Raw genomic sequence first — 461,373 nt, forward strand, 5'->3', positions numbered from 1 at the left:
CAAGACGCCCTGCCCGCCTTTGCCGAGCTGACGCCGGGCAGCCGCTACACGATCTGCGGCGAGCCGTACACGGCGGCCGAGATCCGCAGCGCCGAATGCATCGCCGGCCAGGGAGAATTGCCGTTCAAGGTGGGCGCCGGCTGGCGCATCCAGGTGGCGGACTTCCGCAACTACGCCAGCTTTGTCACGCTCGACTACACGGATGGCCCGCAACCGGTCGTCTACCAGGGCGTCGCCGTCATCCTGGACAGTTTGAAGTGCCAGCTGCTGCGCGACGACGACGCCATCGCCAGGAGCGCCGGCAAGTACCGCGGCAAGCTCGATGCGCTCGACTGCCCGTCCTGCGGCAGCGGCATCCAGTATGTGCCCGGCGCTGCAGCGCAGCTGGTGTGTCCCGCCTGCCATGCGCAGCTCGACGCCAGCGGTCCGGAAGCGCAGGTGCTAGCCATCGGCAAGCAGGTGCACGAGAACGCCGACATCACGCTGGAGCTGGGCGCCAGTGCGAAGATCAGCAATGTGGATTTCACGGTGATCGGCATGATGCGCCGCGCCGACGATGAAGGCAGCGAGTGGAACGAATACCTGCTGTACAACGCGCGCGCCGGCTTCTTCTGGCTGGTCGAGACGGACGACGGCTGGTCGCGCTCGAACGTGCTGCCGAACTGGCCCAACTGGGCGTCATTGGACGCCGATACCTGCACGCTCGATGGTGCCACCTACCGCAAGCTGTATGACTACGGCTCGCAAGTCGTGTACGCGGCGGGCGCCTTCAACTGGAAGGTGGCCGTCGGAGACAGCACGCGCGTGTTTGAATTCAAGCAAGGGCAGACCAAACTGGCGGCAGAGCTCACCGGCGAGGAAATGACCTGGTCGCGCTCCGCGCCCGTCGCCCATGACCAGATGGCCGCCTGGTTCGGCGCCGCCTTCCATGGCGACGCCAACGTGCAGAATATCCAGCTCAGTCATCGCGGCATCGCCAAGGTCTTCATCGTCATCGTGCTGGTCTTGAATGCGATCCCCATGTTTGTCTCGTTCTCCAGCACCCTGATGTGGAGTTTGCTGGGCTGCCTGGCGCTGTTCCTGCCGGCCGCTTTTCTCGACAAGAATGCAAAGAATCCCCCATGAGTAAATACGTGATCTACGCCCTGATGGTGACCTTCAGTGTCACCGCCGCCAACTGGGTGCGCATGTTCAAGGTGGCCGGCAGTAGCAGCGGCAGCAGCTGGAGTTCGCGCACGGGCAGCGGCGGCGGCAGCTATGGCGGCGGCTCCAGCGGCGGCAGCCACAAGTAAGCATGGCAGCCACACCGCATCTGCCCTTGGGCACCCATTTGCTGGCCGATCTGTCCGGCGTCGGGCCGGAACGCCTGCGCGATTGCGCCGCGCTCGAGCGCCTGTTGCGCGACGCGGCCGTCGCGGCCGGCGCCCAGGTGCTGCACAGCCATTTCCACAGCTTTGGCGCGGGCCAGGGCGTCACGGGCGTGGTGCTGCTGGCCGAATCGCACATCTCCATCCACACCTGGCCGGAATGCGGCTTTGCCGCCGTCGACATCTTCATGTGCGGCGCGGCCCGGCCGCAACTGGCGCTGGACGCCATCAAGGATGCGTTGCAGGCGGCGCACTGCCAGCTGCAATCGGTGCGGCGCGCGCCACCCGGGCATTCCTAGCGCCGCTGGTGGATCGCGGGGGGATCGCTTACACTGTCGGCTCATATCCCAACCTTGACTCCCATGCGCCGTTCCGCCCTCCTTGCCCTGCCCCTGCTGCTGCTGGTTTCAGCCTGCAACGACTACACGGCGCCCAGCCTGTACCAGGCCACCACGCCCGAGTGCAAGACGTGGACGGAGGGTTCACGCTTCGAGCTGCCGCGCGGTATCAGCGTGTATGCCACACCGCCCGTCACTCTGAAGGATGGCGGCACGGAGCTGGCGCTGATTTTTACTCTTCCCATCGGCACACAAGCCAGCTTCACGCGCCTGTCCTTCCTGCTGGAAGAACCGAAACAGCAGCCCTTCGCCGAAGCCAAGGTGCTGACCATCTACCAGCGCGGCATGAACCGCAAGGCGGAAATCGTCGATGTCATCGAGCAGTTGCCCATCATGTTTTCCGCCGTCGGTTCGAGCGCCGAAACCCAGTGGCGATTGCGGCTGCAACTGCCGCGCCAGCTGCCGCAGCGTTTCGATCTGTCCATGCCTGACATGCTCGTCGGCGGCAAGCGCTACCCCGTGCGCACCTTTACCTACCGCTATTTCCCCGAGCGCAGCGCCTACGGCATGTGCAGCTGAACCACGCCATCCATTGACGGCGGCGCGTGCCGCTGGCACACTGGCGTTTTCCCTCACACAACAGGAGTAGACAACATGCGCCATTCGGATACTGCCGTGCTGTCGGCTGCCTGATCACGGTCTTTCCCCGCTAAGACCCTTAGCCCGCCATTGCCCATACGCGTGATCGCGTAGCCGACTTCCCTTTCTTTCGTGCCAGTCATCGCGACTGGCGGTGCCTGCACGCGCAGGCTTCACGTCCGTACGCGGACGACAGAATTTGGAATCACGCTACCATGATCGCATTCGATTTTGCGCAACTACGCCTTATCGGGCTGCAGCAGGCCATCGCCGGCGCAGCCACCCAACTCGACTTATCTTCCCCTGCCGCACAACTGCTGCGCGTGAGTGCCGTCCACCGCGACAGCCTTCTCGTGCACGACGGCACCCGGGAACACCCGGCACAGGTCCTGCCGCGCCTGTTGCACGAGCTGCTGGCGCAAGACACCGTCCTCACCGTCGGCGACTGGGTCACCGCCGAACACGATGCTCACGGCGCGCTGTGGATAACGGCGCACTTATCCCCAGTCACGCAAATCGCCCGGCGCGGCAACGACGGCCGGCGCCAGGTACTGGCCAGCAATGTCGATACGGCCCTGCTGGTGATGGGACTGGACGGGGATTTTAATCCGCGCCGCCTGGAACGCTATCTGGCCATCGTGCTGGCGGCCCAGGTCAGCCCCGTGGTGGTGCTGAGCAAGGCCGACGTGGCCGACGACGTGCCGGGCAAGCTGGCGCAGCTCAAACAGCGCCTGCCGCCCCACGTGCCCCTGTTTGCCATCGACACGCGCCATGCGTATGACGTGGCCATCCTGGAACCCTGGCTGGGTACTGGCCAGACCCTGGTGCTGCTCGGTTCATCGGGCGCCGGCAAGTCCAGCCTGACCAATACCCTGTCTGCGGCGCAACAGGCCACCAACGGCGTGCGCCATGGCGATGGGCGCGGACGGCATACGACGACGGCGCGCTCGCTGCACCTGTGCGCCAACGGCGCCTGCATCATCGATACGCCGGGCTTGCGCAGCTGGCAGGCCGACGCCGATGCGCAGACCCTGGCGGCCACCTTCGACGACATCGCGGCGCTCGCCTCGACGTGCCAGTTCCGCGACTGCCAGCACGCCAGCGAACCAGGCTGCCAGGTGCGCGGCGCCGTCGATGCAGATCGCCTGCGCAATTATCACAAGCTGCTGCGCGACGCCCGGCGCGGCGAGGAAACGCCGCTCGAGCGCATCGCCGCGCGCGCCAGGTGGAAGACGATATTGAAGGCGGGGCAGGAAAGGAGCAGGCAGAAGCGCCAGGAATAGCCGTCAAAGCATAAAAAAAGGCAGCCCGAAGGCTGCCTTTCTTGTTGCTGGCTCGCTGATTACAGCTTGCGCAGCTTCTGGATCGCTGCCAGCTGCGCAATCGCGCTGGCCAGCTCGGCTTGCGCTTGCGCGTAGTCGATGCCCGAATCCTTGTTGTGGATATTTTCTTCCGCCAACTTCTTCGCTTCCAGCGCTTTCGCTTCGTCGAGGTCGTGACCGCGGATGGCGGTATCGGCCAGGACGGTCACGGTATCCGGTTGCACTTCCAGCAGGCCGCCGGCAACGAAGACGAACTCTTCTTCAGCCTGGCCGACTACCTTGATGCGGACCGCGCCCGGACGGATGCGGGTAATCAAAGGCGTGTGGCGTGGGTAGATACCCAGCTCGCCCTGTTCACCCGGCAACGCGACGAATTCTGCTTCGCCTGAAAAAATCAGTTCTTCAGCGGAAACCACGTCAACGTGAATTGTGTGTGCCATGTGTGTCCTATCGGGTTGAAGAACCCCGCCGTGTAACGGGCGGGGTTAGGCCCAGACTTAACTTAGTTAAGTTTCTTGGCTTTTTCGATTGCTTCTTCGATCGTGCCGACCATGTAGAACGCTTGTTCCGGCAGGTGATCGAGTTCGCCCGAAGCGATCATTTTGAAGCCCTTGATCGTGTCTTTGAGCGAAACGTATTTACCAGGCGCGCCGGTAAAGACTTCAGCGACGTGGAAAGGCTGCGACAGGAAACGCTGCATCTTACGTGCGCGGGCGACCAGCAGTTTGTCTTCCGGTGCCAGCTCGTCCATACCCAGAATCGCGATAATGTCGCGCAATTCCTTGTAGCGTTGCAGGGTCGTTTGCACGGCACGCGCGGTGTCATAGTGCTCTTGACCAACGATCAACGGATCCAGCTGACGCGAGGTCGAATCCAGTGGGTCCACGGCTGGGTAGATACCCAGGGAAGCGATGTCACGCGACAGCGCAACGGTCGAATCCAAGTGAGCAAACGTGGTAGCAGGCGACGGATCGGTGTAATCATCGGCTGGAACGTAGACGGCCTGGATCGAGGTGATCGAACCGGTCTTGGTCGACGTGATACGCTCTTGCAGACGGCCCATTTCTTCCGCCAGGGTCGGTTGGTAACCCACAGCCGACGGCATACGGCCCAGCAGTGCCGATACTTCGGTACCGGCCAGCGTGAAGCGGTAGATGTTGTCGACGAAGAACAGAACGTCCTTGCCTTCATCACGGAACGATTCAGCGATCGTCAGGCCGGTCAGCGCGACGCGCAGACGGTTACCTGGCGGTTCATTCATCTGACCGTAGACCATCGCCACTTTGGAGTTCTCTGGGTTTTCCAGATCGACCACTTTCGCGTCAGCCATCTCGTGGTAGAAGTCGTTACCTTCACGGGTACGCTCACCAACGCCGGCAAACACGGACACGCCGCTGTGTGCCTTGGCGATGTTGTTAATCAGTTCCATCATGTTCACGGTCTTGCCTACGCCAGCGCCGCCGAACAGACCAACTTTACCGCCTTTTGCAAACGGGCAAACCAGATCGATCACCTTGATGCCGGTTTCCAGCAGTTCTTGCGATGGCGACAGTTCGTCGTATGCAGGAGCGGTGCGGTGGATCGACGCGATCTGCTCGTGCGACACAGGGCCGCATTCGTCGATCGGGTTGCCCAGCACGTCCATGATGCGACCCAGGGTTGCTTTACCGACTGGTACCATGATTGGTTTGCCGGTGTTCTGGATCATCATGCCGCGACGCAGGCCATCGGACGAGCCGAGTGCAATGGTACGGACAATGCCGTCGCCCAACTGCTGTTGTACTTCCAGGGTCAGTTCCGAGCCTGCCATCTTCAAGGCATCAAATACCTTAGGCATCGCGTTGCGGGGAAACTCAACGTCCACCACAGCGCCGATACACTGAACGATTTTGCCATCAGCCATGTTCGTTCCTTCAATATAGTTAAATTCGTTTAAACCGCAGCCGCACCGGCGACGATTTCGGAGAGTTCTTTGGTAATCGCAGCTTGACGGGTCTTGTTGTAGATCAGCTTCAATTCGCCGATCACACTACCCGCGTTGTCGCTTGCAGCTTTCATCGCGACCATCCGTGCCGATTGCTCGGACGCCAGATTCTCCGCGACTGCCTGGTACACCAGCGCTTCTACATAGCGCTCCAGCAATTCGTCGATCACGCTTTGCGCGTCCGGCTCGTAGATGTAATCCCACGAGTGGGCGCCCTTGTCGGCGACCATCTTGTCGGCCGTCAGGGGCAGCAATTGCTCCACGACTGGTTCCTGTTTCATCGTGTTGATGAATTTGGTGTAGCACAGGTACACTGCATCGATCTTGCCTGCCTGGAACTCTTCGAGCATGACCTTGACGGGTCCGATCAATTTGTCCAGGTGGGGCGTATCACCGGTTTGAATGGCGTGCGCAATGATCTTGACGCCGATGCGATTCAAAAAACCCAAACCCTTGTTACCGATGGCAACTGCTTCAACCCGGTTGCCAGCTGCTTCCAGCTCGCGCGACTTCGACGTCACCTGGCGCAGGATGTTGGTGTTCATGCCGCCGCACAGACCCTTGTCGGTCGTGACAACGATGAAACCCACTGCCTTCGCTTGCGTACCCTGGGCAGCTGCCAGGAACGGGTGCGTGTATTCCGGATTGGCGGTCGCCAGATTGGCGGCGATATTCCGAATCTTGTCACTGTAGGGACGGGCGGCCCGCATCCGGTCTTGCGCCTTGCGCATTTTGGACGCGGCGACCATTTCCATCGCCTTGGTGATCTTCTTCGTATTCTCTACGCTCTTGATCTTGCCTCGTATCTCTTTGCTTGATGCCATGAGTCCTTACTCCTTCTGCGCGTAGGGCGGCGCCTCACTCAAAGGTGGGCGCCGCCTGGCCGCTTAATATGCGCCGGATTTCTTGAAATCAGCAATGGCCGCCGACAGAGTTGCTTCGCTGTCTTTGTCGAGTTGCTTGGTTTCTTCGATCTTGGCCAGCAGAGCAGCTTGCTTGGTCTTCATGTAAGCGTGGACACCAGCTTCAAACGACAGCACTTGCTTGACTGGCACGTCGTCCATGAAGCCTTTGTTCACCGAGAACAGCGATACGGCCATCAGCGAGATCGACAGTGGCGAGTATTGGGCTTGCTTGAGCAATTCCGTTACGCGCGCGCCGCGGTCCAGCTGCTTGCGGGTCGATTCATCCAGGTCCGAAGCGAACTGCGCAAACGCGGCCAGTTCACGGTACTGCGCCAAGTCGGTACGGATACCGCCGGACAGGTTTTTGATGACCTTGGTCTGGGCGGCGCCACCGACGCGCGATACGGAAATACCGGCGTTAATTGCAGGACGGATACCAGCGTTGAACAGCGAGGTTTCCAGGAAGATCTGACCGTCGGTAATCGAAATCACGTTGGTTGGAACGAATGCGGACACGTCGCCAGCTTGCGTTTCAATGATCGGCAGTGCCGTCAGGGAACCGGTCTTGCCTTTGACGGCGCCGTCGGTGAACTTCTCGACGTAGTCGGCGTTCACGCGTGCTGCGCGTTCCAGCAGGCGGCTGTGCAGGTAGAACACGTCGCCTGGGTACGCTTCGCGACCTGGTGGACGGCGCAGCAGCAGCGAGATTTGACGGTATGCAACAGCTTGTTTGGACAGATCATCGTAGACGATCAGTGCATCTTCACCGCGGTCACGGAAGTATTCGCCCATGGCGCAACCGGAGTACGGCGAGATGTATTGCATGGCGGCCGATTCCGAAGCGGAAGCGGCGACAACGATGGTGTATTCCATCGCGCCGTGCTGTTCCAGCGAGCGCACGATGTTCTTGATCGACGAGGCTTTTTGGCCAATCGCGACGTAGATACACTTCATGCCCTGGCCTTTTTGATTGATGATCGCATCAATCGCCACAGCCGACTTGCCGGTTTGACGGTCGCCGATGATCAGTTCGCGCTGGCCGCGGCCAACTGGAACCATCGCATCGATCGACTTCAGGCCGGTTTGCATTGGTTGCGAAACGGATTCACGGGCGATCACGCCCGGGGCGATTTTTTCAATCGCGGCCGTCAGTTTGGTCTCGATGGCGCCTTTGCCGTCGATCGGCTGGCCCAGCGCGTTGACAACGCGGCCGAGCAGCTCAGGACCGACTGGCACTTCCAGAATGCGGCCGGTGCATTTCACCGTGTCGCCTTCGGAGATGTGCTCGTAGGCACCCAGAATCACGGAACCGACGGAGTCGCGTTCCAGATTCATGGCCAGGCCAAACGTGTTGCCTGGGAATTCCAGCATCTCGCCTTGCATCACGTCCGACAAACCGTGGATGCGGCAGATACCGTCGGCGACGGAAATAACCGTGCCTTGATTACGCACTTCAGCGCCGCCGTCAAGACCTTGGATCCGGCTCTTGATCAACTCGCTGATTTCAGATGGGTTGAGTTGCATACTAACTCCTAAAAGTGTTTCTCTCAGCTTGCGCGAGGGGTAAGGGTCTGTCTAAGCTGGCCTGCCGAAACGCGTGTCTTACGACACCAGTGCAGCGTGCAGTTGCTGCAGCTTGGCGCGCACCGAGGTGTCGAGCACTTGGTCGCCAACAACCACGCGCACGCCGCCGAGCAGCGATGGATCCACTGTGACGGCAGGGTTGAGCTTACGACTGAATTTCTTTTCCAGCGTTGCGACCAGCTCGGCCGTTTGGCCTTCGCTCAGATCGAAAGCGCTCGTGATCTCGGCGTCAGCCGCACCTTCCAGGCCATTTTTCAAGGCATGGAATTGCGCGCCGATTTCCGGCAGCAGGCTGATGCGGCCATTTTCGATCAACATCGTGACGAAGTTTTTCACTTCCTCATTGAGCGGCGATTTCAACAACGACAGGATGGTGGCGGCGACGTCGCTTTCCGAAACTTTCGGATTGCGCGCGTACGCCTGTACCTCGGGGTGGCTACCGATCTGTGCCAGTTCGGACACCAGTTCGGACCACGCCGCGAGGTTGCTTGACTCCTTACCAGCTTGGGCTACGCGGAACAAAGCTTCCGCGTAGGGACGGGCGACGGTTGCGAGTTCTGCCATGATTACAGCTCGACAGCAAGACGCTGCAACATTTCGGCGTGAGCCGTAGCGTTTACTTCACGCTTCAAGATCTGCTCGGCACCCTTGACAGCCAGGTCAGCCACCTGAGCGCGCAATTGTTCGCGTGCTTTCGACAGTTGCTGTTCGGCGTCCGACTGGGCTTGCGCAATGATACGCGCAGCTTCAGCTTGTGCATTTTGCTTGATCTCTTCAGCAACCAGCTGCGCGCGCTTTTCAGCGTCCGCAACGCGTTGCGACGCTTCTTCACGTGCACTGTTCAATGCCTCTTGCGCACGCTTTTCAGCGACTGCCATCGAAGCCTGACCTTGATCGGCCGCAGCCAATCCATCCGCGATTCGTTTGGCACGCTCATCCAGCGCGTTGTTCAGCGCTGGAAATACGAACTTCATCGAGAACCAGACCAACACCGCGAAGGTGATCATCTGGCCGATGAGCGACATATTGATGTCCATACCTTTGCTCCTAACTAAAAGTTTCTCCTAGGGTTGGAGCGAATTACTGAGCAACAGCCGTCAGAGCGGACAGGAACGGGTTAGCGAACGTGTACAGCAGAGCAACACCAACGCCGATCATCGAGATAGCATCCAGCAGACCAGCGATAACGAACAGTTTGGTTTGCAGTTGTGGCATCAGTTCTGGTTGACGTGCCGAAGCTTCCAGGAATTTGCCACCCAAGATAGCGAAGCCCAGAGCGGTGCCGATTGCGGCCAGGCCGATGATGATTGCTGCTGCCAGAACGGTCATGCTTTGTACTTGTGCGATCAGAGCTTGCATAAAATTCTCCTAAATTTAAAAACGAAAGATACTAAAAAAACAAAATATAAAGTTAATGATTAATGTTTCTCAACCGCAAGGCTCAGATACACAACCGTCAACGCCATAAACACAAAAGCTTGCAAAGTTACAATCAAGATATGGAAAATTGCCCATGGACCACCCAACGCCCACTGTGCCCACCAAGGCAACAACGCGATCAAGATGAAAATCAGTTCGCCGGCATACATATTGCCGAACAGTCGCAGCGACAGGGAGATCAGTTTTGCAACCAGCTCAACCATTTGCAGCAGGAAATTGACAGGTGCCAGGGCGATCGTGCCGATCAGGCCGCTCGCATGGAACGGCGCCGTGAACAGTTCCTTGATCCAGCCGCCCAGGCCCTTGGCCTTGATCGAGAAGGCGATCACGCACAGCACGACCGACAGCGACATGGCGAAGGTGTGGTTGACGTCGGCGGTCGGCACGGCGCGCAGTTTATGCACGCCAAACCAGCTCAGGATCTTCGGCAACAGGTCAACCGGCAGGAAGTCCATCGCGTTGAGCAACCAGACCCACACAAAAATAGTGATGGCCAGCGGCGCGATGACCTTGCTTTTCGCGTGGAAGGCCCCATTAATAGTGTCATTGACGATTTCCATGACCATTTCGACGAAGTTTTGCAACTTGCCAGGGACACCAGCCGTCGCGCGACGCGACGCCATATAGAAAACAGCCAGGAAAACAAAGCCCAGAATGGCCGAAATCCAGAACGTATCCAGATTGATCATGCCGTCGGCACTTCTCAGGTGGGCCAGATGGTGACTGATGTATTCTGTGGCGTTGGCCGGGGCAGCATGGCCCGCTTCAATAGCGTGTTCTGTGGTCATAATGAATTTAGATTTGTCGTTTCGGAGCTCAACAGGCCCCAAAACCAATGATTAAACAGCGAGCAATGAAAACCAGTATGCTAAGGTTGCCACCGCGAAACCCAAGATCAGCCATAACCAGGCGGCCGACTGAAACAACACCAGTGCCAATATAAACAGCACCGCTGTGATAAATATTTTCACCACTTCTGCGCGCAAATGCGCCCGGAATGCCTTGTTGGCGTCGCTAGAACCGCGAACCACCAACAGGGCATACACCAGGCTACCGATGACTGCGATAGCGCCGCCGTATGCGGCGGACCAGCCTCTGACATTGCCACCGAAAAACAGGGTGACCGTGGCAAAGCTGATAGCGATTGCTAGCTGCAATGCAACTACTTTGTAGACTGGCTTGGCAATACTTTGTTGTGAATCACTCAATTGCCAAGTTCCCAGAAAAATCTACACACGCAAAGACACGGGATTATAGTTGGCTTTGATCTATAGAGTCAAACGTTGCTGCACCGCAGCAGGGCAATTGCTGCGTGAAACTGACGCTTTACCGACTATTCGCCGCCTTTTGCACCACTATATGGCAAAGTCGCTTGTCTGGCCGCTTCCAGCCGTGTTATCAAGGAATCACGTGGTGCATCTGGAAAGCATGGCCGGATCGTCCACACCCGCATGGCCCCTGTCTTTGCAGCTTGCTATTTAACCACGCAAGCGGGTCAACAAACCATCGAGCACGTCAAGATCGGCAAAATCAATCACCAATTGGCCGCGGCCCTTGTTGCCCATCTTGAACACCACGGGCGTGGCCAGCGCATCGGACAACTCTTCTTCCAGGCGCGCGATGTCGCCGGACTTTTCCTTGTGGCGCGGCTCGACCGGGTTGGCCGCTTCCTCGACCGTGCGCGTGACGAGCTTTTCCGTTTCACGCACGGACAGGCGCTTGGCCACGACCTGGTTCGCCAGGGTGATCTGGCTGGCCGCATCGACGGCCAGCAGCGCGCGCGCATGGCCCATGTCGATATCGCCGGCCATCAGCATGGTTTGCACGGGAGCAGCCAGGTTCATCAAACGCAACAGGTTCGACACGGCGCTGCGCGAGCGTCCCAGCGCAGTGGCCGCTTGCTCATGCGTAAAACTGAAGTCGGCGATCAGGCGGTGGATGCCCTGCGCCTCTTCCAGCGGATTCAAGTCTTCGCGCTGGATGTTCTCGATCAGCGCCATGGCGGCGGCGGCCAGGTCGTCCACGTCGCGCACCAGCACCGGCACTTCCGTCAGGCCAGCCAGCTGCGAGGCGCGGAAACGGCGTTCGCCGGCGATGATTTCATATTTGATCACGCCGCTCAGGGTGTCTTGCCCGATCGGCCGCACCAGGATAGGCTGCATCAGCCCCTGCGCCTTGATCGAGGCGGCCAGTTCATTCAGGGCCCCCTCGTCCATGCGCGTGCGCGGCTGGTATTTGCCGGCTTGCATTTGCGACACGGGCAAGTTCGACGGTTGATTCGTGTCCGGACCGGCAAAATCGCCGCCGCCCAACAGGGCGTCGAGTCCGCGACCCAGTCCTTTTAATTTTTTCGTAGCCATGCTGTCCTAATCGTGTTTTCAGAGTAAGCGCTTACATCACAATGTGCAGGCGCTCGCCCCTTGTTTACATATGTTTGATGCGTTCGACCATCTCGGCGCCGAAGGCGATATACGCCTGGGCACCTTTCGAGCTGGGGTCGAAGGTCACGCCGGGCAAGCCGTACGATGGCGCTTCGGCCAGGCGGACGTTGCGCGGGATGATGGTATTGAATACCTTGTCGCCGAAGTGCTGTTCCAGCTGCGCCGACACTTGTTGCGATAATGTCATGCGCGGATCGAACATCACGCGCAGCAAGCCGATGATCTTCAGATCCGGGTTCAGGTTGGCGTGCACCTTCTTGATGGTGTTGACCAGGTCGGACAAACCTTCCAGCGCGTAGTACTCGCATTGCATCGGGATGATCACGCCATGCGCGGCGCACAGGCCGTTCAGGGTCAGCATCGATAATGCCGGTGGGCAATCTACTAATATGAAGTCGTATTCGCCGTCCACTTCGGCCAGCGCATCCTTCAGGCGGCGTTCGCGGTTGTCCAGTTCGACCATCTCCACTTCCGCGCCGGCCAGCTCGCGGTTCGACGGCAGGACATCGAAGCGCCCCGCTTCCGAACGCTGGCGTGCCGTCTTGACATCGGACTCGCCCAGCATCACTTCATAGGTCGACGCCTTCAAGCCGGCCTTGTTGATGCCGGCGCCCATGGTCGCGTTGCCCTGCGGGTCGAGGTCGACCAGCAGCACGCGCTGGTTCAACTTGGCCAGACCGGCGGAGAGGTTGACGCTTGTTGTGGTTTTACCAACACCACCCTTTTGATTTGCTACACAAAAAATTTTGGCCATGTATCTTCTAGTTGTAAAGAGATGCAAACTTCATCGTGCGCCCCGGCATCCGGCCGAAACGATTTATACTGTTTATTTCGTTTATACGATATAAATCATTTATATCGTTTATACCGTATAAACTGTTTATATGATTTATACCGTTTAATTTCCGGTTTTTAAATTCTTGCTATAAAGACCAGATGACGCTCTGCATTTAGCCCTGGCACCTGGATAGGCCGCAATTCCGTCACTTGCCAGTCTGCCGGCAGTCTCTCGCGCTCGTCTGGCGGTGCCACCCCTTTCAAGGCGATGAATTGCCCGCCCTCGGCCAGCACGTGATTCGACCAGTTGACGAAGTCGGACAGGTCGGCAAAGGCGCGCGAAGTGATCACGTCGAATTTCTGCTGCACTTCCAACTGTTCCACGCGTTTCGTGTACACGGTCACGTTGCTCAAACCCAGTTCGGCCTTCACTTGCGTCAGGAATGCCGTCTTTTTATGCACCGTGTCGATCATCGACACCTTCACATCGGGCCGCGCGATGGCCAGCACCATGCCCGGCAAGCCGCCGCCGGCGCCCACGTCGAGCACGTTTTTCGCCTGCGCGAACGCCGGCACGGCGGCCAGCGAATCGAGCACGTGCAGGGTCAGCATCTGCAGCGGATCGCGCACCGACGTCAGGTTGTACACGCTGTTCCATTTGGCCAGCAAGGCCAGGTAATCGAGCAGTTTTTCCGTCTGATCCGCGCTCAGGTCCAGCCCCAGCGCGGCGATGCCTTCATTCAAAATCTGGGCCAATGCGGCCCGGTCAAACTGCTTCATTCAACAACCTCGTCCTTTAAAGTGGTGGTCTGCGCGGCACCGAAGCCGCGCTTTTTCAGGTGAACCAGCAGCAGCGAAATCGCCGCCGGCGTCACGCCGGAAATGCGCGAAGCCTGGCCCAGGGTTTCCGGGCGCTGCTTGTCGAGTTTTTGCCGCACTTCGACGGACAGCGCGCCGATGTCCAGGTAGTTGAAACCCTCTGGCAAGACCAGGTTTTCATAGTGTTCGTGGCGCTCGATTTCCTTGCTCTGGCGCTCGATGTAGCCCGCGTATTTGAGCTGGATTTCCACCTGCTCGCGCACGGCCGCGTCTTCCACGCCGGGGCCGGCCAGGGCCTGGCCTTCGATGCCCGTCATGCTCATCAAGGTGTCGTAGGCGACGTTCGGACGGCGCAGCAAGTCCGCCAGCGAATACTCGCGCTCGATGGCCTGGCCGACGATGCGTTCCGATTCGGCGGCCGCCAGGATGCGCGGGTTGACCCACGTGGAACGCAGGCGCTCGAGCTCGCGCGCCACCGCTTCGCGCTTCGTTTCAAACGCTTGCCACTGGGCGTCGCCCACGCAGCCCAGAGCGCGGCCGATTTCCGTCAAGCGCATGTCGGCATTGTCTTCGCGCAGGCTCAAACGGTACTCGGCGCGGCTGGTGAACATGCGGTACGGTTCCTGCACGCCCTGCGTGATCAGATCGTCGACCAGCACGCCCAGATAGGCCTCGGAGCGGCCCGGTACCCAGGCTTCCTTATCCTGCGTCAGCAAGGCCGCATTCAGGCCCGCCAGCATGCCTTGCGCGGCCGCTTCCTCGTAGCCCGTGGTGCCGTTGATCTGGCCGGCGAAGAACAGGCCGGCGACGGCCTTCGTTTCCAACGAGGCCTTCAAGCCGCGCGGGTCGAAGTAATCGTATTCGATGGCATAGCCGGGACGCAGGATGTGCGCGTTTTCCATGCCCTTCATCGATTGCACCAGAGCGATCTGCACGTCGAACGGCAAGCTCGTGGAGATGCCGTTCGGATAGAACTCATGCGTCGTCAAGCCTTCCGGCTCGAGGAAAATCTGGTGCGATTCCTTGCCCGAGAAACGGTGGATCTTGTCTTCGATCGAGGGGCAATAGCGGGGCCCCACGCCTTCGATGACGCCCGTATACATGGGGCTGCGGTCCAGGCCGGCGCGGATGATGTCATGCGTCTGGCTATTCGTGTGCGTGACCCAGCACGGCACTTGGCGCGGGTGCATGGCCGTATTGCCCATCACGGAAAAGACGGGCACGGGATCGAGGTCGCCCGGCTGCTCTTGCATCACGGAAAAGTCGATCGTGCGGCCATCGATGCGCGGCGGCGTGCCCGTTTTCAGGCGCCCCTGCGGCAGTTTCAGCTCTTTCAGGCGGGCCGACAAGGAGATGGCCGGCGGGTCGCCGGCACGGCCGGCCGAGTAGTTATTCAAGCCCACGTGGATCTTGCCGTCGAGGAAGGTTCCAGCCGTCAGCACGACGGCGCGCGCGAGAAACTTCAGGCCGATCTGCGTCACGGCGCCGACGACACGGTCGCCTTCGACGATCAGATCATCGACGGCTTGCTGGAACAGCCACAGGTTAGTCTGGTTTTCCAGGCGCGTACGGATGGCGGCCTTGTACAAAATACGGTCGGCCTGGGCGCGCGTGGCGCGGACTGCCGGGCCTTTCGAGGAATTCAGGATGCGGAACTGGATGCCGGACTCGTCGGTGGCGATCGCCATCGCGCCGCCCATGGCGTCGACTTCCTTGACCAGGTGGCCCTTGCCGATGCCGCCGATGGAAGGGTTGCACGACATCTGGCCCAGTGTCTCAATATTATGCGTGAGCAATAGCGTCTTCTGCCCCATGCGGGCGGAAGCGAGGGCCGCCTCGGTACCGGCGTGACCACCACCGACAACGATGACGTCGAATTCTGTAGGAAATAACATGATAAATAGGTAACAGTGCAAGTAAAAATGCGGGATGAGAGCTCCGATTATAGAGTCTTTTTGCAAGCGCAACCTTGCGCAGCGCATTTTTTGCTTAATTTTTACTCAGCAGGGGCAAGCCAACGACGATTTCTGTTTCACGTGGAACACGCAGCGTGGTCAGGCAGAGGGCTGCGGTGGCGTGAAATGTTTGCTACAATTGCCGTATCGTCCGCCAACGTGACCACGCCAGTGGCCAGCGGGACGAGCATCCAGGAGGACGGCCTCCCCCATCATGGGAACACACCGGGACGGCCCGCTCTGTATAAGGAGCCGCCATGGCCTGGATACTATTACTCATTGCCGGCATGTTTGAAGTCGTGTGGGCATACTCGATGAAACTTTCCGAGGGTTTCACCAAACTCACCCCCTCCGTTGTCACCATCGTCATGATGATCGCCAGCTTCGGCTTGCTGTCGCTGGCCATGCGCACCCTGCCCCTGGGCACGGCCTACACCATCTGGACGGGCATCGGCGCCGTCGGCGCCTTCATCGTCGGCATCGTCTTTCTGGGCGAGCAAGTCAACACCATGCGCGTGTGCGCCGCCGTCCTCATCGTGTGCGGCATCGTGCTGATGAAGCTGTCGTCCAGCCACTGAGAGGAATCCCCATGCTCCTCGAAAACTATTTTCCCGTTCTCCTGTTCATTCTGATCGGTATCCTCGTCGGCATCGTGCCCATGCTGCTGGGCCGCACGCTGGGTCCGCACAAGCCGGACCCGCAAAAACTGTCGCCGTACGAATGCGGCTTCGAAGCATTCGGCGACGCGCGCATGAAGTTCGACATCCGCTTCTACCTGGTGGCCATCCTGTTCATCCTGTTCGATATCGAGGTGATCTTCCTGATGCCGTGGGCGGCCAACGTCAATGAACTGGGCTTGCATGGTTTCTGGGCCGTCATGGGTTTCCTGGGCGTACTGACCATCGGCCTGGCCTATGAATGGAAACGCGGTGCGCTGGAGTGGGAATGAGCAAGCTGCTGTTGCTCAACCTGCTGATGGGCGCCGGCCTGGCCTATGCGGCCGTGCGCGAGTATCGGCAAGATGCGCGCACGTTCCGCGTGCTGGCGGCCGTCTCCAGCCTGTCGCTGCTCGTGAGCCTGGGGCTGGCCAGCCAGCTGCAAGACTAAACGGTTCCACGTGAAACATACGCGGAGCGCGAAAGCGGAGTAAGCTTGGCTTCTGTCCTTGCCGCCAGGAGTCTGCATGCCCGCCTTCCAGTTCCGCACCGTGCCGCACCTGATCGTTGAACCGGGCGCCGCCGCCCAACTGGGCGCGCATATCGCCCATCACTTCCCCACCGTCCGCCGCGCCCTGCTCGTCACCGATGCAGGGTTTCTGCGCACGGGTCTGGCCGATGCCCCTCTGCACAGCTTGCGCACGGCGGGCATCGACACCCATATTTTTTCCGACGTGCAAGCCGATCCGCCCGAAGCCATCGTGTTGGCAGGCGTGGCCCAGGCCCGGATGTTTCACGTGGAACTGATTATCGGCCTCGGTGGCGGCAGCTCGCTGGACGTGGCCAAGCTGATCGCCGTGCTGGTCCCCGGCCACCAGGAGCTGGCCCAACTGTATGGCATCGGCAATGTCCACGGCCAGCGCCTGCCCCTGGTGCAATTGCCGACCACGGCGGGCACGGGCTCGGAAGTGACGCACATCGCCATCGTCACCACGGGCGCCACCAGCAAGATGGGCGTGGTGGCGCCGCAACTGTATGCGGACCTGGCCATCCTCGACGCCAGCCTGACCCTGGGCTTGCCGCCCGCCGTGACGGCCGCCACCGGCATCGACGCCATGGTGCATGCGATCGAAGCGTACACCAGCCGCCTGCTGAAAAATCCCTTGTCCGACATGCTGGCCAGCCAGGCGCTGTCGCTGCTGTCCGCCAATCTGCTCACGGCCTGCCGCGATGGCAGCCACTTGCCGGCGCGCCAAGCCATGCTGCTGGGCGCCATGCTGGCCGGCCAGGCGTTTGCCAACGCCCCCGTGGCCGCCGTGCATGCGCTCGCCTATCCCATCGGAGGACTGTTCCACGTGCCACATGGCTTGTCGAATGCGCTGGTGCTGCCGCACGTGCTGCGCTTTAATCTGTCCCACGCGGCGCCCCTGTACGCGCAACTGGCAGCCATCGTGCAGCCCGGCATTACGGGCAGCGACGAGGCGCGGGCGAACGCCCTGATCGACGCCATGCAGGAGATTGCCTCGGCCACGGGCATCGCGCGCACCCTGCGCGAGGTGGGCATCGCGGCCAGCGACCTGGACCGACTGGCCGATGAAGCCATGCTGCAGACGCGCTTGCTGGGCAATAATCCCCGTCCCGTCACGCGCGGCGATGCGCGCGCCATCTATGCGGCCGCGCTGTAAGGCCATACGCTGTCAAGACATAAAAAAAGCCACGCATGGCGCGTGGCTAGCCTTGCGACCACGAGCAGCCGCTAGTTGGGAATATCCACCACCGTGCCCGTCACGCTGATGACATTGCCGGCCGCCGGCGTTGCCGCAAGGGCCGGCACGTTGACATTCGTGATCAGGGTCGACGCATCGGCGCGCGTCACCGTGCGCACCACCTGCGATGGCGGCAAGGCTTGCTTGGCGTTCAAGTGCGCATACATGGCGTCCAGCGCCCGGTTCAGGTACACGTGCAGGGGCACGATCAGGGTCGGCAAGGCGCTGCTGAAGGAATCGAAGTGGTTCGCGTTGGTCACCTCGATATAGCGCAGGCGGCTATTCGTCCCTTCCACCGCTGCGTTCAGCCCCAGATAAGCGCGCGAGGCGTGATTGACGGGAATCAAGGTGTCGCTGCGGCCATGCACGATGAGGGCCGGCTTGCCATTGAGTTTGCCCGTCGCCTGCACCTCGGCCATGCCTGCCCGCACGCGCACGCTTTGCGCGGCCAGCGTACCCTGCAAGTTGGCGTTGCTGACGGCATCGCGTCCCGTCGCCAGGCTGCGCAGGCACAGGAAGCCGTCGAGCGACTGGTCCGCCAGGCTGCTCGATGGCGAGACGCCGGCCGTGTACACCCTGGCGCCGCCCACGCTGTTTTCGTACACGACATTGCCCACGATGCCGCTCTGCGCGGCAAAGCTGACAGCCTTTTGCGCCGTGGTAAACGCGACCGGATTGCCGCTGAGATCCGTCTGCGCAAACGTGAAACCGCACACCTTATCGGTCACGGAGAATTTGCCGTAGGCATACGCATACGTGACGGCCACGAGGATATTCGTGCCCGCGTGCGCCGCCTGCAGCGGATCGGAATCCACTAACCAGCCATACGCGCGCAAGCGCTGTTTCGCGTCCGCCTGCTGCGCCGCCAAGTCGGCGCCGTTCAGCAAGCCCTTGGTCACCAGCGCCGTACAGCGTCCCGCATTGCCTGCCACGGAAGCGATGCACGGCTGGTACAGGGCGGCATAGGTGGCGTAGTCGAACAGCGCGCGGCCGGGATTGGCCACCACCGCCCCGCCCTGGCGCACGCTATAGGCAGTCGATGGCGCCGGCTGGACTTGCGGCTCGCTGGCCGCCACGCCGCCGATCAAGCCCTTGCTATCCTGTTCCGCCGCCAGCAAGGCCGAGCCGGCGCCGTTGGAAATGCTGGAGGCAATCGTGATCGTGTTCTTCGGCGTCAGCCGCACGACGCGCGAACTGCCGTCGCGGGCCAGCACGCCATAGCGTTCGTTCAACACGTAATACGCCATCTCGACCGCCTGCAGGGTGACCTTGCCCCAGTCCTTCTCGGGATTCTGCTGCGAGTGCGCATGCTTGAAGGCGATGCGGTTCGGGTTGGCGGCGGTCCAGGCCAGCCGGTCGGCATCGCTCAAGTCCGGCGCGAAGAGCGCATTCTTGCCGGCGGCCACCCTGCCCGCGCGCACGCCGTTCTGCAGGTTGACGCTGTCGTCCTCGAATACATACAGGCCCGTGCCGGAGCCCTTGTCGGCATACGCCACGGCGCAGCCCTTTTTCAGCCCCCATTCGCCCGAGCTGCCGATGGCGCCGTAAATGCCGCGCGAGCCGCTGGACGTGCCCGTGACGATGCAGGCATGGTCCGGGTCGAAGCTGGCCGGCACCTGCACCATCAAGGTGACATTCTTCTTGCCCGTGCCATCATCGGCATACGCGATGTATTCGCTGCCGGCGATCAGGCCCTCGCCCGTGCCCACGTTCCCGGACGCATCCACGTTCGGTCCGTACAAGGTGCCGTAGCCGCTGTTGGCGGCAATGTCGAGCACGGCGCGGTAATTGGCGTAGATCGCATTGCGGCGCAATTCGACCGGCGTCGGCTGCTCCGTATTCGCATACGCGGGAGTCGCTCCCGCCAGCCCCGTCTTGCCCAGGCCGGCCGTCAGCAGATCGTTCGTCTTGCCGTCGTAGTCGGTCCGCGTGATGGTGCCCAGGTAGCCCGGTATCTGGTTCCGTTCTTCCGGTGCATGATTGCTGCCGCAGGCTGCCAACGCCAGCAGGGTGCACAGGCTGCTCCCCGCGCGCGTGATCGTCGTTTGCATGGTGGTTCTCTCCGTTAAGGTAACAGTGGACGCACAATGAAAAACGCCGGACGATCCGTCCGGCGTTGCTTGAAAATCAGACAGCGGCTTTGGCTGGCCTGCCGCCGAAGCGCGCGATGGCTTCGCCGACGATGCCGCGCCGGAACATCAGCACGCAGATGACGAAGATCACGCCGGTCACCATGCCCACCGATTCGCCCAGGGTGCCGAACCACTCGATGCCCGTGTGCGTGGCCAGGTAGGTGCCGACATCGCCCAGCTTGTTCTCCAGCGCGATGATCAGCACGGCGCCGAGGATGGGGCCGGACAAGGTGCCCATGCCGCCCACCAGTGTCATCAGCACGACCAGGCCCGACATGCCCCAGTACACGTCGGTGAGGGTTTCAAAGCCCAGCACCAAGGTCTTGGTGGCGCCGGCCAGCGCGGCCAGCGAAGCGGACAGCACGATGGCCATCAGCTTGTACTTGTTGACGTCATAGCCCAGCGAGATGGCGCGCGGTTCGTTTTCCTTGATCGCCTTGAGCACTTGTCCGAACGGCGAGTGGATGGTGCGCACGATCAGGGCGAAGCCGGCGACAAAAATCGCCAGCACGACGTAGTACAGGACGGTGTCATTGCCCAGGTCTATCGTGCCCAGCAAGGTTCCACGTGGAACACCCTGCAAGCCATCCTCGCCCCCCGTGAACGGCAGGCGCAAGGCCAGGAAGTACACCATCTGCGCCAGCGCCAGGGTGATCATCGTAAAGTAGATGCCCTGGCGGCGGATCGCCAGGCCGCCGATCACCAGGCCCAGCAAGGCGCCCGTGACGACGCCGGCCAGCAATCCCAGTTCCGTTGGCCAACCCCAGGTGCGCAGCGCATAGCCGGTGACATAGCCGGCGCCGCCGAAGAAGGCCGCGTGGCCGAACGACAGCAAGCCCGTGTAGCCGATCAGCAAGTTGAAAGCGCAGGCAAACAGGGCAAAGCACAGCAACTTCATCAGGAAGACGGGATAGCCGTAAAACGGGGCCGCCAACGCCAGCAGCAAGGCAATGGCGTAGCCTACATTCTTATTCATCGTGGTAGCTCCAATACATGACTGATGAGGATTACTTTTCTTTGCCGAACAGGCCGGCGGGACGCAGCAGCAGCACGATGACCATCACCACGAACACCACGGTAGCCGAGCCTTCCGGGTAGAACACGCGGGTCAGGCCCTCGATCACGCCCAGGCCCAGGCCCGTCAGGATGGAACCCATGATGGATCCCATGCCGCCAATCACCACCACGGCAAACACGACGATGATCAGGTTCGAGCCCATCAGCGGCGAGACCTGGATGATGGGCGCCGCCAGCACGCCGGCGAAACCGGCCAGGGCCACGCCGAAGCCGAACGTCAACGTCACCATCAGCGGCACGTTGATGCCGAACGCTTCCACCAGTTTCGGGTTTTCCGTGCCGGCCCGCAGGTAGGCGCCCAGCTTGGTTTTTTCGATGACGAACCAGGTCGCCAGGCAGACGGAAAGCGAGGCGATGACCACCCAGGCGCGGTAGTTCGGCAGGATCATGAAACCGAGGTCCGTCGCGCCGGCCAGCGCTTCGGGCACGGCATACGGCTGGCCCGAGACGCCATAGAAGGAACGGAACACGCCTTCCATGATCAGGGTGATGCCGAAGGTCAGCAGCAAGCCATACAGGTGGTCGAGTTTATACAGCCAGCGCAGCATGGTCTTTTCGATCAGGATGCCGACCAGGCCGACGAGGATAGGGGCGATGACCAGCATGGCCCAGTAATTGATGTCGAAATAGCTGAGGCCCATCCAGGCCAGGAAGGCGCCCATCATGTACATGGCGCCGTGCGAGAAATTAATCACATTCAGCAAGCCGAAGATGACGGCCAGACCGAGGGACAACATGGCATAGAACGAGCCGTTGACGAGACCCAGCAGCAGCTGGCTCATCATCGCTTGTATTGGAACGCCGAAAATTTCCATGGCATCACAGTATAAAAAGCACCGCCGGGTAGCGGTGTGGTATCAAGGGAAACGCGCCACCGCAAACGGGAGCGGCGGCGCAAGGCGAACCCTGCGGGCGAAGCGTGCAGGACAGAGCACCCGCGCAGCGGCGGGCACCCTGTAGAGAGTGCTACAGCATTACTTCCACAGCGAACACTTCGACTCGGCCTTGGTCACATACGCTTGCGCGCCGGGCACGGTGGCGACCACCTTGTAGTAATCCCATGGGTACTTCGACTCGGACGGTTTCTTGACTTCCATCAAATACATATCGTGCACCATGCGGCCATCGGGACGCACTTCGCCATTCTGGGTAAACATGTCGTTGATCTTGGTCTTTTTCAGATAGGCCATGACCTTCTCGGTGTCGTCCGTGCCCAGCGCCTTGACGGCTTTCAGGTAGTTCGCCGCGGCCGAATAGTCGGCCGCCTGCAGCATCGACGGTTCCTTCTTCATCTTGGCGAAATAGCGTTTCGACCAGGCGCGCGTCTCCGCATTCAAGTCCCAGTACCAGCCGTCCGTCAGGTACATGCCCTGCGTCAAGTTCAAGCCCAGCGAATGGATATCATTGATGAAGATCAGCAAGCCGGCCAGCTTCATCGATTTCGTCAGGCCAAACTCGTTGGCCGCCTTGATGCTGTTGATGGCGTCGCCACCGGCATTGGCCAGGCCGAGGATTTGCGGTTTTGCCGCTTGCGCCTGCAGCAGGAAGGACGAGAAATCGGAAGCGCCCAGCGGATGCTTGACGCTGCCCAGCACCTTGCCGCCGGCCGCCTTGACGACCTCGGCTGTGTCTTTTTCCAGCGAATGGCCAAACGCGTAGTCGGCCGTCATGAAATACCAGTTCTTGCCGCCCTGCTTGACGATGGTGCCGCCCGTGCCGCGCGCCAGCGCCACCGTGTCATACGCGTAATGCACGGTGTACGGCGTGCATTCCTCATTCGTCAGGCGCGACGAACCGGCGCCGATGGCGATGAAAATTTTCTTCTTTTCCGCCGCCACCTTGGCCATGGCCAGGCTGGCGCCGGAATTGGTGCCGCCGATCAGCATGTCGACACCCTGCTGGTCGAACCATTCGCGCGCCTTCGAGGCGGCGATGTCAGCCTTGTTTTGATGGTCGGCAGAAATGAATTCCACTTTTTTGCCGGCCAGCACGACGCCGGCATCGGCGATCGCCATCTTGATGGCTTCCGCGCCCCCTAAGCCGTCGACGTCGGAATACACGCCCGACATGTCGGAAATAAAACCGATCTTGATGGTGTCGCCCGATACCTGGGCGTGCGCGGCGCTGGACAAGCCCAGGGCGCAAAGAGTGGCGGTGGCAATGGCGATAGCGTTACGTTTCATAGTGTCTCCGTTGGGATTATTGTTTGCTATTCAGTCGATTGCTGGACGATGACGAGTACAACAGACTACATGGGGACTACACGCCAAGCAGCTCGGTCAATACCGGCATCTTGGCCTCCAGTTCGGATGCAGCAAAAGTCTCGACGATCTGACCGTGCTCCATCACATAAAACCGGTCCGCCAGCGGCGCGGCAAACCGGAAATTCTGTTCCACCATGACGATGGTGTAACCCTTTGCTTTCAGGGTGGTGATCATGCGCGCCAAGCCTTGCACGATGACGGGCGCCAGGCCTTCGGAAATTTCATCGAGCAGCAGCAAACGCGCGCCCGTGCGCAGGATGCGCGCCACGGCCAGCATCTGCTGTTCCCCGCCCGACAGGCGCGTGCCCTGGCTGTGGCGGCGTTCCTGCAAGTTCGGGAACATGGCGTAGATTTCCTCCACCGACATGCCCTTCTCGCCGCTGGCCAGGGTCGGCGGCAGCAACAGGTTTTCCTCCGTCGACAGCGAGGAAAAAATGCCGCGCTCTTCAGGACAATACCCGATGCCCAGGTGGGCGATTTTGTGCGTGGCCAAACCTATCGCTTCGACGCCGTTGACTTTGATGGAGCCCGTGCGCGCGCCCGTCAGCCCCATGATGGCGCGCAAGGTGGTGGTGCGGCCGGCGCCGTTGCGGCCCAGCAAAGTCACCACCTCGCCCTGCTCCACTTTCAGGTTCACGTCGTGCAGGATGTGCGATTCGCCATACCAGGTGTGCAGTTGTGCAATTTCCAGCGCGGGTGCGCTGCCATTCGCTCGTGTCGCCATCAATGCGCCCCTTCCAGTTCCGCGTGGGTGGTGCCCATGTACGCTTCCATCACTTGCGGATTGCGCGACACTTCCGCGTAACTGCCTTCGGCCAGCATGGCGCCGCGCTGCAGGACGGAAATCTTGTCGCAGATGCCGGAAACCACGCTCATATTGTGTTCCACCATCAAAATCGTGCGGCCAGCCGACACTTTTTTGATCAATTCCGTCACGCGGTGCACGTCTTCATGGCCCATGCCTTGCGTCGGTTCGTCGAGCAGCATCATTTCCGGCTCCATCGCCAGGGTGGTGGCAATTTCCAGCGCCCGCTTGCGGCCGTACGGCATGTCGACCGTGATGGTGTCCGCGAATTCCGTCAGGTCGACTTCGGCCAGCAAGGCCATGGCGCGGTCGTTGAGCTGGTTCAATGCCCGTTCGCTTTGCCAGAAGTGAAACGAGGTGCCGAGCTGGCGCTGCAAGCCGATGCGCACATTTTGCAGCACGGATAAATGCGGGAAGACGGCGGAAATCTGGAAGGAACGGATCACGCCCATGCGCGCGATCTGGGCCGGCTTGGCGGCCGTGATATCTTTCCCATTGAACAGGATCTGTCCGGAAGTGGGGACCAGGAATTTGGTGAGCAAGTTGAAACACGTGGTCTTGCCGGCGCCGTTCGGACCGATCAAGGCGTGGATATGGCCCCGCTCTACCTTCAGGTTCACGTCGCTCACAGCGGTGAATCCCTTGAATTCCTTGGTCAAATTTCTTGTTTCCAAGATTACGTTTGACATCGTGTCTCCTAGTTGTACTTTTTGTACTACTTAGTCATTTTTATAATACACAACTTAAATTTAACGCACAATACAGTATAACTACGGGGATTTTTCGCCGGCCCGAATGGCGCAAACTCGCACGCTTGCCCGGCTATTTCCAGGCCGCGTGTATCATTTGCGCCGCTTTTTCCGCGATCATCACGGTGGGCGAGTTCGTATTACCAGAAGTAATGTACGGCATGATGGAAGCGTCGACGACACGCAAACCAGCCACGCCGATCACGCGCAAAGTGCTGTCGACAACGCTGGATGGATCGCTGGCCAGGCCCATGCGGCAGGTACCGACCGGGTGAAAGATGGTGGTGCCGATCTGGCTGGCCGCCTGCGCCAGTTCTTCCTGGCTCTGGAATTGCACGCCGGGCTTGTATTCCTGTGGCGCAAACTTACTTAACGCCGGCGCGGCAGCGATGGCCCGCGTCAGGCGCAAGGCGTCCGCCGCCACGGCGCGGTCCTGCTCGGTACTCAGGTAATTGGGCACGATCTTCGGCGCCGCATAACTGTCGCCCGACGCGATATGCACGTGGCCGCGCGAGGTGGGGCGCAGATTGCACACGCTGGCCGTAAACGCGGGAAAAGAGTGCAGCGGTTCGCCGAATTTATCCAGCGACAGCGGCTGCACGTGATATTGCAGGTTCGGCGTGGCTTGCTGCGGATCGGACTTGGCAAACGCTCCCAGCTGCGACGGCGCCATCGACATGGGCCCGCTCTGGAACAGCGCATATTGCAAGCCGATCTGCATTTTTCCCACGATATTGCTGGCCATCACATTCAAGGTTTTCACGCCCTGCACCTTGTAAACCATGCGCAGCTGCAAATGATCCTGCAAATTGCCGCCCACGCCAGCCGCATCGAGCACCGGCACAATCCCATGCTGCTGCAGCAAGGCGGCCGGGCCGATGCCGGACAATTGCAGCAATTGCGGCGAACCGATGGCGCCCGCCGTCAGCAGGGTTTCCCGCCGGGCCGTCGCCTGCCACTGCGTGCCGCCGCCCGTAAACACGATGCCCGCGCAGCGCGGTCCCGCGTCCGTCGTTTCCAGCAACAGACGTTCCACGTGGCAGCCCGTCATGATGGTCAGGTTCGGGCGGCGCGATGCCGGTTTCAAGAACGCTTTCGAGGTATTCCAGCGGATGCCGCGGCGCTGATTGACGTCGAAATATGCGCTGCCGCTATTGTCGCCGCCATTGAAATCGCTGGTTTTCGGGATGCCGACCTGCTGCGCCGCATCGCGGAATGCATTCAGGATATCCCAGGACAGCCGCTGTTTTTCCACGCGCCACTCGCCGCCCACACCGTGGTTTTCCGAGGCGCCGCCGTAGTAATCCTCGCTTTGTTTAAAGAGCGGCAAGACCTTGTCCCAGCGCCAGGAAGCGTCGTCCGTCAGGTCGGCCCAGTGGTCGTAATCGCCGGCCTGGCCGCGCATGTAGATCATGCCGTTGATGGAAGAGCTGCCGCCCAGCACTTTTCCGCGTGGATAGATCAGGCTGCGCCCGCCCAGGCCCGCATCCGCCTGCGTGGAATACAGCCAGTCCGTGCGGGGATTGCCGATGCAATGCAGATAGCCGACGGGGATGTGGATCCACACGTAATCGTCCTTGCCGCCCGCTTCCACGAGCAAAACGTTGGCGTCCTTGTCGCGCGTGAGCCGGTTGGCCAGCACGCAACCTGCCGTGCCGCCGCCCACGATGATGTAGTCGTATTCGCCTGCCGATTCCAATGAAGCTCCTTTCGGTATGCCATCAAGCTGTCGCGCGGCGTGTCTCCCCGCCGCGTCCCTGTACCAGAGTCTGTCTTTCTTCATGCATGCATGGCTGCTGAGCCGCCTTGAGATTACCACCAGTGCCGGGCCAGGGCGACATTAATCGTGGCCCGCGATACGGCCGAGCGTCACGGCAAGCTCAAAAACAGGGTCGCCAAGCTGTGGATAACCGTATGGATATCCACAGGTACGATATGTGCGTAAACGAAAATTTTTTTGGACGCCTTTTTTTTATCCCAAAACCATCCCCGGCAGATACAACCCTTACTCAGCGTTTATCCGTACGCCAAGCGATTGTTTACAAGGATAAATCCGGACTTATCCACAGAAGATGCCGCCGTTAACTACTATTACTATTCTTGTATACGAACTTGTTAAGGTAAACCCGACAACGCACGCTTTGCCTGTCCTTCGCCTTCGAGAACGTTGACAAGCCTCTCTTCAAAAAAACAGACGCGCCTCTTTGACTGACAAAAAAAAATCCAGCCAACAACTGAGCAACGAAAACCGGCACGGCCGGCATCACGCGCACAGCATTGCCAAACCGTTTTGCAAAATGGAAACGTCAACAGGCTTGAGCAGGCAGCGTGCCAGCAAGCGGTTCGATGTAGAAAAGAGGGGGAATTTGAGACGATTGTGGATAAGTCACTTGATATCCACAGGATGACTTGTGAGTAAACACGAAGTTATGCGCAGGCCCGCATTTTATACAATTTTGCTCCTCGCGTGATACAGCGATTATGCACGCTTTATTTTGCGCGTAAACGATTGATCCTGTTGAAAAAAAGCGACTTATCCACAGAAAAAAACGCGTTTACTATTACTACTATTTTTATATATAGATCTATTGTAAACCGACAAAAAAAGCGGAAGTCCGGGGATATTTCCAAAAAGCATGCAAAAACCGCTAAAAAAAAAGCCAACGGCGACATCGCGAGCCACTGCCAAACCGTCTTCCAGGAATCACCTGGATGCCAAGGTTCATGAAAGAACAACGCTCGTGGTTGCTCAACCAGGATTGCCAGGCAAGGATCAAGGCAAACGAAACACGTCAAACATGCCACTACAGCAAGAAAATCCGTGATTTTTGCTTGCTGCTGTGGATAAGTGCCTGCATATCCACAGGATGAGATGTGGGAAAAGTCGATCTTTGTCCACAGCCCGATTTTTATCCCAAACAAGTCCTCCGTAGATACAATGCTTGTGCGCCTACTTTTTTGTGCGCCAAGTCGATGATTTTTATACGGTATACCGACTTATCCACAAAAAAATGGCCGTTTACTATCACTACTATTTTTATGTATACATCTTTATTTAAAACACAGAGACAAACGCGAACGATGGAAAAGTCACCGAAATAGCTGTTTTCACCCTGTAAACCGTTTGGCAATCCAAAAAACCTGTAAAAACAGCATGAATTCACACAAAAAAATGCGTTTAGGCATCATCAGTGCCTTGCACGAAGAACAGCAAGGGCTGGTAGAAGCCATGCAAGGCCCCCAGAGGCGTTCGCACGGCATGCGCGACTACACCCTGGGAACCCTGTGGAATATTGACGCTGTGTGCGTCCTGTCGCGTCTGGGCAAGGTTGCCGCCGCCATGACAGCTTCTATCCTTGTGGAAAAGTACGGAGTTACCCACATCGTCTTCACCGGCGTGGCCGGCAGTGGGGATAAACACGTGAAAGTCGGCGATATCGTCGTGGCCGAAGCACTGTTGCAGCACGATATGGACGCCCGTCCCCTGTTTCCCCGCTTCGAAGTGCCGCTGACGGGACTGCAGCGCTTTGCCACAGACCTTGAACTGAGCACGCAACTGGCTGCCGCGGCGGAAGATTTCCTGCGTGACGATGTGTCCAGCGTGCTCAAGGCGGCGGATATTGCGCAATTCCGTCTGCAACACGCGCAAGTGCACCGCGGCCTGATCGCCAGCGGCGACCAGTTCATCAGCAGCGCCGCGCATATGAACCAGCTCAAAGTTGATATCCCCGACCTGCTGGCCGTCGAAATGGAAGGCGCCGCCGTGGCGCAAGTGTGTTTTGAACTGGGCGTGCCGTTTACGGTCATGCGCACCATTTCCGACAACGCCAACGAAGAGGCGGCCGTCGACTTCATGCGTTTCGTGCAAACCGTCGCTTCGCCGTACGCGTTGACGGTGATCCAGCAGCTGTGCCAGCGCCTGGCTAACTGATTTTTCAGCTAGCGTGCATAAAAAAAGGGCAGAACCACTGGTTCCGCCCTTCTTATTTCAAAACAAAATAATCTGAAAAATGTTCAGGGCTAGGCGCCTTGCCGCAGGCAGTACGAATGTACGGCCAGGCAAGGCAACAACGCCCTGGACTTTTTCTCGGGTTCCTTTAGACGCTGAGCATCATCAGGCTGGCGTTACCGCCGGCCGCCGTCGTATTCACGCACAGCGCCCGCTCAGCGACCAGGCGCCACAGGGGGATGACACCCTCTTGCGTGGTGGCGATGGTGCCCACCAGGGCCCCTTCCCGTGCCGCCAGCAGCGGTTTGAGCTGGCCATCGAGGCAAGGCTCGATCATGGCGATCTGGAAATCATGCTTGACGGACTCCAGGCTGCTGACGACCTGGATGCGGTCCTTCAGCGCGGCCGGCAAGTCGCCGGGGATCAGATCCGGCGCTTGCGCCAGCACGAGGGCCTGGTTACCGGTGGCCAGCACGGCTGCCAGCTGGTTCATCAGCGTGCCGGACGTTGCTGCCGCGCACAGGATCGTGCCGCGCGCGGCAAAACTGAGGGTATTGCGCTCGCCCGTCGGGCCTGGCAAGACGGTGGTGCTGCCCAGCAAGGTGGTGCGCGCATAGTCCTGCGCCAGTTGCTGCACCTGGTCGTGGCCATGCATCTTCGCCCACACGGTGAGCGCATCGAGGGCCGGTGGCGCCTGGCGCTGGTGCTGCGCGCCGGCTGGCGCATTGCGCTGCAAGCGTTTCAGGTACAAAGGGCCGCCCGCCTTGGGGCCGGTGCCGGACTTGCCTTCGCCGCCGAACGGTTGCACGCCGACGACGGCGCCGACGATGTTGCGGTTCACATAAATATTGCCCACGTGCGCGCGCTTGGTGATGAAATCGATGGTTTCATCGATGCGCGTATGGATGCCCAGGGTCAAGCCGTAACCGCTGTCATTGATCGACTGCACCAGTTGCGGCAGCTCGGCCCGCTTGTAGCGGATCACGTGCAGCACGGGGCCGAAGACTTCCTGCGTCAATTGCGCCAGCGACTTGATTTCCAGCACGGTCGGGGCGACAAACGTGCCTTTGACGGTCGGCAAATCGAGCGAATAATGGTCGATGGCCATGGTTTTCATCTTGTTGATGTGCGCCAGCAAGTTACCTTGCGCTTCCGCATCGATGACGGGACCGATATCCGTGGCCAGGCGGTCAGGATTGCCAACGCGCAATTCCTGCATGGCGCCTTTCAGCATGTGGATGGTCTTGTCGGCGATTTCCGTTTGCAGGAACAGCACGCGCAAGGCCGAGCAGCGCTGGCCGGCGCTGTCGAAGGCGGACGACATCACGTCCTGCACCACTTGCTCCGGCAAGGCGGACGAATCGACGATCAGGGCATTCTGGCCACCCGTTTCGGCGATCAGGGGAATGTCGATGCCTTCGGCCACGGCACGCGCGGTCAAGTTGCGGTTGATCAATTGCGCCACTTCCGTCGAGCCCGTGAAAATCACGCCTTTGACGCGCGTGTCATTGCACAGGCCGGCGCCGACGATCTCGCCGCTGCCGGGCAAGAATTGCAGCGCGCCGCGCGGCACGCCCGCCGCATGCAGCAATTGCACGGCGCGGTGGGCAATCAGCGGCGTTTGCTCGGCCGGCTTGGCCAGCACCACGTTGCCCGCCGCCAGGGCGGCGGCCAGCTGGCCCGTAAAGATGGCCAATGGGAAATTCCACGGGCTGATGCAGGTGACGGGCCCCAGCGCCAGGGTATTCGGCGCGTGTTCCACCTGCGCCGCGTAGTAGCGCAGGAAGTCGACGGCTTCGCGGATTTCCGCGATCGCGTTCGGCAGGGACTTGCCCGCTTCGCGCACGGCCAGGGCCATCAGCTCGATATGGTGTTCCTCGAACAGGTCGGCCGCGCGCAACAACGCTTGCGCGCGGAGCGACGGTTCCGTCGTTTGCCAATCCATGGCGAAGGCGCTGGCGCTGGCCAGGGCCGTTTCCACGTCGGCTTGACCGGCTTCCATGACCTTGCCCACGACGTCGTCGTGCTGGGCCGGGTTGTGCAGCATGTGCGTGGGGCCGTTCAGGCTGACGGCGCCATCGATCAGCGGCGCCGCTTGCCACGTCTGTTGCTGCGCCAAGCCCGTGGCCAGGGTGCGCAAGGTATCTTCATTTGACAGGTCCAGGCCGGCCGAGTTCCTGCGTTCGCTGCCAAACATGTCCAGCGGCAACGGAATCGACGGGTGCGGCAAGCCGCCCTGCAGGCGCGCCTGTTCCAGCGGATCGCGGATCAGGCTATCGATGGCCACGCTTTCGTCGACGATCTGGTTGACGAAGGACGAGTTGGCGCCGTTTTCCAGCAGGCGGCGCACCAGGTAGGCCAGCAGGGTTTCATGCGAGCCGACGGGGGCGTAGATGCGGCACGGCTTGTCGAGGTTGTCGGGGCCGACGACCTGGTCGTACAAGGTTTCTCCCATGCCGTGCAGGCACTGGAATTCGTAGTCGGTGATGCCGTCGCGTTTCGCCCACGTGTAGATGGTCGACAGGGTTTGCGCGTTGTGCGTGGCAAACTGTGGATAGATCAGGCTGCTGGCTGCCAGCAGTTTTTGCGCACACACGAGGTAAGAGACGTCCGTGTAGACCTTGCGCGTGTAGACGGGATAGCCTTCCTGGCCGTCGACTTGCGCGCGTTTGACTTCCGCATCCCAATACGCGCCCTTCACCAGGCGCACCATGAACTTGCGGCCGCTGCGGCGCGCCAGGTCGATCAGGAAATCGATGGCGAACGGGCAACGCTTCTGGTACGCCTGCACCACGTAGCCGATGCCGTCGAAGCCGGCCAAATCGGCATCAAAGGCCAGTGCTTCCATCAGGTCGAGCGACAGTTCCAGGCGGTCCGTCTCTTCCGCATCGATGTTGAAGCCGATGTTGTACTGTTTGGCCAGCAACAGCAGCGCTTTGACTTTCGGCAACAATTCTTCCAGGACGCGGGCGCGCTGGGCGCGGCTGTAGCGCGCGTGCAGGGCCGACAGTTTCACGGAAATGCCGGGGCCGTTGCGGATGCCGCGGCCGTTCGAGGCCTTGCCGATGGCATGGATCGCCGTCTCGTACGAGGCGTAGTAGTTGGCCGCGTCCTGCTGCGTCAGGGCCGCCTCGCCCAGCATGTCGTACGAGTAGCGGTAGCCGCGCGTTTCGTTGTCGCGGCTGTTCTTCAACGCTTCTTCGATGGTCTGGCCCGTCACGAACTGGTTGCCCAGCATGCGCATGGCCAGGTCGACGCCCTTGCGGATCAGCGGTTCGCCGCCTTTGGCGATGAGCTTGGTCATGGCCGAACCGAGGCCCGATTCGCTGCTGGTACTGACCAGTTTGCCCGTGATCAGCAAGCCCCAGGTGGCCGCGTTGACGAACAGCGACGGCGATTCGCCCAGATGTTTCTTCCAGTCGCCCTTGCTGATTTTGTCGGCGATCAGACGGTCGGCCGTTTGACTGTCGGGTATACGCAACAGCGCTTCAGCCAGACACATCAATGCAACACCCTCTTCCGACGATAGCGAGAACTCGTGCATCAGTGCATCGACGCCGGAGGCGCGTGTGCGTTTTTGGCGCACGTTCGAGACCAGGCGGTGCGCCAGGGCTTGCCCTTCGGCTATCGTTTCGGTGCTGCTGGGGCGGACTTGTTGCAACAGCCACTGCACGGCGGAAACCTCATCGCGCCTATAGGCGGCGGTGACGGCGGCGCGTTGTGGTGTCGCTTCGGGCAGGATTTCTGCCTGGAACGCAGCAAAAGGAATCGGGGTAAAAGCCGAGGGGCCTGCAGGGTGCATAAGTGCTCTTTACAAGGAAAAGGGGACGAAAACTGACGTAATTCTTGCTCTTTTTTGGTGCAAAAAAATACAGAAAGTCGGACGTTAAGATGATTCGATTGTAAAGGGGATTCTTATGGATTAATTCTGGTAATACAGGGGACTAGCAATAGATAGTTTTTGATGCGACAATTTAACCAAATAATATTAATTTGGGGGTGATGGTAATGCTGGACAAGATCAGTAAGAAAATCTTGATGGAATTGCAGAGCGATGGACGCATCAGCAATGTGGAGCTGGCCGCGCGCGTGAACCTGTCGCCGGCCGCCTGCCTGGAGCGCGTGCGCAAGTTGCACGAATCCGGTTACATCATGGGCTATACGGCCCAGTTGAACCCGCAGCTGCTCGACGTGTCGCTGCTGGTCTTCATCGAAGTGGTGCTCGATCGCACGACACCGGAAGTGTTCGACGCCTTCAAGCATAGCGTACAAATCATTCCAGAGGTACTGGAATGTCACATGGTGGCCGGCGGTTTCGATTACCTGGTCAAGGCGCGCGTCAAGGACATGGCCGCCTACCGCGAATTCCTGGGCAAGACGCTGTTGCAGAAAGGTGTGCGGGAAACCCACACTTATGCCGTCATGGAAGAGGTCAAAAACACGACCAAATTGCCAATTAAGTGACCCTGGTGTAGCCGCCCCACTTTTCTGATTGAGCTATCGGAACAAATGTTGTAGGGTAGAACTACAATTCTGCTATCCGGTAGCCGCCTGAAACGCCGCGCAGACGGTCACTTCAGGGTGCAAAGTGGGCAATCGTGCCCACCCGCATACGGTTACGGCACGTCCCCGCGGGGGCGTGACGGGTTCGCGCAGCGGGGGACAAATGAAGCAGTTGCAGCATCAGCTGGTGCGTTTCTTTGTATTCACGATCCTGGCCATGGCCGTCGCCTGTTGCCTGGCCTATCTGTTGTTGCTCTCGGGCGGCGACCATCCCTATCTGATTGCCTGCGTGGCCGCCGCCATCGGCGCCGCGCTGCTGGCGTTTGCCGGCCGTCCGCGCGGCGAGCCGGGCTTGCACCAGTTCGCCGATACGGTGGGCAACGCCATCGATGCCATCATGATCGGCGCGGCGGAAACCTCGTATTTTGTCGATTCCGTCAAACAGAAGGTGGAACTCGATGTCCGCACGGCCAGCGACATCGCCGACAGCTCCGTACAAAATGCCGCGATGACGGAAAAGATCGCCGCCAATGCGGAACGGGCCGCCAAGGTGGCCGCCGGCGTGCGCGTGGAAAGCGTGGCGGCGCGCGCCGAAGTGGACCAGGGCTTGCAGCGCATCAATAACGCACGCGAGGAAGCGCAAGGCGCTTCCAGCAACATGCTGAGCTTGCAGGAAAAATCCAAACGCATCACGGGCTTTACGGAAGCCATTTCCGATATTTCCGCGCGCACCAACTTGCTGGCGCTGAACGCCGCCATCGAGGCGGCGCGCGCCGGCGAACATGGGCGCGGTTTTGCCGTGGTGGCCGGGGAAGTGCGGCAATTGGCGCAGCGCACCAAGGAAGCTTCCGATGAAATCAGCGTGATGGTGCGCGAAATCAATGAACAGTCGGAAAAAGCCGCACGCGGCATGAGTTCGCTGGCGGCCGGCGTCACGGAAGCGGCGCGCAATGTGCAAAGCGTGCACGCCTCGCTCAGCCATATAGAGCAGTCATCGGGCGAGTCCGAGGACGAGATCGGGAAAATCGCCCGCGCCTCGCGCGAACACGTCGAGACGACGCAAGTGATCGCCGACGCCATCGGGCAAATCCGCGACAGCATGCTGTCGACGAATGCCGAATTGCCGCGCGCCACGCAGTCGGCCATGGCCCTGGCCGAGCGGGCTGAAGTGATCGCCGGCGCCCTGGGCGAATCGAGCGTGGCCACGCCGCACGACGAGATCCGCGAGGCGGCCCAGCGCGCCGCGCGCGACGTGGGCAAACTCTTCGAGCAAGCGATCGCCTCGGGGCGCATCACGCGCGACGCCCTGTTCGACCGCCATTACCGCCCCATCCCGAATACCAATCCGCCCAAGCACAACACGAAATTCGACGCGTTCACGGACAAGGTGCTGCCCGACTTGCAGGAAGGCGTGCTGGCGGCATTGCCCCACCTGGCGTATGCGGGCGCCGTCGACAACAATGGATATTTTCCAACGCACAACAAGAAGTTTTCCCAGCCGCTGACGGGCGATTACGCCACCGATATCGTGAATAACCGCACCAAGCGCATTTTCAGCGACCGCACGGGCAAGCGTTGCGGCAGCAACACCAAGGCGTTCCTGTTGCAGACCTATAAACGCGACACGGGCGAGGTCATGCACGATTTGTCCGTGCCCATCCACGTCGAGGGCAAGCACTGGGGCGGTTTCCGGATCGGTTACCGCTCCAGCAGCCACGCATGATGAACATCTGATTAAATCTACTGCGCGTCGTAATTTGCGGCTTGCGATGCTCACTGTGCTTGAGCACAGTTCCGCTTCTCGGCCACAACTTACTTCCGCTCGCTACGATTTTCTCAGACGTTCGTGCCGCTAATGTTTTTCACTCGACATGCGGTTTCGGCGCCACGCCGCCGCCGGCCGCCGTGGCCGTGCGCAGGGTGGGCGTGTTCATGCTTTCCAGGTGATTGCGCAGCCATTTGTGGGCGGGGCTGCGGGCGTCGCGCTCGTGCCACAGCATGTCCAGGTGGACGGCTGGCAAGGTCAACGGCAAATCCTTGTACAGCAGCGATTCCGTCATGCCCGTCGAGGCGATCAAATGGCGCGGCAAGACCGTGATCAGGTCGGAATTGGCGACGACTCTTCCGGCCGTGAAGAACTGGTTGACCGTCAACAAGATGCGCCGTTCGCGGTGGATCTGCGACAGCGCCTCGTCGATCAAGCCATGCGCGCGGCCGGAAAAGCTCACCAATAAATGGTTGGCCGCGCAGTAGTTATCCAGGGTCAATTCCTTGTCGGCCAGCGGATGGCCGCGCCGCATCACGCACACATACTTGCCGGAATACAGGCGCTCGTGGCGGATGGGCGAACCCGTTTCGCTGGACAATTGCGCCGCCACGCCGGGAAAGAAGCCCACGGCCAGGTCGATGTCGCCGCGCAGCAGCATCGGGCGCGGTTCGCGCGTGGTCAGCGGCATCATGCGCACGTTGACGCCGGGCGCTTCCCGTTCGATCGAGCGCATCAGCGAAGGCAGCCAGAACGCGGCCGTCGCATCGGCCATGGCCATGCGGAAAGTGGCATGTGTTTTCGACACGTCGAAGGTTTCCGGCGTGACAGCCGCTTCCAGGCTGGCCAGGGCCGAGCGCACGGACGGCCACAGCGCTTCGGCGCGGGGCGTGGGTTTCACGCCATAGGCCGTGCGGATCAGCAATTCATCACCGAGGCTCTCGCGCAGGCGTTTGATGGCGTTCGATACCGCCGGCTGCGTCATCGCCAGGTGGCCGGCTGCGCGCGTCAGGTTTTGTTCCGTCATGACGGCGTCGAAAACACGCAGCAAGTTCAGATCCAGCGTCAGAAAACTCATGGAAAGCCCAAGATAAAAGTTGAATTGATTACTTAAGAGTGTAAACCGCGCCGGGCACGAATATTTTCACTCGTAAAAAAATATTACAGTTTTCCATTCACGATTCATATAATTGGTATCAAGAAATGGAATTAGATTTATATGTTGCACTGCACTATAGTACTGGCAAATTCTATAATGCACTGGAACACTATGTCTACCTTCGCCTCCGCCCTGTACGCAGTATCCGCACCCGTGCTGGAGATTTCCCTGCTGAACGCCCTGCAACTCGTGCTGGTGATCGTCGCCGTGGGCGCCTTCGCCCTGCTGTTCAAGCCTTTGCTGGTGGGCATCGCCCGCGCCATGATGCTGGTGGTGCGTCCCAAGCTGAGCCGCGAAGAGCGCCTGGCGCGCCAGCAGATGCGCGAAGCGCAAGCCTTGAAACGCACGCTCGGCAAGATGGATGGCGTGTCGCCAAGCAATGCCGCCGAATTGCGCGCCCTGTCGACGCGTGCCTGAGCGAGCAACTGTTGCAGAATGACAAGCCGGCCTGCGCCGGCTTTTTTTACGCTTGCCGCCAGCCGATTACGCCATGTCGCCCAGCAAATGCGCGCGCAACATGGTGTCGGCCGGATGGGCACCGATCCAGATTTTCAGCAGCGCATTATAGAAAGCCAGGTCCGGCACCGTGTCGCCCACCTGTTTGCCGTTCAGCTTGCACAACGTTCCCTCTTCCGGCAGCCAGTCCACGGTGAGAATGTCGCCCTTTTTCAGGCCGGGCACCATTTCGAACATGGCGCCGAACTGCATCGTTTGGCTCAGCAGGCGCGTGCGGTCGGCCTGGTCGGAACTGCGCTTCAAGCCTTGCATGAAGGCTTGCCCCAGCTCGTCGGAAGTGATGTCGCGCAGCATGACGATTTCCAGGCGGCGAGGCCCGGGCAGCGCCAGGATGTCGGCCAGCTGGGTTTTCTTTTCTGGCAGGTACAGCGCGATCGTGTACACCTTGAAGATGACCTTGTAGCGCACGCCGGCGCCGTTGAGTTTTAATTCGCGGCTGGCCAGCTGCACCGTCTCGTCCAGCTTGACGCCGCCCACCTCGACGGCGAGCGCCGGTCGTGCCACGGCGGCGCACAGGCTGGCGCATAGGCAGGCGGTGGCCAGGGAGCGGCCCAAACGGGATGTGCTTATTTGCATCTTCTACCTCCGTGGAAACCATGGGCTGTGGATAAGTCAGCACACAGTGTAGAACAGTTGGCAGAAGCTGGCGCCACGCAGACGTGGCCCGGAAGTGGCGCGGGAGAAAAGCTCAGGCTTTGGCGGCGGGCAGTTCCGCCTGCAGGCGTTCGTACTTGGCCATCAATTGCTCCGGGCTTTCGCGCCAGGCGGGATTGAAGGGGATGCAGCTGACGGGGCACACTTGCTGGCATTGCGGCTCGTCAAAGTGGCCCACGCATTCGGTGCACTTGTTGGGATCGATTTCGTAGATTTCCGCGCCCATGTAGATCGCGTCATTCGGGCACTCGGGCTCGCAAATGTCGCAATTGATGCATTCGTCGGTGATCAGTAATGCCATGATTTCACTCTTACTTATTGCGATGAGGCAGCGTTGGCGGCAATCTTGTTTTGCAGCCAGCGGTTCACCGAGGGGAAGACAAACTTGGAGACGTCGCCGCCCAGCGCCGCGATTTCGCGCACGATGGTGCCCGAAATAAACTGGTACTGGTCGGATGGCGTCAGGAACATGGTTTCGACATCGGGCAGCAGGTAGCGGTTCATGCCCGCCATCTGGAATTCGTACTCGAAATCGGAGACGGCGCGCAAGCCGCGCACGATGACCCGCGCTTCATGCTTGCGCACGAAATCCTTGAGCAGGCCGGAAAAGCTTTCCACTTGCACATTCGGATAGTGGCCCAGCACTTCGTTGGCGATTTCCAGGCGTTCGTCGAGCGAGAAAAACGGTTGCTTGTTCTTGCTGTCGGCCACACCGACGATCAGCTTGTCAAACAGACCCGATGCGCGGCGCACCAAATCTTCATGACCGCGCGTGAGCGGATCGAATGTTCCTGGATAAACGGCTACAACCATTGCGGCTCCCTGACGATGCACCAATATAGACGCGCATTATGCCTGAAATTGGTGACCACCTTGGTGTTGCGCCTCGGGCCAGGGAGCCTTTTTGCCTCATTTATAGGCAGATTCAGGCAGTAGCCGGCACTTTGTTGTAAGTTAGCAAATGATAATAAACGGTGCCCGCCTTGTCGGCGCGGATGACTTCCCACGGCGCCATCCACTCCGGTTTTTCCAGGGCGCTGGTGTCATCGAAGACGAGCGGCAAGCCCGATTCCGCATACACCATGCCGCCTTCCTTGAGCAGGTTGGCGCACAGCGGCAACACTTTCGCCAGGAAATCCTGCTGGTAGGGCGGGTCGAGGAAGATCAGGTCGAAACGCTGGCCGCGCGATGCCAGGCCTTGCGCCGTCAGCAAGGCGTCGCCGCGCAGCAGCTGGACATTGTCGGCGCGCAATTTCGTCTTGTTTTCTTCCAGCTGGCGGATCACGGGCGTATGGGTGTCGACCATGGTGACGGCGGCGGCGCCGCGGCTGGCCGCCTCGAAGCCGAGTGCGCCGCTGCCGGCGAACAGGTCCAGCACCTGGGCATTGGCCCAGTCGCCGTCGCGCAAGTGGTTGATCCAGTTAAACACGGTTTCGCGCACGCGGTCCGGTGTCGGGCGCAAGCCCAGTGCCTGCAAAACAGGCAGCACGGAGCGCTTCCACTGGCCGCCGATGATGCGCACCTGGTTCGGTGGCGGCGCGTGGTGGACGGGGACTTTGGCGGGTTTCTTAATTTTCTTTTGCATGGGTATTTCTTCAATTCGATGGCGGCCACTATAGCATATGGCCCCCTCCCCCTTGCTGGCGCTGCCTGGCTATCTGGCTTGCGTGGCGAGGGAATTGAAATCGTCGATCCAGCCCTGCATGCGCTTGACGGCATGGGCTTTTTGCGCCGGCGTGGCGATCTTGATCACCGTCATGACCATCTGCGCCGTGCTGCTTTCGTAGGCATCGAAGAAGGCCTTGCGCTCGGAATGCTCGAGGCGCTCGAAACTGTCCTTGATCAGGGTCGTGATCAAGCCCACGGTGGCTTCCTTGCCGAGTTTTTCCTGGTGAACTTTCTTGACCAGGCTCAACACGTTCTGCTGGCGCCGCATGCGTTCGTCGAGCCAGATCTCGTTGTTCAGCGGACGCGCGTCGGACGCCTTGCGGATGAGGGCTTCCTGCTCGCTGCTGAAGCTGCCGAACCACAGTTCGAATTGCTCCATGGCTTTCTTGTAGCGCAGTTTCTGGCGCTTCTCCTGGTCGCCGCTCAGGTATTTCTTGCGGTAATCCTCATTGTTCGACTTGAACTTCTTTTCCATCTGCGCGATCTGCTCGGGCTTGAGCGAGCGCGCCAGGTCGGCCAGCTCGGGCGCCGCCTTCAGCAACAGCGCCTGGGTGCGCTGCTTGATCTCGCTGTAATCCGCCAGCAGGTCGGCCTGCGTGGCATTGCCTTGCAACTGCTTCTGGCCCGTGCGCAGGATTTCCACGTAATCCTTCAATTGCGTCTTGCGGTGCCAGTCGAACAGCTTGTCGATATCGTCGCGCACCCAGCCCTTCTGGTCGCGGTCCAGGTCGACATACGCGTTCAGCCACCAGTACAGCACGGTATCGCCATTGTTGTAGGCCAGGCGCAAGCCGCTGCAGCCGGCCATGACGACGAGCAGCATGGCCAGTAAGGCATACGTCAAGCGGCTGGAAGACGTGGAAGACGGGGCCTGCGTGTTAAACTTTTTCATATTCTTAACTTATAAAAGACGGTCTATGAACGTTGTCATTCTCGCTGCCGGTATGGGCAAACGCATGCAGTCGGCACTGCCCAAGGTATTGCACCCGTTGGCGGGCAAGCCGCTGTTGTCGCACGTCATCGACACGGCGCGCGGCCTGGCGCCGTCCCGATTATGCGTGATTTACGGGCATGGGGGCGCAGCGGTGCTGAAGTTGCTCGACGGCTACAAGGTGAACCATGGCGTACAGATCGACGCCGCCGAGCAGGCGCAGCAGCTGGGCACCGGCCATGCCGTCCAGCAAGCGCTGCCTTTGCTGGATGACAGCGTGCCGACCCTGATCCTGTACGGCGACGTGCCGCTGACCAGCGCCGCTTCCCTGCAGCAACTGGTGCAGGCGGCCGGCAAGGACAAGCTGGCCATCCTGACCGTGGAACAGGACGACCCGTTTGGCCTGGGCCGCATCGTGCGCGACAACGGCGCCATCGTGCGCATCGTCGAGGAAAAGGATGCGACACCTGCCGAGCGCGCCATTCGCGAGATCAACAGCGGCATCATGGTCGCGCCCACCGTGCAGCTCAAGCAATGGTTGTCGGCCTTGTCGAATGACAATGCCCAAGGGGAATACTATCTGACCGATATCGTCGCCCAGGCCGTCGCCGATGGCGTGGCCGTCACCTCGGCCCACCCGGCTGCCGTATGGGAAGTGGCGGGCGTCAACAGCAAGGTGCAGCTGGCCCAGCTGGAACGCATCCACCAGAACAATATCGCGCAAGCGCTGTTGGAACGGGGCGTGACCCTGCTCGATCCGGCCCGCATCGACGTGCGCGGCGAACTCATTTGCGGCCGCGATGTCACCATCGACGTGGGCTGCGTGTTCGAAGGCCGGGTGGAACTGGGCGACGGCGTGCGCGTGGGTGCCAACAACGTCTTCATCAACGCCACGGTGGCCGCTGGCGCACACATCAAGCCCTTCTGCCATATCGAGGACGCCATCGTCGGCGCCGCTTCCATCATCGGCCCCTACGCGCGCCTGCGCCCGGGCACGGTCCTGGCGGAAGACGTGCATATCGGTAACTTCGTCGAAGTGAAAAACAGCCAGATCGCCGCGCACAGCAAGGCCAATCACCTGGCGTACATCGGCGACGCCACCATCGGCTCGAAGGTCAACATCGGCGCCGGCACGATCACCTGCAACTACGATGGCGTGAACAAGTTCCGCACGGTGATTGAAGACGACGCCTTCATCGGCAGCGACAGCCAGCTGATCGCGCCCGTCACCGTCGGCAAGGGCGCCACCCTGGGCGCGGGCACGACCTTGTCGAAAGATGCGCCGGCCGGCAAGCTGACCGTGTCGCGCGCGCGCCAGGTGACCATCGATGGCTGGACGCGTCCCGTGAAAATCAAGAAGTAAGCGGCGCAGTCAGCCCTTGCACACAGGCAGGCCGCATGGCCTGCCTTTTTTGTATGTGGATAACTCTGTGGGCAAGCCACTGCACAAGTGGGGCATAAGCCTGTGTGCAAGCCTGCGCATAAGCTGTTGGCAAGTTTTGTAATCTGGCCCGCCATGCGCTTGTCGCTGCCTTTTCCGCTGATTCCAGCGGCTTGCCAGCGATGCAATCGCCTTTTCCTGTGGATTGTGGATAACTCTGTGTGTAAGCCTGCGGATAAGCGCTGGATAGCGCGGGTACAAGTGGGGATAACTGCAGTTTTGCCACCTGCTTCCCACATATTGCTGTGGGTAAGCCTGTGGAAAAACCGTGCACAGACGGTGGATAGCTGGTGGGTAAGTCTTGCGTTGGATCAAGCAACAGCCGAAAGTCGGGCTTCCGGCTGTTGCCGCCGCATCAGAAGCGGCGATTGAGTTCGACCCACAGGCGGGCCGAACTGCGCGCCGCCAGCAGGACGGGCGTGCCTCCGATGGGCTTGGCGACGTACGCGCGGGCATTCCACTGCTGCCCGCCCGCCCAGTTCACGCCCAGTCCGGCGCCGTGCAGGCGCGCGCTGTTCGGGCCCGGCGCCCAGCGCTGCTGGTTCACCGTCACGCGCGCGCTGTCGATGAAGGCCACGGCTTGCCATTGTCCCGCGTCGCTGGCGCTCAGTTCATGCCGCCATTCGGCGCTGCCGAAATAGCCGAGGTCGCCAGCTGCCGCGCCCACGTCATACGCGCGCACCGTGTACGGGCCTCCCACGCTCATCTTTTCGGAGGAATCGAGGTTGCTGTCCGCCCACTGTCCCGCGAAGGCCAGGTACACGGCGTTGCGCTGGTCCAGGTTTTGCAGGCGCGACAGGTTGACGTTCCATTTTGCAAAATTGCCATGGCTGCGGGCGCTGAAGGCATCGTTCAGGCGCGTCAGCGGGTCGCTGATGTCGAGCTTGCCAGCCGTCGCGGCCACGCTCCAGCTGGTGATGGCGCCAGCCAGGGCCGCATCGCGCACGTCGCCGCCCAGGGTGGCGCTCAGGTTATCCAGGCGGCGGTCGCTGCGCATGGCGCTGGCGTCGATGCGGTCGCGCAAGTGCACCTGGTCATACTGCAGCTGGATCGACATGTTCGCATCGCGGCTGCGTAGCAGCGGATGGCGCAGCCAGGCACTGGCGACCTGGGCCGTGCCATGTGCGTGCAGCGGGCGCATGGCGCCTTCCAGGCGGTAGCGCAGGGCGGACATGGCCACCCCGGCGCGCGTGCCGGCGCCGTTCAGCAGCAGGTCATAGCCGAGCCGCGCATACGACATGCCCGTGCCCGAGCTGAGCACGCTGGCGCTGGCCACGTCGCCCTGGTGCAGCGGGTTGTACAGGTACACGGTGGCGCCAAGGCGGGCGCGGCCCGTGTAGCGGTTGCCATTGTTGTCGAGGAAGGCAGCGCCAGCCATGCGTGGGCCGGACCAGGCATCGACCAGCAGGTCGGAGCCGCCCACTTCGGCGCCGGGCGTGAGCGTGGCCGTGATGGCGACATTCGGTATGTCGGACAGCAACAGCAAGCTGCGGTCGAGTTCCGCCTGGCCGATGGTCTGGCCCGTTTGCAGCGGCGCCAGGGTGGCGTTCAGCAAGGCGTCGCTGACGTCGCTGCGGTTGTCGATGCCCACCTTGCCGTAGCGCGCCTCGAGCACGTCGATGCGCACGATGCCCTGGCGGATGGTCTGGGCGGGCACGATGGCGCGCGCGAGCGGATAGCCATGGGCGCGGTAGTAACTGGTGATGCGGGCCGCCAGTTCTCCCAGTTGCTCCAGGGACAAGGTCGTGCCGTGGGCGTTGGCGACGAGCGCCTGCAAGGTGGCCGTATCGAACGCGCTGTTGCCGGCGATGTCGATCTGCGTGACGAGAAAGGGCGCGCTGGCGGGCAGCGGCGCGCCCTCTTTCTGTTCGATGCGCAGCGCCGGCGCGCCGGGAGCCGTATTGGCGGGCGTGGCCGGCTGCAACTGGCGCAGGATAGCGCCCGCATCGGGCACGACCGGGGTGGTTTGTGCTACGGCGCATGGCGCAAAGGCCAGCAGCAGCAGGGACAGCAACGGTTGTTGCATCAGGTGTCGCGGAGTCAAGGAATGAGTCATGGTGTTATTGATTTACGTTAAGCATGTTGGCGGGCAGCTTGACGCCGCCCAGGACGACTTGCAGGGCCGGGCCGCGGCTGCCGATCTGCATGCTGGTGTTTGGCAAGGCATTGCTGGCGGCGGCAGTGCCGGCCGGGGCATCCGTCTGCGTGACGGTGATGGTGGGCGCGGCGGCCAGCGTGCCGGGACGCGTGTCGGCAAAGCTGCCCAGCACTTGCGCCTGCAGTTGCACCACGGCTGCCTGGGCCGGTGGTGGCAGGCTGGCCGGCGGCGGCAGGGTTGCCGACGTCAAGGTCAGCGCGCTGGCATTGCCCTCGGCTTGCACGAAGGCATAGTCGGTCGAGGCCAGGCCGCTGCCCGTGATGGCGTAGTTGCCAGCCGGACTGCCGGCCGTGGCCGGGCTGGTCCAGGCCACGGTGCCGCTGGTGGCGTCCGCCAGGGTGTCGCCGCCCAGCAGGCCGTTGACCTTGCCGCTCAAGCCTTCCGGCGCGCGGCCACCCGTCAGGCTGGTGGCCGTGTACAGCAGGTTGGCCTTGCCGATATCGGCGGTGATGTTGCCCGGTTGCACGAGTGCATAGTTGCCCGCATCCGCGCCCTGCAAGGTGTAGCCATCGACGATGACGGTTTTGCCTGTTCCGGCGTGCTTGTCGGCAAAGCGGGCAGCGCCGCCGGCCACGCTCAATTGGTCGTCGCCCAGCGCCAGCACCTTGGCCGTGCCCGTCAGGGTGGCGCCCGTGGTGGCGTCATACACTTTATTGGCCGCACCCACGCCGCTCACGCTGACAGTAGCTTTACTGATGTCGGCCGTGATGTTGTTCGGCTGCACCAGCACATAGTTGGCCGCATCGGCGCCTTGCAAGGCAAAGCCGCTCAGGGTGACGGTCTTGCCCATGCCCGCGTTCTTGTCGGCAAAGCGGGCCACGCCGCCGGTCACGCTCAACTGGTCGCCGCCCAGCGCCTGCACGCTGGCCTTGCCCGTCAGGGTGGCGCCCGTGGTGGCGTCATACACTTTGTTTGCCGCAGACACGCCGGCGACGACCACGCTGGCCTTGCCGATGTCGGCCGTGATGTTGTTCGGCTGCACCAGCACATAGTTGGCCGCATCCGCACCCTGCAGGCTGTAGCCATCGACGATGACGGCCTTGCCTTTGCCTGCGTTCTTGTCGGCAAAGTGGGCCACGCCGCCGGCCACGCTCAACTGGTCGCCGCCCAGCGCCTGCACCTTGGCCTTGCCCGTCAGGATGACGCCGGTGGTGGCGTCATACACCTTGTTTGCCGCACCCACGCCGGCGACGACCACGCTGGCCTTGCCGATGTCGGCCGTGACGTTGTTCGGCTGCACCAGCACATAGTTGGCCGCATCCGCGCCCTGCAAGGTAAAACCGCTCAGGGTGACGGCCTTGCCCATGCCGGCGTTCTTGTCGGCAAAACGGGCGGTGCCTCCGCTTACGTTCAGCTGGTCGTCGCCCAGTGCCTGCACGCTGGCCTTGCCCGTCAAGGTGGCGCCCGTGCTGGCGTCATAGACTTTATTGGCCGCCCCCACGCCCTGCACATTCAGCGTGGCGCGGTTGACGGTGGCGCTGTGCCTGCCGCCTTCCAAGGTGTAGTTGCTGGCCTGGCCCGTGCTGCCGTCAGCCAGCGTCAGCGTGCCGTTGGCCATGGTCTTTTTTCCAGCCGCGTTTTTGTTGTCGAGGATACCGTTACCCGACAGCAACAGGCTCTCTCCTTGCACCAGGCCGTTCAGTGTCAGCAGACTGGCCGCCATGCTGGCGCTGCCGTCATAGGTGCGCGTGCCGTTCAGGCTGATGACGGCCCGGTTGATCGTCAGGGCGCCCGCCTGCAGGTCGATGTCATACCCTTGTTGGCCGGAATACAGGTAGGTGCCGGCGGCGTTGTAGAGACCGGCATCGCGGATGGCGCCGTACACGCTGTTGCTTGAGGAAAAGACTTGCCCGGAGTCGGCAGCGCCAGCGATCGAGTAACGGGCATTGGACAGGCCCCCCGCATAGCTTTGGCCATCGTAAGTCTTGCTGACCGCATCCGAGGTGACGGTCAGGGCGGTCAGGAAGCTGCGCAGCAACGGCGCCGTCTGGCCTTCATAGATGCGCCAGATGGCGCCGCTGCCGGCGTTCGTGGCCATGTCCCAGCCATCGAAACTCGATTTCGAGTGCAGTTGCGCATCGCTCAAGGCGTGCACGTTCGTTTGCGCGCCGCCACCGCTGCCGATGCCCGAGACGCCGTCAGTACTGGTCCAGAAGCTGTTGTTTACCTGGCTGAAGTTGGTGCCGATCAACGCGCCCTTGCTGGTCTCGCCCTTGACCATGCCCGTCGCGTACGTGTTTTCGACGATACCGCTCATGTTGAGGCCGATCAAGCCGCCCACGGACGTGCTGCCGCTGACGGCGCCGCTGGCGTAGCTGTTGTTGATATTGCCGTCGTTCGTGCCGAGCAAGCCGCCAACGGACTCGCGGCCATTGACCGTTGCGCTACTGTAGCTGTTGGAAATGAGGCCCCTGCCGTAGCCTGCCAGGGCGCCGACGTGGATGACGCCGCTGATGCTGCCGCCCAGTAAGCCGATATTGCTGATGACGGAGGAGCTATCCGCATAGCCGAACAAGCCGACGATATCGAAGTCAGACGCGATGGTCAGTCCGCTGATGGTATGGCTCTGGCCGTTCAAGCTGCCGGTGAAGATATTTTCTATGCCGCCGCCCAGGCCGTTTGCCATGCCGACAGGGATGAATCCATTCCTGCCCCAGACGCCCTTGCCGCCCGCCGTGGCGCTGGCATCGATGTTGGCGCCCAGCACGTAGCTGCCATTGAGTGCCATGGACATCAATTGCAGCTGGTGCGCATTGTAGATCGTTGTGGAATACTCGGATGCCAGCATGGGATAGGTGCCGCCTTCGCCATGGCCGGCATTATTCAAGTTGCCGTCCACGTTGACCAGCACCCAGTTATTGCCCTGCGCGCCAGGCGTGGTGGTGAAATTGAATCCCGTAAAACTGCTGGCCGTGCGCATCTGCGTGTCCGTCAGGCCGGTGCCGCCCTTGGAGGTCGCCTGGCCCGTACCGTCGATGGACCAGAAACTGTTGCTGATTTGCTGGGGCGCGCTGTTGCTGCCGATCAAACCGCCGAAGTTGGTGCCGCCGTCGGCGATGAGCAGGCGCCCCGCCGCGTAGCTGGTATTGACGGATCCCGCTCCCCAGTTGGTGCCCACCAGGCCGCCGATCTCGGTCTTGCCCGCCACGCTGCCCGTGGCATAGCTGTTGCTGATCGTTCCCTGGTTGATGCCGACCAGGCCGCCGCTCTGGGTATTGCTGCTGACGGCGCCCGAGGCGTAGCTGTTGACGATGGTGCCGCTGTTGCGCGCCACCAGGCCGCCGCTGATGAAGCCGTCGGCGATGACGTCGAGCGCCGCATAGCTATTCTTGATCGTGCCCTTGTTGTCGCCCACCAGCCCACCGGCGTAATAGTGGGTCTTGATGCGGCCGCCATTCAAACCCACATTCTGGATCAGGGCATCCTTGGTGGTAATGGAAAACAAGCCGCTGCCGCCGCCGGACCCGGACATCATGCTGAGCTGATTGATGGAATGGCCGAGGCCGTCGAAGATGCCGCCAAAGGCCGCATCCCTGCCCAGCGGCACGAAGCCAGCGTCCCACCAATTGGGGTTCCAGGCGGCCGAGGCGGTGGCCGAGGCGTCGATGTCGGCGCCGAGCACAAAATTGCCGTTCAGTTTGCCATTGATCCCTTGCAAGTCGGTGCCCGTGACACTGCGGTAAGCGCCCAGCTGGGTAATCACCGTGTAGCCGGTACGTGCGCCATCGGCGCCCAGTTTGGTGCTGAAGTTTTGCCCGGCGGGCAAACTCACCTGTGCGCCGTTGCCCAGCTGATACACGGCCGTGTTGCCGGCAGCGGTGGCGCCCTGGCCGTATTCCAGCGCCAGGCTGGCCGTGCCGGAACCGTTCAGGTTGGCGTTGATATTGATGTTGCGCTGCGCATGCAAGGTCAGTTCATTGGCCGACCAGCTGACCTGGTCGTTGACGTGCACGTCGCCGGCCGTGCCGTGGCTGCCTTGCGTGCTCTGGATCACGACATTGCCGTTGCGCAAATTGGCCGTCAGGGCAGCGCCGCTGATGTCGCCGCCGCTGGCGGCGATGGTGAAGTCGACGGGGTCGATCAGCCAGGTACCGGCGCGGCCCTGGGCAGCGGCCGTGCTGATGCGCACGTCGTTGCCGATCTTCACGTGGGCGGCGCTCGTTTCGATGAAGCCGCCATTGCCGCCCGTGGGGGCGCTGGCGTCCAGGGTGCCGCTCACATGGGTGGTGCCGGCGGCCATGCCGCCGAGCAAGACGATGCTGCCATCGCGCTGCTCCACGCTGCGCGCCTCGATGACGCCCGTGTGGTTGACGACGCTGGCCAGCAGCGAATCGCGGGCGCCTGCGCTCATCAGCACCTGGCCGCCATCGGCGCGGATCAGGCCGCCGTTCTCGGCCAGGTTGTTCAGGGTGCTTTGCTCGATGCGCAGTTGCAGCAGGCGCGCGCCGTCAAAGCTCAGGGTGGCGGCGCTGCCGGCGCCCAGGGCGACCGTGCCCAGGCGGGCCGAGATGGCGCCCTGGTTGCTCACTTGCCGGCCCAGCAGGGCGACATAGCCGCCGTCGGCCGCGCGCAGCGTGCCTTCGTTGACGACCTTGCCAATGCCCTGGCCGCCGAACGCGTGTTTCGAACCGCCCAGGCTGGCGCTGTCGACGTCGAGCGTCGAAGCCACCAGGCCGCCCACGTTGACTTGTGCGCCGCGGCCGAACAGCACGCCGTTCGGATTGATCAGGTACACCTGGCCATTCGCGTTGACTTTGCCGAGGATCTGCGTGCCGTTGCTGTCGAAGATGCGGTTGACGGCCAGCGCGCTGGCCGAGGGCTGGACGAAGTTGACGGTTTCCTTGGCGCCCACGTTAAAACTGTTCCAGTTCAGCGCGGCCTGCGCGCTGCCCTGATGGATGGTGGTGGTGCCGCCTTGCTGGCTGATGCTGGCCGTGCCGCTCACCACCTGTCCGCCCGTGGGCGCGGCCTGTGCCGGCCCTCCCAGCGCCAGCGCCGTCATGGCGGCCGCTGCTGCGGCCAGTTTGCGGCGGCTGCCCTTGCCGCGCCCGCGCGACGTTTCCGCGACGGCGACCCAGGCGTTCAAGACGTGGCTCCAGACGAGGCGGTAGATGTGGTTCAACGATCCGTGACGATGCATGCGATGTCCTTGTTGATTTGAATAGGGAGACGCCCGCGCGCCTGCGGACCTGGCCGGGCTGGCGCGAGCGGGAAATGGGGAAAGAACGGGTCAGGAAAGCGGCGCGAACAAGGAGGGGCCGGTGAAGTGGCTGGCGAGTTGGTTGCGGTGCATGTTTTCCCTGTGCTGTGCGTGGACGGCGTCCGTTGCGGCTTTTGTTGCTTTTTTAAATACAATCGTTATAAAAAGCTACAAAGATTTCTGAACGGAAAGATATCAGAACGGGGAAATTTAAAATTGAGCAAACCTGAGCGATTCCCGACTGATTTAGTCGGGAATGCGCGCGGGCGTCAGACGGGCAGGCGCAGGGCGAAGCTGATGGTGCCGTTGTTGCCGGCGCTGGCCAGTATTACCTGGCCGCCGTGCAATTCGGCGATGCGCTGCACCAGGTACAGGCCCAGGCCGGCGCCAGGCTTGTGCTGGGCGATGCGGCCACGGAAGTATTTCTGGAACAGGCGCGGGATTTCATCGGCGGGCAGCGGCTCGCCTTCGTTGCTGACGGCGATCTGCACGCGGCCGTCCTCGAGCGTGCCGGCCTGCACGCGGATCGCCAGGGCTTGCGGCGCGTGCCGGTCGGCATTGCTGAGCAGGTTGCGCAGGGCCACGCGCAGCAGGCTGGCGTCCACCACGGCGCTGGCGGGCAGCGCCTGCACGCTCGCTTCGATGCGGCCCGGCGGCCATTCGGCCAGCACGGCCGTCAGCAGCGCGGGCAAGTCGCATGGCAGGGGCCGGAAGGTTGCCGCGCTCGTTTCCATGCGGTCGGCGCTCAGGTATTCATCCACCAGCGCCGTCATGCGGCCGCTCGCTTCGCGCAGGTTCTGGCAGCGTTGCAGGGTCTTTTCCCGCGGCGCGTCCGTGTTGCGGGCAATTTGCTGGGCCGTGGTATTGATGATGGCCAAGGGCGTGTGGAATTCATGCGACACCATGGCAACGAAATCCTGCTGCTCTTCGCGGGTGCGGGTTTCCACTTCCAGCGCGGCGCGCAATTCGCCTTCCAGCACGGCGCGCCGGCCGATTTCCTGCCGCAGCGCCACGGTGCGCAGCGCCACCTGCTCTTCCAGCCGTTCATTCAGGGCGCGCACGGCGCTGACGGCCTCCGCCTGTGCCCGGTCCTTGGCGCGGCGCAATTCGGCGTAGCGGCGGTTGAGGCGCAGGCTCATCAGCATCATGTGCACGAAGGCGCCCAGGGTGGCCGCATGGTTGGTCCAGAAGTTCGGCGGCACGATGGCCATATTGCGCAGGAAACTGATCACCACGCCCGCGTAAAAGATGCCGAAGATAAACAGGAAAGCGTGCGCCGGACGATGCCCGCGCAGCGCCAGCCAGCTGGCCAGGGCGATGAACAGCACGATCAATGGCAAGGCCGTCATTTGCACGACGAGCACGCCGGCGGCATAGTCGCCGTGCAGCACCAGCAACGCCCCGCACAGCGCGGCAGCGACCGTCAAGCCCACCACGACGCGGCTGAAACGGGGATACAGGGCGGGCAGTTCTAGTTGCAAAGTGGAAAAACGCGCGCCGACGGCGATGGACATCGCCATCGACACGCCCAGCATGGGATCGGACAGCCAGTTCGGCATGGTGAAGATTTGCTGGGGAATGGCGATCGTCAGCGCTTCCGTCGTGGCATTCGTCAGCACGTACAGCAGATACCAGCCGCTGTGGGCTTCGCGCGTCATGCGCCAGAAAAAGATATGGAACAGGATCAAGAGCAAATAACTGCCGAACTGCAAGCCGTAGTACAGGTATTCGCGGCGCGAGGCGTTGTCGAAGGTATCGCTGGGCAGCAAGGTCAGCTCCGTCGACATGGCTTTTTTGCTGTGCAGGCGCACCAGCCAGCGCTGTGGCGTGTCGGCTTGCAGGCGCAGCGGAAACACCACCTGGCGCGCATCGATGGGCCAGTTGCCGCGCGCCACGTCGGCGCCCGCTTCCTGCAAGACCCAGTGGCCTGCCGCGTCCCAGCGGTACAGCCGCACGTCGTCAAGCACAGCGTTGCTGAAACGCACGACCCATTCATCGGGGGAGGCTGCCGCGCGCGTGACGTCCAGGCGCAGCCAGACGGCGTCTTGCGTGTAACCGGCGCTGACGGCGCCGGGCAAGGTGCGCCAGCCTGGCGCCGCCAATGCCGCATCGGGCCCCAGCCGGCCCGTGGCATCGCGCAGCATCTGCAAGTGGCCGCTGGCGGACACGGGCTGCCCGCTGGCCGGCAGCAGCAGCGGCGCAGGCACGGGCGCGGCAGCTGCAGGTGCAGCATGGGGGAACAGGGCGGTGAAGAACAGGCAAAGGGCGAGCAGGATTTTCATGGCGAGGCAGCTTACCACGGCCAGTGTGGGAGTCAGAAAGACAACTTCCCGGCCCCACGGCGATCGGTTATCCTTGCGCCATGTTGAACCTCATCCTGCTTGAAGACGAAGCCGTGCTGCGCCACGAGTTGACCGAATTTCTCGGCGATTGCGGCTACCGCGTCAGCGCCGTGGCCGACCTGGCCGCCTTCCACGCCTGCTACGCGCCGGCCGTGCACCGCATTGCCATCATCGACCTGGGCTTGCCCGATGGCGAAGGCATGGTGCTGGTGCGCGCCTTGCGCGCGCAGGGGCAGCCCATCGGCATCGTCGTGTTTACGGCGCGCGGGGCCACGCAGGACAAGGTCAACGGACTGGGCGGTGGTGCCGACTATTACCTGCCGAAGAGCGCCGACCTCGATGAGCTGGCCGCCACCCTGGGCGCGCTGGCGCGGCGCCTGGGTGCGCCGCCTGCCGACGCGCCGCCGCCTTCCACGGCCTGGGTGCTGGAACTGGGACCGCGCCGCCTCTTGCCGCCCGGCTGTGGCGCTATTGCGCTGTCGCAACAGGACGTTACCGTGCTGCACGTGCTGATGGCCGAGCCGGAACGCATCGTCAGCCGCCAGCAGATCGTGCAATCGCTGGGCGAGGATTTTCTCACCTACGACCAGCGCCGCCTGGACACCCAGATCAGCCGCTTGCGCCGCAAGGCGGAACAGGCGGCAGGCCTGGCCTTGCCCATCAATACCGCCCGCAACGCCGGCTACCGCTTCTATGCCGAAGCGGAAGTGCGCCCCTGAGTTTTCCCGTCTGCCGCCGCGGACAGGCTGTGGATAAGCCTGTCGATAACTGGACTCATAACTTGTTGGCAAGCTGTGTGCAGCCGGTGCACAAGTCAAGCTGGCAGTGCCTTGTCTACTCTTTGCATTCCGGTGCGGCACCGTCGCGGTCCGCCTGACGCGGCTTCCCCGCGCATCCCTTGCTCTGCTGCCATGGCTTGCCCGCATCATGCTTGTGCATAAGCCTGTGGGCAAGTGCGGCATAAGCGGTGGAAAAGCACCGTATAAGTGTGTGGGCAAGCGGTGTGCAAGCAGTGGATAAATGAAAATAAAAAATCACACGGCGATGCGCGTCTCGAATTTGCTGCGGAACGTGGAAAAATAGCTTTTCACGTTGCGCACATTCGCGTGCGCGGCAAACAGGCGGTGCGCCAGCGCGTGATACGCGGGCATGTCGGCCACCTGCACCATCAGCACGAAGTCGGGCCCGGGCGAGACGCGGTAGCATTGCAGCACGGCCGCTTCCTGCGCCACGAGCTGCTCGAATTCCGCCATGCGTTCCGCTGCCTGCACGTCGAGCGTGATTTCCACGATGGCCGTCAGGCGCGCGCCCACCAGTTGCGGCGCGACGATGGCCACTTGCCGTTCGATGACGCCGCTTTCCCGCAAATGCTTGACCCGCCGCAAACAGGTGGGCGCCGAAACGTGCACCGCTTGCGCCAGCTCACTGTTGGTTTGCGATGCATCAATTTGCAAGGCGTTCAGGATGCGACGATCGATCTCGTCGAGGGTAATGTTGCTATCGCTCATGGTTTTGATGAATTGGAAAATAAATCGATTCTAAATGAAATAATATTTCATCACAAAATGGGTGTGAAATATTCAGTCAAAAATGCACAGATTTAGAAAGCATATTTCATTCACTCTGCATTAGCATGCTTGCATTGATTAAATTTTAGACAGAGGTTTCCATGTGCGGCATCGTCGGCGCGGTAGCGCAACGTAATATCACTCCCATCCTGCTCGAAGGCTTGAAGCGCCTGGAATACCGCGGCTACGATTCCTGCGGCATTGCCCTGCATGCGGATGGCCGCTTGCAGCGTTCGCGCTCCACCTCGCGCGTGGCGGAATTGGAAAAGCAGATCGCGGAAGAAGGCTTGAGCGGTTTCACGGGCATCGCCCACACGCGCTGGGCCACGCATGGCGCCCCTGTCTCCTTCAATGCCCACCCGCACTTCTCCCCAACGGAAGAGAATGCCCGCGTGGCGCTGGTGCACAACGGCATCATCGAAAACCACGACGAACTGCGTGCCGAACTGACGGCCTTGGGTTACGTCTTCCAGAGCCAGACGGACACGGAAGTGATCGCCCACCTGGTCGAGCACATGTACAACGGCGATTTGTTTGAAACCGTGCAGCAGGCCGTGAAACGCCTGGACGGCGCGTATGCGATCGCCGTCTTTTGCCGCGACGAGCCGCACCGCGTGGTCGCGGCGCGCCAGGGCTCGCCCCTGATCGTCGGCCTGGGCAATGGTGAAAACTTTGTCGCGTCCGACGCCATGGCGCTGGCCGGCACGACGGACCAGATCATTTACCTGGAAGAAGGCGACGTGGTCGACCTGCAACTGTCGCGCTGCTGGATCGTCGACGTGGATGGCAAGCCCGTCGAGCGCGAAGTGAAGACCGTGCATGCCCACACGGGCGCGGCCGAGCTGGGCCCGTACCGTCACTACATGCAAAAGGAAATCTTCGAGCAGCCGCGCGCCATCGGCGACACGCTCGAAGGCGTGACGGGCATCATGCCGGAATTGTTCGGCGATAACGCTTATGCCATCTTCAAGCAGATCGACCGCGTGCTGATCCTCGCCTGCGGCACCAGCTCGTATGCGGGCATGACGGCCAAGTACTGGATCGAGGCCATCGCCAAGGTGCCCGTCAGCGTGGAAGTGGCCAGCGAATACCGCTACCGCGACAGCGTGCCGCACCCGAACACGCTGGTGGTGACCATTTCGCAAAGCGGCGAAACGGCCGACACCCTGGCCGCCCTGAAACATGCGCGCAGCCTGGGCATGCAGCACACCTTGACCATCTGCAACGTGGCCACCAGCGCCATGGTGCGCGAATGCGCGCTGGCCTATATCACGCGCGCCGGCGTGGAAGTGGGCGTGGCCTCGACCAAGGCGTTTACGACGCAGCTGGCCGGCCTGTTCCTGCTGACCCTGTGCCTGGCGCAAGTCAATGGCCGCTTGAGCGAAGAACAGGAAGCGGCGCACCTGAAAGCCATGCGCCACTTGCCCGTCGCCATCGCGTCCGTGCTGGCGCTGGAGCCGCAAATCATCGCCTGGTCGGAAGAATTCGCCCGCAAGGAAAACGCCCTCTTCCTGGGCCGCGGCATGCACTACCCGATCGCCCTGGAAGGCGCCCTGAAACTGAAGGAAATTTCGTATATCCACGCCGAAGCGTATCCGGCCGGCGAACTGAAGCACGGCCCGCTGGCCCTGGTGACGAATGAAATGCCGGTCGTTACCATCGCGCCGAACGACGCGCTGATCGAAAAGCTGAAGTCGAACATGCAGGAAGTGCGCGCCCGCGGCGGCCAGCTGTACGTCTTCGCCGACGTCGATTCGCGCATCAGCTCCGGCGAAGGCTTGCACGTGATCCGCCTGCCCGAGCACTACGGCGATTTGTCGCCGATCCTGCACGTGGTCGCGCTGCAATTGCTGGCGTATCACACGGCCCTGGCGCGCGGCACGGATGTGGACAAGCCACGCAATCTGGCCAAGTCGGTGACGGTGGAGTAAGCAGGACGGATGGCGCCTGTCGCCGGCGGCGCGCTGCCGCTGGCGAGGCGCTCGTCAGCCAGGGGCCGGGTCGGCGCGGGAACGGTACTGCTCTATCCACTTGACGGACTGCGCGATGCCGCCGAAGGGAAAGAAATGCAGGCTGACCACGCCATGTGCTTCGGTCAGGCCGGCGGCCAGGCGCTCGACAAACAGGTCCGGCCCCGCCGTGCCGAACAGCTTGCCGATGGACACGCCGTACTTGGACCACATCGAGGCGCATGCACTGACGCCGCACAATGCGGCATAGCGGGCAAGCACCGCGATGCTGGCGGGACCCGGCACGCCCACGCGCACGGCATGCTCAATGCCGCGCTCGCGCAGCGCTTTGAGCCACGTCAACACGATGTCGGCATCGAACGCAAACTGCGTGACGATCAAGGGCGTCATGCCGCGCTGCGCGATGCTGCGGCACTTGCGTTCGAGCACATCCCACTGCTCGGCCTTGCTCATGACCGGATGGCCTTCCGGATGACCACCCACGCCGATCACCTTCATGCCTGCGCGCTCAAACACGCCTGTGTCGATCAGCGCGGCACTGTCGGAAAACGGCCCCATCGCGGTGGATGGATCGCCGGCGATCACGAAGCAGCGCTTGACGCCCGCTTCCGCCACGGCGCGCTGGACGAACGACTCAAACCCGGCGAACGAGGCGATGCGGCGCGCAGACAAGTGCGGCATGGGCTCGAAGCCGAGCCCGCGCACGGTGCGGGCCGCGGCCAGCCGCGCGGCGTTGTCCTCGCGTGGCAGGTAGGGAATGGCAATGGTGGACGCGGGCGCTATCCGCGGCGCCGCCGCGCTCAACGCCGGCATGTCCTTGGCACTGACTTCCAGGGAATAGGCGTGCGTGATGTTGCCGGCGGACCCGAGCTGAGCGGGATGCATCAAGAGATGACCCATGGCGTCGCTGCGGTCACTGCGCACTGGCGCTGGCAGGCTGGCGCGCCAGTGCGATGAAGGCGCGCACGTAGTCGATGGCGGTGTCCGTCTCGCGTGCCCCCAGGAAAATCTGCTTGGCGATGCCGCGCGCGCCCAGCCGCACAGGCACCACGTCCATCTTGGCCGCGTACTCCTCGACCAGCCAGCGCGGCAGGGCGGCCACGCCGCGGCCGCTGGCCACCATCTGCAGCATGATGTCGGTGGTTTCGATGGCTTTGTGGCGCTTGGGCGTGACACCGGCCGGCAAGAGGAACTGGTTATAGATATCCAGGCGTTCGATGTCCACGGGGTAGCTGATCAGCACTTCCTGCGTCAGTTGCTGAGGCTGCACATAGGCCGCCGCCGCCAGCGCATGGCCCTTGGCCACGACGAGCACTTGTTCGTAGTCGAACACGGGTTCGAACGTCAGTCCCGGCTTGTACAGCGGGTCGGGCGTGACGAGCAAGTCGATCTCGTAGCCGAAGAGCGCGCCGATTCCGCCGAACTGGAACTTCTGTTTGACGTCCACATCCACGTCGGGCCATGCGGCCAGATACGGCGACACCACCTTCAGCAGCCACTGGTAGCAAGGGTGGCATTCCATGCCGATGCGCAGCGCGCCGCGCTCGCCCTGCGCGAACTGGCCCAGGCGCTCTTCGGCCAGGTCCAGTTGCGGCAGCACCCGGTTCGCCACCGCCAGCAGATACTGGCCGGCTTGCGTCAGGCGCAGGTTGCGCCCTTCGCGCAGCCAGACGTCGGTGCCCAGTTGCTGCTCCAGCTTCTTCATGCTGTGGCTCAGGGCCGACTGGGTCAGGTGCAGCACGCCTGCGGCGGCCGTCAGCGACCCCTGTTTCTCGACCTGATGGACGATGCTGAGGTGGATGCGTTCAAGCATTGAGATGAGCCATGTTCATGGATGTATGAAATAAGACCATTATACTTCATCGATTCCCGCCGCTATCATCGATCCCCTTGTTGCCTGCACTTTTACGGCCCTGGCGCATCCATCCACATGAAAGCAAACATGACACGTCCACTTCGTTTAGTCGCGGTTTCCGGCGGGCTGCAACGCCCTTCCAAGGCGGCCGCCCTGGCAGAGCACCTGATGGACCTGATCGCCGAGGAAGTGCTGTGCGAACAACGCCTGGTCGAACTGGGCCAGCTCGCCCCCCAGCTGGCCGGCGCGGTCTGGCGCTCCCACCTGCCCGAGACGGTGGAGCGGGACCTTGTTGCCGTCGAGCAAGCCGACATCCTGGTGGTGGCAACGCCCGTCTACCGCGGCTCCTACACGGGACTGTTCAAGCATTTCTTCGACTTCATTCATCAGGATGCCCTGATCGACAAGCCCGTCCTGCTGGCGGCCACGGGCGGCAGCGAGCGCCATGCCCTGATGATCGACCACCAGTTGCGTCCGCTGTTCAGCTTTTTCCAGGCGCGCACATTGCCGCTGGGCGTGTATGCCACCGACAAGGATTTCGCCGACTACCGCGTGCAGGACGAAGCCCTGATCCAGCGGGCCGCGCTGGCCGTGCAACGGGCATTGCCATTGATCGCATTGACGCGCCATGCGAGCCCGGTCACCGCTGAAGAGGTGGTCGCAGCCTGATACGCATCGCCACGGTCACCAAGCAATTACCCCATTCATCCTTTCGCAGAATTCAGGACACCAGATCACCATGAGCAAAGATTTTGCATTCAGCATTAAAAGCATTATTTTCGATGAAAACTATCATCCATCGGACAATACGCGCCTGACGACCAACTTTGCCAATTTGGCCAGGGGAACGAGCCGCCAGGAGAACTTGCGCAACACCCTGAAAATGATCGACAGCCGTTTCAACAGCCTGGCGCATTGGGATAACCCGAAGGCGGACCGCTACTCTGTCGAGCTTGAAATCATTTCCGTCGAATTGAATATTGATGTCAAAGGCGGCAATATCCCATTGATCGAGATATTAAAGCCGACCATCATCGACAAAAAAACCGGCGAACGCATCGCCGGCATTGCAGGAAATAACTTCTCCTCTTACGTCCGCGATTACGACTTCAGCGTGTTGCTGCCAGAGCACAACAACAATCAATCTGCATTCAGCGCACCGGAGGATTTCGGCGATTTTCATGGCAAGCTGTTCAAGCACTTTGTCAGGTCAAATACTTACAAGGAACACTTCAACAAGGCGCCCGTTATCTGCATCAGCGCCTCGAGCAGCAAGACCTACCAGCGCACTGAAAATCAGCACCCCATCCTGGGCGTCGAGTATCAACAAAATGAATTTTCCCCGACGGATGAATATTTCGAAAAAATGGGGATGCAAGTTCGCTATTTCATGCCGCCAAACAGTGCCGCACCCCTGGCTTTTTATTTTATCGGCGACCTGCTGGGCGACTACAGCAATCTTGAGCTGATCGGCACCATCAGCACGATGGAAACGTTTCAAAAGATTTATCGGCCCGAAATCTACAATGCCAATTCAGCGGCGGGAAAAGTTTATCAGCCTAGCCTGAAGAATCAGGATTATTCGCTGACGCAAATTGTCTATGACCGCGAAGAGCGCAGCCAGCTGGCCGTCAAGCAGGGCAAATATACGGAAGAGCATTTCATCAAGCCGTACAAGCATATTCTGGAACAATGGGCTGCCAATTACGCTCTCTGATCAATCAAATACACGACATCAATCATCATGAAAAAATTATTGCCTACTTCAACTGCCGGCAGCTTGCCCAAACCTTCCTGGCTGGCGCAGCCTGAAAAGCTGTGGTCGCCCTGGAAATTACAGGACGAGGAATTAATCGAAGGCAAACAGGATGCCTTGCGTTTGTCGCTGCAGGAACAACAGCAGGCCGGCATCGATATCGTCAGTGACGGCGAGCAAACGCGCCAGCACTTTGTCACCACGTTTATCGAGCATTTGAGCGGCGTCGATTTTGACAAACGCGAGACCGTCAGAATCCGCGACCGCTACGATGCGAGCGTGCCGACCGTCGTTGGCGCCGTGAGCCGCCCGAAACCGGTGTTTGTCGACGACGCCAGGTTTTTACGCCAGCAAACCACGCAGCCGATCAAATGGGCGCTGCCAGGCCCGATGACGATGATCGATACGCTGTATGACAGCCACTACAAGAGCCGCGAAAAACTGGCCTGGGAATTCGCCAAGATACTGAATCAGGAAGCCAGGGAATTGGAGGCGGCCGGCGTCGACATCATCCAGTTTGACGAACCGGCATTCAATGTTTTCTTTGATGAGGTCAATGATTGGGGGATTGCCACCCTGGAGCGGGCGATCGAAGGGCTCAAATGCGAAACGGCCGTGCATATTTGCTATGGCTACGGCATCAAGGCCAATACGGACTGGAAAAATACGCTGGGCTCCGAATGGCGTCAATATGAGGAATCGTTCCCCAAGCTGCAGCAATCGAATATCGACATCATCTCGCTGGAATGCCACAACTCGCGTGTGCCCATCGATCTGATTGAACTCATACGCGGCAAAAAAGTGATGGTCGGGGCCATCGACGTGGCAAACAATGCCATTGAAACGCCGGAGGAAGTGGCCGACACCCTGCGCAAGGCGCTGCGGTTTGTCGATGCCGACAAACTCTACCCGAGCACCAACTGCGGCATGGCGCCCTTGTCGCGCCGCGTAGCCAGAGGCAAGCTCAATGCGCTCAGTGCCGGCGCGGAGATCATCCGCAGAGAACTCTCGGCCTAGCCGCACCGTGTCAAACTGGATTGTTGATTGACATGGATCAGGTCGCGTAACAGGAAGCAGCCCATGCTGCATGACGCCACAGGCGCCGAGAGGCACCTGTGGCGTTGCTGTCTTAGAACTCTTCCCAGTCGGATGACGCCGTTGCTGCCGGTGCAGCTTTTTTGGCGGCCGGCACGCGCAGGGCGACGGCTTGCTGGCGCGGTACAGTTGTCGCGGCGATTGCCGGCTTGCTTGCCGGCGCGCCGGCTTCCAGCTTGAAGGCGCTCACCACCTGCGCCAGGGTAGCCGCCTGCTCCTGCATGGCCGCCGCCGCGGCCGCCGATTCTTCCACCAGGGCCGCGTTTTGCTGGGTGACGTTGTCCATTTCGCTGATGGCCTGGTTGATTTGCTCGATGCCGGCCGTCTGTTCCGCGCTGGCCGAGGTGATTTCTTCCATGATGTCGGTGACGCGGCGCACGCTGTCGACCAGGTCGCTCATGGTGTCGCCCGCTTGGTGCACGAGCTCGCTGCCGGCTGCCACGGTCTGGGTCGAGTCGTCGATCAGGGTCTTGATTTCCTTGGCCGCGGCGGCCGAACGGTGCGCCAGGCTGCGCACTTCCGTGGCAACGACGGCAAAGCCGCGGCCCTGTTCGCCCGCGCGCGCCGCTTCCACGGCCGCGTTCAAGGCCAGAATGTTGGTCTGGAAGGCGATGCCGTCGATGACGCCGATGATGTCGGCAATCTTGCTTGACGAAGCATCGATTTGCCGCATGGTCGCCACCACTTGCGCGATGACGGCGCCGCCGCGCTGCGCCACGCCGGAAGCCGTGTCGGCCAGCACGTGCGCCTGGCGCGCATTGTCGGCATTCTGCTTGACGGTCGACGTCAGCTCTTCCATCGACGACGCTGTCTCTTCCAGCGAACTGGCTTGCTGCTCCGTGCGCGCCGACAGGTCCAGGCTGCCCGCCGCCACTTCGGACGAGGCCGAGGCGATCGTTTCCGTGCCGGCGCGCACCGTGCCCACCGTTTGCGCCAGGTTGTCGTTCATGCGCTTGAGCGCCTGCAACAGTTGCCCCATTTCATCGCGCGACTGCACGGTGATCTGGCTGCGCAAATCGCCTGCGGCCACCGTGTTGGCCACCTGCAGCGCCGTGGTGACGGGGCCGGTGATCGAGCGCGTGATGCCATATGCCAACGCCGCCGCGATGGCCAGCGCCGCCAGCGACATGCCGATCAGCAAGGTACGCGTGTTGGCATAGGTGGCATTGGCGTTGTCGCCCGCCGTGTTGGCCAGGGTATTTTGCAAGCTGATCTGTTCAGCAATCAATTGTTTGTAGACGAGCAATACGGGGCGCAGCTGGCCGTACAGGTAGGCGCTGCTGTCGTCCGGCGTGCCGCTCCTGATCAGTTCAAGCAAGGCTTCCTGCCCCTGCGCATAGCGCGTGTTGGCGTCGTTCATCTTGGCCAGCAAGGCGCGTTCGCGGTCGGAATCGAGCATGCGGGCGAGCTTGCCGAGATTGCCGGCCGCCGCCTGGCGCGCGGCCAGGATGGCGTCCGTTTGCTTGCGCTGGTCGGCCGGATCGGCGCTGAGCATCATGTTGCGCAGCGCGATGGCGATGTCGTTGATGTTGGCCGACACGCTGTTGGCGAGCTCGATCTTCGGCATGCTGTCATGCACGATATGGCCGGTGCCCTGGTTGATCTTGCCCAGCATGGCGATGCCCAGGCAAGAGATGATGATCAGCATGGCGCCGATGGCGCCAAAGCCTGTGGCGAGGCGTGTGCCGATGGTCAGGTTGGATAAAAACTTCATGGCTGTCTCAATACGGAGGGAATGGTGAAAAGGTCGGCGGCGTGCAGATGGGTGCCGCGCCGCCAAGCGGACGACGATCCTAGACCTTTTTGAATGACATTTCCATAGGGCAATATGCCTAGTCGCGCCTGGAGGCACACGCCAGTTCGGCTGATCCTGCGGCTTGCCGGTGTTTTCAGCTATATTGGCAGGCACCCGCCGGGCGGCACGCCATGACCGGCGCCGCCGCCAGTCCGGCAGTTTTTCTCATTTTCAGGCATAGGTCCGCATGACTTCTTTCCGTCTCCGTTTCTTCCCTTTCCTGCTGGCATTGTTGCTGGCGTGCTCGCTATCCGCGCCGCCCGCCTGGTCGCAGCCCGTCGATGACGCCGCCACTGCCGACCAGCGCCTCGACGGCTTGCGCAAGCAGATCACCGGCATCCAGAAGGCGCTCGATGGCGAGGCCGATCTCGATGACGCGACCCTGTCGCAGATGCGCGCCGATGCGCTGGCGGCCAGCACCGAAGCGGACAAGGTGGCCGATGCGCTCGCGCCGACATTGTCGAGCGTGCAGGCGCGGCTGGCCGAGCTGGGCAAGCCGGCGGCGGGGGTAAAAGATGCGCCCGACGTGGCGGCGCAGCGCAGCCAGCTGGACCGCACCAGCAGCGCGCTTGATGCGCAGGTGAAACTGGCGCGCTTGCTGGCCGTGGAAGCGGCGCAGGCCTCGGAGCAAGTGTCGACGGTGCGCCGCGCGCAGTTGCAGGCGCGCCTGGGCGAGCGCACGGCGTCGATTTTGGCTGGTTCTTTCTGGAAACAGCTGCATGCGGAATTACCGCAGAACTTGCAGCGCCTGCGGGCGCTGGAGCTGGAGTTGGCGAACGCGGCGAGCGCCACGCCGTGGTCGGCCTGGGGCGGCTTGCTGGCCGCCATCGTGGCCGTGATCGGCGCCAGCGTCTGGGCTTCGCGCTACTTGCTGGTGGTGACGGCCACGCGCGTGCCGCATGGCCGCCTGCGCCGCTCCTTGCATGCGCTGGCCGTGCTGGTGCTGGCGCTGGCCACGCCGGGACTGGTGGCGGAATTGCTGGCCATGGGCTTGCGCTGGGAGGGTGGCCTGTCGGACAAAACCTCGACTTTTCTCAGCAGCTTGATCGGCATCATCTGTTTTGCCGGTTTTACGGCGGGACTGGGCCACGCGCTGCTATCGCCACGGCGCGTGTCGTGGCGTTTGCTGCCCCTGCCCGACGCGCTGGCGCACCGCATGCGCAATTTTCCATCGATGTTTTCCTTCATCGTCGTGCTCGTGTGGGCGACGGAACGGGTCACCATCGTCATCAATGCGGGGCTGTCGACGGCCGTGGCCGTCAACTGCATCGTCGCCCTGGTGATGAGCACGACCATCGCCTACGGCTTGATGCGCGCCGAGCGCTGCTGGCGCCAGTTGCGCGAGGCCGATCCCGCCACCCTGGTCACGCCGCTGTGGCTGCGCTGCGTCACGGTGCTGCTGTGGCTGGCGCTGGCGTCCAGCGTCATCAGCTTGCTGGTCGGCTATGTGGCGTTCGGCAGCTTTGTCGCCAAGCAAATCGCCTGGGTCATCGTGGTGCTGTGCAGCACCTATCTGCTGACGGTGCTGGTCGACGATATCTGCATGCTGCTGGCTTCCACCCCGCCGCCGCCGGACGCGGCCCACCCCGTGCTGGCCACGCCCAAGGCGCGCGACCAGGCGGCCGTGTTGCTGTCGGGCATAGGCCGCGCCATCGTCGTGCTGCTGGCCCTGATGCTGCTGCTGGCGCCGTTCGGCGAAGGGCCGGGCGAGCTGTTCCAGCGGGTCGGCAAGCTGCAGGATGGCCTGGCCATCGGCGAGGTGGCGATCCGCCCTGCCGCGCTGATCCAGGCCCTGCTGGTGCTGCTCGCCGGTTTTGTTGCGCTGGGCCTGTTCAAGCGCTGGCTGCAAAACAGTTATTTGCCGACCACCAACCTTGATTCCGGCATGCAAGTGTCGTTCATCACGCTGTTTGGCTACATCGGCGGCGTGCTGGCCGTGGCGCTGGCCCTGTCGGCTGCCGGCATCGGCCTGGAACGCATCGCGTGGGTGGCGTCGGCCTTGTCGGTGGGTATCGGTTTCGGCTTGCAGGCGGTGGTGCAGAACTTCGTCTCCGGCCTGATTTTATTGGCCGAACGTCCGGTGAAAGTGGGCGACTGGGTCTCGCTGGGCGGCGTGGAGGGCGACATTCGCCGCATCAACGTGCGCGCCACGGAAATTCAACTGAGCGACCGCTCGACGGTGATCGTGCCGAACTCGGAATTCATCACCAAGACGGTGCGCAACGTCACGCTGGCCAATCCGCTGGGCCTGGTGCAAGTCAAGCTGCCGTTGCCGCTGGGCACGGATGCGCAAGCGGCGCGCGCGCTGATCCTGTCCACCTTTGTCGACAATCCCGACGTGCTCGACACGCCGGCGCCCAGCGTACAGCTCGACGGCATCGACAATGGCTTGTTGCTGTTCAACGCCACCGGCTATGCCTCGTCGCCGCGTCTGACCTCGGGCATCCGCAGCGCGCTGCTGTTCGAACTGCTCAAGCGCCTGGACGCGGCGCATATCGCGATCGCCAAGCCCAGCACGATGGTGCTGAGCACGGTGCCGGCCCAGCCCGAGGCACCGGCCATGTCGGCGGTGGCAGCCGCGCCGGCGCCCGCACCCGTGCCGCCGCTGACGTCCTAGCGGACCGTCGACCACAGCAGCGCCGCCAGGTACAGGCCGATGCCGAACGCCGTGTGGGCCATCAGGCTGCGCAGGCGGGCGGCCGTCGGATGCGGCGTCTTGCTGGCGGCCAGGCCGGCGCCCATGCCCGGCTGCAAGATGCAAAACGGCGCGGCCACGCTCACGAGGCCCGCCAGCAGGGCTGGCGCGAACGTCGGCGCTTGCACCCACTTGTCACCCACCAGCGCCAGCAGCACGGCCGCAAACAGCACGCCGATCACATAATGAAACGTCCAGCCCAGGATGGCTTCATCGCGTACGGGCGCCGCCTGGGCGATGTTGGCGTGGGTGAAGGTGCCGCGCGGCAGATGGCCCAGCCAGCGTCCCACCATCGCAAAGTTCAGCGAGGGAATGCACCAGAAGCGTTTTAACGCCACCGCCCATACATCCATCACCGCCGTCGCGCCCACGCCGATCGCCAGCGCATCGAGCCAGAGTATTTGCATTGCTGTTCCTAACATTCAATTAATTGCTTGAATGTTATAAGGGTGCTAGCATCGTGTCAATGAAAAATGCCGATATCGAACTTCTCACCGGTTCCGCCGGGTTTGCCCATATTTTAGGCAGCGCGCCGCGCCTGCGCCTGCTCGAGCAGATTGTGCACGGCGAGTATGCGGTGGAGCAATTGGTGGAGTTGACGGGCCTGTCCGTGGCGAATACCTCCCAGCATTTGCAGCAGTTGCGGCGCGCCGGTTTCGTGCTGGCGCGGCGCGACGGCAAGCGCGTGCTGTACCGGCTGGGCAGCGGCCCCATCGTGCAACTGCTGGCCGCGCTGGACGTGTATGCGCAGCACCAGCGCAGCGAATTGCAGGCGCTGGGCCGGGGCGACCACGTGGAAGCGATCACGGGCGACGAGTTGCTGGAACGCATGCGCGAAGCCAGCATCACCGTGCTCGACGTGCGGCCGGCGCAGGAATTTGCCGCCGGCCACTTGCCCGGTGCGGTCAATATTCCCTTTGATGACTTGCAGCGCCGCCTGGGCGAATTACCCGAGAACGCAGAGATCGCCGCCTACTGTCGCGGCCCGTATTGCGTGCTGTCCGTGCAGGCCGTGGCGGCCCTGCGCCAGCACGGCTTGCACGCGCGCCGTCTCGGCAGCGGCTACGACGATTGGCAGGCGGCCGGCTTGCCGGTCGTGAAGGCGGCCTGATGGCGATCCCCGACAGCAAGCAGGCACTGATAGCCGCCATCGACAGCACGTATGCGAAGTTGATGCAGGAGCTGGCGCGCGTGCCGTCCACACTGGCGCGGGAACCCGTGCTGGAAGGGCAAGTGGCGGGCACGCGCATGAGCGTGTGCGACTTGCTCGCCTACCTGGTCGGCTGGAACGAGCTGGTCTTGCACTGGCACGCGCAGCTGCGCGACGGCAAACGCATCGAGGACATCGCCTTTCCCGCCGAAGGTTTCACGTGGAACGCTCTGGGAAAACTGGCGCAGCGCTTCTATGCCGACTATGCTGACTTGAATATGGACGACTTGCTGCAGCGCCTGGCGCAGGCGAAAGACCAGCTGCTGGCGCTGATTGAAAGCCATGACGACGCGCAATTGTATGGCCAGCCCTGGTACACGCATTACACGATGGGACGCATGATCCAGTTCAATACGGCGTCGCCGTATGCGAATGCGCGCACGCGCTTGCGGGCCTGGCTCAAGACCTTGTAGCACCCTGATCGGCAGGCTTGCACGATTGCATCAGTACGCTCAGAAAATTTTTCAGGCAGGATAGTGGTTTCAAGCGTAACCAATGAAGGATCGCCATGCTGACCATCGCCCTCGCCCAGATGAATCCCACCGTGGGCGACTTCGACGCCAATTGTGCCGCCATCATCGCGCGCATGGGCCGCGCCAGCAGCGATGGCGTCGACCTGCTCGTGTGCCCCGAGTTGTCGCTGTGCGCGTATTACCCGGGCGACCTGTTCGAGGACGCCGCCTTCCTGCGCGGCATGCAGCAGGCGCTCGACACGGTGCTGGAAGCGTCCACGCGCTGGCCGGCGCTGGTCACCGTCATCGGCACGGCGCGGCCGAATCCCGGCGTCGGCAAGCCCCTGTACAACGCCTTGCTGGCGATCCGCGACGGGCGCATCGTGGCCGAATACTACAAGCAGCTGTTGCCGACGTATGGCATCTTCGACGAGGGCCGCCATTTCGAGCCGGGTCCGCCCGGCGCCTGCACCCTCGATATCGCCGGCTGCAAGGTCGGTTTCATGATTTGCGAGGATGGCTGGAACGACGATGGCCGCGCCTACGCCGTCAACCCGTTCGACGCCCTGCACGCGGCGCGGCCCGACCTGGTCGTCAGCATCAACGCCAGCCCGTCCGACATCGGCAAGCGCGCGCAGCGCCATGCCGTGTTCGGCGCCGCCTGCGCGCGCGTGAACTTGCCTTTGCTCTTCGTCAACCAGGTGGGTGGCCAGGATCAACTCGTGTTCGACGGCGCCTCGTTCGCCATGTCCCCCACCCTCGGCGTGCAATTCGAGGCGGCCCGCTTCGTCGAGGATGATGCATTGCTGCGCTTTGCCGACGGCGGTTTTACGCGCACGGACGGCGCGGCGTTTCCCGTGCCGGACCCGGACGGCATCCCTGCCGTGGAGTTTGCGCGGCGCCAGATCGTGCTGGGACTGCGCGACTATGCGCGCCGCTGCCGCTTTACGAAAGTCGTCGTCGGCTGTTCGGGCGGCATCGATTCGGCGCTGACCCTGGCCCTGGCCGTCGAAGCCCTGGGCGCGGACAACGTGGTGGGTATCACCATGCCGTCCGTGTTTTCCAGCGCCGGCTCCGTCACCGATTCCATCGCCCTGTGCGCCAACCTGGGCATCGTCCTGCACACGCATGCCATCCGCGACATCGTGGCGCAATACGAAGCGGGCTATGCCCAAGCCTTCGACGGCAAGCTGCAGGGACTGCCGCTGGAAAACCTGCAGGCGCGGGTGCGCGGCACCATCCTGATGGAATACTCGAACGCCTTCGGCGCCCTGCTGCTCACCACCGGCAACAAGAGCGAAATCTCGGTGGGCTACTGCACCTTGTATGGCGACACGAACGGGGGACTGGGATTGATCGGCGACCTGTATAAAACGGAGGTGTTCGCCCTGTCGCGCCACCTCAACGCCAGCGCCGGACGCGAACTGATCCCCGTCGCCGTGCTCGACAAACCCCCGTCGGCGGAACTGGCGCCGGGCCAGCGCGACACCGACAGTTTGCCGCCCTATCCCGTGCTCGATGAAATCTTGAAATGGCATATCGAGGGACGCCGCCTGCCGGCGCAAGAAAGCGCGCAAGCCTTGACCCTGGTCGACCAGCTGCGCGAGACGGACGAGGGGCGCGCACTGGTGACGCGCATCCTCGGCATGGTCGCCCGCAATGAATACAAACGGCGCCAGGCGGCGCCCATCATCCGCGTGCGTTCGCGCGCCTTTGGCAGCGGGCGTCAATTGCCGATCGCCGCCCACTACCCCACCGGAGACGACGCATGAGCTCATCCTATCCTGCCGACGCGGCCATCCTGATCGGCCGCTTCCAGCCTTTTCACAATGGCCATGCGGGCTTGCTGCAAAAGGCGCTGGCCACCGCCGCCAGCGTCGTGGTGGTGCTCGGTTCCGCCTTCCATGCGCGCAGTCCGAAGAACCCGTTTACGTGGCAGGAGCGGGCCGCCATGATCGCCGCCACCCTGCCCGAGGCGCAGCGCGCGCGCGTGCATTACGTGGCCGTGCGCGATTACTACGACGATGGCCTGTGGGCCGATGCCGTGCGGCGCGCCGTGGCGGGCGCCGTGCCCGCGGTGCAGCGCGTCACCCTGGTGGCCTGTTTCAAGGACGCCACCAGTTACTACCTGCACCACTTCCCGCACTGGCAGTTGCTCAACCTGGAGATCGATCCCGGTGCGCCCATCGGCGCGACGGCGATCCGCAACGTGCTGTTCGAGGCGGAAGACGTGGACGTGTCGCTGAGCGCCGTGGCGCAGCTGCTGCCGGCGGCCATCGGCCAGTACTTGAAAGCGTGGACCTTGTTGCCGTGGTACGCGCCGCTGGTGCAGGAATACCGCGCCATCGAAGCGTACAAGGCGCGCTGGCGCGTGGCGCCGTATGCGCCCATCTTTTGCACCGTGGATGCGCTGGTGCAGACGGGCGGCCACGTCTTGCTGGTACGCCGCGGCGGCTATCCGGGCAAGGGCTTGTGGGCGCTGCCCGGCGGCTTCCTGGAGCCGCGCGAACGCCTGCTGCAGGGCGCCCTGCGCGAACTGGCGGAAGAAACCCAGCTGGGCGTGCTGGCGCCCACCCTGGTCGAGGCGCTGGTCGGCGTGGCCGTGTTCGACCATCCGGACCGCAGCCAGCGGGGGCGCACCATCACGCATGCGCATTATTTCGACTTGAAGACGCGCCAGCTGCCGGCCGTGACGGCGGCCGACGATGCGGCGCTGGCGCAGTGGGTGCCGGTGAGCGCCCTGCCGGCCATGGAAGAGCAGTTCTTCGAAGACCATTTCCACATCCTGAACCACTTCCTCAAGCTCACGCACGAGGGGCGCTGACAGAGCCATCCCCTCGCCACGCGTCAGGACGTGATGCGCTCCCAGCCATGTTTGATGGCCGCCTTGAAGTTGTCCCACGCCGATTGCGGATACGTGTGCTCCCACGTGGAACGCAGCTCCGCTTCCACCTCATTCCACGGGCGGCCCCGGTAGCTGTCGCTGTTCGCCATCGAATGGCCATAGCGGTAGGCGGGATCGTAGTCCTCGAAGCGCGCGCCGGTGGCGACATAGGTGGCGCTCCAGTGGCTGCGGTAGTACTGCTCGTCGTCGTAGCTGGTGCCCGGCAGGTTGTCGGCGCTGGGGTAGCGGCGCGCGTTGGCGCCCGCGCCGGATGACGGCGGCGCCATGCCGCCCGCAAATTGCTGCGATGCCGCCGTCTCGTTCAGGTTGCCGGTCGACGCGCCCTGCTGCATGCTGGCACCCTGGCGCCGCGCGCTGTCGTCTTGCGGCGCGCCCTGCCAGCCGCCTGTGCGCCAGTGCTCGGCGTGCGCATCGATGTCGAGCGGCGCATAGCGCTCGACGAGGTCGGTGGCGCGCTGGATATCGGCGTCGCTCGCCCCTTCCAGTGTCAGCACGACGTGTCCGCGCCGCACGGCTTCCGCATAGATGTGGCGGTCGGCGTGGCTGCCGAACAGGTCCGTGAAGAAATGCTTGACGCTGTCGAGCAGGCTGTCGCTGTCGTCGCGGCGGATGTTTTCCGTGGCGGAAAAGTCGTCACTGCCCGCATCGTGCAGGCGGATGTTGGCGCCGGGAAAGCCCGCCGTGATCAGGTCGTGCCGGGCGCGCTCGGCCATGTCGCGCACGGCGAAAACTGCTGCCAATGTATGTGCCATGATGGTCTCCAATCGGTGAACAACGTCCTTCCAGTGTAGGCCGTGAAAAGCGAAATGGGCGCTCGTTTGCCCTTTGGAAATCGTTGTATTCAACAAGTATTGACGACGTGACATGGGCGCCGTGGCGCCACGTGAAACCTCAGGCGGGCGTGCCCACGAACGCGCGCAAGAAGTCGATAAACGCGCGCACTTTTTCCGCAATATGCTGGGTGTTCGGATACACGGCATACACGCCCTGTTCCGGGAAGACGACCTCGGGCAGCAGGCGGCGCAGGCGTCCCGCGCGCACGTCCCCTTCCACCTGCCATTGCGGCAGCAGGGCCACGCCGCAGCCGCCCAGGGCAAAGCCCAGCAGGGCCGAGGCGGAGTCGGAATGGATGGCGGCGTCGTCCTGCGCGACGAAGACGGCGGCACCGTCGGGCGTGTGCACGTCCCAGCGCAAGGGCGTAGCCAGGCGGCTGTGCGCCAGCCAGCGCGCGCGCTGCAAGTCGGGCAAGGTGGCGATGTCGCGGCCGGGCAGGCTGGCCAGGTAGGCGGGCGAGGCGACGGGCCAGATGGCATACGGCTCGATCAGCGCGGCGCGGTAGCTCGAATCGTTGAGGGAACCCATGCGGATGGCCAGGTCGTAGCCGCCCGAGATCAGGTCTTCATGCGAGGACGAGGACGAGTGCTGGATCTGCAGCTGCGGATGGGCGGCGGCAAAGGCGATCAGCGCGGGGATCACCGTGCGGCTGCCGTATTCGACGGTGGTGGTCAGGCGCAGGGTGCCGCGCAAGCCCTGGTGGCCCTGGCGCGCCGTTTCGATGGCGCCCTGCGCTTCGCTCAGCACGCGCTGGCAATCCTCATAAAAGCGCCGTCCCACGTCGGTCAGCGCCAGGCTGCGCGTGCTGCGCGTCAGCAGCGACACGCCCAGCTCCGCCTCCAGCTGTTTCAAGTTAAAACTGACGACGGCCTTGCTCTGGCCCAGCACGGCGGCGGCAGCCGTCAGCGAACCGGCATCGACGATGGCGATGAAAATACCCAGGCGGTCAAGACTGATCATAAATAAAAATGAGTAAACATGCGGCTTCCAGCGGTTTGTCAAAATTTCTTTGACAGTGTAATCGGGGCTGGCCCGTTACGCAAATGGCGCTGGACGCTTAAGCTGGCCGTTTGCCATTCGGAGCACCATGGACTATCGCAAAAAAGTGGCGGCCATCTATCTGCTGGGGTTTTTCGTCGACCTGATCAACATGTTCATCACCAGCGTCGCCTATCCCGACATCGGCCATGCCCTGCACGCGTCGGTGGCGCAGCTGGCCTGGATCAGCACGGCCTACATCCTCGGCCTGACCATCGTCATCCCGGCCAGCGCCTGGCTGGCTGCCTATTATGGCAGCAAAACCGTGTTCATGGCATCGTTGCTAACTTTTTTATGCGCCAGCATCGGCGCCGGCCTGGCGCCATCGATCGAGGCGTTGATCGCCTGGCGCTGCGTGCAGGGCCTCGGCGGCGGCTTGCTGATTCCGCTGGGACAAAGCATGACCTACCAGCTGTATCGGCCTGCCGAGCGTCCCGGCCTGTCCTCCGTCATCATGCTGGTGGGCTTGCTGGCGCCCGCCCTGTCGCCCGCCTTGGGTGGCGTCATCGTCGACAGCCTGTCGTGGCGCTGGATTTTTTACCTGAACGTGCCTTTTGCCGCACTGGCGCTGCTGCTGGCCGCCTGCTGGCTGCGCCCCGACCCGCCGCGCGCGGCCGTTCCCCGTCTCGACGTGGGCGGCCTGCTGGCGGGCAGCGCGGCCATTCTGCTGCTGTTGCTGGGCTTGACCATGCTGGGCACGCCGGGCCAGCTGCTGGCCGGCGCCGCCATGCTGGCGCTGGGTGTTGCCTGCGCATGGGGCTATGTGCGCGGCGCGCTGCGCAAGTCGACGCCGCTGCTGAACCTGCGCCTGGCCGCCGAACCGCTGCTGCGTATCGCCATGCTGATGTATCTGCTGGTGCCGGGCGTCTTCATGGGCGTGAGCCTGCTGGCCATGCTGTACCTGCAGGGCGTGCTGGGCATGTCGGCGTCGACGGCGGGCGCGCTGATGCTGCCGTGGGCGCTGGCCTCGTTTGCGGCAATTTCGCTGACGGGCAAAAGCTACCGCCGCGTGGGGCCACGGCCGCTGTTCCTCGCTGGCGCGCTGCTGCAGGCGGCGGGCATGCTGATGCTGCTGCGCGTGGCTGCTGCCGATCAGTTGTTCTGGCTGGCCGGCGCGTATGCCGTGATGGGCTTTGGCGGCGGCTTGTGCAGCAGCACGGCGCAAAGCACGGCCTTCCTGCGCACGCCGGACGCGCAACTGAGCCAGGCCAGCGCCGTGTGGAATATCAACCGTCAGCTGGGCTTTTGCCTGGGCGTGGCGCTGCTCAGCGTGCTGCTAAACGGCTTGCTGGCGGCGCAGGGTATCGCCACCCTGGACGACCCTGCCCTGCATGTGCGCGCGGCACAGGTGTTTCACTGGTGCTTTGCGCTGGCCGCCGCCTCGTGCGTGTTGCCCTTGGCGCTGTGCATGCGCATCGATAACCGCGCCGTTCTCGACCTTTTACATCACCATGGAGCAGCAAAAAAATGAAGACAACGCACCCCTGTTTTGACGACGTGTTAGCCACGCATGTGCTGATCCGCGAGTGGCTTTCGGGCGCAGCCACGGCGCCGGAACATTGCGCTGATTTGCTGGCGCGATTTTCGCCCGCGTTCACGATGGTGTCGCCCGGCGGCAAGCAGCTCGATCATGCTGGCTTGACGGCGTTTTTCCAGGGCGCCGGCGGCAGCCGCCCCGGCCTCGTCATGCGCATCACGGACTTGAAGGTGATTCAGGACAGCGCCGCCGGCGCCAGCGTGTCTTACCGCGAATTCCAGTCGCTGCCCGGCGCAGAAAACACCGAGCGGCTGTCGACCGTCGTGTATGAAAAAACGCCGGCTGGTGGCCTGCTGTGGCGCCATCTGCATGAGACGTGGGTGGCGCGGGCGGATTGATCTTGCCACGTGGTGGCACGCGCGCTGCGTGAAGGACGATGCGCGTATCATGCGGTTCTTGCACCCGGAGAAAACAAAGATGCGCATAGACACGACATCGGACTCGCCAAGCTGGACCAAGGTCTTTGACATTGCTCATGAACTGCGGCAGCTTGGTCCCTTGATGGAAGAAAAATATCCTGATCTCGACTGGGAATTGTTTGTCTGCCTGCGCTGCGTGCCAAAAGACTTGCAGCGAAAAACATTCTGCCGCTATTACGCCAGCGACAAAATGTTCGGCCTCGATATCGCCATGGAAGAGGAAGACTTCGTGCCGGTGAAAAAAGACACGCCTGGGCAACGCAAATTGATCGGCACCGCTTTCTTCACTTTTTTTGCCGCCAGCATCCGGAAATACGAGAAAAAACTCCCGGGACTCCAGCCCGTTTCAGCGCAACTGATTGCCGATGTGCGGCAATGGTGCATCGATAATCAGTGGACGGATTCCGCTGTCTGATCCGCCATGCACACACGGGCACTCACGTGAGGTCGTGCAAGTCCTTGCGCTGGGCCGGGCCGATGGAAAACCGGGAAAACACCACCTCCAGGCCATCCCGTTCCGGCGTGCAGCACATGGGCCCGACAAGGTAGCTGCCGGCCTCGGGAAATGGCGCCAGGCGCAGCAGCGGCCAGCGCTGGCCATCGGTCGAATACTGCACGCGGATCGCGCCTTGCGCCACCGTCACGCGCAGCCAGAAACCGTCCGGCATGGCGGGAGCGCTGCTGACGGCCCAGTCGGATTTGTCTTGCGTCAATACCGTGCTCAATAAGAGCTGGCCGTCGGAAAATTCGACGCCGCACTTGATCCAGTTTTGCTCGTCGATGCGCACCATCATGCCGGCCTGGTCGTACAGCGCCGCGTACTGCGCCGCCACGTGCAGCTGCGCCGTGAAATCGCCATCGATTTGCGTGCCGAAAAAATGGCCGCTGTCGCGGATAAAACCATAGTGAGTCTTGCGCCAGAAATCCGTATTTGCGTCCGTCGTCACGCGCAATTGCGCGCCGTCGGCGGACCAGTTTTCCGGTGGATTGAGCCAGCTGCCTTGCGTGAACATCGCGTGCCTTTCCGAGCTAAAAAGATCACATAGTGTGCCCCCATCCCAGCGCCTTGTACAGGGCAATCGCATCGATGTAGGACGCCGTTTCCGCCAGCAGCGCTTCGCGCCGGATATCGAACAAGGCGCGCTGGTTTTCCAGCACGGCCTGGTAGCTGCCGGCACCGCCCGCATAGCGCGTGCTGGCGATATCGAGGGCCGCATTGCCGTGGCGCGCCGATTCCAGCAGCGAGGTCAATCGCGTCTGGTTTTCCGCCAGCTGCGTAACGGCGTTTTCCACCTCTTCCTGCGCCAACAGCATCGTTTGCGCATAGCGCGCCAGCGCGCCCTGCGCTTCGGCCTGCGTACCGCGCAAGCGCGCCTTGACGCTGCCCAGGCGGAAGGCAGGATGGCTGACGGAGGGCGCCAGTTCGAAGGCGCGCGCGCCGCCGTCGAACACGCCGCTGCCGCGCAGGGCAAAGAAGCCCAAAAAGCCGCCCAGGCTCAGGCGCGGATACAGGTCCGCCGCTGCCGCCCCCACGTCTTCGCTGGAAGCGGCCAGCAGGCGCTCGGCGCGCACCACGTCGGGACGCTGCTTGATCAGGCGGTTCACGTCGCCCAGCGGCAGCTGGCCGGCCAGCGGCGCCTGCTGCCGCGGTGCTGTCGCCAGCGCGATGGCGCCCGGCGCTTGGCCGCTCAGCACATCGAGCCGGTACTGCGCCTGGCGCAAGCCGGCCTGCAACGGCGGCAATGCCGCCTCGCTGCGCGCCAGGTTGGCCAGCGCGTTGTGGCGCTCTTCCGGCAAGCCGCTGCCGGCCCGGATGCGCGCGTCGATCAGGGCGATGGTGTCGCGCCAGCTTTGCACTTGCGCCTGCGTCAGCGCCAGGTTTTGCTGGTAGCCCAGCGCCTCGTAGTAATTGCGCGCCACTTCGGCGGCGATCGTCAGCTGCACTTGCCGCAAATCGGCCTGCGCCGCGTCGGCGCGCGCCTGCGCCGAGCGGCTGATATGCGCGAGGCGGCCGAACAGGTCGATCTCCCACTGCGCATCGAAACCCACGCGCGTGCTGGTGCTGGCGGCGCGACTATCGGGGGTGTCTTGCTGCACGCTGCGCTGCCACCCCGCCTGGCCCGTGACGGCGGGCAGTTCGTCGAGGCGGCGCTCGTCGAAGGTGGCGCGCGCGGCCAGCAGATTCGCTTGTGCCTGCGCGATATCGAGGTTGTGCGTCAAAGCGCTGGCGATCAGCCGCGACAGGCGCGCATCGTCGAAAAACGTCCACCAGGCGGCCTCGCTGGCAGCCGTTTGACCTGGCGCAAACTGCGCCTGCTGCGGACTGGCCAGGGCGATGGCGGGCGTGCCCGGCGTGACGTAGGCGGGACTGACGGCGCAGCCGGCCAGCAGGGGGAAAAGGGAGACGAGATAGCGGTAATTTTTCATGGGGATTCCTTCAGCGCGTGCGACAGATCGCGCGCGCGCGGCGTGGCATGGTCGGCCGTGTGGCGGCGGGCCAGAAAGGTGTACACGGTGGGCAGCACGAACAGGGTAAAGAAGGTGCCGATCAACATGCCCGACACGATCACCACGCCCAGGCCGAAACGGCTGTTGGCGCCGGCGCCGGACGCGAACAGCAGCGGCACCAGGCCCACCACCATGGCCGCCGTCGTCATCAGGATCGGGCGCAAGCGGATTTGCGCCGCCTTGCGGATGGCGCTGAGGCGGTCCAGCCGTTCATGCACCTGCAATTCGTTGGCAAATTCCACCATCAAGATTCCGTGCTTGCTGATCAAGCCGATCAGGGTCACGAGGCCGATCTGCGTGTAGATGTTGACGGTGGCGTAGCCCAGCGCCAGCGGGATCAGCGCGCCGCAAATCGACAGCGGCACCGTGATCAGGATGATCAAAGGGTCCGTCAGGCTTTCATATTGCGCCGCCAGCACCAGGTAAATCACGACGACGGCCGCCAGGAAGGCCAGCAGCAGCGCATTGCCTTCCGTGGCGAACTGGCGCGCGTCCGATTGCCAATCGTAGCTGAAGCCGGGCGGCAGGGTTTTCGCCACGCCGTCGAGGAAGGCGACGGCGTCGCCCAGCGTCACGCCCGGCGCCGGCACGCCCTGGAAGGTGGCCGCATTTTGCTGGTTGAATTGGGTCAGCATGTTCGGCTCGATCTGTTCCGTCACCGAGACGACGGCGGACAGGGGCAGCAGGCTGCCATCGTCGGCGCGTACGTACTGCTGCGTCAGGGCTTGCGCCGTCAATCGCTGCTCGCGCGGGCTTTGCGCGATGACGTCGTAGGCGCGGCCATCCATGCCGAAGCGGTTCAGATAATTTTCGCCCACCAGCACGGCCAGCGATTCGCCGATGTCCTGCATGCGGATGCCCAGGCTGTTCGCCTTGGAGCGGTCCACGCGCACCTTGACGACGGGGTTGTTGTAATCGAGGTCGCTGTCGACGACGGCAAACAGGCCGCTGTCGCGCGCGCGCTGCTTGACGTCTTCCATCGTGCGGAACAGGGTGGCGTAATCCTGCGCGCTGCGCAGTACCATTTGCACGGGCAAGCCGCCGCTCGATCCGGGCAAGGGCGCCAGCTGGAAGGCGAAGATGCTGGTGCCTTCCACGTCGCCCGCGGCGTGCTGCAATTCGGCCTGGATGACGGCCGCGTTGCGCGAGCGTTCGGCCCACGGCGTCAGGTTGATGCCGCCGATGCTCGATGCCGGGCCTTCGCCGCCATTGATGATCCAGCGCGAGTCCGTTTCGGGGATATTTTTGTAGATCTCATCGAGCTTGTACGAAAAGCGTTCCACGTAATCGAGGTTGGCGTGCTGCGGCGCCTTGATCGCCGTCAAGACGCTGGCCTGGTCTTCCGCCGGCGCCAGTTCGCGCTGCGGCAGCAGGTACAAAAACGGCAGACTGACCATCACCAGCGCGGCGAAACCGGCGCTCCACCAGCGGTGGTGCAGCGAGCGGTCCAGCAGGCGCGCATAGCGGCTGGTGAGGCCTTCGAAGAAATGCTCGGCGGCGCGCGCCATGCGCCCTTCCGCTTGTTTCGGCTGCAGCAGCAAGGAGCTCATCACGGGAGACAAGGTCAGCGCCACCACGCCCGACACCACCACGGCGCCGGCCAGGGTCAGCGCGAATTCCTTGAACAGCGCCCCAGTCAATCCGCCCATCATGCCGATCGGCGCATACACGGCCGCCAGGGTGATCGTCATGGCGATGACGGGGCCGGCCACTTCGCGCGCGCCCACCAGGGCGGCCGCCACGGGCGTCTTGCCTTCCTCGATATGCCGGTGCACGTTTTCCACCACGACGATGGCGTCGTCGACCACCAGGCCCACGGCCAGCACCATCGCCAGCAAGGTCAGTAAATTGATGCTGAAGCCGAAGGCCAGCATCAGCGCCGCCGCGCCCAGCATCGACAGCGGGATCGTCACGACGGGAATCAGCACGGAGCGCAGGGAACCCATGCACAGGTAGATGACGATGACGACGATGAGCAGCGCTTCGAGCAGGGTGTGCGCCACCTCGTCGATGGACGACTGGATGAAGCGCGCCGTCTCGAACGCCAGCTCGACTTTTACGCCCGGCGGCAGGGTTTTCTGGATTTCCGGCAGCAGCTTCCTGATGCCGTCGACGATCACCAGCGGGTTGCCGCCGGGCGTGGGCGACAGGCCCAGATACACGGCCGGCACGCCGTCCATGATGCCGCTCGTCTCCGTCGCGGCCGCGCCCAGTTCCACCGTACCCACGTCCTTCAGGCGCACGAGGGCGGCGCTGTCCTTTTCATCGCCGCCCTTCTTGACGACCATGTCGCGGAACTGTTCCACGCTGGTCAGGTCCGTGTTGACGCTGATGTTCGCGACGACGAATTGTCCCTTCACCTTGCCGGGCGCCGCCTGGTAGTTATTGCGCCGCACGGCGTCGGCCACGTCGGCCGCCGTCAAGCCGCGCGCCGCCAGTTTCGCCGGGTCGATCCACAAACGCATGGCCAGCTGCTGGCCGCCATACACGTCGACTTTCGCCACGCCGTCGATGGTGGCGAACATCGGCTGCACCACGCGCGCCAGGTAATCCGTCAGCGCGGGCGCGGACACGCTCTCGCTGGCAAAGCCGACATACGCGACGGCCGAGGAATCGCCGGCCGCGCGCTCGATGACGGGGTCGAAAGCGCCTTCCGGTAATTTATAGCGCACCTGGTTGACCTTGGCCATGACTTCCGTCAACGCTTGCGTGGAATCGCGGTTCAATTCCATGCGCACGGTGACGGTGCTGCTGCCCTGCACCGACGACGAGGTCAGGTAATCGATGCCTTCCACCGACGATACGGCTTGCGCGATGGGTTGCGTCACGAAACCCTGCATCAGTTCCGCCGAGGCGCCCGGATAGTTGGTCGTGACGGTGATGGTGGACGATTCGAGCATCGGGTATTGGCGGATCGGCAGCTGCAGGATGGCGATCACGCCCAGCATCAGAATCAATGTGCTGATCACCAGCGCCAGCACGGGGCGGCGCACGAATAAATCGGTAAATTTCATGGTGCTGGCCTTTCCTCAAGAACCGGCCTTGGGCGCGGCGCGTTTCGCCTCGTCCAGGGTATTGGCCACGGCCTGCACGGCCATGCCGTCGGCCAGTTTCAGCTGGCCCGAGGCGACAACGCGCTGCCCTTCGCGCAAGCCGTCGAGGATGGCCACGCGGCCCCCGGCCCGCTCGCCCAGTTTCACGCCCACGCGCTTGACGGTGAGCGGCTGTTTTCCTTCCTGCTGCGCGACGAATACCGTATCGCCATACGCGCTGTAGGTCACGGCCGTTTCCGGCACCGTCAGCTGCTGGCCAGCCTCGCGGGCCACGCGCACATTCGCGTACATGCCCGCTTTCAGCGCGCCGCGGGGATTGCTCAATGCCGCCTGCACCTGCACCATGCGCGAGCGGGCGACCAGCGGGTCGATGGCGTTGATCTTCGCCGTGAAGATTTCATTCGGATACGCGTCCACCAGCACTTGCACGGCCTGTCCCGGCGCCAGTGTCGCGCTGCTCTGCTCATCGAGGGCGAAGTTCACCAGCAAGGCCTTCGTGTCGATCAGGCTGGCCACCGTGTCGGCCGCGTTCAGGTACTGGCCCGCGTGCACCTTGCGGATGCCCAGCTGCCCGGCGAATGGCGCGCGGATGGTCTTTTGCGCGATCAGCGCTTCCGTCTGGCGCACCTCGCCCAGGGCCGCGTCGCGCGCGGCCAGCGCCGCATCGAGCTGCTCCTGGGTGGCGGCCTTTTCCCTGACCATCTGCACGGTGCGGGCATGGCTGCTTTCCGCGTTTTTCAGCTGTGCGCGCTGGCGCAGCAGCATTGCCTGTTCCTGGGCGTCATTGAGCTGTACCAGCACGGCGCCGGCCGCCACGCTCTGGCCCGATTCGAAGCGGATCTGCGTAACGCGCCCGCCCGTTTCGGCCGCCACCTGCACCTGGCGCGCCGCTTCCAGTTCGCCCACGCCGGCAAAAAAGCGCTCCTGCGTGCCCAGCACGACGGGGACCAGCGCCACCTTGGTGGCGGGGTAGGCGGCATCGGCCGCATGCGAGTTGGCGCGCGGATACAGCGCGGCGCCCGCGACGGCCAGGGCGATGGCCAGCGCGGAAGCGCCGACGAGTTTCGTATTCATGATGAAGTCCTTTACTGCATTGAAAGGGAGAAAGAAGAAGAGGCGCAGCGGAGGCTGGTCAGGTCCGCTGCGCGTTGAAGAGGAAGAACAAACCCAGGGTCCACAGCAGCAGCACCAGGTGCGTCGTCTGCAAGCTTTCCTGGGCGATCCAGTAGCCGAACCACAGGCCGCCCAGGTGCATCAGCAGCAGGAAGGCGGCCATGGCGCACAGGGCCAGGTTCAGCCAGGGCAACGCTTGCGTCAGGGAAGCGCCGAGGAGCAGCGCCACGCCTGTCCAGGCGGCGATGGCGGCCAGCAGTTGCAGCGCCAGCACCGTCAACAGGCTCAGGCGGTGCAGGGTCAGCGAGGTGAGCGCGCGGCGCAGCAGCGGCGTCTGGATGGTCGGATCCTGGCGCAGCGGGTCCATGCGCATGGTGTTGCCGATGGCCCAGACGGCGCCGTGGAAGGCGTGCAGGTTGTTGAGGGCGGCCAGGGTGAGCCAGAGGGCCAGGCCGATGGCGAGGATGGCGTGAAACAGCCAGATCGAGTGAGACAGTTGCATGGGAAAATCCTGTCAAAAGAGTACCTTGCCGGCATGCGGACGTGGAAACTCCTCGACAGCGGGGAGCTACCGGCCTATTATGCAAGCAATTAGTTGGTTAACTGGCCCCATGATAGTTGAGTGAAATGAATTACACAAGTAAACGTTTGGATAATCAAGAGGCGCCGCAAACGACGGAGCGCATCCTGTATTTCATCAAGACCAAGGGACCCGTCTCCACGGCCACCCTGGCCAAGACCCTGGACATGACGGGCGAGGCGGCGCGCCAGCAAGTGCAAAAGCTGGTGGCGGCGGGCCTCATCGAGGGGCGCCAGGAAGCGCAGGCGGGCGCCGGGCGGCCGCGCCAGAACTGGGTCTTGACGGAGGCGGGCAATGCGCGCTTTCCCGACACGCATGCGCAGCTGACGATCAAGCTGATCGGTTCCGTGCGCCAGCTGTTCGGCGAGGCGGGGCTGGATAAACTGATCACCCAGCGCGAAGAGGAAAGCCGCAGCGCGTATGCGCTGGCGTGCTCGGCGCCGGACTTGCCCACGCGCTTGCAGCAGCTGGCGGCCGTGCGCGATGAAGAGGGTTATATGGCGCGCGTGGAAGCGGATGGCGACGACTGGCTGCTGATCGAAGACCACTGCCCCATCTGCGCCGCCGCCCGCACCTGCCAGGGTTTTTGCCGCTCCGAATTGCAGCTGTTCCAGGAAGTGGTGGGACCGTGCGCGAGCATCGTGCGCGAGCAGCATGTGCTGGCCAATGCCATGCGCTGCGTCTACCGCATTTCTGTCTTGCCCTAAGCCTTGGGAAACAGGGGCCAGGTGCCTAGCGCCACCAGCCCAGCCAGCCACCACACGACGGGCCAGCTGCTGGCCGCCAGCAAGTGCGGGATGGCGATCGGCGTGAGGAACAGGCCTACATACACGGCCGTGTTCGCCATGCCCAGGGCCGTGCCCGCGTTGGCGCCGCCCGCTTCCGTTGCCAGCTCCGTGTAGGCCACGCCATGCCAGGCGGACACGGCGATGCCGGCGGCCACCACGGCGGCCATCAGCAGCCAGCCCGGCGCCTGCAGCCAGGCGATGCATCCCAGCACAATGAACGACGCCAGCGCCACCAGGGCCGAGCCGCGCAGATAGGCGGGCCGGTTCGCGTGGCGGTCCGTGTGGCGTCCGCTCCAGATGCGCATCACCATGGCGCCCGCCTGCAGGGCCACCATCACGGCCGTGATGGCGGCCAGTCCCAGGCGGCCATGGTCGTGCAGGAAGACGGTGGCATAGCTGAGCACGGCAAACTGGGGCACGCACAGCAAGCCGATGGCGGCCACCATGCGCCAGACTTTGCGGTTTTTGAGTGGACCTTGCAGCGGCGGAGGCGGCTTGACCCCAAACAGGCCCGTGGACGCGTTTTGCGGCCCCGTGGCGACCTCGGCAGGGAAATCGGGCTCATGCATCCATCGCCACGTAAAAAACGCCGACAGGCCGCATACGAGGGCCAGGGCGCCAAATACGGGCATGAAGCCGTAACGTGACGCCAGGCTGGGCAGGACGAGAGCGCCGAGGCCGCCGCCGAGCGGCACGGCCGTCTGGCGGATGCTCATGGCGAAACCCCGTTCGCCCGCGCCGAACCAGCGCATCACGGCACGCCCGCTGGCACCATTCACGCTGCCGCCCAGCACGCCGACCAGGGCCAGCCCGGCCGCCAGCGCCCATAACGGCGGCACAGACCCGTCAGCGGGCGTGATCCACAGCAGCAAGGTCAATAGGGCCAGCATGGTGCCCAGCAAGCCCGTCAGCAGCACGGGGCGGTCGCCCCAGCGGTCGGTGGCCATGCCCCATGGCAATTCTGTCAGGGCCACGCCCAGGCCCATGGCGCCCAGCGCCACCCCCAGTTGCGTATTGCTCAGGTGATAGCCGCTGCGCAGCCAGATGGCCGTCGTGGGCATGCCGTTGGCGGCGGCGGAAAAGCTGGCATTGGCCGCCACGCCGACGGCCAGCACCTTCCAGCGGTGGGCATCGCCCAGCGCGGGCGCGGTGGCGGGGACAGGAACAGGAACGGCTGGGCAGCTGGTGGTCATGGCAGGGAGGGGAAAGTGGTTGACCCTGACAGTGTTGCGCAGTACGATCGTTCTGAATATCAGATAATTTACTAGTCACCATCCCATAAAACAGGACGATTGCATTTGCGCCATGAGCTTGCTGAATTTTGACATCGCCTTCTTGCGCAGCTATGTGGCTGGCATCGAGCTGGGCAGCTTTGCCCGCGCGGCGGACAAGGTGGGCCGCTCCACCTCGGCCGTCAGCGCGCAGCTGAAAAAACTCGAGGAGCAGGCGGGCATGCCCCTGTTCCGCAAGGATGGCCGGGGCCTGGCGCTGACACCGGCCGGCGAAGTGCTGCTCGGCTATGCACGCCGCCTGCTGGAACTCAACGACGAGGCGGCCGTCGCCTTGCGCGGCGCGGAACTGGAAGGCTGGATCAGGCTCGGTTTGCAGGAAGATTTCGGCGAAGCCTTGCTGCCCGACGTGCTGGGGCGCTTTGCCCGCGCGCATCCGAAAGTGCGCATCGAGGCGCACGTGGCGCGCAACACGGCCTTGATGCAAGGGCTGGCCATGGGCCAGCTGGACCTGGCCCTGCTGTGGGGCGGCGCCTGCATCGCCGACGTGGCCGAGTATCCGCAGCCGCAGCGCCAGCATATTGCCGAGCCGGCCATGCGCTGGATCGCCTCATCCAGCCTGGCCTGGCAGCCCGAATCGGGCGAGCCCTTGCCGCTCATTACCTTCGACCGCGACTGCCTGTTCCAGCGCTGCGCCACGCAAGCGCTGGACCATGCCGGCATCGCCTGGCGCACGGCGTTTACCAGTCCCAGCCTGGCTGGACTGTGGGCGGCGGCCGCGGCAGGGCTGGGCGTGACGGTGCGCACCAACCTGGGCTTGCCGTCTTCCGTCTGCGCGCTCGATCACGTGGCGGCGGGCTTGCCCGCCCTGCCCCCGCTGTCGCTGGAACTGCTGCGCGCCTCCAGCGTGTCCAGGCCGCCCGTCGAGCGGCTGGCTGGCCTGATCATCGACGCGTTGCGGGACAGTCCCGCTTGATACTGGCGAGCGGGAACGGGCGCCGCGGGCTATCGGCATGCATCGGTCCCGGCGCGGGCCGCCGGCGCAGGTTTACCGTGGCCGCTCTCAGCTTGCTCGCCAATGGAAACAGATTCCATCTTGCATGATCTGCAAATCAGCGATGTTTCGCTGCACGCCGCTGTACGTGTCGAGTACGCAAAAATCGCATGACTGAATTTCCTGTTCCAATCGGTCTGCCTCGACGAAAAGCTGATCGTTGGCGGCTTGTTCCAGATTCTTGAACAAGGTCGCGTATGCGGCAAAGGCAGCCGTGGGAAGAAAAGTCCCGAGAACAAGCGCATTCTCGGACAAGACGACAATTTCTCCGAGGATCGTTCCAGAACGATCAGATAGTGTCAGGCTCATAGGGCGATGGACATTTTGGTGCTATCTCAGGTGCGTGATGCGGGGTTTGTCATGGTTCAGCGTTCAGCGCCATCGCTGCGCAGCCAGTATTCAACCACATGAGCGCAGCGCTTGCCATGCGATGCATCAAATGGCGCTTGCGGCAGCGCGCTGCGCGCGGGCGGATTCACGCTCCATCCTTGCGCGCAATCAGCACCTGCACGGGCGCCATGGGGAAATCGCTGGCGCTGTATTGCTCCACTTGCCGCCAGCCCGTGTCGCGCAGCAATTGCGCCAATTCTCCCTGCTGGGTTACCGTGCGGCCCAGCATGCGCATCGGCAAGTAATACGGCAGCACGCGCGCCGCGTCGCCGGCTGCCGGGGCGATTTCCGCCTGCACGCAAACGAAGACGCCACCGGGTGTCAACGCCGCATGGATCTTGCGCAAGGCCGCCGCCATGTCGGGCACGAAATGCAGCACGGACGAGCACCAGATGAGGTCGTAGCCGCTGCCGATATCGTCGCTGGCCAGGTCGCCGCCCACAGTCTCCAGGCGGTCAGACAGTTGCGCATGGGCGATGTTCGCGGCCGCCACGGCCACCGTTTCCGGCCAGTCGAAGACGCCGCCGTGCAAGCCCGCATGGGCTTGCGCCAGCGCAATGGCAACCCAGCCCGGTCCGCCGCCCAGGTCGAGCAGGCGCAGCGGCGTGTGGCCGTCTGCAAACGGGGCGATGCGCTGCATCACGGACAGGGCTGCACGCATGGTGACGGCGCGTTGTTCCTGGCCAATCTGCTGCTGCGCGGCAATGGCCCAGTTGATGCCACTTGCCGTGCTGTAGGGCGCGGCCTTGCCACCCTCGCGCACCAGCGTACTCAGCTGGGTGGCGAAATGGCGCAGCGCATGCAGCCGGTACAGCCAGGCGTCGCCGCAAAAGGCTACGGAGTCGCGGCAGAAATACTGCAAGGTGGCGGCCGTGCAGCGGTAGCGCTGCGCATCTGCATCGGCCGCATCGCGTTCCAGCACTTGCATGCTCCAGAGTAATTCCAGCAGCAGCGCCGTGTGCGGCGCGTGCAGCGACAGGGCGTCGGCCAATTGCGCCGGCGTGTGCGGCGTGGCCAGCAATTCGAAAATGCCCAATTCCAGGGCGGCGGCCAGTCCATCGGCCTGGACGGGCGCGACGGCCAGGTCCCAATACGGTTGCAAGGCGTGTTGTGTGGTGAATGGCATGGTGCTTCCTTTCGCTGAGGTGGGCAAGAGCACCTATTTTATGCAACAATGAGAATAATTATCATTTGCATTTGTATGCGACACGGCGCATTTCGTATGCGCGACGGCGCGCGGGAAAACAGGGGGAGCGATGAGGGAACAGGACAGGGAAGCGGCAGGCTGGACGCGGCGCCAGCTGGACCCCGGGATGGGCGAGTGCCGCGCTGACCAGCGCCAGGTCGACCAGGGCTTGCTGCTCGTGCATTCCGATTACCGTCCGCGCCTTGCGCTCGTCGAGCAATCGAAGCATGACGATGCGGGCGGCATGGTGATCACCATCGGCCTGGAAGGCGTGTCCGGCTACACCACGCGCGATGGCGAACAATTGCGTTTCCGGGCCGGCCATACGACGGTGACGGCCTTTCAGCACGTCAGCGGCGAGCGCCGTTTCGAGGCGAATCAGCGGGCGGCGCAATTGCGCGTGCTGGTCGATGAAGACGCGCTGGCGCGCTACTGGCCGCAAGGCCTGGCGTCATTGCTGCCCCACGGTGGCGCGCGCCAGCTGGCGCATGCGGCCACCACGGCGGCGTCCGCTTTGCAGGCGCGGGCGCTGCTGTGCGCGACGGACCCGCTGGCCGTGCACATCGGCGTGCTCAGTGTCCTGGCGGAACAGTTGCGGGTGCTGCGGCCGGCGTCCGCGCCCGCTTCCATCCCGCGCTGGTCCGAGGCCGAGATGATCAAGCTGGAGCGCGTCCATGCGCTGATGCAGGAGCAGATGGCGCAAGACCTGACACTCGATTACCTGTGCGCGCAAGCGGGCCTGAGCTTGTTCAAGCTCAAGCAGGGATGGCGCTACCGCTACAACGACAGTCCCCAGCGCACCTTGCTGGCGTTGCGCATGCAGCGGGCAAAGTTACTGCTGGAAAATGGTTGCCAGGTGGCGCAGGCGGGCTGGCAAACCGGCTATCGCCATCCGTCCAATTTCAGCGCTGCGTTCAGCCGCTATTTCGGCTACGTGCCGAAGACCGTGGGACGCGCTGGCGCGTAAAAAGCCGGTGTAGAATCGGCGGGCAGCATTTTTCATCTCACTTGAAGGAGACATGATGGCCCGCAAAATATTTGTCAATCTGCCCGTCCAGTCGCTGGAACGCTCCGTGGCGTTTTTCACGGCGCTGGGCTTCAGTTTCAATGCCCATTTCACGGATGAAACGGCAACGTGCATGATCGTCGCCGACGACATTTTCGTGATGCTGTTGACGCACGACAAATTCAAGCAATTTACGCCCAAGCAGCTGTGCGATACCAAGGTGGCGACGGAAGTGCTCGTGTGCCTGTCGGCCGAGAGCCGCGGCGAAGTCGATGCGCTGGTGGCGAAGGCCGTCCAGGCGGGCGGCAGCATCTACAAGGAGCCGATGGATTTCGGCTTCATGTATGGCCACAGTTTCCAGGACCTGGATGGACATCAATGGGAGTTGATGTTCATGGAGCCGAACGCCGTACCTGGAAACGCCTGACCAAACCTACTGCGCGTCGCGCTTTGCGGCCGGCGATGCTCACCGTACTAGAGTACGGTTGCGCTTCTCGGCCACAAATCACTGCCGCTCGCTACGGTTTTGTCAGGCGTTGCAACAGCCAAGTCAAAACACTTGTTAAGCCCACGCCTTAGCTGGCCAGCGCCAGCAGATCGACCACGTCCAGGCCCGCCAGGTCTTGCGTCGTGTTGCCCGCAAACGCGGCGCGGCTCTGCTGGCCGTTTTTCAGCCAGGTGCGCGTGACTTCCTTGATCTGGCTCAGGGTGCAGGTCAATACGCCCGTGCGGAATTGCTGGCGCACGGCTTCCGTCGTGCCGCGCTGCTGCATGTTCCACGCCGTCAGCGCTTCCGCGTACGGCGAATGGGGCTTGTCGAGGCCCTTGATGACGCAGATGATGGCCTCTTCCACTTGTTCCTGCGAGAAATCGCCGTCGAGGATTTGATCCAGGGTCGTGCCGAAGTCGGCGTACGTGCCGGCCAGGCGCGGATCGCGGTAGGAACTGAGGGTAAACGTGCCGGCGCCGGCCGCATAGCTGGCGCTGCCGCCATACGCGCCGCCTTTTTCGCGCAGGGCCGTATGCAGCACCTGGTTGGTCATCAGTTCGGCGGCGACGGCCAGGGCGGACGCGTCCGGATTGTGCACGCCAGGCACGGCCCAGGACACGAAGCAATGGTTGATCTGGCTCGTCGCATGCAGGGCCGTGTTGGCCAGCGGCAAGGCTGCCGGCGCTGGCGTTTCCGTCGCTGCGGCCGCATCCGTGCTGGCTGCCGGCAATTCCAGCAAGCGGGCCAGGGTGATGCCATCTTGCTCCAGGCCGGCGCACAGCACGGTCGGCTGCTGGGCGATGATGTGCGCGTGCAGGGTGTCGAGCTCGCGCGCGATTTCCTGCAAGCCTTCGGAGGTCTTGCTCAGCTGCTGCAAACGGCGGTAGAACGGCAAGGCTGCCGGGCCGCCCACGATGTCGTCGAAACGGCGCGTGGGCGACAGCGGTGCCGCCGCGGCCAGCATGGCGTAGCGGTTGCCCGATTCGGACAGGCTGCTCAATTTGTCTTGCACCAGGCTTTCGATCAGGAAAGCCAGGCGCTCTTCCTCATCGAAGCGGGGCTTGGCGATCCAGGCCGACAGCACGGCGGCGATGGCCGCGTGTTCTTCGCGCAAGCCGCTGGCCGAGAACGACAATTCCACGCGCATCGCTTGTTGCGGGCGGGGAATGGCTTCCAGGCCGATGTGGAACGATGGCACCATGCTCTGGCGCCAGGCGCTGGCGTCGTCGAACGACATGTCGCCCACGCCCAGCTCCGGCGCCAGGTCCGTGTACAGGCGCAGCCAGGGCCACGACGCTTCCGGCAAGCCCGATACGTCGTACAGCACGTTGGCATAGCTGATGCCGTTCGAGGCAATGCTGAACGCCACGGCGCCGTCGACGGCCGGGGGAATCGGCAGTGCCGGGCGCGGCAGCGCGCTGACGTCGCCGGGGCGGATGCGCGGCAAGACTTCCGAATTCGACGGCAGCTGCTGATGCGCTTCCAGCGCGGCGGACTCGGCGATGATGTGCTCGCGCTCGGCGTCCGTCAGCTTCGCCTGCAGGGCCGCCAGCCTAGCGTCTTCCAGGGCGGCGCGGTCCGTGAAGTAGGCGCTGTCGGGCACCACGTGCGTCGTCAGACGGGTTGGATTGGCGATCAGCTCGCGCACCAGCTGCTTGAAGAATTCCGGGTCTTCGATCTGCTGTTCCAGGGTTTCCAGGATGTCCGCATTGTCGAAGGCATCCATGACGTTGCCGTCATACATGGCCAGCGGCAAGGCGTGCAGCAGGCGGCCCAGGCCGTAAGGCATGCGGCCGCTGCTGATTTCGCGCTGGCTGTATTTGATATCGCGCAAGGCCGCGTGCAGCACGGCGGCGGGGATGCCCTCTTGCGCCGTCTCTTCCAGGGCCGTCCAGATGCGCTGGTGCGCATCGGCGATCTGTTCCTGCGTCAAGCCTTCCATGCCGATGTGGAACACCATCTGGCGGATGCCCGCATCGCGGCCATTCATGTCCGACGGGCGGCCATAGCCGGCCGATTCCATGGCGCGCATGACGGGCGCCGACGATTCGCCCAGCAAGCCGTGCGACAGCAAATGCGCGTGGTAGTAGGCGATGGGGTCGCTCGACTCGCCCATCAGCCAGGCGAATTGCAGGCCGAATTCATCGTCGCGCGCTTCCTGCGATGGAATTTTCACCACGTTTTCCTGCGGCGCCGTCCACGCGGGCGCCAGTTGCGGCAGGCGGCGCGGGCTGAAGCCGCTGAGCTTGGACAGCACGCGTTCGGCCACCTGCTCTTGCACGGCCGCCGCTTCGATATTGCCGGCGGTCATGATCACGGCTTGCGAAGGGTGATAGTGGCTGGCGTGGAATTCTTTCAGCATTTCATGCGTCAGTTCGGGGATCACCAGCGGATCGCCGCCCGATTCCACTTCATACGTCGTGCCCTTGAGCAAGGCGCTGGCGATGCCGCTGTCGAGCGCGCGCATGGGGCTGTTGAAGGCGCCCTTCATTTCGTTGAAGACGATGCCCTGGTACACCAGCTTGCCGCCTTCGAACGCGTGGCGCCAGCCTTCCTGGCGGAAATTCAGGTAATCGAGATTCGGGAAGAAGGCCGCATCGAGGTAGACGTCGAGCAGGTTGAAGAAATCCTTGCGGTCGGTGCTGGCGAACGGGTACACGGTGCGGTCCGGGTAGGTCATCGCATTCATGAAGGTGGCCGTCGAGCGGCGCAACATCGAAAAGAAGGGGTCGCGCACCGGGTAGCGGGCCGAGCCGCACAAGGCCAGGTGCTCGAGGATGTGGGCGCGCCCGTCGCTCACTTCCGGCACAGTGGGAAAGGCCACCAGGAACACCATCTCAGCCTGCTCGGTATGCATGTGGATATGGCGCATGCCCGTTGCTGGCTCGACATATTGCTCGATGGTTGCCTGCAAGACTGGAATGAAGTTGCTGCTGACTTTTTCAAATGTGCTCATGCGGTATGGGATCTCTGCGGTAGGTGATTCGGAGTGTCGGTGGGGCTGCATCACATGTGGGGGCAAAGTGGCGTAATGCCAGGGCCGGGGCCACTTTGATGCCTGTATGAAGCTTTTCTCTATTGTACTAGGAGTATCTGCGCGCCGCCGCCGTGGCTTGCTTGCCGATCGCAAAAGCAACAACATTGTCAGATAGGCTATTTTTTGACAGGTGGCGCCTCGCGATGAACGCTTAGCGTACCATGCGCCTTTTGCACTCCAGACTGAACCGAAGGCGCCCACCTTGTCCCGACTTTCCTTTCGCCAACTGCTATTTGCCGCCTTCATTTTGACGACGGGCATTTTGACGGCCACCTCCGTGCAAGCCCTGCTGACCCTGGAACACCTGGCGCGGCTGGGGCGCGAGACGGCGGCGCAGGCGATTGCCCTGACGGAACAGTCGCAGCGCCTGTCCGAGCGCACGCTGGCCATGGAGCGCAGCGCACGGCAATTCCTCGTGCTCGACGATCCCGTCTTCCGCGAGCGCTACGCGGCGGCCCGCGACGAAGCGACGGCGGCGCTGCAAGTGCTGAACCGGGCCACGCCCGAGTTCGCCCCGCAGCTGGCCGACGAATGGACGGTGCAGGCGCAAGCGGCGTGGGAAGTCTTGCAAGCGGGTAAGCGCCGCAAGCGCGATGGCCACGCCGTCGTGTACCGCGCGTTTGCCCGCATGACGCAGATCAATGACAGCCTGGCGCGCGAAAGCAAGACGGAAATCGGCAGCCGCAACGACGCCCTGCTGGCCGAGCTGGAACGCCAGCGCCGCTTGCTCGGCGTGCTGGTGGGGGGAGCCGTGCTGCTGGCGGCCGTGCTGGCCACCTGCTTCGGCTTTCTGTTGTCGCGCCCGTTGCGCCGCATCGAGACGGCCATCGAGCGCCTGGGCGACAAGCGCTACGACCAGCCCATCGTCGTCGGCGGCCCGGCCGACACGCGCCGCCTGGGCCAGCAGCTCGACTGGCTGCGCCAGCGCCTGGCCGATCTCGATGCCGACAAGGAACGTTTTCTGCGCCACATCTCGCATGAGCTGAAAACCCCGCTGGCGGCCCTGCGCGAAGGCGTGGCCTTGCTGGAAGACGAGGTGGCGGGCAAGCTCAGCGACGGCCAGCGGGAAATCGCCGGCATCCTGCAGCAAAACACGGCGTCCCTGCAAACCCAGATCGAAGACTTGCTGCGCTACAATACCGCCGCTTTTGACGCCCAGCATTTGGCGCGCAGCAAGGTGGACTTGCTGGTCTTGCTGCAAGATGTGGTGGCCGGGCAGCGCCTGCAATGGCTGGCGCGCCGCTTGACGGTCGAGGTGCAGGGCGCGTCGCTGATCGTGCAGGCCGACCGCGACAAGCTGGCCACGGCCCTGGCGAACCTGCTGTCGAATGCCGTGCGCTTCAGCCCGGAAGGCGGCACCGTGCGTTTCACCCTGTCTGGTGAAGGCGGCCACGTGCGCATCGATTGCACCGACGAGGGCGCCGGCGTGGCGCCCGAGGATGCCGCGCGCATCTTCGAGCCGTTTTACCAGGGCGTGCGCCAGGCGGCCGGCGCGCGCAACGGCAATGGCATCGGCCTGTCCATCGTGCGCGAATATATCGCCGCCCACGATGGCAGCGTCACTCTTTTACCGCGCCCCGCCGGCGCGCATTTTCGGATAGAACTGCCCTTATGATGACGAGAATTCCCCTGGCCGGCATGGCCGCCTGCGCGCTGCTATTGGGCGCTTGCGCCGCCAAGCCCCCCACCCAGACGCCCGTGCTGGTGCAGACGCCGCCGCGCGTGGTGGTGGTGGCCGATCCCCAGCTGGCGGAACTGCTGGCGTATCAGGGCGCCTTGCGCCTGATGACGCCGTCGGAACTGGTGAAGGCGCAGCTGGACCTGGCGAAGGCCGATCACGCGCCGCACAACACGCTGCGCCGCGCCATGCTGCAGGCGGCCTTGCGCGGTCCCGGCGACCTGGCCCGCGCGCAAGCCTTGCTGGAACCGCTGGCCACGGCCACGGGCAAGGACGCGCAACTGCTGGCGCCGCTGGCGCAATTGCTGGGCAGCCAGTATGCGGAACTGCGCCGCCAGGACGAGGGCATCGACAAGCTCAACACGCAGCTGCGCGACGCCCAGCGCCGCATCGACCAGCTCAATGAAAAGCTCGAAGCGCTGAAAAACATCGAGCGCAGCCTGTCCGTGCGCCCCGCCGCGGGAGCGCCGAAATGAGCGAGCACGCCCACATCTTGCTGGTCGACGACGATCCCGACCTGTTGCGCTTGCTGACCATCCGCTTGAAGGCGGGCAACTATCGCGTGACGGCCGTGGGCAGCGCGGAAGCGGCACTGGCGCGCCTGGCAGTGGAATTGCCCGCCCTGGTTATTACCGACGTGCAATTGCCGGGCCGCGACGGCCTGGCCCTGTTCGATGAAATCCGCCGCCAGCATGCGGCCCTGCCCGTCATTTTGCTGACGGCCCACGGCACCATTCCCGACGCCGTCGACGCGACGGCGCGCGGCGCGTTTGCCTACCTGACGAAACCGTTCGACGGCAAGCTGCTGATGGAAAAAGTGGCGTATGCCATCAACTTGTCCACCGTCATGCCGGCGCCAGCGTCCGGCGACGAGAGTTGGCGTGCCGAGCTGATCAGCCGCAGCGCGCAGATGGCCGAGCTGCTGGCCGAAGCCAAGCTGGTGGCCGGGTCCGACGCCAGCATCCTGATCCGCGGCCCCAGCGGCACGGGCAAGGAATTGCTGGCGCGCGCGCTGCACAACGCCAGCCGCCGCGCCAAGGCGCCGTTCATCGCCGTCAACTGCGGCGCCATTCCCGAGCAGCTGCTGGAATCGGAACTGTTCGGTCACGTCAAAGGCTCGTTTACGGGCGCCGTCGGCAACCGCGAAGGCTTGTTCCAGGCGGCCGATGGCGGCACCCTGTTCTTGGATGAGATCGGCGACATGCCGCTGCCGCTGCAGGTGAAACTGCTGCGCGTGCTGCAGGAGCGGGCCGTGCGCCCCGTGGGCGCCGACCAGACGCGTCCGGTGGACGTGCGCTTGTTGTCCGCCACGCACCGCGACCTGGACGTGGCGATGGCCGAGGGGCAATTCCGCGAAGACTTGTATTACCGGCTCAATGTCGTGACCTTGACCCTGCCGCCGCTGGCCGAGCGCCGCGAAGACATCGCCTTGCTGGCGAACCATTTCCTGCAGAAGCTGGCGGCCAAGTATGAGAAACCCCTGAACGGCTTTGCGCCCGACGCCCTCACGGCCCTGGTGGCGGCGCCATGGCCCGGCAATGTGCGCCAGCTGGTCAATGTCGTCGAGCAAGTGTGCGCGCTGGCCACGGCGCCGCTGGTGCCCTTGTCCCTGGTGCAACGCGCCTTGCGCGTGCCCTCGCTGGAAGCGCTCAGCTACAACGAAGCGAAGCAGCGCTTCGAGCGCGACTACCTGATACAACTGTTGCGCCTGACGGATGGCAACGTGGCCGACGCGGCCCGCCTGGCCGACCGCAACCGCACGGAGTTCTACCGTTTATTGCAGAAATACGAGCTGACGCCGGCCCTGTTCCGCGGCGAAGGCGACCCTGTCGCTGAATAGCGACAAAAATAAAGCGTGGAAAATCAGGGGCTTAGCGTAAAACATTGATGCTCTTGCCACAAGCTGTCGCTGTCAGGCGACAAAAAGCCCCGTTTTTCGGGCCATATCCGTCGCAAACGCGTCGGGAAAATCGCGTTTGCATGCAAGTCATTGATTATGAAGGGTATTTAAAAGCTGGCACGGTGCTTGCTGTATGGGTAGATGTGACGCTTCAAAGTGTTGCTTTATCCAAGTAAGAAGCTTTTAACTTCATTGAGAGGAACTACCATGCAAACATCGAAACTGTTCAATACCCTGGTTGCCGCTATCGTACTGTCGGGCGCCTCGATCACCGCTTCGCATGCCGCTGACTCCGCACCAAAAGCACAAGCTCCTGCTGACACCGTCGTGGCCGCCAATGCCGCCGCTGCCGTCCCTGATGAAACCATCACTTCCTCGGCCAAGGCCGCCCTGAGCGCCGATGCGCAAGCCGCTGCCCTGCCCGTCAAGGTGGCAACCCAGCAAGGTGTGGTCGTCCTGTCGGGCGACGTGCCGAGCGCCGAAGCGGGTGACCGCGTCGTGCAGATCGTCGCTTCCGTGAGCGGCGTGAAAGAAATCAAGAACGAGCTGAAAGTCAAAGCCGCCGGCTAAGCCCTCGCGCTGTACTTTACTCCGGGTTGCCCTGTCTGCGGACAGGGCATTTTTTTTGTCCGCACGGTTTGACCTGGCCAGCCATGCCGATGCCGCCAGGCAAGGAGCCGGGAAATACAAGTAGAATAGCCAGCACTGGCGCCGCTCCCGGCGCTGTTTGTCATCCCCGGCACAGCATTCTGTTGCAAGGCTGCGCCGTTACCAGGCTACCGCATGTCTTCTTTTTCTCCCGCTGCCCTGTTGCGCAATCTGAAACCCGATAACTTCACCATCGCCCTGCTCGTCACCGTGGCGCTGGCCACGTTCCTGCCCTGCACGGGCCAGACGGCCGTGGTCTTCGGCAATATCACCACCGTCGCCATCGGCGCCCTGTTCTTCCTGCACGGCGCCAAGCTGTCGCGCGAAGCCGTGGTGGCCGGCGCCATGCACTGGCGCCTGCACTTGCTGGTGCTGGCCAGCACCTTTGTCCTGTTTCCTCTGCTGGGCCTGGCACTGCGCCCGCTGGCGCTGACCTTCCTCACGCCCGACTTGTACATGGGCATCTTGTTCCTGTGCGCCTTGCCGTCCACCGTGCAGTCCTCCATTGCCATGACCGCCATGGCGCGCGGCAACGTGCCGGCCGCCATCTGCAGCGCTTCGGCCTCGAACTTCATCGGTATTTTCCTCGCTCCCCTCCTGGTGGGCTTGCTGGTGGCCAAGGGCGCGGAAAGCAAGTCGTCGGTGGACGCCGTGCTGTCCATCGTCCTGCAGTTGCTGCTGCCCTTCCTGGCCGGCCAGTTCCTGCGCCGCTGGATCGGCCGCTGGGTCGACCGCCACAAGGCCACCCTGAAATACGTCGACCAGGGTTCGATCTTGCTGGTGGTCTATACGGCCTTCAGCGAAGCCGTCAGCGAAGGCCTGTGGCATACGATTTCGGTGGAAACGCTGGTGGCCCTGGGCTTGATCAGCTTGCTGCTGCTGGCGCTGGTGCTGGGTATTTCGACCTTTGTCAGCCGCCGCCTGGGTTTCAACAAGGAAGATGAAATCGCCATCGTCTTTTGCGCCTCGAAGAAGAGCCTGGCCAGCGGCGTGCCCATGGCCAAGGTGCTGTTCTCCACGCGTTCGCTGGGCATGGTGATCTTGCCGCTGATGTTGTTCCACCAGATTCAGCTGATGATTTGCGCCGTGATCGCGCAAAAGTATGCGCGGCGCGACGAGGCGGCGGCGGTGCGCGTCTAGGGGATGGACGGGGCCTTGCTGCGCACCGGCCACGTCAGCGCGTCAAGCAAGGTGCCCGGCGCCTTGCCCGTGTCCAGCCCCGTCGGGGGATATTCTCCCGCGCGGGGAATATGGTGGGTGCCGAACAGCCAGTCGAAGACGGGGAACAGCCCCGCGAAATTGCAGTTGAAATGCTCGGCTTGCACCGAGTGATGAACGCGATGGTACTGCGGAGAATTGCACAACATCCAGTAACGGCCAAAGCCGACCCGGACATTCATGTGCGGGAAAACATGATACAAGCTCAGTATCCCGTACATTCCCAGAATCACCATATTGGTCTTGAATAAGATCCCCGCCAGCAGATAGATACTGAGTGCCTTGATGCCCGCTTCGGCCCAATAGTGCCGCGTCGTTGTGCTGGCATTCATGGCCGTATCGCTGTGATGGAAGGAATGCATGGCCCACATGGCGGGTACGCGGTGTTGCACGCGATGAAAGACGTATTCCAGAAAATCCATGGTCAGGGCATATGTGATGAAGGCCGGCGCCAGCATCCAGCCTGAAGAGGCTAGATTGATGAGCCCGCCGCCAGCCGCATTGACAAGCTGTACCGTGACGATGGCCGTGAGCGGGGCCAGCATGGCGCCGCTGGCGGCATAGATGAGCATATACGCAAGATTGAAGCGCGACGCCCCGGAGGGCTGTTGCTGCAGGGGATGCCGCCTCTCGATGAGCAATGCCAGAAGAATGACCGCCAGGAGCATCAGGGGGCCAAGCAGTAGCGCTGCGTATCCCATCGTTTAACCCTGGAAAGTAGTGGATAGTTGTCTCTTGTTAAAAATAGTCCGCCCATTCCCGTCTGTCAATGTCATTGGCGTTGCCTTGACCCATGCAATGGCAGAACGCTATATATAAGTGTATATTACGCTCCTTGTTCACCGTTCACTTTACAAGGATACGATCATGCGCCTCACCTCCCTCGCCCGCCTGCTTGGCACCGCCCTGCTGGCCACCGCCGCCACCTCCGCCCTTGCCGGTGAAGTGGTGGTGTCGGCCGCGGCCAGCCTGACGAATGCGTTCAAGGATGCGGCGCAGAGCTACGAGGCGCAGTATCCGGGCAGCAAGGTGTCCCTGAACTTCGCCGCCTCGGGCGTGCTGCTGCAACAGATCGTCAAGGGCGCGCCCGTGGACGTGTTTGCCTCGGCGGACCAGGAAACCATGGATGCGGCGCAAAAGCAGGGCTTCGTCCTGCCGGCCGACCGCATGGATTTCGTCGGCAACAGCCTGGTGCTGATCGTGCCGCACGATAGCAAGCTGGGCATCAAGAACTTGAGCGACCTGACGCACAAGAGCGTGACCCGCGTGGCCATCGCCAATCCGGCCAGCGTGCCCGTCGGCCGTTACTCCGAAGGCGCGCTGAAGAAGGCGAAGCTGTGGGACGCCGTGCAGCCCAAGGCCATCGGCACGCAGAACGTGCGCCAGTCGCTCGACTACGTGGCGCGCGGCGAAGTCGATGCGGGCTTTGTCTATGCCACCGACGCGGCCATCATGAAAGACAAGGTGAACGTGGTGCTGGACGTGCCATTGGACGCGCCCGTGCTGTACCCGATCGCCACCATCAAGGACAGCGCCAACCAGGCTGAAGCGAAGCGCTTCGTCAGCTACCTGCAGACGGCGCCGGCGCAAGCCATCCTCGCCAAGTACGGTTTCAAGAAGCCATAAGGTAAACGAACGCGCATGGATATCGCCTGGACCGCGCTGGCCCTGTCGCTCAAGGTAGCGGCGTGGGCCACGGCGCTCAATTTGCTGCTCGGCATCGGTACGGGCTATGTGCTGGCGCGCACGCGTTTTCCCGGGCGCGAGCTGCTCGACGCCCTCATGACCCTGCCGATGGTGATGCCGCCCACCGTGCTCGGCTATTACCTGCTGGTGCTGCTGGGCCGGCGCGGCACGATGGGCATCTGGCTGCAGGATAACTTCGGCATCAACCTCATCTTTACGTGGCAGGGCGCCGTGATCGCCTCCACGGTGGTCGCCTTTCCCCTCGTCTTCAAGCCCGCGCGGGCCGCCTTCGAAGCGGTCGACGGCCAGCTGGAGCAGGCGGCCCGCGTGCTGGGCATCTCGGAAATGGCGATCTTTTTCCGCGTGACCTTGCCGCTGGCCTGGCGCGGCATCCTCGCCGGCGTGCTGCTGGGCTTTGTGCGCGCGCTGGGCGAGTTCGGCGCCACCCTGATGGTGGCCGGCAGCATCCCCGGCAAGACGCAGACCCTGTCGGTGGCCGTGTTTGAAGCCGTGCAGGCGGGCCAGGACGAGGTGGCCAATACGCTGGTGCTGATTATCTCCCTGGTCTGCATCGTGGTGCTGCTGTCGGCGGGCCGCCTGGCGCCCGGACGCATCGCGCACAAATGATGCAGATGATGACGCCTATGCAACTCGACCTCGACCTCCGCGCCACCTTGCGCTCCGGCAAACGCCGCTTCGACCTGCAGGTGCAATGCACTTCCAGCAGCCAGCGCATCGCCATGTATGGCCCGTCCGGCGCCGGCAAGAGCATGACCCTGAAAGCCATTGCCGGCCTCTTCACGCCTGAGGCGGGCCATATCCGCCTGAACGGGCGCACCCTGTTCGATTCCGCCGCCGGCATCAATTTGCCGCCGCAGCAGCGCAATGTCGCCTATCTGTTCCAGGATTACGCGCTGTTCCCGCACCTGACGGTGCGCCAAAACGTGGGCTTTGGCCTGCGCCGCGGCTGGTTCAACCCGCGCGCGCGCGAAAAATTGCAGAAGGTCGAGCATTGGCTCGACGCCTTCCACTTGCAGGAACTGGCGCACCAGTTTCCCGACGAGTTGTCCGGTGGCCAGCGCCAAAGGGTGGCGCTGGCGAGGGCGCTCGTGGCCGAACCGGCCGCGCTGCTGCTCGACGAGCCGTTTGCCGCCCTCGATCCGGCCCTGCGTGTCAAAATGCGCCTGGAGTTGAGCCAGTGGCAGCAGCGCCTGGACGTGCCCATGATCTTGATCACACATGATCCGGAAGATGCGCGCATTCTGGGTGAACATGTGCTTTACTTGCGTGACGGACAAATTGATAGCATGGAAGAGACATTGGGTGAGCGCATTGGATAAATCAACGGCAGCGGAAATCGGCCTGCAAGGCTCGGTATGGATGACGGTGGGCGGAGAAAACCTGGGCGGCGCCGGCCGGGTGGAATTGCTGGGCGCCATCGCCGAGTGCGGCTCCATTACGCAGGCGGCCAAGCTTGTGAAGATGAGCTACAAGGCGGCCTGGGACGCCATCGACGCCATGAACAACCTGGCTGGCGAACCGCTGGTCGAGCGCTTGACGGGCGGCAAGGGCGGCGGCGGCACGCGGCTGACGCCACGGGGGCGCCAGCTGGTCGACAATTTCCGTATCATCGAGCGCGAGCATGCCCGCTACCTGCGCCAGCTGGGCAGCCAGGCGGAAGGCATCGCCGACGATCTTTTACTCATACGGAGAATGGCCATGAAAACCACGGCACGCAATCAATTCCTGGGCAAGGTGACCGAACTGAAACAGGGCGCCGTCAACGATGAAGTCACCCTGGAATTGCCCGGTGGCCAGCACATCGTGGCCATCGTCACGCAGGGCAGCAGCGCGAGCCTGGGCCTGGTGCCGGGCGCGGAAGCGTTTGCGCTGATCAAGGCGTCGTCCATCATCCTCGTGACGGACAGCCAGGGCGCGCGCTTTTCCGCGCGCAACCAGCTGGCCGGGGTCGTGACGCGCGTGCAGACGGGCGCCGTCAACACGGAAGTGGTGCTGGACCTGCCGCGCGGCGGCACGATTGCCGCCATCATCACCAACCAGAGCAGCACCGACCTGGGCATCGAACTCGGCAGCAACGTGACGGCCATCTTCAAGGCGTCCAGCGTGATTCTGGGCGTGCCCGCCTGATTTAATCCTGCAGGCGCGACAACCAATCGGCCGCCGCCGCCAGCGCCTGTTCCAGTTCCTGCGCCGTGCGCGCCAGCAGCGCCGGCACCTCGTCCAGGCGGCCCGCATCGATGGCTTCCTCGGTGGCGAACGCGGCGCGGATCAGGCGTTTCGTGCCCAGGGTGCCGACGGAGCCGCGCACGCTGTGCAGGATGCGCGCCACGTCGCTGTGGCGGCCCGCCTGCAACGCCGTTTCGGCGTCGCGCACGGGCGTCATGCCCTTGTTCAGCGCGTCTTCCACCATGCGCCGCAGCACGCCGCGCCCCTTCGCATCGCGTCCCATCACGCGCATCAGCGGCGCCATGGAAAACACTTCCTCATCGGCGATGCGTGCCGGCTCGGCCGTCTGTACTTGCGGGCGCTTGGGCAGGTGGCGCAGGATGACTTCCATCATCTCTTCCACCACCACGGGCTTGGCGATGAAATCGCTGATGCCGGCCGTCATGCAGCGCTCGCGCTCGGACGCCAGCACGCCCGCCGTCATGGCGATCACGGGCAGGTGCAAGCGCAGTTCCGTGCGGATGATGTGGGTGGCGCTGAAGCCGTCCATGACGGGCATCTGCATGTCCATCAGCACGATGTCGTAGCGCAGCGCTTCCGTGCGCAGCCGTTCCACGGCTTGCAAGCCGTCGCCCACCACGTCCAGGGTGGCGCCCATGTGTTCGAGGATGCCGCGCGCCACGGCCTGGTTCAAATGATTGTCTTCCACCAGCAGGAAATGCACGCCGGCCAGTTCCGTGCCCAGCGGCTGGTGCAGCATGCGTTGCTCGCCGCCGTCGTCCTTGGCGATCAGCGCCTGGTGCAGGGCGTCGAACAGGCTCGATCCCGTGATCGGCTTCATCAGCACGACGTCGGCCTCGGCCGCGCTGGAGATTTCTTCCAGGTGGTTGCGGGCGAAGGCGTTGACCATCACCACGATGGGCTGGCGCTGGCCGCTGGCCGCCTGGCGGATGGCCTTGGCCGTGGCCAGACCGTCCATGACGGGCATGTGCCAGTCGGCCAGCACCACGTCGTACGGTTGCTGCTGCGCCAGGCGTTCGCGGTACAGTTCGATGGCGGCAAAGCCGGAGTCCACTTCGTCGGCCAGCCAGCCCCACGCCTCGATCAGCTTGACGATCAGTTCGCGCGTGGTGCGGTTGTCGTCGGCCACCAGCAGGCGCAGCTGGCCCAGCGCCGGCGTGCGCCGCGTTTCGGCCGGCTGCGCCAGCATTTCGAAGGGCACGCTGAACCAGAAGCGGCTGCCCTTGCCTTCGCTGCTGGCGACGGCGATGTCGCCGCCCATCATGTGGATCAGCTGCTTGCTGATGGCCAGGCCCAGGCCCGTGCCGCCGAAGCGCCGCGTGATGCTCTGGTCGCCCTGGGAAAACGCGGCAAACAGCTGCTGTTGCTGCAGTTCCGTCATGCCGATGCCCGTGTCGCGCACCTCGAAGCGCAGCCAGGCGCGGCCGTTTTCGTTCTCGGCCAGGCTGACGGCCACCACCACTTCGCCGCTCTCCGTGAACTTGATGGCGTTGCCGGCCAGGTTGACGAGGATTTGCTGCAGGCGCTGGGCGTCGCCCACGAGACGCCGCGGTACGTCGGGCTCGACGGCGATGGCCAGTTCCAGCTCCTTTTCGCCCGCATTCATCGTCATCGTCGTGGCCAGGGTATTCATGACTTCGTCGAGGTCGAATTCGACGGGTGACAATTCCATGCGCCGCGCCTCGATCTTCGAATAGTCGAGCACGTCGTTGAGGATGCCCAGCAGCGACTGGCCCGCCACTCTGACCATGGTCAGATACTTGCGTTGTTCCGTGTCGAGCCTGGTATTGCCCAGCAAATACACCATGCCCAGCACGGCATTGAGGGGCGTGCGGATTTCATGGCTCATGTTGGCCACGAAATCGCTCTTCGCGCGGTTGGCCGCCTCGGCCCGGTCGCGTTCCTGTTCCAGCTCCGCCGCGCGCGATTCGAGTTCCTGCTGCAGGCGGTCGCGTTCGCTCATCAGGCCGTTGAACGCTTCCGTCAGTTCGCCGATCTCGTCGCGTTGCTGTACCGGCACGGGCGTGAAGCGGCTGCCGCTGGTGCGCAGGGCTTGCAGGGTGTCGCGCAGGCGCACCAGCGGCGACAGCAGGCGCACGGTGACCCAGCCCAGCACGAAGGCGGCCAGCAGCGAGGCGAGGATGCTCCACAGCACCAGCCGGTACAGCACGCCATCGAACGGTTCGAATGCATCCTCGACGGGGAGCGAGGCGGCCAGCAGCCAGTTCACGGATTTCAGGCGCTTGAAGCTGTTGACGGCCGTGATGCCGCGGCTGTTGGTGCTGACCATGCTGCCTTCGCCATCTTCCTTCAGCAGCTGGGTCGTCGTCAGGTTGGCGTTCGGCTTGCGCGGTTGCAGCAAGCGGCTGGTATCGGGGTGCAGCACGTAGCGCGGCACGGCGCCGCGCGTGAGGATGAAGTAATAGCCGCTCTTGCCGATCTTTTCCGAGCGCAGGCGGCCCAGCAGGTTGTCCTTGTACAGGCGCAGCACGCCGATCACCACGCCGGCCACCTGGCCATCGGCGGCCAGCACGGGCGCCACCATCTGCACGATGGGCATGCCGCTCGACTTGCCCAGCATCGGTTCGGTGATCATGGGCTGGCGCGTGCGCAGGACGGTCTGGAAATACTCGCGCTCGGCGACGTTGATGCCGGCGCGCCCCGCCACCTCCGGCATGTCGGCCACGACGGCGCCATGCGCGTCGAGCACCAGCACGTCATCGAACAGCACCAGCATCGAGCGGCGCGAATAGTATTCGCGCAATTGGGCGGGCCGGGCGATCAATTCCGGCGGCTGCTGTCGGGCCGTCAGGGTGACGATCTGCAGCAGCATGCCCAGCTTGTCGTCGAGTTCGGCGGCGGTGCGGGTGATCAGGGACGATTGCTGGCTCAGCAGTACTCGGGTGAAGTCGTCGCGCATGTGCTGCACCTGGATCATGGTGACCAGCGCGATCATGGCGATCGAGGTCAGGCTGGTGGCCAGCGCGACTTTTGCTTTAATGCCGAGAGGCTTCATGATTTCCTTTTCAGTACCGGGCGGCACAGGCGGCAGATAATGCTGTCAGGAATTTTCCTATCAATGCCCCAGCTTGGCAAGCGCCGCCGCGCAAATTGCCCGCCCCGTGCGGGCTTTTGACGATGTTGCCATATAATTAAAGGCTGGACGTCGTTTATTCGCCGAATTTACGGTGAAATTGGCATACGGCAACCCTGTATGCGGCTGTATGCAGTAAACTTGTTGTTGCATTTTCTAAAAGGTACCGACATGACTGAAGCGCTACTCACTCCAACCTTGCCCACCGTGAACGTGGAGGCGTTGCGTGCGCGATGCTCGACCTGCAGCATGCATCAATTGTGCCTGCCGATGGGCCTCGATGTGGGCGACATGGACAGGCTGGACCAGATCATCGGCCGCCGCCGCAAGATCGTGCGCGGCGCCTCGCTGTTCCGTATCGGCGACTCGTTCCAGAACCTGTATGCGATCCGCCTAGGGCATTTCAAGACGTACCAGATCAATCCGGGCGGCGAAGAGCAGGTGACGGGCTTCCAGATGGCGGGTGAACTGCTGGGCATGGACGCCATCAGCGCCGACCGCCACCACTGTAACGCGGTGGCGCTGGAAGACAGCGAAGTGTGTGAAATCCCGTTTTCCAGCCTGGAACAATTGCTGGGCAACATGCCGACCCTGCTGCGCCATTTCCACCGCATGATGAGCCAGGAAATCACGCGCGAGCAAAGCGTCATGCTGTTGCTGGGCAATATGCAGGCGACGCAGCGCTTTGCCGCCTTCATCGTCAACCTGGCGTCGCGCTATGAAGCGCGCGGCTATTCGGGCAGCAATTTCCAGCTGCGCATGTCGCGCGAGGAAATCGGCAACTACCTGGGCCTGACCATCGAGAGCGTCAGCCGCCTGCTGTCGAAGTTCAAGAAGGAAGGCTGGCTGCGCGTCTCCAACCGGGAAATTGAAATCCTGCAGCCGGCCAAGTTAAAAGCCATTACGGCTGGCACGGACGTCTGCAAATAAGACTTACAGTTCCTCGTCCGCATGCAGCGCGATGCTGCGTTGCAGGGGCCAGGTCCAGATGCCGGACAGGCGCCACTCGCGTTTGTCGTTTTCCACCAGCACTTGCCAGCGGCTGCGCTCGAGCATCGGCAGCGCCACGGAAAAATTGCCGGCTGCGTCGGGCTGCACCAGCACCTTGATATCCTTTTCCGGCAGGGTCGCATGCGCCAGGTGCAACTGCAAAGGCGCCTGATAGGCCTTGCCGAAGCTGTGCACGGAACCGGTCAGGCGCGCTGCAGCGACGTCATACGACAGGCGCGTATCCATCGCCAGGTCGCTGGCGATCGTGTCGCGCTTCAAATCCTGGTTGATCGCCTTGCCCTGCTTGTAATAATCGCCCACCACCAGCGCATCGGGCTGCGTAAACGCGATATAGCCCATGAAGCTGCCGACGACCACGGACAGGCCGGGGCCGATCATCAGCAGCCATGGCCAGCGATGCTTGTACCACGGTGCAACGGGTGCTTGCAGTTTCAGACTGTCGGACATGGTATTTCTCCTGTTTAATCAGCCAGTCCCCGCATGGGGACCGGCCTTCCTGCAACTTCGTGGCGGCGGCGAGGGCACCCGGTCCCCGTCCGCCTTTCCTTGTTAACGTGGCACGATGAATACCGCGCTTTCACGCACATGCAGCGATGGGTCGTCCAGAGATTGCAATTCGATCGCAATCTTGTTCGAGCCCTTCTCTCCCACGCCGTGCGGCACGCGCAGGCGGATCGGCCAACCCAGCGTTTCCGTCGGCTGCAAGGTCACTTCTTCGCGCGTCAGCAAGGTCAGGCCCGGCAAGCCGGAAGCGCTGATTTTGAAATGCTGGCTTTGCTCCGACGTGTTCATGATCTGCAGGCGGTAGACGTTTTCGATCATGCCGTCTTCCACTTCGCGTCCCATCGAACCGCGGTCGCGGATCACGTCCATTTTCAGGGGCGTGCGCAGGGCCAGCGAAGTACACACGGCGATGATGATCAGGGCCAGGATGGACGTGTAGATCAAGACGCGCGGGCGCATGGCGCGCTGGCGTATCTGCTTCGAATTGAAGTTGTTTTCCATCGCATGGTCGGTACTGTAGCGTACCAGTCCCCGTGGCCGGTCGACCTTGTCCATCACGCTGTTGCAGGCATCGACGCAAGCGGCGCAACCGATGCATTCATACTGCAGGCCGTTACGGATATCGATACCGGTCGGACACACCTGCACGCACAGGGTACAGTCGATGCAATCGCCCAGCTTGTCGTTGTTGCCGGCCTTCTTGCTCATGGCGCCACGTGGTTCGCCGCGCTTGGCATCGTAGGTGATGATCAGGGTGTCCTGGTCGAACATGGCGCTCTGGAAGCGCGCGTAGGGGCACATGTATTTGCACACCTGCTCGCGCAGCCAGCCCGCGTTGCCGTAGGTTGCCAGACTGTAGAACAAGACCCAGAACCATTCCCAGGGACCGAAGTTCAGCGTGGTCACCGACTGCGCCAGTTCCTTGATCGGCGTGAAGTAGCCGACAAAGGTAAAGCCCGTCCACAGGGCGATGGCGCCCCATACCAGGTGCTTGGCCGTCTTCTTGAACGCCTTGCGCACGGAGGGGCCCTGCTTGTCGAGGGCCATGCGCGCACTGCGCGTGCCCTCGATGCGGCGTTCGACCCACAGGAAAATTTCCGTGTATACCGTTTGCGGGCAAGAGAACCCGCACCACACCCGCCCGGCAATGGCCGTGACGAGGAACAACAAATACGCACAGATGATCAGCAGGGCCGCCAGATAGATGAAATCCTGGGGCCACAGCACGACGCCGAAAATGTAGAACTTGCGCGTGGTCAAATCGAACAGCAGGGCTTGCCTGCCATTCCAGGTCAACCACGGCAAGCCGTAGAACGCGAGCTGGGTAAGCCATACGCATACCCATCGCCAGGTAGCGTAGCGTCCTTTGGCCTCGCGAGGGTAGATTTGCTCGCGGGCCGCATACATCTTGATGACTTGAGGTTCCATTTTTACTTTGCGGGTGCCTGCGGATTCGACAGGCTCCAGACATACGCCGACAGCACGTGTACCTTGGATTCGCCGAGGAAATCGCTGAAGGCCGGCATGGTGTTGCTGCGTCCCTTGCGTACGGTTTCCATGATGGTGTCGGCGCTGCCGCCGTACAGCCAGGTCTTGTCCGTCAGGTTCGGCGCGCCCAGCATCTGGTTACCCTTGGCATCGGCGCCATGACAGGCCATGCAGGCACCGAACTTGGCCTTGCCCAGCACGGACTTGACGGGATCCGAGGTCGAGCCGGACAGGCTCAGCACATAATGGGCCACGTTCTCGACATCCTTTTCGGAGCCCAGGGCGGCGCCCATCGGTGGCATTTGCCCATTGCGGCCGTGCATGATGGTGGTCTTGATGATGTCGGGTTCGCCGCCATACAGCCAGTCCTTGTCCGTCAGGTTGGGGAAGCCCTTGTTGCCGCGCGCATCCGAACCGTGGCATTGCGCGCAGTAGGTCAGGAACAGGCGCTGGCCGATGGCTTGCGCCTGCGGATCGGCGGCCACCGTCTTCAAGTCCTGGCTCAGGTACTTGTTGAACAGGGGACCGTAGTCGGCTTCCGCCTTCTTCAGCTCTTCCTCGTACTGGCCCGTCGATTTCCAGCCCAGGCTGCCGGCATAGTTGCCCAGGCCCGGATACAGGAACAGGTAGGCCAGCGAGAAGACGATGGTGATGTAGAACAACCACATCCACCAGCGCGGCATCGGCGTATTGAGTTCCTTCAAGTCCTCGTCCCAGACGTGGCCCGTGGTGCCGTCAGCAGGGGCGCCCTCGACCACTTTGATTTTCGACTGCGAGTACAGCAGCACGCCGCAGCCGATGATGCCCAGCAGGGACAGCACGATGATGTAGATATTCCAGAAGCCATTGGTAAAGTCAGCCATGGTTATGCTCCTTCGCCAGGGTCATTTCGGCCTCGGCCGGATAGTCGAGCGCGTCGTCGGCGAACGGCAGGCGTGCCGCCGCGTCGAAGTCGCTGTTGCTGCGGCTGAACGTCCACCACAGGATGCCCACGAACGTCGTAAAGGAAACCACCGTCATGACGCTGCTGGCGCTGTCAAACAGGTTTTCGATTGCCATGCTAATTCCTTGTTTTGATTAATGTACCGAGGCCTTGCAGATAGGCGACCAGGGCGTCTTCTTCCGTCTTGTCCTGCAGCTGCGCGGGGCCGGCGGCGATCTCTTCATCGCTGTACGGCTGGCCCAGGCGTTTCAGGGCGCGCATCTTCGGCATGATCTCGTCAGGCACCAGCTTGGTCTTCGCCAGCCAGGGGTAGGACGGCATGTTCGACTCGGGCACCACGTCGCGCGGGTTGTTCAAGTGCGTGCGGTGCCATTCGTCGCTGTAGCGCGCGCCCACGCGGGCCAGGTCGGGGCCCGTGCGCTTGGAACCCCACTGGAACGGACGGTCGTAGACGAATTCGCCAGCGACCGAATAGTGGCCATAGCGTTCCGTTTCCGCGCGCAGCGGACGCACCATCTGCGAGTGGCAGTTGTAGCAGCCTTCGCGCACGTAGATGTCGCGGCCCGCCAGGCGCAGCGGCGAGTACGGTTTCAGGCCGGCGACGGGTTCCGTCGTGCTCTTCTGGAAGAACAGGGGAACGATCTCGACGGCGCCGCCGATGCTGATCACCACCGTGACCAGGGCGATCAGCAGCCAGGGGTTTCTTTCAATCCATGCATGTGAAAATTTCATTTGCTTTCGCTCCTATCAGGCGTGCGCCGCGTTCAGTTCCGGAATGCGGGCGACGGGGAGTTTGCTGCCGCGCAGAGTCATCCAGGTGTTGTAGCCCATGATGCACATACCCGACAGGTACAGCAGGCCACCGGCCACGCGCACCACGTAGTACGGATACGTCGCTTTCACGCTCTCGACAAAGGTGTAGGTCAGGGTGCCGTCCGGATTGACCGCGCGCCACATCAGGCCCTGCATCACGCCGGCGATCCACATTGCGGCGATGTACAGCACGATGCCGATGGTGGCCACCCAGAAGTGCACGTCGACCAGGCGCGTGCTGTGCATCTGCGTGCGGCCCGCCAGGCGCGGCAGCAGGTAGTAGATCGAACCCATGGTGATGAAGCCCACCCAGCCCAGGGCGCCCGCATGCACGTGGGCAACGGTCCAGTCGGTGTAGTGCGACAGCGAGTTGATGGTCTTGATCGACATCATCGGACCTTCGAAGGTGGCGATGCCGTAGAACGACAGCGAAACGATCATGAACTTCAGGATCGGATCGGTACGCAGCTTGTGCCAGGCGCCCGACAGGGTCATGATGCCGTTGATCATGCCGCCCCAGCTTGGTGCCAGGAGGACCAGCGAGAAGACCATGCCGATCGATTGCGTCCAGTCAGGCAATGCCGTGTAGTGCAGGTGATGCGGACCCGCCCACATGTAGGTGAAGATCAGCGCCCAGAAGTGGACGATCGACAAACGGTACGAGTACACGGGGCGCTCGGCCTGTTTCGGAATGAAGTAGTACACCATGCCCAGGTAGCCGGCGGTCAGGATGAAACCCACCGCGTTATGGCCGTACCACCACTGGATCATGGCGTCCTGCACGCCCGCATACGCGGAGTACGACTTGGTGAACGAGGCTGGCATGACGGCGCCATTGACCACGTGCAAGATCGTCACGGCCAGGATGTAGGCGCCGAAGAACCAGTTGGCCACGTAGATGTGCTTGACCTTGCGCTTGATCAAGGTGCCGAAGAAAACGATGGCGTAGGCGATCCAGACGACGGCGATGAGGATGGCGATAGGCCATTCCAGTTCCGCGTATTCCTTGCCGCGTGTCATGCCCAGGGGCAGGGTGACGACGGCGCACAGGATCACCGCTTGCCAGCCCCAGAACGTGAAGGCGGCCAGTTTGTCGGAAAACAGGCGCACCTGGCAGGTGCGTTGTACAACGTAGTACGAAGTAGCGAACAGGCCGCAGATGCCGAAGGCGAAAATCACCGCATTCGTGTGCAGCGGACGCAAGCGTCCGTATGTCAGCCATGGTATGTCGAGGTTCAGGGCAGGCCAGGCCAGCTGAGCGGCGATGATAACGCCAACCAGCATGCCGATGATGCCCCATACCACAGTAGCGACCGCGAATTGCTTCACGATCTTGTAGTTATAGTTCAGCGATTGATCCACAAAGACTCTCCCTGGAATTACTATTTATGATGGTGGCCAGAGAGTAAGTGTTTGACCGCGAAAAAACTTTGATGTGGATCAAAATTCCCCGGATGAAATAAGCGTAGCGAACTGGCATCGAAATAAAGTGATATTTCGGTCAAAAAAGCCATGCAAGATCCCTGCAACAGCTGGCTTGACATGGCGTAAAACGTGCGTGGAGGCAATGGCTTAGAGTGGCTTGTCCAGACACGTCCAAAGCCCGCCATGGAAGAGCCGAAATGCCGCGATCCGTTTGATGCCCAGGTGGACCTGGTCGTGGGCAAGGCCGAGGGCACGACCCTGTTCGATCACAGCAAGCTCGCCTGCCTGCTGCAGGCGCCGTCGCCGGGCATCGTCGTCTTCGTGCATGGCGTCAATTCCGATGGCGAGTGGTACGGCGCGGCTGAAGACGGCCTGTGCAAGGGCCTGAACACGCGCATGAAGCGCTGCGACGAGCACATGGCGCATGCCACGGCGCAGGGCGGGCAACTGACGCCGGTGCGCTACCGTAGCGAACTGAGCGATGACGGCTATGTCGATCCCGACTACACGGCCAGCACCTTCGTCGCGCCGCAAGCGCATTTCTCTCCCGTGATCCAGTTCCGCTGGGGCTACAAGGCCAGCGACACCGAATTGCAGAAATATGGCGATTCCGTCTACCTGAACGAACACGCTTACTGGGGCGGCGGCCCGTTCGCCAATGGCTGCTCCTCGCTGCCGGACCTGTGGGGCGAGGGCCTGTCGGACGCCCTCTTCCTGTGGGTACATATCGAGCACCTGAATCCCGTCAACGACCGCATCGTGTATGCCTGCCCGCCGCGCCCCTACTTCGTGCTGGCCGCGCTGCGCCTGGCGCACCTGGTGGCGGCCATCCGCCGGCAGCAGGCCGACGCGCCCATCACGCTGGTCTGCCACAGCCAGGGCAATATGGTGGGAATGGCGGCCGCGTTTCTGGGCAATAAGATGGCCAAGGTGCAGGATGCGGCGGGAAAAAGCGGGCGCTGCGTGGCCGATACTTATGTTTTGTGCAACCCGCCCTACAGCCTGTTGCGCAGAAACGATACGGAAGGCTGGCTGCAGGGGCAGGTCAGGGATGTCGATGGCAATGTCGGCCGGCAGAGCGGCAAGGCGCGCCGCCAGACCCTGGCAGCGTTCTTCGACATCGTGCGCGGCCAGGCCAAGGAGCCGCCATTGTCCGCCGTGCTGGCGCAGATGGCCGCCAATGTGCGCCATGATTTCACCCTGGAGAAGGACCGGGCCGCCTATGCCTGCGGCCCGCAGCCCACCACGCGCGGCCGCGTCACCCTGTATTGCAACCCGCACGATCAGGTAATTTCCGCCACGCCCATCCAGGGCATCGGCTGGCTAGGTCTGAGCGCCGAGGAGATCAAGGCCACGCGCGGCGACGGCGTTTTCAGCCAGCGGGTGTTTGCACAGGGCTTCCCCGTTGGCCGGCACGGCGATTATGACTATTGGAGCAACCACTATCGCCAGCCCGCGCGGGGCAGCGCCGAATTCTGGCATCCCCCTTCGCCGATCTCCAGATACGATCCGAATAAAGGCGTGCGCGCCAGCACCAGCGCGGCAGGCAAGGCGGCGACCGTGCGCACGGCCGCGGCCACGTCGGCCCTCATGAAGATGCTGAAGACCCCCATCAATGCCGTGCCGCCCGACGACTGGCGCATCCCCGTGACGGCGCCTGCCTTGCCGGAAAGTTTTACACCGCAGGCCATGCGCTTTGGCGTACCCAGCCCACAATTCGACCAGGATATCGATCCGCCCGGCACGCACCGCCATGCCGGCAAGGCGCGCCAGGAAGGCGACCCGTATGTCGATGACAGCGTGGACGGCACGCCGCAGGGCAACCGCGATACCGAGGCGGGTTTGCGCTATGAAGACCATGCCCGCCTGCGCATGAAGGCCCGCCGTGAAAAGCTCGACGGCAATGACGGCAAGGCGATGATGGAAGACGACCTGTCGACCGCCACGCCGGAATATTTGCAATGGCGCAAGCAGGAAATCGCCGCACAGCTGGTAGCCACCTGCGATACGCATGCGACCGACCACTCCACCATCCTGAGCAATCCCCGGCACGCGGAAATGGCGCTGGCGTATGACGTGGCGATTGGGGTGTGCCATATCGGCGAGGAGGCGATGCGAGAGCTCAGGATTGCTGCTGATTGGCGCTTATCGGCGGATATGGATAAGGACGGATTTAGCAAGATATTTCTTGAATATTTTTCTACTGGAAAGTTTATGAAACTGTCTTTGCTGGAATGGGTTCGATGTGATGGCAGCACAGGGCGCATGCCAGCCGAAATTGTGGATGAACGCATGTACAAGCGCTCGGAGACCTCCTGATGCGCAACTTGATTGCTACCTTACCGCGCAGGCTGGGCTGGAGCATGGTCGTATTCGGTCTGGCGTCTGGTATTGCACTCTGGTCGATATTGCAGACCTGGCCAATCGATGTACCTCTTGAAGAAGGATTGCTGATGAAACGACTATTGTTGATGCCGGCAGTGCTGGCGCTTGCCGTCCTTTTTCTGACCTCCGCCTGCGCCACCAAGGCGCCCGTCGCGGCACCGGCTGCCGCCGTCGTCCCTGCTGTGCCCGCGCAGCCGTACATGGCGCAAGTCGTGGGCGTGCAGTGGCTCAATCCCCTGCAGCGGCGCGATTACCCGACGGAATGGCAATTGCTGTGGACGCTGGGGCTGGCCAAGCCGAACAAGGACGATAGCAAAGTGAAAGAGAACCCTGTGCGTTTTGGCAAGGTGCAATCGATCGGCATGATTGCTTATGGTAATAATGGAAAAGAATCATTCGTAGGCTTTCACGAAAAATATGCATACAAAATGATTATGTTGTTTCATGATATTTACTTTTCTAATCAGGAATATTTTTACAACGCCCACTCGCTGACCGACAAATCCACGCGCCGCGAACTGGCGGGCATCCACGTCGAATATGCCTTGCCGGCCGGGCGGCTTGATCCAGACGAGGCGGGAAAATACGTCGTTGAAACGATTACCGATGCCTTCAGCATCGGCAACCCCTCCTTTCCCGATTCCTGGACCACGGCCACGCCGCCCGACGTGCGCGTGACCATGGGCGGCGCTAATGCGGGCTTTACGTCACTGGCGGCGGGGCTGGCGTATCTGCAGGCGAACCCCGACAAGACGGTGTGGGTGATGAACTGGGACGCGCCCAGCTATCCGCCCAAGGATGAGCAGATCAATGAAAACATGGTCTTGCTGGTGCTGGCCGGCCCGAGCTATAAGACGGACCGCGCGCCGTTGGCGTGGCTGGGCTTTCCCGCCACGCGCAGCACCGCCGATTTCGCCGCGGGCAAGGGCGCTTCGCCGCGCGCCGTGCAGGCCTGGAGCGGCGCCATCGACGCCGCCGCGCGCAATGCGCAATTGACCGATGACGCCATCGGCTACGTCATCCACGATGCGGGCAGCACCTATCCTGTTTCGTCAGAGCGGATTGGCCCGCTGGCGCAAAGCCTGACGCAGCAATTGCCCGACTTCGATTTCAATCGTCAAACCTTCAACATGCCGGCGCTCCTGGGTGAAACGGGCGCCGGCACGGCGCTGACGAACGTGGCGCTGGCCATCGCCCACGCGAACCACGTAGGCCGGCCCGTCCTGGTGGCGGGCACCAGCGACGCGCAGACATTGACCGCGCTGGTGGTGGCGCCGCCGGCCGTCGTGCGGCCCGTCGACCACGAACAGCCGTGGTTCCGCGCGCGCGGCGGCAATACCGTGTTCCTGCCATGGTGGGGCCGGCGCTTCGATGCGCGGCCGGGCTCGCAAGGCTATTCGCGCTGAGGAGCCGGCGGGGTGGCCGCTTCCGCCGGCGTATCGTCGTCCTGCAGCACGCGCAGGCCAGGTCCGACGAGGTCGTCGAACTGGCCGCTGTCCGAGGCCGTGAAATACACCCACAGGGCGATGAAGACGACCACGACGCTTAAGGGGATGAGGAGGTAGAGAGCTTCCATTAGACTTTCCGCAGGCGCAGGGCGTTGGCGATGACGACGGCCGAGCTGGCAGCCATGCCGACGCCGGACAGCCAGGGGTTGAGGAAACCCAGCGCGGCGGCCGGGATGGCCGTCAGATTGTACAGGGTTGCCCAGCCCAGGTTTTCGCGGATGATGCGCATGCTGCGCGCCGCCGTTTTCGCCGTGTCGAGCACGGAAACCAGTTGGCTCGACAGCAGCACCGTGTCCGCATGCGCCTGCGCCAGCGCGGCGCCGGAACCCATGGCGAAGGACACGTCGGCGCCGCTCAGCACGGCGGCGTCGTTGATGCCGTCGCCGACCATCGCCACCACGGCGCCCGTGGCCTGCAATTGCTGGACGAAATCGAGCTTTTCATCGGGCAGGCATTCGCCGCACGCCGTGTTGATGCCCAGTTCCGTCGCCACGCTTTGCGTCAGCGCTTCCTGGTCGCCGCTGAGCAGCACGACTTGCTTGCCGCGCCGGTGGAAATACGCGACGACGTCAGCCGCTTCCGGGCGCAACGCGTCGCTGAGCAGGAAACGCGTCAGCCAGCGCCCCTGCGTGCCCAGGTACAGCGGCGTCATGCCCTGCATGCCGACGGCCGTGTCGCCCAGCGGCGGCCCGGCGAGGGCGGCGACAAAGGCCGCATTGCCCAGGCGGTAGCGCACGCCGTCGACGATGCCCTCGAGGCCCTGGCCTTGTACCTCTTGCAATTGTTCCGCATGCGCGCGCAGCGGCTGTTTTGGCAACTCTTCTGCCGCCGCCAGGATGGCCTGCGCCAGCGGATGGGCGCTGCCCGCTTCCAGCGCGGCGGCCACCTGCAGACAAGCGTCCTCGCCCATGCTGCCCAGGCCCTCGGTTTGCCGCAGCACGGGCCGGCCCAGGGTCAGGGTGCCCGTCTTGTCGAAGACGATGTGGGTGGCGCGGTGCAAGGTTTCCAGCACATGCGGCTGGACGATCAGCACGCCGCGCCGCAGCAGGCTGTCGGTGGCGGCCGCCAGCGCCGTTGGCGTGGCGAGAGACAGCGCGCAAGGGCAAGACACGACCAGCACGGCGATGGCCACGGGCCACGCTTGCGATGGGTCATGCCAGCTCCAGAAGGCGAACACGGCGATGGCAAACAGCAGCAAGCCCAGCACGAACCAGGCGGCGACCTTGTCGGCCCATTGGGCGATCTGCGGCTTGCCGCTGCCGGCCCGCTCGATCAGTTTCAACAGGTCGGACAGGGTGCTTTCGCGCGCCGGTTTGAGCACGCGCAAGATGAGCGCCGCGCTGGCGTTGATCGCCCCGCCCGGCACCCGTTCTCCCGTTTTTCTCCGTTGCGCCGCGCTTTCGCCCGTCAGCAGCGATAAATCGAGCGCGCTCGTGCCTTCGATGATGACGCTGTCGGCGGCGATCGCCTCGCCCGGTTTGACCAGAATCACGTCACCGACGGCCAGGCTGCCGGCCGGCACCAGGGTGGTGGCGCGGTCGTCCGGGAAGCCCGCCATCAGCGAAGCGGACGCGGGCAAGGCGTGCTGCAGGCGCTCCAGCGCCGAGGCGGCCTTGCGGCGCGCCTGCAGCTCGAAGTAGCGGCTGCACAGCAGCAGGAAGATGAACATCGTGGCCGAGTCGTAATACACCTCGCCGCGGCCCGTGAAGGTCGCCACCACGCTGCCGAAGAAGGCCGCCAGGATGCCCAGCGCTACGGGCACGTCCATGCCCAGGGTGCGCGCGCGCAGGCTGGCCCAGGCGCCCTGGAAGAAGGGCATGGCCGAATAGCAGATGGCGGGCAAGGTCAGCAGCAAACTGGCCCAGCGCATCAGGCTGGCCATATTGTCATCCAGCGTGCCATCCTCGGCCAGGTAGGCGGGCGCCACGTACATCATCACCTGCATCATCGACAGGCCGGCGACGAACAGCTGGCGGCCCAGGGTCTTGCTGGCCTTTTGCAGGCGCTCGCCATGGCGCACGGCATCGTAGGGATAGGCCGTGTAGCCGACCTGGCGCACGGCTTGCAGGATGTCGCCCGGTTCGCATTCGGCACGGCTCCAGCGCACGTACAGGCGCTCCGTGGCGACGTTCAGGCTGGCCGCCTGCACGCCGGGCAAACGCGTCAATTGACGCTCGATCAGCCAGACGCAGGCGGCGCAGCGGATGCCTTCGACGGACAGGGTCGCTTCGCAACTGCTGGCGTCGCGCGCGAATTGCGCGTCGTCATTGCTGTACAGGCGCAGCTCGGGCGGCACCAGGGTGGCATCAAACGCGTTGACGGCATATTCATCGCGGTCGCGGTAGTACGCGCTCTGGCCGATGTCGACGATGGTTTGCGCCACCGCTTCGCAGCCGGGGCAGCACATGGCGCGCGGCACGTCGTCGATGGTGACGAGCCAGCTGGAGCCAACGGGGACGGGCAAGCCGCAATGGAAGCAGGCGGAGGGTTGTAGAACAGCATTCATAGGTTTGGTTTCATGCGTCTTTTCATGGATGGCCCGTGACGCACAGGGCGTCGAGCCAGCCCAGCGACACGCCATTGGCGGCGCGCAGCAGGCCCAGCACGCCAAAGCCCAGCACCAGCAAGCCGCTGGCGATGCGCACGGGACGGCGCTGCATCTGCGCGCGCAGGCGCGTGCCCAGCAAGCCCATGCCCAGCAGGGTGGGCAGGGTGCCCAGGCCGAAGGCGGCCATGGCGGCCGCGCCGTTCAGGGCCGAGCCTTGCATCATGGCCGTCAGCAGGGCGCTGTAGACCATGCCGCACGGCACCCAGCCCCACAGACCGCCCACGGCCAGCGCCTTGAACGGCGTATCCATCGGCATCAGCGGTTTCAACAGGGGGCGCACGCGGCGCCAGACGACGTTGCCGGCCGCTTCCAGGTGCGCCAGGCCGCGCCAGGCATCCATCAGGTACAGGCCCAGGGCGACGAGCATCAGGTTGGCCAGCCAGTAGCCGGCCACTTGCAGGGACGCCAGGTGCAGCATGCCGGCGCCCGCCAGGCTGCCGGCCAGGGCGCCGGCCAGCATGTAGCTGGCGATGCGCCCGCCGTTGTAGGCCAGCACGCGCAGCACGTTCGTTTGCACGCTGGTCTGCAATGCGGGGCGCGCCACGGCGATGGCAATGACGGGGCGCACGGGCGCAGTGCCTCCGCTGATCGACAGGGCGCCGACGATGCCGCCGCACATGCCGATGCAGTGCACGCTGCCGGCCAGGCCGACCAGGAACATGGGCACGAGGCTGAGGGCGTTCATCGCGCGGCGCTACACCGTTTTCGAGTAGCGCAGCGGCTGCACCGCGTCCGGCGCCGTGTTGGCGCGCGCCAGGGTCAGGTAGCGGTCGAAGACCATGCAGATATTGCGGATCAACAAGCGCCCTTTCGGCGTCACCGTCAGCCAGTCTTCCTCGATGACGAGCAAGCCGTCGCGCGCCAGTTCGCGCAGCTTGTCCAGCTCGGCGGCGAAATAGCTGCGGAATTTGACGGGGTGCGCTTGCTCGATGGTGGCGATCGACAGTTCGAAATTGCACATCAGCATCTGGATAATGATACGGCGCAACAAATCGTCCGTATCGAGCTTGATGCCGCGCGCGATCGGCAGCACGCCTTCGTCGAGTTTTTCGTAATACGCGTCGAGCGTCTTTTCATTCTGGCTGTACACGGCGCCGACGGAACTGATGGCCGACACGCCGCAGGCGATCAGGTCCGCCTCCGCGCGGGTCGAATAGCCCTGGAAGTTGCGGTGCAAGCGGCCCTGGCGCTGCGCCACGGCCAGGTCGTCCGTTGGCTTGGCGAAATGGTCCATGCCGATGTACACATAGCCGGCGGCCGTCAGGCGCGCGATGCACAGGCCCAGCATGGCCAGCTTGGTGGCGCTGTCGGGCATGTCCGCGTCGAGGATGCGGCGCTGCGGCTTGAACAGGTGCGGCATGTGCGCGTAGTGGTACAGGGCGATGCGGTCGGGGCTGGCGTTGATCACCTTGCGCAGGGTTTCCGTCATGGTGTCCAGGTTCTGTTTCGGCAAGCCGTAGATCAGGTCGATGCTGATCGAGCGGAAACCGGCATCGCGCGCCGCCTGCATGATGGCCACCGTCTCCGCTTCCGGCTGGATGCGGTTGACGGCCTTTTGCACGTCGGCGTCGAAATCCTGCACGCCCAGGCTGATGCGGTTGAAACCTTGCGCGCGCAGCGAAAACACGCGTTCGCGCGACACGGTGCGCGGGTCGATCTCGATCGAATATTCGCCATCTTCATCAGAAGCAAATTCGAAATGCTGGCGCAGGTGCGCCATCAGCTCATCCATCTGCTTTTCGCTCAGGTAAGTGGGCGTGCCGCCGCCGAAGTGTAATTGCTCGATCTGGTTCATGCCGGCAAACAGCTTGCCCTGCATGGCGATTTCCTGTTTCAGGTAGCTGAGATAGGTGGCCGCCTTGCTGCGGTCTTTCGTGATGATCTTGTTGCAGGCGCAGTAGTAGCACAGGGTGTCGCAGAACGGCACGTGCACGTACAGCGACAGGGGACGGCGGCCGCCGCGCATGCGCAGGGCGGCCAGCGCTTCGAGGAAGTTGCCGTAGCCAAATTCCGCATTGAAACGGTCGGCGGTCGGGTAGGACGTGTAGCGCGGGCCGGACTGGCTCATCTTGCCGATGATGACCGGGTCGAATTCGACGACGGCGTCCAGGTCGGCGGAAGCACTGCTGAGTAGTGTAGGCATGATGTGTGTAAAGTCTTGAAAGGTTTAGGCGGCCAGGCGTTTCATGGCGGGCTTGCCGGCGTTTGCGGCGCCAGACTTGCCGCCAGGTATGGCGACGCGGCGCGGTGGCGGCATCTTGCCGAAATTGAACAGGCTCACGGCTTGCGACAGGCTGGCCGCTTCTTCCGCCAGGCGCGTGGCGGCCGCGGCGGCTTCTTCCACCAGGGCCGCGTTCTGCTGCGTCACCTGGTCCATGTGGGCGATGGCCTGGTTGACCTGGTCGACGCCGATGCTCTGTTCGCGCGAGGCGATGGAAATTTCCTGCATGATGGCCGTCACCTGCTTGACGGAGCTGACTACCTGTTCCATGGTGGCGCCGGCGCGGTTGACCTGCAGCATGCCGGCGCCCACCTTGCCGACGGAAATTTCAATGAGTTGCTTGATATCCTTGGCTGCCACGGACGAGCGCTGCGCCAGGTTGCGCACTTCGCCCGCCACCACGGCGAAGCCCCTGCCCTGCTCGCCGGCGCGGGCCGCTTCCACGGCCGCGTTCAAGGCCAGGATGTTGGTCTGGAAGGCGATGCCTTCGATCAAGCCGATGATGTCGACGATTTTCTTCGACGAGGTGTTGATCTCGTCCATGGTGGTGATCACTTCGGAAACGATCTCGCCGCCCTGCACGGCCACTTTCGAGGCGGCCACGGCCAGCTCGTTCGCCTGCACCGAGTTGTCCGCGTTCTGTTTCACCGTCGACGAGAATTCCTCGATGCTCGAGGCCGTCTCTTCCAGGCTGGCCGCCTGCGATTCCGTGCGGCCCGACAAGTCCATATTGCCGACGGCGATTTGCTTGGTGGCCACGGCCATGGTTTCCACGTTGATGCGCACGTCGCGGATGGTGGCGATCAGGTTGCTGTTCATCTGTTGCAGCGCGCGCAGCAGTTGTCCCACTTCATCCGTGCTCTCCGTTTCAAAACTGCCCGACAGGTCGCCCGCGGCAATGGCCCGCGCGCCGTTCAGGGCCTTGCCCAGCGGCTTGAGCACGGACATGCGCAAGGTGTACCAGAGGAAAACGTTGATCAGGAAACCGAACAGGGTGGCGCCGAAGATGGCGTAATTGGTGATCTGGCCGCCGCTGGCGAACAGGCTGATGACGCACACCAGCAGTTGCAGGCAGTTGACGATGGAGGTGGCGGCCCAGATGCGCAGGTTGAGCGACATGTGCGTCAGGCTGTGCAGCAGGTGCGCCAGGCCCGGACGCACGATCTGCCCGTTCTTGATGACGATGTTGCCGCCTTCCTTGTTGCGGATAGCCGCGTAGGCTTCTTCGGCGGCCTTGACCTGGTCCTTGTCCGCCTTGACGCGCACGGACATGTAGCCGATGGTCTTGCCCGCTTCGCGGATGGGGGTGACGTTCGCGCGCACCCAGTAGAAATCGCCGTTCTTGCAGCGGTTCTTCACCAGGCCCGTCCACGGCGTGCCGGCCTGGATCGAGGTCCACAGGTCGGCGAACGCTTCGGCCGGCATGTCCGGGTGGCGCACGATGTTCTGGGGCGAACCGAGCAGCTCGGCCTCGCTGAAGCCGCTGACCTGACTGAAGTAGGGGTTCACATATACGATATTGCCGTTCATATCCGTTTTCGACACGATGGCCTGATCGTCCAAGACGAGGACTTCACGGTTAGTCACTGGCAAATTTTGTCGCATGGTCGCGGCTTCCTGATCAGTTAAATAGGCAATTGGTGAGTAAGACTTGCACGATTGCAAGAATGGAGATCAGTGTAAGGAGTCGCCTGCGCAAATTTATTGATGTAGATCAAAATCCTCAAGATTGGTCGTGCTTGTACGCATTTAGCGATAGCAATGCGGCATTGTTTTAAAGGCACTGGTTGTCGGCAGCGGCTAATCGATACCCGCCGTCAGGGGGCGCAGGCTGCCCACGGCGTAGCCTTGCGCATAGTCGATGCCCAGTTCGCGGATGACGGCCAGGGTGGCCGCGTCTTCCACGTATTCGGCCACCGTTTCCAGGCCCATCACGTGGCCCACTTCATTGATGGCCTTGACCATGGCGCGGTTGATGGCATTGGTGGCGATGTCGCGCACGAAGACGCCGTCGATCTTCAAATAGTCGACGGGCAGGGCTTTCAGGTAGCCGAACGAGGAAAAGCCGCTGCCGAAGTCATCGAGCGAGAAGCGGCAGCCCAGGGCCTTGAGCTGGCGCATGAACACTTGCGCCTTGGGCAGGTTGGCGATGACGGCCGTTTCCGTGATTTCAAAGCAGATTTGCTCGGGCGCAATCGCGAATGCCACGAATTGCTCGGTGATGTAGTCGTGCAAGCCGGCATCGGCCAGCGACATGCCCGACAGGTTGACGGAATACAAGGCCGGTGCGCGGCGTCGGCTTTCGGCCAGCGCGGCCAACGGCGGCAGGCTGTCGCGCACGCTCTGGATATGCGCGCAGACGGCGCGGATGACCCAGCGGTCGATGGACAGCATCATGTCGTAGCGCTCGGCGGCCGGGATGAAGGCGCTTGGCAAGATCAGGTCGCCCTTGCTGTTGCGGATGCGGATCAGCACTTCGTCGTGGTGTTCCGGGCTGTCGTGCAGGTGCACGATGGGCATGGCGTACAGGCGGAAATAGTCGTGGGCGAACGCTTCGTTCAGGCGCGAGATCCACAGCATTTCGCCATGCCGCTGCGCCAGCATGACGTCGGATTCCTGATAGATATGGATGCGGTTGCGGCCCTGTTCCTTGGCCAGGTAGCAAGCCTGGTCGGCCGCGCTCAGCAGCTCGCTCATGGACTTGCTGTCCTGGCTGATTTCCACGATGCCGATGCTCACGCCCAGCTCGAAGCTGCGTTCGTCCCAGGCGAAACGGAAATCGCGCACGGACTGGCGCAGCTGTTCGCCGATCAGGCGCGCATGTTCGAGCGGACAGTGCGGCAGCAGCACGCCCAGTTCGTCGCCGCCCAGGCGCGCCAGGATGTCGCTGTCGCGCATCCGCCCCTGCAGCATCTTGGCCAGCAGCTGCAGCAGCACGTCGCCGGCGCCGTGGCCGCAAGTGTCGTTGATGACCTTGAACTGGTCCAGGTCCAGGTACAGCAGCGCATGCGCGTGGCCATCCTGCTTGGCCGTGCGCAGGGCGCCGGCCACCAGGTGCTCGAATTCGCGCCGGTTGATCAGGCCCGTCAGGGTGTCGTGCGTGGCTTGCCACGACAGTTCCTGGCTCAGCTTGCGCTCGTGGCTGACGTCGCGGAACACGACGACGGCGCCGAGGATGTGGCCGTCGCGCGACCAGATGGGTGCGGCCGATTCCTCGACGGCGATGCGCCGCCCGTCGCGCGTGACCAGTTGCGAGCGGGGCGAAATGCCGATGGCCTGGCGCTGTTGCAGGCAGCGCATGGCCACGTGTTCGCGTGCCTCGCCCGTGCGTTCATCGGCCAGCGGCATGGTCAGGCCGATGTCCAGGCCCTGCGCCAGCTCGTTGCTCCAGCCCGTCAATTGCTCGGCCACCCGGTTCAGGTAACGCGTCTTGCCCTGCGGATCGGTGGTGATGACGCCGTCGCCGATGGAGCTGAGCGTCACTTCGGCCAGCTCCTTGCGCTCGGCGATCATGAGTTCGCGCGCCATGTGCTCGGTGATATCCCAGATGATGCCCAGGGTGCGGTCGGGCCGGCCGCCGGCATCCATGAAGATGTGCGCCTTGGCCGCCAGCCAGTGTTCGCTGCCGTCGGGCCAGACGACGCGGTATTGCAAGGCGTAGCCGCCGCGCCGGCGCACGCCGTCCTGCAGCACGTTGACGACCTTGTCGCGGTCGCCGGCGTGCACGCAGTCGAGAAAGCTGCGGAATGGCTGCGTCAGCGCGCGTTCTTCCAGGCCCAGCAAGGTGGCGCCCTTGGCCGACCAGCTGACCGTGCCGTCGATGACCTGGCCAGCGACGATGCGCGAATCCCAGATCGCCATGTGCGCCGCCTCCAGCGCCATCTGCAAACGTTTCTGCTGGTCGCCCATCATCCTCTCCCGACATGGATACAGGAATAGACGCGCCGCTGGTGTTTAAGTTCCCGGCAGCTCGGCGGGTGTGCTGGCCGAGGCGCGCGCCACGTCGCGCACATTCTTTTGCACGGCCACGGCAGCAAACAGGCTGAGCAGGAACGCCATGGCATAAAACCCTTTTTCGCTGTTTTGCAGGGTGGCGTTCCACAGGCCCACGGTCAATAACAGCAAGGCCAGCAGGACGGAAATCCAGCACAGGCCATAGTAAATCCCCGTCACGGCGATGCCCTCGCTGCGGTCGCGCACGGATTTCTGCAGCGAGATGGCGGCGAACAGGCCATACATGAGGATGGTGAAGTAATAGCCCTTCTCGTTGAGGGCCATCGTGGCGTTCCACAGGCCGGACAGATAGGTGATGATGCCGATCAGCAATGCCGCCCAGGAGGCGCCGATAAAGGCGCTGCTGGGGCGTGGGGCGGGGGAAGCATGCATAGGGTCTCCATGGGCAGCGGGCGCCGCCGGCATGGCCGGGGCGGCAGGCACGGATGCGCCTGCCGCTCCATCAGACCAGAAAGCTTATTTGCTTGGCTTGATCATGCGCAACAAAGCCGACACGGCCGTGACGCCGGCCAGCACCAGGCCGCCGGCGATGAGGCCGGCCACCGCGTTGATCAGGCTGGGCGTGACGGCCGCCAGCACGGGGCCGATGCCGGCCACGCCGCCGACGGCTTCCTCGACGTGGTGCAGCATGCCGCTGGCCCACGGCCAGCCGTGCGTCAGGATGCCGCCGCCGACCATGAACATGGCCAGGGTGCCCACCACGGAGAGAAACTTCATCAGTTTCGGCGCCGTCGACACGAGCATGCGGCCAAAGCCGCGCACGCCGTCCATCAGCGCGCCCGCGCCCTTGCGCGCCGCCAGGTAAAAGCCGGCGTCGTCGAGCTTGACGATGCCGGCCACCAGGCCGTACACGCCCACCGTCATGATGAGGGCGATGCCGACGACGACGGCCACCTGTTCGGCGAAAGTGGCCGCGGCCACCGTGCCCAGCGCGATGACGATGATTTCCGCCGACAAAATGAAATCGGTGCGGATGGCGCCCTTGATCTTGTCCTTTTCCAGCGCCACCAGATCGACCTGCGGGTCGCGCAGCGCCTGCGCCAGCTCGGCCTTGTGGCTGTCGTCCGGGTGCAGGTATTTGTGCGCGATCTTTTCGAAGCCCTCGAAGCATAGGTAGGCGCCGCCCACCATCAGCAGCGGCGTGATGGCCCATGGGGCAAACGCGCTGATGGCCAGCGCGGCGGGCACGAGGATGGCCTTGTTCTTCAGCGAACCGACAGCGACGGCCCACACGACGGGCAGTTCGCGCTCGGCGCGCACGCCGGCCACTTGCTGCGCGTTCAGGGCCAGGTCGTCACCGAGCACGCCGGCCGTCTTCTTGGCGGCCACCTTGGTCATCAGGGAAACGTCGTCGAGGATGCTGGCGATGTCATCGAGCAGGGCCAGCAGGCTGGAGCCGGCCATCTCAGCGCGCTCCCACGGTGGTGGCAGGAAATTGTGGAGCGAGGAAAGTGTTGTTTTTCATGATGTTATTCTTGGTTGTACGGCAAGGAACGATGTGGCTAAGGCGTGACCGCGATCTTACCTCAGGCGGGGCCGGCAAGGCCGCACGGGCCGGGTTAAAATTGCCTCTCATCACCATTTTTGGAAACCGCATGCCCTTTGCCACCTGGATCACCTTTGTCATCGCCGCTTCCATCATCGCCGTCTCGCCCGGCTCGGGCGCCGTGCTGTCGATGTCGCACGGCCTGTCCTACGGGGTGAAAAAGGCCAGCGCCACGATTCTCGGCTTGCAGCTGGGCCTGCTGGTGGTGCTGGGCATCGCGGGCGCCGGCGTCGGTTCCCTGCTGCTGGCGTCGGAAGTGGCGTTCAATATCGTCAAGACGGTGGGCGCCTTGTACCTGATCTACCTGGGCCTGTCGCAGTGGCGCGCCAAGGTGGCCGTGACGGGCGACCTGCATGCGGACGCCGTGGTGCCGTCCATGCGCCGGCGCGTGTTGACGGGTTTCCTGACGAATGTGACGAATCCGAAGGGCATCATCTTCATGGTGGCGGTGTTGCCGCAATTCATCAGCCCCACGTCTCCGCTGCTGCCGCAATTGCTGATCCTGGCCGTCACCATGTGCACGATCGACCAGATCGTCATGCACAGCTATGCCTTTTTAGCGTCCTCGATGCAGCGCTTCTTCCGCGACGCGCGCGCCGTGAAAAAGCAGAACCGCTTCTTTGGCGGCTTGCTGATGGCCGTCGGCGCCGCCCTGTTCTTCGTCAAGCGGGGCGGCCAGACGGCATCCTGAGCCAGATCAAGATGCAAACATTTGTAAGCCCGCTTGCGATGCCCGCCCGATAGGACTGTAATCGGGGTGTTGTCTACCTTTCATCTCTGTCCGTCCTGCCTGGAGCGCTGCCATGCGTCCGACCCTGTCTTCCCCCTTCTTGAACACCGTGTGCGCCGTGCTGCTGTCGTCGGCGTGCTCCCTGGCCCTGGCGCAGGACCCGCCCGCCCGCGTGGCGCGCATTTCCACCGTCGAAGGGCAGGTGCTGGTGCGCGCCGGCGAGGGCGAGGCGCAACATGCCCTGCTGAACTGGCCCGTCACGACGGATAACCGCTTGACTACCCTGCGCGGCGCGCTGGCGGAATTGCGCGTGGGTGCGGCCGCCGTGCGCCTCGATGGCGATTCCGAGCTGGAAGTGAGCGAGCTCGATGACGACAGTTTCAAATTGCACCTCGGCTATGGCACGGTCAGCGTGCGCGTGCGCAATCCCGACGCGCTGCGCGGCTTCGAGCTGACCACGGCCCAGGCCCGCGTGATCCTGACCCAGCCGGGCTGGGTGCGCATCGAGGCGGGGCGCCAGCCCGGCACCAGCGTCGTCAGCGTGCTCGAAGGCGCGGCCGACGTGGATGGCGCGACGGGCAGCGTCACCTTGCGTGCAGGCAAGCGCGCCGAATTGACGGACGAAGAATTGCGCACGGGCGCCTTGCAGAGAATCGCCTTCGACAACTGGCCCGAAGCCTTGCCCGCCGCCGCGCCGGCCTTGCGCTATGTCACGGACGATACGACCGGCTATGAAGAGCTGGACCGCTATGGCGCCTGGCAGGACAACGCGGAATACGGCCCCCTGTGGCTGCCCAGCACGGTACCGGCCGGCTGGGCGCCGTACAGCGACGGGCGCTGGACGTGGATCGCGCCGTGGGGCTGGACCTGGGTCGACAATGCGCCGTGGGGCTATGCGCCCTCGCATTACGGCCGCTGGGTGCTGCTGGGCCAGCGCTGGGGCTGGGCCCCGGGCCGCGAGCGCGGCCGCGTGCCCTGGGCGCCGGCCCTGGTGGGCTGGGTCGGCGGCAATCACGGGACTGGCCATGGCCAGCAGCCGGGCGTGGGCTGGTTTCCCCTGTCGCCGCACGAGCGCTACGTGCCTGGCTACCGCAGCAGTGCCGAGTATGAACGCCGCCTCAACCGCGTCGCCGACGGGCGCCGTTCCGTGATGGGCGAGCGTGAACGCCGTGAAGGCATGACGATGCTGCCGGGCGAGCGTTTTGGCGGCGCGCGCACGGTGGACGTGCCGCGCCGCAACCGCACCATCATGCCGGCGCCCGTGCTGCAAAGCATGCCCTTGAGCACGCCGCCTGCGCCGGCGGGCAACTGGCAGCGTCCCGTCGATGCGCCGCGCCAGCAAGATGGTTTCCGGCGCGACTGGGGCAACCGTCCTGGCCGCTTGCAGACGGACGATGGCCAGACACACCTGGCGCCGCGTCCCATGCAGCCGAACCGGCCGCCCGTGCCGGCGCAGCCGCCGCAGCCGCAACAGCCGCCGATACCGGCCCAGCCCGTGATGCCGGCGGCGCCTTCCTTGCCGCCCGTGCAAGACCCGCTGGCGCACCCCGGCTGGCGTGGCGAACAGCGATCCCGCGCCGAGCGGCCGCAGCCGCGCCCCGCCATCGAGCGTCCTGCCGAGGTGCCGCGCCCGGACGGCAACCGCTGGGAGCGTGGCGGCCGCCGCGAAGTGCTGCAGACGGCGCCGCCGCCTGCCATGCCTGCGCCACCACCCGTGGCCCAGCCGCGGCCCGCGCCGCCGCCGATGCCGGCTCCTGTGGCGCGTCCGGCACAGGAGGCGCGCGGGGGCGAACGCAGCGGGCCGCCACGCGAACGGAGCAATGACCGGAATATTGACCGGGGCAATGAGCGCGGCGGCCCCGGCCGTAATGGCCGGATGCAGGAAACGGAGCGTTGACCGGGCCGCTGGCGCTGGCTGCCTGTCCGTCCGGTCATGGATTATCGACGTTCAAGCCGCCAAACCGACAGTTCGTCACATTTCAGCGGTCAAGCCGCGGTGTTTTGTCTACAGTGGAGTCATTGCAGCACAGCGCAATGCCTGCGGGGCTGACAGCACCGATTTTCCGGCTATTTTGTCCAAACGAAATAGTTTTCGCCAGCTTACAAAGCTGGCTTTTTTTTTCCGCGCCCCTGGCGCCATGGCGGCGGGCGCAGGCGCCGCCAAAGTTGGCTACAATACGCCTTTCTGCAGCCGCCGCGCGCCATGCGCCGCGCCGTCTGTTCTGACCGGCACTGATTGGATTTCCCATGCAAACGACCCCACCCACCGAAGTGACGATTCCTCCCAGCGAATCGCTGATCGAATACCCGAGCGACTTTCCCATCAAGATCATGGGCCCGACGCACGTCGATTTCGCGCCGACCATGCTGGAACTGGTGATCAGCCACGATCCGACCTTCCACGCAGGCCGCATGGAAGAGCGCCCATCGGGCAAGGGCAATTACACGGGCCTGACCGTCACCGTGCGCGCCATCAGCCGCGAGCAGCTCGATGCCCTGTACATGGCGCTGTCGGGCCACCCGATGGTCAAGATCGTCATGTAAGGCTGGCTGCCGCCACGCTGGCCCGGCTCTTCGTGAGCAGCCAGACGGCGGCAAAGGACGCGCTGGCCGCCGCCGTCACCCACAGCAGCGGTTGTGCGCTGCCGTCCGTGATGGCGGCGATGACGGCGCCGCAGGCGGCCGTGATGAGCATTTGCACGAAGAAGAACAGGCCCGAGGCGCTGCCCGCCTGGTCGCCGTACGGCTGCAGCACGGCCAGCTGGCAGGCGGGGATGGCCATGCCCACCGACACCATCACCAGCAGCATGGGCGCCACCAGCGACGCCACGTGCCGCGGCGCCAAAGTCCCCGCCAGCAACAAGCTGGCCGCGCCCGCCACATTGATCAGCACCGCCACGCCCAGCAGGTAATCGGCGCCCAGGCGGGGTCCCAGCGCGCGAAACAGGCTCGATCCCGCGATATAGCCGCTGACCGTCAGCGCGAACACCAGCGCATATGCGTGCGGCGACAGGTGCATGCCCCTTTGCAACAGCACGGACGATTCCGCGATGAAGGGGAAATACGTGCAATATACACAAGCGATGGCCAGCGCATAGCGCAGGAAATACGCGTCGCCCAGCAGGCGGCGGTACAGCGCCAGGGTATTGCCCTGTGGCACGGCGCTGGCCGGCTTGGTTTCCGGCACATACGCAGCGATCAGCCCCAGCGACAGCGCGCCCAGCGCACACAGCACGCCAAACACGGCGCGCCAGCCGAACGCCGCGTCGAGCACGCTGCCGGCCAGCGGCGCCACGATCGGCGACAAACCCATCGCCATCGATATTTTGCCCAGCATGCGCGCCTGCGTGGCGGGATCGAAGCGGTCGCGCACCATCACCCGGCCGATGATGGTGCCGCTGCAACCGCCGAACGCCTGCAGCACGCGCGCGGCGATCAGCACGTGCACGTCGGAAGTCACGGTGCAGACGATGCTGGCGAGCACAAAAATGCCCGTGCCGGCCAGCAGCACGGGGCGGCGTCCGTAGCGGTCGGCCAGCGGCCCGCACGCGAGCATCGAAGCGGCCGAGCCGGCCATGAACAGGCTCAGGGTCAGTTGCAGCTGCGCATCGCTGGCGTGCAGGGCATCGGCCATGGCCGGCAGCGAAGGCAGATAGATGTCGATGCTGATGCGCGACAGGCAGACCAGCAGCAGCACGATGCCGCCCCAGGCCCATAAAGCGAGTTGTTTCTGCATTGTTTTACACGATCCAGGCAAGCGTGCGCCCCGCTGGCGCACCGGAACGGTGAGAGTAGAATGTTTGTGGTGTAATGCGAAGTGCCAGTCATCAGAAAATTCATTGGACCACTTGGACGACTATTATGCCGCGAGGAAAATCACCGCACGCCCTGGACTTGCCTCGCCCCACCAGCTGGCTCGACAAGGCGGGCGTCAACAAGCAGGATGGCGCGTATGAAGCGCTGCGTTCGGCCATCCTGACGAAGATGTTGCCGGCGGGCAGCCGTTTGCCATCCAGCCGCACCCTGGCGGAACGGTGGGAGTTGTCGCGCGGCACCATCGAAACCGTGTTCGACCGCCTGCACGCGGAAGCGTACGTGACGCGCGTGCCCGGTTCCGGCACGCGCGTGTGCGCCGTCGTACCGGAGCGCTTCCTGATGGCGGGCCTGGGCGACGCCGTTCCCGCCCCGCTGGCCGTGGCGCCCGCGCCTGCCTCGGATACGGGCGTGCGCGACGGCTTGCCCTTCGTGGCGCGGCGCGCCGACGCCAGCCTGTTTCCCATGGCCGCCTGGTCCAAGTGCGCCACGCGGGCGCTGGCGGCCGCCACGCCGGAGCAGCTGTGCAGCGCCGATCCCGCCGGCTTGCCCGAACTGCGCCAGCAGATCGCCGATTTCCTCGCCAAGTACCGCGGCGTGCGCTGCGACCCGCAAGACATCGTCGTCACCACGGGCATCCGCCACGCGATCGACTTGCTGGCGCGCAGCATCGTGCGCGAGGGCGACAAGGTGTGCCTGGAAGAACCGGGCTATCCGGCCGCGCGCGCCCTGTTCACCCTCGCGGGTGCCGTGCCGGTGGACATAGCCGTCGACGCCGAGGGCATCGATTGCGCCGCCCTGGCCGCGCACGCGGATGCCCGCCTCGCCTACGTGACGCCGGCGCACCAGTCGCCGCTGGGCGTGACCATGTCCGTCACGCGCCGCCTGGCCTTGCTGGAATGGGCGAACGACCACGGCGCGTGGGTGCTGGAAGACGATTACGACAGCGAATTCAATTACCAGAGCGCGCCGCTGGCAGCCTTGAAGGCGCTGGACCAGTACCAGCGCGTGATTTACTGTGGCAGTTTTAACAAGACCCTGTTTGCCGGCCTGCGCGTGGGCTTCATGGTGCTGCCGCCCGCCTTGCGGCCGCAGTTGCTGCGCACCCTGCAGTTGACGGGCAGGTCCGTGGGCGTGACGGAGCAGCTGGCGCTGTCCGCCTGGATGGAGGATGGCGCTTTCGTGCGCCATTTGCGCCAGGCGCGGCTGGCCTACAAGGAGCGGCGCGACCTGCTGCTGGCCTGCCTCGAGCAGATTGCCCCCGGGCGCTACGCCATTTCCGGCCAGCAAGCGGGTTTTCATTGCGTGCTGTGGTTGCCGCCGGGCAGCGACGAGCGGACGTTTTGCGCGCGCGCGGCGCACGAGGGCTTGGCGCTGCAGCCGCTCGGTGATTTTTGTCACAGCGCACAATTGGCGCCAGCCGTGCTGCTCGGCTACACGGCCTTGAATGGACCCCAGATACGCCATGCTGCACAAAAATTGGGCAGATTGCTGCTGTTGCCGGAGTCTGCCCCGGAATGAAACGGCGGCCTGGCTTATAATCACGGCTTCGCCGCAGCGTCCGCAGGGCGCCGGCAGCTGATTACAGAATCCGTCATGACCACCACCCGAACCGAAACGGCGCTGATCCGCGAGCTGGGCCGCGTCGATTACGAGCCGACCTTTGCCGCCATGCGCGCCTTTACCGACGCGCGCACGACGGACACGCGCGACGAACTGTGGGTCGTCGAGCATCCGCCCGTATTCACCCTGGGCCTGGCGGCCGACCGCGGCCACCTCCTGGCCGGCGCGGAAAATGTGCCCGTGGTGCAGACGGACCGTGGCGGCGAAGTGACGTTCCACGGCCCCGGCCAGGTGGTGATTTACCTGCTGATGGACTTGCGCCGCAACAAGCCGGGCGGCAAGCTGTATGCGCGCCAGTTCGTGCATAAAATCGAGCAAGCCATCATCAACGTGCTGGCGGCGTATAATCTCGCTGGCGAGCGCATCGATGGCGCGCCTGGCATCTATATTGCCGGCGGGCCAGACAAGGGTGCGAAGATCGCCGCGCTGGGCTTGAAAGTGCGCGGCAACGGCTGCACCTACCATGGCGTGTCGCTCAACGTGGCGATGGACCTGGCGCCGTTTTCCTGGATTAACCCTTGCGGCTATTCCGGCCTGAAGACGGTGGACATGCGCAGCATGGGCGTGTTGGCGCCGCTGGCCGACGTGCAGCGGGCCCTGGCCCACGAATTGACCGTATTACTCGATGTAAGCGAAGTAAACAGCGCCGCAGGCGCGCCTCAGGCAGCGGATGCCTGAGCAAACAAACCAACATGCCCCTCAAGGGCTTGCAGCCATGACTTCTGAGACCATTTCCAGCACCGCCCCCGCCGCTCCCGCCGCCTACAACCCGAGCGAAAAGCAAAAAGGCGCCAGCAAGACTTCGCGCATCCCGATCAAGATCATTCCGATCGAGCAAGTCGAGCGCCTGAAAAAGCCGGACTGGATCCGCGTCAAGGCCGCTTCGGCATCGACCCGCTTCTATGAAATCAAGGACATCCTGCGCGAAAACAAACTCGTGACGGTGTGCGAGGAAGCCAGCTGCCCGAACATCGGCGAATGCTTCGGCAAGGGCACGGCCACCTTCATGATCATGGGCGACAAGTGCACGCGCCGCTGCCCGTTCTGCGACGTCGGCCATGGCCGCCCGGACCCGCTGGACAAGGAAGAGCCGGCCAACCTGTCGAAAACCATCGCCAAGCTGCGCCTGAACTACGTCGTCATCACCTCCGTCGACCGCGATGACTTGCGCGACGGCGGCGCCGGCCATTTCGTCGAGTGCATCCAGCAAACGCGCGCCCTGTCGCCGAACACCCGCATCGAAGTGCTGGTGCCCGACTTCCGCGGCCGCCTGGAAAAAGCCCTGAACCTGTTCAAGGATGGCTTGCCTGACGTCATGAACCACAACCTGGAAACGGCGCCGCGCCTGTACAAGGAGGCCCGTCCCGGTTCCGACTACATGCACTCGCTGAAGCTGCTGAAAGACTTCAAGGCCATGTACCCGGACGTGAAGACCAAGTCCGGCATCATGGTGGGCCTGGGCGAGACGGACGAGGAAATCCTGCAAGTCATGCGCGACATGCGCGAGCACGACATCGACATGCTGACCATCGGCCAATACCTGGCCCCATCGAACAGCCACTTGCCCGTACGCCGCTACGTGCACCCGGACGTGTTCAAAATGTTCGAGGAAGAAGCGTACAAGATGGGCTTCACCCACGCCGCCGTGGGCGCCATGGTGCGCAGCTCGTACCATGCGGATGAACAGGCGCACAGCGCCGGCGTGGAATCGGCGCTGAATTTCTAAGCCCTTTGTGCTGTATCAAGCCGCCCGCTGCAGAGCCGGGCGGCTTTTTTTTGCCTGTGCGTATCGTATGCGCCTCATCGGCCGAGCGTCCTATACTGGCATGCTGAAAAGGTATTGTTGGCAAATGAGCTATGAGGTGGCGCATGGACGTACGCATCGACGCATCGTGGAAGGCGCGGCTGGAGGCTGATTTCGCCGAACCTTACTGGGAACGCCTGGCCGCCTTCGTGAAGGCGGAATATGCGGCGGGTCCGTGCTGTCCACCCGGCAAATATATCTTCCGGGCCTTCGACCTGACGCCGTTCGAGCAGGTGAAGGTCGTGATCCTGGGGCAAGACCCGTATCACACGCCGGGCGCGGCCATGGGACTGTGCTTTTCCATCCCCGACGGCACGCCGCCGCAGCCCAGCCTGCAGAATATCTTCAAGGAATTACAGAGCGACGCAGGCGTCGTGCGCACCCGCACGGATTTGTCCGACTGGGCGCAGCAAGGGGTATTTTTGCTCAACAGCGTGCTGACGGTGCGCGCGGGGGCGGCCGGTACGCATGCGGGCAAGGGGTGGGAGAAATTGACGGACAGCGCCATCCGCCACCTGTCCGCCGAGCGCGAACACCTGGTTTTTATCCTGTGGGGCGGCCATGCGCAAGCCAAGCGGTCCCTGATCGACCCCGGCAAGCACCTGGTGCTGACGGCGCCCCATCCATCTCCCTTGTCGGCGAATAAAGGTTTCTTTGGCAGCAAGCCGTTCAGCCTGGCGAATGCGTATTTGCAGGCGCACGGCCAGGCGGCCATCGCCTGGGGATAAGGCATGACACGGTACGGCAACCGACAGCGGCAGGCGTTGCTCCCTGCCGCTGTCTTCGCGCGTAACTCTTAAAAACTCGTCGATAAACCCGCATAGATGCTGCGGCGGGCGCCGTACTGCGGCGCTCCCACGCCCACGCCGGAACCGTCGCGCAGCAGGTAGGACTTGTCGAACAGGTTGATCAGGGCCAAACGGCCTTCCACCTTGCCGACCGGCGTATTTTTCCACGTGTGCGTGAGCGCCGTGTTGACGGTGAAGTAACTCGGCAAATGGCCGGAATTCGGCGCGCCGCCATCCGGTGTCATGCGCAGGCCGCTGCCGTAGAGGAAGTCAGCGCTCACTTGCGAATCGCCGAAGTGATAATGGCCGCCACCGGACAGCGTGTATTTCTGGTCATGATCGAGATAGACATAGTGGCGGCTGATGTAGTTCAACTCATCGGCGCCAAACAGGGCCTGGCCCGAATTGATGTTGCGGCCCTGCGCCTTTTGCGTGCTGGCGTTGAGGAACAGGCCCCAGTTTTTCTCGCTGTAGATGGCCGATAATTCCAGGCCCTTGGCGTAGCCGTCCGCATAGTTGAACGGCGTCAAGATCAATGCCTGGCCGAACTGGCCTTCGTCCAGCAGGTTGCTGATCTTTTTATAGTACACATCGGCCGTCACGGTCAGCTTCGGACTCACCTGGTGGCTGATGCCCACGTCGTAGTAATGCGTGCGCTCGGCCTTGACGTTGTCCGACTGGCCGATTTCCGGCGCATTCGTCGTGTTCGCATACAGGTCGATGCTGCCTTGCGCCGCCAGTTCCTGCGGCGGCGGCGTGAAGTAGCGCGAATAGCCCGCGTGCAGGGCCGTGCCCGGCGCCAGCTGGTACGCCAGGTTCACGCGCGGACTCCATTGCTGCTCGCTCGTGTAGGCCGAGACCTTGTCGAAACGGGCGCCATAGTTCAGGGTCAAGGGCTTGCTGATATGCCATTCATCCTGCAGGTAGAAACTGGCCAGGGTGCCCGTCTTGCCGCTGTTGTCGACGATGGAAACCGGCGTGGTGGCGCTTTGCGCACCGTCCAGCGCTGGGAAGACGGCCACCGTGTTGTCGCTCGTCGTCTTCTGGCGCGTGTAGGCCAGGCCGGCGCGCACGGTATGGTCCTGGTGCAACTTGTAGCTGATATCGAACTGGGCGCCCGAGGCGCTGTTCGCGCGGCGCGAATCCGACGCCACGCCGTTGTAGATCAGGTCGCCGATGGCATCGGGCGTGAAGTGCAGCTCCGAATACTGGTGGAAGGCGGAGACCTGGTAATTGACGTCGCCCAGGCTCTTTTGCAGCGACAGCACGAGGAAGCGGTTCACTTCGCGCTGGTTTTCATCCAGTTGCGACGACGGCAAGGTGGACGTGCCCGCCTGCGCATCGCTGTGACCGGCCAGCGAGAAGCCCGGCGCCTGGTCCGGATTGTTCGGGATCTGGAAGCGGCCGTTGTAGGTGCCGAACATGGCGCCCAGGCGCGTGTTGTCATCGAGGAAATACGACAGGCTGCCGAACGATTTGTTCTGGCGCGTCTTGTCGTGCAGGGCGCTGCGCGTATCCTGCGGGTTTTCCACGCCCAGGGAATTGCCCAGGTAGCTGCCGGACAGGTAGTAATTGAACTTGCCCACGCTGCCGAAAAATTCCGCACTCGGCTCCACGTGGTCGTGGCTGCCGACCATGATGCCGATGCGCCCGCCCGGCGTCATGCCGCCCTCCTTCGTTTCGATGTCGACGATGCCGGCCGTGCGCAGGCCGAACTGGGCCGGCAAGGCGCCCGTCATGAAATCCGTCTTGTCGATCAGGCGCGTGTCGATCGACTGGCCAAAGCCGCTGATGCTTTCCGGCAATTGCACGCCATTGATGCGGTATTGCACGTTGGCATGGTCGTCGCGCACGTGCAAGGCGCCGGAACCCTTCGAATCCTGCGATACGCCCGGCAGGCGCAGCAGCACTTCATTGAACGGCGTGTTGTCGCCCTGGCCCAGCATGTCGACCATGTGGCTGTCGATGCTGTAGATGGTGGTGCCGACTTTCGGCGACAGCTCGATGCGTGCGCTTTTCAAATGGGCGGACGTGACTTCCACTTTTTGCATCTCTTGCGGCGCAGCATCGGCGCCGGATGCTGCCGGGCTGGCATCCGCGGGCTCGGCGGCATGGGCGGAAAAGCTGAACAGGCTGGCAAGGGCGAGCGACAGCGCGCTCAGGCGTGGTGTGTGTTGCATGGTGAACCTCGAAAATAGTCTACGCCAGGCGGCCCGGCGCGCATGAGGACGCGGCGGTGCAGCCTGAAAAAAGGATAAAAACAGCGTGGGAACTACAACGAGGCGGCAGGCGGGCCGCGCACGGGCGGCAAGATGAGGGCGGCGGCGGGCGCCAGGGTGGCGGGAGCGATGGCCAGCAAGCGGTACGGCAATAACTGGGCGGGCGGCTCGGTGATGGCCGGCGGCACGGCGATATCGGCCACCTTGTCGATGACGGTGGCGCAAAGCGCGCACTCTTCCGCGTCGAGGCTGGTCTTGTGCAGGTGCGACGCGGCCGTCGACAGCAGGAACACGAGGGCCAGCGTACTGAACAGCGCCACGCACAGCCGCCACGGCGTGCGCGCGAGGGCGGCGGCACCGTGATGAGCAAGCTTGCGGGTGGGCTGGCGGGAAGACATGGGCGCATAGTAGCAAGAAAATCGCCGCCTTGTCAGCGCTTGTTGCGTGATTTGCGCTGGATGAACTTTACAGGGTGGCGCGCAAGTCGCGCGGCGACAGACCGTAATGCTGGCGAAAACGGGCCGCGAAGCGCGAGGGCGAGGCGTAGCCGCAGGCAGCGGCGATGTCGCCAATGGGTAAGATGCCAGATTGCAATTCTTGCAAGGCCAGGCCCAGGCGCACGTCTTCCAGGATGGCGCGGAAGTGACGTTGTTCCAGGGCTAGCTGGCGGCGCAGCGTGGACGCGCCCAGGTGCAGCTGGCTGGCGACCTTGGCCACGCTCCAGTCGGCGGCCGGGTCCAGCAGCAGCACTTGCTGCACGCGCGCGGCCAGCGGGTCGCGGCGGTCCAGCAGCAAGGGGCCGCAGTGGCCGCCCAGGGCCAGGGCCAGCAGCAAGCCTTCGGCCTGGTGCGCCAGCAGCGCGGGCGGGCTACCGGCAGCCAGGCTGGCCATCAGCTGGTCCCAGGCCAGCGCCGCGTGGTCATCGAGCGGCACGCACAAGCTGGCCGTGGCCGCCTGGCGCAGCTGGCCATCGACGAGGCCGCCATGGCGCGCGCGGAAACGGGCGATCAGGGCTGGCGAAAAACTCAGCACTTCGGCCCGGTAGCCTTGCGTGCCTGGCAGGTTGGCCACGCCCAGTTCCTGGCCCGCCGGCATCAGCACCACGTCGTGCGTCCCGGCGCGCGCCTGGCGAGCGCCCCATTCCAGCAGTTTTACTCCCTGCCGCACGCGGCACAGGGCGCTCTGGAAGACGGGTACGCGGCGCAGGGTTTGCGCGCGGCGCGCCTCGATGGTGCCGTGGGCAATGCGCAGTTCGCTCAGGGCCACCGCTTCCATCTTATCTTCCATACAGTCCCGTCAGCTGTGCCTTGCCCAGCGCGTTGGCGTTGAGCATGTAGCCGAGCATGGCGCCGCTGGCCTGTTGATCCAGGGGCAGCTTGTCCACGCCCAAGGCCCAGACCGTGATCTGATAGCGGTGCGCCTTGTCGCCGGGTGGCGGGCAGGCACCGCCGTAGGCGCTGTCGCCGAAATCGTTGCGTCCTTGGATGGCGCCCGCTGGCAGGGTGCCGGCCGTGGCGCCGCCCGGCAAGGAAGTGGTGCCGGCGGGCAGATTGAATACGCTCCAGTGCCACCAGCCGCTGCCCGTGGGCGCGTCCGGGTCGTACAGGGTGACGGCGTAGCTTTTGGTGCCGGCCGGCGCGCCGTGCCACGACAGCTGCGGCGCCAGGTTGCCGCCCGTGCAGCCGAAGCCCTGGAACACTTGCGCGGGTGCCAGGGTCTGGCCAGGGGCGATGTCGGTGCTCGATACCGTGAAATCGGCCGCGTGGGCGCCCAGGTGCAGAGCGAGGCCCAAGGTGGCGGCGAAGAGGCGGGCAGTGGTCATGGTTTTCCTTTCGATGAAGTATAGGGGAAAGTGTATGCCTTGCAACATTCCTCCGCGATACCGATGCGCTCGCTGATGGTGCCGAAACGCTCGGTTTCCTCCAATTCGCGCGTTCTGATGAGCGTGTTGTATGGTTCTTCCCTTTCTTGCCGCACGTGATTTTCACTGCAGGGCTTTCATGCTATCGTTTCGCAGCCCAAAATTCCCAGAGTCCCCCTTCATGTCCAAGCGCCCGATCCCATGGCTGTTAGCCAAGCTGCACCTGTATGCGGGCCTGTGGTTCGGCGCCCTGTTCGTCCTGCTGGGCTTGACGGGGTCTGCCATCGCCTGGATGCCGGAACTCGATGCGTATCTGAATCCTAATTTGCTGCAGGCGAGCACGCCCGCGCCCGGCCAGGTGTTCCAGGTGACGCCGCGCACGCTGCAAGCGGTGGTGGACCAACTGACTGCCGACCCCGCCTACGGCCAGCCTTCGCAGCTCAATCCGCCCGCCGATGCGCGCGACGTGTACGTGGCGTCGTACCGCCAGGCCGGCAAGCCGTCGCCCTTCAGCCAGGCCATCGTGCGCCAGGTGATGGTCGACCCCTACACCCTGCAAGTCAAAGGCGAGCGCGACTGGGGCCGTTTCGGCCTCACGCGCCCGCTGTTGATGTCGGGCATGTTTCATTTGCACCGCTATCTGCTGTCGGGCGACGCGGGCAAGACGGTCACGGGGATTTCCGGCGTGATGCTGCTGCTGATGGCGCTCACCGGCATCTATCTGTGGTGGCCGCGCCTGCAGTGGACGGCGATCAAGCGCGCGCTGACGGTGTCGCATGGCGGTTCCTGGCCCCGTTTTCACTACACGTTTCATAAGGCGGCGGGCTTCTTTGCCGCGCCCGTGCTGGCTGTGCTCGCCTTTTCCGGCATCTATTTCAATTTGCCGCAATTGATCGTGCCGCTGGTGGAGCTGGTGTCGACGGTGCCGGATACGGCAAAATTGAAGAATGTGGCGCAGGACGGCGCCGTGCTCGATGCGGGCCAGGCCATGGCCGCCGCGCAGCTGCTGTATCCGCAGGCGCGCGTGTCGCGCATCGTGCTGCCGGCGAAAAAGGACCAGCCGTATGACGTGCGCGTGCGCCAGCCCGGCGAAATCGCCCACGGCGACGGCGCCACGCGCATCACCCTGGACGCGCGCAGCGGCTTGCCCTTGCGCATACGCGATCCCTTGCGGGCGCCGGCCGGCGACGTTTTCCTCGGCTGGCAATTCCCCCTGCATTCGGGCCAGGCGTTCGGCGTGGCCGGGCGCGCCTTCATTACCGTCTTCGGTTTGATGCCGCTGCTGTTCTTGCTGACGGGCAGTTTGGTGTGGTGGAAACGGCGGCGTGGCCGGAAATAGGCGGTTGCCAAACCGCTGCGGGGAAAGTTGCTATCATCATAGTATTTTCCGACAGATCCGCTGTCCGGATTCACCCGCACAAGGACCCGCATGAGCAATCCCGACATCACCGTAGCAATGTTGAATGAACGCGGCACCGGCCGCCTGCCCGGCCACCTGGGCATCGTCATCACGGCAGTGGGCGACGGCCAGCTGACGGCGGAATTGCCCGTGCTGCCGCACTTGCTGGCGCCGAATGGCTACCTGCATGCGGGCAGCGTGGTGACCCTGGCCGACACGGCTTCCGGCTATGGCTGCATCGTCAACCTGCCCGAAGGCGCGAGCAATTTCACGACCATCGAGTTGAAATCGAACCACCTGGGCACGGCCCGCGAAGGCACGCTCACCTGCACGGCGAAAGTCGAGCACAAGGGCCGCAACACGCAAGTGTGGGATGCCGTGGTGAAAAGCAAGGAAACGGGCAAGACGATTGCCCTGTTCCGCTGCACGCAGATGATTCTGTATCCTAAATAAGCTTAGATTTTCACCCAGTTACCCTTGTACAAGATTGGTCCCGTCGGTCCGTTCGGATCCGGCGAACCGCCTTTCGGCTCCAGGGTGACGGCCAGCAAGGCCACGTCGCTGCCGATGGCGCGCTGCGACAGGGCCAGTTTCACGTTGCCCTTGTCTGCCAGCAAGCCGAGCGAACGTGGGTTGCCGCTCTTCGGCACGGCCCACAGTTCCAGATCCTTATCACTCGGCACGGGCGCGTTGCCCACCATGCGCACCTCGAGCGCCCCATGGCGGCTGTCGGCCGTCAGCAGCAGGGCCGTTTGCGCTTTCTCGTCCGTCAGGCTGGCCACATAGCTGATCTGCGGCGCATCCATCACGCGCGTGGCCACGACGATCACCAGCAGCGCGGCGATGGCGCTCGACGCCATGCCCAGGCCACGCCAGAACGCCAGCGAATCGCGCAGCCAGGACTGGCCGCCCTGCGGACGCAGGTGCAGGCGCTGCTCGATCTGTTGCCACACGCGCTTGGGCGGCGCCACGGGCGTGGCAAATTCGGCCATCGGTTCCAGGCGCTGGCGCCATTCGGCCGTGATATTGCGCAAGTCGGCGTCGTTGTGCAGCCAGCCTTCGAAACGCCGCCGCGCGCCCCCTTTCAGGGTGCCCAGCACGTATTCGGACGCCAGTTTCTGGCGCAGCACGTCATTGCCGCGGATATTCATGATGCCTCCCGTTTCGCCAGGCACGTGCGCAGCCGTTCCAGGCTGCGCCGTATCCAGGTCTTCACGGTGCCGATCGGCAGCGACATCTGCTGCGCCACTTCGCTATGCGACAGGTCGTGATAGAACGCCAGGGCGACCACCTGCCGGTGCAGCCCTTCCAGGGCGGACATGCAAAACGCCAGCGCCTTGGCGTCACCGCTCAGCTGCAGTGACTCGATCGGCGTGGCCTGGGGGTCTCGGAGTGCATTCATGACTTCGCTATCAAACTGTTCGGCATCGATTTCCACGGTATCGTCGCTGCGCCGCAGCACATCGAACGCCTTGTTGCGCACGATGGTGGCCATCCAGGTCATCGGCGCCGCCAGATGGCTCTGGTAAGCGGCGGCGTTGTTCCAGATGGCGACGAACCCCTCTTGCAAGGCTTCTTCAGCGAGCTCTTGCTTATGCAATATACGCAGCGCGAAGCCAAACAGTTTCGATGAGGTGGAGTTATATAGCTGGCGGAACGCGGTGGCGTCCTTGTTGCCGGCGGCGAGCAGCCAGGTTTTCAGTTGCTGCGGGTCGAGCGATTGGGCGGCTGGGGACACGGCTGGCCTTCACAAGGTGAGTTGGATCACGCAAGGGAAGGTTATAACAGATTGGCAACACCTGGCAACAGGGTTTTGTGCGGTGTTCCCCTCGTCTTCAACGCCTCACAGAAGCGTAGCGAGCGGAAGTGAGTTGCGGCAGAGAAGCGGAACTGTGCTTGAGCACAGTGAGCATCGCAGGCTGCAAATCGCGACGCGCAGTAGCTTATGTGAGACGTTTAGCCGGCGATGGCGGATTCGAGCAGCTTGTGCAGTTCAGCGAATTCCGGCTTGCCTACGTAGCGCTTGAGGATCTTGCCCTGTTTGTCCAGGACGAAGGTGGTGGGCGTGAGGGCCACGTCGCCGTAGGCCTTGGCCGCCTCGCCCGTCACGTCGAGCGCCACCTTGAACGGCAGCTGGCGCGTTTCGGCGAAGTTCAGCACGTAGTTGGCCGGATCGTATTTCATGGCCACGGCCACGAATTCCAGTCCCTGCCCCTTGTACTTGTTGTAGGTGTCGACCATTTCCGGCATTTCCGCCACGCAAGTCGTACACGAGGTGGCCCAGAAATTGACCATCACCACCTTGCCGCGCAGGCTGTTTGACGTGATTTTCTCGCCATGGATGCCGTGGAAGGTCACGTCCGGCGCGCTTTGCTTGTCATTCAGCGACAGGTAAGCTGCCGCCGCCACGCCCGCCACGAAGACGGCGATCAGGGCTGGCTTGATCCAGGACTTGCTTGCGGATGGCGAAGTTGACATGGTTTTCACTTGAAAAGCGGGGCGATGCGGCCACGATGCGACTATTATAGCCGCCGCATCGTTAGCGCGCCCTAGGTCGGATGGCGGAGGCGCTTACTGCTGTACCGTGTCGCTGACGGTGCTCGTCGTGCGCTGCTGCGGCGGGTCCGGCTGCAATTGCTTCAGTTCCGCTTCCGAAATGTAGTCGAACAGCTTGACCACTTTCTGCACGCCGCCCACGCCGCGCGCCACGTCGGCCGCGACCGTTCCTTCGCGCTGGGTGACTCTGCCCATCAGGAAGACGGTGGCGTTCTCGGTGACGACCTTGAACGAGGCAGCCGAGATGGTTTTCATGTCGACCAGGCTGGCCTTGACCTTGGTGGTGATCAGCGCGTCGTTCGAGCGCGAGGTATAGCTGGCCGGGCCGGCGATGATCAATTCATTCGCCACCGATTCCACGCCCTCGATATTGCGCACTTCGCGCTCGACGGCATTTTTCATCGCCTCGTCGCGCACTTCGCCCGTCAGCAGGACGCGGCGGTTGAAACTGGTGACGTTCACGTGGCCCACGTCGCCCACGATGGAGGGGATGCGCGACTCGCCTTTCAGGGCGATCGACTTGTCTTCGGTCTGCGCGCCCAGGGTGCGGCGGTCCGCTGCGGCCACGCCGCCCATCACCGCGCCGCCGACCATCAATTCGATGCAGCCGGTGAGCGAGGTAAGCATGGCGCCGCACAGCAGTGCGGTGGCCAGCGGGCGTCGTACGCGTTTCCAGCCTGGGCCAGTACCGAATTTAGTCATTCACGTCTCCTCCGAATAGGGCGACATCGATGCCGTCGCAGATGCAATGTATGGTGGTCAGATGGACTTCCTGGATGCGCGCCGTGCGCTCGGCCGGCACGCAGATATGCACGTCGGCGTCCGTCAGCATCTTGCCGATGGCGCCGCCGTCCTTGCCCGTCAGCGCCACGACGCGCATTTCGCGCTCGAGCGCCGCTTCCACGGCCGCCATCACGTTGGCCGAATTGCCCGACGTGGAGATGGCCAGCAGGATGTCGCCGGCCTGGCCGAACGCCTGCACCTGCTTCGAGAAGATCTCGCGGTAGCTGTAATCGTTCGCCACGGCCGTCAGGATGGACGTATCCGTCGTCAGCGCCAGGGCCGGCAGCGGAAAGCGCTCGCGTTCGAAGCGTCCGACCAGCTCGGCCGCGAAATGCTGGCAGTCGGCGGCGGAACCGCCGTTGCCGCAGGCGAGGATCTTGTTGCCGTTGGACAATGCATAAAACATCAGGTCGATCGCCTGCGCAATCGGTTGCGCCAGTACGGTGGCGGCCTGGATCTTGAGTTCGGCACTTTCGTGGAAGTGCGAGAGGATGCGTTGATTATTCATAGTCTGCCGATTATAGTGCAGGCGCGCGGCATGGCGGACAAGCACTGTTAAAAATGCTTACATATCGAGGATGTTCTTCAGCCAGCTGATGCGCCCGCCATCGATGGCCAGCGCGTCGAAGCGGCAAGGCGGCAGCGTCTTTTGTGTCAGCAGCCAGGTTTGCGCGGCCAGCACCATGCGCCGCTGCTTGGCCGGCGTGATGCTGGCCAGGGCGCCGCCGTAGGCTGTACTGCTGCGCAGCCGCACTTCGACGAAAACGATGGCGGCGCCGTCGCGCATGATCAGGTCGAGTTCCCCGCCCTTGCACAGATAGTTGCGTTGCAGCAGCACCAAGCCTTGCAGCAACAGATACGCGAGCGCATCGTCTTCCCCTTGCCGTCCCCGTTCCCGTTTGTTCCAGAAAGCGAAGGGCGGCATGGCGTGTCCTTATTGCGCCGGCGGCAAGGCGGCCGGTGTTGTTGCCGTGGCCGGCGGCCAGGTACCCAGCACGCCTTGCTGGTAGGTGGCGGCCTGTTCCGTGCGTTCGAACACGCTTTGATCACCGTCGAAGCGCACGGCCAGGCGGCCCGTCACGCCATCGAGGGTAAATGGCGCGTTCGGCCGCAGCGCCACTTCGCGCGCCACGCGGAAGGCATCGATGCCCAGCGCGTACAGGCGTTCCATGTCGGCCGTCAGCCGGCGTTCGGCAGGCTGCTCGGGCTGTGGATACACCATCACTTGCGGATGGTCGCGCTGCACTTGCCATGGCAAGTCCAGCAGGCGTGCACCGTCGAGTTCCGGGCCGCTGGCGCCGCGTCCGGCGCCGGGATTCAAGGACGAGGTGCCATACAGGGGCAGATCGCTGCCGATGGCCACGCGCAACTGGCGCGCCTGGTCGGCGTCGAGCGCGGCAAACAGCAGGCCCGGCGGCGTAGCGGCCAGGCGCGCGCGCAGCTGCACCAGCTCGGCATCGCTCAGGTAGCCATTCGTGGCCGTCAAGTCCATGGTCTCGATCTTGCCGCCCTGGCGCAGCCATTCCTGCTTGAAGGCGGCGCTGATGCGGCGCTGCGAGGGCGAACCGGCCGACAGGACCAGCGCGCTGGCGCCCGGCTGTTCGCTGGCGGCCCAGGCGGCGACCTGGCGCGCTTCCGCCTCGATCGACAGGCCCATCACCAGCAGCTTGGCCGGCAGGCGCGCGTCGCCGCGGTTGTCCGGGTGGTTCAGGGCAATCGTCGGTTTACGCACCAGGTCGCTGTTCGCCACGGCCGTGACGGCCGAGCGCGACAAAGGCCCCACGACGATGTCCTGTTCTTCCTGCGCTTGCGCAAACTTGTTCAGGACGTCGCTGCTGCCATCGCCCGTATCGATCACCGTCACTTCGAAGCCGCTGCGGTCGCGCTCGTACGCGGCCATGAAGCCGGCGCGCAGCAATTCGGCGGCCGGTCCCAGGGAAGCCGAGCGCAGCGGCAGCAGCAGGCCGATGTGGTGGACATTGCCGTCGGACGGCGCCGGCGCCGTGGCGGCCGGCATGTCGAGCGGCGTGCCGGTGGCCGGTTTGTTCTTGATGGGTGTCAACGGCGCGCCGTTGCCGTCGTACGCGGTAATATCGGGCACGGCCACGGCGAAAGTGACGGGTTCGGGCGCTTGCGGCTTCGGTGGCAGGGGCGGTGGCAGCGGCTTCGGTGGCGGCAGCGCCCTTGTGTTAGATTCAATAGGCGCGCACAATTGCCCGGGCGCGTCGCAAGGCGTGCTGCAAGCGCTCAGCATGCCGGTCGCGGCACAAACAAGCAGTAACTTCACACTATTAGCAAGCATTTAACCTCCAAAATGACCGTACAAGAAATCAGTTCCATCGCCAGCCTGCCCATCATGACAGAGGCGGCGCACCAGGTCTATCCTATCGCAACATTGTATATAGTGGCCACGCCGATCGGCAATGTGACCGATATCAGCCTGCGCGCGCTGCATTTGCTGAGCCTTGTCGATGCCGTCGCCTGTGAAGATACGCGCAATACGGCGCACCTGCTGACGCGCTTTGGCTTGAACAAGCCGTTGATTGCGGCGCATCAACATAACGAACGCGAAGTGGCGCAAACTTTGATTGCCCGCCTGCACGCCGGCGAGCGCATCGCCCTCGTCTCCGACGCCGGCACGCCCGCCGTGTCCGACCCGGGCGCGCGCATCGTCGACGCCGTGCGCGCGGCCGGCTTGCGCGTGCTGCCCCTGCCCGGCCCATCGGCGGCGATCACGGCCATTTCCGCCAGCGGCTTGCTGAATGACCAGTTTTACTTTGTCGGCTTCTTGCCAGCCAAGGCCAAGCAGCGTGAAAACATGCTGCACAGCCTGCGCGGCGTGACGGCCACCATGGTGTTCTATGAGGCGCCGCACCGCATCCTCGATTGCGCCACGGCCCTGGCGGCGGCGTTCGAGCCGACGCGCCAGGTGGTGTTCGCGCGCGAACTGACGAAACTGTTCGAGGAAATCCACCGCTGTCCCCTGTCCGAAGCGGAGGCGTGGATACGCGCCGACGCGCACCGCGAAAAGGGAGAATTCGTCGTCCTGCTGGAAGGCGCCACGGAAGCGCAGGACGCGGAAGACGTGGAAGCGGAACGCATCCTGAATATCTTATTGGCCGAATGCAGCGTCAAGCAGGCTGCGAATTTGACGGCGCAGATTACGGGCCGCAAGAAAAACGCCCTGTATGAACGGGCGTTGCAGTTGAAGGGGCAGGAATAAGGCGATCAGGACGGCGGCTGGACATCGAGCGCCTGTGCCGCCGCGAGCAGTTGTTGCACATGCTCGATCAACTCGTCGACAAAGCCCTGCGTGACATCCAGCTCGCCCTCGTATTCCGCCAGGTTGCGCTTCTTGTGCGCCTGGCTTAACAGCAGCCATTGCTGTGGCGTGAAACCCAGCGTGTGTTCCAGGCTTTGAAAGACGAGATAGCGATTGTCGCTGCGATAACCATGTTGACGCAGCGCAGACAAGGCAGCTGCATGCGCGGCGTTATAGGCCAGGTCGAAGCGGCTTTCCAGCGACAGTATCGACTGCCTGGCATCGCGCAGGCGCACGGTGGCCGAGCGCAGCAAGCCGGCCCGTTCGCGTGCGTCCGGTGGCTCAGCCTTGAGCTGGCCGATGCGTGCCAGGTTCGCCAGCGCCGGTGAGCTTGATGAAGTCATCATTGGCTCCTTTGACAAAAATCCTGGGCTGGTCAAGGACCCGCACCACGAACGACTTGCCGTCGTCTATTCTTTGCCGCCATTCTGCCGGCGTGTACAAGGTGGGATTGATGCTGCGTCCCAATTGTTGCTCTGCCGGTTGCAGCGCCGCCAGTAGCTGGGCGTTCGATGCCATGCTGCCGATCACCATCAGGTCGATGTCGCTGTGTGCGTGTTCCGTGCCCTTGGCCATCGAACCGTACACGAAGGCCAGGTCGATTTCCTGCCAGTATGGCTGTAGCGCCACGCGCAGCACGTCGGCGACGCCAAAGGTTTTCAGCACGATGCTGCGCAGTTCGTCGAAGATGGGTGCCGCGTGATTCGCCTGATAATGCTTTTGGTTGCCCACTTTTTTCACCGTGACCAAGGCCGACTTCTCCAGCTTGGCCAGCTCGCGCTGCACGGCGCCCGACCCCATGGCTGCGAAGGCGATGATTTCATTCGCATAGAAAGAGCGTTGCGCCTGGCCAAAGAGCAAGGCCAGCACGCGTTGCTGTGTCTTGGAAAACAATGTGTCTGCATAAATACCCATATTGGGTATGATAGTACCCAATATGGGTAGAGTCAATCACGTCTTCACCACTTGCAGCCGCTATCCTTCTTGTCGAGCAGCATCAGCACGGGCGCCAGCAAGCCCGCGCCGGAATAGGCCGTGCGGCAATCGCCGCGCTTGCCTTGTGCGATGTCGCGCGCCAGCTGGGTTTCCGTTTGCAGCGGCTTGTCGGGGATTTGCCCCACGGCCGTGCCCACCTTGGACGGATCGCGTTCGCCCGCCATCTTGCGCGCCGTTTTTCTGGCCGCTTCCATGTCGAATTTCGGCGTTTCCGGGGTTTCTTGCCTGAAGGTATCGGCACTGGCCGCTGGCGTGGCCGGTGATGCCGGCACGACCGTGATGGCTTGCGGGCTGGCCGCTGGCGTCACGGTGGCCACCGGCGTTTCCCGGACCGTGGCGACCTTTGGCTTGCTGATGGGCTTGGGTTCGCGTTTCGGCTTGACCACTTCGACGGGCGGCGGGGGAGGCTTGGCGGCCAGCGGACGTATCCACACGGCGATCGATTCTACGCGCGGGGCCGTGTCCATCCGCGCGGCCGGCTGCACATGGCGCCATAGATAGATCAAGGCGCCATGCAGCAGCAGGGACACGGCGATGCCCAGCACGATGCCGCGGCGATTCGGCATGGGCCGGCCGCCGTCGCTTCTTTCTATCCTGAACTCCATTGCCGTCGTCACCTTCATGTCTGATCGGGAAAACTTGCCAAGCCAGTGTCGCATACTTCAATCGTTTTGAAAAATACATGGGTTCCAGTGCCGCGCGTAAATAATTTACACAGAGTTTCACCTGACCCTTGACCGAAATCGATACGGCCTGTATTATCTTGGTCTTCGGAGTGTGGCGCAGCCCGGTAGCGCACCTGGTTTGGGACCAGGGGGTCCAAGGTTCGAATCCTTGTACTCCGACCAAATTTGTAGAAAAAAACCCAAGAGTTTCGGCTCTTGGGTTTTTTTTCGTCTGTAGCGCCTGCGGCGCGAGGCCGGCAGCAAAAAGGGGCCGCAGCCCCTTTCTATTTATCCCAGGCGTTTCGCCGCGATGGCGTTGCCGGCCCGGCTAGAACCTTTGCGCCCCAGCTGCTGCGAGATGAACTGCCCCGCATCGACGACCAGGTCCAGGTCGATGCCGGTGGCAATGCCCAGCCCCTGCATCAGGTACAGCACGTCTTCGGTGGCCACGTTGCCGGTGGCGCCCTTGGCGTACGGGCAGCCGCCCAGGCCGGAGACGGACGAGTGATAGATCGCGATGCCCGTTTCCAGGCTGGCGTAGATATTCGCCAGCGCCTGGCCGTAGGTGTCGTGGAAGTGGCCGGACAGGCCTCCCACGTGGAAAGCCTGGATCGCGCGCTCCATTACCGCCTGCGTCTTGCGCGGCGTGGCCACGCCGATGGTGTCGGCGATGTCGATTTCGTCGCAGCCCAGGTCGCGCATGCGTTTCACCACGTCGGCCACGGCGTCGAGCGGCACGTCGCCCTGGTAGGGGCAGCCGAAGGCGCAGCTGATGCTGCCGCGCAGGCGCAGGCCGTGTTCCTTGGCCGCTTTCGCCACGCCTTCGAAGCGGGCGATCGATTCGGCGATGGAGCAGTTGATGTTCTTTTGCGAGAACGCCTCGGAGGCGGAGCCGAAGATCACCACTTCATCGGCCTGCGCCGCCAGCGCGGCATCGAAACCCTGCATGTTCGGCGTCAGCGCCGAATAAATGGTGCCGGGGCGGCGCGCGATTTTCTGCATGACTTCCGCGCTGGTGGCCATCTGCGGCACCCATTTCGGCGACACGAAGGACGCCGCCTCGATATTGGCGAAGCCGGCCAACGTCAGGCGGTCGACCAGTTCGATCTTGACGGCGGCGCTGATGGTTTCCTTCTCGTTTTGCAGGCCGTCGCGCGGACCCACTTCGACGATCTTGACCTGCTTGGGCAGACTGGTAGTAGGGTTCATCTCAATATCCTTGCAAACGGTTGACGATGCCGGCGACAGAGTCGCCGGCGTGCAGGCGGCGCATCTTGGCGGCGATTTGCGCCACGCTCTCGCGGCGCAGGGTGGCGGCCGAAATATGCGGCGTGATGGTGATGCGCGGTTCTTGCCAGAACGGGTGCTGCTGCGGCAGCGGCTCGTTGCGGAACACGTCCAAGGTCGCTCCGGCGATGTGCCCGGAGCGGATCAGGGTCAGCAAATCCGGTTCGGCGAGATGCGCACCGCGCGCCACGTTGATGATGTAGGCGCCCGGCAGCAGCATCGACAGGCGCGCGCGGTCGAGCAGGTTGTGCGTGTCCGGCGTGAGCGGCAGCATGCAGACCAGCACGCGCGTGCCGCGTAAAAAGACTTCGAGTCCCTCTTCGCCCGCGTAGCACTGCATGCCATCGACGTGCTTCTGGCTGCGGCTCCAGCCCCGCAGGGGAAATTCGAACTGCGCCAGCGCTTGCAGCACGCGGGTGCCCAGCACGCCCATGCCCAGCACGCCGACGGGGAAATCCCCCTTGTCGAATGCGGGCAGCGGTTGCCAGATGCCGGCGCGGCCCTGCGCCTCGTAGTCGTCGAAACGGCGGAAGTGGCGCAGCACGGCGTGGCTCACATATTCGGCCATCTGCACGCCCATGCCCGCGTCGTCGAGGCGCACCAGCGGCACGTGGGCCGGCAGCGCCTCGCCGAATTTCAGCAGCGCGTCCACGCCCGCGCCCGTGTTGAAGATGGCTTTGACTTCGCTCAATACGGGCAGCATGGCGGCGGGCGGCTGCCACACGACGGCGTAGTCGCAGTGCGCGAACGACTCGCCCTCGCGCCAGAAGACAATCTCGGCTTCGGGCAGCAAGTCACGGAAGTCGCTGATCCACTCCGCCTCCTTGCCGTCCGCGCGCTGTAACAGGATGCGCATCGAGGTTTCCAAGAGCGCTCCTCAGGCGGCGGCCTTGAAGGCCAGCAGCGGCGCGCCATCGGCCACCTGGTCGCCGACCGCGTACAGCACCTCTTCCACCAGGCCGTCGTGCGGCGCGGCGATCGTGTGCTCCATCTTCATCGCTTCCATGATGACCAGCGGCTCGCCCTTCTTGACGTCCTGGCCTTGGTTGACCAGCACGGCGACGACCTTGCCCGGCATCGGCGCCGTCAGGCGGCCGCCTTCCGCTTCCGTTTCGCCCGCATGCGCCATCGGGTCGCTGTAGTGCAGGGTGTGGTGCAAGCCGCTGGTGAACACGTGGAATTGCTCGCCGTCGCGCAGCACGGTGCCATGCACGGCACGCTCGCCCAGCTTGATGTGCAGCTCGTTGCCTTTGCGCGCCGTCAAGGTCAGGGGCTGGCCGTTGAACAGCCAGCCATCCGTCTGGTAGGCGATGCGCGCGGCATAGGCCTTGCTGTCGCCGGCCAGCGCGAATTCGTCGGCAAACGCCAGGCTGCGTCCCAGGGTGCTGTTCAAGCGCCAGCCCAGGGCATTGCCCCACGGGTCGGCGCGGTTGGCCGACTGCGTTTCGGCGGCCGCTTTTTCTTCCAGCAGCAGGGCCACGGACGCCAGCGCCAGGGCCGTGTCGGGCGCCGCCTGCAGGGCGGGGAACAGCGACGCTTGATTGCGCTCGATCAAACCCGTGTCCAGGTCCGCGCTGGAAAATGCCTGGCCTTCGACCAGGCGTTTCAGGAAGGCGATATTGCTGGCCAATCCCACGATCTGGTATTCCGACAGCGCTTGCGCCATGCGTGCCAGCGCTTCGCGGCGGTCCGCGCCCCAGACGATCAACTTGGCGATCATCGGGTCGTAGAATGGCGAAATCGCATCGCCTTCGCGCACGCCCGAATCGATGCGCACGGACGCCGGCACGACCGTGCCACCCAGTTCGAACGTGACGGCCGATGGCGACTGCATGTGGCGCAGGGTGCCGATCGACGGCAGGAAGCCCTTCTCCGGATTTTCCGCGTAGATGCGCGCCTCGATGGCGTGGCCGTGGATCGCCAGTTCGCTCTGTTTTTTCGGCAGCGGCTCGCCAAAGGCGACGCGCAACTGCCATTCCACCAGGTCGGTGCCGGTGATCATTTCCGTCACCGGATGCTCGACCTGCAGGCGCGTGTTCATCTCCATGAAGTAGAACGAACCATCCTGGTTGGCGATGAATTCCACCGTGCCCGCGCCCACGTAGCCGACGGCCTTGGCGGCGGCGACGGCCGCTTCGCCCATGGCTGCGCGGCGCTCGGCCGGCATGCCCGGCGCCGGCGCTTCTTCCAGCACCTTTTGATGGCGGCGCTGCACCGAGCAATCGCGCTCGAACAGGTAGATGCAGTTGCCGAGCGTATCGGCGAACACCTGGATTTCGATATGCCGCGGGCGCGACAGGTATTTTTCGGCCAGCACCTTGTCGTCGCCGAAAGAGCTGATCGCTTCGCGCTTGCACGAGGCCAGCGCGGCCTTGAAGTCGGCGCTGTTGTCGATGACGCGCATGCCCTTGCCGCCGCCGCCGGCCGAAGCCTTCAGCAGGACGGGGTAGCCGATCTTGTCGGCTTGCGTGTGCAAAAAGTCCGCATCCTGTTCCTCGCCATGGTAGCCGGGCACCAGCGGGACATTCGCTTTTTCCATCAGCGACTTGGCGGCCGATTTGGAGCCCATGGCGCGCATGGCGGACGCCGGCGGGCCGATGAAGACGAGGCCCGCCGCGTGGCAGGCGTCGGCGAAATCCGCGTTTTCGGACAGGAAGCCGTAGCCGGGATGGATCGCCTGCGCCCCTGTCGCCAGCGCCACGGCGATGATCTTGTCGCCGCACAGATAGCTTTCCTTGGCCGGCGCGGGGCCGATCAGGACGGCTTCGTCGCACACGGCGACATGCTTGGCGTTGGCGTCCGCTTCCGAATACACGGCGACGGTCTGGATGCCCATGCGGCGCGCGGTAGCGGCGACACGGCAAGCGATTTCGCCGCGGTTGGCGATCAGGATTTTAGTGAACATGGTCTCTCTCTTTGCAGCTCGTGGCTGGAAGTTTTTTATCTGAGGTGTCGCGATGAAGGAATGCGCCCTGGTGGGGCGCATTCCGATGGCTGGATCAGCAGCCGCACTTCTCTTTCTGTACCGAGTCCAGCATGGCGCCGCGCGTTTGCAGGCCCAGCTTGTTCAACAGGACGCGGTCGTCTTCCGCTTCCGGGTTGTCGGTGGTGAGCAGCTTGTCGCCGTAGAAGATGGAATTGGCGCCCGCCAGGAAGCACATGGCTTGCACGGCTTCGCCCATCTGGCGGCGGCCCGCCGACAAGCGCACGCGCGCCTTCGGCATGGTGATGCGGGCCACGGCGATGGTGCGCACGAATTCGAACGGATCGAGCGCTTCCATGCCGTACAGTGGCGTGCCTTCCACCTGCACCAGGTGGTTCACGGGCACCGATTCCGGATACGGATTCAGATTGGCCAGCTGGGCGATCAGGCCCGCGCGCTGCAAGCGCGTTTCACCCATGCCGACGATGCCGCCGCAGCATACTTTCAAGCCGGCTTCGCGCACGCGGCCCAGGGTATCGAGGCGGTCCTGGTATTCGCGCGTCGAGATGACGTTGTCGTAGAACTCGGGCGCCGTGTCGAGGTTATGGTTGTAGAAGTCGAGGCCCGCGTTTTTCAGGCGGTCCGCTTGTCCTTCTTCCAGCATACCCAAAGTAGCGCATGTTTCCAGGCCCAGCGCCTTGACCTTGGTCACCATCTCTTCGACTTTTTCCATGTCGCGCTCTTTCGGGCTGCGCCAGGCGGCGCCCATGCAGAAGCGCGTGGCGCCGTTGGCTTTTGCCTGGCGCGCCGCGTCGAGCACCGTGTCGATGTCGAGGATTTTTTTCGCTTCCACGCCCGTGTCGTAGCGGGCCGCCTGCGGGCAGTAGCCGCAGTCTTCCTCGCAGCCGCCCGTCTTGATCGACAACAGGGTCGCCAGTTCCACGTCGCCGTCGGGGAAGTTGACGCGGTGGGTTTGCTGGGCCTTGAACATCAGGTCATTGAATGGCAGGTCGAACAGGGCCAGCACGTCGGCGACGGGCCAGGTGGCCGCTTCCGGCACGGTGATGCGCGCCGCAGGGCGGTGCAGTTCGACGGTTTTTGCTGCTTCTTGGACTAAAGACATGGTGATTCCTTCGCTTCTATTTTTTAGCTACATTAAGTGTTGGGATGCTGCGCCGGCCAGTTGGGCAAGCCGGTGAAATCGAGATACGCCGCCGCCGCTTGCGCGCTCGGCTGCGCCAGGCGCGGCACCCTGCCCAGCAGCGGCGCCGGGATGCGCTCGATCAGCGCATCGATATTTTCGTCGAGGAAGCGCATTTCCACTTCCAGCGTGTTGGCGACCCAGCCGACGACCGTCAAGCCGCGCGCTTCGACGGCTTCCACCGTCAGCAAGGCCTGGCTGATGCAGCCCAGGCGCATGCCGACCACGAGGATCACGGGCAGGTCGAGCTGCTGCGCCAGGTCGGCCGAGTCGAAACCGGGCGACAGCGGCACGCGGAAACCGCCCACGCCTTCTACCACCACGGCGTCCGAGGCGGCGGCGATTTCCAGGTAGGCGGCCAGGATGGGCACCGATTCGATGCTGACGCCTTCGAGCGCGGCGGCGATGTGCGGCGCGGCTGGTTCCTTCAGCATGTAGGGCGTCGTCAGGCTGCGCAGCATGGTGACGTTGCCGGCGGCGATCAGGCTGTCGGCGTCTTCATTATGCAGTTCGCCGTCGCGCATTTCGGCGCCGGCGGCGACCGGCTTCATGCCGCAGGCGCGCACGCCGCGCGCGACCAGCGCGTGCAGCAGGGCCGACGACGTCAATGTCTTGCCGATTTCCGTGTCGGTGCCGGTGACGAAACAGGCAAAGCGCGAGGGCAGGCCGGCAATGGCCGGAGCCGGCTGCACGGCCGGCGCCAGGTCCGCCAGCACTTCCGCCACGATAGGATCATCCAGGCTCATGGCGAGTCCTTTCCAGGGTGTTGACTGCGTTGATCAATTGGGCCACTTCCTGCGCCGTGTGGCCGGCCGACAGGGTGACGCGCAGGCGCGCCGACCCCGCCGGCACGGTGGGCGGGCGGATCGCGCCGACCCACAGGCCCTGTTCATACAGGGTGGCGGCGATGTCCAGCATGTCCGCGTTCTCGCCGATGATGACGGGCTGGATGGCGGTCACCGAGGGCAAGGCTTGCCAGCGTTGCAGCTGCAGGCCGTCGTTCCATTGCGCCACCAGCGCCGCCAGGTGGGCGCGGCGCTGCCGGCCTTCCTCGCCGGCGATGATGTCCAGGCTGGCCAGCAGCGCATGCGCCAGCGCGGGCGCGGCCGCCGTGGTGAAGATGTACGGACGCGCCTTTTGTATCAGGGTGTCGATCACGGCTTCGTGCGCGCACACAAACGCGCCGCCCACGCCGGCCGACTTGCCCAGGGTGCCCACGTAGACGAGGTAGGGCGAATGCAGGTCGAAGTGTTCGAGCGCGCCGCGGCCGTTGGCTCCCAGCGCGCCGAAGCCGTGCGCGTCGTCGACCACCAGCCAGGCGCCGTATTGTTCGCACAGGGCCAGCAGCGCGGGCAGCGGCGCCAGGTCGCCATCCATGCTGAAGACGCTGTCGGTGACGACGATCTTGGTTTTCGCCGTGCTGGCCGCCAGCAGGGCCGACAGGGCGTCGAGGTTGGCGTGCGGATACACGCGCGTTTTCACGCGCGCCAGGCGCGTGCCGTCGATCAGCGAGGCGTGGTTCAGTGCTTCCGAGAAAATCTCCGCGTCCGCGTCGCCCGCCGACAGGGCCGTCAGCACGGCCAGATTGGCCATGTAGCCGGTGCAGAAATACAGGGCGCGGGCGTTTTCCAGGTTGGCGCCCACGAACGTCGCCAGGCGTTCTTCCAGCTGCGCGTGGGCGCGGCCATGGCCGCTGATCAGGTGCGACGCGCCGCTGCCCGCGCCATACAGGTCGGCGCCCTCTTTCAGCGCCGCCACGATGCGCGGATGCGACGCCAGGCCCAGGTAGTCATTGCTGCAAAAGGCCAGCATGGCGCGGCCATCGACCGTCAGGCGCGGCGCGCACGGCGTGTCGACGGTGCGCCGGCGGCGGATCAGGCTGCGCTCTTCCAGCCCCTGCAGCTGCTGTTGCAATCGCGCGATCAGTTCCATCTCAGGCCCCGATCACATGATTGAAGACGGCCAGGGTCTGCTGGCCCAGGCCCGCGATCTCCGCGTCGTCGAGTATGTACGGCGGCATCAGGTAGACGGTGGAACCGATGGGGCGCATCAGCAGTTCATGTTCCAGCGCCGTGCTGAAGAAGCGGCGCGAGAAATCGGGCGCCGCGTCGACGGCGTCAAACGCCCAGATCATGCCCTGCTGCCTGAAGTTTTTTACCTTGTTATGCTGCGCCAGCGGCGCCAGCGCTTGGGTGATCTTCTCGGCGCGCACGCGGTTGGCCGTCAGCACATCGTCTTCCTCGAAGATGGACAGCGTCGCCAGCGCGGCGCGGCAAGCCAGCGGGTTGCCCGTGTACGAGTGCGAATGCAAAAAGCCGCGGCGCACGTCGGTGCTGTAGAACGCCTGGTAGATGTCTTCGCGCGTCATCACCAGCGATAAAGGCAGATAGCCGCCGCTGATGCCTTTCGACAGGCAGACGAAATCGGGCCAGATGCCGGCCTGTTCGCAGGCAAAGAAGGTGCCCGTGCGGCCGCAGCCGACGGCGATTTCATCGAGGATCAGATGGACTTGATAGCGGTCGCACAGGGCGCGCACCAGCGACAGGTACAGCGGGTCGTGCATGGCCATGCCCGTGGCGCATTGCACCAGCGGTTCGATGATGATGGCGGCGATCTTGTCGGCTTTTTGCTGGAACAAATGCTCGACGTCGGCAGCCGCGCGGCGCGCCACGTCTTGGGCAGACTCGCCTTCGGCCGCCTGGCGGAAGTCGGGCGACATCACCGTCTGCGTTGCCCGCAGCAAGGGGCCGTAGGCATCCTTGAACAGGGCGACGTCCGTGACGGCCAGCGCGCCGATGGTTTCGCCGTGGTAGCTGCCTTTCAGGCAGACGAATTCCTGTTTTTCACCCTTGCCGCTGTTGCGCCAGGCGTGAAAACTCATTTTCAGGGCGATTTCCACGGCCGACGCCCCGTCGGACGCGTAAAAACTGTGGCCAAGCACGCCGCCTGTCAAGGCGGAGAGCTTTTCCGACAGCTCGATCACCGGTTCATGCGTGAAACCGGCCAGCATCGCGTGTTCCAGGCGGTCCAGCTGGTCCTTCAGTTCCGCATTGATGCGGGGATTCGCGTGGCCGAACAGGTTCACCCACCAGGAGCTGATGGCGTCCAGGTAGCGTCGTCCTTCGTGATCATACAGCCAGGCGCCGCGGCCGTGGCTGACGGGGATCAATGGGACCGTCTCGTGGTGCTGCATTTGCGTGCAAGGATGCCACACGCTGCGCAGACTGCGTTCGACCCAGCCCGATTGTTTTTCTGCTTTCAAAACTGCTCCAATGATATTGCTAGCCCATGAGCCAACTCGGCTTGCGCTTGTCGAGGAACGATTGCACGCCTTCGCGTCCCTGCTCCGAGGCGCGGATCTGCGCGATGCGCTCGGCGGTGTCCGCCAGCAGCGCGTCGTCGACGGGTTGGCCGACGATCTCGCGCACCAGCGTTTTCGCTTGCGCCACGGCGTGCGGACTGTTGCCCGTCAGCGCTTTGAGCACCTCGGCCGTTTTCGCGTCCAGCGCGTCTGCCTCGACTACCTCGTGGGCAAAGCCGATGCGCAGCGCTTCCTGAGCGGAGAATCGCTCGGCGGTCAGGAAATAGCGGCGTGCCGCGTTTTCGCCCATGGCCTTGATGACATACGGTGAAATAGTGGCGGGAATCAGTCCCAGCCGCACTTCGCTCAGGCAGAAATGCACGTCTTCCGCAACCAGAATGATATCGCATGCGGCGACGAGGCCCATGCCGCCCGCATAGCAGTCGCCCTGGACCTTCGCCACCACGGGTTTCGGACACAGGTAAATCGTGCGCAGCATCTGCGCCAGCTGCAGCGCGTCGGCCTGGTTTTCGGCATGCGTGTAGCCTGCCATCTTCTTCATCCAGTTCAAGTCCGCGCCGGCGCAAAAGGCCGCGCCATTGGCGGCCAGCACGATGGCGCGCACCATGTCGCTGCGTCCCAGGCCCTCGAAGGCGCGCGCCAGTTCGGCGATCGTCGTCTCGTTGAAGGCGTTGCGCACGTCGGGGCGGTTCAGGGTCACGGTGGCGACATTGCCTTCGATGACCAACTTTAAGGTTTCAAATTCCATTCTCTTCTCCCTGAATGCCGCTTACATGCGGAATACGCCGAACTTCGTGTCCGGGATTTCCGCGTTGAGCGCGGCCGACAGGCCCAGGCCCAGCACCATGCGGGTGTCGGCCGGGTCAATCACGCCATCGTCCCACAGGCGCGCGGTGGCGTAGTACGGGTGGCCCTGGTGTTCGTATTGCTCCTTGATCGGCTGCTTGAAGGCCGCTTCCTCGTCCGCGCTCCACTGCCCGCCCTTGCCTTCGATGCCGTCGCGCTTGACGGTGGCCAGCACGGATGCGGCCTGGTCGCCGCCCATGACGGAAATGCGGGCATTCGGCCACATCCACATGAACCGCGGCGAAAACGCGCGGCCGCACATGCCGTAATTGCCGGCGCCGAAGCTGCCGCCGATGATCACCGTGAATTTCGGCACGCTAGCCGTCGCGACGGCCGTCACCATCTTGGCGCCATTGCGGGCGATGCCCTCGTTTTCGTATTTGCGGCCCACCATGAAGCCCGTGATGTTTTGCAGGAAGACGAGGGGGATCTTGCGCTGGCAGCACAATTCGATGAAATGCGTGCCTTTCAGGGCCGATTCGGAGAACAAGATGCCGTTATTGGCGATGATGCCGACTTTTACGCCATAGATGTGCGCGAAGCCGCAGATCAGGGTGGTGCCGTAGCGGGCCTTGAATTCGTCGAAATCGCTGCCGTCGACGATGCGCGCGATCACTTCGCGCACGTCGAACGGTTTGCGCGTGTCGACGGGAATCACGCCATACAGTTCCTGCGTCGGGTATTTCGGCTCGACGGAGTCGCGCAAGGCCATCTGCTGCGGTTTTTTACGGTTCAGGTTTGAGACGATGGTGCGCGCCAGCGACAGCGCGTGCAAGTCGTTCTGCGCCAGGTGGTCGACCACGCCGGACAAGCGCGTGTGCACGTCGCCGCCGCCCAGGTCTTCGGCCGTCACCACTTCACCCGTCGCTGCTTTCACCAGCGGCGGGCCGCCGAGGAAAATCGTGCCCTGCTCCTTGACGATGATCGATTCGTCGCTCATGGCCGGCACGTAGGCGCCGCCCGCCGTGCAAGAGCCCATCACGACGGCGATTTGCGGGATGCCCTTGGCCGACAGGTTCGCCTGGTTATAGAAGATGCGGCCGAAATGGTCGCGGTCGGGGAAGACGTCGTCCTGGTTCGGCAGGTTGGCGCCGCCCGAGTCGACCAGGTAGATGCAGGGCAGGTTGTTCTGGTCGGCGATTTCCTGGGCGCGCAAATGCTTTTTCACGGTCATCGGGTAATACGTGCCGCCCTTGACGGTGGCGTCGTTGCAGACGATGACGCATTCCTGGCCCGAGACCCTGCCGATGCCGGTGATGATGCCGGCGGAAGGCGCCGCGTCGACGCCCTTGGCGTCCTGGTACATGGCGTAAGCCGCCATTTGGGAAAACTCGAGGAAGGGCGTGCCGGGATCGAGCAGCATCTGCACGCGGTCGCGTGGCAGCAGCTTGCCGCGCGCCAGGTGCTTGGCGGCCGCCGCCTCGCCGCCGCCGGCCGCGATTTTCTCGACCTTGTCGCGCAAATCGTCGACGATGGCTTGCATGGCCGCGGCATTGGCCTTGAAATCTTCACTGCGCGGATTGAGTTTGCTTTCGATGTGCGGCATTGCGGTTCCTTTTTATTATCGCCCGGTCTCTCGGGTCGCGCTATTCGGGAAAACTGCCGTCGAGATAAAACCAGCGCAGGGCGCCACCACCGCTATTGTCCGCCTCGCGCACGAAGCGGCTCACTTCATGCAGGCGGTGCGCGCGGCCGTTGACCTTGTAGCGGGCCACGAATTCCACGCTGTCGCGCTGTATCTCTTCGGCTTGATCTGCTGATTCTGCTTTACGTTGACGTAAACGTAAAGCAGATTTTACCTCAAGTCCCAGCCAGTGGACTTTTTCTTCTTCGGCGAATAAGGCGTCGGCGGGACAGGTGCTGGCGTGCCAGGTGGCGCGCAGATAGGGCTCGTCGCGCAAGGTGAAGGCCGTGTAGCGCGAGCGCATCAGGGCTTCGGCCGTGGGCGGCACGGCGTCGCCCGCGATATACGGGCCGCAGCAACTGGCGTAGGAGGCGCCGCCACAGGGGCAGGCGGCAGATGTCGAGGGTGTGGGCATGCGCTGGCAGACAGGAGAACTGAAAAGTTCCGCAATTATCCGCCATAAAGGCAACGGCGCGTGCGCGCCGCCTTGGGCTGCTATTTTTTCGGGCTGAGGAAGTCCAGCGCGAACGGCGGCGCCTTGCCAGCCATAAGGTCGGCCAGGATGCGCGCCGTGCCGGCGGCAAAGGTAAAGCCCAAGGGGCCGTGGCCCACGTTGAGCCACAGGTTCGCATATTTGCTGGCGCCCACCAGCGGCGCGCTGTTCGGCGTGGCGGGGCGCAGGCCGGCCCAGGCCGTGGCCTGGTCGTAATCGGCGCCGTGCGGCATGGCTTCGCGCGCCAGCCGCGTCAGGCCCGCGATGCGGCCCCAGTCGATGCTGTTGTCGGCGCCCACCATGTCGACCATGGCGGCCACGCGCAAGTCGCCACCGATGCGTGCATACAGTACCTTGCGTTCGAAATCCGTGATGCTGATCTCGGGCGCCCGGTGCTGCGCGCGGATGGGCGCCGTCAGGCTGTAGCCCTTCAGCGGGTACAGGGGCAGGTAGACGCCCGCCGTGGCGGCTAGGTCGCGGCTCTGGATGCCGGCCGCCAGCACATAGTGATCTGCCTGCAACAGGCCCAGGCTCGTGTCGATGCCCGTGACCTTGCCCTTGTGCGTGACGAGGCGGCGCGCCTCGCCTTTTAACAGGAGGGAACAGTTCGGGTGCTGCAGCAGCCGCGCTTCCAGGGCCAGGCAAAAGGCGTGGCAATCGGCCACGGCTTCTCCTTCGGTAAAGATACCGCCCGCCAGGGCACCATGCAAGGCCGCCAGCGCCGGTTCGCGCTGTACGGCTTCAGACGGAGACAGCACGACGCGCGCCTCTTCCGACTCGGGCCGCGCCACGGCCCGTTGAAAGACGGCGGGCGTGCGGTAGACGATGAGTTTGCCCGCATCGCGCCAGGCATACGCTTCGGGCGGTACCGTCAACTCCAGCTGCGCCATGCCGGCGCGGCTCCATTCGCCCAGTTGCAGCAGCTTGGCCGTCGTGCGGGCATTGCTGGCGCTGTTGCAATTGCGCAAGAAACTGGCCATCCAGCGCCATTGGCGCCAGTCCGCTTCGGGACGGAAGCGCAGCGGACCGTCTTTTTGCAGCAGCCACTGCAGGGCTTTGAAAGGCACGCCCGCGTCCGCCAGGGGCGCCACATAGCGATAGCTGAGCTGGCCGCCATTGCGGTAGCTGGCGGCGATCGCAACCTGTTCATTGCGTTCCAGTACAGTGACCTTGTAGCCGGCCTCGGCCAGCCACCAGGCCGATGTCAGACCGACGATGCCGCCGCCGATGATGATGACTTGTTGCTGCATGTTGCCTCGCTGCGTTGCGCTCCCATGGTGCGGAAGCATTCGGGAAGAGCTTAGAGGCTGGCCGTCAACGCAGCCAATGAAACATCATGGTGCAGCCATAACTTTCAGGAATGCACTATTTCAGTGCAAATTATTCATGCTTGTCAATCGCACCACGGTATAGGGTGGTGAGTATCAATTCCTCGCTGCGGCCCATGGCGGAATACGTGCCCGGATAGCGTTCGGGATCGCTGCCCGTGCCGCCCACCAGCATCACCATGCCGTTCCGGTTCTTGAAATCGAGCACGAAGGCGGACACCAGGCCATACGCGTCGCCCAAATGGCCGACGGCCGTGAAGCTGGCGCCCTCGACCAGGCCGTTGCCCTGCCCCGCCACCGCGTCGAATTGCTGGTTGCCCAGCCCCCAGGCGCGGTACAGGCCCCGCTCGCTGTCGCCATTGCTGGCGTCTGGCGCCAATTGCCATTGCCGGCCAAACATCAGTGCGATGCTGGCCGGCTGCAATAGCTGCTGATCCTGGTAGCGGCCACCGTCGAGCAGCATTTGCATGACCTTGCCCAGTCCCGCAGCGGAAATGCGCAAGCCGCCCGTGGGACTGAAGACGGTGGCGTTGCTGCCGATCACATAGCTGGCCATGCCGGCCGGTGGACGCTGGTAAAAATCGTCGGCCTGGGCGATCCATGGCCCGTGCGGCTGCCACACTTCCGTCTCCAGCGTGCGCTTGCGGTACAGGGTGGCCGTATTGGCGACCTCTTCCGGGGAAAAGGCGGCCGGGTTGTAGCCGCCGCGCACATCGAGGGGATCGAGCAGCAGGCGCCGCATCAGCAAGTCGAAGCGCTCGCCCGTGACTTTTTCCATCACCGTGCCGATCACGCCCCAGTTCAGGTTGGCATACGTAAAGTAGCGGCCCGGCGCTGCGGCGCGATCCCACATGCTGTCGCCGCCGGCCGTAAACACGTCGCGCAGGCTGCGTTCCGGCCCCCAGGCGTAGCCGCCCGCGTCGCGCAGCGAGGAAGTGTGGCTGAGCAAGCTGCGCAGGGTCAGCGGTTGCTGGGGGAAATGCGGGTTGCGCAGGGAAAAGCCCAGATAAATGCCCACGTCCTGGTCCAGGCTCAGCTTGCCCTGCTCGACCAGCCGCATCAGGCCCAGCGTGGTCATCATCTTCGAGACGGAAGCGATGCGGAACAGGGTGGCCGGCGTCACGGGCAAGCTGTCCGCCGGCGTGGCGGCCATGTGCCGGCAGCCAAATTGTTGCTGATAAGACACCTTGCCATGGCGGATGGCCAGCACGGACAGGCTGGCCAGCGGGTGGGCCGCATCGTCGACGATGGCGGCCAGCGTGGCATCGAGCGCGCGCGGCCCTACGTTTTGAGAGACCAAGTCGCTGCCGCTGCCGGGCGGGGCGGCCAGCGCGCTCCAGGTCGTGCCCAGCAGCAGCAAGCCCAGTAAACCCGTCATTTTATTGTGCATGTTTCCCTGTTGTCCGATGTGGTGGAGGCGTCACCAGCATAGGGCGCGATGGTTTACATGGCTAATGAAAATTGCTTATTTATCTATAATGCAAAGCTATACGTACGGTAAAACATTGTTTTTTTAAGTGTATAACCGTTATTTATGGTCATTTTCCATTTATTCATGGGTGGACGGGCTACGCGCAGGCGCCATCGCTATTACACTAGGAGGACAAGGAGAACTGTATGAGCCAGACCAGCGTAGAACTCAAGGTCGATTTAAATGACAATTCGCCTTTATATATGCAGATCGCCCGCAAGCTGAGCGATGACGTACGCAACGGCCGCTACCAGGTAGACCAGGCCCTGCCATCCGAACGTACCCTGTCCGAACTGCTTGACGTATCGCGCGTGACTGCCCGCAAGGCCATCGACCAGCTCGTCGAGCAAGGTCTCGTCGTGCGCCGCCGCGGTTCGGGCAACTATATTGCCCCGCGCATCGAGCAACCGCTGTCGAACCTGTCGAGCTTTTCCGAGCAGCTGCAGCAGCGCGGCTACCGCCCCGGCTCGCGCTGGCTCAAGCGCGAAGTCGTCATCGCCAGCAGCGATGAACAGCTGAGCCTGGGCCTGGCGCAGAACACGAAAGTGGCGCGCCTGGAGCGCTTGCGCCTGGCCGACGACGTCGTGATGGCGTATGAAGTGAGCGTGCTGCCGTTCAGCGTGGTGCCGGCCCCGGATACCATGGGCGACTCGCTGTATGAATACTTGAGCAGCATCAAGAAGGCCCCCGTGCGCGCCTTGCAGCACATCCGCGCCATGAATGCGACGGACGTGCTGGCCAAGCAGCTGGGCATCCCCGATGGCCAGGCCGTGCTGTTCATCACGCGCATCGCCTACCTGGAGTCGGGCGAAGCGGTGGAACTCACGCATTCGTATTGCCGCAGCGATCATTACGATTTTGTGGCGGAAATGCGCCGCGCTCCGTAAATCTACTGCTCGATCAGGCGGATCATGGATTCCGCCACGCCGACGGACGATTCCCAGCTCATGCCCGTCACCAGCCGGCCGTCGACCTCGACGTGACTCTTGCCGTTGGCGCCGTGCCTGAATATGCCGCCATGGCCCTTGATGCTCGCTTCTGCCGAAAAGGGATAGGCCTTGTATACCGGCGATTCCTTGTTGAGAAACGCATCGGGGAACGAGGTGAGCACCTTGCCCTGGATCAGGAAAGTACCGTCACGCAGCTTCAGATTCTTGATGCCCTCGGTGCCATGGCAGATGGCCGCGATCACCCCGCCTTGTTGTTCGTAGATACGCAAGGCGATGTCCTGCAGCGGCTTGTTGTCCGGGATGCCGACGATGGCCGCGCCGCCGCCGACGAAAGCCATGCCCGCATACTCGTCTGCCCTGACCTCGGCGACGGGCTTGGTATGGGCCAGTGCCCACATGAAATCACTGTCGTACAGATGCTTCTTGAGCAGTTCGTCCGACGTGACGATCATTTCCAGGGGAATGGCGCCCCCCTCGGGACTGACGAAGTCGACGGCGTACCCTGCTTTGCGAAATGCATCATAGGTATAGGCCAGCTCGGGGAAATTATTGCCGGCGTTAACCTTTGTACCGGGATATTGATGCACATTCGACACGACCAGCAGCACCTTGCGTGCCTGGCGCGGGGCTGCCGGCTCGCGATCTGCCGACTTGCTGATGATCTTCCAGTTGCCGGCGATCTTTTTCAACAGAAAGACATCCACATAGCGCACCCCTTGCTGGGGAATGTGGATCTCGGCCTTGGCGGTGGCCACCTTGCCGCTCACATCCACCTTGATCAGCCGCCCGTGGCGCCCATTGAATTGCCCAATTTTCTCTTGGGAAAAGAGTTTGGCGTATTCCGGACCGCTCAACTCCCATTCCGCATCGTTTTTGCCGTCCAGGTAAAGGCGGGAACTGGCATAAAAGGCCTGGTTGATCTCGCTCTGCACGTTAAAGCTGGTGCCATGCATATACAAGCGCACGGTTTCCCGGATGGCATTTTCGTCCTGGTCCGCGTTTGCGGCGGTGCCGACGGCGGTGATGCTCAGGAAGCAACAGGCGAGTATCGTTCGCAATAAAAACTGAATCATGGATGTACCCTGCATGTAGAACTGCGTTTATCGGAGCAACGACTATTTCAGATCGCTGGTGGTCGATAATTTATCGAAATGCAGGGGAATTGATGTCGCCAAACATGATTTCAGACTCCGGAATGGCGATTCCGGAGTGGTTTTACGCGGAAATGGCCCTGGCCGCCTGGCCAGATTGGGCCCGGAAGCTGGCGGGAGTCTGGCCAGCCACTTTCTTGAAGGTCGAGTAGAAGGTGGAACTGGAATTGAACCCGCAGCGCTCGGCGACGCTATCCATGTTCCATTGCGGTTCGTCGCTCAATACCTGTTTCGCTTCGGCGATACGGTATTCGTTGACGTAGGTAGTGAAGCTCTTGCCCAGCTTGTCATTCAATACCTGCGACACCTGCGCCTGCGTGCATCCCGCCCGCTTGGCGAGTTGGGCCAGGGTCAGGTTCGGATTCAGATAGGATTTCTGCCCGCTCATCTGTTGTTCCAGCGCGGCGAGCACGGCAAGCGTATCGTCGTGCGTCAGGCGGCTATTCCGGTACTTTTGCTGCGGGTCGGCAGGCGCCAGGATTTCCTTTCTCAGCAGAAAGACCATCACCGCCACATGCAGCGAGAAGGTGAACGACAAGGCGCCGACAATATAGGACGTGAACGGCGTGCTTGCGTAGGCCGCCAACATGAGACAACTGCCTGCAAAGACGCTCAGCAGGAGTACGCTGCTGGTCGCCATCCTCTGTCCCTCGTTCCACCATGCGCGGCGGCTTTGCCACAGCAGCCTGGCGGTTGCCAGCAGGTAGCATAGCCAAAACACATGAATGGCATGGCTCGACTGGTTCCACACAGCACGATACGCGGAATACGGAAAGGCAACACCAATGCCGATCAGCAGGAAGGACAAGCCCAGATGCCAGCGCCATGCTTGTCCGGCTGGCCGTTGCGCCAGCCCGGCGATGAAGGCGCGTACATAGAGATAGGTCAAGGGACCGATCAGCAGGCAGGCCGACAGGCCCAGCTGGCGGAATTCGATGGCGATCGCAGGGTTGAAGTAGAGGAAAGCGGACTTGGCGGTGCGCACCCCGACGGCAAGCAGCAATGCCCCCAGCATGCAGTCGGCGAGGCAGCGGGGCCGGCGGCTGAAAAAATAGACGGCCAGGAAAATGCCGTTGATGGCGCCGAGGGCGCTAAACAGGAACAGCAATTGGCGAGCGATCATGGGGCGTGTCGTGGATGTTGGCGTCGAACTGAAGTATAGACATAAACGGGTCTGAAACTTGCCTCTGGGCCACTGAATGAACAAATTCAGCAACTGGTTTGCCGCCGTAGCGAAGTACGCCTGGTTGCACTGGCCATAAACTCCCGTTATGCCCGCCTGCCATCCTTTCATGGTTGATCCCGCTCGTTGGTATTAAACTGGTTTCACGGTCAACCATGTTCTGAAATCATGTTGAAAACTGAAACCCCGAGCCGGCGGCATCCGGATCTGGACCTGTATCCGGTGGAGCAACTGGTGGCGGCGCTGGTCGACGACCAGTTCTGGGCCGTCGAAGCCGTCCGGCTGGCGTCGCCCGGCATCGCTGCCGCCATCACGGCAGCCCTGCCCCGCATCGCGGCCGGCGGGCGCCTGTTGTACGTGGGCGCGGGCACGTCGGGCCGCCTGGGCGTACTCGACAGCGTTGAACTCAATCCCACGTTTTCCTGGCCGCCCGAACGGGCCGTCGCCATCCTGGCTGGCGGCGCGGGCGCCATGTTCACGGCCGTCGAAGGGGCGGAAGATGATTTACAGCAAGGCGAGGCGGACTTGCTGGCCCTGCAGCCGCAGAGCAATGACGTGGTGATCCTGCTGGCCGCGTCCGGCGCCACGCCGTATGTGCTGGGCGCGCTGCTGGCCGCGCGCAAGGCGGGCGCCTTGACGATCGGCATCGCCAACAATGTGGACGCCCCCGTGGCGCACGAGGCGCAATGCGGCATCGTGCTCGACACGGGCACGGAAGTCATTTCCGGCAGCACGCGCCTGAAGGCGGGCACGGCGCAAAAAATCACCTTGAACACGATTTCCAGCGCCCTGATGGTCGGTTTGCACAAAACTTACGGAAACTTGATGGTAGACTTGAAGCCGACCAACGCCAAGCTGATCTGGCGGGCCGTGCGTCTGACCATGCACGCCACCGGCGCCAGCGAAGTGCAGGCCAGGACCGTGCTGGAGCAATGCCACTATCACGTCAAGGTGGCGATTGTTGCCTTGATCAAAAAAATCAACACAAACCAGGCACAGGCATTGTTGGCCGGCGCGGACGGCAGTGTGCGGGCGGCACTGGCGGCGTGATCCGATGGCGCGGCATTCTTCTGTCTGGGAGACAAAGAAGGATGTATGGAGCTTGTGAAACAAACCGCCCCGGCGCGCGCGAATAAGCCGTCAAATAAGCCGTGGCTGTGGATCCCCTCCCTGTATTTCGGCCAGGGCATCCCCTATGTTGTTGTCATGACACTGTCCGTGATCATGTACAAGAACTACGGCTTTTCCAATACGGATATCGCGCTGTATACCAGCTGGTTGTACTTGCCCTGGGTCATCAAACCCCTGTGGTCGCCCTTCATCGATATGTACCGCACCAAGCGCTTCTGGATCGTCGGCTTGCAGCTGGTGATCGGCGCCGCGCTGGCGCTGGTGGCCCTGACGACCTCCCTGCCCCATTTTTTCCAGATCAGCCTAGCCATCTTCTGGCTGATGGCTTTCAGTTCCGCCACGCATGACATCGCCGCCGACGGCTTTTATATGCTGGGGCTGGAAGAGCACCAGCAGGCGGCTTTTGTGGGCGTGCGCAGCACGTTTTACCGCCTGGCGATGATCGCCGGCCAGGGCGGCCTCGTGTATCTGGCCGGCTACCTGACGCATGCGACGGGCAATGTGCAGCTGGCCTGGTCCGTCGTGTTCGCCATCCTGGCGGGCCTGTTCATCGCCCTCTTCCTGTATCACTATTTTATCCTGCCGAAACCCAAGGATGACCGGCCCAGCATCCAGGGCGCCGGTATTTCCCCTCTGCAAGAGTTCGTCGCCACCTTTGCCTCCTTCTTCAAGAAGAAGGATATTTTCGTCATCCTGGGCTTTCTGCTGCTGTTCCGCCTCGGCGAAGCGCAACTGTTGAAACTGGCCGCGCCCTTCCTGCTCGATCCGGTCGCGAAGGGCGGCCTGGGCCTCAGCACGGAACAGGTGGGCCTCGTCTACGGCACCATCGGCGTCATCGCCCTGACCCTGGGCGGCTTGCTGGGCGGATTCATCATTTCCCGCTTCGGCTTGAAACGCTGCCTGTGGATCATGGTGCTGTCCGTCCACTTGCCCGACCTGGTCTTCGTTTACCTGGCCACGGCCTTGCCCAGCAGCATCTATGTGATCGCCGGCGGTATTGCGTTGGAGCAATTTGGCTATGGCTTCGGTTTCGCGTCCTACATGCTGTACATGATCATGGTCTCCGATGGCGCGCATAAAACGGCCCATTACGCCATTTGCACGGGGTTCATGGCCCTGGGCATGATGTTGCCGGGCATGGCCAGCGGCTGGATACAGCAAATGCTCGGTTACCAGCATTTCTTCATCTGGGTGTGCATCGCCACCATTCCCGCTTTCATCATGGCCGCGCTGGTCAAGATCGATCCCGAATTCGGCAAGAAGGCCGAAGCCTGATTCTTTTGAACGGTGCGCCCGCAAGGATGGCGGGCGCACAGTAAAATGCCCCACCGATAGACCTGCGCTCCACCACTGCAAGGAATTGTTTTGTTGTCTACTTTTAAAAAACGCCTGGGCGCCAGCGCCGGCGTATTGGCCGCGCTGGCCACCGCCACATTGCTCAGCAGCTGTACCAGCACCAAGCTGCCTTCCGCAGTGACGCCGGGTGAAGCGGGTTTGCCGGCCGTGCCGCCCGTGCAGCACATCACGGGCGAAGTGCCGCCGCCGGCGCCGCGCGAGTTCCGCGCCGCCTGGGTGTCAACCGTGGCGAATATCGACTGGCCCAGCCGCAGCAATTTGCCGGTCGCCAAGCAGCAAGCGGAAGCGCTGGCCATCCTCGACCGCGCCAAGTCCTTGAATTTGAATGCGATTGTTCTGCAAGTGCGGCCCAGCGCCGACACGATATACCCGTCGCAGCTGGAGCCCTGGTCGGAATACCTGACCGGCAAGCAAGGCCAGTCGCCGTTGCCTTTGTATGACCCGCTGGCTTTCTGGGTTGCCCAGGCGCATGCGCGGGGACTGGAATTGCACGCCTGGTTCAATCCCTACCGTGCCCGCCATGCGACGGCCAAGTCGCCGCTGGCGCGCGACAGTTTCGCGTCCACCAACCCGGCGTCCGTCAAACAATACGGCCGCTACCTGTGGATGGACCCGGGCGACGCCGCCGCTTCCAAGCACACGACGGACGTGGTGCTCGACGTGGTGCGCCGCTACGATATCGATGGCGTGCACATCGACGATTACTTTTATCCGTACCCGATCGACGCGCCAGGCGCCGGCGCCGGCGCGGAAACGGCCGCGCTGGACGCGGGCAATGGCGGCGCCAAGCGCGAACTGCCGTTTCCCGATGAGCCTTCCTGGCAGCAATATCTGCTGGCTGGCGGTCAGCTGGATCGTCCGTCCTGGCGCCGCCAGAACGTCAACCAGTTGATCGAAGCGTTATATACAGGCATTCACCGCGAAAAGAGCTGGGTGCGCTTCGGCATCAGCCCGTTCGGCATCGGCCGTCCCGACCGCCGCCCTGCCGGCATCGTCGGTTTCAGCCAGTACGACAAATTGTATGCGGATGCGGAACTGTGGCTGGCCAAGGGCTGGCTCGATTACCTGTCGCCGCAGCTGTACTGGCCCGTGGCGCAGGCGCCGCAAGCGTTTGGCGTGCTGCTCGACTACTGGCTGGCGCAAAACCCGTATGGCCGCCACGTGTGGCCAGGCCTGTACACGAGCCGCATCGACAATTCCGCCAAGTCCTTCACGCCGCAAGAGATCATCAAGCAGATCGAAGTGACGCGCACGCGCCCCGGCGCGAATGGACAAGTGCATTTCAGCATGGTGCCCCTGATGCAGAACCGCAAGGGTGTTAGCGACCAGCTCAAGGCGAGCGTGTATCAAAGCCCTGCCCTGATTCCCGCCACGCCATGGCTGGGCAAGGAAGCGCCCGGCACGCCCGTGCTGGCCTTGCGCCGCGATTCCACCAGCCTGAACGTCAAATTGGCGGCGGGCGGCGGCAAACCCGTGGCGCAGTACGCCGTCTGGGCCCGCTACGGCGAAGACTGGCGCTTTACCGTGGTCACGGGCGTGCAGGGCGAACTGACCCTGGTCGACGATGCCACCGGCAAAGTCAACGCGGTGGTGGTCAGCGCCGTCGACCGCCTCGGCAATGAAAGCCCTCGCGTTACCGTGCGCGAACCGTTTACGGCCCCCGCCAAGTAGTTGCTGAGCGTTTATCCGTAGTCCATAACCTGCAGGCATGAAACATGCGCAAGCTTTCATGCCTGCAAGCTCCGCTTGGCTTTACACTCATGCCATGATTTTCTCCCCTGCAACCCATATTGATACTGCCGTGCTCGGGCTGGGCATCGACGCGGGCGGCACGCAGACGCGCTGGGCCCTGGCCAACGGGGACGGCGCCATCGTGGCCGACGGCGTCGTGGAAGGCTTGTCTGCCTTGCAAATGAGCAGCGATGCGGGCCGCGCAGCCGTGCACGCCACGTTCTCCCGGCTGTGCCAGGCCGTGCTGGCCGTCGGCCAGCCCCGCGCCGTGGTGGCGGGCTTGACGGGTTTTGGCGGCGACGATGCGGCGCTGGCGCCCATGCTGGCAGAGTTGCTGGCGCTGGGCGCCGGCGACGTGCGCTTGGGCAACGATATTGATATCGCTTATCGCGACAGTTTTGAACCCGGCGAAGGTTATCTGGTCTACGCTGGCACGGGCTCGATTGCCGCCTGGATCGATGCGGATGGCGGCTTTCACCGCGCAGGCGGGCGCGGCGTGCTGCTTGACGATGGCGGCGGTGGCTACTGGATCGCGCGCGAAGCCTTGCGCCACATCTGGCGCCGCGAAGACGAGGCGCCGGGCAGCTGGCAAGAGTCTCCCATGGCCGAGGCCGTGTTTGCGCAACTGGGTGGCAGCGACTGGTCGCTGTCGCGCGCCTTCATGTATGGCCAGGACCGGGGCGCCATCGGCCGGCTGGCGCTGGCCGTGGCCGCCAGTGCGGATGCCGATCCGCTGGCGCTGGACATCTTGCAGCGCGCGGGACAGGAATTGGCGCGCCTGGCGCTGGCCCTGACGGCGCGCCATGGTACGCGTCCCGTCGTGCTGGCGGGCCGCGCGGCGCAGTTGCACCCGGCCATCGCGGCTGCCATGCGCGCCGCTTTGCCTGTATCGTTGACGCTGGAACAGAAAGTTGCCCGTCCACATGAAGCGGCGGCCAGGATAGCCGTCAAGACGGCTGCCAAGACACAGGCCAGCACTGAACATTTTATTAACCCGAATACGGATCTTCCATGAAAAAAATCGCCCTCGCCCTGCTGGTGGCCCTGCTCTCCGCCTGTACCACGCCCGCGCCGCACCTCGACCACAGCTTGACGGCGCGCAGCCAGAGCCCGCGCGTGAAATTCATCGTCATCCATTACACGGTCAGCGATCTGCCCCGCTCGATCAAGATCCTGACGGAACAAGTGGTCAGCAGCCATTACTTGTTGACGGACACGGACAAGCCGAAGTTTTACGTGCTGGTCGACGAGTCGCGCCAGGCCAATCACGCGGGTGTGAGTAACTGGAAGACTTATACACAGTTGAATGTCAGCTCGATCGGCATCGAGATCGTCAACCCAGGTTACAAAGATACGCCGGAAGGCCGCCTCTGGTATCCGTTTCCCCAGGCACAGATCGATGAACTGATTCCCCTGTTGAAAGACATCCAGGCCCGCTACAACATCGCGCCGGAAAATATCCTCGGCCACAACGAGATCGCCCCCCAGCGCAAGCAGGATCCGGGCCCATTGTTCCCTTGGCGCCAGCTGGCCGATGCGGGCCTGATCGCCTGGCCCGATGCGAATCGTGTCGCCGCGCAGCGCCTCATTTTTGAGCAGCAAGTGCCGGATGCCGTCTGGTTCCAGAAAAAGCTGGCCCAGCACGGTTATGCGACGCCGACTACGGGCGTGTTCGACGAAGCGACGCGCAATGTGCTGATCGCTTTCCAGATGAAATACCGCAACAAGCTGTTCGATGGCACGCCCGATGGCGAAACGGCGGCCTTGCTGGAAGTGCTGACGACGCCGTCCCCGGCTGTTGCAACAAAGTAGCATGACCGTTCCAGCCCATGACTTTTTCTTATATGCTGAACATTGACGGCCCTGGCGGCCACGGCAAGGTAAAGGAATAGCTCATGCGGTTGCGTCATATCGAAGTGTTTCATGCCATCATGCAAGTTGGCACCATCAGCGGCGCCGCCCAGGTGCTGCATATCTCGCAGCCGGCCGTGACCAAGGTCTTGCAACACTGCGAATTGCAACTGGGCATGCCGCTGTTCGAGCGCGTGCGGGGCAAGCTGTACCCGAAACCGGAAGCGCACCGCCTGTTTGTCGAGACGGAAAAGCTCAACCGCGATTTATTGGGCATCCGTCGCCTGGCTGCCAGCCTGAAGGGCCATGCGGTGGAAACCATCCGCCTCGTGTCCACGCCGACGATCGCCATCAGCGTCTTGCCGTTCGCCATGACGGAGTGGCGGCGCGACTTTCCCCACACGCGTTGCCAGCTGGCTACCCACCACACGGGCGAGATCGTCAACACCTTGCGTCTCGGCGAAGCGGACCTGGCCGTGTCCCTGCAAGACCCGCGGCATCCGGGCATCGTGGCCGAACCGCTCGCGCATGGCGTCATGACGGTGATCGCGCCCACCGGCACCTGGCATGCGGCCGATTGCGGCACGCCCTTGACGGCGCATGGCTTGAATGGCGAGCTGATCGGCCATGCCGACAACGATCCGCTGGGCGAACTGGTGGTGGCCGCCTGCGAAGCGCAGGACATTCACCCCGTGTTTTCCACCGTGGTGCAGACCTATCAAATTGCCCGTTCCCTGGTGGAAGCGGGCGCCGGCATGGCCGTGGTCGACCCGTTTACGGCCGCCTCCGGCTCGCCCGAGCGCCTGCAGCGCCGCCCCTGGGCGCCAGCTATTCCCATCCAACTGTATTTATTGACGGCGAGCCACTCGCCGCTGTCGCATGGCGCGCGGCGCCTGGCCGATAGCATCGGCGTGGCCGCGCGTAATTGCCTGGAAAGAGGAGTCTGATGTCTGTTGCAAGTTTACAATTGGAAGTGGTTGGCAACGATCCGCAATTTCGCCACCTGAGCAGCATCGCCGGCATCGCCGTCGACTTGCGCTATGCCACGCCCGACAATTTCGTCGGCCGCGACTTATACAGCCCCATCGATTGCGCCTGGCTGCACCGCGATGCGGCCGCCGCGCTGGAGCGGGCCGTGGAGTGGCTGGCCGCGCGGCGCCCCGATCATCATTTATTGGTGCTCGACGCCTTGCGCCCGCAGCGGGTGCAGCAGCAATTGTGGGACGCGTTGCAGGGTACGGAGTTGCTTGGCTATATCGCCGAACCGTCGCGCGGCTCCATCCACTCGTTCGGCATGGCGCTCGACATCACCATCGTTGGGCCGGATGGGCGGGAACTGGATATGGGGACAGGCTTTGACGATCTGAGTGAGCGCTCGCACCCGGCGCTGGAGTTGGTTTTGCTGGAAAAGGGGGAAATTACGCAGGAGCAGGTGGCACATCGCCGATTGTTGCGCGACGCCATGTTCCAGGCGGGCTTCTTTGGCATCAACAGCGAATGGTGGCATTTCGATTGCGGCGACCGGGTGCTGGTGCGCCAGACCTACACCCGGGTACTCTGATTAAAAGACCTTTAATCCCTTCAGCATCACGATCAGGATCAATACGGGCGAGACAAAGCGCAGCAGGAACAGCAGCACATGCGCCAAGGTTTGATTCTGCAACTGGCCGTGATTGCTGATCGCCTCGATGAAATGCTGCTTGCCCCAGGCCCAGCCTGTAAACAAGGCAATCGCGATGCCGCCCACGGGCAGGAAGATATTCGACGAGACAAAGTCGAACAGATCAAACATATTCAAATCGAATAACTTGAAGTCCGCCAGGGTGCTGTTACTGAGGGCGCACACGGAACCGAGCACGGCCAGCAGCAGCATGGTCACGACGGTGGCCTTGGTGCGCGCCCAGCCAAAGCGTTCATGGAAAATCACCACGGGCACTTCCATCAGCGACAGCATCGCGCCCGTGGCGGCCACGGCGGCCAGGATGAAGAACACCACCATCAGGGCTTGCCCCATGGGAATTTGCGAAAACACGGCAGGAATCGTGATGAACACCAGCGACGGCCCCGCACTGGGAGCGAAACCAAACGTGAACACGGCGGGGAAGATGGCGATGCCGGCCAGCATAGATACACCAAGGTCGGCCGCCATCACGCGCAAGGTGGTCACGGGGATATTCTGGTCATCGCGGAAATAGCTGCCGTAGGTCATCATCGTGCCCATGCCGACAGACAATTTAAAGAAGGCCAGGCCCATGGCCGTCAGCACGACGGACGCCGTCAGTTTGGAAAAATCGGGACGGAACAGGAAAGCCAGGCCTTCGCCCGCTTTATCGAGCGACAGGCTGACCGCGCAGAGCAGCAACAGCAGCAGGAACAGCAGCGGCATCAGTTTCTTGGCGATCGCTTCGATGCCTTTGGTCACGCCCAGCATCAAGATGCCGCCGATAAACAGCAGCACGCCCCATTGCCACAACAGCGATTGCCAAGGATTGCTGATCAGGGAGGCGAAGGCTGCTTCCGTCACCAGCTTGTCGCTGCTGAGGATGGAACCGTCGATGGCTTTGGCGATATAGGCAAACACCCAGCCCACCACTTCCGAGTAAAACGCCACGATCAGGAAGGCGGCCACCATGCCGATGACGCCGACCAGCCACCAGGGCTTGCCCTTCGGCGCCAGCTGTTCCATGGTCGAGATCGGGTTGACCTTGGCGCGGCGTCCCAGGGTGATTTCCGCGATCATCACGGGCAACCCTACTAATAAGGTGGCGAGTAAATAGATGAGCAGGAAGCCGGCGCCGCCATTGGCACCCGTCAGATAGGGGAACTTCCAGATATTGCCGAGACCGACTGCGGAACCGAGGGTGGCGGCGAGCACGCCGAAGCCAGTGGTAAAGCCAGCTCGTTTCAGGGTCAGGCCTGATCCTTGAGCTTGTTGTTTCATGGTGAATCTTCTATGGATGGACGCGAATGTGCGCTGAGGGGGCGAAATTGTAGCAGTTGGCCGCAAATACCCCGGAAAAGCCTTGCTACTCCCGGGGCGCTTTGCTATAGTTCGCCTCCCCAATGAGACGCACTGGTTTGCGGCACAAAAGGGACAGCCTTCCGGGGCTGGGTAGTAGAAAAGAAGGTGTTGACGATTGTGCTGAAATGCTTCATACTCTTCCTTCTTCGCAGCTGACAAACACAACGCTTTGTCGATAGCGCGAAAGCAGTACCGAATACAGTTCTTTAACAATTAACAGTCGATAAGTGTGGGCATTTGATGTAGGTGCAGCGTCAATCTTCGGATTGGCGTAATACTTAAAATATATCAAATGTTCACAAGAAATAATGAAATAGGATACTTCTTCGGAAGTAGCCTGTCAGTTTTTTGAGTGAGCGACCCATCAGCAATGATGGTGCCGGTAAAACGGCAAAGTAACAGAGATTAAACTGAAGAGTTTGATCCTGGCTCAGATTGAACGCTGGCGGCATGCCTTACACATGCAAGTCGAACGGCAGCACGGAGCTTGCTCTGGTGGCGAGTGGCGAACGGGTGAGTAATATATCGGAACGTACCCTAGAGTGGGGGATAACGTAGCGAAAGTTACGCTAATACCGCATACGATCTAAGGATGAAAGTGGGGGATCGCAAGACCTCATGCTCGTGGAGCGGCCGATATCTGATTAGCTAGTTGGTAGGGTAAAAGCCTACCAAGGCATCGATCAGTAGCTGGTCTGAGAGGACGACCAGCCACACTGGAACTGAGACACGGTCCAGACTCCTACGGGAGGCAGCAGTGGGGAATTTTGGACAATGGGCGAAAGCCTGATCCAGCAATGCCGCGTGAGTGAAGAAGGCCTTCGGGTTGTAAAGCTCTTTTGTCAGGGAAGAAACGGTGAGAGCTAATATCTCTTGCTAATGACGGTACCTGAAGAATAAGCACCGGCTAACTACGTGCCAGCAGCCGCGGTAATACGTAGGGTGCAAGCGTTAATCGGAATTACTGGGCGTAAAGCGTGCGCAGGCGGTTTTGTAAGTCTGATGTGAAATCCCCGGGCTCAACCTGGGAATTGCATTGGAGACTGCAAGGCTAGAATCTGGCAGAGGGGGGTAGAATTCCACGTGTAGCAGTGAAATGCGTAGATATGTGGAGGAACACCGATGGCGAAGGCAGCCCCCTGGGTCAAGATTGACGCTCATGCACGAAAGCGTGGGGAGCAAACAGGATTAGATACCCTGGTAGTCCACGCCCTAAACGATGTCTACTAGTTGTCGGGTCTTAATTGACTTGGTAACGCAGCTAACGCGTGAAGTAGACCGCCTGGGGAGTACGGTCGCAAGATTAAAACTCAAAGGAATTGACGGGGACCCGCACAAGCGGTGGATGATGTGGATTAATTCGATGCAACGCGAAAAACCTTACCTACCCTTGACATGGCTGGAATCCCCGAGAGATTGGGGAGTGCTCGAAAGAGAACCAGTACACAGGTGCTGCATGGCTGTCGTCAGCTCGTGTCGTGAGATGTTGGGTTAAGTCCCGCAACGAGCGCAACCCTTGTCATTAGTTGCTACGAAAGGGCACTCTAATGAGACTGCCGGTGACAAACCGGAGGAAGGTGGGGATGACGTCAAGTCCTCATGGCCCTTATGGGTAGGGCTTCACACGTCATACAATGGTACATACAGAGCGCCGCCAACCCGCGAGGGGGAGCTAATCGCAGAAAGTGTATCGTAGTCCGGATTGTAGTCTGCAACTCGACTGCATGAAGTTGGAATCGCTAGTAATCGCGGATCAGCATGTCGCGGTGAATACGTTCCCGGGTCTTGTACACACCGCCCGTCACACCATGGGAGCGGGTTTTACCAGAAGTAGGTAGCTTAACCGCAAGGAGGGCGCTTACCACGGTAGGATTCGTGACTGGGGTGAAGTCGTAACAAGGTAGCCGTATCGGAAGGTGCGGCTGGATCACCTCCTTTCTAGAGTTTGCACGAATCAGGTAACTGGTTCACGCATCAAATGTTCACACTTATCGGCTGTTTAATTAAGAAGAAACAGTAGTCGTAGTAGTTCCGCGTTGGGGCTGTAGCTCAGCTGGTTAGAGCACCGTGTTGATAACGCGGGGGTCGTTGGTTCGAGTCCAACCAGCCCTACCAGCTAATTAGTAGTATCTCAGGGGGATTAGCTCAGCTGGGAGAGCACCTGCTTTGCAAGCAGGGGGTCGTCGGTTCGATCCCGTCATCCTCCACCAAGTTTTACTCGAAAGTGCAAACGTAAGCCGGTCAACAAGACTGTGGTTTAGGTTTGATCTTTTAGCGATCAAAGCTGTTTCGTTCTTTAACAATCTGGAAGAAGTAAAGATTATTTATTGATCGGTTTGCCGTAAAAGGTAAATCGATGGGTAATGATTGTATGTATCAACAAACAAGCAACAACGTTGTACTTTCTTATCCCTGTAGCGCTCTTTTCATTTGAAAGAATGAAGAGGCTAACGTTATAGGGACAAGCGAATAAGTGCACATGGTGGATGCCTTGGCGATTACAGGCGATGAAGGACGTAGTAGCTTGCGATAAGCTGCGGGGAGTGAGCAAACACACTTTGATCCGCAGATTTCCGAATGGGGCAACCCACCCTTTTAGGGTATTGCATACTGAATACATAGGTATGCAAGGCGAACGCGGCGAACTGAAACATCTAAGTAGCTGCAGGAAAAGAAATCAACCGAGATTCCCAAAGTAGCGGCGAGCGAAATGGGAAGAGCCTGTACGTGATAGTCGGACCGATAACAGAATCCTCTGGAAATAGGAGCCATAGCGGGTGATAGCCCCGTATGTGAAATCGGACCGGTGGTACTAAGCGTACGACAAGTAGGGCGGGACACGTGACATCCTGTCTGAATATGGGGGGACCATCCTCCAAGGCTAAATACTCGTAATCGACCGATAGTGAACCAGTACCGTGAGGGAAAGGCGAAAAGAACCCCGGAAGGGGAGTGAAATAGATCCTGAAACCGTGTGCATACAAACAGTAGGAGCGGACTTGTTCCGTGACTGCGTACCTTTTGTATAATGGGTCAGCGACTTACATTCAGTGGCAAGGTTAACCAGATAGGGAAGCCGTAGAGAAATCGAGTCCGAATAGGGCGATCAGTCGCTGGGTGTAGACCCGAAACCAAGTGATCTACTCATGGCCAGGATGAAGGTGCGGTAACACGCCCTGGAGGTCCGAACCCACTAATGTTGAAAAATTAGGGGATGAGCTGTGGGTAGGGGTGAAAGGCTAAACAAACTTGGAAATAGCTGGTTCTCTCCGAAAACTATTTAGGTAGTGCCTCAAGTATCACCATCGGGGGTAGAGCACTGTTATGGCTAGGGGGTCATTGCGACTTACCAAACCATTGCAAACTCCGAATACCGATGAGTGCGAGCTTGGGAGACAGACGTCGGGTGCTAACGTCCGGCGTCAAGAGGGAAACAACCCAGACCGCCAGCTAAGGTCCCAAAGATTGGCTAAGTGGAAAACGAAGTGGGAAGGCTAAAACAGTCAGGATGTTGGCTTAGAAGCAGCCATCATTTAAAGAAAGCGTAATAGCTCACTGATCGAGTCGTCCTGCGCGGAAGATGTAACGGGGCTAAGCCAGTCACCGAAGCTGCGGATATATAGCAATATATATGGTAGGAGAGCGTTCTGTAAGCCTGCGAAGGTGTCTTGTAAAGGATGCTGGAGGTATCAGAAGTGCGAATGCTGACATGAGTAGCGATAATGGGGGTGAAAAGCCTCCACGCCGTAAGCCCAAGGTTTCCTGTTCAACGTTCATCGGAGCAGGGTGAGTCGGCCCCTAAGGCGAGGCAGAGATGCGTAGCTGATGGGAAGCAGGTTAATATTCCTGCACCGTCGTATGATGCGATGGGGGGACGGATCGCGGAAGGTTGTCCAACTGTTGGAATAGTTGGTTTTTGGCTCATAGAAGGCGCTTAGGCAAATCCGGGCGCGGAATTCAAGGGGTTGAGACGAGTGAATTTATTCACGAAGCAATCGGAAGTGGTTCCAAGAAAAGCCTCTAAGCTTCAGTCATACGAGACCGTACCGCAAACCGACACAGGTGGGCGAGATGAGTATTCTAAGGCGCTTGAGAGAACTCGGGAGAAGGAACTCGGCAAATTGGTACCGTAACTTCGGGAAAAGGTACGCCCCGGTAGCTTGATTGGTTTACTCCATGAGGGTGAAAGGGTTGCAATAAACTGGTGGCTGCGACTGTTTAATAAAAACACAGCACTCTGCAAACACGAAAGTGGACGTATAGGGTGTGACGCCTGCCCGGTGCTGGAAGATTAAATGATGGGGTGCAAGCTCTTGATTGAAGTCCCAGTAAACGGCGGCCGTAACTATAACGGTCCTAAGGTAGCGAAATTCCTTGTCGGGTAAGTTCCGACCTGCACGAATGGCGTAACGATGGCCACACTGTCTCCTCCCGAGACTCAGCGAAGTTGAAATGTTTGTGATGATGCAATCTACCCGCGGCTAGACGGAAAGACCCCATGAACCTTTACTGTAGCTTTGCATTGGACTTTGAACCAATCTGTGTAGGATAGGTGGGAGGCTTTGAAGCGGGGACGCTAGTTCTCGTGGAGCCAACCTTGAAATACCACCCTGGTTTGTTTGAGGTTCTAACCTTGGTCCGTTATCCGGATCGGGGACAGTGCATGGTAGGCAGTTTGACTGGGGCGGTCTCCTCCTAAAGTGTAACGGAGGAGTTCGAAGGTACGCTAGATACGGTCGGACATCGTGTTGATAGTGCAATGGCATAAGCGTGCTTAACTGCGAGACTGACAAGTCGAGCAGGTACGAAAGTAGGACATAGTGATCCGGTGGTTCTGTATGGAAGGGCCATCGCTCAACGGATAAAAGGTACTCTGGGGATAACAGGCTGATTCCTCCCAAGAGTTCATATCGACGGGGGAGTTTGGCACCTCGATGTCGGCTCATCACATCCTGGGGCTGTAGCCGGTCCCAAGGGTATGGCTGTTCGCCATTTAAAGTGGTACGTGAGCTGGGTTTAAAACGTCGTGAGACAGTTTGGTCCCTATCTGCCGTGGGCGTTGGAAATTTGAAGGGGGCTGCTCCTAGTACGAGAGGACCGGAGTGGACGAACCTCTGGTGTACCGGTTGTCACGCCAGTGGCATTGCCGGGTAGCTAAGTTCGGAAGAGATAACCGCTGAAAGCATCTAAGCGGGAAACTTGCCTTGAGATGAGATTTCCCAGAGCCTTGAGCTCTTTGAAGGGTCGTTCGAGACCAGGACGTTGATAGGCTGGGTGTGGAAGTGCAGTAATGCATTAAGCTAACCAGTACTAATTGCCCGTACGGCTTGTCCCTATAACCTTAGCAGGTACAGAGGATAAGACGGTACAACGTTGCGTGTGTGTTGATACAACCAGTCATTACCCCGATCTTTGCTTCTTCCAGATTCAGGCTTTGTCGCTCCATTGAGGACAAACGCCAGTACAAGTTATGCCTGATGACCATAGCAAGTTGGTCCCACCCCTTCCCATCCCGAACAGGACCGTGAAACAACTTTGCGCCGATGATAGTGCTGCAACCAGTGTGAAAGTAGGTTATCGTCAGGCTTGTTATTCGCAGTAGAGAAAAACCCCGTCAGAAATGGCGGGGTTTTTTTTCGTCTGGCGATTTACTCTCCAGGTATTACTGGAAATGCAGTCGTCAAGCTATGCTTTATCCCTTATCAAGGCTGCTCTCCTCGCCTGGCCGGCGCCGACCTGGTGCAGCTGCCGGTGAATCCGCTCATTAATAGGCAAGCGTCAATGGCCAGCAGGGCATTCCGAATGGTGTTGCTTGGCCAATTTGATAGCGGTATGACATCGCATAAACAAATTTCACACTTTCTTAGAATAAACCTTGCTGCCTACGTATAGCTTTGCTATAGTTCGCCTCCCCAATGAGACGCCGCAGTTTGCGAAACAACGGGATCACTGGAAACGGTGAGGGTAGTAAAAAGAAGGTTGACGGATTTAGCGAAATGCTTCATACTCTTTCTTCTTCGCAGCTGACAAACACAACGCTTTGTCGATAGCGCGAAAGCAGTACCGAATACAGTTCTTTAACAATTAACAGTCGATAAGTGTGGACATTTGATGTAAGTGCAGCAGCGATCTTCGGATTGCTGTAATACTTAAAATATCAAATGTTCACAAGAAATAATGAAATAGGCGCTACGCAAGTAGTGGCCTGTCAGTTTTTTGAGTGAGCGACCCGTTAGAAATAACGGTGCCGGTAAAACGGCAAAGTAACAGAGATTAAACTGAAGAGTTTGATCCTGGCTCAGATTGAACGCTGGCGGCATGCCTTACACATGCAAGTCGAACGGCAGCACGGAGCTTGCTCTGGTGGCGAGTGGCGAACGGGTGAGTAATATATCGGAACGTACCCTAGAGTGGGGGATAACGTAGCGAAAGTTACGCTAATACCGCATACGATCTAAGGATGAAAGTGGGGGATCGCAAGACCTCATGCTCGTGGAGCGGCCGATATCTGATTAGCTAGTTGGTAGGGTAAAAGCCTACCAAGGCATCGATCAGTAGCTGGTCTGAGAGGACGACCAGCCACACTGGAACTGAGACACGGTCCAGACTCCTACGGGAGGCAGCAGTGGGGAATTTTGGACAATGGGCGAAAGCCTGATCCAGCAATGCCGCGTGAGTGAAGAAGGCCTTCGGGTTGTAAAGCTCTTTTGTCAGGGAAGAAACGGTGAGAGCTAATATCTCTTGCTAATGACGGTACCTGAAGAATAAGCACCGGCTAACTACGTGCCAGCAGCCGCGGTAATACGTAGGGTGCAAGCGTTAATCGGAATTACTGGGCGTAAAGCGTGCGCAGGCGGTTTTGTAAGTCTGATGTGAAATCCCCGGGCTCAACCTGGGAATTGCATTGGAGACTGCAAGGCTAGAATCTGGCAGAGGGGGGTAGAATTCCACGTGTAGCAGTGAAATGCGTAGATATGTGGAGGAACACCGATGGCGAAGGCAGCCCCCTGGGTCAAGATTGACGCTCATGCACGAAAGCGTGGGGAGCAAACAGGATTAGATACCCTGGTAGTCCACGCCCTAAACGATGTCTACTAGTTGTCGGGTCTTAATTGACTTGGTAACGCAGCTAACGCGTGAAGTAGACCGCCTGGGGAGTACGGTCGCAAGATTAAAACTCAAAGGAATTGACGGGGACCCGCACAAGCGGTGGATGATGTGGATTAATTCGATGCAACGCGAAAAACCTTACCTACCCTTGACATGGCTGGAATCCCCGAGAGATTGGGGAGTGCTCGAAAGAGAGCCAGTACACAGGTGCTGCATGGCTGTCGTCAGCTCGTGTCGTGAGATGTTGGGTTAAGTCCCGCAACGAGCGCAACCCTTGTCATTAGTTGCTACGAAAGGGCACTCTAATGAGACTGCCGGTGACAAACCGGAGGAAGGTGGGGATGACGTCAAGTCCTCATGGCCCTTATGGGTAGGGCTTCACACGTCATACAATGGTACATACAGAGCGCCGCCAACCCGCGAGGGGGAGCTAATCGCAGAAAGTGTATCGTAGTCCGGATTGTAGTCTGCAACTCGACTGCATGAAGTTGGAATCGCTAGTAATCGCGGATCAGCATGTCGCGGTGAATACGTTCCCGGGTCTTGTACACACCGCCCGTCACACCATGGGAGCGGGTTTTACCAGAAGTAGGTAGCTTAACCGCAAGGAGGGCGCTTACCACGGTAGGATTCGTGACTGGGGTGAAGTCGTAACAAGGTAGCCGTATCGGAAGGTGCGGCTGGATCACCTCCTTTCTAGAGTTTGCACGAATCAGTAATGATTCACGCATCAAATGTTCACACTTATCGGCTGTTAGTAAGAGAAGAAACAGTAGTCGTAGTAGCACCGCGTTGGGGCTGTAGCTCAGCTGGTTAGAGCACCGTGTTGATAACGCGGGGGTCGTTGGTTCGAGTCCAACCAGCCCTACCAGTACACATTCCCGGGGGATTAGCTCAGCTGGGAGAGCACCTGCTTTGCAAGCAGGGGGTCGTCGGTTCGATCCCGTCATCCTCCACCAAAGTTTTACTCGAAAGTGCAAACGTAAGCCGGTCAAATAGACCCGGGTTTAGGTTTGATCTTTTAGCGATCAAAGCTGTTTCGTTCTTTAACAATCTGGAAGAAGTAAAGATTATTTATTGATCGGTTTGCCGTAAAAGGTAAATCGATGGGTAATGATTGTATGTATCAACAAACAAGCAACAACGTTGTACTTTCTTATCCCTGTAGCGCTCTTTGATTATTTAGGTAATCAGAGGCTAACGTTATAGGGACAAGCGAATAAGTGCACATGGTGGATGCCTTGGCGATTACAGGCGATGAAGGACGTAGTAGCTTGCGATAAGCTGCGGGGAGTGAGCAAACACACTTTGATCCGCAGATTTCCGAATGGGGCAACCCACCCTTTTAGGGTATTGCATACTGAATACATAGGTATGCAAGGCGAACGCGGCGAACTGAAACATCTAAGTAGCTGCAGGAAAAGAAATCAACCGAGATTCCCAAAGTAGCGGCGAGCGAAATGGGAAGAGCCTGTACGTGATAGTCGGACCGATAACAGAATCCTCTGGAAATAGGAGCCATAGTGGGTGATAGCCCCGTATGTGAAATCGGACCGGTGGTACTAAGCGTACGACAAGTAGGGCGGGACACGTGACATCCTGTCTGAATATGGGGGGACCATCCTCCAAGGCTAAATACTCGTAATCGACCGATAGTGAACCAGTACCGTGAGGGAAAGGCGAAAAGAACCCCGGAAGGGGAGTGAAATAGATCCTGAAACCGTGTGCATACAAACAGTAGGAGCGGACTTGTTCCGTGACTGCGTACCTTTTGTATAATGGGTCAGCGACTTACATTCAGTGGCAAGGTTAACCAGATAGGGAAGCCGTAGAGAAATCGAGTCCGAATAGGGCGATCAGTCGCTGGGTGTAGACCCGAAACCAAGTGATCTACTCATGGCCAGGATGAAGGTGCGGTAACACGCCCTGGAGGTCCGAACCCACTAATGTTGAAAAATTAGGGGATGAGCTGTGGGTAGGGGTGAAAGGCTAAACAAACTTGGAAATAGCTGGTTCTCTCCGAAAACTATTTAGGTAGTGCCTCAAGTATCACCATCGGGGGTAGAGCACTGTTATGGCTAGGGGGTCATTGCGACTTACCAAACCATTGCAAACTCCGAATACCGATGAGTGCGAGCTTGGGAGACAGACGTCGGGTGCTAACGTCCGGCGTCAAGAGGGAAACAACCCAGACCGCCAGCTAAGGTCCCAAAGATTGGCTAAGTGGAAAACGAAGTGGGAAGGCTAAAACAGTCAGGATGTTGGCTTAGAAGCAGCCATCATTTAAAGAAAGCGTAATAGCTCACTGATCGAGTCGTCCTGCGCGGAAGATGTAACGGGGCTAAGCCAGTCACCGAAGCTGCGGATATTGTTCTGTGATTTATCACAGATATATATGGTAGGAGAGCGTTCTGTAAGCCTGCGAAGGTGTCTTGTAAAGGATGCTGGAGGTATCAGAAGTGCGAATGCTGACATGAGTAGCGATAATGGGGGTGAAAAGCCTCCACGCCGTAAGCCCAAGGTTTCCTGTTCAACGTTCATCGGAGCAGGGTGAGTCGGCCCCTAAGGCGAGGCAGAGATGCGTAGCTGATGGGAAGCAGGTTAATATTCCTGCACCGTCGTATGATGCGATGGGGGGACGGATCGCGGAAGGTTGTCCAACTGTTGGAATAGTTGGTTTTTGGCTCATAGAAGGCGCTTAGGCAAATCCGGGCGCGGAATTCAAGGGGTTGAGACGAGTGAATTTATTCACGAAGCAATCGGAAGTGGTTCCAAGAAAAGCCTCTAAGCTTCAGTCATACGAGACCGTACCGCAAACCGACACAGGTGGGCGAGATGAGTATTCTAAGGCGCTTGAGAGAACTCGGGAGAAGGAACTCGGCAAATTGGTACCGTAACTTCGGGAAAAGGTACGCCCCGGTAGCTTGATTGGTTTACTCCATGAGGGTGAAAGGGTTGCAATAAACTGGTGGCTGCGACTGTTTAATAAAAACACAGCACTCTGCAAACACGAAAGTGGACGTATAGGGTGTGACGCCTGCCCGGTGCTGGAAGATTAAATGATGGGGTGCAAGCTCTTGATTGAAGTCCCAGTAAACGGCGGCCGTAACTATAACGGTCCTAAGGTAGCGAAATTCCTTGTCGGGTAAGTTCCGACCTGCACGAATGGCGTAACGATGGCCACACTGTCTCCTCCCGAGACTCAGCGAAGTTGAAATGTTTGTGATGATGCAATCTACCCGCGGCTAGACGGAAAGACCCCATGAACCTTTACTGTAGCTTTGCATTGGACTTTGAACCAATCTGTGTAGGATAGGTGGGAGGCTTTGAAGCGGGGACGCTAGTTCTCGTGGAGCCAACCTTGAAATACCACCCTGGTTTGTTTGAGGTTCTAACCTTGGTCCGTTATCCGGATCGGGGACAGTGCATGGTAGGCAGTTTGACTGGGGCGGTCTCCTCCTAAAGTGTAACGGAGGAGTTCGAAGGTACGCTAGATACGGTCGGACATCGTGTTGATAGTGCAATGGCATAAGCGTGCTTAACTGCGAGACTGACAAGTCGAGCAGGTACGAAAGTAGGACATAGTGATCCGGTGGTTCTGTATGGAAGGGCCATCGCTCAACGGATAAAAGGTACTCTGGGGATAACAGGCTGATTCCTCCCAAGAGTTCATATCGACGGGGGAGTTTGGCACCTCGATGTCGGCTCATCACATCCTGGGGCTGTAGCCGGTCCCAAGGGTATGGCTGTTCGCCATTTAAAGTGGTACGTGAGCTGGGTTTAAAACGTCGTGAGACAGTTTGGTCCCTATCTGCCGTGGGCGTTGGAAATTTGAAGGGGGCTGCTCCTAGTACGAGAGGACCGGAGTGGACGAACCTCTGGTGTACCGGTTGTCACGCCAGTGGCATTGCCGGGTAGCTAAGTTCGGAAGAGATAACCGCTGAAAGCATCTAAGCGGGAAACTTGCCTTGAGATGAGATTTCCCAGAGCCTTGAGCTCTTTGAAGGGTCGTTCGAGACCAGGACGTTGATAGGCTGGGTGTGGAAGTGCAGTAATGCATTAAGCTAACCAGTACTAATTGCCCGTACGGCTTGTCCCTATAACCTTAGCAGGTACAGAGGATAAGACGGTACAACGTTGCGTGTGTGTTGATACAACTATTCATTACCCCAATCTTTGCTTCTTCCAGATTCAGGCTTTGTCGCTCCATCGAGGACAAACGCCAGTACAAGTTATGCCTGATGACCATAGCAAGTTGGTCCCACCCCTTCCCATCCCGAACAGGACCGTGAAACAACTTTGCGCCGATGATAGTGCTGCAACCAGTGTGAAAGTAGGTTATCGTCAGGCTTGTTATTCGCAGTAGAGAAAAACCCCGTCAGCAATGGCGGGGTTTTTTTCGTCTGGCGCTTCCTTGCTGTTCCCCCTCCCGCTTTCGTTCATTCACCACGGGTGCATAAAATACAACATCCTTCGATATTTACATAAGTGCTTATATAAATGCTGTTACTATCGCTACATGAAACAAGAAAGAAAGTAGCAGCCACTCCCTGACAACCCACGAGGAAAGCGATGATGGACAGCACCCTGAGCATGGCAACGAAGAAATCCCCCCTGGCGCGCCTGATGGCCTATCCCCTGGTGCAGATCGTGCTGGGGATGGTTCTCACCTTTGCCGCTGTACCGCTGGTGATGGGTCTCGCTTCCCAGCTGGTGGAAAAGCCTTACCGCATCCTGTGGCCGCAGTTGCTGGCGGCGGTACTGGTGTGGTTTGGCTACCGCTTCTATGTGAGGCACATCGAAAAACGCCAGCCGACTGAACTGGCAATACCGGGCATGGCGGGGGAACTGGGACGTGGATTGCTGTTCGGCACCGGGCTGGTCGCCCTGACCTTCGGTGTGCTGGCTGCGCTGGGCGTGTATCAGTTTAGCGGCGTCAACGCCCTGAGCGTCTTGTTGCTGCTCCCTCTGGCCGAACTGGTGCTGGTCGGCATGGCCGAGGAGATGATGTTTCGCGGCATCCTGTTCGGCGTGACGGCACGTGCGCTGGGCAACAAGGCTGCCATCGTGATCTCATCCCTGGTATTTGCCCTGGCCCATTTGCCCAATGCCGGCTTTTCGCTGCTGGCGATCATCGCGCTTGTCGCGTATGGCGTGCTGCAGGCGGCGTTGTATATGCAGACGCGCCGGCTGTGGGTGTGTATCGGCACGCATATCGGCTGGAATTATTGCGTCGGCCAGGTATTTTCCTCGACCGTATCGGGCCATGCGGCCACGGATGGTCTGCTGCGCGGCGAACTGGCTGGCAATGCCGTGCTGACCGGCGGCGCCTTCGGCGTGGAAGGTTCGCTGGTGACCGTCTTGCTGATCGGCGCCGTCGCCGCGTACGTGCTGCGCCTGGCTTTTGCCAGTGCACCGGGCACGTCGCGGGACTAGTTCACCTGGCGGCCCTATTGTCCGGCGACTGCCGGCGTGGCGCCGCTCCTGGCGACCCACTCGATCAGCGCATCGACGGCCGCGCGGCCATTGCCGTTACCCACCAGGTCGCTATTGATCATGGCGACCACCACGCATTGCTGGTTGTTGGCGTCGGGCACGTAGCCGGCGATGGCCACGACATTTTTCAAGGTGCCCGTCTTGATGCGGGCCCGCGCGGCGGCCGGGCTGTTCAACAGGCGCTTGCGCATGGTGCCGTCCAGCGCCACGATGGGCAGGCTGGACTGGAACTCGGGCGCCCATGGGCTTTGCTGCATCGCCTGCAAGACGCCGGCCATTTGCGCAGGCGCAATGCGTCCCGTGCGCGACAAGCCGGAACCGTTGTCGACCAGCATGCCCTGGGTGTCGATATGGTGCCGCTGGAACCATTCCTGGATGACTTGCCGCGCCCGGCTGGCCGTATCTTCCGGCGCCGCCATGGCGACGGGGCGGCTGCCCAGCCAGCCATCGCTTTGCAAACTGCCCAGGCTCAGGAACAGGGTGCGGGCGAGGGTGTTATCGGAGGTCTTGTTGATATCGCGCAAGACTTCCGGCAAGGCGCGCGCCACGTGGTCGGCCAGCATGCGCGTGCCAACCGGTTCGGCCGTCGGCGGCAAGCCCGTGCCCGGTGCTTCGCGCACCGTGCCCGTGATCGTGCCCCCGAGGCGTTTCCAGGTGGCACGGAACAAGCGGTCCGCATAATCGTTGCGATCGAGCACATTGATGCTGGTGGCCTTGCTGCAATTCTGCGGGAAGGTGCCATGCAGTATCACCTGCAGCTTGCCGCTCGCATCGCGCCGGTATTCGGGCGGGCGCCAGCCATCTTCCCACTTGGCGCAACTGCCCTTGACCAGTTTCATGTCGCTCGTGATGCTGACATTCTCGAGCGGCGGCTGCATCTGGAAGCTCAATTGCCGCTCCGTCGCACTGATGTTGATATCGATCAGATTGGTGTTCAGCAATAAGGCATCGGGGATGACGTTGTAGCGGAACTCGGCCGACTCGTCGAAGGGCGCCGCGCCGATGTCGGGCCGGGCCGGCTGGAACAGCTGGCGGTCGAGAATCAGATCGCCCTTGATTTTGACGATGCCCTGGTTGCGCAGGGTTTGCAGCATGTGCGCGAGCACGTCCGCATTGAAATCCGTGTCGGCGCCGCCGCGCAGGATCAAGTCGCCCTTCAGCACGCCATTGATGACGTCGGCACTGGTGCGCAGCTCCGTGCGGCCGCGGAAGATGGGACCGAGCTGCTCCAGGCCCACGGCCGTCGTCACCAGCTTCATGGTGGACGCGGGCTGCATGCTGCGTTCGGCCCCATGCGACAGCACGGTGGTGTTGCCGCGCAAGACGATGGCGCCCATGGCGTCTTCCGGGATATTCGCGCTGCGCAGCAGCAGGCTGACGGATTCGGGCAATTGCGCATGGGCGGTCGACAGGCCCAGACCCGCCAACAGCGCAGCCATCAGAACAGGACGTAACATGGTGCTCCTTAGTGGAAAAAGACGTAGGCAACGAAGACGGCGGTGATCACGCCAGCCAGATCCGCGATCAGGCCGGCCGTGATCGCATAGCGCGTCTTGCGGATGCCGACGGAACCGAAATACAGGGCCACGATATAGAAGGTGGTGTCGGCCGAACCCTGGAAGACGCAGGCCAGGCGGCCGACGAACGAGTCGACGCCGTAGGTATTCATGGCGTCGATCATCATGGCTTTCGAGCCGGAACCGCTGAGTGGCTTCATCATGGCCGTCGGCAAGGCGGGCACGAAGTCCGTATTGATGCCCAGGTTGGCGAAGAACCAGTTCATGCCGCTCATCAGGAAATTGAACACGCCCGCGTTGCGGATCACGCTGATGGCCACCAGCATGCCGACCAGATAGGGAATCACGGTGATCGACGTCTGGATGCCGCCTTTTGCCCCTTCGATGAAGGCGTCATACACATTCACCTTCTTGCGCAGGGCGCCGATGATGAAGATGGCGATGACGCTGATCAATACCAGGTTGCTGACCACCTTCGAGACCAGCTCGATTTCCTGTTTCGTCAGATATTGCGTGAAATACCAGATCATGGCGACGATGGCGCTCGTCATGCCGCCCATCCAGCCCAGCACGACCCTGTTGAGCAAGTTGATGCGTTGCTTGATCGACACGGTGATGATGCCGACCATGGTGGCCACATAGGTGGCGATCATGCAGGGGATAAAGATGTCGGACGGGTCGGCCGCGCCGAGGATGGAGCGCTGCGCCATGATGGCCAGCGGAATCAGGGTCAGGCCCGAGGTGTGCAGCACCAGGAACATGATTTGCGCATTCGTCGCCTCTTCCTTGTTCGGGTTCAAGGTTTGCAGGCTTTCCATGGCTTTTAAACCGAACGGCGTGGCCGCATTGTCCAGGCCCAGCAGGTTGGCCGAGAAATTCATCACCATGTGGCCCGTGGCCGGATGGTCTTTCGGAATTTCCGGGAAGATGCGCGAAAAGAAGGGCGCGATCACTTTCGCCAGCCAGCCGACGATGCCGGCTTTTTCGCCGATGTTCATGATGCCGAGCCACAAGGTCATCACGCCGGCCAGCGGCAGGGCGATATCCATCACGCCCATGCGCGCCGTCTCGAAGGTGCCATCGATGATGCGCTTGAAGATATCGGTATCGCCGAGAAACAGCCACTGCAGCACTGCGGCCAGGAAGCCAACGAGGAAAAAGCCGGACCAGATGTAATTAAGTGCCATATGCGATCAGTTCTGTGTGTCGGGAGTAAAAAATGTCTGCAAACAAAGTATAGGGGCAGCCCGATACGAGTTGATGAAAGAATGCAGCAATCGCATGCCAAAAAGTTATAAGCTGGCAGCCTGTTTTCATTGGCGCCCCGTAGCTTGCCCGCGTAGTGTGGGGGATGCCTGTCGCTAATCGCTGTTCGTTACCTTGTCTGCACTGGATCACTGATGATGTTTTTACGCAAAACCGCCTGCGCCGCCAGCCTGGCCCTGTTGACGCTGTTGAACGTACCGGCCCACGCCGCCGATGCTGCGTCCCCCAGCACGGCCCGCGCGAACAAGACCCTGCACTTGTTTTTGAGCACCAGCGAGACGGGCCTGGACCCGGCCGTGGCGTCCGATCTGGCCAGCCTGAACTTGATGGAAAACATCTTCGATCCGCTGCTGCGCTATGACTACCTGGCGCGCCCCGTGCAACTGCAGGGCAATACGGCGCGCGGCATGCCGACGGTGGAAGAGGGCGGGCGCACATACACCTTTCACTTGCAGCCCGGCATTTTCTTCACACAAGATCCCGCTTTCAAGGGCCAGCCGCGCGAAGTGACGGCGCAGGATTACGTCTACAGCTTGACGCGGTTGTATGACCCCAGCCTGAAGTCGCCGTGGCTGTTCTTGCTGGAAGACAAGCTGGTGGGCGATGCGGCCTTGAAAACCAAATTCAGCTACGACACGCCGATCGCCGGCTTGCAGGCGCTGGACAAATACACCTTGCGCATCCGCTTGAACGGTGTCGATCCGAACTTCCTGTTTTACCTGGCCATGCCGGCGACAGCCGTGGTGGCGCGCGAAGTGGCCGAGGCGTACCCGGCGGCAGGGCAGATCGGCAACCACCCCGTGGGCACGGGGCCGTTCCTCGTGAAGGAGTGGAAGCGCAGCGACAAGATCGTGCTGCAGGCCAACCCGACTTTCCGTGCCACCGTGTTCCATACGAATGCCAAGGCGTTGGCCGCCTTGCCGGTCGATGCGCGCGCCATCGCCACCGCGCTGGAAGGCCAGCGCTTGCCGCTGGTCGAGCGCATCGAGGTGCGCATCGTTGAGGAATATCAATCGCGCATGCTGGGTTTTTTGAAGGGCGAATTCGATTACCTGGAGCAAGTGCCGGAATCGATGACGGACATGGTGCTGGAAAACGGCGCGCTGAAACCGGCATTGGCCGCCAAGGGCTTGCAGCTGACGCGCTTTCCCGTGCTGCAAACGTATTACATGTGGATGAACATGGACGACCCCGTGCTGGGCGGCATGAGCAAGGACAAGCTGGCCCTGCGGCGCGCCATCGCCCTCAGCTACAACGGCCGCGAAGACATCGCGCTGCTGAAAAAAGGACTGGCCTTGCCGGCGCAGTCGCCGCTGCCGCCGAATGTGCTCGGCTACGACAAGCAGTACCGCAGCCCCGTCGGCTACGATCCCGCGCTGGCGCGCGCCTTGCTGGACCGCTTCGGCTACAAGATGGGCGCCGACGGTTTCCGCACGCAGCCGGACGGTACGCCCCTGATCTTGACCATGCATACGGAACCGAGCACGGTGGGACGCTTGCGCGATGAATTGTGGCGCCGCAACCTGAACGCCATCGGCGTGCGCGTGGAGTTTAAAAGCGACAAGAAGACGGAAATCATCAAGGCCTCGCGCCTGGGCAAGGTGCAGATGTTCGAGACCAACTGGATCGCCGACTTCCCCGACGGCGATAACTTTATGCAATTGTTGTACGGCGGCAACGTTGGCCGCGCCAACTATGCCCGCTTCAACTTGCCCGATTACAATAAACGCTATGAGGAGGCGCGCCTGCTATCCGATACGCCGCGCCGACGCAGTCTGTACTTCGACCTGTTTCAGCTGATCCACGCTTATACGCCGTGGGTGTTGCTGACGCATCCCATCTCTGCCGACCTGCAGCAACCGTGGCTAAAAAACTACAGGCGCCACCCCGTGGAATTCACGTCCTGGCGCTATCTGGACGTGGATAAAACCAGGGCTAGCCCCGCAGGCAAGTGACCATGTCGCTGAAAAGGGCATTCATTCCAAAAAGTTATGGTTAGGAAAGCATTTTTCATTGGCTGGGCCCGGATGCATCGCGCTACTCTGAAAATGAAAACAAATAAAGTCATGCGCAAATGTCATAAAAAAATGTACTGCGAGACAGACAGTTGCGACGTGAAAAAAACAGCCTGACTTGAGAACTCAAGTTTCGATTGCCCAAATAAAGGAGAGACCCGTGAAATTGAAGAAGCTAGCGCAATTGGTGGCATTGATGGGGGTGGTGGGACCGGTGATGGCACAGGAAGCGGCGGCGCCAGCGATGCAACGGGTCGAAGTGACGGGCAGCAGCATCAAGCGGGTGGCCAAGGAAGGCGCGTTGCCGGTGCAAGTCATCACCTTTGAGCAGATGGAAAAACAGGGCATCACGACGGCCGAGCAACTGGTGCGCACCCTGTCGGCGAATGGCACGGGTGCCGAGAACATGACTTCGGGCAATAACGTGTTCGGCGCCGACGCCGACCGTCTTGCCGGTGGCGCCTCGTTCGCCTCGCTGCGCGGGCTGGGGCCGGGCGCAACCTTGGTACTGCTGAACGGCCGCCGCGTGGCCACGCATGGTGCCAGTGGCCGTGCCGTCGACTTGAATTCGATCCCACTGGGCGCAATTTCACGCGTGGAAATCCTCAAGGATGGCGCCTCGGCCATCTACGGCACGGACGCCATCGGCGGCGTGATCAATTTCATTCTGAAAACCAATTACAGCGGCGTGGAAGCATCCGTTTCCACCAACGATACGCAGGCAGGCGGCGGCGCCACGCGCCGCGCTTCGCTGCTGGCCGGCACGGGCTCGCTGGAAGAGGACCGCTACAACATCATGGCCAGCCTGACCGTCGACAAGGCGCAGCGCCTGAACGGCAGCGACCGTTCCTTCGTCAACGGTTTCCAGCCGGGCCGCGGCCTGTCGCCCGACACCACGGGCACGCCGTTTGCCAACCAGGTGTCGGGACCGGGCACGGCACTGCAAATCCCCAATCCTGATCCTAAGGACCCGGCGAAGTTTATTGGCGGTTACACCTTGCCTGGCGACCCGACGGTGTATCTGCAAGCCAATCCCCTGAGCTTCCAGGGCAAGTGCGACAGCATCGCCGGCATGTCGCAGTACCAGACGGCACTGTGGAAAGACGTGACCTCGCCGCTGCGCACCAAATATTCGTGCGCCTACGACTATGGCGCCGACTATGTGCTGCAATTCCCTGTGGAACGGGTCAATTTCTTGTCGCGTGGAACTGTCCAGCTAGCGCCCGACCACCGCATGTTTGTCGAAGTGCTCGGTTCGCGCACCAAGGCCACGGCGATCCTGACGCCGATGCAGGTGCAGACGAGCATCGCCAACAAGGGCGTGTATCCGGTGGGCGGCGCGTATTACCAGGATTTGTCGGCCTATATTCCCACGTTCGACAATACCAAGCCGATTGCCTACAAATGGCGCGCCAATGAGATCGGTAACCGCACGCAGGAAAACACGACCGACAATGCCCGCGTGCTGCTGGGTTTTGAAGGCAACTTCGGCAAGTGGGATTACAAGACCGGCGTTTCCTACGCACAGAGCACCACCAAGACCAAGCTGACCGATGGCTATTCCTACACGGACAAGTTATATGCGGCCTTGGGGACAGGGATCATCAATCCCTGGGTGGGCGCAGGCCAAAGCCAGACGGAAGCGGCCAAGCAATTGATCGAATCGACCAAGTTCCGTGGTGACTTCCAGCACGGCAAGACGACCCTGACGCAGATCGACGGTTCCGTTTCGGGCGAACTGTTCCAGCTGCCGGCTGGTGCCGTGGCAATGGCCGCCGGCTTTGATTTGCGCCGCGAGGGCTACAGTTTTGAACAGGATGTCGATGCCAACCTGATTCTATTGGCGCCAGGAAATGCCGCCTTGAAGGATGTCAGCCGCAACGTCAAGGCCGTGTATGCCGAGTTGCTGGTACCCATCATGAAAGACCTGGAAATGCAACTGGCCGTGCGTCGTGACGATTACAGCCAGGTGGGCGCCACCACGAATCCCAAGATTGCCTTGCGTTACCAGCCAGCCGACTTCGTCCTGTTCCGCGCCTCGGCCAGCAAGGGCTTCCTGGCACCGAGTTTCGACCAGCTCTATTCAGGTGTATTGACGCAGGAATTGCCGAATGGTGTGAAAGATCCGGAAGGCTGTATCAAGCATCCCGGCGTGAAGGAATATTGCAGCATCGATCGTCTCAGCTACACGACGGGCGGCAACCTGAACCTGAAGCCGGAAACGTCGAAGCAGGGCAGCGTCGGTATCGTCATCGAACCGGTCAAGGGTTACTCCGCCTCGTTCGATTACTGGGCCATCAATACCCAGGACCAGCTCCTCAAACGCACGCCGCAAGTCGTGCTGGCCAATTACCAGGCGCTGAACCAGTACATCTTCCGCAAATCCGATGGCACCATCGATTATGTACAGGCGGGCTGGTTCAATGCGGGCGGCAGCCGCGTGCGCGGCCTGGACGTGAGCTTGCGCGGCGAAGGCAAGGTCCAGGACGTGAAATGGGCGGCAACCTTGGACGGCACGTATATGGACAGCTTCAAGTTTGCCGAATACAAGGGGCAAGAATACAAGGAGCTGGTTGGCAACTTCTACACGCGTGATTTGTACTTGCGCTGGAAACACAATGCCAGCTTCAGCGTATCGCGCGGCGACTGGAGCGGCTTGCTCGTGCAGAGTTTTGCTTCCGGCTACAAGGACCAGGTACCGAATGATGGCAAGGGGACGCCGCCACCAGGTTTCAAATCCGATGTGTCCAGTTACACGACGTACAGCTTGTCGGGCACCTACACGGGCTTCAAAAATACCACCATCACTGTGGGCATCCAGAACCTGTTCGACCGCGATCCACCGTTCACCGCGCACAACGTGGATGAAGTGGTGGGCGCCGGCTGGGACCCGCGCGTGGCCGACCCGCGCGGCCGTTCGCTGTCGTTCCAGCTGAAGTACAAGTTCATGTAAGGCGGCCATGCCGGCGGCGATCCCGCCGGCATGCTAACCTCGTGCGGCGGCGCCTGGCGTCGCCGTTTTTTATTCCAGGAAAGGGCCGCATGTCCAGTCAGACCAATCTCAGCCGGCGCCACTTCGGCGGCTTGCTGGCCGCCACCCTCGGGGCGGCAGGCACACCGGCATGGGCGGCGGCCGCGCAAGGGAAGGGAAAACGCATGCAACAGCAACACGCATTGATCAAACCGGCGCGCTTGCGCGACGGCGACCTGGTCGCCATCATCGCACCGGGCGGTTTTACGGATGAGGAGTCCATCGCCAAGGCCCAGCGCAATATCGAATCGCTGGGACTGCGCGCCAGCCTGGGTGCCAACATCCGCGCCGTGCACGGCAACTATGCGGGCACGGTGCAGCAGCGCCTGGACGACTTGCACGCCGCGTTCCGCGATCCGGACGTCAAGGCCGTGTGGGCCATCCGCGGCGGTTCCGGCTGCATTTCGCTGCTGGCGCTGCTCGACTATGGCTTGATCCAGCGCAACCCGAAAGTGCTGATCGGCTATTCCGACATCACGGCCTTGCACCTGGCCATCGCCAGCCAGACGGGCCTGGTAACGTTCCACGGCCCCGTGGCGTCATCCACGTTTTCCGACTACACGGTGACGCAGCTGCGCAATGTGCTGATGACGCCGCAAGACAGTTACACGATCCCGATGGCATTGGATAACCACCGCCGCGCGCAGACGCAGCCGAACTTCGCCATCCGCACCGTGCATGGCGGCCAGGCGACGGGGCGCTTGACGGGCGGCAACCTGTGCATGGTCAGCGCGCTGGCCGGCACGCCGTATGCGGCCGATTTCCGTGAACACATCCTTTTCCTCGAAGAAATCAATGAAGTGCCGTACCGCATCGACCGCATGCTGTGCCAGCTCGACCTGTCCGTGGGCTTCAACAAGGCGGCGGCATTGATGCTGGGCATCTTCGAGCATTGCGAGGCGGCCGAGGGAGACACGGCGCTGACCCTCGATGCCACCCTGGACCAGCATTTGCTGCCATTGAAGGTGCCGGCCGTCAGCGGCTATTCGTTTGGCCACATCCGCCACCAGTTCACGATACCGATGGGCATCCTTGCCACCCTGGATGCGGACCGGCAAACCTTGACCTTGCTGGAAGCCGCCGTGAGCTAGTCTGTTCGTTCGCGCACGGCACAGTACGGGGATAGTCAGTATGCTAGGGGCATGTGCGGCAAGGCATCGGGCCATGCCGGCATCCTTGAACGGTTTGCTCATGATCAACCGCCGCGCCAGCGCCTACATTTTGAGCCACCCGCTGGCCTTCGTGCTGCAGGTGCTGAAGGGCTTTCGCGCCAACCAGGGCTTGCTGTTGGCGGGCGCCGTCGCGTATTACTCGCTGCTGTCCATCGTGCCTTTGCTGATGCTGGTGGTGGTGGCCCTGTCGCACGTGATCGCGCAGGACGAATTGCTGCAGACAATCGGCCATTACCTGGAATGGCTGGTGCCCGGGCAATCGAAGGCCATCGTGGGCGAGATCGCGCATTTCCTCGACAACCGGGGCGTGATCGGCTGGCTCTTGCTGCTGACCATGCTGTTTTTCAGTTCGCTGGCGTTTACCGTGCTGGAAAACGCCATGAGCGTGATTTTCATTCACCGCGTGGCCATCCGCCGCCGCCATTTCCTCATTTCCGCCGTGTTGCCGTACTGCTACATCCTGTGCCTGGGCGTGGGCATCTTGCTGATCACCCTGGTGGCGGGCAGCTTGCAGGTGATGAGCGAGGAAAGCGTGCGCTTCTTGCGTCACGACTGGGGCCTGGAAGGCGTGTCCGGCGTGTTGCTGTATTTGCTGGGGCTGGTGGGTGAAATCCTCGTGCTCAGTTCGATCTACCTGGTCATGCCCGTCGGACGGCTGTCGATCACGCATGCGCTGATCGGCGGCGTGACGGCGGCCCTGCTGTGGGAAATCGCGCGCCATGTGCTGGTCTGGTATTTTTCCACCTTGTCGCAGGTCAATATCGTGTATGGCTCGATGACGACGGCCATCGTCGTCATGTTCAGCCTGGAAATCGGCGCCACCTTGCTGCTGCTGGGCGCGCAAGTGATTTCCGAGTACGAAAGGGTGGCGCGTGGCGGCGAGGAAGACAAGCCGCTGGCGCTAAGGACTTGATTTAAAAAGATTATTGCACTGCACAAAAAGCTGTGCTATACTCCGTTCAGTGATTGAGATTTGCTTGCAAATAGTCTCACTATCCAGGCTCAGCGCGGCGACCGACAGGTGTAATGTCGATGGCGTGACAGTGCGAAAGAGTGGATTTTTGTAATTCCGGATACGTTGGTCGATTTACACTTGGAGTCACCATGCAGATAGCATGGGAGTCCGAAAATCAGGATGCACTTTGCAGATAGCACTGGCGTCCATGACACGATTAAAGCATTGGTAATACATTGGAACAAAGCCTGCATATGTGCAGGCTTTTTTTTCGTCCATCGTTGGCGTATGGGGTCAGACCCTCGGCACCGCTAACGTAAAGCTCCGCGCCAACGCATGTGGGGGTCTGACCCCAGCCTTTGCCTGGGGTTAATCGTCCTCAACTTTACAAAGCCCGCGCAATCAAAATCTTCTGGATATCGCTGGTCCCCTCGTAAATCTGGCACACGCGCACGTCGCGGTAGATGCGCTCGACGGGGAAATCGGACACATAGCCGTAGCCGCCGTGCACCTGGATGGCGTCCGAGCAGACTTTTTCCGCCATTTCCGACGCGAACAGCTTGGCCATGGCCGCTTCCTTCAGGCAGGGCAGGCCCGCATCCTTCATGGCTGCCGCGTGACGGATCAGCTGGCGTGCCGCTTCGATCTGCGTCGCCATGTCGGCCAGGCGGAATTGCACGGCCTGGTGTTCATAGATGGGTTTGCCGAAGCTTTCACGGTCGCGCGCATAGCTCAGGGCCGCTTCGTACGCGGCGCGCGCCATGCCGACGGCTTGCGAGGCGATGCCGATGCGTCCGCCTTCCAGGCCGGACAGGGCGATCTTGTAGCCTTGTCCTTCTTCGCCGATCAGATTTTCCGCCGGGATGCGGCAATTCTCGAACAGGATTTGCGCCGTGTCCGACGAATGCTGGCCCATCTTCTGTTCCAGTCCCGCCACGATGTAGCCAGGCGTGTTCGTCGGCACCCAGAAGGCACTGATGCCGCGCTTGCCGGCCGCCTTGTCGGTCACGGCCATGACGATGGCCACGTCCGCATACTTGCCGCTGGTAATGAACTGCTTGGTGCCGTTGATCACGTAGTCATTGCCGTCGCGCGTCGCCGTCGTGCGCAGGGCCGACGCGTCGCTGCCCGTGTGTGGTTCCGTCAGGCAAAACGCGCCCAGCATGGTTCCTTGCGCCAGCGGACGCAGCCACTGTTCCTTTTGCGCATCGTTGGCGTACATCATGGCGATGCTGCACACGGGGCAATTGTTGACGGAAATGATGGTCGAAGTGCCGCCATCGCCGGCGGCGATTTCTTCCAGCACCAGGGCCAGGGATACGTAGTCGAGGCCGGCGCCACCCAGCGCTTCCGGCACGGCCACGCCAAAGGCGCCCAGCGCGGCCAGTTCCTGCAATTCTTCTTTCGGGAAATGATGTTCCTTGTCCCAGCGGGCCGCGTTGGGCGCCAGGCGCTCGCGCGAAAAACTGCGCAGCGCTTCCTGGATCATGGTCTGTTCTTCATTGAGTATCATGGGACGTCGTCTCGTTTGTTTTTATATGGTGTGGTGGAATTACCAGGCTATGGGCTTGCCATCGTAGTTGCGGAACACGGCCTTGTCCGTGGCCGGCAGGCTGGCCAGGGTGGCGCGGATGCCGGCAGCGCTTTCCTCGGGGGAAATATCGGCGCCGGCGCCGCCCATGTCCGTGCGCACCCAGCCCGGGTGGAAAGCCACGCAGCTGACGCCTTGCGGGCCATGCACGAGGGCAGTGTCGATCAGCACGGAATTCAGGGCCGCCTTGCTGGCGCGGTACAGCGAACCGGTGGGGTTGCCACGTTCGCTCAGGGAACCCATGTGCGAGGACAGCACGGCCAGCTTGCCTTTCGCGTTGGCCACCAGCGGCGCCAGGATGGGCAGCAGCCGCATGGCCGCCAGCACGTTCGTGTGCATGACGAGGTCGAAATCGGCTTGCGCGGGGAAACCGTCGTGGCGGGGGCCGTACACGCCCGCGTTGAGGATGGCCACGTCGAGCTTTTCATCGTCGAGTTTCCAGCCCAGGCCGGCACAGCCTTCCACGTCCGTCACGTCCAGCTGGTGCGCTTCCGCGCCCAGTTGCGCGAGGGCGTCGCAAGCTTCCGGTGTGCGGGCGGTGGCGATGACACGCCAGCCATCGTGACGGTATTGACGGACGATTTCGTGGCCGATGCCGCGCGAGGCGCCGATGATCAATGCGGTAGGCATATGTTTTCTCCCTGAAAATAAAATGAAAGGGCGCGCACCGTGAACTGCGGTGCGCGCCCGGGCTCAGGAAGAGCTTATACCAGTTCGATCGCCATCGCCGTCGCTTCGCCGCCGCCGATGCACAGGGCTGCCACGCCGCGCTTGCCGCCGGTTTTTTTCAGGGCGCCCAGCAGGGTGACGATGATGCGCGCGCCCGAGGCGCCGATCGGGTGGCCCAGCGCGCACGCACCGCCGTGGATGTTGATCTTGCTGTGTGGAATGTCGAGGTCGTGCATGGCGGCCATGGGCACGGCCGCGAACGCTTCATTGATCTCGAACAAGTCCACATTGCTGCTGCTCCAGCCCGTTTTCGCGTACAGTTTTTTCACCGCGCCGATAGGGGCCGTGGTGAATTCGTTCGGCGCCTGCGCATGCGTGGCGTGGCCGTGGATTTTCGCGATGACGGTGCAGCCGAGCTTTTTCGCCGTCGATTCGCGCATCAGCACGAGGGCCGCGGCGCCATCGTTGATCGACGAAGACGAGGCGGCCGTGATGGTGCCATCCTTCTTGAACGCTGCCTTCAAGGTCGGGATTTTTTCCAGGCGGGCTTTTTGCGGGCCTTCATCGATGCTGACGATGGTGTCGCCGCCGCGGCCGGAGACGGTCACGGGCACGATTTCCCATTCGAAACTGCCATCCTTGGTGGCCGCTTGCGCGCGTTTCACGGATTCGATGGCGAAGGCATCCTGCGCTTCGCGCGTGAAGTGATATTGGCTGGCGCACTCTTCGGCAAACGTGCCCATCGAGCGGGCGTTGCCCTTTTCATCGCGGCTGTAGGCGTCTTCCAGGCCATCCATCATCATGTGGTCATAGATCATGCCGTGGCCGATGCGGTAGCCGCCGCGCGCCTTCGGCACCAGGTAAGGGGCGTTGGTCATCGATTCCATGCCGCCCGCCACCACCACGTCGGCGCTGCCGGCGAGCAAGGTGTCATGCGCGAACATGGTCGTCTGCATGGCCGAGCCGCACATTTTCGACAGGGTCACGGCGCCCGTGGAATCGGGCAAGCCAGCCTTGCGCAAGGCTTGGCGCGCGGGCGCCTGGCCCTGGCCCGCCATCAGGCAATTGCCGAAAAACACGTGTTCCACGGCATCCGGCGCCACGCCGGCCCGTTCCACGGCGGCGCGGATGGCCACGGCGCCTAGGTCGCTGGCGGTGACGTTGGCAAAGTCGCCCTGGAAGGCGCCCATGGGGGTGCGCGCGGCACCGACGATTACGACTGGATCATTCATGTTGGATCTCCGGTTAGGGGTGGGGATGATGACTGCATACAAAAACGCAGGTGCTGCGGATAAGGGAAGACGTCCTCGATGTGGCCGTCTTCGATGCGCTGTTTGCGCGCCTGCCAATATTGCGCCGTCAGCAGGTCGGCATGGTGCTGCATGAAATAGGTGCGGATACGGGGATTGCCCAGCAGGAAGGTGCCGAATTGTTCGGGAAACACATCGTGCTTGCCGATGGGATACCAAGGTTCGGCCGACATTTCTTCTTCCTCCGTGCGCGCCTGGGGAATGACGCGGAACTGGCAATCGGTGATGTACTCGATTTCATCGTAATCGTAAAAAACGACACGTTGATGACGCGTGACGCCAAAATTTTTATACAGCATGTCGCCCGGAAAGATATTCGCCGCCACCAATTCCTTGATGGCGTTGCCGTACTCGACGATGGCGTGTTCGACCAGGTCGTCGCGGCCTTCCTTCTCGGCATTGCTCAGCCACATGTTCAGCGGCACCATGCGCCGCTCGATGTACAGGTGGCGGATGATGATCTGCTCGCGGTCTTCTTCGATCAGCGAGGGGGCGAACTGTTTCAGCTCGGCCAGCAATTCCTCGGCAAAACGGGCGCGGGGAAAGGCCACGTTGGAATACTCGAGCGTGTCGGCCATGCGGCCCACCCGGTCGTGGTGTTTCACCAGCAAGTATTTTTGCTGGACTTGCGCGCGCGTGGTTTCCTTGGGCGGCGGGAAAAAATCCTTGATCACCTTGAAGACATACGGAAACGACGGCAGGGCAAACACGAGCATCACCAGGCCGCGGATGCCGGGCGCGCTTTCGAAGTGGTCCGACGAGTGCTTCAAATGCTGCAGGTAGTCGCGGTAAAACAGCGTCTTGCCCTGTTTTTGCAAGCCCAGTATCGTATAAATCTCACTGCGCGGCTTGCGCGGGAGCAAACTTCGGAGAAATTGCACGTAGGCCGACGGCACTTCCATATCGACCAGGAAATATGCGCGCGTAAACGAAAACAGCACGGCGATCTGTTGTTGCTCGAACAGCACGGTGTCGAGCACCAGCTTGCCGTGACGGTTGTGCAGGATGGGCACGACAAACGGGTATTCGCGGTTGCCGTTGATGCCCTTGCCGACCAGATAGGCGCCCTTGTTGCGGTAGAACAAACTGGTCAAGACCTGGATCTGGTGGTTCGGTTCGATCCTGTCGCCGCCGAACAGCTGCTGCAGCCGCGCTTCCACCTGGGCCACGTCACGCTCGAGGTTGGCAAATGCGCAGTCCAGCTGGAAGTGCGTCAGCATGCGCGTCAGGGTGTGGCGCAAGCCGTCCTTGCCCGGGTAATACACGCGGTAGGTGGGGACCGGGTCTTGCGTGTCGATGTATTCCGTGGACACGACGGGACGCACGAAAATATAGTCGTTATTGAAATACGTGCGGTGCAGGATGTTGCAGCAGACGGAATTGAAGAAGGTTTCCGCCAGTTCCGGCTGCTTGTGTTCCGTCAGCATGCCGATGTAGTGCAGCTTGAGTTCGCGCCACACTTCATCGCTCAACTCCGACTCTTCGTACTCATCTTCGAGCATCTGCACGCATTCCTGCACGCGCTTGTCATAAAAGTCGATGCGTTCGCGGGCCGCCGTCTGTGCCGCGGCCCAGGCGCCTTGCTCGAAATACTGCTTGGCTTGCTGGCTGGTTTCGCGGAACAGGCGGTAATGCTTGTCGAAGCCGTCGCGGATGGTGCGCGCGATATCGAATGCAATCTGGGAAGAGAGCAATTTGGGGAAGGCAATGTGCGTCATAGCTGTGCTCGCATAAATAGCTCTTCACCCAGTCGATCGCCGCGCGCCCGTGCTTACTTGGTTTCCGCAAACAGTTCGCGGCCTATCAGCATGCGGCGGATTTCGCTGGTCCCGGCGCCGATTTCGTACAGCTTGGCATCGCGCCACAGGCGGCCGGCCGGGAATTCGTTGATGTAGCCGTTGCCGCCCAAGGCCTGGATCGCTTCGCCCGCCATCCACGTCGCCTTTTCCGCACTATACAGAATGGCGCCGGCCGCATCCTTGCGCAACTGGCGCACGGCTTCCGGCGTGGTGGCGCGGTCGCACGCCTGGCCCACGGCATACACGTAGGCCTTGCACGCCATCATGGTCGAATACATATCGGCCAGTTTGCCCTGCATCAATTGGAATTCGCCGATGGGTTGGCCGAATTGCTTGCGGTCATGCACGTAAGGCACGACCAGGTCCATGCAAGCCTGCATGATGCCCAGCGGGCCGCCGGACAGCACGGTGCGCTCGAAGTCGAGGCCCGACATCAGCACGTTGACGCCCTTGCCCAGGCCTCCCAGCACGTTTTCGGCCGGCACTTCGCAATCCTGGAACACCAGTTCGCCCGTGTGCGAGCCGCGCATGCCCAGCTTGTCGAGCTTTTGCGCGATGGAAAAGCCCTTGAAATTCTTTTCGATCAGGAACGCCGTCATGCCGCGCGGACCCGCTTCCAGGTCGTTTTTCGCGTACACCACCAGCACGTCCGCGTCGGGGCCGTTGGTGATCCACATCTTGGTGCCGTTCAAGACCCAGCGGTCGCCCTTGAAGTCGGCGCGCAGCTTCATGCTGACGACGTCCGAACCCGCGTTCGGTTCCGACATGGCCAGCGCGCCGATGTGTTCGCCCGTGATCAGCTTCGGCAGGTACTTGGCCTTTTGTTCAGCCGTGCCGTTGCGCTTGATCTGGTTCACGCACAGGTTCGAGTGGGCGCCGTAGGACAGGCCGACGGAAGCCGAGGCGCGCGAGATCTCTTCCATGGCGATGATGTGCGCCAGGTAACCCATGCCGGCGCCGCCGTATTCTTCGCTGACGGTAATGCCGAGCAAGCCCATGTCGCCCATCTTGCGCCACAGGTCCATGGGGAACTGGTCGGTGCGGTCGATCTCGGCCGCGCGCGGCGCGATTTCGGCGGCGGCAAATTGTTGGATCGCTTCGCGCAGCGAGGCGATGTCTTCGCCGTGGTCAAAGGTCAAGCCTGGGAGATGGAGCATGTCGTCCTCGTCGTTATAAGTGTGGCGGTCATGGATGCCGGGTCAGTGAAGCTATGATACTCAGTTGTGACGTTTACGTAAACGTAAAGCGATGCGCGTGCGGCCAGCGCCGCCGCATCGCTGCCTAGCTGGTTTGCGCCGGATCCAGGTTCAAGTCCGCCAGCATGTGCGCGCAAGCGTCTTCATGCGCGCTGATTTCCGCCAGCGCCATTTCGATATCGATGCGCTGCTGCTCCAGGGTTTGCCGGTGCTGCGCCAGCACGCCCAGGAAGCGGTCCATCTGCGCGCGCGTGTCTTTCGGCGACTCGTACATGTCGACCAGGCTCTTGATCTCGGACAGCGCCAGGCCCAGGCGCTTGCCGCGCAAGGTCAGTTTCAATCGGGTGCGGTCGCGCGGCGTGTAGACGCGGCTGCGCCCGCCCGCGCCTTCGCGTTTCGGACTGAGCAAGCCCTGGTCTTCATAGAAGCGGATGGCGCGCGCCGTGATGTCGAATTCCCGCGCCAGTTCGGTAATGGTATAGGTCGTCATTGCTGCGGGCGGTGTCGGTTGCATGGGTGGTCGGTCGCTGGATGGGTGCTGCGGGGTAATGGGTGGCAAAGTGCCGTTTACGTCAACGTCAATACTATTGTAGCGTGCCCTGCCCGTGCTGCAACAAAGAAAAAAGAGGACGTAGACAGGGGAATTTGGCGAATAAGGCAACAGTTACTGAAAATAAATTGATTCTTCTGGCGCAAACGCGCTTAAGATCGAGAGTTGGTGGCCAAGATGACACCAAAAAGAGCTTTCCTGGCATAACAGCGACATTCTTTTCGCTGCGATGGCAGTAAAATTTTTCGGGCGCAGATTCTTTCCAACCGGCACGATCAAAAAACAACGTTTCGCTCTGAGCACGTTGTTCGAATCGTTTCCATGTTGGAAACAAAATGGCCCTTCTGAAAACTTTGTCTACAAGAAATTGTATGACATGGGCATTGCGTACATCGGTAGAGGAGGGCATTATCCGATACCGTACGTTGTAATGCCAAACCGAGGCTTTGAATCGTGCTGCAGTGCGAAAATCAAGGCCAGCCGCGAATTTGACCCGAAGCCACGCAGAATCACAAGAGAAAATTCGGCCCACTTTTCTACCCGGAAAGCCCGGCCGGAGTGTTAATTGTTAATTGATACTCTTTTCAAATGTAACATTCTGTATGGTCATTCAAGAAACTGACTTTCATGTTACAACATGAAATAGTACACCTATGAATTCTTCTAACGAACGCGAAAGCTTCAGCCAGCGACTTCAGTTGGCTCTCAAAAACGCCCATTATTCTCCAGACAGCCCGACCAGACTGGCCCGGGAATTCAATATCCGTTTCGACGGGCGCCCGATTACCGTGCATGCAGCTAGGAAATGGTTAGTAGGTGAAGCAATTCCGACGCAAGAGAAATTGCGCATGATTGCCCAATGGTTGGGCGTTCCGGCGGAATGGTTGCGTTTTGGCGGCCCGGAAAGCGCCACGCCGAATGGCGAAGCGGGCAGCGCTTTGTCGCGGTTTGAGTCCGCCGATGTGAAATTAATTGCCGATTTGCAAAGATTAGATGAACATCATCGTCAAATCGCGCGAGAATTTATTCGCATGCTGGTCAGAGTCAACTACCAAAAGTAAGCATTCAGGCCATCCCCGGCCGGCGTCGTCCGCCTTTCGCTGGCGGCGCTCTTCCTGTCCTTTTATTTGCGCAACGTCATACTGGAGACATGATTTTGTCGCACAATAAGACCTCGCATGTTGCGCTGCAGCGGAATTATTTGACAATAATCCCGCGCGCAGCGGCGCAGCGGCCAATACCAGCGCATAATCACATCAGAAGCAGCCAGTTCATCCACTACGGAGCCGAGCATTTGAGCCGTCTTATGAAAAGTAACTACAGCAATACCGCGCAGCTGAAGGACTTGATGACCGTGCCCCCCATGACTGCCGCGCAACATGCGGAAGTGATGCGCAAACGGATCGCCCACCGCAGGATGGTTGAAGAAGCCAGGGATTTGAAGCAGGCCAGTGCCCACCAGTTCGACAAGCGGTGAGTGAGGATGCCTGACCAAAGCTACTGCGCGTCGCGCTTTGCGGCCGGCGATGCTCACCGTGCTTCAGCACGGTTGCGCTTCTCGGCCGCAAATCACTGCCGCTCGCTACGCTTTTGTCAGGCATCGTGACGTGCGTAGTTGGTGATGTAGTTTGTTAGTCGTTTGTTGCTGACTGGTCTGGGGTTTTCAAGCCATTCCAGCGCGGTGCCAGGCCGTGCTCGATGCCCAGCAGGTCGATGACGCGCGCGACCGTATGGTCAACCATCTCCGCAATGCTTTGCGGGTGGTGATAAAAGCTGGGTAGTGGGGGAAAGATGATGCCGCCCATTTCCGTCACGGCCGTCATATTGCGCAGGTGCGCCAGGTTGAACGGCGTTTCGCGCACCATCAAAATCAGGCGGCGGCGCTCCTTGAGCACCACATCGGCTGCCCGCGTGATCAAATTATCCGACAGGCCATGGGCCACGGCCGCCAGGGTCTTCATCGAGCACGGCGCGACGACCATGCCATTCGATTGAAACGAGCCGCTGGCGATGCTTGCGCCGATATCGCGCAGCTTGTGCACCACGTGCGCCTGCGCTTCGATGTCCTTGCGCCCCACGCCCGTTTCCTGGTGCAGGGTCAATACGGCTGCATCCGACAAGACCAGATGCGTCTCGACGCCGGGGATGGCGCCGAGCAATTGCAGCAGCCGCAAGCCATACACGGCGCCCGTGGCGCCCGTGATGGCCACGACGATACGGCGCGGCTGCTGCTGTTGACTATCAGGCATCGAGCAGGGACTTCAGTTCGCCCGATTCAAACATTTCATTCATGATATCGGAACCACCGATGAACTCGCCTTTGACATACAGTTGCGGAATGGTTGGCCAGTTCGAGTAATCCTTGATGCCTTGGCGCACTTCCGGGTCATCCAGCACGTTGACGGTAGCGATGTTTTCCACGCCGCATGCTTTCAGGATCTGGATGGCGCGGCCGGAAAAGCCGCACTGCGGGAACTGGGCCGTGCCCTTCATGAACAGCACGACTGGCGTGTTCGTCACGGTTTCTTTGATCCAGGTTTGTACGTCGCTCATAGCTGCCTCTGATGGGTAAATAAATAGATGCCGTCATTTTATAAGAAAACGCCGGCACGGGTATGCGCTCAAGTCATAAATCGGGCAAGTCAGCCACGCTGGCGCTCGTTGCTATTGATAACTGCTTGCCCAGGCACACCGATTGTGCCGCGCCCACGTATTTGCCCCAGGCCACGACGGGTGCATAGCCGTGTTTGGCATAAAACGCCACCGCGCGGGTATTCGCCACGCGCGTGGACAGGTGCAGCTGCGCATAGCGGAAGCAGCGCGCCTGCGCCTCCACATGGGCCAGCAGGGCCGCGCCCACGCCACCTTGGCCGGGGCGCGCATACATGCGCTTGAGTTCTGCCGTGGCGCCGTCCGCCTCGCCCAGCGGGCGCAGGGCGGCGCAGCCCAGCAGGTCACCGGCGGCGTTGCGGGCCACGTAAAAGCCGCTGCGCGGCGTGGCCGCTTCGGCATCGAAGGAAGAACGGCCGCTGTCACCATTGATGCGCAGCAATGCGTTCGACAATTCGTCGAGCAGCAGCTGGGCATCCGGGCCGGCCGCATCCGCCGCCAGGATGGTGATACCCTGCCTGGCGGCCACGAACTTAACCGCGCAGCTTGGCGAACGCGGCGGCCATGCTGCCGGCCGGTTCCGGTGCGTTGCGCGACTGCGACTGGTGCTGCGCCATGCTGCGGCGGTCGTTGCGGTCGCCACGCTGTTCCGGCTTGCTGCCCGCCTGCGGCGCGCTATCCGTCAAACGCATGGTCAGCGCGATGCGCTTGCGCTTCTCGTCCACTTCCAGCACCTTCACGCGCACGACTTGTCCAGCCTTCACCACCGTGTGCGGGTCTTTCACAAACGTGTTCGACAGGGCCGAGATGTGCACGAGGCCATCCTGGTGCACGCCGATGTCGACGAAGGCGCCAAAGGCGGCCACGTTGGTGACCACGCCCTCAAGGATCATGTCCGGGCGCAAGTCGCGGATTTCTTCCACGCCTTCCTTGAAGGTGGCGGTGGTAAATTCCGGACGCGGATCGCGGCCCGGCTTTTCCAGTTCCTTCAAGATATCGGAAATGGTCGGCACGCCGAAGGTTTCATCCGCATACTTGGCGGGGCTGAGTGTTTTCAGCAGGGCCGTTTCGCCGATGACGGCCTTGATATCCTTCTTGATATCGGCCAGGATTTTTTCCACCAGCGGGTACGATTCCGGGTGGACGGCCGAGGCGTCCAGCGGATTCTCGCCGCCCATCACGCGCAGGAAGCCCGCTGCCTGTTCGTAGGTCTTGTCGCCCAGGCGCGGCACGGCTTTCAAGGCCGCGCGCGAGGTGAACGCGCCCTTCATGTCGCGGTAGGTGACGATGCTTTGCGCCACGCTGGCCGACAGGCCGGAGACGCGCGCCAGCAGCGGTGCCGACGCCGTGTTCACGTCCACGCCGACGGCGTTCACGCAATCTTCCACCACGGCATCGAGCGAACGGGCCAGCTGGCTTTGACTCACGTCATGCTGGTATTGGCCCACGCCGATGGATTTCGGGTCGATTTTCACCAGTTCGGCCAGCGGGTCTTGCAGGCGGCGCGCGATCGACACGGCGCCGCGAAGGGACACATCCATGTCCGGCAACTCTTTCGAAGCGAACTCGGACGCCGAATACACCGACGCGCCCGCTTCCGAGACGACGATCTTCGTCATCTTCGCTTCCGGATGCTGCTTGATCAAATCCTGCGCCAGCTTGTCCGTCTCGCGCGAGGCGGTGCCGTTGCCGATGGAAATCAGGGACACATTGTGCTTGGCGGCCAGGCGGCCCAGGGTGTGCAGGGAGCCGTCCCAGTCGTTTTTCGGCTGGTGCGGGTAGATCACGGCCGTGTCGACCACTTTGCCCGTGGCATCGACCACGGCGACCTTGACGCCCGTGCGCAAGCCCGGGTCCAGGCCCATGGTGGCGCGCTGGCCGGCCGGCGCGGCCAGCAGCAGCGCTTTCAGGTTGGTGGCGAAGACATTGATGGCGTCGAGTTCCGAGCGTTCGCGCAGCGCGCCCATCAGTTCCGTTTCCAGGTGCATGAAGCTTTTCACGCGCCAGGTCCAGCGCGCCGTGTCAAGCAACCATTTGTCGGCTGGACGGCCGAGGCTCTTGATGCCGAAGCGGGCGGCGATGCGGCCTTCGCACGGGTTGTGCGGCGCATCCCATTTCGGTTTTTCCGCTTCCGTATCCAGGCGCAGGGTGACGTCGAGGATGCCCTCGCGGCGGCCGCGCAGCAGCGCCAGCGCGCGGTGAGACGGCACTGTGGAAATGGTTTCCGAGTAATCGAAATAATCGGCGAATTTTTCGCCTTCGTCCTGCTTGCCTTCCACCACTTTCGATTCGACGATGCCGTGTTCCTGCACGTATTCGCGCAAGGTTTGCAGCAGCGTTGCATCTTCGGCGAAACGCTCCATCAGGATCTGGCGCGCGCCGTCGAGGGCCGCCTTGGTGTCCGCCACGCCCGGGTTGTTGCCATCGGCACTCGTGAACGCTTCGCGCAGGAACTTGCCCGCTTCCATTTCCGGCGTCAGTTCCGGATTGTCCAGCAAGCCGTCGGCCAGCGGCATCAAGCCCGCTTCGATGGCGATCTGCGCCTTCGTGCGGCGCTTTTGCTTGTATGGCAGATACAAGTCTTCCAGGCGCGTCTTGTCTTCCGCGTGCATGACGGCGTCCAGCAGCTCGGGCGTCATCTTGTTCTGTTCCGTGATCGAGGCCACGATGGCGGCGCGCCGCTCTTCCAGCTCGCGCAGATAGCGCAAGCGCTCTTCGAGCAGGCGCAGCTGGATATCGTCGAGGCCGCCGGTCGCTTCCTTGCGGTAACGGGCGATGAAGGGCACGGTGGCGCCTTCGTCGAGCAGTTCGATGGCGGCGGCAACCTGCACCGGTTTGGCGGCAAGTTCAAGGGCAAGACGTTGTTCGATAGTGGGCAGCATGGTTGTTTCCAGAGCGATCAAGCCTGGAATGATACGCAATCGGCGCGATTGCGCAATCTTGACAGCGCAAATGGACTGTGCGTTGACAACAGCGTCAGCGGGCCGGCAGCAGCGGGCTGGCGGGCGTCGGCGGCGGCGGGCGCTGCGGCGTGACGGATTTGCCAAAGGCATTGCCCATGCGGTGTTCGAGGGCGGCGCGGTTGTACAGGCCCAGCTGGTTCGACGGGCGCTGCACGATCGCTTCCGCGCCGGACAGGGCGGGCGGCTGCCGGTTCACGGTGTTGCTATCCGGCAATAATTTTTCATTCAAGCAAGACATCGATTGCGCGCGCTTGCCATTGACTTCCACTTCCACGCAACCCTTCTCGGGCGCGGCCGCCTTCACGACGACGGTGTGCTCGTCCGCCTGCGCGGGCAGGGCGGCGCAGGCCAGCAGCAATAGTGATAACAGGCGTGCCATGGCGGCTCCCGCAGTGGTGGATCAGGCGTTCAGCATAGCAAGATCATATGTCGCGGCGATGACACAGGCCGGCATGCGGGCCGATGCCATGTCATGCAGTTGTCATTTTATGAAGCTACCATCTTGCCATTCTGCAGACAACATTGCAGTCAAGACACTTCATGAGCAGGATTTTTCGTTGATTCCCCTGGAAAATGACACTAAGCCACCGCCGCGCCGCAACGGGCAATGCCCTGTCCGCCTGCTTGCTGATGACATTCATGACATTGATGACATTCGTGCGGCCGGCTGCGGGCGCGGACGGTGCTGACGCCAGCGCGCACGCGACCCTGCGCTTCGACTTGCCCGCCCAGCCGCTCGATGCGGCCCTGGTGGCGTTCGGCGAAGTGACCGGGTATTCCGTGCTCGTCAGCAGCCAGCTGGCGGCCGGTCGCGTGGCAGCGCCCGTGCGCGGCGACTACACGCCGGCCGAAGCGCTGCAGCGCTTGCTGGCAGGCACGCAGCTGGGCGCGCGCTTCAGCGGCAGCAACGCGTTTACCTTGCTGGCGCTGGCCGACGCCCCCGTGGCGCCGGCGCCCGTGCCGGCCGAGGCCGCTCCTGCCGCGCTACCGTTGCAAGGCTATGCGGCCATCCTGCAGCGCTCGCTCACGCGCGCCCTGTGCCGCTTGCATCCGGACGCCTTCGGTCGCTACCGCCTGGCTTTCCAGCTGTGGCTCGATGAGCGGGGCAAGGTGCGCGCCGTACACGTGCTGGAACCGAGCGGCGTGGAACAGCGCGACCGCGCCGTGCTGCAGCGTTTGCGCAGCCTGCTGATGGATGGCGCGCCACCGGCGGGCTTGCCGCAGCCGCTGACGATTTTATTGACGCCGCGGCCCGATCCGGATGCCGATTGCGCGCCCTACCTGCTGGCCGGGGCGCCCTGACCATGCCGGAATTGCTCAAAACCACCTTGCGCAAGCTGTTCCTGGAACGCTACGGACAGTTTCGCCGCCACTTGCAGCGCCGCCTGGGCTCGGAAGACCTGGCCAATGACGCGCTGCATGAAACGTATCTGCGGGTCGAACGGATGAATGCGCCCGAGGCCATCAGCTACCCGTCCGCCTATTTGATGCGTATCGCCATCAACATTGCGGAAGATCAACGTCGCGACAATGCGCGTCTGCTCAGCTTGCCCGATATCGACGACCTGTACGAGATGGCCGACGAGCTGGCCGACCCGGCCCGCACCTTCAGCGCGCGCGCCGAGCTGGAAGAACTGGAACGGGCCTTGCAGGAGTTGCCGAAACGCCGGCGCGCCATCGTCATCGCCGCCCGCGTCGACCAGTTGCCGCACCGCGATATCGCCGAGCGCTTCGGCATTTCCGCCCGCACGGTGGAGAAGGAATTGCGCGCCGGCCTGGAACATTGCTGCGAGCGCATGGGACGCGATTTCATTCAGCGCTTCGGTCCCGGCGCGGGAAAAACGTCTAAACATCATGACTGAACAAGCGGAAGACGACATGAGTGTCATCCAGAAGGAAGCGCAGGCGTGGGTCGTGCGCCTGGCCTCGGGCCAGGTCAGCGAGCGCGATGCGCAAGTGTTTCGCCACTGGTGTGCGCGCAGCCGCAAGCATGCCAACGCGTTTGCCGAGGCGCGCGCCGTGTGGGGCGCCATGGCGCCGGCCGCGCGCGCCGTCAAGCGGGCGCAGGCGCCTGTCAACACGGCGCGGCGCGCCTGGCTCGGCGGCGCCGTGGCCGCCTCGCTGGGCTTGCTGGTGCTGCGCCCGCCCATGGACCTGTGGCCGGCCGTCGCGGGTCTTGCCGCCGACTACGCCACGGGCACGGGCGAACAGCGCGAAGTGGCGCTCGATGGCGGCGTGCTGGTGCAGATGAATACGCAGACGCGCCTCGACGCGGCGCCCGTGCAGGACGGCGCCGCGGCGCTGGTGCTGCTGGCGGGCGAGGCGGAATTCCAGGCCGGCTTGCGCGGCGCGGCGCGGGTGCGCGTGCAGGCGGGCGACGGCACCGTGTCGGCCGGCAGCGCCCGTTTCAATATCCGCCTGTTCGGCCAGGAAGTGTGCGTGACGTGCCTGGCGGGCCGCCTGCGCGTGGCGCAGGCTGGCAACGATGCGGAACTGGCGGCCGGCCAGCAGCTGCGCTACCGGCCCGAGCATTTCGGCATCGCCCGCGCGGTGGCCAGGGGCGACGTCAGCGCGTGGCGCCAGCGCTTGCTGGTATTCAAGCAAAGCACCCTGGCCGAGGTGGTGGACGAGGTGAACCGCTACCGTCCCGGCAAGCTGATCCTCAATGGCGACGCCTTGAAACTCACGCGCGTGCAAGCGAGCTTTTCGCTCGACCGTCTCGACGACGTGATCGCCCTGATCCAGGACGCGTATGGCGCGCGCGTGACGCGGCTGCCGGGTGGCATCGTGTTGTTTGGCTAGCGATGCACGCCGATGGCATGCCGCCAATTATGACATTTTCATGACCTTTTGCAGTCCCGGACCTTGTTCCCTGTCAATGCTGCTGGAAGCCGCGAATCAGTGCCTGCCGCCCGCCCCCGTGCGTGCCGCGCGCCGCCTCGCGATATCGGTCAGCAACGGAACATGAAAAGGGAATGTCGCCATGCAGCGAAGCAAGTCGGTCACGAAACACGCATCCTCCTCCGCCATGGCGGGCAACCGGACCGGGCGCCCCGTGCGCCTGAAACCGCTGGCGCTGGCCATCGCCGTGCTGCTGCAGGCGGGCGGCGCGCAGGCGCAGCAGCCGTTCAGCGGCGCCTGGTTTGCCGGCAAGGGTGCGCAGCAGGGCACGGCCGCCAGCACGGGACGCTTGCCGAATGGCCAGCCAGCCACCTCGCTGAACAATCCTTTGCTGCAGCAGCAGAAGGCGGAAGGCAAGCTGCAGCAATCACTGAATAACCTGTTGCTGGCCGCGCGCGGCATCGCCGCCGAGCAGGCGGTGCAGGCAGCCGCGCGCCAGGCGGCGCTGGCGGCGGGCGGCGCTCCCGATGGCCTGGTCAAGGGCGGCTTGCAGGTCGACAGCAACAGCCTGACGGCCGGCTGGCTCAACGCCCAGGGACCGGTGCAGACCCAGGCCGACGGCAAGACCGTCGTGAAGGTCGTGCAGACGGACGACAAGGCGATACTGAACTGGGAAAGTTTTAACGTCGGTAAGAACACCACCCTGCAATTCGACCAGAAATCGAACTGGTCCGTATTGAACCGGGTCAATGATCCGCTGGCGCGCCCCAGCCAGATCCAGGGCCAGATCAAGGCCGATGGCACGGTGATGATCGTCAACCGCAACGGCATCGTGTTTACGGGCAGCAGCCAGGTCGATACGCGCAATCTGGCGGCCGCCGCCATGGGCATGAGCGACAGCCAGTTCAAGAGCGGCCTGTACGGCAAGGCGCAGGGCACGGGCGCCGTGCCGACCTTTGCGAATGACTTGTTGCTGGACCAGAATACCTTCAAGCATGGCAAGGCCGAGGCCGATGTCGTCGTCGCCGCCGGCGCGCGCATCGACACGCGCAAGCCGCAGACGGTGACGGAAGGCGGCGGCTATGTGCTGCTGGCCGGCCGCGGCGTCGACAATGCGGGCGCCATCACCACGCCGAACGGCCAGACCACGCTGGCCGCCGGCGACGCCATCGTCGTGCGCCCGGGCCAGGGCACGGACAAGAACCAGTATTCGAGCACGCGCGGCAATGAAGTCGGGATGCTGCGCGCGGCCGGCAGCGACGCCGGCGCCGTCGTCAACAGCGGCTTGATCCAGTCGGCCGGCGGCGACATCACGCTGAGCGGCAACACGCTGCGCCAGGACGGCGTGCTGCTGTCGAGCACCTCCGTCAACGGACGCGGCGCCATCCACCTGGCGGCGGCGGGCGACGACGCCAAGGTCACCATGGGCCGCGGCAGCGTCAGCGCCATTGTTATCGACGATAACGGCGCCACGGCGCTCGATGTGCAGCGCGACACCCTGCTGAAAGACACGGGCAAGGGAACGGACACGCCGCTGGACCGGCGCGACCAGTCGCTGGTGCGCATCGTTTCGGCCGGCAACGTGGAGTTCGAAGGCGATTCGCTGACCCTCGCCACGGGCGGCCAGGTGCTGGTCGACGCGGCCCGCCGCAGCCACGTGGCGCGCGACGCCGCCATCGACGTCTCCGGCGCCGTCGGCGTGAAGGTCGACATGAGCAGCAACAATGTGCTGATCAACGTGCAGGGCAACGAGCAGCGCGACGCGCCCGGCAGCCGCGACGCCAAATACCTGAACAACAGCGATGTGTGGGTCGACCGCCGCGACCTGGTGCTGGTGCCGGCCGGCACGAATGGCTATGCCACGGACCGCTGGTACACGGCCGGCGGCTTGCTGGAAGTGAGCGGCTACCTGAACACCAGCGGCCACGGCATCGGTGAATGGGCGGCCCAGGGCGGCACTGTCGGCTTTGGCGGCGGCGAAGTGGTGACGCAGGCCGGTTCGCGCATCAATATCGCCGGCGGCTCGCTGGACGTGCAGACGGGCATGGTCAAGCAGACGTGGCTGAAGGGCGCCGATGGCGCGATGTACAAGCTCAGCACGGCGCCGGGCGACAATCTGTACACGGGTCTGTACCGCGGCTATGAAAGCACGCATGCGCGCTGGGGCGCGAATACGACGGAAACCTATGCGAATGCCCTGATCGGCCCGCGCGAACGCCTGGAAAACGGCTATACGGTGGGCCGCGATGCGGGCCGCGTGATCGTTTCCACGGGCGCGGCCGTGCTGGAAGGCGATATCGACACGTCCGTGTTCCAGGGCGAGCGCCAGCAGCGCAAGCGCGATGACGGCGTGGATGGCTACAAGCAGGCGCAGACGGCGGCGGCGCGCGCTGGCCAACTGATCGTCGGCAAAATGACACCCGTCTTCGATACCAAGACGGGCCAGATGCGCGACAGCCCGCAAGCCGTGCTGGACAAGGTGCAAATCGGCAAGGTAGCCGGCATCGCCGATGGCCAGCTGCTGGACGCCGCCTTGCCGGCCGCGCGCAGCCAGACCTTGCAGCTCGACGCCGACTGGCTCAACGGGCTGGAATTGGGCGTGCTGAATATCTATGCCTACGACAAGCTCGACGTCAATGCCGACGTGCGCGTGGCCGATGGCGGCGACATCGCCCTGCACGCCACCGACGTGGCGCTGAAAGCGAACGTGAGCGCGCGCGGCGGCAGCATCGCCGCCGGCGACATCGTCTCGCGCTACCTGGCGAATGCGGGCGCGGTATGGGCCGATGGCAAGCTCGTGCCGGACAACCGTCCCACGGGCACGGCCGGCGTGCGCGTGGCGCCCGGCGTGCGCCTCGATGCGCGCGGCCTGTGGAGCAACCTGGAACTCGATCCCGGCGCCGGCGCCGGTTTGCCGTATATCAATGGCGGCAAGGTCAGCCTGAAAAGCTCGGGCGGCATCGACCTGACGGGCGGCAGCGTCATCGACGTCTCGTCCGGCGCGGCCCTGATGGGCAACGGCAGCCTGCAGGGCGGGCGCGGCGGCGACATCACCCTGGCGGTCGATCTGCCGACGGAGAAGGCGCCGACGGGCGCCATGCTCAAGCTCGATGGCGAATTGCGCGGCCATGGCGTGAAAGGCGGCGGACGCCTGGTGATCGACAGCGGCGCGGCCGTCAGCATCGGCGGCCAGCTGCTCGAAGGCGATGTGTTGCCAGGCGGCAGCAGTTCGCCGTTGGCCCTGCGCCTGGCCGATGAATTGCTGATCGCCAAGGGCGAGACGATTCCCCTGGCTTTCACCTTGACCACCAGCGTGATCAAGCCGGGCCAGGCCTTGAGCAAACCCGTGGTGGTGGATGTGTCGGTGCAAAAACCGCTGGTGCTGGGGGCCGACCTGCTGTTGCCGCCTGGCGCGCACGTCGTCATCAACAACGCGACGTATGTATGGGAGGGTTCCATCGTGCCAGCCGGCAGCGTGCTGACGGTCATCAATGGCCTGAATGCCGGCTTCGTGGTGTCGGCGGCGGCCTTTCCGCAGGGCTTGCCTATCGTACCGGTGACGACGAAGTACGCGGCGGGCAGCATCGCCACCGAAGAATTGCGCGCGCCGCCTGGTCTGGTGCTGCCGGCCGGCATGGTGCTGGGGCGCGACGCGGCCGTCAAGCCGCTGCTGGCGCTGGACGCGAGCCTGTTCCGGAGCGGTTTTGCCGACTACGCCATCACGGGCCGCGATGGCGTCGCGGTGGTCAAGGATGCGCATATCGACGTCACCATGCCCGTGTTGCATTTCAATCCCGCCACGGGCCATACGGTGGCGGGCGGCACCGATCCTGGCGCCGCGCTGGAACTGTGGACGCCGGAGCTGTACCAGGAAGATGCGCGCAAGGCCCGCCTGACGCAGCGCGCCGGCGCCAACCTGTCGCTGACGGCCGGCAGTCCGCACGTGAAGGGCGCCCTGGCGGTGGCCCAGGGCGCCGTCATCAAGGTTGATCCGGGCCGCCAGATCAGCCTGACGGGCAATGACCAGATCACCGTCGATGGGCGGCTCGACGCCTGGGGCGGCAAGATCGCCATCCTGCCAGGCACGTTTGGCACGGGCAATGATGTGGACCTGCCGAACGGCAAGGGACAAGCCACGTCGATCTGGATCGGCGACAAGGCCGTGCTCGATGTCGCTGGCCGCGCCACGGTCGCCACCGACATGCGCGGCGGTCGCTATGGCCGTGCGGACCAGGGCGGCAGCATCGAAATCGGCGCCCGCTACAAGGCTGACGCCGCCAGCGTCGACGCGGCCGATGCCTTTGTCGTCGTGCGTCCTGGCGCCCTGCTCGACGCCAGTGGCGCGCAAGCCGCGCTGGACTTGCCGAGCCAGGGCGCCGTCAACGTGGCTGGCAATGGCGGCTTGATTTCGCTCAGTTCGTACAACGGCATCTTTGCCGACGGCACCCTGCGCGCCGCGGCCGGTGGCGTCGGTGCGGCCGGCGGCACCCTGGCGCTGGCGCTGGACACGCCCAATTATGGCAAGGTCGACCGCTATAACTTGCAAGGCGGCAACGTGGACAACGCGGTGCGCGTGCCGCGCGAAATGCTGCTGGCGCAGGCGCAGGGCGAAAGTGCCTTGCCCGTCGACTTGCGCGCCGGCCAGCAGGATGCGGCGCTGCGCTATGGCAGCGCGCGCCTGGGCGTCGACCGCGTGCAGGCGGGCGGCTTCGACAACCTTGCCCTGCATGTGAATGGCATGCTCGGTTTTGACGGCGACGTCAACCTGTCGCTGGGCCAGAGCCTGCGCCTCAGCGCCACCTCGCTGGGGCTGGCGCAGCAGCCTTTGCCCGATGGCCAGGACAAGGCGGCCAGCTTTGCCAGCCAGGTGCGCTTGGCGGCACCGTACGTGCGCCTGGGCACGGCCGTGCGCGCGCAGAAGGACGATTACATCGTACCCAATGCCGTGAAAGGCTCGAAAAACCTGGGCAGGGGACGGGGCATGCTGGGCGTGCCGCTGGTGGCCGAGGATTCCCTGCTGCAGATCGATGCGGGCATGCTCGATATCGCGGGCGAGGTCAACATGGGTACGCGCGGCACCATCGCGCAGAGCAGCGGCGCAGACCTGGTGGTCGAACGCGATGCCTTCGAGCAGCTGACCCTCAACAGCCGCGGCGACATGCGCCTGTCGAACAGCGCCGCCCTGTACCAGCCGGGCAATGCCACCCTGGTGGCCGCGCAAATCTACCCGGCCACGGGCGACAGCGGCATGGTCACGGTGGGCCAGAAGAGCGCCATCGACGAATACGGCATTATCCGCGTCACGCTCGATCCGCTGCGCACGCTCGATATCGGGCGCAGCGCCGGCAGCGCCACGCCGAACCAGCCGTTCTCCGTGTTTGGCAGCCTGAGCCTGGTTGCCCCCACCATCAACCAGCATGGCGTGCTGCGCGCGCCGCTGGGCCAGATCAATCTGGGCGCCGAAGGCTATGAAGCCTACACGGGCCATGTCAACCTGTTGCCGGGCAGCCTGACGTCCGTCAGCGCGAAAGGCTTGACGATGCCGTACGGCGGTACGCTCGATGGCCTCAGCTACCTGTATGACGGCAACGACGTCGTGTTCAAGGGCGTGGGCAACGGTCCCGAGATCGCCTTGACGGGCGCCGCCGTCGACGTGCAAGCCGGCGCCGTGCTCGACCTGTCGGGCGGCGGCACCTTGACGGGCGCGGCCTTCCTGGCCGGACGCGGCGGCTCCACCGACGCGCGCCTCAATCCGCTGGTGCAGATGAAGCCGAACGGCGGCTTCACCCTGCCCGGCCTGAATACCAACCCCGTGTACGCCATCATTCCCGGCGTACAGCCGGACGTGGCGCCTTTGACGGCCGAGCAAGGCGCGGGCAAGCCCGCCGTGGGACGCCAGATCACCATCGGCGCGGGCGTGCCAGGCCTGGCGGCCGGCACCTACACCTTGCTGCCATCGACTTTCGCCCTGCTGCCCGGTGCATTCCGCGTGGAATTGAATGGCCTGGCCGGCGCCGTCGAGACAGGCGGCACGATCGCCATGCGCAATGGCTCGTTTGCCACCGCGGCGCAGACGGGCGTGGCGGGCACGGCGTTCCGCGACATGGTGGCGCAGCAAGCCATCCTGACGCCGGCCGACGTGCTGCGCAGCTATTCGCAATACAATGAAACGGGCTATGCCGCCTTTGCCGTGGCGCAGGCCACGCGCGACGGCGTGCCGCGCGCCATGCTCGAACGCGACGCCAAGGGCGTGCGGCTGCAACTGATCGCTCCATCCCTGCACAGCGTCGAGAACAACCATACGCCATTGATGATGGATGGCAGCACCCTGTACGCGCCGGCCGAGGGCGGCTTCGGCGGCTCCCTGCTGCTGGGCACGGGCAACCATGCATCGACCCGCTACGAAGTGCTGGCCGACGGCACGGCGCCGCTGGCCGATTTCAATGGCGTCTCCGTGCACGCGTCGCAGATCAATGCCTTCGGCGCCCAGCGCGTGGGCATCGGCGGCTTGCCGCGCGTGACCTACAGCGAATTTGGCACGGGCAGCAACCAGCGCGCCAATATCGCCGCCATCAACGAATCGGCGGGCGGCATCGTGCTGCGCGACGGCGCCGTGCTGAAGGCGGCCGAAGTGTTCCTGGTGACGGCGAGAAAAGACGACGGCATCATCCTCGAGCAGGGTTCCGGCATCAATACGCTGGGCCGCGGCAAGGCGGCCTGGGACTCGCGCGACGGCTATGTGTACCTGCCCATGGGCAGCGTGCTGGCCGTTTCGAACGGCTGGCTGGACATGCTGCCGGCCGCGGCGCCGTCGTCCGAATCGTATGGCCCCGGCATCATCGACATCGGCGCCTGCAAGAAGGCGGACGGCGCCTGTGGCGGCGGCACCTCGCTGTATTCCGAGGGCACCATCGCCGCCGTGACGGAGCGCGCGTTTACCCTGCGCGACAACGTGCGCTATGGCACGCGCAACCTGGTGCTGGCGATGGGGGCGATCAATGTCGGCAGCGAGGCGTCCCTGGCGGACGCCAGCGCCCGCGGCGCCCTGCCGGACGGCCTGGCGCTGAACCAGGGCGTGCTCGACCGCCTGCTGCGCGGCGACACCAGCACGGGCGCACCGGCGCTGGAAAGCCTGGGCTTGACGGCGCGCAACTCCTTCAACTTCTATGATTCGTCGCAGCTGTCGACCATCGATGCGGCCACGGGCAAGTCGTCGCTGTCGCGCCTGGTGCTCAATACGCCCGCCATCTACGGCTACGGCGGCGCGGACGCGCTGGCGCGCATCCACACGGACACCCTCGTGTGGCAGGGCGCGACGAACGCGCCCGGCGCCGTGGTTGCGAATGGCCCCGGCACGGGCAGCGGCCGTCTGCAGGTCGATGCCAAGCGCATCGAGTTCGGCTTCACGCCGGACAGCCGTCCCGACACCATCCACAAGCTGGACCGCCTGGTGCTGGGCTTCGGCCAGGTGGCGCTGAACGCCAGCGAACAGCTGACGGCCAACAACAAGGGCAGCCTGTCCGTCTACCAGTCGCAAAGCGCGTGGGATACGGCCACCAATGGCTACCGCTACAGCGGCGGCGATTTGCTGATCAACACGCCGCTGCTGACGGGCGCGGCCGGCTCCGTCAACCGCATTACGGCGGGCGGCGACCTGAAGGTGAGCGCACCGGCAGGCGCGGCCGCCGCCACGCCGACGAATGCGGCACTGGCCGGCGCCTTGGGCGCCGAAGTGGCGCTCAGCGGCAACAATGTCAGCGTGGATACGTCGGTGGTCTTGCCGAGCGGAAAATTGACCCTGTCGGCCGAGCGCGATGTGCTGCTGGGCGACAAGGCCAAGCTGGACCTGGCGGGGCGCAAGATCGATTTCTACGACACCAGCAAGTACAGCTGGGGCGGCGACGTGATCCTCGACAGCCGCGAAGGCGATGTGCGCCAGGCGGCCGCCTCCGTGATCGACGTGTCGGCCGTGAACAACCGCGCCGGCAAGCTCAGCGCGACAGCCACCGGTGACGCTGCCGGCAGCGTCGATTTGCGCGGCACCTTGCTGGGCGGCGCCAGCGGCAGCTATGACGCGGGCGGCACCCAGGTAGGCTACGCGGCCGGCGGTGCGGACATCCGCGCCCAGCGGATCGGCGACTTCGCCGGCCTGAACCAGCGTTTGAACACGGGCAAGGTATTCGGCAGCCGCAGCTTCCAGCTCAAGCAGGGCAATTTGACCATCGGCGACGAGCTCAAGGCGCGCGAAGTGAGCGTCTCCGTCGACGGCGGCAGCCTGACGGTGCATGGCCGCATCGACGCCAGCGGCGAACAGGTGGGCAGCATCCGCCTGGCCGGCCGCGACGGCGTCACCATCCAGTCCGGCGCCGTGCTCGATGCGCACGGCACGGTGCTGCGCACGGACAGCTATGGCCAGGTGATCGAGGCGCCGAACCGCGCCGTGATCGAACTGGCGTCGCCTGGCGGCCGCCTGACCCTGGAAAACGGCGCGCGCTTCGACCTGCGCAGCGGCGAGGCAGGCAAAGGCGGCGGCAACTACGGCAGCATCGACCTGAATGCGCGCCGCCTCGGTGGCGCCACGGGCGACGATATCGACATCGACGCGGCCGGCGCGCTGAACATCGCCGGCGCGCGCACCGTCAACGTCAACGCCTTCTGGCAATACAAGGATGCCCCGGCCGGCGCCGGCAAGGATGCGGACGGCCGCAGCTACCAGAGCATCAACCAGGCTTACCTGGACGGGAAGCACGGGGACAGCCAGGCCTTCATGGTCAATGCGCTGGCGAACGGCAACTTGATGAACAACAAATTGCGCGGCTTGCGCGGCGATGCGAACGCCTTCCACCTGCGTCCCGGCGTCGAGATCGTCAGCGCCACGCCGGGCGGCGACCTGCATATCGATGGCGACATCGACCTGTCCGGCCACCGCTACGACGGCGTCAATCCGCTGGCGCGCCTGAGCGGCGTGTACGGCTCGGGCGAGGCCGGTGCGCTGGTGCTGCGCGCCGGTGGCAAGCTCAGCGTCTTTGGCAGCATCACCGATGGTTTCGATACCAGCAAGCTGCCCGTCACGGTCGATAACAAGGGCTGGCAGCTGGTGAAGGGCCGGCTGCCGTGGGGCGGCGAGGTCGTCGTGCCGCAAGCGGGCCTGGTGACCCTGGCCGAGGACACGTATTTCAAATCGGGCACGAGCGTCAATTTTGCCGTGCCGATGAAAGCCATGGAGTTGCGTAGCGGCACCTTGCTGGCGGCGCGCGCCACCTTGACGGCGGAGTTGAACTTGCCAGCAGGCAGCGTGCTGGGCGGTGCCGTGCGCAATGCCGACGGCAGCGTGCTGTACGCGGCCGGCACCGTCTTGCCCAAGGCGCTGACCTTATCGAGCGGCATGCAGCTCGATGCCGGCCTGCGCCTGCCTGGCGCGGCCAAGGTGGCGGCCATGGTGTGGCCGGCGAATGTGGCCTTGCCCTTCCCGGAAGGCCAACCGCGCGACACGGGCGATAGCGTCAATTCCGTCAATGGCGTGGTGCTGGCCTCCGCGCTGGCGCTGGACAAGGGCAGCGTGCTGCCAGCCGGCACGCTGGTCAAGCTGCCTGGCGACGCGACCATGGTGGCGCTGCGCAGCGAGGATGGCAGCGGCAGCCAGGGCCGCAACCTGGCGCTGGCGCCCATGCTGGCCCAGGGTTCGCAAGCGTGGTCGCTGCGCCTGGTGGGCGGCGCCGATACGGCCGCGGCCGATACGCGCGCGCTGCGGCCGCATGCGAAGGACGCCCATCTGATGCTGGCCGATACGCATTACGGCATGGGGGAAAAGACGTCGGTCAAGCCGGGTACGGGTTTGCCGGGCAAATATATCTTCAGTGAACAAGCCATCAGCGAGGGCATGCCGGAAGGCGAGGTTGATATCGAGACGTGGTTTGGCAGCGAAGAGTTCATGCTGGAGTACTATGCCCATTATGTGATCAAGGTGGCGGACGGCACGCCGCCCGAATATGTGACCAATGTGGAACCGGCGCGCCAGCCCCTGTTCAGTGTGCTGCGCACGGGCACGGGCGACCTCGATTTGCTGGCCGCGGGCGACTTCGACATGCGTTCGCTGTATGGCGTCTATACGGCGGGCACGCAGTCGGCCTCGCCGCTGGTCGATGGCAAGGATCTGTTCAACTTGCCGCGCGGCCTGAACGCCAAGGGCCAGCTGCTCGGTGCACTGGGCAAGGACTTTACAGCATTTGTCGATGGCGGCAGCGAGAGCCTGTACCGCGCCTGGTATCCCGAGCACGGTGGCAATCTGCTGCTGCGCGCCCAGGGCGACGTCAAGGGCGATACCCTGGGCACCTCCACGCAACGCCGCGAGGATGCCATCGGCTTCCTCAACGCGCAGCAGGATACCAGCGATATCGGCAGCTGGCTGTGGCGCCAGGGCAGCGGCAGCACGGGCGCGGGCGTGCCGACGGCGTGGTGGATCAATTTCGGCACCTACGTCGCGCGCCCGGAAGGTCCCGACCTGTTTGCCGGTTTGCCGGTGCTGTCGGGCTTTACGGGCATCGGCACCCTGGGCGGCGGCAATGTGCTGCTGCAGGCGGGCGGCGACGCCGGCATGCTGACCTCGCGTGCCGACCCGGCCGGCGAATTCGCGCCGCGCAGCCAGGGCCTGAACGTGGCCGTGGGCAGCACGGGCAGGGTGACGCCGGACGGCAAGCTGCTGCTGACGGGCGGGGGCGACCTCGACATCCGCATCGGCGGCGGCCTCAATCCGGTCGCCGCGGTGCGCAGTTTCGACCGCAACGGAGACTTCGCGAATGTCGATACGCGCTTCGAGCGCCAGTATCCCACGCTCAACAGTACCTTCACCAACCTGCGTGGCGCGCTGCGCATGGAGGCGGGCGCCGTGGGCGGCGTCGAACTGCGTTTCGACCGCGCCGATCCGACGGAATCGCGGCCGTACGAAACCTACACGGCGGGCACGTCCATCGCCAGCGGCGGGCCTATCCTGGTGCCGGGCGACAGCGGCGTGCGCATCGATGCGCGCGGCGACCTGGTGCTGGGCGGCACGGCCGATGCGGGCCGCGTGAAGCAGCTGGGCAACGGTTCGCCGTTCAACTACCAGGGCGTGGCGCGCACCGGCGAAGGCTGGAGCTGGTTCTCGCTGTGGACGCCGGCCACGGCCATCGACCTGTTCAGCGCGGGCGGCAACTTGACGCCCACCTCGTCCTGGATCAATTCGACGATCGGCGACAACCACGCGCCGACGGACGGGCGCTTCGTCATGCCGTCCGTGCTGCGCGCCGTGGCCGCCAGCGGCAGCTTGTACTACGGCAATGCCAGCCTGGGCAGGCTGGGTGGTGATGGCGGCAAGGTGGACATGCCGCAAAACGGCGTGATCCTGGCGCCGTCGCCGGTGGCGCCGCAATTTGTCAGGACGGGCACGGGCCAGCTGGAAATGCTGGCCGCCGATTCCATCCATGCGGCCGGTTATCCGATCACGCCATCGGGCGCCGACCCGCGCATGCTGCCGAATCCGTTCAATCCGGGCTTCGTCGGCGCCCTGGACAAGGTCTGGTTCGGCCTGCTGCCGCTGCATAACGTCAGCGCCGATGCGCTGGCGCCCGGTGCGCTGAAATGGTTCGGCTCGACCCCGAACGGTGCCAGCGATGCCGGGCAACAACTGTATCCGCTGTTCAGCATGACGCCGCCGACGGTGTCCGACTATGTGCCGGCAGGCCAGCTGCCCGCGCGTTTCTATGCCAGCAGTGGCGACATCGTCGGCCTGCGCACGGGCGGCATCGTGTATCGGGGCAACCTGAAGGGCGTCAGCGGCGCCCTGGGGCTGTGGTACGAGGGCGGCGGCGCCGTGGCCGTGCGCGCCGGACGCGATATCGTCAACTCGGGCACGCCGCTCGGCAGCGTCGAGGGCGTGCCGGACGGCGCGGCCGGATGGACCAGCCAGGGCTTTGTCGGCCGGCCGGACTATCCGGACAAGCCGGTCGTCACCGGCAGCTCGACGGCGCGCGGCAACCTGTTCGTGCACCGCCATGCCGATGACGTTTCCGTCGTCAGCGCCGGGCGCGATATCCGCTACAGCACCTTCTATGTGGCGGGACCGGGCCAGCTCAATGTGAGCGCCGGGCGCGACCTGTATATGGCCGACAAGGGCGAGCTGCGCAGCCTCGGTTCCATCGTCAGCACCGGTCCCGGCGAGCGCGGCAATGGCGCCGGCATCAGCGTGGCCGCCGGCGTGGGCCGCAACGGCCCCGACTACGCGGCCTTCGCGGCGCGCTACCTGGACCCGGCCAAGCTGGCCGACCCGGGCCGTCCGCTGGCCGACCAGGCCGGCAGCGCCGTGTACGTCTACGGCGGCAAGCTGACTCTGGCCGACTGGCTGCGCGGCCAGTTCGGCTACAAAGGCGACGAGGCGGGCGCTGCCGCCTTCCTCGGCACGAAACAGGCGGAACTGGAAAAGGCCGGCCAGCAAACGGGCGGCGTGCGGCGCGACCTGGCGCGCGAATACGCGCAGGTCAGCCAGTTGCACCTGGTGAACTGGCTGACGACGCGCTTTGGCGGCGACAGCGGCCTGGGTATCCGCTACGACCCGGCCACCGATGCGCGCAGCTTCTTTGCCGCCTTGCCGAAGGAACAGCAGCAGGTGTACCTGAGCAATGTCTACTTTGCCGAACTGAAGGCGGCCGGGCGCGAGTACAACGATCCGGACGGCGTGCGCCGCGGCAGCTACCTGCGCGGCCGCGAAGCCATCGCCACCCTCTTCCCGACGCAGGACAAGGCGGGCAAGAAGATCGAGTACAAGGGCGACCTGACGATGTTCAGCAGCGCTCTGTACACGGTCAACGACTACGCAGGCATCTATACCAAGCGGCCCGTCGCGGGCGTGCGCTACCTGAGTCCGCAGGAGTGGGCCGAGGCGGGGCGTCCGACCGTCAACGTGCCGCACGTGATCGTCAACGATGCCGGCATCCACACGGATTTCGGCGGCGATATCGGCATCGCGGTGCCGGGCGGGCGCGCGCTGATCGGCGTCGACGGCGGCTATGCGCCGGGCGAAGGCTCGGGCGTGCTGACGCAGGGGGCGGGCGAGATCCAGATGTATGCGAAAGACAGCATCCTGCTGGGCCAGAGCCGCATCTTCACCACATTCGGCGGCAACATCCTGGCCTGGTCGGCCACGGGCGACATCAATGCGGGCCGCGGCACCAAGTCCACCGTCGTCTACACGCCGCAGCGCCGCACCTACGACAGCATCGGCCTCGTCAGCCTGTCGCCGAGCACGCCGACGACGGGCGCCGGCATCGCCACCCTGAACCCGATCCCGGAGGTGCCGCCCGGCGACATCGACCTGATCGCCCCGCTGGGCACCATCGACGCGGGCGAGGCGGGCATCCGCGTCTCGGGCAACGTCAACCTGGCGGCCTTGCAGGTGGTCAACGCGGAAAACATCCAGGTGCAGGGCAAGGCCACGGGCATGCCCGTGATCGCCTCGGTGAACGTGGGGGCGCTCAGCAATGCCAGCGCGGCCGCCACGCAAGCCGTCACCGCGGCGCAGGACGTGCTGCAGCGCGAACGGGCTGCCACGCGCCAGGCGCAGCCGTCGCTGTTCACGGTGAAGGTGCTGGGCTTTGGCAACGAGCAGGCGGACGAAGCCGGTGTTGGCAAGCACACGGGCGGCGAACCGCAGGCGTCCAGCTACCAGCCGGCCGGCGTGGTGCAGGTGCTGGGGGCGGGGCCGTTGACGGCGCCGCAGCTGCAGGCGCTCACGCCGAACGAGCGGCGCGGTTTGCAGCCTTGAGCGGAGTTTTATGAACATTTGATGACATTCGGCAGTCGCCGCGCGCGGCGGCTGTCTAGGCATCAGTAGATCAGCATTAGCAACAAAAATACGCCGGCCCAGCGCCGCAACACAGGGCAACCGTTTGATTTTAAGGTGAATGGAAGATGCGTGAAATGACAACCAAGGGCAGGGGCGTGCCGCCAGCGGCGCCTGCAACCGCCTTGACGATGCTGTGCCTGGCCATGCTGGCGCTGCCCGGCATGGCGCGCGCGCAGGACGCGGTCCCGGCGGCCGCTCCCGTGGCCGCGCCGGAACGGCAGGTGACGATCGAGGAATACCTGGTACGCGGCAATACCGTGCTCGATGCGCGTGCCATCGAAGAGGCGGTGACGCCCTTCCTGGGGCCGGGCCGCACCCTGAAGGACGTGGAAGGGGCGCGCGACGCCCTCGTTGCGGCATATCAAGCCCGCGGCTACCAGTCCGTCTACGTGGACTTGCCGGAGCAGCAGGTGGAGCAGGGCGTGGTGGTGCTGCAGGTGAGCGAAACGAAGGTGGGACGCTTGCGCGTCGTCGGCGCGCAATACAACTCGCCGCTCGACGTGCGCCAGCAAGTGCCGGCCTTGACGGAAGGCAAGGTGCCCGACTTTACGCAGGCGCAAGTGGAGCTGACGGCCCTGAACCGCGGTCCCAAGCGCCAGGTGATGCCGCTGGTCAAGCAGGGCAGCCTGCCCGGCACCATGGACGTGGACTTGAAGGTCGAGGACAGCAGCCCGTGGCGCGCCAGCATCGGCTTGAACAACGATTACAGCGCCGATACCAAGAAGTTGCGCAGCAGCATGTCGGTCGGTCACGACAATCTGTGGCAGATGGGGCATAGCGCCACCATCAGCTTTTTCGGCACGCCGGGCGACCTGAACCAGACCAAGGTGTGGTCCGCCTCGTACGTGGCGCCGATCGGCACGCAGGGTTGGAGCGTGGAAGCGACCGGCTACCAGTCGAACAGCAACGTGGCCAGCACGGGCGGCACCAGCGTGCTGGGCAAGGGTCACGCGCTGGGCATGAAAGTCAACTACACGGTGCCAAACAGCGGCATCTGGTGGCACAGCTTTTCTGCCGGCATCGATTTCAAGGATAACCAGGAAGCCTTGAAGCTCAATGGCACGGGCAGCAATATTCCGCTCAAGTACGTGCCCCTGAGCGTGTCGTATAACGGCTTTGCGCAGACGGATGCGGCGACCTACGGCCTGGGCCTGTCGCTGGTGGCCGGCACGCGCGCCGCGTTCGGCTACGGCAGCGACAGCGCCGCCTACGACAACAAGCGCTACAAGGCGTCTCCCAGCTTCCTCGTGCTGAAGGGCGACGCCAACGCCACGTACACCCTGGGCAGCGGCGCGCAGCTGCACGGGCGCATGTCGGGCCAGCTGGCCGACGCGGCGCTCGTGTCGGGCGAGCAGATGGCCGCCGGCGGCGCCAATTCCGTGCGCGGCTATCTGTCGGCCGAAGCGACGGGCGACTATGGCGTCTCGGGCACCGTCGAATGGCGCACGCCCCAGCTGACGTATTTCAGCCGCCTGGAAAACTGGCGCCTGTTTGCCTTTGCCGATGGCGCGCGCCTGCGCCTGCGCGATCCGATGATCGAGCAGAAAGACCTGTTCGGCCTGGCCTCCGTGGGCGTGGGCAGCAGCTTCCAGTTCCTGCGCTACCTGAATGGCCGCATCGATTTCGCTTACCCGCTGCGCGATGGCCCGCGCACGCACAAACACGTGCGCCGCATCAATTTCAACCTGTCGGCCAGCTACTGACGGGCCAGCTCACCAGCACTGCACTTTTTTAGACTTTTCTTCGGAGAATCACTGTCATGCAACGTTTTCTTTTCCTGCTCACGATCCTGGGCACGCTCGTTCCCGGCCTGGCGCATGCCTGGTGGCAGCCCGACTGGGCTTACCGCAAACCCGTCACCGTCGACGCCGGCCCGAAGGCGGGCGCCGTGGGCGGCGATCCCGGCCGCATTCCCGTGCTGCTGCGCTTGCATTCTGGTAACTTCAACTTCGAAGGCGTCAGCGACAACGGCGCCGACCTGCGCTTCGTGGCGGGTGACGACAAGACGGTGCTGAACCACCAGATCGAACAGTTCAACCCGCTCCTGGGCATCGCCCTGATCTGGGTCGACGTACCGGCCCTGACGGCCGGCACGCCGCAGCAGCTGTGGATGTACTACGGCAATCCGAAGGCGCCCGCTTCCGGCAACGGCCAGCGCACCTTCGACCCCGATTACAGCCTCGTGTACCACTTCACCGAGCCTGGCGTGCCTTCGCGCGACAGCACCGCCTACGGCAACCATGCCCAGACAGCCGTGCCGGCGCTGGACGGTTCCGTCATCGGCGCCGGCGCCCGCCTGGGTACGGCACCGCTGATGCTGCCTGCCTCGCCTTCGCTGGCGCTGGCCGCGGGCGCGCCCTTCACCTTTTCCGCCTGGGTGCGTCCCGATAACCTGGGCCCGCAGCAAGTGCTGTATGCGCGCCGCGACGGCGCCAACGAATTGCTGATCGGCGTCGACCAGGGCGTGCCTTTCGTGCAGGTGAATGGCCAGCGCAGCAAGCCCGGCCAACCGATCCAGGCCGCGCAATGGTCGCACCTGGCTGTGAAAGCCGATAAAGCCAACGTGGCCCTGTACGTGGGCGGCCGCCCAGCCGTGTCGCTGGCCACCGCGCTGCCAGCCTTCACCGGCGCCGCGTCGGTGGGCGCCGATGCGGCGCCGGTCGCTTCCGGCACCGCCACCCTGAACAACTTCACGGGTGCCATCGACGAGCTGCGCCTGTCGCGCACGGCCCGTCCCGACGCCCTGCTGCTGGCCGACGCCGTCTCGCAAGGTTCCGAATCGCGCCTGGCCGTGTTTGGCGCCGACGAACAGCAGGCCGGCAAGAGCCATTTCGGCTTCATCATCGCCGCCATGCCGCTCGACGCGTGGATCGTCGTCGGCGTGCTGGGCCTGATGATGGTCTTGTCGTGGATCATCATGATCGGCAAGGGCCGCAGCTATGGCGCCATCTCGCGCGCCAATGCGCAATTCATGCAGTCGTTCCACGAAGCGGCCGGCGCGCCGCTGGACCACCTGGCGCGCCACGGCAAGCTGAGCACTTCCGTGAAGACGGATTCCTCGCTGTGGCGCCTGTATGACGTGGCCATCGACGAGATGCGCCGCCGCCACGACCGCGGCTACGACCTGAACGCCGTGTCCAACGCGACGATCGGCGCCATCCGCGCCGCCATGGATGGCGTGATGGTGCGCGAAAGCGAGCGCATGTCGAAACGCATGATCTGGCTCTCGACCACCATCGAAGGCGCGCCGTACGTCGGCCTGTTCGGCACCGTGATCGGCATCATGCTGGTGTTCGTCGTGGCGGCCATGGCCGGCGCCGTGGACATCAACTCGGTGGCGCCGGGCATGGCGGCAGCGCTGCTGTGTACGGCTGCGGGCCTGGGCGTGGCGATTCCCGCCCTGTTCGGCTACAACTGGCTGTCGTCGCGTTCGGACGCCATCGTCGCCGATATGGCTGTCTTCGTCGACGAATTCGCCACGCGCCTGGCTGAAGAGCAGGGCGACGGACGCCAGATGCGTCCCGTGCTGCAACAGGCGTGAGGGGCGCATAACCATGGCCACCTCCGCCAAGTTTACCCCCCGCAAGCGTAGCGGCGGCATCAATATCACGCCCTTCGTCGACGTGCTGCTGGTGGTGCTGGTGATCTTCATCCTGACCAGCAATGCCAGCATTCCCGGCATCAAGGTCGACCTGCCCAAGGCCAGTTCGGCCATGGCGCTGGAAAAACCGAAGACCAAGGCCATCACCATCGACAACGCGGGCCAGGTCTTCCTCGACGCCTATCCCGTCACCTTGCCCGAGCTGGAAGAGCGCTTGCGCACGGAAAAGGCCCTGACACCCGACTTCCCCGTGATCGTGCGCGGCGATGCCGCAGTGCAATACGCGAAAGTGGTCGAAGTGCTGGACTTGCTGCGCCGCATAGACCTGAACCAGGTGGGCCTGGTGACCGGCAAGCCGGCATGAGGAGCGCAAGGTGAAGCGTGACGACATGATGAAGATGGCCGCCTCGGAACCGTCGGGCGCGGCGCAGTGGTGGCGCCGCTGGGGCGGCGTGGCCGGCGGCGCGCTGCTGGCCGGTGCGCTGGCCGCGCTGGTCTGGTATTTGCTGTCGGACACGGCCGCGACCAAGCGCGAAGTGGCGGCCCCGCCGATGCTGATGCTGCCCCCTCCGCCGCCACCGCCGCCGGAACCGGAAAAACTGCCGGAACCGACGCCCGACAAGGTGGTGCCGGAAGTGTCGGAGCCGGAACCGACGCCGGCCGACAAGCCCATGGATGATGCGCCGGAAAGCCCGTCGCCGGACAAGGGCGACCCCGTCACCATCGACGGCGCGGCGCAGGCCGGCAGCGACGCCTTCGGCATCCAGGCCGGACGCGGCGGCGGCATGACGGGCGGTGGCGGCGGACTCGGCGCGGGATCGTATGGCCGCTATGTCGCCAACGCGCTGCAGCTGGCCTTTGCCCGCGATCCGCGCACGCGCCAGCTGGCGTTTGCCGACATCCGCGTCGACCTGTGGCTCGATACGGAAGGCAGGACGACGAAAGTGCAGCTGGTGCAAGGCACGGGCAATGCGCAGACGGATGAGCAAGTGCTGGCCATGGTGCGCGACTTCCGCGCCGACGAGCGGCCGCCGGCGTCCCTGCGTTTCCCGGCCCGCGTTTCCATTAAAGGCCGCCGGCCATAGCGCCCCCAATTCATATTAATTTTTTTCGAGAGAAACAATGAATTCCTTATTTTCTTCCCCACAGCGCCTGCGCCGCCTTCCGCTGGCGCTCGCTGCCCTGGCCCTGAGCGTGGCAGCGAGCGCCGTGCAAGCGCAAGCACCGGCCGACAGCACCATGGTCAAACTGATCCGCGGCCTGATCCAGAGCGGCGCCCTCAACAAGGATGCCGGCGAAGCGCTGCTGGCGCAGGCGCAAAGCGAAGCGCTGGCCGCCGCGCAAGCCCGTCCTGCTGCCGTGCCGGCGGCCCTGGCGCAGGTGCAGCCGGGCGACGTGCGCGTGCCGTATATTTCGCAAACCGTGCGCGAGCAGATCCGCGACGAAATCAAGGGACAAGTGTTGGCCGAGGCGAAGGCGGGCGGCTGGGCGGCGCCGAATGAAACGCCGGCCTGGACCAAGCGCATCCGCGTCGAAGGCGACGTGCGCGCGCGCTACGAATCGCGCTATTACGACATGGCCAACAGCAATATCGAGATCGACTGGCGCTCGCTCAACAGCGGCAGCGGCTACGACGTCAATTCGAACACCAACCTGGCCTTGCCGGCGCTGCTGAACACGCGCGAAGACCGCAAGCACTTGCTGCGCGCGCGCGCCCGCCTGGGCATCCTGGCCGACATTTCCGACAGCACGCAGGCCGGCATCCGCCTGGCCAGCGGCAACGACGACAGCCCGGTCTCCACCACGCAAACCCTGGGCGGCGGCCTGGGCAAGAAAAACATCTGGCTGGACCAGGCCTGGCTGTCCTATCAGCCCGCTTCCTGGCTGAAACTGACGGCGGGCCGCTTCGACAATCCGTTTGTTTCCAGTGATGAATTGTTTTCCAGCGAACTCAATTTCGACGGCATCGCCGCCAAGGTGCAGCAACCGGTGGGCGACAGCAAGGACGTCACCGTGTTCGGTACCCTGGGCCTGATTCCGCTCGAGTATTCGTCCGACAATGCGCCTAGCCGCAGCCAGACAAAAATGTCCAGCGAAAACAAATGGCTGCTGGGCGCGCAAGTGGGCGCGTCGTGGAAGATCAACAGCGACCACCAATTGCGCGGCGCGCTGGCCTACTACAATTTCCGCAACATCAGCGGCGAGTATTCGCAGCCGTGTGCGCTGTATGCGGGCGCCGATGGCTGCAACACGGACTGGTCGCGTCCGTCGAGCATGCAAAAGGGCAACAGTTTGATGCTGTTGCGCAATATCGCCCTGAACCCGCTGGACCCGGCGAACACGCCGCAGCCGCAATTCGTGGGCCTGGCGTCGAAATTCCGCCTGGCCAACTTGAATGCGCGGTGGGATAGCAAGGTGGCCGGCGGCACGGACTTGCGCATCGAAGGCGATTATGTGCGCAACATGGCCTACGACAAGAACGAAATGTGGGCGCGCGCCAAGGGCGGCATCATGAACAACTTCGGCGGCACGGGCGGCGTGTCGCAAGCCGATTTCCGGAGCGGCGGCAATGCCTACATGCTGCAGGCGACCCTGGGCAAGGCGAATCCGGCGGCGCGCGGCGACTGGAACGTTTTGCTGGGCTACAAGCGCATCGAACCGGATGCCTTGCCTGACGCTTACAACGATTCCACCTTCCACCTGGGCGGCACGAATGCGCGCGGCTACTACCTGGGCGGCGCGTATGCGCTCGACAAGAATACCTGGCTGAACGGCCGCTGGACGTCGAGCCGCGAAGTGTTCGGTTCGGCGCTGTCGATCGACACCCTGCAAATCGAATTGAACGCGCGTTTTTAAGGAGCCATGATGTTGATATCCAACAAAATGCGCGTGCCCTTACTGCTGCTGAGCTTGCTGGCAGCCGGCACCGCCCAGGCGCAGGGACAGAAGGGCCAGAGCATGGAAGAGCGCCTGCGCGCCGAGTTGCGCAATGTCACGGCGCAATTGCAGCAGACGCGCGGCGAGCTGGAATTGCTGAAAGCCAAGGGCGCACCTGCCGCCAAGGCGGCGCCCGTCGCCGCGCCTGCCAGCGATGGCTTGAAAAAGGAACTGGCGCGCAGCCAGTCGCAACTGGCGCAGGAGCGCGCGCAACGGGAAAAACTGGGCGAGCAGCAACAGCGCAGCGCCGCCGCCGCGCAAGAGGCAAGCGCCAGCCTGGCGCAGTACCGCCAGGCCAGCGAACAGCTGGCCGCCACGGGCAAGCAGCTGGAGGCGGAGCGTGTGCGCCTCGACGGCGAAGTGGCGTCCCAGCGGGGCGCCTTGGCGCGCTGCGAAAGCAAGAATGCCCAGCTGTATGCGGCCGGACAGGAAATCCTGCAAGCGTATGAAGGGCTCGATGTGCTGGACGTCATGAAGGCGCGCCAGCCGTTCGCCGCGCAAAGCCGGGTCAAGCTGGAGCAAATCGCCCAGCAGTACGGCGACCAGCTGTACCAGGGCCGCTTTGATGCGCGTCAAACCGAAGCGGCAGCAACGCCGGCCGCCCCCGCGCCGGCCCCCCAATAATTTTACTTTTTTGAAATGAATGGAATGACGATGGAAAACACGAATAGCTTGCTGACCACCCTGAATGCGGAACAAACGGCCGAGGCCATCAAGGCGGCCGGCTGCGCCGTCACCAGCATCGAACACGACGGTGTCGTGCGCCTGCACAGCGCCAGCCATGGCATCGGCTTTCAGGTGCTGTGGGGCAATGAAGCATCGCCTGGCCAGTATGCGGACCTGACCCTGAGCTGCCCGCTGCGCGTGCAAGGCGGCGACTTGCCGGCCGGCTTGCTGGCCGAATGGCACCGCAGCAAGCGTTTTGCCCGCGTAGCCCAGCATGGCGATTTCGTCGTGCTGGAAATGGATGTGCTGGTCGCCGGTGGCGTCAGCCGCGAGTACCTGAATATCAATCTGCAACTGTGGACGCAGATGATGGGCCAGTTCTTCTTGTTTTTGCGCAACTTTACGCCGGCCGATACGAGCACCGCACCGTTAGTCGAAGCCGTCAACGTGGCAGAAGAAGAAACTGTGCCGGCCTGATAAGCGGGCCAACGGCAGCAAAAAAGGCCCGTGACGGGCCTTTTTTGCCATCTGCGGGTCCCAAGTGTCGTATTAAATACTTATTTTTTAGGCATCGCGCATTAAAACTGCTCAAAGAGCGTGTGTGAATCAAGCCAGCAACGGCTGTATGGCGGATAATATTGCCTGTTGCCGATTTGGATACGACCTTTACACAAAAATGCGCCCCATGGATTTTACCCGCGACGAAACCAGTGAAACCCCAGTTGCCCCGGCCAGTGCGCCGGGAGCGCCTTTGCCGTATGCCGTCGCCACCTGGCTGCAGCGGGTGGAGGCTGCCGCCCATCCGAAGGCCGTGCTGACCATTGCCGAACCGGACCCCAAACTCAACCAGCATCGATTGATCTACGTGCTGGCGCCCACTAGCGGTGGCCGCCACGTGGCCCTGTGCCTGTACAAGGCGCGGCTGCGGCCGAATGGCGACGTGGCGGCGGCGTCCCCCATCAGCGAAATCTTTTCCCTGCTGTCGGCGCCCCCCACGTTCCTGACGCCGGCCGACGAAGACCTCGTGCGTTTCTTCGTGGCCATGCGCAGCGGGCAGAATTCGCAGACGGGCAGCGCCACGGAGCCGAAGGGCAAGGTGGGCGCGGCCCTGCTGAAAATGCTGGCAGAGCAGGATAAATTGTTGTGGGCCAATTCCTGGGCCGACGTCGGCAATGGCCTCGTGTACCCGTTGAAGGAAGGTCCCGTGCGTCCCGCGCGCCTGTTCTGGCGCGACGAAGGCAAGACCATGCGCCTGGGCTGGCAAGTGGACCCGCCGGAAGGCGCGAAGCACCATGGCGCCGACCAGATCGACTACATGCTGCCCACGGATCCGCCGTGGTACATCGATAACCTGTCGTGCGGCGTGCTGGAACTGAACCAGGGCGGCTCCGACATTTCCCTGGCCGACTTGCAGGCGCTGGTGGCGCAGGCGCCGCCCCTGAACGCGAATGACAAGGTGCGCGTGTCGCAACTGCTGCTGGCGCAGGGCTTGCAGCATTTGATGCCGCTGCCGCAACCGTTGCCGCAGCGCTTGCGCAAGGATGTGCCGGCGCAGCCGGTCTTGCTGTTAGACAGCGCCATGCTGGCCGATGGCGGCGCGCAGCGCTGGAGCGACTTCGCCGTGCTGTCCTACGATTACGATGGCGAAAGAGTCTCGTTCGACCCGTCGCAGCGCGTGGTGCGGCAAGTGGGCGACGTGACGGAAATTATCCAGAGAAACACGGTTGATGAAGCGCGCGCTCTGGCGACGTTGGCTGAGCTGCAATTCAAGAAGCCGGGCTCGGCCCCCTTGAGCGGCTTGAAGGGCGCCTTGCAACTGCCTTCCCAGGCGGAATGGCTGCGTTTTGCCGAGTCCGGCATCGATGCCTTGCTGGCGCAGGGCTGGATCGTGGAAAAGACGGCCAAGTACCGCTACGATGTGAGCGACGTGGGCGACTGGTACGCGGAAATCGACGACCAGGACCCGGACAGCGGCAACGCCTGGTTCGAGCTGGAACTGGGCATCGTCGTCAACCACGAGCGCGTGCCGCTGCTGCCCGTGCTGGTACAGCTGATCCGCAACGCGCCCAACGATTTCAACCCGAAAGTCATCGAAGCGCATGCGGACGATGACCAGATGCTGGCGACCTTGTCGGACGGCACGCGCGTGGCCCTGCCGTGGGGCAGGGTGCGCCCCATCCTGAACACGCTGGGGGAACTGTATTTCAGCGACAAGATCAAACATGCGGTGCGCATGTCGACCCTGGACGCGGCGCGCCTGGAAGAGCTGGCGCGCGGCCTGGACATGCAGTGGACGGGCGGCGAGCAGCTGCGCGCCATGGGCCGCAAGCTGAGCCAGTTCGGCGCCGTGCAAAAAGTGGCGGCCCCAGCCGGCCTGCAGGCGACCCTGCGCGATTACCAGGCCGATGGCCTGGCGTGGATGCAATTCCTGCGCGACCATGACCTGGCGGGCATCCTGGCCGATGACATGGGCCTTGGTAAAACCGTGCAAACCCTGGCGCATATCCTGGTGGAAAAGGAGGCGGGCCGTTTGACGCATCCGGCGCTGGTGATTGCACCGACGAGTTTGATGGGCAACTGGCAGGACGAGGCGGCAAAATTTGCGCCCGGCCTGAAGGTATTGCTGCTGCAAGGCAAGGACCGCGCCCAGCAATTCGACCAGATCGACCAATGCGACCTGGTGCTGACCACCTACGCCCTGTTGCCGCGCGATGAGGAAACCTTGCGCGAGCACGATTTCCACCTCGTCATCCTCGACGAATCTCATTACATCAAGAATACGCGCAGCAAGGCGGCGCAAAGCGCGGGCCTGCTGCGCGCGCGCCACCGCCTGTGCCTGTCCGGCACGCCGCTGGAAAATCACCTGGGCGAGCTGTGGTCGCAATTCCACTTCCTGCTGCCGGGCTTGCTTGGCGACGAAAAGACGTTCAACACCCAGTTCCGCCATCCGATCGAGCGCCAGGATGATCCGTTGCGCCGCATGCTCTTGAATCGCCGCATCAAGCCTTTCCTGCTGCGCCGCACGAAGGACAATGTGGCCAAGGAATTGCCGCCGAAAACGGAAATGGTGCGCAAGGTGGAATTGACGGGGCCGCAGCGCGACCTGTATGAAACCGTGCGTCTTGCGATGGATCAAAAAGTACGCGAAGAAATCGACAAGAAGGGCGTGGCGCGCAGCCAGATCGTCATCCTCGAAGCGCTGCTGAAACTGCGGCAAGTGTGCTGCGACCCCCGCCTCGTGAAATCCTTGCCGGCGAAGAAGCAATCGGCCGGTTCGGCCAAGCTGCTCGACCTGATGCAGATGGTGGAAGACTTGCTCGACGAAGGGCGCAAGATTCTCGTCTTCTCGCAATTTACCAGCATGCTGGAATTGATCGAGGAAGAACTGGAATCGCGCGACATCCCGTACGCCTTGCTGACGGGCGAAACGAAGGACCGGGGCGCGCAAGTGGCGGCCTTCCAGCAGGGCGCCGTGCCGATCTTCCTGATCAGCCTGAAAGCGGGCGGCGTGGGCCTGAACCTGACGGCGGCCGACACGGTCATCCACTACGACCCGTGGTGGAATCCGGCGGCGGAAAACCAGGCCACGGACCGCGCCTGGCGCATCGGCCAGGACAAGCCCGTGTTCGTCTACAAGCTGATCGCCAAGGGCACGCTGGAAGAAAAAATCCAGCTGCTGCAGCAAAAGAAATCGGAGCTGGCGCAATCGATCCTGGCCGAAGGCGAATCGCAAAAGATGGCCCTCACGCAGGAAGACTTGCAGCAGATTTTCGCCCCGCTGGAAGATTAACGTTGCCGCACGCTTATACTTGGCGATTCTTTCTTGCCAGGTATAACGCATGCTGCCCTTCCTGCCCTTTCTTGTATTGCTGCTGGCCGGCGCCATCCTCATGGCGCTGCGCTTCGTCCAGCTGCGCCGCGCCCTGCTGCGCGCGCGGGCGGGCGAAGCGCAGTTCCGCCTGCTGGCCGAACACGGCCGCGACGCGGCCTTCCTGCTCGACGCCGCTACCCTCGAATTGATCTATATCAGCCCCGCCGCGCAGCGCCTGACGGGATACGACTTGCCGGCCTTGCGCGCGCATGCGGCGCAGCTGGCGGCGGACGTGCCGGCCCGGCTGCAGCGCTGGCGCGACGGTGACGCCAGCCGTTTGACCCTGTTGCGCGAAGTGGAATTGCCGCACGCCGACGGCCACCTGCTGGCCCTGGAAATCCATTCCACCATCGTGCCCGCGGCGGCAGGGCGGGACGTGACCCTGGCGGGTACCTTGCGCGACGTCAGCGCCGCCCAGGCGCAGGAAGCCGAGCGGGAAAAGGAGCAGAAGCGCTTCGCCTCGTTGCTGTCGCACGAATTCCGCACGCCGCTGGCCACCATCGACGGCGCCATCCAGCGTCTCGTCTCGACGTCCACCGAGGCGGACGAGGCCACGCGCAAGCGCTACGTGAAAATCCAGATGGCCGTCGACCGTTTGTTGGGCATGATCGACGACTATTTGTCGCCCGAACGCATGGCGGCCATCGGCCGCGAGCGGGCCGCCGACGGCATCGCGCCGCTGGCCTTGCTGCAGCAGGCGGCCGCCACCGTGCCTGCCAGCCACCGCGTGCAGCTGGAACTCGATGAAGACTTGCCGGCCAGGCTGCGTTGCGACGTGCCCGGCATGGCCCTGTGCCTGAAAATATTGTTGGACAACGCCGTCAAGTTCAGTCCGCCGGGCAGCGTCATCACCTTGTCGGCCAGGCTGGTGCCCGAGGGCGGCGTGGCGCTGTGCGTGCGCGATGCGGGACCCGGCTTGCGGGAAGAAGAACTGGCGCAATTGTTCGCAAAAGGTTTCCGTGGAACTAATGCCACGCATCCGGGCGCGGGCCTGGGCCTGTACATGGCGCGCGCCGTGGTGGACGTGCATGGCGGGAGTTTGCAGGGGCATAATCTGCCCGAAGGCGGGGCACTTTTCCGCATTTGGCTGCCGCTTCCTGTCTAGACAAGGAAAAGCCTTGCTTCCGCTGAAGGCAACCGTGATAATTCCTTGACGTAAACCTATTGTGCCGTCCATCATGGTGTAGAAGTGCATGGCATGGTTTGCCCTCGGTGTGCTCACTAACGGAAGAATGGCGTAGCAATGACGAAAATACTGATCGTCGAAGACAATCTCGACTACGCCGAAGACATGGCGGAGTTCCTCGTTGAGCTCGAACACGAAGTCCATATCACCAGCTCCGCTGGCGGTATGTGGACGGCGTTGAGCCATGGCAATGTCGGCGTGGTCGTACTGGACCTGGGTTTGCCCGATGAAGACGGCTTCAACGTCATCCCCCGCATGCGCCAGCTATACCCGCAAATCGGCGTGCTGGTGCTGACGGGGCGTGTCGCCTTCGACAGCCGCATCCTGGGCTTGCGCCTGGGTGCCGACCACTATCTGACCAAGCCGATCAAATTCCCCGAACTGGCGGCGCACATCGAAGCGCTCGACCGCCGCGTGGGGCCGCAAGATCCCGTACCCGAGCCGGGCAAGTGGACGTTGAAAGTAAGCGCTCGCCAACTTGAGTTGATGGGCGCCGTCATCGCCTTGACGGAAAAGGAATTCAACTTCCTGCACTTGCTCACCATTAATACCCGTCCCGTGCCGCGCGACGTCATCGTGGCCGGCATGGGCGGCGAAGATCCCGATGCGGGCCGCCGGGTCGACATGCTCGTGTATCGTTTGCGCAAGAAAGCCAAGACGGGCCTGGGCCAGGACTTGCCGCTGCGCAGCGCGTATGGCGAAGGCTACAGCCTGTCGGCCAGTTTCAACCTGTCCTGATGACCTTGTTGCGCCGCCCGCAAGTGGCTGGCGCAATAAAAGGGACAGAGTCAACGGCTTTTTTCTGTATTTCAAATAAAACAGGGTCAGAGTCGTGCCTTGCGCGCGCAAGTGTGTAAAATCAAGGCCTTAGCCTTCTTTTTACCGATTCTGCCATGGCCCGTTTGCCCCGCCTCATCATTCCAGCACTGCCCCATTACGTGATTCAGCGCGGCAGCAACCGCCAGCCCGTGTTCCAGGATGCGGCGGACTACGCGCAATTCCTGTCCTGGCTGAAAACGGGGGCGAAAATGTTCAAGGTGGCCATCCACGCCTATGTTTTATTGCCTGATCAGCTACATTTGCTGGCCACGCCGGCCGATGCGACGGGCCTGGGACAGCTGATGCAGTGGCTGGGGCGCTATTACGTGCCGTATTTCAACCAGAAATACGGCCGCGAAGGCGCCTTGTGGCAGGGACGCTACAAAACTTCCGTCATCGATCCCGACAATTTCTTCCTCACGTGCTGCCGCTACCTGGAGTGCGTGCCCGTGCAAACGGGCCTGGCGGGCCAAGCGCTCGACTACAGCTGGTCCAGCTATGCCCACCATGCGGGCGTGCGTCCCGATCCCGTCATCACCGACCATGCGCTGTACTGGGCGCTGGGCAACACGCCGTTCGACCGCGAGGCGGCGTATCTGCGCCTGTTCGAGCAAGGCCTGGGAAGCAGCCAGGTGAAAGTGGTGGAACAGGCTGTATTGAAGGGCTGGCCACTGGGTTCCGACGCTTTCAAGCAGGCGCTGGAGCAGAAAATGCAGCGGCAAGTGCTGCCTGCCAAGCGGGGCCGTCCCCGCAAAATCGTGGCCGATGCGGCCGCTAATTAAAAAGCATTCGCATTTAAAACAAAAAATGGTTCCTTTCCGCGCTTTTATTGAAATTGCTTTGACTATGTCCCTATTAAATTTTTAGAGCGATAGAATCGAATTTAATTCGACTCCGACCCTAATTATTGTAGTTGAGTTTTTTGTTGCGTTGCACTACTCTAGTTTTTCGATAGTCATATGCAGCGGAGAAGCCCATGAAAGCGCAAGGCCTGTACGACCCAGCCAATGAACACGATGCCTGCGGCGTCGGTTTCGTCGCCCATATCAAGGGCAACAAGACCCATTCGATCGTCGAACAGGGTTTGCTGATTCTGAAAAACCTCGATCACCGGGGCGCCGTGGGCGCCGATGCGCTGATGGGCGATGGCGCCGGCATCCTGATCCAGATTCCCGACCAGTACTACCGCGAAGAAATGGCCAAGCAGGGCGTGGAATTGCCGCCGCCTGGCGAATACGGCGTGGGCATGGTCTTCCTGCCGAAGGAACACGCATCGCGCATCGCGTGCGAACAGGAAATCGAACGGGCCGTGCGCATCGAGGGCCAGGTCGTGCTGGGCTGGCGCAACGTGCCCATCGATACGGACATGCCGATGTCGCCCACCGTGCGCGCCAAGGAGCCGGTGATTCGCCAGATCTTCATCGGCCGCGGCCCGGACATCATGGTCACTGACGCGCTCGAGCGCAAACTGTATGTGATCCGCAAATCGTCGGGCCACGCCATCCAGGCATTGAAACTACTGCACGGCAAGGAATTCTTCGTGCCGTCGATGTCGGCCCGTACCATCGTCTATAAAGGCTTGCTGCTGGCCGACCAGGTGGGCGTGTACTACAAGGACTTGCAGGATGCGCGCTGCATCTCGGCCCTGGCCCTGGTGCACCAGCGTTTCTCGACGAATACCTTCCCCGAATGGCCGCTGGCCCACCCATACCGCCTGATCGCCCACAACGGCGAGATCAACACGGTGAAAGGCAACTTCAACTGGATGCGCGCGCGCGAAGGCGTGATGAAGTCGGCCGTGCTGGGTGACGACCTGCAAAAGCTGTTCCCGCTGATCTATGAAGGCCAGTCCGACACGGCGTGCTTCGATAATGCGCTCGAACTGCTGCTGATGGCCGGCTATCCGATCGCCCAGGCGATGATGATGATGATTCCGGAAGCGTGGGAAAACCACACGACGATGGATGACAACCGCCGCGCCTTCTATGAATACCACGCGGCCATGATGGAACCGTGGGACGGCCCCGCCGCCATGGCGTTCACGGACGGCCGCCACATCGGCGGCACCCTGGACCGCAACGGCTTGCGCCCGGCCCGCTACATCGTCACGGACGACGACCTGGTGGTGATGGCGTCCGAATCGGGCGTGCTGCCGATTCCCGAGTCGAAGATCATCCAGAAATGGCGCTTGCAGCCTGGCAAGATGTTCCTGATCGACCTGGAAGCGGGCCGCATCATCGACGACCAGGAACTGAAAAACACCTACGCCAACGCCAAGCCGTATAAAGCGTGGATCAATTCGGTGCGCATCAAGCTCGACGAGATCAAGCTGGCCGAAGGACAGGCGAAACAGGACCGCGCCCAGGGCGAAAAAGAGCAGCCATCGTTGCTGGACCGCCAGCAGGCGTTCGGCTACACGCAGGAAGACTTGAAATTCCTCATGGCGCCGATGGCCGTGGCCGGCGAAGAGGCGACGGGCTCGATGGGCAATGACTCGCCGCTGGCCGTCATGTCGAACAAGCTCAAACCGCTGTATAACTACTTCAAGCAGTTGTTCGCGCAAGTGACGAACCCGCCGATCGACCCGATCCGCGAAGCGATGGTGATGTCGCTCGTGTCCTTCATCGGCCCGAAACCGAACTTGCTCGATACCAACAACGTCAATCCGCCGATGCGCCTGGAAGTGGCGCAGCCCGTGCTGGGCTTTGACGACATGGCCCGCTTGCGCAACATCAGCGCCCACACGGGCGGCAAGTTCAAGTCGTACGAACTGGACATCTGCTACCCGCTGGCCTGGGGCAAGGAAGGCGTGGAAGCCTGCCTGGCCTCGCTGTGCGCGGAAGCCGTCGACGCCGTGAAATCCGGCCACAACATCCTGATCGTCTCGGACCGCGCCATTTGCGCCGACCAGGTGGCGATCCCCGCGCTGCTGGCCACCTCCACCGTGCACCAGCACCTGGTGAGCAAGGGCTTGCGCGCGTCCACCGGTCTCGTCGTGGAAACGGGCTCGGCCCGCGAAACCCACCACTTCGCCTTGCTGGCTGGCTATGGCGCGGAAGCCGTCCACCCGTATCTGGCCATGGAAACCCTGGTCGAGATGGCGCACGGCTTGCCGGGCGACTTGTCGGGCGACAAAGCCATCTACAACTACACCAAGGCAGTGGGCAAAGGCTTGATGAAAGTCATGTCGAAGATGGGCATTTCCACGTATATGTCGTACTGCGGCGCGCAAATCTTCGAAGCCATCGGCTTGAACAAGTCGCTGGTGGACAAATACTTCAAGGGCACGGCCTCGAACGTGGAAGGCATCGGCGTGTTTGAAGTGGCGGAAGAAGCGCTGCGCCTGCATGCGTTGGCTTTCGGCAACGATCCCGTGCTGGTGGATAAGCTCGACGCGGGCGGCGAATACGCATTCCGCGTGCGCGGCGAAGACCACATGTGGACGCCGGACGCGATTGCGAAATTGCAGCATTCCACGCGCAGCAACAATTTCTCCAGCTATAAAGAGTATGCGCAAATCATCAACGACCAGAGCCGTCGCCACCTGACCCTGCGCGGCTTGTTCGAATTCAAGCTCGACCCGACCAAGGCCATCCCGCTCGACGAAGTGGAACCGGCCAAGGAAATCGTCAAGCGCTTCGCCACGGGCGCCATGTCGCTCGGTTCCATCAGCACGGAAGCGCACGCGACCCTGGCCGTGGCCATGAACCGCATCGGCGGCAAGTCGAACACGGGCGAAGGCGGCGAAGATCCGAACCGCTACACGCAGGAATTGAAGGGCATCCCGATCCGCCAGGGCGACACCATGGCGTCCGTCGTGGGCGCCGAGCAGATCGTCGTCGATATTCCGCTGCAGGAAGGCGATTCCATGCGTTCGCGCATCAAGCAGGTGGCGTCGGGACGTTTCGGCGTCACGGCCGCCTACCTGAACTCGGCCGACCAGATCCAGATCAAGATGGCGCAGGGCGCGAAACCGGGCGAAGGCGGCCAGTTGCCAGGCCATAAGGTGTCGGAATACATCGCCAGCCTGCGCTTTTCCGTGCCGGGCGTGGGCTTGATTTCGCCGCCGCCGCACCACGACATCTATTCGATCGAAGACCTGGCGCAGCTGATCCATGACTTGAAGAACGCCAACCCGCGCGCTTCGATCTCCGTGAAACTGGTGTCGGAAGTGGGCATCGGCACGGTGGCTGCCGGCGTCACGAAGGCGAAAGCCGACCACGTGGTCGTCGCCGGCCACGACGGCGGCACGGGCGCTTCGCCTCTGTCGTCCGTGAAACATGCGGGCACGCCGTGGGAGCTGGGTCTGGCTGAAACGCAACAAACGCTGGTCTTGAACGGCTTGCGCAGCCGCATCCGCGTGCAGGCCGACGGCCAGATGAAGACGGGCCGCGACGTGGTCATCGCCGCCCTGCTGGGGGCCGACGAGATCGGTTTCGCCACGGCGCCGCTGGTGGTCGAAGGCTGCATCATGATGCGCAAATGCCACTTGAACACGTGCCCGGTGGGCGTGGCCACGCAAGATCCGGTGCTGCGCGCCAAGTTCTCGGGCAAGCCCGAGTACGTCGTCAATTACTTCTTCTTCGTGGCCGAAGAAGCCCGTCAATTGATGGCGCAGCTGGGCATCCGCACGTATGACGAACTGATCGGTCGCGTGGACTTGCTGGACAAGTCGAAGGCGATTTCGCACTGGAAGGCGCAGGGACTGGACTTCTCGGCCATCTTCTACAAGCCGGAAACCCCGGATGGCCAGGCCTGTCGCCACGTGGAGTTCCAGGACCATGCGCTGGAAAAGGCGCTGGACCACAAGCTGATCGCGCAAGCGCGCGCGGCGCTGGAAAAGGGCGAGCGCGTCTCCTTCATCTCGCCCGTGCGCAACCTGAACCGCACGGTGGGTACCATGCTGTCCGGCGAAGTGGCGAAGAAATACGGCCATGCCGGCTTGCCGGACGACACCATCCACATCCAGCTGCAAGGCACGGCGGGCCAGTCGGCCTGCGCCTTCCTGGCGCACGGCATCACCATCGACCTGGTGGGCGAGGGCAACGATTACGTGGGTAAAGGTTTATCCGGCGGGCGCATCATCGTGCGGCCGAATACGGAATTCCGTGGCTGGGCCGTGGACAACATCATCATCGGCAATACGGTGCTGTACGGCGCCATCGCCGGCGAAGCCTTCTTCAATGGCGTGGCCGGCGAACGCTTTGCCGTGCGCAACTCGGGCGCCACCACGGTGGTCGAGGGCCTGGGCGACCATGGCTGCGAATACATGACGGGCGGCACGGTGGTGGTCCTGGGCAATACGGGACGCAATTTCGCGGCCGGCATGTCGGGCGGCATCGCCTATGTGTATGACCCGGCCGGAGACTTTGCCAGCAAGTGCAACACGGCCATGGTCAGCCTGGACAAGGTCGTGTCCGCAGCGGAACAGCATCTCGACCGCGATGCCTGGCATACGCAGCACCGCGACGGCGTGCCGGAAGCCGACGAAGTCATCCTCAAGCGCCTGATCGAGCGTCACTTCAAGCACACGGGCAGCACCCGCGCCCGTGTCCTGCTTGACGACTGGGCCGCGGCGCGCGGCAAGTTCGTGAAAGTCTTCCCGAACGAATACAAGCGCGCGCTGATTGAGATGGCTGCCGATGCCGCCATGGAAGTCCAAGCCGTCGCCGCCTGAGCCAGCCAAGATCAATCGCATAGAGCAATGACAGGGAGCGGCCAAGCCGCTCCCAGCCAGCAAATACAAAGGAAACATCGTGGGTAAAATTACCGGCTTCATGGAATTCAAGCGCCAGGACGAACACTATCTGGAGCCTGCCGCGCGTCTGAAGAACTACAAGGAATTCGTGCTGCACCTGTCGGACGCGCAAGCGACCGTGCAAGGCGCGCGCTGCATGGATTGCGGCATTCCCTTCTGTACCACGGGTTGCCCCGTGAATAACATCATTCCCGACTGGAATGACTTGGTGTACCGCGGCGCCTACCGCGAAGCGCTGGACATCTTGCATTCGACGAATAACTTCCCGGAATTCACGGGCCGCATCTGCCCGGCGCCGTGCGAATCGGCCTGTACCCTGGGCATCCACGAAGATCCGGTCGGCATCAAGTCCATCGAGCACAAGATCATCGACATGGGCTGGGAGCACGGCTGGGTCACGCCGCAGCCGGCGGGATTCAGCACGGGCAAGAAAGTGGCCATCGTCGGTTCCGGCCCCGCGGGCCTGGCGGCGGCGCAGCAGCTGGCGCGCGCCGGCCATGCCGTCACCGTTTTTGAAAAGAGCGACCGGGTCGGTGGCTTGCTGCGTTACGGCATCCCCGACTTCAAGATGGAAAAATCGCACATCGACCTGCGCGTGAAACAGATGGAAGCCGAAGGCGTGGTCTTCCGCACCAGCGTACTGGTGGGCAAGGATTTCCCGGCCCACGTCAACAACTGGGCCAAGGAAACCATTTTCCCGGAAGACCTGGAAAAAGAATTCGACGCCGTCATCATGGCCGGCGGCGCCGAGCAGCCGCGCGACTTGCCCGTGCCGGGCCGCGAGCTGAAAGGCGTGCATTTCGCCATGGATTTCCTGCCGCTGCAAAACAAGGTCAACGCGGGCGACAAGCTCAAGGACCAGATCAAGGCCACGGGCAAGCACGTGGTGGTGATCGGCGGCGGCGACACGGGTTCCGACTGCGTCGGCACGTCGAACCGCCATGGCGCCGCCTCGGTGGCCCAGTTCGAACTGATGCCGCAGCCGCCGGAACAGGAAAACAAGCCGCTGGTCTGGCCGTACTGGCCGACCAAGCTGCGCACCTCGTCCTCGCACGAGGAAGGCTGCGAGCGCGACTGGGCCGTGGCCACCAAGCGTTTCGAAGGCAAGGGCGGCAAGGTGGAAAAGCTGATCGCCTGCAGAGTCGAATGGAAAGACGGCAAGATGAGCGAAGTGCCGAACTCGGAATTCGAGATGAAGGCGGACCTGGTCTTCCTGGCCATGGGTTTTGTTTCCCCAGTACAACAAGTTCTGGAAGCGTTCGGCGTCGACACGGATGCGCGCGGCAATGTCAAGGCGACAACAGACGGTGCCGGCTGCTACCAGACCTCGGTGGCCAAGGTGTTTGCCGCCGGCGACATGCGCCGCGGCCAGTCGCTGGTGGTGTGGGCCATCCGCGAAGGGCGCCAGTGCGCGCGCGCCGTCGATGAGTTCCTGATGGGGGCTTCCCTGCTGCCGCGCTAAAATTAACGAGCAATTGGTCGTTTTTTTGCCAGGGCCACGGCGCGGAATGCGGCGTGGCCCTTGTTATTTTTACTTGTCAAGTCAATAGCTGTGAACATCGCCGGACAGGGACGCGATGTGCGGGCCAAATTTCCACTACAATATCTGACTTTCGATTCATTAGTGTTGTATTCTTCCCCTTTACGGGGCTGTCCCGAGGGGTGTCTCAGCAGAGGTTGGCGTTTCTGCACTACAATACGCCATTAAAATAGTGAGTTTCGTCGTGCCAAATCTTGTTGAGATCCGTGATTTACACTTTGCCTATGGAGAACGTTCGATTTTATCGGGCCTTCAAATGGATTTCCCACGTGGAAAAGTTGTGGCCGTCATGGGTGGCTCCGGCAGTGGCAAGACGACCGTACTGCGCCTGATCGGCGGGCAGCTGCGTCCCAGTTCCGGTTCCGTGAATGTCGACGGCCAGATCGTGCATACGCTGGGAACCGACGAGCTATATCAACTGCGCCGCAAGATGGGCATGCTGTTCCAGCACGGTGCGTTGTTTACAGACTTGACGGCGTTCGAGAACGTGGCGTTCCCCCTGCGCGAACACACGGATTTGAATGAAGAGCTGATCCGCACCCTGGTGCTGATGAAGCTGCACGCCGTGGGACTGCGCAATGCGGCGCAACTGAAGCCGGCCGAGATCTCGGGCGGCATGGGCCGCCGCGTCGCGCTGGCGCGCGCCATCGCGCTCGACCCCGAACTGATCATGTACGACGAGCCGTTCGCCGGCCTGGACCCGATTTCCATGGGCGTGACGGCGAATTTGATCCGCAATCTGAACGATGCGTTGGGTTCCACGTCTATCTTGGTATCGCACGATGTGAAGGAGTGTTTCGCCATCGCTGATTATGTCTATTTTCTGTCATCGGGCAAGATTGTGGCGCACGGCACGCCGGCCGAGATGGCCGTGTCGACGCATCCGTACGTCAAGCAGTTCGTCAATGCCGAGGCCGATGGCCCCGTACCGTTCCATTATCCGGGCAAGTCGCTGGCCGACGACCTGGGCTTGCAGGCGGGGGGCGGCCGATGATCGCGCGTTTCCTGGCGGCGATCGGAGCATGGTTGCGCAATTCGGTACAAGACCTCGGCTTTGCCGTGCGCTCGTTTTTCATCATCATCGCCTCGTCGGGTGGCCTGTGGCGCCGTCCGCGCCTGGTGATTGAGCAACTGTTCTTTATCGGTAACCGCTCCTTGGTGATTACCGCCGTCTCCGGCCTGTTTGTCGGCATGGTGCTGGGTTTGCAAGGCTATTACACCCTGACCACGTATGGCGCCGAGCAGTCGCTGGGCTTGCTGGTGGCGCTGTCGCTGACGCGCGAACTGGGGCCCGTCGTCACGGCGCTGCTGTTTGCCGGCCGCGCCGGCACGTCGCTGACGGCGGAAATCGGCCTGATGAAGGCGGGCGAGCAATTGTCGGCCATGGAAATGATGGCCGTGAACCCGATCCAGCGCGTGCTTGCGCCCCGTTTCTGGGCCGGCGTGATCGCCATGCCGATCCTGGGCGCCATCTTCACGGCCGTCGGCATCATCGGCAGCTACCTGGTCGGCGTGGTGCTGATCGGCGTCGATGAAGGCTCGTTCTGGTCGCAGATGCAGGGCGGCGTGGATGTCTGGAAAGAAGTGGGCAATGGCACCATCAAGAGCCTGGTGTTCGGTATTGCGGTGACCTTCATCGCGCTGTTCCAGGGGTACCAGGCACAGCCGACGCCGGAAGACGTGTCCGGCGCCACCACGCGCACGGTGGTCATTTCATCGTTGATGGTGTGGTGGCTCGATTTCATGATGACGGCGTTGATGTTTAGCAAGTAATTGCCGATCAGCGACAAAACAGCGGGCCTGGGCAAGATGTTGCGCAGGCGGCAGCAAGTAAAAATTATTTAGGATTGTTTATGCAACGTAAATCTTTGGATGTCTGGGTCGGCTTGTTCGTCTTGCTGGGTGTGGCGGCATTGATGTTTCTGGCGCTCAAGGCCGGCAATATGAGCTCGCTGTCTTTCAGCAAGACGTATACCATTAGTGCCAAGTTCGACAATATTGGCGGCCTCAAGCCGCAGGCGCCCGTCAAGGGTGCTGGCGTGGTGGTGGGGCGCGTGGCGGAGATCCGCTTTGACGACAAGACGTACCAGGCGCTGGTGAAACTCGACATCGAAGATGGCTACAAATTTCCGAAAGACAGCTCGGCCAAGATTTTGACGGCCGGTTTGCTGGGTGAGCAATATATCGGCCTGGAAGCAGGCGGCGATCTGGCGAACCTGGCGGAGGGCGACAAGATCGCCCGTACTCAATCGGCCACAGTGCTGGAAGACCTGATCAATCAGTTCATCTACAGCAAGGCAGCGGAAGGAAAGGACAGCAAATGAGCGAGTCGACCAAACAATCCCAAGGCAGCCTGGCGCGTATCGGCCTGGCCCTGGCCATCGCCGCCAGCGTGAGCGCTTGCGCCACCGGCACCAATCCGCGCGACCCGCTCGAGGGTTACAACCGCGCCATGTTCAAGTTCAACGACACCGTCGACCAGGTGGCCCTGAAACCGGTCGCCACGGCTTACAAGACCGTCACGCCATCGTTCGTGCAAACGGGCGTGGGCAATTTCTTCGGCAACTTGTCCGATGTGTGGAGCGCCGTGAACAACTTGCTGCAAGGCAAGGGTGAGGCGGGCTTGCAAGACGTCGTGCGCGTCAGCATGAACTCGACCTTCGGCATCTTCGGCCTGATCGACATCGCGTCGCAGGCGGGCATTCCGAAGCATAACGAAGACTTTGGCCAGACCCTGGGCTGGTATGGCGTTCAGCCTGGTCCGTACGTGATGCTGCCGCTGCTGGGCCCATCGACCGTGCGCGACACGGTGGCCCTGCCGCTCGATATCACGGGCGACCCATGGCGCTACAAGGAGCCTGTCTCGGTGCGCAATATCGGCACGGTGACGCGCGTGGTCGACAAGCGCGCCGCGCTGCTCGACGCGACCAACCTGATGGAAGCGGCCGCGCTGGACCGTTATGAATTCATCCGCGACGGCTTCCTGCAGGCGCGCGAAAGCAAGGTGTTCGATGGCGATACGGACCGCCGCGACCGCAAAGTGCCAAAAAACGACACCAGCGATTACGAGCCGGCCTATGAGGCGCAACCGCAGCCTGTCCCAGCGGAAACGCCGCCTGCGACGGCCGCGGCCGATGTGGCGCCGGCGGACCTCGTAACATCTGGTAGCAATACCGTGGCTTCCCAGGCTAGGCCTCAGGAGTAAACTGCGGTAAAGAAACACCACGGCTGCGATCGACGCCAGCCGGTGCATAGCAACACCATGAAAGGTAGAACCATGAAATTGATGAAACAACTGCTGGCGATGGCCACCATCGCCTTTGCCACCGCCGCCCAGGCCGCTCCCGCCGTGGAAGCGCCGGACGTCTTGGTCAAACGCATCAGCCAGGACGTGATCGAGACGGCCAAGAACGACAAGGCCATCCAGGCTGGCGATATCAAGCGCGTCACCGAATTGGTGGAAAGCAAGATCCTGCCGTACGTGGATTTCCAGCGCATGACGGCCCTGGCCGCCGGCCGCTTCTGGCGCGACGCCACGCCGGACCAGCAAAAGCAGCTGTCCAGCGAATTCCGTACCCTGCTGATCTACACGTATTCGGGCGCCTTGTCGCAGATCAAGAACGAAACCGTGGAATTCAAGCCGCTGCGCGCCGACCCGGCCGACACGGAAGTGGAAGTGCGCTCGCAGGTGAATGTGGCGCGCGGCGAACCCGTGCCCCTGAACTACCGCGTGGCGAAAACCCCATCCGGCTGGAAGATCTATGACATCAACGTGCTGGGCGCATGGCTGGTGGAAACGTACAAAAGCAGCTTCGCCAGCGAGATCAGCAAGGGCGGCATCGATGGCCTGATCAAGACCTTGCAGGCAAAAAACAAGGCCCTGGCCAGCCGTCCCGCTGCCAAAGCCAAATAATCGGCTATCATATAGCTCCTGACCCAGCTCCAGACCAGCGCAGCCCGACGCCATGCCCGACTCTCTCGACACCTTGCAGTCCCTGACTTCCCTGACCGTGCACAATGCCACTTCGGCATTGGAGCAGGGTCTGGACGCCATCCGCTCGGGTCAGACGAAGTTTGACTTGCGCAACGTCAAGGCCGTCGATTCGGCAGCCGTCTCCGTCATGCTGACGTGGCAGCGCGCCGCGCAGGATGCCGGCGGCGTGCTGGAGCTGAAAAACCTGCCGGACAACCTGAAAAACCTCACCAAGCTGTATGGCGTCTGCTCGCTCGTTTCGAGCACGTTGACGACCGATGACTGCGCCAGCGCCGGCGGCCACGCCGAACGCAGCCCGTCCGACCTGCATCATCATTGATCCTGTCCCACTCCCCGCATCAGCAGTAGCTTTCAAGCCGGCAGGCCAGCAGCGCCGTCGGATTGATCTCCAAGTGTTCCACGAAGTTTCCAACTATAATTGACTGTTGCGCCACCCTCTGCGGAAGGGGCGCCCTGCACCGGCCAGCCGGCCTGCATTGCACCGGCAACTGGCGCATCACACCAGACGCATTACACTTGAAACAAGCACATGACCGCAATTCAAATAACGAATGTAGAAAAGAGCTATAAATCGCTCAAGGCGCTGGGCGGCGTGTCGCTGGCCATCGAGGAAGGCGAGTTTTTCGGCCTGCTCGGCCCGAATGGCGCCGGCAAGACCACCCTCATTTCCATCATCGCCGGCCTGATACGCCCCGACGCGGGCACCGTCAAGATCCATGGCCATGACGTGGTCACGGACTTCCGCAATGCACGCCGCAACCTGGGCGTGGTGCCGCAGGAGCTGGTGTTCGACCCGTTTTTCACGGTGCGCGAAACCCTGCGCCTGCAGTCCGGCTATTTCGGCTTGCCGAACAACGACAAGTGGATCGACGAGGTCATGGAAAACCTCGACCTCACCGGCAAGGCCGACACGAATATGCGCGCCCTGTCCGGCGGCATGAAGCGCCGCGTGCTCGTGGCCCAGGCGCTGGTGCACAAGCCGCCCGTCATCGTGCTCGATGAGCCGACGGCCGGCGTCGACGTGGAACTGCGCCAGACGCTGTGGAAGTTCATCTCGCGCCTGAACCGCGAAGGCGGCCACACGGTCGTGCTGACCACGCACTACCTGGAAGAGGCGCAAGCCATGTGCCAGCGCGTGGCCATGCTGAAAACCGGCAAGGTGGTGGCGCTCGACACCATGTCGGCCCTGATCCGCCGCATCGCCGGCTCGCAGCTGCAGGTGCACCTCAAGAATGGCGCTCTGCCGGCCGACTTGCAGCACCTGGTGCTGCACCCGGAAGAACAGCAGGCGCCGAACAAGTTCAGCCTGCGCGTCAACGAATACAGCGAAGTCGAAAAAATCCTCGCCCGCCTGCGCGAAGCGGGCGCCGAGATCGATGAAATGCAATTGCAACAAGCCGACCTGGAAGATATCTTCTTGCAGATCATGGATAAAGGTACCGTATGATTTCGACAGGATTTCGCACCCTCGTCTACAAAGAGACGCTGCGCTTCTGGAAAGTGGCGACGCAAACCGTGGCCGCGCCCGTGCTCACGTCGATGCTGTACCTGCTGGTGTTCGGCCATGTGCTCGACGGCCGCGTGGAGCCCACCCCCGGCGTCAGCTACACGGCCTTCCTGATTCCCGGCCTGGTGATGATGAGCGTGCTGCAAAACGCGTTCGCCAATTCCTCGTCCTCGCTGATCCAGTCCAAGATCACGGGCAACCTCGTGTTCGTGCTGCTGACGCCCCTGTCGCACTGGGAAATCTTCTCGGCGTATGTACTCGCTTCCGTCGCGCGCGGCCTGGCCGTGGGCTTTGGCGTGTTTGCCATCACGTGCTGGTTCGCCGACCTGTCGTTCGTCGCGCCGCTGTGGATCGTCGTCTTCGCCTTTTTGGGCGCCGCCATGCTGGGCACCATGGGTTTGATCGCCGGCATCTGGGCCGAGAAATTCGACCAGCTGGCCGCCTTCCAGAACTTCCTGATCATGCCGGCCACCTTCTTGTCGGGCGTGTTCTATTCGATCCACTCGCTGCCGCCGTTCTGGCAGACGGTATCGCATTTGAACCCCTTCTTTTACATGATCGACGGTTTCCGCTACGGCTTCTTCGGCGTGTCCGACGTCAGCCCGTGGCTCAGCGTGTCCATCGTCGCCGGCTTCCTCGTGATCCTGGCGCTGGCGTCGATCCGCCTGCTGAAGAGCGGCTATCGTTTGCGACATTGATTACGACACTCATTGCGCCGTTGATTGCGGCACATCACATCACTACATTATTCAATATCAAGGACTTATCGTGACCACCACTCCAGAACTGATCCACGGCTATCTGTCGGCCGGCCTCGAATGCACGCACCTCGAAGTGGAGGGCGATGGCCAGCACTTCCAGGCCGTGATCGTTTCGCCCGCGTTTGCCGGCAAGCGCCTGATCCAGCGCCACCAGATCGTCTACGCGGCGCTGGGCGACCGCATGCGCGAAGAAATCCACGCGCTGTCGATGAAAACCCTGACACCTGAAGAATTCCAAGGATAAGCACATGGACAAGCTCCTCATCAACGGCGGCAACCGCCTGAACGGCGACATCGCCATCTCCGGCGCGAAAAACGCCGCCCTGCCCATCCTGTGCGCGGGTCTCTTGACCGCGGGCGACCTGGACCTGACGAACGTGCCGCATTTGCACGACGTGGCCACCATGTTGAAGCTGCTGGGCCAGACGGGCCTGAAAGTGCAGCAGGACGGCGACCGCGTTGTTCTCAACGGCAGCGCCATCGACACGCTGGAAGCGCCGTATGAACTGGTGAAAACCATGCGCGCCTCGATCCTCGTGCTGGGCCCCCTGCTGGCGCGCTTCGGCGAAGCCAAGGTCTCGCTGCCGGGCGGCTGCGCCATCGGTTCGCGCCCCGTCGACCAGCACATCAAGGGCCTCGAGGCGCTGGGCGCCGAGATCCGCATCGAAGCGGGCTACATCTACGCCAAGTGCGCCAAGCTGAAAGGCGCGCGCATCGTCACCGACATGATCACCGTCACCGGCACCGAGAACCTGCTGATGGCAGCGACCCTGGCCGAAGGCGAGACCATCCTGGAAAACGCCGCCTGCGAACCGGAAGTGACCGACCTGGCGCACCTGCTGGTGGCCATGGGCGCGAAGATCGACGGCATCGGCACCAGCCGCCTGGTGATCCAGGGCGTCGATACCCTGCACGGCGCTTCGCACGCGGTGATCGCCGACCGTATCGAAACGGGGACCTTCCTGTGCGCCGTGGCGGCCACCGGCGGCGATATCACCCTGCGCAACGTGCGCACCGATATCCTCGACGCGGCGCTCGACAAGCTGCGCGCCATGGGCCTGACGATGACCTTCGGCGCCGACTGGATCCGCGCCGAGATGTCGGCCCGTCCTAACCCCGTCAGCTTCCGCACCACGGAATACCCGGGCTTCCCGACCGACATGCAGGCGCAGTTCATGGCGGTGAACACCATCGCGAATGGCGCCAGCCGCGTCACCGAGACGATCTTCGAGAACCGCTTCATGCACGTGCAGGAAATGAACCGCCTGGGCGCCGACATCACCATCGAGGGCAACACGGCCATCATCGCCGGCGTCAAGCAGCTGCGCGGCGCGCCCGTGATGGCGACCGACCTGCGCGCCTCGGCGTCGCTGGTGATCGCGGCCCTGGCCGCCGATGGCGAAACCCTGATCGACCGCATCTATCACCTCGACCGCGGCTACGACCGCATGGAAGTGAAATTGTCGGCCGTCGGCGCGAACATCGTACGCATTAAATAACAAGGAACGAGCATGAACGGATCGAACACGGGCGACAATTCGCAGCTGATACTGGCGCTCTCGAAAGGCCGCATTTTTGAGGACACCATGCCGCTGCTGGAAGCGGCCGGCATCAAGGTACTGGAAAACCCGGAGACCTCGCGCAAGCTGATTTTGGCCACCAACGATCCGAACGTGCGCGTCATCATCGTGCGCGCCAGCGATGTGCCGACCTACGTGCAGTACGGCGCGGCCGATTTCGGCGTGGCGGGCAAGGACGTCCTGCTCGAGCACGGCGGCGAAGGCCTGTACCAGCCGATCGACCTGAATATCGCCTCTTGCCGCATGTCGGTGGCGGTGCAGGCCGGTTTTGACTACGAAAAGGCCGTGCACCAGGGCGCGCGCCTGCGCGTGGCCACCAAGTTCGTGCACACGGCGCGCGAGCATTTCGCCGCCAAGGGCGTGCACGTCGACCTGATCAAGCTGTATGGCTCGATGGAGCTGGCGCCCCTGGTCGGCCTGTCGGACGCCATCGTCGACCTGGTCAGCACGGGCAGCACTTTGCGCGCGAACAACCTCGTCGAGGTCGAGCACATCATGGAAATTTCGTCGCGCCTGGTGGTCAACCAGGCTGCGCTCAAGCTCAAGCGCGAGCGCTTGCAGCCGATCATCGAGGCGTTTGAACGCGCTTCGCAAGCCTAGATACCTTCAGTAGCAGAAAGCCGATTATGCCGATACAGATACGCAAGCTCGATTCAAGCCAGGATGGTTTCCAACAATCGCTCGATACGCTGCTGGCGTTCGAGGCGGGCACCGATGCAGCGATTGAAACGTCGGTCGCAAAAATCCTGGCCGATGTGAAAACGCGCGGCGACGCCGCCGTACTGGAATACACCAACCGTTTCGACCGCATCCCGCATGGCGGCGCGGCGGAAATGGCGGCGTTTGATATTTCGCAAGCCGAATTGCAGGCAGCCTTGAACGGCTTGCCGTCGGCCCAGCGCGAGGCGCTGCAGATCGCCGCGCAGCGCATCCGCGCCTTCCACGAACGCCAGCGCGAGGAATTGCGCGGCTTTACCTACACCGAGCCCGATGGCACGGTGCTGGGCCAGAAGATCACGCCGCTGGACCGGGTCGGCATCTACGTCCCGGGCGGCAAGGCCGCCTACCCGTCGTCCGTGCTGATGAATGCCATTCCCGCGCATGTGGCGGGCGTGGGCGAAATCATCATGGTCGTGCCGACGCCCGATGGCGTGAAAAACCAGATGGTGCTGGCCGCCGCCGCGATTGCCGGCGTGACGCGCGTGATCACCATCGGCGGCGCGCAAGCCGTCGGCGCGCTGGCCTACGGCACGCAGACGATTGCCGCCGTGGACAAGATCGTCGGTCCCGGCAACGCCTACGTGGCTGCCGCCAAGCGTCGCGTGTTCGGCATCGTCGGCATCGACATGATCGCCGGACCGTCGGAAATCCTCGTGCTGTGCGACGGCACGACGGACCCCGACTGGGTCGCGATGGACCTGTTTTCGCAGGCCGAGCACGACGAACTGGCGCAAGCGATCCTGCTGTGCCCCGACGCCGATTACATCGCGCAAGTCGAGGAGAGCATCGCCAAGCTGCTGCCGACGATGCCGCGCCAGGCCACCATCAGCACGTCGCTGGCCGACCGCGGAGCGCTGATCAAGGTGCGCAGCATGGCAGAGGCGTGCGAGATCGCCAACAGCATCGCCGCGGAACACCTGGAAATCTCGGCGGAAAACCCGCAGCAGTGGGCCGAGCAGATCCGCCACGCGGGCGCCATGTTCCTGGGCCGCTTTTCGTCCGAATCGCTGGGCGACTATTGCTGCGGCCCCAATCACGTGCTGCCGACCTCGCGCACGGCGCGCTTTTCGTCGCCGCTGGGCGTGTACGACTTCCAGAAGCGCTCGTCCATCATCCACGTCAGTGAAGCGGGTGCGCAAACCCTGGGCCGTGTCGCCGCTACCCTGGCGTATGGCGAAGGCTTGCAGGCGCACGCGCGCAGCGCCGAACTGCGTCTGAAGCCGCAGCCATGACGAATATGGCGGAGCAGCCGGACTGGGTCAACCGGGTCTATTGCGAAGATGCGCTGGCGGGGCTGGCGCGCATTCCCGATGGCTCGGTGGACCTGATCCTGACGGATCCGCCGTACAACCTGGGCAAGGATTACGGCAATGCCTCGGACCAGCAGTCGGTGGCCGACTACCTGCGCTGGACGGAGCAGTGGATCGATGCGGCGCTGCCCAAGCTGAAAGCCAACGGCAGCCTGTATATCTTCCTCACCTGGCGCTATTCGCCGGAGATCTTCGTCATGCTGAAACAGCGCATGGCGATGATGAATGAAATCATCTGGGACCGCCGCGTGCCGTCCATGGGCGGCAGCGTGCGCAGCTTTTCATCGGTGCACGACACCATCGGCTTCTTCGTCAAGCGCAAGGATTACTACTTCGACCTTGACGCGGTGCGCATCGCCTATGACGCGGCCACCAAGAAAGCCCGTTCGCGCTCGATCTTCATCGGCGCCAAATGGCTGGAAGTGGGCTACAACCCGAAAGACTTGTGGAGCGTGTCGCGCCTGCACAAGGAACACCCGGAACGGGCCGACCACCCGACGCAAAAGCCGCTCGAAATCATCGAGCGCATGCTCAAGGCTTCGTGCCCGCCCGGCGGCGTGGTGCTCGACCTGTTCATGGGCAGCGGCACCACGGCCCTGGCGGCGAAGCGCTGCGGGCGCGATTTCGTCGGCTTTGAGTTGAATCCCGATTACTGCGCCATCATCGAACAGCGATTGGCGGCGCTGGCGCAGGAGCTGGCCGAACCGGCCGCGCCGCAGGCGGAAAAGAAGAAGGCGCCGGCCAAGCGCCGCGCCGCCGCCGCCGTGCCCAAGGCCGCCAAGGCGGCCAGTAAAAAACCGGCTGCCGTGAAAAAACCGCCCGCCGCGAAAAAAGCGCCGGCCCGCAAGGCGCGCAGCGCCGCCGTGCCGGAAGACGTCGTCATTTAGTCTCCATTTAATTCCATCAGGAGTGTTTGCAGCATGTCTTTCCTCGATCAGTTAATCAGCAACACCGTGCGGTCCGATGTGCTGGCCGTCAAAAGCTACCAGGTAGCCGATGCCAGCGGTTACATCAAACTCGATGCGATGGAAAACCCGTATCCGCTGCCGCCGCAGCTGCGCGAAGAGCTGGGCGCGCGCCTGGCCGGCGTGGCGCTGAACCGCTATCCGCCGTCGTACGCCAGCCTGCAGGCGGCCATCTGCGCCAAGCTGGGCGTGCCCGCCGGCTTCGACGTCATGCTGGGCAACGGCTCCGATGAGCTCATTTCCATCCTGGCCATGGCGTGCGCCCACCAGGAGCCGGGCAAGCGCGCCGTGCTGCTGGCGCCCGTGCCGGCCTTCGTCATGTATGCGCGCTCGGCGCAGTTCGCCGGCATGGATTTCGTCGGCGTGCCCTTGAAGAGTGATTTCAGCCTGGACATGGACGCCATGCTGGCGGCGATCGAACAGCATCGCCCGGCGCTGGTGTTCCTCGCCTATCCGAACAACCCGACGGGCAACCTGTTTGCCAGCGCCGGCATCGAACGCATCCTGGCCGCCCTGGGCGACACGGGCATCGCCGTCGTCGACGAAGCCTATGAACCGTTCGCGCAGCACAGCTTCATGGGCCGTTTGCCCGAGTTCGAGAACCTGGTGGTGATGCGTACCGTGTCGAAACTGGGCCTGGCCGGCATCCGCCTCGGCTACATGTCGGCCGCGCCGGCCCTGCTGGCGCAGTTTGAAAAAGTGCGCCCGCCGTATAACGTGAATGTGCTGACGCAGACGGCGGCCGAATTCGCGCTCGAACACCTCGATGTGTTGAATGCCCAGGCGGATCTGCTCAACAGCGCGCGCGATACGCTGGCGCTGCGCCTGGCGGAGCTGCCGGGTGTGACCGTGTTTCCCTCGAAGGCAAATTTTCTTCTGATTCGTGTGGCTGATTCCGACGATGTTTGCGCAAAACTGCTTGCCCGCAGGGTTTTAATTAAAAATATGAGTAAAATGCATGCTGCGCTGGCCAATTGCCTGCGCATCAGCGTCAGCACCCCGGAAGAGAATTCCCTTTTTTACGATGCCTTCAAGGCATCCCTCGTTTAGCCTATCGCCAGAGCCTCCCATGAACCGCACCGCAGAAATCACGCGCAACACCAATGAGACGCAAGTTCGCGTCGCCCTCAACCTCGATGGCACGGGCCAGCAAAAGCTCAATACCGGCGTGCCCTTCCTCGACCATATGCTGGACCAGATCGCCCGCCACGGCTTGATCGACCTGGATATCGAAGCGACGGGCGACGTGCATATCGACAACCACCATACGGTGGAAGACGTGGGCATCACCCTGGGCATGGCCGTGGCCAAGGCTATCGGCGACAAGAAGGGCATCCGCCGCTACGGTCATGCGTATGTGCCGCTGGACGAGGCGCTGTCGCGCGTGGTGCTCGATTTCTCGGGCCGCCCGGGCATCGAATACCACATCCCGTTTACGCGCGCCATGATCGCCGGCTTCGACGTCGACCTGACCCTGGAATTTTTCCGCGGCTTCGTCAACCATGCGGGCGTGACATTGCATATCGACAACTTGCGCGGTACGAATGCCCACCATCAATGCGAAACCGTGTTCAAGGCCTTTGGCCGCGCGCTGCGCATGGCTGCCGAGCTCGACGAGCGCGCGGCCGGCATCATTCCATCGACCAAGGGCAGCCTGTAAGCGCCGCTCTCGCTATATTGTAGATTCCGGGATCAAACATGAATAAAATTGTGGTGGTGGATTACGGCATGGGCAATCTGCGCTCGGTGGCGCAGGCCCTGCGCGCCGTGGCGCCGGAAGCCGACGTGCGCATTTCCGGATTGGCGCAAGACATCGACAGCGCCGACCGCATCGTCTTGCCGGGCCAGGGCGCCATGCCCGACTGCATGCGCAGCCTGCGCGAATCGGGCGTGCTCGAGGCGCTGCTGCGCGCCGCCGACAGCAAGCCCGTGCTGGGCGTGTGCATCGGCGAGCAAATGTTGTTCGACGGCAGCGAAGAGGGCGATGCGGCCGGTTTGGGCTTGCTGCCAGGCAAAGTCGTGCGCTTCCAGCTCGACGGCCAGGTGCAGGAAGACGGCTCGCGCTTCAAGGTGCCGCAAATGGGCTGGAACCAAGTGCGGCAAACGGCGTCCCATGTCATGTGGGATGGTATCGCCGACAACGCCTATTTTTACTTTGTGCACAGCTATTTTGCTCAACCTCAAGAAGCGGCGCACACGGTGGGCGAGACTGTCTATGGCGCGCCGTTTGCTTGTGCCGTCGCCCGTGATAATATTTTCGCGACACAGTTTCACCCTGAAAAAAGCGCTGCCGCTGGTTTGCAGCTGTACAAGAACTTCGTTCACTGGCAACCTTAACGTTAGCTATCCGGCTTTTTTTCCGCCCCTCACTCACTCTAAATCACACTGACCATGCTGCTCATTCCCGCCATCGACCTGAAAGACGGTCACTGCGTACGCCTGAAACAAGGCGATATGGAACTTGCCACCGTATTTTCCGAAGACCCGGCCGAGATGGCCCGCCATTGGCTGATGCAAGGCGCGCGCCGGCTGCACCTGGTCGACCTGAACGGCGCCTTTGCCGGCAAGCCGAAGAACGAAGGCGCCGTGAAGGCCATCCTGAAGGCCGTGCAAGATTTCGCCGTGGAAAATGACATCGAGGAAATCCCCGTGCAGCTGGGCGGCGGCATCCGCGACCTCGACACCATCGAGCGCTACCTCGACGCCGGCATCACCTACATCATCATCGGCACGGCGGCCGTGAAAAGCCCCGGCTTCCTGCACGACGCCTGCGGTGCCTTCCCGGGCCACATCATCGTCGGCCTCGACGCCAAAGATGGCAAAGTGGCAACGGATGGCTGGAGCAAGATGTCGGGCCACGAAGTGATCGACCTGGCGAAAAAATTCGAAGCCTACGGCGTCGAATCGATCATCTACACGGACATCGGCCGCGACGGCATGATGGGCGGCATTAATATCGAGGCCACCGTCAAGCTGGCGCAAGCCGTCAAGATCCCCGTCATCGCTTCGGGCGGCCTGCACAATATCGGCGACGTGGAAGCGCTGTGCGCGGTCCAGGCCGAAGGCATCGAAGGCGTGATCTGCGGCCGTTCTATCTATGAAGGCACGATCGACCTGGCGCAGGCGCAGGAACGCGCCGACGAACTGACCGACGCCGCCGTTTAAGCCAGCCCGGCCGGGGTGTGCGCGTGCACGCCCTGGCCTGGCGACAATCTGGATACCATCATGCTTGCAAAACGTATCATCCCCTGCCTCGACGTGACCAATGGCCGCGTCGTCAAAGGCGTCAATTTCACGGAATTGCGTGACGCCGGCGACCCGGTGGAAATTGCCCGCCGTTATGACGAGCAGGGCGCCGATGAAATCACTTTCCTCGACATTACCGCCTCGAGCGACAACCGCGGCCTGATCTTCGACATCATCGAAGCCGTGGCGTCGCAAGTGTTCATTCCGCTGACCGTGGGCGGCGGCGTGCGCGTGGTGGAAGACGTGCGCCGGCTGCTCAACGCGGGCGCCGACAAGGTCAGCATCAACACCTCGGCCGTGACGAATCCCCAACTCGTGTACGAGGCGTCGCAAAAGCATGGCTCGCAATGTATCGTCGTCGCCATCGACGCCAAGCAAGTGTCGCCCGGTAAGTGGGAAGTGTTTACCCATGGCGGGCGCACCGCCACGGGCCTGGACGCCTTTGACTGGGCGCGTAAAATGGAAAGCCTGGGCGCCGGCGAAATCTTGCTCACCAGCATGGACCGCGACGGCACCAAGGTGGGCTTCGACCTGGGCCTGACGCGCGGCGTGTCCGACGCCGTCAGCATCCCCGTCATCGCCTCGGGCGGCGTGGGCGGCTTGCAAGACCTGGTCGATGGTATCAAGGTGGGCCGCGCGGACGCCGTGCTGGCCGCCAGCATCTTCCACTATGGCCAGCACACGGTGCAGGAAGCCAAGCAGTTCATGGCGCAGCAGGGCATTCCCATGCGCCTGGCGTAAACAAAATAGTACCCAGGATACAGAACATGCAAAACGGAACCATCGTAGCAAGCAATGCCAAGTGGCTGAAAAAGGTCAAATGGGACGAGCACGGCCTGGTGCCCGTGATCGCGCAGGAAGCGGGCAGCAATGACGTGCTGATGTTCGCCTGGATGAACCGCGACGCGCTGGCGCGCACGGTGGAACTGGGCGAAGCCGTGTACTGGAGCCGTTCGCGCAAGAAACTGTGGCACAAGGGCGAAGAGTCCGGCCACACGCAAAAGGTGCTGGAAATCCGCCTCGATTGCGATGAAGACGTGGTCTTGCTGAAAATCGAGCAAGCCGGCGGCATCGCCTGCCATACGGGCCGCCATTCGTGCTTCTTCCAGAAATTCGAAGGCGACGAGAAAACGGGCGAATGGCAAGTCACCGACCCCGTCCTGAAAGACCCTGAGACGATTTACGCGGAAAGCAAGAGCAAATGAGTGAAACGTTAAAACGCCTGGCCGCCGTGATCGAATCGCGCAAGCTGGCCAACGGCGGCGACCCCGCCACCTCCTATGTCGCGCGCCTGTTTGCCAAGGGCGATGACGCCATTTTGAAAAAAATCGGCGAAGAAGCGACGGAAACGGTGATGGCCGCCAAGGATGCGCGCCGCGACAACGACCCGTCGAAGGTCTTGTACGAATGCGCCGACCTGTGGTTTCACAGTCTGGTGATGCTGGCGCAGTTCGACCTGACGCCGCAGCAGGTGCTCGACGAGCTGGCGCGCCGCGAAGGCTTGTCCGGCCTGGAAGAAAAGGCGGCACGCAAGGATGAGCTGCGCGACGCCGGCGAAACAGACAAACATTGATCTATTGGAGCGTGCGTGGATAACTGTATTTTTTGCAAGATTGCTGCAAAACAAATTCCCTCGACCATCGTGTATGAAGACGAGGACTTGCTGGCCTTCAAGGACATCAACCCGGCCGCCCCCGTGCATCTGCTGTTGATCCCGAAGCGCCACGTGGCCAGCCTGTCCGACTGCGATGACAGCCATACGGAGATGCTGGGCAAGCTGCTGCGTCTGGCGCCGAAGCTCGCTGCCGAGTTCGGCTGCGCCGTCACGTATGACGCCGATGGCGCGCCTGCCGGGGGCTTCAAGACCATGATCAACAGCGGCCCGAACGGCGGGCAAGAGGTGTATCACCTGCACATGCATGTGTACGGCGGTCCCCGCCCCTGGCGCGGTCAACACTGATTTCGCTGCGCGCCGGGTTCGCGTGTATACTACCGGCATTGGTCGACGCTATTCGGGCACCGTCCCGCAAGGAGAATGTGATGGGTTCATTGAGTATTTGGCACTGGGTGATCGTTCTGGTCATTGTGATGCTGGTCTTCGGCACCAAGAAACTGGGCAATATCGGCGGTGATATCGGCAAGGCCGTCAAAGGCTTCAAGGATGGCGTCAAGGGCGAAGATGACGCCCCGGCAGCCAATACCCCTCCTGCTGCGCCATCGCAAGTGGCCGACAAAAGCACCATCGACGTCGAAACGAAAGAGAAAAGCAAGTTCTGATAGCGTGGCGGGGCGCTTGCCTCGTCCGGTAACAGCCCTTGTCCGCTTATGATCGATCTCGGTCTCTCTAAAATCGCCATCATCGGCGTGGTTGCGTTGATAGTCATCGGCCCTGAAAAGTTGCCGAGAGTGGCGCGCATGGCCGGTACCCTGTATGGCCGCGCGCAACGCTATCTGAACCAGGTGAAATCCGAAGTCTCGCGCGAAATTGAAATGGAAGAGCTGAAAAACCTGCAGAAGGAAGTGCAGGATGCGGCCCATTCCGTCAAGCAAAGCGTGGAGAAATCCATGCATGGCGTGGAAAACTCGATCTCCGGCAACCTGGCCGAGGTGGAAAGCGCCTGGCGCGGCGATGCCAGTGCGTATGAGGGGCAGCACGACGCCCATGAAGCCATGCTGCGCGCCACCAACGATGACCTGGCCCGCAAGGCGCGCGAATTCCGCCGCAAGAAGCTGGTGCGCAATTCCGCCATCCCCGGCTGGTACAAGCAGCGCCATGGCGGCAAGCTGCACGTGCAGTCGGCGGCCGCCCGCGTGGCGCGCTTTCGTCCGCGCGCCAGTTCCTCCTCCTTTTACTCATGAGTAGCAAATCTCCGGTGGAAGAAACCTTTATCTCGCATCTGGTCGAGCTGCGCAACCGCCTGGTCAAGGCCTCGATCGGTATCGCCGTCGTCTGCGCCGTGCTGTTTTACTGGCCCGGGCCTTCGCATATCTACGATTTTATTGCGGCGCCGATGATCGCCTCGCTGCCGGCCGGCTCGAAAATGATCGCCACCGGCGTCATTTCGCCGTTCCTGGTGCCGATGAAAGTGACCCTGGTGATCGCCTTCATCGTCGCCTTGCCCTGGGTGCTGTACCAGATGTGGGCCTTCATCGCCCCCGGCCTGTACACGCATGAAAAGCGCCTGATCGCACCGCTGGTCATTTCGTCGTCCCTGCTGTTCATGGCCGGCGTGGCCTTCTGCTATTTCTTTGTGTTTGGCCGCGTGTTCCACTTCATCAGCGATTTTTCGCCCTCGTCGATCGCCGTCACGCCCGATATCGAAAACTACCTCGATTTCGTCATGTCGATGTGCCTGGCCTTTGGCGCCACCTTCGAAGTGCCCGTGGTGGTGGTGATCCTCGTGCGCATGGGCTTGGTTACTATCGCGAAACTCAAGGAAGTGCGTCCCTACATCATCGTCGGTGCCTTCGTGATCGCCGCCATCGTCACGCCGCCGGACGTGGTCAGCCAGTTCTCGCTGGCCATCCCGATGTGCCTGCTGTTCGAGCTGGGCCTGCTGGTGGCGCCCATCTTCGTCAGGGCCACCCAGGCGCCGGAAGAGGCGTCCTAGACGCAAGCTGGCACGTGCAAGATACGCAGGCAAAAGCCGCTGACCTCCTTCCGGAGCAGCGGCTTTTTCATGGTTGCGCAAGTGAGTGCGTGCTTACTGCAGCATCAGTTTGCTGAGGATGCCCAGGTTGAGCAAGATCAGGGTGCTCATCATCCAGTACACGTGTTTCATGTCCGCGCCATGGCGCAAGTCCATGCGTTCCAGGCGGGCGTCGAATTTTTGCTCCAGTGCATCTATTCTGGTATCGAATTTCAGTTCCAGCGCATCCACTCTGGTATCGACCTTTTGCGCCACCAGCTTGATTTCCCCCAGCAGATTGCGCTCCATCGCCGCCAGCTCGCCATGCACGACCACGGCCGAACCCAGTACTTCACCCAGCGCCGTCGCATGCGCTTCCGCCTGTTGCGTGGGCACGCCGGCCGAGGCGAGGCGTTTGGCGTAATCGAGGGTGTCGAACTGGATGGGCATATGCATGGACGCTCCTGTATCCAGCCTAGCAGGAAAATCGGCAATTGCCAGTGAGGAGTGCGGTGGCGCCTGCCTTCACAGCAGATTAACGACTATGGGCCGCGACGGTTTGCGCTGGCGCAAATGCTGATGCAAAGGCAAAAAAAAGGGCGCCGCGGCGCCCTTTGCAAGCTGACGGCGAGCGCCAGTTAATTCATCAATTCCTTGATGACTTTCACGGGCGCGCTGCCGTAGCTGAGGAATTGCTCATGGAAATCCTTCAGCACGAATTTGTTGCCCAGCGCTTGTTTGCGCTGTTCGCGCAAGTCCATGATTTCGCTGTAGCCGCTGAAATAGCTGGTCAGTTGCACCGAGCTCAGTTGCACGCGGCGCCATTTTTCCTTGGCTTCACGCTGGGTCTGGAAGGCCTGGCGCGTCAGCAGATCCAGCGCCTGCGCTTCTGTCATGCCCTGCACGTGCACGCTGTAGTCGAGGATGGTATTGGTGACGCTGCGCAAGTTCCACTTTGAATACATCAGCCACATTTCCGGCGCGTTATTGCCATAGCCGGACTCGAGCATCATGCGTTCGCCATACACGGCCCAGCCTTCGATCATGGCGCCATTGCCGAAGATGGACTTGACCAGCGACGGCGACTTGTTCGCGTACACGAGCTGCGTGTAGTGGCCGGGGATGGCTTCGTGGATGTTCAGGATCTGCAAGATCCAGTGGTTGTATTCGCGCAAGCTGCTTTCCGCCTGTTCCGGCGTTTCGCCGTCGAGCGGCGTCACGTTGTAATAGGTGCGGTCTTGCGGGCGATACGGGCCGGGCGCTTCGATGCTGGCGCCGGCCACGCCGCGCTGGTAGGCGGGCGTTTTGCGCACGACCAGGGGCTTTTTCGGGTCCATCGTCAGCAGGTTGTGGCTGGTTACCCATTCCTGCAACTCGGGAATCTGGCGGCGGATTTCCGGTACGAAATCGGCAGGCGCCACGTGGTTGCTGGACAGCTTGTCGATCACCATGCCGATCTTTGCCGTGCGGTCCGCCGGCTTGGCCGTGGCGCCCATGGTTTTCACCCACAGCTCGTCGGACAGGCTATCCATGTGCTCGAGCAGCTTTTCGCGCGCGGCCAGGGCTTTCTGGTACATCTGTTCGGCGCTCACGCTGGCCTGGATATCGTAGGCGAATTTCTGCTCATACAACTCCTTGCCGATGCGGAAGGAGCGCGCGTTGCCGTTCTGCGCCAGCGCGGCATCCTGTTCCGTCAGCCACGCCGCGTAGCCTTGCACGGCCGTGCGGGCCGCGGCGATGCGGACGGTGTACAGCTGTTTTTCCACCGGCGTCAGGATGGAGCCCTGTGCCGTCTTGTTCAGGTCGTCAAGCACGCTGAGCACGCCGGCGCTCTGGGCGATGGCCAGCTGCGTGTGTTCGCGCGTGGGGTGATTGATACTGGCGCGCGCGGCCGCATAGTATTGCGGCACGGTGGCGATGCGCTTGAGCAAGGTACGCAGGCGCTGCGGCTGCGCCGCGTATTCCGTGTTCAGGATGAAGTCGATGGAGCCGGCCACGTTGTACTGGGCGGGATTCCATTCGAATTCGCGGAAGGTGGTCAGATACCAGCGGTCCGATTGCAGTTTATTCGTCAGCAGGGCCAGGTCGGTACGTTGCTTGTCCGACATTTTGCTCGCATTCAGCTTGCCGAATTTACCCAGCCATTCTTCGATGAAGGCCAGTTGCTTCTGGCGGCTGGCCGCGTCGGGAATGCTCAGGTTGGCGGCGCCATCGTATTTGCCGACCGAAATCGCGCTTTCCGGGTCCAGGCGCCACAGGGCCGTGAGGAACTGGCCGCTGAGGTTATTCATGGAGCGGTCGCTGCTGTTCTCGCTGGCGACGGCCGCTACCGTGGCTGCCGTGGCGGCGCTGACGACGGCCGCTTTCTTGCCGACGGTTTTCTTCTTGCTGCTGCTGGTGCTGGCCTTGCCTTGCTTCTGCGGCTTCTTGGCGGCGCTGGCCGGTGTCAGGGTAAAGGCCATCATCAATGCGGCGAGCGCAACTTTATTTTTTATCAGCATAGTTTATCTCTTGAATATTTTGCTGTTTGTCCTGATCAGAAAATAATAAACTGATAATATAAGTAACAAACAACTATTGAAAGGTTGGCCTTGCTTGCCTGGGCGGCCCAAAGATTAGCATTAATTGCCGCCGCTGCGCAGTTTTTTGCGCCGGGAGCGCGCCGCGCTAGACGACGATGGCGCTGCCGTGCAGCAATTCCTGGTGCCGCGCATTGATGGCCGCCACGGCATCCTTGCCGCGCGCCATGCCGGTGGCGTGGATTTCCGTTTCCTGCGTGTAGCGCTGGCTGACTCTTACCGTATAGGACTGGAACAGCCAGCTCCAGAAGTTCGTTTCATAGACGGCTTCATCCATGTCGCGCCATTTGACGCCCGTCAGTTTCTTTTTCCACGGCAAGATACCGGACGCCAGCCACACGCCCGCCTCATCAACGTACAGCTGATAGCTGCGGATGGTCAGCAGGCGGTAGCCGACGATCAGGGCCGAGCCGATCAGCACGACGAAGGCGGCGCGCGCGTTGTACTTGAAGGCCAGCGGCAGGGCGGCAAAAAACAGCAGCACGGCGATGAGGAAGGTGCTGACGTAGGCGGTCCAGGATTTGCCGCATAAAAAGGTGGCGCGCTGGCCGGCGCTGGTGGCGATATAGTCGGTCATGGCGTGGCATCAAAACAGGGAAAAACGATCATCGCATGGAACGCGGTGGCGCCGCTCATTTTTTCAATCTCATTGCTTCAACCCTTCCTGCAGCATGCCCAGCATGTCATTGGCCGACATGCGCGCGGCCGCGTCGCTGCCTTCCAGCAGGCTGTCGGCCAGGTCGCGCTTGTGCTGATGCAATTCGACGATGCCTTCCTCGATCGTATGTTTCGCCACCAGCCGGTAAATGGTGACGGGGCGCAATTGCCCCATGCGGTGGGCGCGGTCGGAAGCCTGGTCTTCCACGGCCGGGTTCCACCACGGGTCCATGTGGATCACGTAATCGGCCGCCGTCAAATTGATGCCCATGCCGCCCGCCTTCAGGCTGATGAGGAAAACGTCGCCCTCGCCCGCCTGGAAGGCGTCGACGCGGCGCTTGCGTTCCTGCATGGGCGTGCTGCCGTCGAGATACTGGTAACTGACGCCATGCTGCTCCAGGTGCTGGCGGATCAGGGTCAAATGGTCGACGAACTGGCTGAAGACGAGCACCTTGTGGCGGTTTTCCAGCAAACCCGACAACAACTGGGCGAACGCCGCCAGCTTGCTGCTGGCCAGGCCCAGCTCGGGCGCCACCAGTTGCGGGTTGCAGCAGGCGCGGCGCAGCTTCATGATCTCGGCCAGGATCTGGATGGCCTTTTTCGACGCTGGCCCTTCCACCATGGCCAGTTTTTCCAGTGCTTCGCGGCGCAAGGATTCGTACAGCGCCGTTTCCTGCGGCGACAATTCCACTTCCAGCACGATTTCCGTGCGCGACGGCAATTCCGACAGCACTTGCGTCTTCGTGCGGCGCAGGATGAATGGCGCGATCAGGCGGCGCAGCCGCAGGCGCGCGCCGGCCGCTGCCCGCTTGTCTTGATCTTTCTCAATGGGACCGGCGAAGCGCAAATTAAACTGGTCGAGGGTGCCCAGCAAACCGGGGTTGATGAAGCGGAACAGGTTCCACAATTCACCCAGGTGGTTTTCCAGCGGCGTGCCGCTGGCCACCATGCGGAAATCCCCTTGCAAGGCCATCACGGCTTGCGAGCGCTTGGTGGCGCCATTCTTGATCGCTTGCGCTTCGTCGAGCACGATCGTATGCCAATGCACGCCGGCAAACATAGTGGCTTCCTGTTGCAGCAAGCCATAGCTGGCCACCACCACGTCGAACGGCTGCAAGGTATCGAGCATGTCGGCGCGGTCGCCGCTGCCGAACAATTTGATGTTCAAGGTGGGCGCGAAGCGCTGCGCTTCGCTGATCCAGTTCATGCATACGGATGTGGGGGCGACGACGAGAGTGGGGCCGTGCGGCGCGCGCGCCAGGATCAGCGCCAGCGCCTGCAAGGTCTTGCCGAGTCCCATGTCGTCGGCCAGGCAGGCGCCCACGCCCCAGTGCGCCAAGCGCGCCAGCCAGTTAAAACCGGCCAGCTGGTAGTCGCGCAAGTCCGCCTGCAAGGTGCTGGGCAGTTGCGGCTGATAGTCGTCGAGCGCGCGCAGGCGCAGCAAGTGTTCGCGCCACAGTTTGTCGGCCTTCACGCCGCCCGCATCGTTGGCCAGCTCTTCCAGCGCGAAGGCGGCCAGCGGGTGGATGTGCACGCCATCGGCATGCGCTTCGCCATACGCGGCCAGCTCGGACAGGCGGCGGTGCAATTCGTCGCTGAGGGCGAGGAACTGGTTGTCGCCCAGGGCCACGAAGCGGCTTTTATTGTTCTGCATCAAGTCCAGCAGGGCGCGCAAGTCCATCACCTTGTCTTCATCGATCTGCACTTCGCCGCTGGCGGCAAACCAGTCTTTTTCGCTCTTGATGTTCAGGCGCATCTGGCCGCTGTCGATGCGTTTCGACACGCGCATGGTTTCGCCTTCGGGCCAGGCCAGCACCATGCCGTCCGGGTTCAGCGCCTGCAGCTCCACCAGCAATTGCAAGCCCAGGGCAGGCTGGCCCAGCAGCCACTCGCCATGCTCTTCTTCCGCCTCTTCCAGCACCAGGCAGCGACCGATGAGCTGGCGCTGCGCTTCGCGTTCCCCGTTCAAGTCGCGCCGCGCTTGCACGGCCCGGCCCGCCACATCGGCAAACACGCTTTCGGCGCCGCTGCCCGGCGCGTAATAGGCGCCGTTGTCGAGCAGTGGGCGGACCAGGATCTGCATTTTCAGACCCTGCTGGTAGGGCAGCAGGTGCACGTGCAGGCGGTGGTCGGCCGTGATCGCTTCCGCATCGCCCGCGCCGCCGCCGATGTCCGATTGCACGGTGACCATGGACGAGATGGCGCCGATGGCCTGCATCACCTGTTTTTCCGCATGCAGGGGCACGGACAGGCCCAGGCCCACGATGGCGCCGATGCGCCGGTGTTCGTCGAGGATGTGCACCACGCGCAAACGCGTCGGCGTCTCGCGCTGCACCACGACATTGCTGCCGTTGTCGGGCAATGGCGGCTGCATGCCCAGCCACAGTTGTCCCTCGTGCGATTTGATGAGGAGCTCGGGCGCGCCGGCGATCAGCTCCACGCGCGTGTCGGGGTGATCGAGCCAGAAGACGAGCGGGTGGCCCACCAGCAAGACGGCTGCCTTGTCCAGCTCGACTTCATAGCGGGGCGCCGACGAATAATATTGTTTAAAAGGCGCGATGCTGCCCGCCGCGCGCGCATCCTGCGGCGTGAGGAAATCGATGTCGCCCGCCTCCTCGGCCAGGCGTTTGAGGCCCATGGCGCGGCCCTTGCTCCAGCCGCCCCGCGCGTCGCGCTTCTGCTCGCGCACTTCCACGGCCGTGAGGCCAAAGCGCGGGTCGAACGCCACCAGCCACACGAGGCGCGAGACGCCGCCCAGCGCTTCGGCGGGCGCGTTCTGTTGCAGGTTGATCAGCGCGCTCAGCTGGCGCTGCCACGCTTCCTGGCGCTCGAACCACGGCGCCATGTCCGTCAAGCCATGTTGCGCCCGCTTGGCCGTCGCATAGCGCTCCTGCTGCGGCTCGCCCATCAAGCCCAGCAAGCCGGCCGCCTGCGCCGCGATCAGGTCGTAGCCGGCCGCGTCCGCTTGCTGCACCAGCGACCGCAGCTGATCCTTGCGTTCGCTCAACTGCGGTAAGGCCAGCCAGTAGTACAACAAGGCTTGGAACAGTTGCGCCTGCAGTGCCGTTTCCCAGCTGCGCGTGGGGATGCTTTCCGCCAGCTGCACGCCGGCGCGCACCAGGCGCAGGGTATTGAGTTGCTGGTAGACGATGCTGTCGTGGTTCGGCTGCGCATGCAGGGCGATATCGAGGTAAGTTTCCGCGCTTTTCAGCAGCTTGGCGTCGTTGCTGCGCAGCAAGGCCAGCACGTACAAGTGGCCGCCGATGCCCGTGAAGCACAGCTTGCGCTTGCCTGTTTCCTTGCGCAAGCCCTTCAAGGCTGTCTCGAAGCCCGCCACGGCGTGCGCATGTTCGCCGCGCAACAGGGCGATGCTGCTGTCGAGAAACAGCACCTGCGGGCCCTGCTGGTCTGCCAGGTAGCGCGCAGCCGCGTCGAGTTCGCCGCACAGCAGGGCGTCTTCGGCCAGGGCCAGCGGCAGGGCGGCGCCGATATGGTCGCCGGCCGCCGCCTGGCGCGCGTGGTGGGCGCGCGCGTACGCGCGGATGGCGTGCGCCGTGCCCGGCTCGCGCGGCGCATTGCCCAGCAGCACGGCGAGGATGTCATCCTGCAGTTGCGGCATGACGAAAGACAACATCTCCGGCTCGAACGGCCGGCCGAAGATTTCGATCAGCGGATGCAGCTGCTGCGCTTCATAGCACGCCATGCAGGCGGCCAGGATGGCGGCCACGTGGCGTACCTCGTCATTGCGCAGCAGGGCGATGCGCAGGCGGGCCACGCCTTGCCGGTAGCTGCGCAGCTCCACATAGCCATCCCAGTTGCGGCGCACGGGATTGATCAGCTCGATGGCCTGGCACAGGTCGCGAAACACCAGGTGTTCGATGGCGGTGCGCATGGCGGGCCAGCGCAGCCTCGCTTCGCAGGCAAAGCCCCGTCCCACGATTTCCGACGCCAGCGCCAGGCGCGTCAGCCGCAGCAGCATGTTCGTCACTACCAGCAGGGAAAACGGCGTGCCGTCCGGTTCGACGACATTGGCGCGCTGCAAGTGTTCGTACACGGCATGCTTGCCCACCGGTTCGCCCGTGATCGCCAGCAAGGCCAGGATCATCTGCTCGTGCTGCTCCAGTGCGGCGAACTCGTCCAACAGATGCTGGTCGACATTTTGCTGGGTCATGCGGGTAAATTGGCGATATGCACGGGAGGCTCGCCGGCCGCCACGGGCAGGCCGAACACGCGCTGGTAGAAATACAGTTCCGCGTCCAGGGTGCGCACGATGTTTTCCGCCTTGCGGAAGCCGTGGCCCTCGCCTTCGAGCGGGACATACGCGACGGGCACGCCGCGCGCCTGCAGGGCGTCGACCATCAGCTGCGACTGCTGCGGCGGCACCACCTTGTCGTCGAGGCCCTGGAAGAAGATCATCGGGCGCGACAATTTATCCGTGTGGTGGATGGGCGAGCGCTCGCGGTACAGCGCCTCGGCTTGCGGCTGCGAAGCGATCAGGTAGTCGGTGTAGCGCGATTCGAACTTGTGCGAATCGTTGTCCAGGCCCTTCAGGTCGGATACGCCGTAGTAACTGGCGCCCGCCTTGAAGACGTCGTGGAACGTCAATGCGCACAGGGTCGTCAGGCCGCCGGCGCTGCCGCCGCGGATGATCAGGCGTTCCGGGTCGGCCAGGCCGTTGGCGGCCAGGTAGCGCGCGCCGGCGATGCAGTCTTCCACGTCGACGATGCCCCACTGCCCGCGCAGCGCGTCGCGGTACTCGCGGCCGAAGCCGCTGCTGCCGCCATAGTTGACGTCGAGCACGCCGATGCCTCGGCTGGTCCAGTACTGCGTCGCCAGTTTCAAGGTATTGCTGGCCATGCTGGTGGGGCCGCCGTGGCTGATGACGATGACGGGTGGCAACGTTCCTGCCGGCGCCTGCATGTCGCCATTCGTGGGCGCATAAAAGAAGGCGTGCGCCGTGCGGCCATTGTTGCTCGGATAGCTCAAGCTGCGCGGCACGGACAGGTAGCCGAGCGCAGGCAGGGCAGCGATCGACTGCGCCAGCACTTCCAGTTCATGGTTGGCCAAATCGATGCGCGCCAGTTCCAGCGCGATGGTGGGGCTGCCGCCCAGCAGCGCGACGAAGCCGGGGCCCACGCGCAGCTCGCGGATTTCCTGGTACGGGTGCGGTATCGGCTCCAGCTTGGCCGCCGCCACGTTCAATTGCGCCAGGTAGCTGATGCCGGCCTGGATATACGTGCAGACGATCTCGTCGTCGGACAGGAAACCGTACATGCTGCCGCCGAAAGTCCAGTGCGGCGTGGCAAATTCCGCTTCCATCGGGCACAGCGCCTCGATGTCGGCGCCGTGCAGGCGGTACAGGTTCCACCAGCCGCTGCTGTCGGACACGAAGTGCAGCAAGCCGTTCGGCGACCATTCCGGTTGGCAAATCGACTCGCGCGCGCCGCCGGCGATCAGGCGCGGCGAGCCGAGGCTGCCATCTGCCTGCACGTCGGCCAGCCACAGTTCCGTGCCTTGCCACGGCAGGCGCGGGTGGTCCCAGCTGATCCAGGCCAGCTGGCTGCCGTCCGGCGACAAACGCGGCGCCGCATAGAAATCGTGGCCGCGCGCCAGCACCGTTTCGCGCCCGTCGAAGCCGACGGCGGCCAGGCTGTTTTCCGGCAGGGCATGGCCTTCCTGCGGATGCTGTTCGCGCACGGCGATCAGGCGGGAACGGGCCGCATCGACGACGAAATCCGCATGGCGCGTGTTGCCGCCCGTGGTGAACGCTGCGGGCGCGGCGTCGCCGCTCACGCGGTACAGGCAATTGTCGGCGAAATGCGAAAAGTAGACGGTATCGCCGGCCACGGCATACGCGCCGCCGCCATATTCATGCACGCGGGTGCGCACATTGAAGGGTGCCGGCGTCAATTCATCGACGCGCGCGCCGCGCTGGCGCAGCAGGGTGTTGCGGCCCGCCTCGCTGGCGCGCCCGGCCAGCCAGAACACGTCGCCGCCATCCGCACCGCCCAGGGCCAGCTGCGTCAGCGGCGAGGCGCCGGCGGCGACGATGGCCGCGCTGATCGGCGATGGCCAGATGCCATAAGGGGTGCTGGATGCGGTCGAGGTCATGCGGGCTCCGTATAGTGAGGGGATCAAGGGCCGCCAGGCAGGGTCAAGGCGCGCGGCGGCGTGCATCATCATAATGGAAGGGCTGGCACAACGAAAGTCATCGCTGTGCGTGGCAAATGCTGCAAAGCGGCACCGGAATCAATGAAATGGCGGCGATTGGATGCGATAATACCGCTTCTCCAAGCTATTGATTGCCTTCCATGCCACAATTTGCTCCGCTCCAGAACGATACTTTCCTGCGCGCCCTGCTGCGCCAGCCGACCGAGCACACCCCAGTCTGGCTGATGCGCCAGGCGGGCCGCTATTTGCCCGAATACCGCGCCACGCGCGAGCGGGCCGGTTCCTTCCTGGGCCTGGCAAAGAATCCCGATTACGCCACGGAAGTGACCTTGCAGCCCCTGGAGCGCTTCCCGCTCGACGCGGCCATCCTGTTTTCCGACATCCTGACGGTGCCTGACGCCATGGGCCTGGGCCTGTATTTCGCCGATGGCGAAGGCCCGAAGTTCGAGCGCCCGCTGCGCACGGAACAGGATGTGAAGGCATTGCAAGTGCCGGACCTGGAATCGCTCGACTACGTCTTCAAGGCCGTCACGCAGATCCGCACGGAACTCAACGGCCGCGTGCCGCTGATCGGTTTTTCCGGCAGCCCGTGGACCCTGGCGTGCTACATGGTGGAAGGCGGCGGTTCGAAAGAGTTCCACACCATCAAGAAGATGCTGTATAACCGCCCGGACCTGATGCACCACATCCTGGCCATCAACGCCACGTCCGTGGCGCAGTACCTGAATGCGCAAATTGATGCCGGCGCGCAAGCCGTGATGATTTTCGATTCCTGGGGCGGTGCGCTGGCCGATGGCGCCTACCAGGAGTTCTCGCTGGCCTACATGCAGCAAGTGGTGGCGCAATTGAAACGCGACAAGGATGGCGTGAAAATCCCCGCCATCGTGTTCACCAAGGGCGGCGGCCAGTGGATCGAGCAGATCGCCGACATCGGCGCCGATGCCGTGGGCCTGGACTGGACCGTCAACCTGACGCGCGCGCGCCAGCTGGTGGGCCATAAAGTGGGCTTGCAAGGCAATCTGGACCCGGCCATCCTGTTCGCCAGCCCCGAGCAGATCCGCGCCGAAGTGGCGAAAGTGCTCAACGCCTTCGGCGCGCCGTCGGAAGGCACGGGCCACGTGTTCAACCTGGGCCACGGCATTTCCCAGTTCACGCCGCCGGAATCGGTGGCAGCCATGGTGGAAGCCGTGCACAGCATGAGCCGCGCCATGCGCAGCGGCCAGTAAGCAGCCGTTTTCCCCTGGCGCAGGGGCAGAAAGGCAGGCTTTCCAGCGGAAGCCTGCCTTTTTCTTTGCTGCGCCTTCGCAAGAAATACCGACTTATGCACAATTTTTTTTGCTGCGGAAATAAGAGGCAGTCGAAAAGCCATGCCCGGAGACGCTCTGCAAGTGATTGATTATTAAGACATAAAAAAAGCCTTGTTCGGCGGACTTTGTTGCTATTGATAAGGTTATTCTTTCGTTCGCCTGCCTTATTCCTTCATTGTCCACAAAGTTATCAACAGATTCTGTGGATAAAATTGAAAAGTATTTTGTTAACCGATACTTAGCGCCGATGTTCAGGTTTCACCTGAAGTGCATGTTGCACTGCATGATAATTGAACAATGTTTCGCCGCCCGGCAGGTAAAAACGAACGCTTGCCCGGCAATTGTCAACTTTGCAGCATGCGGCCGCCGGTTTTCCGGATCGGCCGCCGCAAAAGCGGGCTGATTTCTGTATAAATAAATTACAAATGGTTCAGTTATGCACAGCGGCGGAAATGCCCTGCGGTTTTCCAGCCTCCCGGGCGTCAATTTTTAAGTCATTGATTTTAAATACTTAATTTTTCTTGCGTGCCGCTCTTGACGGCGATCGAAATTTTCTGTCCACATTTTTCTGAAAGTTAATTTTGCTTTGTCCACAAAGTTATCCACAGAATTTTCTTCAGGCACGATGCCACGCCATCCTGCCTGCCGTTAGGCGTTTGAGGGGCGAAACAAGTATCATGGCCCGCTGGCTTGATGCCGGACATCCCGCGCGCCATCGATTCTGCGGCGCGCTTTTTTATTGAGATAGGCCCTACCCCCATGTCGCAGTGCATTTTGACGTCGTGCATCCTGAACATCGCGCTCGACACGCCCTTGAACGCCCTGTTCGACTACCGCTGGAACGTGGCGGCGGATGCGGACGCTGCCGTGCCTCTGCCGCAAGTGGGGCAGCTGGCGCTGGTGCCGTTCGGCCGGCGCGAAGTGATGGGGCTGATCGTCGGCGTGTCCGACAGCACCGACGTGCCCGCCGCAAAACTGAAGGACGTGCTGGCCGTGCGCAGCCAGCTGGCGCCCCTGTCGGAGCAATGGCTGGCGCTGGCCGCGTTTGCCGCCGATTACTACCAGCGTCCGCTCGGTGAAGTGGCGCTGCCGGGCTTGCCGAAGAATTTGCGCGTGCTCACCACCGTGGCGCTCGACCGCGCCATCAAGAAGCTGGGCAAGCTGGCCGACGCGCACGACGGCACGCCCCTGAACATGCCGGCCCTGAATCCTGCCCAGCAAGAGGCGGCCGACGCCATCGGCGGCGCGCAAGGCTTTAAACCGACCCTGCTGTACGGCGTGACGGGCAGCGGCAAGACGGAAGTGTATCTGCAAGCGTGCGCCCAGGTGCTGGCGCGCGAGGACGATGCGCAAATCCTGATCCTGGTGCCGGAAATTAACCTGACGCCCCAGCTGGAAGGCAATATCCGTGCGCGCTTTCCCGGCGTCATGCTGGCCACCCTGCACAGCAGCCTGTCCGAAGGCGAGCGCATGCTGCACTGGCTGGCCGCCCACCAGGGCCAGGCGCGCATCGTGCTCGGCACGCGATTGGCCATCCTGGCGTCCTTGCCGAAACTCAAATTGATCGTCATCGACGAGGAGCACGATCCTTCCTACAAGCAGCAGGAAGGCTTGCGCTATTCGGCGCGCGACCTGGCCGTGTGGCGCGCCTGGCAATTGCAGATTCCCATCGTGCTCGGTTCGGCCACGCCGTCGCTGGAAAGCTGGCACCATGCACAGACGGGGCGCTACCGCAAGCTGGAGTTGCGCGAACGGGCCGTCAAGAATGCAGTGTTGCCGCGCGTCAAGATTCTCGACATGGAGCGCGACCGGCCGAAAGATGGCCTGACTTCGCATTTGGTAGCCGCCTTGAAACTGCGCATGGAGCGCGGGGAACAGTCGCTGCTGTTCTTGAACCGGCGCGGCTATTCGCCCGTGATCTGCTGCGAATCGTGCGGCTGGATCAGCAATTGCACGCGCTGCACCTCGTTCATGGTGCTGCACAAGCCCGAACACCGGCTGCGCTGCCACCATTGCAGCCTGGAACTGCGCATTCCCCGCCATTGCCCCACGTGCGGCAACGTCGACCTGCAGCCGCTGGGACGGGGCACGCAGCGGGTGGAAGAGGGCTTGCAGCAATTGTTTCCAGAGGCGCGGATCTTGCGCATCGATGCCGATTCCACGCGCAAGAAGGGCAGCGCCCAGGAAGCGTTCGACACCGTGCACCGGGGCGAAGTGGATATCCTGATCGGCACGCAGATGGTGGCCAAGGGCCACGATTTCAAAAAGCTGACCCTGGTCGGCATTTTGAATCCGGACACGGCCCTGTTTTCCCAGGATTACCGGGCCAGCGAACGGCTGTTCGCCCAGCTGATGCAGGTGGCGGGCCGCGCCGGGCGCGCCGCGCAGACGGAAGGGGGCAGCGTTTCCGAAGTGCTGATCCAGACGCGCTATGCGCGCCATCCGCTGTACGACGCCGTCGTCAACCACGATTACGATCACTTCGCTACCACCTTGCTGGAAGAGCGGGCGCAGGCGGCGCTGCCGCCGTACCTGTTCCAGGCCCTGCTGCGCGCGGAAGCCCCGGAGCTGGCCACGGCCATCGAGTTCCTGCAGGCGGCCAAGGAGTGCATGGAACACCCGCAGGTGACCATCAACGACCCGATTCCCATGAGCATGACACGCGTCTACAACGTGGACCGCGCCCAGCTGCTGCTCGAGTCCGCCTCGCGTCCCGCCCTGCAAGCATTTTTAAAGGAATGGCTGATGGCATTGCGCGCCATGAAGACGCGCGTGAAATGGTCGCTGGAAGTGGACCCGCTGGATATTTAAATCAAGTTACTGAATTAGTTCAGGTAGTCGCGCGCGGACTTGACGATCTGCTCGGACAGCAGCTTGGTAAACGGCGTGTCCAGGGTCCAGGCATGCCAGCTCAGCGGTACGTCCAGGGTGCTGCCCGGCATCAGATCGACGAGACGGTCCGTCGCCAGCGCCTGCGCGGCCAGGCGCTGCGGCATCAAGCCATAGGCCAGGCCATCCTGGACGCAGCCGCGGCGCGCCGCTTCCACCGGCAAGGTGTGGTGCGGAAACGGTTCACGCATGCTCAATTGTTCCGCGAGGAAACGCGCCAGCAAGCCGTGCTGGCCCACGACGGCCGGCGCCAGTTGCACCGCTTCGGCAATAAAACCGTCGCCGAACCAGTGGCCCGCAAACACGGGTGTGGCCACGCAGACATAGCGCAAGGTGCCCAGCGGCGTGACGCTGGTGGCGGCCGCCGCGTCGATCGCTGTGCCGGACTCGGCTGCCACGCAGCCGAACACGGAGCCGTCGCGCACCATCTGCAAGGCGCTGTCGCTGTCGGCCAGGCGCACGTCGAGCTGGCAGCGGGGCGGCGCCAGCAGGGCGGATAAGGTGTCGGGGAACCACGTGGCCAGGCTGTCGGCATCGATGGCGATGGCGATTTCCGGCATGCTGACGCTGTTGCCCAGGTCGATGTCGAGCGAGGCTTCCATCAGCTTGACGTTGCGGTGATGCACGATCAGGCGCTGGCCCAGGCCCGTCGGCACGGCTGGCTGGCCACGGATGATCAAGAGGCGCCCGCTGGCGTCTTCCAGCGCCTTGATGCGCTGCGAGACGGCCGACTGGGTGATGCCCAGCGCCAGGGCGGCCTTGTCGAAACTGCCATGGCTGGCGACGGCGTCCAGCACGGCCAGCGCGCGATAATCGAGTGATCCCATTAGCTCAGCTTATAAATTTTGAAAATGATTAGTTATACTAATGCATATATTGCTGCAAAGTAAAACCTTATTTTTGCGAAACGGGTAGTATCGAACGCTGTGAGCAACCTCAAACGGATGGGCAGCGGCATGAAGACGATACGAGTGGATGTGGCCGTGATCGGCAGCGGCACGGCCGGCATGACGGCGCACAGGGCGGCGCGCATGCAGGGCAAGCGCGTGCTGATGATAGAAAGCGGGCCGTACGGCACGACGTGCGCCAGGGTGGGCTGCATGCCCAGCAAACTCCTGATCGCGGCGGCCGAGGCCGCCCATGCCGTGGCTGCCGCGCCGGCTTTTGGCGTGCACCCGGGCCCCGTGCGCATCGATGGCCGGCAAGTGATGGCCAGGGTGCGCAGCGAGCGCGACCGTTTTGTCGGCTTCGTGCTCGACGGCGTCAACGCCATTGCCGACGAAGAAAAACTGCGCGGCCATGCGCGTTTTATTTCCCCCGGCACATTGCAGGTGGATGAACATACCTTGGTGGAAGCGGCCAGCGTGGTGATCGCCACCGGTTCCACGGCCATCGTGCCGCCCGAGTGGCAGGCGGCGGGAGACAGAGTCATCACCAGCGACGCCGTGTTCGAGTGGACGGACTTGCCCGCTTCCGTGGCCGTGGTCGGCAGCGGCGTGATCGGGCTGGAACTGGGCCAGGCGCTGGCGCGTCTCGGCGTGCGCGTGACTCTGTTTGCGCGCGGCAATAAAGTCGCGCAGCTGACGGACCCGCTGGTGCTGCGCGAGGCGGACGCCGTGCTGGCGCGCGAACTCGATATCCGTTTCATGACCGGCGTCGCGCACGTGGCAAAAACGCCCGACGGCAAGGGCATCCTGCTGACCAGCCGCGATGCCGCCGGTGTGGAAAAAACCGAGCAGTTCGAGTATCTGCTGGCCGCCGTCGGCCGCCGCCCGAACGTGGACAAGATCGGCCTGGAAACGGCGCAAATCGAGCTCGACCGTCACGGTGTCCCCCTGCATGATGCGCACACCATGCAGTGCGGCAAGAGCGCCATCTTCATCGCCGGCGATGCCGACAATGCGCTGCCGCTGCTGCCCGAAGCGGCCGACGAGGGCCGCATCGCGGGCGACAACGCGGCGCGCTTTCCGGACGTCAAACCGGGCTTGCGCCGCACGCCCTTGACCATCGCCTTCACGGAGCCGCAGATCGCCACCCTGGGCGCCACATACCAGCAATTGTGCGTGAGCCACGCGGGCCGTTTCGCCGTCGGCGCCGTGTCGTTCGGCAACCAGGGCCGCAGCCGCGTGATGCTGCAAAACCAGGGCTTGCTGCGCGTGTATGCGGAATTCGGCAGCAAGCGCTTTCTCGGCGCCGAGCTGATCGGCCCGCGAGCGGAACACCTGGGCCATTTGCTGGCTTGGGCGTGCCAGGCGCAGCTGACGGTGCCGGCCATGCTCGACATGCCGTTTTACCACCCCGTCATCGAGGAAGGCGTGCGCACGGCCTTGCGCGAACTGGCGCTGCACCTGGAAAAAGACCCGGAACACGCGCCCGGCTGCGCCGACTGTACCCCCGGCCCTTGAATGCAACTTTGCGATTTACATAATTTTGTAGACAAGCTCACATGATTGCGCGATCATCGCTGCCACATTGAAATATTGATTAAAAGCAAAAAACATTTCAATCGGTACATACCGCTGATGCCAGGATGGTAAAAACAGGCGGGTGCAGGCGATGATGGAGACGACGTGAAAATTCGGCGCATTTACGCAGGAGAACTCGCACTGGGCGTGGCCTTGCCCTGGGACGTGCACGGCGAAACGGGCGGCTTGCTGGCCAGGCTGGGCCATGTCATCAGCAGCGAAAACCAGATCGAATTGCTGCTGGCGCGCGGCGTCATCGCCGATGCCAGTGCCGACGTGCCGCGCACGGCTACGGAAGCGCCGTCAGCCCTGCGCATGCTGAACCTCGTCACGGCGGGCCTGGCCCTCGTCTTGCCGGCCATTGCCGCCGGGCAAGCGGGCAACCACCTGCCGCTGGCCGCGCTGGCGCAGCTGGTGGAAGAGGCCGTTGTTCTGGACGCCGACGTGGCGCTGGCCTGCATCTTGCACAACCAGGGCGCGGGCGACTTTGCCGTGCGCCACAGCGTCGACACGGCCGTCATCACGGCCTTGCTGGCGCGCGCCCTGAAACTCGATGAGGGCGTGATCCGCAGCGTGGTGCTGGCCGCGCTGAGCATGAATGTGGGCATGCTGGAACGCCATGCGGATTTCCAGCACAAGGCGGGGCCGCTGGATGCGCAGGAACGCGCCTATTTGCGTGCCCATCCGCAAGCCGGTGTCGACTTGCTGCGCGCGACGGGCGTGACGGACGCCGTCTGGCTGCAAGCCGTGTTGCAGCACCATGAAAATATCGATGGCAGCGGCTATCCGCTGGGCACGCAAGGCGAGGCGATCGGCATCGGCGCCCGCCTGATCATGCTGGCCGACCGCTATTGCGCGCGCGTCTCGAAGCGCAGCTACCGCCAGCCCTTGCTGCCGAACGTGGCCCTGCGCGAAATGTTGATGGCCGACAAGGCCACCCTGGATGCGCCGCTGGCCTCGCTGCTGGTGCGCGAGCTGGGCATCTACCCCATCGGCACCTTCGTGAAACTGTTGAATGGAGAGATCGGCGTCGTCACGCGCAAGGGCTTGAATGCCAGCACGCCCCACGTGCAATCGCTGATCGGCCCCCGCGGCGCGCGCCTGGACGTGCCGCTGCGGCGCGATACGCGCGTGGACTTGCACGCCATCCGCGAAGTGCTCAGCGCGGAGCAGGCGGGGCTGCAGTTCCGGCCCGACCAGCTATGGGGCCGCAGCGCCAGGGTGTAGAGCGCCTGGAAAGACGCCCATGGCGTTGTTGCATTGCCTAGTCGTACTTTCGTACTGTCTTCGGCAATGCGCCTAGCCCTGAACGTTTTCCAGACACTCTTTACATTAATAGTTTAATTCAGCAAACCCGCATCGAGCCGCCCTTCGAGCGCCAGTTCGCGCATGATGCGCACGGTGTCGATGTCGGACTCCTTGTAGGCGGAACGGCGGAAGTCGTCGTACAGGGCGTTGGCCGCATCGGTGGCCGCGTCGTGGCCGTCGTCGTACTGGAAGCGCACCCACAGGCTCGCTTCGTCGGGCATCTCGATCGTCATCACCAGCGAGGAGGCGCTGATATCCTTTTGCGCCGGCACTTCGTAACGCACCTGCAGTTGCGGCACCAGCACCACCTTGTCGTTGATGACCAGTTCGCCATAGCGCAGGCTGCGCGCGAAACCGGCGTCGCTGCGCTCGCTGATCTGGCATTCGTCCAGGTGGGGCACGAACAGCTTCGGCGATTCGGCGCGCAAGACGAGGCCGCGCCAGACCTGTTCCAGGGTCAAGGTGTCGATCAGCGGATTCAAGGGATCGTTGATTTCAATCAGGTGTTCAAATTTCATGGGACTGCCATTCGGTAAGTGGGCGCGCAGGGGCGATATAGGCGGAATGGTACTCCAGGCGTGGCATCGCCGCACGCATTGCAGCGGCCCAGATGGCGGCATATGGCGATATATCAATGCCATTGCCTGTTTTTCGGGCATGCGCCAGCGTGCAAAAGGCGGGCGCGACGCTGTTACAATGGGCTGCTGTTCCCTGCGGAAATACCCTGATGTCCAAAGCACCACAGTTCGGTCTGAATGCGCCCCAAAGCGAAGCGGTTACCTACCTCGACGGCCCCTGCCTGGTGCTGGCGGGCGCCGGCTCGGGCAAGACGCGCGTGATCACGCAAAAGATCGCCCATCTGATCGAAGACCGGGGCTATGACCCGCGCACCATCGCCGCCTTGACCTTCACCAACAAGGCGGCGCTGGAAATGCAGGAACGCATTGCCAAACTGTTGAAACAGCCGCGCCAGGCCAAGCAGTTGACGGTGTCGACCTTCCACTCGCTGGGCGTGAAGATCCTGCGCCAGGAAGCCAATGGCGTGGGGTTGAAGGACCGCTTTTCCATCATGGACAGCGACGACTGTTTTTCCCTCGTGCAAGACCTCGCCATTACCACCGATAAACAGGTGATCCGTGGCATCCAGAACGCCATGTCCTTGTGGAAAAATGGCCTGATCGATCCGGACATGGCGCTGGCGCAAGCCAAGGATGAGGACGAGGCGAATGCGGCGCGCATCTACCGCAGCTATGTGGCAACGCTGTCCGCCTACCAGGCCGTCGATTTCGACGATCTGATCCGCCTGCCTGTGGAGCTGTTCCGCAACAACGGCCCCGTGCGCGACAAGTGGCAGCGCCGTTTGCGCTATCTGCTCGTCGACGAATACCAGGATACGAACACTTGCCAGTACGAACTGGTGAAACTGATGGTGACGGGCATCGGCAAGAAGCCGATGTTTACGGCCGTGGGCGACGACGACCAGGCGATTTATGCGTGGCGCGGCGCCACCGTGGAAAACCTAAAGACCCTGGAGACGGATTTCCCCGATTTGCGCGTGATCAAGCTGGAGCAAAATTATCGCTCCACCATGCGCGTGCTCAATGCGGCCAATGCCGTCATCGGCAACAATCCCAAACTGTTTGAAAAGTCGCTGTGGTCGGAACATGGCCTGGGCGAGCCGATCAAGGTGCTGGGCATGCAGACGGACGAGCAGGAGGCGGAGCAGGTCGCCATCATGATCTCGGCCGACCATTTCGAGCGCAAGAACAAATTTTCCGATTACGCGATTTTGTACCGGGGCAACCACCAGGCGCGCATCATCGAGCAGTGTTTGCGCAAGGAGCGCATTCCGTACACGATCTCGGGCGGCCAGAGCTTCTTTGACAAGGCCGAGATCAAGGACATCATCAGCTACCTGCGCCTGCTGGCCAACGAAGACGACGATCCGGCGTTCATCCGCGCCGTGACGACGCCGCGCCGTGGCGTGGGCCAGTCGACGCTGGAGGTGCTGGGCGCGTTTTCGGGCCAGTGGCAGTGCTCGCTGTTCCAGGCTGTTTTTAAAGGCGGCATCGAGGCCAAGCTGACGGACCGCCAGCTGGGGCCGCTGCGCGACTTCTGCAACTTCATCAACGACCTGGAATCGCGCGCCAGCCGCCCGGGTGCGGCCGGCAGCGGCGACAACGCGGCCGAAGTGCTGGACGACATGATGAAGGAAATCCACTACGAATCGTATCTGTACGATGCCTTCGAGGAACGCCAAGCGCAAAGCAAGTGGCAGAACGTGCTGGAATTCGTCAATTGGCTCAAGGAACGGGGCCGGGGCGGCAAGGACCGCGACGGCGAAGAAAAGAACGTGCTGGAATTGACGCAGATGGTGGCCCTGATGACCATGCTGGAAGGCAAGGACGAGGAGCAGGACGCCGTGCGCATGTCCACCCTGCACGCGTCGAAAGGCTTGGAATTTCCGCACGTATTCCTGGTCGGCGTGGAGGAAGGGATCTTGCCGCACAAGGGCGACGCGGATGCGCCGGCCGAAACCATCGCCGCGCGCATCCAGGAAGAGCGCCGCTTGATGTACGTGGGCATCACGCGCGCGCAGCGCACCTTGCACGTCACCTGGTGCAAGAAGCGCAAGCGGGCCGGCGAGCAAGTGCATTGCGACCCGTCGCGTTTCATCAAGGAAATGCAACTCGACGTGGGCGACGCCGTGCCGACGGAGGCGGAAGTGATTTCGCCGAAAGAACGACTGGCGCGCATGAAGGCGCTGTTGGCCGCGCCGAAAGTGTAAGCGGCGTTCAGGCTTCCGCGGCGCCGTCCGGCGTGGCCTTCGGCACGATGGCCAGCTGCATGCCCAGCGCATCGAGCATTTTCAAGATGGTTTCGAAGCGCGGTTTGCTGCCTTCGCGCAAGGCTTTATACGCGCCTTCACGCGTGATGTCGGCACGGGCCGCCACCTTGCCCATGCCGTAGGCGCGCACCACGTCGTTCATGGCGGACTGGAACAGTTCGGCATTGCCGGTGGCGACGATTTCGCTCATGTAGGCGGCCACGGCGGCCTTGCTGGTCAGGTGTTGCGTCGGGTCGAATTTGCTCAGTCCCAATGCTTCCAGGTCGTCGAGGTCGAAGGTGTCGTGGTCGATGTCGTGGTTCATTTCTTTCGTACTCCTGTCGAGGGGCTTGCCGCTGCTTTCTTGAGGGCCGCCTGCCGGGCTTTCAGCTCCCGCAGGATGGCTTGCGCCTGCCTGATGTCGCGCTGCTGGCTGGACTTATTGCCGCCCAACAGCAGCAAGATCAGGGTGCCCCGGTTCGTTTCATGAAAATACACGCGCCAGCCCGGTCCCGTCTGTAAAAAACGCAGTTCGCACACGCCTTCGCCCACTGGCCGCCAGTCGCCCTTTTTACCGTGCTGCAAATGCTTGATGCGCGCATCGATGGCGGCGGCCGCCACATCGTGCAGGGAATCTTCCCAGCGCCGGTATTCGGCCGTCTTGCGTGTGTCGATCAGCAGTGGCTCGGTTGGTGTTGGTGTTGGTGTTGGTGTTGGTTCAACCATTGTAATCGTTTGTTCTCATTCGTCAAGCGGCTTGAACTCATGCAGGAAGAATAAACAGAAATCGGGGCCTGTCCGCGGTGAATGGACGGAGTTTGTCCTGGCTCACGCCGCGGCGGCGGTAGAATGCCGCTTTCAGTCAGAAATGAGCAGAAGCACCATGGACAATGCAGAACAGATGGAAGTACGTTTCGTCGATATCGAAATCAAGCTGGCGCAGCAGGAAGACCTGGTCGAATCGCTGAACCAGATGGTGTACCAGCAGGGCAAGCGCATCGACCAGCTGGAAGCCATGCTGCACAAGCTGGGCGAGCACGTGCGCGACGGGGCGCAGCAGGCGAATGGCGGGCTGGTCAACGAACGTCCGCCGCATTACTAAATAGGCATCGTGATGCGGGGCGCATGAAAACCGTTCATCACTGGCGGGCGCGCTACCATCGGTAGTTGCTGGTGACGCAAGTGTTTCAGGCTGTTATTATTTCAGGCTGGCCCGCGACACAATCGCGGCTCTCTTGCGTTCCTTGAAAGTAGACATGACCCGTCCAACAATGCTCGTCATCGCCGCCAGCCTGATGCTGGCGCCAGCCGCTTTTGCCGCCACCACCGCGCCTGCCACCGCCGCTACCGCAGCCGCGGCGCTGCCCGTTTCGAACCCGTTTGCGCAGGCCAGCAGCCTGCCATTCAACTACCCGCCGTTCGACAAGGTGCAGGACGCCGACTACGCGCCGGCCTTTACGGCAGGCATGGCCGCCAACCTGGCGGAAATCAATGCCATCGCAAATAACCCGAAAGCAGCCACCTTCGACAACACCATCGTGGCCATGGAACGCTCGGGCCAGCTGCTGAGCCGCGTGCGCACCGTGTTTTCCGTCATGTCCGGTTCGAACACGAATGACACGATCCAGGGCCTGGAACGCGAACTGGCGCCGAAAATGGCGGCCCACAGCGACGCGATCATGCTCAACGACAAATTGTTCAAGCGCATCGACACCCTGTACGCCAAGCGCGGCAAGCTGGGCCTCGATGCGGAATCGAAACGCTTGCTGGAACGCTATCACACGGACTTCGTGCGCGCGGGCGCCAAGCTGTCGGCGGCGGACAAGGAAAAGCTGCGCGCCTACAACGGCCAGCTGGCTGCCCTGTCGACCAAGTTCGCACAGAACGTGCTGAAAGAATTGAACGCCTCGGCCGTCGTCGTCGATACGCGTGAAGAACTGGACGGCCTGTCGCCGGTCGCCATCGAAGTGGCCGCCGGCCTGGCCAAGAAGCGCGGCCTGGACGGTAAATACGTGATCGCCCTCGTCAACACGACGGGCCAGGCGCCGCTGTCGCTGCTGACCAATCGCGCCGTGCGCGAACGCATCATGGCCGCTTCGCAAGCGCGCGGCAGCCGTGGCGGCGAGTTCGACAACACCCAGGAAGTGCTGGAACTGGCGAAACTGCGCGCCGAACGGGCCGCGCTGATGGGCTACCCGAACTACGCGGCGTATTCGCTGGAAGACCAGACGGCGCACGACACCACGGCCGTGAACGCCTTGCTGGGCGAGTTGGCGAAGCCGGCCGTCGTCAATGCGCGCCGTGAAGCGGACGATATCCAGAAGGTCATCGATGCAGGCAAAGGCGGCTTCAAGGTGGGCGCCGCCGACTGGGCCTTCTACAGCGACAAGGTGCGCGCCGAACGCTACAACTTTGACGAAAATCAACTCAAACCGTACTTTGAAATGCACAGCGTGCTGACCAAGGGCGTGTTCTTTGCCGCAGGTAAATTGTACGGCTTGACCTTCAAGCAGCGCACCGACTTGCCCGTCTACAACACCGACATGCTGGTGTACGACGTCTTCAATGAAGACGGCACGCAGCTGGCCATCTTTACCTTGGACCCTTACGCGCGCAGCAACAAGCGCGGCGGCGCCTGGGCGAATGCCTACGTGGGCCAGTCGACCTTGCTGAACCGCAAGCCGGTGATTGCGAATAACCTCAACATTCCGAAGCCGGAAGCGGGCCAGCCGACCCTGATGACGTTTGACGAAGTCAATACCATGTTCCACGAATTCGGCCATGCGCTGCACGGCATGTTCTCGAACGTGAAATACCCGCGCTTCGCCGGCACCAGCGTGCCGCGCGACTTCGTCGAATACCCGTCGCAAGTCAATGAAATGTGGGCGCTGTGGCCGGAAGTGCTGCAAAACTACGCCAAGCACTATCAGACGGGCGCGGCCATCCCGGCCGAGCTGCTGGCGAAAGTGACGGCGGCCGACAATTTCAACCAGGGCTATAAAACCACGGAATACCTGGCGTCGGCCCTGCTGGACCAGCGCTGGCACCAGCTGACCCCGGCACAGATCCCCACCGACGTGCTGGCGTTTGAAAAAACCGCCTTGAGCGAAGCGGGCGTCGATTTCGCGCCGGCGCCGCCGCGCTACCGCACCACCTACTTCTCGCACGCGTTCGCGGGCGGCTATTCGGCCGGCTACTACGCGTATCTGTGGTCGGAAAAGCTCGACGCCGACACGGTCGAGTGGTTCAAGGAAAACGGCGGCCTGACGCGCAAGAACGGCGACTGGTTCCGCAATAAACTGCTGTCGCGCGGCGGCAGCGCCGATGCGCTCGACATCTACCGCAACTTCCGCGGCCGCGATGCGAAGATCGAGCCGCTGCTGGAACGCCGTGGCTTGAACGCCAAGTAATCCCCCGTCACCGGCCTGGCCGGTGCTGAATATCGATGGCCGCCCCGCAACGGGCGGCCATTTTTATTTGGCGATTCTGCTCGTAAACCGTGGTAAACCGTGGTAAACCGCGCAGTTGGCGTGATGCACCACAGGATCGCCCATGTTGGATGACGCCTGTGTGACAGGCTGCTATGATCTGCCACTGGCCCGCGACGCGATCGCGGTTCTTCCCGCGCTTCCTGAAAGATGTCATGATCCGTCCACAACTGCTCGTCATCGCCGCCAGCGTCATGCTGGCCCACGCCGCCCCGTCCGCCATGGCTGCCGCCACTGCAAAAACCGCGCCTGCCGCCGCCGTCAGCGCCCAGAACCCCCTGCTCAAAGCGAGCCCGCTGCCATTCCAGATGCCGCAGTTCGGCCTGATCAAGGATGAACACTACGCGCCGGCGTTTGCCGAAGGCATGAAACGCCAGTTGGCCGAAGTCAACGCGATCGCCAACAACCGCCAGGCGCCCACGTTCGAGAACACCATCGTGGCCCTCGAGCGCACGGGGCAGCTGCTGCACCGCGTGCAAAGCATCTTCAGCAACATGACGTCGACCAACACGAACAGCGTGCTCGAAGCGGTGGAAGTGGACGTGTCGCCGAAACTGGCCGCGCATGGCGACGCCATCACCCTGAATCCGAAACTGTTTAACCGCATCGACACCCTGTACGCCAAGCGCGACAAGCTGGGCCTGGATGCCGAATCCTTGCGCCTGCTGGAACGCTATCATACGGATTTCGTGCGCGCCGGCGCCAAGCTGTCCGATGCGGACAAGGAAAAACTGAAAGCCTATAACGCCGAACAGGCGGGCCTGGAAACGGCCTTCGCGCAAAACGTGCTGAAGGAAACGAATGCCAAGAGCATCGTCGTCGACACGCGTCTTGAGCTGGCCGGCATGACGGACAGCGATATCGATACGGCCGCCACGGCAGCCAAGGAGCGCGGCTTGACGGGCAAGTTCGTCATCGCTCTCGTGAACACCAGCGGCCAGCCGCCGCTGGCGGTATTGACGGATCGCAAGACGCGCCAGCGCCTGATGGATGCGTCGCTGAACCGCGGCAGCCAGGGCGGCGAGTTCGACAACCGCGCCATCGTGCTGAAGCTGGCCAAGCTGCGCGCCGAACGGGCCACCTTGCTTGGCTACGCCAATTACGCCGCGTACTCGCTGGAAGACCAGACGGCCAAGACGACCACGGCCGTCAACACCCTGCTGTCGGAATTGGCGAAACCGGCCGTTGCCAATGCGCGCCGCGAAGCGGCCGACCTGCAGCAAATCGTCGATGCCGAGAAGGGCGGTTTCCAGGTGGCAGCAGCCGACTGGGCCATCTACACGGACAAGCTGCGCAAGCAGCGTTTCAATTTCGATGAAAACGAGCTGAAACCGTACCTGGAATTGAACAGCGTGCTGAACAACGGCGTCTTCTTTGCCGCGAACAAGTTGTATGGCATCAGCTTCAAAGAACGCAAGGACTTGCCGGTGTACAACCCGGACGTGCGCGTCTACGACGTGCTGGACGCGAACGGCAAGCCGCTGGCCCTGTTCATCGCCGACTTCTATGCGCGCGGCAACAAGCATGGCGGCGCGTGGATGAATGAATACGTGTCGCAGTCGATGCTGATGGGCACGCATCCCGTCGTCGCCAACCAGCTGAACATTCCGAAGCCGCCCGCCGGCCAGCCGACCTTGTTGACGTTCGATGAAGTGACGACCATGTTCCACGAATTCGGCCATGCGCTGCACGGCATGTTTTCGAACGTGAAATATCCGCGCTTTGCCGGCACCAGCGTGCCGAGCGACTTCGTCGAGTATCCATCGCAAGTCAATGAAATGTGGGCCGTGTGGCCGGAAGTGCTGCAAAACTATGCCAAGCACTACCAGAGCGGCGCGGCCATGCCGCAGGAGTTGCTCGACAAGGTGACGGCGGCGAAGAAATTCAACCAGGGTTTCATGACGACGGAATACCTGTCGGCGGCCCTGCTGGATCAGCGCTGGCACCAGCTGGCGCCTAGCCAGGTCCCGACCGATGTGCTGGCCTTTGAAGCGGCATCGCTGAAGGAGGCGGGCGTCGATTACGCGCCCGTGCCGCCGCGCTACCGCACCAGCTACTTCTCGCACAGTTTCTCCGGCGGCTACTCGGCGGCGTATTACGCCTACCTGTGGTCGGAAAAGCTGGACGCGGAATCGGTCAACTGGTTCAAGGAAAACGGCGGCCTGACGCGCAAGAATGGCGACTGGTTCCGCAGCAAATTGCTGTCGCGCGGCGGCAGCGTCGATGCGCTGCAGCTGTTCCGCGACTTCCGCGGCCGTGATGCCACCGTGGAACCATTGCTGGAACGCCGTGGCTTGAACGCCAAGTAAGACGTCCCCATCAGAAGCTTGCGTTGCGTTGACCTGGCGCACGCAAGCTTTCCGTGCCGGCGGCGTAGAATTGAGTAAGATGTAAACAAGAAGGCAGTCGAAAGAGTATATGAGTCAGCAAGATTTGAATGGCATTACCCTGGAAGGTATCGTGACGCGCCTGCACGCCCACTACGGCTGGGACGGCCTGGCCAAGCACATCGATATCAATTGCTTCATCAGCGATCCCAGCATCAAGTCGAGCCTGAAGTTTTTGCGCAAGACCCCGTGGGCCAGGAGCAAGGTGGAACAGTTGTTCCTGGACACGCAATTTACTGACTGACAGGAAAAAACATGGATAGCAAACTCAAGGAATCGCTGCAACAGCTGCATTCGACGCTGGAAACCAGCGGCCCCGTCGATGAAGAACTGCATGGTTTGCTGCAAAAACTCGATGTCGACATTAAGTTGCTGATGGAAAAGCGCGCCGCGCAGGAACAGGAAGAAGAGTCGACCACCTATGGGCTGGCCGAGCGCAGCCAGGAATTGTCGGCCAGGTTTGCCGTCAAGCATCCGAAACTGGAGCCGGCGCTGCGAGAACTTGGTGAGATTCTAGCCAATATGGGTATTTAATTTAACCCTAAAGCAACATCTGGGGTCAGACCCGCCGGGTCTGACCCCAAGGGCCTCTTTCTCCCAAGTAATTGAAAATTAAACGTTTTTTGTACTGAAATCCAACAGTAAAAAGCAGGCCGTCAGGTTGGAAATGGCCAATTCCGGTACAATCCGTACCCTATGAGCTCCCCTACCAATTTATTTGCGACCGTTCCCAAGCGGTCTGCCCGCGCTGCCGTGGCGCCTTTCCTGCCGATGTCGCGTGCCGAGATGGACACGCTGGGCTGGGACCAGTGCGACGTCATCCTCGTCACGGGCGACGCCTACATCGACCATCCGAGTTTCGGCATGGCCCTGGTGGGCCGCCTGCTCGAAGCGCAGGGTTACCGCGTCGGCATCATCAGCCAGCCGGACTGGCTGTCGGCCGACGCGTTCCGCATCCTCGGCAAGCCGCGCCTGTACTACGGCATTACCGCCGGCAACATGGATTCCATGGTCAACCAGTACACGGCCGACCGCAAGATCCGCTCCGACGACGCCTACACGGCGAACGCGGAACCGAACAAGCGCCCGGACCGCGCCGTCACCGTGTACGCCCAGCGCGCGCGCGAAGCGTATCCCGACGTGCCCATCGTCATCGGCAGCATCGAAGCGTCGCTGCGCCGCATCGCCCATTACGATTACTGGTCGGACAAGGTCCGCCGTTCCGTCTTGCCCGATTCCAAGGCTGATTTGTTGATCTTCGGCAATGCCGAGCGGGCGCTGGTCGACCTGACGCACCGCCTGGCTGCCGGCGAATCGATCAAGGATATCCGCAACTTGCGCGGCACGGCCTTCATGGTGCCGTCCGGCTGGCTGCCTGGCGACGACTGGGGCGTGCACAATTCCACCCGCGTCGACGTGCCCGGCAAGATCGACCCGCACTACAGCCCGTACGAGATGGTGCAGGAAGACAAGACCGCCTGCGCTACGGAAAATGCGTCGAAGTCGGCCGAAGTCATCAAGCCGATCCGCATCATGAGCCGCGAAGAACGCCTGGCCATGGCCAAGGAAAAGCACGACAAGACGGTGGTGCGCCTGCCCGCCTACGACGTCGTCAAGGATGACCCCGTCATGTATGCGCACGCTTCGCGCGTATTCCACCTGGAATCGAATCCCGGCAATGCGCGCGCCATGGTGCAGGCGCACGGCGAACGCGACGTGTGGCTCAACCCGCCGCCGCTGCCGCTGGCCATGGACGAGATGGATGGCGTGTACGACATGAATTATGCGCGCGCCCCGCACCCGAGCTATGGCAAGGCGCATATCCCCGCCTGGGAAATGATCCGCTTCTCCGTCAACATCATGCGCGGCTGCTTCGGCGGCTGCACCTTCTGCTCGATCACGGAGCATGAAGGACGCATCATCCAGAGCCGTTCGGAACCGTCGATCCTGCGCGAAATTGAGCATATCCGCGATAAAACCAAAGGCTTTACGGGCACCATTTCCGATATGGGCGGCCCGACGGCGAATATGTACCGCCTGGCATGCAAGGAAAAAGAGATCGAAGTGTCGTGCCGCCGCCTGTCCTGCGTGTATCCGTCCATCTGCGTCAACCTGGGCACGGACCACAGCAAGCTCATTTCCCTGTACCGCAAGGCGCGCGCCATTCCCGGCATCAAGAAAGTCTTGATCAGCTCGGGCTTGCGCTACGACCTGGCCGTGCGTTCGCCCGAGTACGTGAAGGAACTGGTGACGCACCACGTCGGTGGCCTGTTGAAAATCGCGCCCGAGCACACGGAAGAGGGCACCTTGTCGAAGATGATGAAGCCCGGCATCGGCGCGTATGACGAGTTCAAGGAAATGTTCGACCGTTTCTCCCTGGAAGCAGGCAAGAAGCAGTATTTGATTCCCTACTTCATCGCCGCCCATCCGGGCACGACGGACGTGGACATGCTGAACCTGGCCCTGTGGCTGAAGAAAAACAATTTCAAGCTGGACCAGGTGCAAACCTTCATGCCCACGCCGATGGCCATGGCGACGACCATGTATCACACGCGCAAGAATCCTTTGCGCAAGGTCACGGCAGACTCGGAAGTGGTGGAAACGGCGCGCAGCGGCAAGATCCGCCGCACGCACAAGGCGTTCCTGCGCTACCAGGACCCGGCCAACTGGCCGATCCTGCGCGAAGCGCTGGTCAACATGGGCCGTGGCGACTTGATCGGCAATGGCGACAAGCATTTGATTCCTGCCTGGACCTCGTCCGAGTCGGGCGGCCTGGCCGCCGGCGAACGCAGCCGCCAGACGCATGGCGCCGGCACGCCGGACAAGTTCAAGGTCACGCCGGGCAAGAACCGTATCGCCCTGGGCGGCACGGCCGCCGCGCCGAAGGCGACCGCCGTCGAGTCGAAGGTGCGTCCATCGATCTTGTCGACCATCAAGACGAAGGCCAAGCCGGCCGCCGTGCCGATGGGCCGTGGCAGCAAGCCGCCAGCCAAGGGCAGCCATGCCGCGCCGGCACGGGGCGGACGCAAGTAAACGGCCCTCGGCACCCCGGGCATCGCCTGAAAACCCGGCAACGCACACAGCGTTGCCGGGTTTTTTGTTATCTGTGCACCAGGATGGGGCGTGACATGCCGTGATGGCAGGATTTTTACCAATATTTAAAAAATGAATAGAGCAAAAGGCAATTTTCCCTTGTGGCAACTTGGTGTTTGAAAATATACTCGTTGAATATTTAGCCGTACGGCAACAATGCTGCCATTCTGGCAAGCGCCAGCGTACGCGCCTTCCAGCGTTTAGATGAAAAGAGATGCCAATTGAAATGCCTTTCCTGCCAGGCCGAAAATAAGCCGGGCGCAAAATTCTGCTCTTCCTGCGGCACGACGTTTGCCGTTGCTCCTGCCGCCGCCGCCCCCGCGCCGGGCAAATCCTGTGGCCAGTGCGGCCATGATTGCAAGCCGGACGCCAAGTTCTGCCCCAAGTGCGCATTCAGCTTTGCCGTGGCGCCCGTTGCCGCAGCGGCGCCGCCGCCGCTGCCGGAAGCGGTCATCGAGCCGCGCATCGAGCCGGTTATCGAGCCGGTCATCGAGGCTGTGATAGCCCCCGTGATCGAGCCGCTTATCGAGCCCGTCACTGAGCCCGTCATTGCATCCATACCCGCGCCTGAGCCAGAACCTGCCCCTGCCCCAGCGCCAGTGGCGGAGCCTGTCGCGCCGCCACCGCCAGTGCTGGAAAAGCGCCGTGCCGATCCTGGCCCTGCAGCGGAACCTGCTCCCGCACCGGCCGGCGTACCCGCAGCGGCATCCGACAGCCCGGCCGGTGGCAGCCGGATCAAGCTGATCGTCGCAGCCGTCGCGGCGGTAGTGGTAGTGGGTGCGGCAGGCGGATACTATTACCTGTCAGCCAAGCCTGCCGAACCCGCGCCAGTCCCCACGCCGACGCTTCCCGCCGACGACACGACGGCTGCTGCCGAGCAGCCGCTGGCCATCAGCGACCCTGCGCTCGATGGCGCCACGACGGCCGACCATGCCGCGACACCTGCTGCCGAGCCTGAGCCTGAGCCAGCGGCAGCCCCCGCACCGGTTCCTGCTCCGGCGCCAGCGCCAGCGCCGGCACCGGCACCGGCACCTGTCGCGGAAAAACCCGCCAAGCCCGTCAAGGTGACGCCGCCGGCCGCGCCTGTCAGCAAGCCTTCCGGTCTCGAAAGCGTGATCACGGACAGCCTGTCGGAAGCGAGCCACTGCATGAGCCAGCGCAAATACGACTGTGCCATTGCCAACGCGAATGCCGTGTTGCGCATGGACACGGGCAACCGCTACGCGCTCGACATCAAGCGCAAGGCGAAAGAAGCGCAGGACAAGGCGCTGTCGCAAATCCAGATCGAGTAAGCCGCGCTGCTTGCCTTCCCCCTATTTTGATCTTTCCGGAGAATAACGTGAAAAACCTGAAACAAATGGCCAAGCCCCTGGTGGCGATGCTGGTCGTGTCCTCGATGCTGGCCGGTTGCGCCGCGCCGGGCGGCCCTGGCGCCACCGGCAATACCACCACCGCCGGCACGGACGCGGCCAGCGGCGAATGCAATACGGCCATGCTGGCCGGCATCGGCGCCGTCGTGGGCGGCTTGCTGGGCGGTGGCAACAATACCGTGCGCGGTGCGGCCCTGGGCGCCAGCCTGGGCGCGCTCGCTTGCGTGGCCTTGAATTATCAAAGCCAGCAAGTTAAGACGGCGCAGCAGGTGCAGACCGACTATAAGGTGGCCAACAAGGGCAAGCTGCCCGAGCAGTCGACCCTGGTGAAATACGAGACGGGCTTTACGCCTTCCTCCGTGCGTCCGGGCCAGAAGGCGCAGACCAATTCGTATATCGAAGTGGCGGCCGGCACGCGCGATCCGAACCCGCTGGTGGAAGAGGAATTGAGCCTGTACAAGCCAAATGGCGACTTGATCAAAACCGTGCGCAAGGTGGTCAGCAGCAATAACGGCAGCGGCGCCTACAAGGGCGGCTTCTCGATTCCCATGCCGGAAGGCGTGCCGCAGGGCATTTACCCGGTACGCACGGCCCTGTACCTGAATAGCAAGCGCGTCGGTGGCCAGGACGTCAAGCTGCAGATCGTCCAGCGCCAGGCGCCTGCATCCGAGCTGCAACTGGCGCAGGCCTACTAACACCGTGCTACCACGGGGCGGCCAGGCAGGCCGTCCCCTTTCGATTTCCCCCTTTCAGGCTAGACATGACCATTTCCACAGAAGCAGCTAAACCTCTTCCCTTTTCCTCCGCCGTGGGTTCGCTGATCGAAGCGACCGACGCCATCAGGAACTTCCGCGCGATTGCCTTGCTGGCCCTGACCTTCATCGGCGCCGTGCTCGTCGGTGGCGTGCTGACGATGCTTGCCGGCGGCATGAGCAGCGCGCTGCTGGCCTTCCTGGGCGCCTTGATGGCCTTCCTCGTGATGTTTTACGGTTCCAATGCCGTGGGCATCCTGCTGATGCGCGATGCGCAAGGCCAGCCGGGCATGAGCCTGGTGGATGCCGTGCTCGTTTCGCTGTACACGAGCCACCGCCTGATCGCGGTCGTCTTCCTTGAATTTCTGATCGTGCTGGCGGCCATGATCGCCATCGCCATCATCTTGTTCGTCTGCAAGATCCCCGTGCTCGGCCCCGTGCTGTACGCGGTCGTCTTCCCGCTGTCGGCCATCGTGCTGGGCGTGCTGGTGTTTGCGCTGTTCTACGTGATGCTGCCGCTGGCCGGCCCCGCCGCCTGGTCGGGCGCCAGCGTGTTCCAGATCATTGCCCGCCTGAACCAGATCGTGCGCACCAAGCTGGTGTCCGTGATCTTGCTGGAAGTGCTGCTGTTCCTGATCACCGCGTTTGTGGCCCTGCTGATCTTTGGCGTGCTCGGTACCGGCGTGTCGCTCACCACGGGCATGTCGGCCGGCATCCTCAGCCTGGGCGAGATGAATATGTATGCGCTGGCTGCGGGCCTGGGTCGTGGCGGCTCCGGTTCCGGCTACATCGTAGCAGCCGGCCTGGGCGGCGGCTTGCTGATGGCGGCCGCGGCCGTGGTGCCTGGTTTGATCTTTACCAAGGGCGTGTGCATCATTTACCTGGATGCCACGCGCAATGTCGATTTCAGCGCCTCGGAAGCGAGCCTGAACGACGGCCTGGCCACGGTCAAGAAAAAAGCCGAGGAAGCGCGCGAGCGCGCGCGTGCCCTGGCCGAGCAGGCGAGCGCCCCCGCCGCGCCAGCCGCTGCCGCTGCACCGGCCGCCGCGCCGGTTGACAGCCTGCAGTGCCCAAGCTGCAAGGCACCGGTCGCATCCGATGATGTGTTTTGCGGCGAATGCGCGCATAAACTCAAGTAAAGGCACGCCATGGCTCACTTCTGCACCCAATGCGGCACCGCCCATGTTCCCGGCGCGCGTTTTTGCGATGAATGCGGCAAGGCCGTGAACGCCGCGCCGTCGCCCGCACCTGCGCCGGCACCCGTCGCGCCCGTCAAGCCAGCCGGTGTGCAGCGGCGCCACCTCATCCTTGCCGGCGGCGTGCTGGCGGTGGTCGTCGTGGCCGGTGGCGCGCTGGCGTGGTTGCTGGCGCCAGAGGCAGCCTCGTCCAGCAGTTTCAGCCGCGCCATCGACGCCCATCTGGCGGCCGATGAGGCGGTGCGCGACAAGTTGCTGTGCCTTGCCAACTTGCCGTACCAGAAGGAAGAGATCCGCGTGGCGTCGTACGACAGTTCCACTCGGCAATGGCTGGATATCCTCGTGCGTAGCGGGCTGTACAGCGCACCCGTCGAGCAAAGCAGCGGCGGCTGGGTTGCGCAATCGCAATTCGTCTACGCGCTGGCCGCGCCTGGCAGGGCGGCCTTGCGCGGCGACAAGCTGTGCGTGGCCAAGGGCGTGAAAGTGGCCAAGGTCAGCGGCTACGATCAGGTGCGCGACCTGGGCGAACAGCAGGTGGCGATGGCCAAGGCCACCCTGGCGTTGACCGATGAGGCAGCGTGGTTCGCCAAGTCGCCGGACCGCGCATTGATCCTGCAACGCTTGCCGGACGGCGACCTGGAAGTGCGGCTGCCGCTGGCGCTGGTCGACAAGCAGTGGCAAGTCATCGACCAAGCGCAGATGAGCCAGGCGGCCATGACCGGTGTGATGGGCAAAGCGCGGGCAGGGCAGGGCGCGGGCATGCTGGACAAGCTGAAAAGCGTGTTCCGCTTTGGCGGCCACCCGGCGGTGGGGAAATGGCAGGCGGCGATGGGCAATGTCCTGGAATTTACACGCGACAGCGTGATCAATAACGGGACCTCGACCAAGGCCACCTTCACCACCAACGGCAATACCGTGACGATCGCGCCGGAAGGCGCGGGCGAAACGGCCATGGACATTATCGTCAGCGACGATGGCAGCACGGCGCAGATCAGCATGGGCGGCATGCGGGTGACGACGCTGCGCCGCATGCGCGATTAAGCAGCTGTTCAGGCGGCGCAGCTTGCCGCCTTGCAGCATTCCAGAAGCCCGGCCATGCCGGGTTTTTTTTCGCCGCCGACCAGGCAGGGGAGGCAGGTATTTATCTTGACATCAAGATAGTTCGCGCCCACACTGGTCTTTTATCTTAATGTCGAGATAGTTTCATGGCCTCTTCCTTTGCCCGCCCCGCCTGGGGCGATATTCTGCTCACGGCGCTGGCGCCCCTGATCTGGGGTTCCACGTATATCGTCACGTCCGAACTGCTGCCGCCGCACCGGCCCTTCACGGCAGCCCTGATCCGCGTGTTGCCGGCCGGCATGCTGTTGCTGCTGCTGATGCGGCGCCTGCCCGCGCGGCGCGACTGGGTCCGCGTGCTGATCCTGTCCGCGCTGAATATCGGCGTGTTCCAAGCGCTGCTGTTCGTGGCCGCCTACCGCTTGCCGGGCGGCTTGGCGGCCGTGGTGGGGGCCATCCAGCCGCTGCTGGTGATGGGCCTGGCCTGGGGCGTGGAAGGGCGCCGGCCGGCCCGCCTGGCCCTGGGCGCCAGCGTGCTGGGCGTGGCCGGCATGGGCGTCTTGCTGTTGTCGCCGCGCACGGTGTGGGAACCCATCGGCATCGCCGCCGCGCTGGGCGGCACGGCCTGCATGGCGGCCGGCACTTACCTGACGCGGCGCTGGAAGCCGGACTTGCCCGTGCTGGCGCTGACGGGCTGGCAATTGCTGCTCGGCGGCCTGATGCTGGCGCCCGTCGCCTGGCTGGCCGACGCGCCCTTGCCGGCACTGTCCGTGCAGCAAGTGCTGGCCTACGCCTACCTGTGCCTGGCCGGCGCCCTGCTGGCGTATGCCTTGTGGTTCCGCGGCATCGCCCGCCTGTCGCCCGTGGCCGTGTCCTCGCTGGGCTTGCTCAGCCCCCTGATGGCCGTCGTGCTGGGCTGGGCCTTGCTGGGCCAGGCCATGACGGGATGGTCGATGCTGGGCTTGCTGCTGGTGCTGGCCAGCGTGCTGGCCGTGCAGTGGGCCAGCGCCCGTCCCGCAACAAAGTCCTGACTTCCGCGTATTTCCCTCCGGCAGGCTGATGGCATCAGCTTGCCGATTTCCCTCTGAACGCTCCCTTTTTGCTGCACCGCACATACAGTTTTGCTTGCACTGATATGGGGCATTGAGGCACTATTCGCTTCGCGCAAACGTTTGCGCGCAACGAATTTCCTAAAAAGCATGCAGTACACGTGCTTGACCAACAACTCTGGAGACGCTCATGACATCCCGTATTCGCCTGAAAATGATTGCCGCCGCTGTCCTGGTGTGTGCCTTGCCCGCCGTGCCGGCGATGGCGCAGACACCTGCCAAACCAAAGGTGGCGCTGGTGATGAAGTCGCTCGCCAATGAATTTTTCCTGACCATGGAAAATGGCGCCAAGGCGCATCAGAAGGCGAATGCCGCCAAGTACGACCTGCTGTCGAACGGCATCAAGGATGAAACGGATACGTCGAGCCAGATCAAGCTGGTCGAGCAAATGATCGTCTCGCGCGTCAACGCGCTGGTGATCGCGCCGGCCGACTCGAAGGCGCTGGTGCCGGTGCTGAAGAAAGCCATCGACGCGGGCATCATCGTCGTCAATATCGACAACAAGCTCGACGCGGGCGCCCTGAAAGAGAAGGGCATCACCGTGCCGTTCGTTGGCCCGGACAACCGCAAGGGCGCCAAGGTCGTCGGCGATTACCTGGCGCAGCAAATCAAGAAGGGCGAGCCCGTCGGCATCATCGAAGGCGTGTCCACCACCTACAATGCGCAGCAGCGCACCCTGGGTTTCCAGGATGCCATGACGGCAGCCGGCGCCAAGGTTGTCAGCGTGCAGTCGGGCCAGTGGGAAATCGCCCCCGCCAACACGGTGGCGGCCGCCATGCTGAACGCCAATCCGAATATCAAGGCTTTGCTGTGCGGTAACGACAACATGGCCATCGGCGCCATTTCCGCCATCAAGGCGGCCGGCAAGACGGGCAAAGTGCTCGTCGTCGGCTACGACAACATCAACGCCATCAAGCCGATGCTGGCCGATGGCCGCGTGCTGGCTACCGCCGACCAGTTCGGTTCGCAACAAGCCGTGTTCGGCATCGAGACCGTGCTGAAAGCCCTGGCGCAGAAGAAGAAACAGGCCGAGCTTGGTGGCGTCATCGAAACCAAGGTCGAACTGGTCGCCAAGGGCGCCAAGTCCTGATCGTTTGATCCCGCCGGGGCCGGCGCCCGCTTGCTCACCGAGCAGGCGGCGCCGGCCCCGCCGCCACTACCGCGGAGTTTTATCATGCCCACCGACATTCCACCGGCGCCAGCCGCCATCCCCTTGTTAACGCTCGATAACATCGGCAAGTCCTATGTCGGCCCCGTCCTCGGTGGCGTGGGCCTGCGCTTCGCCCCTGGCCAGGTGCTGGCGCTGACGGGCGAAAACGGCGCGGGCAAGAGCACCTTGTCGAAGATCATCTGCGGCCTGGAGCAAGCCACCACGGGCACGATGCTGCTCGACGGCAAGCCTTACCAGCCCGCCTCGCGCGGCGCCGCCGAGGCGCTGGGCATCCGCATGGTGATGCAGGAACTCAACCTGATTCCCACCCTGTCGATCGCGGAAAACCTGTACCTGAAGAATTTGCCGCAGCGTTTCGGCTTCATCGACCGTACGCGCCTTGAGCGCGACGCGCGCGAACAGATGGAAAAAGTGGGATTGGGCGGCCTCGACCCGTGGACTTTGGTCGGCGAGCTGGGCATCGGTCACCAGCAAATGATCGAGATCGCGCGCAATTTAATTGGCGCTTGCCGCCTGCTGGTGCTCGATGAACCGACGGCCATGCTGACGCACCGCGAAGTGGAATTGCTGTTCCTGCAAATCGAACGCCTGAAAGCCGAAGGCGTGTGCATCATCTATATTTCCCACCGCCTGGAAGAACTCAAGCGCGTGGCCGACCGCATCGCCGTGCTGCGCGACGGCCAGCTCGTGTGCGACGACGATATCGCGGGCCACTCCGCAGCCGACCTGGTCAGCCTGATGGTGGGCCGCTCGGCCGACGACGCCGTCGACCTGAGCGGCCGCACCATCGGCGCACCGCTGCTGCGCGTGCGGGGCCTGGCGCGCGGCAAGGTCGTCAACCCCACCTCGTTCGACTTGCGCGCCGGCGAAATCCTCGGCATCGCCGGCTTGATCGGCTCGGGCCGCACGGAATTGCTGCGCCTGATTTTCGGCGCCGACCGCGCCGACGCCGGTGACGTGTTCCTCGGCGACAGCGCAACGCCCGCCGCCTTGCACTCGCCGCAGGCCGCCGTGCAAGCGGGCATCGCCATGATCACGGAAGACCGCAAGGGCCAAGGCTTGCTGTTGCGCCAGTCCATCGCCGTCAACACGACTTTGGCCTCGCTCGACACCGTCAGCGGCGCTGGCTGGCTCAACGACGCGGCCGAAGCGACGGTGGCCGACGACTATATCCAGCGCCTGGGCATCCGCTCGCGCAACAGCGCGCAAACGGTGGCCGAATTGTCTGGCGGCAACCAGCAAAAGGTGGTGATCGCCCGCTGGCTGTACCGCGACTGCCCCGTCATGCTGTTCGACGAGCCCACGCGCGGCATCGATATCGGCGCCAAGTTTGATATTTATCAGGTGCTGGCCGAACAGGCGCGCCAGGGCAAGGGCCTCGTCATCGTCTCGAGCGACTTGCGCGAACTGATGCTGATCTGCGACCGCATCGCCGTCATGAGCGCCGGCAGCATCGTCGACACCTTCGAGCGCGGCGCCTGGAGCCAGGACGCGCTGCTGTCGGCCGCCTTCTCCGGCTATTTGACCCCCACTTCCACTCCAGCTGCGGCCTGATCCGCCGGAAAGATTCCCATGACCACCAACTCCTCTCCTTCGTATCTGCAGCGCAGCCTGGCCGACCTGAAAAACTATGCGGGCCTGATCGGCGCCCTGGTCGCCATGTGCGTGCTGTTCTCGTTTGCCAGCGAAAACTTCTTCACGCTCGCCACCCTGAGCACCCTGTCGAACAATATTCCCACCCTGGTGGTGATGGCCGTCGGCATGACGTTCGTGCTGATCATCGGCGGCATCGACCTGTCCGTCGGTTCCGTCATGGCGCTGGCCGCGTCCGTGCTGTCGCTGGCCGTCGTGCACTGGGGCTGGCCCGTGTGGAGCGCGGCCCTGCTGGGCATGTTCGTCGCCGCCCTGTGCGGCGCCACCACGGGCCTCATTTCCGTCGGCTGGCGCATTCCCTCGTTCATCGTCTCGCTGGGCGTGCTGGAAATGGCGCGCGGCATGGCGTATCAAGTGACGAACTCGCGCACGGAATACATCGGCAGCGCCGTTGACGGCATCAGCTCGCCGATCGCGTTCGGCCTGTCGCCTGCCTTCATCGCCTCGATCGCCATCGTCGTCATCGGCCACCTGGTACTCACGCGCACGGTGCTGGGCCGCCACTGGATCGGCATCGGCACGAACGAGGAAGCCGTACGTTTGTCCGGCATCAATACAAAACCGTCGAAGGTGCTGGTGTTTGCCTTGATGGGCTTTCTGGCCGGCGTGGGCGCGCTGTTCCAGGTGTCGCGCCTGGAAGCGGCCGACCCGAACGGCGGCGTGGGCATGGAATTGCAAGTGATCGCCGCCGTGGTGATTGGCGGCACGAGCCTGATGGGCGGGCGCGGTTCCGTCATCAGCACCTTTATCGGCGTGTTGATCATTTCCGTGCTGGAAGCGGGCCTGGCGCAAGTGGGCGTGTCGGAACCCGTGAAACGCATCGTCACGGGCCTGGTGATCGTCGCCGCCGTGGTGCTCGACACCTACCGCCGCCGCGGCGAACGCGCCTAAGCGCCACATCGCCCATGGCAACCATCAAGCAAGTGGCGCAGGCGGCGGGGGTGTCGTTTACTACCGTGTCGCACGTCCTCAACAATACCCGCCCCGTCAGCGACGAGGCGCGCCGCGCCGTGCTGGCGGCGGCGGAGCAATTGCATTACGTGCCCAGCGCGCTGGCGCGTTCCTTGCGCAGCCGCAGCACGGGCACCATCGGCCTGATCATTCCCAACAATACGAACCCGTATTTTTCGGAAGTGGCGCGCGGCATCGAGGACAGCTGCTACGCGGCCGGCTACAGCGTCATTTTGTGCAATTCCGATGACGACCCCGTCAAGCAGCGCGATTACCTGAACGTGCTGCTGACCAAGCGCTGCGACGGCCTGATCCTGTCCGCGCTGGCCGACAGCGATGGCGAATTGCTGCGCAAGATGAAGGTGCCGGCCGTGCTGCTCGACCGCGCGCCCAGCGACCTGTCCATCGATGCCGTGGCCGTCGACAACCGCGCCGGCGGCGTGCTGGCCGCGCGCCATTTGCTGGGCCTGGGACGCCGGCGCCTCGCCTGCATCGCCGGTCCCCGCGAAGTGAGCATTTCCAACGACCGCATAGCCGGCGTGCGCAGCGCCATGGCGGACGCCGGCGTGGTTCTGGCCGACGCCCTGTGCCGCCACAGCGATTTTACGAGCGCGGGCGGCTATGCGGCCGCGCTGGACTTGCTGGCGCTGCCGCCAGACCAGCGCCCCGATGCCTTGTTCTGCTGCAATGACCTGATGGCCTTCGGCGCCTTGCGCGCCGCCGCCGAGCGCGGCATTGCCGTGCCGTGCGAACTGGCCGTCGTCGGCTTCGACGATATCGACCTGGCCAGCTTCGTGCATCCGGCCCTGACCAGCGTGGCGCAAAATACGCGCGAACTGGGCCGCATCACGGCCGCCTGCCTGCTGGCGCGCATCGCCGACCCCGCCTTGCCGCGCCAGCAGCGCAGCATCGCCCCGGAATTGCACGTGCGCGGCTCCAGCGCGGCCGTCACGCTATCTTCTTCCGCACCTACTTCTTCACCTGCAACTGAACTGATGGGAATGACATCATGATCGTGGTTATCGGCAGCATCAATATGGACCTGGTCTTGCGCGTGCCGCGCATGCCCCTCCCCGGCGAAACCCTGACGGGCGGCGCCTTTCGCACCATTCCTGGCGGCAAGGGCGCCAACCAGGCCGTGGCCTGCGCGCGCCTGAGCGGCAAAGTGGCGGGCGCCCAGCAAGTGGCCATGGTCGGCTGCGTGGGCGACGACGCGTTCGGCGCGACGTTGCGCTCCGCGCTCGTCGGCGACGGCATCATCGACAGCCACATCACCACCTTGCCGGGCGTGGCGTCCGGCATCGCCTCGATTCTTGTCGATGACAATGGCCAGAACAGCATCGTCATCGCCGGCGGCGCCAACGATCTGTTGAGCCCGGCGCACATTGATGCGGCGCAAGGCTTGATCGAACAGGCCGATATCGTCGTGCTGCAGCTGGAAACGCCGATGGCCACCGTCGTGCACGCCATCAAGCTGGCCCGTTCGCTGGGCAAGACCGTGGTGCTGAACCCGGCCCCGGCGGCCAGCTTGCCGGATGGCGTGCTGGAACTGGTCGATTACCTGATTCCGAATGAAATCGAAGCGGCCATGCTGGCCGGCGTCAGTCCGGATGGCGCGGATGCCAAGGCGCTGGCCGCCGCACTGCAAAAGCTGGGTAGCGACAACGTCATCATCACTCTCGGTTCCAAGGGCGTGCACGCGGCCCTGTACGGCGGCGATTTCACCTTCCCCGCCGAAGTGGTGCAAGCCGTCGACACGACGGCCGCCGGCGACACCTTCATCGGCGGTTTTGTGGCGGGCCTGGCGTCCGGCATGGACGAGGCGGAAGCGATCCAGCAAGGCCAGCGCGCGGCCGCCTGGAGCGTCACCAAGCCCGGCGCGCAAACCTCGATCCCTCACTTGCACGAGCTGTTCTAACGACACGACGCCCATGAAAAAATCACCGCTGCTCAATATCGCACTGTCGCAACTGATCGCTTCGCTCGGCCATGGCGACATGCTCGTCATCGGCGACGCGGGCTTGCCGTCGCAGCCGGGCGTGCCCCTGATCGACCTGGCCCTGACGCGCGGCATCCCCGGCTTCATCGATACCGTCAACACGGTATTGACTGAAATGCAGGTGGAATACCATTTGCTCGCCAGCGAGTTGCCGCAGCATAATCCGGCCATGGCGGCGCAGGTGGCGGCCTTGTCCCTGCCCGATGCGCGCCAGGTGACGCACGAGGAGTTCAAGCAATTGAGCAAGGGCGCGCGCGCCATCGTGCGCACGGGCGAGTGCAGTCCGTATGCCAACATCATTTTGGTGGCCGGCGTCGTGTTCTAGCGCAAACAATGGCGACATTGTTTGCCAAAAACATCAACGCTATTGTCCTCACTGAAATAGTTATCCATTGGCAAAAGGGGCGGCTACAATAGCCTTACCCCTGCCAGCTCGGCAGCTTCCTGTGGTGTTCCGCCATGCCGATGAAAGCCCGCGACGCTTTCCGCCTTGTCTTGCCGCTCGCCGGCAGGCTGGCGCGCGCCTGGCGCGGCTTTGTCTTCCTGCTGCTGTGCCTGGCCACACCAGCCCGGGCGCTGGAACCCGTTACCCTGCAGCTCAATTTCACGCACCAGTTCCAGTTTGCCGGTTATTACGCGGCCATCGAGCAAGGCTATTACCGCGAGGCGGGGCTGGAAGTCAGGCTGGTCGAAGGGGGCGGCGGGCCGCTGGCCGAGGCGGCCGTGCTGGCGGGCCAGGCCGAGTATGGCGTGGGCAACAGCACCTTGTTGCTCAGCCGCCTGGCCGGCAAGCCCCTGGTGGTGCTGGCCGTCGTGTTCCAGCATTCGCCCAGCGTGCTGCTGATGCGCCAGCAGGGCGGCGCGCCCGACGTGCGCAAGCTGGTGGGGGCGCCCGTGATGATCGGCGCGGCCGGCGACGTGGCCCTTGCCGCCGATGAAGTGTCGCTGTTCCTGGCGAAAATGGGCGTCGCGCCGCAGCAGATGCGCCACTTGCCGCCCAGCTACCGCATCGAGGATTTGATCGATGGCAAGGTCGACGCCGTCGCCGCGTATTCCACCAACGAACCGGACTACCTGGACCGGGCGGGCTTTCCCTATTACCAGTTCACGCCGCGCACGGCCGGCATCGATTTCTACGGCGACAACCTGTTTACCAGCGAGCATGAACTGCGCCGCCATCCCGAGCGCGTGAAAGCGTTCCGCGCGGCCAGCCTGCGCGGCTGGCAATACGCGATGGCGCACCGCGAGGAAATGGCGCAACTGATCCACGTCAAGTACAGCCAGCGCCACGACCGCGCGCACCTGCTGTACGAGGCGCAGCAGATGGAATTGCTGCTGCAGCCCGTGCTGGTGGAGCTTGGCTACATGAATCCCCAGCGCTGGCAGCACATCGCCGACACGTATGCCAGCATGGGCGTGCTGCCGCGCAATGCCACGGACAGCCGCGCCTACAAGGGTTTCCTGTATCGCCCCGTGCCAGGCGCCGACCTGGGCTGGCTATACCTGTCGCTGGGCCTGGCGGGCAGCTTGCTGGCCGTGTCGGCGGCCTTTCACTTCAACAACCTGGCACGCGAGCGCCGCCGCACGGAGGAAACCATCCGCCAGGGGGAATTGCGCTTTCGCACCATGTTCGAGGAAGCGCCCATGGGCATCGCCCTGATCGATACCGTGAGCGGACAGTTTCTCGACATCAATCCGCGCTACCTGGCCATCAGCGGGCGCAGCCTGGAACACATGAAGCAAACGAGCTGGATGGAGATCAGCCATCCCGACGATGTGCCCGGCGAGCAGGAGCAGGTGGCGCAGTTGCTGGCGCGTAGCCTGCAGGGCTTTCGCCACGCCAAGCGGATCGTCCGGCCCGATGGCGGCGTGGTATGGGTCGACGCTTCGGTGACGGCCATCGCCACGGCGCGCCATGGCGGCCCGCACCACCTGTGCATGCTGGAAGACGTGACGGACAAGCGGCAAACGGAAGCGCTGATCTGGCAGCAAGCCAACTTCGATACCCTGACGCAATTGCCGAACCGGCGCATGTTCCACGAACGCCTGCGCCAGGCGCTGGCCCAGGGGCGGCGCGATACGAGCCGCGTGGCCATCCTGTTCATTGACCTCGACCATTTCAAGGAAGTCAACGACACCCTCGGCCACCACCAGGGCGATATCCTGCTGATCGAGGCGGCGCGGCGCATCCGCGTGGGCGTGCGCGAGACGGACACGGTGGCGCGCCTGGGCGGCGACGAATTCACGGTGATCCTGTCCGACCTCGATGATCTGCAGCAAGTCGACCGCATCGCGCGGCAGATACTCGACGGCTTGCTGGCGCCATTCCTGCTGGGGCAGGAGCAGGCCTTCGTTTCGGCCTCGATCGGCATCACCCTGTATCCGGACGACGCGGGCACCATCGAGGAATTGCTCAAGCACGCGGACCAGGCCATGTACGTGTCGAAAGGGGCGGGGCGCAACCGTTACAGCTACTTTACGCCCGCCATGCAGGTGGCGGCCGTCAACCGCATGCGCCTGGGGGCGGACTTGCGCACGGCCCTGCGCGAACAGCAGATGCAGCTGTATTACCAGCCCATCGTCGCGCTGCATGGCGGACGCATCGAGAAGGCGGAAGCCTTGCTGCGCTGGCACCATCCGCAACGGGGCCTCGTGTGCCCGCCGGATTTCCTCGCGCTGGCCGAAAGCAGCGGCCTGATCGTGGAGATCGGCGACTGGGTGCTGTGCACGGCGGCGGCGCAACTGCTGCATTGGCGTGCGCAGGGCCATGCCATCGGCTTGCCGGGGCTGCAACTGTGCCTGAACCAGTCGTCGCTGGAATTGCAGCGCGAAGTCGAGGCGCCCGGCACCTGGCTGCGCCAGCTGGCGGCGCTCGGTGTGCCGGCCTCGGCCATCGTGCTCGACATGCGTGAAGATGTGCTTTTACCTGGCGGCACCAGTATGGCGCCCCGCTTGCAGCATTTGCGCGAAGCGGGCTTGCAGATCGCCCTGGACGACTTCGGCAGCGGCCATGCTTCGCTGACGCAATTGCAGCAATGCGGCATCGATTACCTGAAGCTCGACGGCGTGCTGGTGCGCAAGCTGGCGCCCGGCGCCAGCGAGCTGGTGCTGTGCGAAGCCATCGTCACCATGGCCCACAAGCTGGGCTTGCGGGTGATTGCCGAAGGGGTGGAGACCGATGAGCAGCGCGCGCGGCTGCTGGAGATCGGCTGCGATTTTGCGCAAGGCGAGCTGTTTGCGCCGCCGCTGGCCATCGAAGCGTTCGACGCGCTGCTGCGCGCGCAGCGGCCCTTGCACCCTTGAAACAGGCATCGCCTGCCACCAGATGGCATTCACGCCTGCGGGACAGGGCTCCCGGCTTGAACGGGCTTATACTCGACGGGCTGGCGCCTGCGCCCGGCTTTGCTGTCACCGGTACCTACACCGGGAGCGCAGGCAGTATTTCTTCCATTCACTCAACTCGAGGTGACCTCATGGGCATTTTCAGCAATATCTACAACAAGATCTTCCACCATTCGTCCGACGCTGCCCCGGCAGCCACGCCAGCCGCCGCTACCGACGCGCCAGCGGCCGCCGCACCGGCCGCTGCACCAGCGGCTGCCGTGCCGGTGGTGGACGTGGAAGTGGTGCTGGTCGACCTGGCCAGCAAGAACGCGGAAAAACTCAATTGGCGCACGTCCATCGTTGACCTGATGAAACTGCTTCAACTGGACAGCAGCCTGGCTTCGCGCAAGGAACTGGCACAAGAGCTGCATTTCACGGGTGACACCAACGATTCGGCCAGCATGAATATCTGGCTGCACCGCCAGGTGATGATCAAGCTGGCGGAAAACGGCGGCAAGGTACCGGAAGAGCTGAAGAATTAAGAACTGAACACCTGGCGGCGGCAGGGGTATCCACTGTCACCGCTATCCAATCCCGTGGGAACTGCCTATCATGGAGTTCCCATGGCGTCATGATAGCTAAAACTAATTGAAACTATTGTGACAATCAATTTTGCATATGGATTAAAACCCCTTACACTAGAGTCTTACTGATTCACCACACGAGAGGAAATGACTATGTCGCTGATCAATACCCAAGTTAAACCATTCAAGGCAACCGCTTACCACAATGGCAAATTCGTCGACCTGACGGAAGCGTCGCTGAAAGGCAAGTGGTCGGTATTCGTCTTCTACCCAGCCGACTTCACCTTCGTTTGCCCAACCGAACTGGAAGATCTGGCCGATCACCACGCTGAATTCCAGAAACTGGGCGTCGATGTCTACGGTATCTCGACCGATACCCACTTCGCGCACAAAGCCTGGCACGACACCTCGGACGCGATCAAGAAAGTGCAATACGCACTGATCGGCGACCCAACCGGCGCCCTGTCGCGCAACTTCGAAGTCATGATCGAAGAAGAAGGCCTGGCACTGCGCGGTACCTTCGTCATTAATCCTGACGGCTTCATCAAAGTGCTGGAAGTGCATGACAACGGCATCGGCCGTGACGCAGCGGAACTGTTGCGCAAAGTCAAAGCCGCTCAGTACGTGGCGAACCACCCAGGCGAAGTGTGCCCAGCCAAATGGACGGAAGGCGCAGCGACCCTGACCCCATCGCTGGACCTGGTTGGCAAGATCTAAGTCTTGAAACCTTGCAACATCTAGCAGCAAACAAGTAGTTACCGCGATGCCGGACCGGGTGTCCGGCCCGGCATTCGCCTAAATATTTGTAGAAAAGGAAAACATCATGTTAGACGCCACCCTCAAAACCCAACTGAAATCCTACCTGGAAAAAGTGGTGTATCCGCTTGAGTTGGTCGCTTCTCTCGATGACAGCGCAAAAGCCCGCGAGATGAAAGAATTGCTCCAGGAAATAGTCCTGTTGAGCGACAAGATCACGCTGGTCGAGCGCACTGACGCTGGCGTACGGACCCCGTCGTTCAGCATCAACCGCCCAGGCACCGATATCGGCGTGCGTTTCGCCGGCGTGCCGCTGGGCCATGAATTTACCTCGCTGGTGCTGGCGCTGCTGCAAGTGGGCGGCCACACCATCAAGTTCGACGATGCCGTGATCGAGCAGATCCGCAACCTCGACGGCGATTACGAATTTGAAACGTTTATTTCGCTCTCCTGCCATAATTGCCCGGAAGTGGTGCAGGCATTGAATGCCATGGCCGTGATCAACCCGCGCATCAAGGTCACCACCATCGATGGCGGCGTGTTCCCGCAAGAAGTGGAAGCGCGCCAGATCATGGCCGTGCCGATGATGTTCCTGAATGGTGAACACTTCGGCCAGGGTCGCACGAATGTCGAGGAAATCCTCGCCAAGCTCGACACCAACGCCGGCGCCCGCCAGGCGGAAGCGCTGAACAAGAAAGACGTGTTCGACGTGCTGATCGTCGGCGGCGGCCCTGCCGGCGCGGCAGCGGCCATCTACGCGGCCCGCAAAGGCATCAAGACGGGCGTGCTGGCCGAGCGTTTCGGCGGCCAGGTGCTCGACACCCTTGCCATCGAAAACTTTATTTCCGTCAAGGAAACGGATGGTCCGAAGTTCGCCATGGCGCTGGAACAGCACGTCAAGGAATACGAAGTCGACATCATGAACACCCAGCGCGCCGCGAAATTGACGCCGGGCAAATTGGTGCAGATCGAAACGGCGAATGGCGCGATCCTGAAAGCCAAGACCGTCATCCTGGCCACCGGCGCCCGCTGGCGCGAAATCAACGTGCCGGGCGAGAAGGAATACCGCAACCACGGTGTCGCCTACTGCCCGCACTGCGATGGCCCGCTGTTCAAGGGCAAGCGCGTGGCCGTGATCGGCGGCGGCAACTCGGGCGTGGAAGCGGCGATTGACCTGGCCGGCCTCGTGAAACACGTGACCCTGATCGAGTTCGGCGCGGAATTGCGCGCCGATGCGGTGCTGCAACGCAAGCTGCACAGCCTGCCTAACGTGACCGTGATCACCTCGGCGCAAACCACCGAGATCCACGGCGACGGTAAGATCGTCAATGGCCTGAGCTACACGGACCGGGTCAGCGGCGAATCGAAGAAGGTCGAGCTGGAAGGCGTCTTCGTGCAAATCGGCCTGGTGCCGAACACGGAATGGCTGAAAGGCACGGTAGCGTTGTCGCGCCACGGCGAAATCGAAGTCGATGCCCGCGGCCAGACCTCGATCCCCGGCGTGTTTGCGGCCGGCGACGTCACCACGGTGCCGTACAAGCAGATCATCATCGCCACCGGCGAAGGCGCCAAGGCAGCCCTGTCCGCCTTTGACCACCTGATCCGCTCGGACGACGAGGAAGTGGTCGAAGAGTCTGCCGCCAAGGAAGCACTGACGGCGTAACTATTGAGCCGTATCAAGAAAAAACCGGAACTGCTGCAAGGGGGTTCCGGTTTTTTTATGCACAGAAGAAACTTAGCTGCCCGCGTACAGCGGATTGCCGGCCACATACACCTGGATGCCATCGACGGGCATGTCCTTCGGCGCGATGTCGGCCAGGGCGAAGACGGTCCTGTTGTTGAAGGTGTGCACGTGCCACGTAAAACGCTGGCCGGCGCGCGCGATGGTGACGGTTTCGCCGTGCGTGACGTTGATGTGGCGGGCGTCGGCCTGCAGCTCGATGGTGCGCTGGGCAGCGGCGTGCGGGGCGCTGCTGCCATAGTCGGTAGCCGTGCCCGTGGGGCCGGCGGCGATGGCCGAGGTGGCGAAGGCGGCGCACAAAATCGCCAGGGCGCGGCGGTGGGTGTTCAACATAGTAATCTCCAAGAATAAGCCAGGCGCGGTGAATAAGCGCGCCGTGTTATGGGTAATGGCTGCACCGGGATCGCCGGTTTTTGCAACACGGCATCGTAAGCTGTCCTTGGTCGATCTGCAAAGCTGTATTTCCTGTCTATATTTCCAGTGTCGCCGCCAGCGGCACGTCCGGCGCCAAATGGCTGGTCAGCACGATGCATTGGCGCGCCAGGCGGGACGGCTCGGCCAGGCGCGCGCGCAGGTGGGTCATGGCGGCCGCGTCGAGGCCGTTGAACGGTTCGTCGATCAGCAGCAGGCGCACGGGCAAGGCCAGGGCCAGGGCCAGTTGCAGCTTTTTATGCTGGCCCAGCGAGAGGGCGGTGATGCTTTGCTGCAAGGTTGATGTCATGGCAAAGGCGTGCAGTTCCGCGTTCAGCAGCGATTGGTCGCTGCCTGGGTACAGGGCCAGGTGCAGGTCGAGAAACTCGTGCACTTGCAGCCAGGGCAGGGCGGGCGTGTCGCCGCCGCAATAGAAGGTCTGGGCACGGTAGGCCAGCGGCATGGCGACGCTGTCGATGTCATCGAGGCGGATGGCGCCGCGCGCGGGCAGCAGGGCGCCGCCCGCCAGTTTCAGCAGGGTTGTCTTGCCGGCGCCGTTCGCGCCGCGCAGCCAGGTGACGCCGGGGCCGAATTGCTGGTTGTAGCCCTGGAAGACGCTGTGCGTGGGGAAGTGAAAATCGAGGTGCTCGAGGTGCAGCACGGGAGTAGGCAGGTTCAATTCCATAGTTCGCTTCCGATGGCGCTCAAGGCAAGGATGGAGAAAACGACGAGGGTGACGCGCCCGCGCGGCGTCAGGCGGGACAGGCCGACGATGGCCAGCAGGGCCGCGCTGGCGGTGAGGGCGTAGACGCAGGTCACGCGCCGCTGCAGGGCGGCGGGATCGATGCAATACAGCAAGACGCCAGCGCCCAGCAGCACGGCAAAGGCGGGGAGCAGGCTGGCGGCGCAGGCCAGGCGCGTCAAGGTCGTGCTGGCCAGGGGCCAGGCGTTCAATGCGGGGCGCAGCACGGCGATCTGTTCGCGCACGGCCTTGTCGCCCCGGTCCGTCACGATGACCAGGCTGGCGCTGGCCAGCAAACCGAGCAGCGGCGCGGGCACGAGCGGTGCGCGCAGCAGCCAGGCCAGCATGCTGGCGCCGGCAGTGGCCAGCAGCACGCTTTGCTGCAGGCCGATCACATTTTCATTGCGCCAGAACGGCAGCCAGAACAGCTGGCGCCACAGGAATATCGTACGCCAGCGGGGCCGTTGCGGCACATACGCCGTCATCGTGGGCGCACGCGCCCTGTGGGCGGGCCGCGGCGCGCGCAGGCGTTGCGCCACGATGCGCGCCGTTAGCAGCCACGCCAGCAGCCAGACGGCGAGGGTGGCGGCCATGCCGGGCGCGGCAATGGGGCGCAGCCAGGGCGGCGACTGCAGCAGCCAGATGGTGGCCGAGACGGCATAGGCGAGGCCCAGCGGCAGCATCAGCAGGCCGGCCACGGCGATGTCGGCTTGCCAGCGCAGGTGGCGCGGCAAGGGCAGCTGGCGCAGCCACGCGGCGGTGGCGGCAGGCAACAATCGCTTGCGCAGCAGCCAGGCGGGCAGGCATGTCAGCAGCATTTGCGCCGCCAGCAAGCTCAGGGCCGCTGGCCAGGGCAGGTTCATGGCGAGAAATCCCGGCAGGGCGATGACGCTGAGCAGGCCCAGCAGGACGGGACCGGCCAGGAACACGAGAATTTCCATCGAACTGGCCAGGCTGGCGGCAAATTGCAGCAAAGCATGATGGGCCAGGCGCAAGCGCAGGGCGAGGTAGGGGGAAAAGCTGCGGGGCAGGCGCATCAGGCAGGAACGGAGTCAGGGTAGCGCCGATTCTAACAGCCGGGGTCAGGCCCCCGGATAAGTTAGCTTTGAGCTTGACGTTGGCGGTGTTGAGGGTCTGACCCCACAATGGGAAAAGCCCTTCGGTTCCAGGAACCAAAGGGCTTTTCTTTTATTGGCGGAGCGGACGGGACTCGAACCCGCGACCCCCGACGTGACAGGCCGGTATTCTAACCAACTGAACTACCACTCCAAGCTCGTATGATCTGTGTTGCTGATCCATGAAGCACTGGATAATTTTCTGTTTGGTGGTGGGTGCTGAGAGGCTCGAACTCCCGACCTACGCCTTGTAAGGGCGCCGCTCTACCAACTGAGCTAAGCACCCGCATACCCAGAAAACTATCCCGACGTTTGTCACCACGTCTGGAAGAGGCACTATTATAGGGGGCGCTATCGTGCTTGTGCAACTATTCTTGAGGGGGAATGGCAGTTTTTTTGCTGAAAAGCGCAAAAATGTTCAGGCGAGGGGGGATGGACGTGTTTTTGGCTTCTGAAATGGGAAAAGCCCTTCGGTTCCAGGAACCAAAGGGCTTTTCTTTTATTGGCGGAGCGGACGGGACTCGAACCCGCGACCCCCGACGTGACAGGCCGGTATTCTAACCAACTGAACTACCACTCCAAGCTCGTATGATCTGTATTGCTGATCCATGAAGCACTGGACAGTTTTCTGATTTGGTGGGTGCTGAGAGGCTCGAACTCCCGACCTACGCCTTGTAAGGGCGCCGCTCTACCAACTGAGCTAAGCACCCGTTGCTTGTCTCAGAAAACCATCCCGACGTTTGTCACCACGTCTGGAAGAGGCGCTATTATAGGACGGGTAAAATCCTTGTGCAAGCGCTTTTTTCACATTATTGCCCGAATGCGGTTGGGAGCATCTGAAAAAAGTGCAGGGCAATGTAACGCTGCCATGGGCTTTTTCTCAGGGCTCCTATTCCGTGATGCCCCATTGCGACAGCATCCACGCCATATTGAACGCATTCTCGGCGATGGCGTTATAGCGGCCCGACGCGCCGCCGTGGCCGGCACCCATATTCGTTTTCAGCAGCAGGGGATTGCTGTCCGTTTTATAGGCGCGCAGTTTGGCCACATATTTTGCCGGTTCCCAGTACATGACCTGGCTGTCGTTCAGGCCCGTCGTCACCAGCATGGCGGGATAGTTCTTGCGCGCAATGTTGTCATACGGCGAGTAGCTGAGCATGTAGTCGTATGCGGCCTTCTGGTTCGGGTCGCCCCATTCCAGGTACTCGCCCGTCGTCAGGGGCAGGCTGGCGTCCATCATGGTGTTCATCACGTCGACAAACGGTACGGCCGCGTGCACGGCGTGGAACAGGTCGGGGCGCATGTTGACGACGGCGCCCATCAGCAAGCCGCCCGCGCTGCCGCCCTGGATGATGAGGCGGTTCGGGCTGGTCCATTTTTCGCGCACCAGGTAGTCGGCGCTGTCGATGAAGTCATTGAAGGTGTTTTTCTTCTTCATCAGCATGCCGTCTTCATGCCAGGCTTCGCCCATGTCGGTGCCGCCGCGGATATGCGCCTGCGCATAGATGACGCCCCGTTCCAGCAGGCTGATGCGGCTGATGGAAAAAGTGGCTTCCGTGGAAATGCCGTAGGAGCCGTACGAGTACAGCAGCAGCGGCGCTGAACCGTCGAGCTTGACGCCTTTCTTGTAGACGACCCACAGCGGCACTTGCACGCCATCGCGCGCCTTCACCCACAAGCGCTGCGTGGTGTAGCGGCTGCTGTCGAAGCCGCCGACGATTTCCTGCTGCTTCAGCACCGTGCGCTTGCCGTCCTGCATGCTGACGTCGATGACGGTGGGCGGCGTGACGGGAGACTGGTAGGACATGCGAAACTGCGTGGCGGAAAATTCCGGCGTGCCAGCCGCCGTGGCCAGGTAGACGGGGTCGTCGAATTGCACTGCCTTCCAGTTCTTTTGCGCAAAATCAAAGATGCGGGCGCGGTTCAGGGAGCGTGCCTTTTCCATCACCACCAGGTAACCCTGGAAGACGTCGATGGACTGGATCACGGCATCCTTGTTATGCGGCACGACGGGCTTCCAGTTCTTCGGCTGCGGCGCAGACAGCGGCGCGCTGACGACACGGAAATTCTTCGCCCCCTTGTTGGTCAGAATATACAACTGGCCGTCGCGGTGCTCGATGCCGTAGCGGTGGCCTTTTTCACGTTTCAGCACGGATTGGAACGTGCCTTGCGGCTTGCTCGTTGGCAGCAGCAGCACTTCGCTCGTGTCCGTGCTGCCCGAGGTGAGCACGAAGAATTGCTTGTCGCGCGTGCGGCCCACGTTGATGGCGAACTGCTCCACAGGCTCGTGGTAGACCTGTTGCGGCGCACCGCCCAGGGCCAGGCGGAACAAGCGGTCCGAGCGCTTGGTGGTGGCATCTTCCTGCGCCAGCATCAGGGTGGCGTTATCCGCCGCCCAGGCCAGCGATGTCACGCGCGGCATGCTGTCGCCCAGCAACTTGCCCGTTTTCAAATCCTTGACGTGCAGCTCGTACTGGCGGAAACCCGTCGTGTCGGTGGTGTAGGCCAGCAACTGTTCATTCGGGCTGATGCTGAAGGCGCGCACGGCAAAGAATTTGTGGCCTTCGGCCAATTGATTCTGGTCCAGCAAGACTTCCTCTGCCGCCTGCGCATCATAGGCGCCGCTGGCGCCGACGGGGCGGCGGCAGTGAATCGGATATTGCTTGCCCGCTTCCATGCGCGTGTAATAGTAGAAATTGCCCTGGCGCGCAGGCACGGACAAGTCCACTTCCTGCATGCGTCCCTTGACTTCCGCCGTTACCTTGTCGGCCAGCGGCTGGATCGGCGCCGTGACGGCTGCCGTGTAGGCGTTTTCCGCATTCAGGTAGTCGATCACGGCAGGATCGGCTTTCTTTTGCAGCCAGCGGTAGTCGTCCGTGACGACCGTGCCGTGGCGCGTTTCTTGCCAGGCCGTCTTGGCGGCGACGGGAGCGACGGCCGTGGCGATGGTGGTGGTGGTGTCGGCTGCCAGCGCGGATGGCGCCAGCGTGGACAGTAGCAGGGCCGGCAGGATGGATGACCAGACGGACCGGCGACGCAAGGCATGATGTGCTGTAGACAAGGCAACTCCTTTGAATAGTTGTGTCAGGATTGTAATCTTGCTATTGGGAAAAGCAACCGCTGATCGTCGCCATCGGGTCCCGTGCGTTTCAACTTGCATCCCGGCCCATTTCCGGTAATACTGTATGCATGCACAGTATCTTGCCGCAATGAAGGCAAGCCGATCCGCCGCGAGGTGTTTTTTGATTCCATCTGCCCCCACACTTGCCGAAGCACCCGCCGCGCGCCGCTGGATCGCCCACCTGGACATGGATGCCTTCTTCGCGTCCGTGGAACTGTTGAAATATCCGGAATTGCGCGGCGAAGCCGTCGTCATCGGCGGCGGGCGCCTGCAGCAGCCCGTGCTGCAGATTGACGGCACGCGGCAATTTGCGCGCATGCGCGACTACGTGGGGCGCGGCGTCGTCACCACGTCGACCTACGCGGCGCGCGCGTTTGGCGTGTTTTCCGCCATGGGCATCATGAAGGCGGCCAGGCTGGCGCCCGACAGCATCCTGCTGCCGGCCGATTTCGAGGCCTACCGCGAGTATTCGGCCCGCTTCAAGCAAGCCGTGGCCCAGTTGTGCCCCATCATCCAGAACGTGGGCATCGATGAAATCTATGTCGACCTGACGGAACATGGCGAGCAGGCGCCGGCCATGGCAGCGCGCCTGAAGGCGGCCGTGTTCGAGGCGACGGGCCTGTCGTGCTCGATTGGCCTGGCGCCCAACAAATTGCTGGCGAAAATCTGTTCCGACCTGGAAAAACCCGACGGACTCACCATTTTGTCGCCCGAGGATATCGCCACGCGCGTGTGGCCCTTGCCGGCGAAAAAGATCAACGGCATCGGCCCGAAGGCGACGGCCAAGCTGGAAGCCCTGGGCATCATCACCATCGGCGAGCTGGCGCAAGCCGACCTGGCCATGCTGCGCACGCAGTTTGGCGACCTGTACACGGGCTGGCTGCGCCAGGCGGCGCTGGGCATCGACGAGCGGCCCGTGCAGACGAGCCGGGAAACCAAGTCCGTCAGCCGCGAAACGACGTTCGAGCGCGACTTGCAGGTGGTGCGCGACCGCGCCACGCTGTCGGAAAAGCTGGAAAGCCTGTGCACGCGCGTGGCGGGCGACCTGGACAAGCAGTCGCTGGCGGGGCGCACGGTGGGCATCAAGCTGCGTTTCGAGGATTTCAGCACCGTCACGCGCGACATCACCTTGCCCAGCGCCACGGCGGACGCCGCCGCCATCCTGCGGGCCAGCCGCGATTGCTTGCGGCGTGTGCCATTTGAAAAGAAAATCCGCCTGCTGGGCGTGCGCATCTCGACCTTGTCCGATCCGGCCATCGTGATGCGGCAGGCGCCGGCCCAGGCGGAGCTGTTTCCCGCCCTGTAGCGGCATTCCCCACGCATCAACAACACCGCGCCAGTCCGCGCTTTTGACGGCATTCCCGTGTCGAAAGTGTAGAATGGCGTTCCCCTGGCACTACTGAAACAAACGGAAGACAAAAACTATGTGGTTCAAGAATCTTCAGATTTACCGCCTGCCCGCACCATGGGCCTATACGCCAGAACAACTGGAAGAGGCCTTGTCCTCGAACAAATTTACGCCGGCGACCAGCATGGATCTGATGCGCCAGGGCTGGGATACGCCGCGCCCGAACGGCGGCCTGGTCCACGTGGTCAACAAGCAGATGCTGATCTTGCTGGGTACGGAAAAGAAACTGTTGCCAGCGACCGTCATCAACCAGGTGGCCAAGGCCCGCGCTGCCGAGATGGAAGAAGCGCAAGGCTTTGCACCAGGCAAGAAAGCCATGAAGGAATTGAAGGAACGCGTGGCCGACGAGCTGTTGCCGCGCGCCTTCAGCATCCGCAGCAACGTCTGGACGTGGATCGACCCCGTCAATGGCTGGCTGGTGGTCGATGCCGCCAGCCCGGCGAAAGCCGATGAAGTCATCAAGCTGCTGCTCAAGGCCGTGGATAAATTGCCGCTGGAAAGCCTGCGCGTGCAGCGCTCGCCCGTGGCGGTGATGACGGAATGGCTGCAGGCGGACGATGCGCCGGCCGGCTTCACGGTCGACATGGATACGGAATTGCGCGCCACGGGCGAGAGCAAGGCCACCGTGCGCTACGTGCGCCACACCCTGGAAGCGGACGACGTGCGCCGCCACATCGCGGCCGGCAAGCAGTGCACGCGCCTGGCCATGACGTGGAACGACAAGATTTCGTTCGTGCTGACGGAATCGCTGGCCATCAAGAGCGTCAAGCCGCTGGACGTGATCAAGGAAACGGAATCGAGCACGAAGAACGACGAAGAGCGTTTCGACGGCGACGTGATGCTGATGACGGGCGAGTTGAGCAAGCTGATGGCCGACGTGGTCGAAGCCCTGGGCGGCGAAGCGACTGCATAAGCGCAGCCATGCCGGTACGAAAAAGGAGCTGCGGCTCCTTTTTTTTCGCCTGTGGATTGCGAAAAGATAAAAAAAGCGCCTTGCACGGTGAAGTGCAAGGCGCTTTCGGACAAGCTAATTCACAACGTCAAATTAGAACTTGTAGTTGCCGGTGATGTAGAACGAACGCATCATTGGATCGGCGTAGCGTGGGTCGAAACCAACCTGGTGGCCCGACGAAGCGCGCAGCGACAGCGGCGGTGCACGGTCGAACAGGTTTTTGATGCCTGCGCGGATCGTGGTTTGCTTGTCAAAGGCGAAACGTGCTTGCCAGTCGAACGTCGTGTACGACGGTACTTGCAGGCGGAAGTCGTCTATTTTGGTTTTGGTGTCCTCGTTGTACACGCTTGCTGCCGCATCGGTGTAGCCGTTACGGTAGTTGACCGTTACCGTGTTGCTCAGGCGGCCCGTATCCAGGGTCGTCGTCAGCTTCATCAGGTTGCGGAACGTGACTTCGTTGGTGTCGCCGAAGAAGTTCATGTTGCTGGTGAACACGTTGTTGCTGCCTGCCTTGGTGTAGTTCGCGTGCAACATGTGCGTACCGCTCAATTGGGCGGTCAGCTTACCGAAGGAAAACTTGTGGTTGGCCGACAGATCCCAGTCGATACCACGGTATTCCTTCTTGCCGACGTTGACCGACAGTTTCTTGAACGCGTAGTAGGTATTGCCGGTCGATGGCTCCTTGTAGTAATCGAAGCTTGTCGCATACTTGACCGGATCGCCAAATGCCTGATCTTCGGTGATTTCCGAGACGGCATTGCGCAGTTTCACATCCCACAGGTCGGCGCCGAACGAGAAGGCCGAGCTAGGCTCAACACGGAAGCCCAGGGTGAACTGTTTCGATTTTTCCGACTGCAGTTCTGGATTGCCTTCCGATACGGCGTTGTATTGAATTGGTTCGCCGCGGCAGAACTCGGTACCTGGGTATGGGCAGGTAAATTTCTTGGCGGTAAAGCCGGCATTGACCAGTGGCTGAGCGATGTCCAGCATGCTTGGCGCCTTGAAGCCCGTGCCGTAGGAGCCGCGGATCAGCACGGTTTGTACCGGCTGCCAGCGTGCCGATACCTTGTAGGTATTGGCGCTGTCTTTTTTACCGACAGTTTTGCTGTTCAGCTTGTCATCGATCGCCTTGACAGCATCGTAACGGCCACCGACGGTCATTTCGAACGACTTGGTCAGAGGAGCCAGCAACTCGACGAACGCGCCGTAGGTGTCGCGGCTCATGTCGTAGGAAGCTTTCGTGTTGAAGCTGTAGATATCGTCACCGGTGGCGCCTGGCGACTGCTCATAGCGGTAGGTGCGGTAGTCGCCGCCGATACCCAGGCTGGCCTTGCCGCCTGGCAAGGAGAACAGTTCACGCGAACCGTGCGTGTCGACGCCGCGCATCGTGGTCGATGCGGTACGCACGGAGCCGACGAACTGCGCGCCGGCGACTTGCGCTTGCACGGATGGCTTTTGGCCCAACGCGAACGCATCGAAATCCGGATTGGCCAGGATCGCATTGAAGCCCTGATTTGTCGCGTAGCCGCCCGTGTAACGCTCGTCGATCGAGTTTTGCGACCAGGTCAGGCCGCTTTCGAAGTTCCACGCGCCCAGTTCGCCTTCCACGCCAACCACCATGTGTTTGGTTTGGGTAATGGTCTGGCTTGCGCGCAAACCGAAGTCGGTGCTGCGGTAGTTGGCCGTGACCGATTTGAGATCGCCCTGTTGCGCGGGCGTCAGGTAAGGTTGCACGTATTTCGCGTAGGCAGCTGGATTGTTGAACACCAGCTCGTCAAGGTTGGTTTTAGGGTTCTTTACCGTTTGCGCGATCGAGATGGGGATCGGGTTGGCGGCGATACGCGCCGTCAGGTCGTAGCGCGAGTAGGCCAGTTCGGCGAACGCGTTCAGGCTGTCATTGAGCTTGTACGTTGCTTTGGAAAACAGGCTGTCGCGTTTCGATTGCGGCACGATTTCCACGGTGGAACCCGTGTCGAAGCCGCAAGCGCGTGAATTGCCGGTCGTGACGAAGGAATCGTCAGGGCAATTTCCGTTTTGACGCAAGTAAGGCGTGAAGGAAGTCGATGCGCTGTTCTTCGTTTTGTAGGCTACGGTGGCGCCTGCTGGCGATGCCGAGGTGCTGGTGCGGTCCCAGATGTAGTTGTTGCCGCCGCGTTTGAATTTCAGGAAAGAGGTATTGGCGAAATCGCGGTCGGTCGCGATCAGTTTCGACTGCTCATCGTGGCGGTACGATACCAGCACGTTGAAACGGTCTTCGTCCAGGTCGCCGAAACCATAGGTGACGCTGGTGTTCCAGGCGTTGCCGCCCTTGTCTTCCGGACCGCCGTAGGTGGCTTCCAGGGTGGCGCCTTGCTGGTTTTTCTTCAGGATGAAGTTCAGTACGCCGGCGATGGCGTCCGAGCCGTACAGGGCCGAAGCGCCGTCGGTCAGGATTTCGACGCGCTCAACGGCGCTCATCGGAATGGCGTTCAGGTTGACCGTGGTGCCGGAGCCTTGTGGCGCGATGCGGCGGCCATTCAGCAGTACCAGGGTGTAGGTTTCGCCGATACCGTGCAGCGAAGCACTGGTATTGCCACCCGAGTCGGAACCTGCTGCGACTGCGCCGATGGTGAAGCCTTGCATGGCTGGCAGGGCCTGGATCAGGTCGGCTACCGAAGTGGCGCCCGATTTGGCGATCGCTTCTTGCGTCAGGCGCTGCACAGGCAAGGCGCCTTCGACAGCGATACGCTTGATACTCGAACCGGTAATTTCAACTTTTTGAATTGCTTCGTCCGCCATGGATTGGCCAGAGAACAAGACGCTACCTGCCAGAACGGTCAGGGCCAGGCGTACGCTGCGCACGCCAATTTTTTCTTTAAATGCCATTGTAACAATTACTCCGTAGTAGTTTTAATAACGACAAGCAGTACACGAGCACCGCTCTGGCCATCGGGTAGATGGCCAGCGGTGCTCGTGTACGGTAGGCGGAACCACGTCGGTGGGAGGTGGAAGACTACTTAGCGCAATATTGTTATAAATGCACTTTTGACTTGTCGAGGCGAACATTATGTCGTCTCAGCAAGAAAAAATGCATATCAACCGTGTCGGATTTGGCAATAAATTATGGATACAGAAGAATATTTAATTTAATTGTTAAATTGCAGTTTTATATTTAATAATATCGGTGTTTTTAAAAATGATCAATGGCGTTTTTTTACAACACAAAATTATTATATTGGCAATTTGATGTTTTACCTGCAATAATTCGACGAGTTCTGTGGTTTCGCAGAATTTGTGAAAGGCAAAAAGACATAAAAAAAGCCCGTTGAAAACGGGCTGGTCGAATTGTGACAGAGGGCCAGTCAGGCCGCGGGCCGGTCTGCTTTTACCCCCTGTCCTGCCATCGGCTTACAAGGGCTGGAACACGCCGGCGGCGCGGTTCTTTTGCACATTGTCCCAGGCGAAGATCTGGCCATTCATGGCCACGTACACGCCGGCTGGCAAGGTTTGCGCCACGCCGCAGGCAAAGCCCAGGTTGAACAGGGCATCGGAGTTGTCGATTTCGTAGGGAATCATGGCGCCCGTCAAAATGACCGTTTGCTGCAGGTTCGCCGCGCCCAGCACCTGCGCCGTTTCGCGCATGGTGTCGGTGCCGTGGATGATGACGATGGCTTTTTCCTGTGCCGCGCGGCACGAGGCCAGCACGCGCTGGCGATCCGCATCCTGCATGTCGAGCGAATCGAGCAGGGGCAATTGCTCCAGCGCCACGGGCGCCGTCATGCGCGCGCGGGCAATCGCTGCCGGCAAATGACTGTCGGAAAAGCCCAGGGTACCGTTCAATTCGTTGTAGTGTTTGTCGAAAGTGCCGCCAGTGGCGAGTATGCGCAAAGTCATGATGTGGTCACGATGTCAGTGGAGAATGACGCGCATGATAGCGTGGATTGGCAGCGTTGCGTGAATGCCGCCGCAGATGAGCCAGCGTGCCTGGGCCCCGCTACCGCGCCGCATCTGGAAAATTTGGTCATCTGTGAGTACACTGGTTTCTTTGTTTGCCTGCCACCCCGACTCCGTATGAAAGCGCTCGCTCCCGGCACCGTCATTTTTCACCGCCACCGCGGTTACGGGGTGATCACGTCCGTCAATTTGCTGACGGGCTGGATCGCCGCCCGTTTCGGCAGCGAAGCGCGGACCCTGGACCTGAACCTGTCGACCGACGACGTGCAGTTTGCCGATGGCGAAGCGATCCTGTTTCGCCGCGCGCCGCCGGACCGCATGCCGCATGCGCGCCTGATGGCCATGGTGCGCGAGCTGCACCAGGCCGGCTATCAGAAGCTGTATCTGTATTCCTGGCCCAAGCCGTCCGGCCTGCACTGGCGCTGGCATTTGTTTACGGGGCCGCGCGACTGGATGCAGCGGCCCTGGCGCGAAGGCTGGTACGGTTCGGGCGCCGACTACAACGTCAACCCGGTGATGGGCTGGGGCGATACGCCCGGCGCCACCACTGGCGAGCTGATCGATGCCCTGGCCCGTTTCGACCCGCAGGGCCTGGCGCAGGCGCTGGGACGCGACGATGACCATAGCGACTGGTTTGGCCGCGTCTGCGATGCTTTATTGCCCCATTACATGTACAGCCTGGACATGCAGCGCACGCCAGGCGAGCCCTTGCCCGACATGCCGCCCGTGCCGGTCGTCGCCGTGCGCGCCGGCGTGGCGCCGTACGCCGGACCGGACATCGCCTGGCCGCCCGGCTGGGCCGGCCTGTGGCGCGGCCGGCACGTGTTGCCCGCGCCCGCCATCCGCATCACGGGCGAGCCGGACCTGCTGAAGGGCTTTCAGCGTTCCTGAGGAGCTTGCCGCGCATGCGCCAGCGCCTCGGGATTGAGCAGGCGCGTGCATTGACCTTGCGCAAAATCGACGATGTTTTGCAAGGCGTAGCGGAAATACAGTTCATAGCTGTCACGCTCGACGTAGCCCAGGTGCGGCGTGGCCAGCACGTTCGGCAGCAGCAGCAATGGCGAGCCTGGCGGCAGCGGCTCGTCCGTAAATACGTCCAGCGCGGCGGCGCCCGGGCGACCCTGCGGCAGCGCCGCTTCCAGCGCGCCCTCCATCACCAGCTCGGCGCGGCTCGTGTTGACGAACAGGGACGTCGGCTTCATGCGCGCCAGGTCCTCGGCTGTTACCAGGCCACGCGTCGCATCGGACAGGCGCAGGTGCAGGGTCAAGACGTCGGCCTGTTCAAAGAAGGCTTCCCGCGACGTGGCCGCCGTATCGCCGGCCGCCACGGCCGCCGCGCGGCTCGCTTCGCTGCCCCACACGAGGATGGTCATGCCGAAGGCGCGGCCATAGCCGGCGATCAATTGCCCGATCTTGCCGTAGCCCCAGATCGCCAGGGTACGCCCTTTCAATACCGTGCCGAGCGTATTGCGCTGTGGCTCCAGCGACGACGTCTGCCACAGCCCTTCCTGTAAATGTTGCGCGTACGGCACGATCTTGCGCTGCGCCGCCATGATCAGCGCCCACGTCAGTTCGGCCGGCGCCGTGGGCGAGCCGATGCCTTCCGCGATGGCGATGCCCAGCTCGGTGGCGGCCGGCACGTCGATGTGCCCGCTGACCTTGCCCGTTTGCGAAATCAGTTTCAGGTTCGGCAATTTCGACAGCAAGGCGCGGTTGAAACTGCTGCGTTCGCGAATCAGCACAAGCGCGTCGTATGGCGCCAGGCGGATCGCCAGCTGGCCCAGGCCCCGCGCCGTGTTGCTGAAGACCTTGACCTCGTGGCCATCGAGCAACTGGAAGCAATCGAGGCCGCGCACGGCATCCTGGTAATCATCGAGTATGGCAATTTTCATGGTGGATGGCCGATTTTAGTGAGGATTTGGTAGGGAAATAACAGGATACGGGAAATGCTGAATAGCCTACTACATTAGTCAAGCTATTCTCCTACATTTTTGCGAGAATAGCCGTTACGCGGGTGTACAATCGCCGGCACTTTTGAAGCTTCCTGATTATAGTTATAGCGCAAACTGTTCCTGCAGCCTGGGTGCATGATCCAGGTAAACGACACCAGAGCCCTGCCCGCGTGAGCATACCGCCCGCAGTGAGCCGCAGCCACCTCTCAACGATGCTGCCTGTCTTGCCGGAATGACCAGAATTTCTTTTATTGGTATTGGAGGTAATATGAATCAGCCCGTCATGGGTGGCGTCGCCGCACTCAACGTCCCAGCTTATATTAAACAACAGAAACTGATCAACTGGGTGGCCGACATTGCTGCGCTGACCAAGCCAGAGCGTATTTACTGGTGCGATGGTTCGCAAGAAGAGTACGAGCGCCTGTGCGCTGAAATGGTTGCCAGCGGCACCATGAAAAAACTGAATGCGCAAAAGCGCCCGAATTCCTACCTGGCCTGCTCCGATCCGAGCGACGTGGCCCGCGTCGAAGACCGCACGTATATCTGCTCGGCAACGAAAGAAGCGGCCGGCCCGACGAATAACTGGACCGAGCCCGGCGAAATGCGCCACACCTTGAACGGCCTGTTCGATGGCTGCATGCGCGGCCGCACCATGTACGTCGTGCCCTTCTCGATGGGCCCGCTGGGTTCGCCGATCGCGCACATCGGCGTGGAACTGTCCGATTCGCCCTATGTCGCCGTCAACATGAAGATCATGACCCGCATGGGCCGTGCCGTGTACGACGTGCTGGGCACGGATGGCGAGTTCGTGCCGTGCGTACACAGCGTGGGCGCACCGCTGGCCGCCGGCCAGGCCGACGTGAAATGGCCGTGCAACAGCACCAAATACATCGTGCACTTCCCGGAAACGCGCGAAATCTGGTCCTTCGGTTCGGGCTACGGCGGCAACGCCTTGCTGGGCAAGAAATGTTTCGCCCTGCGCATCGCCTCCAACATGGGCTACCAGGAAGCGCAAGCATCGGACAGCAATCCGGGCTGGCTGGCCGAACACATGCTGATCCTCGGCGTGGAATCGCCGGAAGGCAAGAAACACTACGTGGCGGCAGCGTTCCCGTCCGCTTGCGGCAAGACCAACTTCGCCATGCTGATCCCGCCAGCAAGTTTTAACGGCTGGAAAGTGACCACCATCGGCGACGATATCGCCTGGATCAAGCCGGGCGCCGACGGCCGCCTGTACGCCATCAACCCGGAAGCCGGTTATTTTGGCGTGGCGCCGGGCACCAACGAAAAAACCAATTACAACTGCATGGCGTCCATGCGCGACAACACGATCTTCACCAACGTGGCGCTGACGGACGATGGCGACGTCTGGTGGGAAGGCTTGACGAAAGAAGCACCAAGCCACCTGATCGACTGGCAGGGCAAGGACTGGACGCCAGCGTCCGGCACCAAGGCGGCGCACCCGAACGCGCGCTTCACGGTTGCGGCAACGCAAAACCCTGTGATCGACGCCGCCTGGGACGACCCGGCCGGCGTGCCGATCTCGGCCTTCATCTTCGGCGGTCGCCGCTCCACCACCGTGCCGCTCGTCACCGAAGCGCGCAACTGGGTCGAGGGCGTCTACATGGCCGCCACCATGGGCTCGGAAACGACGGCCGCGGCCGTGGGCCAGATGGGCGTCGTGCGCCGCGATCCATTTGCCATGTTGCCGTTTATCGGCTATAACATGAGCGATTACTTCCAGCACTGGCTGGACATGGGCGTCAAGGTGGGCAAGGTCAACCCGGCTGCCCTGCCGAAGATCTATTGCGTCAACTGGTTCCGTACGGACGAGGCTGGCAAATTCGTCTGGCCTGGCTTTGGCGACAACATGCGCGTGCTCAAATGGATGCTGGAGCGGATCGAAGGCAAGGCGGGCGGCGTGGAAAACCTGTTCGGCACGACGCCGCAGTATGGCGACCTGAACTGGGATGGCTTGCCATTCACGCAAGAACAGTTCGACACCATCACCTCGATCGACAAGGCCGCGTGGGTGGAAGAATTGAAATTGCATACGGAGTTGTTTGAAAAACTCGCGTATCATCTGCCGCAGGAATTGGCAGGTCACAAGGCGGCGCTGGAAAAGCGGCTGAGTGCGTAAGTTAGCGTCAAGCGGCGCCTGACAAGCTTGTCAGGTGTGAAGAGTTGTAGTGGGGGAGAAACACGCCGGCAAAGACTGGCGTGAGATAAATGACACGCCGGCAATGACTGGGGTGCTAGCAAAAAGAGAAACGGCGCGGATTGCATGAGCAATCCGCGCCGTTTTTTATGGCGCGTTCGAGGCGTCTAGCCTGTCTGGGCCGGCACGAAATAAATCGGATAGACCTCGTCCATCATTGCTGGACATTCATCCGGCTTTGCCTTTGGAAATGTGACTGACAGGGGCGCTGTCTCATGCAAGCGGTCCTCCACTTCCAGCACGCCTGCGTAGGCCTTGACCTCGCGTGCGGCAGGCGCCTGGCAATCGCCGACCGCCAGTTCGCGGCCATTGCCATGAAAGCTGCTGCCATGGGCGATGTCGGTACACAGGGACGGCCAGTATTGGAATGAAAAAAAGCGTCCTGGCGGCGCGGTTTGCTGCCTGTCTTCCTGATGTAATTTGTGCCGCATGAAGTACATCACAAGCGACTCATACGCGTCGTAGGCTGGTGGCCAAGCCAGTTGCAAGGGCTGGCTGGCCAGCTTGGCGGTCCTGGAGCAAGTGCCACCCTGCGCCATCTGCAAACGCTCACGCCGCGGTGCGCCGTCTGTGCGAATGGAAAATTGGCCTGGGGCATTGATGCGCAAGGGCGTGGTGCCCATGCGCAGCACCGCTGTTAGCTTGCGCCCTGTAGAGCGATAGCTGATGTCGTACAGCTTGCCAGGCTTGAAGCCTTCGCGCGCCTCGATCCTGTATAAGCCATAGGAGGCATCGATTTCCTCGCTGACCTCACGCAAGCCCTGCTGCATGGCGAAGCGCTTGACGGCATCGCTCGGCCCCTCCGGTTCCGGTTTGTCCCAGCTCCGTTCCATGGCTTTCACTCTGCGGCATATCGGCATGGACGCGTTCTTCTCTTCGGCGCATTGCTGCATTTCCGGGCTGGCCAGATAGTAAATATAGGGCTGTACGCCCACCTGTTTTTCCACGCGCAATCGTACCGCCACCGGTGTCAGCTTGCGCCCCGTACCGCGCTCGATAATACGAAACCGCTTGGTGGAAAGGGGGACTGGCGGGCCGACAAGGATATGGCCATCCTGATCCCTGAGCAGGAAATCGGGAGATTGATTTGGAAGAAACAGGATGCCGCGTGCATTGGCAGGCACCGTGACCACGGCCGGCTTGCCGGATGCGGCCGGTGCCGCATGGAGGAACTCGCCGGATATCCCCTGCATGCAGGAACACGCCACCGCCACGCTGGACGACAGCAACCATGACGTGGTTACGCAATGGCGAACCCAGCTGGATAAACGTGAAGGGAAGTGCGGCATGTTTTCTCTGAAAGCCGGTGCTGTGACCAGAGAAAATAGTTTCCCATAGAAAAATCCCCCGGGCAAGATCATTGGCCGGGGGATCGAGCGGGAGGCGCGGCTTATTGCTTGAGCAGCGGCCCCAGGTATTTACCCGTCACGCTGGCCGGATTCAGGGCCACGTCTTCCGGCGTGCCCGTGGCGATGATCTGGCCGCCGCCGGCACCCCCTTCGGGACCCAGGTCGACGATCCAGTCGGCCGTCTTGATGACGTCCAGGTTGTGCTCGATGATGACGAGGGTGTTGCCCTGGTCGCGCAGGCGGTGGATGACTTTGAGCAGCAAGTCGATGTCGTGGAAGTGCAAGCCCGTCGTCGGTTCATCGAGGATGTACAGGGTGCGGCCCGTGTCGCGCTTGGACAATTCCAGCGACAGTTTCACGCGCTGCGCCTCGCCGCCGGACAGGGTGGTGGCGCTTTGCCCCAGCTTGATGTAGCCCAGGCCCACGTCGAGCAGGGTTTGCAGCTTGCGCGCGATCAAGGGGACCGGCTTGAAGAATTCATGCGCCTCTTCCACCGTCATGCCCAGCACTTCGGTGATGTTCTTGCCCTTGTATTGCACTTCCAGCGTTTCGCGGTTGTAGCGCTTGCCGTGGCACACGTCGCATGGCACGTAGACGTCGGGCAAGAAATGCATCTCGACCTTGATCACGCCATCGCCCTGGCACGCTTCGCAGCGTCCGCCCTTCACGTTGAACGAGAAGCGGCCCGCGCTGTAACCGCGTTCCTTGGCCGTCGGCACGGTGGAGAACAGGTCGCGGATCGGCGTAAACAAGCCCGTGTAGGTGGCGGGATTCGAGCGCGGCGTGCGGCCGATCGGCGCCTGGTCGACGGAAATGACCTTGTCGAAGTGTTCCAGGCCGCTGATCGAGTCGTGCGGCGCCGGTTCCGTCTGCGAACCATACAAATGGCGCGACAGGGCAGGATACAAGGTATCGTTGACGAGCGACGACTTGCCCGAGCCGGACACGCCCGTGACGCACGTCATCAAGCCCACCGGCAAGCTCAGCGACACCTTCTTCAGGTTGTTGCCCGTCGCGCCAGTAATGAGCAACTGCTTTTCCGGATTGCTGGCGTGGCGCTTGGCCGGCACGGCGATTTTCAGCTTGCCGTTCAGGTACTGCGCCGTCAGCGATTTCTTGTTCTTCAAGATCTCGGGCAAGGTGCCTTCGGCGATGATTTCGCCGCCGTGCACGCCCGCGCCGATGCCCATGTCGACGATATAGTCGGCCGTGCGGATGGCGTCTTCGTCATGCTCGACCACCAGCACGCTGTTGCCGATGTCGCGCAAGTGTTTCAAGGTTTCGATCAAGCGGTCATTATCGCGCTGATGCAAGCCGATCGACGGTTCATCGAGCACATACATGACGCCCGTCAAACCGGAGCCGATCTGCGACGCCAGGCGGATGCGTTGTGCTTCGCCGCCGGACAGCGTGTCGGCGCTGCGGTCCAGCGACAGGTAATCGAGGCCCACATTGTTGAGGAATTTCAGGCGAGAAATGATTTCCTTGACCACGCGGTCGGCAATCTCTTTCTTGGCGCCCGTCAGTTTCAGTTTTTCAAAGAATTCCAGCGTCTCGCGCAGCGGTTTTTCCGCCACTTCATAGATGGCCCGCTGCTGCTTGCCCGTGCCGACCTTGACGAAGCGCGCCTCCACGCGCAGACGCGCGCCATCGCATGAGGGGCAGCATTTTTCATTGATGAACTTGGCCAGCTCTTCCTTGACGGCCATCGAATCCGTTTCCCGGTAGCGGCGCTGCAGATTGTTGACCACGCCTTCGAACGAGTGTTCCTTGATGACGGTGCGGCCCCGTTCATTGACATAGGTAAACGGAATCACTTGCTTGCCGGAACCGTACAGCACGGCTTGCTGGGCATTCAGTGCCAGCTGTTCGAACGGCATGTCCAGGTCGAACTCGTAATACGCGGCCAGGTTCGACAACATCTGGAAGTAAAACTGGTTGCGGCGGTCCCAGCCCTTGACGGCGCCCGAGGCGAGCGACAGGTTCGGGAACGCGACGATGCGTTTCGGGTCAAAGAATTCAATGTGTCCCAGGCCGTCGCATTCGGGGCAGGCGCCCATGGGGTTGTTGAACGAGAACAACCGCGGTTCCAGTTCCTGCAGGGAATAGCCACACACATTGCAGGCGAACTTGTTGGAGTACACGTGTTCCTGGGCCGTATCCATTTCGTAAGCAATGGCGCGGCCGTCGGCCAGGCGCAGGGCCGTCTCGAAACTTTCCGCCAGGCGTTGCTTGATGTCCTGGTTCACCTTGACGCGGTCGATGACGACGTCGATCGTGTGTTTTTCCGTTTTCTTTAATTTCGGGAGGTCATCGACTTCATAGATTTTCGCCGCGTGCGTGCCGCTCTGCACGCGAAAACGCACGAAGCCCTGCGCCTGCATCTGCTCGAACAGGTCCACGTGTTCGCCCTTGCGGTTGGCGACGACGGGCGCCAGGATCATCAGCTTGGTGTCTTCCGGCATGGCCAGCACGGCGTCGACCATTTGCGAGACGGACTGGGCGGCCAGCGCGTTTTCCGGGTGGTCGGGGCAGTAGGGCGTGCCGACGCGCGCATACAGCAGGCGCAAATAATCGTGGATTTCCGTCACGGTACCCACCGTCGAGCGCGGATTGTGCGACGTTGCCTTCTGTTCGATGGAGATGGCGGGAGATAATCCCTCGATCAGGTCGACGTCCGGTTTTTCCATCAGCTGCAGGAACTGGCGCGCATACGCCGACAGCGACTCGACATAGCGGCGCTGGCCTTCTGCGTACAGGGTGTCGAAGGCCAGCGAAGACTTGCCGGAGCCGGACAGGCCGGTAATCACGATCAGTTTATTGCGCGGCAAATCGAGATTGATATTCTTGAGGTTATGCGTGCGAGCGCCGCGAATGCGGATCTGTTCCATGTGATTGCCTTGCTTTCAGTGAGTGGTGCGGCCGGCGCATTGTGCCTGGGTGCAGATGAGGAGCCACAACGGGTCAACCTGTTACTATAGCCGGGTTTTGCTCTGCATGCCTGAGGCAGCCACGGGCGGATTGCGCCGCCAGGCGAACGTGCCCTGACAAAGTTTGATACAGATGCGTGCAGACGTTCAAACACTGTATATAATACCAGTATTCAAGTTTCTTGTTTTCACCTGCCGTGAAAAAAACGTGCTGCCGCACGGGAGAGTGCGTCCGCCAGAAAGCGGGTGCTTTGCGCCGCGTGGTCGCTTATAATCCTCGTTTAGTACACTAAACTAACGCGCGGGACACCGGCTCCCGCTGCAGTTCATCAGGAGTTATTCATGGCATCAGTCAACAAAGTCATCATCGTCGGCAATCTGGGCCGTGACCCGGAAATCCGCTACATGCCTAGCGGCGACGCGATCGCCAACATCGCCGTGGCCACTTCGTACAAATCGAAGGACCGCAACACGGGCGAACAAAAAGAATTGACAGAGTGGCACCGTATCTCGTTCTTCGGCCGCCTGGCGGAAATCGTCGGCCAATACCTGAAAAAAGGTTCGTCCGTCTACGTGGAAGGCCGCCTGCAAACCCGTAAATACACGGACAAGGACGGCGTCGAGAAGTACGCAACCGACATCATCGCGGAACAGATGCAAATGCTGGGCGGCCGTTCCGGCATGGGCGGCGACGCCGGCGGTGGCGATGACAGCTACGGCGGTGGCGGCGGCTACGAAGCCCCGGCCCCACGCCAGGCACCGGCCCCGCGTCCGGCACCAGCCCCGGCGCCACGTCCGGCACCGAAGCCGGCGCCGAACTTCTCGGACATGGATGACGATATTCCGTTCTAAGACGCACTACGGCTCGTTGCCACATAACGCCTCGCAAATCCTGGATTTGCGAGGCGTTTTTATTTGTTGTTGCGGGTCTCTTTTTTTGCAGGTCTCTTTCAGGTGCTACGGGCGTTCAGCTCAAGCAGATAACCGCTCCCTTCCTTGATATATGTTGGTCATCGCCATCGTGGCTCCCCCTATAATTTAATCACTGCTTTCAGCACTCCATCTGCCATGCCACACCAGAATCGGGAGAAAATGGTGGCTATTTCGACCAAAGCGCCCCTGGTTGTCGATCTTGACGGCACGCTGACGCCAACCGATACCCTGCTGGAATCCGTCATCCAGGTGCTGAAGCACTCCCCGCTCAATGTGCTCCGCATGCCGTTCTGGCTCATGCGAGGGCGGGCGGGCTTCAAGGAGGCCATTGCGGCGCATGCCGGCATCTCGGGCGAACACCTCCCTTACCGCGCGTGCCTGCTGGATTACCTGCGCGAGGAAAAGCGCAAGGGCCGCATTATTGTCCTGGCGACGGCGGCCCACCATTCGATTGCCCGCAACGTGGCCGGGCACCTGGGCCTGTTCGACAAGGTGCTGGCGACGCAGGCCGGTCGCAACCTCAAGGGCAAGGCCAAGCTGCAAGCCATCCGGGAGCAGGTCGGGCCATGCTTTGTGTATGCCGGCGACAGCAAGGCAGATATTCCCATCTGGCAAGCCGCCGAGGCGGCGGTGCTGGTGGATGTCGCCTGGAATACGGCCCAAGCCGTGCGGCGGCACGTCCCGATCGAACGCGAGTTTCCGGGAGCGAGCGGCGGACTTGGCGTGTGGCTCAGGGCCCTGCGTGTCCACCAGTGGTTAAAGAATCTGCTGCTGTTCGTGCCCCTGCTGACGGCATTTTCCTTCCTCGACCTGGGCAAGATGGCCACCATGGCCGTGGCCTTCCTGGCATTCTCCTTGGCGGCTTCCGCCACCTACATGGTCAACGACCTGTGGGACCTGGAAAGCGACAGGGCGCACCCCCGCAAGCGGCTTCGCCCTTTTGCCAGCGGCCGCCTGCCGATTCTGAAGGGCTTGGTCGTGGCTGCAGGGGCCTTGCTCCTGGCCCTCGTTCTGGCCTGGTCCGTGTCGAATGCCTTTCTCCTGATGCTCGTGCTTTACCTGGTGCTGACCAGCGCGTATAGCTGGGTGCTCAAGGAATACGTGCTGATCGATGTGCTCATGCTGTCCTTGCTGTATACCTTGCGCATCCTGGCCGGTTCCGTTGCCATTGGCACTGCCACGAGTTCCTGGTTGCTGGCTTTCTCAGTCTTCATGTTCCTCAGCCTCGCGCTGGTGAAGCGCTGTGCGGAGCTGGTCACCCTGGAAGGAAATGGCAAGGCAGCCACGCGTGGACGGGATTACCGGGTGAGCGACCTGGCCGTGTTGTGGCCTCTGGGGGGCGGGGCGGCACTCTCCGCCGTGGTGGTGTTCGGGCTGTTCATCAGTGCACCGGAAACGCAGGGGCGCTACGGCACCCCGCAGATGCTGTGGCTGGTTGCCCTGGGATTGATTTACTGGCTTGCGCGCCTGTGGGTGAAAACTTCCCGGGGTGAAATGCACGATGACCCGGTGATCTACGCCCTCAAGGACCACGGCAGCCGCATGACCGTCTGCGCCATGGTGGCCATCATGCTGGGCGCGCATTTTCTGGTGTTGGGTACTTACCCATGAACACGTTCTGCATTGCCATCCTGAGCATCGCGCTATCCGTCATGGCGCAGTTCTCATTGAAGACCGGCATGTCCGGTGACGGGGTGCAGGCGATGATGGCGCAGCCCAAGTCCTTCATGACCCTCATGCATATCCTTACGGACAAGTATGTGCTGGGGGGATTCCTCCTGTATGGCCTGGGAGCGGTGGCCTGGCTGGGCGTGCTGTCGCAATGGGAGGTGAGCAAGGCTTATCCGCTGGCAGGCCTGGGATTCGTGCTCACCCTGCCAATCGCCTGCCTGCTGGGCGAGCAGGTCAGCCTGCCCCGTGTGATGGGCGTTGCGCTGATTTGTGCCGGGGTGTTTTTGGTGGGGAGGAGTTGATGAATGACAAGCATGATGCCCAACAACAGCGAGATTGGCTGTGGCTGGCAATCATCGCCGGCATCGGCCTTGCCCTGAGGGCGGCGGCGATTGCGGGCTTCCAGCATGTGCCGGAAGGCGATGAACTTGCCTATAGGAGCATGGCGCTCAACTTGCTTGGCGGGAATGGCATCGTCGACAGCATGGGCAACCGCGCGATGTATAACGTGGGCTATCCCCTGTTGATACTCGCGCCTGTCTTTTTTCTCTTTGGCGACGATCTGCTGGCGGTTCGCCTGGTGAACATGTGCCTGGGCGGCGCGGCAATCGTGCTGTGCTACCTGGTGGCCAAAGAGGCTGGCGCAGGCCGGTCGGGGCGTCTCATCGCCGCGGCTGCCTGGGCGCTCTATCTGCCAAGCGGCATCTACGGGATCTACCTGGCGAAGGAAAACCTGATGATTCCCCTGATGCTGGGTGTCATGTGGTGTGCGCTGAGATTGGCACGCCAGCCCTCGAAGAGCGTGGCGACCGGGTGCGGAGTACTCTTCGGTCTGTTGGCACTGACGGGCAATGCCGCCTTGTCACTGCTTGCAGTCCTTGCATGGGCGTTGCTGCTGTCTCCCGCATCGACGGTTCGGCGGGCAAGCCTGGCCATGCTCGCGCTGTCCGTGGCGCTGGTGATTTCCGGCCCATGGCTGCTCCGGAACATGCAAGTGATAGGCGCACCTGTCTTGAACACCAATGGCGGCTTCAATCTGTATTTAGGTAACAACCCGGCAGCGACAGGCATGTTCATTTCCATCTCGGAAACTCCACGCGGCTCCACCTGGGATGCCCTTCGGAAAACGGGGGAAGTCCAGGCTTCCGAGACCTTGAAACAGGAGGCTATATCCTGGGTGAAGGCCCACCCGGCAGCGTTCCTGGCATTGGCAGCGAAAAAAGCGGCGTACTTCTGGACGCCTCCCCTGCATGCGGGAAAAGGCAACCAGTCGCCGGCAGAAAAGCTTGTGCGTCTGCTGTGGGCGATACAGTTCCTGCTCCTGATTGCCGGTGCTATCGGGACTGTGCTGATGCCCAGGCTCAGGAATCGGCAGGTCGCCCTGCTCTGGCTGGCGCTTGCGTGCTACACGGGCGTTCACATGCTGTTTTACGTGATCTTCCGATACCGTGAACCCATGATGCCGGTCCTGGCCGTGATGACGGGCCTGGTGCTGGAATCGCTCGTGGCCGCCCGACGCCAGGCCGCGCATCCGGCCAGATAAGACAGGGGCGGCGCTCCCGCATCTTATTGGCCCCTTGCAATGGGGAGCATGTGGTGGCGAATGCGCCTCTTGCGCTGTCATGGCCGCGGAGACTCAATTGCGCAGCCGCATCTCCAGGCTGTAGCTGGCCACGGCATTCCTGCGCGCCGCATTGCGCATCAAATACACTTGCACCGTGTACTCGCCATCGGCCGGCAGCGTTGCCTCGTAACTGTTGCCGCCGCTCGAGCCGATGAACAGGGCGTCCTCCTGCCCGGCTTGACGGAGGTTGAAATAATTCGACCGTTGATTGGTCTTGAGCTTGACGCCGAGAGTCTGGCCCGCCTTGCCTGCCAGCGTGTATTCGGCCGTGGCATAGCCCTTGATCTTGCCTTTCACGCTGAGCGCAGCCTTGCCTGCCGTTAGCTCTACTGTTTCCTTGTGGACAGCATCGGCGCTCCAGGCGGGCGCCGTGAAAACGAGAGCCGCCAGCAGCAGGCTGGCGCGGATGGGCAGGTGACGATGCAGCATAGGCAATTCCCCTTGAACGTGGTGCCGGCGCACTCGCCGACGATACCGTCCATCTTACGCCAGGCTTTGCCTGTACCGCAGCGCCATCCGCATTTCCATCGCATGGTGCGGATTGCGCTTCTCTTCAAGCCCCGGTTTGAATAAAACAAAATGCAAATATTCTTATGATATTTTCGCATAAGGAGAATAATCGCTTTGCCATTGTTTATTTCGCCAATAAAGTTATTTGGGCGATTGTTTGTGCGATGGTATATTGTTTGCAATGTTTCTCTGAATAAATTTTATCGGACGGATGCATTACCTGTAATTCACGCATGCAATGAATACGAATCTGATGGAAGACATGCTATTTACCGATATCGTGTTTTCTGCAGACGTGACGCATGGACATTTTCCATGTTGATGTAATTACTGGAGTAAGAATGCAAGTTTTATCGGAAATGGAAATTCAAGACATCTCGGGCGGTCGTGCATTTTGTTCGGATAGCATGTCGTCGAGCGAATATACCGCCACGGCAGGTTTCTGGGGCGGTGTCGGCACTGTCGGTGCGGGCGTGGCTACCGTGCCAGGCGGCCAGGCGCTCGGTGGCGGCATCTTGATTGGCGCCGGCGTGATGTATGCCTATAATTCCTATTGTTCGGCATAAGCGGACAGATAATGGCGGGTTGAACATGCCCGCTTGATGGATACCGCTGCTCGTAACGTGGCCGCAATATGCTGTGCGTATATTGCGGCTATTGGTGCGCAGATAATGTCACTGGCTCAATTGAAGAAAAATCTTGCAATGCATATAGCTGTCGATTCATCAGGTTCGCAATGGCTGGTTCTGGAGCGCATATTCGGCAAGGAAAAGGGATGGCTGCTTGCATCGCTGGCGAATTTTCAAAAAAGAAAATATCTATTTCTCTTGTGCGATGTGCTGGCATTGATTTCCATCCTGATCGGACTGGCGTGGACTTTGTATCCAGGACGTATTTTTCTGCAATCTTTTCCAGTCAGCATAGTGTTATTGCTACTGGCCGGAAAAGGGCTGCGTTTTAAAGCGGCCGCCGTGCCGCCCATGGCCGGCCGGGAACGACTGGATATCTTTTTAAAAATCCATCTGGGGCTATTGCTCCTTGCCATGGTGTTCTGTGTGGTACAGGTGGGCTGTGCGCTGCGCCAGATCTTTTTTCTGGCCTGAAAAAGTACCGGGCCCGCCGTAAAAAAACAGGCCGCGCTATCACGGATAGGGCGGCCTGTTTGCGTTGCATCAAGGTTCCGTTACAGCCTTAATTCACGCTGACTTCCTTGCGGTTATCGCGCGAGACCCGGTCGATCATCTTGTTGTACGGATCGACACCCACTTCAAATGGTTTTTCCTTCACCGTGATGGTGAGCACGGGGTCGCTGCCGGACAACATGCGCTTGTCGGTGAACAAGACTTTTTCGTCTTTTTCCCCGGCGCCTGGCGCGCGCGCGAAGATGGCGATCTCCACCGGTTCATCGTAGGCGCGCGGGCTTTCCTTGCCCTTGCCGTCGGACTCCAGCTTGGCCAGGTGCAGTTGCATGGTGACATCCCATTGCCCATCCGGGCGCTTGACGGCCGTCGCTTGCGTGACGCGGTTATCGTAGAACACGATCTTCTCGAACAGGTCCGTGATCAGGGCTTGCTTGTCCTGCGGCGCTTCGGCGCGGATGTAGGCCAGCAATTCCGACGACGTGGTGAACGGCGCCTGCTGGTAACCCTTGTCCTGCAGATAGCGTTTCAGGGCACGGTTCAGGGCGGCTTCGCCGAGCTCGTCGCGCAGGCGGTAGAACACCAGGCTGCCCTTGTTGTAGTGGATGTATTGCTGTCCCTCCACGCGCGCCAGCGGCAATTCCTCGATGGCTTCGCCGCCGCGTCCGCTCAGGTAGCGGTCCAGTTCATAGCGCAGGAAGCGGCGCATCTTGTCGCGGCCGTATTCCTTTTCCATCACCATCAGCGCCGAGTATTGCGCCAGCGATTCCATCAGCATGCTGGCGCCCTGCACATTGGCGCCGATCACCTGGTGGCCCCACCACTGGTGCGCCATCTCATGCGCCGTGACGTAGAACACATAGTCGATGTCTTCCTTGTTGCGCAGGTCGGCGATGAAGCCGATGCCTTCCGAATACGGAATCGTATTGGCAAACGACTGCGCGAAGCTCTGGTAGCCGGGAAATTCCAGGATGCGCACCTGCTTGTGCTGGTAGGGCGTGAACTCGGTGCTGTAATAGTCGAGCGACTTTTGCACGGAAGTGATCATGCGGTCCGTGTTGTAGCCATGCTTTTTGTCGAAATAAACTTCGATCGGCAAGCCATGCCACGCGCCTTTCTTGACTTCCCAGCGCGCCGACAGGTAGGCAAAGAACGGCAGCATCGGCTGGTCCATCTTGTAGCGGTAATAGCGGCGGCCATCCTTTTCCCAGCTGCCTTGCAGATAGCCGGGCGCCAGGGCGATCTGCTCGCCGCTGGTGGACACCGTCGTGTCGAAATGGATCCAGTCGGCATCGCCGCCCAGCACCGTGTTGCCATACGCGGACGTGTCTTCCAGTTTGGCCATGCGCTGCGGTTCGCCCAGGCCCCGCTTGCGGCGTTCATTGCGGTCAAGCAATTCCATTTCCTTCGCATAGCCGAAGTGGGGGAAATAAGCCTGGTTGTTGAAGAAGCTGCCGTTCAGGTTGACCTGGTCCGGCGCGCCGCTGTTGGTGAAACCCTGGTGCGTGACGGCCACCGTGAAGTCCAGCGGCAGGGTGGCGCCGGGCGCCAGCGCTTGCGCCAGCTTGAGGATGCTGAAACCGAGCTCCTTGTCGTCGAGTGCGACCTTGTGCGCGGGCAAGTTCAACCACGTCGTCTTCAGTTGCGGGTCGAGCTGGATGCGCAGGGTATCGAGCGGCTGCGCCGTCTTGTTTTGCAGCACATAATGGCCCTTGATCAAGACTTTACGTTGCTCAGGATAAATATCCACATTGGCCTGGACATCCGTGATCTTCGGCTGGGGCAAGTGCTGGTAGCGCTGGTACAGTTTTTCGTAGCGCGCCTGCTTGTCCATGCCGATGTTCGACGTCTCGTACTTGTTCAGCACGTTCGTGTTGTAGAAGATCCAGCCGCCCGTGCTTGCCCAGCACAGCAGCACCATGGCCAGCGCGGCGCCTGCACGGCCTTGCAGGCGCTGGCGGGCCAGGCCCAGGCGCGCGCGCCAACCGTTCGGCAGGCCGCGCACCCAAAATGCCTGCGCCAGCATGACGAGGGCCACGGTAAACAGGCTCCAGTACAGCGCGAACCAGGCCCAGCCCGTCAAGAAGTGGCCATAGCCATTCATGTCGGAATACGGGATGGCCGGCGTGCCGCCAAAGGCGTACAGATTGTGTTCGAAGTGCAGCATGCCCTGCACGGCTTGCGCCACCATCAGCAGGATCACCAGCAGGTAGCCGATGAACTTGTTATTCGACAACACTTGCAGGGTGAGCGCGCACAAGCCCATCAGCACGAAGAAGAGGGCGCCCAGCAGGGTGCCTTTCAAGTACAGCCCCAGTTCCACGGGCGCGCCGCCCTTGACGAGCTGGAAGCCGATGGCTGTGAGGACGCCCGCCAGCAGGTAGCCGGCGATGACGCCGATCAGGGCCGTGCATTTGGCCAGCAGGGGAACCCAGTCTGGCACGGGCATGGCGTCGCTGACGTCGGCGATCCGCGCTTGCCGTTCCTTGAAGATCAGTTCGCCCGCATAGAAGGTGACGATGATGATCAGGAGGAAACTGAAGCTGTTGCTGATCTGCTGCAACAGCAAATGTGTCATCGGATACACGGCCGTGCCATACATGTTCTTGCCGACATTGGCGGCAGCGATCAGGTTGATCATGCCGAACAGCAGCATGACGAGGAAGGGCAGGCTCTTGAAGACGCCGACGGCGTCGAAGCGCAGGATTTGCCACCACTGGCGCCAGGCCGTCGCGGACGTCAAGGTGGGGACGCTGCGCGGCAGGTCCCGCGGCGCCGTGACGGCGGGGCCGCTCGTTTCGGCCTTGTGCTTGCCGAACAGGCGTTTTCCCGTCCCCGTGCGCTGCGGCTTGAACAGGATCACGGTGGCGGCGAACAGCACCGCCGTGATACCCAGCCACAGCAGGCGGTTGGCCAGCAGGAAGCCGGCAAACGGCGGCAGCCCCGCGTTCGCTTCGGCGGACGTGAAGTAGCGCGTCATGCGGCCCAGGGCGCGCATGCCGAACGGGTCGAGCAGGACGGCGATCCATTCGTTGTTGATGTCGCGCGTAAAGGCGCCGGCCGTGCCCCACAGCACGAAAAAGCCCAGCACGCCCACGTAGACCAGCATCATCGAGCGCGTGGTGGCCGCCAGCAGCATCAGCAGGGCGCCGATGAAGAGCAGGTTGGGGATCACCATCACGGCGAAGCTCCACGCATACGCCTGCAGCGGGAACGCGCCCACGCGCTGCGCATCGACCCAGGGCATGAGGGGGCCGAGCATGGTGCCGAAGGCGATGCAGGCGAAGATGACCAGGCAGGCGACAAAGCCGGCGGCGAAGCGGCCGAACAGGTAATCCCATTTACGCATGGGCGTGGCGAACAGCATGTCGGCCATGCCCACTTCGCTGTCGCGCAGCACGGCGCCGGCGATGAAGATGGTGATGAGCAACATCGACAGCAGGCTGAACATCGTCAACAGCTGCGCCACCACTGTGGGCGCATTGCGGTTGATGTTGCCGATGGCGCCGCCGATCTGGATCGAATCGCTGCTGCTGGCGCCAAAGGCCAGCAAGGCCAGGATGACGGCAAATACCCACAGCAGCGGCTGTTTCAGCTGATAGCCGAGGTCAAACTTGAAAAATTCCTTCCACATGGCGCGCTCCTTATGCCGCGACGGCGGACGGTGCCGCAGCGGGAACGGCGGCGCCGTCGCGGGCAGCGTTGCGCACATGCAGGAAGTACACGTCTTCCAGGTCCGGGGCGATCCGCACGAAGCCGCTGTCGGGCTGGCTGTCGGCATACACATTGATTTGCGGCTTGCCGCCCACCAGGCGCGTCGACAGCACATTGTGCGACTGCTGGTACTGCGCCAGCTCGTCCATGCCGATGCTGCGGCGCCACACCTTGCCGAGCAGGGTGTCGATGGCCGCCTGCGGCTCGCCTTGCACCAGCACTTGCCCCTTGACGATCATGGCCATGCGCGGGCACAGGTCCGTCACGTCGTCGACGATGTGCGTCGACAGGATCACCACCACCTGCTCGCCGATCTTCGCCAGCAGGTTCAGGAAGCGGTTGCGTTCGTCCGGGTCCAGGCCGGCCGTCGGCTCATCGACGATCACCAGGCGCGGCGCGCCCAGCAGCGCCTGGGCGATGCCGAAGCGCTGGCGCATGCCGCCCGAATACGTGCCCAGGTTGCGCTTGCGCGCTTCCCACAGATTGGTTTGCTGCAACAGGGCTTCCACGGCTTCCTTGCGCGGCCCCTTCTCCGTCAAGCCTTTCAAGACGGCAAAGTGGTTGAGCAGGGTTTCCGCGCTGACCTTCGGATACACGCCGAAATCCTGCGGCAGATAGCCGAGCTGGCGGCGCAGGCCGGCCTTGTCCTGCAGCACATCGATGCCATCGAAATGGATGCTGCCGCTATCGGGATCTTGCAATGTCGCAATGGTGCGCATCAGCGACGACTTGCCTGCGCCGTTAGGCCCCAGCAAGCCGAACATTCCGTTGGGAATCTCCAGGCTGACATTGTTGATGGCCTTGACGCCATTCGCGTACGTTTTGTTCAACTGTTTGATCTTTAGCATGCAGCACTCTCCAGGACGTGGGTCTAAACGCCGGCAGAGGCGTGCCCGCCGGCCTGTGAAAGGGGATCACCCTTGTTTTTATCAACCGCGATGGCGGACGTTAATGAAAGGGGATGGTATATAGGCAACTTGAGGGAAAAAACGGTTTTGTGACCAAGGAAGGAAATGCAGGGATGAAATACCGGAGGGGCGGGATGAATGCCCCGGTGCTACACTCGCCAGCTTCAATGACGCCATGGTGCGGAAAGGATGGGGATATGCGTGCAACGCCGGGAAACATGACTTTGCGCGCCATCGTGCCTGGCGAAGAGGCAGCGCTGGCCCGGCTGTTCCAGCTGTATTGTTACGACAATGCTAGTTGGAGCGGCGAGGCGCTGCTGGCCGATGGCCGCTATGACGTGTGCGACGCAGGACTGGCGTCGTATGTGCACGCAGCCGGCCACACGGCCAGCTGGATCGAGGTCGATGGCGAACTGGCCGGCTTTTTCCTCACGGAACCTGGCATGGCGGGTGGGCTGCCGGTGCAGGAGTTCAGCGACTTTTTTATCCTGAAGAAATATCGGCGCCGGGGCGTGGCGCTGGAAGTGGTACGCAGGGTGCTGCTGGACAGCGCGCAGACGTGGCTGGTGGCGACGTTTCGCGACGATGCCGCTGCCTGCGCGTTCTGGCAGCAGGCGTTTGCGCGCCTGCCGTTTGCCAGTGTCGAGGCGTATGACGACCCTGCCTTGCCGCAGTTCCAGCTGACCTTGCTGAAACCGGCGGCTTGAGCGCGTTTAGAAGCGTACTTTCACATACGCCGATGGCCCCGTCAGGCGCACGTTCAGGTCGGCATCGCGTTCGCTGTCGCGGTGCAGCTTGATTTTCGAAATGCCGTAGTCGGCCACGAAACCGATATTTTTAAACGGAAACCATTCCACGCCGATATTGCCGCCGTAGATGTGGCCGTTGATGCGTCCGCCGTTTTTCTTGATGCCCGACGCTTCCGCGTACATGCGCAAGTCCGGTGTAAACGCGTGGCGCCAGCCCACTTCCAGCAGCGGCGCAAACGCGTGCTCGCCGATGGAATCGCGCGCCGTGGCCGTCTCGCCATTGACGATGCCGGTGGCCGTGCCGTTCAGGCTGGCGTGGTAGTAGGCGGCGCCCAGGCCGATGCCGAAGGTGTCGTTGCCGCTGCCCAGCCACCATTTATAGGCCAGCTTGGCCAGGTCCAGTTTTAAATCGGCATTCGCCGTGGCCGTGCCCGTGACGGGCTGGCCATTGATGATGGTGTCGCCTGTCAGGCTTGGCGTGTAGGATTTGTCGTAGCGGTAGTAGTCGAATGCCAGGCCATGGCGGTCGCCGATCAGCAAGTCCGCCTTGATGCGGGGGATGGTCGTGTGGCTTTGCTTCGATTCGGGCGCGTCGATGCGGCCAAACTGCGTGTCGGCGCCGATATTGATGCGCGGATCGGCGGAAAACGCCCCTACCGAGATGCTGACGCGATCCAGCGCGGGCGACGGTTCCGCCCGCGCCGTGGCGGCGGCCGTGGCGACGCCCAGCACGCCCAGCATCATGGTGCTGCGCAAGGCAAGATGGCGCAAACGTGGCGGGGTCAGGCGGGCGGGGACGGGCGTGGCAAACATGGGGCTACTCCTCAAGATAAAGTGAACGGGCCGCGACGTCGGGGCGGCTGGCGTGATGCGTTAATGCAATGAGGAAATGGTAGCAATTGTTACTTTTGGATCACGTAGCCGCACGACGCAACTGGCCGTCGGACTTGTCCTACCCGATGTCACCATTAGTCAAGAGAGGAAAAAACATGCAACAGATCATCGAACTGACGACGCCGCGCTTGCTGCTGCGCCAATGGCGCGACAGCGACCTGCCGCCATTTGCGGCCCTGAATGGGGACCCCCGCGTGATGGCCTGCTTTCCCGCTACCCTATCGCGCGAGGCCAGCGACGCCGTGGCGCAGCGTTGCCGCGGCCTCATCGCCGAGCGGGGTTGGGGATGGTGGGCTGTGTCCTTGCGCGAAAACAATACCTTCATCGGCATGACGGGACTGCATATTCCCGACGCGCAATTGCCGTGCTCGCCGTGCGTGGAAATCGGCTGGCGCCTGGCCTTCGATTACTGGGGCAAAGGCTACGCGCAGGAAGCGGCGCAGGCCGCCTTGCAGGCGGGTTTTACCCATTTGCAATTGCCGGAAATCGTCTCGTTCACCGCCTTGCCCAACGTGCGATCGAGCGCGCTGATGGCGCGCCTGGGCATGCATCGCGATGCGGCCACGTTCGAGCATCCGGCCCTGCCGCCTGGCCACCGTTTGCGCACGCATTGCCTGTATCGGCTGACGCGCGCAGAATGGTGCGCACGGGAGGGACTCACATCATGAAAATCGCCGCCATTTCCGATATCCACGGCAACCTCGATGCGCTCGAAGCCGTGCTGGCCGACATCGCCCTGCGTGGCGTGGACATGATCGTCAACCTGGGCGATATCGTCTCGGGCCATCTGCAGCCGCGCGCCACGGCGGCGCGCCTGATGGGGCTGGACTTGCCCACCATCCGCGGCAACCACGAGCGGCAATTGTTCGGCGACCCGGCCCGCATGGGCGTGTCGGACGCCTTTGCGCGCGCGCAACTGCTGCCAGAGCAACTCGCGTGGATCAATGCCCTGCCTGCCACCTTGCGCTTGCGCAAGGATGTGCTGCTCGTGCATGGCACGCCGCAAAGCGATCTCGTGTATTTTCTCGACAGCGTCACGCCGCAAGGCAGCCGTGCCGCCACGCCGGACGAGGTGGCCGAGCGCGCGGGGACGACGGACTCGGCCCTGATCCTGTGCGGCCACACGCACATGCCGCGCCAGGTGCGCTTGCCCGATGGCCGGCTGGTCGTCAATCCGGGCAGCGTGGGCTTGCAAGCCTACGACGATGACCATGGTTATCCGCACGTGATGGAAAACGGCACGCCGCATGCGCGCTATGCGATCGCCGAACAGGGTGCCGATGGCGCCTGGACGGCGCAGTTGCACGCCGTGGCATATGACTGGGAAAAGGCGGCCCGGCTGGCGCTGGCGAACGGGCGGCCCGACTGGGCCGCGCCCTTGCGCACGGGCCGGGTCGGCTGATCAGCGGAACTCTTCGGCCACCAGGTTGTACTTCTGCATCTTGTGGTACAAGGTTTGCTTCGGCAAGCCGAGCACTGCGCTCACTTCGCTGACGTTGCCGGAATATGCGCGCAGTTCCTGTTCGATCAGTGCGCGTTCGAAGCCGTTGACCTGCTCCGCCAGCGACAGGGGACTGGCCAGCCCGGCTGCCAGCAAGCTCGAGGCGCCGCCGGCGATGCCCAGCACGAAGCGGTCGGCGATATTGCGCAGCTCGCGCACATTGCCGGGCCAGGAATGGGCCATCAGGTTGCGCATCTGCGCGCTGGAGACGACGGGCGCGGCGCGGTTGTAGCGGGCGGCGGCGGCCAGCACGAAGTGTTCGAACAGGATGGGAATATCCTCGCGCCGTTCGCGCAGCGGCGGCAGATGCAGCACGATCAGATTCAGGCGGTAGTACAGGTCGCTGCGGAATTTCTGTTGCTGCGACAAGTCTTCCAGGTCCAGCTTGGCCGCCGCGATGACGCGCACGTCGACGGGCGTGGGCACGTTCGAGCCCAGGCGCTCGATATAGCGTTCCTGCAACACGCGTAGCAATTTGACTTGCAGGGACAGGGGCAGCGATTCGATTTCGTCGAGGAAGAAAGTACCTTGATCCGCGTGCTCGATCTTGCCCACCTGCCGCTTGGCTGCGCCCGTGAATGCGCCCGGTTCGTGGCCGAAGACTTCGCTTTCAAAAATGCTTTCGGGAATTGCGCCGCAGTTGACGGCGACGAAGTTGTGCTTGCGGCGGTGGCTGAAGTCATGCAGGCAGCGCGCCACCATTTCCTTGCCCGTGCCCGTGTCGCCATAGATCAGCACGTCGGCCGGTTCGTCGGCAACGTCGAGTATCAGGCGCCGTATGTCGCGCATCGCCACGGAATTGCCCAGCAGGCGCGCTTCGATGCCGCCACCGTCTTCGAGCTGGCGGCGCAGGCTGTGCACTTCCAGGGTCAGGCGCCGCGTTTCCAGCGCGCGCAGGATGACGTCGACCAGTTGCTCGGATGAATACGGTTTTTCGATGAAATCGTAGGCGCCCGTGCGCATGGCGTGCACGGCCATCGTGATGTCGCCGTGGCCCGTGACGAGGATCACGGGCAGGTTGGCGTCGAGCGTCTTGACCGCTTGCAGCAATTCCAGGCCGCTCATGCCGGGCAGGCGTACGTCGCTGACGACGATGCCGGGGAAATCCGGCGTCAGCAGTTTATAGGCCAGCTCGGCCGAGTGAAACGCCAGCACGTCCAGGCCGGCCAGCTGCAGTGCCTGCTCGCTGCCTTCGCGTACGGTGGGGTCGTCCTCGACCAGCAAGACCTTCAAGCCGTCAAACATGTTTTTCCTCCTGCGTTGCAATCTGTAGTTCGATGGTGAAGATGGCGCCGCCGCCGGGGGCGTTTTCGGCGCGCAGCACGCCGCCGAACTGGCGCGTGATCTGTTCGGAAATGGCCAGCCCCAGTCCCAGTCCCAGGCCTTGCGGCTTGGTGGTGAAGAACGGTTCGAACAGGTGTTCGCACACTTCCGTCGACAGGCCAGGTCCCGTGTCGGCCACGTGGATCAGCACGTGCTCGGGCGTGCATTCGACGGCCACGCGCAGGCTGCGCACCTCGCTGCCATTCATGGCGTCGAGCGCGTTGGCGTACAGGTTCACCAGCACCTGTTCCAGGCGGTTGCTTTCGCACATGGCGAAGATGTCTTCGGGCGGCAATTGCAAAGTAAAACGCACATTTTCCACCTGCAGCCGGCGTTCGACGAGGAACAGGGCGTTGCTGATCGCCGTGGGGATCGAGACGGAGGTCAGGCTGGTGGTCGACTTGCGCGCAAAAATCTTCAATTGACCCGTAATGGTCCCCATCCTGGCGGCAATTTGCGAGATCTTCGCCAGGTTGCGCCGCGCGTCGTCGAGCCGCCCGCGTTCGAGCAGGATGACGGCATTGTCGGACATGGTGCGCAGCGCCGTCAGCGGCTGGTTGAGTTCATGCGTGATGCTGGCGGACATCTGTCCCAGCACGGCCATCTTGCCGGCTTGAAACAGTTCGTTTTGCGTGATGTGGAGTTTTTGCTCGGCCTTGCTGCGCACGTCGATTTCCTGGCTCAGACTTTGCGTCATGGCATTGAGTTCCGACGTGCGTTCCTCGACCATGGCTTCCAGGTTGTCGTACGCATGTTGCAGATCTTCGCGGGCGCGCAATTTTTGCGCCACGGCCGCGCGGCGCTGGCGCAGGTAAAAGAACAGCAGCATGAAAAAGCCCAGCAGCACGCAAGAGAAGGCGGCCGCGGCGCGCGCGCTGGCCTTGGCCTGCGCCAGGTCGGACAGGTAAATAAACGTCCAGCCTTGCGGGGACTTGAGCTTGATCTGCGTCATGACGCTGGAGCTGATCTTCGGCGGCGTGTCGGCGTGTTCCTGCTCGCGCACGCTGATCACGCGGGCGCCATTGCCCAGCTGGCGGTCGGAAACGAAGGGGATGGCTGCCAGCTGCTTCGAATAATACTGGCGCGTGCGGTTGAGTTCTTCGACGATGGCGGGCGACAGCGGTGCCAGGGTCTTGTATTTCCAGTCCGCCATGGAGCTGAGGAATATCACGCCGTGCTCGTCGGCCAGCATGACCTTGTCGGCGCCCTGCACCCAGCGTTTTTCCAGGTTTTCCAGGTTCACCTTCACCGTTGCCAGGCCCAGCATGTGGCCATTCTGGTAGATGCCGTGGGCAAAGAAATAGCCGGGTTCGAGCCGCGTCGTGCCCACGCCATAGAAGCGGCCCGGCGTGCCGCGCAGCGCGTCCTGGGCGTAGGGACGGAACGAGATATTGTCGCCAATAAAGCTGTCGGGCTGCTGCCAGTTGCTGGCGGCCCGCGTGTTGCCGTCGAGGTTGCTGATGAAAATGGTCGATGATTTCGCCTGGGCATTCATTTGCTCGAGGTAATGGTTGACCGTATCGACCAGCACCGGGTCTTCCGGATGCTGCAGCAGGCGGATGACGTCGCGGTTCAGTTCCAGCGTCTTGGGCAGGAAATCGTATTTTTCCAGTGCATTTTCCAGGCTGCTGACATATACCTCGAGGCGCTGTGCGCCGCTGGCCTGCAGCTTGCCGATGGCGATGCGTTCGGTCCAGAAATACACGAGCCAGACGGTGGCCAGACAGGCGGCCAGCACCACGCCCCAGGCCAGCGTTTCGCGGCCCGACCGTTGCGACAGGCGCTGGCGCCAGGAAAGGGAGGGTTTTGTAGTACTGCTATTCATAAAATCAGCTGCCAACTTGCAAGAACCCACAGTATCGCATTTAAATATTGCGTAAAAAGAAAAAGCCGCCGGATATGCATCCGGCGGCTCACACTTCTATGTCACGGACAGCTCGACGTCCTTAGAAGGTATGGCGCATGCCCAGGTTGAAACCGCTGTTGCCGGTGCCATTGTCCGTGGCATTGCCGACAACGAAGGTGGCGCCGTTCTTGTTGCTGATGTGGCCGTAACCGGTGTACAGGTCGCTGCGCTTGGACAGGGCGTAGAACGCGCCGATGGCCCATTGCTGGGCGTCACGGTTGGCATTGCTCTTGTCGTTGTGGCGGATGTACGACGCGACCAGCTTGGTGGCGCCGAACGGTGCGCTGAAGCCGACCAGGATGTCGTTGCTCTTGCTGTTGTCGAGGGCGCGGTTGTCGGCGTAGCCGAAGTTGCCTTGCAGCACGCCAAAGTCGTAACGCGTGGCCAGCAGGGTGTTGCGCGTTTGCTGGGTCGCCAGCGCATTTTCCTTGCGGTGGTGCGTCAGGGTCACGTTCAGCGGACCGTCGATGTAATGCACGGCGCCGCCCATGCTGCGGTTCTTTGCATTGTCACCGGCCACTTCGCCAAAGCCATACGCCAGGTCGGCCGACAGCTTGCTCCAGGTCGGCGTGGTGTATTGCACCATGTTATCGACGCGGATATTCGTCACCATCAGGTTCGATGCCGTGCCGGCCAGGCCGATGACGAACGGATCGGCCACGTCGCGCAGGGCCAGGTAGTACGGGGAATATTGGCGGCCCAGGGTGACGGCGCCGGCGCTGCCGGTCAGGCCGACATATGCCTGGCGGCCGAACAGCAGGCCGCCCTGGCCCGAGGTGCCGGTGTCGATATTGAAACCGCTTTCCAGCACGAAGGTAGCGGCCAGGCCGCCGCCCAGGTCTTCCTTGCCCTTGAAGCCGATGCGCGAGCCGGAAGCGACGCCGGAAGCGACGCGGTTCAGGCGGTCTCCAGCCGCATCCTTGTCGAACACCAGGCCGGCGTCAGCCACGCCGTAGATGGTCACGCTCGATTGGGCCATGGCGCCAGTGGAGGCTGCGCCGAGGGTCAGCAGGGTAAACAGGACTTTTTTCATGAAAATCTCTCTAATAAGTTGGAATGACTACTGATCGCACTACCTGACTGCTTGTTACTCAACATCGACAACAAATAAATGGCCCGCTTGTGGCGGGCCATGGCGCTATCAGGCTTTGCTAGCGTGATCCGCTTCGCCCCAATGGCTTTCCGTGTTCAGGCTGGCCGCGTTGGCCGCGGCGGCTTCTTCCTCGGTGGCCAGGCCACCTTCCCACTTGGCGACGACGGCCGTGGCGACGGCATTGCCGACCGCGTTGGTGGCCGAACGGCCCATGTCGAGGAATTGGTCGACGCCCATCAGCAGCAGCAAGCCCGCTTCCGGAATATTGAACTGGTTCAGGGTAGCGGCAATCACCACCAGCGAGGCGCGCGGCACGCCGGCCATGCCTTTCGAGGTCAGCATCAGCAGCAGCAGCATAGTGATCTGGGTGCCGATCGACAGGTCGATGCCGTAGGCTTGCGCAATGAACAGCACGGCAAAGGTGCAGTACATCATCGAACCGTCGAGGTTGAAGGAGTAGCCCATTGGCAACACAAAACTGGAAATCTTGCGGTCGACGCCGAACTGGTCGAGCGCCGTCAGCAGTTTTGGATAGGCCGCTTCCGAGCTGGCCGTCGAGAATGCCAGCAGGAAGGGTTCGCGGATCAGGCCGACCAGTTTGAAGATGCGCGGGCCGATGACCACGAAACCGGCGCCGATCAGCAGGGCCCACAGGCACAGCAGGCCAACGTAGAAGCCGCCCATGAACTTGGCAAACGTGACCAGCACGCCCAGGCCGTGGGTGGTGATGACGGAAGCCATCGCGGCGAACACGGCCAGCGGGGCCAGGTTCATGATGGTGCCGGTGATGCGCAGCATGACTTGCGCCAGCTGGTCGACGACGGCCGTCAGGGTCTTGCCCGATTCGCCCAGGCCGGCCAGTGCGCCGCCGAAGAAGATCGAGAATACCAGCACTTGCAGGATTTCATTGTTGGCCATGGCCTCGATCGGCGACTTCGGCACCAGGTGCGTGAAGAAATCTTTCAAGGTGAAGGCGGCCGTTTTCAGATTGGTCGACGCGTGGATGTCCGGCAATGGCAAACCGAGGTTGGTTCCCAGCTGCATCAGGTTCGACAGCACCATGCCCAGCGCCAGCGACACCAGCGAGGCCACCACGAACCAGCACATGGCTTTCAGGCCGATGCGGCCCGCCGTCTTGCCGTCGCCCATGTGGGCGATACCGACGGTCAGGGTGGAGAACACCAGCAGCGCAATGATCATCTTGATCAGGCGCAGGAAGACGTCGGTGACGATGGAAATATTGCCAGCGATTTGAGCGCTGAGCTTGGCATCAGGGAAAGCGGTGTTGCATCCATAGCCCACGGCAATGCCGAGGATCATGGCAATCAGGATGTACAGGGTTAATGGCCGTTTCTTTTTCATTTTGACTCCTCCGGTGAAACGCCGCTGTGAGCGGATTATTGATAGCGAGCAACTCAAGCTTGGAGTCAATATTTCTCAAAAACAAGCCCTTGCGTGCCAGCGATTATTTGCAGCAAAACCTGTACATAGCAAAGGATATGCCTGAAATGGGAATTTGGAACCTAACTTCTTAAGTTGTTGATTTAAGGAAGCTTTTTTGTTGTTTAGATGTCGCAACTTGGCGTGCTTGCGCGAAATATTGGACGCAACGGGATATCGCTGTATGACTTTTCATACGCTAGTCGCGGCAGGGCGGCGGTGCGCCAAAAAGGCAAGATTATCAGGACAATAAAAAAGCCCCTCCGAAGAGGGGCTTCATGTGACGCAATGCGTGTTCTCTTGACGTTAGAACTTGATATTCGCCGTCAGGCTGAACGAACGTGGCTGGCCCGGGGTGTAGCGGAAGCCGGATTTGTTGATGGCCGCCACATAGGTCTTGTCGGCCAGGTTGTAGGCGTTCAACTGCACGTCGAGGTTCTTGTTGACGGTATAGGTTGCCATGGCGTCGAAGACCCAGTAGGCATCCACGCGGGCCGGCGTGCCGACGGCGCCGTCGGTGCCGCGCAGCATTTCACCCACGTAACGCGCGCCGCCGCCGATCTTCAGGCCAAACGGCAGGGTGTACGAGGTCCAGCTGGTGAACGCCTGTTTTGGCGTGTAGGTGAGGCTCTTGTCGCCGCTGGCCGTGAAGACCTTGTTCGACTCGACCTTGGTATTCATGCGGGTATAGCCGGCGCTGACCAGCCAGTTCGGCATGATCTCGCCCACCACGCCCAGTTCCAGGCCTTGCACGCGTTTCTTGCCGGTCTGGTAATAAATGGTCGAGATGACAGGATCTTGCTCCACTTCATTCTTGACGGTGGTCTGGTAGACGGCGGCCGACAGCGACAGTTTTTGCTTCAGGAAGTCCCACTTGGTGCCGATTTCCTTGGTGATGGTTTCCTGTGGGTCATAGTTCGGGTTTTGCGCACTGCTGGCGGCGGCGCTCAGGGCGAAGTTGACGCCAGGTGGCGCTTTCGACGTGGCCAGCAAGGCGTACACGCTGCTGTCCGGCGTCGGCTTGTACATGGCCGAGATCTTGCCGTTGGCCAAGGTGTCGCCCAGGGTCAGGTGGGTGGGAATTGGCGTACCGACCGGCAGTTTTTGCACCTGGTCCTTGGCCACGGCCGCTTGCAGGGCGACGGCGTCATACGTGGTGTTGAAATGGTCGAAACGCACGCCGCCGTTGAACAGCCACTTGTCGCCGAACTTGATGGTGTCGAACACATACAGGCTTTGCGTGTTGACTTCGCCTTCGGTGAAGGCGCCGCTGCGCACGGGGTTGTGGCCGGTGACGGTGTCGCGCGGGTTCGGGTGGTACAGGTTCGCTGCCGGCAAGGTGCCCAGGCTGGCGGGCACATAGCTGTAGTTGGTCTGTTTTTCGCTGGTGAACTCGGCGCCGGCCACCAGGGAGTGCTTCAGCACGCCCGTGTCAAATTGCGCGCTGACCACGGTCTGGTTGGTCAGGATCGTGTTTTCCTGGTCCTTCACGGTGCGCAGCGAGCGCTCCAGGGTCCAGGTCGACGGATCGGTGGTGACCGGTGTCTTCAGGTTGCCCATGCTGCCCATGAAGGCCGTCAGCAGGTAGTCCTGCTGGGTCTTGCCGTAGCGCGTGGTGTTCTGCAGCTGCACGTTGGGCGAGAAATCATGGTCGATGCGCAAGGTGCCCATGTCGGCCTTGATCTTGTCGTAGTCCGAGGTGGAACCGTAGAAATTCTTCGGATCGACCCTGGCGGCGTTGTTCAGGAAGCTGCGGATGACCGGCTGATCCTTCGTTGGGACGTCCGGCGTCGAGTAGCCGGGCAAGCCGATGGTCGGCACGCCGCCGTCGGGCACGTTGTTTTGATCCACGTGCAGGTAGCTGGCCGTGATGCGCGTTGGTTTACCGATGCCGAAGGTGACGGTGGGCGCGAAGGCCCAGCGCTTGTTCTTGACTTCATCGCGTGCCGGGTTGCCGCTGTCCTGCGTCATCAGGTTCAGGCGCAAGGCCGTGCCCGTATCGCTGTCGAGGATGCGGTTCCAGTCGGCCGTGGCGCGTTTCTGCTTGCCGCTGCCCGCCGTCAGCAGCGAATTGAATTTGTTTTCCATGGTGGCCGTCTTGCTGACCAGATTGATCGAGCCGGTCGGCGAACCGCGGCCGCTGTCGGTGCCCGCCGGGCCCTTCAAGACGTCGATCTGTTCGATGTTGAAGACGTCGCGCGAGATGGAACCCACGTCGCGCACGCCATCGACATAGATGCTGCCGGACGAATCGAAACCGCGCATGTAGACGGCGTCGCCCGTGTTCGTGTTGCCGTTTTCACCGAGGAAGAAAGTGCCCACGCCCGGCGTGTTGCGCAGCGCATCCGTCAGGGTCAGCGCGCCTTGCTGTTCGATCAATTCCTTCTTGATCACGACGATGGTTTGCGGCGTGTTGACCAGCTCTTCCGTGTATTTCGGCGACGAGGCTTTCTCGGCCTTGAAATCATTTTCCTTGGAACCAATGACCTTGACTTCGTTCAGGGTTTGCTGCGATGCGGGCGCGCTCTGGCCGGCCGGATCGGCGGCCTGGGCGGCAACGGGCAGCAGCATCACGGCCAGGGCGGCGCCGATGTGCTGGTTGAAACGGGATTGGACGTGTTTGCGGCTCTTGATTGCCATCTTGCTCTCTCGATAAGGTCAGGTAGTGGTTCCTGGCTGGCTGCGCGACGCTGTGCTGTGGCAAGCGGGCAAGTGGCTGGCGATGGACGGGTAGGCAGACATTGTAATTATTGGGCGCTAATTCGTAAATGAGAATCGTTATCAGTCTCGTTTACGCAACGGATTGGGTGTGCCGTAAAAAAAACACTGTCATGGCCCATGAATGCTTGCTTTGCTGCATGGCCGCTGCTACGCGCGCAGGCGTCCGGCAGCGGGAGTATGATGAGCAACCTTTACAAATTTCCGCCAAGCATGCTGCAGACACCCGATGCCTTCGTCCCCCTGATCGATGTTCCCGAACCGGCCCCGGCGGCAGCCGACACGCTCACCTTCGTCTTTCACCGCGGGCGTTTATTGTTGCGTACCCCCGAGCTGACCCTGCCCACTGCCGCCGAGGCGGCCACGCTCGATATCGACCTGAGCCGCGCCCAGCCCGTGGGCTTGTGGCAGGGCCGCTATTGCCAGACCGTCTGGACGGATGACGATGCCTTGCCCGCCAACGGCCCCCTGGCCTGGCACGGCATGCGCTCGCTGTTCCATGCCGTCGACGATGCTTTCCTGGGCCTGGCCAGCCGCGCCGCGCAGCTGGCCGAGTGGGCGCGCACGCACCGTCATTGCGGCGTGTGCGCCACGCCCATGCAGCGCACGCGCGGCGAACGCTGTTTCACCTGCGCCGCCTGCGGCATGCTTGCGTATCCGCGCATTTCGCCCGCCATGATGGTACTCATCCGCAAGGGCGAGCAAGTGCTGCTGGCCATGCACAAGCATTCGCCATCGCAGCGTTTCAGTCCCCTGGCCGGTTTCCTGGAGGCGGGCGAATCGATCGAGGAAGCCGTGCACCGGGAAGTGATGGAAGAGGTGGGCTTGCGCGTGCATAACCTGCAGTACTTCATGAGCCAATCCTGGCCGTTTCCCCATTCGCTGATGATCGCGTTTACGGCCGATTACCTCGATGGCGAGATCCGCCTCGACGAGAACGAGATCGCCGAGGCGCGCTGGTTCGGCCCCGGCGATGCCTGGCCGGAAGCGAGTTCCAGCGTGTCGATTTCCGCGCTGCTGGTGCAGGCGCACCGCCCGCCGGCAGTGCCGTAAAGCGGGGGCTGCTCAGGCAGCTTGCCGCATTTTCTATATACTGGCGGCAATTGCAAATTTTAGGGTGGTTTAGCATGTCTCAAGAATTCTCCGAAAACGACTGGCGCCGGCTCATCAGCAGCTTTGGTGAAGATCCGCAGCGTCCTGGCTTGCTGGAAACGCCGGCGCGCGTGGCAAAAGCCTGGAAACATTGGACCTCCGGCTATGGCCAGGACCCGGTCGATTTGCTGAAAGCCTTTGAGGATGGCGCGGAACAGTACAACGAGCTGATCGTCGTGCGCGGCATCCCCGTCTACAGCCATTGCGAACACCATCTGGCGCCGTTCTTCGGCAAGGCCACCATCGGCTACGTGCCCAACGGCAAGATCGTCGGCCTGTCGAAACTGACGCGCCTCGTCGATTGCTTCTCCAAGCGCCTGCAAGTGCAGGAACGCATGACGATGCAGATCGCCAATGCCTTGATGGAAGTGCTGGAACCGAAGTCGGTGGGCGTGGTCGTACGCTGCCGCCACCTGTGCATGGAAAGCCGCGGCATCCGCACGCCGGGCGAAGAAACCATCACCTCGGCCATGCTGGGCGAGATGCAGCCGAACCTGGCGCTGCGCACGGAGTTCCTGGCACTGGCGCGCGAAGTATGATGATTTAAGCGATGATGCAGGACGAAGGCGGCATATGCCGCCTTTTTTTATGCGTTTTTATATTCTCCTGGATTCCCGTTCCGCCAGGTAGCGGGCCGGCGGCTTGCCCACTGCCTTGCGGAACATGGTGACAAAACCGCTGGTATTTTCATAGCCGAGTTCCAGCGCCACCGCTTTCACGCTGCGCCCTTGCGCCAGCCGTTGCAAGGCCAGGATGACGTGCAATTGCCGGCGCCAGCGGCCCACGCTCATGCCCATTTCCTCCAGGGATTGCCGGGTCATGCTGCGCTCGCTCATGCCGATGCGGCTGGCCCACTCGGCCAGCGTGCGTTTATCGGCAGGCTGCGCCAGCAGCAGGGCGGCCAGGCGGCGCAGCCGCGCATCGCGCGGCATCGGCAAATGCAAGTCTTCCACGGGTGCGGCCGCCAGTTCATCGAGCAGGGTGAGCACCAGGCGTTCCTGCGCGCCCTGCAGCGCGGCCAGGGTGGGAAAACCGGCCGCCTTGGTGATCAGTTCGCGCAGCAATGGCGAGACGGCCACGGTGCAGCAGACGGCGGGCAAGGCCGGTGCCATGCCCGGCTCGACAAACAGGCAATAACATTGCGCCTCGCCCACGCCCTGCGCCGCGTGCATCAGGCCGCCCGGTATCCATACGGCGCACTGGGGCGGCACGATCCACACGCCGCTTTCCACCTCGCAATGAATCACGCCACGCGTGGCATACAGCAGCTGTCCCTTGCGGTGCTGGTGCGGCGCCTGTTCCGCATCCTCGGGCACGCTGGCCAGGCCCACGGCCAGCAAGGGACGCAGCACGCCATCGACATCGAAATCGAGGATGGAGGCGTCGTCGTCCAGGCCCAGGCGGGCCGTCAGCATGCTGGGCAAGAGGGGATGGGGCATGGGAAGACTTTGGCTGGATTGAATAATATTGTGGCTATTTTATGCAATGACGCGCAGCACTGCCAACGCTATCGTATAGGCATCCGCAGCCCCGCTTCCACGGCAACCGCCGCCGCCAGTGTTCTGATGAAGGTGAGGAGGAACGGCAACCCCCTTGAAGGAGTCATCCCATGCAACTCGATTTTTCCACATTCCCCCTCGTCTGGATGCGCCGCGACGGCGCGGCAGGTACCCAGGCCGATGTGCTGTTTGCCCAGTTCGACGCGCTGCTGGCGCGCCGGCAGGCGTTTGTCATCCTCAGCGAGGAAGGCTTTGATGAAGACGGGCATGAACACCCGCAGGCGGAGCGCAAGCGCGCATCGCTGTGGATGAAGCAGAACAAGGCCGCCATCCGCGCGTATATCCAGGGCATGGTGTTGATCGAACCGAGCGCCGCCAAGCGCCTGGCAGGCAAGGCATTTGCCGTTCTATTTGGCAAGTTCTGGGGCTATCCCTTGCATTTCGGCACCAGCCGCGACGACGCGCTCGACATCGCCCAGCATTTGCTCAGGGTGTGGCTGCCGCCGCAACTGCCGCCGGGCGGCGGCAGCACGGCTGCGCATCAGTAGCGGTAGTCATTAATAAAATGCTTGGTGAAGTTGTACTTGCTGCCGCCGTCGAGCAAGTCGACCAGGCGTTTCGGCGCCGAGGCCGACATGAAGGCGTCGGCCGCGCCGCCCGTGCTGCGGAACTTCATGCCGGGGCTGAGGATCTGGTTGGCGCCGATCTTCAGGTGCTGGAAGCTTTTCGTTTTTTCATTGTTGAGGATGAAGTGCAATTCCTGCTTGAACGTCAGGAAGGGGATCTTCAGCCACCAGCCTTCGTCCGTGCCATAGCTGGCGACGCTGGCAAAGTGCGTGTTCTTGTCCGTCAGGGTGGGTTTGCCCAGGCGGTCGTTGATGCGTTTCATGGCTTCATTCTTGGTCATGCTGTTCTTTCGTGATTCGATCTATGCGGCGTGCATTCTGACACAGGCGCGCCGCCGCGTGCCGTGGAATGCGTCACAGTAGCAAAATCAGCGAGCCGAGCACGATCAAGCCGCCACCGAGAGCCCCTTTCAGCGTGAACGGTTCGCCCAGCACCAGCCAGCCGGCCAGCATCACCAGCGCCACGCTGAGCTTGTCGACGGGCGCCACCAGCGAGACGGGCCCCAGCTGCAGCGCGCGGAAATAGCATAGCCACGACAAGCCCGTGGCCACGCCCGAGGCGATCAGGCAGGTCCAGCCCACCCAGTTGCCGCCGGCGGGGCGCTGCCATTCCGCGCGCAGCGAGATGATGGCCGCCGTCACCAGCAGGATGACGCCCGTGCGTATCAAGGTGGCCATGTTGCTGTTCAGGTGGGCCACGCCCAGCTTGCCCAGGATGGCCGTCAGGGCCGCGAACACGGCCGACAGGATGGCAAAGCCTTGCCAGCTCATGGTGGTGGACATGGAACTCCTTGCGCGGTGGGGAATGGGAGTGACTGTAGCGCAAAAGAACGGCGGCCGCTGGCCCCAATTTTATTGCAATGCACCATTAATTCTCATCAATTGTCGCAACGCATTAACAACACTGGGCAAAATTCATTGCTTCCCGGCATTGTAAATATCGGTCGTTCGAGCGTATGCTGAAGCAGTCTGAACGGTGCCGCCAGAGCACCGTCGCCGCCGCATTCCTGGCCAGCCGAGCTGGAAGCGGGCCACGCCCCTTCGCCGCAAATAGATAGTTGGAGACACAGCATGAAGAAATTGACGTTCCAGCAAAAGTTATGGATTCCCCTGATTTGCAGCCTGTTGTGCATCACCGTTATTTTTGTCTATAACGCCCTGGAAGTGCGCAAGATCCGCATCGAAGAACGCAGTGCCGACCTGAGCAATGCCGCCGACCTGGGCCTGGGCGCCGTCAAGATGTTCGGCGACCTGGCCGCCAGCGGCGCCCTGACGAAGGAAGAAGCGCAGAAGCAGGCTACGGCCGTCATCAAGAGCATGCGTTTCGGCGAGACCGGTTATTTGTCCATTATCAACCTCGATGCCGTCGTCGTGATGAATCCTGCCGCGCCGCAAACGAACGGCAAGAACATGTCGGATTTTAAAGATGCCAACGGTACTTATCTGTACCGCGACATCGTTACCGTCGGCAAGAGCGATGCGGGCAAGGGCTTCGTCCACTATTATTTCCCCCGTCCCGGCCAGAAAACCCCCGAACCGAAGATGAGCCGCGTGGTGGCCTACAAGCCATGGTCCTGGACCCTGGTGGTGGGCGTGTACATGGATGATATCGATGCGGCCTTCCGCCAGTCGCTGCTCACCTCGCTGGGCGTGCTGGTACTGGTATGCGGCTTGCTGGCGGCCGTCGTCGTCGTGATCAACCGCAGCCTGCGCCATGCGCTGGGCGGCGATCCCGAGTATGCGGCCGACGTGGCGGAAAAGATCGCGAATAACGATTTGAGCGGCGTCGTGCGCACGCATGCCAATGACCGCCACAGCGTGCTGTACGCGATGAAAACCATGCAGACCAACCTGGTCGATGCGATCAGCGAAATCCGCCACAGCGCCGAGACGATCGCCACGGCATCGAGCGAGATTGCCAGCGGCAATATGGACTTGTCGGCGCGCACGGAAATGCAAGCCAGTTCGCTGGAAGAAACGGCCGCCTCGATGGAGGAATTGACGTCGACCGTGACGCAGAACGCGGGCAACGCCGTGCAGGCGAATGAACTGGCGCAGTCCGCTTCCGCCGTGGCGCGCCAGGGCGGCGCCGTGGTGGCGCAAGTGATCGGCACCATGGATACCATCAACGCTTCGTCGCGCAAGATCGTCGACATCATCGGCGTCATCGACGGCATCGCCTTCCAGACGAATATCCTGGCCTTGAACGCGGCCGTGGAAGCGGCGCGCGCGGGCGAACAGGGACGCGGCTTTGCCGTCGTGGCGTCGGAAGTGCGCAACCTGGCGCAACGCTCGGCCGGCGCGGCGAAGGAAATCAAGGAGCTGATCGGCGCTTCTGTTGACAGCATCGCGGCCGGCAGTACCCTCGTCGCACAGGCGGGCACGACCATGGACCAGGTGGTCGCTTCCGTCTCGCGCGTGACCGACATCATGGCCGACATCACGGCCGCCTCGCACGAGCAAAGCACGGGCATCGGCCATGTCAACCAGGCAATCACGGAGATGGATAGCGTGACGCAGCAAAATGCGGCACTGGTGGAAGAGGCGGCGGCAGCGGCGTCGAGCATGCAAGACCAGGCGGCCGTGCTGGCGCAACTGGTGGCGCGCTTCAAGCTGTCGGCGCAGGAATCGGGGACGGCGCCGCGCCTGGCGGCAAGCTCGGCTGGCGCGCCACGCGTCGTGGCGAAAAAGCCGCTGCGCAGCCTGGCGGCGCGCTAGGGGTTTCGTTCAGGACTTACTGGGCTGGCGCCGCCGCTTGCGGCGCCGGTTCGAATTCCAGCTTGTCATCGACGACTACGAATTGCCCGATCGGCTGGCCCAGGTCGGCTTTCGGGTCGTTTTCCATTTCCGTCAGCTCATTGCAGGTATTCGTTTCCGCCTGCCACAGCTGCTTGCCCATGCGGATATGCCATATGCCGTCGCCGGCCGCAAACAGCTCGACGGTGATGTCGGCCGGCGCATCCGTCGACAGGGTATGCAGGCGCTGGCATTGCGGCAAATTGGTCGCCATCAGCTGCACTTCCACCGTATCTTGCCAAAAATAACGTTGCTGGCGGCGCACGGTCAGGGAATGGTCTTGCCCATCGAACATGTAGATGGCGAAGTCCTGGACACAGCCTGACAGCAGGACGGACAGCGTGACGATCAGGAGTTTGCGCATGGTCGGCTTTCTTTGTTTGTGCTCTGGAATGTGGGGATGCCTGCGTGACGGCGCGAGTGGGCGCTTGCCTCGCTTGGGCGCCGTCTTGTTTTTCGCTTACGTGGCATTATATCCATGCATATCAGTTGCGGCGCGACAATAGTGATGCGGAGGCCGCCTGCCCTACTTATCTACCTGGAAAGACCACGATGATCGACCTGTATTACTGGACCACGCCCAACGGGCACAAAGTGACGATGTTCCTGGAAGAAGCGGGCATCCCCTACAACATTATTCCCGTGCATATCGGCAAGGGCGAACAGTTCCAGCCCGAGTTTCTCGCCATCGCGCCGAACAACCGCATCCCCGCCATCGTCGACCAGGCGCCGGCAGATGGCGGCGCACCGCTGTCCCTGTTCGAGTCGGGCGCCATTTTGCAATACCTGGCCGAGAAAAGCGGGCAATTCCTGCCGGACGACGTGCGGGGACGCGCCGAAGTCATGCAGTGGCTGTTCTGGCAAATGGGCGGCCTTGGCCCCATGGCCGGGCAAAACCACCATTTCGTGCAATATGCGCCGGAACCCATCGAATACGCCATCACGCGCTACGTGAATGAAACGAACCGGCTGTACGGCGTGCTGAACAAGCGCCTGGCGGACCGTACATTCGTGGCCGGCGACAACTATTCCATCGCCGACATGGCGATCTACCCGTGGATCGTGCCGCACGCCCGCCAGCGCCAAAAGCTGGAAGATTTCCCGCACCTGGCGCGCTGGTTCGCGGCCATCGCCGCCCGTCCCGCCACCGTGCGCGCTTATGCGCGGGCGGCCGAAATCAATGTGCAGCCCACCGTCAGCGGCGACGCGAAAAGCGTGCTGTTCGGACAGACGGCGAAGACGGTGGCGTGATCGACGGTCAGTTTCCCCGGTAAGTGGAAAAACCGAAAGGACTGAGCAGCAAGGGAATGTGATAGTGCTGGTCGGTCTTTTCCACGTGAAATTGCACGGGGATTTCCGGGAAAAAAGTTTCCTGTTTCAGGCGCGCATAGTGCTCGCCTGTCTTAAACACGATGCGGTAATCGCCCGCCTGCATGGGCATATCGGCCGGATACATGGCCGCGATGCGCCCCTGCGCATTCGTCACGGCGCTGCTCAATTGCTTCCAGTCATCTCCCTTCTTGTGCTCCAGGGTCACCGTCACGCCCGCCGTCGGCTGGCCGCTTTGCAGGTCGAGGATGTGCACGCTCAAGGGATTGGCGGCGGCCAGGGCCGTGCTGGACAGGCTGGCGAAGGCCAGGGCGGCGGTGATTTTTTTCAGACAAGTCATCGTTGTTACTTTCAAGGTGGGGGGGAATCGAGTTCAGGGAGGGCGGCCAGCGCCGCCTGGGCGCAGGCACGGTCTTGCAGGGCGCCACCGCCACCGGCGACGCCGATGGCGCCAACCACCTGCCCCTGTGCCATCAATGGCAAGCCGCCGCCCAGCAGCAACAGCTCCGGCACGGTGGTCAAATTGCTCATGTCCGGATTGTTGCGGGCCGCCGCGGCCAGCGTGTAAGTGTCGCTTTTGGTGGACAAGGCCGTGTACGCCTTGCGCCGGCTGGCTTCCGTGTTGTGCGGCCCGACGCCGTCGGCGCGCTGCACGGCGACGACATTCCCGCCATGGTCCAGTATGGTGACGACGATATGCCGGCCCTGCGCCTGGCACGCGGCCATGGCCGCGCTGGCCAGCTTGTTGGCCGCCGCCAGCGACAGGTCATTGATGCTGCGCAATTGCGCGTGGGCGGGACTGGCCAGCAGGCACAGCAGGGTACTGCCGGATAACAGGGTTTTCATGTGGCGTCCAGGGAATCAAGTGACGCCAGTATGGCCAGGCTTGCCCTACGGGAAGATGATCGCCGCATGACATTTTTATCATCCGCGGCGGCGTGCGTGCGGCGTAAAATGGTTTCATATTCCCATTAGAAAGCCGCCATGCGCATCCTGGTCATTGAAGACGAACCGAAGACGGGCGACTACCTGTTGCGCGGCCTGGCCGAGTCCGGTTTCACGGTGAGCCTGGCGCGCAACGGCCGCGACGGCCTGCACATGGCCGGCAGCGAGGCGCCCGATCTGATCGTGCTCGACGTCATGCTGCCCATCATGGATGGCTGGCAAGTCTTGCGCGCGCTGCGGCTGCAGGAGGGCGGCGCCGATGTGCCCGTGATTTTCCTCACGGCGCGCGACGAGGTGCAGGACCGCGTGAAAGGGCTGGAACTGGGCGCCGACGATTACCTGGTGAAACCGTTTGCCTTTGCCGAACTGGTGGCGCGCATCCGCACCCTGTTGCGCCGGGGCCCGCCGCGCGAAGACGACGTGATCCGCATCGGCGACATGGAAATCGATGTGATGAAACGCAAGGTCAGCCGGCAAGGCCAGCGCATCACCCTGACGGCCAAGGAATTCGGCTTGCTGCACCTGCTGGCGCGGCGCCAGGGCGAAGTGCTGTCGCGCTCCATCATCGCCTCGCAAGTGTGGGACATCAATTTCGAGAGCGACACCAACGTCATCGATGCGGCCATCCGCCGCCTGCGCAGCAAGCTCGACGACCCCTTCGAACCCAAGCTGATCCACACCTTGCGGGGCATGGGCTATGTCTGCGAATTGCGCGCGCCGACCGTACCCGACAACGGCGCCAGCGCATGAAATTCTCGCAACTGCGCCGCTCGCTGACCCTGCGCGTCACGCTCGTGTTCGTGTTGATCGTGGCGCTCGTGTCGGCCGGGCTGGGCATGCATCTGTACCGTTCATTTGTGGCGGAAATCGAGCGCCGCGACGACTTTTTATTGCTGGGAAAACTGCGGCAAATCCAGCAACTGCTGGGCAATGCGGGCACCCTGGACATCATCCGCGAACGGCCCCAGTATTTCCGCGACACCATGAGCGGGCAAGAGAATTCCCTGGTGCGCATCGTGCGCGCCGATGGCACGCGTTTGATCGATGTCAACCCGCACGGCGAGACAGTGGCGCATGCTGTTCCCGTGGCCGTCGATGTCCCCGTGACGGCGGGTGACATCGTCAGCTGGATCAGCCGCGACGGCTATCCGGCCAGGGTCGTGGCGGCCAGCGCGCGCATCGGCGATCCCGCGCAGATGGCCGACATTTCCGTCGCCCGGGTCTATGGCGATCGCACGGCCATGTTTGCCGCCTACCGCTGGCAGATCGTCGTATCGGTGGCCGTCAGCGCGCTGGTGGCGGCCTTGCTGGCCAGCGTGATGTTGTTGCGGGGATTGCGGCCGCTGCGCAATATCGCCGCGCATGCGGCCCTCGTACGGCCGGGCAAGCTGGAGCAGCAACTCGATGCGCGCGGGGCACCGACGGAGCTCTTGCCCTTGATCCAGGCGCTGAACGCCATGTTGGCGCGGCTGCAGGAAGGCTATGCGCGGCTGTCGCAGTTTTCCGCCGATCTCGCGCATGAATTCCGCACGCCCGTCACCAATCTGCTGGGGCAAAGCCAGGTGATGCTGGCCCGCCCCCGCAGTGCGCACGAGTATGAACAGCTGGTGTCGTCGAATGTGGAAGAGCTGGAGCGGCTGTCGCGCATGATCGACAGCATGCTGTTCCTGGCACGGGCGCAGCAGGATGAAATGGTGCTCGTCAAGCAAGTCTTGCCCGTGCAGGACGAGTTTTTAAGGCTGGCTGATTTCTTTGAAGGCTTGGCCGAAGAGCGCGAGCTGGCGCTGGCTTGCCACGGCAGCGGCGCGGTGACGGCCGAGCCGCAACTGCTGCGCCGCGCGCTGGGCAATTTGCTGTCGAACGCCATCCGCCATGCGGCGCCCGGCAGCACGATACTGCTGCGTTCGCACGCGACGAACGAGGGTGTGGAATTGAGCGTGAGCAACCTCGGTCCCGCCATCCCCGCGCGCCACCTGCCGCACCTGTTCGAGCGCTTCTACCGCGCCGATCCGGCCCGTAGCGATTCGGCCGCTTCCACAGGCTTAGGGTTGGCCATCGTCACGGCCATCATGCAGTTGCATGGCGGCAGCGCGAGCGTGGCGTCCGACGCGGCCGCCACGACGTTTACCCTTGTTTTCCCCGTTGAGAACGCCTGATAAAACCGTAGCGAGCACAAGAGAGGTTCGGCTCCCCCGAGGCAGTGAGCATCGGAGGCGGCAAATCGCGATGCGCAGCAGCTTTGCTCAGGTGTTCTACCCCATTTCCACCAAAAACTCATGCATGCCCGTATGCGGCAACTGCGCGCAGGCGGGCGCAAAGTGCGGCAATTGCCCCCACAGCAGTGGGTTGCCGACGATGTACACATGGTGTTGCGCGCGCGTCAGGGCCACGTTGAGCAGGTTCGGCGTAGCCGCCGCCCATTGCGCGGCGCCGGCCGTGCTGTCGTCGGCGCCGAGGACCAGCATCACCACGCTTTGTTCCTTGCCCTGGAAGGTGTGCACGGTGCCCACCATCTGGCTGCTCCACTGGCGCAATTCACGCGCCGTCGGCGCCTTGCCATAGCCGAGGCGGCGGTCCCAGTCCATATCGACGATGCGCGAACGCAATTCGTTGCGCACGGCCTTGAACGGCGTGATCACATACATGTCCGGCAGCTTGCCGTCGCGGCGGTACAGCTTCAACAGTACTTCCAGCACGAAATCGAGCTGCACGGGTACCACCTGCCTGTAGCTGACGGGGCCGACGGCGTCGATCCAGCAGCTGGAGCCACGCGTGAGGCCCCGCGCGCCGGCCGGCGGCGTGCGCTCGGCCAGCCCGTAGACCATCTTGTCTTCGTAGGCGATGCTGTTGGCCAGCGAAAACATCGGTTCCACGCAGCGGCGGTGCACGCGCAGGGGGCTGCCTATCCACAGCGGCTGTGCGCTGCCGGCGCCGACGACGGCGCCATAACGGTTGGCCTTGTCGGCCAGGGTCTGCACGGACACGGACGTTGGCGCATAGCTGCCATCGCGCGTGTGCGGCGACAGGGCGGATAAGGTTTGCACGAGGCGGCCCGGCACCGTGAACACGGGTTCGATCTGCAGCGGGTCGCCCACGACGACAGCGCGCTTGGCGCGCCACAGGCTGCCCAGCGCCGCTTGCGGCACGGCCTGGCCCGCTTCATCGATGAACAGCCAGCCCAGCGATTCGGGACCCATGCCCTGGAACTGGCGCGCGAACGAGGCAAACGTGGTCGACACGACGGGCACCACCATGAACAGGCTGTGCCACACCATGGCGATGTGCGACTGGTCGTAGGCGCGCTTGTTTTTCAGCAATTTGGAAACGGCCAGCAAGTTGCCGCCGAAGCCGGGTCCGCCCTTCTTCGCCACCTCGGCCAGCCACGCCTCGTGCAGGGCCAGGGCCTTGGCGAACAGGCGCGAGCGCAGGCGCGCCAGGGCCGGTTCATGCCACAGGCCGCCAATTTGCAGGGCGTCGCCGTCCAGCTCGTCCAGGGTGGCCGGCGCGAGGATGGTGGGGAAGCGCATGCGCGCGCGGCGCAGCAGTTCCGTGCTGTCATCCCATTCGCGCTGGCGCGACTGCGCCGTGCGCAGGGCGATGTGCAAGCTGTTGCGGGCGCGCTCGCAGCGCGGCTCCAGTTCGCCTTTCAGCAGCAGCTTGATGGCGGACACGTCGCGCGCGGCCTGGCGTTGCGCTTCGGCGTTGGCCACGACGGCATCCTTGTAGGCGCGCGCCGGGGCCGTGCGGAACAGGCGGGCAAAGAAACCGGGCTGCGTCAGCGCCACCAGGCGTTCCTCTTCCAGCAAATCCTTCTTGCTGGCGAGCAAGGTGTCCTGCTGCGCCAGCGCGCCTGACAGGGCGCCGTTGGCCGCATCCATTTCTTGTTCCGCGGCAATCAGCGCGTGCTGGCTGGCCTCGATGAAATCGGCTTCCGTGCACGTGCCCACGGCTTGCCACAGGGCAGCATATTGGGCGTGCTCGGCCAGGGCCTTTTCCACCACGTGTTCCGTCTCGCGAAATTCGCGCGCGGCCTGGGCGAAGCTCACGCCCTGGTAGCTGGCCAGCCACTGGCGGATATTCTGCGCGTTCGGCGTCTTGCGCGCCGTGCTCTTGTCCCAGTCGTCGTCATAGAAATTGCTGACGAAGCGGCGGCGGTTCGCGCTGTTGCCCAGCGCACAGGACATCAAACCCCAGGGCGCTTCCGCCTCGCCCAAGGCGCGGTTGGCGCCATTGCCGTCCGCCACGACCCGGCGCGCCACGCTTTCAAAGTAGCGCGTGCGCGCCCATTCCTTGCCCAGTTGCTTGGGTTTAGGTAAATCGCCGGAAATGTTTTCCACGGCCGCATTGTTCGACGAGGCGACGACCATTTCAAAGCCCGTCAGTTCCGGGCGCAAGCGGGCAATCGTGATGGGGTCGCGCACGCCTTCGAAGGCGACGGCCACCTTGCCGATGAAGGCGTCGCCGGCGCGGTCCAGGCAAGACAGCACGGCGGCGCGGCGCACGATGTTGTCAGCGAACAATTCACGCGACAAGGTCGTCTTCCCCGTGCCGGGCGGGCCATTGACGGAAAAGATGCCCCGTTCGTGCAAGCCCGTGCGCGCGCCATGGATGGCGAACTGCTGCATCAGGCTCATGGCGTAGCTGGCGTCTTCCAGCCAGTGCCCGCGGTTCATGTTGGCCGGATTGAGCATGGCGGCCAGCGCCTGGCGTCCGGCCGGGCTGTACAGGTCGATGCGTTCATCCTGCGCCAGCGGCGTCAAATAGGCGGCGACCGTCGCGGGCAGCTTGCCGCCACGCAAGGCGCGGATGATCTGTTCCAGGTCGTCCAGGTAAAAACTGTTGAGGATATCGATCGAGGGTTCCACCGCGTCGCCGAAGTCCAGCGTGCGGTTCTGGCTGGCCTCCAGCGTATCGGCGTCCGTCGCGGCCACGCGTTTCTTGCGCGTGCGCAATTCCAGCACGGCCAGCGGCTGGCCGGCGGACGGGCGGAAACCGGCCCAGTCCATCAGCAGGTCGGCCAGCGCGGCGATTTCCATGCCGGACAGGGGCGACGAGACATTGCCCGCCTCGTCCGTCACGGGCTGCGGCGCGCGGCTGGCCGCGAAGTTGCGCAGGCTGTCTTGCAGCGCCAGCTGGCTGTCGCTGAAGGCGTCCAGGCTCAGGCCGGACCAGTCCGGCGTGCGGGCACGGCCCAGGGCCCACGGCAAGGTCGACACGGAGACGGGATCGAACTGCGGCTCGCCCAGCGCATTGAGGTTCAGGCGGGCAAAGCAAGAGCGTCCCAGCAGCTCTGTTTTTTCTGTTTCGGCAATGTTTTCCGGGCCGTTGGCCGGCGGACAAGCCTTGTTGATTTCGGCCTTGTCGAACACGCCGAGGAACAGCGAGAAGCCGTCGATCTCGCGGTCGGACGGCACTTGCCATTGCGTGGCGAACTGCGGCGGCAATTGCGCCAGCTGTTCGCGCTGCAGGAGGCGCACGGTGGACGGGTCTTCAACGTCCGTGATTTGATTCAGGTCAAACGGGATAAAGAATTCGATCTTGTGCCAATACTCCAGGATAGCCAGGAGGCGCTGCTGTTCTGCCTGATTCATGATGACCAATATTTTGTAAAGCGAGCGAGGATTGTAAAGCGTATGCGCGGTGCACGTTTTGCACTTTTGTCTATTGCGCGGGCTTTGCCGCAAAAAAAGTGATGATTGCGGACGAAAAAAAGCCAGGCAGCAACTTCCTGCCTGGCTTTCCCGTGGTGAGGATGTTGCTATTGGTTAAAACTCTTCCCATTCGCTCTCGGCGCCGGCATTGCTGCGGCGTGCCGGCGCGGCCGCCACGGCCTTGCGCGCGGGCGCGGGCCGGGTTGCGGGAGGCGCGATTTTTGCCGCCGCTGGTGCCGCTGCGGTGCGTACCGGCGTCAACTTGGGTGCGCTGGCGACATGGTTGCCGGTTTTAAAGAATCCCACCACGTGGGCCAGCTCGCCCGCCTGTTCCTGCATGCTTTGCGAAGCGGCGGCTGCCTCTTCCACGAGGGCCGCGTTTTGCTGCGTCACTTCATCCATCTGGGCAATGGCCATGTTGATCTGTTCGATGCCGATGGTCTGCTCGTGCGTGGCGGAAGTGATTTCGCCCATGATGTCGGTCACGCGCACGATGCTGTCGACGATGTCGCCCATGGTCTGGCCTGCTTCATTGACGAGGCGCGAACCCGTGTCCACGTTGGCGACGGACGCGGCGATCAGTTCCTTGATTTCCTTGGCGGCCGAGGCCGAACGGTGGGCCAGGTTGCGCACTTCCGTGGCCACGACGGCGAAGCCGCGTCCCTGTTCGCCCGCGCGCGCCGCTTCCACGGCCGCGTTCAAGGCCAGGATGTTGGTCTGGAAGGCGATGCCGTCGATGACGCCGATGATGTCGACGATCTTGCGCGACGATGCATTGATGGTGCCCATGGTGTCGACCACTTGCGAAACGATGCTGCCGCCGCGCACGGCCACTTCCGACGCGCTTTTCGCCAGCTGGTTCGCCTGGCGCGCATTGTCCGCGTTCTGTTTCACGGTCGAGGTCAGTTCTTCCATGGCCGACGCCGTTTCTTCCAGCGAACTGGCTTGCTCTTCCGTGCGTGATGACAGGTCGAGGTTGCCGGCGGCAATTTCGCTCGACGCCGTGGAGATGGCATCCGTGCCATTGCGTACTTGCGCCACCACGCCCAGCAAGCTCGTGTTCATGGCTTTCAGGGCGCCCAGCAGGCGGCCCGTTTCATCGCTGGAATTGACGACGATGTGCGACGACAAGTCGCCCGAGGCCACGGTTTCGGCCACGCTGACGGCCGCATTGATGGGCTGGGTGATCGAGCGCGTGATGATCCAGGCAACGAAGGCGCCCAGCAGCACGGCCACGCTGCCCAGGGCAATCATGGAAGCGCGCGCGCTCGTGCTCAGCGTTTCGGCGTCTGTCGCCGCCTGCGCCGCCTGCTGCGCTTCATAGGCGACCAGGCTGTCGAGCGCGCCCAGCACGATCTTCAGGCTCGGTGCCGCCTGCTGCGTCAAAAAGGCGATCGCCTCTTCCGTCTGGCCCGCATTGCGCAGTTCGATGACCTTGTTGTTCAGCGGCGCACCCGATTTCAGGGCCGCGTCCAGCTCGGCCATCAGCGCCGTTTCCTTGTCCGTCGAAATCTTCTTTTGCAAGGTTTCCTTGGCCGCGCCGTATTTCTTGCGCGCTTCGCCGATCTTGGCCAGTTCCGCCTGCACCAGCGCTTCCGTCGGCGCCACCACAATGCTCGTGATCGCCAAGGTAATGTTGCGCACGTTGTCGCTCATGGTATTGGCGGCCGCCATCTTGACGTTCTTGTCGGCCACGATGTCGTGCGTGCGCGCGCTCAGTTGCCCCATGGAATACAGGCCGACGAGCAAGACGGCCACCAGCAGGCCGAGGACGACAGCAAACCCGATCCCGAGCCGGGTGCCGATTTTGAATTGTGTGAGTGACATGATTGCTTTCGTGTTGCGGAAGTGAAGGAAAACGTCGACAGGCCAGGGCTACGGGTTTATACGTAAGGGCGACCAGCCTGTAATTGTTCCTCAAAATTCCGCACTGCAATACAAAAACTTGTATCAAGTCCCCGAAAAGTTTAAAAATTGGTAGCAAATTAAATAAGTTGTCGTGTGGAAACAACGAGCGCGGCGCCGGATGCGGACTCAGCTTTCCGGAAACACGTGCGTGGCCAGGAAGTCGATGAAGGCGCGCAGTTTCGGCGTCAGGTGGCGGCTGCTGGGCCACAGGATGCGAAAGGTCCCGTCGTGCCGGCGGTGCGCGTCCAGCACCGGCTGCAAGCGGCCGCTAGCGAGCGCCGCGCGCACGGCAAAGTCGGGCAGGGCGGCGATGCCCAGGCCGCTTTCGGCAAAGTGCAGCAGGGTCTCGACATTGTTGCAGTTCAGTAGCGCCGGCAAGCCGGCCGCGTGCAAGGCGGGCCATTCGGCCAAAGGCCAGGCCTCGACCTTGCCGCTGCTGGGAAACTTGTACAGCAAACAAGTGTGCTGCGCCAGGTCGGCGGGCAGCTCCGGCGTGCCGTGCTGCGCCAGATAGCCGGGCGCGGCCACCAGCTGCAGCTGGAACTGGCCCAGCTGGCGGCTCATCAAACGGCTGTCGGCGCTTTCGCCCGCGCGCACGACGGCGTCGTAGCCTTCCTCGATGACGTCGACCCGGCGGTCGCTGAAATCGAGGTCGAGCTCCACCAGCGGATAGGCGCGCGCAAACTCGGCCAGCACAGGATTGAGCAGGCTGCCCACTTGCGGCAGGCTGACGCGCAGCCGGCCTCGGGGCGCGCTCTTGCTGCTGGATAATTCCTGCTCGGCCGCCTCGATCTCGCCCAGGATGCGCCGGCAGCGTTCGAGAAACACGGTGCCTTCGCTCGTCAGCGCGATGCTGCGCGTGCTGCGGTGAAACAGGCGCACGTCCAGGCGCGCTTCCAGCCGCGCGATGCTCTTGCCCACGGCCGAGGCGGAAATGCCGAGCACCCGGCCCGCCGCCACGAAGCTGCGCGTTTCGGCTGCTTGCACGAAGGCCGTGAATCCCGCCAGGTTATCCATGTCGTTTCCGTTTCATCACCGTTGATTGCGGATGTCAACGTCCGCACAGACAGAAACTATAGCCTGTTTTTCTTTGATCGCGCCTGGCTTACCTTGGCAGCCTGATCATTTGAAAGGCTCAGCCATGATGTACAACTTCTCTCCCGCGGCCTTGTCCGGCCGCATCGATGCCTTGCTGGACCTTGTTTTGCAGCAGCAGCGCCTGGCGGGCGCCGTGGTGCTCGTGCGCCACCGTGGCCAGGACGTGTATCGCCGCGCGGCCGGCCACCTAGACCGCGAGGCAGGCACGCCCATGATTGAGGACGCCGTCTTCCGCCTGGCGTCCGTCAGCAAACCCATCGTCTCGACGGCCGCGCTGGCGCTGGTGGGGCAGCAGCGCCTGGGCCTGGACGAGCTGGTGGCGCGCTGGCTGCCGTATTTTGCGCCGCGCCAGCCGGACGGCACCGTGGCGGCGATGACCGTGCGCCACTTGCTCACGCACACGGCCGGCCTCGATTACGGCTTTTTCCAGCCGCCGGGCGGCGCGTATGCGCAAGCCGGGGTGTCGGACGGCATGGACGCCTCCCGCATGACCCTGGCAGACAACCTGCGCCGCCTGGCTACCGTGCCGCTCGCGTATGCGCCGGGCGAGCGCTGGGCGTATTCGATCGCCACCGACGTGCTGGGCGCCGTGATCGAAGCGGTGACGGGCTTGCCGCTGGCACATGCCGTGGCACAGTTGGTAACGGCACCGCTGGCCATGCGCGACACGGGTTTCCTGGCCACCGACCCGGCGCGCCTGGCCGTCGCCTATGCGGACCGCGCAGCGGGAGAATCCCGGCCGCGCCGTTTGCTGGACGCGGGCGAAGACCATCTGCCGTTTATCGATGGCATGGCAGGTTTTACCTTGTCGCCGGCGCGTGCCCGCGATGCGCACGCCTACCCGTCCGGCGGCGCCGGCATGGTCGGTTCCGCCCCCGACTTCATGTGCCTGCTGGAAACCTTGCGGCTGGGCGGCGCGCCGCTGTTGCCGCCGGCGCTGGCGCGCCAGATGGGCGAAAGCCAGACGGGTGGCTTCGACTTGCCGTTCTGGCCCGGCCGCGGCTTCGGCCTGGGTTTTACCGTGCTGACGGACCCGCTTGCCGCCGCCACGCCCGAGTCGGCTGGCAGCTGGCGCATGGGCGGCACGTATGGCCACTCGTGGTTTGTTGACCCCGTGCAAGAATTGTCCGTGGTGGCGTTCACGAATACGGCATTGGAGGGCATGGCGGGGCCGTTCGTGACGGAGCTGTGCCAGGCAGTGTATGGCGTGGAGCAGGGGCAATGACCCGCCCGCATCCCATCGTCTTCCTCGCGTTGGGCCTGTTCGGCGTGTATTGCATCGAGTTTGGCGTGGTGGGTATCTTGCCGCTGATCATGCGGCGTTATGCCGTGACGGCCGCGCAGGCGGGCTCGCTGGTGAGCCTGTTCGCCCTGGTGATCGCCGTGGGCGGCCCCTTCCTCGTGCTGCTGGCCGCGCGCTGGCGCCGCAAGAACGTGCTGATCGTTTCCCTGCTCGTGTTCGCGCTGGCCAGCGCGGCGTCCGCCTATGCGCCCCGCTTCGAACTGCTGCTGGCGCTGCGCATCGTGCCGGCCCTGTTCCACCCCGTGTATTTCTCGCTGGCCATGGTGGCGGCCGCCGCCCTGTATCCGCCACGCGAGGCGGCGCGGGCCGGCGCGCATGCGTTCACGGGCACCAGCATGGGCATGGTGCTGGGCATCCCGCTCACCACCTGGATCGCCGCGCAGTATGGCTATGAGGCATCGTTCCTTGCCTGCGCCCTCGTCAACGCGCTGGCCGCGCTGGGCTTGTATTGCTTCTTGCCGGACACGCCGCGCGAGGCGCCGATGGCGTATGGCCGCCAGCTGGCCGTGCTGCGCAAACCCGCCCTGTGGCTCGCGATTGCCGCCGCCGTGCTGGTGTTTGCCGCCATGTTTGCCGTGTATGCGTATGCGGCCGCTTACCTGCAGCAGGTGGCGGGCTTGTCGGCGCGCCAGACGGGGCTGGCGCTGGTGGTGTTTGGCGTGGGCGGCGTGGTGGGCAATCTGTTCGCGGGGCGCCAGCTGGGCACGCATGTGCTGCGCACGGTCGTGCTGCAGCCACTGCTGCTGGGGCTGGCGTACTGGCTGCTGTACCGCCATGCGGGAACTGGTCCCGGCTGGGCGGCGCTGGCCGTCTTGCTGCTGTTTTGGGGCGCGGCGCACACGAGTGGGCTGATCGTCACGCAAGTATGGCTCAGCAGCGAAGCGCGCGAGGCGCCCGCGTTCGCCATCGGCGTGTATATCGCCGCCATCAACCTGGGCGTGACGGTGGGCGCGCTGGCGGGCGGCGTGGCCATCGCCCGCTACGGCATGCAGGGGGCGCTGGCTTGCGGCGGGCTGTTCGGTGCGCTGGCGCTGGGCTTGATCTTGCTCAAGGCGTGGCGCTACCGCCCATCGTCAGTCTTGAATATGGTTGGGGATGCGAAACAGTAGATCCGTGTCGCCGATGTCCACGCCCGCTTGCGACAGCAGGGTGCTGGCCTGGCCCCGGTGATGGGTCTGGTGATTGAAGAAATGCATGAGCAGGCTGAAAAATTCGCGCCGGTTCGGCCCCTTGCTGTTGCGGTAATCGAGCAGGTGGTCCAGGTCTTCTTCGCGGATGGAGGCGGCCCAGTCGACGATGAGCCGGTCCAGCCATTGCCGGTGCGCGTGCATGGCGGCAAAATCCTCGGCCGCGAACAGCGGGTGCGTGAGCGACGCGGGCGGCGTGATGGCGCGGATGGGGTCGAGCAGGGGGAAGCCGGCCGGATGCTTCGCATAGCGCTGCAGCCACAGGGTGTCGCCCACCATCACGTGGTTCAGGGTGGCCAGCAGGGAGCCGAAGAAGGCGCCCCGTTCGCGGCTGAGCTCTTCGGGCGGCAGGCTGGCCGCCGCCGCGTAGACCTTGGCATTCATCCACTGGTTGTAATCGGCCATCAGGCAAAGGTGGGCGCGACGGCTCATGCTGGACTCCTTCAGTGGATGAATGACTATGTTAAACGGATTTCAGGAACGCCCGTATGCCGGCGAGCAACATTTCAATGGCCATCGCCGTCAGGATCAAGCCCATCAGGCGCTCGAACGCCGTCATGACCCTTGGACCGAGCGCCCGTTGCAAGCGTTCCGCGCACAGGAAGACGGCCAGCCAGACGGCGGCTACGGCCGTCAAGCCCGCCACGTGGGCGATGACGTCGTTCATTTCATGCGAGGAAAACAGCAAGACGGTCGCCAGGGCCGACGGGCCGGCCAGCGCGGGGATGGCCAGCGGCACGATGAACGGTTCGCCGCCCATCTCGTGGTCGCTATTGCCGGCGTTGGGCTGCGGAAACACCATGCGCATGGCGATCAGGAACAGGATCACGCCGCCGCCGATGCGCAGGGCCACTTCCGACAATTGCAAGGCGTTCAAGAAATGGCGGCCGAAGAACATAAACAGCAGCAAGATGCCGAAGGCGATCATGCACTCGCGCACCACGACTTTCCAGCGCCGCTCGACCGGCACACGCTTGAGGGCATTGACGAACAGGGAAACGTTGCCGAACGGATCGGTGACGAGCAAGAGCAGGATAAAAGTCTGGAAGAAATTCTGTGTCATGGTGGTGTGATTGAGGTCAACACCGCTGCCAGGATGGGCGCGGTGCGATAAGGCTTGCGATGATAACAAGAGCGGCGGCTATCGCCCATGATTATTGATGCATAGCAGCATTTTTTTTACGCAGCGATGACTTTTGCCTGGTAAAACGCGGTGGGCGTGGTGCCGAAGTGCTTCCTGAACATGGCGGTGAACGCACTTTGGCTCGTGTAGCCATTGTCCATGGCCACGTCGATGACCTTGCTGCCGTGCGCCAATTGTTCCAGCGCCCGCAGCAAGCGCGCCTGCTGGCGCCACTGGCCAAAGCGCATGCCCGTCTGTTTCTGGAACAAGCGGTGCAGGCTGCGCTCGGTGATCGCCAATTCCTGCGCCCAGTGCGCCACCGTCTGCTGTTCGCCCGGCTGCTCCATCAGCCGCGCGCAAATGCCGCGCAGGCGCGCATCGATGGGCAGCGGCAGGTACAGGGGCAGCACGGGCAGGCTGTCGAGCTCGTGCAACAGCAATTGCAGCAGATGCCAGTCGCGGCTGCCTTCCGCGAAATCGGGCGCGATGTCGACGGCCGCCACGATCAGTTGCCGCAGCAGGGGGCTGATGTCGAGCACGCAACTGTGGCGCGGCAGCAATGGCGAGCTGGCGCAATCGATGAAGACGGTGCGCATTTTCACGGCGCCGCTCATGCGCACCTGGTGCGCGATGCCGGGCTGCAGCCACACGCCGCGCGTGGGCGGCACCACCCAGCGCCCGCCCTGCGCTTCGATGGTCATCACGCCTTCGATGGCGTACAGCAATTGCGCATGCGTGTGGCGGTGCACGGAAATCACGTGGCCATGCGCATAGTCGACGGCCAGCGCCATGGCGCGCGCCGTGACGGGCAGCAATTCCTGAAAGGCGGCGGAGGAACAATCCATGAAAGAGGGTCAGTTTTGCGATAGGTGTGGACATCTTAGCGCGAGAAGGCGCGGCGCGCCTGCGGCATGATGGTTCCCCGTAACTATTCCTGGAGTGACACATGCCCGTGCGCGCCTATCTGTACCCGTTCCTGGCCATGCTGCTGTGGGCCGGCAACGTCGTCGTCTCGAAACTGGCCGCGTCCAGCATCGCCCCCACGGCCATCACTTTTTACCGCCTGGTGCTGGTCTTGCTGGTGATGACGCCGTTTATCGCCCGTCCCCTGTGGCGCAACCGCGCCGCCCTGCGCCGCCAGTGGTGGCAGCTGGCCCTGTGCGGCGTGATGTCGATGGCCCTGTTCCAGAGCCTGTCCTACCGCGCCGCCGAATCGACGACGGCGACGAATATGGCCATTGTCACGGCGTTGGCGCCCCTGATGACGGCCCTGCTCAGCGTGCTGCTGCTGGGCGAACGCCTGACGCTGGGCATGGCGGCCGGCGGCGTGCTGTCGTTTGGCGGCTTGCTGTACCTGGTGGGGCGCGGCGACGTGCTGGCCTTGCTGCAGCAGGGCGTGCATGCGGGCGATGCGCTGATGCTGCTGGCTTGCTTGGTCTTTGCTTTGTACGGCGTGCTGCTGCGCCGCTGGCGTTTATCGATTCCCGCCTGGCAAGCCATTTATTGCCAGGCGCTGGCGGCGCTGGCGTGCATGCTGCCGCTGTTTCTGATGTTGCCGCCCGGCAGCGCCAGGCTGGACGCCACCACCTTGCCCCTGATCGGCTATGCGGGCATCGGTTCGTCCATCGTGCTGTCCTACCTGTGGATAGAAGGCGTGAAACTGCTGGGGCCGAACCGCTGCAGCATTTACGTCAACCTGCTGCCTTTGCTGACGGCTTTGCTGGCCATCGTCTGGTTGCACGAAAGCATGCATGTGTACCACCTGGTCGGCGGCGGGATTTCGCTGCTGGGCGTGCTGCTGGCGCAGACGGTGCAGCGGCCCCTGTGGCGCCAGCGTCCTCGCGTGTCCGGTCTTGCCTGAACGGCCATGCATAATGGCGGTTTTTCGGCAGTGGAGTTGACATGCGGCAAACATTTTGGATGAGCACGATGGCGGCGCTGCTGGCGCTGGGAAGTGCGGCGCCGGCGCAGGCGGCGCGTTTCTATGAAGGCGTCCCCATGGCCACCGCCAAGGTTGTCGAGCGCCGCGATGGCGGCGTGGTGCTGGCTTTCCTGCGGGAAAACGGTGAAGTCAACGGCTATTATTGCCAGTGCAAGGGCATCAGCGACAAGCGCATGAACCTGGACAAGTATGGCAAGGCCAGCATCGCGGCCGTGTTCCAGGTCGACCTCGACAGCGAAGGCGAAACGACGTTCGTGCTTAGCCGCAGCGCTGGCAGTGGCACGGCGTATGGTTTGCATGCTTACCGCTACGAATCCAGCGGCGGCAAGATGTTCAAGGTGGTGACCTTGCAGCCCACCCTGGACGCCCTCGTGCGCGGCGCCAAGGTCATGGATGAAGCGCGGGTGCGCGCCGCGCTGGGCCGTTTGCAGCTGATCGACTACAGCATCGATTACGCGCCCACGGGCGTGGCCGAATTCGACGCCATCGAGCATGGCCATGGCACCCTGGTCGGCTATTTCAATATCGATGGCGAGTTATTGCCCGGCAAGCCGGCCGATAAGCCCGCATTTGCCTATAAAAAGACTTTCCAGGAGAAGGATGGTCATTTCCTCACGGTCACCTATCTACTGGGCAAGGGCTGGCAAGGGGGGCGCGCGCCCAGTTATCACGCCAAGTGGATCACCTGGGAAACGCAGCCGCAGCATTTTGCCGCCAGCCAGGATGGCTTGTTTATCGAATATGACGTGAATTGCTGCGTGGGCAGCGTGTTTGCCCGCGGCCAGTATGCGCACGGCAAGCGTACCGGCGTATGGCACTACGAAGAGCCGAACACCATCCGCTCGTCTGGCGCCTTTGTCGACGACAAAGCGGAAGGACCATGGACGTATGAAAGCGGCGATGAAACGACGACGGGACAGATGCTCAAGGGCAAGCGCACGGGCCGTTGGGAAGTGAGCCCTGGCGTGGCCGAATGGCGCGAAGCGGACATGCACAGCTTCACCGGTTACGACCATTTCGTGAAAGATCGCCTGGACGGCCCCAGCGAGCGCCGCATCGATGGTGTGGTGCAATGGCAGGGCAACTATGTGAACGGCAAGAAGCAGGGCCAGTGGGTCGAACCTGGCGGTGGCGGCCGTTATGTCGACGACGTCAAGCAGGGGCCGTGGAAGAAGGCGACGCCGGACGGCGGCTGGCAAGTGCTGACCATGCTCGATGGCAAACCGGAAGGCAAGCTGGAACAATACGGGGCCGATGGCCAGCTGGAACTGGTCGAACATTACCGCCTGGGCAAGCTGGAGGGGCCGATGGAGAGTTTTTATCCGGATGGCAAGCGGCGCTACCAGGGGGCGTTTGTCGACGGCGAGCGCGATGGCGCGGAAACCCTGTTTTATCCCGATGGCGAATTGCCGCAATTTCACCGCAACTGGCAGCAGGGCGTGTTGCATGGCGTCAACCTCGAGAATTTCCAGAACGGAAAACCGAAGCAGATCGGCGCCTACGACATGGGCAGGAAAACGGGCCGCTTCCAGTATTTCCGCGACGATGGCCAGCTGATCGAAGAAACCATGTATTAACTTGCTGACTAGCATAAATGGCATTCCGCCGCGACCGCGCACGACAGCGGAATGCCAGTTCTGCGCAAAAAACATCATCCACTTGTTACAAATCGTGAAAATCCATGCTGGATGTTGCTACTGGTAATCTTTCCCTGTATCTTGCAGTCAGGAAATTAAAAGTACGGGAAACCTCAACCTCGTTGCCCTGTATTGCACTCCTGACGATATGCGCGGGCCGCCTTCCCCCCTGCTGCCGCACACGCCGTATCGACCTGTCCTGAACAATTCACGTGACCCGCCCATCTGGCGTTTGCCGCTATCTCGTCCGGCATGCGCAGGCATGGTTGCGCCCTTACCAAGGAAACTGCATGTTGTCGAACATAACAATAAAAATGCGCCTGATCGCCACCATGAGTGTGCTGGGCTTGCTGATCGCCGTACTGGGCATCATGAGTATCATCAGCCTGAAATCGGCCAACAACAGCCTCAACGAGGTCTACAGCAATCAGCTGGCATCGACGCAAGCGATCGGCGAATCGCAAATTGCCCTGGGCCGCGCCCGCTTCACGATGGACCGCGTGATGGTGCACCCGGATGCGCCGGATGCCAAGGAGACCCTGGCCCGCGCGGAACAATTCCTGGAAGCGTCCAACAAGGCCTGGAAGGTGTACCTGGGCTTGCCGCAAAGCGCGGACGAAAAGCGCCTGTCCGACGATATGGACAAGAAGCGCAGCGACTACATGAACAATGGCGTGCTGGCCATGAGCAAGGCTTTGCGTGAGGGTAACATCGAGCAAGCGGACGGCATGATGATGAAGGGGCTGACGCCGCTGTACCGCACCCTGGACCAGGCTGCCGAAACATTGACGCAATACCAAGCCACTTCGGCCGCCGCGATGTATGCGGAAAGCCAGTCCAGCTACCACACGCAGGTGACCATGGCCATCGGCGGCATGATCGTCGGCGCCTTGCTGACCATCATTTCCAGCATCCTGCTGCTGCGTGCCATCTTTGGCCCGCTGGACCAGGCCTTGCGCCATTTCGGCGCCATTTCCGACGGTAACCTGGCCAACGACATCGTCATCACGCGCCACGACGAGATGGGCGCCTTGCTGACGGGCTTGCAGAAAATGCAGGAACGCCTGTCGAGCACCGTGCGCGGCGTGCGCGACGGCAGCGGCGCCATCGCCACGGCCAGCAATGAAATCGCCTCGGGCAACCTGGATCTGTCGAGCCGCACGGAGCAGCAAGCGTCGAGCCTGGAAGAAACGGCATCCTCGCTGGAAGAGCTGACTTCGACCGTCAAGCAGAATTCCGACAATGCGCGCCAGGCGAACCAGCTGGCCGTCTCTGCATCGGACGTGGCCGTCAAGGGCGGCGCACTGGTGGCGCAGGTGGTCGATACCATGGGCACCATCAGCGAATCGTCGAAAAAGATCGCCGACATCATCGGCGTGATCGATGGCATCGCCTTCCAGACGAATATCCTGGCCCTGAACGCGGCCGTGGAAGCGGCCCGTGCCGGCGAGCAAGGCCGTGGCTTTGCCGTCGTCGCCACGGAAGTGCGCAACCTGGCGCACCGCTCGGCCAGCGCCGCCAAGGATATTAAAGTGCTCATCGAAGCGTCGGTGCAGAACGTGGGCGCCGGCAGCGCGCTCGTCAGCCAGACGGGCACGACGATGGATGAAATCGTCTCCAGCATCCGCCGCGTGACGGACATCATGGGCGAAATCAGCGCCGCCGGCCGCGAGCAGGAACTGGGCATTGGCCAGATCAATCAAGCTGTGGCGGAAATGGATACCGTGACGCAACAGAATGCGGCGCTGGTGGAAGAAGCGGCGGCGGCCTCGGAATCGATGCAGGAGCAGGCGGCGGCGCTGGCCGAAATGGTCAGCATTTTCAAGCTTGACGCCAACCATAGCGGCCCGGCAGCGGCCAAGCCTGCCTTGCGCAAGCCTGTCGTGTCCGCCGCCAGCACGGCCTTGAAACGCCCGGCGCTGCGCCTGGCGCCGGCCGGTGCCGCTGCCGCACCGGCCGCTGCCGCCAAACCACGTCCGGCCAAGCCTGCCGCGGATAACAGCGGCGAGTGGGAAGAGTTTTAACAACACCTAAAAACCTACTGCGCGTCGCAATTTGCGGCTTGCGATGCTCACTGTGCTCTAGCACAGTTGCGCTTCTCAGCCACAACTTGCTGCCGCTCGCTACGGTTTTTAGGCGTTGTTGATTCTAGATTATTGTTGCTCCAGGGCCACCTTGCTGCCCTGTTCCTGCAAGCGCGCCGCCTCGGCCAGGGCCTGGGCGCGCGCTTCCTCTGCCGCCTGTTCCGCTTTCTCCAGTGCATCATGGCGCGCTTGCAGCGCCGCGCGGGCGCGCACGAAGACGATCTTGATGGCCGCCATCACGGGCACGGACAGGAAGATGCCCACCACGCCCCCCAGCTGGTCGCCGGCCAGCAAGCCGACGATCACCATCAGCGGGCTCACTTCCACGCCTTCGCTCATCAAGTATGGGTTGACCACGTAATCCTGGAACAAGCGGTAGGCGGCGATAAAGCCGATCAGCCAGAACACGTGCTCGAAACCGCTGAAACCGGCCACGACCACGGCGATGACGGCGGCCGCCAGCGGGCCGGCAAACGGAATGAATTCCAGCAAGGCGGCCGCGCCGGCCAGCAGCAGGCTGTACGGCACGCCCATCAGGGAAAAGGCGATGCTGTAGGACACAAAGGTGGCGATCGACAACAGCAGCAGGGCGCGCACATAGCGCGACAGCAAGATGTCGAGGTCGTCGATGATGGCGCCCCACAACTTCTTGTTGGGACGGTTCAGCAGGGACAGCAAGCCGTCGCGCATGTCCGGGCCTTCCTTGATCAGCAAAAAGCTCAGCACGGGCACCAGCACCAGATAGATCAGGTTGCTGGCCGCATGCATGACGGTCAAGCCCAGTTCCTTCGCCAGCGGCATGGCTTGTCCCGTACCGCTGCTCAGCTGCGTTTGCATGAACGACAGCAGGCGCGCGCGCAACGGTTCCATGAATTCCGGCAAAGGAATCCGCTCGGCAAAATTATTGCCCTTGAGCAGGGTCGGCAATTGCGCGCTGAGTTTGCTGGCTTCTTCCTCGATGCGGGCGCCGAAGATGGAGCCCAGTATTGCCACCAGCAAGATCACCACGAGGAAGACGATGCCGATGGCAGCCGTACGCGGCAAGCGCTTCGGGCCATGGCGCTCCAGCAGGCCGATCAGCGGATACACGAGGTAGCTGAAGAAAATGGCAAAGACCACGACGATCAGGGTCGACGAGACCTTGTAGGTAAGAAAGAGCAGGAAGGCGATGAGGAAAGCCGTCCACACCATCTTGGCAACGCGCAAGTTAAAACCGAACATATGAATTCCTTAGGGCAGGATGCGACGCAAGCGTGACTGGCTTGAAGGGCAGGGTGGGCAAGGCAGGGATCGGGCCGCGCCGCACGGCCGGAAATCATACCGCAAAATGCCAAAATGCCATGCTCTTGTGCGTAATGGCAATGCTTTTCCCATTCTTCCCCCGCTTATTGGGTCCGCCAGCTGGCGACGGTGATGAAGACGCCGTCGTCTTTGTCGGGCTCGCGCAAGGTCACCGTATAGCGGCCGCTCGTATCGCTGCCCGTGAACACGACCTTGTCGTCATGGCCTTTTACTTGCGCACCCTTGGCCAGTTTGGCGTAGGTGTTGAGCACCCAGTGGAAATCGGCATAGCTGCGCAGGGTGATGTCGGCATCGGGCAGGGGCTCGTCGCCCGCCTCGGTTGCTTCCGTTTGTGTGCGCATGGGCAAAGCGGCCAGGCCCGCCGGCGCGATGAGTTTGCCGGCGCTGGAACTGCTGCTCAATTCCGCATTCGGCAGCAGCAGGTGCAGCAAGCTGGCGGGAAAGCCGGGCGGCACGTCGCGCGCTTCCCAGCCGGGCTGGCCGGGGCGGGTCGTGATGTATTCCACCGCAGCAATGCTTTGCCGCCGTTCCGGCGCGGCCTGTGCCAGCATGGCCGGGAGTTGCCGCGCCCACACGAGCAGCGGCGCGGCCATCTCGTCCTCTGCGCCCGGCGGCAGGAACACCGTCAGCACGGCGTGCGTGGACGGCAGGCAGGCTGGAGCGGCGTCGCCGATGGCGGCCCGGCAATGGCCGTTGACGAGGCCCAGGGCCAGCAGCTTGCGTTGCGGATCGAACAGCATGGCGGCGCGCCATGCACCGCGCGTGCTGGCATCGATGGAGGCCAGCACGGAGCGTCCGTCGGGCAGCATGGTGCGCGTGATGTCGTCGAGCGACTGCATGCTGTCGAGCACCTGGCGCGCGATCAGGGTGTTGCCCTGCGTATAGCTGCCGCGCGCGTAGCCGAGCAGTTTCAAGACGTCGGCGCGGATTTCGGGATGCGCGCTCAGGCGCAGCGGCGGCGACGGCACGGGCACGGTGGCGGCCACGAAGGCGGCATCCTCGGCAGGAATGGCTTGCGCCATGCTGGCAAGCGGCAGGCACAGGGCGGCGCACAGCGACAGCATGCAGAAAATGGTGTTTCCTGGGGTATTCAATGGCTATCCTTGTCGAGACGCCATGCCGGAGGGCTTGCCGGCATGCGCGGGCCGCGATCTTAGCATTTCAGGAATGAATCTCTTTCTGCTAAGCTTGGCTATTGAATCACTGTCCCCCGTTGTCATGGCCCAAATCACTATTTCCTGCAGTATTCCCGTCGACGATGAGGCAGTGACCGAGTTCCTGCACAAATATCTGGGCCGCTCGCGCATCGGCACGGCCAAACTGTTGCGCATGGGCGAGAAGGGCTGTTTCTATACGGGCTCCTTGTATACGGACGAGCACGCCAAGGTGAGCCGTTTGATCCGCCGCATGCTGGCCTTCTTCGAGAGCAAGGATATCCCCTTGACCATCCTCAAGATCGGCCCCCAGGACAGCTGGTATGCAGTGGACCCCGAGCGGCGCGATCCCTGGAAGATTGCGCCGCAAGCCTTGCTGGCGCTGCTCGATGCGGTGCCGGACGGTGGCGCTCAGGCGGCGTTGAGCACGTAGCGGTTCTTGCCGCTTTTCTTGGCCTGGTATAAGGATTCATCGGCGCGCCGGTAGCTGTGCGACAAGTCGGCTTCCTTGATCAGTTCCGCCATGCCGATGCTGACGGATACCTTGCGTTCCGGCACGAAAGCCGCCTCGACGCTGTCGACCAGCTGCGCGGCAAAGGCGCAGGCGGCGTTCTTTTCACCTAGGTAAATGACGGCAAACTCCTCGCCGCCCAGGCGGCCGCACAGGTGCTCGCCCGACAGTTCACCGATCACCTCGGCGATCTTTTTCAGCACCTCGTCGCCCACGTCATGGCCGTACACGTCGTTGATCTGCTTGAAGTCGTCGATGTCGATCATCAGGAAATACGCGGGCGTATGCGCCGTGCGCTGCAAGGTACGGGCGCTTTGCGTGAACATGCGCCGGTTGTTGAGCCCCGTCAAGCCATCCTTGTAGGCCATGGTCGCCAGCTCGCGCTGGGCGCGGTAGTTGTTGATGCGCAAGACGAGAAAATAGATATTCAGCGCCAGGCCGATGATCACGCTGATGGTGACGGCCAGTACGGGCCAATGCTGGTCGGCCTGGCCCGCATGCACGGGAAATTGCCCCAGTCCCAGGATGGCCCACACGCACAGCGATACGCCCAGGTAATACGCGATGCCGCTGAAGATGGGCGCCGTCGTCAGGGTGATCATCACGCCCAGCGGCAAGACCCAGAAAGCGGGATCTTCCGTGCCCAGCATCAGCACGCGAAAGCTGAAAGCGATGAACAGCACGCTGATGGTGCCGCTGGCGATGATGGCTTGCAAGGACTTCGCATACACGGTCAGCAGCAGCCCGACCAGCATGCCCGTCAAGCCCAGCGCCGCCTGCGCATGATCGAGCGAAGCGCGCGGCAAGGTCAGGCTGAACGTGACCAGCCAGCAAGCCAGGCCAAACGTCAGGATGGCTATCGAAATGAAATGCAGTTCCTTGAAAAAGCGCTGCTGCTGCTCCCGTTCTCCTGAAAAGAACAGGTAATAGAAGGCAGGAGACAGGCTGCGCGAAGTGAACATTGCATTTGTCCAGGCAGACAACACGCCTTGCGGCAGGGACGCCTCCCGGCAACGGCAGGCGGCATGGCGCGCGCACAAAATTAGTTGCGCTCAGGAACTAGTGTACTGGTTTCTTGGGGGCCGTGGGGAGAGTGGCGAGGAAAACGGCTGACACTGTCCTGCCGCCGCCACAGTGGCATATGGCGGCGGCAGTGTGGGTCGTCACAGGTCGCGCGCCAGCACTTGGCCGATCAAGTCCTTGCCAAAGCTGTGATGCGCCTCTTCCTCGACCAGCTGGAAGCCGGCCTTGTCGTAGATGCGGCGCGCATCGGTGAGGATGCTGTTGGTCCACAACACCATTTTCGTATAGCCGACCTGGCGGCTGAAGCGCAGGCACTCGTCGACCAGGCGGCTGCCGATGCCCAGGCCGCGCGCGCAGGGATCGACATACAGCAGGCGCAGCTTGGCCGTCGTGTCGTCCTGGCGCACGATGAAGACCGAACCGATCACCTTGCCGTCCTTCTCGGCGATCCAGCAGCGTTCGCGGGCCGGGTCGAATTCCCGCACGAACTTGGCGAGGATGTCGGCAACGAGCGCCTCGTATTCATTGTTCCAGCCATTTTCCTGCGCATACAGCACGGCTTGCCGGTGGATGATCCAGCCCATGTCGCCCGGCTGCGGATTGCGCAGGAGATAGCTGGGCGATGGTTCCCCCAGCAAACCCTGGATTTGCTCCATGGCAGCGACCAGCTCCTGCTGTGCCGTCGGCGGCAAACGTTCCAGCATGGCGGCCACTTCGCGCCGCGAGGCGTCGACCAGGGGCGCGAGGGTGCGCTGTCCCTGCCCGGTCAGCTGCAATCGGGCCGCGCGCGCATCCGTGGGCGAGCGCGTCTTGGCGATCAGCCCCTGCTTTTCGAACCCGGCAATGACCCGGCTCAGATAGCCCGCGTTCAAGCCCAGCTCGCGGCACAGGTCCGCGCTGGTCAGCTGCTCCCGGTGCGCCAATTCATACAGGATGCGCACTTCCGTCAGAGAAAATGCGCTATCCAGCAAGTGCTCATGCAGCACGCCAATCTGGCGCGTATAGAAACGGTTGAAACGACGCACGATCTCCGTGCGTTCGCCGAGTTGATCCGCCTGCATGTGACACCTCCATTTACTTGCTTATGGCAGATTATTGCTTGCTTAAAGCAAGTATGTCAATAGGGCGGCAAGATTCTGACAGGCATAAAAAAAGCGGCCCTGAAGAGGGCCGCCTTGGCAGTCACGCAAACCAGGGAAGCTGGCTTATGTCGGGTGACACCAATCCTGAAAAATCAGCCCTTGATTTCAAACGCATTTTTCAAGTTCTTCGTCACGACCGGGTTCGGAATTTGACACAGAACGTGAAAAAATCCGTCATATGTGACATCAAAACTGAAAAAATCCGATTGACCGTTCTCTGGGATGAACAACTCTCACAGGCGACGAATGTGACAGGAAACGAATCCTGACATATGAAAACTGGGGTAAATTCGTAGCAATTGTTATTGCTAAAGGCGTCACCTTCGTCAAGAATGTATTTTTCTTAGAGGAAAGATTGCCAAATGATCAGTACACAATCTGGTGATGACGAAAAAAGTGCCGAATCGCAGAAATTGTTTGAGTGCGTGACACGCGGGGCTTTTCTAGATGGAATCATGTCACCATTGTCGCGTGAATTGGCGGAGCGATTCAACGTGCTCACCACGGACATTGACATGACTTTTGCCTGGGCTTGCACTTCAATGGATTGGATTTGTCCGGCCTGCCTTAGGGGAAAACGCGATATTGCCCGGTTAACTGAAAAAGGCAAGCTAATGTGTCGACTCGTGGAGCATCATGATCATATGGCTGATCTGGTGGAGGCCGAGTTCGAACGTCAATGCAAAGCGCACAGCAAGATCGTCGCGGATGAATTTGGCAAGAGATTTGCCAAACGGGCCTCGCAAATGGTGGCCGCCTATGACAACACTATTATTTGCGATGACTGCAACACTGCTGATCCTAAGGCAAAACGGGACGTTGGCACGCATATGGATTTCTCGTACTCGCCACAGGAAATCAGTCAGTTTGTCAAAGCCAGGCCGAACGTTCCGCACGAGATCGATCGTGAACAAGCAAAACGAATCTGGTTGGAACAGGCCGAAACGTTCAAACTCAGGCTCGTGATCGTTGCACGAATCGCTTCTATCGCAGCTACGAATAACCACTGGTATCAGGAGGTTCCAAGGTTCCAACGTGCAGAGCAGATCTATGCAAATGCTGAGAATCTTGCCAGACACTATGGGTCACTCGCTTCTCTCTACGAATTGGCCGGGGACAAACGACGCCCACCGGTGGATGCGAGCGCCTGGCGCAAGACCATACATCAGCCGCCACGCAGGGCGCCACAATCGGAAGACCTCGACTACATCGCGAAGGTTTCGTCTGCAACGTCATGGAGCAAAGTGGAACAGACGTGGCAGTGTCCGTGCTGCCGGCGTACGAAGTTCCACTCGGTACGCTTGTCCAACAAGAACAAGTGGGTATTCAATATCTTCACGCCGTCGTTTTATGGGCCTACAGAACGCTACGGCACCAAGAATGTTGTTGTCTGCCAAGACTGCTCATCCTTGGCTACAGCGATTGGTCGGGAAGCATGCTTGGCACTAGGAATCACGAATGAAAGCGCTTACGCAAAATTCCTAAAGCCGGAGGAGTTGGCAATGGTGGTACTGTCGCATCCACATCGACAACACAACGTCGATAATGATCGAGCAGACGAACTCGTGATGCTTCTTATCGAACGAATAAATCAGCTGTCTCCTCCAAAAAGCGTTGGGGTAGATTGACCAGCGATGATCGCGCTAGACTAGGGCACACAACCGAGATGCTGTTGGGGAGCAGTGCAATTGAACTGTAATCTGGGTAACGCTTTGGTGTATTTTCAAGTATCGATAAAGCGTCTCACGACTGATACCAGCTTACGAGTGAGCATGGCTTTCTTTTCGCCAGTACCGGCACGGTGGCACAGTTTAAGAACCAGCTCATCTATCATTGCCTTCTTGCTGTCCCGATGTGCCAAGGTATTCGTCCATTGTGATCTCACCGTTTGCCCAACGGAGAGCTTGCTGCCAATGTTCTTCGCTGATCTTACCTCCTGAAAGCTCTACATTTGCTCGCGCAAAGTCGAGCGCTTCATGGCGCTCGCGTTCTTTTGCACTCATTCCTCTCCGTTGGATGTTTTTCTGTTTTTTCTCTTCCTCGTAGGCCTGGATGCCGGCTTCGTATTGCTCAAGCCGATGCTGGAATATGGAAGAATTTTTTTCTATGGCGAGCCGTAGGTCCTCGCGCTCTTTGGCAGTAGTGACATACTCATGAGCATGGTCGAAGACGTCTGCCAATGTGGCAGTGCCTTCAATGAAGCGGTCCAATAACGCTTCTTTTTCAGGGTTCGGAACACCGCCTTCCTGGGCAAGGTGTGCGCGCATTTGAGCGACACGCAGGGTACGTTCTTCTTTAATTGTGGTCATCAGCTTCTCTTTTCTCGTTAGCGTCCTATGCTTCGATTATCAACACATACTTCGTGATTGCGATCAGCGCGTGCGTGAATACGATACTGTCACCCTTCGAAAGGTCATGTCGGACGATTGTGGATATCGATGCGTAGCTCAGCGACAGGCTGAGTGTCGATATGTCGTAAGAGCGCATTTGACGAATTGGTAGCTCCAAAATCGCGTAACGTACGCAACACGTCGGTCAAATTGCGGCTGCATTGCTCGGCGAATATTTCCATACGAGCTATCTGACCAATGAGTTCGTCATATTCAATTGCTCTGTGCATGGCGGCCTGAATTGTTCTGATTTTTTCTGGATCGCAGCCGACATACCGAAACACTCGTCGCTTGCCTTGTTGCGCGGGGGAATATACGTAGAAATATTTACGTTCCCGCCAGTATCCCTTTCCATGAATTAGTCCTTGACGCTCCAATTCGGCCAACGTGGTTTCTAATGTTTGATAGATATCATGGGCGTTTGCTATCGCTGTTGAAAGTTCAGAGGCGAGCTTCTTCAGTTGCTTAAGTGATTTTCGAGAAGTCAAGGCAATCTCATTGGTTGGTATGCTCAAAGGAACGCTCTATGATTGACATCAGCATGTGTGAAATCACGTGCCTAAGTCAGTCGACAGCGGAGTAGCGGCATCAAAGTCATCTCTTCTGAAGAAGTATTGCCGTCCGCCGTCGATTTTTGGCCCAGTTATCGGCAATACTGAAGTGCATTTAAGTAGCGCCGTCGTTGACGTACCCTGGAGCTGAGCAAGTTCGTGGGCGGAAATGTATGTCAGCCTAAACCTGAGCAGACTTGCTAGCGAAATGCGTCGCGTTGCGTGTCCATTTTTTGAAATTACGTCTGCGTCGATGTAATTTCTAGAAACAAGTTCATACACGACTTGCTCCTTCAAGCCGAGACGTTCCGATGCCTTCGAAACGGAAATCCATTCGACTGTCGCCGCACGGACCTCTGTAATCCAATTGCGAAGCGCAGTTGCGCTGAAAGTTAGGTCGCTCAGCCTGCAATTTTCTCGTGCGAAAAACGGGACTTCTCGACGCTTTAGTGCCTTGATCAATTCGCTAATTTCTAGAGAGGATACGCGCCAGAATTGAAGGACATGGGCTAGTGTGACCGTGTCGCCTGTTGGTTGAGTGATCAAGGCTGTGTGTCGGATTTTATTCATGAAGCCTTCGACATCGGCGCGTTGGAAATGCCAGCGATTGCTAATTCTGAAATCAGGTTTGGCATCTGCCAGGATAGCGCCGTGCGCGACAAGTTGTCGCAGGCGAGTTCGCTTTAGTCCTAGTATCCGCGCGACGGTGCGAAGGTCCAGATATTCCTCTGGAGCAGGGATTAGGCGGGTAAGCAGATCTTTGTCGACCGTGATGATATTCCTGGCGGAATCTGGATTAAATTGATTCGCTGGAAACCGATCCAGATGAATCATTTTTCTGAGGCGCTTGCTACTCATGCCCGCTGCCCGTGCAACTCGCGCAAGACCTTGATGACGATGATTCTTGATCGTTCTTTCGCTGAAAAGGCGGTGCCGCCCACAAAGTTCGCCACGCCAGTGTTCAAGTAGGAAGAGCTCGAACGCGTCCCGCATGAATTGAAATGCTTGGTCCTTAAGGTCTTGATAAAGGACATGATATAAGGAACCGAAAACCCGACGAACACTTGCATCCAGCGGTGCTGCTTCGACAAATCGCTCAAGGCAGTGCCAAAAGGTTGCAGGCCAATTCGATAAGAGTGCAGACGTTCCACCTACAAGGCTGGATGCGACTTTGATGTCTTCAAGTTCACGGATCTGTCCTGGGTGGCGGAGTGTTGGCCCTTCAATGAATCGCCCTACGTAGCAAATCAAACGTACCAACTGAGATGTGGTTAGCTGGGCAGCCGATTCGCCTAGATCTAATACGGTTGTCCCCGATAAAGACTCTTCCAATGCACGATTGATCAGTACCCCGTGACGTGTTGCCGTTGGCATTTCATGTGTAAAGCTGGCGCCACATTCGCATTTCCCATTCAATATTGCCTGAGGTTTTTGATAGGCGCGACATCTGGGACAGAATTGCAGAAGTTGAACGCTATGTATATTGCAATTGGTTGCCACCTTCAAGCGCCAAAAGGGTCTAAACCATGCGGCCTCATTGATGCAGAATGGGCACCAGCGTCTATGCACGTGAGTGAAATCTTCTGGTTTGAGTCCGAAGAGCTCCACCGGGATTTCGATTCGAGGGTCTGCGGGCCCAGAAAAGCGTGGAAGTGCCAAGCCACCTAAGGCTTCTTCTAGAAGTCGGTTGTGAGATTGTTCACCTCTGTCCAGGACGCTCCAGAGTTCGCGGCGATGGTAACCGTTGGCAATGGCCAATCTCTCTATATAGTCTGTTAAGGGTTCTGTTGGAACGGGTAAAGGGCGCAATGGAAGTGGCCTCATCTCAGCCTCCGTTGCGACGCTCCAGAGCCCATTTCTCCCATCTGGAAAGGCTCGGCCAGGCGATCAAGCGGTCGAAAAATGAATTCCGAGTGAAAAGGATTGAGTTGCCCAATACCGGACGGCCATATCGAAGCTGTAAATGCCGAACCGAGCGTATCCGGCGTAATAGATGTGTTCCCTTGATTAACGGCATGTTCATATGCACTTACGAGGAGCTGTTTAACATACGCAATACGTCCATCGGTCGCAAATTGCAATCTCAAGCCGAGCTCGCGCCACCCGTATGGTCTTGGATCGAGCGGCAATGGTAGTGCATTTGCCAATGATGCGAAAAGCTCTAGGCTGTTGTCTTCATTCGAATCAATCCCAGCTGGTTGTACTGATAAAGAAAGGCGATGTGCAAATCGACGGCGCAATTGCTCGTTGACTTGCAGTAGAGATTGCATTCGAGGGAGGCCAAGCAGTGTAACGGGAAGTCCGAGTGCATCCATGAAGGATTTCAGCCAGTCGCCGACGAAGTATTGGGAATGTGCCCGGCCGCGATCCTGAATGTGCTGGGCTTCATCAAATAGCATCATCTCGACGCTACAGCCGCGTGCGATCTTCACGGCACGGGCGGTCTTGACTGAGACGGTTCCTCGCTCTGGATCTGGATCACCGAGTTTGGCCAAGACGGCTTCCACTGTGCCAGCAATGGTCGCTGCCGGCGGAATACTGACGAACAGTACCGGAATGACATCTCGCTCAGGAAGCGTTTTCATTGGGTAGCGCTCAGTGAATAGCCTTGATAGACTAGATTTACCAGTGCCGCTCTCGCCCAGAACAAGGAGGCTTTGTGCAATGCCGGTAGCTCGATATAGCTTCAGATTCGCCTCAACCTGATCGAAAGCCTTCTGAAAGGCTGGAAACATTAAGTAAGCGTCTTGCAATTGCTTAACTGCATCGTAGAAGGGCAGCGTCATTGATTGCTCCCACAGCCAGTATCTTGGATCGGTTGAAAGAAGTTGTACTTGATCGGCGGAATGTCTGTGTCCGCCGACCCCGTATCCGGCTTAGAACGCGTCTTTGGCTTTGTGTTACTAACGCCATGCTCATCATTGGAAGGTGATTGAGCGAGCCCACCAGTGAGTGATTCTTGGGGCTTGCTACTGCTCATGCCGAGAATGGTCGCGGCCTTTCTCCGGTCCTTTTGCTTCCGACTGTTCATAAGCGACTCCACAGTTTCGATAATGTCCTGTCTGGCTTGTTGGAGTGCCACCGGATCAGTTTGGCTGGCTCCCTTTTCGTGTATGACTGCGCGCATCAACTCGTTTTGCAGGCTAGTCAGGCCCTTTGTATATTCCTGATTTAGCGCGAGGACTCGCAAGGGCTGTTCGCTGTCTGGTCCCCACACCCGAATACTACTGAGGTCCTCGTTGTTATACATGACGCGCACTTTGATTCCGGCACCGTGAGAATTAAGGATCGAGGCGAGAGCATCGCCGTTATATCGATTACCGAACAGCGTAATGCCGTCGCGGCGCAGTGACCGCTCCTTTATGTGGCCGATTCGTTCCTCCAGGACGTTGACGCTGGAAGGTAGCTCAAGCACTCGATGTTTGAGGCTGGCATGCCACCGTGCCCAAGGCGTTTCATGCATGCCGCGATGCACCACTTGCGCATAGTCGTCCAAGATCCATTTCTCGAAGATTTGATTAAATTCTGCAAGGGTAAGAACCGCGTGCTTGGTTGGATCATAGTCGCCGCGTAAATGCCACCGTGCCAGGCTTGTGCCTGGGAGCTGATGTGCGAAAAAATAGTTGATCGTTTTTAAGTACCGCTCCACAGTTCCTTTGAAGCGTGGCTGATGCTTGGGACAAAATTGAATTGCCAAACCGAGATCTAACGCAACGCTGTCTAGATCTCCCGAGTAGAACTCCAGTCCGTTGTCGACCACGATCACCTTTGGGACGCCGTGACAGGGCCATGCGTGTTCGATCTTTAGATTAGGCAACGGCCCAGACGCTAGAAGTTTTGGAAGTATCGAGTGGCGTAGTGCACCCATGACCGCAGCAACCGACGGATTCCCGAAACTCAGGTGGTACCCGATGGGCATTCTGCTGAAATGGTCGATCGCCACGGTGAGCGTCGGTCGACCAAGTGGGAGCAAACTTTTTTCATCTATGAGGAAGAGATCGAGAGGCGTGTGGTCAATCTCAACGCGTTCCAGGATTTGTGTGGTTTCTGTAGAAAACTTCGCGAGCAAGAATTTCTTCTCGGCGAGTGCCTTTCCATCCTTTAGTACTGCTTGGTCATAGGCCTCTACCCGGCCCAACATCCGGTAGATGGTTCGCAGGCAAGGGAGTTTGAGTTGCTCAGCCTTTGGAAGGAAATGATTTTCTGAGTTGACCTTCGCTGCCAGCCTTGTGTTGATGCTTTGTCCTGTCGCATGCGGTGATGCTTGGAATGCTTCGTCGATAGCGTCCTGCGCGAGCTGGAGCAGCCTGGAGTTTTGCTTCATATTTTTCGAACCGCGCCGGTCGAATCGTGGAATTAGCGCGCGCGAATCCTTGGATTGTTGAAGGAGGCGGTTCCAGCGATATATTGTCGTAGCGCTAGGCGGATTTTGATCGTTCATTTCCTCTGCGACGTGGTGAATGAGTGGGGTCAAGAGCTCTCTCGTATAGACCACCTTGTCGTCATGACCGAAGATCGCTTGAAGGTAGCGGTACCGGCGTCTGACCTCGCTTTGAACTTGGCTAGATAGCTCGTCCAACGGTCGGGAAAACATCTTGGCGTCATGCGGAACTGTCCTAACGCTGTCGTTGGCCGACGCGGAGATTCGACCCTCTCGATACTCAGATAGAAGGTGATCAAGGTGTTGGATCGAAAGCAGTCCATCGTCGATACGCACCAACAGAACGTCACCGTTTTCCTGTATGCGATCGATCCGAAATGCCGATCCCGACCAGTCAAAAACTGTATTTTTCCGAAATCCGAAACCATTCATGATTGGCCTCCGTCGCGATGTTGAGTTGTGTGTCGTAACTGATTTGCCCATCTAGTGAGCATTGAAGGGCGCCAGCAAGCAGCATGCTGAATGGTTCGATCCCAGTGTCTTGCGTGAGATTGATGGCGGCCTGGATTGCCAGTGGAAAACCAGCACGGTGTCGGTCAACGACTCGCTCTATGGAAGCAGGGGTTGGTGGGGTTCGCGCAGCGCGATGGTAAATCCAGCGTAAATTTGCAAGTCGCGGAGCTAGTCGAATCGTCACTTCCGTGAGTACTTCGAATTGAGAGCTATTGCGTTGCATGTGTTCGTGAATGCAATTAAGCTTGTGCCGGACGTCTTCGTTACCAAGGCTACGGCTCGGTTTGATCTCTACCGTGATGAGTTCGCCGGATCTCAGTTCCAATTCAAAGTCCGGGGTGTAGCGCCGAAGGCGTTCGCCATCGGGGAACTGAATTAGTCTTGGCTGTTCGCGATACTTGGAAATCAACGGTGATGCTTCAAATAAATAGATCGCATCGAGTTCGAGCAATCCTTCGTGGTGGACCATGCGACCATTCTTCCTGCTGGGGAACTTGCCGCGCATGATGCCACCGGATGGGCGCAAAATTTCCCGTGCTCGCTGATGATGTTCTCCATCTGGTGAGCTACCGCACCATCTTCCTCTCCAGAAATGTTGGGACATGACTGTTTCTCCTGGCTGAGCGAAGGTGCAGCGCACCCTCCAGCACCGATTCAGGGTATGGATATGTCTGATTTTTGGCGTATGAACACCCACACCGCGATCTATAGGCGCAGCGAGAAGCAGACGTGTTTAGTTTTGGGGCTTGACGTTGGCAGGGGCTTTGGAGATACTGAAGATGTCCGTCTTGGGTATCGTTCGATGCTCTGGGCCAACGGGGCAAGCCGAAAGGTTTGTCCCGTTCTTACATGGTGGCCTCCTCTCGCCTGCGTCTTTTAATACGACGCAGGGGTTCGGGTTGGCGATCCACAAGTGATCCCTTCAAGTTCAGCGCATCTTGGATTATTTTGATTTGGACAGGATGCAAGGTGTCTAGTTGCTCGCGAAGTCCCTGGATCATCCAGTACATGTCCTGCGGACTATCTAGCGGAAGGGCCAGCTTTCGTTGGGATGCTGTGGCCGCTACGCGTACGTGCGTTTGCTCGCTAGGTGGCAAGCTAAGCGCGGCTATTAGCCTTTCAACAAATTCTTCTGTTGGTGGCCCTTTTGCGCCAATCTCAAGCGCAGAGATATAGCTTTGCTCATATCCCAGCAGCTCGGCAAGCTCAGACTGGCGAATTTGATGCCGAAGACGTAGCTCGTGCAAGATGTGCGAAAACGGGCTCATGTTTCTTGGATCCGGTGGTCTCTTTGCTTAAAACGATAGCTAAGTACCACTGGCCTGTCAAGAGGGGTGATTGTCGTAAGTATTTGAAAAATATAGCTTATTTTGGCCGCCAAAGTATGCCACTTTGGTCTGCTAGTCGCCTATAGACGCCCTAAAATTTACCTTTACTGTTTATAGCATTTTTGGCTTAAAGAAGAGTCAAATTATATTTTTGTGCGGCCTGGCCTCCCTATCTGAAATGTGTTGTTCGAGAACGCCTGGGCCAATCGTTCGTTGGATTCGGGACTTGTCACCCATTAGTCAGGCCGTGAATTTCTCATCAGGACCGCCGCTATTCGCATGAAGTGCCGCCGCCTGTGTTCGTGAGTCACCACCACTTGCTTTCATGGATAGCGAGTTGGCCGATATGTCGGTTTATGCCCCAAAGCGGAAATTGAGCGTAAAGGTCAAAAGCGTTGGTAACTAGACACATAGGTACTATGTAGCTTTTTCGGTGACGAGGAAATCACACTGGCAAGCACCACTTCCAACCTCGGCTTATAAAATCGCCCTATCCTCTATCGCGAAGGCTGTTACCCTCGAAATTTACTTCTAGGAGATATTACAAAAATTGAAATAGAATAGTTCTGATACGAAACTGGCTTGGAGAGCTAAATGGCAAAAAGGTTGACCACGATTATTCAGCAGTTGGTGAACTCTGTCGATCTCGTCGAGTTGACAGAGAGACTTGCCATCCCAATCAAACGTACTGGCAAGACAATCCTTGCGCAGTGTCAATTCCATGAAGATTCCAATCCCTCAATGACCTTCTATGACGGGTCAGGAACAAACCGTCAGCATTATCACTGTTTTGTCTGCAATGCTACCGCCGATCTTTTCAAACTCACTGAAGCCCGTAAGGGGCTGAATTTTGAAGAGGCCGTACTTTGGCTCGCCAAAGAATACGGAATCAAAACTGATGCCTCAATGCCCGCCACGAAGGCAGGTGCCGCACAGAGCAAGGAAACCTCAAAAAGCGGATTTGACCTTGCTGATGAAATCTACAAACAGGCGAATAACAAGATTTTTCTTCATGAATGGCTCCATGATCGGGCGTTTGACCATGCAAACCCGGTCCTTGGGGACCTTGTATATGCCGGTCAAAAAGTCTTGGTGAATCATATTGCCGCCTCTGAGAGTTACGCTGAGGCTCGGGAGCTATTAGGTAAGTTGGAAGACATTGGACTGGTAAAAACGGATAGCCGCTCAGAAGGCCCAAAGCCAAGCGCTTCCGAAGGATATCTCAATCTTGGTCGTCAATTTCGCGATTTCTTCTTTGATTCTCGAATCATCTTTCCAATCAGAGAGAGCAACGGTACTTTAGTCGGTTTCGCAGGCCGAAAGCTCACAAATGAAAGCAAGTCGCCCAAGTACCTCTATACGCCAAACCTTCCCAAGTCTAACGTCCTATATGGTTTCGCAACAGCGGTGCGACTCCTACGAGAGTCACTGAAGCCTGGCGATCAATATGCCACGCTGTATGTCTGCGAAGGGCTAATGGACACGTTGCGCCTTCAAACTCTGGGGCTCCCTGCCGTGGGAATTCTTGGTGCCCAAGTTTCCGAGCAGCAATGCAGACTGATGATGCAGATCGCAAAAGACCTGCCCAACGGATTCTCGTTGCGGCTAGGGGTGTTTCTCGACAGAGATACTGCTGGGCTTAGAGGTGCAGCTAGTCTTCTCCGAAAAATACTTGAGGTGGACCGCGATTTTCGGATTGAGCCCTTGTTTGTTTGGCCAGTTATTCAAGCGGGAGTCGCAGGTGCTGTCATTCCGAAAGACCCAGACGAATTCCTCCGCAGCACTCTTGATGCTCAAGAGGCTTATGCGTCAATAATCGCGTGGCATCATCCTGCAATCGTCGCCATATTGGCGGATGAGCTAGGAATTACTCCAGACGACATATTAATCGATGCGAAGTGGGAACTAATTTCACTCAGTCGACGATTCCAAGCTGTACTTTCTGCCCTGCGACTGGTCGGAGATCTTTGGGAGCGAATCAGCGTACTTCCTGGGCAAACATCCCAAGTAGCGGCAAAGTGGTACAGCGATTTGATCCGCTTCGCCAAGCAACCAGCTGGTGACTCATCCGAGGATAGGTTAATTAGACCTACATCTATCAATGATGAGCATGCAAGACTCAATCTTGCACGCGAACTTGCTGAGTCTGGGATACGGCGTGGCGAGCTCCCTACAGATGTAGCGGCCTGGCGACGCATTGATATGGCGGCCACCACTTTCAATGAGGGCATTAAGGCGCGACTCAAGCAAAAAAAATTCTTTCCAATGGAACCGCTGGACGCAGTATTTGTTTCACGTGGCTTCGGAAAATTGCAACCCAGGGTCAAGACGATTGCCTGTCCGGAGGACCTTATCGCGCAACAATATTTGATGAACGAATTGCTTACGGAGCGATACGATAAGCCAATTGGTGAGTCATTTAGCAGCGCCATACCCGCCGTTCGATTCGAACGAAATACAAATCGGGCCCGCACCACTGGTTACGGTTTCGAAAGTACAGAAGTATTTAGCTTTGCCTATCAGATCGATATGGATGTCCTTGAAGGACGCCAACCTTCAGGCGAATCTGGAATATTCCGCCCGTATTTTGATTGCTGGAAGGACTTTATTGGCTCAGTAACGCGCCAAGGCTCCAAGATGACTCAGGTGTATATGGTACGCCTCGACGTCAAGCGCTATTACGACGAATTGCGTAAATCGGTTGTTCGAAATTCCCTTCGGCTCCCTCTCGACACAGCATTCAAGAGGCTAACAAATGCAACCGACTTCGCCCCTTGGTTTGCACCCTACGGATCGGACGAAAGAATACAAGCTGTACTGGATTGGTTGTTGGATCAGAGTTTTGATACAACGTATTATCACCCTGCGAACGGCGAAACGACACCTTCACCGAGCAACGAAAAAGGCATTCCTCAAGGGCCAGTCTTATCGGCTTGGCTCGCTTCCGTTGCGTTATTCCCCATGGATCGCGCTCTACGTGACTGCGTGGCCAAATTCAATTCATCCGAAGAAACGCGTGCGGGATTCGCACGTTATGTTGACGACATCGTCATACTTGCTGATAGCGCGGAAATCCTTGGTGCCTTGCGAGCCGCTGCTGAAAACGAAGCCCGTTCTTTACAAATTGAATTGGTTTCAAAGGAGGTAGTTGAGCCAATGTCGCCAGAACAGTTTTCTCGCCATCTTACGGACGGACGAGCACTAGCTGCATCTGGACCAATTGGCGAAATTACTCTGCTTCCAGCAGGGGATGGTGACCTTGGTTGGTATTCGCTTGCAGCTGCGCCACCGAAACGGTATGCCGCATTACAGCTACTTAGAGATCACACGCTCTACCACGCAGTTAGCGATCGCCTGTTAGATCAAATAACAACCGCATTGCGCTCAGACGACTTGCGCCCTTCCGAGCTAGGAAAGGCGGCTCGATGGATCTGGTATTGGGCGGCCGACGAGGAGAATGCGCAAACTGCGGATGGACTCTTCCAAAAATACTGGAAGGGCTGGAGCGAGGTAACAGCGGGCGCAACCTGGGTACTTGATCCAAAACAGTGTCCTTGGGATGACCCTGCATTTTATGCATTGGAAGGTTTAGAAAAACTACTTGAATCAGCGCACTGGGGCGAAGAATCCCTTAGTTTCGAAGCAAACCAAAGACGAATTAAACTCATCGCTCGAGTCGCATCGTTGGCGAAAACAGACAAGTTCATTTCGTTATTTGAAGAGTCCACGAGCGCTTTGGCTCCAAGTAGTTGGGGGCTTGGAGTGATGAACCTGCGTAGGATGTTCTGGCAACGTGCCCTTGGTATGCGCTGGAAAGCAGATCGCCTCGCTCCAGGAAATGCTGATTCCGCTGACCTACCGCTCATGCAGCTCGAAAGTGAAATTAGTCATTTCCGAATCTCATTGCGACGAGCTCAAATTACCGATGCAGAAACCTGTAAACGGGCGCCACCGGTTTCAAGCGCTCAAAGTGGCCAGGATGACAAGGACAAGAACGACCTACGGGACGCCCTACTTTGGCTTCACGACGCTTTTGTACGGCTGGGCTCTGATTCATCACTTTCAGTAATTGAGAAAGGCAAGACTCCTCCAGATCCCTTGCTCGAGACCTCCCCTGAAATTGACGAGCTGTTAGCTCGCGCTAAGCAATCAGGAGAGTCCGAGCTCACAATAGACTTCCTGACAATTTTGGAGGCACTGTGTCCCAAGAGCGAAAGCGCAGCAAGAATCGGCGAAGTGCATAGCCGAAAGGACCTGCTACAAATAGCGTTAGCAACATTCGTCTCTATTACTCCCCGAAATCGAGTAGCAGACTTGTTGGCGGTGCGGGAGCATCTTCTACCCCTTGGGGACCCATCAAAAATTAGATTGATGGTACCTGCACTACCGGGCGTTCCGACATCCGAAATCTTGGCACTTCTAGTTCCGTCAGATACCGAGATGACAAGCCCAGTAGAGACCATCGAATGGTTTTCTGTGAAATCCGAAAGCTCAAATGAAGAGCAAGAGCAAATAGAGTTCGCCCCGCCAATTCTTCTGATGGCGTCCCCTGGCGCAGAACCACTGAGAGTTAAACTGGGCTGGACTCCATCTAGCCAATTGGACGTAAATTCTGCATCTGCACCCTGGGATCAAGATTGTCCTGCCAATGTATTAGTAAAACCAAGTGTGCCTCCGTCGTCAAACTCACAATTACGGTGGGTCGCCGATGTATTTGACGCAATTGCACGTCTTAACCACTACCAGGATAGTCTCAACAAAGGGACCGAGTATGTCGCCACGTGGGCGAACCTAGCCATCAACCATTGGTTCCAGTATGCTGGCGACGAACGAATCAAAGTAACACTAATTTGTAGTCCAGTACTTAGAGAAAAGGTGAGCGGGATTGCATATGTCCGAGACGGATCACGTGGACTAAAGAGTTATGACATCCCAAAAGAGAATGGTGCGTACTGGAGAGTTGGCGTTACTCTAACTGACGCACTCGGATTTGTGGACGAACTGGATCGGTTCTCCGCTTTGGAAATACCCACTAATGATGCTACGGACTCTTATGCGCCTGATCGCCACTTACTGCGAAATGTGCTCCGGAAATTGAGAGGGCACTACAGCAGGGGAGAATACCTGCCACGACGGGCAAACAAACCTCACATGCCGGCAACGCTGGAACGCTCGTTGCAGTTACTTAGAAACTACCCTGAGACCGACGACGTTGTTTCTGGGATTGCATATGTACTTGCATGCGAGATGGAAACAAGGACGATGAGTCGCCGATTTGCGACAGCTCCGGATCTCAATCTCCCCGGTGCCCTTCCTGACATTCTGCATCGAATTTCACGCGACGTTAGCAGCAGAATGCCGCTAGGTTGGGCACAGTACCTTCCGCCTTCAAGTGGACCGCAACAAGCACCAGTTTGGCGAGCTGCACCGTCAGCCTGGAATCATCTATTGACTCGAATCGAGGGAGCCACTGATCCAAAGGATATTAGCTGGGATGCCTATATCTATGGCTTGCGAGTGCTTGTTATAACGGAGTGGCTTCGCGCATTAGCCTTTGAACTTGAAAGTGACGGAATTCACGGAAAATGGACACTTTCTAGAAATCCAGAAATCGAGTCTCGATGGGAAATCGAAAGTGCTGTATGTTGCAACGATTCATCTGAGTATTCATATGCTGCCTTAGTTCTCCGATTCACCGACGCGATGCGCGAGGGCCGTTCCCAGGCGGCTTTCGAATTCGTCACGCCACTTGGATGGCTAATTATTGTCGCGGGCCGTCTTGGATTCCTCGATGATGAATACCGCACATCATTTGTGGATTGGAGCACTCTCGATGAAAACCGAATTAGGAAAATTGCACAATTCTTATCACTAGGAGCATCCGTAAGTATCGAAGGAAATGATACTGAAGTTGAGAACTGGCCTTTTGAGCATTTTGAGGTCGAGCCTACCAATTCCTTTAATTTCAAAGAGCTCGTGGAAACACTTGAAATGCTCGATAGGAAATGCGGCTTACGCGTTTCCAATGCCACCGCCGCCTGGAGATTCGAACCAAGGGAAAAGCAATTTACTGACGAAAAGGGAGAAACATGGTCATTCCCAGCCTGGCGAATCGCAATAACGGACGGCGCCGCGCCAGAGGAAATTCCGGCCAATGGCCGTATCCTTCGTAAATGGACAGAGACACGAAATCTGGACGGAGCGTTAGTCTCGATATCGGCTCGGGGCAAACGCCTTGCTACGCTTCTGGGTAGTCAAGAGTTTGAAGTGGGTTCCGAAAAAATCCGCGTTGAACACACGTCAAGCGACCAAGCTGAGATTGAACGCGATCTCATACCTGTCGCGACTGCGCAGGAATCCCTCTCAGGCCAAAGGATTGATGCGTCCATCCCGCAAGAACCAAAGGCTCAAAGCACGAAAACTGAAAGCGAAGGTGAAGAGACAGAGACCAGAGCCGCGCCTCAAAAGACTGTCAACGAGATTCGCGCTCGCCTGGGTAGTCTCCAAACAACCTGCTGGATGAGACGAAACAGTCGAAGCGAGGGGCATATTCGAATAGCGATCATGCAATGGAATGTCGCCGACAGTTATCGGCATCCAATCTATGACATCGCATTACCAACGTTCGTTCAAGAAAAAGAATTCGGCAACTTCACGGCGAAAGCGAAACAAGCAGCGAAGTTTTCTAAAGACTCTGAGTACATCGAAAGCTGGACTGAAGTCGCGCAGTTGCCAAGTTGGGCCGAATTTAGGCGGCAGCGTTTATTGGAGCAGGTCCTGCGCTGCTGCCAGCAGTTCTCCGTGAACTTGCTGGTTCTCCCTGAGTATTCGGTACGCCCAGAGACAATCAAATGGCTTAGGACCAGCTTAAAGGATCGAAGCCTTGATCTCAACATTATTGCCGGTACTTATCGCCTCTTCGGTAACGCGAGTGAGCCCGGCTTTACGGAAGCACACAAAGAAATTCTCGGAATAGAGGACTACTCCAAGCACATACATTCTCGTGGTTCGAAGCCTGACTACAGTTGGGAACGCAGCGCTATATTAACCTTGCTAGCCCCAATTAGATACCAAGACCAGTTCCATGTCGCGTCATTCTCTCGCGCGAAAAAATACGCATCCAATGCCGCTGAGGAGTGCATAAACCCGCGCATGGGTCAATGGGAACCGCTTTTCTCCATCGACAAGTTGCTCAACAATCTTGCGCTGCGGATCTCCACGAGCGATGGAGGGAAGAAAGATATCCCAGCTACCAGGGTTTTAGAACTGATAACTCAATCTAAGAGCTTGCAGTGTATTGCCGAACTTGTATGCTCAGAGCTTTTCCTCCCTATGAGTCCCATAAACTACGGCGGACTTGCGAGTGAGTATCAGAAACTCGTCATACGCTTTGGAGGAAATCTCGATGCAAAAGAAGCAGAGGAAACCGTACTAAGAGACGTTAGGGCGCTGGCAAGTCACTTAGGTATCAGTGTACACCGAGATAGTTTATATCGGCGCACAGTCCTAGTTGTACCAGCGATGTCGACGCGCTCCGCCGATTATTGGTGCTTTGGCCAAGCAGCGATTTTAGCTGGCGGAATCACTACTGTTTTCTGCAATGCCGTCGGGAAAAAGCTGTCAATAGGAGGTAGTTGTTTTATTGGTCGGAAGAGCTGGGAGTTTAGCACCAACATCCCTGGTATCCAGCCGCAAACCCCATATCATGGGTGGTCTAGAGGGATCTTTTATAACTCTAAGGACGACGCACTTGGCGACACTGAGCAAGCCGTAGTAATCGCGGATATTGACCCCGCCAACATGAATGAAGGACGACCACGGCAGCAGGCATTGCCAGTCCCACTTCAGTTAGTCGCTTACCTACCAATTGCTGAAACTATTCAACAAAAGGGGATTCCCGTCCAACCCGGACGTCACCTCAGCCAAGCCGAGCATATTGATTTCGAGAAGTCTCAATTTATGGCAATTACTACACTACTTGAAAGGCTGGAGCAGCGTGGCGTGGCAGGAAGGGTCATTGACCCACAAGTGATAGATCCGACAAAACTTGCCGAACAATTCAGCGGATTACTTGGTGAGTCAACTAAGCCCTTCCTCAACCGCCTGCATCACTGGGAGAAGCATTGGCGCGACCAACCATTTGCTGGCCCACCGCCTGCACTGGTGGATTGGCTTTGGGTTGACTTGACACCAGAACCCCAGACTGACCTTCCCTTAGTGTTCGTCCCTCCTTGGACAGAACAGGACCGGCCAATGAAACAAGAAGACGATTCGGAGAAGACGCCGGATATTGGTAACGCATCAGTCTGAACAAACTTTTTTGTCCACATTTTGGATGCCAGGGGAGGCGTCGGTGCTGTTTCCACACATATTAGACTTTTGATGGCTCAGCAATCATAAGTTCGACGGTAATTGAAGTGAAAAAAGGCTCCACGGAGCCTTTTTTCACTAACTTCGAAATACGGTGGATGTGACACGAATAGTGCAAACTTTCGGCGCATCATCCGGCACGCTAGGCGCGGCCGTAGGCAGCGTGGCGGGCGTGCCGCTGGGCCGCCCTGCGGACCAGCAAAAGCCAAGGCGGTTAGCAGCAAGGCGGCTATGCCGCTTCCGCGCCCTGCGCGGTGTGGTCTGTGGCGACAGCGGCCGCACAACCTGGTGCGACGCGTGTGACCATGCCGGAACGGCTGGGCCAGGCCGCGCGGCGAGGGCACGAGTTGGTGGCCGCCGTCGACGGCGGCACCGGCAGGCGCGCCAGCGGTTGGCATCGAGCGCCGTGGTGACCTGCCGGCGCCGCGCTCTATTCGGTTGTAAGAAACGGAAGATCCGCGCCACCTGGTGCACCGAGCCGGCCGGTTGCCGACGACTTGAACGCCGCCTAGTAGCGGTTTAAAAATGACACAAAACCAAAATCAGAATGAACCGTCACCTTGGATTTTGACTCTCGCCGAATGGGTTCGTGGAGTGCCTGTCAGCGATGAGGCGCTGTACCGTATGCAGCAGTTCAGCTTCATCTATCCAGATGACAAAGGAGTGCTTAAGCTTACTCCAGCTGGGGAGCAGACACTGAAAGAGAATGGCTTGGCGTAAGCTAACGTCAGAGAGAGTCGCTGCACGTTGGGAGGCTCAGCCACTGCCAAGCTTTCATCAACCGTAATACCAGGAAGGATATTCCTCCGTAGCACGCACGCCGGTCTTGAGCCGGCTTTACCGATGAGAGGGTCGGGCGCGGTGCTTGGCTTACGAAAATGGCGTGATGCGCCCCGCTACGGCCGGTAGCCTACTTTAAGGAACAAAAATGGCTTCATTGCCCACTTTGGAAGATGCGGAACGTGCGATCCTCGATGTTTTTGCCGAAAAGGGAACACGTCCAGGAGAGAGCATCAAGGGAATTGTACTAACGGACTTGATGGTTGGAAATCCGGCTCCGTTCCGCGCTGATGATCTCAACGCTGCGCTTGCCTCGATGGCTGAAAAAAGGGTGGATTTTTCAAAAGCTCGCAGGCTGGTACACCCTGACTGAGGACGGCTTCGCGCAAGTCTAAGAAAACTACAACGGTGTACTATCAGCGCTCCTTACGGTCCAAGGAAAACGCCAATAACTCAAACCGGCACACCTGCCGGTTTTTTTACGCCTCGTTATTGGCGTCGCATCAATTTCAACGAACGTCGCATTAATTTCAGAAAGTCACAGCGGCGGCCTACTGGTGTGCGATGAGCGCCACCAGCTGACCGGAGTCCTTGCCGGCATCAGCCGGCAAGGACCGGCCGCCACTTGGTGACAGGAAAAGCCGATCGAGGCGGATTCCCTGTCACCACACACCTTTTTTCATTATCTGTGTCAGCAGTTTTTCACTAACCTGGCACATTTTTCACTTTCCGTGTCACCCGACAGCTTACACGTCGATATTGCCTGCGCGCAGCGCGTTGTTTTCGATGAAGGCGCGGCGTGGTTCCACGTCGTCGCCCATCAAGGTCGTGAAGATTTGATCTGCCGCAATCGCGTCTTCGATCTGCACTTTTAACAAGCGGCGCACGGTCGGGTCCATCGTCGTTTCCCACAGTTGATCCGGGTTCATTTCGCCCAGACCTTTGTAGCGCTGTTTCGAGACGGTGCGTTCGGCTTCGTCGCGCAGCCATTGCATGGCCTGGTGGAAGTCGACCACGGCGATTTCCTTGATGCGCTCGCCTTCGCCGCGGCGCACAAACGCGCCTTCGCCGATCAAGCCTTCGAAGGTGGCGGCGCCGCTGCTCAGCACGGCGTAGTCCGGGCCTTGCACGAAGTCGGCGTCGATGGCCGTCACTTTGACGTTACCGTGGTACATGCGCTCGATGTGCAGTTTGTGTTTTTCCGACAAGTCGTCGGAACGCACATGCACGCGCACGGCGCTGTCGTTGATGGCCGTCTGCAGGGCCAGGGCGGACGTTTCCGCCAGGTCCAGGGTCGACAGGTCCAGCTGCACGCCGGTCATGATGGCCGTCAGGGCGGCGCGGTCGATGACGCGCGTCAGACGCGTCATGATGGTGTTCGACAGGTTGAACTTGCGCACCAGTTCCGTCAGCGTTTCGCCGGAAATGCCTTCCGCGCCTTCGCGCGGCACCAGCACGGCCGTGTTCAGCGCCACGGTCATCATGTAGCTCGCTTCCTCGGCGTCATCTTTCAGATAGCGCTCGTCGCGGCCCGCTTTCACCTTGTACAGCGGCGGTTGGGCGATGTAGATGTGGCCGCGCTCGACCAGTTGCGGCATCTGGCGGTAGAACAGGGTCAGCAGCAGGGTACGGATGTGGGCGCCGTCGACGTCCGCATCGGTCATGATGATGATGCGGTGGTAGCGCAGTTTCTCGACGTTGAATTCGTCCGGTCCGATCGAGGTGCCGAGCGTGGCGATCAGCGTGGTGATCTGCTCCGACGACAGCATTTTTTCGAAACGGGCTTTTTCCACGTTCAAGACTTTACCGCGCAGCGGCAGGATCGCCTGGAACTTGCGGTCGCGCCCTTGTTTTGCCGAGCCACCTGCCGAGTCACCCTCGACGATGTACAGTTCGCACAGGGCGGGGTCTTTTTCCTGGCAGTCGGCCAGCTTGGCCGACAGGCCCAGGCCGTCCATGATGCCTTTGCGGCGCGTCAAGTCGCGGGCCTTGCGGGCCGCTTCGCGGGCGCGCGCCGCTTCGACGATCTTGCCGCAAATGATCTTGGCGTCGTTCGGTTTTTCTTGCAGGTAATCAGCCAGCGTCTTGGCGACGATTTCTTCGACGGGGCCGCGCACTTCCGACGACACCAGCTTGTCTTTCGTCTGCGACGAGAATTTCGGTTCCGGCACTTTCACGGACAGGACGCAGGTCAAGCCTTCGCGCATGTCGTCGCCGTTGATTTCCACTTTCGCCTTCTTGGCGAACTCGTGTTCATCGATGTATTTGTTGATCACGCGCGTCATCGCCGCGCGCAAGCCCGTCAGGTGGGTGCCGCCGTCGCGTTGCGGGATGTTATTCGTGAAGCACAGCACCTGTTCATTGTAGGCATCGTTCCACTGCATCGATACGTCGACCGAGATATTCGTGTTCTGGTCCGACATGCGCTCGCCCGTGGCCTGGAAAATGGTCGGGTGCAAGACCGATTTGGCCTTGTTGATGTATTCGACGAAGCCGCGCGTGCCGCCTTCGAAGGCGAAGACTTCTTCCTTGCCCGTGCGCTGGTCCGACAACTTGATGTTGACGCCATTGTTCAGGAAGGACAGTTCGCGGATGCGCTTGGCCAGGATTTCGTAGTGGAATTCCACGTGCGTGAAGATTTCTTCGTCGGCCCAGAAATGCACGTCGGTGCCGCGCTTGTCCGTTTCGCCGATGACCTTGATCGGCGAGGTGGCGATGTCGCCGACCATGACGATCTGGCGGTCTTGCGGCACGCCGCGCACGAATTCCATGTGATGCACTTTGCCGTCGCGGCGGATGGTCAGTTTCAGTAATTTCGACAGACCATTGACGCAGGACACACCCACGCCATGCAAACCGCCCGATACTTTGTACGAGTTCTGGTCGAACTTGCCGCCCGCGTGCAGTTCGGTCATGACGATTTCCGCCGCCGAACGCTTCGGATCGTGCTTGTCGTCCATTTTCAGGCCGGTTGGCACGCCGCGGCCATTGTCGGTGATCGAGATGGAATTGTCGCTGTGGATGGTGACGTGGATTTCCGTGCAGTGGCCGGCCAGCGATTCATCGATCGAGTTGTCCAGCACTTCGAATACCAGATGGTGCAAGCCGGTGCCGTCCGAGGTGTCGCCAATGTACATGCCCGGGCGTTTGCGTACGGCTTCCAGGCCTTCCAGGATCTGGATGGAGGCGGCGCCGTATTCTTCCGTTTTGGCCTGGATCGGGGTGTCTTGTGGATTCTCGGACATGGACTGCTTTCTCAAATAACGATTGCTGATTGCGGGGCCTGACCCTGTCGGATCAGACCCCAGTTTTGCATTGGGTTACGCTTAAATGCGCATCGGCATGACAACGTACTTGAAGTCCGCGTTGTCAGGGATGGAGATCAGGGCGGACGAGTTCGAGTCGCCCAGCGCGATGTTGACGTATTCGCATTTCAGGTTGTTCAGCACGTCCAGCAGATACGTCACGTTGAAGCCGATGTCGACGGAATCGCCGCCGTAGTCGATTTCCAGCTCTTCGACGGCTTCTTCCTGGTCCGCATTGGTCGAGCTGATCTTCATGCTGCCCGGGGTGATGATGCAGCGCACGCCCTTGAACTTGTCGCTGGTCATGATGGCGGCACGTTGCAGCGAGCGCAGCAGTTCATCGCGGCCGATGGTGAAGTCGTTTTTGTAGCCTTTAGGAATCACGCGTGTGTAGTCGGGGAACTTGCCTTCCACCAGCTTCGAGATCAGCTCGATGTCGGCAAAGGTCAGTTTCACCTGGTTGGCGGCGATGTCCAGCTGCACCGGCTCATCGTTCTCTTCCAGCAGGCGCTGCAGTTCGATGATGGTCTTGCGCGGAATAATCACTTCCTGGCGCGCAAACGTCTGCTCGGTAGCGACCTGGCAAAACGCCAGGCGGTGGCCGTCGGTGGCCACGGCGATGACATTATTGCCATCCAGAACCAGCAGCAAGCCGTTCAGGTAGTAGCGGATGTCTTGCTGCGCCATCGAGAAATGCACCATGTTGAACAGGTGCTTCAAGGTTTTCTGGGGCAGGGTGACGGACGCGTTGTAGCTTTCCGCTTGTTGCACGGTTGGAAACTCTTCCGCCGCCAGGGTTTGCAGGGCGAAGCGCGACTTGCCCGTTTGCACGGTCAGGCGCTTGTTCAGCAGGGTCATCGTGACGTCGCCCGATTCGGGCAGGGCGCGCAGGATGTCCAGCAGCTTGCGCGCGGCCACGGTGGTGCCGGTGACGTCCGCGCCGGAACCGATTTCCGCGTGCGTGGTGATCTGCACTTCGGTGTCGGTCGACAGGAAGGAGACATTTTCACCGTCTTTGCGGATGAGGATATTGGCCAGAATCGGCATAGTGTGCCGACGCTCGACAATACCGCTCACGATCTGCAGTGGCCGGAGAAGGGTATCTCGGGTGGTTTTGACCAATTGCATATTTATCCTCAATGTATAGGTATGAAGTTTAACGTAGTAATTTAACAATCATTGCAAGGGGAGCCCCGGCAGGCCGGCTGCGGCGCTCTCCCAGATAATAAGGGTAAAGCACGTTTTGAGCCAGCCTTGCCCAAGCGGCGCTTAGCCTTTTAACGTTTGTTCCAGCACATGCAATTCATGGTTGCATTCCGGGTTCTTGGTACGGTCCAGCGCGATCTTGCGCACGGCATGCAGCACCGTGGTGTGGTCGCGGCCGCCGAACAGCTCGCCGATTTCCGGCAGGCTCTTCTGTGTCAATTCCTTGGCCAGGTACATGGCGATCTGGCGCGGCCGGGCGATATTCGCGGGGCGGCGCTTCGAATACATGTCGGCAACCTTGATATTGAAGAAGTCGGCCACCGTTTTCTGGATGTTTTCCACGGAAATCTGGCGATTCTGCACCGATAGCAAGTCCTTCAGCGCTTCCTTGACGATATCGATGGTGATATCTTTGCCATGGAAACGCGAATACGCGAGGATCTTGCGCAGCGCGCCTTCCAGTTCGCGCACGTTCGAACGCAAGTGCTTGGCGACAAAGAAGGCCACGTCGTCGGAGAAGGTCACGCCTTCCTGCTTGGCTTTTTTCAGCAGAATGGCCACGCGCATTTCCAGTTCCGGCGGTTCGATGGCCACCGTCAGGCCCGAGTCGAAGCGCGAGATCAGGCGGTCGTCCATGCCCGTGATTTCCTTCGGATACGTATCCGAGGTGATGATGATCTGTTTCTTTGCGGCAATTAATGCCTCGAAGGCATAGAAGAACTCTTCCTGCGTGCGGCTCTTGCCGCCAAAGAATTGAATATCATCGATCAGCAGCATGTCGAGCGAGTGATAGTAATGCTTGAAGTCGTCGAAACCCTTGCGCTGGTAAGCGGTCACTACGTCGCGAACGTACTGTTCTGCGTGGATGTAGCGGATCTTCGCGCCCGGATTGTCGGCCATCACCTGGTTGCCGATGGCGTGGATCAAGTGGGTCTTACCCAGGCCGACGCCGCCGTAGAAGAACAGCGGGTTGTACGACACGCCCGGATTGTTCGCCACCTGGATGGCGGCGGCGCGCGCCAATTGGTTGGCCTTACCCGTCACGAAGCTGTCGAAGGTCAGGTCGGTGTTGATGCGGCTCTGCTCGCGGCGCGGCGCGGCGCCGATGCTCAGTTCCGGCACGCTCGGCTGCGGTTCCGCGGCGCGCGCGCTGGGCGCGCCGCCATTCGGATCGCTGGCCGGGGTGCTGGCGGTGACGGGTTTCTTCGGCAAGGCCAGGCGCGGGTCGAGCACGAACTGCACTTCCGTCGGCGCTTCGAAGTACTGAATGGCCAGGGCAGTGATGCGGCTGGCGAACTGGGTCTTGACCCAATCGAGCTTGAAGCGATTGGGCGCAGCAATGCGCAGCTTGCCCTCTTCGTAATCGAGAGGGATAAGCGGTTTGATCCACGCACTGAATTGTTGCGGTGTCAGCTCCAGTTCCAACTGCGCGGAACAGGCCTGCCAGAAATTATCCATGTATGTCTATGTGAAAAGGTGTGGGAGGGCGTATCGATTCTGCCCTGCGTTCACCGTGTTGCAAGGCCGGCGTCGCGCGAGGGCTCGCCACACGTAACGCGCTATTCTACTCCCGACTGCGAAAGTTATCCACAGGCACGGCTGTTATTTTTGTGTGGCGGGGTGGGGCGCCGTGTGCATAAGAGGCGACTTATCCCCCGGTTATCCCGTCACAGGCAGTGCTGGCGCGGCCTGTGGCGGGGCCTTGCCGGCAGATGGGGGCCGGCGCGCAAATTTCCGGGCGATCACGGCAATCCTTGACAAGAGGGGGGCATATGCTGAATAATTCAGGGTTCCCCGCCCGTATTCCGTGTTTATTCATTTGGAACGACAATATGGACTAAGCGTGGATTAAGCGGGCGATGAGATTGGCCAGCTTGTGCCTTGGCATAAGTGCGCGATTGTCATTGGCACCAAAAACTGACGGGACGTCAGACCCGATTTTGCATTTTTTTTGTTTTTAGCGAGACCAACATGAAACGTACTTACCAACCTTCCGTCGTTCGCCGCAAGCGTACGCACGGCTTCCGCGCTCGTATGGCTACCCGTGGTGGCCGTGATGTGCTCAACGCACGTCGCGCAAAGGGCCGCAAACGTCTGGCCGTCTAGGCTTGTCGTTGACAGCTGATCGCGTGGCTAGCTGTACTCCAGTCGGCAATCAACGCGAAGGTTCACACGACTTCGCGCGCGTTCGGCGTATCGTTAAAACGGATGAATTTTCATCCGTTTTTCGTTTGCGCCCTTCGCAAAAAACAGCGCATTTTGTGCTGTACACCCGACACAATCAATTGCCGCATGCGCGGCTGGGCGTCGTTGTGGCCAAGCGTTTCGCGCCGCGCGCGGCGACCCGCAACACGATCAAGCGCGTCACGCGCGAGCTGTTTCGCAACAGCGCGATGCCGCCGGTCGACTGCGTGGTGCGTTTGTCGCGCGCCGTCAACAGCAAGGATGGCCCGGCCACCACGACGCAGCTCAAAGCCGAGCTGCGCGAGGAATTGAGCCGCCTGTTCGCGGCGCAAATCGCCGCCCAGGCCCGTTCTGTTGCTGCGCCACCACCATCCGCGCCATGAAAACCCTGCTGCTGTTCCTGCTGCGCGCTTATCAGTTGCTGATCAGCCCCATGCTGGGACAGAATTGCCGTTTCTATCCGAGCTGTTCGCATTACGCGATGGAAGCGCTGCGCGTGCACGGTACTGCCAAGGGCAGCCTGCTGGCTGCCAAGCGCCTGTGCCGTTGCCACCCCTGGAATGAAGGGGGCGTCGACCCGGTGCCGCCGGCCGATTGCAAACAATCTTCAACGACCGCTTGCGGTTGCAACCACTCCTGACAAATACCCTAATGGATATCAATAAACGTACCATCCTGTGGATCGTGTTTTCCGTCTCGCTGGTAATTCTCTGGAACGAATGGATGATCTCGAACGGCAAGCCGTCGATGTTCTCCGCGAACACGGAACAAACCGCCAAGGCGCCTGCGACCCCTGCCAAGACGGCTGCCTTGCCAGCCGCGGCAGGCGTGCCTGCCCTGCCGGGTGACGCTGTCGATCCCGCCGCGTTCAAGCGCGAAGTGATTACCATCACCACCGACGTCATCAAGGTCGATATCGACACCCTGGGCGGCCAGGTCAAGCGTCTGGAATTGCTGAAATTCAAGGGCGCGGGTAATCCTGGCTGGTTTGGCGGCTGCTTCGGCCTGTTCAAGGTATGCCAGCCGGACGACGGCAAGCAAAACGAAGTGCTGTTCGACGAAGGCGCGAACCATACCTACCTGGCGCAATCGGGCCTGGTCGGCGGTCCCTTCCCTACCCATGCGAGCGGTTTCACCGTGCAGCCTGGCGTGCGTACCCTGGCCGATGGCAAGCAAATTCAACTGGTGATGGAAGCGGTCGAAGGCGGCGTCAAGCTGACCAAGACGTTTACCTTCAAGCGCGGCGACTACGTCATCGACGTGCGCCATGACGTGTCCAACGTGGGCGCGGCCCCTGTCACGCCGCAGTTGTATCTGCAACTGACGCATGACGGCAACAAGCCGGTCGGCGACTCCTTCTTCAACAGCAGCTTCACGGGCCCGACCCTGTACACGCCGCAAGACAAGTACCAGAAGCTGACGTTCGAGAAAATCGAAAAAGCGGCCTTGGAAGACGAGAAGAAGGGCAACGACAATGCCATGAAGGGCCTGCACCCGGCGACGGCGAATGGCGGCTGGTTTGCGATTTCGCAACACTTCTTCGTGTCCGCTTTCGTTCCGCCTGAGAACGCCAAGCGCGACATCTTCACGAAGAAGGTCGGTCCCAACCTGTACGCCATCGGCAACGTGCTGCCCCTGCCTACCCTGGCGCCAGGCGCTTCGGCCAGCATGGACAGCAAGCTGTACTCGGGTCCGCAAATCGCGCACCTGCTGGAAAACGTCTCGCCTGGCCTGGAACTGGTCAAGGATTATGGCTGGCTGACCATCATCGCCAAGCCGATGTTCTGGGTCATGGAACAGATCCACAGCGTGCTGGGCAACTGGGGCTGGACCATCATCGCCTTCACGATCCTGATCAAGCTGCTGTTCTTCCCGCTGTCGGCCGCCGGCTACCGCAGCATGGCGAAGATGAAACTGGTCACGCCGAAGATGCAAGCGATCCGCGAACGCTTCAAGGGCGATCCGCAAAAGATGAACCAGGCCACGATGGAGCTGTACAAGACGGAAAAGATCAATCCGCTGGGCGGCTGCCTGCCGATCCTGATCCAGATGCCCGTCTTTATCGCCCTGTACTGGGTCTTGAACGCGTCCGTGGAAATCCGCGGCGCGCCATGGATCGGCTGGATTACCGACCTGGCCCAGCATGACCCATGGTGCATCTTGCCCGTGCTGTACGCGATCTCGATGTTCATCACGACCAAGCTGAACCCGGCCCCGGCCGATCCGATGCAAGCGAAGATGATGCTGTTCATGCCACTGGCATTTTCGGTGATGTTCTTCTTCTTCCCGTCGGGCTTGGTACTCTACTGGGTCGTCAACAACGTCCTGTCGATCGGCCAGCAATGGGTGATCACCAAGAAATACGCGCCTGCCGTCAAGTAAGTCCGGCCAGCGAATCGAAAGCCCGCCTCGCGCGGGCTTTTTTTTGACATCGTACCCAGTGGCTACGATGTCAAAAAAAGTGGGTTTTGCCGGTTTTCCACTGCCCCCTTCATGTGCACCCGGTTTGTCGCTGAACATAGCGCGGCTCCCGCAGCCTTTCCCGAATAATCTACAATATCCCCATGAAACTCGACTCTTCCCCTATCGCCGCCATCGCCACCGCTCCCGGGCGCGGCGGCATCGGCGTGGTACGCGCCTCCGGCAAAAACCTCGCTCCGTTAATGACGGCCCTGTTCGGCGCGCAGGCGCTGAAACCGCGCCACGCCACCTATTTGCCATTCACGGAAAGCGACGGCGCCATCATCGACCAGGGCATCGCCATCCATTTCAAGGGCCCGCATTCGTACACGGGCGAAGACGTGCTGGAATTGCAGGGCCACGGCGGCCCCGTGGTGCTGCAGCTGCTGCTGGCGCGCGTGCTGGAAGCGGGCCGTGACAGCGGCTTGCGCCTGGCCGAACCGGGCGAATTCACGCGTCGCGCGTTTTTGAATGACAAGCTTGATCTGGCGCAAGCCGAAGCCGTGGCCGACCTGATCGACGCCTCCACGGAAGCGGCCGCCAAGTCCGCTTCGCAATCGCTGTCGGGCGCGTTTTCGAACACCATCCACGCGCTGGTCGAACAGGTGACGGGACTGCGCATGCTGGTCGAGGCGACCCTGGACTTCCCGGAAGAGGAAATCGACTTCCTGGAAAAATCGAATGCGCGCGGCCAATTGAAAGCCGTCATCGCAGCGTTGCATAAAGTGTTTGCGCAGGCGGCGCAGGGCGCGCTGCTGCGCGAAGGCCTCAATGTCGTGCTGGCGGGCCAGCCGAACGTGGGCAAATCATCGTTGCTGAACGCGCTGGCGGGCGCCGACGTGGCGATCGTCACGCCGATCGCCGGCACCACGCGCGACAAGGTCAGCGAAACCATCCAGATCGAAGGCATTCCGCTCAACATCATCGACACGGCCGGCATCCGCAGCGCGGGCGACACCATCGACGCCGTCGAGCGCATCGGCATCGAACGCACGTGGGGCGAGATCGGCAAGGCCGACGTGATCCTGCACTTGCTTGACGCAGATCATGGCCCCACCTTGGCCGATGAAACCATCGTCGCCGCCTTCCCCGAGGGCGTGCCGGTGGTGCGCGTGTGGAACAAGATCGACCTGTCGGGCCACAAGCCCAGCGTCGACAGCCTGCCCGACGCCACCCACGTGTATCTGTCCGCGCACGAGCACATCGGCATCGACTTGCTGCGTGCCGAGCTGTTGCGCATCGCCGGCTGGCAGCAGACGGGCGAATCGCTGTACCTGGCGCGCGAACGCCATTTGATCGCGCTCAAATCGGCCGGCAAGCACCTGGACATCGCCGCCGAACACGCGGCGCAGGACGACCAGTCGCTGGACTTGTTTGCCGAAGAACTGCGCCTGGCGCAAGTGCAGCTGTCGAGCATCACGGGCGAGTTTTCGCCTGACGATCTGCTGGGCGTGATTTTCAGCCGTTTCTGCATCGGCAAGTAAGGGCACACGATGAAAATGTTGATCGCTGCCGCGCTGTGCTGCCTGCCCTTGCTGGTTCAGGCAGAGGAAAAGCTGCCGCGCGACGTGGTGCAGTTCATTGATCATGCGCAAATGTGCGAACATTTTGCCGGCGAGTGGGATGACAACGACAAGGCGCGCCAGCGCGAGATCACGCAAGCCGTGGCCGCTTTTTGCGGCCAGGCGCAGCGGCAATGGAAACGGCTGTCCGCCAAGTATGCGGGACAGCCGAAGCTGGAAAAAGTCATTGCCGACAATGCCAATGACGCGGTGCGCAGTTTCCGGAAATAGCGGCCGCCCTGGCTTGCTGCAGCTCAGCTCTTCTTGCGCTTGGCTTGCTCTTCCCTGAATGTCTGGAAGGTTTCGATATGCTCGGCCCGCCGCAGCACGCGCGAGCGCGGGTCGAGCGTGTACGTGGCGCCAGCCGGCAGGGGCAGTTCGCCAAAGCCCAGCGCCATGGAAACGGTATGGATTTCCTTGCCGATACGCACTTCCACCGGCATCAGGAAGGCGAGGTCGGCAGGCGTCTTCCACAGCAGGCGCAGGGTGTCGCCGTCCCGCACGGCGGACAGCTCCGGCAGTGCGGCCTGGTACAGATAGGTCTGGAAGAACCAGTCGTAATTGCTGCCCGTGACTTTGTTGACGATGGCCATGAATTCCTGCGTGCTGCCATAGCGGGGCTGGAACTGGCCCGGCTGCGGCTGTTCCGTGCCGTAGACGAGCAGGCGCACGGCGCGGAAGAAGGCGTCGTCGCCGATCAGGCCGCGCAAGGTGTGCAGCACCAGCGCCCCTTTCACATAAATGTCGCCGCCCGGTCCGCCCTTTTTCAGGTCGTAGACTTCTTCCTCGCTTTTCGGCTTGCCCGAGACCATGGGCGCCTTGTTGACGATGCCGGCGCGCATTTGCTGCAACGCAGCAAAATATTCCTGCTCCCCCCGCAGATATTGCATGTACAGCGGTTGCATGTAGGTGCCGAAACCTTCGTGCAGCCACATATCGTCCCAGTTGCTGTTGGTGAGCTGGTTGCCGAACCATTCGTGCGCAAATTCATGCTGCAGCAGTTCGTCGTAGCCATAGCTGGTCTTGGCGAATTTGTTGCCATAGGCATTGATGGTCTGGTGCTCCATGCCCTTGTGCGGCGTTTCGGCGATGCCGACCTTTTCATCGCCAAACGGGTAGGGGCCGATGACGCTTTCAAAAAAATTGAGCATGGGCGGCAATTCCGCGAACAGGGCGCCCGCCTTGGCTTCGCTTTCCGGCAGATACCAGAATTGCAGGGGGATGCGGTTGCCGTAGCGGCTGGCGTACTCGCCCTGCAGGCTGCGGTAGGGCGCCACGTTGAGGGCGATGCCATAGGTGCTCGGGTGCTTGGCGCGCCAGTGCCAGGTGCGCCAGCCGTCGGCCTCATCCATGCCAAGCGCGATGCCGTTGCCGGCCGCCACCAGCGGCGCCGGCACCTGGATGTGCTGGTCGATCAGCTGGGCCTTGCCCATCGGGTGGTCGATGCAGGGCCAGAACAGGTCGCAGCCTTCGCCTTGCACGGCGCTGGCGATCCACGGCGCGCCATCGGCCGTGCTCGACCACACCATGCCGCCATCCCACGGCGCCTTCACGGCGACGTGCGGCACGCCGTGGTAGACGACGCGGATGGTGGTGCGCGCGCCGGCCGCGAGGGTGGCCGGCAAGGTCATGCTCAGGCGCCCGTCCGGGTTGGCATAGTCTTGCGGCCGCAGCGCCTTGCCGTCGATCTCGATGGCATCGACGGGCAGGTTGCGGTCCAGGTCCAGCGCGAAGTGCGAGATCGGCTGCGTCGCCAGGAAGGTCAGGCGCGCGTCGCCGGCGATGCTGCGGCTGGCCGGGTCGATGCGCAAGGTCAGGTCGGCGTGTTCGAACACCACCGCCAACTGTTCCGGCGTGCGTTCGGCGCCCGAATTGAGGGTGTAGGCGGTGGGCGCCTGCGTGGCGCAGGCGCTGAGCAGCAAGCAGGAGAGCAGCAGGGGGATGTGTTTCATGGCAGGCGCGCAAGTGGACGGAACACCGATTGTAGTGTGAAGTGACAACGTTGTCGTTTGGAAATTTCAAGGCGCCGATGGGGCAAGCGTGGCCGCCGTTGAGAAATGTCATGGGCTTCAAACTGCGCTGACGTAATCTTGCTGAGCGGCCTTGAAGTGCCGCTAGGAAAGGAAGCGCCATGGACAGCAAACAGCCGGATGTCGTGGAATGCGGGGATGAGGTCGTGGCGCGACGATTGCCCGCCATGCCGGAATTGATCGCCACCTTGCCGCCGAAAGGCGCGTGCTGGTACTGCGACAAGCCGCTCGACGCCGTGCGCCGCTTTTGCGGCAAGAGCTGTGGCATGGCTTACGCGGAAGAGGCGCAATACCACCCTTGAGTTCGGTAATTAGCGGCGCCGCAGCAGCGCCGCCAGCGCGCCGTCGTAGTCGAACTCATGTGCGGCAGCCGCCACTTCCTGGTAGACGTGCACGCCCAGGCTGGCCGCCAGCAGGCTGGCCGAGTTTTCCAGGATGTCGATGGCCGCGCCGTCGCCTTCGCGCAGGTGGCTGGCCAGGCGTGCCAGCAGCAGCTGGATGGCGGGCGCGGCCGGATCGGGCGCCACGTCCTGCGCCGCCGTGTGGGTCGCCTCCGGCGTGCCCAGCATGCTGCTGACCGCGCCCAGCAATTGATCTTGCGCCAGTTCCAGCTGCAGCATCTGCCGGGCCAGGTCGGGCGCCTGCGCGCGCAGTGCCGACTCCAGCGTCTCCGCCAGGCCGTGCACGTGGTGCGCGCCGATCATGCCGGCGGCGCCCTTCAAGGTATGCGCCTTCAGGCGCGCGGAGGCATAGTTGCCCGTGTCGAATTCGGCGCGGATCTGGCACGGCGTGGTGCCGTGGTCATGCAGGAAGCGGCGCAGGATTTTCAGGTACAGGATGCGGTCGCCCATGATGCGGCCCAGTCCGTTCTCGACATCGAGAATCCGGACCATGTCGGATGCCGCGAGGGCGGCATCATCATCGCAAGTGGCGTGTGGTTTCATCATGCCTGGTGTGCAGAGGGCCCCAAAACTTGTCAATTGCATTCATGCAATATCCACTATTTTACATCCAGTTGCCCTCGCTACTGCGTCCGCTTGGCAGACGCTGCCAGACTAACGCGTCGTGAATGACCAGCTGCGCGTGACGCTCGCGCCATTGACTTTGCCGATGAAACTCACGTCATAGGTGGTGGCCGCCAGCAGGGGGGCCAGCGGGATGATGGCGGCCACCGAGCGCGATGTATTGACGGCATCGGTTTCCTTGCTGAGCAGGCGTACCGCCAGGTCCGCGCCGGCGCCACGCTGGCGCACGGTGAATGTCGTCACGCTGAGGGTGGCGTCGAAATTCGCATGGACGCTGATGGGGTAGCCGACCACGTCCTGGTTGGGCACGGGATCGGGTTCCTCTTCATTGCTGGCGAAACTGGTGGCGACCTTGGTCTGTCCGTCGAACGGGTAGCTGACGATCTGGCCGGCCGGCAAGCCGGGACCGTAGCGGCTGTTGCCCGCCAGGTCGGTGGTGAAATACGCATAGCCGCTGGTGTTGACGGCCGCACCGGCGCCGCCTTCCTTGAAGACCGGTTCAAAGATGAGGAAGCGGTGATACACGGCCGTGATCAGGTTTTCCGCCATGTAGAAACCGGAATTGGTCGCCATGCCCGCGATGACTTCGCCCCAGACGGAAGTGACGCCATAGCCGGACGCGGTCAGGCGGTCATACAGTGTTTCGCCGGTAAAGCCGGGCTTGCCTTTGACTTGATTGTGCACCACCACATTATTGCTGTTCAGATAATTGGAGTGGCCGAGTGCCGCGTTGTCGATCTGGCTATTGCGCACCAGCGGCGCCAGGCCGATCTGGCTGCGCCGGTAATTGATCCAGTTGAAACCATCGGTGGCGATATTGTTGCTAAGGACGGGAGCGCCCGGCTCCTGTGTCAGCTGCCCGGCCTGGGTCGAGGTGTTCAGCGACGTCTTGCCGCCGTTATCGCCGCCGCCACAGGCGCTCAGCAGGGCTGCACTCAGCAGGGCGGGTATCCAGTACTTCCAACGCAGTGACGAGACAATCAAGTTGACTCCTGTATAGGTAGGCGGGCAGCGGTGGGGGCCGGCGTGCTGCCCTGTGAAACGATTCTAAGGCATTTTTATGTGCCGTAGAGCATCGATGACAAGATATGTCGCGTGCTTGTGCGCAGACGGTGCCGCAGCTGCACAGGGTAGAATGAGCATAGTGCAGCGTTTGCCGCTGCGTTGCCTCATTTCCGCTACTTTGATTGCCCACAAATTTGAACACATTGCCCAAGTCGCGCCTGCAGCGCGCCAAATACGCCTTGCCCAGCATGGTGACTTTGCTTTCGATAGCCTGCGGTTTTGCCAGCATCGTCATTTCCGTCGATAACGCGACTGTCGGCGACGCGGATGCCTACCGGCTGGCGGCGGCGCTGCTGGTGCTGGCCGGCGTGTTCGACGCGCTCGACGGCTACGTGGCGCGCCTGACGAATACCAGCTCGCAGTTCGGCGTGCAGCTCGATTCCATCGCCGACGTGATGAATTTCGGCTGCGCCCCGGCCGTATTGCTGTACTGCTATGGCTTCGTGCAGATGGGCGTGCACGATCCGCTGCTGCTGCGCTTTGGCGGCATGGCCAGCTTCTTCTTTGTCGCGTGCGGCGCCATGCGCCTGGCGCGCTTCAATGTGAACGTGGGACGGACCGATCCCCTGTATTTCGTCGGCATGCCGATCACGGCCGGGGCCGCGTGCGTGGCGGCCGTCGTGGTGGCCTGGCCGGCGCCCATCGATTCCATGCTGCACAGCTATCTGCTGATGCTATTGCTGGTGGGCGTGGGCAGCCTGATGGTGTCGACCTTGCGTTTCCCCAGCTCCAAGCAAAAGAAAAGCCTGGCCGCGCTGCTGGTGCTGATCGTCGCCGTCGCCCTGCTGGTGTGGCTGAAGACCAGCTTCTTCGCGCTGTTCTTCGCCGTCTACATCGCCGCCACCCTGCTGCTCAACCTGGCGTGGCACCTGGGCTGGCGGGGTATTGCGTTGCCGCAGGTATTCAACGACCCTGACGAGATAGACTAAGCCACCTCGTGCCCGCGCGCGGCGCGCAGGATGGCGAACCAGTCGCTGCGGCTGAGCGCAAATTGCGTGCCTTCCACGGCCACGCCCACGGCTTCGATGCGGCCCGTGCCCGTCAGCGGCAGGGGGCGGCATGGCAGTTGCATGATCCAGGCGAATACCACGCTGGCAAACGGACGCTGCAGTTCATCCGCGATCTGCTTGATGACATTGCGCAAGTTCTCCACATTCGCATCGCCGCCCTGGAACAGCCGTCCGCCCGCCAGCGGCGACCAGATCATCGGCGCCACGCCCACGTCCTGCAAGCCGTCGAAGGTTTCATCGAACAGCGGCGTCACGTGCAGCGGCGAAAATTCCACCTGGTTCGTCACCAGCGGGAAGCGCCGGTGCAGGCACTCGAACTGGTGGCGGCTGAAATTCGACACGCCAAAGTGCAAGACCTTGCCCGCCGCTTTCAATTGCGTGAAGGCGCCGGCGATCTCGTCGAAATCCATCAGCGGGTCGGGACGGTGGATCAGCAGCAAGTCCAGGCGGTCCGTCTGCAACTGGAGCAAGGTGTGTTCCACGGAACTGGTGATGTGCGCCGCGCTCGTGTCGTAATGCTGGATGGCATGGCCGGGACGGTGCGGCGACAGCAGCTTGATGCCGCATTTGCTGACTAGCTCCATCTTGTCGCGCAAGCCCGGCTGCAGGGCCAGCGCTTCGCCGAACAGGCCTTCGGCGCTGTAATCGCCATAGATGTCGGCATGGTCGAAGCTCGATACGCCCAGCGCCAGGCATTGCTCGATGAAGGCCAGGCGTTGCTGCGCAGACATATTCCACTCGCCGATGCGCCACATGCCGGCGACGATGCGCGACAGTTCGGGACCGTTGCTGCTCAAACGGCTGCGCGGCGCTTGCAGGCTGGCGGGAAATACATGGCTCATGGGCTGGCTTTCTGATGGTGGCGTGAGGGGACTCGCCACGATTATAGCCAGCTAATCTAGAGCATGCTGCGGATAAAGCGGCAACACCGCTCCTGCAAGGCCGCATCGAGCTGGCCGCCCAGCTGCATCTGGTACACGAGCGCCGATTGCAGCATGAAGGCGAACAGGCGCAGGTCGAGGTCGGCGCGCACGCCGATGTTGAGCAGGCGCTGCACCACCAGGCTGATCCACGGCGCGACGATCTGCTCGCGAAAGCGCAGTTGCGCCGCCGCATCGTTGTGGATCAGCACCAGCAGATCGCAGGTGAAGCGGCCGTCGGCGTTCAGGTTGTCGAAGATGCGCGCGCAGATCGCCTCGATTTCCTGGCCGTCCGGCATGTCGAGCGCGCGCTGCAGCTTTTCCGCCGTGCGCTTGACGAGCGCGTCGAGCAGCATGTCTTCGCGGCGCGGCCAGCGCCGGTAGATCGTCTGGCGCCCCACGCCGGCAGCGTCGGCCACCATCTGTATCGTCACCGCGTCGAGCCCATGCAGGCGCACCAGCATGACGATCGCTTCCAATACCGCATCTTCCACACCCGCCTTGCGCGGGCGGCCACGCGCCACTGCCTCTTTTTTGATCACGTCTAACCTGTCTCTGAATGTTTCTTTTAATTATGGTACGATGCGCACCGTAAATGCAAAGCAACTGCTTGTCAATCATCCTGATCAATTAACCGACAGGCAGGTATGCCGCGCCGCGATACTCCAGTCATCTCTACGTGAAATCTGCACTCTCCGCGGCGCATGTCCGCATTTTCTTTCTGACTTCCACATCCATCACTGTGGCGGCTCGTGCCGCCTGAGGAAAACCTATGAAAATCATCGGGATTTCGCCCCAGCGGCGTAACTTCCTGCGCAAGGCCGTCGGCGCCGCGCCTGCCGTGGCCTTGCTGGCCGGCGCCGGCGGCGGTCTGGCCATGGCCGTCTCCAAGGACCAGCCTGCCTACAAACCGCGCTTTTTCGACGCCACCGAATGGGCCACCCTGACGGCGCTGGTCGACCGCCTGATCCCCGCCGACGGCGAAGGGCCGGGCGCGCTGGAATCGGGCGCGCATGAATTCATCGATGCGCAGATGAACACGCCCTACGCGTATGGCGCGCTGTGGTACATGCAGGGACCGTTCGTGCCGTCGATCGAACAGTTCGGCTACCAGTTCCACATGGCGCCGCGCGAGCTGTACAAGAGCGCCCTGGCCGGCGTCAACGCAGCCGTCCATAAACAGTCGGGCAAGCCGTTCGTGCAGCTGAACGGGGCCGAGCGCGACGCCGTCATCACGCAATTGCAAAAGGGAACGTTGGACATCGGCGCAGTGCCGGCCAAGGTCTTCTTCAACCAGTTGCTGCAAAACACGCGCGAAGGTTACTTTTGCGATCCCGTGCACGGCGGCAACAAGGACATGCTGGCCTGGAAGATGGTCGGTTTCCCCGGCGCGCGCGCCGACTACATGGATTGGGTGGAACAGTATGGGAAGAAATACCCGCTGCCCCCTGTTTCTATCGCATAAGACTTTTTGTAGCAGATCAAAGAAAAAGAAAAACCATCATGAGTGATATCAAACCAGATGTAAAAATGAAGCCTGTCGATGCCGTGATTGTCGGCTTCGGCTGGACCGGCGCCATCATGGCCAAGGAATTGACGGAAGCGGGCCTGAACGTGGTCGCGCTGGAACGCGGCGAGTACCGCGACACCTATCCCGACGGCGCCTATCCGAAGACCCTCGACGAGCTGACCTACATCCAGCGCAGCAAGCTGTTCCAGGATATGTCGAAAAGCACGTTCACCTTCCGCCACAGCATCACGGGCGTGGCCGTGCCCTACCGCCAGATCGGCGCCTTCAAGCCCGGCACGGGCGTGGGCGGCGCGGGCTTGCACTGGTCGGGCATGCACTGGCGCGTCTTGCCGGAAGAGCTGCAAATCCGCAGCCACTACGAACGCCGCTACGGCAAGAAATTCATCCCCGAAGGCATGACGATCCAGGACTTTGGCGTGACCTACGCCGAGCTGGAGCCGCACTTCGATTTTGTGGAAAAAGTCTTCGGCACCTCGGGCCAGGCATATAAGGTCAACGGCATCGTCGTCGGCGACGGCAATGTGTTCGAGGGCGACCGCTCCGACAATTACGCGCTGGCGCCGCAAAAAGTGCCGTACACGGCCGAACTGTTCCGCCGCGCGGCCAAGGCCGTCGGCTACCACCCGTTCGTCAACGCTTCGTCGAACGCATCCGGCCCGTACACGAACCCGTACGGCTGCCAGATGGGGCCGTGCAACTTCTGCGGCTTCTGCTCCGGCTATGCCTGCTACAACTATTCCAAGGCTTCGCCCAACGTCAACATCATGCCGGCCCTGCGCATGGTGGCCAATTTCGAATTGCGCGCCAACTGCAACGTCGTGCGCATCAACCTCGACGGCAGCAAAAAACGCGCGACGGGCGTGACCTACATCAATGCGGACGGCAAGGCCGTCGAGCAGCCGGCCGACCTGGTCATCGCCAGCGCCTTTGCCTACAACAATGCGCACCTGTTCCTGTTGTCGGGCATTGGCAAGCCATATGACCCCGTCAGCAATGAAGGCGTGGTGGGACGCAACATCGCCTACCAGATGATGTCCACCATCCAGACCTTCTTCAAGGAAGACACGAACACGAACCCCTTCATCGGCGCCGGCGGCACCGGCGTCGCGCTCGACGACTGGAATGGCGACAACTTCGACCATGGCCCGCTGGGTTTTGTCGGCGGCTCGCCCGCCTGGTGCAACCCGGCCGGCTCCAAGCCAATTTCCGGCATTGCCACGCCGGACGGCACGCCCGCCTGGGGTTCGGCCTGGAAAAAGGCCGTCAAGAAGAGCTACCTGAACACGGTCTCCTTCGACTGTCACGGCGCCAACATGACGTATCGCGACTGCTATGTCGACCTCGACCCCACCTACACGGACAAGTATGGCCAGCAATTGCTGCGCTTTACCTTTGACTGGAAGGAAAACGACATCAAGATGAGCCGTTTCGTCACCGACAAGATGATGAAGGTGGCCGAGGCCATGAATCCGGAAGCTATCAAGGTGTCCGTCAAGAACGTGGGCGACCACCTCGACTTGCGCAATTACCAGACCACCCACTGGGCGGGCGGCACGGCCATGGGCGCGGACCGCAAGACCAGCGTCGTCAACCGCTACCTGCAGAGCTGGGACGTGCACAACGTGTTTGCCGTCGGCTCCAGCGTGTTCCCGGTCGGCATCGGCTACAACCCGACTGGCCTCGCTTGCGCGCTGACCTACTGGTCGGCCAAGGCCATCCGCGAGCAATACCTGAAAGATCCCCGTCCCCTGGTCGCTTGATAAAGAACAAGAAGATGAACAACACATTCACCCATACCGTGGGCGCGCTGCTGCTGGCGCTCGCCTCCGGCACTGCCTGGTCCGCCACCACGGCCGCTGCCACCACTCCGAACGCCCAGCTGATACGCCAGGGCGAATACCTGGCCCGCGCCGGCGACTGCATCGCCTGCCATACGGCCGGCACGAAAGGCCATCCGTTCGCGGGCGGCCTGGGCATGGAAACGCCGATCGGCAAGGTGTATTCCACCAACATCACGCCGGACAAGAAGGCCGGCATCGGCGACTGGAGCTTTGCCGATTTCGACAAGCTGATGCGCACGGGCGTGACCAAGCACGGCTATACCGTGTATCCGGCCATGCCGTATCCGTCGTACTCGCGCCTGAGCGAGGCGGACATGCAGGCGCTGTATGCCTATTTCATGCATGGCGTGAAGGCGGACCCGACACCGAACAAGGCGGCCGACATCCCGTGGCCATTGTCGATGCGTTTCCCCTTGACCATCTGGCGCTGGGCCTTCGCTCCCACGCCGCAGCCGTATAAAACGCCGGTCACGGGCGACGCGCAATTGCTGCGCGGCGCCTACCTGGTGCAGGGCCTGGGCCACTGCGGCGCCTGCCATACGGCGCGCGGCGTGGGCATGCAGGAAAAATCGCTGACGGACGAGGGCAATACCACCTTCCTGGCGGGCGGCGGCGTGATCGACGGCTGGTCCGTGCCATCTTTGCGCAATGAACACGGCGGCGGTTTGGCGCGCTGGAGCGCGGCGGAGATCGCCGAATTCCTCAAAACGGGCCGCAACAGCCATACGGCCTCGTTCGGCGCCATGAACGACGTGGTGGCCCATTCCATGCAGCACATGACGGATGGCGACCTGGCGGCGATGGCGAAATACCTGAAATCCCTGCCGCCATCGAACCCGGCCACGCCGGCGTTCGTGGCGGACGACAAGCTGGGCAAGCAATTGTTCAGCGGCATCGTCAATTCCACGGGCGCGCAGCTATACCTGGACCGTTGCGCCGGTTGCCACCGTTCCGACGGCAAGGGCTACGACAAGGCTTTCCCTGCGCTGGCCGGCAATGCCGTGCTGCAGACGAACGATCCCACGTCAGCCATCAACATCGTGCTGTCGGGCGGCGCCGTGCCCGCCACGCGCACGGCGCCGTCGGCGCTGACGATGGCGCCGTATGCCGACATCTTCAACGATGAGCAGACTGCGCAGGTGGTGACCTTCATCCAGACCAGCTGGGGCAACCGCGGCACGCCCGTGACGGCGGCGCAGGTGGCCAAGGTGCGCAAGGTATCCGTGCCGGTGGAGCCATCGCAGACGGAAGCGACGTTTGCGGCAGGCCGCCACGGCACCTTCCCGCCCGTGGCGCGCCAGCCGCACTTGAAGGATGTGCCGGCGAAGTAATTGACGTAACGCAAGACGAAAAAAATGCCCGCAGCATCTGCGGGCATTTTTTATGGGGAACGCTAACTGCTTATTTCAACCACAGGCGCATCGAATCCCAGGCGCGGCCGAAGATCGTGGCCTGGTTGATGGTTTCCAGTGCAACGACCGGCAGTTCCAGCAGGACCTTGTCGTCGACCATCATTTTCAGTTTGCCGACAGGCGCGTTTTCAGCCAGTGGCGCGACCAGCGGGTCCTTGCGTTCCAGCACAGGTTTCATCTTGGCAGCCGTGCCTTTTGGTACGGTGACGAGCACATCGCGGGCGAAACCGATTTTCACGGTGCCTTTCGAGCCCTTCCACACTTCCGGCGTGGCCACTGCCTGGCCTTTCGAGTACAGCTTGACCGTATCGAAGTTCTGGAAGCCCCAGTTCAGCAGCTTCTGGCTTTCCTGCGTGCGGGCCTGGTCCGACGTGGTGCCCAGCACCACGGAGATCAGGCGGCGCTCGCCCGTGCCGCCTGGACGGCGGGCCGAGGCGATCATGCAATAGCCGGCCGCTTCCGTGTGGCCCGTCTTCATGCCGTCCACGGTTGGGTCCAGCCACAGCAGGCGGTTGCGGTTAGGCTGGGTGATCTTGTTGTACGTAAAGCTTTTCACGGAATCGATTTTGTAGAATTCCGGGTAGTCGGCGATCACGCGCTTGGCCAACACGGACAGGTCTTGCGCTGTGGAATAGTTATCGGGGCTAGGCAAGCCATGCGGATTGGCAAAACGCGTGTTTTTCAGACCCATGCGTTGCGCTTCGCGGTTCATCAGCACGACGAAGGTGCCTTCATCGCCGGCAACGGCTTCAGCCAGGGCCACGGCGGCATCGTTACCCGATTGAATCATCAGGCCGTGCAGCAAGTCGTCGATCGACACGGGCGTGGCCGGGTCGATGAACATCTTCGAGCTGCTCGAATCGACTTTCCAGGCACGCACGGACACATTCACTTTTTGGTCCAGCGCCAGTTTCTTTTCGCGGATGGCGGCAAACGTCAGGTAAGCCGTCATGATCTTGGTCAACGAAGCCGGCTCGATGCGCGCGTCCGGATCTTGCGAAGCAATGATCTGGCCACTGGTGGCGTCAAGCAACAGCCAGGACTTGGCGGCGATGGTCGGGGCTGGAACGCTCTGGGCGTAGGCGGCGGAAAAGAACAATACACTGGAGGCCAGTGCCGCTAAAAGTTTTTTCATGGGGCTGGTCTGCGAGAAAAAGATGAAGGCTGAGGGCCATGCTGTTGCTACCTGCATGGCCGCGTGGAAAAAACGGATCAATTATAGCCGTGGAGGCGCTAGTAAGCCCACACTTCAATGATCATCTGCTGCTATTGCGGGTTTGTCACCATGCCACAGGGCAATCACGAGGTTCTTGATGTGATTGAGCTTGCGGTGGAAAAAGTGGTCGGCGCCGGGGATCACGATCACGGGAATGTCTTGTGGACGGGCCCAGTCGAAGACGGCGGACAGGGGAATCGTGTCGTCCAGTTCGCCGTGGATCAGGATGGTGTCGGCGGGAATGTCCGCCATGGCCCACTTGCCGGCCGCGCTGCCGATCAGCGCCAGGCGCTCGGCGGGCGTGCCGGCGGCGGCCAGGCGCTCCTGCAGTTTCGATTGCACGAAGGTGCCGAACGAGAAACCGGACAAGGCCACGGGCAAGCCCGGATACAGGCCGCGCATGTGTTCATACAGCAACTGCATGTCGTCCGTCTCGCCCGCGCCATGGTCGTGCACGCCTTCGGAAGCACCCACGCCGCGGAAGTTGATGCGCGCCACGACGTAACCGAGCGCGACAAACGCACGCGCCAGGGTTTGCGTGACCTTGTTATCCATCGTGCCGCCGTACAGCGGGTGCGGGTGGGCAACGAGGGCGATGCCGCGCGGAGTGTCTGCCGGGAAATCGAGCAAGCCTTCCATGCTGCCTGCATGGCCGGCGAGGGTAAATTTTTCCGAGTTTCTGTTCATGATGCTCATACTGGTGGGTATCTCTTAAATTGGCATTAAATCTTGAGGCGTTCGACAATTTTGCCGCCCACCAGGTGCGTATCGATGATTTCATCGATATCGCTGGTGTCGACATAGGTGTACCAGGTCGCTTCCGGGTAGATCACCAGCAACGGGCCTTCTTCGCAGCGGTCCATGCAGCCGGCCTGGTTGATGCGGATCTTGCCCGCGCCATTCATGTCGAGCTCCTTGATGCGGCGCTTGCAATGCTTTTGCGCCGCTTCCGCGCCATGGTCGCCGCAGCTGTTGCGGCCGTCTTCACGTTTATTCATGCAGAAAAAAACGTGGCGTTCAAAATACGGTGCGTCGCTCATACTATGCTCCTGCTGATTCATCAATGCGCCATGATAACGCTTATGGGTGGTCTTCGCGACGCTGGCGCTGCGCGTCTTCCTGCCGGTTCAGGCGGTGCGAGGGCAGGCACAGGAACCACAGGGCCATGAAGGGCCACAGCAAGGCGAGGAATTGCGCCGCGCCATTGAAGTTGAGGAACTTGCCTTGCACCCAACCTTGCAAGGTCGACATGAAATACGGGTTGATCGGCGTCGTATTCACCATTACCAGGCTCAGCAGCAAGGTGGCGGCCGCGATGCGGCGTTGCGCCACGTGCGGCGCGAACGCCAGGCCGCCCAGCATGATCAGGCCGATCAGGAAACCGCCCTGGGCGCCCGGCGTGATCCAGACGAAGGCGTTTTCCGGCGAAAACAGCAACGCGCTGGCCATCGAGCGCACGGTCAGGGCGGCGGCGATGAGGATCAGCATCAGCACGGCGCGGGGCGCGGCGCGGCGCAGCAGGCACAGCAAGGTAAGCACGGCGCCCGTCATGCCGCAGGCCGTGATGATGGTTTCTGAAAGCCAATATTGCTCGACAGTCAAGATCACGTCGGGACGCAGGTAGGTGGCCAGGTCGATCTCCATGCCCGCCAGGCGCGACAGCCAGTCCGACAGGATGGGCAGCAGTTGGCCCAGGCCGAACAGATAGCCTTGCGGATAGATCTGCGCCAGCGGCCACAGGGCCACCAGCACCAGGCCCTGGCTGGCGTGCTGGGCAAACCAGCGCTGGCGCAGGCGGTACAAATGGCTATGGTCGAGCAGCTTGCGCGCCGTCAAGGCGCCGATGAGGGAACCGATGAAGCAGCCGGCCGAGTTCGTATAAAAGTCCAGGTTCGACGAAACGCGGCTGGGCAGATAGGTTTGCACGGCTTCCATGCTGCCGGAAATCAACACGCCGCACAGGCTGGCGACGATGACTGCAAAGAAACCTGTGATCCTTGGAAACAGCGAATACACGATCAAGGCGCCCAGCGGGATGTAGCCGACGACGTTGATGCCCACGTCGAAGCCCGTCCAGTAACGGGGCATGCGCGTGTTTTCCAGGAACGTCAGCGGCGACAAGCCATTGCTGTGCCAGCCCGTGAATGGAAACCAGCTGGCGTACACGATCAGGAAGACGTAGGCGAGCAGGGTCGCGCGCGACACGGGCGAGGAGCGGGCGGGCGGCAGTGGTGCCGCCGGACTGGCGGGGGAAGCTGGCGCCGTCATTCTTTCGGGATGGTCAGCGTGCCCAGCCAGGTCAGCAGGTCGGCGGCGATGGCGTCCGAGGCCGCCGCCAGCGCCTGCGCGCCCCCTTGCGCGTCGGCGCTGCTTGCCGGGTCGCTGCGGCTGAAGGTTTTCTGGTCGATCAGGCGGTGGCCGCGGAACAGCGAGGCGCGCAGCGACACGTGGCCGCTGCTCTGCGTCTGCGTATCGAAGTTTTGCGAAAAATCATCGACGTCGATGCGCAGCAGGGGCATGCCGGCGGCCGCGTCCGTGGTCGACAGCACTTTCACGCCGCTTTGCGCCACGCGCGTCTTCAGGCGCTGGCTCAGCAGCTGCAGCGGCGGCGTGTTCCAGCGGTTGTAGGCGTACGGCCGCGATTGCTGCGCGTCGGCGTACAGCAATCGGTAATACATGCGCTGGCTGTCCAGCCAGGATGGGCCGTTGGCGTCGGCGATCACCAGCACGGGCACGGCGGGCGCGGCCGGTTGTACTGCCGCCGCCTGCGGCGCCGGCGGGCCGAAGTCATAGAAAGTGGGGACGGGGCCGCGGCTGGCGCAGCCGCCGAGCAACAATGCCGTGGCCAGGGCCAGCACGCTGACAGGGGAAAAGCGGGGGAAGTTCATCGTGCAATCTCCTTATTTGCCCGGCGCCGAAAAACCGGGCTCGCCCGGACCGGGCGGAATGTCTGGGGCGCCGAACAAGATGCTCTGCGGCTGTTCATTGAGCGTGCTCATGGTGGTTTTCAGGGCGCGCATCGAGGAACGCGCCTCGCCGCTTAGCTCGATTACCTGCGGCAAGACTTCCAGCGATACGCCATTCGCCACCGTTTCCACGGAATTGCCGACCCGGTCGACCGTGCCATTGACCTTCTCGAGCACGCCGCCGGGCGCCTGGATATCGTTGCCCAGCTTTTTCCACGTGGCCGTCAGGTCCGACACGTTCTTGCTGGCCGTACTGACGGCCGTCAAGGTTTGGCGCGTTTGTTCCGTCAGCTGCGGCAATTGCGTCAGGGTCGGTTCCAGCTGCTGGGGAATGGCGCCGAAGGCCTTGGCCGCCTTGCCCACTTCGTTGAAGGCGCCCAGCATGGCCGCCTGGTTGTCGGGGCTGAGCAGGTTATTCACCTTGTTGGTGATCTGTTCGGCCTGGTCGAGGATGCGCTTGCCGCGTTTTTCCAGCTGGTCGAGCAAGCCCGCGCGCAGGGGGATCAGCGAGGGCTTGTCCTTGCTGGTGCCCAGCAGTGTCGAGCCCACGTGCTCGTCGTCGAGCTGGATGTAGGCGATGCCCGTCACGCCCTGGTAGCCCAGGGTGGCAAAGGTGGTGTTGGTGACGGGCGTATCGGGTGCCACGCTGATGTGCACGAGGATCTGTCCCGCTTTTTGCGTGTCGAAGTCGATGGCGTCGACCTTGCCCACTTCCAGGCCCCGGTAGCGCACGGTCGCCTGCGGATTGAGGCCCGGCACGGACAGGGTGGTGGCGAGCAGGTACGGCACCCGTTCCACGCGGTCGCGGTTGAACCAGACGCCGAACAGGATGGCGGCCACCAGCAGGGTGAGTGTAAAAAATCCCGTCATCAGGGCATGTGATCTGTTTTCCATTACTTCTCCGCTTTCTTGTCTGTGCCGGCGTCGTCGCCCTGCTGCGCCGCCTTGCCGGCCGCCTGTTTCTCGTCGAGGACGGCCAGCGCGCGCTTGCCGCGGTCGCCGAGGAAAAATTGCTTGATGAACGGGTGGTCGACTTCGATCACTTCGCGCGTGGGGCCGATGGCGATCACGTGTTTTTCCGCCAGCACGGCGATGCGCGTGGACAGGGCGAACAAAGTGTCGAGGTCATGCGTGACCATCACCACCGTCAAGCCCAGTTCGCGGTGCAGCGACTGGATCAGGGACACGAAACTTTCCGACAGGTCCGGATCCAGGCCGGCCGTCGGCTCGTCGAGGAACAGCAGCTTTGGTTCCAGCGCCAGGGCGCGCGCCAGGGCCACGCGCTTGATCATGCCGCCCGACAAGTCCGACGGCATTTTCAGCGCATGTTCCGGACCCAGGCCCACCATATTCATCTTCAATAGTACCGCGTCGTGCACCAGCGCCTCGGGCAGCACGCGCAATTCGCGCATCGGCTGGGCCACATTGTCGAACACGGTCAGGGCCGAATACAGGGCGCCTTGCTGGAACAGCATGCCCCAGTGGTTGCGCAATTGCTGCAGCTGGTCGGAACTTGCCTGGTTGATATCTTCGCCAAAGACTTTGACGCATCCGCGCGCCGGATGTTCCAGGCCCAGCATCTGGCGCAGCAGCACCGTCTTGCCCGTGCCGGAGCCGCCCACGATGGACAGGATCTCGCCCCGTTCGATTTCCAGGTTCAAGTCCTGGTGTACGACGGTGCGGCCGAACTTGGTCCACAGATTGGTGATTTCCACCACGGGCGCGTCGCCATGCAGGTTGAACTGGCCTTCCTTGCCCGTGCCGCAAGCGATATTGGTGTCGTCCGCCATCAGTAGCCCACTCCATTGAAGACGATGGCGAACACGGCGTCGGCCAGGATCACCACGGTGATGGCCGTGACGACGGCGGTGGTGGTGCCGCGCCCCAGGCTTTCCGTGTTGGCCTTGATGCGCAGGCCGAAATGGCACGAGACCAGCGCGATCAGCATGCCGAAAATCACGCCCTTGCCCAGGCCGATCATGTAATTGGCCAGCGGCACGGCGTCCGGCAGCTTCTGGATGAAGTAGCGCGCCGACAGGTTCAGTTCCACCTTGGCCGCCACCATGCCGCCGATCAGCGCGGCCGTATCCGTCCAGATGACGAGCAGGGGCATGGAAATGGCCAGGGCCAGCACTTTCGGCATGATCAGGCGGAAACCGTGCGAAATGCCCATCACCAGCATGGCGTCGAGCTCTTCCGTGACGCGCATGACGCCCAGCTGGGCCGTGATGGACGAACCGGAGCGGCCGGCCACGAGGATGGCGGCCAACAATGGCCCCAGTTCGCGGATGACACTCATGCCCAGCAGGTTGACCAGGTAAATGTCGCCGCCAAAGGCGCGCAGTTGCTGCGCGGACAGATAGGACAGCACGACACCGATCAGGAAGCCGACGAGGGCCGTGATGCCCAGCGCCTGGAAGCCCGCATGGAAGATATTGGCGGAAATTTCACGCCACGGCCCGCGCATGGGGTGGCGCGCAAAGCGGCCGATATCCTGCGTCACCTGGCCTACGAGGGCGATAAAACCCTTCAAATGTTGGAAAAACAGCAAAATAGCCATGCCCAGCTTCATCACGGGCGTGAGGCGGTTGGCGCGCGAGGGCGGTGTTGCCAGCGGCCCCGTTTCTTCGATGCGCCGGAAAAACTCTTCCTGCGACGGCGCCAGGGTCAGTTGCGCGGGACGCTGCTTGCCCCAGGCATTCCAGAACAGCTGGGCGCCGATATGGTCCATGCTGTCGATGGCGGACAGGTCCCATTGCGCCTTCGCATCGCCCTGCAAGGGCTTGAGCTGGGCCTCGATGGCCTTGATCGCATTGTCATGCGCCAGCGCGTGCACCTGCCAGGTGCCGCTGGCAGTGACAAGGGCTCCCTGTTGGGAGCTGGTCTGGGAGAGGGTCAGTTTCGGCGATTGTACAGTCGGCATCGTGCCAGTTTAAGGGAGAATGGCGCAGACCGCCACCGCTGTTCAATCGCCGGCCCCTCAGGACGCGAGGTGGCGTGCCTGCCGCTGCGGCAGGGCGATGTCCGGGCGCACCTTGGCATTGCTAGTACTCACTTCGGCTGGCTTGGCGTGCGCGGCCGCCTGCGCGCCGCCCGCATAGTCGCTGGCCACGAGGGCATTGGCTTCAAGCGCGCTCATGCCGCGCGTCTGCAGCCATTGCGCCACCAGCTTGGCCAGACGCTCCATGGCGATGCGGTGCGTGGCGTCCGTGTGGGCGTACAGCCAGTTCGAAAAGTCCATGAAGTTTTCAAACGGCGCATCGCCCAGCATCCATTGCACCGTATTGGCGAAGCGGCCCGAGTTGGCCACCAGGTCCCAGTAGCGGGCGAAGCGCACGAGGCGCTGCATGCTCATGAAATCGAGCTGCTTGTTCGCCAGGATGGTGTACGGCGGGTGCGGGTCGAACACCATGCCATAGTTTTCCGTATGGCGGATGATGGGCGTGCCGCGCAGCCGTTTTAATATGCCGAACTGGATTTCATGCGGTTTCAGGGCCACCAGCTTGTTGAAACCGGCCGCGAAGCTCGCTTCATCCTCGCCCGGCAAGCCGGCGATCAAGTCCACGTGCAAGTGGGCGTTCGATTCTTCGCACAGCCAGCGGATGTTGTCGGCCGCCTTTTGATTGTCCTGCTTGCGGCTGACCAGCGATTGCACGTCCGGATTGAAACTCTGGATGCCAATTTCAAATTGCAGCGCGCCGGGCGGGAACTTGCTGATGCCTTCCTTCAAGGCGTCGGGCAAGTGGTCGGGCACCAGCTCGAAGTGGGCGTAGATCGGATCGTCCGGATTCGCCTCGATCTTGTCCAGGAAGAACTGCATGATCTTCAGGCTGGTCTTGATGTTCAGGTTGAAGGTGCGGTCGACGAACTTGAACAGGCGCGCGCCGCGCGCATGCAGGGACTCCATCTCGGCCAGGAAGTTCTCCAGCGCAAAGGGCCAGGCCGTCTTGTCCAGCGCCGACAGGCAGAATTCGCACTTGAACGGGCAGCCGCGCGACGCTTCCACGTAAATCGTGCGGTGGCGGATATCGTCGTCCGTATACAAGGAGTAGGGCAGTTGCAGTTCCGCCAGCGGGGCTTGCACGCCCGCGTGGATCTTCATCAGCGGCTTCGGGCCGTGCAGGATCTCGCCGCACAGCTTGGGGAAGGTGACGTCGCCCCAGCCCGTGATCAGGTAGTCGGCCAGCTTGACGATCTCTTGCTCGCCCGCCTCATGCGACACTTCCGGCCCGCCCAGCACGATGATGACTTCAGGCGCCACGCGCTTGAGCATGGCCACCAGTTTCGTCGTTTCCTCGACGTTCCATATATACACGCCAAAACCGATGATGCGCGGCTTGTTTTGCAGGATGCGTTCGACCAGTTCCGTGGTTTTCGTGCCGATGACGAATTCCTGCAGCCGCGTCTGCGCTTGCAGCGGCCCCATATTGGCCAGCAAATAGCGCAATCCCAGCGAGGCGTGGGTATAGCGGGCGTTCAGGGTGGAGAGCAGGATGGTCATGGGAGGCGATTGAAACGGCGAAACCGCTATTTTACGCTGTCGCGTCAGCTGTGCGCTGCGGCCACAAATGCCATGTTACCATTTGTCAATAATTACTAACTTGTCAATGCTACGGCGGGTAAAAGGGATATACGGTGCTGGCGAAAAAAGTACTCAATAAGAAAGTTCTGCTCGGGGCGCTGGCTGGCGTGGCCGTGGTGGCTGCCGCGCTGGTCGGTTACCGGGTCTTCGGCTGGGGCATGCTGGGGCCGGTCAACGGCTTGAAGCTGGACTTGTCCAGGCCCGATGCGCTGGTCCGCACGAAAAGCCTGTCGACCTTGCCGCGCGACTTGCTGACGGTACCGCTGGCGCGCGACGTGCTGCGCGAGGATTTCCTGTTCTATTACGAGCAGAGCGAAGACCGGCTGGGGCTCAAGGGCAGCTTGCGCCGCATCGCCTACGAACATGAACTGGGCTGGGGCGACCAGCTGCTGCGCATGGTGCTGGACCAGCCCGCGGAAGTGGCCCTGTGGCGCGACGCCGACGGCTCGCTCAAGCATTTCGCCATCGCCGTGTCGCGCAACCAGCTGACGCGCCTGCTCGAGGAAGCGGGCAAGATCGCCTTGAAGGATACGCAAATGCGCGTGGCCGGCAGCTTGCGCGTCGATGGCGGCCAGGTGCCCGTGTATGCGCTCAACTACGCCTACCAGCGCACCTTGCTGTTTGCCGCGCACGGCCAGCGCCTGGTCATCCTGTCCCATCCCGGCATGCTGTATGGCGGCAGCGACGGCAAGAGCGGCGATGGAACGGCCGAGAAAACCGTGGCCAGCCTGCTGGCGCCGGAAGCGGCCAAACAGAACGTCTTTCATGCGCAATTCCATCTCGACGGCGCCGCGCCCGAGGGCCACAGCATCGCCGTCAAGGCGGACTTCCTGTCGTTCGGCTACCAGCCCTTCTTCGGCGCGCTCGAAGCGCTGCGCTTCGATTTTCAACAGGGTGCCTGGCAGTCCAAGGTGCTGCTCAATGCGGACAAGCTGAAAAACGGCGGCTATGACAGCAGCGCCCTGTGGCCCGTGCTGCCGCACAGTCCCAGCGCCTGCTTCAGCGTGCCGGTGGACTGGACCGCGCTGCAGCCCGTGCTCAAGCGCCTGGGGAGCAAGACCTCCGAGCCGGTGGTGCCGCTGGCCGGGCACTTGCAAGGGCCGGCCGCCGCCTGCTGGTACGGCACGTCGCGCCTGCATACGCCGGTGTTTGTCGCCACGCGCAGTGCGCAGGCCGGGGATGACGCTGCATATGGCAGCCTGTTCGAGGCGGCCATCGGCGGCAAGGACCCCGTGCGCAAGACGACCGGCAAGGATGCTAAAGGTGAGTTCGTACGCTGGGAGCGCAGCGTCGCCACGGCACTGGGCCAGTCCACGCCGGCGCTGGCCGTGGCCGGCAATACGGTTGTCTTCTCGGCCGACGGCAGGCTGGTGGACCAGGTGCTGGCCGTGCGCCGCAAGCAGGCGCCGGCCGCCAGCGACCTGCTGCCCGATGGCGCGCACACCATCGGCCTGATCGCGCCCGCGTCGCTGGCCCGGCTGATCCAGCTGGAAGCCTTCGATACCCTGCCGGCGAATAACGAACCGGTACTGCGCGCGGCCGCCAACGAACACCTGGTGCCGCGCCTGAACGCCTTGAAAAAATATCCGCCGCTGCGCATGGTGCTCAAGCGGCAGCCAGCCAGCGGCACCGCATGGGAAGCGCTGGAATGGCAGGAGACTGCGCGATGACGGTGCGGCACGCGCGCCGCGCCACCTTGCGCTGGCTCGCGGCTTGCGCCGCCACCGTGGCTGCGCCCCGGGCGTGGGCCCTGCGCGCGGCCGCCGATCCGCAAGTGCAGCTGTCGCAGGCCCAGAGCCGCGCCTTCCAGGCCTGGATGTTGCGCATTGTCAATGTGCAGATCGAACGAGGGCCGTCGCCGCGCTGGACGCACCGCGATTGCGCGGGCCTCGTGCGCTTTGCCGTCAATGAGGCGCTCACCGTGCATGACGCGAAATGGCTGCGCGCGAACGGCATCGCCAGCGACCGGCGCCTGCCGCCCGAGCTGGAATTGAGCGGGGCCCAGGCGGCCCTGCGCAACCGCTGGGTGCAGACGGATGGCACGGTCGGCCACTTCGTCACGGCGCTGGCGCTGGTGCAGCACAACAGCCGTTTCATCGCCCGCGAAATCAGCCAGGCGCTGCCCGGCGACCTGCTGTTTTTCGACCAGGGCGACGAACAGCACCTGATGGTCTGGATGGGGGCGCGCATCGCCTACCACACCGGCACCGTCACCCCCGACGACAATGGTCTGCGGACCGTCGATATCAAAGAACTTACGAGCTGGAAGGACACGCGGTGGCAACCTGTGGTCAACAATCCGAATTTCGCCGGTGTGTTCCGGCTGGCGTTCCTGTCATGAAGCTTCTCATGAAACTGTTATTTGCCAGCCTGCTGGCGTTGGTCCTCATTGGCGGCGCCTCGGCGCAGGAACGCGAACCGAGCAACTACGCCACCTTCAAGGGCGAGCCCTTCTTCCTGCTGTCGGACGCCAGTTACGGCAGTCTTGATGAAGCGCGCGTGCGGCTCGAGGTGCCGGGGCGCGACATGGGGCGCATGAACCTGGAAGCGTATTCGGGCGCCGACATCGTCGTCTATCGCGTGCCCGAACCGATGGAATTCCTGAAAAAGCAGCGCAATCTGCACCGCATCCAGGTCGAGGGCAATTACCAGGGCGAAGGCCTGGCCAATACCCTGAGCTTTCTGTGGGATAGCTGGTGGAAGCAGTCGCGCCTGGCCTGGCGCAAGCTGTTTTCCGGCGAGGCGCGCCTCGCGGTAACGAAGGAACAGCCGCAATTGGCGACGAATGACGCGATCCGCCGGCGCACTGTGTTCGCCAACCATCCGCAATACAAGCCGATCAAGGGCATGGAGCTGGTCGACAGCTTCCGCTATCCGATCTGGCAAGCCAAGGCCATCACGCCGCCGAAAGGCGTCAAGCTCGATGGATCGAGCAGCGATTTCATCGTCGCCGGTGCCGGCAACGTGATGATCCCGCTGGGCAAACGCCAGCCTGGCTTGTACCTGATCGAAGCGATCATCGGCGAACACCGCGCCACCACCCTGGTGTTCGTGTCGGACACGGTGGCCGTCACCAAGGTATCGTCCGGCCAGATGCTGGTGTGGACGGCGCGGCGCGACAACAGCGCCGCCGTGGCCGGCGCCAGCGTGGCGTGGACCGACGGCACCGGCGTGCTGCAGTCGGCCACCACGGGCGCCGACGGTGTCGCATCGCTCGAGCGCGGCAGCCCCGAACACACGTATGTGCTGGGCCAGGACCGCGCCGGCGGCGTGTTCGTGTCCGAGAATTTTTACTATGACAGCGAAATCTATAACACCAAGATTTATGCGGTGACGGACCGGCCCCTGTACCGGCCCGGCGACGAGGTCAACGTCAAGTTTGTGGGCCGCGAATTCACGTCGGCGCGCAATTCGCAGGCGGCGGCCAGCGCACCGCTAAGCTTGACCGTGCTCAATCCGAATGGCACGCCGCTGCTGACGCAAACGCTGCAGCTATCCGGCGATACGGGCGCCGACACGCGCTTCCGCCTGCCGACGGAAGCCACCGCCGGCGGCTATGAACTGCGCTTCAATTACAAGGATGGCGCATATGGCGCGGCCTTCCGCGTGGCCGAATACATCAAGCCGCACTTTGAAATCAACGTCCAGCCAGCGAAGCCGGAATTCAAGACGGGCGAGGCGGTCAAGGGCAGCATCGCGCTGCGCTACCCCGATGGCAAGCCGGTGAAAAACGCGAAGATGACCCTGTCGCTGCGCGGCCAGCAAAACACCATGGTCGAGGGCGAGTTGCGTTACAGCGGCCTGTTCCCCGTGGCCTTGAAAACCGAGGAAGTGACGAGCGACGGCAGCGGCAATGTGGACTTCACCTTGCCGCCCGCCGCCGACCCTTCGCGCTACATCCTGACCGTGCTGGCGACCGATGGCGCGGCCTACCGCGTCAAGGCGACGCGCGAGCTGATGATCGAGCGTTCGAGCAGCAGCTACCAGTTGAAGGCCGCGCGCCAGTTTTCCGATCCGGGCCAGTCCGTGCATTTCGACTTGCTGGCCGACGGCCAGGGCGCGGCCAAGCCCGTGCGCTGGGAGATGGTGCAGCTGGAAAAACAAGGCAAGACCGAGGGCGCATTCGATCCAAACGCCAAGGGCTGGGACGTGACATTCCCCGCTTCGGGCTCGTATCAGCTGGCGCTGCGCGACGAACGGGGCAACCTGCTGGCCGCCGCCAGCCACTGGGTCGCCGGCGATGGCGTGCAAACGACGCCGGGCAGCATCGAGATCGTGCTGGACCGCGCCCGCTATCGTCCGGGCGACACCGCCGAAGCCTTGATCACGTTCTCGGACAAGGTCGACCAGGCGCTGTTGACGCTCGAACGCGACAAGGTGGAGCACCATGGCTTGATGGCCGGCGCCGCGGATTGGTACCAGGCGAAGCGCGTGGCGCCGCGGCAGTGGCGCGTGCGCATCCCCGTCAAGGAGGAGCACGGCCCGAACATGACGTTCTCGGTGGCGTATACGCGCAATGGCGATTTCGTCTTCGAGAATGCGGGTCTGCAAGTGATCGAGCCGCGCATCGCGCTGCAATTCAAGAGCGACAAGGAGGTCTACCAGCCTGGCGAGAAGGTGACGCTGGACGTCAAGGCCACCCTCGACGGCAAGCCGCTGAGCACCATGGTGGCGCTGGGCGTGGTCGATGAAATGATTTATGTGCTGCAGCCGGAAATCGCGCCGGACATCGGCGACTTCTTCTACCATCCGCGCCGCAACAACGTGCGCACCACGGCCAGCCTGTCCTTCATCAGCTACGACATGGCGCAGGGCCGCACCGCCGGTGCGCCCGCGCGCCACAATTACAACGAGCGCGGCGTCAAGGTGCTCGAACGTCCGCGCCGCGACAATATCGATACGGCGTACTGGGCGCCGTCGCTGAAGACCGACGCGAATGGCAATGCGCGCGTGAGTTTCACCATGCCGGACGCGCTGACCCGCTGGCGTATCACGGGCCGCGCGATGGACGAGCAGGGGCGCGTGGGCCAGCGCACCGCCTATCTGCGGTCGGACAAGAACTTCTATGCCAAGTGGACGGCGCCCGACTGGATGCGCGCCGGCGATGCGCCGCGTGCCTCGGTGGCCGTGTTCAACCAGACTGGCAAGGAGCAGGCGCTCGACGTCGTCCTTTCCGGCGGGGCGCAGCCGAAGACGGAAAAGCTGTCCGCCAAACCGGGCGTCAACTACGTCGAGTTTCCGCTCGCTGTTGGCGCTACCGGGCCGCTGCGCCTGGAGCTGAAACAGAACGGCAAGCTGGTCGATGCGCTTGACACGGCCATGCACACCTTGCCTGCCGCCTGGAGCAGTCCGCGCACCCTGGTGCTGCCGCTCGATGGCGCCGCCGGTGATATTCCACTCAAGCTGCCGGCGGACGCGCGCAATATCCGCATCTCGTTCGCGCAAGGAGCAGCCAGCCAGTTCGCGCGCATCGCCGACGACCTGATCGACTATCCATATGGCTGCGTGGAGCAGACGGCGAGCCGTTTGATTCCGCTGGCGCTGGCCACGCAAAGCCTGGGGCCGGACGCCGGCGCGGCGGGTGAGCGTCTGCAAACGCTGCTGACGGCGCAGCGCCTGCGATTGGTGTCGATGGCCGGCCCCAACGCCGTCTTCGGCTGGTGGGGCAACGCCACGGCCGGCAATGCCTTGATGACGGCCTACGCCTATTACGCGGACTGGTACGGGGCGCGCGCGCTGCGCATCGAGCTGCCGCCCGAGCACTGGAACAAGCTGCTGGCCGTCTACAGCGAACATGGCTTGAAGGATGCGATGGGCGACCGCGCGCTGGTGCTGTGGATGGCGCGCGAGATGGGCTTGCCCACGCAGACATTGGCAGCCGGCCTGGTGGACGACAGCGCCATCGCCGTCCTGGGCGGCAAGCCGCGCCAGGCGGGCGACAGTAGCAGCCTGCTGCTGGGCGGAGCCCTTGACCGCGAAGCGCAAGCGATGTCGCTGGGCCTGGTGGCGCTGGTGGCCGGCCAGAATGGCATCGCCTTGCCGCATGGGCTGCAACTGCAAGTGGCCAGCGCCTGGCAAGTCTTGCACGAATCGAAAGCGCCGGTGGCGCAAGCCTTGCTGATGCTGGCCGGCGAAGTACCGCCATCGCAGGCCGACGCGGTGCTGGCCGGCGTGCGCGCCGAGATGCCGACCCTGGACCGCGCGATGACGTTGATGTGGGTGCAAAAGAAGCTGGGCGGCGCATCGTTCGGCAAGGGGCCGGCCGTCACGCTGGACGGCGCCTGGCAAAAACGCGACAGTCGCAGCGGCCAGCCGGTCTGGCGCTGGAGCGACGCCAAGGGCCAGCCCGACAAACTGCGTCTCGCGGCACCGGCGCCCGCAGGCACGGTGGCCGTGCTGCAGTACGACAGCCACGCCGTTGAAGCGCAAACCTTGCCGGTTGCCGTCGAGCGCCGCATCCTGCGCATGAAGGCGGGCAAGGGCGGCTACACGACGGAGCTGGTCAAGCCGGGCGAGGCGCTGAGCACGGACGCGCTGTATCTCGATGAAATCACCTTGAAGGCCGCACCGGGAGCGAAGCACCGCTTTGGTTTGCTGGAAGTGGCGCTGCCACCTGGCGCCATGGTCGAATCGACTACATGGGGCATGGTCATGGCGGGTGACAAGCCGGCTGCGCTGGAACGCGCGCGCCACACCGAACGCCGCGACGGCTATGCCGTGCCCATCGAGCCTTTGGCCGGCGACGTGACCTTGCGCCATTTGCTGCGCTTTGCGCAGAAGGGCAGCTATGTGCTGCCGCCTGCGCGCTTTTACCGCATGTACCAGCCGGAGCAGAAAGCCTTCGAAGGCGGCGGCAAGACCACGCGCGCGCTGAAGGTCGAGTGATGCGCGTGGCACTTCCTGCATTGACGGCAACCCTGCTGCTGGCCGTACCTGCGTGGTCTGCATCGCTGGACGTGGCCTGGTGGCGCGATGGCAAGATCGAAGTGCGGCAGCTGCGTCAGGGCGGCGCCGCGCAGCCCCTCTCGCCGCCGTTTGACGGCGCGCGGCAAATACCGCTGGCCAGCCTGTGGAAGCTGTTCGTATATATATACGCGACGGATAACAAGGTGGCGATGCCGGATTACCGCTGCGGTGGCCGCGATCCGGAAGAAGTGTATTGCTGCGATGCGGGCCAGAGCATCGGTCACGATGCGGCGCTGGCGCAGTCCTGCGGCCCATTTTTCTCGCCCAGGCGCTTGATGATCGCGCCGGCGGCATGGCGCAACTACTGGACCGGCCGTCTGGGGAGCGCGCCGGCCGGCGACTTTGCCTGGCTGGCGGATCCCGCGCAGATGGCGCCGGCGCGCACGGTGCGCCTGGATAGCCTGCTGCGCGCGCTGGACAGCATCCCGGCCGCCAGCCGCGTGGATGCCGAGGCTGCGCTGCTGCGCGTGGTGCTCGACGGACGAGGCGCCGGTACGGCGCGCTGGTTCGGCAGCCAGCTGCGCGTAAAGACGTATTCCTGGCACGAGCAGAAAAAGGGGCAGGCAGAAGAGCGTATCGGCGGCGCGGCCGGCTGGCTGGCCGACGGCACGCCGATCTGGTTTGGCGGCGCAGGCGGCAGCAGCAATGTCTTTGCACAGTGGGCGCCCCGGCTGGCCGCCAGCTTGCCGAAAGTGGGCGCGGCCGACGATGGCGGCTGCGTGGTCGTCGATTACTTCAAGCGCTATCCGATCCGCGCCGTGCGCGGCGAGCGTGGCGTGGCCGCAGCTGGAACGCTGAATGGCCGCTACCATGTGCAATTCGAGAATGGCCAGAACCTCGCCTTGCGCAGCACCGGTGAACTGATGCTGTTGCAGGAAAAGGGCGGCCGTCCGCAATTGCGCGGCCGCTTCGGCGTCAATGAATATGTGGCGCGCGTGCTCGACCGCGAAGCGAACGCCGGCGAGCCGGAAGCGGCCAAGGCGCTGGCGATCGCCGCGCGCACGTATCTGCAGCAGAACGCGGTGACGGTGGCGGGCTGCCAGCAGATCGCCGACAGCAGCGCGACCCAGCGCGTCAGTCCCAGCCCCGCCACGCCGGCGGCGCTGGCGATTGCGCGCTGGACCGACCAGCTGATCGTCGATGGCGTCACCGTGCGCTATCACACTAACCAGCCGTCCGAGGGCACGATGGCGTGGAGCGAGGCGGTGCGCCAGGCCAGACAAGGCAAGTACTATGATGAATTGCTGGCGGCGGCGTATCCTGGCGGCGCGCTGAGTACCTTTGGCAATACCGGCGCACGTTGCCGGCGCCTGGCGCAGAACGAGGACTGGCTGGCGCGGTCCGTGCTGCGCTGGCAGCGCGTGCTGCTGCGCGAGGCCGGCTACGAGGCGCCGTCGCCAGCGCCGCTGGTGTGCGCCTTGCAGAGCGGGGCGCCGTATTCGGAGCAATCGCGCAACCGCATCTTCATGCGGCCGCTGGCCACGCGCGAAGACCGCATCACCTTGGCCCATGAATACCTGCATCTTGGCCTGCGCAACCATCCGCGCGGCCAGGACGAAGAATATGTCGAGCGGCTGGCCCGCCGGCTCGTCGACCTTAACCTGGAGGCCCTGTGAGTTTTTATATCCGCTGCTCGATTCCGCTAATGCTATTGCCAATCTGGGCGCAGGCCCAGGTCACCATCGACGCCCCCAGGAGCGGCTGGCGCAATTCGGCCGGCGCCAGCGAGCAATACACGCAAGCGGTCAACTACCCCGCCGCGTCGGTCAACCTGCAGCCTGGCCAGGCCGAGACGGCGCAGATACGGGGACGCATCGCAGGCGCCGTCAAGGGCAAGCCCGCTACTTTGGTGGTCAATGGCGTGGCGATGCCGATGGAAGTGGGCGAGGATGGCAGCTATGGCCGTCCGTATGGCTTCGGCAGCGGCTCGAACAGCGTGGAAGTGCGTTCGCCGGATGGCAGGAGCCGCGCGCGCACCCAGTTTGTCGACAGCTACCAGGGCAAGACCCAGGCACGCTTGCGCATCGTGCTGTCCTGGGACAGCGCCGGCACCGACCTCGATATGCACGTGGTCACGCCGGACGGCGGCCATGCCTGGTACGGCAATCGCGTCTTGAAAGATGGCGGCGCGCTGGATGTGGACGTGACCACCGGCTATGGCCCGGAGATTTTCTCCAGTGCGGCGCCCGTGAAGGGCAATTATCACGTCTATGTGAATTACTACGGCAGCGGCGAGAACACCGCCATGCTGACCGTCGCCCGCATATCGGTCATCACCAACGAAGGCACGCCACGTGAAAAGTTGCAGAGCTTCCAGGTGCCGATGCGGGCCGCCGGCGAACTGACCTTGGTGAAATCGTTCGTCTTGCCATAAATGGCTCTTGCGGACACGCTATTGCTTGGCTATAATTCGCCCCCTCGCTGAACGACGCATGCAAATGCAGCGTGAAGTGAGAAAAGTTTTTAAGCGCAATGCGCTGAAAAACGGGGTTGACGGACGTAGCGAAATGCTTCATACTCTTCCTTCTTCGCAGCTGACAAACACAACGCTTTGTCGATGGCGCGAAAGCAGTGCCGAATACAGTTCTTTAACAATTAACAGTCGATAAGTGTGGGCATTTGATGTAAGTGCAGCGTCAATCTTCGGATTGACGTAATACTTAAAATATATCAAATGTTCACAAGAAATAATGAAATAGGATACTTCTTCGGAAGTAGCCTGTCAGTTTTTTGAGTGAGCAAATCTTTTGCAATGTAAAAGATTTGGATGGTAGCGATACTGTCCGACCTGTCAGAAATGACATTAAACAGAGATTAAACTGAAGAGTTTGATCCTGGCTCAGATTGAACGCTGGCGGCATGCCTTACACATGCAAGTCGAACGGCAGCACGGAGCTTGCTCTGGTGGCGAGTGGCGAACGGGTGAGTAATATATCGGAACGTACCCTAGAGTGGGGGATAACGTAGCGAAAGTTACGCTAATACCGCATACGATCTAAGGATGAAAGTGGGGGATCGCAAGACCTCATGCTCGTGGAGCGGCCGATATCTGATTAGCTAGTTGGTAGGGTAAAAGCCTACCAAGGCATCGATCAGTAGCTGGTCTGAGAGGACGACCAGCCACACTGGAACTGAGACACGGTCCAGACTCCTACGGGAGGCAGCAGTGGGGAATTTTGGACAATGGGCGAAAGCCTGATCCAGCAATGCCGCGTGAGTGAAGAAGGCCTTCGGGTTGTAAAGCTCTTTTGTCAGGGAAGAAACGGTGAGAGCTAATATCTCTTGCTAATGACGGTACCTGAAGAATAAGCACCGGCTAACTACGTGCCAGCAGCCGCGGTAATACGTAGGGTGCAAGCGTTAATCGGAATTACTGGGCGTAAAGCGTGCGCAGGCGGTTTTGTAAGTCTGATGTGAAATCCCCGGGCTCAACCTGGGAATTGCATTGGAGACTGCAAGGCTAGAATCTGGCAGAGGGGGGTAGAATTCCACGTGTAGCAGTGAAATGCGTAGATATGTGGAGGAACACCGATGGCGAAGGCAGCCCCCTGGGTCAAGATTGACGCTCATGCACGAAAGCGTGGGGAGCAAACAGGATTAGATACCCTGGTAGTCCACGCCCTAAACGATGTCTACTAGTTGTCGGGTCTTAATTGACTTGGTAACGCAGCTAACGCGTGAAGTAGACCGCCTGGGGAGTACGGTCGCAAGATTAAAACTCAAAGGAATTGACGGGGACCCGCACAAGCGGTGGATGATGTGGATTAATTCGATGCAACGCGAAAAACCTTACCTACCCTTGACATGGCTGGAATCCCCGAGAGATTGGGGAGTGCTCGAAAGAGAACCAGTACACAGGTGCTGCATGGCTGTCGTCAGCTCGTGTCGTGAGATGTTGGGTTAAGTCCCGCAACGAGCGCAACCCTTGTCATTAGTTGCTACGAAAGGGCACTCTAATGAGACTGCCGGTGACAAACCGGAGGAAGGTGGGGATGACGTCAAGTCCTCATGGCCCTTATGGGTAGGGCTTCACACGTCATACAATGGTACATACAGAGCGCCGCCAACCCGCGAGGGGGAGCTAATCGCAGAAAGTGTATCGTAGTCCGGATTGTAGTCTGCAACTCGACTGCATGAAGTTGGAATCGCTAGTAATCGCGGATCAGCATGTCGCGGTGAATACGTTCCCGGGTCTTGTACACACCGCCCGTCACACCATGGGAGCGGGTTTTACCAGAAGTAGGTAGCTTAACCGCAAGGAGGGCGCTTACCACGGTAGGATTCGTGACTGGGGTGAAGTCGTAACAAGGTAGCCGTATCGGAAGGTGCGGCTGGATCACCTCCTTTCTAGAGTTTGCACGAATCAGGTAACTGGTTCACGCATCAAATGTTCACACTTATCGGCTGTTTAATTAAGAAGAAACAGTAGTCGTAGTAGTTCCGCGTTGGGGCTGTAGCTCAGCTGGTTAGAGCACCGTGTTGATAACGCGGGGGTCGTTGGTTCGAGTCCAACCAGCCCTACCAGCTAATTAGTAGTATCTCAGGGGGATTAGCTCAGCTGGGAGAGCACCTGCTTTGCAAGCAGGGGGTCGTCGGTTCGATCCCGTCATCCTCCACCAAAGTTTTACTCGAAAGTGCAAACGTAAGCCGGTCAACAAGACTGTGGTTTAGGTTTGATCTTTTAGCGATCAAAGCTGTTTCGTTCTTTAACAATCTGGAAGAAGTAAAGATTATTTATTGATTGAGTCTATACATGTAGCAATACATGAGGCGGCTCAATGGGTAATGATTGTATGTATCAACAAACAAGCAACAACGTTGTACTTTCTTATCCCTGTAGCGCTCTTTTCATTTGAAAGAATGAAGAGGCTAACGTTATAGGGACAAGCGAATAAGTGCACATGGTGGATGCCTTGGCGATTACAGGCGATGAAGGACGTAGTAGCTTGCGATAAGCTGCGGGGAGTGAGCAAACACACTTTGATCCGCAGATTTCCGAATGGGGCAACCCACCCTTTTAGGGTATTGCATACTGAATACATAGGTATGCAAGGCGAACGCGGCGAACTGAAACATCTAAGTAGCTGCAGGAAAAGAAATCAACCGAGATTCCCAAAGTAGCGGCGAGCGAAATGGGAAGAGCCTGTACGTGATAGTCGGACCGATAACAGAATCCTCTGGAAATAGGAGCCATAGTGGGTGATAGCCCCGTATGTGAAATCGGACCGGTGGTACTAAGCGTACGACAAGTAGGGCGGGACACGTGACATCCTGTCTGAATATGGGGGGACCATCCTCCAAGGCTAAATACTCGTAATCGACCGATAGTGAACCAGTACCGTGAGGGAAAGGCGAAAAGAACCCCGGAAGGGGAGTGAAATAGATCCTGAAACCGTGTGCATACAAACAGTAGGAGCGGACTTGTTCCGTGACTGCGTACCTTTTGTATAATGGGTCAGCGACTTACATTCAGTGGCAAGGTTAACCAGATAGGGAAGCCGTAGAGAAATCGAGTCCGAATAGGGCGATCAGTCGCTGGGTGTAGACCCGAAACCAAGTGATCTACTCATGGCCAGGATGAAGGTGCGGTAACACGCCCTGGAGGTCCGAACCCACTAATGTTGAAAAATTAGGGGATGAGCTGTGGGTAGGGGTGAAAGGCTAAACAAACTTGGAAATAGCTGGTTCTCTCCGAAAACTATTTAGGTAGTGCCTCAAGTATCACCATCGGGGGTAGAGCACTGTTATGGCTAGGGGGTCATTGCGACTTACCAAACCATTGCAAACTCCGAATACCGATGAGTGCGAGCTTGGGAGACAGACGTCGGGTGCTAACGTCCGGCGTCAAGAGGGAAACAACCCAGACCGCCAGCTAAGGTCCCAAAGATTGGCTAAGTGGAAAACGAAGTGGGAAGGCTAAAACAGTCAGGATGTTGGCTTAGAAGCAGCCATCATTTAAAGAAAGCGTAATAGCTCACTGATCGAGTCGTCCTGCGCGGAAGATGTAACGGGGCTAAGCCAGTCACCGAAGCTGCGGATATATAGCAATATATATGGTAGGAGAGCGTTCTGTAAGCCTGCGAAGGTGTCTTGTAAAGGATGCTGGAGGTATCAGAAGTGCGAATGCTGACATGAGTAGCGATAATGGGGGTGAAAAGCCTCCACGCCGTAAGCCCAAGGTTTCCTGTTCAACGTTCATCGGAGCAGGGTGAGTCGGCCCCTAAGGCGAGGCAGAGATGCGTAGCTGATGGGAAGCAGGTTAATATTCCTGCACCGTCGTATGATGCGATGGGGGGACGGATCGCGGAAGGTTGTCCAACTGTTGGAATAGTTGGTTTTTGGCTCATAGAAGGCGCTTAGGCAAATCCGGGCGCGGAATTCAAGGGGTTGAGACGAGTGCACTTGTGCACGAAGCAATCGGAAGTGGTTCCAAGAAAAGCCTCTAAGCTTCAGTCATACGAGACCGTACCGCAAACCGACACAGGTGGGCGAGATGAGTATTCTAAGGCGCTTGAGAGAACTCGGGAGAAGGAACTCGGCAAATTGGTACCGTAACTTCGGGAAAAGGTACGCCCCGGTAGCTTGATTGGTTTACTCCATGAGGGTGAAAGGGTTGCAATAAACTGGTGGCTGCGACTGTTTAATAAAAACACAGCACTCTGCAAACACGAAAGTGGACGTATAGGGTGTGACGCCTGCCCGGTGCTGGAAGATTAAATGATGGGGTGCAAGCTCTTGATTGAAGTCCCAGTAAACGGCGGCCGTAACTATAACGGTCCTAAGGTAGCGAAATTCCTTGTCGGGTAAGTTCCGACCTGCACGAATGGCGTAACGATGGCCACACTGTCTCCTCCCGAGACTCAGCGAAGTTGAAATGTTTGTGATGATGCAATCTACCCGCGGCTAGACGGAAAGACCCCATGAACCTTTACTGTAGCTTTGCATTGGACTTTGAACCAATCTGTGTAGGATAGGTGGGAGGCTTTGAAGCGGGGACGCTAGTTCTCGTGGAGCCAACCTTGAAATACCACCCTGGTTTGTTTGAGGTTCTAACCTTGGTCCGTTATCCGGATCGGGGACAGTGCATGGTAGGCAGTTTGACTGGGGCGGTCTCCTCCTAAAGTGTAACGGAGGAGTTCGAAGGTACGCTAGATACGGTCGGACATCGTGTTGATAGTGCAATGGCATAAGCGTGCTTAACTGCGAGACTGACAAGTCGAGCAGGTACGAAAGTAGGACATAGTGATCCGGTGGTTCTGTATGGAAGGGCCATCGCTCAACGGATAAAAGGTACTCTGGGGATAACAGGCTGATTCCTCCCAAGAGTTCATATCGACGGGGGAGTTTGGCACCTCGATGTCGGCTCATCACATCCTGGGGCTGTAGCCGGTCCCAAGGGTATGGCTGTTCGCCATTTAAAGTGGTACGTGAGCTGGGTTTAAAACGTCGTGAGACAGTTTGGTCCCTATCTGCCGTGGGCGTTGGAAATTTGAAGGGGGCTGCTCCTAGTACGAGAGGACCGGAGTGGACGAACCTCTGGTGTACCGGTTGTCACGCCAGTGGCATTGCCGGGTAGCTAAGTTCGGAAGAGATAACCGCTGAAAGCATCTAAGCGGGAAACTTGCCTTGAGATGAGATTTCCCAGAGCCTTGAGCTCTTTGAAGGGTCGTTCGAGACCAGGACGTTGATAGGCTGGGTGTGGAAGTGCAGTAATGCATTAAGCTAACCAGTACTAATTGCCCGTACGGCTTGTCCCTATAACCTTAGCAGGTACAGAGGATAAGACGGTACAACGTTGCGTGTGTGTTGATACAACCAGTCATTACCCCGATCTTTGCTTCTTCCAGATTCAGGCTTTGTCGCTCCATTGAGGACAAACGCCAGTACAAGTTATGCCTGATGACCATAGCAAGTTGGTCCCACCCCTTCCCATCCCGAACAGGACCGTGAAACAACTTTGCGCCGATGATAGTGCTGCAACCAGTGTGAAAGTAGGTTATCGTCAGGCTTGTTATTCGAAAAAACCCCTTCCGGTGATCCGGTTGGGGTTTTTTTTACGTCTGGTGGTTTTGCCCGGTGCGCGCTTTTTGTCGTGCGTACGGCGAAGTTGTACGAAGTTATCGCTCGTGAGCGCTTTTTGCGGCGGTAAGTGTGCCGCAAAATGCCTATCTTGCCGGTCCATGTTGCTAACTGCGGGCACCGTCATGTTCTCTTCATATTCACACTGTACGATGGCTTGCATGGCTGCTGCCCTTGGGCGGCCAGTCCCTTTCATCCCATCAAGTAAATGTGTGCATCCATGTTGGCCAAGCTTAAACTCGTCAAAACTCCCAAAGGCATCGATAGTGTCTTGATGCTGTCGGCCATGCTGATACTCTGGATCGGCAATTACAGCAACCTCGATCTCATGATCGCCGACAGTATGTTCGACGGGACGCGTGGGCAATTTGCCGGCACGGGCAGCGCGTGGGCGGGCAATTTCCAGCTCGGCATGATCTCGCTTGGCTCCGCCATGATCTGCCTGGCTATCTGGGACACCTTGCATCCGCTGGCCTGGCTGGCCTCACGCCGCAGCGCCTTGCGCGTCGTGGCCCTGTCGGTCGTCTTGGTGCCGTTAAGCATTTATTTTCTCTCTTCCTTCAGCGATGTGCCTTGCCCTACGGATTTGCTGCGCTATGGCGGACTGGCGCCCTACACGCGCCTGCTGGAAACATTGCCCGCCAATGCATCTGCCATGGTTTGCCTGCCTGCAACGCAGGCGAACACTGCCTGGTGGATGCTGGCCTTGCCATTGCTCTGCCTGCCCGGACGGCCACGCACGGCGCTTCTGCTCGCTAGCGTCATGCTGCTGTGCGGTTTGGCGGCAGGCTGGCAGCAACAGTTGCAAGGTACGCAATTTTTCACGCACACCTTGTGGTCTGCCTGGATCGCCTCTTTCCTGATATATCTGCTGCATAATCTGCTCCAGGCCGAGGACGCGTTGGCCTGAAACATAAAAGTACGTCACAATCTGCCTGTCTAGTTGTCGTTTCATACAAAAACAGGAGCACCATGAACGAGCAGATTGCGAGAGAAGTGGTATTGGTCCGTGCTATCGAGACGGCCGACCAGAAAAAAGAAGTCCTCAGCGAGGATGACCGCATGTATGCCAGCCGCAGCGCGCGTGAGCTTGCGCAGTGGCAAGCTTCGGGCAAGCAGGCCGAAGTGACGGGTGACGATTTCCTGCAGCAGCGCTCCGAACTGATCCTCAAGCGCATCACCGAACGCACGCCTGCCTTCGCCGCTTTCGCGAAACGCCGTAACGGCATGAAAGCCCTGGCGCTGGCCTTGCCCTTGTTGGCCCTGCTGCTGGGCGCCGGGCTCGACCGCATCACGGATCCCCATCGCGTGGATCTGCTGTCGGCGCCCTTGCTGCTGATCATTGCGTGGAACGTACTGGTCTACCTGGGCTTGCTGATCTGGCTATGCATCCCCTCGCATTCCCTCGGCTGGCCGAAAGCAGGGCTGGTGCGCCACCTGAGCGTGGGCCGCCTGGCCTTGCCGCGCAAGTTGCCGCACGCTTTGTCCTCGGGTTTGCTCAGCTTCATGGGGGAATGGGCGCACCTGAGCGCCAAGCTGACGGCCGCGCGCCTGAGCCGTACCATCCACTTGAGCGCCGCCATGTTTGCCATCGGCGCCGTCGCCTCGTTGTATGCGCGCGGTTTCCTGTCGCAATACGCAGCTGGTTGGGAAAGCACCTTTTTGAGTGCCGGCCAGGTGCACAGCCTGCTTTCAACCCTGTTTGCGCCGGCTATTGCCCTGTTTCATTTGCAAGGCTTTTCGCTGGCGGAAATCGAAGCGCTGCGTTTCCCGCAAACGACGACCGTCGAAGGTGGCGCGCGCTGGGTGCATTTGTATGCGGCAACGATTTTCCTGCTGGTGGTCGTTCCCCGCCTGATCCTGGCATTGCTCAATAATTGGCGCGCCGCGCGCCTGACCATGCACTTCCCGTTGGATCTCGATCAACCGTATTTCCGCAAGCTCAATGAAAGCATCGGCGTGGCCACGGGCGGCATGCTGCGCGTCTTGCCATACAGCTTTACTGTCGATGAGGCGCGCCACAAGGGCCTGGGCCAGTTGTCCATCATGCTGTTCGGCGAGCAAGGGCGCATGATGCTGCGTCCGTCGACGTCGTATGGCGAAGAGCCGCAGGACGTTCTGCGCGGCACGGACCTGAATGATCCGCAAGTCAATATCACGGCCGTGCTGTTCAACCTGACGGCGACGCCGGAAAAGGAAAATCATGGCGCCTTCCTCGATTACCTGGTGCAATCGTCGACACGTGGCATCGCCGTCCTGATCGACGAGTCCAGCTATCTGGAGCGCGTGGGCGAGCAGGTGGATAATGGCGCGCGCCAGGCGGAACGAGTCGCCTTGTGGCAACAATTCTGCCAGTTCCACAAAACCACGGCCACCCTGGTCAATTTGCTCAATCCTGCCTTGCACCCGCTCGATGCTGGTGTCGGGCTGAAAGTATCGGCAGCAGCATGAGTGTGAATGTGAATAAAGAAGTGCAGGATGATGCAGTGCAGATTCAGTTCGCGCTGATTTCGCACACGAATAATGGCAAGACGACACTGGCGCGTACCCTGGTGGGCGTAGATATCGGCGAAGTGCGCGACGCCGCCCACGTGACCGTGTTTGCGGAATCGCATACCTTGCTGGCGACACCGCAGGGTGATGCCCTGCAATTATGGGATACGCCAGGCTTCGGCGACTCCGTGCGCCTGCTCAAGCGCCTGGGGCAGTCCGGCAATCCCATCGGCTGGTTCCTGCGCGAAGTGCTGGACCGTTATCGCGACCGCCCGTTCTGGCTCAGCCAGCAAGCGTTGCGCACGGCCAAGGACTCTGCCGACGTGGTGCTGTACCTGGTCAACTCCTCTGAAAATCCCCGGGACGCGGGCTACTTGCCAGCGGAAATGAAAATCCTCGCCTGGCTGGACAAGCCGGTGGTGGTCTTGCTCAATCAGATGGGACCGCCGCGTCCGGGTAATGAGGAGCACGGCGAGCAGGCGCGCTGGCGCGAGCATTTGCAGCAGTATCCGATCGTGCGCGACGTCCTGGCGCTCGATGCCTTTGCCCGCTGCTGGGTACATGAGCGCGTGTTTTACGAAGCCGTGGGTAAATTGTTACCGCAGTCGCAGCAAGCTGGCTACGCGCGGTTGTTTGCTGCCTGGCAAACGCAAAATACGGCGCGTTTCCAGCAGGCCATGCATTTGCTGGCCATGCAGCTGGCGGTGGCTGGGCAGGATCGTGAAGCCATTGATCCGGCATCCAGGGGCTTGCTGAAATCGGCCTTGCAGGTCGTGGGTATCGGTAAGAATGCAGAGCAGCAACGCCAGGAAAAGGCCATGGCCAGCCTGGTGGCGCGCCTCAATACGCACAGCAGCGTGACCACGCGTGAACTGTTGATCTTGCACAAACTCGATCCGACCGATGCGCATAAGATTAATAGCCGAATACGGGAAAATTTCGCCGTGCGCGCGCCGATCGACAAGGCGCAAGCGGGGCTCTTGGGCGCCATGATTTCCGGTGCCGCGACAGGGCTATCGGCCGACCTGATTTCCGGCGGTTTGACACTGGGTACGGGCGCCTTGCTTGGCGGTGTGGTCGGTGCGCTGACGTTTGCCGGCGCAGCTTGGGGTTTTAATTCCGGTACGGACCGCAATGAGCCCACGATGCAATTTACGGATGCCTTCCTGCGCACCCTGGTGGTGGCGGGCGTGCTCCGTTATTTGGCGGTGGCGCATTTTGGCCGTGGCCGCGGCAACTTTGTCGAAAGCGAGGCGCCGGCCTTCTGGCAGGATGAGGTCGAGCAGGCGGTAGCGCGCCATGACGCTGCTCTGGCCGAGTTGTGGAAAGACGTGCGCCGGGAAAAGTCGCCCGAGCAAGCCGCCGAGCGCGTGCTGCCCCTCCTGTCGTCCATTACCGCCGATACCCTGGCGCGTCTGTATCCGGATGTGGCGCGCCTGGTGTAGATACCTGGTGTCGATTCTCAGGCGCGGGCCTGCAGCCACTGCTCCAGAAATTGCACGCAGGCCCTGACCTTGGCCGAGTTCGATAGCCGCGAGGTGGTCACCGCCCACACGTCGGCCGTCTGTTGATATGCAGGCAAAATGCGCACCAGCTTGCCTTGCGCCAGGCTGCTTTCCACATCCCATGCTGAACGCAAGATGATGCCGTGGCTATCCAGCGCCCATTGATGGACGATCTCGCCATTGTTGGCCGAGAGCGGTCCATCGACCTTCACCGTTTCCACTCCTTGCGGTCCCTGCAGTTTCCAGCGCCGCCCATCCTGGTCGCGTTCGCGAATGACGATGCAGTCATGCTCGCGCAACTGCGCCAGGGTGTCCGGCGTTCCGCGTCGTGCCAGGTAGGCGGGCGCGGCGCACAGTACGCGTTGGTTGCTGGCAATACGGTGGGCGATCAGGTCCGGTTCGTGGACCACGCCGATGCGAATGTCGAGATCGAAACCTTCGCCCAGCAGGTCGACGGGCCGGTCGAGCAATTCCAGCTGTATTTTCAGGCCTGGGTACTGCCGTGCCAGCTGGGATAGGGCTGGACCGAGCCGGTTGCGTCCGAATCCGGAACTGGAGCAGATGCGCAGCACGCCTTGCGGCTGCAGTTTCGACTGCGCTACCGCTTCACCCATTTGCTCGACATCTTCCAGGATGCGTTGCGCCCATTGCCGCACGATCTCGCCGTGATCGGTGACGCTGACCCGGCGAGTGGTCCGGTGCAGCAAACGTACTTGCAGCGCCGCTTCCAGCATGCCGATGCGCTTGCTGACGACGGCCTTGGAAATGCCCAGTTCCAAGGCCGTGCCGGCGAAGCTGGTTTTATGGGCAACCTGGCAAAACAGGCGTAAGTCTTCCAGCAGCGGCGTATGTTTCATTGATTGACCACGAAATGTGAATACTTTGGTTATGAATTACCCGATTGTATTCTCATGCGGTGCCAGTATCATCAATACATCCATCTAGCATCTATCTATAACAGGAGAACCCCATGCCCACACACCGAATCGCAGTCATCGCCGGCGACGGCATCGGCAATGAAGTCATGCCGGAAGGGCTGCGTGTCGTCGAGGCCGCCGCGCGCCGTTTCAATATCGACCTGCAGTTCACGACGATGGCATGGGCCAATTGCGACTATTACCTGGAACACGGGCAAATGATGCCCTCGGACTGGTTTGCCCAGCTCAAGGATTTCGACGCCATCTATTTTGGCGCCGTGGGCTGGCCGGACAAGGTGCCCGACCACATCTCCTTATGGGGTTCGCTGTTGAAATTCCGCCGCGAATTCGACGAATACGTGAATCTGCGTCCCGTGCGCTTGATGCCTGGTGTGCCGTGCCCGCTGGCGAATAAAAAGCCGGGCGATATCGATTTTTATGTGGTGCGTGAAAATACGGAAGGAGAGTATTCATCCGTGGGCGGGCGCATGTTCGAGGGGACGGAGCGCGAAACGGTGCTGCAGGAATCCGTTTTTACGCGCAAGGGTGTCGACCGTATCCTGAAGTATGCGTTTGAGCTGGCGCAAAGCCGGCCTAAAAAACACCTGACATCGGCCACGAAATCGAATGGCATCGCCATCAGCATGCCGTATTGGGATGAGCGGGTGGAAGCCATGGGCTCGAGCTTTCCCGATGTCCGCTGGGATAAATACCATATCGACATCCTGGCGGCCCGCTTTGTATTGAGCCCCGAACGTTTCGACGTGGTGGTCGCTTCGAATCTGTTTGGCGACATCCTGTCCGACCTGGGGCCCGCCTGCACGGGGACGATTGCCATCGCACCGTCGGCCAATATCAATCCGGAGCGCACTTTTCCTTCTGTTTTTGAGCCGGTGCACGGTTCCGCACCCGATATCTATGGCCAGAATATCGCCAACCCGATCGGCATGATCTGGTCGGGCGCCATGATGCTGGACTTCCTCGGCAATGGCGATGCCAATTACACGGCGGCGCATGATGCGATTGTGCGGGCCATCGAGCAGGTGCTTGAGCATGGTCCGCGTACGCCAGACATGGGTGGCAGCGCCAGTACGACGGATGTCGGTATGGCGGTTGCAGAATTGCTGAAATAAAGCTTGCTGCCCGTGAGTGGCTTTGCTATAGTTCGCCTCCCCAATGAGACGCAGTCAAATGCGGCAGTTGAGGATCACCGGAAACGGCGATGCAGTAAAAAGAAGGTGTTGACGGATTTAGCGAAATGCTTCATACTCTTCCTTCTTCGTAGCTGACAAACACAACGCTTTGTCGATAGCGCGAAAGCAGTGCCGAATACAGTTCTTTAACAATTAACAGTCGATAAGTGTGGGCATTTGATGTAAGTGCAGCGTCAATCTTCGGATTGGCGTAATACTTAAAATATATCAAATGTTCACAAGAAATAATGAAATAGGATACTTCTTCGGAAGTAGCCTGTCAGTTTTTTGAGTGAGCAAATCTTTTGCAATGCAAAAGATTTGGATGGTAGCGATACTGTCCGACCTGTCAGAAATGACATTAAACAGAGATTAAACTGAAGAGTTTGATCCTGGCTCAGATTGAACGCTGGCGGCATGCCTTACACATGCAAGTCGAACGGCAGCACGGAGCTTGCTCTGGTGGCGAGTGGCGAACGGGTGAGTAATATATCGGAACGTACCCTAGAGTGGGGGATAACGTAGCGAAAGTTACGCTAATACCGCATACGATCTAAGGATGAAAGTGGGGGATCGCAAGACCTCATGCTCGTGGAGCGGCCGATATCTGATTAGCTAGTTGGTAGGGTAAAAGCCTACCAAGGCATCGATCAGTAGCTGGTCTGAGAGGACGACCAGCCACACTGGAACTGAGACACGGTCCAGACTCCTACGGGAGGCAGCAGTGGGGAATTTTGGACAATGGGCGAAAGCCTGATCCAGCAATGCCGCGTGAGTGAAGAAGGCCTTCGGGTTGTAAAGCTCTTTTGTCAGGGAAGAAACGGTGAGGGCTAATATCTCTTGCTAATGACGGTACCTGAAGAATAAGCACCGGCTAACTACGTGCCAGCAGCCGCGGTAATACGTAGGGTGCAAGCGTTAATCGGAATTACTGGGCGTAAAGCGTGCGCAGGCGGTTTTGTAAGTCTGATGTGAAATCCCCGGGCTCAACCTGGGAATTGCATTGGAGACTGCAAGGCTAGAATCTGGCAGAGGGGGGTAGAATTCCACGTGTAGCAGTGAAATGCGTAGATATGTGGAGGAACACCGATGGCGAAGGCAGCCCCCTGGGTCAAGATTGACGCTCATGCACGAAAGCGTGGGGAGCAAACAGGATTAGATACCCTGGTAGTCCACGCCCTAAACGATGTCTACTAGTTGTCGGGTCTTAATTGACTTGGTAACGCAGCTAACGCGTGAAGTAGACCGCCTGGGGAGTACGGTCGCAAGATTAAAACTCAAAGGAATTGACGGGGACCCGCACAAGCGGTGGATGATGTGGATTAATTCGATGCAACGCGAAAAACCTTACCTACCCTTGACATGGCTGGAATCCCCGAGAGATTGGGGAGTGCTCGAAAGAGAACCAGTACACAGGTGCTGCATGGCTGTCGTCAGCTCGTGTCGTGAGATGTTGGGTTAAGTCCCGCAACGAGCGCAACCCTTGTCATTAGTTGCTACGAAAGGGCACTCTAATGAGACTGCCGGTGACAAACCGGAGGAAGGTGGGGATGACGTCAAGTCCTCATGGCCCTTATGGGTAGGGCTTCACACGTCATACAATGGTACATACAGAGCGCCGCCAACCCGCGAGGGGGAGCTAATCGCAGAAAGTGTATCGTAGTCCGGATTGTAGTCTGCAACTCGACTGCATGAAGTTGGAATCGCTAGTAATCGCGGATCAGCATGTCGCGGTGAATACGTTCCCGGGTCTTGTACACACCGCCCGTCACACCATGGGAGCGGGTTTTACCAGAAGTAGGTAGCTTAACCGCAAGGAGGGCGCTTACCACGGTAGGATTCGTGACTGGGGTGAAGTCGTAACAAGGTAGCCGTATCGGAAGGTGCGGCTGGATCACCTCCTTTCTAGAGTTTGCACGAATCATGTAAGTGGTTCACGCATCAAATGTTCACACTTATCGGCTGTTTAATTAAGAAGAAACAGTAGTCGTAGTAGTTCCGCGTTGGGGCTGTAGCTCAGCTGGTTAGAGCACCGTGTTGATAACGCGGGGGTCGTTGGTTCGAGTCCAACCAGCCCTACCAGTAAAAACAGACCCGGGGGTAAGGTGGACGCTAGTCCAGCCAGACCTACCAGTAATGTAATACCCCAGGGGGATTAGCTCAGCTGGGAGAGCACCTGCTTTGCAAGCAGGGGGTCGTCGGTTCGATCCCGTCATCCTCCACCAAGTTTTACTCGAAAGTGCAAACGTAAGCCGGTCAACAAGACTGTGGTTTAGGTTTGATCTTTTAGCGATCAAAGCTGTTTCGTTCTTTAACAATCTGGAAGAAGTAAAGATTATTTATTGATCGGTTTGCCGTAAAAGGTAAATCGATGGGTAATGATTGTATGTATCAACAAACAAGCAACAACGTTGTACTTTCTTATCCCTGTAGCGCTCTTTTCATTTGAAAGAATGAAGAGGCTAACGTTATAGGGACAAGCGAATAAGTGCACATGGTGGATGCCTTGGCGATTACAGGCGATGAAGGACGTAGTAGCTTGCGATAAGCTGCGGGGAGTGAGCAAACACACTTTGATCCGCAGATTTCCGAATGGGGCAACCCACCCTTTTAGGGTATTGCATACTGAATACATAGGTATGCAAGGCGAACGCGGCGAACTGAAACATCTAAGTAGCTGCAGGAAAAGAAATCAACCGAGATTCCCAAAGTAGCGGCGAGCGAAATGGGAAGAGCCTGTACGTGATAGTCGGACCGATAACAGAATCCTCTGGAAATAGGAGCCATAGTGGGTGATAGCCCCGTATGTGAAATCGGACCGGTGATACTAAGCGTACGACAAGTAGGGCGGGACACGTGACATCCTGTCTGAATATGGGGGGACCATCCTCCAAGGCTAAATACTCGTAATCGACCGATAGTGAACCAGTACCGTGAGGGAAAGGCGAAAAGAACCCCGGAAGGGGAGTGAAATAGATCCTGAAACCGTGTGCATACAAACAGTAGGAGCGGACTTGTTCCGTGACTGCGTACCTTTTGTATAATGGGTCAGCGACTTACATTCAGTGGCAAGGTTAACCGAATAGGGAAGCCGTAGAGAAATCGAGTCCGAATAGGGCGATCAGTCGCTGGGTGTAGACCCGAAACCAAGTGATCTACTCATGGCCAGGATGAAGGTGCGGTAACACGCCCTGGAGGTCCGAACCCACTAATGTTGAAAAATTAGGGGATGAGCTGTGGGTAGGGGTGAAAGGCTAAACAAACTTGGAAATAGCTGGTTCTCTCCGAAAACTATTTAGGTAGTGCCTCAAGTATCACCATCGGGGGTAGAGCACTGTTATGGCTAGGGGGTCATTGCGACTTACCAAACCATTGCAAACTCCGAATACCGATGAGTGCGAGCTTGGGAGACAGACGTCGGGTGCTAACGTCCGGCGTCAAGAGGGAAACAACCCAGACCGCCAGCTAAGGTCCCAAAGATTGGCTAAGTGGAAAACGAAGTGGGAAGGCTAAAACAGTCAGGATGTTGGCTTAGAAGCAGCCATCATTTAAAGAAAGCGTAATAGCTCACTGATCGAGTCGTCCTGCGCGGAAGATGTAACGGGGCTAAGCCAGTCACCGAAGCTGCGGATATCCTTTATTGGATATGGTAGGAGAGCGTTCTGTAAGCCTGCGAAGGTGTCTTGTAAAGGATGCTGGAGGTATCAGAAGTGCGAATGCTGACATGAGTAGCGATAATGGGGGTGAAAAGCCTCCACGCCGTAAGCCCAAGGTTTCCTGTTCAACGTTCATCGGAGCAGGGTGAGTCGGCCCCTAAGGCGAGGCAGAGATGCGTAGCTGATGGGAAGCAGGTTAATATTCCTGCACCGTCGTATGATGCGATGGGGGGACGGATCGCGGAAGGTTGTCCAACTGTTGGAATAGTTGGTTTTTGGCTCATAGAAGGCGCTTAGGCAAATCCGGGCGCGGAATTCAAGGGGTTGAGACGAGTGAATTTATTCACGAAGCAATCGGAAGTGGTTCCAAGAAAAGCCTCTAAGCTTCAGTCATACGAGACCGTACCGCAAACCGACACAGGTGGGCGAGATGAGTATTCTAAGGCGCTTGAGAGAACTCGGGAGAAGGAACTCGGCAAATTGGTACCGTAACTTCGGGAAAAGGTACGCCCCGGTAGCTTGATTGGTTTACTCCATGAGGGTGAAAGGGTTGCAATAAACTGGTGGCTGCGACTGTTTAATAAAAACACAGCACTCTGCAAACACGAAAGTGGACGTATAGGGTGTGACGCCTGCCCGGTGCTGGAAGATTAAATGATGGGGTGCAAGCTCTTGATTGAAGTCCCAGTAAACGGCGGCCGTAACTATAACGGTCCTAAGGTAGCGAAATTCCTTGTCGGGTAAGTTCCGACCTGCACGAATGGCGTAACGATGGCCACACTGTCTCCTCCCGAGACTCAGCGAAGTTGAAATGTTTGTGATGATGCAATCTACCCGCGGCTAGACGGAAAGACCCCATGAACCTTTACTGTAGCTTTGCATTGGACTTTGAACCAATCTGTGTAGGATAGGTGGGAGGCTTTGAAGCGGGGACGCTAGTTCTCGTGGAGCCAACCTTGAAATACCACCCTGGTTTGTTTGAGGTTCTAACCTTGGTCCGTTATCCGGATCGGGGACAGTGCATGGTAGGCAGTTTGACTGGGGCGGTCTCCTCCTAAAGTGTAACGGAGGAGTTCGAAGGTACGCTAGATACGGTCGGACATCGTGTTGATAGTGCAATGGCATAAGCGTGCTTAACTGCGAGACTGACAAGTCGAGCAGGTACGAAAGTAGGACATAGTGATCCGGTGGTTCTGTATGGAAGGGCCATCGCTCAACGGATAAAAGGTACTCTGGGGATAACAGGCTGATTCCTCCCAAGAGTTCATATCGACGGGGGAGTTTGGCACCTCGATGTCGGCTCATCACATCCTGGGGCTGTAGCCGGTCCCAAGGGTATGGCTGTTCGCCATTTAAAGTGGTACGTGAGCTGGGTTTAAAACGTCGTGAGACAGTTTGGTCCCTATCTGCCGTGGGCGTTGGAAATTTGAAGGGGGCTGCTCCTAGTACGAGAGGACCGGAGTGGACGAACCTCTGGTGTACCGGTTGTCACGCCAGTGGCATTGCCGGGTAGCTAAGTTCGGAAGAGATAACCGCTGAAAGCATCTAAGCGGGAAACTTGCCTTGAGATGAGATTTCCCAGAGCCTTGAGCTCTTTGAAGGGTCGTTCGAGACCAGGACGTTGATAGGCTGGGTGTGGAAGTGCAGTAATGCATTAAGCTAACCAGTACTAATTGCCCGTACGGCTTGTCCCTATAACCTTAGCAGGTACAGAGGATAAGACGGTACAACGTTGCGTGTGTGTTGATACAACCAGTCATTACCCCAATCTTTGCTTCTTCCAGATTCAGGCTTTGTCGCTCCATTGAGGACAAACGCCAGTACAAGTTATGCCTGATGACCATAGCAAGTTGGTCCCACCCCTTCCCATCCCGAACAGGACCGTGAAACAACTTTGCGCCGATGATAGTGCTGCAACCAGTGTGAAAGTAGGTTATCGTCAGGCTTGTTATTTGAAAAAACCCCTTCCGGTGATCCGGTTGGGGTTTTTTTTACGTCTGGCGGTTTTGTCAGCAGACAGGCGTAAAAAAAGGCACCGCTACGCGGTGCCTCGTTCATTTGTCATAACCATTAAAAATGGTAAGCGACTTTGACATTCATGTAATTGACGCCGCTATTCGGTTTCTTGTAGCCGCCGTTCGAGAAATGCTGGATCTTCGCAGCGACTTCCCATTTGTTATTGAAGATATAGCCAACGCCGATATGGTCGCCGAACTGGAAGTGGGTCGACAGGCGGTTATCGTCGTTATCGTACAGCTTGGACAGCATGTGTACGCCAATGCCGCCTTCCGCATAGAAGCCCAGCTTGTTCGTGTTTTCAAAGCGGAACACGGGGGTAAAGCCCAGGTCCCACAGTTTTTGATGCTGGCCAGGGACATTGCGATAGCTCTTGCCATCCCAGCCGCCGATGCTGGCATCCCAGTAACCGCTCAGTTGTGTGCCATTCGATACGAACCAGGCCTTATCCCAGTTCGAGGTCACGCCGGCGCGTACCATTTGTACCTTCACGCCCTTGGCATATTCGCCGTAGACGGAGTCGATCAGTTTGTCGTCGGCGGCAAAGCCGGCGTTGGCTGCCATCAGCGCGGCAACGGCGGCGATGGATTTGAGGATATTCTTCTTGAAGGACATAGAGGCTTTCATCGTAAAATTGGCCGTAAGGCTCGTCTTGTTTGCGCAGACACCCAGTTTTGCACAGTGTTCCCGCCACCCGTTTGATTTCAGAGGTTCAATTGACATTCTCTACAAAAATCGCATTTCTCGGTATCGGTCTGATGGGGGATCCGATGGTCCGGTGCCTGCTGCGCGCTGGATATTTTGTCACAATTTGGAATCGCACGCACAGCAAGGCCGAAGTCCTGCGTGAGGCAGGTGCCCAGCCCGCCGTTTCCGTGGCTGAGGCGGTCAATGACGCGGACGTCGTCATTTCGATGCTGGAAGCCGGGCCCATCGTGGCGCAGGTGCTGCAAGAGGCGCTGCCAGCCTTGCGTGCAGGGGCGCTCTGGGTTGATATGAGCTCCACCAAGCAAGCAGAAGCCCAGCAATTTCATGCCACCTTGCACGCGGCAGGCCATGCCTTTATCGATGCGCCCGTGTCGGGTGGCGTCGGCGGGGCACAGGCGGGCACCCTGGCCATCATGGCTGGCGCCAGCACCAGCGATTACGCGCGGATTGCAGTGATTCTGTCGGCCATGGGGCGCCCGACTCTGGTGGGGCCGGCCGGCAGCGGCCAGGTCGCGAAGCTGTGCAATCAGCTGATCGTCGGCGCCACCCTGAATATCGTGGCGGAAGCGTTATTGTTGGCACAGGCGGCCGGCGCCGATGCGAGCGCCGTACGGACAGCGATACGCGGCGGTTTTGCCGAGAGCAAGATTCTGGAGCTGCATGGCCAGCGCATGCTGGAGCGCAATTTTGTTGCCGGTGGACAGGTGAAAAGCCAGATCAAGGACATGCACAACATCCTCGCGGCAGCCGAGGCGGCCCACGTCACCTTGCCGGTGACGCAATTGGTGACGCAGCGCTATGAAACCCTTGCCGCCAGCCACCCGACGGCAGACCACGCGGCGGCCTTGCTGGCCCTGGAAGCGTTGAATCCGGGCCAGCGCCTGGGCACCGGTCCGGATAAGCTGAGCTGATTTACGTGACGGGCAGGCTCGCTTCGGCCAGCTTGACCCAGAAACTGGCGCCGATGGGCAGCAGATTGTCGTTGAAGTCGTAGCTGCCATTGTGCAAGACGCACGGACCCAGGCCGTGGCCGCCATCGCGGTGCTCGCCATCGCCGTTGCCGATGAAGATATAGCAGCCAGCTTTTTCCTGTAGGAAAAACGCGAAGTCTTCCGCGCCCATGGTCGGTTCAACATTCGCGTTGACCTTGTCGGCGCCCACCACGCTTTTCATCACTTCGACGGCAAACGCCGTTTCCTTCGCGTGGTTGACCAGCGGCGGGTAGTTGCGCTTGAAGTGGAAATCGACTTCCGCGCCAAAGGCGGCGGCCGTGTGCACGGCGATGTCGCGCATGCGCTCTTCGATCAGGTCCAGCACGGGCGTGGTGAAGGTGCGCACGGTGCCGACCAGGCTGGCGTCATCGGGAATCACATTGGTGGCGCTGCCCGCATGGATTTGCGTGATCGACAGCACGGCCGTGTCGAGCGGACTCTTGTTGCGCGTGATGACGGTTTGCCAGCTTTGCGCGATTTGCACGGCCACCATGACGGGGTCGATGCCCTTGTGCGGCTGGGCCGCGTGCGCGCCCTTGCCTTTGACGGTGACGTGGAATTCATTGCTGGACGCCATCATTGGCCCTTCCACCACGCTCAGGGTACCCGTTTCCGCGCCTGGCCAGTTGTGCATGCCGTAGATGGCATCCATGGGAAAGCGTGTAAACAAGCCGTCTTCGATCATTTCGCGCGCGCCGGCGCCGCCTTCTTCCGCCGGCTGGAAGACGAGGTAGACCGTGCCATCGAAGTTGCGGTGTTGCGCCAGGTAATGGGCGGCGCCGAGCAGCATGGCCGTGTGGCCGTCGTGGCCGCAGGCGTGCATCTTGCCCGGATGGCGTGAAGCATGCTCGAAGGTATTCATTTCCTGCATCGGCAAGGCATCCATATCGGCACGCAAGCCGATGGCGCGCTTGGACGTGCCATGCTGGATGATGCCGACCACGCCAGTGCGGCCCAGGCCGCGTACCACGGGAATGCCCCATTCCGTCAGTTTGGCGGCGACCACGTCCGAAGTGCGCTGTTCTTCGTAGCACAGCTCGGGATGCGCATGCAGGTCGCGGCGGATACCTTGCAGCTCGGATTGAAACGCCAAGATCGGATCAACTAGTTTCATGGGACTCTCCTGTGGATGCTGGCGCGCAGCAATGTATGGCGCGCCGGACCGCGCTTGTTTGATCAAAAACAGACGCGGCTAATAGTGCATTGTAGCCCTTGTTTGCCGGGTAAATCCAGCGCACGGACGTGCTTGCCACGGCGCCAACAGCAAGCGCGCGGAATGGTTTACAGTATCGCCTTCCCCCAACGTTTTTGGATTGCCCCATGACCACCACCCAAGTGCGCGCCGCCTGCCCGCTCGACTGCCCCGATACCTGCGCCTTGCTGGTCACCGTGACCGACGGGGTGGCAACAGCCGTCAAGGGCGATCCCGACCACCCGACCACGGCGGGCGTGCTGTGCACCAAGGTATCGCGCTTCACGGAGCGCACCTACCATGCGGACCGGTTGCTGCATCCGCTGCGCCGCGTGGGCAAGAAGGGGGAAGGCAAGTTCGAGCGCATCAGCTGGGAAGAAGCGCTGCAGACCATCGCGGCCCGCTTGAAACCGATCGCCGCGCGCGATCCGCAGGCGATCTTGCCGTACAGCTACTGCGGCACCATGGGCCTGGTGCAGGGCGAGTCGATGTCGTCGCGTTTCTTCAACCAGCTCGGTGCTTCCTTGCTGGACCGCACCATCTGCGCCTCGGCCGGCGCTACGGGCTACCGCTACACGGTGGGCGCCAGCATCGGCACGGACCTGGAACAGTTCCAGAACGCCAAGTTGATCATCATTTGGGGCGGCAACCCGATCGCCTCGAATTTGCACTTCTGGATGCGCGCGCAGGAAGCCAAGCGCAATGGCGCCACCCTGATCGCCATCGACCCCTACCGTTCGTTGACGGCGGAAAAGTGCCATCAGCACGTCGCCTTGCTGCCGGGGACCGATGCGGCCCTGGCGCTGGGTTTGATGCATGTCTTGATTGTGGAAGATTTGCTCGATCATGATTACATCGAGCGCTACACTGTTGGCTACGAGGCCTTGAAACAGCGGGCCCTGGAATGGCCGCCCGAGCGGGTGGCCCAGGTGTGCGGCATCACGGCCACGGAAGTGATCGATTTGGCGCGCCTGTACGGCCAGGCCTGCCGCTCCGGCGAGGGCGCCGCCATCCGCGCCAATTATGGCGTGCAGCGCGTGCATGGCGGCGGCATGGCCGTGCGCAATATCGCCTGCCTGCCCGCCCTGACGGGCGCCTGGCGCCATCCGGCCGGCGGCATGCAGCTGTCGAGCTCGGGTTCCTTCCCCATCAACCGCAAGGCCCTGCAGCGTCCGGATTTATTGAAAGGCACGCCGCGCACCATCAATATGAGCACCATCGGCGACGATCTGCTGAAAACGGCGTCGCCCGAGTTTGGCCCGCAAGTCGAAGCCGT

Annotated in this window: 364 protein-coding genes, 13 tRNA genes, 12 rRNA genes and 1 pseudogene (2 of these 390 only partly in view); 209 read left to right on the forward strand and 181 right to left on the reverse strand. The window is 61.8% G+C overall.

The genetic code is table 11. The features are described from left to right. From CLU94_RS13160 to rsgA, 5 genes are all read left to right on the forward strand, one after another. Positions 1 to 1,125, forward strand: partial view of a DUF4178 domain-containing protein gene (locus CLU94_RS13160; protein WP_099665940.1) — the 3' portion only. It extends 339 nt beyond the left edge of the window; only the last 1,125 of its 1,464 coding nucleotides appear in the window; the start codon falls outside the window, past its left edge; its stop codon occupies positions 1,123 to 1,125. Beyond that, positions 1,122 to 1,292: a hypothetical protein gene (locus CLU94_RS28375; RefSeq protein WP_157814714.1), complete on the forward strand. Its 171-nt coding sequence runs from the start codon at positions 1,122 to 1,124 to the stop codon at positions 1,290 to 1,292. Before CLU94_RS13160 ends, CLU94_RS28375 begins: the two co-directional genes overlap by 4 nt. Before the next feature lie 2 nt (positions 1,293 to 1,294). After that, positions 1,295 to 1,666 carry an adenosylmethionine decarboxylase gene (gene speD, locus CLU94_RS13165; RefSeq protein ID WP_099665941.1) on the forward strand — a complete coding sequence of 124 codons (372 nt, stop codon included), beginning with the start codon at positions 1,295 to 1,297 and terminating at the stop codon, positions 1,664 to 1,666. Between the two features lie 63 nt (positions 1,667 to 1,729). Next, the gene (locus CLU94_RS13170; RefSeq protein WP_099665942.1) at positions 1,730 to 2,284 is read left to right on the forward strand and encodes a hypothetical protein; all 555 of its coding nucleotides are present in this window, start codon (positions 1,730 to 1,732) and stop codon (positions 2,282 to 2,284) included. A 275-nt stretch (positions 2,285 to 2,559) separates the two neighbouring features. Beyond that, positions 2,560 to 3,627 carry a ribosome small subunit-dependent GTPase A gene (rsgA, locus tag CLU94_RS13175; protein WP_099665943.1) on the forward strand — a complete coding sequence of 356 codons (1,068 nt, stop codon included), beginning with the start codon at positions 2,560 to 2,562 and terminating at the stop codon, positions 3,625 to 3,627. A gap of 59 nt (positions 3,628 to 3,686) precedes the next feature. Here rsgA and CLU94_RS13180 read toward each other — a convergent pair whose 3' ends face one another. The 13 genes from CLU94_RS13180 to mnmG form a co-directional block, all read right to left on the reverse strand. Beyond that, positions 3,687 to 4,106, reverse strand: coding sequence for a F0F1 ATP synthase subunit epsilon (locus tag CLU94_RS13180; RefSeq protein ID WP_077398374.1), 420 nt, complete (start codon positions 4,104 to 4,106; stop codon positions 3,687 to 3,689). Positions 4,107 to 4,168: 62 nt separating this feature from the next. Further along, positions 4,169 to 5,569 (reverse strand): F0F1 ATP synthase subunit beta, encoded by a 1,401-nt coding sequence (gene atpD, locus CLU94_RS13185; RefSeq protein ID WP_034752705.1) that lies wholly within the window; start codon positions 5,567 to 5,569, stop codon positions 4,169 to 4,171. 29 nt (positions 5,570 to 5,598) lie between these two features. Beyond that, on the reverse strand, positions 5,599 to 6,474 hold the full coding sequence (atpG, locus tag CLU94_RS13190) for a F0F1 ATP synthase subunit gamma (protein WP_034783836.1): 876 nt from the start codon (positions 6,472 to 6,474) through the stop codon (positions 5,599 to 5,601). A gap of 63 nt (positions 6,475 to 6,537) precedes the next feature. After that, a complete protein-coding gene (gene atpA / locus CLU94_RS13195) occupies positions 6,538 to 8,079 on the reverse strand; it encodes a F0F1 ATP synthase subunit alpha (protein WP_034752701.1) in 1,542 nt (513 codons plus the stop codon). A 78-nt stretch (positions 8,080 to 8,157) separates the two neighbouring features. Next, positions 8,158 to 8,703, reverse strand: coding sequence for a F0F1 ATP synthase subunit delta (locus tag CLU94_RS13200; RefSeq protein ID WP_034752699.1), 546 nt, complete (start codon positions 8,701 to 8,703; stop codon positions 8,158 to 8,160). Between the two features lie 2 nt (positions 8,704 to 8,705). Further along, positions 8,706 to 9,176 (reverse strand): F0F1 ATP synthase subunit B, encoded by a 471-nt coding sequence (locus CLU94_RS13205; protein WP_034752697.1) that lies wholly within the window; start codon positions 9,174 to 9,176, stop codon positions 8,706 to 8,708. Positions 9,177 to 9,219: 43 nt separating this feature from the next. Next, complete coding sequence (atpE, locus tag CLU94_RS13210) at positions 9,220 to 9,498, reverse strand: F0F1 ATP synthase subunit C (RefSeq protein ID WP_034752695.1); 279 nt, start codon at positions 9,496 to 9,498, stop codon at positions 9,220 to 9,222. Positions 9,499 to 9,557: 59 nt separating this feature from the next. Next, positions 9,558 to 10,367, reverse strand: coding sequence for a F0F1 ATP synthase subunit A (gene atpB, locus CLU94_RS13215; RefSeq protein WP_046681851.1), 810 nt, complete (start codon positions 10,365 to 10,367; stop codon positions 9,558 to 9,560). Between the two features lie 51 nt (positions 10,368 to 10,418). Then, complete coding sequence (locus CLU94_RS13220) at positions 10,419 to 10,787, reverse strand: ATP synthase subunit I (protein ID WP_035823464.1); 369 nt, start codon at positions 10,785 to 10,787, stop codon at positions 10,419 to 10,421. Between the two features lie 270 nt (positions 10,788 to 11,057). After that, positions 11,058 to 11,939, reverse strand: a complete 882-nt coding sequence (locus tag CLU94_RS13225) for a ParB/RepB/Spo0J family partition protein (protein WP_099665944.1) — start codon at positions 11,937 to 11,939, stop codon at positions 11,058 to 11,060. Positions 11,940 to 12,003: 64 nt separating this feature from the next. Further along, the gene (locus tag CLU94_RS13230; protein WP_034752687.1) at positions 12,004 to 12,774 is read right to left on the reverse strand and encodes a ParA family protein; all 771 of its coding nucleotides are present in this window, start codon (positions 12,772 to 12,774) and stop codon (positions 12,004 to 12,006) included. Positions 12,775 to 12,932: 158 nt separating this feature from the next. Beyond that, positions 12,933 to 13,577, reverse strand: coding sequence for a 16S rRNA (guanine(527)-N(7))-methyltransferase RsmG (gene rsmG / locus CLU94_RS13235; RefSeq protein ID WP_099665945.1), 645 nt, complete (start codon positions 13,575 to 13,577; stop codon positions 12,933 to 12,935). After that, complete coding sequence (gene mnmG, locus CLU94_RS13240; protein ID WP_099665946.1) at positions 13,574 to 15,511, reverse strand: tRNA uridine-5-carboxymethylaminomethyl(34) synthesis enzyme MnmG; 1,938 nt, start codon at positions 15,509 to 15,511, stop codon at positions 13,574 to 13,576. Before mnmG ends, rsmG begins: the two co-directional genes overlap by 4 nt. Before the next feature lie 317 nt (positions 15,512 to 15,828). Here mnmG and sugE point away from each other — a divergent pair, with 317 nt between their 5' ends. From sugE to CLU94_RS13255, 4 genes are all read left to right on the forward strand, one after another. Further along, a complete protein-coding gene (sugE, locus tag CLU94_RS13245; protein ID WP_099665947.1) occupies positions 15,829 to 16,149 on the forward strand; it encodes a quaternary ammonium compound efflux SMR transporter SugE in 321 nt (106 codons plus the stop codon). A gap of 11 nt (positions 16,150 to 16,160) precedes the next feature. After that, positions 16,161 to 16,520, forward strand: coding sequence for an NADH-quinone oxidoreductase subunit A (locus CLU94_RS13250; RefSeq protein WP_099665948.1), 360 nt, complete (start codon positions 16,161 to 16,163; stop codon positions 16,518 to 16,520). Further along, on the forward strand, positions 16,517 to 16,678 hold the full coding sequence (locus CLU94_RS28380; RefSeq protein ID WP_180278653.1) for a hypothetical protein: 162 nt from the start codon (positions 16,517 to 16,519) through the stop codon (positions 16,676 to 16,678). The genes CLU94_RS13250 and CLU94_RS28380 overlap by 4 nt, the downstream gene beginning before the upstream one ends. A gap of 76 nt (positions 16,679 to 16,754) precedes the next feature. After that, positions 16,755 to 17,912: an iron-containing alcohol dehydrogenase gene (locus CLU94_RS13255; RefSeq protein ID WP_099665949.1), complete on the forward strand. Its 1,158-nt coding sequence runs from the start codon at positions 16,755 to 16,757 to the stop codon at positions 17,910 to 17,912. 71 nt (positions 17,913 to 17,983) lie between these two features. On the opposite strand, the gene CLU94_RS13260 is transcribed toward CLU94_RS13255, so the two are convergent. From CLU94_RS13260 to CLU94_RS13290, 7 genes are all read right to left on the reverse strand, one after another. After that, positions 17,984 to 20,044, reverse strand: coding sequence for a 3-hydroxybutyrate oligomer hydrolase family protein (locus tag CLU94_RS13260; protein ID WP_099665950.1), 2,061 nt, complete (start codon positions 20,042 to 20,044; stop codon positions 17,984 to 17,986). 76 nt (positions 20,045 to 20,120) lie between these two features. After that, entirely contained in the window at positions 20,121 to 21,101 is a 981-nt protein-coding gene (locus CLU94_RS13265; protein ID WP_099665951.1) for a branched-chain amino acid ABC transporter permease, read from the reverse strand. Positions 21,102 to 21,132: 31 nt separating this feature from the next. Beyond that, positions 21,133 to 22,017, reverse strand: a complete 885-nt coding sequence (locus CLU94_RS13270; RefSeq protein WP_034752662.1) for a branched-chain amino acid ABC transporter permease — start codon at positions 22,015 to 22,017, stop codon at positions 21,133 to 21,135. Positions 22,018 to 22,176: 159 nt separating this feature from the next. After that, entirely contained in the window at positions 22,177 to 23,385 is a 1,209-nt protein-coding gene (locus CLU94_RS13275; protein WP_099665952.1) for an ABC transporter substrate-binding protein, read from the reverse strand. A 76-nt stretch (positions 23,386 to 23,461) separates the two neighbouring features. After that, positions 23,462 to 24,190, reverse strand: a complete 729-nt coding sequence (locus CLU94_RS13280) for an ABC transporter ATP-binding protein (protein WP_077398364.1) — start codon at positions 24,188 to 24,190, stop codon at positions 23,462 to 23,464. After that, entirely contained in the window at positions 24,190 to 24,960 is a 771-nt protein-coding gene (locus CLU94_RS13285) for an ABC transporter ATP-binding protein (RefSeq protein ID WP_034752653.1), read from the reverse strand. The genes CLU94_RS13280 and CLU94_RS13285 overlap by 1 nt, the downstream gene beginning before the upstream one ends. Positions 24,961 to 25,093: 133 nt before the next feature. Next, positions 25,094 to 26,719: a GMC family oxidoreductase gene (locus CLU94_RS13290; RefSeq protein WP_099665953.1), complete on the reverse strand. Its 1,626-nt coding sequence runs from the start codon at positions 26,717 to 26,719 to the stop codon at positions 25,094 to 25,096. Positions 26,720 to 28,174: 1,455 nt separating this feature from the next. Here CLU94_RS13290 and CLU94_RS13295 point away from each other — a divergent pair. After that, positions 28,175 to 28,951 (forward strand): 5'-methylthioadenosine/adenosylhomocysteine nucleosidase, encoded by a 777-nt coding sequence (locus CLU94_RS13295; protein ID WP_099665954.1) that lies wholly within the window; start codon positions 28,175 to 28,177, stop codon positions 28,949 to 28,951. Between the two features lie 166 nt (positions 28,952 to 29,117). On the opposite strand, the gene putA is transcribed toward CLU94_RS13295, so the two are convergent. Next, complete coding sequence (gene putA, locus CLU94_RS13300) at positions 29,118 to 32,771, reverse strand: trifunctional transcriptional regulator/proline dehydrogenase/L-glutamate gamma-semialdehyde dehydrogenase (protein ID WP_099665955.1); 3,654 nt, start codon at positions 32,769 to 32,771, stop codon at positions 29,118 to 29,120. Between the two features lie 206 nt (positions 32,772 to 32,977). Between putA and CLU94_RS13305 the strand changes: the two genes are divergently transcribed. Together CLU94_RS13305 and CLU94_RS13310 are read left to right on the forward strand one after the other, a co-directional pair. Then, positions 32,978 to 33,433 carry an Lrp/AsnC ligand binding domain-containing protein gene (locus tag CLU94_RS13305; RefSeq protein WP_010393827.1) on the forward strand — a complete coding sequence of 152 codons (456 nt, stop codon included), beginning with the start codon at positions 32,978 to 32,980 and terminating at the stop codon, positions 33,431 to 33,433. A gap of 202 nt (positions 33,434 to 33,635) precedes the next feature. Continuing rightward, positions 33,636 to 35,195, forward strand: a complete 1,560-nt coding sequence (locus CLU94_RS13310) for a methyl-accepting chemotaxis protein (RefSeq protein ID WP_099665956.1) — start codon at positions 33,636 to 33,638, stop codon at positions 35,193 to 35,195. Between the two features lie 139 nt (positions 35,196 to 35,334). On the opposite strand, the gene CLU94_RS13315 is transcribed toward CLU94_RS13310, so the two are convergent. Further along, on the reverse strand, positions 35,335 to 36,315 hold the full coding sequence (locus CLU94_RS13315) for a LysR family transcriptional regulator (protein ID WP_034783859.1): 981 nt from the start codon (positions 36,313 to 36,315) through the stop codon (positions 35,335 to 35,337). A gap of 192 nt (positions 36,316 to 36,507) precedes the next feature. Here CLU94_RS13315 and CLU94_RS13320 point away from each other — a divergent pair, with 192 nt between their 5' ends. Further along, the gene (locus CLU94_RS13320; protein ID WP_034752641.1) at positions 36,508 to 36,813 is read left to right on the forward strand and encodes a hypothetical protein; all 306 of its coding nucleotides are present in this window, start codon (positions 36,508 to 36,510) and stop codon (positions 36,811 to 36,813) included. A gap of 66 nt (positions 36,814 to 36,879) precedes the next feature. Here the strand turns inward: CLU94_RS13320 and CLU94_RS13325 are convergent, their stop codons facing one another. The 5 genes from CLU94_RS13325 to CLU94_RS13345 form a co-directional block, all read right to left on the reverse strand. Next, positions 36,880 to 37,488, reverse strand: coding sequence for a chalcone isomerase family protein (locus CLU94_RS13325; RefSeq protein ID WP_099665957.1), 609 nt, complete (start codon positions 37,486 to 37,488; stop codon positions 36,880 to 36,882). Between the two features lie 112 nt (positions 37,489 to 37,600). After that, the gene (locus CLU94_RS13330) at positions 37,601 to 37,867 is read right to left on the reverse strand and encodes a YfhL family 4Fe-4S dicluster ferredoxin (RefSeq protein WP_077398358.1); all 267 of its coding nucleotides are present in this window, start codon (positions 37,865 to 37,867) and stop codon (positions 37,601 to 37,603) included. A gap of 14 nt (positions 37,868 to 37,881) precedes the next feature. Next, positions 37,882 to 38,379 carry a pantetheine-phosphate adenylyltransferase gene (coaD, locus tag CLU94_RS13335; RefSeq protein ID WP_034752633.1) on the reverse strand — a complete coding sequence of 166 codons (498 nt, stop codon included), beginning with the start codon at positions 38,377 to 38,379 and terminating at the stop codon, positions 37,882 to 37,884. A 112-nt stretch (positions 38,380 to 38,491) separates the two neighbouring features. Further along, positions 38,492 to 39,151 (reverse strand): 16S rRNA (guanine(966)-N(2))-methyltransferase RsmD, encoded by a 660-nt coding sequence (rsmD, locus tag CLU94_RS13340; RefSeq protein ID WP_099665958.1) that lies wholly within the window; start codon positions 39,149 to 39,151, stop codon positions 38,492 to 38,494. 69 nt (positions 39,152 to 39,220) lie between these two features. Further along, entirely contained in the window at positions 39,221 to 40,126 is a 906-nt protein-coding gene (locus CLU94_RS13345) for a DUF6279 family lipoprotein (RefSeq protein WP_180278654.1), read from the reverse strand. Positions 40,127 to 40,151: 25 nt separating this feature from the next. Between CLU94_RS13345 and glmU the strand changes: the two genes are divergently transcribed. Then, on the forward strand, positions 40,152 to 41,528 hold the full coding sequence (gene glmU, locus CLU94_RS13350) for a bifunctional UDP-N-acetylglucosamine diphosphorylase/glucosamine-1-phosphate N-acetyltransferase GlmU (protein WP_099665959.1): 1,377 nt from the start codon (positions 40,152 to 40,154) through the stop codon (positions 41,526 to 41,528). A 433-nt stretch (positions 41,529 to 41,961) separates the two neighbouring features. Here glmU and CLU94_RS13355 read toward each other — a convergent pair whose 3' ends face one another. The 3 genes from CLU94_RS13355 to CLU94_RS13365 form a co-directional block, all read right to left on the reverse strand. Next, on the reverse strand, positions 41,962 to 43,632 hold the full coding sequence (locus CLU94_RS13355; RefSeq protein ID WP_257218792.1) for a ShlB/FhaC/HecB family hemolysin secretion/activation protein: 1,671 nt from the start codon (positions 43,630 to 43,632) through the stop codon (positions 41,962 to 41,964). A 34-nt stretch (positions 43,633 to 43,666) separates the two neighbouring features. Next, positions 43,667 to 48,904 (reverse strand): YDG domain-containing protein, encoded by a 5,238-nt coding sequence (locus CLU94_RS13360; protein WP_099665961.1) that lies wholly within the window; start codon positions 48,902 to 48,904, stop codon positions 43,667 to 43,669. A gap of 329 nt (positions 48,905 to 49,233) precedes the next feature. Beyond that, the gene (locus CLU94_RS13365) at positions 49,234 to 51,246 is read right to left on the reverse strand and encodes a sensor histidine kinase (RefSeq protein WP_099665962.1); all 2,013 of its coding nucleotides are present in this window, start codon (positions 51,244 to 51,246) and stop codon (positions 49,234 to 49,236) included. Between the two features lie 80 nt (positions 51,247 to 51,326). Between CLU94_RS13365 and CLU94_RS13370 the strand changes: the two genes are divergently transcribed. After that, on the forward strand, positions 51,327 to 52,025 hold the full coding sequence (locus CLU94_RS13370) for a response regulator transcription factor (RefSeq protein ID WP_099665963.1): 699 nt from the start codon (positions 51,327 to 51,329) through the stop codon (positions 52,023 to 52,025). 315 nt (positions 52,026 to 52,340) lie between these two features. Here CLU94_RS13370 and CLU94_RS13375 read toward each other — a convergent pair whose 3' ends face one another. Beyond that, the gene (locus CLU94_RS13375; RefSeq protein WP_099665964.1) at positions 52,341 to 52,814 is read right to left on the reverse strand and encodes an Lrp/AsnC family transcriptional regulator; all 474 of its coding nucleotides are present in this window, start codon (positions 52,812 to 52,814) and stop codon (positions 52,341 to 52,343) included. Positions 52,815 to 52,975: 161 nt separating this feature from the next. Between CLU94_RS13375 and glmS the strand changes: the two genes are divergently transcribed. Continuing rightward, a complete protein-coding gene (glmS, locus tag CLU94_RS13380; RefSeq protein WP_099665965.1) occupies positions 52,976 to 54,805 on the forward strand; it encodes a glutamine--fructose-6-phosphate transaminase (isomerizing) in 1,830 nt (609 codons plus the stop codon). A 54-nt stretch (positions 54,806 to 54,859) separates the two neighbouring features. On the opposite strand, the gene CLU94_RS13385 is transcribed toward glmS, so the two are convergent. Continuing rightward, on the reverse strand, positions 54,860 to 55,744 hold the full coding sequence (locus CLU94_RS13385) for a methylenetetrahydrofolate reductase (protein ID WP_099668297.1): 885 nt from the start codon (positions 55,742 to 55,744) through the stop codon (positions 54,860 to 54,862). A 13-nt stretch (positions 55,745 to 55,757) separates the two neighbouring features. Next, on the reverse strand, positions 55,758 to 56,657 hold the full coding sequence (locus tag CLU94_RS13390; protein WP_099665966.1) for a LysR family transcriptional regulator: 900 nt from the start codon (positions 56,655 to 56,657) through the stop codon (positions 55,758 to 55,760). 129 nt (positions 56,658 to 56,786) lie between these two features. Between CLU94_RS13390 and msuE the strand changes: the two genes are divergently transcribed. From msuE to CLU94_RS13405, 3 genes are all read left to right on the forward strand, one after another. After that, positions 56,787 to 57,368 carry an FMN reductase gene (gene msuE, locus CLU94_RS13395; protein ID WP_099665967.1) on the forward strand — a complete coding sequence of 194 codons (582 nt, stop codon included), beginning with the start codon at positions 56,787 to 56,789 and terminating at the stop codon, positions 57,366 to 57,368. A gap of 70 nt (positions 57,369 to 57,438) precedes the next feature. Next, complete coding sequence (locus CLU94_RS13400) at positions 57,439 to 58,416, forward strand: DUF1852 domain-containing protein (RefSeq protein WP_099665968.1); 978 nt, start codon at positions 57,439 to 57,441, stop codon at positions 58,414 to 58,416. 27 nt (positions 58,417 to 58,443) lie between these two features. Continuing rightward, complete coding sequence (locus CLU94_RS13405; RefSeq protein ID WP_099665969.1) at positions 58,444 to 59,472, forward strand: methionine synthase; 1,029 nt, start codon at positions 58,444 to 58,446, stop codon at positions 59,470 to 59,472. Positions 59,473 to 59,584: 112 nt separating this feature from the next. On the opposite strand, the gene CLU94_RS13410 is transcribed toward CLU94_RS13405, so the two are convergent. After that, positions 59,585 to 61,264 (reverse strand): methyl-accepting chemotaxis protein, encoded by a 1,680-nt coding sequence (locus CLU94_RS13410; RefSeq protein ID WP_099665970.1) that lies wholly within the window; start codon positions 61,262 to 61,264, stop codon positions 59,585 to 59,587. Between the two features lie 268 nt (positions 61,265 to 61,532). Between CLU94_RS13410 and CLU94_RS13415 the strand changes: the two genes are divergently transcribed. Further along, a complete protein-coding gene (locus tag CLU94_RS13415; protein ID WP_099665971.1) occupies positions 61,533 to 63,962 on the forward strand; it encodes a DUF3772 domain-containing protein in 2,430 nt (809 codons plus the stop codon). On the opposite strand, the gene CLU94_RS13420 is transcribed toward CLU94_RS13415, so the two are convergent. Further along, positions 63,959 to 64,447 carry a DUF2938 domain-containing protein gene (locus tag CLU94_RS13420; RefSeq protein WP_218965290.1) on the reverse strand — a complete coding sequence of 163 codons (489 nt, stop codon included), beginning with the start codon at positions 64,445 to 64,447 and terminating at the stop codon, positions 63,959 to 63,961. The two genes, CLU94_RS13415 and CLU94_RS13420, sit on opposite strands and share 4 nt — an antisense overlap. A gap of 59 nt (positions 64,448 to 64,506) precedes the next feature. Here CLU94_RS13420 and CLU94_RS13425 point away from each other — a divergent pair, with 59 nt between their 5' ends. From CLU94_RS13425 to CLU94_RS13440, 4 genes are all read left to right on the forward strand, one after another. Then, positions 64,507 to 65,151 carry an ArsR/SmtB family transcription factor gene (locus CLU94_RS13425; protein ID WP_099665973.1) on the forward strand — a complete coding sequence of 215 codons (645 nt, stop codon included), beginning with the start codon at positions 64,507 to 64,509 and terminating at the stop codon, positions 65,149 to 65,151. Next, positions 65,151 to 65,663 carry a ClbS/DfsB family four-helix bundle protein gene (locus CLU94_RS13430; protein WP_099665974.1) on the forward strand — a complete coding sequence of 171 codons (513 nt, stop codon included), beginning with the start codon at positions 65,151 to 65,153 and terminating at the stop codon, positions 65,661 to 65,663. The genes CLU94_RS13425 and CLU94_RS13430 overlap by 1 nt, the downstream gene beginning before the upstream one ends. Before the next feature lie 95 nt (positions 65,664 to 65,758). Further along, complete coding sequence (locus CLU94_RS13435) at positions 65,759 to 67,474, forward strand: NAD+ synthase (protein ID WP_099665975.1); 1,716 nt, start codon at positions 65,759 to 65,761, stop codon at positions 67,472 to 67,474. Beyond that, complete coding sequence (locus tag CLU94_RS13440; protein WP_099665976.1) at positions 67,471 to 68,526, forward strand: bifunctional nicotinamide-nucleotide adenylyltransferase/Nudix hydroxylase; 1,056 nt, start codon at positions 67,471 to 67,473, stop codon at positions 68,524 to 68,526. Before CLU94_RS13435 ends, CLU94_RS13440 begins: the two co-directional genes overlap by 4 nt. Before the next feature lie 23 nt (positions 68,527 to 68,549). Here CLU94_RS13440 and CLU94_RS13445 read toward each other — a convergent pair whose 3' ends face one another. Beyond that, positions 68,550 to 69,359 (reverse strand): hypothetical protein, encoded by an 810-nt coding sequence (locus CLU94_RS13445; protein ID WP_099665977.1) that lies wholly within the window; start codon positions 69,357 to 69,359, stop codon positions 68,550 to 68,552. A gap of 139 nt (positions 69,360 to 69,498) precedes the next feature. Then, on the reverse strand, positions 69,499 to 70,401 hold the full coding sequence (locus CLU94_RS13450) for a LysR family transcriptional regulator (RefSeq protein ID WP_099665978.1): 903 nt from the start codon (positions 70,399 to 70,401) through the stop codon (positions 69,499 to 69,501). Positions 70,402 to 70,528: 127 nt separating this feature from the next. Here CLU94_RS13450 and CLU94_RS13455 point away from each other — a divergent pair, with 127 nt between their 5' ends. The 3 genes from CLU94_RS13455 (at position 70,529) to CLU94_RS13465 (ending at position 72,850) form a co-directional block, all read left to right on the forward strand. Further along, positions 70,529 to 71,950: an MFS transporter gene (locus CLU94_RS13455; protein WP_099665979.1), complete on the forward strand. Its 1,422-nt coding sequence runs from the start codon at positions 70,529 to 70,531 to the stop codon at positions 71,948 to 71,950. Further along, on the forward strand, positions 71,947 to 72,354 hold the full coding sequence (locus CLU94_RS13460; protein ID WP_099665980.1) for a DUF4440 domain-containing protein: 408 nt from the start codon (positions 71,947 to 71,949) through the stop codon (positions 72,352 to 72,354). Before CLU94_RS13455 ends, CLU94_RS13460 begins: the two co-directional genes overlap by 4 nt. A 79-nt stretch (positions 72,355 to 72,433) precedes the next feature. After that, positions 72,434 to 72,850, forward strand: a complete 417-nt coding sequence (locus CLU94_RS13465) for a hypothetical protein (RefSeq protein WP_099668298.1) — start codon at positions 72,434 to 72,436, stop codon at positions 72,848 to 72,850. A 22-nt stretch (positions 72,851 to 72,872) separates the two neighbouring features. Here CLU94_RS13465 and CLU94_RS13470 read toward each other — a convergent pair whose 3' ends face one another. Genes CLU94_RS13470 through CLU94_RS13490 form a run of 5 tightly spaced genes read right to left on the reverse strand, consistent with a single transcriptional unit; the run spans position 72,873 to position 79,611 of the window. After that, positions 72,873 to 73,448, reverse strand: coding sequence for a DUF1349 domain-containing protein (locus tag CLU94_RS13470; RefSeq protein ID WP_099665981.1), 576 nt, complete (start codon positions 73,446 to 73,448; stop codon positions 72,873 to 72,875). Between the two features lie 25 nt (positions 73,449 to 73,473). Then, positions 73,474 to 74,862: an efflux transporter outer membrane subunit gene (locus tag CLU94_RS13475; protein ID WP_099665982.1), complete on the reverse strand. Its 1,389-nt coding sequence runs from the start codon at positions 74,860 to 74,862 to the stop codon at positions 73,474 to 73,476. Further along, entirely contained in the window at positions 74,859 to 77,957 is a 3,099-nt protein-coding gene (locus tag CLU94_RS13480; RefSeq protein ID WP_099665983.1) for a MexW/MexI family multidrug efflux RND transporter permease subunit, read from the reverse strand. Before CLU94_RS13480 ends, CLU94_RS13475 begins: the two co-directional genes overlap by 4 nt. Positions 77,958 to 77,972: 15 nt before the next feature. Further along, positions 77,973 to 79,070, reverse strand: a complete 1,098-nt coding sequence (locus CLU94_RS13485; protein WP_099665984.1) for an efflux RND transporter periplasmic adaptor subunit — start codon at positions 79,068 to 79,070, stop codon at positions 77,973 to 77,975. A gap of 58 nt (positions 79,071 to 79,128) precedes the next feature. After that, complete coding sequence (locus CLU94_RS13490; protein ID WP_099665985.1) at positions 79,129 to 79,611, reverse strand: DUF2165 family protein; 483 nt, start codon at positions 79,609 to 79,611, stop codon at positions 79,129 to 79,131. Positions 79,612 to 79,736: 125 nt separating this feature from the next. On the opposite strand from CLU94_RS13490, the gene CLU94_RS13495 reads away from it, so the two are divergent. After that, on the forward strand, positions 79,737 to 80,396 hold the full coding sequence (locus CLU94_RS13495; RefSeq protein WP_099665986.1) for a helix-turn-helix transcriptional regulator: 660 nt from the start codon (positions 79,737 to 79,739) through the stop codon (positions 80,394 to 80,396). Here the strand turns inward: CLU94_RS13495 and CLU94_RS13500 are convergent. After that, the gene (locus tag CLU94_RS13500; protein ID WP_099665987.1) at positions 80,393 to 81,670 is read right to left on the reverse strand and encodes an MFS transporter; all 1,278 of its coding nucleotides are present in this window, start codon (positions 81,668 to 81,670) and stop codon (positions 80,393 to 80,395) included. The genes CLU94_RS13495 and CLU94_RS13500 overlap by 4 nt on opposite strands. 112 nt (positions 81,671 to 81,782) lie before the next feature. Here CLU94_RS13500 and CLU94_RS13505 point away from each other — a divergent pair, with 112 nt between their 5' ends. Next, positions 81,783 to 82,682, forward strand: coding sequence for a LysR substrate-binding domain-containing protein (locus CLU94_RS13505; RefSeq protein ID WP_099665988.1), 900 nt, complete (start codon positions 81,783 to 81,785; stop codon positions 82,680 to 82,682). 87 nt (positions 82,683 to 82,769) lie between these two features. Here CLU94_RS13505 and CLU94_RS13510 read toward each other — a convergent pair whose 3' ends face one another. Then, positions 82,770 to 83,069 (reverse strand): hypothetical protein, encoded by a 300-nt coding sequence (locus CLU94_RS13510; protein WP_099665989.1) that lies wholly within the window; start codon positions 83,067 to 83,069, stop codon positions 82,770 to 82,772. A 166-nt stretch (positions 83,070 to 83,235) separates the two neighbouring features. Then, positions 83,236 to 84,276, reverse strand: coding sequence for a class I SAM-dependent methyltransferase (locus tag CLU94_RS13515; RefSeq protein WP_099665990.1), 1,041 nt, complete (start codon positions 84,274 to 84,276; stop codon positions 83,236 to 83,238). Positions 84,277 to 84,406: 130 nt separating this feature from the next. Here CLU94_RS13515 and CLU94_RS13520 point away from each other — a divergent pair, with 130 nt between their 5' ends. Beyond that, on the forward strand, positions 84,407 to 85,303 hold the full coding sequence (locus CLU94_RS13520; RefSeq protein WP_099665991.1) for a helix-turn-helix transcriptional regulator: 897 nt from the start codon (positions 84,407 to 84,409) through the stop codon (positions 85,301 to 85,303). Between the two features lie 55 nt (positions 85,304 to 85,358). After that, the gene (locus CLU94_RS13525) at positions 85,359 to 85,769 is read left to right on the forward strand and encodes a VOC family protein (RefSeq protein ID WP_099668299.1); all 411 of its coding nucleotides are present in this window, start codon (positions 85,359 to 85,361) and stop codon (positions 85,767 to 85,769) included. A gap of 148 nt (positions 85,770 to 85,917) precedes the next feature. Here the strand turns inward: CLU94_RS13525 and CLU94_RS13530 are convergent, their stop codons facing one another. Further along, a complete protein-coding gene (locus tag CLU94_RS13530; protein ID WP_099665992.1) occupies positions 85,918 to 88,788 on the reverse strand; it encodes an insulinase family protein in 2,871 nt (956 codons plus the stop codon). A 283-nt stretch (positions 88,789 to 89,071) separates the two neighbouring features. Between CLU94_RS13530 and CLU94_RS13535 the strand changes: the two genes are divergently transcribed. The 5 genes from CLU94_RS13535 (at position 89,072) to CLU94_RS13555 (ending at position 94,235) form a co-directional block, all read left to right on the forward strand. Further along, positions 89,072 to 90,484: a HAMP domain-containing sensor histidine kinase gene (locus tag CLU94_RS13535; RefSeq protein WP_099665993.1), complete on the forward strand. Its 1,413-nt coding sequence runs from the start codon at positions 89,072 to 89,074 to the stop codon at positions 90,482 to 90,484. Then, entirely contained in the window at positions 90,481 to 91,023 is a 543-nt protein-coding gene (locus CLU94_RS13540; RefSeq protein ID WP_251349649.1) for a hypothetical protein, read from the forward strand. The genes CLU94_RS13535 and CLU94_RS13540 overlap by 4 nt, the downstream gene beginning before the upstream one ends. Then, complete coding sequence (locus tag CLU94_RS13545; protein WP_099665994.1) at positions 91,020 to 92,387, forward strand: sigma 54-interacting transcriptional regulator; 1,368 nt, start codon at positions 91,020 to 91,022, stop codon at positions 92,385 to 92,387. Before CLU94_RS13540 ends, CLU94_RS13545 begins: the two co-directional genes overlap by 4 nt. A gap of 267 nt (positions 92,388 to 92,654) precedes the next feature. After that, positions 92,655 to 93,017 carry a BON domain-containing protein gene (locus CLU94_RS13550; RefSeq protein ID WP_034752546.1) on the forward strand — a complete coding sequence of 121 codons (363 nt, stop codon included), beginning with the start codon at positions 92,655 to 92,657 and terminating at the stop codon, positions 93,015 to 93,017. 213 nt (positions 93,018 to 93,230) lie between these two features. Further along, on the forward strand, positions 93,231 to 94,235 hold the full coding sequence (locus tag CLU94_RS13555) for a bile acid:sodium symporter family protein (RefSeq protein ID WP_099665995.1): 1,005 nt from the start codon (positions 93,231 to 93,233) through the stop codon (positions 94,233 to 94,235). Here the strand turns inward: CLU94_RS13555 and CLU94_RS13560 are convergent. After that, complete coding sequence (locus CLU94_RS13560) at positions 94,232 to 94,981, reverse strand: sterol desaturase family protein (protein ID WP_218965291.1); 750 nt, start codon at positions 94,979 to 94,981, stop codon at positions 94,232 to 94,234. The genes CLU94_RS13555 and CLU94_RS13560 overlap by 4 nt on opposite strands. A gap of 199 nt (positions 94,982 to 95,180) precedes the next feature. On the opposite strand from CLU94_RS13560, the gene modA reads away from it, so the two are divergent. Genes modA through CLU94_RS13580 form a run of 4 tightly spaced genes read left to right on the forward strand, consistent with a single transcriptional unit; the run spans position 95,181 to position 98,147 of the window. Beyond that, entirely contained in the window at positions 95,181 to 95,939 is a 759-nt protein-coding gene (gene modA / locus CLU94_RS13565; protein WP_099665997.1) for a molybdate ABC transporter substrate-binding protein, read from the forward strand. 15 nt (positions 95,940 to 95,954) lie between these two features. Continuing rightward, on the forward strand, positions 95,955 to 96,626 hold the full coding sequence (gene modB / locus CLU94_RS13570) for a molybdate ABC transporter permease subunit (RefSeq protein WP_099665998.1): 672 nt from the start codon (positions 95,955 to 95,957) through the stop codon (positions 96,624 to 96,626). Between the two features lie 8 nt (positions 96,627 to 96,634). Next, on the forward strand, positions 96,635 to 97,339 hold the full coding sequence (locus CLU94_RS13575) for a sulfate/molybdate ABC transporter ATP-binding protein (RefSeq protein WP_257219068.1): 705 nt from the start codon (positions 96,635 to 96,637) through the stop codon (positions 97,337 to 97,339). A 40-nt stretch (positions 97,340 to 97,379) separates the two neighbouring features. After that, entirely contained in the window at positions 97,380 to 98,147 is a 768-nt protein-coding gene (locus CLU94_RS13580; protein WP_099665999.1) for a TOBE domain-containing protein, read from the forward strand. Between the two features lies 1 nt (position 98,148). Here CLU94_RS13580 and CLU94_RS13585 read toward each other — a convergent pair whose 3' ends face one another. Next, positions 98,149 to 101,223 carry a response regulator gene (locus CLU94_RS13585; RefSeq protein WP_099666000.1) on the reverse strand — a complete coding sequence of 1,025 codons (3,075 nt, stop codon included), beginning with the start codon at positions 101,221 to 101,223 and terminating at the stop codon, positions 98,149 to 98,151. A 249-nt stretch (positions 101,224 to 101,472) separates the two neighbouring features. On the opposite strand from CLU94_RS13585, the gene fnr reads away from it, so the two are divergent. Beyond that, positions 101,473 to 102,231 (forward strand): fumarate/nitrate reduction transcriptional regulator Fnr, encoded by a 759-nt coding sequence (gene fnr, locus CLU94_RS13590; RefSeq protein ID WP_034782711.1) that lies wholly within the window; start codon positions 101,473 to 101,475, stop codon positions 102,229 to 102,231. Between the two features lie 3 nt (positions 102,232 to 102,234). Here fnr and CLU94_RS13595 read toward each other — a convergent pair whose 3' ends face one another. The 6 genes from CLU94_RS13595 to ccoN all read right to left on the reverse strand — a co-directional run bounded on the left by CLU94_RS13595 (position 102,235) and on the right by ccoN (position 107,422). After that, positions 102,235 to 102,759 carry a FixH family protein gene (locus CLU94_RS13595; protein WP_099666001.1) on the reverse strand — a complete coding sequence of 175 codons (525 nt, stop codon included), beginning with the start codon at positions 102,757 to 102,759 and terminating at the stop codon, positions 102,235 to 102,237. Between the two features lie 102 nt (positions 102,760 to 102,861). Further along, on the reverse strand, positions 102,862 to 104,244 hold the full coding sequence (gene ccoG, locus CLU94_RS13600) for a cytochrome c oxidase accessory protein CcoG (RefSeq protein ID WP_099666002.1): 1,383 nt from the start codon (positions 104,242 to 104,244) through the stop codon (positions 102,862 to 102,864). 2 nt (positions 104,245 to 104,246) lie between these two features. Beyond that, positions 104,247 to 105,167, reverse strand: coding sequence for a cytochrome-c oxidase, cbb3-type subunit III (gene ccoP / locus CLU94_RS13605; RefSeq protein WP_070278469.1), 921 nt, complete (start codon positions 105,165 to 105,167; stop codon positions 104,247 to 104,249). Continuing rightward, a complete protein-coding gene (locus CLU94_RS13610) occupies positions 105,160 to 105,363 on the reverse strand; it encodes a cbb3-type cytochrome oxidase subunit 3 (RefSeq protein WP_034782719.1) in 204 nt (67 codons plus the stop codon). The genes ccoP and CLU94_RS13610 overlap by 8 nt, the downstream gene beginning before the upstream one ends. A gap of 1 nt (position 105,364) precedes the next feature. Then, positions 105,365 to 105,979 carry a cytochrome-c oxidase, cbb3-type subunit II gene (gene ccoO / locus CLU94_RS13615; RefSeq protein ID WP_034782720.1) on the reverse strand — a complete coding sequence of 205 codons (615 nt, stop codon included), beginning with the start codon at positions 105,977 to 105,979 and terminating at the stop codon, positions 105,365 to 105,367. 15 nt (positions 105,980 to 105,994) lie between these two features. After that, positions 105,995 to 107,422: a cytochrome-c oxidase, cbb3-type subunit I gene (ccoN, locus tag CLU94_RS13620; protein WP_034782722.1), complete on the reverse strand. Its 1,428-nt coding sequence runs from the start codon at positions 107,420 to 107,422 to the stop codon at positions 105,995 to 105,997. 246 nt (positions 107,423 to 107,668) lie between these two features. Between ccoN and CLU94_RS13625 the strand changes: the two genes are divergently transcribed. Together CLU94_RS13625 and CLU94_RS13630 are read left to right on the forward strand one after the other, a co-directional pair. Next, entirely contained in the window at positions 107,669 to 109,804 is a 2,136-nt protein-coding gene (locus CLU94_RS13625; protein ID WP_099666003.1) for a T6SS effector phospholipase Tle3 domain-containing protein, read from the forward strand. Further along, the gene (locus tag CLU94_RS13630; RefSeq protein ID WP_180278655.1) at positions 109,804 to 111,276 is read left to right on the forward strand and encodes a virulence factor; all 1,473 of its coding nucleotides are present in this window, start codon (positions 109,804 to 109,806) and stop codon (positions 111,274 to 111,276) included. The genes CLU94_RS13625 and CLU94_RS13630 overlap by 1 nt, the downstream gene beginning before the upstream one ends. Here the strand turns inward: CLU94_RS13630 and ccoS are convergent. From ccoS to CLU94_RS13670, 8 genes are all read right to left on the reverse strand, one after another. Beyond that, positions 111,264 to 111,446 (reverse strand): cbb3-type cytochrome oxidase assembly protein CcoS, encoded by a 183-nt coding sequence (gene ccoS, locus CLU94_RS13635; RefSeq protein ID WP_099666004.1) that lies wholly within the window; start codon positions 111,444 to 111,446, stop codon positions 111,264 to 111,266. The genes CLU94_RS13630 and ccoS overlap by 13 nt on opposite strands. Further along, a complete protein-coding gene (locus tag CLU94_RS13640; RefSeq protein WP_099666005.1) occupies positions 111,446 to 113,884 on the reverse strand; it encodes a heavy metal translocating P-type ATPase in 2,439 nt (812 codons plus the stop codon). Before CLU94_RS13640 ends, ccoS begins: the two co-directional genes overlap by 1 nt. Positions 113,885 to 113,906: 22 nt before the next feature. Then, positions 113,907 to 114,671: a sulfite exporter TauE/SafE family protein gene (locus tag CLU94_RS13645; protein WP_099666006.1), complete on the reverse strand. Its 765-nt coding sequence runs from the start codon at positions 114,669 to 114,671 to the stop codon at positions 113,907 to 113,909. Positions 114,672 to 114,680: 9 nt separating this feature from the next. After that, positions 114,681 to 116,129, reverse strand: coding sequence for an oxygen-independent coproporphyrinogen III oxidase (gene hemN, locus CLU94_RS13650; protein ID WP_099666007.1), 1,449 nt, complete (start codon positions 116,127 to 116,129; stop codon positions 114,681 to 114,683). A 24-nt stretch (positions 116,130 to 116,153) separates the two neighbouring features. Then, entirely contained in the window at positions 116,154 to 117,812 is a 1,659-nt protein-coding gene (locus tag CLU94_RS13655; protein WP_099666008.1) for a methyl-accepting chemotaxis protein, read from the reverse strand. 195 nt (positions 117,813 to 118,007) lie between these two features. Beyond that, positions 118,008 to 120,119 (reverse strand): EAL domain-containing protein, encoded by a 2,112-nt coding sequence (locus CLU94_RS13660; RefSeq protein ID WP_257218796.1) that lies wholly within the window; start codon positions 120,117 to 120,119, stop codon positions 118,008 to 118,010. A 42-nt stretch (positions 120,120 to 120,161) separates the two neighbouring features. Beyond that, positions 120,162 to 120,593, reverse strand: a complete 432-nt coding sequence (yiaA, locus tag CLU94_RS13665) for an inner membrane protein YiaA (RefSeq protein WP_099666010.1) — start codon at positions 120,591 to 120,593, stop codon at positions 120,162 to 120,164. 84 nt (positions 120,594 to 120,677) lie between these two features. Further along, a complete protein-coding gene (locus CLU94_RS13670; RefSeq protein WP_099666011.1) occupies positions 120,678 to 121,625 on the reverse strand; it encodes a DUF808 domain-containing protein in 948 nt (315 codons plus the stop codon). 191 nt (positions 121,626 to 121,816) lie between these two features. Between CLU94_RS13670 and CLU94_RS13675 the strand changes: the two genes are divergently transcribed. From CLU94_RS13675 to CLU94_RS13685, 3 genes are all read left to right on the forward strand, one after another. Beyond that, positions 121,817 to 122,458 carry a LysE family transporter gene (locus CLU94_RS13675; RefSeq protein WP_099666012.1) on the forward strand — a complete coding sequence of 214 codons (642 nt, stop codon included), beginning with the start codon at positions 121,817 to 121,819 and terminating at the stop codon, positions 122,456 to 122,458. A gap of 112 nt (positions 122,459 to 122,570) precedes the next feature. Continuing rightward, positions 122,571 to 124,394, forward strand: coding sequence for a DUF6600 domain-containing protein (locus tag CLU94_RS13680; protein WP_099666013.1), 1,824 nt, complete (start codon positions 122,571 to 122,573; stop codon positions 124,392 to 124,394). Between the two features lie 350 nt (positions 124,395 to 124,744). After that, the gene (locus CLU94_RS13685; protein WP_070257888.1) at positions 124,745 to 125,041 is read left to right on the forward strand and encodes a DUF493 family protein; all 297 of its coding nucleotides are present in this window, start codon (positions 124,745 to 124,747) and stop codon (positions 125,039 to 125,041) included. Here CLU94_RS13685 and CLU94_RS13690 read toward each other — a convergent pair. Next, on the reverse strand, positions 125,034 to 126,233 hold the full coding sequence (locus CLU94_RS13690; protein WP_099666014.1) for a multidrug effflux MFS transporter: 1,200 nt from the start codon (positions 126,231 to 126,233) through the stop codon (positions 125,034 to 125,036). The genes CLU94_RS13685 and CLU94_RS13690 overlap by 8 nt on opposite strands. Positions 126,234 to 126,358: 125 nt before the next feature. Between CLU94_RS13690 and pdxR the strand changes: the two genes are divergently transcribed. From pdxR to CLU94_RS13710, 4 genes are all read left to right on the forward strand, one after another. After that, positions 126,359 to 127,831, forward strand: a complete 1,473-nt coding sequence (pdxR, locus tag CLU94_RS13695) for a MocR-like pyridoxine biosynthesis transcription factor PdxR (RefSeq protein ID WP_099666015.1) — start codon at positions 126,359 to 126,361, stop codon at positions 127,829 to 127,831. 75 nt (positions 127,832 to 127,906) lie between these two features. Further along, the gene (lipB, locus tag CLU94_RS13700) at positions 127,907 to 128,611 is read left to right on the forward strand and encodes a lipoyl(octanoyl) transferase LipB (protein WP_099666016.1); all 705 of its coding nucleotides are present in this window, start codon (positions 127,907 to 127,909) and stop codon (positions 128,609 to 128,611) included. Between the two features lie 37 nt (positions 128,612 to 128,648). Next, complete coding sequence (gene lipA, locus CLU94_RS13705) at positions 128,649 to 129,659, forward strand: lipoyl synthase (RefSeq protein WP_077398299.1); 1,011 nt, start codon at positions 128,649 to 128,651, stop codon at positions 129,657 to 129,659. Positions 129,660 to 129,802: 143 nt separating this feature from the next. Then, on the forward strand, positions 129,803 to 130,465 hold the full coding sequence (locus CLU94_RS13710; RefSeq protein WP_099666017.1) for a uracil-DNA glycosylase: 663 nt from the start codon (positions 129,803 to 129,805) through the stop codon (positions 130,463 to 130,465). A 68-nt stretch (positions 130,466 to 130,533) separates the two neighbouring features. Here the strand turns inward: CLU94_RS13710 and CLU94_RS13715 are convergent, their stop codons facing one another. From CLU94_RS13715 to CLU94_RS13730, 4 genes are all read right to left on the reverse strand, one after another. Then, entirely contained in the window at positions 130,534 to 132,705 is a 2,172-nt protein-coding gene (locus CLU94_RS13715) for a TonB-dependent receptor (RefSeq protein ID WP_099666018.1), read from the reverse strand. 92 nt (positions 132,706 to 132,797) lie between these two features. Further along, positions 132,798 to 133,142, reverse strand: a complete 345-nt coding sequence (locus CLU94_RS13720; RefSeq protein ID WP_143451406.1) for a hypothetical protein — start codon at positions 133,140 to 133,142, stop codon at positions 132,798 to 132,800. A 67-nt stretch (positions 133,143 to 133,209) separates the two neighbouring features. After that, entirely contained in the window at positions 133,210 to 134,031 is an 822-nt protein-coding gene (locus CLU94_RS13725) for a helix-turn-helix transcriptional regulator (protein ID WP_218965292.1), read from the reverse strand. Then, the gene (locus CLU94_RS13730) at positions 134,021 to 134,566 is read right to left on the reverse strand and encodes a YbhB/YbcL family Raf kinase inhibitor-like protein (RefSeq protein ID WP_099666021.1); all 546 of its coding nucleotides are present in this window, start codon (positions 134,564 to 134,566) and stop codon (positions 134,021 to 134,023) included. The genes CLU94_RS13725 and CLU94_RS13730 overlap by 11 nt, the downstream gene beginning before the upstream one ends. A 220-nt stretch (positions 134,567 to 134,786) precedes the next feature. Between CLU94_RS13730 and CLU94_RS13735 the strand changes: the two genes are divergently transcribed. Together CLU94_RS13735 and CLU94_RS13740 are read left to right on the forward strand one after the other, a co-directional pair. Next, entirely contained in the window at positions 134,787 to 135,944 is a 1,158-nt protein-coding gene (locus CLU94_RS13735) for a PepSY-associated TM helix domain-containing protein (protein WP_099666022.1), read from the forward strand. Between the two features lie 90 nt (positions 135,945 to 136,034). Continuing rightward, the gene (locus CLU94_RS13740) at positions 136,035 to 136,457 is read left to right on the forward strand and encodes a PaaI family thioesterase (protein WP_076564607.1); all 423 of its coding nucleotides are present in this window, start codon (positions 136,035 to 136,037) and stop codon (positions 136,455 to 136,457) included. A 2-nt stretch (positions 136,458 to 136,459) separates the two neighbouring features. Here CLU94_RS13740 and CLU94_RS13745 read toward each other — a convergent pair whose 3' ends face one another. The 7 genes from CLU94_RS13745 to CLU94_RS13775 form a co-directional block, all read right to left on the reverse strand. Next, positions 136,460 to 137,155 (reverse strand): anti-sigma factor, encoded by a 696-nt coding sequence (locus CLU94_RS13745; protein WP_099666023.1) that lies wholly within the window; start codon positions 137,153 to 137,155, stop codon positions 136,460 to 136,462. Further along, the gene (locus tag CLU94_RS13750) at positions 137,152 to 137,742 is read right to left on the reverse strand and encodes a sigma-70 family RNA polymerase sigma factor (protein ID WP_077398290.1); all 591 of its coding nucleotides are present in this window, start codon (positions 137,740 to 137,742) and stop codon (positions 137,152 to 137,154) included. Before CLU94_RS13750 ends, CLU94_RS13745 begins: the two co-directional genes overlap by 4 nt. A 218-nt stretch (positions 137,743 to 137,960) precedes the next feature. After that, a complete protein-coding gene (locus CLU94_RS13755; protein ID WP_099666024.1) occupies positions 137,961 to 138,482 on the reverse strand; it encodes a peroxiredoxin family protein in 522 nt (173 codons plus the stop codon). A 93-nt stretch (positions 138,483 to 138,575) separates the two neighbouring features. Continuing rightward, positions 138,576 to 139,262 carry a BON domain-containing protein gene (locus CLU94_RS13760; protein ID WP_099666025.1) on the reverse strand — a complete coding sequence of 229 codons (687 nt, stop codon included), beginning with the start codon at positions 139,260 to 139,262 and terminating at the stop codon, positions 138,576 to 138,578. After that, on the reverse strand, positions 139,255 to 139,851 hold the full coding sequence (locus CLU94_RS13765; protein ID WP_034752465.1) for a phosphoheptose isomerase: 597 nt from the start codon (positions 139,849 to 139,851) through the stop codon (positions 139,255 to 139,257). Before CLU94_RS13765 ends, CLU94_RS13760 begins: the two co-directional genes overlap by 8 nt. 57 nt (positions 139,852 to 139,908) lie before the next feature. After that, a complete protein-coding gene (locus tag CLU94_RS13770) occupies positions 139,909 to 140,268 on the reverse strand; it encodes a YraN family protein (protein WP_099666026.1) in 360 nt (119 codons plus the stop codon). Between the two features lie 9 nt (positions 140,269 to 140,277). Beyond that, on the reverse strand, positions 140,278 to 141,444 hold the full coding sequence (locus CLU94_RS13775) for a penicillin-binding protein activator (protein WP_257218797.1): 1,167 nt from the start codon (positions 141,442 to 141,444) through the stop codon (positions 140,278 to 140,280). A gap of 213 nt (positions 141,445 to 141,657) precedes the next feature. On the opposite strand from CLU94_RS13775, the gene rsmI reads away from it, so the two are divergent. After that, the gene (rsmI, locus tag CLU94_RS13780) at positions 141,658 to 142,566 is read left to right on the forward strand and encodes a 16S rRNA (cytidine(1402)-2'-O)-methyltransferase (protein ID WP_099666027.1); all 909 of its coding nucleotides are present in this window, start codon (positions 141,658 to 141,660) and stop codon (positions 142,564 to 142,566) included. 5 nt (positions 142,567 to 142,571) lie between these two features. Here the strand turns inward: rsmI and CLU94_RS13785 are convergent, their stop codons facing one another. The 3 genes from CLU94_RS13785 to CLU94_RS13795 form a co-directional block, all read right to left on the reverse strand. Beyond that, entirely contained in the window at positions 142,572 to 143,009 is a 438-nt protein-coding gene (locus CLU94_RS13785; RefSeq protein WP_099666028.1) for a hypothetical protein, read from the reverse strand. After that, the gene (locus CLU94_RS13790) at positions 142,948 to 143,559 is read right to left on the reverse strand and encodes a nucleotidyltransferase domain-containing protein (RefSeq protein WP_257218798.1); all 612 of its coding nucleotides are present in this window, start codon (positions 143,557 to 143,559) and stop codon (positions 142,948 to 142,950) included. Before CLU94_RS13790 ends, CLU94_RS13785 begins: the two co-directional genes overlap by 62 nt. 65 nt (positions 143,560 to 143,624) lie before the next feature. Beyond that, positions 143,625 to 144,227: a hypothetical protein gene (locus tag CLU94_RS13795; protein WP_099666030.1), complete on the reverse strand. Its 603-nt coding sequence runs from the start codon at positions 144,225 to 144,227 to the stop codon at positions 143,625 to 143,627. Between the two features lie 205 nt (positions 144,228 to 144,432). Between CLU94_RS13795 and CLU94_RS13800 the strand changes: the two genes are divergently transcribed. After that, a tRNA-Pro gene (locus CLU94_RS13800) sits at positions 144,433 to 144,509 on the forward strand. Between the two features lie 105 nt (positions 144,510 to 144,614). On the opposite strand, the gene CLU94_RS13805 is transcribed toward CLU94_RS13800, so the two are convergent. From CLU94_RS13805 to CLU94_RS13860, 12 genes are all read right to left on the reverse strand, one after another. Continuing rightward, positions 144,615 to 145,535 (reverse strand): hydroxymethylglutaryl-CoA lyase, encoded by a 921-nt coding sequence (locus CLU94_RS13805; protein ID WP_099666031.1) that lies wholly within the window; start codon positions 145,533 to 145,535, stop codon positions 144,615 to 144,617. A 1-nt stretch (position 145,536) separates the two neighbouring features. Continuing rightward, the gene (locus CLU94_RS13810) at positions 145,537 to 146,469 is read right to left on the reverse strand and encodes a 2-hydroxyacid dehydrogenase (RefSeq protein WP_099666032.1); all 933 of its coding nucleotides are present in this window, start codon (positions 146,467 to 146,469) and stop codon (positions 145,537 to 145,539) included. Between the two features lie 21 nt (positions 146,470 to 146,490). Continuing rightward, positions 146,491 to 148,518 carry an acetyl/propionyl/methylcrotonyl-CoA carboxylase subunit alpha gene (locus CLU94_RS28905; RefSeq protein ID WP_099666033.1) on the reverse strand — a complete coding sequence of 676 codons (2,028 nt, stop codon included), beginning with the start codon at positions 148,516 to 148,518 and terminating at the stop codon, positions 146,491 to 146,493. A 94-nt stretch (positions 148,519 to 148,612) separates the two neighbouring features. Further along, complete coding sequence (gene bioB / locus CLU94_RS13820) at positions 148,613 to 149,659, reverse strand: biotin synthase BioB (RefSeq protein ID WP_099666034.1); 1,047 nt, start codon at positions 149,657 to 149,659, stop codon at positions 148,613 to 148,615. 32 nt (positions 149,660 to 149,691) lie between these two features. Further along, positions 149,692 to 150,483 (reverse strand): dethiobiotin synthase, encoded by a 792-nt coding sequence (gene bioD, locus CLU94_RS13825; RefSeq protein ID WP_099666035.1) that lies wholly within the window; start codon positions 150,481 to 150,483, stop codon positions 149,692 to 149,694. Then, a complete protein-coding gene (gene bioF, locus CLU94_RS13830; RefSeq protein WP_099666036.1) occupies positions 150,470 to 151,669 on the reverse strand; it encodes an 8-amino-7-oxononanoate synthase in 1,200 nt (399 codons plus the stop codon). Before bioF ends, bioD begins: the two co-directional genes overlap by 14 nt. A gap of 1 nt (position 151,670) precedes the next feature. Continuing rightward, positions 151,671 to 152,999: an adenosylmethionine--8-amino-7-oxononanoate transaminase gene (gene bioA, locus CLU94_RS13835; RefSeq protein WP_099666037.1), complete on the reverse strand. Its 1,329-nt coding sequence runs from the start codon at positions 152,997 to 152,999 to the stop codon at positions 151,671 to 151,673. Between the two features lie 19 nt (positions 153,000 to 153,018). Further along, positions 153,019 to 153,807, reverse strand: coding sequence for an enoyl-CoA hydratase/isomerase family protein (locus CLU94_RS13840; protein ID WP_099666038.1), 789 nt, complete (start codon positions 153,805 to 153,807; stop codon positions 153,019 to 153,021). Between the two features lie 21 nt (positions 153,808 to 153,828). Beyond that, complete coding sequence (locus CLU94_RS13845; RefSeq protein WP_099666039.1) at positions 153,829 to 155,451, reverse strand: carboxyl transferase domain-containing protein; 1,623 nt, start codon at positions 155,449 to 155,451, stop codon at positions 153,829 to 153,831. A 40-nt stretch (positions 155,452 to 155,491) separates the two neighbouring features. Then, entirely contained in the window at positions 155,492 to 155,944 is a 453-nt protein-coding gene (locus tag CLU94_RS13850) for a YchJ family protein (protein WP_099666040.1), read from the reverse strand. Positions 155,945 to 156,024: 80 nt separating this feature from the next. Then, entirely contained in the window at positions 156,025 to 157,311 is a 1,287-nt protein-coding gene (locus CLU94_RS13855; RefSeq protein ID WP_143451407.1) for a D-amino acid dehydrogenase, read from the reverse strand. 91 nt (positions 157,312 to 157,402) lie between these two features. Beyond that, positions 157,403 to 158,728 (reverse strand): serine hydrolase domain-containing protein, encoded by a 1,326-nt coding sequence (locus tag CLU94_RS13860; protein WP_257218800.1) that lies wholly within the window; start codon positions 158,726 to 158,728, stop codon positions 157,403 to 157,405. A gap of 239 nt (positions 158,729 to 158,967) precedes the next feature. On the opposite strand from CLU94_RS13860, the gene CLU94_RS13865 reads away from it, so the two are divergent. After that, positions 158,968 to 159,708 carry a GntR family transcriptional regulator gene (locus CLU94_RS13865; RefSeq protein WP_099666043.1) on the forward strand — a complete coding sequence of 247 codons (741 nt, stop codon included), beginning with the start codon at positions 158,968 to 158,970 and terminating at the stop codon, positions 159,706 to 159,708. A gap of 2 nt (positions 159,709 to 159,710) precedes the next feature. Here the strand turns inward: CLU94_RS13865 and CLU94_RS13870 are convergent, their stop codons facing one another. Together CLU94_RS13870 and CLU94_RS13875 are read right to left on the reverse strand one after the other, a co-directional pair. Continuing rightward, a complete protein-coding gene (locus CLU94_RS13870; protein ID WP_180278656.1) occupies positions 159,711 to 160,844 on the reverse strand; it encodes a nuclear transport factor 2 family protein in 1,134 nt (377 codons plus the stop codon). Positions 160,845 to 160,986: 142 nt separating this feature from the next. After that, positions 160,987 to 162,045 carry a helix-turn-helix transcriptional regulator gene (locus tag CLU94_RS13875; protein ID WP_180278657.1) on the reverse strand — a complete coding sequence of 353 codons (1,059 nt, stop codon included), beginning with the start codon at positions 162,043 to 162,045 and terminating at the stop codon, positions 160,987 to 160,989. A gap of 228 nt (positions 162,046 to 162,273) precedes the next feature. Here CLU94_RS13875 and CLU94_RS13880 point away from each other — a divergent pair, with 228 nt between their 5' ends. The 7 genes from CLU94_RS13880 to CLU94_RS13910 all read left to right on the forward strand — a co-directional run bounded on the left by CLU94_RS13880 (position 162,274) and on the right by CLU94_RS13910 (position 169,735). Continuing rightward, positions 162,274 to 163,155: an N-acetylmuramic acid 6-phosphate etherase gene (locus tag CLU94_RS13880; protein WP_099666046.1), complete on the forward strand. Its 882-nt coding sequence runs from the start codon at positions 162,274 to 162,276 to the stop codon at positions 163,153 to 163,155. Positions 163,156 to 163,200: 45 nt separating this feature from the next. Beyond that, positions 163,201 to 164,511: an MFS transporter gene (locus CLU94_RS13885; RefSeq protein WP_099666047.1), complete on the forward strand. Its 1,311-nt coding sequence runs from the start codon at positions 163,201 to 163,203 to the stop codon at positions 164,509 to 164,511. Between the two features lie 90 nt (positions 164,512 to 164,601). After that, positions 164,602 to 166,263, forward strand: a complete 1,662-nt coding sequence (locus CLU94_RS13890; protein ID WP_099666048.1) for a glycoside hydrolase family 10 protein — start codon at positions 164,602 to 164,604, stop codon at positions 166,261 to 166,263. 94 nt (positions 166,264 to 166,357) lie between these two features. Next, positions 166,358 to 167,338, forward strand: a complete 981-nt coding sequence (locus CLU94_RS13895; protein ID WP_257218801.1) for a BadF/BadG/BcrA/BcrD ATPase family protein — start codon at positions 166,358 to 166,360, stop codon at positions 167,336 to 167,338. After that, entirely contained in the window at positions 167,335 to 168,135 is an 801-nt protein-coding gene (locus CLU94_RS13900) for an N-acetylmuramoyl-L-alanine amidase (protein WP_099666050.1), read from the forward strand. The genes CLU94_RS13895 and CLU94_RS13900 overlap by 4 nt, the downstream gene beginning before the upstream one ends. 83 nt (positions 168,136 to 168,218) lie before the next feature. Continuing rightward, a complete protein-coding gene (locus CLU94_RS13905; protein ID WP_099666051.1) occupies positions 168,219 to 169,121 on the forward strand; it encodes a LysR family transcriptional regulator in 903 nt (300 codons plus the stop codon). Next, positions 169,121 to 169,735, forward strand: a complete 615-nt coding sequence (locus CLU94_RS13910) for a M15 family metallopeptidase (RefSeq protein ID WP_099666052.1) — start codon at positions 169,121 to 169,123, stop codon at positions 169,733 to 169,735. Before CLU94_RS13905 ends, CLU94_RS13910 begins: the two co-directional genes overlap by 1 nt. Here the strand turns inward: CLU94_RS13910 and CLU94_RS13915 are convergent, their stop codons facing one another. Further along, positions 169,736 to 171,115 (reverse strand): sodium-dependent transporter, encoded by a 1,380-nt coding sequence (locus tag CLU94_RS13915; RefSeq protein WP_099666053.1) that lies wholly within the window; start codon positions 171,113 to 171,115, stop codon positions 169,736 to 169,738. A gap of 488 nt (positions 171,116 to 171,603) precedes the next feature. Between CLU94_RS13915 and CLU94_RS13920 the strand changes: the two genes are divergently transcribed. The 11 genes from CLU94_RS13920 (at position 171,604) to CLU94_RS13970 (ending at position 183,742) form a co-directional block, all read left to right on the forward strand. Next, positions 171,604 to 173,134 (forward strand): 16S ribosomal RNA (locus CLU94_RS13920). A gap of 100 nt (positions 173,135 to 173,234) precedes the next feature. After that, positions 173,235 to 173,311 (forward strand) — tRNA-Ile (locus CLU94_RS13925). Positions 173,312 to 173,330: 19 nt separating this feature from the next. Beyond that, positions 173,331 to 173,406: transfer RNA gene (locus CLU94_RS13930), tRNA-Ala, on the forward strand. A 249-nt stretch (positions 173,407 to 173,655) separates the two neighbouring features. Further along, positions 173,656 to 176,531 (forward strand): 23S ribosomal RNA (locus CLU94_RS13935). Positions 176,532 to 176,669: 138 nt separating this feature from the next. Next, positions 176,670 to 176,782, forward strand: a 5S ribosomal RNA gene (gene rrf, locus CLU94_RS13940). Between the two features lie 689 nt (positions 176,783 to 177,471). Next, positions 177,472 to 179,002, forward strand: a 16S ribosomal RNA gene (locus CLU94_RS13945). Between the two features lie 98 nt (positions 179,003 to 179,100). Next, a tRNA-Ile gene (locus CLU94_RS13950) sits at positions 179,101 to 179,177 on the forward strand. A 12-nt stretch (positions 179,178 to 179,189) separates the two neighbouring features. Next, positions 179,190 to 179,265: transfer RNA gene (locus tag CLU94_RS13955), tRNA-Ala, on the forward strand. 250 nt (positions 179,266 to 179,515) lie between these two features. Further along, a 23S ribosomal RNA gene (locus CLU94_RS13960) occupies positions 179,516 to 182,405 on the forward strand. Positions 182,406 to 182,543: 138 nt separating this feature from the next. Beyond that, positions 182,544 to 182,656: ribosomal RNA gene (rrf, locus tag CLU94_RS13965) — 5S ribosomal RNA — on the forward strand. The 16S, 23S and 5S rRNA genes sit together here with 4 tRNA genes alongside, the layout of an rRNA operon. A gap of 222 nt (positions 182,657 to 182,878) precedes the next feature. Continuing rightward, complete coding sequence (locus CLU94_RS13970) at positions 182,879 to 183,742, forward strand: CPBP family intramembrane glutamic endopeptidase (protein ID WP_257218802.1); 864 nt, start codon at positions 182,879 to 182,881, stop codon at positions 183,740 to 183,742. Positions 183,743 to 183,756: 14 nt separating this feature from the next. Here the strand turns inward: CLU94_RS13970 and dacB are convergent, their stop codons facing one another. Together dacB and CLU94_RS13980 are read right to left on the reverse strand one after the other, a co-directional pair. Beyond that, positions 183,757 to 185,259: a D-alanyl-D-alanine carboxypeptidase/D-alanyl-D-alanine endopeptidase gene (dacB, locus tag CLU94_RS13975; protein ID WP_099666054.1), complete on the reverse strand. Its 1,503-nt coding sequence runs from the start codon at positions 185,257 to 185,259 to the stop codon at positions 183,757 to 183,759. 8 nt (positions 185,260 to 185,267) lie between these two features. Then, positions 185,268 to 186,506 carry a nucleoside recognition domain-containing protein gene (locus CLU94_RS13980; RefSeq protein WP_034753725.1) on the reverse strand — a complete coding sequence of 413 codons (1,239 nt, stop codon included), beginning with the start codon at positions 186,504 to 186,506 and terminating at the stop codon, positions 185,268 to 185,270. A gap of 216 nt (positions 186,507 to 186,722) precedes the next feature. Here CLU94_RS13980 and CLU94_RS13985 point away from each other — a divergent pair, with 216 nt between their 5' ends. From CLU94_RS13985 to CLU94_RS14000, 4 genes are all read left to right on the forward strand, one after another. Beyond that, the gene (locus tag CLU94_RS13985; RefSeq protein WP_099668305.1) at positions 186,723 to 188,540 is read left to right on the forward strand and encodes an ABC transporter substrate-binding protein; all 1,818 of its coding nucleotides are present in this window, start codon (positions 186,723 to 186,725) and stop codon (positions 188,538 to 188,540) included. 220 nt (positions 188,541 to 188,760) lie between these two features. Next, positions 188,761 to 191,553 carry a TonB-dependent receptor gene (locus CLU94_RS13990; protein WP_257218803.1) on the forward strand — a complete coding sequence of 931 codons (2,793 nt, stop codon included), beginning with the start codon at positions 188,761 to 188,763 and terminating at the stop codon, positions 191,551 to 191,553. Between the two features lie 89 nt (positions 191,554 to 191,642). Further along, positions 191,643 to 192,722: a S66 peptidase family protein gene (locus CLU94_RS13995; RefSeq protein WP_099666055.1), complete on the forward strand. Its 1,080-nt coding sequence runs from the start codon at positions 191,643 to 191,645 to the stop codon at positions 192,720 to 192,722. 73 nt (positions 192,723 to 192,795) lie between these two features. Then, positions 192,796 to 193,716: a YihY/virulence factor BrkB family protein gene (locus CLU94_RS14000; protein WP_257218804.1), complete on the forward strand. Its 921-nt coding sequence runs from the start codon at positions 192,796 to 192,798 to the stop codon at positions 193,714 to 193,716. A gap of 427 nt (positions 193,717 to 194,143) precedes the next feature. Here CLU94_RS14000 and CLU94_RS14005 read toward each other — a convergent pair whose 3' ends face one another. The 6 genes from CLU94_RS14005 to CLU94_RS14030 form a co-directional block, all read right to left on the reverse strand. Then, complete coding sequence (locus tag CLU94_RS14005) at positions 194,144 to 195,271, reverse strand: acyl-CoA dehydrogenase family protein (RefSeq protein ID WP_099666056.1); 1,128 nt, start codon at positions 195,269 to 195,271, stop codon at positions 194,144 to 194,146. A 39-nt stretch (positions 195,272 to 195,310) separates the two neighbouring features. Next, positions 195,311 to 195,979, reverse strand: a complete 669-nt coding sequence (locus tag CLU94_RS14010) for an SDR family oxidoreductase (RefSeq protein ID WP_099666057.1) — start codon at positions 195,977 to 195,979, stop codon at positions 195,311 to 195,313. Between the two features lie 74 nt (positions 195,980 to 196,053). Continuing rightward, positions 196,054 to 197,250, reverse strand: coding sequence for an acetyl-CoA C-acyltransferase (locus tag CLU94_RS14015; RefSeq protein ID WP_099666058.1), 1,197 nt, complete (start codon positions 197,248 to 197,250; stop codon positions 196,054 to 196,056). Continuing rightward, positions 197,247 to 199,046, reverse strand: a complete 1,800-nt coding sequence (gene aceK / locus CLU94_RS14020) for a bifunctional isocitrate dehydrogenase kinase/phosphatase (protein WP_099666059.1) — start codon at positions 199,044 to 199,046, stop codon at positions 197,247 to 197,249. The genes CLU94_RS14015 and aceK overlap by 4 nt, the downstream gene beginning before the upstream one ends. Positions 199,047 to 199,099: 53 nt before the next feature. Further along, on the reverse strand, positions 199,100 to 200,284 hold the full coding sequence (locus tag CLU94_RS14025) for an isovaleryl-CoA dehydrogenase (protein WP_077398251.1): 1,185 nt from the start codon (positions 200,282 to 200,284) through the stop codon (positions 199,100 to 199,102). Between the two features lie 124 nt (positions 200,285 to 200,408). Next, positions 200,409 to 200,813 (reverse strand): MerR family transcriptional regulator, encoded by a 405-nt coding sequence (locus tag CLU94_RS14030; protein ID WP_099666060.1) that lies wholly within the window; start codon positions 200,811 to 200,813, stop codon positions 200,409 to 200,411. Between the two features lie 713 nt (positions 200,814 to 201,526). On the opposite strand from CLU94_RS14030, the gene CLU94_RS14035 reads away from it, so the two are divergent. Next, on the forward strand, positions 201,527 to 201,934 hold the full coding sequence (locus tag CLU94_RS14035) for a hypothetical protein (protein WP_034753756.1): 408 nt from the start codon (positions 201,527 to 201,529) through the stop codon (positions 201,932 to 201,934). A gap of 62 nt (positions 201,935 to 201,996) precedes the next feature. Here the strand turns inward: CLU94_RS14035 and CLU94_RS28385 are convergent, their stop codons facing one another. From CLU94_RS28385 to CLU94_RS14065, 6 genes are all read right to left on the reverse strand, one after another. Beyond that, positions 201,997 to 202,407 (reverse strand): hypothetical protein, encoded by a 411-nt coding sequence (locus CLU94_RS28385; RefSeq protein WP_180278658.1) that lies wholly within the window; start codon positions 202,405 to 202,407, stop codon positions 201,997 to 201,999. 97 nt (positions 202,408 to 202,504) lie between these two features. Next, positions 202,505 to 203,122 carry a UbiX family flavin prenyltransferase gene (locus CLU94_RS14045; protein ID WP_099666062.1) on the reverse strand — a complete coding sequence of 206 codons (618 nt, stop codon included), beginning with the start codon at positions 203,120 to 203,122 and terminating at the stop codon, positions 202,505 to 202,507. Next, positions 203,115 to 203,426: a Grx4 family monothiol glutaredoxin gene (gene grxD, locus CLU94_RS14050; RefSeq protein ID WP_034753766.1), complete on the reverse strand. Its 312-nt coding sequence runs from the start codon at positions 203,424 to 203,426 to the stop codon at positions 203,115 to 203,117. The genes CLU94_RS14045 and grxD overlap by 8 nt, the downstream gene beginning before the upstream one ends. A gap of 73 nt (positions 203,427 to 203,499) precedes the next feature. Beyond that, positions 203,500 to 204,012 (reverse strand): GNAT family N-acetyltransferase, encoded by a 513-nt coding sequence (locus CLU94_RS14055; protein WP_257218805.1) that lies wholly within the window; start codon positions 204,010 to 204,012, stop codon positions 203,500 to 203,502. Positions 204,013 to 204,016: 4 nt separating this feature from the next. Further along, a complete protein-coding gene (locus CLU94_RS14060; protein WP_099666063.1) occupies positions 204,017 to 206,365 on the reverse strand; it encodes a Tex family protein in 2,349 nt (782 codons plus the stop codon). A gap of 94 nt (positions 206,366 to 206,459) precedes the next feature. Continuing rightward, positions 206,460 to 206,825: a hypothetical protein gene (locus CLU94_RS14065; protein WP_143451408.1), complete on the reverse strand. Its 366-nt coding sequence runs from the start codon at positions 206,823 to 206,825 to the stop codon at positions 206,460 to 206,462. Between CLU94_RS14065 and CLU94_RS28390 the strand changes: the two genes are divergently transcribed. The 42 genes from CLU94_RS28390 (at position 206,824) to tatC (ending at position 261,235) form a co-directional block, all read left to right on the forward strand. Then, positions 206,824 to 207,135: a hypothetical protein gene (locus tag CLU94_RS28390; protein ID WP_180278659.1), complete on the forward strand. Its 312-nt coding sequence runs from the start codon at positions 206,824 to 206,826 to the stop codon at positions 207,133 to 207,135. The two genes, CLU94_RS14065 and CLU94_RS28390, sit on opposite strands and share 2 nt — an antisense overlap. Then, positions 207,086 to 207,748, forward strand: coding sequence for a secretin and TonB N-terminal domain-containing protein (locus CLU94_RS14070; protein WP_180278660.1), 663 nt, complete (start codon positions 207,086 to 207,088; stop codon positions 207,746 to 207,748). The genes CLU94_RS28390 and CLU94_RS14070 overlap by 50 nt, the downstream gene beginning before the upstream one ends. A gap of 2 nt (positions 207,749 to 207,750) precedes the next feature. Further along, positions 207,751 to 208,308, forward strand: a complete 558-nt coding sequence (locus CLU94_RS14075; RefSeq protein WP_035823145.1) for an RNA polymerase sigma factor — start codon at positions 207,751 to 207,753, stop codon at positions 208,306 to 208,308. Then, on the forward strand, positions 208,301 to 209,248 hold the full coding sequence (locus CLU94_RS14080; protein WP_099666066.1) for a FecR family protein: 948 nt from the start codon (positions 208,301 to 208,303) through the stop codon (positions 209,246 to 209,248). The genes CLU94_RS14075 and CLU94_RS14080 overlap by 8 nt, the downstream gene beginning before the upstream one ends. A 181-nt stretch (positions 209,249 to 209,429) precedes the next feature. Continuing rightward, positions 209,430 to 223,082, forward strand: coding sequence for a filamentous haemagglutinin family protein (locus CLU94_RS14085; RefSeq protein ID WP_099666067.1), 13,653 nt, complete (start codon positions 209,430 to 209,432; stop codon positions 223,080 to 223,082). A 146-nt stretch (positions 223,083 to 223,228) separates the two neighbouring features. Continuing rightward, positions 223,229 to 224,866: a ShlB/FhaC/HecB family hemolysin secretion/activation protein gene (locus CLU94_RS14090; protein WP_180278661.1), complete on the forward strand. Its 1,638-nt coding sequence runs from the start codon at positions 223,229 to 223,231 to the stop codon at positions 224,864 to 224,866. A 56-nt stretch (positions 224,867 to 224,922) separates the two neighbouring features. Next, positions 224,923 to 226,704 (forward strand): DUF2341 domain-containing protein, encoded by a 1,782-nt coding sequence (locus tag CLU94_RS14095; protein WP_099666068.1) that lies wholly within the window; start codon positions 224,923 to 224,925, stop codon positions 226,702 to 226,704. Between the two features lie 13 nt (positions 226,705 to 226,717). After that, positions 226,718 to 227,128, forward strand: a complete 411-nt coding sequence (locus tag CLU94_RS14100; RefSeq protein WP_034753784.1) for an ExbD/TolR family protein — start codon at positions 226,718 to 226,720, stop codon at positions 227,126 to 227,128. A gap of 10 nt (positions 227,129 to 227,138) precedes the next feature. After that, positions 227,139 to 227,849, forward strand: a complete 711-nt coding sequence (locus CLU94_RS14105) for an energy transducer TonB family protein (protein WP_257218806.1) — start codon at positions 227,139 to 227,141, stop codon at positions 227,847 to 227,849. Between the two features lie 37 nt (positions 227,850 to 227,886). Next, positions 227,887 to 229,620 carry a putative porin gene (locus CLU94_RS14110; RefSeq protein WP_099666069.1) on the forward strand — a complete coding sequence of 578 codons (1,734 nt, stop codon included), beginning with the start codon at positions 227,887 to 227,889 and terminating at the stop codon, positions 229,618 to 229,620. A 6-nt stretch (positions 229,621 to 229,626) separates the two neighbouring features. After that, positions 229,627 to 230,325 carry a hypothetical protein gene (locus CLU94_RS14115; RefSeq protein WP_099666070.1) on the forward strand — a complete coding sequence of 233 codons (699 nt, stop codon included), beginning with the start codon at positions 229,627 to 229,629 and terminating at the stop codon, positions 230,323 to 230,325. Positions 230,326 to 230,355: 30 nt separating this feature from the next. Further along, on the forward strand, positions 230,356 to 230,844 hold the full coding sequence (locus CLU94_RS14120) for a YbjN domain-containing protein (protein ID WP_070280193.1): 489 nt from the start codon (positions 230,356 to 230,358) through the stop codon (positions 230,842 to 230,844). 208 nt (positions 230,845 to 231,052) lie between these two features. Then, complete coding sequence (locus CLU94_RS14125; protein WP_099666071.1) at positions 231,053 to 234,157, forward strand: DEAD/DEAH box helicase; 3,105 nt, start codon at positions 231,053 to 231,055, stop codon at positions 234,155 to 234,157. Between the two features lie 49 nt (positions 234,158 to 234,206). Beyond that, positions 234,207 to 235,343: a PAS domain-containing sensor histidine kinase gene (locus CLU94_RS14130; protein ID WP_099666072.1), complete on the forward strand. Its 1,137-nt coding sequence runs from the start codon at positions 234,207 to 234,209 to the stop codon at positions 235,341 to 235,343. Between the two features lie 138 nt (positions 235,344 to 235,481). Next, positions 235,482 to 236,162 (forward strand): response regulator transcription factor, encoded by a 681-nt coding sequence (locus CLU94_RS14135; protein WP_034753797.1) that lies wholly within the window; start codon positions 235,482 to 235,484, stop codon positions 236,160 to 236,162. A 155-nt stretch (positions 236,163 to 236,317) separates the two neighbouring features. Next, positions 236,318 to 237,025 (forward strand): transposase, encoded by a 708-nt coding sequence (locus CLU94_RS14140; RefSeq protein WP_099666073.1) that lies wholly within the window; start codon positions 236,318 to 236,320, stop codon positions 237,023 to 237,025. A gap of 194 nt (positions 237,026 to 237,219) precedes the next feature. After that, positions 237,220 to 241,920, forward strand: coding sequence for a glutamate synthase-related protein (locus CLU94_RS14145; protein WP_099666074.1), 4,701 nt, complete (start codon positions 237,220 to 237,222; stop codon positions 241,918 to 241,920). A gap of 79 nt (positions 241,921 to 241,999) precedes the next feature. Next, the gene (locus CLU94_RS14150) at positions 242,000 to 243,463 is read left to right on the forward strand and encodes a glutamate synthase subunit beta (protein ID WP_070257787.1); all 1,464 of its coding nucleotides are present in this window, start codon (positions 242,000 to 242,002) and stop codon (positions 243,461 to 243,463) included. A gap of 262 nt (positions 243,464 to 243,725) precedes the next feature. After that, entirely contained in the window at positions 243,726 to 244,535 is an 810-nt protein-coding gene (locus CLU94_RS14155) for an ABC transporter ATP-binding protein (RefSeq protein WP_034753922.1), read from the forward strand. Continuing rightward, positions 244,532 to 245,314, forward strand: coding sequence for a lipid asymmetry maintenance ABC transporter permease subunit MlaE (gene mlaE / locus CLU94_RS14160; RefSeq protein WP_034780952.1), 783 nt, complete (start codon positions 244,532 to 244,534; stop codon positions 245,312 to 245,314). Before CLU94_RS14155 ends, mlaE begins: the two co-directional genes overlap by 4 nt. Before the next feature lie 80 nt (positions 245,315 to 245,394). After that, entirely contained in the window at positions 245,395 to 245,865 is a 471-nt protein-coding gene (mlaD, locus tag CLU94_RS14165; protein WP_070346035.1) for an outer membrane lipid asymmetry maintenance protein MlaD, read from the forward strand. Then, positions 245,862 to 246,746 carry an MlaA family lipoprotein gene (locus tag CLU94_RS14170; protein ID WP_099666075.1) on the forward strand — a complete coding sequence of 295 codons (885 nt, stop codon included), beginning with the start codon at positions 245,862 to 245,864 and terminating at the stop codon, positions 246,744 to 246,746. The genes mlaD and CLU94_RS14170 overlap by 4 nt, the downstream gene beginning before the upstream one ends. 72 nt (positions 246,747 to 246,818) lie before the next feature. Next, positions 246,819 to 247,454 (forward strand): MlaC/ttg2D family ABC transporter substrate-binding protein, encoded by a 636-nt coding sequence (locus CLU94_RS14175; protein WP_099666076.1) that lies wholly within the window; start codon positions 246,819 to 246,821, stop codon positions 247,452 to 247,454. A 52-nt stretch (positions 247,455 to 247,506) separates the two neighbouring features. Beyond that, positions 247,507 to 247,854, forward strand: a complete 348-nt coding sequence (locus CLU94_RS14180; RefSeq protein WP_077398229.1) for an STAS domain-containing protein — start codon at positions 247,507 to 247,509, stop codon at positions 247,852 to 247,854. Between the two features lie 210 nt (positions 247,855 to 248,064). After that, complete coding sequence (locus CLU94_RS14185) at positions 248,065 to 248,982, forward strand: ABC transporter ATP-binding protein (protein ID WP_092801534.1); 918 nt, start codon at positions 248,065 to 248,067, stop codon at positions 248,980 to 248,982. Further along, positions 248,979 to 249,740 (forward strand): ABC transporter permease, encoded by a 762-nt coding sequence (locus CLU94_RS14190; RefSeq protein WP_099666077.1) that lies wholly within the window; start codon positions 248,979 to 248,981, stop codon positions 249,738 to 249,740. Before CLU94_RS14185 ends, CLU94_RS14190 begins: the two co-directional genes overlap by 4 nt. Before the next feature lie 70 nt (positions 249,741 to 249,810). Then, a complete protein-coding gene (locus CLU94_RS14195) occupies positions 249,811 to 250,047 on the forward strand; it encodes a BolA family protein (RefSeq protein WP_034753824.1) in 237 nt (78 codons plus the stop codon). Between the two features lie 4 nt (positions 250,048 to 250,051). After that, positions 250,052 to 251,302, forward strand: a complete 1,251-nt coding sequence (gene murA, locus CLU94_RS14200) for a UDP-N-acetylglucosamine 1-carboxyvinyltransferase (RefSeq protein WP_099666078.1) — start codon at positions 250,052 to 250,054, stop codon at positions 251,300 to 251,302. A gap of 12 nt (positions 251,303 to 251,314) precedes the next feature. Next, entirely contained in the window at positions 251,315 to 251,983 is a 669-nt protein-coding gene (hisG, locus tag CLU94_RS14205; protein ID WP_077398226.1) for an ATP phosphoribosyltransferase, read from the forward strand. Between the two features lie 26 nt (positions 251,984 to 252,009). Next, positions 252,010 to 253,335 (forward strand): histidinol dehydrogenase, encoded by a 1,326-nt coding sequence (gene hisD / locus CLU94_RS14210; protein WP_099666079.1) that lies wholly within the window; start codon positions 252,010 to 252,012, stop codon positions 253,333 to 253,335. Beyond that, positions 253,332 to 254,300: a DNA-methyltransferase gene (locus CLU94_RS14215; RefSeq protein WP_373610053.1), complete on the forward strand. Its 969-nt coding sequence runs from the start codon at positions 253,332 to 253,334 to the stop codon at positions 254,298 to 254,300. Before hisD ends, CLU94_RS14215 begins: the two co-directional genes overlap by 4 nt. Positions 254,301 to 254,333: 33 nt before the next feature. Then, entirely contained in the window at positions 254,334 to 255,428 is a 1,095-nt protein-coding gene (hisC, locus tag CLU94_RS14220) for a histidinol-phosphate transaminase (protein WP_099666080.1), read from the forward strand. A gap of 19 nt (positions 255,429 to 255,447) precedes the next feature. Beyond that, entirely contained in the window at positions 255,448 to 256,038 is a 591-nt protein-coding gene (gene hisB / locus CLU94_RS14225) for an imidazoleglycerol-phosphate dehydratase HisB (protein ID WP_010402123.1), read from the forward strand. Positions 256,039 to 256,076: 38 nt separating this feature from the next. Beyond that, a complete protein-coding gene (gene hisH / locus CLU94_RS14230) occupies positions 256,077 to 256,715 on the forward strand; it encodes an imidazole glycerol phosphate synthase subunit HisH (RefSeq protein WP_099666081.1) in 639 nt (212 codons plus the stop codon). Between the two features lie 54 nt (positions 256,716 to 256,769). Further along, a complete protein-coding gene (gene hisA, locus CLU94_RS14235) occupies positions 256,770 to 257,543 on the forward strand; it encodes a 1-(5-phosphoribosyl)-5-[(5-phosphoribosylamino)methylideneamino]imidazole-4-carboxamide isomerase (protein WP_070219639.1) in 774 nt (257 codons plus the stop codon). Positions 257,544 to 257,603: 60 nt separating this feature from the next. Beyond that, positions 257,604 to 258,365 carry an imidazole glycerol phosphate synthase subunit HisF gene (gene hisF, locus CLU94_RS14240; RefSeq protein WP_099666082.1) on the forward strand — a complete coding sequence of 254 codons (762 nt, stop codon included), beginning with the start codon at positions 257,604 to 257,606 and terminating at the stop codon, positions 258,363 to 258,365. A 26-nt stretch (positions 258,366 to 258,391) separates the two neighbouring features. Continuing rightward, positions 258,392 to 258,829 carry a phosphoribosyl-AMP cyclohydrolase gene (hisI, locus tag CLU94_RS14245; RefSeq protein ID WP_034753847.1) on the forward strand — a complete coding sequence of 146 codons (438 nt, stop codon included), beginning with the start codon at positions 258,392 to 258,394 and terminating at the stop codon, positions 258,827 to 258,829. After that, positions 258,826 to 259,197: a phosphoribosyl-ATP diphosphatase gene (locus tag CLU94_RS14250; protein ID WP_034753849.1), complete on the forward strand. Its 372-nt coding sequence runs from the start codon at positions 258,826 to 258,828 to the stop codon at positions 259,195 to 259,197. Before hisI ends, CLU94_RS14250 begins: the two co-directional genes overlap by 4 nt. A 15-nt stretch (positions 259,198 to 259,212) precedes the next feature. Beyond that, positions 259,213 to 259,584: a histidine triad nucleotide-binding protein gene (locus CLU94_RS14255; protein ID WP_099666083.1), complete on the forward strand. Its 372-nt coding sequence runs from the start codon at positions 259,213 to 259,215 to the stop codon at positions 259,582 to 259,584. Positions 259,585 to 259,664: 80 nt separating this feature from the next. Continuing rightward, on the forward strand, positions 259,665 to 259,901 hold the full coding sequence (tatA, locus tag CLU94_RS14260) for a Sec-independent protein translocase subunit TatA (RefSeq protein ID WP_034780931.1): 237 nt from the start codon (positions 259,665 to 259,667) through the stop codon (positions 259,899 to 259,901). A 48-nt stretch (positions 259,902 to 259,949) separates the two neighbouring features. Beyond that, positions 259,950 to 260,483: a Sec-independent protein translocase protein TatB gene (tatB, locus tag CLU94_RS14265; RefSeq protein WP_099666084.1), complete on the forward strand. Its 534-nt coding sequence runs from the start codon at positions 259,950 to 259,952 to the stop codon at positions 260,481 to 260,483. Then, positions 260,480 to 261,235, forward strand: a complete 756-nt coding sequence (gene tatC / locus CLU94_RS14270) for a twin-arginine translocase subunit TatC (RefSeq protein ID WP_077398220.1) — start codon at positions 260,480 to 260,482, stop codon at positions 261,233 to 261,235. Before tatB ends, tatC begins: the two co-directional genes overlap by 4 nt. A 93-nt stretch (positions 261,236 to 261,328) precedes the next feature. Here tatC and CLU94_RS14275 read toward each other — a convergent pair whose 3' ends face one another. The 5 genes from CLU94_RS14275 to CLU94_RS14295 form a co-directional block, all read right to left on the reverse strand. After that, positions 261,329 to 261,709, reverse strand: a complete 381-nt coding sequence (locus CLU94_RS14275) for a hypothetical protein (RefSeq protein ID WP_099666085.1) — start codon at positions 261,707 to 261,709, stop codon at positions 261,329 to 261,331. A gap of 182 nt (positions 261,710 to 261,891) precedes the next feature. Beyond that, complete coding sequence (locus CLU94_RS14280) at positions 261,892 to 263,751, reverse strand: DUF885 domain-containing protein (protein WP_099668312.1); 1,860 nt, start codon at positions 263,749 to 263,751, stop codon at positions 261,892 to 261,894. A 169-nt stretch (positions 263,752 to 263,920) separates the two neighbouring features. Next, positions 263,921 to 264,409, reverse strand: a complete 489-nt coding sequence (locus tag CLU94_RS14285) for a hypothetical protein (RefSeq protein ID WP_099666086.1) — start codon at positions 264,407 to 264,409, stop codon at positions 263,921 to 263,923. Between the two features lie 69 nt (positions 264,410 to 264,478). Then, positions 264,479 to 268,660 carry a DEAD/DEAH box helicase gene (locus tag CLU94_RS14290; protein ID WP_099666087.1) on the reverse strand — a complete coding sequence of 1,394 codons (4,182 nt, stop codon included), beginning with the start codon at positions 268,658 to 268,660 and terminating at the stop codon, positions 264,479 to 264,481. Beyond that, positions 268,657 to 270,600: a dipeptidyl-peptidase 5 gene (locus tag CLU94_RS14295; protein ID WP_099666088.1), complete on the reverse strand. Its 1,944-nt coding sequence runs from the start codon at positions 270,598 to 270,600 to the stop codon at positions 268,657 to 268,659. The genes CLU94_RS14290 and CLU94_RS14295 overlap by 4 nt, the downstream gene beginning before the upstream one ends. 200 nt (positions 270,601 to 270,800) lie before the next feature. On the opposite strand from CLU94_RS14295, the gene hemE reads away from it, so the two are divergent. Next, positions 270,801 to 271,886, forward strand: coding sequence for a uroporphyrinogen decarboxylase (gene hemE, locus CLU94_RS14300; protein WP_099666089.1), 1,086 nt, complete (start codon positions 270,801 to 270,803; stop codon positions 271,884 to 271,886). A gap of 840 nt (positions 271,887 to 272,726) precedes the next feature. Further along, positions 272,727 to 274,778 (forward strand): primosomal protein N', encoded by a 2,052-nt coding sequence (locus tag CLU94_RS14305; RefSeq protein WP_099666090.1) that lies wholly within the window; start codon positions 272,727 to 272,729, stop codon positions 274,776 to 274,778. 14 nt (positions 274,779 to 274,792) lie between these two features. On the opposite strand, the gene CLU94_RS14310 is transcribed toward CLU94_RS14305, so the two are convergent. Next, positions 274,793 to 275,683: an ArgP/LysG family DNA-binding transcriptional regulator gene (locus CLU94_RS14310; protein ID WP_099666091.1), complete on the reverse strand. Its 891-nt coding sequence runs from the start codon at positions 275,681 to 275,683 to the stop codon at positions 274,793 to 274,795. 129 nt (positions 275,684 to 275,812) lie between these two features. Here CLU94_RS14310 and CLU94_RS14315 point away from each other — a divergent pair, with 129 nt between their 5' ends. Beyond that, positions 275,813 to 277,261: a dihydrolipoyl dehydrogenase gene (locus CLU94_RS14315; protein ID WP_099668313.1), complete on the forward strand. Its 1,449-nt coding sequence runs from the start codon at positions 275,813 to 275,815 to the stop codon at positions 277,259 to 277,261. Between the two features lie 165 nt (positions 277,262 to 277,426). After that, positions 277,427 to 278,548 (forward strand): HD-GYP domain-containing protein, encoded by a 1,122-nt coding sequence (locus tag CLU94_RS14320; protein ID WP_257218808.1) that lies wholly within the window; start codon positions 277,427 to 277,429, stop codon positions 278,546 to 278,548. A gap of 113 nt (positions 278,549 to 278,661) precedes the next feature. Here CLU94_RS14320 and CLU94_RS14325 read toward each other — a convergent pair whose 3' ends face one another. After that, positions 278,662 to 279,147: an SRPBCC family protein gene (locus CLU94_RS14325; protein WP_099666092.1), complete on the reverse strand. Its 486-nt coding sequence runs from the start codon at positions 279,145 to 279,147 to the stop codon at positions 278,662 to 278,664. A gap of 209 nt (positions 279,148 to 279,356) precedes the next feature. Here CLU94_RS14325 and CLU94_RS14330 point away from each other — a divergent pair, with 209 nt between their 5' ends. After that, on the forward strand, positions 279,357 to 281,417 hold the full coding sequence (locus CLU94_RS14330; RefSeq protein ID WP_077398209.1) for a UvrD-helicase domain-containing protein: 2,061 nt from the start codon (positions 279,357 to 279,359) through the stop codon (positions 281,415 to 281,417). Between the two features lie 7 nt (positions 281,418 to 281,424). Here the strand turns inward: CLU94_RS14330 and CLU94_RS14335 are convergent, their stop codons facing one another. After that, a complete protein-coding gene (locus CLU94_RS14335; RefSeq protein ID WP_099666093.1) occupies positions 281,425 to 281,781 on the reverse strand; it encodes an addiction module antidote protein in 357 nt (118 codons plus the stop codon). Continuing rightward, positions 281,778 to 282,182 carry a type II toxin-antitoxin system RelE/ParE family toxin gene (locus tag CLU94_RS14340; RefSeq protein ID WP_218965293.1) on the reverse strand — a complete coding sequence of 135 codons (405 nt, stop codon included), beginning with the start codon at positions 282,180 to 282,182 and terminating at the stop codon, positions 281,778 to 281,780. Before CLU94_RS14340 ends, CLU94_RS14335 begins: the two co-directional genes overlap by 4 nt. A 157-nt stretch (positions 282,183 to 282,339) precedes the next feature. Between CLU94_RS14340 and CLU94_RS14345 the strand changes: the two genes are divergently transcribed. The 22 genes and pseudogenes from CLU94_RS14345 to ahpF all read left to right on the forward strand — a co-directional run bounded on the left by CLU94_RS14345 (position 282,340) and on the right by ahpF (position 308,008). Then, positions 282,340 to 282,558, forward strand: a complete 219-nt coding sequence (locus CLU94_RS14345; protein ID WP_034753936.1) for a SlyX family protein — start codon at positions 282,340 to 282,342, stop codon at positions 282,556 to 282,558. A gap of 154 nt (positions 282,559 to 282,712) precedes the next feature. Continuing rightward, a complete protein-coding gene (locus tag CLU94_RS14350) occupies positions 282,713 to 284,866 on the forward strand; it encodes a M3 family metallopeptidase (protein WP_257218810.1) in 2,154 nt (717 codons plus the stop codon). 233 nt (positions 284,867 to 285,099) lie between these two features. After that, positions 285,100 to 287,253 carry a M3 family metallopeptidase gene (locus tag CLU94_RS14355; RefSeq protein WP_099666095.1) on the forward strand — a complete coding sequence of 718 codons (2,154 nt, stop codon included), beginning with the start codon at positions 285,100 to 285,102 and terminating at the stop codon, positions 287,251 to 287,253. Between the two features lie 109 nt (positions 287,254 to 287,362). Next, positions 287,363 to 287,575 carry a VF530 family DNA-binding protein gene (locus CLU94_RS14360; RefSeq protein ID WP_070219603.1) on the forward strand — a complete coding sequence of 71 codons (213 nt, stop codon included), beginning with the start codon at positions 287,363 to 287,365 and terminating at the stop codon, positions 287,573 to 287,575. An 11-nt stretch (positions 287,576 to 287,586) separates the two neighbouring features. Continuing rightward, on the forward strand, positions 287,587 to 287,865 hold the full coding sequence (locus CLU94_RS14365) for a DUF4404 family protein (protein ID WP_099666096.1): 279 nt from the start codon (positions 287,587 to 287,589) through the stop codon (positions 287,863 to 287,865). A 237-nt stretch (positions 287,866 to 288,102) separates the two neighbouring features. Then, entirely contained in the window at positions 288,103 to 290,364 is a 2,262-nt protein-coding gene (locus CLU94_RS14370; protein WP_218965349.1) for a YgiQ family radical SAM protein, read from the forward strand. Positions 290,365 to 290,645: 281 nt separating this feature from the next. Then, a pseudogene (locus CLU94_RS28910) lies at positions 290,646 to 290,753 on the forward strand (zinc-ribbon domain-containing protein); the annotation flags it as partial. Between the two features lie 270 nt (positions 290,754 to 291,023). Beyond that, positions 291,024 to 291,716 carry a hypothetical protein gene (locus CLU94_RS28850; RefSeq protein ID WP_143451409.1) on the forward strand — a complete coding sequence of 231 codons (693 nt, stop codon included), beginning with the start codon at positions 291,024 to 291,026 and terminating at the stop codon, positions 291,714 to 291,716. A 47-nt stretch (positions 291,717 to 291,763) separates the two neighbouring features. Then, positions 291,764 to 292,489 carry a hypothetical protein gene (locus CLU94_RS14380; RefSeq protein ID WP_143451410.1) on the forward strand — a complete coding sequence of 242 codons (726 nt, stop codon included), beginning with the start codon at positions 291,764 to 291,766 and terminating at the stop codon, positions 292,487 to 292,489. A 65-nt stretch (positions 292,490 to 292,554) separates the two neighbouring features. Further along, positions 292,555 to 293,685, forward strand: coding sequence for a zinc ribbon domain-containing protein (locus CLU94_RS14385; RefSeq protein WP_143451411.1), 1,131 nt, complete (start codon positions 292,555 to 292,557; stop codon positions 293,683 to 293,685). Between the two features lie 9 nt (positions 293,686 to 293,694). Further along, positions 293,695 to 294,783 (forward strand): zinc ribbon domain-containing protein, encoded by a 1,089-nt coding sequence (locus tag CLU94_RS14390; RefSeq protein ID WP_099666101.1) that lies wholly within the window; start codon positions 293,695 to 293,697, stop codon positions 294,781 to 294,783. A gap of 164 nt (positions 294,784 to 294,947) precedes the next feature. Further along, positions 294,948 to 295,829: an EamA family transporter gene (locus tag CLU94_RS14395; protein ID WP_099666102.1), complete on the forward strand. Its 882-nt coding sequence runs from the start codon at positions 294,948 to 294,950 to the stop codon at positions 295,827 to 295,829. A 208-nt stretch (positions 295,830 to 296,037) separates the two neighbouring features. Then, positions 296,038 to 296,997, forward strand: coding sequence for a sugar ABC transporter substrate-binding protein (locus tag CLU94_RS14400; protein WP_099666103.1), 960 nt, complete (start codon positions 296,038 to 296,040; stop codon positions 296,995 to 296,997). A gap of 84 nt (positions 296,998 to 297,081) precedes the next feature. Continuing rightward, positions 297,082 to 298,632: a sugar ABC transporter ATP-binding protein gene (locus CLU94_RS14405; protein WP_099666104.1), complete on the forward strand. Its 1,551-nt coding sequence runs from the start codon at positions 297,082 to 297,084 to the stop codon at positions 298,630 to 298,632. Between the two features lie 18 nt (positions 298,633 to 298,650). Then, positions 298,651 to 299,622: an ABC transporter permease gene (locus CLU94_RS14410; RefSeq protein WP_099666105.1), complete on the forward strand. Its 972-nt coding sequence runs from the start codon at positions 298,651 to 298,653 to the stop codon at positions 299,620 to 299,622. 14 nt (positions 299,623 to 299,636) lie between these two features. Next, positions 299,637 to 300,695 (forward strand): LacI family DNA-binding transcriptional regulator, encoded by a 1,059-nt coding sequence (locus CLU94_RS14415; RefSeq protein WP_099666106.1) that lies wholly within the window; start codon positions 299,637 to 299,639, stop codon positions 300,693 to 300,695. Beyond that, positions 300,692 to 301,600, forward strand: a complete 909-nt coding sequence (gene rbsK, locus CLU94_RS14420; protein WP_099666107.1) for a ribokinase — start codon at positions 300,692 to 300,694, stop codon at positions 301,598 to 301,600. The genes CLU94_RS14415 and rbsK overlap by 4 nt, the downstream gene beginning before the upstream one ends. Positions 301,601 to 301,613: 13 nt before the next feature. Further along, entirely contained in the window at positions 301,614 to 302,006 is a 393-nt protein-coding gene (rbsD, locus tag CLU94_RS14425; protein WP_099666108.1) for a D-ribose pyranase, read from the forward strand. Positions 302,007 to 302,140: 134 nt separating this feature from the next. Continuing rightward, positions 302,141 to 304,984, forward strand: coding sequence for an EAL domain-containing protein (locus CLU94_RS14430; RefSeq protein WP_257218812.1), 2,844 nt, complete (start codon positions 302,141 to 302,143; stop codon positions 304,982 to 304,984). A 170-nt stretch (positions 304,985 to 305,154) separates the two neighbouring features. Beyond that, positions 305,155 to 305,547 carry a DUF3597 domain-containing protein gene (locus tag CLU94_RS14435; RefSeq protein WP_099666109.1) on the forward strand — a complete coding sequence of 131 codons (393 nt, stop codon included), beginning with the start codon at positions 305,155 to 305,157 and terminating at the stop codon, positions 305,545 to 305,547. Between the two features lie 195 nt (positions 305,548 to 305,742). Further along, positions 305,743 to 306,306: an alkyl hydroperoxide reductase subunit C gene (gene ahpC / locus CLU94_RS14440; RefSeq protein ID WP_077398190.1), complete on the forward strand. Its 564-nt coding sequence runs from the start codon at positions 305,743 to 305,745 to the stop codon at positions 306,304 to 306,306. A gap of 106 nt (positions 306,307 to 306,412) precedes the next feature. Beyond that, complete coding sequence (gene ahpF / locus CLU94_RS14445; protein WP_099666110.1) at positions 306,413 to 308,008, forward strand: alkyl hydroperoxide reductase subunit F; 1,596 nt, start codon at positions 306,413 to 306,415, stop codon at positions 308,006 to 308,008. A 72-nt stretch (positions 308,009 to 308,080) separates the two neighbouring features. Here the strand turns inward: ahpF and CLU94_RS14450 are convergent, their stop codons facing one another. The 8 genes from CLU94_RS14450 to CLU94_RS14485 all read right to left on the reverse strand — a co-directional run bounded on the left by CLU94_RS14450 (position 308,081) and on the right by CLU94_RS14485 (position 313,415). Then, complete coding sequence (locus CLU94_RS14450; protein ID WP_099666111.1) at positions 308,081 to 308,419, reverse strand: CzcE family metal-binding protein; 339 nt, start codon at positions 308,417 to 308,419, stop codon at positions 308,081 to 308,083. A 136-nt stretch (positions 308,420 to 308,555) separates the two neighbouring features. After that, positions 308,556 to 309,182 carry an ATP-binding cassette domain-containing protein gene (locus CLU94_RS14455; RefSeq protein WP_099666112.1) on the reverse strand — a complete coding sequence of 209 codons (627 nt, stop codon included), beginning with the start codon at positions 309,180 to 309,182 and terminating at the stop codon, positions 308,556 to 308,558. Then, positions 309,173 to 310,276, reverse strand: coding sequence for a hypothetical protein (locus CLU94_RS14460; protein ID WP_257218813.1), 1,104 nt, complete (start codon positions 310,274 to 310,276; stop codon positions 309,173 to 309,175). Before CLU94_RS14460 ends, CLU94_RS14455 begins: the two co-directional genes overlap by 10 nt. Positions 310,277 to 310,431: 155 nt before the next feature. Then, positions 310,432 to 310,508 (reverse strand) — tRNA-Asp (locus CLU94_RS14465). Between the two features lie 56 nt (positions 310,509 to 310,564). Then, a tRNA-Val gene (locus CLU94_RS14470) sits at positions 310,565 to 310,640 on the reverse strand. Positions 310,641 to 310,857: 217 nt separating this feature from the next. Then, positions 310,858 to 310,934: transfer RNA gene (locus tag CLU94_RS14475), tRNA-Asp, on the reverse strand. A gap of 54 nt (positions 310,935 to 310,988) precedes the next feature. After that, a tRNA-Val gene (locus tag CLU94_RS14480) sits at positions 310,989 to 311,064 on the reverse strand. A gap of 179 nt (positions 311,065 to 311,243) precedes the next feature. Continuing rightward, complete coding sequence (locus CLU94_RS14485) at positions 311,244 to 313,415, reverse strand: S9 family peptidase (RefSeq protein WP_099666113.1); 2,172 nt, start codon at positions 313,413 to 313,415, stop codon at positions 311,244 to 311,246. 181 nt (positions 313,416 to 313,596) lie between these two features. Here CLU94_RS14485 and dinB point away from each other — a divergent pair, with 181 nt between their 5' ends. Together dinB and CLU94_RS14495 are read left to right on the forward strand one after the other, a co-directional pair. Further along, positions 313,597 to 314,781: a DNA polymerase IV gene (gene dinB, locus CLU94_RS14490; protein ID WP_257218814.1), complete on the forward strand. Its 1,185-nt coding sequence runs from the start codon at positions 313,597 to 313,599 to the stop codon at positions 314,779 to 314,781. 118 nt (positions 314,782 to 314,899) lie between these two features. Beyond that, positions 314,900 to 315,796: a recombination-associated protein RdgC gene (locus CLU94_RS14495; protein WP_034754435.1), complete on the forward strand. Its 897-nt coding sequence runs from the start codon at positions 314,900 to 314,902 to the stop codon at positions 315,794 to 315,796. Positions 315,797 to 315,928: 132 nt separating this feature from the next. Here the strand turns inward: CLU94_RS14495 and CLU94_RS14500 are convergent, their stop codons facing one another. Both CLU94_RS14500 and CLU94_RS14505 read right to left on the reverse strand, forming a co-directional pair. Then, entirely contained in the window at positions 315,929 to 318,613 is a 2,685-nt protein-coding gene (locus CLU94_RS14500; RefSeq protein ID WP_257218815.1) for a TonB-dependent receptor, read from the reverse strand. A gap of 609 nt (positions 318,614 to 319,222) precedes the next feature. Continuing rightward, entirely contained in the window at positions 319,223 to 319,708 is a 486-nt protein-coding gene (locus tag CLU94_RS14505; RefSeq protein WP_034781194.1) for an asparaginase domain-containing protein, read from the reverse strand. Positions 319,709 to 319,885: 177 nt separating this feature from the next. On the opposite strand from CLU94_RS14505, the gene CLU94_RS14510 reads away from it, so the two are divergent. Beyond that, a complete protein-coding gene (locus CLU94_RS14510; protein WP_099666115.1) occupies positions 319,886 to 320,659 on the forward strand; it encodes an L-asparaginase in 774 nt (257 codons plus the stop codon). On the opposite strand, the gene CLU94_RS14515 is transcribed toward CLU94_RS14510, so the two are convergent. Continuing rightward, complete coding sequence (locus CLU94_RS14515) at positions 320,647 to 321,660, reverse strand: D-2-hydroxyacid dehydrogenase family protein (RefSeq protein ID WP_099666116.1); 1,014 nt, start codon at positions 321,658 to 321,660, stop codon at positions 320,647 to 320,649. The two genes, CLU94_RS14510 and CLU94_RS14515, sit on opposite strands and share 13 nt — an antisense overlap. 328 nt (positions 321,661 to 321,988) lie before the next feature. Here CLU94_RS14515 and CLU94_RS14520 point away from each other — a divergent pair, with 328 nt between their 5' ends. Beyond that, on the forward strand, positions 321,989 to 323,860 hold the full coding sequence (locus tag CLU94_RS14520) for a phosphoenolpyruvate carboxykinase (GTP) (RefSeq protein WP_099666117.1): 1,872 nt from the start codon (positions 321,989 to 321,991) through the stop codon (positions 323,858 to 323,860). 185 nt (positions 323,861 to 324,045) lie between these two features. Here the strand turns inward: CLU94_RS14520 and CLU94_RS14525 are convergent, their stop codons facing one another. Together CLU94_RS14525 and uvrA are read right to left on the reverse strand one after the other, a co-directional pair. Continuing rightward, complete coding sequence (locus CLU94_RS14525; protein ID WP_218965294.1) at positions 324,046 to 325,131, reverse strand: hypothetical protein; 1,086 nt, start codon at positions 325,129 to 325,131, stop codon at positions 324,046 to 324,048. Positions 325,132 to 325,328: 197 nt separating this feature from the next. Continuing rightward, complete coding sequence (gene uvrA, locus CLU94_RS14535) at positions 325,329 to 328,178, reverse strand: excinuclease ABC subunit UvrA (RefSeq protein WP_099666120.1); 2,850 nt, start codon at positions 328,176 to 328,178, stop codon at positions 325,329 to 325,331. A 381-nt stretch (positions 328,179 to 328,559) separates the two neighbouring features. Between uvrA and ssb the strand changes: the two genes are divergently transcribed. From ssb to CLU94_RS14555, 4 genes are all read left to right on the forward strand, one after another. Continuing rightward, entirely contained in the window at positions 328,560 to 329,069 is a 510-nt protein-coding gene (gene ssb, locus CLU94_RS14540) for a single-stranded DNA-binding protein (protein ID WP_034781209.1), read from the forward strand. Positions 329,070 to 329,285: 216 nt separating this feature from the next. Continuing rightward, entirely contained in the window at positions 329,286 to 330,761 is a 1,476-nt protein-coding gene (locus tag CLU94_RS14545; RefSeq protein ID WP_180278663.1) for a UbiA family prenyltransferase, read from the forward strand. Beyond that, a complete protein-coding gene (locus tag CLU94_RS14550) occupies positions 330,758 to 331,123 on the forward strand; it encodes a hypothetical protein (protein WP_077398178.1) in 366 nt (121 codons plus the stop codon). Before CLU94_RS14545 ends, CLU94_RS14550 begins: the two co-directional genes overlap by 4 nt. Then, a complete protein-coding gene (locus CLU94_RS14555; protein WP_099666122.1) occupies positions 331,123 to 332,364 on the forward strand; it encodes an ArnT family glycosyltransferase in 1,242 nt (413 codons plus the stop codon). Before CLU94_RS14550 ends, CLU94_RS14555 begins: the two co-directional genes overlap by 1 nt. A gap of 93 nt (positions 332,365 to 332,457) precedes the next feature. Here CLU94_RS14555 and CLU94_RS14560 read toward each other — a convergent pair whose 3' ends face one another. Continuing rightward, positions 332,458 to 332,874 carry a hypothetical protein gene (locus CLU94_RS14560; protein WP_099666123.1) on the reverse strand — a complete coding sequence of 139 codons (417 nt, stop codon included), beginning with the start codon at positions 332,872 to 332,874 and terminating at the stop codon, positions 332,458 to 332,460. Positions 332,875 to 333,257: 383 nt separating this feature from the next. On the opposite strand from CLU94_RS14560, the gene CLU94_RS14565 reads away from it, so the two are divergent. Further along, positions 333,258 to 333,521: a hypothetical protein gene (locus CLU94_RS14565; RefSeq protein WP_143451413.1), complete on the forward strand. Its 264-nt coding sequence runs from the start codon at positions 333,258 to 333,260 to the stop codon at positions 333,519 to 333,521. A 36-nt stretch (positions 333,522 to 333,557) separates the two neighbouring features. Beyond that, on the forward strand, positions 333,558 to 334,058 hold the full coding sequence (locus CLU94_RS14570) for a hypothetical protein (RefSeq protein WP_143451414.1): 501 nt from the start codon (positions 333,558 to 333,560) through the stop codon (positions 334,056 to 334,058). A gap of 88 nt (positions 334,059 to 334,146) precedes the next feature. Here the strand turns inward: CLU94_RS14570 and CLU94_RS14575 are convergent, their stop codons facing one another. Beyond that, complete coding sequence (locus CLU94_RS14575; protein WP_099668319.1) at positions 334,147 to 337,728, reverse strand: ABC transporter permease/M1 family aminopeptidase; 3,582 nt, start codon at positions 337,726 to 337,728, stop codon at positions 334,147 to 334,149. 10 nt (positions 337,729 to 337,738) lie between these two features. Next, positions 337,739 to 338,656 (reverse strand): ABC transporter ATP-binding protein, encoded by a 918-nt coding sequence (locus tag CLU94_RS14580; RefSeq protein ID WP_099666126.1) that lies wholly within the window; start codon positions 338,654 to 338,656, stop codon positions 337,739 to 337,741. 278 nt (positions 338,657 to 338,934) lie between these two features. Here CLU94_RS14580 and CLU94_RS14585 point away from each other — a divergent pair, with 278 nt between their 5' ends. Beyond that, complete coding sequence (locus CLU94_RS14585) at positions 338,935 to 339,423, forward strand: GNAT family N-acetyltransferase (RefSeq protein ID WP_099666127.1); 489 nt, start codon at positions 338,935 to 338,937, stop codon at positions 339,421 to 339,423. 6 nt (positions 339,424 to 339,429) lie between these two features. Here CLU94_RS14585 and CLU94_RS14590 read toward each other — a convergent pair whose 3' ends face one another. Next, the gene (locus CLU94_RS14590) at positions 339,430 to 340,278 is read right to left on the reverse strand and encodes a hypothetical protein (RefSeq protein WP_099666128.1); all 849 of its coding nucleotides are present in this window, start codon (positions 340,276 to 340,278) and stop codon (positions 339,430 to 339,432) included. Between the two features lie 176 nt (positions 340,279 to 340,454). Here CLU94_RS14590 and CLU94_RS14595 point away from each other — a divergent pair, with 176 nt between their 5' ends. Together CLU94_RS14595 and CLU94_RS14600 are read left to right on the forward strand one after the other, a co-directional pair. Next, positions 340,455 to 341,027 carry a GNAT family N-acetyltransferase gene (locus tag CLU94_RS14595; protein ID WP_099666129.1) on the forward strand — a complete coding sequence of 191 codons (573 nt, stop codon included), beginning with the start codon at positions 340,455 to 340,457 and terminating at the stop codon, positions 341,025 to 341,027. Further along, positions 341,024 to 341,761, forward strand: a complete 738-nt coding sequence (locus tag CLU94_RS14600) for a metallophosphoesterase family protein (RefSeq protein ID WP_099666130.1) — start codon at positions 341,024 to 341,026, stop codon at positions 341,759 to 341,761. Before CLU94_RS14595 ends, CLU94_RS14600 begins: the two co-directional genes overlap by 4 nt. On the opposite strand, the gene CLU94_RS14605 is transcribed toward CLU94_RS14600, so the two are convergent. The 5 genes from CLU94_RS14605 to CLU94_RS14625 all read right to left on the reverse strand — a co-directional run bounded on the left by CLU94_RS14605 (position 341,762) and on the right by CLU94_RS14625 (position 350,262). Further along, the gene (locus CLU94_RS14605) at positions 341,762 to 343,105 is read right to left on the reverse strand and encodes a sigma-54-dependent transcriptional regulator (RefSeq protein ID WP_077398169.1); all 1,344 of its coding nucleotides are present in this window, start codon (positions 343,103 to 343,105) and stop codon (positions 341,762 to 341,764) included. It abuts the gene before it with no gap. Then, positions 343,098 to 345,008 (reverse strand): sensor histidine kinase, encoded by a 1,911-nt coding sequence (locus CLU94_RS14610; RefSeq protein WP_099666131.1) that lies wholly within the window; start codon positions 345,006 to 345,008, stop codon positions 343,098 to 343,100. The genes CLU94_RS14605 and CLU94_RS14610 overlap by 8 nt, the downstream gene beginning before the upstream one ends. 121 nt (positions 345,009 to 345,129) lie before the next feature. After that, positions 345,130 to 346,122, reverse strand: coding sequence for a porin (locus tag CLU94_RS14615; RefSeq protein ID WP_077398167.1), 993 nt, complete (start codon positions 346,120 to 346,122; stop codon positions 345,130 to 345,132). Positions 346,123 to 346,230: 108 nt separating this feature from the next. Next, entirely contained in the window at positions 346,231 to 347,544 is a 1,314-nt protein-coding gene (locus tag CLU94_RS14620; protein ID WP_077398166.1) for a dicarboxylate/amino acid:cation symporter, read from the reverse strand. Between the two features lie 384 nt (positions 347,545 to 347,928). Beyond that, the gene (locus CLU94_RS14625; protein ID WP_099666132.1) at positions 347,929 to 350,262 is read right to left on the reverse strand and encodes a catecholate siderophore receptor Fiu; all 2,334 of its coding nucleotides are present in this window, start codon (positions 350,260 to 350,262) and stop codon (positions 347,929 to 347,931) included. A gap of 291 nt (positions 350,263 to 350,553) precedes the next feature. Between CLU94_RS14625 and nudC the strand changes: the two genes are divergently transcribed. Together nudC and folE are read left to right on the forward strand one after the other, a co-directional pair. Next, a complete protein-coding gene (nudC, locus tag CLU94_RS14630; RefSeq protein ID WP_099668320.1) occupies positions 350,554 to 351,393 on the forward strand; it encodes an NAD(+) diphosphatase in 840 nt (279 codons plus the stop codon). 74 nt (positions 351,394 to 351,467) lie between these two features. Then, complete coding sequence (gene folE, locus CLU94_RS14635; protein WP_099666133.1) at positions 351,468 to 352,031, forward strand: GTP cyclohydrolase I FolE; 564 nt, start codon at positions 351,468 to 351,470, stop codon at positions 352,029 to 352,031. Positions 352,032 to 352,088: 57 nt separating this feature from the next. On the opposite strand, the gene CLU94_RS14640 is transcribed toward folE, so the two are convergent. After that, positions 352,089 to 352,907 (reverse strand): AraC family transcriptional regulator, encoded by an 819-nt coding sequence (locus CLU94_RS14640; RefSeq protein ID WP_099666134.1) that lies wholly within the window; start codon positions 352,905 to 352,907, stop codon positions 352,089 to 352,091. Between the two features lie 194 nt (positions 352,908 to 353,101). On the opposite strand from CLU94_RS14640, the gene CLU94_RS14645 reads away from it, so the two are divergent. Next, on the forward strand, positions 353,102 to 353,539 hold the full coding sequence (locus tag CLU94_RS14645; protein ID WP_099666135.1) for a hypothetical protein: 438 nt from the start codon (positions 353,102 to 353,104) through the stop codon (positions 353,537 to 353,539). Here CLU94_RS14645 and CLU94_RS14650 read toward each other — a convergent pair. Together CLU94_RS14650 and CLU94_RS14655 are read right to left on the reverse strand one after the other, a co-directional pair. Further along, entirely contained in the window at positions 353,533 to 353,898 is a 366-nt protein-coding gene (locus tag CLU94_RS14650; RefSeq protein WP_046683244.1) for a hypothetical protein, read from the reverse strand. The genes CLU94_RS14645 and CLU94_RS14650 overlap by 7 nt on opposite strands. Before the next feature lie 73 nt (positions 353,899 to 353,971). Beyond that, the gene (locus CLU94_RS14655; protein WP_218965295.1) at positions 353,972 to 354,400 is read right to left on the reverse strand and encodes an EamA family transporter; all 429 of its coding nucleotides are present in this window, start codon (positions 354,398 to 354,400) and stop codon (positions 353,972 to 353,974) included. A gap of 288 nt (positions 354,401 to 354,688) precedes the next feature. Here CLU94_RS14655 and CLU94_RS14660 point away from each other — a divergent pair, with 288 nt between their 5' ends. Next, a complete protein-coding gene (locus CLU94_RS14660) occupies positions 354,689 to 356,335 on the forward strand; it encodes a methyl-accepting chemotaxis protein (RefSeq protein WP_099666136.1) in 1,647 nt (548 codons plus the stop codon). Between the two features lie 16 nt (positions 356,336 to 356,351). On the opposite strand, the gene CLU94_RS14665 is transcribed toward CLU94_RS14660, so the two are convergent. Next, positions 356,352 to 356,777: a hypothetical protein gene (locus CLU94_RS14665; RefSeq protein ID WP_099666137.1), complete on the reverse strand. Its 426-nt coding sequence runs from the start codon at positions 356,775 to 356,777 to the stop codon at positions 356,352 to 356,354. A gap of 188 nt (positions 356,778 to 356,965) precedes the next feature. On the opposite strand from CLU94_RS14665, the gene CLU94_RS14670 reads away from it, so the two are divergent. Then, entirely contained in the window at positions 356,966 to 357,664 is a 699-nt protein-coding gene (locus CLU94_RS14670) for a glutathione binding-like protein (RefSeq protein WP_099666138.1), read from the forward strand. 7 nt (positions 357,665 to 357,671) lie between these two features. Here CLU94_RS14670 and uraH read toward each other — a convergent pair whose 3' ends face one another. Both uraH and CLU94_RS14680 read right to left on the reverse strand, forming a co-directional pair. After that, positions 357,672 to 358,082 carry a hydroxyisourate hydrolase gene (uraH, locus tag CLU94_RS14675; RefSeq protein ID WP_099666139.1) on the reverse strand — a complete coding sequence of 137 codons (411 nt, stop codon included), beginning with the start codon at positions 358,080 to 358,082 and terminating at the stop codon, positions 357,672 to 357,674. Positions 358,083 to 358,093: 11 nt separating this feature from the next. Beyond that, positions 358,094 to 358,588, reverse strand: a complete 495-nt coding sequence (locus CLU94_RS14680) for a GlcG/HbpS family heme-binding protein (RefSeq protein WP_099666140.1) — start codon at positions 358,586 to 358,588, stop codon at positions 358,094 to 358,096. Between the two features lie 138 nt (positions 358,589 to 358,726). Here CLU94_RS14680 and CLU94_RS14685 point away from each other — a divergent pair, with 138 nt between their 5' ends. Continuing rightward, positions 358,727 to 359,437, forward strand: coding sequence for a heavy metal response regulator transcription factor (locus CLU94_RS14685; protein ID WP_099666141.1), 711 nt, complete (start codon positions 358,727 to 358,729; stop codon positions 359,435 to 359,437). Further along, positions 359,434 to 360,843: a heavy metal sensor histidine kinase gene (locus tag CLU94_RS14690; RefSeq protein ID WP_099666142.1), complete on the forward strand. Its 1,410-nt coding sequence runs from the start codon at positions 359,434 to 359,436 to the stop codon at positions 360,841 to 360,843. Before CLU94_RS14685 ends, CLU94_RS14690 begins: the two co-directional genes overlap by 4 nt. Before the next feature lie 96 nt (positions 360,844 to 360,939). On the opposite strand, the gene CLU94_RS14695 is transcribed toward CLU94_RS14690, so the two are convergent. From CLU94_RS14695 to CLU94_RS14705, 3 genes are all read right to left on the reverse strand, one after another. After that, a complete protein-coding gene (locus tag CLU94_RS14695) occupies positions 360,940 to 364,278 on the reverse strand; it encodes a DEAD/DEAH box helicase (RefSeq protein WP_257218817.1) in 3,339 nt (1,112 codons plus the stop codon). 174 nt (positions 364,279 to 364,452) lie between these two features. After that, on the reverse strand, positions 364,453 to 366,165 hold the full coding sequence (locus CLU94_RS14700) for a methyl-accepting chemotaxis protein (RefSeq protein ID WP_099666144.1): 1,713 nt from the start codon (positions 366,163 to 366,165) through the stop codon (positions 364,453 to 364,455). Positions 366,166 to 366,372: 207 nt separating this feature from the next. Further along, a complete protein-coding gene (locus CLU94_RS14705; RefSeq protein WP_099666145.1) occupies positions 366,373 to 367,263 on the reverse strand; it encodes a LysR family transcriptional regulator in 891 nt (296 codons plus the stop codon). Between the two features lie 124 nt (positions 367,264 to 367,387). Here CLU94_RS14705 and CLU94_RS14710 point away from each other — a divergent pair, with 124 nt between their 5' ends. Both CLU94_RS14710 and CLU94_RS14715 read left to right on the forward strand, forming a co-directional pair. Continuing rightward, positions 367,388 to 368,569 carry a serine hydrolase domain-containing protein gene (locus CLU94_RS14710; protein WP_218965296.1) on the forward strand — a complete coding sequence of 394 codons (1,182 nt, stop codon included), beginning with the start codon at positions 367,388 to 367,390 and terminating at the stop codon, positions 368,567 to 368,569. Further along, complete coding sequence (locus tag CLU94_RS14715; protein WP_099666146.1) at positions 368,566 to 369,756, forward strand: MFS transporter; 1,191 nt, start codon at positions 368,566 to 368,568, stop codon at positions 369,754 to 369,756. The genes CLU94_RS14710 and CLU94_RS14715 overlap by 4 nt, the downstream gene beginning before the upstream one ends. Here CLU94_RS14715 and CLU94_RS14720 read toward each other — a convergent pair. The 3 genes from CLU94_RS14720 to CLU94_RS14730 all read right to left on the reverse strand — a co-directional run bounded on the left by CLU94_RS14720 (position 369,721) and on the right by CLU94_RS14730 (position 371,802). Further along, positions 369,721 to 370,266, reverse strand: a complete 546-nt coding sequence (locus tag CLU94_RS14720) for a DinB family protein (protein WP_099666147.1) — start codon at positions 370,264 to 370,266, stop codon at positions 369,721 to 369,723. The genes CLU94_RS14715 and CLU94_RS14720 overlap by 36 nt on opposite strands. 31 nt (positions 370,267 to 370,297) lie before the next feature. After that, entirely contained in the window at positions 370,298 to 370,897 is a 600-nt protein-coding gene (locus CLU94_RS14725) for a MarC family protein (protein ID WP_077398149.1), read from the reverse strand. Positions 370,898 to 371,013: 116 nt separating this feature from the next. After that, positions 371,014 to 371,802, reverse strand: coding sequence for an AraC family transcriptional regulator (locus CLU94_RS14730; protein ID WP_099666148.1), 789 nt, complete (start codon positions 371,800 to 371,802; stop codon positions 371,014 to 371,016). A gap of 101 nt (positions 371,803 to 371,903) precedes the next feature. On the opposite strand from CLU94_RS14730, the gene CLU94_RS14735 reads away from it, so the two are divergent. The 3 genes from CLU94_RS14735 (at position 371,904) to CLU94_RS14745 (ending at position 376,560) form a co-directional block, all read left to right on the forward strand. After that, complete coding sequence (locus tag CLU94_RS14735; RefSeq protein WP_099666149.1) at positions 371,904 to 372,818, forward strand: DMT family transporter; 915 nt, start codon at positions 371,904 to 371,906, stop codon at positions 372,816 to 372,818. Between the two features lie 41 nt (positions 372,819 to 372,859). Next, entirely contained in the window at positions 372,860 to 374,476 is a 1,617-nt protein-coding gene (locus CLU94_RS14740; protein WP_143451416.1) for a toxin-antitoxin system YwqK family antitoxin, read from the forward strand. Between the two features lie 350 nt (positions 374,477 to 374,826). Further along, complete coding sequence (locus tag CLU94_RS14745; RefSeq protein WP_099666151.1) at positions 374,827 to 376,560, forward strand: methyl-accepting chemotaxis protein; 1,734 nt, start codon at positions 374,827 to 374,829, stop codon at positions 376,558 to 376,560. 129 nt (positions 376,561 to 376,689) lie between these two features. Here the strand turns inward: CLU94_RS14745 and CLU94_RS14750 are convergent, their stop codons facing one another. Together CLU94_RS14750 and CLU94_RS14755 are read right to left on the reverse strand one after the other, a co-directional pair. Next, positions 376,690 to 377,841, reverse strand: a complete 1,152-nt coding sequence (locus CLU94_RS14750) for an AI-2E family transporter (RefSeq protein ID WP_099666152.1) — start codon at positions 377,839 to 377,841, stop codon at positions 376,690 to 376,692. A 164-nt stretch (positions 377,842 to 378,005) separates the two neighbouring features. Then, positions 378,006 to 379,016, reverse strand: a complete 1,011-nt coding sequence (locus tag CLU94_RS14755) for a hypothetical protein (RefSeq protein ID WP_143451418.1) — start codon at positions 379,014 to 379,016, stop codon at positions 378,006 to 378,008. Positions 379,017 to 379,140: 124 nt separating this feature from the next. Between CLU94_RS14755 and CLU94_RS14760 the strand changes: the two genes are divergently transcribed. Continuing rightward, positions 379,141 to 379,509, forward strand: coding sequence for a hypothetical protein (locus tag CLU94_RS14760; RefSeq protein WP_099666154.1), 369 nt, complete (start codon positions 379,141 to 379,143; stop codon positions 379,507 to 379,509). Here the strand turns inward: CLU94_RS14760 and CLU94_RS14765 are convergent. Continuing rightward, a complete protein-coding gene (locus tag CLU94_RS14765) occupies positions 379,488 to 380,549 on the reverse strand; it encodes a GGDEF domain-containing protein (protein ID WP_099666155.1) in 1,062 nt (353 codons plus the stop codon). The two genes, CLU94_RS14760 and CLU94_RS14765, sit on opposite strands and share 22 nt — an antisense overlap. A gap of 201 nt (positions 380,550 to 380,750) precedes the next feature. After that, positions 380,751 to 381,671 carry a bifunctional helix-turn-helix transcriptional regulator/GNAT family N-acetyltransferase gene (locus CLU94_RS14770; RefSeq protein ID WP_099666156.1) on the reverse strand — a complete coding sequence of 307 codons (921 nt, stop codon included), beginning with the start codon at positions 381,669 to 381,671 and terminating at the stop codon, positions 380,751 to 380,753. 443 nt (positions 381,672 to 382,114) lie between these two features. Between CLU94_RS14770 and CLU94_RS14775 the strand changes: the two genes are divergently transcribed. Continuing rightward, positions 382,115 to 383,380, forward strand: coding sequence for a hypothetical protein (locus CLU94_RS14775; protein WP_099666157.1), 1,266 nt, complete (start codon positions 382,115 to 382,117; stop codon positions 383,378 to 383,380). Between the two features lie 195 nt (positions 383,381 to 383,575). Here CLU94_RS14775 and CLU94_RS14780 read toward each other — a convergent pair whose 3' ends face one another. From CLU94_RS14780 to CLU94_RS14805, 7 genes are all read right to left on the reverse strand, one after another. Then, complete coding sequence (locus CLU94_RS14780) at positions 383,576 to 384,061, reverse strand: antitoxin VbhA family protein (RefSeq protein WP_099666158.1); 486 nt, start codon at positions 384,059 to 384,061, stop codon at positions 383,576 to 383,578. Positions 384,062 to 384,165: 104 nt separating this feature from the next. Next, positions 384,166 to 384,657, reverse strand: a complete 492-nt coding sequence (locus tag CLU94_RS28040) for a hypothetical protein (RefSeq protein ID WP_143451419.1) — start codon at positions 384,655 to 384,657, stop codon at positions 384,166 to 384,168. Between the two features lie 36 nt (positions 384,658 to 384,693). Then, positions 384,694 to 386,451 (reverse strand): helix-turn-helix domain-containing protein, encoded by a 1,758-nt coding sequence (locus CLU94_RS14785; protein ID WP_373610054.1) that lies wholly within the window; start codon positions 386,449 to 386,451, stop codon positions 384,694 to 384,696. 62 nt (positions 386,452 to 386,513) lie between these two features. Further along, positions 386,514 to 387,479, reverse strand: coding sequence for a TniB family NTP-binding protein (locus CLU94_RS14790; protein ID WP_099666160.1), 966 nt, complete (start codon positions 387,477 to 387,479; stop codon positions 386,514 to 386,516). Then, a complete protein-coding gene (locus CLU94_RS14795; RefSeq protein WP_180278665.1) occupies positions 387,476 to 389,506 on the reverse strand; it encodes a Mu transposase C-terminal domain-containing protein in 2,031 nt (676 codons plus the stop codon). The genes CLU94_RS14790 and CLU94_RS14795 overlap by 4 nt, the downstream gene beginning before the upstream one ends. Further along, positions 389,469 to 390,191 carry a TnsA endonuclease N-terminal domain-containing protein gene (locus CLU94_RS14800; protein ID WP_099666162.1) on the reverse strand — a complete coding sequence of 241 codons (723 nt, stop codon included), beginning with the start codon at positions 390,189 to 390,191 and terminating at the stop codon, positions 389,469 to 389,471. Before CLU94_RS14800 ends, CLU94_RS14795 begins: the two co-directional genes overlap by 38 nt. A 241-nt stretch (positions 390,192 to 390,432) precedes the next feature. After that, on the reverse strand, positions 390,433 to 390,855 hold the full coding sequence (locus tag CLU94_RS14805; protein WP_099666163.1) for a helix-turn-helix domain-containing protein: 423 nt from the start codon (positions 390,853 to 390,855) through the stop codon (positions 390,433 to 390,435). 654 nt (positions 390,856 to 391,509) lie between these two features. Here CLU94_RS14805 and CLU94_RS14810 point away from each other — a divergent pair. The 3 genes from CLU94_RS14810 (at position 391,510) to CLU94_RS28050 (ending at position 400,438) form a co-directional block, all read left to right on the forward strand. Continuing rightward, complete coding sequence (locus CLU94_RS14810; protein WP_099666164.1) at positions 391,510 to 399,225, forward strand: CHC2 zinc finger domain-containing protein; 7,716 nt, start codon at positions 391,510 to 391,512, stop codon at positions 399,223 to 399,225. A gap of 585 nt (positions 399,226 to 399,810) precedes the next feature. Next, positions 399,811 to 400,005 (forward strand): hypothetical protein, encoded by a 195-nt coding sequence (locus tag CLU94_RS28045; protein WP_143451421.1) that lies wholly within the window; start codon positions 399,811 to 399,813, stop codon positions 400,003 to 400,005. A gap of 208 nt (positions 400,006 to 400,213) precedes the next feature. Then, positions 400,214 to 400,438 (forward strand): hypothetical protein, encoded by a 225-nt coding sequence (locus CLU94_RS28050; RefSeq protein ID WP_143451422.1) that lies wholly within the window; start codon positions 400,214 to 400,216, stop codon positions 400,436 to 400,438. Positions 400,439 to 400,811: 373 nt separating this feature from the next. Here the strand turns inward: CLU94_RS28050 and gyrB are convergent, their stop codons facing one another. The 3 genes from gyrB to dnaA form a co-directional block, all read right to left on the reverse strand. After that, positions 400,812 to 403,310: a DNA topoisomerase (ATP-hydrolyzing) subunit B gene (gene gyrB / locus CLU94_RS14815; RefSeq protein ID WP_099666165.1), complete on the reverse strand. Its 2,499-nt coding sequence runs from the start codon at positions 403,308 to 403,310 to the stop codon at positions 400,812 to 400,814. An 81-nt stretch (positions 403,311 to 403,391) separates the two neighbouring features. Then, positions 403,392 to 404,498, reverse strand: a complete 1,107-nt coding sequence (dnaN, locus tag CLU94_RS14820; protein ID WP_034754341.1) for a DNA polymerase III subunit beta — start codon at positions 404,496 to 404,498, stop codon at positions 403,392 to 403,394. Positions 404,499 to 404,639: 141 nt separating this feature from the next. Then, on the reverse strand, positions 404,640 to 406,034 hold the full coding sequence (gene dnaA / locus CLU94_RS14825; RefSeq protein ID WP_034781304.1) for a chromosomal replication initiator protein DnaA: 1,395 nt from the start codon (positions 406,032 to 406,034) through the stop codon (positions 404,640 to 404,642). A gap of 513 nt (positions 406,035 to 406,547) precedes the next feature. Between dnaA and rpmH the strand changes: the two genes are divergently transcribed. The 6 genes from rpmH (at position 406,548) to CLU94_RS14855 (ending at position 411,013) form a co-directional block, all read left to right on the forward strand. Continuing rightward, positions 406,548 to 406,682, forward strand: a complete 135-nt coding sequence (gene rpmH, locus CLU94_RS14830; RefSeq protein ID WP_010401996.1) for a 50S ribosomal protein L34 — start codon at positions 406,548 to 406,550, stop codon at positions 406,680 to 406,682. Between the two features lie 23 nt (positions 406,683 to 406,705). After that, on the forward strand, positions 406,706 to 407,143 hold the full coding sequence (gene rnpA, locus CLU94_RS14835; protein WP_099380766.1) for a ribonuclease P protein component: 438 nt from the start codon (positions 406,706 to 406,708) through the stop codon (positions 407,141 to 407,143). Next, positions 407,140 to 407,400 (forward strand): membrane protein insertion efficiency factor YidD, encoded by a 261-nt coding sequence (gene yidD / locus CLU94_RS14840; protein ID WP_010401993.1) that lies wholly within the window; start codon positions 407,140 to 407,142, stop codon positions 407,398 to 407,400. The genes rnpA and yidD overlap by 4 nt, the downstream gene beginning before the upstream one ends. Positions 407,401 to 407,411: 11 nt before the next feature. Then, positions 407,412 to 409,142 carry a membrane protein insertase YidC gene (gene yidC, locus CLU94_RS14845; protein ID WP_077408891.1) on the forward strand — a complete coding sequence of 577 codons (1,731 nt, stop codon included), beginning with the start codon at positions 407,412 to 407,414 and terminating at the stop codon, positions 409,140 to 409,142. A 182-nt stretch (positions 409,143 to 409,324) separates the two neighbouring features. Continuing rightward, positions 409,325 to 410,704 carry a tRNA uridine-5-carboxymethylaminomethyl(34) synthesis GTPase MnmE gene (mnmE, locus tag CLU94_RS14850; RefSeq protein ID WP_099666166.1) on the forward strand — a complete coding sequence of 460 codons (1,380 nt, stop codon included), beginning with the start codon at positions 409,325 to 409,327 and terminating at the stop codon, positions 410,702 to 410,704. A gap of 9 nt (positions 410,705 to 410,713) precedes the next feature. Beyond that, entirely contained in the window at positions 410,714 to 411,013 is a 300-nt protein-coding gene (locus CLU94_RS14855; RefSeq protein ID WP_143451424.1) for a hypothetical protein, read from the forward strand. Positions 411,014 to 411,036: 23 nt separating this feature from the next. On the opposite strand, the gene CLU94_RS14860 is transcribed toward CLU94_RS14855, so the two are convergent. After that, the gene (locus tag CLU94_RS14860) at positions 411,037 to 412,734 is read right to left on the reverse strand and encodes a M1 family metallopeptidase (RefSeq protein WP_099666168.1); all 1,698 of its coding nucleotides are present in this window, start codon (positions 412,732 to 412,734) and stop codon (positions 411,037 to 411,039) included. Positions 412,735 to 412,913: 179 nt separating this feature from the next. Between CLU94_RS14860 and CLU94_RS14865 the strand changes: the two genes are divergently transcribed. After that, a complete protein-coding gene (locus tag CLU94_RS14865) occupies positions 412,914 to 413,114 on the forward strand; it encodes a hypothetical protein (protein ID WP_077408887.1) in 201 nt (66 codons plus the stop codon). Between the two features lie 9 nt (positions 413,115 to 413,123). Here the strand turns inward: CLU94_RS14865 and CLU94_RS14870 are convergent, their stop codons facing one another. Together CLU94_RS14870 and CLU94_RS14875 are read right to left on the reverse strand one after the other, a co-directional pair. Continuing rightward, complete coding sequence (locus tag CLU94_RS14870; RefSeq protein ID WP_099666169.1) at positions 413,124 to 413,759, reverse strand: Hpt domain-containing protein; 636 nt, start codon at positions 413,757 to 413,759, stop codon at positions 413,124 to 413,126. Positions 413,760 to 413,867: 108 nt separating this feature from the next. Next, positions 413,868 to 414,821 (reverse strand): CAP domain-containing protein, encoded by a 954-nt coding sequence (locus tag CLU94_RS14875; RefSeq protein ID WP_306558363.1) that lies wholly within the window; start codon positions 414,819 to 414,821, stop codon positions 413,868 to 413,870. A 269-nt stretch (positions 414,822 to 415,090) separates the two neighbouring features. Between CLU94_RS14875 and pssA the strand changes: the two genes are divergently transcribed. Further along, complete coding sequence (gene pssA, locus CLU94_RS14880; protein WP_251351703.1) at positions 415,091 to 415,831, forward strand: CDP-diacylglycerol--serine O-phosphatidyltransferase; 741 nt, start codon at positions 415,091 to 415,093, stop codon at positions 415,829 to 415,831. Here pssA and CLU94_RS14885 read toward each other — a convergent pair. Continuing rightward, positions 415,828 to 416,754 (reverse strand): aldo/keto reductase, encoded by a 927-nt coding sequence (locus CLU94_RS14885; RefSeq protein WP_099666171.1) that lies wholly within the window; start codon positions 416,752 to 416,754, stop codon positions 415,828 to 415,830. The genes pssA and CLU94_RS14885 overlap by 4 nt on opposite strands. 56 nt (positions 416,755 to 416,810) lie before the next feature. Beyond that, the gene (locus CLU94_RS14890) at positions 416,811 to 417,374 is read right to left on the reverse strand and encodes a TetR/AcrR family transcriptional regulator (protein WP_218965297.1); all 564 of its coding nucleotides are present in this window, start codon (positions 417,372 to 417,374) and stop codon (positions 416,811 to 416,813) included. 230 nt (positions 417,375 to 417,604) lie between these two features. On the opposite strand from CLU94_RS14890, the gene CLU94_RS14895 reads away from it, so the two are divergent. From CLU94_RS14895 to CLU94_RS14905, 3 genes are read left to right on the forward strand one after another with little or no spacing between them, the layout of a single operon-like run. Continuing rightward, positions 417,605 to 418,297, forward strand: a complete 693-nt coding sequence (locus CLU94_RS14895) for a gluconate 2-dehydrogenase subunit 3 family protein (RefSeq protein WP_099666172.1) — start codon at positions 417,605 to 417,607, stop codon at positions 418,295 to 418,297. A gap of 38 nt (positions 418,298 to 418,335) precedes the next feature. Further along, positions 418,336 to 420,123 (forward strand): GMC family oxidoreductase, encoded by a 1,788-nt coding sequence (locus tag CLU94_RS14900; protein WP_257218818.1) that lies wholly within the window; start codon positions 418,336 to 418,338, stop codon positions 420,121 to 420,123. Between the two features lie 14 nt (positions 420,124 to 420,137). Continuing rightward, complete coding sequence (locus CLU94_RS14905) at positions 420,138 to 421,535, forward strand: cytochrome c (RefSeq protein WP_099668325.1); 1,398 nt, start codon at positions 420,138 to 420,140, stop codon at positions 421,533 to 421,535. 70 nt (positions 421,536 to 421,605) lie between these two features. Here CLU94_RS14905 and CLU94_RS14910 read toward each other — a convergent pair whose 3' ends face one another. From CLU94_RS14910 to CLU94_RS14950, 9 genes are all read right to left on the reverse strand, one after another. Continuing rightward, positions 421,606 to 422,751: a D-alanyl-D-alanine carboxypeptidase family protein gene (locus CLU94_RS14910; RefSeq protein WP_099668326.1), complete on the reverse strand. Its 1,146-nt coding sequence runs from the start codon at positions 422,749 to 422,751 to the stop codon at positions 421,606 to 421,608. Between the two features lie 114 nt (positions 422,752 to 422,865). After that, a complete protein-coding gene (locus tag CLU94_RS14915; RefSeq protein ID WP_070280179.1) occupies positions 422,866 to 423,519 on the reverse strand; it encodes an alpha/beta hydrolase in 654 nt (217 codons plus the stop codon). Between the two features lie 35 nt (positions 423,520 to 423,554). Next, positions 423,555 to 423,872 carry a (2Fe-2S) ferredoxin domain-containing protein gene (locus CLU94_RS14920; protein WP_034781335.1) on the reverse strand — a complete coding sequence of 106 codons (318 nt, stop codon included), beginning with the start codon at positions 423,870 to 423,872 and terminating at the stop codon, positions 423,555 to 423,557. A 40-nt stretch (positions 423,873 to 423,912) separates the two neighbouring features. After that, entirely contained in the window at positions 423,913 to 425,100 is a 1,188-nt protein-coding gene (locus tag CLU94_RS14925) for a VanZ family protein (RefSeq protein ID WP_099666174.1), read from the reverse strand. Then, positions 425,097 to 425,720, reverse strand: coding sequence for an ABC-type transport auxiliary lipoprotein family protein (locus CLU94_RS14930; protein ID WP_099666175.1), 624 nt, complete (start codon positions 425,718 to 425,720; stop codon positions 425,097 to 425,099). Before CLU94_RS14930 ends, CLU94_RS14925 begins: the two co-directional genes overlap by 4 nt. 12 nt (positions 425,721 to 425,732) lie before the next feature. Continuing rightward, positions 425,733 to 426,692 (reverse strand): MlaD family protein, encoded by a 960-nt coding sequence (locus tag CLU94_RS14935; RefSeq protein ID WP_099666176.1) that lies wholly within the window; start codon positions 426,690 to 426,692, stop codon positions 425,733 to 425,735. Continuing rightward, on the reverse strand, positions 426,692 to 427,588 hold the full coding sequence (locus tag CLU94_RS14940) for an ABC transporter ATP-binding protein (RefSeq protein WP_099666177.1): 897 nt from the start codon (positions 427,586 to 427,588) through the stop codon (positions 426,692 to 426,694). The genes CLU94_RS14935 and CLU94_RS14940 overlap by 1 nt, the downstream gene beginning before the upstream one ends. Beyond that, entirely contained in the window at positions 427,588 to 428,721 is a 1,134-nt protein-coding gene (locus tag CLU94_RS14945) for an MlaE family ABC transporter permease (RefSeq protein ID WP_099666178.1), read from the reverse strand. Before CLU94_RS14945 ends, CLU94_RS14940 begins: the two co-directional genes overlap by 1 nt. A 57-nt stretch (positions 428,722 to 428,778) precedes the next feature. Continuing rightward, positions 428,779 to 430,299 (reverse strand): B12-binding domain-containing radical SAM protein, encoded by a 1,521-nt coding sequence (locus tag CLU94_RS14950; protein ID WP_099666179.1) that lies wholly within the window; start codon positions 430,297 to 430,299, stop codon positions 428,779 to 428,781. Positions 430,300 to 430,433: 134 nt separating this feature from the next. On the opposite strand from CLU94_RS14950, the gene CLU94_RS14955 reads away from it, so the two are divergent. From CLU94_RS14955 to rrf (CLU94_RS15000), 10 genes are all read left to right on the forward strand, one after another. Continuing rightward, the gene (locus CLU94_RS14955) at positions 430,434 to 432,050 is read left to right on the forward strand and encodes a DUF2138 family protein (RefSeq protein ID WP_099666180.1); all 1,617 of its coding nucleotides are present in this window, start codon (positions 430,434 to 430,436) and stop codon (positions 432,048 to 432,050) included. Then, entirely contained in the window at positions 432,047 to 432,721 is a 675-nt protein-coding gene (locus CLU94_RS14960; RefSeq protein ID WP_099666181.1) for a DUF1175 family protein, read from the forward strand. The genes CLU94_RS14955 and CLU94_RS14960 overlap by 4 nt, the downstream gene beginning before the upstream one ends. A gap of 8 nt (positions 432,722 to 432,729) precedes the next feature. Continuing rightward, positions 432,730 to 437,265 (forward strand): alpha-2-macroglobulin family protein, encoded by a 4,536-nt coding sequence (locus CLU94_RS14965; protein WP_099666182.1) that lies wholly within the window; start codon positions 432,730 to 432,732, stop codon positions 437,263 to 437,265. A gap of 5 nt (positions 437,266 to 437,270) precedes the next feature. Beyond that, positions 437,271 to 438,962 carry a DUF2300 domain-containing protein gene (locus CLU94_RS14970; protein WP_180278666.1) on the forward strand — a complete coding sequence of 564 codons (1,692 nt, stop codon included), beginning with the start codon at positions 437,271 to 437,273 and terminating at the stop codon, positions 438,960 to 438,962. A 29-nt stretch (positions 438,963 to 438,991) separates the two neighbouring features. Further along, on the forward strand, positions 438,992 to 439,720 hold the full coding sequence (locus tag CLU94_RS14975; RefSeq protein WP_099666184.1) for a YfaP family protein: 729 nt from the start codon (positions 438,992 to 438,994) through the stop codon (positions 439,718 to 439,720). A gap of 442 nt (positions 439,721 to 440,162) precedes the next feature. Continuing rightward, positions 440,163 to 441,693, forward strand: a 16S ribosomal RNA gene (locus CLU94_RS14980). 100 nt (positions 441,694 to 441,793) lie between these two features. Then, a tRNA-Ile gene (locus tag CLU94_RS14985) sits at positions 441,794 to 441,870 on the forward strand. A gap of 19 nt (positions 441,871 to 441,889) precedes the next feature. Next, a tRNA-Ala gene (locus CLU94_RS14990) sits at positions 441,890 to 441,965 on the forward strand. 262 nt (positions 441,966 to 442,227) lie between these two features. Beyond that, positions 442,228 to 445,103, forward strand: a 23S ribosomal RNA gene (locus CLU94_RS14995). A gap of 138 nt (positions 445,104 to 445,241) precedes the next feature. Next, a 5S ribosomal RNA gene (gene rrf / locus CLU94_RS15000) occupies positions 445,242 to 445,354 on the forward strand. 3 nt (positions 445,355 to 445,357) lie between these two features. Here the strand turns inward: rrf (CLU94_RS15000) and CLU94_RS28055 are convergent. Further along, positions 445,358 to 445,588 carry a hypothetical protein gene (locus CLU94_RS28055; RefSeq protein WP_143451426.1) on the reverse strand — a complete coding sequence of 77 codons (231 nt, stop codon included), beginning with the start codon at positions 445,586 to 445,588 and terminating at the stop codon, positions 445,358 to 445,360. Between the two features lie 57 nt (positions 445,589 to 445,645). On the opposite strand from CLU94_RS28055, the gene CLU94_RS15005 reads away from it, so the two are divergent. From CLU94_RS15005 to CLU94_RS15015, 3 genes are all read left to right on the forward strand, one after another. After that, the gene (locus tag CLU94_RS15005; protein ID WP_143451427.1) at positions 445,646 to 446,335 is read left to right on the forward strand and encodes an acid phosphatase; all 690 of its coding nucleotides are present in this window, start codon (positions 445,646 to 445,648) and stop codon (positions 446,333 to 446,335) included. A gap of 62 nt (positions 446,336 to 446,397) precedes the next feature. Beyond that, positions 446,398 to 447,876, forward strand: a complete 1,479-nt coding sequence (locus CLU94_RS15010; RefSeq protein WP_099666186.1) for a DUF2868 domain-containing protein — start codon at positions 446,398 to 446,400, stop codon at positions 447,874 to 447,876. Further along, a complete protein-coding gene (locus CLU94_RS15015; protein WP_099666187.1) occupies positions 447,873 to 449,363 on the forward strand; it encodes a DUF3482 domain-containing protein in 1,491 nt (496 codons plus the stop codon). The genes CLU94_RS15010 and CLU94_RS15015 overlap by 4 nt, the downstream gene beginning before the upstream one ends. A 17-nt stretch (positions 449,364 to 449,380) precedes the next feature. Here CLU94_RS15015 and CLU94_RS15020 read toward each other — a convergent pair whose 3' ends face one another. Then, on the reverse strand, positions 449,381 to 450,280 hold the full coding sequence (locus CLU94_RS15020) for a LysR family transcriptional regulator (protein WP_099666188.1): 900 nt from the start codon (positions 450,278 to 450,280) through the stop codon (positions 449,381 to 449,383). A 113-nt stretch (positions 450,281 to 450,393) separates the two neighbouring features. Here CLU94_RS15020 and CLU94_RS15025 point away from each other — a divergent pair, with 113 nt between their 5' ends. The 6 genes from CLU94_RS15025 to rrf (CLU94_RS15050) all read left to right on the forward strand — a co-directional run bounded on the left by CLU94_RS15025 (position 450,394) and on the right by rrf (CLU94_RS15050) (position 457,134). After that, the gene (locus CLU94_RS15025) at positions 450,394 to 451,473 is read left to right on the forward strand and encodes a tartrate dehydrogenase (RefSeq protein WP_099666189.1); all 1,080 of its coding nucleotides are present in this window, start codon (positions 450,394 to 450,396) and stop codon (positions 451,471 to 451,473) included. Between the two features lie 434 nt (positions 451,474 to 451,907). Beyond that, positions 451,908 to 453,438 (forward strand): 16S ribosomal RNA (locus CLU94_RS15030). Positions 453,439 to 453,538: 100 nt separating this feature from the next. Beyond that, a tRNA-Ile gene (locus CLU94_RS15035) sits at positions 453,539 to 453,615 on the forward strand. 67 nt (positions 453,616 to 453,682) lie between these two features. Further along, positions 453,683 to 453,758, forward strand: a tRNA-Ala gene (locus tag CLU94_RS15040). A 249-nt stretch (positions 453,759 to 454,007) separates the two neighbouring features. Continuing rightward, a 23S ribosomal RNA gene (locus CLU94_RS15045) occupies positions 454,008 to 456,883 on the forward strand. A 138-nt stretch (positions 456,884 to 457,021) separates the two neighbouring features. Next, positions 457,022 to 457,134: ribosomal RNA gene (gene rrf, locus CLU94_RS15050) — 5S ribosomal RNA — on the forward strand. Positions 457,135 to 457,259: 125 nt separating this feature from the next. Here the strand turns inward: rrf (CLU94_RS15050) and CLU94_RS15055 are convergent. Further along, on the reverse strand, positions 457,260 to 457,820 hold the full coding sequence (locus tag CLU94_RS15055) for an acyloxyacyl hydrolase (RefSeq protein ID WP_077408864.1): 561 nt from the start codon (positions 457,818 to 457,820) through the stop codon (positions 457,260 to 457,262). 119 nt (positions 457,821 to 457,939) lie between these two features. Between CLU94_RS15055 and CLU94_RS15060 the strand changes: the two genes are divergently transcribed. Continuing rightward, complete coding sequence (locus tag CLU94_RS15060) at positions 457,940 to 458,824, forward strand: NAD(P)-dependent oxidoreductase (RefSeq protein WP_257219070.1); 885 nt, start codon at positions 457,940 to 457,942, stop codon at positions 458,822 to 458,824. Between the two features lies 1 nt (position 458,825). On the opposite strand, the gene CLU94_RS15065 is transcribed toward CLU94_RS15060, so the two are convergent. Then, positions 458,826 to 460,019 carry a M20 aminoacylase family protein gene (locus CLU94_RS15065; protein WP_099666191.1) on the reverse strand — a complete coding sequence of 398 codons (1,194 nt, stop codon included), beginning with the start codon at positions 460,017 to 460,019 and terminating at the stop codon, positions 458,826 to 458,828. Positions 460,020 to 460,225: 206 nt separating this feature from the next. Between CLU94_RS15065 and CLU94_RS15070 the strand changes: the two genes are divergently transcribed. Next, positions 460,226 to 461,373, forward strand: the 5' portion of a protein-coding gene (locus CLU94_RS15070) for a molybdopterin-containing oxidoreductase family protein (RefSeq protein WP_099666192.1). 928 nt of this gene lie beyond the right edge of the window; only the first 1,148 of its 2,076 coding nucleotides appear in the window; its start codon is at positions 460,226 to 460,228; its stop codon lies beyond the right edge, outside the window.

Origin of the sequence: Janthinobacterium sp. 13 (genome assembly GCF_002749695.1) — a bacterium.
GTDB classification, from domain to species: Bacteria; Pseudomonadota; Gammaproteobacteria; order Burkholderiales; family Burkholderiaceae_D; genus Janthinobacterium; species Janthinobacterium kumbetense.

What these genes read in the sequence shown, in the direction of transcription:
- CLU94_RS28375 (WP_157814714.1), top strand. Translation starts at nt 1,122, where the DNA reads ATGAGTAAATACGTGATCTACGCCCTGATGGTGACCTTCAGTGTCACC.
- speD (WP_099665941.1), top strand. Translation starts at nt 1,295, where the DNA reads ATGGCAGCCACACCGCATCTGCCCTTGGGCACCCATTTGCTGGCCGAT.
- CLU94_RS13170 (WP_099665942.1), top strand. Translation starts at nt 1,730, where the DNA reads ATGCGCCGTTCCGCCCTCCTTGCCCTGCCCCTGCTGCTGCTGGTTTCA.
- rsgA (WP_099665943.1), top strand. Translation starts at nt 2,560, where the DNA reads ATGATCGCATTCGATTTTGCGCAACTACGCCTTATCGGGCTGCAGCAG.
- CLU94_RS13180 (WP_077398374.1), bottom strand. Translation starts at nt 4,106, where the DNA reads ATGGCACACACAATTCACGTTGACGTGGTTTCCGCTGAAGAACTGATT.
- atpD (WP_034752705.1), bottom strand. Translation starts at nt 5,569, where the DNA reads ATGGCTGATGGCAAAATCGTTCAGTGTATCGGCGCTGTGGTGGACGTT.
- atpG (WP_034783836.1), bottom strand. Translation starts at nt 6,474, where the DNA reads ATGGCATCAAGCAAAGAGATACGAGGCAAGATCAAGAGCGTAGAGAAT.
- atpA (WP_034752701.1), bottom strand. Translation starts at nt 8,079, where the DNA reads ATGCAACTCAACCCATCTGAAATCAGCGAGTTGATCAAGAGCCGGATC.
- CLU94_RS13200 (WP_034752699.1), bottom strand. Translation starts at nt 8,703, where the DNA reads ATGGCAGAACTCGCAACCGTCGCCCGTCCCTACGCGGAAGCTTTGTTC.
- CLU94_RS13205 (WP_034752697.1), bottom strand. Translation starts at nt 9,176, where the DNA reads ATGGACATCAATATGTCGCTCATCGGCCAGATGATCACCTTCGCGGTG.
- atpE (WP_034752695.1), bottom strand. Translation starts at nt 9,498, where the DNA reads ATGCAAGCTCTGATCGCACAAGTACAAAGCATGACCGTTCTGGCAGCA.
- atpB (WP_046681851.1), bottom strand. Translation starts at nt 10,367, where the DNA reads ATGACCACAGAACACGCTATTGAAGCGGGCCATGCTGCCCCGGCCAAC.
- CLU94_RS13225 (WP_099665944.1), bottom strand. Translation starts at nt 11,939, where the DNA reads ATGGCTACGAAAAAATTAAAAGGACTGGGTCGCGGACTCGACGCCCTG.
- CLU94_RS13230 (WP_034752687.1), bottom strand. Translation starts at nt 12,774, where the DNA reads ATGGCCAAAATTTTTTGTGTAGCAAATCAAAAGGGTGGTGTTGGTAAA.
- rsmG (WP_099665945.1), bottom strand. Translation starts at nt 13,577, where the DNA reads ATGAAGCAGTTTGACCGGGCCGCATTGGCCCAGATTTTGAATGAAGGC.
- mnmG (WP_099665946.1), bottom strand. Translation starts at nt 15,511, where the DNA reads ATGTTATTTCCTACAGAATTCGACGTCATCGTTGTCGGTGGTGGTCAC.
- sugE (WP_099665947.1), top strand. Translation starts at nt 15,829, where the DNA reads ATGGCCTGGATACTATTACTCATTGCCGGCATGTTTGAAGTCGTGTGG.
- CLU94_RS13250 (WP_099665948.1), top strand. Translation starts at nt 16,161, where the DNA reads ATGCTCCTCGAAAACTATTTTCCCGTTCTCCTGTTCATTCTGATCGGT.
- CLU94_RS28380 (WP_180278653.1), top strand. Translation starts at nt 16,517, where the DNA reads ATGAGCAAGCTGCTGTTGCTCAACCTGCTGATGGGCGCCGGCCTGGCC.
- CLU94_RS13255 (WP_099665949.1), top strand. Translation starts at nt 16,755, where the DNA reads ATGCCCGCCTTCCAGTTCCGCACCGTGCCGCACCTGATCGTTGAACCG.
- CLU94_RS13260 (WP_099665950.1), bottom strand. Translation starts at nt 20,044, where the DNA reads ATGCAAACGACGATCACGCGCGCGGGGAGCAGCCTGTGCACCCTGCTG.
- CLU94_RS13265 (WP_099665951.1), bottom strand. Translation starts at nt 21,101, where the DNA reads ATGAATAAGAATGTAGGCTACGCCATTGCCTTGCTGCTGGCGTTGGCG.
- CLU94_RS13270 (WP_034752662.1), bottom strand. Translation starts at nt 22,017, where the DNA reads ATGGAAATTTTCGGCGTTCCAATACAAGCGATGATGAGCCAGCTGCTG.
- CLU94_RS13275 (WP_099665952.1), bottom strand. Translation starts at nt 23,385, where the DNA reads ATGAAACGTAACGCTATCGCCATTGCCACCGCCACTCTTTGCGCCCTG.
- CLU94_RS13280 (WP_077398364.1), bottom strand. Translation starts at nt 24,190, where the DNA reads ATGGCGACACGAGCGAATGGCAGCGCACCCGCGCTGGAAATTGCACAA.
- CLU94_RS13285 (WP_034752653.1), bottom strand. Translation starts at nt 24,960, where the DNA reads ATGTCAAACGTAATCTTGGAAACAAGAAATTTGACCAAGGAATTCAAG.
- CLU94_RS13295 (WP_099665954.1), top strand. Translation starts at nt 28,175, where the DNA reads ATGAATTCACACAAAAAAATGCGTTTAGGCATCATCAGTGCCTTGCAC.
- putA (WP_099665955.1), bottom strand. Translation starts at nt 32,771, where the DNA reads ATGCACCCTGCAGGCCCCTCGGCTTTTACCCCGATTCCTTTTGCTGCG.
- CLU94_RS13305 (WP_010393827.1), top strand. Translation starts at nt 32,978, where the DNA reads ATGCTGGACAAGATCAGTAAGAAAATCTTGATGGAATTGCAGAGCGAT.
- CLU94_RS13310 (WP_099665956.1), top strand. Translation starts at nt 33,636, where the DNA reads ATGAAGCAGTTGCAGCATCAGCTGGTGCGTTTCTTTGTATTCACGATC.
- CLU94_RS13315 (WP_034783859.1), bottom strand. Translation starts at nt 36,315, where the DNA reads ATGAGTTTTCTGACGCTGGATCTGAACTTGCTGCGTGTTTTCGACGCC.
- CLU94_RS13320 (WP_034752641.1), top strand. Translation starts at nt 36,508, where the DNA reads ATGTCTACCTTCGCCTCCGCCCTGTACGCAGTATCCGCACCCGTGCTG.
- CLU94_RS13325 (WP_099665957.1), bottom strand. Translation starts at nt 37,488, where the DNA reads ATGCAAATAAGCACATCCCGTTTGGGCCGCTCCCTGGCCACCGCCTGC.
- CLU94_RS13330 (WP_077398358.1), bottom strand. Translation starts at nt 37,867, where the DNA reads ATGGCATTACTGATCACCGACGAATGCATCAATTGCGACATTTGCGAG.
- coaD (WP_034752633.1), bottom strand. Translation starts at nt 38,379, where the DNA reads ATGGTTGTAGCCGTTTATCCAGGAACATTCGATCCGCTCACGCGCGGT.
- rsmD (WP_099665958.1), bottom strand. Translation starts at nt 39,151, where the DNA reads ATGCAAAAGAAAATTAAGAAACCCGCCAAAGTCCCCGTCCACCACGCG.
- CLU94_RS13345 (WP_180278654.1), bottom strand. Translation starts at nt 40,126, where the DNA reads ATGAAAAAGTTTAACACGCAGGCCCCGTCTTCCACGTCTTCCAGCCGC.
- glmU (WP_099665959.1), top strand. Translation starts at nt 40,152, where the DNA reads ATGAACGTTGTCATTCTCGCTGCCGGTATGGGCAAACGCATGCAGTCG.
- CLU94_RS13355 (WP_257218792.1), bottom strand. Translation starts at nt 43,632, where the DNA reads ATGCAACAACCGTTGCTGTCCCTGCTGCTGCTGGCCTTTGCGCCATGC.
- CLU94_RS13360 (WP_099665961.1), bottom strand. Translation starts at nt 48,904, where the DNA reads ATGCATCGTCACGGATCGTTGAACCACATCTACCGCCTCGTCTGGAGC.
- CLU94_RS13365 (WP_099665962.1), bottom strand. Translation starts at nt 51,246, where the DNA reads ATGAAAATCCTGCTCGCCCTTTGCCTGTTCTTCACCGCCCTGTTCCCC.
- CLU94_RS13370 (WP_099665963.1), top strand. Translation starts at nt 51,327, where the DNA reads ATGTTGAACCTCATCCTGCTTGAAGACGAAGCCGTGCTGCGCCACGAG.
- CLU94_RS13375 (WP_099665964.1), bottom strand. Translation starts at nt 52,814, where the DNA reads ATGAGCGATAGCAACATTACCCTCGACGAGATCGATCGTCGCATCCTG.
- glmS (WP_099665965.1), top strand. Translation starts at nt 52,976, where the DNA reads ATGTGCGGCATCGTCGGCGCGGTAGCGCAACGTAATATCACTCCCATC.
- CLU94_RS13385 (WP_099668297.1), bottom strand. Translation starts at nt 55,744, where the DNA reads ATGGGTCATCTCTTGATGCATCCCGCTCAGCTCGGGTCCGCCGGCAAC.
- CLU94_RS13390 (WP_099665966.1), bottom strand. Translation starts at nt 56,657, where the DNA reads ATGCTTGAACGCATCCACCTCAGCATCGTCCATCAGGTCGAGAAACAG.
- msuE (WP_099665967.1), top strand. Translation starts at nt 56,787, where the DNA reads ATGACACGTCCACTTCGTTTAGTCGCGGTTTCCGGCGGGCTGCAACGC.
- CLU94_RS13400 (WP_099665968.1), top strand. Translation starts at nt 57,439, where the DNA reads ATGAGCAAAGATTTTGCATTCAGCATTAAAAGCATTATTTTCGATGAA.
- CLU94_RS13405 (WP_099665969.1), top strand. Translation starts at nt 58,444, where the DNA reads ATGAAAAAATTATTGCCTACTTCAACTGCCGGCAGCTTGCCCAAACCT.
- CLU94_RS13410 (WP_099665970.1), bottom strand. Translation starts at nt 61,264, where the DNA reads ATGAAGTTTTTATCCAACCTGACCATCGGCACACGCCTCGCCACAGGC.
- CLU94_RS13415 (WP_099665971.1), top strand. Translation starts at nt 61,533, where the DNA reads ATGACTTCTTTCCGTCTCCGTTTCTTCCCTTTCCTGCTGGCATTGTTG.
- CLU94_RS13420 (WP_218965290.1), bottom strand. Translation starts at nt 64,447, where the DNA reads ATGCAAATACTCTGGCTCGATGCGCTGGCGATCGGCGTGGGCGCGACG.
- CLU94_RS13425 (WP_099665973.1), top strand. Translation starts at nt 64,507, where the DNA reads ATGAAAAATGCCGATATCGAACTTCTCACCGGTTCCGCCGGGTTTGCC.
- CLU94_RS13430 (WP_099665974.1), top strand. Translation starts at nt 65,151, where the DNA reads ATGGCGATCCCCGACAGCAAGCAGGCACTGATAGCCGCCATCGACAGC.
- CLU94_RS13435 (WP_099665975.1), top strand. Translation starts at nt 65,759, where the DNA reads ATGCTGACCATCGCCCTCGCCCAGATGAATCCCACCGTGGGCGACTTC.
- CLU94_RS13440 (WP_099665976.1), top strand. Translation starts at nt 67,471, where the DNA reads ATGAGCTCATCCTATCCTGCCGACGCGGCCATCCTGATCGGCCGCTTC.
- CLU94_RS13445 (WP_099665977.1), bottom strand. Translation starts at nt 69,359, where the DNA reads ATGGCACATACATTGGCAGCAGTTTTCGCCGTGCGCGACATGGCCGAG.
- CLU94_RS13450 (WP_099665978.1), bottom strand. Translation starts at nt 70,401, where the DNA reads ATGATCAGTCTTGACCGCCTGGGTATTTTCATCGCCATCGTCGATGCC.
- CLU94_RS13455 (WP_099665979.1), top strand. Translation starts at nt 70,529, where the DNA reads ATGGACTATCGCAAAAAAGTGGCGGCCATCTATCTGCTGGGGTTTTTC.
- CLU94_RS13460 (WP_099665980.1), top strand. Translation starts at nt 71,947, where the DNA reads ATGAAGACAACGCACCCCTGTTTTGACGACGTGTTAGCCACGCATGTG.
- CLU94_RS13465 (WP_099668298.1), top strand. Translation starts at nt 72,434, where the DNA reads ATGCGCATAGACACGACATCGGACTCGCCAAGCTGGACCAAGGTCTTT.
- CLU94_RS13470 (WP_099665981.1), bottom strand. Translation starts at nt 73,448, where the DNA reads ATGTTCACGCAAGGCAGCTGGCTCAATCCACCGGAAAACTGGTCCGCC.
- CLU94_RS13475 (WP_099665982.1), bottom strand. Translation starts at nt 74,862, where the DNA reads ATGAAAAATTACCGCTATCTCGTCTCCCTTTTCCCCCTGCTGGCCGGC.
- CLU94_RS13480 (WP_099665983.1), bottom strand. Translation starts at nt 77,957, where the DNA reads ATGAAATTTACCGATTTATTCGTGCGCCGCCCCGTGCTGGCGCTGGTG.
- CLU94_RS13485 (WP_099665984.1), bottom strand. Translation starts at nt 79,070, where the DNA reads ATGAATACGAAACTCGTCGGCGCTTCCGCGCTGGCCATCGCCCTGGCC.
- CLU94_RS13490 (WP_099665985.1), bottom strand. Translation starts at nt 79,611, where the DNA reads ATGCAACTGTCTCACTCGATCTGGCTGTTTCACGCCATCCTCGCCATC.
- CLU94_RS13495 (WP_099665986.1), top strand. Translation starts at nt 79,737, where the DNA reads ATGAATTACACAAGTAAACGTTTGGATAATCAAGAGGCGCCGCAAACG.
- CLU94_RS13500 (WP_099665987.1), bottom strand. Translation starts at nt 81,670, where the DNA reads ATGACCACCAGCTGCCCAGCCGTTCCTGTTCCTGTCCCCGCCACCGCG.
- CLU94_RS13505 (WP_099665988.1), top strand. Translation starts at nt 81,783, where the DNA reads ATGAGCTTGCTGAATTTTGACATCGCCTTCTTGCGCAGCTATGTGGCT.
- CLU94_RS13510 (WP_099665989.1), bottom strand. Translation starts at nt 83,069, where the DNA reads ATGAGCCTGACACTATCTGATCGTTCTGGAACGATCCTCGGAGAAATT.
- CLU94_RS13515 (WP_099665990.1), bottom strand. Translation starts at nt 84,276, where the DNA reads ATGCCATTCACCACACAACACGCCTTGCAACCGTATTGGGACCTGGCC.
- CLU94_RS13520 (WP_099665991.1), top strand. Translation starts at nt 84,407, where the DNA reads ATGAGGGAACAGGACAGGGAAGCGGCAGGCTGGACGCGGCGCCAGCTG.
- CLU94_RS13525 (WP_099668299.1), top strand. Translation starts at nt 85,359, where the DNA reads ATGGCCCGCAAAATATTTGTCAATCTGCCCGTCCAGTCGCTGGAACGC.
- CLU94_RS13530 (WP_099665992.1), bottom strand. Translation starts at nt 88,788, where the DNA reads ATGAGCACATTTGAAAAAGTCAGCAGCAACTTCATTCCAGTCTTGCAG.
- CLU94_RS13540 (WP_251349649.1), top strand. Translation starts at nt 90,481, where the DNA reads ATGATGACGAGAATTCCCCTGGCCGGCATGGCCGCCTGCGCGCTGCTA.
- CLU94_RS13545 (WP_099665994.1), top strand. Translation starts at nt 91,020, where the DNA reads ATGAGCGAGCACGCCCACATCTTGCTGGTCGACGACGATCCCGACCTG.
- CLU94_RS13550 (WP_034752546.1), top strand. Translation starts at nt 92,655, where the DNA reads ATGCAAACATCGAAACTGTTCAATACCCTGGTTGCCGCTATCGTACTG.
- CLU94_RS13555 (WP_099665995.1), top strand. Translation starts at nt 93,231, where the DNA reads ATGTCTTCTTTTTCTCCCGCTGCCCTGTTGCGCAATCTGAAACCCGAT.
- CLU94_RS13560 (WP_218965291.1), bottom strand. Translation starts at nt 94,981, where the DNA reads ATGCTCCTGGCGGTCATTCTTCTGGCATTGCTCATCGAGAGGCGGCAT.
- modA (WP_099665997.1), top strand. Translation starts at nt 95,181, where the DNA reads ATGCGCCTCACCTCCCTCGCCCGCCTGCTTGGCACCGCCCTGCTGGCC.
- modB (WP_099665998.1), top strand. Translation starts at nt 95,955, where the DNA reads ATGGATATCGCCTGGACCGCGCTGGCCCTGTCGCTCAAGGTAGCGGCG.
- CLU94_RS13575 (WP_257219068.1), top strand. Translation starts at nt 96,635, where the DNA reads ATGACGCCTATGCAACTCGACCTCGACCTCCGCGCCACCTTGCGCTCC.
- CLU94_RS13580 (WP_099665999.1), top strand. Translation starts at nt 97,380, where the DNA reads ATGACGGTGGGCGGAGAAAACCTGGGCGGCGCCGGCCGGGTGGAATTG.
- CLU94_RS13585 (WP_099666000.1), bottom strand. Translation starts at nt 101,223, where the DNA reads ATGAAGCCTCTCGGCATTAAAGCAAAAGTCGCGCTGGCCACCAGCCTG.
- fnr (WP_034782711.1), top strand. Translation starts at nt 101,473, where the DNA reads ATGACTGAAGCGCTACTCACTCCAACCTTGCCCACCGTGAACGTGGAG.
- CLU94_RS13595 (WP_099666001.1), bottom strand. Translation starts at nt 102,759, where the DNA reads ATGTCCGACAGTCTGAAACTGCAAGCACCCGTTGCACCGTGGTACAAG.
- ccoG (WP_099666002.1), bottom strand. Translation starts at nt 104,244, where the DNA reads ATGGAACCTCAAGTCATCAAGATGTATGCGGCCCGCGAGCAAATCTAC.
- ccoP (WP_070278469.1), bottom strand. Translation starts at nt 105,167, where the DNA reads ATGGCTGACTTTACCAATGGCTTCTGGAATATCTACATCATCGTGCTG.
- CLU94_RS13610 (WP_034782719.1), bottom strand. Translation starts at nt 105,363, where the DNA reads ATGGCAATCGAAAACCTGTTTGACAGCGCCAGCAGCGTCATGACGGTG.
- ccoO (WP_034782720.1), bottom strand. Translation starts at nt 105,979, where the DNA reads ATGAAATTTTCACATGCATGGATTGAAAGAAACCCCTGGCTGCTGATC.
- CLU94_RS13625 (WP_099666003.1), top strand. Translation starts at nt 107,669, where the DNA reads ATGGAAGAGCCGAAATGCCGCGATCCGTTTGATGCCCAGGTGGACCTG.
- CLU94_RS13630 (WP_180278655.1), top strand. Translation starts at nt 109,804, where the DNA reads ATGCGCAACTTGATTGCTACCTTACCGCGCAGGCTGGGCTGGAGCATG.
- ccoS (WP_099666004.1), bottom strand. Translation starts at nt 111,446, where the DNA reads ATGGAAGCTCTCTACCTCCTCATCCCCTTAAGCGTCGTGGTCGTCTTC.
- CLU94_RS13640 (WP_099666005.1), bottom strand. Translation starts at nt 113,884, where the DNA reads ATGAATGCTGTTCTACAACCCTCCGCCTGCTTCCATTGCGGCTTGCCC.
- CLU94_RS13645 (WP_099666006.1), bottom strand. Translation starts at nt 114,671, where the DNA reads ATGAACGCCCTCAGCCTCGTGCCCATGTTCCTGGTCGGCCTGGCCGGC.
- hemN (WP_099666007.1), bottom strand. Translation starts at nt 116,129, where the DNA reads ATGCCTACACTACTCAGCAGTGCTTCCGCCGACCTGGACGCCGTCGTC.
- CLU94_RS13655 (WP_099666008.1), bottom strand. Translation starts at nt 117,812, where the DNA reads ATGCGACAAAATTTGCCAGTGACTAACCGTGAAGTCCTCGTCTTGGAC.
- CLU94_RS13660 (WP_257218796.1), bottom strand. Translation starts at nt 120,119, where the DNA reads ATGATGGGCGACCAGCAGAAACGTTTGCAGATGGCGCTGGAGGCGGCG.
- yiaA (WP_099666010.1), bottom strand. Translation starts at nt 120,593, where the DNA reads ATGCATGCTTCCCCCGCCCCACGCCCCAGCAGCGCCTTTATCGGCGCC.
- CLU94_RS13670 (WP_099666011.1), bottom strand. Translation starts at nt 121,625, where the DNA reads ATGGCCGGCTCCAGCCTGCTGGCCCTGCTCGATGACATCGCCAGCATC.
- CLU94_RS13675 (WP_099666012.1), top strand. Translation starts at nt 121,817, where the DNA reads ATGCCCTTTGCCACCTGGATCACCTTTGTCATCGCCGCTTCCATCATC.
- CLU94_RS13680 (WP_099666013.1), top strand. Translation starts at nt 122,571, where the DNA reads ATGCGTCCGACCCTGTCTTCCCCCTTCTTGAACACCGTGTGCGCCGTG.
- CLU94_RS13685 (WP_070257888.1), top strand. Translation starts at nt 124,745, where the DNA reads ATGCAAACGACCCCACCCACCGAAGTGACGATTCCTCCCAGCGAATCG.
- CLU94_RS13690 (WP_099666014.1), bottom strand. Translation starts at nt 126,233, where the DNA reads ATGCAGAAACAACTCGCTTTATGGGCCTGGGGCGGCATCGTGCTGCTG.
- pdxR (WP_099666015.1), top strand. Translation starts at nt 126,359, where the DNA reads ATGCCGCGAGGAAAATCACCGCACGCCCTGGACTTGCCTCGCCCCACC.
- lipB (WP_099666016.1), top strand. Translation starts at nt 127,907, where the DNA reads ATGACCACCACCCGAACCGAAACGGCGCTGATCCGCGAGCTGGGCCGC.
- lipA (WP_077398299.1), top strand. Translation starts at nt 128,649, where the DNA reads ATGACTTCTGAGACCATTTCCAGCACCGCCCCCGCCGCTCCCGCCGCC.
- CLU94_RS13710 (WP_099666017.1), top strand. Translation starts at nt 129,803, where the DNA reads ATGGACGTACGCATCGACGCATCGTGGAAGGCGCGGCTGGAGGCTGAT.
- CLU94_RS13715 (WP_099666018.1), bottom strand. Translation starts at nt 132,705, where the DNA reads ATGCAACACACACCACGCCTGAGCGCGCTGTCGCTCGCCCTTGCCAGC.
- CLU94_RS13720 (WP_143451406.1), bottom strand. Translation starts at nt 133,142, where the DNA reads ATGTCTTCCCGCCAGCCCACCCGCAAGCTTGCTCATCACGGTGCCGCC.
- CLU94_RS13725 (WP_218965292.1), bottom strand. Translation starts at nt 134,031, where the DNA reads ATGGAAGATAAGATGGAAGCGGTGGCCCTGAGCGAACTGCGCATTGCC.
- CLU94_RS13730 (WP_099666021.1), bottom strand. Translation starts at nt 134,566, where the DNA reads ATGACCACTGCCCGCCTCTTCGCCGCCACCTTGGGCCTCGCTCTGCAC.
- CLU94_RS13735 (WP_099666022.1), top strand. Translation starts at nt 134,787, where the DNA reads ATGTCCAAGCGCCCGATCCCATGGCTGTTAGCCAAGCTGCACCTGTAT.
- CLU94_RS13740 (WP_076564607.1), top strand. Translation starts at nt 136,035, where the DNA reads ATGAGCAATCCCGACATCACCGTAGCAATGTTGAATGAACGCGGCACC.
- CLU94_RS13745 (WP_099666023.1), bottom strand. Translation starts at nt 137,155, where the DNA reads ATGAATATCCGCGGCAATGACGTGCTGCGCCAGAAACTGGCGTCCGAA.
- CLU94_RS13755 (WP_099666024.1), bottom strand. Translation starts at nt 138,482, where the DNA reads ATGTCAACTTCGCCATCCGCAAGCAAGTCCTGGATCAAGCCAGCCCTG.
- CLU94_RS13760 (WP_099666025.1), bottom strand. Translation starts at nt 139,262, where the DNA reads ATGACTAAATTCGGTACTGGCCCAGGCTGGAAACGCGTACGACGCCCG.
- CLU94_RS13765 (WP_034752465.1), bottom strand. Translation starts at nt 139,851, where the DNA reads ATGAATAATCAACGCATCCTCTCGCACTTCCACGAAAGTGCCGAACTC.
- CLU94_RS13770 (WP_099666026.1), bottom strand. Translation starts at nt 140,268, where the DNA reads ATGCCGCCCTTCGCTTTCTGGAACAAACGGGAACGGGGACGGCAAGGG.
- rsmI (WP_099666027.1), top strand. Translation starts at nt 141,658, where the DNA reads ATGACCGTACAAGAAATCAGTTCCATCGCCAGCCTGCCCATCATGACA.
- CLU94_RS13785 (WP_099666028.1), bottom strand. Translation starts at nt 143,009, where the DNA reads ATGACTTCATCAAGCTCACCGGCGCTGGCGAACCTGGCACGCATCGGC.
- CLU94_RS13795 (WP_099666030.1), bottom strand. Translation starts at nt 144,227, where the DNA reads ATGCCGAATCGCCGCGGCATCGTGCTGGGCATCGCCGTGTCCCTGCTG.
- CLU94_RS13805 (WP_099666031.1), bottom strand. Translation starts at nt 145,535, where the DNA reads ATGAACCCTACTACCAGTCTGCCCAAGCAGGTCAAGATCGTCGAAGTG.
- CLU94_RS13810 (WP_099666032.1), bottom strand. Translation starts at nt 146,469, where the DNA reads ATGCGCATCCTGTTACAGCGCGCGGACGGCAAGGAGGCGGAGTGGATC.
- CLU94_RS28905 (WP_099666033.1), bottom strand. Translation starts at nt 148,518, where the DNA reads ATGTTCACTAAAATCCTGATCGCCAACCGCGGCGAAATCGCTTGCCGT.
- bioB (WP_099666034.1), bottom strand. Translation starts at nt 149,659, where the DNA reads ATGTCTTTAGTCCAAGAAGCAGCAAAAACCGTCGAACTGCACCGCCCT.
- bioD (WP_099666035.1), bottom strand. Translation starts at nt 150,483, where the DNA reads ATGAGCCTGGATGATCCTATCGTGGCGGAAGTGCTGGCGGACCTGGCG.
- bioF (WP_099666036.1), bottom strand. Translation starts at nt 151,669, where the DNA reads ATGGAACTGATCGCGCGATTGCAACAGCAGCTGCAGGGGCTGGAAGAG.
- CLU94_RS13840 (WP_099666038.1), bottom strand. Translation starts at nt 153,807, where the DNA reads ATGGAATTTGAAACCTTAAAGTTGGTCATCGAAGGCAATGTCGCCACC.
- CLU94_RS13845 (WP_099666039.1), bottom strand. Translation starts at nt 155,451, where the DNA reads ATGCCGCACATCGAAAGCAAACTCAATCCGCGCAGTGAAGATTTCAAG.
- CLU94_RS13850 (WP_099666040.1), bottom strand. Translation starts at nt 155,944, where the DNA reads ATGCCCACACCCTCGACATCTGCCGCCTGCCCCTGTGGCGGCGCCTCC.
- CLU94_RS13855 (WP_143451407.1), bottom strand. Translation starts at nt 157,311, where the DNA reads ATGCTTCCGCACCATGGGAGCGCAACGCAGCGAGGCAACATGCAGCAA.
- CLU94_RS13860 (WP_257218800.1), bottom strand. Translation starts at nt 158,728, where the DNA reads ATGACGGGTTTACTGGGCTTGCTGCTGCTGGGCACGACCTGGAGCGCG.
- CLU94_RS13865 (WP_099666043.1), top strand. Translation starts at nt 158,968, where the DNA reads ATGAGCCAGACCAGCGTAGAACTCAAGGTCGATTTAAATGACAATTCG.
- CLU94_RS13870 (WP_180278656.1), bottom strand. Translation starts at nt 160,844, where the DNA reads ATGATTCAGTTTTTATTGCGAACGATACTCGCCTGTTGCTTCCTGAGC.
- CLU94_RS13875 (WP_180278657.1), bottom strand. Translation starts at nt 162,045, where the DNA reads ATGATCGCTCGCCAATTGCTGTTCCTGTTTAGCGCCCTCGGCGCCATC.
- CLU94_RS13880 (WP_099666046.1), top strand. Translation starts at nt 162,274, where the DNA reads ATGTTGAAAACTGAAACCCCGAGCCGGCGGCATCCGGATCTGGACCTG.
- CLU94_RS13885 (WP_099666047.1), top strand. Translation starts at nt 163,201, where the DNA reads ATGGAGCTTGTGAAACAAACCGCCCCGGCGCGCGCGAATAAGCCGTCA.
- CLU94_RS13895 (WP_257218801.1), top strand. Translation starts at nt 166,358, where the DNA reads ATGATTTTCTCCCCTGCAACCCATATTGATACTGCCGTGCTCGGGCTG.
- CLU94_RS13900 (WP_099666050.1), top strand. Translation starts at nt 167,335, where the DNA reads ATGAAAAAAATCGCCCTCGCCCTGCTGGTGGCCCTGCTCTCCGCCTGT.
- CLU94_RS13905 (WP_099666051.1), top strand. Translation starts at nt 168,219, where the DNA reads ATGCGGTTGCGTCATATCGAAGTGTTTCATGCCATCATGCAAGTTGGC.
- CLU94_RS13910 (WP_099666052.1), top strand. Translation starts at nt 169,121, where the DNA reads ATGTCTGTTGCAAGTTTACAATTGGAAGTGGTTGGCAACGATCCGCAA.
- CLU94_RS13915 (WP_099666053.1), bottom strand. Translation starts at nt 171,115, where the DNA reads ATGAAACAACAAGCTCAAGGATCAGGCCTGACCCTGAAACGAGCTGGC.
- CLU94_RS13970 (WP_257218802.1), top strand. Translation starts at nt 182,879, where the DNA reads ATGATGGACAGCACCCTGAGCATGGCAACGAAGAAATCCCCCCTGGCG.
- dacB (WP_099666054.1), bottom strand. Translation starts at nt 185,259, where the DNA reads ATGTTACGTCCTGTTCTGATGGCTGCGCTGTTGGCGGGTCTGGGCCTG.
- CLU94_RS13980 (WP_034753725.1), bottom strand. Translation starts at nt 186,506, where the DNA reads ATGGCACTTAATTACATCTGGTCCGGCTTTTTCCTCGTTGGCTTCCTG.
- CLU94_RS13985 (WP_099668305.1), top strand. Translation starts at nt 186,723, where the DNA reads ATGTTTTTACGCAAAACCGCCTGCGCCGCCAGCCTGGCCCTGTTGACG.
- CLU94_RS13995 (WP_099666055.1), top strand. Translation starts at nt 191,643, where the DNA reads ATGTCCAGTCAGACCAATCTCAGCCGGCGCCACTTCGGCGGCTTGCTG.
- CLU94_RS14000 (WP_257218804.1), top strand. Translation starts at nt 192,796, where the DNA reads ATGCCGGCATCCTTGAACGGTTTGCTCATGATCAACCGCCGCGCCAGC.
- CLU94_RS14005 (WP_099666056.1), bottom strand. Translation starts at nt 195,271, where the DNA reads ATGATACTCAATGAAGAACAGACCATGATCCAGGAAGCGCTGCGCAGT.
- CLU94_RS14010 (WP_099666057.1), bottom strand. Translation starts at nt 195,979, where the DNA reads ATGCCTACCGCATTGATCATCGGCGCCTCGCGCGGCATCGGCCACGAA.
- CLU94_RS14015 (WP_099666058.1), bottom strand. Translation starts at nt 197,250, where the DNA reads ATGAATGATCCAGTCGTAATCGTCGGTGCCGCGCGCACCCCCATGGGC.
- aceK (WP_099666059.1), bottom strand. Translation starts at nt 199,046, where the DNA reads ATGACGCACATTGCCTTCCCCAAATTGCTCTCTTCCCAGATTGCATTC.
- CLU94_RS14025 (WP_077398251.1), bottom strand. Translation starts at nt 200,284, where the DNA reads ATGCTCCATCTCCCAGGCTTGACCTTTGACCACGGCGAAGACATCGCC.
- CLU94_RS14030 (WP_099666060.1), bottom strand. Translation starts at nt 200,813, where the DNA reads ATGACGACCTATACCATTACCGAACTGGCGCGGGAATTCGACATCACG.
- CLU94_RS14035 (WP_034753756.1), top strand. Translation starts at nt 201,527, where the DNA reads ATGAATTCTTCTAACGAACGCGAAAGCTTCAGCCAGCGACTTCAGTTG.
- CLU94_RS14045 (WP_099666062.1), bottom strand. Translation starts at nt 203,122, where the DNA reads ATGCCTGATAGTCAACAGCAGCAGCCGCGCCGTATCGTCGTGGCCATC.
- grxD (WP_034753766.1), bottom strand. Translation starts at nt 203,426, where the DNA reads ATGAGCGACGTACAAACCTGGATCAAAGAAACCGTGACGAACACGCCA.
- CLU94_RS14060 (WP_099666063.1), bottom strand. Translation starts at nt 206,365, where the DNA reads ATGCTGCCCACTATCGAACAACGTCTTGCCCTTGAACTTGCCGCCAAA.
- CLU94_RS28390 (WP_180278659.1), top strand. Translation starts at nt 206,824, where the DNA reads ATGGCGGCTCCCGCAGTGGTGGATCAGGCGTTCAGCATAGCAAGATCA.
- CLU94_RS14065 (WP_143451408.1), bottom strand. Translation starts at nt 206,825, where the DNA reads ATGGCACGCCTGTTATCACTATTGCTGCTGGCCTGCGCCGCCCTGCCC.
- CLU94_RS14070 (WP_180278660.1), top strand. Translation starts at nt 207,086, where the DNA reads ATGACATTGATGACATTCGTGCGGCCGGCTGCGGGCGCGGACGGTGCT.
- CLU94_RS14075 (WP_035823145.1), top strand. Translation starts at nt 207,751, where the DNA reads ATGCCGGAATTGCTCAAAACCACCTTGCGCAAGCTGTTCCTGGAACGC.
- CLU94_RS14080 (WP_099666066.1), top strand. Translation starts at nt 208,301, where the DNA reads ATGACTGAACAAGCGGAAGACGACATGAGTGTCATCCAGAAGGAAGCG.
- CLU94_RS14085 (WP_099666067.1), top strand. Translation starts at nt 209,430, where the DNA reads ATGCAGCGAAGCAAGTCGGTCACGAAACACGCATCCTCCTCCGCCATG.
- CLU94_RS14090 (WP_180278661.1), top strand. Translation starts at nt 223,229, where the DNA reads ATGCGTGAAATGACAACCAAGGGCAGGGGCGTGCCGCCAGCGGCGCCT.
- CLU94_RS14095 (WP_099666068.1), top strand. Translation starts at nt 224,923, where the DNA reads ATGCAACGTTTTCTTTTCCTGCTCACGATCCTGGGCACGCTCGTTCCC.
- CLU94_RS14100 (WP_034753784.1), top strand. Translation starts at nt 226,718, where the DNA reads ATGGCCACCTCCGCCAAGTTTACCCCCCGCAAGCGTAGCGGCGGCATC.
- CLU94_RS14110 (WP_099666069.1), top strand. Translation starts at nt 227,887, where the DNA reads ATGAATTCCTTATTTTCTTCCCCACAGCGCCTGCGCCGCCTTCCGCTG.
- CLU94_RS14115 (WP_099666070.1), top strand. Translation starts at nt 229,627, where the DNA reads ATGATGTTGATATCCAACAAAATGCGCGTGCCCTTACTGCTGCTGAGC.
- CLU94_RS14120 (WP_070280193.1), top strand. Translation starts at nt 230,356, where the DNA reads ATGGAAAACACGAATAGCTTGCTGACCACCCTGAATGCGGAACAAACG.
- CLU94_RS14125 (WP_099666071.1), top strand. Translation starts at nt 231,053, where the DNA reads ATGGATTTTACCCGCGACGAAACCAGTGAAACCCCAGTTGCCCCGGCC.
- CLU94_RS14130 (WP_099666072.1), top strand. Translation starts at nt 234,207, where the DNA reads ATGCTGCCCTTCCTGCCCTTTCTTGTATTGCTGCTGGCCGGCGCCATC.
- CLU94_RS14135 (WP_034753797.1), top strand. Translation starts at nt 235,482, where the DNA reads ATGACGAAAATACTGATCGTCGAAGACAATCTCGACTACGCCGAAGAC.
- CLU94_RS14140 (WP_099666073.1), top strand. Translation starts at nt 236,318, where the DNA reads ATGGCCCGTTTGCCCCGCCTCATCATTCCAGCACTGCCCCATTACGTG.
- CLU94_RS14145 (WP_099666074.1), top strand. Translation starts at nt 237,220, where the DNA reads ATGAAAGCGCAAGGCCTGTACGACCCAGCCAATGAACACGATGCCTGC.
- mlaE (WP_034780952.1), top strand. Translation starts at nt 244,532, where the DNA reads ATGATCGCGCGTTTCCTGGCGGCGATCGGAGCATGGTTGCGCAATTCG.
- mlaD (WP_070346035.1), top strand. Translation starts at nt 245,395, where the DNA reads ATGCAACGTAAATCTTTGGATGTCTGGGTCGGCTTGTTCGTCTTGCTG.
- CLU94_RS14170 (WP_099666075.1), top strand. Translation starts at nt 245,862, where the DNA reads ATGAGCGAGTCGACCAAACAATCCCAAGGCAGCCTGGCGCGTATCGGC.
- CLU94_RS14175 (WP_099666076.1), top strand. Translation starts at nt 246,819, where the DNA reads ATGAAATTGATGAAACAACTGCTGGCGATGGCCACCATCGCCTTTGCC.
- CLU94_RS14180 (WP_077398229.1), top strand. Translation starts at nt 247,507, where the DNA reads ATGCCCGACTCTCTCGACACCTTGCAGTCCCTGACTTCCCTGACCGTG.
- CLU94_RS14185 (WP_092801534.1), top strand. Translation starts at nt 248,065, where the DNA reads ATGACCGCAATTCAAATAACGAATGTAGAAAAGAGCTATAAATCGCTC.
- CLU94_RS14190 (WP_099666077.1), top strand. Translation starts at nt 248,979, where the DNA reads ATGATTTCGACAGGATTTCGCACCCTCGTCTACAAAGAGACGCTGCGC.
- murA (WP_099666078.1), top strand. Translation starts at nt 250,052, where the DNA reads ATGGACAAGCTCCTCATCAACGGCGGCAACCGCCTGAACGGCGACATC.
- hisG (WP_077398226.1), top strand. Translation starts at nt 251,315, where the DNA reads ATGAACGGATCGAACACGGGCGACAATTCGCAGCTGATACTGGCGCTC.
- hisD (WP_099666079.1), top strand. Translation starts at nt 252,010, where the DNA reads ATGCCGATACAGATACGCAAGCTCGATTCAAGCCAGGATGGTTTCCAA.
- CLU94_RS14215 (WP_373610053.1), top strand. Translation starts at nt 253,332, where the DNA reads ATGACGAATATGGCGGAGCAGCCGGACTGGGTCAACCGGGTCTATTGC.
- hisC (WP_099666080.1), top strand. Translation starts at nt 254,334, where the DNA reads ATGTCTTTCCTCGATCAGTTAATCAGCAACACCGTGCGGTCCGATGTG.
- hisB (WP_010402123.1), top strand. Translation starts at nt 255,448, where the DNA reads ATGAACCGCACCGCAGAAATCACGCGCAACACCAATGAGACGCAAGTT.
- hisH (WP_099666081.1), top strand. Translation starts at nt 256,077, where the DNA reads ATGAATAAAATTGTGGTGGTGGATTACGGCATGGGCAATCTGCGCTCG.
- hisA (WP_070219639.1), top strand. Translation starts at nt 256,770, where the DNA reads ATGCTGCTCATTCCCGCCATCGACCTGAAAGACGGTCACTGCGTACGC.
- hisF (WP_099666082.1), top strand. Translation starts at nt 257,604, where the DNA reads ATGCTTGCAAAACGTATCATCCCCTGCCTCGACGTGACCAATGGCCGC.
- hisI (WP_034753847.1), top strand. Translation starts at nt 258,392, where the DNA reads ATGCAAAACGGAACCATCGTAGCAAGCAATGCCAAGTGGCTGAAAAAG.
- CLU94_RS14250 (WP_034753849.1), top strand. Translation starts at nt 258,826, where the DNA reads ATGAGTGAAACGTTAAAACGCCTGGCCGCCGTGATCGAATCGCGCAAG.
- tatA (WP_034780931.1), top strand. Translation starts at nt 259,665, where the DNA reads ATGGGTTCATTGAGTATTTGGCACTGGGTGATCGTTCTGGTCATTGTG.
- tatB (WP_099666084.1), top strand. Translation starts at nt 259,950, where the DNA reads ATGATCGATCTCGGTCTCTCTAAAATCGCCATCATCGGCGTGGTTGCG.
- tatC (WP_077398220.1), top strand. Translation starts at nt 260,480, where the DNA reads ATGAGTAGCAAATCTCCGGTGGAAGAAACCTTTATCTCGCATCTGGTC.
- CLU94_RS14275 (WP_099666085.1), bottom strand. Translation starts at nt 261,709, where the DNA reads ATGCATATGCCCATCCAGTTCGACACCCTCGATTACGCCAAACGCCTC.
- CLU94_RS14285 (WP_099666086.1), bottom strand. Translation starts at nt 264,409, where the DNA reads ATGACCGACTATATCGCCACCAGCGCCGGCCAGCGCGCCACCTTTTTA.
- CLU94_RS14290 (WP_099666087.1), bottom strand. Translation starts at nt 268,660, where the DNA reads ATGACCCAGCAAAATGTCGACCAGCATCTGTTGGACGAGTTCGCCGCA.
- CLU94_RS14295 (WP_099666088.1), bottom strand. Translation starts at nt 270,600, where the DNA reads ATGACCTCGACCGCATCCAGCACCCCTTATGGCATCTGGCCATCGCCG.
- hemE (WP_099666089.1), top strand. Translation starts at nt 270,801, where the DNA reads ATGCCACAATTTGCTCCGCTCCAGAACGATACTTTCCTGCGCGCCCTG.
- CLU94_RS14305 (WP_099666090.1), top strand. Translation starts at nt 272,727, where the DNA reads ATGTCGCAGTGCATTTTGACGTCGTGCATCCTGAACATCGCGCTCGAC.
- CLU94_RS14310 (WP_099666091.1), bottom strand. Translation starts at nt 275,683, where the DNA reads ATGGGATCACTCGATTATCGCGCGCTGGCCGTGCTGGACGCCGTCGCC.
- CLU94_RS14315 (WP_099668313.1), top strand. Translation starts at nt 275,813, where the DNA reads ATGAAGACGATACGAGTGGATGTGGCCGTGATCGGCAGCGGCACGGCC.
- CLU94_RS14325 (WP_099666092.1), bottom strand. Translation starts at nt 279,147, where the DNA reads ATGAAATTTGAACACCTGATTGAAATCAACGATCCCTTGAATCCGCTG.
- CLU94_RS14330 (WP_077398209.1), top strand. Translation starts at nt 279,357, where the DNA reads ATGTCCAAAGCACCACAGTTCGGTCTGAATGCGCCCCAAAGCGAAGCG.
- CLU94_RS14335 (WP_099666093.1), bottom strand. Translation starts at nt 281,781, where the DNA reads ATGAACCACGACATCGACCACGACACCTTCGACCTCGACGACCTGGAA.
- CLU94_RS14340 (WP_218965293.1), bottom strand. Translation starts at nt 282,182, where the DNA reads ATGGTTGAACCAACACCAACACCAACACCAACACCAACCGAGCCACTG.
- CLU94_RS14345 (WP_034753936.1), top strand. Translation starts at nt 282,340, where the DNA reads ATGGACAATGCAGAACAGATGGAAGTACGTTTCGTCGATATCGAAATC.
- CLU94_RS14350 (WP_257218810.1), top strand. Translation starts at nt 282,713, where the DNA reads ATGACCCGTCCAACAATGCTCGTCATCGCCGCCAGCCTGATGCTGGCG.
- CLU94_RS14355 (WP_099666095.1), top strand. Translation starts at nt 285,100, where the DNA reads ATGATCCGTCCACAACTGCTCGTCATCGCCGCCAGCGTCATGCTGGCC.
- CLU94_RS14360 (WP_070219603.1), top strand. Translation starts at nt 287,363, where the DNA reads ATGAGTCAGCAAGATTTGAATGGCATTACCCTGGAAGGTATCGTGACG.
- CLU94_RS14365 (WP_099666096.1), top strand. Translation starts at nt 287,587, where the DNA reads ATGGATAGCAAACTCAAGGAATCGCTGCAACAGCTGCATTCGACGCTG.
- CLU94_RS14370 (WP_218965349.1), top strand. Translation starts at nt 288,103, where the DNA reads ATGTCGCGTGCCGAGATGGACACGCTGGGCTGGGACCAGTGCGACGTC.
- CLU94_RS14385 (WP_143451411.1), top strand. Translation starts at nt 292,555, where the DNA reads ATGACCATTTCCACAGAAGCAGCTAAACCTCTTCCCTTTTCCTCCGCC.
- CLU94_RS14390 (WP_099666101.1), top strand. Translation starts at nt 293,695, where the DNA reads ATGGCTCACTTCTGCACCCAATGCGGCACCGCCCATGTTCCCGGCGCG.
- CLU94_RS14395 (WP_099666102.1), top strand. Translation starts at nt 294,948, where the DNA reads ATGGCCTCTTCCTTTGCCCGCCCCGCCTGGGGCGATATTCTGCTCACG.
- CLU94_RS14400 (WP_099666103.1), top strand. Translation starts at nt 296,038, where the DNA reads ATGACATCCCGTATTCGCCTGAAAATGATTGCCGCCGCTGTCCTGGTG.
- CLU94_RS14405 (WP_099666104.1), top strand. Translation starts at nt 297,082, where the DNA reads ATGCCCACCGACATTCCACCGGCGCCAGCCGCCATCCCCTTGTTAACG.
- CLU94_RS14410 (WP_099666105.1), top strand. Translation starts at nt 298,651, where the DNA reads ATGACCACCAACTCCTCTCCTTCGTATCTGCAGCGCAGCCTGGCCGAC.
- CLU94_RS14415 (WP_099666106.1), top strand. Translation starts at nt 299,637, where the DNA reads ATGGCAACCATCAAGCAAGTGGCGCAGGCGGCGGGGGTGTCGTTTACT.
- rbsK (WP_099666107.1), top strand. Translation starts at nt 300,692, where the DNA reads ATGATCGTGGTTATCGGCAGCATCAATATGGACCTGGTCTTGCGCGTG.
- rbsD (WP_099666108.1), top strand. Translation starts at nt 301,614, where the DNA reads ATGAAAAAATCACCGCTGCTCAATATCGCACTGTCGCAACTGATCGCT.
- CLU94_RS14430 (WP_257218812.1), top strand. Translation starts at nt 302,141, where the DNA reads ATGCCGATGAAAGCCCGCGACGCTTTCCGCCTTGTCTTGCCGCTCGCC.
- CLU94_RS14435 (WP_099666109.1), top strand. Translation starts at nt 305,155, where the DNA reads ATGGGCATTTTCAGCAATATCTACAACAAGATCTTCCACCATTCGTCC.
- ahpC (WP_077398190.1), top strand. Translation starts at nt 305,743, where the DNA reads ATGTCGCTGATCAATACCCAAGTTAAACCATTCAAGGCAACCGCTTAC.
- ahpF (WP_099666110.1), top strand. Translation starts at nt 306,413, where the DNA reads ATGTTAGACGCCACCCTCAAAACCCAACTGAAATCCTACCTGGAAAAA.
- CLU94_RS14450 (WP_099666111.1), bottom strand. Translation starts at nt 308,419, where the DNA reads ATGTTGAACACCCACCGCCGCGCCCTGGCGATTTTGTGCGCCGCCTTC.
- CLU94_RS14455 (WP_099666112.1), bottom strand. Translation starts at nt 309,182, where the DNA reads ATGGAATTGAACCTGCCTACTCCCGTGCTGCACCTCGAGCACCTCGAT.
- CLU94_RS14460 (WP_257218813.1), bottom strand. Translation starts at nt 310,276, where the DNA reads ATGCGCCTGCCCCGCAGCTTTTCCCCCTACCTCGCCCTGCGCTTGCGC.
- CLU94_RS14495 (WP_034754435.1), top strand. Translation starts at nt 314,900, where the DNA reads ATGTGGTTCAAGAATCTTCAGATTTACCGCCTGCCCGCACCATGGGCC.
- CLU94_RS14500 (WP_257218815.1), bottom strand. Translation starts at nt 318,613, where the DNA reads ATGGCGGACGAAGCAATTCAAAAAGTTGAAATTACCGGTTCGAGTATC.
- CLU94_RS14505 (WP_034781194.1), bottom strand. Translation starts at nt 319,708, where the DNA reads ATGACTTTGCGCATACTCGCCACTGGCGGCACTTTCGACAAACACTAC.
- CLU94_RS14510 (WP_099666115.1), top strand. Translation starts at nt 319,886, where the DNA reads ATGAAAGCGCTCGCTCCCGGCACCGTCATTTTTCACCGCCACCGCGGT.
- CLU94_RS14515 (WP_099666116.1), bottom strand. Translation starts at nt 321,660, where the DNA reads ATGAAAATTGCCATACTCGATGATTACCAGGATGCCGTGCGCGGCCTC.
- CLU94_RS14520 (WP_099666117.1), top strand. Translation starts at nt 321,989, where the DNA reads ATGAATCAGCCCGTCATGGGTGGCGTCGCCGCACTCAACGTCCCAGCT.
- CLU94_RS14525 (WP_218965294.1), bottom strand. Translation starts at nt 325,131, where the DNA reads ATGCAGGGGATATCCGGCGAGTTCCTCCATGCGGCACCGGCCGCATCC.
- uvrA (WP_099666120.1), bottom strand. Translation starts at nt 328,178, where the DNA reads ATGGAACAGATCCGCATTCGCGGCGCTCGCACGCATAACCTCAAGAAT.
- ssb (WP_034781209.1), top strand. Translation starts at nt 328,560, where the DNA reads ATGGCATCAGTCAACAAAGTCATCATCGTCGGCAATCTGGGCCGTGAC.
- CLU94_RS14545 (WP_180278663.1), top strand. Translation starts at nt 329,286, where the DNA reads ATGCCACACCAGAATCGGGAGAAAATGGTGGCTATTTCGACCAAAGCG.
- CLU94_RS14550 (WP_077398178.1), top strand. Translation starts at nt 330,758, where the DNA reads ATGAACACGTTCTGCATTGCCATCCTGAGCATCGCGCTATCCGTCATG.
- CLU94_RS14555 (WP_099666122.1), top strand. Translation starts at nt 331,123, where the DNA reads ATGAATGACAAGCATGATGCCCAACAACAGCGAGATTGGCTGTGGCTG.
- CLU94_RS14560 (WP_099666123.1), bottom strand. Translation starts at nt 332,874, where the DNA reads ATGCTGCATCGTCACCTGCCCATCCGCGCCAGCCTGCTGCTGGCGGCT.
- CLU94_RS14565 (WP_143451413.1), top strand. Translation starts at nt 333,258, where the DNA reads ATGGACATTTTCCATGTTGATGTAATTACTGGAGTAAGAATGCAAGTT.
- CLU94_RS14570 (WP_143451414.1), top strand. Translation starts at nt 333,558, where the DNA reads ATGGATACCGCTGCTCGTAACGTGGCCGCAATATGCTGTGCGTATATT.
- CLU94_RS14575 (WP_099668319.1), bottom strand. Translation starts at nt 337,728, where the DNA reads ATGTGGAAGGAATTTTTCAAGTTTGACCTCGGCTATCAGCTGAAACAG.
- CLU94_RS14580 (WP_099666126.1), bottom strand. Translation starts at nt 338,656, where the DNA reads ATGCTAAAGATCAAACAGTTGAACAAAACGTACGCGAATGGCGTCAAG.
- CLU94_RS14585 (WP_099666127.1), top strand. Translation starts at nt 338,935, where the DNA reads ATGACTTTGCGCGCCATCGTGCCTGGCGAAGAGGCAGCGCTGGCCCGG.
- CLU94_RS14590 (WP_099666128.1), bottom strand. Translation starts at nt 340,278, where the DNA reads ATGTTTGCCACGCCCGTCCCCGCCCGCCTGACCCCGCCACGTTTGCGC.
- CLU94_RS14595 (WP_099666129.1), top strand. Translation starts at nt 340,455, where the DNA reads ATGCAACAGATCATCGAACTGACGACGCCGCGCTTGCTGCTGCGCCAA.
- CLU94_RS14600 (WP_099666130.1), top strand. Translation starts at nt 341,024, where the DNA reads ATGAAAATCGCCGCCATTTCCGATATCCACGGCAACCTCGATGCGCTC.
- CLU94_RS14605 (WP_077398169.1), bottom strand. Translation starts at nt 343,105, where the DNA reads ATGTTTGACGGCTTGAAGGTCTTGCTGGTCGAGGACGACCCCACCGTA.
- CLU94_RS14610 (WP_099666131.1), bottom strand. Translation starts at nt 345,008, where the DNA reads ATGAATAGCAGTACTACAAAACCCTCCCTTTCCTGGCGCCAGCGCCTG.
- CLU94_RS14615 (WP_077398167.1), bottom strand. Translation starts at nt 346,122, where the DNA reads ATGAAAAAAGTCCTGTTTACCCTGCTGACCCTCGGCGCAGCCTCCACT.
- CLU94_RS14620 (WP_077398166.1), bottom strand. Translation starts at nt 347,544, where the DNA reads ATGAAAAAGAAACGGCCATTAACCCTGTACATCCTGATTGCCATGATC.
- CLU94_RS14625 (WP_099666132.1), bottom strand. Translation starts at nt 350,262, where the DNA reads ATGGCAATCAAGAGCCGCAAACACGTCCAATCCCGTTTCAACCAGCAC.
- nudC (WP_099668320.1), top strand. Translation starts at nt 350,554, where the DNA reads ATGCTGCAGACACCCGATGCCTTCGTCCCCCTGATCGATGTTCCCGAA.
- folE (WP_099666133.1), top strand. Translation starts at nt 351,468, where the DNA reads ATGTCTCAAGAATTCTCCGAAAACGACTGGCGCCGGCTCATCAGCAGC.
- CLU94_RS14640 (WP_099666134.1), bottom strand. Translation starts at nt 352,907, where the DNA reads ATGCTGACGGCCCGCCTGGGCCTGGACGACGACGCCTCCATCCTCGAT.
- CLU94_RS14645 (WP_099666135.1), top strand. Translation starts at nt 353,102, where the DNA reads ATGCAACTCGATTTTTCCACATTCCCCCTCGTCTGGATGCGCCGCGAC.
- CLU94_RS14650 (WP_046683244.1), bottom strand. Translation starts at nt 353,898, where the DNA reads ATGACCAAGAATGAAGCCATGAAACGCATCAACGACCGCCTGGGCAAA.
- CLU94_RS14655 (WP_218965295.1), bottom strand. Translation starts at nt 354,400, where the DNA reads ATGTCCACCACCATGAGCTGGCAAGGCTTTGCCATCCTGTCGGCCGTG.
- CLU94_RS14660 (WP_099666136.1), top strand. Translation starts at nt 354,689, where the DNA reads ATGAAGAAATTGACGTTCCAGCAAAAGTTATGGATTCCCCTGATTTGC.
- CLU94_RS14665 (WP_099666137.1), bottom strand. Translation starts at nt 356,777, where the DNA reads ATGCGCAAACTCCTGATCGTCACGCTGTCCGTCCTGCTGTCAGGCTGT.
- CLU94_RS14670 (WP_099666138.1), top strand. Translation starts at nt 356,966, where the DNA reads ATGATCGACCTGTATTACTGGACCACGCCCAACGGGCACAAAGTGACG.
- uraH (WP_099666139.1), bottom strand. Translation starts at nt 358,082, where the DNA reads ATGACTTGTCTGAAAAAAATCACCGCCGCCCTGGCCTTCGCCAGCCTG.
- CLU94_RS14680 (WP_099666140.1), bottom strand. Translation starts at nt 358,588, where the DNA reads ATGAAAACCCTGTTATCCGGCAGTACCCTGCTGTGCCTGCTGGCCAGT.
- CLU94_RS14685 (WP_099666141.1), top strand. Translation starts at nt 358,727, where the DNA reads ATGCGCATCCTGGTCATTGAAGACGAACCGAAGACGGGCGACTACCTG.
- CLU94_RS14690 (WP_099666142.1), top strand. Translation starts at nt 359,434, where the DNA reads ATGAAATTCTCGCAACTGCGCCGCTCGCTGACCCTGCGCGTCACGCTC.
- CLU94_RS14695 (WP_257218817.1), bottom strand. Translation starts at nt 364,278, where the DNA reads ATGAATCAGGCAGAACAGCAGCGCCTCCTGGCTATCCTGGAGTATTGG.
- CLU94_RS14700 (WP_099666144.1), bottom strand. Translation starts at nt 366,165, where the DNA reads ATGTCACTCACACAATTCAAAATCGGCACCCGGCTCGGGATCGGGTTT.
- CLU94_RS14705 (WP_099666145.1), bottom strand. Translation starts at nt 367,263, where the DNA reads ATGGATAACCTGGCGGGATTCACGGCCTTCGTGCAAGCAGCCGAAACG.
- CLU94_RS14710 (WP_218965296.1), top strand. Translation starts at nt 367,388, where the DNA reads ATGATGTACAACTTCTCTCCCGCGGCCTTGTCCGGCCGCATCGATGCC.
- CLU94_RS14715 (WP_099666146.1), top strand. Translation starts at nt 368,566, where the DNA reads ATGACCCGCCCGCATCCCATCGTCTTCCTCGCGTTGGGCCTGTTCGGC.
- CLU94_RS14720 (WP_099666147.1), bottom strand. Translation starts at nt 370,266, where the DNA reads ATGAGCCGTCGCGCCCACCTTTGCCTGATGGCCGATTACAACCAGTGG.
- CLU94_RS14725 (WP_077398149.1), bottom strand. Translation starts at nt 370,897, where the DNA reads ATGACACAGAATTTCTTCCAGACTTTTATCCTGCTCTTGCTCGTCACC.
- CLU94_RS14730 (WP_099666148.1), bottom strand. Translation starts at nt 371,802, where the DNA reads ATGGATTGTTCCTCCGCCGCCTTTCAGGAATTGCTGCCCGTCACGGCG.
- CLU94_RS14735 (WP_099666149.1), top strand. Translation starts at nt 371,904, where the DNA reads ATGCCCGTGCGCGCCTATCTGTACCCGTTCCTGGCCATGCTGCTGTGG.
- CLU94_RS14740 (WP_143451416.1), top strand. Translation starts at nt 372,860, where the DNA reads ATGCGGCAAACATTTTGGATGAGCACGATGGCGGCGCTGCTGGCGCTG.
- CLU94_RS14745 (WP_099666151.1), top strand. Translation starts at nt 374,827, where the DNA reads ATGTTGTCGAACATAACAATAAAAATGCGCCTGATCGCCACCATGAGT.
- CLU94_RS14750 (WP_099666152.1), bottom strand. Translation starts at nt 377,841, where the DNA reads ATGTTCGGTTTTAACTTGCGCGTTGCCAAGATGGTGTGGACGGCTTTC.
- CLU94_RS14760 (WP_099666154.1), top strand. Translation starts at nt 379,141, where the DNA reads ATGGCCCAAATCACTATTTCCTGCAGTATTCCCGTCGACGATGAGGCA.
- CLU94_RS14765 (WP_099666155.1), bottom strand. Translation starts at nt 380,549, where the DNA reads ATGTTCACTTCGCGCAGCCTGTCTCCTGCCTTCTATTACCTGTTCTTT.
- CLU94_RS14770 (WP_099666156.1), bottom strand. Translation starts at nt 381,671, where the DNA reads ATGCAGGCGGATCAACTCGGCGAACGCACGGAGATCGTGCGTCGTTTC.
- CLU94_RS14775 (WP_099666157.1), top strand. Translation starts at nt 382,115, where the DNA reads ATGATCAGTACACAATCTGGTGATGACGAAAAAAGTGCCGAATCGCAG.
- CLU94_RS14780 (WP_099666158.1), bottom strand. Translation starts at nt 384,061, where the DNA reads ATGACCACAATTAAAGAAGAACGTACCCTGCGTGTCGCTCAAATGCGC.
- CLU94_RS14790 (WP_099666160.1), bottom strand. Translation starts at nt 387,479, where the DNA reads ATGACGCTGCCCTTCTACGATGCAGTTAAGCAATTGCAAGACGCTTAC.
- CLU94_RS14795 (WP_180278665.1), bottom strand. Translation starts at nt 389,506, where the DNA reads ATGAATGGTTTCGGATTTCGGAAAAATACAGTTTTTGACTGGTCGGGA.
- CLU94_RS14800 (WP_099666162.1), bottom strand. Translation starts at nt 390,191, where the DNA reads ATGTCCCAACATTTCTGGAGAGGAAGATGGTGCGGTAGCTCACCAGAT.
- CLU94_RS14805 (WP_099666163.1), bottom strand. Translation starts at nt 390,855, where the DNA reads ATGAGCCCGTTTTCGCACATCTTGCACGAGCTACGTCTTCGGCATCAA.
- CLU94_RS14810 (WP_099666164.1), top strand. Translation starts at nt 391,510, where the DNA reads ATGGCAAAAAGGTTGACCACGATTATTCAGCAGTTGGTGAACTCTGTC.
- CLU94_RS28045 (WP_143451421.1), top strand. Translation starts at nt 399,811, where the DNA reads ATGACACAAAACCAAAATCAGAATGAACCGTCACCTTGGATTTTGACT.
- CLU94_RS28050 (WP_143451422.1), top strand. Translation starts at nt 400,214, where the DNA reads ATGGCTTCATTGCCCACTTTGGAAGATGCGGAACGTGCGATCCTCGAT.
- gyrB (WP_099666165.1), bottom strand. Translation starts at nt 403,310, where the DNA reads ATGTCCGAGAATCCACAAGACACCCCGATCCAGGCCAAAACGGAAGAA.
- dnaN (WP_034754341.1), bottom strand. Translation starts at nt 404,498, where the DNA reads ATGCAATTGGTCAAAACCACCCGAGATACCCTTCTCCGGCCACTGCAG.
- dnaA (WP_034781304.1), bottom strand. Translation starts at nt 406,034, where the DNA reads ATGGATAATTTCTGGCAGGCCTGTTCCGCGCAGTTGGAACTGGAGCTG.
- rpmH (WP_010401996.1), top strand. Translation starts at nt 406,548, where the DNA reads ATGAAACGTACTTACCAACCTTCCGTCGTTCGCCGCAAGCGTACGCAC.
- yidD (WP_010401993.1), top strand. Translation starts at nt 407,140, where the DNA reads ATGAAAACCCTGCTGCTGTTCCTGCTGCGCGCTTATCAGTTGCTGATC.
- yidC (WP_077408891.1), top strand. Translation starts at nt 407,412, where the DNA reads ATGGATATCAATAAACGTACCATCCTGTGGATCGTGTTTTCCGTCTCG.
- mnmE (WP_099666166.1), top strand. Translation starts at nt 409,325, where the DNA reads ATGAAACTCGACTCTTCCCCTATCGCCGCCATCGCCACCGCTCCCGGG.
- CLU94_RS14855 (WP_143451424.1), top strand. Translation starts at nt 410,714, where the DNA reads ATGAAAATGTTGATCGCTGCCGCGCTGTGCTGCCTGCCCTTGCTGGTT.
- CLU94_RS14860 (WP_099666168.1), bottom strand. Translation starts at nt 412,734, where the DNA reads ATGAAACACATCCCCCTGCTGCTCTCCTGCTTGCTGCTCAGCGCCTGC.
- CLU94_RS14865 (WP_077408887.1), top strand. Translation starts at nt 412,914, where the DNA reads ATGGACAGCAAACAGCCGGATGTCGTGGAATGCGGGGATGAGGTCGTG.
- CLU94_RS14870 (WP_099666169.1), bottom strand. Translation starts at nt 413,759, where the DNA reads ATGATGAAACCACACGCCACTTGCGATGATGATGCCGCCCTCGCGGCA.
- pssA (WP_251351703.1), top strand. Translation starts at nt 415,091, where the DNA reads ATGGTGACTTTGCTTTCGATAGCCTGCGGTTTTGCCAGCATCGTCATT.
- CLU94_RS14885 (WP_099666171.1), bottom strand. Translation starts at nt 416,754, where the DNA reads ATGAGCCATGTATTTCCCGCCAGCCTGCAAGCGCCGCGCAGCCGTTTG.
- CLU94_RS14895 (WP_099666172.1), top strand. Translation starts at nt 417,605, where the DNA reads ATGAAAATCATCGGGATTTCGCCCCAGCGGCGTAACTTCCTGCGCAAG.
- CLU94_RS14900 (WP_257218818.1), top strand. Translation starts at nt 418,336, where the DNA reads ATGAGTGATATCAAACCAGATGTAAAAATGAAGCCTGTCGATGCCGTG.
- CLU94_RS14905 (WP_099668325.1), top strand. Translation starts at nt 420,138, where the DNA reads ATGAACAACACATTCACCCATACCGTGGGCGCGCTGCTGCTGGCGCTC.
- CLU94_RS14910 (WP_099668326.1), bottom strand. Translation starts at nt 422,751, where the DNA reads ATGAAAAAACTTTTAGCGGCACTGGCCTCCAGTGTATTGTTCTTTTCC.
- CLU94_RS14915 (WP_070280179.1), bottom strand. Translation starts at nt 423,519, where the DNA reads ATGAACAGAAACTCGGAAAAATTTACCCTCGCCGGCCATGCAGGCAGC.
- CLU94_RS14920 (WP_034781335.1), bottom strand. Translation starts at nt 423,872, where the DNA reads ATGAGCGACGCACCGTATTTTGAACGCCACGTTTTTTTCTGCATGAAT.
- CLU94_RS14925 (WP_099666174.1), bottom strand. Translation starts at nt 425,100, where the DNA reads ATGACGGCGCCAGCTTCCCCCGCCAGTCCGGCGGCACCACTGCCGCCC.
- CLU94_RS14930 (WP_099666175.1), bottom strand. Translation starts at nt 425,720, where the DNA reads ATGAACTTCCCCCGCTTTTCCCCTGTCAGCGTGCTGGCCCTGGCCACG.
- CLU94_RS14935 (WP_099666176.1), bottom strand. Translation starts at nt 426,692, where the DNA reads ATGGAAAACAGATCACATGCCCTGATGACGGGATTTTTTACACTCACC.
- CLU94_RS14940 (WP_099666177.1), bottom strand. Translation starts at nt 427,588, where the DNA reads ATGGCGGACGACACCAATATCGCTTGCGGCACGGGCAAGGAAGGCCAG.
- CLU94_RS14945 (WP_099666178.1), bottom strand. Translation starts at nt 428,721, where the DNA reads ATGCCGACTGTACAATCGCCGAAACTGACCCTCTCCCAGACCAGCTCC.
- CLU94_RS14950 (WP_099666179.1), bottom strand. Translation starts at nt 430,299, where the DNA reads ATGACCATCCTGCTCTCCACCCTGAACGCCCGCTATACCCACGCCTCG.
- CLU94_RS14960 (WP_099666181.1), top strand. Translation starts at nt 432,047, where the DNA reads ATGACGGTGCGGCACGCGCGCCGCGCCACCTTGCGCTGGCTCGCGGCT.
- CLU94_RS14965 (WP_099666182.1), top strand. Translation starts at nt 432,730, where the DNA reads ATGAAACTGTTATTTGCCAGCCTGCTGGCGTTGGTCCTCATTGGCGGC.
- CLU94_RS14975 (WP_099666184.1), top strand. Translation starts at nt 438,992, where the DNA reads ATGCTATTGCCAATCTGGGCGCAGGCCCAGGTCACCATCGACGCCCCC.
- CLU94_RS28055 (WP_143451426.1), bottom strand. Translation starts at nt 445,588, where the DNA reads ATGCAAGCCATCGTACAGTGTGAATATGAAGAGAACATGACGGTGCCC.
- CLU94_RS15005 (WP_143451427.1), top strand. Translation starts at nt 445,646, where the DNA reads ATGTTGGCCAAGCTTAAACTCGTCAAAACTCCCAAAGGCATCGATAGT.
- CLU94_RS15010 (WP_099666186.1), top strand. Translation starts at nt 446,398, where the DNA reads ATGAACGAGCAGATTGCGAGAGAAGTGGTATTGGTCCGTGCTATCGAG.
- CLU94_RS15015 (WP_099666187.1), top strand. Translation starts at nt 447,873, where the DNA reads ATGAGTGTGAATGTGAATAAAGAAGTGCAGGATGATGCAGTGCAGATT.
- CLU94_RS15020 (WP_099666188.1), bottom strand. Translation starts at nt 450,280, where the DNA reads ATGAAACATACGCCGCTGCTGGAAGACTTACGCCTGTTTTGCCAGGTT.
- CLU94_RS15025 (WP_099666189.1), top strand. Translation starts at nt 450,394, where the DNA reads ATGCCCACACACCGAATCGCAGTCATCGCCGGCGACGGCATCGGCAAT.
- CLU94_RS15055 (WP_077408864.1), bottom strand. Translation starts at nt 457,820, where the DNA reads ATGTCCTTCAAGAAGAATATCCTCAAATCCATCGCCGCCGTTGCCGCG.
- CLU94_RS15065 (WP_099666191.1), bottom strand. Translation starts at nt 460,019, where the DNA reads ATGAAACTAGTTGATCCGATCTTGGCGTTTCAATCCGAGCTGCAAGGT.